Source organism: Gemmatimonadota bacterium, from assembly GCA_041390105.1.
Lineage (GTDB): Bacteria > Gemmatimonadota > Gemmatimonadetes > Longimicrobiales > Gaopeijiaceae > JAGQIF01.
Map to the genome: position 1 here is coordinate 402225 of JAWKQO010000003.1, position 436147 is coordinate 838371.

369 protein-coding genes and 2 tRNA genes (1 of these 371 running past the window's edge) are annotated in these 436147 nt (G+C 68.2%); 168 read left to right on the forward strand and 203 right to left on the reverse strand.

The window, feature by feature from the left end; all coding sequences use genetic code 11:
• On the reverse strand, positions 1-842 hold the start of the coding sequence (locus R3E10_14860) for a carboxypeptidase-like regulatory domain-containing protein (protein MEZ4417030.1). The gene continues 1261 nt to the left of window position 1, outside the view; only the first 842 of its 2103 coding nucleotides appear in the window; the start codon lies at positions 840-842; the stop codon falls past the left edge of the window.
• A gap of 160 nt (positions 843-1002) precedes the next feature.
• Positions 1003-2520 (reverse strand): DUF222 domain-containing protein, encoded by a 1518-nt coding sequence (locus tag R3E10_14865; GenBank protein ID MEZ4417031.1) that lies wholly within the window; start codon positions 2518-2520, stop codon positions 1003-1005.
• Positions 2521-3031: 511 nt separating this feature from the next.
• Here R3E10_14865 and R3E10_14870 point away from each other — a divergent pair.
• From R3E10_14870 to R3E10_14880, 3 genes are all read left to right on the forward strand, one after another.
• Positions 3032-5278, forward strand: coding sequence for a transferrin receptor-like dimerization domain-containing protein (locus tag R3E10_14870; GenBank protein MEZ4417032.1), 2247 nt, complete (start codon positions 3032-3034; stop codon positions 5276-5278).
• Positions 5275-8676, forward strand: a complete 3402-nt coding sequence (locus R3E10_14875; GenBank protein ID MEZ4417033.1) for an amidohydrolase family protein — start codon at positions 5275-5277, stop codon at positions 8674-8676. The genes R3E10_14870 and R3E10_14875 overlap by 4 nt, the downstream gene beginning before the upstream one ends.
• A 155-nt stretch (positions 8677-8831) precedes the next feature.
• Complete coding sequence (locus tag R3E10_14880; protein ID MEZ4417034.1) at positions 8832-10103, forward strand: hypothetical protein; 1272 nt, start codon at positions 8832-8834, stop codon at positions 10101-10103.
• An 82-nt stretch (positions 10104-10185) separates the two neighbouring features.
• Here the strand turns inward: R3E10_14880 and R3E10_14885 are convergent, their stop codons facing one another.
• The 3 genes from R3E10_14885 to R3E10_14895 all read right to left on the reverse strand — a co-directional run bounded on the left by R3E10_14885 (position 10186) and on the right by R3E10_14895 (position 13053).
• Positions 10186-10959: a hypothetical protein gene (locus R3E10_14885; protein MEZ4417035.1), complete on the reverse strand. Its 774-nt coding sequence runs from the start codon at positions 10957-10959 to the stop codon at positions 10186-10188.
• Between the two features lie 176 nt (positions 10960-11135).
• Positions 11136-11612: a hypothetical protein gene (locus tag R3E10_14890; GenBank protein ID MEZ4417036.1), complete on the reverse strand. Its 477-nt coding sequence runs from the start codon at positions 11610-11612 to the stop codon at positions 11136-11138.
• Between the two features lie 223 nt (positions 11613-11835).
• Entirely contained in the window at positions 11836-13053 is a 1218-nt protein-coding gene (locus tag R3E10_14895) for an endonuclease/exonuclease/phosphatase family protein (GenBank protein MEZ4417037.1), read from the reverse strand.
• A 254-nt stretch (positions 13054-13307) separates the two neighbouring features.
• On the opposite strand from R3E10_14895, the gene R3E10_14900 reads away from it, so the two are divergent.
• From R3E10_14900 to R3E10_14915, 4 genes are all read left to right on the forward strand, one after another.
• Complete coding sequence (locus tag R3E10_14900) at positions 13308-14723, forward strand: PAS domain-containing protein (GenBank protein MEZ4417038.1); 1416 nt, start codon at positions 13308-13310, stop codon at positions 14721-14723.
• Between the two features lie 128 nt (positions 14724-14851).
• The gene (locus tag R3E10_14905) at positions 14852-15238 is read left to right on the forward strand and encodes a Rid family detoxifying hydrolase (GenBank protein ID MEZ4417039.1); all 387 of its coding nucleotides are present in this window, start codon (positions 14852-14854) and stop codon (positions 15236-15238) included.
• A gap of 16 nt (positions 15239-15254) precedes the next feature.
• Positions 15255-15713 carry a hypothetical protein gene (locus R3E10_14910; protein MEZ4417040.1) on the forward strand — a complete coding sequence of 153 codons (459 nt, stop codon included), beginning with the start codon at positions 15255-15257 and terminating at the stop codon, positions 15711-15713.
• On the forward strand, positions 15710-16672 hold the full coding sequence (locus tag R3E10_14915) for a UbiA family prenyltransferase (protein MEZ4417041.1): 963 nt from the start codon (positions 15710-15712) through the stop codon (positions 16670-16672). Before R3E10_14910 ends, R3E10_14915 begins: the two co-directional genes overlap by 4 nt.
• Positions 16673-16821: 149 nt before the next feature.
• Here R3E10_14915 and R3E10_14920 read toward each other — a convergent pair whose 3' ends face one another.
• The 3 genes from R3E10_14920 to R3E10_14930 all read right to left on the reverse strand — a co-directional run bounded on the left by R3E10_14920 (position 16822) and on the right by R3E10_14930 (position 19904).
• Entirely contained in the window at positions 16822-17397 is a 576-nt protein-coding gene (locus tag R3E10_14920) for a CBS domain-containing protein (GenBank protein MEZ4417042.1), read from the reverse strand.
• Between the two features lie 200 nt (positions 17398-17597).
• A complete protein-coding gene (locus R3E10_14925; protein ID MEZ4417043.1) occupies positions 17598-18233 on the reverse strand; it encodes a hypothetical protein in 636 nt (211 codons plus the stop codon).
• Positions 18234-18425: 192 nt separating this feature from the next.
• Positions 18426-19904 carry a sigma-54 dependent transcriptional regulator gene (locus R3E10_14930; GenBank protein MEZ4417044.1) on the reverse strand — a complete coding sequence of 493 codons (1479 nt, stop codon included), beginning with the start codon at positions 19902-19904 and terminating at the stop codon, positions 18426-18428.
• 470 nt (positions 19905-20374) lie between these two features.
• Here R3E10_14930 and R3E10_14935 point away from each other — a divergent pair, with 470 nt between their 5' ends.
• Together R3E10_14935 and R3E10_14940 are read left to right on the forward strand one after the other, a co-directional pair.
• Positions 20375-21118, forward strand: a complete 744-nt coding sequence (locus R3E10_14935; protein ID MEZ4417045.1) for a hypothetical protein — start codon at positions 20375-20377, stop codon at positions 21116-21118.
• A complete protein-coding gene (locus R3E10_14940) occupies positions 21115-22563 on the forward strand; it encodes a cytochrome C (GenBank protein ID MEZ4417046.1) in 1449 nt (482 codons plus the stop codon). Before R3E10_14935 ends, R3E10_14940 begins: the two co-directional genes overlap by 4 nt.
• A gap of 89 nt (positions 22564-22652) precedes the next feature.
• Here R3E10_14940 and R3E10_14945 read toward each other — a convergent pair whose 3' ends face one another.
• Entirely contained in the window at positions 22653-23228 is a 576-nt protein-coding gene (locus tag R3E10_14945) for a CBS domain-containing protein (GenBank protein MEZ4417047.1), read from the reverse strand.
• A 192-nt stretch (positions 23229-23420) separates the two neighbouring features.
• Here R3E10_14945 and R3E10_14950 point away from each other — a divergent pair, with 192 nt between their 5' ends.
• The 4 genes from R3E10_14950 to R3E10_14965 are packed head-to-tail and all read left to right on the forward strand — an operon-like array spanning position 23421 to position 27314.
• On the forward strand, positions 23421-24350 hold the full coding sequence (locus R3E10_14950) for a mechanosensitive ion channel family protein (GenBank protein MEZ4417048.1): 930 nt from the start codon (positions 23421-23423) through the stop codon (positions 24348-24350).
• Between the two features lie 44 nt (positions 24351-24394).
• The gene (locus R3E10_14955) at positions 24395-24634 is read left to right on the forward strand and encodes a hypothetical protein (protein MEZ4417049.1); all 240 of its coding nucleotides are present in this window, start codon (positions 24395-24397) and stop codon (positions 24632-24634) included.
• Complete coding sequence (gene cls, locus R3E10_14960) at positions 24631-26070, forward strand: cardiolipin synthase (GenBank protein MEZ4417050.1); 1440 nt, start codon at positions 24631-24633, stop codon at positions 26068-26070. Before R3E10_14955 ends, cls begins: the two co-directional genes overlap by 4 nt.
• Positions 26070-27314 (forward strand): hypothetical protein, encoded by a 1245-nt coding sequence (locus tag R3E10_14965; protein ID MEZ4417051.1) that lies wholly within the window; start codon positions 26070-26072, stop codon positions 27312-27314. The genes cls and R3E10_14965 overlap by 1 nt, the downstream gene beginning before the upstream one ends.
• Before the next feature lie 57 nt (positions 27315-27371).
• On the opposite strand, the gene R3E10_14970 is transcribed toward R3E10_14965, so the two are convergent.
• From R3E10_14970 to gnd, 5 genes are all read right to left on the reverse strand, one after another.
• The gene (locus R3E10_14970; GenBank protein ID MEZ4417052.1) at positions 27372-28460 is read right to left on the reverse strand and encodes a cytochrome c; all 1089 of its coding nucleotides are present in this window, start codon (positions 28458-28460) and stop codon (positions 27372-27374) included.
• Between the two features lie 25 nt (positions 28461-28485).
• Positions 28486-29145 carry a hypothetical protein gene (locus tag R3E10_14975; GenBank protein MEZ4417053.1) on the reverse strand — a complete coding sequence of 220 codons (660 nt, stop codon included), beginning with the start codon at positions 29143-29145 and terminating at the stop codon, positions 28486-28488.
• Between the two features lie 164 nt (positions 29146-29309).
• Positions 29310-31205 carry an APC family permease gene (locus R3E10_14980; protein MEZ4417054.1) on the reverse strand — a complete coding sequence of 632 codons (1896 nt, stop codon included), beginning with the start codon at positions 31203-31205 and terminating at the stop codon, positions 29310-29312.
• The gene (gene zwf, locus R3E10_14985; protein ID MEZ4417055.1) at positions 31202-32767 is read right to left on the reverse strand and encodes a glucose-6-phosphate dehydrogenase; all 1566 of its coding nucleotides are present in this window, start codon (positions 32765-32767) and stop codon (positions 31202-31204) included. The genes R3E10_14980 and zwf overlap by 4 nt, the downstream gene beginning before the upstream one ends.
• Positions 32764-33786: a decarboxylating 6-phosphogluconate dehydrogenase gene (gene gnd, locus R3E10_14990; protein MEZ4417056.1), complete on the reverse strand. Its 1023-nt coding sequence runs from the start codon at positions 33784-33786 to the stop codon at positions 32764-32766. The genes zwf and gnd overlap by 4 nt, the downstream gene beginning before the upstream one ends.
• A 136-nt stretch (positions 33787-33922) precedes the next feature.
• On the opposite strand from gnd, the gene R3E10_14995 reads away from it, so the two are divergent.
• Genes R3E10_14995 through R3E10_15010 form a run of 4 tightly spaced genes read left to right on the forward strand, consistent with a single transcriptional unit; the run spans position 33923 to position 38789 of the window.
• Positions 33923-36334 (forward strand): glycoside hydrolase family 15 protein, encoded by a 2412-nt coding sequence (locus tag R3E10_14995; GenBank protein MEZ4417057.1) that lies wholly within the window; start codon positions 33923-33925, stop codon positions 36332-36334.
• Positions 36335-36348: 14 nt separating this feature from the next.
• On the forward strand, positions 36349-37029 hold the full coding sequence (locus R3E10_15000) for an ROK family protein (GenBank protein ID MEZ4417058.1): 681 nt from the start codon (positions 36349-36351) through the stop codon (positions 37027-37029).
• Entirely contained in the window at positions 37026-37796 is a 771-nt protein-coding gene (gene pgl / locus R3E10_15005; protein MEZ4417059.1) for a 6-phosphogluconolactonase, read from the forward strand. Before R3E10_15000 ends, pgl begins: the two co-directional genes overlap by 4 nt.
• 57 nt (positions 37797-37853) lie before the next feature.
• The gene (locus R3E10_15010; GenBank protein MEZ4417060.1) at positions 37854-38789 is read left to right on the forward strand and encodes a UbiA family prenyltransferase; all 936 of its coding nucleotides are present in this window, start codon (positions 37854-37856) and stop codon (positions 38787-38789) included.
• A gap of 28 nt (positions 38790-38817) precedes the next feature.
• Here R3E10_15010 and R3E10_15015 read toward each other — a convergent pair whose 3' ends face one another.
• From R3E10_15015 to R3E10_15035, 5 genes are read right to left on the reverse strand one after another with little or no spacing between them, the layout of a single operon-like run.
• Positions 38818-41889 (reverse strand): efflux RND transporter permease subunit, encoded by a 3072-nt coding sequence (locus R3E10_15015; GenBank protein ID MEZ4417061.1) that lies wholly within the window; start codon positions 41887-41889, stop codon positions 38818-38820.
• Positions 41886-42941, reverse strand: a complete 1056-nt coding sequence (locus R3E10_15020) for an efflux RND transporter periplasmic adaptor subunit (protein ID MEZ4417062.1) — start codon at positions 42939-42941, stop codon at positions 41886-41888. The genes R3E10_15015 and R3E10_15020 overlap by 4 nt, the downstream gene beginning before the upstream one ends.
• Positions 42938-45436, reverse strand: coding sequence for a TolC family protein (locus R3E10_15025; GenBank protein MEZ4417063.1), 2499 nt, complete (start codon positions 45434-45436; stop codon positions 42938-42940). The genes R3E10_15020 and R3E10_15025 overlap by 4 nt, the downstream gene beginning before the upstream one ends.
• Positions 45433-46101, reverse strand: a complete 669-nt coding sequence (locus R3E10_15030) for a response regulator transcription factor (GenBank protein MEZ4417064.1) — start codon at positions 46099-46101, stop codon at positions 45433-45435. The genes R3E10_15025 and R3E10_15030 overlap by 4 nt, the downstream gene beginning before the upstream one ends.
• A gap of 9 nt (positions 46102-46110) precedes the next feature.
• Positions 46111-46494 (reverse strand): PepSY domain-containing protein, encoded by a 384-nt coding sequence (locus tag R3E10_15035; GenBank protein ID MEZ4417065.1) that lies wholly within the window; start codon positions 46492-46494, stop codon positions 46111-46113.
• 481 nt (positions 46495-46975) lie between these two features.
• Between R3E10_15035 and R3E10_15040 the strand changes: the two genes are divergently transcribed.
• Positions 46976-47632, forward strand: a complete 657-nt coding sequence (locus R3E10_15040) for a phosphatase PAP2 family protein (GenBank protein MEZ4417066.1) — start codon at positions 46976-46978, stop codon at positions 47630-47632.
• A 51-nt stretch (positions 47633-47683) separates the two neighbouring features.
• Entirely contained in the window at positions 47684-48367 is a 684-nt protein-coding gene (locus tag R3E10_15045; protein ID MEZ4417067.1) for a hypothetical protein, read from the forward strand.
• Positions 48368-48456: 89 nt separating this feature from the next.
• On the opposite strand, the gene R3E10_15050 is transcribed toward R3E10_15045, so the two are convergent.
• The 7 genes from R3E10_15050 to mprF form a co-directional block, all read right to left on the reverse strand.
• A complete protein-coding gene (locus R3E10_15050) occupies positions 48457-49152 on the reverse strand; it encodes a VIT family protein (protein ID MEZ4417068.1) in 696 nt (231 codons plus the stop codon).
• A gap of 491 nt (positions 49153-49643) precedes the next feature.
• The gene (locus R3E10_15055) at positions 49644-50351 is read right to left on the reverse strand and encodes an HAD family hydrolase (protein ID MEZ4417069.1); all 708 of its coding nucleotides are present in this window, start codon (positions 50349-50351) and stop codon (positions 49644-49646) included.
• A gap of 1 nt (position 50352) precedes the next feature.
• Positions 50353-50529, reverse strand: coding sequence for a hypothetical protein (locus R3E10_15060; protein MEZ4417070.1), 177 nt, complete (start codon positions 50527-50529; stop codon positions 50353-50355).
• Between the two features lie 110 nt (positions 50530-50639).
• Positions 50640-51170: a DUF2127 domain-containing protein gene (locus R3E10_15065; GenBank protein MEZ4417071.1), complete on the reverse strand. Its 531-nt coding sequence runs from the start codon at positions 51168-51170 to the stop codon at positions 50640-50642.
• 47 nt (positions 51171-51217) lie between these two features.
• Entirely contained in the window at positions 51218-51949 is a 732-nt protein-coding gene (locus R3E10_15070; protein ID MEZ4417072.1) for a DUF1003 domain-containing protein, read from the reverse strand.
• Between the two features lie 123 nt (positions 51950-52072).
• Complete coding sequence (locus R3E10_15075; protein ID MEZ4417073.1) at positions 52073-53056, reverse strand: hypothetical protein; 984 nt, start codon at positions 53054-53056, stop codon at positions 52073-52075.
• Between the two features lie 115 nt (positions 53057-53171).
• A complete protein-coding gene (mprF, locus tag R3E10_15080) occupies positions 53172-55787 on the reverse strand; it encodes a bifunctional lysylphosphatidylglycerol flippase/synthetase MprF (GenBank protein ID MEZ4417074.1) in 2616 nt (871 codons plus the stop codon).
• Positions 55788-56148: 361 nt separating this feature from the next.
• Between mprF and R3E10_15085 the strand changes: the two genes are divergently transcribed.
• Positions 56149-56949: an AcvB/VirJ family lysyl-phosphatidylglycerol hydrolase gene (locus tag R3E10_15085; protein MEZ4417075.1), complete on the forward strand. Its 801-nt coding sequence runs from the start codon at positions 56149-56151 to the stop codon at positions 56947-56949.
• 74 nt (positions 56950-57023) lie between these two features.
• Here R3E10_15085 and R3E10_15090 read toward each other — a convergent pair whose 3' ends face one another.
• The 3 genes from R3E10_15090 to R3E10_15100 are packed head-to-tail and all read right to left on the reverse strand — an operon-like array spanning position 57024 to position 60387.
• Positions 57024-57698, reverse strand: a complete 675-nt coding sequence (locus R3E10_15090; protein ID MEZ4417076.1) for a hypothetical protein — start codon at positions 57696-57698, stop codon at positions 57024-57026.
• Positions 57695-59098, reverse strand: coding sequence for a sigma-54 dependent transcriptional regulator (locus R3E10_15095; protein ID MEZ4417077.1), 1404 nt, complete (start codon positions 59096-59098; stop codon positions 57695-57697). Before R3E10_15095 ends, R3E10_15090 begins: the two co-directional genes overlap by 4 nt.
• A complete protein-coding gene (locus tag R3E10_15100; GenBank protein ID MEZ4417078.1) occupies positions 59095-60387 on the reverse strand; it encodes a HAMP domain-containing sensor histidine kinase in 1293 nt (430 codons plus the stop codon). The genes R3E10_15095 and R3E10_15100 overlap by 4 nt, the downstream gene beginning before the upstream one ends.
• A 261-nt stretch (positions 60388-60648) precedes the next feature.
• Here R3E10_15100 and R3E10_15105 point away from each other — a divergent pair, with 261 nt between their 5' ends.
• From R3E10_15105 to R3E10_15115, 3 genes are all read left to right on the forward strand, one after another.
• Entirely contained in the window at positions 60649-61080 is a 432-nt protein-coding gene (locus R3E10_15105; protein ID MEZ4417079.1) for a hypothetical protein, read from the forward strand.
• Positions 61081-61368: 288 nt separating this feature from the next.
• Positions 61369-62940 carry a trypsin-like peptidase domain-containing protein gene (locus R3E10_15110; GenBank protein MEZ4417080.1) on the forward strand — a complete coding sequence of 524 codons (1572 nt, stop codon included), beginning with the start codon at positions 61369-61371 and terminating at the stop codon, positions 62938-62940.
• 80 nt (positions 62941-63020) lie between these two features.
• Positions 63021-63740: a hypothetical protein gene (locus R3E10_15115; protein ID MEZ4417081.1), complete on the forward strand. Its 720-nt coding sequence runs from the start codon at positions 63021-63023 to the stop codon at positions 63738-63740.
• Between the two features lie 46 nt (positions 63741-63786).
• On the opposite strand, the gene R3E10_15120 is transcribed toward R3E10_15115, so the two are convergent.
• From R3E10_15120 to R3E10_15130, 3 genes are all read right to left on the reverse strand, one after another.
• On the reverse strand, positions 63787-66153 hold the full coding sequence (locus tag R3E10_15120; protein MEZ4417082.1) for a DUF5916 domain-containing protein: 2367 nt from the start codon (positions 66151-66153) through the stop codon (positions 63787-63789).
• A 53-nt stretch (positions 66154-66206) separates the two neighbouring features.
• On the reverse strand, positions 66207-67484 hold the full coding sequence (locus tag R3E10_15125) for a dipeptidase (protein ID MEZ4417083.1): 1278 nt from the start codon (positions 67482-67484) through the stop codon (positions 66207-66209).
• A gap of 108 nt (positions 67485-67592) precedes the next feature.
• Complete coding sequence (locus R3E10_15130; protein MEZ4417084.1) at positions 67593-68654, reverse strand: methyl-accepting chemotaxis protein; 1062 nt, start codon at positions 68652-68654, stop codon at positions 67593-67595.
• 225 nt (positions 68655-68879) lie between these two features.
• On the opposite strand from R3E10_15130, the gene R3E10_15135 reads away from it, so the two are divergent.
• Complete coding sequence (locus R3E10_15135; protein ID MEZ4417085.1) at positions 68880-70613, forward strand: diguanylate cyclase; 1734 nt, start codon at positions 68880-68882, stop codon at positions 70611-70613.
• A 7-nt stretch (positions 70614-70620) separates the two neighbouring features.
• On the opposite strand, the gene R3E10_15140 is transcribed toward R3E10_15135, so the two are convergent.
• Positions 70621-71382, reverse strand: coding sequence for an SH3 domain-containing protein (locus R3E10_15140; GenBank protein MEZ4417086.1), 762 nt, complete (start codon positions 71380-71382; stop codon positions 70621-70623).
• Positions 71383-71546: 164 nt separating this feature from the next.
• Here R3E10_15140 and R3E10_15145 point away from each other — a divergent pair, with 164 nt between their 5' ends.
• Positions 71547-73508: a von Willebrand factor type A domain-containing protein gene (locus R3E10_15145; GenBank protein ID MEZ4417087.1), complete on the forward strand. Its 1962-nt coding sequence runs from the start codon at positions 71547-71549 to the stop codon at positions 73506-73508.
• A gap of 49 nt (positions 73509-73557) precedes the next feature.
• Here R3E10_15145 and R3E10_15150 read toward each other — a convergent pair whose 3' ends face one another.
• Positions 73558-74565, reverse strand: a complete 1008-nt coding sequence (locus tag R3E10_15150; GenBank protein MEZ4417088.1) for a hypothetical protein — start codon at positions 74563-74565, stop codon at positions 73558-73560.
• 154 nt (positions 74566-74719) lie between these two features.
• On the opposite strand from R3E10_15150, the gene R3E10_15155 reads away from it, so the two are divergent.
• Positions 74720-75055, forward strand: coding sequence for a helix-turn-helix transcriptional regulator (locus R3E10_15155; GenBank protein ID MEZ4417089.1), 336 nt, complete (start codon positions 74720-74722; stop codon positions 75053-75055).
• Positions 75052-77700, forward strand: a complete 2649-nt coding sequence (locus tag R3E10_15160; protein MEZ4417090.1) for an ADOP family duplicated permease — start codon at positions 75052-75054, stop codon at positions 77698-77700. Before R3E10_15155 ends, R3E10_15160 begins: the two co-directional genes overlap by 4 nt.
• A gap of 53 nt (positions 77701-77753) precedes the next feature.
• Here R3E10_15160 and R3E10_15165 read toward each other — a convergent pair whose 3' ends face one another.
• The 6 genes from R3E10_15165 to R3E10_15190 all read right to left on the reverse strand — a co-directional run bounded on the left by R3E10_15165 (position 77754) and on the right by R3E10_15190 (position 82600).
• On the reverse strand, positions 77754-78161 hold the full coding sequence (locus R3E10_15165) for a hypothetical protein (GenBank protein MEZ4417091.1): 408 nt from the start codon (positions 78159-78161) through the stop codon (positions 77754-77756).
• A complete protein-coding gene (locus R3E10_15170) occupies positions 78158-78634 on the reverse strand; it encodes an SRPBCC domain-containing protein (protein MEZ4417092.1) in 477 nt (158 codons plus the stop codon). Before R3E10_15170 ends, R3E10_15165 begins: the two co-directional genes overlap by 4 nt.
• Entirely contained in the window at positions 78631-79125 is a 495-nt protein-coding gene (locus R3E10_15175) for an SRPBCC domain-containing protein (GenBank protein MEZ4417093.1), read from the reverse strand. The genes R3E10_15170 and R3E10_15175 overlap by 4 nt, the downstream gene beginning before the upstream one ends.
• Positions 79109-79462, reverse strand: a complete 354-nt coding sequence (locus tag R3E10_15180; GenBank protein MEZ4417094.1) for a metalloregulator ArsR/SmtB family transcription factor — start codon at positions 79460-79462, stop codon at positions 79109-79111. Before R3E10_15180 ends, R3E10_15175 begins: the two co-directional genes overlap by 17 nt.
• A gap of 97 nt (positions 79463-79559) precedes the next feature.
• Positions 79560-82397: a serine/threonine-protein kinase gene (locus R3E10_15185; protein MEZ4417095.1), complete on the reverse strand. Its 2838-nt coding sequence runs from the start codon at positions 82395-82397 to the stop codon at positions 79560-79562.
• A 2-nt stretch (positions 82398-82399) separates the two neighbouring features.
• Positions 82400-82600 (reverse strand): hypothetical protein, encoded by a 201-nt coding sequence (locus R3E10_15190; GenBank protein MEZ4417096.1) that lies wholly within the window; start codon positions 82598-82600, stop codon positions 82400-82402.
• A 227-nt stretch (positions 82601-82827) separates the two neighbouring features.
• On the opposite strand from R3E10_15190, the gene R3E10_15195 reads away from it, so the two are divergent.
• Positions 82828-85221, forward strand: coding sequence for a glutamine--tRNA ligase/YqeY domain fusion protein (locus tag R3E10_15195; GenBank protein ID MEZ4417097.1), 2394 nt, complete (start codon positions 82828-82830; stop codon positions 85219-85221).
• Positions 85222-85249: 28 nt separating this feature from the next.
• Here R3E10_15195 and R3E10_15200 read toward each other — a convergent pair whose 3' ends face one another.
• The 5 genes from R3E10_15200 to R3E10_15220 all read right to left on the reverse strand — a co-directional run bounded on the left by R3E10_15200 (position 85250) and on the right by R3E10_15220 (position 92510).
• Positions 85250-85996, reverse strand: a complete 747-nt coding sequence (locus R3E10_15200; protein MEZ4417098.1) for a metallophosphoesterase family protein — start codon at positions 85994-85996, stop codon at positions 85250-85252.
• Positions 85997-86010: 14 nt separating this feature from the next.
• Positions 86011-88131, reverse strand: coding sequence for a prolyl oligopeptidase family serine peptidase (locus tag R3E10_15205; protein MEZ4417099.1), 2121 nt, complete (start codon positions 88129-88131; stop codon positions 86011-86013).
• Positions 88132-88201: 70 nt separating this feature from the next.
• Positions 88202-89179 (reverse strand): deoxyhypusine synthase family protein, encoded by a 978-nt coding sequence (locus R3E10_15210; GenBank protein ID MEZ4417100.1) that lies wholly within the window; start codon positions 89177-89179, stop codon positions 88202-88204.
• Positions 89176-90780 carry a D-aminoacylase gene (locus tag R3E10_15215; GenBank protein MEZ4417101.1) on the reverse strand — a complete coding sequence of 535 codons (1605 nt, stop codon included), beginning with the start codon at positions 90778-90780 and terminating at the stop codon, positions 89176-89178. The genes R3E10_15210 and R3E10_15215 overlap by 4 nt, the downstream gene beginning before the upstream one ends.
• Positions 90780-92510, reverse strand: coding sequence for a gamma-glutamyltransferase (locus tag R3E10_15220; GenBank protein MEZ4417102.1), 1731 nt, complete (start codon positions 92508-92510; stop codon positions 90780-90782). The genes R3E10_15215 and R3E10_15220 overlap by 1 nt, the downstream gene beginning before the upstream one ends.
• 147 nt (positions 92511-92657) lie before the next feature.
• Here R3E10_15220 and R3E10_15225 point away from each other — a divergent pair, with 147 nt between their 5' ends.
• The 3 genes from R3E10_15225 (at position 92658) to R3E10_15235 (ending at position 95958) form a co-directional block, all read left to right on the forward strand.
• Positions 92658-94388 carry an ABC-ATPase domain-containing protein gene (locus R3E10_15225; protein MEZ4417103.1) on the forward strand — a complete coding sequence of 577 codons (1731 nt, stop codon included), beginning with the start codon at positions 92658-92660 and terminating at the stop codon, positions 94386-94388.
• On the forward strand, positions 94385-95611 hold the full coding sequence (locus R3E10_15230; protein MEZ4417104.1) for a hypothetical protein: 1227 nt from the start codon (positions 94385-94387) through the stop codon (positions 95609-95611). Before R3E10_15225 ends, R3E10_15230 begins: the two co-directional genes overlap by 4 nt.
• Positions 95612-95769: 158 nt before the next feature.
• Positions 95770-95958 carry a hypothetical protein gene (locus R3E10_15235; protein MEZ4417105.1) on the forward strand — a complete coding sequence of 63 codons (189 nt, stop codon included), beginning with the start codon at positions 95770-95772 and terminating at the stop codon, positions 95956-95958.
• 197 nt (positions 95959-96155) lie between these two features.
• Here the strand turns inward: R3E10_15235 and R3E10_15240 are convergent, their stop codons facing one another.
• Positions 96156-96782 (reverse strand): hypothetical protein, encoded by a 627-nt coding sequence (locus R3E10_15240; protein MEZ4417106.1) that lies wholly within the window; start codon positions 96780-96782, stop codon positions 96156-96158.
• 263 nt (positions 96783-97045) lie between these two features.
• Here R3E10_15240 and R3E10_15245 point away from each other — a divergent pair, with 263 nt between their 5' ends.
• Positions 97046-97714, forward strand: a complete 669-nt coding sequence (locus R3E10_15245; protein MEZ4417107.1) for a metal-dependent transcriptional regulator — start codon at positions 97046-97048, stop codon at positions 97712-97714.
• Positions 97715-97757: 43 nt separating this feature from the next.
• Here the strand turns inward: R3E10_15245 and R3E10_15250 are convergent, their stop codons facing one another.
• The 3 genes from R3E10_15250 to R3E10_15260 form a co-directional block, all read right to left on the reverse strand.
• Entirely contained in the window at positions 97758-98843 is a 1086-nt protein-coding gene (locus tag R3E10_15250) for a zinc-binding dehydrogenase (GenBank protein MEZ4417108.1), read from the reverse strand.
• Between the two features lie 70 nt (positions 98844-98913).
• The gene (locus R3E10_15255; protein ID MEZ4417109.1) at positions 98914-99819 is read right to left on the reverse strand and encodes a hypothetical protein; all 906 of its coding nucleotides are present in this window, start codon (positions 99817-99819) and stop codon (positions 98914-98916) included.
• The gene (locus R3E10_15260) at positions 99816-102179 is read right to left on the reverse strand and encodes a TonB-dependent receptor (protein ID MEZ4417110.1); all 2364 of its coding nucleotides are present in this window, start codon (positions 102177-102179) and stop codon (positions 99816-99818) included. Before R3E10_15260 ends, R3E10_15255 begins: the two co-directional genes overlap by 4 nt.
• A 64-nt stretch (positions 102180-102243) precedes the next feature.
• Here R3E10_15260 and R3E10_15265 point away from each other — a divergent pair, with 64 nt between their 5' ends.
• Positions 102244-103311: a pyridoxal-phosphate dependent enzyme gene (locus tag R3E10_15265; protein MEZ4417111.1), complete on the forward strand. Its 1068-nt coding sequence runs from the start codon at positions 102244-102246 to the stop codon at positions 103309-103311.
• 101 nt (positions 103312-103412) lie between these two features.
• Here the strand turns inward: R3E10_15265 and R3E10_15270 are convergent, their stop codons facing one another.
• From R3E10_15270 to crcB, 3 genes are all read right to left on the reverse strand, one after another.
• Entirely contained in the window at positions 103413-104171 is a 759-nt protein-coding gene (locus R3E10_15270; GenBank protein ID MEZ4417112.1) for a spondin domain-containing protein, read from the reverse strand.
• Between the two features lie 435 nt (positions 104172-104606).
• Positions 104607-105455 carry a methyltransferase domain-containing protein gene (locus tag R3E10_15275; protein ID MEZ4417113.1) on the reverse strand — a complete coding sequence of 283 codons (849 nt, stop codon included), beginning with the start codon at positions 105453-105455 and terminating at the stop codon, positions 104607-104609.
• Entirely contained in the window at positions 105455-105844 is a 390-nt protein-coding gene (gene crcB, locus R3E10_15280) for a fluoride efflux transporter CrcB (GenBank protein MEZ4417114.1), read from the reverse strand. Before crcB ends, R3E10_15275 begins: the two co-directional genes overlap by 1 nt.
• A gap of 136 nt (positions 105845-105980) precedes the next feature.
• Here crcB and R3E10_15285 point away from each other — a divergent pair, with 136 nt between their 5' ends.
• Positions 105981-106508 (forward strand): DUF2231 domain-containing protein, encoded by a 528-nt coding sequence (locus R3E10_15285; protein ID MEZ4417115.1) that lies wholly within the window; start codon positions 105981-105983, stop codon positions 106506-106508.
• Between the two features lie 59 nt (positions 106509-106567).
• Here R3E10_15285 and R3E10_15290 read toward each other — a convergent pair whose 3' ends face one another.
• The 4 genes from R3E10_15290 to R3E10_15305 are packed head-to-tail and all read right to left on the reverse strand — an operon-like array spanning position 106568 to position 110374.
• The gene (locus tag R3E10_15290) at positions 106568-107413 is read right to left on the reverse strand and encodes a VOC family protein (GenBank protein ID MEZ4417116.1); all 846 of its coding nucleotides are present in this window, start codon (positions 107411-107413) and stop codon (positions 106568-106570) included.
• A gap of 19 nt (positions 107414-107432) precedes the next feature.
• A complete protein-coding gene (gene ilvA, locus R3E10_15295; protein MEZ4417117.1) occupies positions 107433-108644 on the reverse strand; it encodes a threonine ammonia-lyase in 1212 nt (403 codons plus the stop codon).
• A 44-nt stretch (positions 108645-108688) separates the two neighbouring features.
• Positions 108689-109096 carry a hypothetical protein gene (locus tag R3E10_15300; protein MEZ4417118.1) on the reverse strand — a complete coding sequence of 136 codons (408 nt, stop codon included), beginning with the start codon at positions 109094-109096 and terminating at the stop codon, positions 108689-108691.
• Between the two features lie 36 nt (positions 109097-109132).
• The gene (locus R3E10_15305; GenBank protein MEZ4417119.1) at positions 109133-110374 is read right to left on the reverse strand and encodes a DEAD/DEAH box helicase; all 1242 of its coding nucleotides are present in this window, start codon (positions 110372-110374) and stop codon (positions 109133-109135) included.
• Between the two features lie 80 nt (positions 110375-110454).
• On the opposite strand from R3E10_15305, the gene R3E10_15310 reads away from it, so the two are divergent.
• Together R3E10_15310 and R3E10_15315 are read left to right on the forward strand one after the other, a co-directional pair.
• The gene (locus tag R3E10_15310) at positions 110455-110931 is read left to right on the forward strand and encodes a low molecular weight protein-tyrosine-phosphatase (GenBank protein MEZ4417120.1); all 477 of its coding nucleotides are present in this window, start codon (positions 110455-110457) and stop codon (positions 110929-110931) included.
• Positions 110928-111824: a fructosamine kinase family protein gene (locus tag R3E10_15315; GenBank protein ID MEZ4417121.1), complete on the forward strand. Its 897-nt coding sequence runs from the start codon at positions 110928-110930 to the stop codon at positions 111822-111824. Before R3E10_15310 ends, R3E10_15315 begins: the two co-directional genes overlap by 4 nt.
• 48 nt (positions 111825-111872) lie before the next feature.
• On the opposite strand, the gene R3E10_15320 is transcribed toward R3E10_15315, so the two are convergent.
• The gene (locus tag R3E10_15320) at positions 111873-113078 is read right to left on the reverse strand and encodes a pyridoxal phosphate-dependent aminotransferase (GenBank protein ID MEZ4417122.1); all 1206 of its coding nucleotides are present in this window, start codon (positions 113076-113078) and stop codon (positions 111873-111875) included.
• Between the two features lie 191 nt (positions 113079-113269).
• On the opposite strand from R3E10_15320, the gene R3E10_15325 reads away from it, so the two are divergent.
• The 3 genes from R3E10_15325 to R3E10_15335 are packed head-to-tail and all read left to right on the forward strand — an operon-like array spanning position 113270 to position 115735.
• Complete coding sequence (locus tag R3E10_15325) at positions 113270-113830, forward strand: DsbA family protein (protein MEZ4417123.1); 561 nt, start codon at positions 113270-113272, stop codon at positions 113828-113830.
• 7 nt (positions 113831-113837) lie between these two features.
• Positions 113838-114140: a hypothetical protein gene (locus R3E10_15330; protein ID MEZ4417124.1), complete on the forward strand. Its 303-nt coding sequence runs from the start codon at positions 113838-113840 to the stop codon at positions 114138-114140.
• Positions 114141-114145: 5 nt separating this feature from the next.
• Complete coding sequence (locus R3E10_15335) at positions 114146-115735, forward strand: DEAD/DEAH box helicase (protein MEZ4417125.1); 1590 nt, start codon at positions 114146-114148, stop codon at positions 115733-115735.
• 109 nt (positions 115736-115844) lie between these two features.
• Here R3E10_15335 and R3E10_15340 read toward each other — a convergent pair whose 3' ends face one another.
• A complete protein-coding gene (locus R3E10_15340) occupies positions 115845-116126 on the reverse strand; it encodes an HU family DNA-binding protein (GenBank protein MEZ4417126.1) in 282 nt (93 codons plus the stop codon).
• 317 nt (positions 116127-116443) lie between these two features.
• Here R3E10_15340 and R3E10_15345 point away from each other — a divergent pair, with 317 nt between their 5' ends.
• Positions 116444-117463: a potassium channel protein gene (locus R3E10_15345; protein ID MEZ4417127.1), complete on the forward strand. Its 1020-nt coding sequence runs from the start codon at positions 116444-116446 to the stop codon at positions 117461-117463.
• A gap of 45 nt (positions 117464-117508) precedes the next feature.
• Here the strand turns inward: R3E10_15345 and R3E10_15350 are convergent, their stop codons facing one another.
• A complete protein-coding gene (locus tag R3E10_15350) occupies positions 117509-117688 on the reverse strand; it encodes a hypothetical protein (GenBank protein ID MEZ4417128.1) in 180 nt (59 codons plus the stop codon).
• Between the two features lie 107 nt (positions 117689-117795).
• Positions 117796-120156 (reverse strand): DUF5916 domain-containing protein, encoded by a 2361-nt coding sequence (locus tag R3E10_15355; protein MEZ4417129.1) that lies wholly within the window; start codon positions 120154-120156, stop codon positions 117796-117798.
• A 399-nt stretch (positions 120157-120555) separates the two neighbouring features.
• Between R3E10_15355 and R3E10_15360 the strand changes: the two genes are divergently transcribed.
• From R3E10_15360 to R3E10_15395, 8 genes are all read left to right on the forward strand, one after another.
• Positions 120556-120855 (forward strand): PqqD family protein, encoded by a 300-nt coding sequence (locus R3E10_15360; GenBank protein ID MEZ4417130.1) that lies wholly within the window; start codon positions 120556-120558, stop codon positions 120853-120855.
• Entirely contained in the window at positions 120827-121312 is a 486-nt protein-coding gene (locus tag R3E10_15365) for a lasso peptide biosynthesis B2 protein (GenBank protein ID MEZ4417131.1), read from the forward strand. The genes R3E10_15360 and R3E10_15365 overlap by 29 nt, the downstream gene beginning before the upstream one ends.
• 65 nt (positions 121313-121377) lie before the next feature.
• Positions 121378-123225: an asparagine synthase-related protein gene (locus R3E10_15370; GenBank protein MEZ4417132.1), complete on the forward strand. Its 1848-nt coding sequence runs from the start codon at positions 121378-121380 to the stop codon at positions 123223-123225.
• Entirely contained in the window at positions 123222-124190 is a 969-nt protein-coding gene (locus R3E10_15375; GenBank protein ID MEZ4417133.1) for a hypothetical protein, read from the forward strand. Before R3E10_15370 ends, R3E10_15375 begins: the two co-directional genes overlap by 4 nt.
• A complete protein-coding gene (locus tag R3E10_15380) occupies positions 124187-125260 on the forward strand; it encodes an ABC transporter ATP-binding protein (protein ID MEZ4417134.1) in 1074 nt (357 codons plus the stop codon). Before R3E10_15375 ends, R3E10_15380 begins: the two co-directional genes overlap by 4 nt.
• Entirely contained in the window at positions 125253-126053 is an 801-nt protein-coding gene (locus tag R3E10_15385; GenBank protein MEZ4417135.1) for an ABC transporter permease, read from the forward strand. The genes R3E10_15380 and R3E10_15385 overlap by 8 nt, the downstream gene beginning before the upstream one ends.
• 78 nt (positions 126054-126131) lie before the next feature.
• Complete coding sequence (locus R3E10_15390) at positions 126132-127268, forward strand: nucleotidyltransferase family protein (protein ID MEZ4417136.1); 1137 nt, start codon at positions 126132-126134, stop codon at positions 127266-127268.
• The gene (locus R3E10_15395) at positions 127211-128176 is read left to right on the forward strand and encodes a hypothetical protein (protein MEZ4417137.1); all 966 of its coding nucleotides are present in this window, start codon (positions 127211-127213) and stop codon (positions 128174-128176) included. The genes R3E10_15390 and R3E10_15395 overlap by 58 nt, the downstream gene beginning before the upstream one ends.
• A gap of 82 nt (positions 128177-128258) precedes the next feature.
• Here R3E10_15395 and R3E10_15400 read toward each other — a convergent pair whose 3' ends face one another.
• Positions 128259-130187, reverse strand: a complete 1929-nt coding sequence (locus tag R3E10_15400; protein ID MEZ4417138.1) for a hypothetical protein — start codon at positions 130185-130187, stop codon at positions 128259-128261.
• Between the two features lie 562 nt (positions 130188-130749).
• Between R3E10_15400 and R3E10_15405 the strand changes: the two genes are divergently transcribed.
• The 9 genes from R3E10_15405 to R3E10_15445 all read left to right on the forward strand — a co-directional run bounded on the left by R3E10_15405 (position 130750) and on the right by R3E10_15445 (position 146616).
• Positions 130750-132024 carry a hypothetical protein gene (locus R3E10_15405; protein ID MEZ4417139.1) on the forward strand — a complete coding sequence of 425 codons (1275 nt, stop codon included), beginning with the start codon at positions 130750-130752 and terminating at the stop codon, positions 132022-132024.
• Positions 132025-132157: 133 nt separating this feature from the next.
• Complete coding sequence (locus R3E10_15410; GenBank protein MEZ4417140.1) at positions 132158-134440, forward strand: glutamine amidotransferase; 2283 nt, start codon at positions 132158-132160, stop codon at positions 134438-134440.
• A complete protein-coding gene (locus tag R3E10_15415; protein MEZ4417141.1) occupies positions 134440-135411 on the forward strand; it encodes a C13 family peptidase in 972 nt (323 codons plus the stop codon). Before R3E10_15410 ends, R3E10_15415 begins: the two co-directional genes overlap by 1 nt.
• Entirely contained in the window at positions 135411-137999 is a 2589-nt protein-coding gene (locus tag R3E10_15420; GenBank protein MEZ4417142.1) for a tetratricopeptide repeat protein, read from the forward strand. The genes R3E10_15415 and R3E10_15420 overlap by 1 nt, the downstream gene beginning before the upstream one ends.
• Positions 137996-138829 (forward strand): DUF4159 domain-containing protein, encoded by an 834-nt coding sequence (locus R3E10_15425; protein ID MEZ4417143.1) that lies wholly within the window; start codon positions 137996-137998, stop codon positions 138827-138829. The genes R3E10_15420 and R3E10_15425 overlap by 4 nt, the downstream gene beginning before the upstream one ends.
• A gap of 117 nt (positions 138830-138946) precedes the next feature.
• Entirely contained in the window at positions 138947-139915 is a 969-nt protein-coding gene (locus tag R3E10_15430; GenBank protein ID MEZ4417144.1) for a MoxR family ATPase, read from the forward strand.
• 3 nt (positions 139916-139918) lie between these two features.
• A complete protein-coding gene (locus tag R3E10_15435) occupies positions 139919-140908 on the forward strand; it encodes a DUF58 domain-containing protein (protein MEZ4417145.1) in 990 nt (329 codons plus the stop codon).
• 4 nt (positions 140909-140912) lie between these two features.
• Positions 140913-142964 (forward strand): BatA domain-containing protein, encoded by a 2052-nt coding sequence (locus R3E10_15440; protein ID MEZ4417146.1) that lies wholly within the window; start codon positions 140913-140915, stop codon positions 142962-142964.
• 25 nt (positions 142965-142989) lie between these two features.
• Positions 142990-146616, forward strand: a complete 3627-nt coding sequence (locus tag R3E10_15445) for a DUF4175 family protein (protein MEZ4417147.1) — start codon at positions 142990-142992, stop codon at positions 146614-146616.
• Between the two features lie 37 nt (positions 146617-146653).
• Here the strand turns inward: R3E10_15445 and R3E10_15450 are convergent, their stop codons facing one another.
• Positions 146654-147286 (reverse strand): hypothetical protein, encoded by a 633-nt coding sequence (locus R3E10_15450; protein ID MEZ4417148.1) that lies wholly within the window; start codon positions 147284-147286, stop codon positions 146654-146656.
• Between the two features lie 206 nt (positions 147287-147492).
• Between R3E10_15450 and R3E10_15455 the strand changes: the two genes are divergently transcribed.
• Positions 147493-148095 carry a MerC domain-containing protein gene (locus R3E10_15455; protein MEZ4417149.1) on the forward strand — a complete coding sequence of 201 codons (603 nt, stop codon included), beginning with the start codon at positions 147493-147495 and terminating at the stop codon, positions 148093-148095.
• 2 nt (positions 148096-148097) lie between these two features.
• Here the strand turns inward: R3E10_15455 and R3E10_15460 are convergent, their stop codons facing one another.
• A complete protein-coding gene (locus tag R3E10_15460; protein MEZ4417150.1) occupies positions 148098-148475 on the reverse strand; it encodes a transcriptional repressor in 378 nt (125 codons plus the stop codon).
• A gap of 47 nt (positions 148476-148522) precedes the next feature.
• Here R3E10_15460 and R3E10_15465 point away from each other — a divergent pair, with 47 nt between their 5' ends.
• Positions 148523-149845, forward strand: coding sequence for a VanZ family protein (locus R3E10_15465; GenBank protein ID MEZ4417151.1), 1323 nt, complete (start codon positions 148523-148525; stop codon positions 149843-149845).
• A 114-nt stretch (positions 149846-149959) separates the two neighbouring features.
• Entirely contained in the window at positions 149960-152653 is a 2694-nt protein-coding gene (locus R3E10_15470) for a fibronectin type III domain-containing protein (protein MEZ4417152.1), read from the forward strand.
• Between the two features lie 58 nt (positions 152654-152711).
• Here R3E10_15470 and R3E10_15475 read toward each other — a convergent pair whose 3' ends face one another.
• From R3E10_15475 to R3E10_15505, 7 genes are all read right to left on the reverse strand, one after another.
• Positions 152712-153785: a hypothetical protein gene (locus tag R3E10_15475; protein ID MEZ4417153.1), complete on the reverse strand. Its 1074-nt coding sequence runs from the start codon at positions 153783-153785 to the stop codon at positions 152712-152714.
• A 37-nt stretch (positions 153786-153822) separates the two neighbouring features.
• On the reverse strand, positions 153823-154671 hold the full coding sequence (locus R3E10_15480) for a hypothetical protein (GenBank protein ID MEZ4417154.1): 849 nt from the start codon (positions 154669-154671) through the stop codon (positions 153823-153825).
• Between the two features lie 112 nt (positions 154672-154783).
• Entirely contained in the window at positions 154784-155512 is a 729-nt protein-coding gene (locus tag R3E10_15485; protein ID MEZ4417155.1) for a hypothetical protein, read from the reverse strand.
• The gene (locus R3E10_15490) at positions 155509-156030 is read right to left on the reverse strand and encodes a sigma-70 family RNA polymerase sigma factor (protein ID MEZ4417156.1); all 522 of its coding nucleotides are present in this window, start codon (positions 156028-156030) and stop codon (positions 155509-155511) included. The genes R3E10_15485 and R3E10_15490 overlap by 4 nt, the downstream gene beginning before the upstream one ends.
• Positions 156031-156291: 261 nt before the next feature.
• Positions 156292-157437 carry a dipeptidase gene (locus R3E10_15495; protein ID MEZ4417157.1) on the reverse strand — a complete coding sequence of 382 codons (1146 nt, stop codon included), beginning with the start codon at positions 157435-157437 and terminating at the stop codon, positions 156292-156294.
• Positions 157438-157464: 27 nt separating this feature from the next.
• Positions 157465-158451: a GNAT family N-acetyltransferase gene (locus tag R3E10_15500; protein ID MEZ4417158.1), complete on the reverse strand. Its 987-nt coding sequence runs from the start codon at positions 158449-158451 to the stop codon at positions 157465-157467.
• The gene (locus tag R3E10_15505) at positions 158448-159695 is read right to left on the reverse strand and encodes a prenyltransferase/squalene oxidase repeat-containing protein (protein ID MEZ4417159.1); all 1248 of its coding nucleotides are present in this window, start codon (positions 159693-159695) and stop codon (positions 158448-158450) included. The genes R3E10_15500 and R3E10_15505 overlap by 4 nt, the downstream gene beginning before the upstream one ends.
• A gap of 103 nt (positions 159696-159798) precedes the next feature.
• On the opposite strand from R3E10_15505, the gene R3E10_15510 reads away from it, so the two are divergent.
• Together R3E10_15510 and R3E10_15515 are read left to right on the forward strand one after the other, a co-directional pair.
• Complete coding sequence (locus R3E10_15510; protein MEZ4417160.1) at positions 159799-160551, forward strand: 5'-nucleotidase; 753 nt, start codon at positions 159799-159801, stop codon at positions 160549-160551.
• Positions 160548-161462: a metallophosphatase gene (locus tag R3E10_15515; GenBank protein ID MEZ4417161.1), complete on the forward strand. Its 915-nt coding sequence runs from the start codon at positions 160548-160550 to the stop codon at positions 161460-161462. The genes R3E10_15510 and R3E10_15515 overlap by 4 nt, the downstream gene beginning before the upstream one ends.
• A gap of 29 nt (positions 161463-161491) precedes the next feature.
• Here R3E10_15515 and R3E10_15520 read toward each other — a convergent pair whose 3' ends face one another.
• From R3E10_15520 to R3E10_15530, 3 genes are all read right to left on the reverse strand, one after another.
• A complete protein-coding gene (locus tag R3E10_15520; protein MEZ4417162.1) occupies positions 161492-162736 on the reverse strand; it encodes an ATP-binding protein in 1245 nt (414 codons plus the stop codon).
• A gap of 126 nt (positions 162737-162862) precedes the next feature.
• Positions 162863-163975, reverse strand: coding sequence for an ACR3 family arsenite efflux transporter (gene arsB, locus R3E10_15525; protein MEZ4417163.1), 1113 nt, complete (start codon positions 163973-163975; stop codon positions 162863-162865).
• The gene (locus R3E10_15530) at positions 163975-164760 is read right to left on the reverse strand and encodes a metallophosphoesterase family protein (protein ID MEZ4417164.1); all 786 of its coding nucleotides are present in this window, start codon (positions 164758-164760) and stop codon (positions 163975-163977) included. Before R3E10_15530 ends, arsB begins: the two co-directional genes overlap by 1 nt.
• A 358-nt stretch (positions 164761-165118) precedes the next feature.
• On the opposite strand from R3E10_15530, the gene R3E10_15535 reads away from it, so the two are divergent.
• Positions 165119-166705 carry a Fic family protein gene (locus R3E10_15535; protein MEZ4417165.1) on the forward strand — a complete coding sequence of 529 codons (1587 nt, stop codon included), beginning with the start codon at positions 165119-165121 and terminating at the stop codon, positions 166703-166705.
• 42 nt (positions 166706-166747) lie between these two features.
• On the opposite strand, the gene R3E10_15540 is transcribed toward R3E10_15535, so the two are convergent.
• The 4 genes from R3E10_15540 to R3E10_15555 form a co-directional block, all read right to left on the reverse strand.
• A complete protein-coding gene (locus R3E10_15540) occupies positions 166748-167080 on the reverse strand; it encodes a hypothetical protein (protein MEZ4417166.1) in 333 nt (110 codons plus the stop codon).
• Between the two features lie 204 nt (positions 167081-167284).
• Positions 167285-168475, reverse strand: coding sequence for a DNA polymerase IV (dinB, locus tag R3E10_15545; protein MEZ4417167.1), 1191 nt, complete (start codon positions 168473-168475; stop codon positions 167285-167287).
• Between the two features lie 83 nt (positions 168476-168558).
• Positions 168559-169098 (reverse strand): PadR family transcriptional regulator, encoded by a 540-nt coding sequence (locus tag R3E10_15550; GenBank protein MEZ4417168.1) that lies wholly within the window; start codon positions 169096-169098, stop codon positions 168559-168561.
• A gap of 229 nt (positions 169099-169327) precedes the next feature.
• On the reverse strand, positions 169328-170659 hold the full coding sequence (locus R3E10_15555) for a sodium:solute symporter family protein (protein ID MEZ4417169.1): 1332 nt from the start codon (positions 170657-170659) through the stop codon (positions 169328-169330).
• 395 nt (positions 170660-171054) lie between these two features.
• Here R3E10_15555 and R3E10_15560 point away from each other — a divergent pair, with 395 nt between their 5' ends.
• The gene (locus tag R3E10_15560) at positions 171055-171651 is read left to right on the forward strand and encodes a flavodoxin domain-containing protein (GenBank protein ID MEZ4417170.1); all 597 of its coding nucleotides are present in this window, start codon (positions 171055-171057) and stop codon (positions 171649-171651) included.
• On the opposite strand, the gene R3E10_15565 is transcribed toward R3E10_15560, so the two are convergent.
• Together R3E10_15565 and R3E10_15570 are read right to left on the reverse strand one after the other, a co-directional pair.
• Positions 171636-174068 carry a DUF11 domain-containing protein gene (locus tag R3E10_15565; protein ID MEZ4417171.1) on the reverse strand — a complete coding sequence of 811 codons (2433 nt, stop codon included), beginning with the start codon at positions 174066-174068 and terminating at the stop codon, positions 171636-171638. The genes R3E10_15560 and R3E10_15565 overlap by 16 nt on opposite strands.
• Before the next feature lie 155 nt (positions 174069-174223).
• Complete coding sequence (locus tag R3E10_15570) at positions 174224-174679, reverse strand: VOC family protein (protein ID MEZ4417172.1); 456 nt, start codon at positions 174677-174679, stop codon at positions 174224-174226.
• Positions 174680-174836: 157 nt separating this feature from the next.
• Between R3E10_15570 and R3E10_15575 the strand changes: the two genes are divergently transcribed.
• From R3E10_15575 to R3E10_15595, 5 genes are all read left to right on the forward strand, one after another.
• The gene (locus tag R3E10_15575; GenBank protein MEZ4417173.1) at positions 174837-175385 is read left to right on the forward strand and encodes a TetR/AcrR family transcriptional regulator; all 549 of its coding nucleotides are present in this window, start codon (positions 174837-174839) and stop codon (positions 175383-175385) included.
• A gap of 99 nt (positions 175386-175484) precedes the next feature.
• Positions 175485-175862 (forward strand): YciI family protein, encoded by a 378-nt coding sequence (locus R3E10_15580; protein ID MEZ4417174.1) that lies wholly within the window; start codon positions 175485-175487, stop codon positions 175860-175862.
• Positions 175844-177100 carry a DUF6596 domain-containing protein gene (locus R3E10_15585; GenBank protein MEZ4417175.1) on the forward strand — a complete coding sequence of 419 codons (1257 nt, stop codon included), beginning with the start codon at positions 175844-175846 and terminating at the stop codon, positions 177098-177100. The genes R3E10_15580 and R3E10_15585 overlap by 19 nt, the downstream gene beginning before the upstream one ends.
• An 80-nt stretch (positions 177101-177180) precedes the next feature.
• Positions 177181-177474: an AbrB/MazE/SpoVT family DNA-binding domain-containing protein gene (locus R3E10_15590; protein ID MEZ4417176.1), complete on the forward strand. Its 294-nt coding sequence runs from the start codon at positions 177181-177183 to the stop codon at positions 177472-177474.
• Positions 177458-177898: a PIN domain-containing protein gene (locus tag R3E10_15595; protein ID MEZ4417177.1), complete on the forward strand. Its 441-nt coding sequence runs from the start codon at positions 177458-177460 to the stop codon at positions 177896-177898. The genes R3E10_15590 and R3E10_15595 overlap by 17 nt, the downstream gene beginning before the upstream one ends.
• A gap of 40 nt (positions 177899-177938) precedes the next feature.
• Here R3E10_15595 and R3E10_15600 read toward each other — a convergent pair whose 3' ends face one another.
• The 4 genes from R3E10_15600 to R3E10_15615 all read right to left on the reverse strand — a co-directional run bounded on the left by R3E10_15600 (position 177939) and on the right by R3E10_15615 (position 179839).
• Complete coding sequence (locus tag R3E10_15600) at positions 177939-178199, reverse strand: type II toxin-antitoxin system ParD family antitoxin (protein MEZ4417178.1); 261 nt, start codon at positions 178197-178199, stop codon at positions 177939-177941.
• A gap of 75 nt (positions 178200-178274) precedes the next feature.
• Positions 178275-178490, reverse strand: coding sequence for an addiction module protein (locus tag R3E10_15605; GenBank protein MEZ4417179.1), 216 nt, complete (start codon positions 178488-178490; stop codon positions 178275-178277).
• Positions 178491-178544: 54 nt separating this feature from the next.
• A complete protein-coding gene (locus R3E10_15610; GenBank protein MEZ4417180.1) occupies positions 178545-179426 on the reverse strand; it encodes an arsenite methyltransferase in 882 nt (293 codons plus the stop codon).
• Between the two features lie 59 nt (positions 179427-179485).
• On the reverse strand, positions 179486-179839 hold the full coding sequence (locus R3E10_15615) for a metalloregulator ArsR/SmtB family transcription factor (GenBank protein ID MEZ4417181.1): 354 nt from the start codon (positions 179837-179839) through the stop codon (positions 179486-179488).
• Between the two features lie 313 nt (positions 179840-180152).
• Between R3E10_15615 and R3E10_15620 the strand changes: the two genes are divergently transcribed.
• The 3 genes from R3E10_15620 to R3E10_15630 are packed head-to-tail and all read left to right on the forward strand — an operon-like array spanning position 180153 to position 184014.
• Complete coding sequence (locus R3E10_15620; protein ID MEZ4417182.1) at positions 180153-181460, forward strand: SIR2 family protein; 1308 nt, start codon at positions 180153-180155, stop codon at positions 181458-181460.
• Complete coding sequence (locus tag R3E10_15625; protein ID MEZ4417183.1) at positions 181457-181981, forward strand: hypothetical protein; 525 nt, start codon at positions 181457-181459, stop codon at positions 181979-181981. Before R3E10_15620 ends, R3E10_15625 begins: the two co-directional genes overlap by 4 nt.
• Positions 181978-184014, forward strand: coding sequence for an AAA family ATPase (locus R3E10_15630; GenBank protein MEZ4417184.1), 2037 nt, complete (start codon positions 181978-181980; stop codon positions 184012-184014). Before R3E10_15625 ends, R3E10_15630 begins: the two co-directional genes overlap by 4 nt.
• Positions 184015-184260: 246 nt before the next feature.
• Here R3E10_15630 and R3E10_15635 read toward each other — a convergent pair whose 3' ends face one another.
• Positions 184261-186990, reverse strand: coding sequence for an ABC transporter permease (locus R3E10_15635; GenBank protein MEZ4417185.1), 2730 nt, complete (start codon positions 186988-186990; stop codon positions 184261-184263).
• Positions 186991-187009: 19 nt separating this feature from the next.
• Positions 187010-187285, reverse strand: coding sequence for a type II toxin-antitoxin system Phd/YefM family antitoxin (locus R3E10_15640; protein ID MEZ4417186.1), 276 nt, complete (start codon positions 187283-187285; stop codon positions 187010-187012).
• A 547-nt stretch (positions 187286-187832) separates the two neighbouring features.
• On the opposite strand from R3E10_15640, the gene R3E10_15645 reads away from it, so the two are divergent.
• From R3E10_15645 to R3E10_15655, 3 genes are all read left to right on the forward strand, one after another.
• Positions 187833-188300 (forward strand): hypothetical protein, encoded by a 468-nt coding sequence (locus R3E10_15645; protein ID MEZ4417187.1) that lies wholly within the window; start codon positions 187833-187835, stop codon positions 188298-188300.
• Between the two features lie 73 nt (positions 188301-188373).
• A complete protein-coding gene (locus R3E10_15650) occupies positions 188374-188766 on the forward strand; it encodes a VOC family protein (GenBank protein ID MEZ4417188.1) in 393 nt (130 codons plus the stop codon).
• 112 nt (positions 188767-188878) lie between these two features.
• Positions 188879-189664 carry a methyltransferase gene (locus tag R3E10_15655; GenBank protein MEZ4417189.1) on the forward strand — a complete coding sequence of 262 codons (786 nt, stop codon included), beginning with the start codon at positions 188879-188881 and terminating at the stop codon, positions 189662-189664.
• Positions 189665-189666: 2 nt separating this feature from the next.
• On the opposite strand, the gene R3E10_15660 is transcribed toward R3E10_15655, so the two are convergent.
• The 3 genes from R3E10_15660 to R3E10_15670 form a co-directional block, all read right to left on the reverse strand.
• Complete coding sequence (locus R3E10_15660; GenBank protein MEZ4417190.1) at positions 189667-191439, reverse strand: hypothetical protein; 1773 nt, start codon at positions 191437-191439, stop codon at positions 189667-189669.
• A gap of 174 nt (positions 191440-191613) precedes the next feature.
• Entirely contained in the window at positions 191614-191997 is a 384-nt protein-coding gene (locus tag R3E10_15665; protein MEZ4417191.1) for a hypothetical protein, read from the reverse strand.
• A 25-nt stretch (positions 191998-192022) separates the two neighbouring features.
• Positions 192023-192523: a DUF6790 family protein gene (locus R3E10_15670; protein MEZ4417192.1), complete on the reverse strand. Its 501-nt coding sequence runs from the start codon at positions 192521-192523 to the stop codon at positions 192023-192025.
• Between the two features lie 162 nt (positions 192524-192685).
• Between R3E10_15670 and R3E10_15675 the strand changes: the two genes are divergently transcribed.
• Together R3E10_15675 and R3E10_15680 are read left to right on the forward strand one after the other, a co-directional pair.
• Positions 192686-193231, forward strand: coding sequence for a helix-turn-helix domain-containing protein (locus tag R3E10_15675; GenBank protein ID MEZ4417193.1), 546 nt, complete (start codon positions 192686-192688; stop codon positions 193229-193231).
• Between the two features lie 31 nt (positions 193232-193262).
• On the forward strand, positions 193263-193916 hold the full coding sequence (locus R3E10_15680; protein ID MEZ4417194.1) for an NAD(P)H-binding protein: 654 nt from the start codon (positions 193263-193265) through the stop codon (positions 193914-193916).
• A 27-nt stretch (positions 193917-193943) separates the two neighbouring features.
• Here the strand turns inward: R3E10_15680 and R3E10_15685 are convergent, their stop codons facing one another.
• Genes R3E10_15685 through R3E10_15695 form a run of 3 tightly spaced genes read right to left on the reverse strand, consistent with a single transcriptional unit; the run spans position 193944 to position 195363 of the window.
• Positions 193944-194456, reverse strand: coding sequence for a nuclear transport factor 2 family protein (locus tag R3E10_15685; GenBank protein MEZ4417195.1), 513 nt, complete (start codon positions 194454-194456; stop codon positions 193944-193946).
• Positions 194453-194893 carry a VOC family protein gene (locus tag R3E10_15690; GenBank protein ID MEZ4417196.1) on the reverse strand — a complete coding sequence of 147 codons (441 nt, stop codon included), beginning with the start codon at positions 194891-194893 and terminating at the stop codon, positions 194453-194455. Before R3E10_15690 ends, R3E10_15685 begins: the two co-directional genes overlap by 4 nt.
• A gap of 53 nt (positions 194894-194946) precedes the next feature.
• Positions 194947-195363 (reverse strand): DUF1761 domain-containing protein, encoded by a 417-nt coding sequence (locus tag R3E10_15695; GenBank protein ID MEZ4417197.1) that lies wholly within the window; start codon positions 195361-195363, stop codon positions 194947-194949.
• Between the two features lie 71 nt (positions 195364-195434).
• Between R3E10_15695 and R3E10_15700 the strand changes: the two genes are divergently transcribed.
• The 4 genes from R3E10_15700 (at position 195435) to R3E10_15715 (ending at position 197907) form a co-directional block, all read left to right on the forward strand.
• Positions 195435-195770, forward strand: a complete 336-nt coding sequence (locus tag R3E10_15700) for a metalloregulator ArsR/SmtB family transcription factor (protein MEZ4417198.1) — start codon at positions 195435-195437, stop codon at positions 195768-195770.
• On the forward strand, positions 195767-196618 hold the full coding sequence (locus tag R3E10_15705) for an SRPBCC domain-containing protein (GenBank protein MEZ4417199.1): 852 nt from the start codon (positions 195767-195769) through the stop codon (positions 196616-196618). The genes R3E10_15700 and R3E10_15705 overlap by 4 nt, the downstream gene beginning before the upstream one ends.
• A gap of 25 nt (positions 196619-196643) precedes the next feature.
• The gene (locus R3E10_15710; protein MEZ4417200.1) at positions 196644-197405 is read left to right on the forward strand and encodes a class I SAM-dependent methyltransferase; all 762 of its coding nucleotides are present in this window, start codon (positions 196644-196646) and stop codon (positions 197403-197405) included.
• Between the two features lie 112 nt (positions 197406-197517).
• Positions 197518-197907, forward strand: coding sequence for a DUF3224 domain-containing protein (locus tag R3E10_15715; protein ID MEZ4417201.1), 390 nt, complete (start codon positions 197518-197520; stop codon positions 197905-197907).
• Between the two features lie 41 nt (positions 197908-197948).
• Here the strand turns inward: R3E10_15715 and R3E10_15720 are convergent, their stop codons facing one another.
• The 5 genes from R3E10_15720 to R3E10_15740 form a co-directional block, all read right to left on the reverse strand.
• Positions 197949-198266 carry a transcriptional regulator gene (locus tag R3E10_15720; protein ID MEZ4417202.1) on the reverse strand — a complete coding sequence of 106 codons (318 nt, stop codon included), beginning with the start codon at positions 198264-198266 and terminating at the stop codon, positions 197949-197951.
• Positions 198267-198271: 5 nt separating this feature from the next.
• Positions 198272-198847 (reverse strand): hypothetical protein, encoded by a 576-nt coding sequence (locus tag R3E10_15725; protein MEZ4417203.1) that lies wholly within the window; start codon positions 198845-198847, stop codon positions 198272-198274.
• Between the two features lie 115 nt (positions 198848-198962).
• Positions 198963-199364 carry a type II toxin-antitoxin system VapC family toxin gene (locus R3E10_15730; GenBank protein MEZ4417204.1) on the reverse strand — a complete coding sequence of 134 codons (402 nt, stop codon included), beginning with the start codon at positions 199362-199364 and terminating at the stop codon, positions 198963-198965.
• A complete protein-coding gene (locus R3E10_15735) occupies positions 199349-199594 on the reverse strand; it encodes an antitoxin VapB family protein (protein ID MEZ4417205.1) in 246 nt (81 codons plus the stop codon). Before R3E10_15735 ends, R3E10_15730 begins: the two co-directional genes overlap by 16 nt.
• Positions 199595-199674: 80 nt before the next feature.
• A complete protein-coding gene (locus R3E10_15740) occupies positions 199675-200946 on the reverse strand; it encodes an ankyrin repeat domain-containing protein (protein MEZ4417206.1) in 1272 nt (423 codons plus the stop codon).
• A 286-nt stretch (positions 200947-201232) separates the two neighbouring features.
• On the opposite strand from R3E10_15740, the gene R3E10_15745 reads away from it, so the two are divergent.
• Positions 201233-202600 (forward strand): erythromycin esterase family protein, encoded by a 1368-nt coding sequence (locus tag R3E10_15745; GenBank protein MEZ4417207.1) that lies wholly within the window; start codon positions 201233-201235, stop codon positions 202598-202600.
• Here the strand turns inward: R3E10_15745 and R3E10_15750 are convergent.
• Complete coding sequence (locus R3E10_15750) at positions 202586-205294, reverse strand: ABC transporter permease (GenBank protein ID MEZ4417208.1); 2709 nt, start codon at positions 205292-205294, stop codon at positions 202586-202588. The two genes, R3E10_15745 and R3E10_15750, sit on opposite strands and share 15 nt — an antisense overlap.
• Before the next feature lie 8 nt (positions 205295-205302).
• On the reverse strand, positions 205303-205617 hold the full coding sequence (locus R3E10_15755; protein MEZ4417209.1) for a helix-turn-helix transcriptional regulator: 315 nt from the start codon (positions 205615-205617) through the stop codon (positions 205303-205305).
• A 262-nt stretch (positions 205618-205879) separates the two neighbouring features.
• Here R3E10_15755 and R3E10_15760 point away from each other — a divergent pair, with 262 nt between their 5' ends.
• The 8 genes from R3E10_15760 to R3E10_15795 all read left to right on the forward strand — a co-directional run bounded on the left by R3E10_15760 (position 205880) and on the right by R3E10_15795 (position 214637).
• Complete coding sequence (locus R3E10_15760) at positions 205880-206797, forward strand: hypothetical protein (GenBank protein MEZ4417210.1); 918 nt, start codon at positions 205880-205882, stop codon at positions 206795-206797.
• A complete protein-coding gene (locus tag R3E10_15765; protein MEZ4417211.1) occupies positions 206794-207690 on the forward strand; it encodes a ThiF family adenylyltransferase in 897 nt (298 codons plus the stop codon). The genes R3E10_15760 and R3E10_15765 overlap by 4 nt, the downstream gene beginning before the upstream one ends.
• Positions 207687-208799 (forward strand): GNAT family N-acetyltransferase, encoded by a 1113-nt coding sequence (locus R3E10_15770; GenBank protein ID MEZ4417212.1) that lies wholly within the window; start codon positions 207687-207689, stop codon positions 208797-208799. Before R3E10_15765 ends, R3E10_15770 begins: the two co-directional genes overlap by 4 nt.
• A gap of 1 nt (position 208800) precedes the next feature.
• Positions 208801-210492, forward strand: a complete 1692-nt coding sequence (locus R3E10_15775; GenBank protein MEZ4417213.1) for a hypothetical protein — start codon at positions 208801-208803, stop codon at positions 210490-210492.
• Positions 210493-210585: 93 nt separating this feature from the next.
• Positions 210586-211593 (forward strand): sugar phosphate isomerase/epimerase, encoded by a 1008-nt coding sequence (locus R3E10_15780; protein MEZ4417214.1) that lies wholly within the window; start codon positions 210586-210588, stop codon positions 211591-211593.
• A 91-nt stretch (positions 211594-211684) separates the two neighbouring features.
• On the forward strand, positions 211685-212674 hold the full coding sequence (locus R3E10_15785) for a tripartite tricarboxylate transporter substrate-binding protein (GenBank protein ID MEZ4417215.1): 990 nt from the start codon (positions 211685-211687) through the stop codon (positions 212672-212674).
• Complete coding sequence (locus tag R3E10_15790) at positions 212671-213132, forward strand: tripartite tricarboxylate transporter TctB family protein (GenBank protein MEZ4417216.1); 462 nt, start codon at positions 212671-212673, stop codon at positions 213130-213132. Before R3E10_15785 ends, R3E10_15790 begins: the two co-directional genes overlap by 4 nt.
• On the forward strand, positions 213120-214637 hold the full coding sequence (locus tag R3E10_15795; GenBank protein MEZ4417217.1) for a tripartite tricarboxylate transporter permease: 1518 nt from the start codon (positions 213120-213122) through the stop codon (positions 214635-214637). Before R3E10_15790 ends, R3E10_15795 begins: the two co-directional genes overlap by 13 nt.
• A gap of 21 nt (positions 214638-214658) precedes the next feature.
• Here R3E10_15795 and R3E10_15800 read toward each other — a convergent pair whose 3' ends face one another.
• The 9 genes from R3E10_15800 to R3E10_15840 form a co-directional block, all read right to left on the reverse strand.
• A complete protein-coding gene (locus tag R3E10_15800; protein MEZ4417218.1) occupies positions 214659-217082 on the reverse strand; it encodes an ABC transporter permease in 2424 nt (807 codons plus the stop codon).
• A 131-nt stretch (positions 217083-217213) separates the two neighbouring features.
• A complete protein-coding gene (locus tag R3E10_15805; GenBank protein MEZ4417219.1) occupies positions 217214-217693 on the reverse strand; it encodes an SRPBCC family protein in 480 nt (159 codons plus the stop codon).
• Positions 217690-218067: a metalloregulator ArsR/SmtB family transcription factor gene (locus tag R3E10_15810; GenBank protein MEZ4417220.1), complete on the reverse strand. Its 378-nt coding sequence runs from the start codon at positions 218065-218067 to the stop codon at positions 217690-217692. The genes R3E10_15805 and R3E10_15810 overlap by 4 nt, the downstream gene beginning before the upstream one ends.
• A 47-nt stretch (positions 218068-218114) precedes the next feature.
• Positions 218115-218807, reverse strand: coding sequence for a YceH family protein (locus tag R3E10_15815; GenBank protein ID MEZ4417221.1), 693 nt, complete (start codon positions 218805-218807; stop codon positions 218115-218117).
• Positions 218808-218829: 22 nt separating this feature from the next.
• Positions 218830-219987, reverse strand: coding sequence for a tRNA epoxyqueuosine(34) reductase QueG (gene queG, locus R3E10_15820; GenBank protein ID MEZ4417222.1), 1158 nt, complete (start codon positions 219985-219987; stop codon positions 218830-218832).
• A gap of 7 nt (positions 219988-219994) precedes the next feature.
• Positions 219995-221059, reverse strand: a complete 1065-nt coding sequence (gene leuB, locus R3E10_15825) for a 3-isopropylmalate dehydrogenase (protein ID MEZ4417223.1) — start codon at positions 221057-221059, stop codon at positions 219995-219997.
• 3 nt (positions 221060-221062) lie between these two features.
• Positions 221063-221848 (reverse strand): SDR family NAD(P)-dependent oxidoreductase, encoded by a 786-nt coding sequence (locus R3E10_15830; protein ID MEZ4417224.1) that lies wholly within the window; start codon positions 221846-221848, stop codon positions 221063-221065.
• Positions 221845-223251, reverse strand: a complete 1407-nt coding sequence (locus tag R3E10_15835) for a sodium:solute symporter family protein (GenBank protein ID MEZ4417225.1) — start codon at positions 223249-223251, stop codon at positions 221845-221847. Before R3E10_15835 ends, R3E10_15830 begins: the two co-directional genes overlap by 4 nt.
• Before the next feature lie 7 nt (positions 223252-223258).
• Positions 223259-224314, reverse strand: a complete 1056-nt coding sequence (locus R3E10_15840) for a P1 family peptidase (protein MEZ4417226.1) — start codon at positions 224312-224314, stop codon at positions 223259-223261.
• 33 nt (positions 224315-224347) lie between these two features.
• On the opposite strand from R3E10_15840, the gene R3E10_15845 reads away from it, so the two are divergent.
• The 3 genes from R3E10_15845 to R3E10_15855 all read left to right on the forward strand — a co-directional run bounded on the left by R3E10_15845 (position 224348) and on the right by R3E10_15855 (position 227334).
• A complete protein-coding gene (locus R3E10_15845) occupies positions 224348-225691 on the forward strand; it encodes an acetylornithine deacetylase/succinyl-diaminopimelate desuccinylase family protein (protein MEZ4417227.1) in 1344 nt (447 codons plus the stop codon).
• Positions 225692-225802: 111 nt separating this feature from the next.
• Positions 225803-226441: a hypothetical protein gene (locus tag R3E10_15850; GenBank protein ID MEZ4417228.1), complete on the forward strand. Its 639-nt coding sequence runs from the start codon at positions 225803-225805 to the stop codon at positions 226439-226441.
• 161 nt (positions 226442-226602) lie between these two features.
• Positions 226603-227334, forward strand: coding sequence for a hypothetical protein (locus R3E10_15855; protein ID MEZ4417229.1), 732 nt, complete (start codon positions 226603-226605; stop codon positions 227332-227334).
• 59 nt (positions 227335-227393) lie between these two features.
• Here the strand turns inward: R3E10_15855 and R3E10_15860 are convergent, their stop codons facing one another.
• The 3 genes from R3E10_15860 to R3E10_15870 all read right to left on the reverse strand — a co-directional run bounded on the left by R3E10_15860 (position 227394) and on the right by R3E10_15870 (position 230057).
• Positions 227394-228557, reverse strand: coding sequence for a glycosyltransferase family 2 protein (locus tag R3E10_15860; GenBank protein ID MEZ4417230.1), 1164 nt, complete (start codon positions 228555-228557; stop codon positions 227394-227396).
• Between the two features lie 52 nt (positions 228558-228609).
• Complete coding sequence (locus R3E10_15865) at positions 228610-228930, reverse strand: nucleotide pyrophosphohydrolase (protein MEZ4417231.1); 321 nt, start codon at positions 228928-228930, stop codon at positions 228610-228612.
• 92 nt (positions 228931-229022) lie between these two features.
• Positions 229023-230057: a zinc-binding dehydrogenase gene (locus tag R3E10_15870; GenBank protein ID MEZ4417232.1), complete on the reverse strand. Its 1035-nt coding sequence runs from the start codon at positions 230055-230057 to the stop codon at positions 229023-229025.
• 134 nt (positions 230058-230191) lie between these two features.
• Between R3E10_15870 and R3E10_15875 the strand changes: the two genes are divergently transcribed.
• The 4 genes from R3E10_15875 to R3E10_15890 all read left to right on the forward strand — a co-directional run bounded on the left by R3E10_15875 (position 230192) and on the right by R3E10_15890 (position 232968).
• On the forward strand, positions 230192-230551 hold the full coding sequence (locus tag R3E10_15875) for a hypothetical protein (protein ID MEZ4417233.1): 360 nt from the start codon (positions 230192-230194) through the stop codon (positions 230549-230551).
• 19 nt (positions 230552-230570) lie between these two features.
• A complete protein-coding gene (locus tag R3E10_15880; protein MEZ4417234.1) occupies positions 230571-231530 on the forward strand; it encodes a proline dehydrogenase family protein in 960 nt (319 codons plus the stop codon).
• Positions 231527-232252, forward strand: coding sequence for a radical SAM protein (locus R3E10_15885; protein ID MEZ4417235.1), 726 nt, complete (start codon positions 231527-231529; stop codon positions 232250-232252). Before R3E10_15880 ends, R3E10_15885 begins: the two co-directional genes overlap by 4 nt.
• A 101-nt stretch (positions 232253-232353) precedes the next feature.
• Positions 232354-232968 carry a CoA pyrophosphatase gene (locus R3E10_15890; GenBank protein ID MEZ4417236.1) on the forward strand — a complete coding sequence of 205 codons (615 nt, stop codon included), beginning with the start codon at positions 232354-232356 and terminating at the stop codon, positions 232966-232968.
• A 3-nt stretch (positions 232969-232971) separates the two neighbouring features.
• Here the strand turns inward: R3E10_15890 and R3E10_15895 are convergent, their stop codons facing one another.
• Positions 232972-234102, reverse strand: a complete 1131-nt coding sequence (locus tag R3E10_15895; GenBank protein ID MEZ4417237.1) for a hypothetical protein — start codon at positions 234100-234102, stop codon at positions 232972-232974.
• On the opposite strand from R3E10_15895, the gene R3E10_15900 reads away from it, so the two are divergent.
• Genes R3E10_15900 through R3E10_15910 form a run of 3 tightly spaced genes read left to right on the forward strand, consistent with a single transcriptional unit; the run spans position 234101 to position 237478 of the window.
• Complete coding sequence (locus R3E10_15900) at positions 234101-235855, forward strand: M28 family peptidase (GenBank protein ID MEZ4417238.1); 1755 nt, start codon at positions 234101-234103, stop codon at positions 235853-235855. The genes R3E10_15895 and R3E10_15900 overlap by 2 nt on opposite strands.
• Positions 235856-235901: 46 nt before the next feature.
• Positions 235902-237014, forward strand: coding sequence for an AI-2E family transporter (locus tag R3E10_15905; GenBank protein MEZ4417239.1), 1113 nt, complete (start codon positions 235902-235904; stop codon positions 237012-237014).
• 32 nt (positions 237015-237046) lie between these two features.
• Complete coding sequence (locus R3E10_15910) at positions 237047-237478, forward strand: DUF302 domain-containing protein (protein ID MEZ4417240.1); 432 nt, start codon at positions 237047-237049, stop codon at positions 237476-237478.
• Between the two features lie 46 nt (positions 237479-237524).
• Here R3E10_15910 and R3E10_15915 read toward each other — a convergent pair whose 3' ends face one another.
• The 4 genes from R3E10_15915 to R3E10_15930 form a co-directional block, all read right to left on the reverse strand.
• Positions 237525-238217 carry a hypothetical protein gene (locus R3E10_15915; protein ID MEZ4417241.1) on the reverse strand — a complete coding sequence of 231 codons (693 nt, stop codon included), beginning with the start codon at positions 238215-238217 and terminating at the stop codon, positions 237525-237527.
• 116 nt (positions 238218-238333) lie between these two features.
• The gene (locus tag R3E10_15920; GenBank protein ID MEZ4417242.1) at positions 238334-238729 is read right to left on the reverse strand and encodes a plastocyanin/azurin family copper-binding protein; all 396 of its coding nucleotides are present in this window, start codon (positions 238727-238729) and stop codon (positions 238334-238336) included.
• 223 nt (positions 238730-238952) lie between these two features.
• Positions 238953-240389, reverse strand: a complete 1437-nt coding sequence (locus R3E10_15925) for a sigma-54 dependent transcriptional regulator (GenBank protein MEZ4417243.1) — start codon at positions 240387-240389, stop codon at positions 238953-238955.
• Complete coding sequence (locus tag R3E10_15930) at positions 240386-242656, reverse strand: ATP-binding protein (GenBank protein MEZ4417244.1); 2271 nt, start codon at positions 242654-242656, stop codon at positions 240386-240388. Before R3E10_15930 ends, R3E10_15925 begins: the two co-directional genes overlap by 4 nt.
• Positions 242657-243163: 507 nt before the next feature.
• On the opposite strand from R3E10_15930, the gene R3E10_15935 reads away from it, so the two are divergent.
• From R3E10_15935 to R3E10_15975, 9 genes are all read left to right on the forward strand, one after another.
• A complete protein-coding gene (locus R3E10_15935; GenBank protein MEZ4417245.1) occupies positions 243164-243607 on the forward strand; it encodes a hypothetical protein in 444 nt (147 codons plus the stop codon).
• Positions 243608-243718: 111 nt separating this feature from the next.
• Positions 243719-244888 carry a 6-bladed beta-propeller gene (locus tag R3E10_15940; GenBank protein ID MEZ4417246.1) on the forward strand — a complete coding sequence of 390 codons (1170 nt, stop codon included), beginning with the start codon at positions 243719-243721 and terminating at the stop codon, positions 244886-244888.
• Between the two features lie 29 nt (positions 244889-244917).
• A complete protein-coding gene (locus tag R3E10_15945) occupies positions 244918-245658 on the forward strand; it encodes a cytochrome c3 family protein (GenBank protein ID MEZ4417247.1) in 741 nt (246 codons plus the stop codon).
• A 65-nt stretch (positions 245659-245723) separates the two neighbouring features.
• Complete coding sequence (locus R3E10_15950; GenBank protein ID MEZ4417248.1) at positions 245724-246419, forward strand: cytochrome c3 family protein; 696 nt, start codon at positions 245724-245726, stop codon at positions 246417-246419.
• 16 nt (positions 246420-246435) lie between these two features.
• Positions 246436-247506 (forward strand): cytochrome c3 family protein, encoded by a 1071-nt coding sequence (locus R3E10_15955; protein MEZ4417249.1) that lies wholly within the window; start codon positions 246436-246438, stop codon positions 247504-247506.
• On the forward strand, positions 247503-249419 hold the full coding sequence (locus tag R3E10_15960) for a hypothetical protein (GenBank protein ID MEZ4417250.1): 1917 nt from the start codon (positions 247503-247505) through the stop codon (positions 249417-249419). The genes R3E10_15955 and R3E10_15960 overlap by 4 nt, the downstream gene beginning before the upstream one ends.
• A 195-nt stretch (positions 249420-249614) precedes the next feature.
• The gene (locus tag R3E10_15965) at positions 249615-251126 is read left to right on the forward strand and encodes a serine hydrolase (GenBank protein MEZ4417251.1); all 1512 of its coding nucleotides are present in this window, start codon (positions 249615-249617) and stop codon (positions 251124-251126) included.
• Between the two features lie 299 nt (positions 251127-251425).
• Positions 251426-251986 (forward strand): ECF-type sigma factor, encoded by a 561-nt coding sequence (locus R3E10_15970; GenBank protein MEZ4417252.1) that lies wholly within the window; start codon positions 251426-251428, stop codon positions 251984-251986.
• Entirely contained in the window at positions 251983-254592 is a 2610-nt protein-coding gene (locus R3E10_15975; GenBank protein MEZ4417253.1) for a protein kinase, read from the forward strand. The genes R3E10_15970 and R3E10_15975 overlap by 4 nt, the downstream gene beginning before the upstream one ends.
• Positions 254593-254607: 15 nt before the next feature.
• On the opposite strand, the gene R3E10_15980 is transcribed toward R3E10_15975, so the two are convergent.
• Both R3E10_15980 and R3E10_15985 read right to left on the reverse strand, forming a co-directional pair.
• Positions 254608-256068 (reverse strand): M20/M25/M40 family metallo-hydrolase, encoded by a 1461-nt coding sequence (locus tag R3E10_15980; GenBank protein ID MEZ4417254.1) that lies wholly within the window; start codon positions 256066-256068, stop codon positions 254608-254610.
• A 4-nt stretch (positions 256069-256072) separates the two neighbouring features.
• Positions 256073-257491 (reverse strand): M20/M25/M40 family metallo-hydrolase, encoded by a 1419-nt coding sequence (locus R3E10_15985; protein ID MEZ4417255.1) that lies wholly within the window; start codon positions 257489-257491, stop codon positions 256073-256075.
• Between the two features lie 222 nt (positions 257492-257713).
• On the opposite strand from R3E10_15985, the gene R3E10_15990 reads away from it, so the two are divergent.
• Entirely contained in the window at positions 257714-260854 is a 3141-nt protein-coding gene (locus R3E10_15990; GenBank protein ID MEZ4417256.1) for a glycosyl hydrolase, read from the forward strand.
• On the opposite strand, the gene R3E10_15995 is transcribed toward R3E10_15990, so the two are convergent.
• The 3 genes from R3E10_15995 to R3E10_16005 all read right to left on the reverse strand — a co-directional run bounded on the left by R3E10_15995 (position 260851) and on the right by R3E10_16005 (position 265915).
• Positions 260851-261390 carry a Spy/CpxP family protein refolding chaperone gene (locus tag R3E10_15995; GenBank protein MEZ4417257.1) on the reverse strand — a complete coding sequence of 180 codons (540 nt, stop codon included), beginning with the start codon at positions 261388-261390 and terminating at the stop codon, positions 260851-260853. The two genes, R3E10_15990 and R3E10_15995, sit on opposite strands and share 4 nt — an antisense overlap.
• Positions 261391-261458: 68 nt before the next feature.
• Positions 261459-263147 carry a hypothetical protein gene (locus tag R3E10_16000; protein ID MEZ4417258.1) on the reverse strand — a complete coding sequence of 563 codons (1689 nt, stop codon included), beginning with the start codon at positions 263145-263147 and terminating at the stop codon, positions 261459-261461.
• A gap of 140 nt (positions 263148-263287) precedes the next feature.
• On the reverse strand, positions 263288-265915 hold the full coding sequence (locus R3E10_16005; GenBank protein MEZ4417259.1) for a M14 family metallopeptidase: 2628 nt from the start codon (positions 265913-265915) through the stop codon (positions 263288-263290).
• A 310-nt stretch (positions 265916-266225) separates the two neighbouring features.
• On the opposite strand from R3E10_16005, the gene R3E10_16010 reads away from it, so the two are divergent.
• On the forward strand, positions 266226-267638 hold the full coding sequence (locus tag R3E10_16010; protein ID MEZ4417260.1) for a S8 family serine peptidase: 1413 nt from the start codon (positions 266226-266228) through the stop codon (positions 267636-267638).
• Positions 267639-267743: 105 nt separating this feature from the next.
• Here the strand turns inward: R3E10_16010 and R3E10_16015 are convergent, their stop codons facing one another.
• The 4 genes from R3E10_16015 to R3E10_16030 all read right to left on the reverse strand — a co-directional run bounded on the left by R3E10_16015 (position 267744) and on the right by R3E10_16030 (position 271615).
• Positions 267744-268493: a hypothetical protein gene (locus tag R3E10_16015; protein ID MEZ4417261.1), complete on the reverse strand. Its 750-nt coding sequence runs from the start codon at positions 268491-268493 to the stop codon at positions 267744-267746.
• Between the two features lie 310 nt (positions 268494-268803).
• Positions 268804-269892 carry a sialidase family protein gene (locus tag R3E10_16020; GenBank protein MEZ4417262.1) on the reverse strand — a complete coding sequence of 363 codons (1089 nt, stop codon included), beginning with the start codon at positions 269890-269892 and terminating at the stop codon, positions 268804-268806.
• Positions 269889-270773 carry a M23 family metallopeptidase gene (locus R3E10_16025; GenBank protein ID MEZ4417263.1) on the reverse strand — a complete coding sequence of 295 codons (885 nt, stop codon included), beginning with the start codon at positions 270771-270773 and terminating at the stop codon, positions 269889-269891. Before R3E10_16025 ends, R3E10_16020 begins: the two co-directional genes overlap by 4 nt.
• A complete protein-coding gene (locus R3E10_16030; GenBank protein ID MEZ4417264.1) occupies positions 270770-271615 on the reverse strand; it encodes an alpha/beta hydrolase-fold protein in 846 nt (281 codons plus the stop codon). The genes R3E10_16025 and R3E10_16030 overlap by 4 nt, the downstream gene beginning before the upstream one ends.
• A 141-nt stretch (positions 271616-271756) precedes the next feature.
• Here R3E10_16030 and R3E10_16035 point away from each other — a divergent pair, with 141 nt between their 5' ends.
• Entirely contained in the window at positions 271757-272950 is a 1194-nt protein-coding gene (locus R3E10_16035) for an alpha/beta hydrolase-fold protein (GenBank protein ID MEZ4417265.1), read from the forward strand.
• 60 nt (positions 272951-273010) lie between these two features.
• On the opposite strand, the gene R3E10_16040 is transcribed toward R3E10_16035, so the two are convergent.
• Together R3E10_16040 and R3E10_16045 are read right to left on the reverse strand one after the other, a co-directional pair.
• Positions 273011-273946, reverse strand: a complete 936-nt coding sequence (locus R3E10_16040; GenBank protein ID MEZ4417266.1) for a GyrI-like domain-containing protein — start codon at positions 273944-273946, stop codon at positions 273011-273013.
• A 120-nt stretch (positions 273947-274066) separates the two neighbouring features.
• The gene (locus R3E10_16045; GenBank protein MEZ4417267.1) at positions 274067-274849 is read right to left on the reverse strand and encodes a dienelactone hydrolase family protein; all 783 of its coding nucleotides are present in this window, start codon (positions 274847-274849) and stop codon (positions 274067-274069) included.
• A gap of 240 nt (positions 274850-275089) precedes the next feature.
• On the opposite strand from R3E10_16045, the gene R3E10_16050 reads away from it, so the two are divergent.
• The 4 genes from R3E10_16050 to R3E10_16065 all read left to right on the forward strand — a co-directional run bounded on the left by R3E10_16050 (position 275090) and on the right by R3E10_16065 (position 276980).
• Positions 275090-275569 (forward strand): hypothetical protein, encoded by a 480-nt coding sequence (locus R3E10_16050; protein MEZ4417268.1) that lies wholly within the window; start codon positions 275090-275092, stop codon positions 275567-275569.
• A gap of 90 nt (positions 275570-275659) precedes the next feature.
• On the forward strand, positions 275660-276208 hold the full coding sequence (locus tag R3E10_16055) for a sigma-70 family RNA polymerase sigma factor (protein MEZ4417269.1): 549 nt from the start codon (positions 275660-275662) through the stop codon (positions 276206-276208).
• Positions 276205-276582: a hypothetical protein gene (locus R3E10_16060; protein ID MEZ4417270.1), complete on the forward strand. Its 378-nt coding sequence runs from the start codon at positions 276205-276207 to the stop codon at positions 276580-276582. Before R3E10_16055 ends, R3E10_16060 begins: the two co-directional genes overlap by 4 nt.
• Complete coding sequence (locus R3E10_16065) at positions 276579-276980, forward strand: hypothetical protein (protein ID MEZ4417271.1); 402 nt, start codon at positions 276579-276581, stop codon at positions 276978-276980. The genes R3E10_16060 and R3E10_16065 overlap by 4 nt, the downstream gene beginning before the upstream one ends.
• Positions 276981-276993: 13 nt before the next feature.
• Here R3E10_16065 and R3E10_16070 read toward each other — a convergent pair whose 3' ends face one another.
• Entirely contained in the window at positions 276994-277701 is a 708-nt protein-coding gene (locus R3E10_16070; protein MEZ4417272.1) for a hypothetical protein, read from the reverse strand.
• Between the two features lie 139 nt (positions 277702-277840).
• On the reverse strand, positions 277841-279292 hold the full coding sequence (locus R3E10_16075; protein ID MEZ4417273.1) for a M20/M25/M40 family metallo-hydrolase: 1452 nt from the start codon (positions 279290-279292) through the stop codon (positions 277841-277843).
• A 254-nt stretch (positions 279293-279546) separates the two neighbouring features.
• Here R3E10_16075 and R3E10_16080 point away from each other — a divergent pair, with 254 nt between their 5' ends.
• Entirely contained in the window at positions 279547-281259 is a 1713-nt protein-coding gene (locus R3E10_16080; GenBank protein ID MEZ4417274.1) for an amidohydrolase, read from the forward strand.
• An 83-nt stretch (positions 281260-281342) separates the two neighbouring features.
• Here R3E10_16080 and R3E10_16085 read toward each other — a convergent pair whose 3' ends face one another.
• The 5 genes from R3E10_16085 to R3E10_16105 form a co-directional block, all read right to left on the reverse strand.
• Positions 281343-282743 carry an aminotransferase class III-fold pyridoxal phosphate-dependent enzyme gene (locus R3E10_16085; GenBank protein MEZ4417275.1) on the reverse strand — a complete coding sequence of 467 codons (1401 nt, stop codon included), beginning with the start codon at positions 282741-282743 and terminating at the stop codon, positions 281343-281345.
• Positions 282744-282842: 99 nt separating this feature from the next.
• Complete coding sequence (gene xsc / locus R3E10_16090) at positions 282843-284576, reverse strand: sulfoacetaldehyde acetyltransferase (GenBank protein ID MEZ4417276.1); 1734 nt, start codon at positions 284574-284576, stop codon at positions 282843-282845.
• 121 nt (positions 284577-284697) lie between these two features.
• A complete protein-coding gene (locus R3E10_16095; protein ID MEZ4417277.1) occupies positions 284698-286104 on the reverse strand; it encodes an alanine/glycine:cation symporter family protein in 1407 nt (468 codons plus the stop codon).
• Positions 286105-286303: 199 nt separating this feature from the next.
• On the reverse strand, positions 286304-287578 hold the full coding sequence (locus tag R3E10_16100) for a RagB/SusD family nutrient uptake outer membrane protein (GenBank protein MEZ4417278.1): 1275 nt from the start codon (positions 287576-287578) through the stop codon (positions 286304-286306).
• A 21-nt stretch (positions 287579-287599) separates the two neighbouring features.
• Positions 287600-290728: a SusC/RagA family TonB-linked outer membrane protein gene (locus R3E10_16105; GenBank protein MEZ4417279.1), complete on the reverse strand. Its 3129-nt coding sequence runs from the start codon at positions 290726-290728 to the stop codon at positions 287600-287602.
• 460 nt (positions 290729-291188) lie between these two features.
• On the opposite strand from R3E10_16105, the gene R3E10_16110 reads away from it, so the two are divergent.
• Entirely contained in the window at positions 291189-292094 is a 906-nt protein-coding gene (locus R3E10_16110; protein MEZ4417280.1) for an NAD(P)-dependent oxidoreductase, read from the forward strand.
• Positions 292095-292123: 29 nt separating this feature from the next.
• Positions 292124-292582 carry a GNAT family N-acetyltransferase gene (locus R3E10_16115; GenBank protein ID MEZ4417281.1) on the forward strand — a complete coding sequence of 153 codons (459 nt, stop codon included), beginning with the start codon at positions 292124-292126 and terminating at the stop codon, positions 292580-292582.
• Here R3E10_16115 and R3E10_16120 read toward each other — a convergent pair.
• Positions 292572-294248, reverse strand: a complete 1677-nt coding sequence (locus R3E10_16120; protein MEZ4417282.1) for an amidohydrolase — start codon at positions 294246-294248, stop codon at positions 292572-292574. The two genes, R3E10_16115 and R3E10_16120, sit on opposite strands and share 11 nt — an antisense overlap.
• A 318-nt stretch (positions 294249-294566) precedes the next feature.
• Here R3E10_16120 and R3E10_16125 point away from each other — a divergent pair, with 318 nt between their 5' ends.
• Positions 294567-295877 carry an aminotransferase class V-fold PLP-dependent enzyme gene (locus R3E10_16125; protein MEZ4417283.1) on the forward strand — a complete coding sequence of 437 codons (1311 nt, stop codon included), beginning with the start codon at positions 294567-294569 and terminating at the stop codon, positions 295875-295877.
• Between the two features lie 34 nt (positions 295878-295911).
• Here the strand turns inward: R3E10_16125 and R3E10_16130 are convergent, their stop codons facing one another.
• Complete coding sequence (locus R3E10_16130; GenBank protein MEZ4417284.1) at positions 295912-297090, reverse strand: VCBS repeat-containing protein; 1179 nt, start codon at positions 297088-297090, stop codon at positions 295912-295914.
• An 81-nt stretch (positions 297091-297171) separates the two neighbouring features.
• Complete coding sequence (locus tag R3E10_16135) at positions 297172-297777, reverse strand: TetR family transcriptional regulator (protein ID MEZ4417285.1); 606 nt, start codon at positions 297775-297777, stop codon at positions 297172-297174.
• 67 nt (positions 297778-297844) lie between these two features.
• Here R3E10_16135 and R3E10_16140 point away from each other — a divergent pair, with 67 nt between their 5' ends.
• The gene (locus R3E10_16140) at positions 297845-299272 is read left to right on the forward strand and encodes an FAD-binding oxidoreductase (GenBank protein MEZ4417286.1); all 1428 of its coding nucleotides are present in this window, start codon (positions 297845-297847) and stop codon (positions 299270-299272) included.
• Here the strand turns inward: R3E10_16140 and R3E10_16145 are convergent.
• The 7 genes from R3E10_16145 to R3E10_16175 all read right to left on the reverse strand — a co-directional run bounded on the left by R3E10_16145 (position 299269) and on the right by R3E10_16175 (position 304915).
• Entirely contained in the window at positions 299269-300264 is a 996-nt protein-coding gene (locus R3E10_16145) for a DUF6438 domain-containing protein (GenBank protein MEZ4417287.1), read from the reverse strand. The genes R3E10_16140 and R3E10_16145 overlap by 4 nt on opposite strands.
• A gap of 124 nt (positions 300265-300388) precedes the next feature.
• Positions 300389-300736 (reverse strand): carboxypeptidase-like regulatory domain-containing protein, encoded by a 348-nt coding sequence (locus R3E10_16150; GenBank protein ID MEZ4417288.1) that lies wholly within the window; start codon positions 300734-300736, stop codon positions 300389-300391.
• A gap of 293 nt (positions 300737-301029) precedes the next feature.
• On the reverse strand, positions 301030-302121 hold the full coding sequence (locus R3E10_16155; GenBank protein MEZ4417289.1) for a serine hydrolase domain-containing protein: 1092 nt from the start codon (positions 302119-302121) through the stop codon (positions 301030-301032).
• A 70-nt stretch (positions 302122-302191) separates the two neighbouring features.
• The gene (locus R3E10_16160; GenBank protein MEZ4417290.1) at positions 302192-302884 is read right to left on the reverse strand and encodes an NAD(P)H-binding protein; all 693 of its coding nucleotides are present in this window, start codon (positions 302882-302884) and stop codon (positions 302192-302194) included.
• A gap of 57 nt (positions 302885-302941) precedes the next feature.
• Complete coding sequence (locus R3E10_16165) at positions 302942-303481, reverse strand: GrpB family protein (protein MEZ4417291.1); 540 nt, start codon at positions 303479-303481, stop codon at positions 302942-302944.
• Between the two features lie 31 nt (positions 303482-303512).
• Entirely contained in the window at positions 303513-304607 is a 1095-nt protein-coding gene (locus R3E10_16170) for an LptF/LptG family permease (GenBank protein MEZ4417292.1), read from the reverse strand.
• 5 nt (positions 304608-304612) lie between these two features.
• Positions 304613-304915, reverse strand: coding sequence for a PadR family transcriptional regulator (locus R3E10_16175; GenBank protein ID MEZ4417293.1), 303 nt, complete (start codon positions 304913-304915; stop codon positions 304613-304615).
• A 181-nt stretch (positions 304916-305096) separates the two neighbouring features.
• Between R3E10_16175 and R3E10_16180 the strand changes: the two genes are divergently transcribed.
• Positions 305097-306566: a hypothetical protein gene (locus R3E10_16180; protein MEZ4417294.1), complete on the forward strand. Its 1470-nt coding sequence runs from the start codon at positions 305097-305099 to the stop codon at positions 306564-306566.
• 54 nt (positions 306567-306620) lie between these two features.
• Here the strand turns inward: R3E10_16180 and R3E10_16185 are convergent, their stop codons facing one another.
• Complete coding sequence (locus tag R3E10_16185) at positions 306621-307766, reverse strand: saccharopine dehydrogenase C-terminal domain-containing protein (protein MEZ4417295.1); 1146 nt, start codon at positions 307764-307766, stop codon at positions 306621-306623.
• A 169-nt stretch (positions 307767-307935) separates the two neighbouring features.
• Here R3E10_16185 and R3E10_16190 point away from each other — a divergent pair, with 169 nt between their 5' ends.
• Positions 307936-310056, forward strand: a complete 2121-nt coding sequence (locus R3E10_16190) for a serine hydrolase domain-containing protein (GenBank protein MEZ4417296.1) — start codon at positions 307936-307938, stop codon at positions 310054-310056.
• A gap of 25 nt (positions 310057-310081) precedes the next feature.
• Positions 310082-310591: a DinB family protein gene (locus R3E10_16195; protein MEZ4417297.1), complete on the forward strand. Its 510-nt coding sequence runs from the start codon at positions 310082-310084 to the stop codon at positions 310589-310591.
• Positions 310592-310642: 51 nt separating this feature from the next.
• Here the strand turns inward: R3E10_16195 and gyrA are convergent, their stop codons facing one another.
• From gyrA to R3E10_16225, 6 genes are all read right to left on the reverse strand, one after another.
• A complete protein-coding gene (gene gyrA / locus R3E10_16200) occupies positions 310643-313156 on the reverse strand; it encodes a DNA gyrase subunit A (protein ID MEZ4417298.1) in 2514 nt (837 codons plus the stop codon).
• A 166-nt stretch (positions 313157-313322) separates the two neighbouring features.
• Positions 313323-313631 carry a zf-HC2 domain-containing protein gene (locus tag R3E10_16205; GenBank protein MEZ4417299.1) on the reverse strand — a complete coding sequence of 103 codons (309 nt, stop codon included), beginning with the start codon at positions 313629-313631 and terminating at the stop codon, positions 313323-313325.
• Positions 313632-314249 carry a sigma-70 family RNA polymerase sigma factor gene (locus R3E10_16210; protein ID MEZ4417300.1) on the reverse strand — a complete coding sequence of 206 codons (618 nt, stop codon included), beginning with the start codon at positions 314247-314249 and terminating at the stop codon, positions 313632-313634. It abuts the gene before it with no gap.
• A gap of 152 nt (positions 314250-314401) precedes the next feature.
• Positions 314402-314824, reverse strand: a complete 423-nt coding sequence (locus tag R3E10_16215; GenBank protein ID MEZ4417301.1) for a hypothetical protein — start codon at positions 314822-314824, stop codon at positions 314402-314404.
• A 245-nt stretch (positions 314825-315069) separates the two neighbouring features.
• Positions 315070-315489, reverse strand: coding sequence for a hypothetical protein (locus R3E10_16220; protein ID MEZ4417302.1), 420 nt, complete (start codon positions 315487-315489; stop codon positions 315070-315072).
• On the reverse strand, positions 315474-316178 hold the full coding sequence (locus tag R3E10_16225) for a CPBP family intramembrane glutamic endopeptidase (GenBank protein ID MEZ4417303.1): 705 nt from the start codon (positions 316176-316178) through the stop codon (positions 315474-315476). The genes R3E10_16220 and R3E10_16225 overlap by 16 nt, the downstream gene beginning before the upstream one ends.
• A 139-nt stretch (positions 316179-316317) precedes the next feature.
• Here R3E10_16225 and R3E10_16230 point away from each other — a divergent pair, with 139 nt between their 5' ends.
• A complete protein-coding gene (locus R3E10_16230; protein ID MEZ4417304.1) occupies positions 316318-316617 on the forward strand; it encodes a hypothetical protein in 300 nt (99 codons plus the stop codon).
• On the opposite strand, the gene R3E10_16235 is transcribed toward R3E10_16230, so the two are convergent.
• From R3E10_16235 to R3E10_16260, 6 genes are all read right to left on the reverse strand, one after another.
• Positions 316614-317309: a hypothetical protein gene (locus R3E10_16235; GenBank protein ID MEZ4417305.1), complete on the reverse strand. Its 696-nt coding sequence runs from the start codon at positions 317307-317309 to the stop codon at positions 316614-316616. The genes R3E10_16230 and R3E10_16235 overlap by 4 nt on opposite strands.
• 156 nt (positions 317310-317465) lie before the next feature.
• On the reverse strand, positions 317466-317678 hold the full coding sequence (locus R3E10_16240) for a hypothetical protein (GenBank protein ID MEZ4417306.1): 213 nt from the start codon (positions 317676-317678) through the stop codon (positions 317466-317468).
• 2 nt (positions 317679-317680) lie between these two features.
• Positions 317681-318493: a Phenylacetic acid catabolic protein gene (locus R3E10_16245; GenBank protein ID MEZ4417307.1), complete on the reverse strand. Its 813-nt coding sequence runs from the start codon at positions 318491-318493 to the stop codon at positions 317681-317683.
• Positions 318490-318708 (reverse strand): hypothetical protein, encoded by a 219-nt coding sequence (locus tag R3E10_16250; protein MEZ4417308.1) that lies wholly within the window; start codon positions 318706-318708, stop codon positions 318490-318492. Before R3E10_16250 ends, R3E10_16245 begins: the two co-directional genes overlap by 4 nt.
• 2 nt (positions 318709-318710) lie before the next feature.
• Positions 318711-319133: a metal-sulfur cluster assembly factor gene (locus tag R3E10_16255; GenBank protein MEZ4417309.1), complete on the reverse strand. Its 423-nt coding sequence runs from the start codon at positions 319131-319133 to the stop codon at positions 318711-318713.
• 57 nt (positions 319134-319190) lie between these two features.
• Positions 319191-320162 carry a Phenylacetic acid catabolic protein gene (locus tag R3E10_16260; GenBank protein ID MEZ4417310.1) on the reverse strand — a complete coding sequence of 324 codons (972 nt, stop codon included), beginning with the start codon at positions 320160-320162 and terminating at the stop codon, positions 319191-319193.
• Between the two features lie 183 nt (positions 320163-320345).
• Here R3E10_16260 and R3E10_16265 point away from each other — a divergent pair, with 183 nt between their 5' ends.
• Both R3E10_16265 and R3E10_16270 read left to right on the forward strand, forming a co-directional pair.
• Positions 320346-321878 carry a DUF389 domain-containing protein gene (locus R3E10_16265; GenBank protein MEZ4417311.1) on the forward strand — a complete coding sequence of 511 codons (1533 nt, stop codon included), beginning with the start codon at positions 320346-320348 and terminating at the stop codon, positions 321876-321878.
• Between the two features lie 164 nt (positions 321879-322042).
• Entirely contained in the window at positions 322043-325159 is a 3117-nt protein-coding gene (locus R3E10_16270; GenBank protein MEZ4417312.1) for a hypothetical protein, read from the forward strand.
• Between the two features lie 39 nt (positions 325160-325198).
• Here the strand turns inward: R3E10_16270 and R3E10_16275 are convergent, their stop codons facing one another.
• Positions 325199-325495: a metal-sulfur cluster assembly factor gene (locus tag R3E10_16275; protein MEZ4417313.1), complete on the reverse strand. Its 297-nt coding sequence runs from the start codon at positions 325493-325495 to the stop codon at positions 325199-325201.
• A 74-nt stretch (positions 325496-325569) separates the two neighbouring features.
• Here R3E10_16275 and R3E10_16280 point away from each other — a divergent pair, with 74 nt between their 5' ends.
• From R3E10_16280 to R3E10_16295, 4 genes are read left to right on the forward strand one after another with little or no spacing between them, the layout of a single operon-like run.
• Positions 325570-326664, forward strand: a complete 1095-nt coding sequence (locus R3E10_16280; protein ID MEZ4417314.1) for an ATP-dependent 6-phosphofructokinase — start codon at positions 325570-325572, stop codon at positions 326662-326664.
• A gap of 58 nt (positions 326665-326722) precedes the next feature.
• Positions 326723-327295, forward strand: a complete 573-nt coding sequence (locus tag R3E10_16285) for a DNA-3-methyladenine glycosylase I (GenBank protein MEZ4417315.1) — start codon at positions 326723-326725, stop codon at positions 327293-327295.
• 25 nt (positions 327296-327320) lie between these two features.
• Positions 327321-328337, forward strand: coding sequence for an aldo/keto reductase (locus R3E10_16290; GenBank protein ID MEZ4417316.1), 1017 nt, complete (start codon positions 327321-327323; stop codon positions 328335-328337).
• 3 nt (positions 328338-328340) lie between these two features.
• A complete protein-coding gene (locus tag R3E10_16295) occupies positions 328341-329192 on the forward strand; it encodes a creatininase family protein (protein MEZ4417317.1) in 852 nt (283 codons plus the stop codon).
• Between the two features lie 102 nt (positions 329193-329294).
• On the opposite strand, the gene R3E10_16300 is transcribed toward R3E10_16295, so the two are convergent.
• A complete protein-coding gene (locus R3E10_16300; protein MEZ4417318.1) occupies positions 329295-329531 on the reverse strand; it encodes a thioredoxin family protein in 237 nt (78 codons plus the stop codon).
• Positions 329532-329719: 188 nt separating this feature from the next.
• Between R3E10_16300 and R3E10_16305 the strand changes: the two genes are divergently transcribed.
• Positions 329720-330013, forward strand: a complete 294-nt coding sequence (locus R3E10_16305; protein ID MEZ4417319.1) for a winged helix-turn-helix transcriptional regulator — start codon at positions 329720-329722, stop codon at positions 330011-330013.
• Between the two features lie 50 nt (positions 330014-330063).
• On the opposite strand, the gene R3E10_16310 is transcribed toward R3E10_16305, so the two are convergent.
• The 7 genes from R3E10_16310 to R3E10_16340 form a co-directional block, all read right to left on the reverse strand.
• Complete coding sequence (locus R3E10_16310) at positions 330064-341472, reverse strand: SdrD B-like domain-containing protein (GenBank protein MEZ4417320.1); 11409 nt, start codon at positions 341470-341472, stop codon at positions 330064-330066.
• A 275-nt stretch (positions 341473-341747) separates the two neighbouring features.
• Entirely contained in the window at positions 341748-344474 is a 2727-nt protein-coding gene (locus R3E10_16315; protein MEZ4417321.1) for a PIG-L family deacetylase, read from the reverse strand.
• 46 nt (positions 344475-344520) lie between these two features.
• Entirely contained in the window at positions 344521-345459 is a 939-nt protein-coding gene (locus R3E10_16320; protein MEZ4417322.1) for an ABC transporter permease, read from the reverse strand.
• Positions 345456-346559 carry an ABC transporter permease gene (locus R3E10_16325; GenBank protein ID MEZ4417323.1) on the reverse strand — a complete coding sequence of 368 codons (1104 nt, stop codon included), beginning with the start codon at positions 346557-346559 and terminating at the stop codon, positions 345456-345458. The genes R3E10_16320 and R3E10_16325 overlap by 4 nt, the downstream gene beginning before the upstream one ends.
• On the reverse strand, positions 346556-348028 hold the full coding sequence (locus R3E10_16330) for an ABC transporter ATP-binding protein (protein ID MEZ4417324.1): 1473 nt from the start codon (positions 348026-348028) through the stop codon (positions 346556-346558). The genes R3E10_16325 and R3E10_16330 overlap by 4 nt, the downstream gene beginning before the upstream one ends.
• Positions 348025-349074: a BMP family protein gene (locus tag R3E10_16335; GenBank protein ID MEZ4417325.1), complete on the reverse strand. Its 1050-nt coding sequence runs from the start codon at positions 349072-349074 to the stop codon at positions 348025-348027. Before R3E10_16335 ends, R3E10_16330 begins: the two co-directional genes overlap by 4 nt.
• A 54-nt stretch (positions 349075-349128) precedes the next feature.
• Complete coding sequence (locus tag R3E10_16340; GenBank protein ID MEZ4417326.1) at positions 349129-349428, reverse strand: 4a-hydroxytetrahydrobiopterin dehydratase; 300 nt, start codon at positions 349426-349428, stop codon at positions 349129-349131.
• Between the two features lie 249 nt (positions 349429-349677).
• Here R3E10_16340 and R3E10_16345 point away from each other — a divergent pair.
• From R3E10_16345 to R3E10_16355, 3 genes are all read left to right on the forward strand, one after another.
• Positions 349678-349750: transfer RNA gene (locus R3E10_16345), tRNA-Glu, on the forward strand.
• A 62-nt stretch (positions 349751-349812) separates the two neighbouring features.
• Positions 349813-349885: transfer RNA gene (locus R3E10_16350), tRNA-Val, on the forward strand.
• 377 nt (positions 349886-350262) lie between these two features.
• Positions 350263-351888: a diguanylate cyclase gene (locus R3E10_16355; GenBank protein ID MEZ4417327.1), complete on the forward strand. Its 1626-nt coding sequence runs from the start codon at positions 350263-350265 to the stop codon at positions 351886-351888.
• A 109-nt stretch (positions 351889-351997) separates the two neighbouring features.
• Here R3E10_16355 and R3E10_16360 read toward each other — a convergent pair whose 3' ends face one another.
• Positions 351998-354157 carry an aconitase family protein gene (locus R3E10_16360; protein MEZ4417328.1) on the reverse strand — a complete coding sequence of 720 codons (2160 nt, stop codon included), beginning with the start codon at positions 354155-354157 and terminating at the stop codon, positions 351998-352000.
• Between the two features lie 314 nt (positions 354158-354471).
• On the opposite strand from R3E10_16360, the gene R3E10_16365 reads away from it, so the two are divergent.
• Together R3E10_16365 and R3E10_16370 are read left to right on the forward strand one after the other, a co-directional pair.
• On the forward strand, positions 354472-355743 hold the full coding sequence (locus tag R3E10_16365) for a hypothetical protein (GenBank protein MEZ4417329.1): 1272 nt from the start codon (positions 354472-354474) through the stop codon (positions 355741-355743).
• Between the two features lie 186 nt (positions 355744-355929).
• On the forward strand, positions 355930-356733 hold the full coding sequence (locus R3E10_16370; GenBank protein ID MEZ4417330.1) for an SDR family oxidoreductase: 804 nt from the start codon (positions 355930-355932) through the stop codon (positions 356731-356733).
• A gap of 70 nt (positions 356734-356803) precedes the next feature.
• On the opposite strand, the gene R3E10_16375 is transcribed toward R3E10_16370, so the two are convergent.
• The 5 genes from R3E10_16375 to ligA are packed head-to-tail and all read right to left on the reverse strand — an operon-like array spanning position 356804 to position 363931.
• Entirely contained in the window at positions 356804-358126 is a 1323-nt protein-coding gene (locus tag R3E10_16375; GenBank protein ID MEZ4417331.1) for an aspartate aminotransferase family protein, read from the reverse strand.
• A complete protein-coding gene (locus R3E10_16380) occupies positions 358123-359250 on the reverse strand; it encodes a hypothetical protein (GenBank protein ID MEZ4417332.1) in 1128 nt (375 codons plus the stop codon). Before R3E10_16380 ends, R3E10_16375 begins: the two co-directional genes overlap by 4 nt.
• A complete protein-coding gene (locus tag R3E10_16385; protein MEZ4417333.1) occupies positions 359247-360218 on the reverse strand; it encodes a calcium/sodium antiporter in 972 nt (323 codons plus the stop codon). Before R3E10_16385 ends, R3E10_16380 begins: the two co-directional genes overlap by 4 nt.
• On the reverse strand, positions 360211-361953 hold the full coding sequence (polX, locus tag R3E10_16390; GenBank protein ID MEZ4417334.1) for a DNA polymerase/3'-5' exonuclease PolX: 1743 nt from the start codon (positions 361951-361953) through the stop codon (positions 360211-360213). The genes R3E10_16385 and polX overlap by 8 nt, the downstream gene beginning before the upstream one ends.
• A gap of 7 nt (positions 361954-361960) precedes the next feature.
• Complete coding sequence (gene ligA / locus R3E10_16395) at positions 361961-363931, reverse strand: NAD-dependent DNA ligase LigA (GenBank protein ID MEZ4417335.1); 1971 nt, start codon at positions 363929-363931, stop codon at positions 361961-361963.
• A 211-nt stretch (positions 363932-364142) separates the two neighbouring features.
• On the opposite strand from ligA, the gene R3E10_16400 reads away from it, so the two are divergent.
• Both R3E10_16400 and R3E10_16405 read left to right on the forward strand, forming a co-directional pair.
• Positions 364143-365300 (forward strand): M20/M25/M40 family metallo-hydrolase, encoded by a 1158-nt coding sequence (locus tag R3E10_16400; GenBank protein MEZ4417336.1) that lies wholly within the window; start codon positions 364143-364145, stop codon positions 365298-365300.
• Positions 365297-366478, forward strand: coding sequence for an aminotransferase class V-fold PLP-dependent enzyme (locus R3E10_16405; protein ID MEZ4417337.1), 1182 nt, complete (start codon positions 365297-365299; stop codon positions 366476-366478). Before R3E10_16400 ends, R3E10_16405 begins: the two co-directional genes overlap by 4 nt.
• A gap of 3 nt (positions 366479-366481) precedes the next feature.
• Here the strand turns inward: R3E10_16405 and R3E10_16410 are convergent, their stop codons facing one another.
• On the reverse strand, positions 366482-367546 hold the full coding sequence (locus tag R3E10_16410) for an oxidoreductase (GenBank protein MEZ4417338.1): 1065 nt from the start codon (positions 367544-367546) through the stop codon (positions 366482-366484).
• Between the two features lie 129 nt (positions 367547-367675).
• On the opposite strand from R3E10_16410, the gene R3E10_16415 reads away from it, so the two are divergent.
• The 4 genes from R3E10_16415 (at position 367676) to dacB (ending at position 370770) form a co-directional block, all read left to right on the forward strand.
• The gene (locus R3E10_16415) at positions 367676-368257 is read left to right on the forward strand and encodes an RNA polymerase sigma factor (protein MEZ4417339.1); all 582 of its coding nucleotides are present in this window, start codon (positions 367676-367678) and stop codon (positions 368255-368257) included.
• Between the two features lie 28 nt (positions 368258-368285).
• Positions 368286-368681 (forward strand): hypothetical protein, encoded by a 396-nt coding sequence (locus R3E10_16420; protein MEZ4417340.1) that lies wholly within the window; start codon positions 368286-368288, stop codon positions 368679-368681.
• The gene (locus R3E10_16425) at positions 368678-369001 is read left to right on the forward strand and encodes a YbjQ family protein (GenBank protein ID MEZ4417341.1); all 324 of its coding nucleotides are present in this window, start codon (positions 368678-368680) and stop codon (positions 368999-369001) included. Before R3E10_16420 ends, R3E10_16425 begins: the two co-directional genes overlap by 4 nt.
• 80 nt (positions 369002-369081) lie before the next feature.
• Positions 369082-370770: a D-alanyl-D-alanine carboxypeptidase/D-alanyl-D-alanine-endopeptidase gene (gene dacB, locus R3E10_16430; protein MEZ4417342.1), complete on the forward strand. Its 1689-nt coding sequence runs from the start codon at positions 369082-369084 to the stop codon at positions 370768-370770.
• 70 nt (positions 370771-370840) lie between these two features.
• On the opposite strand, the gene R3E10_16435 is transcribed toward dacB, so the two are convergent.
• The 4 genes from R3E10_16435 to R3E10_16450 all read right to left on the reverse strand — a co-directional run bounded on the left by R3E10_16435 (position 370841) and on the right by R3E10_16450 (position 377591).
• Positions 370841-374050: an efflux RND transporter permease subunit gene (locus tag R3E10_16435; GenBank protein MEZ4417343.1), complete on the reverse strand. Its 3210-nt coding sequence runs from the start codon at positions 374048-374050 to the stop codon at positions 370841-370843.
• Complete coding sequence (locus R3E10_16440) at positions 374047-375204, reverse strand: efflux RND transporter periplasmic adaptor subunit (GenBank protein MEZ4417344.1); 1158 nt, start codon at positions 375202-375204, stop codon at positions 374047-374049. The genes R3E10_16435 and R3E10_16440 overlap by 4 nt, the downstream gene beginning before the upstream one ends.
• Positions 375201-376496 (reverse strand): TolC family protein, encoded by a 1296-nt coding sequence (locus R3E10_16445; GenBank protein ID MEZ4417345.1) that lies wholly within the window; start codon positions 376494-376496, stop codon positions 375201-375203. The genes R3E10_16440 and R3E10_16445 overlap by 4 nt, the downstream gene beginning before the upstream one ends.
• A gap of 129 nt (positions 376497-376625) precedes the next feature.
• Complete coding sequence (locus tag R3E10_16450; GenBank protein MEZ4417346.1) at positions 376626-377591, reverse strand: patatin-like phospholipase family protein; 966 nt, start codon at positions 377589-377591, stop codon at positions 376626-376628.
• A gap of 124 nt (positions 377592-377715) precedes the next feature.
• Here R3E10_16450 and sufC point away from each other — a divergent pair, with 124 nt between their 5' ends.
• The 10 genes from sufC (at position 377716) to R3E10_16500 (ending at position 387282) form a co-directional block, all read left to right on the forward strand.
• Positions 377716-378489: a Fe-S cluster assembly ATPase SufC gene (gene sufC, locus R3E10_16455; GenBank protein ID MEZ4417347.1), complete on the forward strand. Its 774-nt coding sequence runs from the start codon at positions 377716-377718 to the stop codon at positions 378487-378489.
• A gap of 31 nt (positions 378490-378520) precedes the next feature.
• Positions 378521-379936: a Fe-S cluster assembly protein SufB gene (sufB, locus tag R3E10_16460; GenBank protein MEZ4417348.1), complete on the forward strand. Its 1416-nt coding sequence runs from the start codon at positions 378521-378523 to the stop codon at positions 379934-379936.
• A gap of 7 nt (positions 379937-379943) precedes the next feature.
• A complete protein-coding gene (gene sufD, locus R3E10_16465) occupies positions 379944-381284 on the forward strand; it encodes a Fe-S cluster assembly protein SufD (GenBank protein MEZ4417349.1) in 1341 nt (446 codons plus the stop codon).
• A complete protein-coding gene (locus tag R3E10_16470) occupies positions 381281-381589 on the forward strand; it encodes a non-heme iron oxygenase ferredoxin subunit (GenBank protein ID MEZ4417350.1) in 309 nt (102 codons plus the stop codon). Before sufD ends, R3E10_16470 begins: the two co-directional genes overlap by 4 nt.
• A 3-nt stretch (positions 381590-381592) precedes the next feature.
• Positions 381593-382834: a cysteine desulfurase gene (locus R3E10_16475; GenBank protein ID MEZ4417351.1), complete on the forward strand. Its 1242-nt coding sequence runs from the start codon at positions 381593-381595 to the stop codon at positions 382832-382834.
• Positions 382835-382861: 27 nt separating this feature from the next.
• Positions 382862-383314 (forward strand): SUF system NifU family Fe-S cluster assembly protein, encoded by a 453-nt coding sequence (locus tag R3E10_16480; GenBank protein MEZ4417352.1) that lies wholly within the window; start codon positions 382862-382864, stop codon positions 383312-383314.
• A gap of 1 nt (position 383315) precedes the next feature.
• A complete protein-coding gene (locus tag R3E10_16485; protein MEZ4417353.1) occupies positions 383316-383966 on the forward strand; it encodes a hypothetical protein in 651 nt (216 codons plus the stop codon).
• A gap of 212 nt (positions 383967-384178) precedes the next feature.
• Positions 384179-384712, forward strand: coding sequence for a prepilin-type N-terminal cleavage/methylation domain-containing protein (locus tag R3E10_16490; protein MEZ4417354.1), 534 nt, complete (start codon positions 384179-384181; stop codon positions 384710-384712).
• Positions 384713-384715: 3 nt separating this feature from the next.
• The gene (locus tag R3E10_16495) at positions 384716-386845 is read left to right on the forward strand and encodes an HD domain-containing phosphohydrolase (GenBank protein MEZ4417355.1); all 2130 of its coding nucleotides are present in this window, start codon (positions 384716-384718) and stop codon (positions 386843-386845) included.
• 11 nt (positions 386846-386856) lie between these two features.
• Entirely contained in the window at positions 386857-387282 is a 426-nt protein-coding gene (locus tag R3E10_16500) for a hypothetical protein (GenBank protein ID MEZ4417356.1), read from the forward strand.
• Here R3E10_16500 and R3E10_16505 read toward each other — a convergent pair.
• On the reverse strand, positions 387256-387750 hold the full coding sequence (locus R3E10_16505) for a CDP-paratose 2-epimerase (protein ID MEZ4417357.1): 495 nt from the start codon (positions 387748-387750) through the stop codon (positions 387256-387258). The two genes, R3E10_16500 and R3E10_16505, sit on opposite strands and share 27 nt — an antisense overlap.
• Before the next feature lie 75 nt (positions 387751-387825).
• Between R3E10_16505 and R3E10_16510 the strand changes: the two genes are divergently transcribed.
• Positions 387826-390000 (forward strand): HD domain-containing protein, encoded by a 2175-nt coding sequence (locus R3E10_16510; protein MEZ4417358.1) that lies wholly within the window; start codon positions 387826-387828, stop codon positions 389998-390000.
• A 63-nt stretch (positions 390001-390063) separates the two neighbouring features.
• Here the strand turns inward: R3E10_16510 and R3E10_16515 are convergent, their stop codons facing one another.
• Positions 390064-391308 carry an alcohol dehydrogenase catalytic domain-containing protein gene (locus tag R3E10_16515; GenBank protein MEZ4417359.1) on the reverse strand — a complete coding sequence of 415 codons (1245 nt, stop codon included), beginning with the start codon at positions 391306-391308 and terminating at the stop codon, positions 390064-390066.
• 146 nt (positions 391309-391454) lie between these two features.
• Here R3E10_16515 and fadI point away from each other — a divergent pair, with 146 nt between their 5' ends.
• Positions 391455-392729 (forward strand): acetyl-CoA C-acyltransferase FadI, encoded by a 1275-nt coding sequence (gene fadI, locus R3E10_16520; GenBank protein ID MEZ4417360.1) that lies wholly within the window; start codon positions 391455-391457, stop codon positions 392727-392729.
• A 68-nt stretch (positions 392730-392797) separates the two neighbouring features.
• On the opposite strand, the gene R3E10_16525 is transcribed toward fadI, so the two are convergent.
• Positions 392798-394414, reverse strand: a complete 1617-nt coding sequence (locus R3E10_16525) for a hypothetical protein (GenBank protein ID MEZ4417361.1) — start codon at positions 394412-394414, stop codon at positions 392798-392800.
• A 297-nt stretch (positions 394415-394711) separates the two neighbouring features.
• Between R3E10_16525 and R3E10_16530 the strand changes: the two genes are divergently transcribed.
• On the forward strand, positions 394712-395506 hold the full coding sequence (locus R3E10_16530; GenBank protein MEZ4417362.1) for a methyltransferase domain-containing protein: 795 nt from the start codon (positions 394712-394714) through the stop codon (positions 395504-395506).
• Between the two features lie 56 nt (positions 395507-395562).
• On the opposite strand, the gene R3E10_16535 is transcribed toward R3E10_16530, so the two are convergent.
• The 6 genes from R3E10_16535 to R3E10_16560 all read right to left on the reverse strand — a co-directional run bounded on the left by R3E10_16535 (position 395563) and on the right by R3E10_16560 (position 400650).
• Positions 395563-396033, reverse strand: a complete 471-nt coding sequence (locus tag R3E10_16535; protein ID MEZ4417363.1) for a redoxin domain-containing protein — start codon at positions 396031-396033, stop codon at positions 395563-395565.
• Positions 396034-396117: 84 nt separating this feature from the next.
• On the reverse strand, positions 396118-396636 hold the full coding sequence (locus tag R3E10_16540; GenBank protein ID MEZ4417364.1) for an acyl-CoA thioesterase: 519 nt from the start codon (positions 396634-396636) through the stop codon (positions 396118-396120).
• Positions 396633-398180, reverse strand: a complete 1548-nt coding sequence (locus tag R3E10_16545) for an SLC13 family permease (protein MEZ4417365.1) — start codon at positions 398178-398180, stop codon at positions 396633-396635. The genes R3E10_16540 and R3E10_16545 overlap by 4 nt, the downstream gene beginning before the upstream one ends.
• A gap of 111 nt (positions 398181-398291) precedes the next feature.
• Positions 398292-399155, reverse strand: coding sequence for an alpha/beta fold hydrolase (locus R3E10_16550; protein MEZ4417366.1), 864 nt, complete (start codon positions 399153-399155; stop codon positions 398292-398294).
• Entirely contained in the window at positions 399152-399508 is a 357-nt protein-coding gene (locus tag R3E10_16555) for an arsenate reductase family protein (GenBank protein ID MEZ4417367.1), read from the reverse strand. The genes R3E10_16550 and R3E10_16555 overlap by 4 nt, the downstream gene beginning before the upstream one ends.
• The gene (locus R3E10_16560) at positions 399505-400650 is read right to left on the reverse strand and encodes a serine hydrolase domain-containing protein (GenBank protein ID MEZ4417368.1); all 1146 of its coding nucleotides are present in this window, start codon (positions 400648-400650) and stop codon (positions 399505-399507) included. Before R3E10_16560 ends, R3E10_16555 begins: the two co-directional genes overlap by 4 nt.
• Before the next feature lie 192 nt (positions 400651-400842).
• Between R3E10_16560 and R3E10_16565 the strand changes: the two genes are divergently transcribed.
• The 3 genes from R3E10_16565 to R3E10_16575 all read left to right on the forward strand — a co-directional run bounded on the left by R3E10_16565 (position 400843) and on the right by R3E10_16575 (position 407135).
• The gene (locus tag R3E10_16565; GenBank protein MEZ4417369.1) at positions 400843-403401 is read left to right on the forward strand and encodes a penicillin acylase family protein; all 2559 of its coding nucleotides are present in this window, start codon (positions 400843-400845) and stop codon (positions 403399-403401) included.
• 207 nt (positions 403402-403608) lie between these two features.
• Positions 403609-404430, forward strand: a complete 822-nt coding sequence (locus R3E10_16570; protein ID MEZ4417370.1) for a DUF4097 family beta strand repeat-containing protein — start codon at positions 403609-403611, stop codon at positions 404428-404430.
• A gap of 113 nt (positions 404431-404543) precedes the next feature.
• The gene (locus R3E10_16575; protein ID MEZ4417371.1) at positions 404544-407135 is read left to right on the forward strand and encodes a TonB-dependent receptor; all 2592 of its coding nucleotides are present in this window, start codon (positions 404544-404546) and stop codon (positions 407133-407135) included.
• Positions 407136-407413: 278 nt separating this feature from the next.
• On the opposite strand, the gene R3E10_16580 is transcribed toward R3E10_16575, so the two are convergent.
• From R3E10_16580 to R3E10_16625, 10 genes are all read right to left on the reverse strand, one after another.
• On the reverse strand, positions 407414-409663 hold the full coding sequence (locus R3E10_16580) for a TonB-dependent receptor (GenBank protein ID MEZ4417372.1): 2250 nt from the start codon (positions 409661-409663) through the stop codon (positions 407414-407416).
• Between the two features lie 108 nt (positions 409664-409771).
• On the reverse strand, positions 409772-410140 hold the full coding sequence (locus R3E10_16585) for a hypothetical protein (GenBank protein MEZ4417373.1): 369 nt from the start codon (positions 410138-410140) through the stop codon (positions 409772-409774).
• A 31-nt stretch (positions 410141-410171) separates the two neighbouring features.
• Positions 410172-411527 (reverse strand): amidohydrolase family protein, encoded by a 1356-nt coding sequence (locus tag R3E10_16590; protein ID MEZ4417374.1) that lies wholly within the window; start codon positions 411525-411527, stop codon positions 410172-410174.
• A gap of 2 nt (positions 411528-411529) precedes the next feature.
• A complete protein-coding gene (locus R3E10_16595) occupies positions 411530-414529 on the reverse strand; it encodes an amidohydrolase family protein (GenBank protein MEZ4417375.1) in 3000 nt (999 codons plus the stop codon).
• Positions 414530-414676: 147 nt separating this feature from the next.
• On the reverse strand, positions 414677-415324 hold the full coding sequence (pncA, locus tag R3E10_16600; protein MEZ4417376.1) for a bifunctional nicotinamidase/pyrazinamidase: 648 nt from the start codon (positions 415322-415324) through the stop codon (positions 414677-414679).
• A complete protein-coding gene (locus R3E10_16605) occupies positions 415321-416307 on the reverse strand; it encodes an FAD binding domain-containing protein (protein MEZ4417377.1) in 987 nt (328 codons plus the stop codon). The genes pncA and R3E10_16605 overlap by 4 nt, the downstream gene beginning before the upstream one ends.
• Positions 416308-416404: 97 nt before the next feature.
• Positions 416405-417382, reverse strand: a complete 978-nt coding sequence (locus tag R3E10_16610; GenBank protein ID MEZ4417378.1) for a DUF1460 domain-containing protein — start codon at positions 417380-417382, stop codon at positions 416405-416407.
• Positions 417379-419790 (reverse strand): xanthine dehydrogenase family protein molybdopterin-binding subunit, encoded by a 2412-nt coding sequence (locus R3E10_16615; GenBank protein ID MEZ4417379.1) that lies wholly within the window; start codon positions 419788-419790, stop codon positions 417379-417381. Before R3E10_16615 ends, R3E10_16610 begins: the two co-directional genes overlap by 4 nt.
• Complete coding sequence (locus tag R3E10_16620; GenBank protein MEZ4417380.1) at positions 419787-420314, reverse strand: (2Fe-2S)-binding protein; 528 nt, start codon at positions 420312-420314, stop codon at positions 419787-419789. The genes R3E10_16615 and R3E10_16620 overlap by 4 nt, the downstream gene beginning before the upstream one ends.
• 148 nt (positions 420315-420462) lie before the next feature.
• Positions 420463-421077 carry a M23 family metallopeptidase gene (locus R3E10_16625; GenBank protein MEZ4417381.1) on the reverse strand — a complete coding sequence of 205 codons (615 nt, stop codon included), beginning with the start codon at positions 421075-421077 and terminating at the stop codon, positions 420463-420465.
• A 239-nt stretch (positions 421078-421316) separates the two neighbouring features.
• On the opposite strand from R3E10_16625, the gene R3E10_16630 reads away from it, so the two are divergent.
• Positions 421317-421736: a BrxA/BrxB family bacilliredoxin gene (locus R3E10_16630; GenBank protein MEZ4417382.1), complete on the forward strand. Its 420-nt coding sequence runs from the start codon at positions 421317-421319 to the stop codon at positions 421734-421736.
• A 157-nt stretch (positions 421737-421893) separates the two neighbouring features.
• On the opposite strand, the gene R3E10_16635 is transcribed toward R3E10_16630, so the two are convergent.
• The 4 genes from R3E10_16635 to R3E10_16650 all read right to left on the reverse strand — a co-directional run bounded on the left by R3E10_16635 (position 421894) and on the right by R3E10_16650 (position 425695).
• Entirely contained in the window at positions 421894-422283 is a 390-nt protein-coding gene (locus R3E10_16635; protein MEZ4417383.1) for a DoxX family protein, read from the reverse strand.
• 87 nt (positions 422284-422370) lie between these two features.
• The gene (gene rocF / locus R3E10_16640; GenBank protein MEZ4417384.1) at positions 422371-423288 is read right to left on the reverse strand and encodes an arginase; all 918 of its coding nucleotides are present in this window, start codon (positions 423286-423288) and stop codon (positions 422371-422373) included.
• On the reverse strand, positions 423288-423971 hold the full coding sequence (locus R3E10_16645) for a DUF1707 domain-containing protein (GenBank protein MEZ4417385.1): 684 nt from the start codon (positions 423969-423971) through the stop codon (positions 423288-423290). The genes rocF and R3E10_16645 overlap by 1 nt, the downstream gene beginning before the upstream one ends.
• A gap of 77 nt (positions 423972-424048) precedes the next feature.
• Complete coding sequence (locus R3E10_16650) at positions 424049-425695, reverse strand: amidohydrolase (protein MEZ4417386.1); 1647 nt, start codon at positions 425693-425695, stop codon at positions 424049-424051.
• 309 nt (positions 425696-426004) lie between these two features.
• On the opposite strand from R3E10_16650, the gene R3E10_16655 reads away from it, so the two are divergent.
• Entirely contained in the window at positions 426005-426175 is a 171-nt protein-coding gene (locus tag R3E10_16655; protein ID MEZ4417387.1) for a hypothetical protein, read from the forward strand.
• A 206-nt stretch (positions 426176-426381) separates the two neighbouring features.
• On the opposite strand, the gene R3E10_16660 is transcribed toward R3E10_16655, so the two are convergent.
• Complete coding sequence (locus tag R3E10_16660; protein MEZ4417388.1) at positions 426382-426615, reverse strand: ferredoxin family protein; 234 nt, start codon at positions 426613-426615, stop codon at positions 426382-426384.
• A gap of 213 nt (positions 426616-426828) precedes the next feature.
• Between R3E10_16660 and R3E10_16665 the strand changes: the two genes are divergently transcribed.
• On the forward strand, positions 426829-428157 hold the full coding sequence (locus tag R3E10_16665; protein ID MEZ4417389.1) for a carboxypeptidase regulatory-like domain-containing protein: 1329 nt from the start codon (positions 426829-426831) through the stop codon (positions 428155-428157).
• A gap of 88 nt (positions 428158-428245) precedes the next feature.
• On the opposite strand, the gene R3E10_16670 is transcribed toward R3E10_16665, so the two are convergent.
• A complete protein-coding gene (locus R3E10_16670; protein ID MEZ4417390.1) occupies positions 428246-428794 on the reverse strand; it encodes a cob(I)yrinic acid a,c-diamide adenosyltransferase in 549 nt (182 codons plus the stop codon).
• A gap of 15 nt (positions 428795-428809) precedes the next feature.
• Positions 428810-429061, reverse strand: coding sequence for a hypothetical protein (locus R3E10_16675; GenBank protein ID MEZ4417391.1), 252 nt, complete (start codon positions 429059-429061; stop codon positions 428810-428812).
• A gap of 104 nt (positions 429062-429165) precedes the next feature.
• Between R3E10_16675 and R3E10_16680 the strand changes: the two genes are divergently transcribed.
• Genes R3E10_16680 through R3E10_16705 form a run of 6 tightly spaced genes read left to right on the forward strand, consistent with a single transcriptional unit; the run spans position 429166 to position 435433 of the window.
• Positions 429166-429675: a hypothetical protein gene (locus R3E10_16680; GenBank protein MEZ4417392.1), complete on the forward strand. Its 510-nt coding sequence runs from the start codon at positions 429166-429168 to the stop codon at positions 429673-429675.
• A gap of 6 nt (positions 429676-429681) precedes the next feature.
• A complete protein-coding gene (locus tag R3E10_16685; GenBank protein MEZ4417393.1) occupies positions 429682-430914 on the forward strand; it encodes an RDD family protein in 1233 nt (410 codons plus the stop codon).
• A gap of 19 nt (positions 430915-430933) precedes the next feature.
• Entirely contained in the window at positions 430934-431659 is a 726-nt protein-coding gene (locus R3E10_16690; GenBank protein ID MEZ4417394.1) for a cytochrome c biogenesis protein CcdA, read from the forward strand.
• Entirely contained in the window at positions 431659-432399 is a 741-nt protein-coding gene (locus R3E10_16695; GenBank protein MEZ4417395.1) for a thioredoxin domain-containing protein, read from the forward strand. The genes R3E10_16690 and R3E10_16695 overlap by 1 nt, the downstream gene beginning before the upstream one ends.
• Positions 432396-433166, forward strand: a complete 771-nt coding sequence (locus R3E10_16700) for an alpha/beta fold hydrolase (GenBank protein MEZ4417396.1) — start codon at positions 432396-432398, stop codon at positions 433164-433166. Before R3E10_16695 ends, R3E10_16700 begins: the two co-directional genes overlap by 4 nt.
• Complete coding sequence (locus R3E10_16705) at positions 433163-435433, forward strand: S46 family peptidase (GenBank protein ID MEZ4417397.1); 2271 nt, start codon at positions 433163-433165, stop codon at positions 435431-435433. The genes R3E10_16700 and R3E10_16705 overlap by 4 nt, the downstream gene beginning before the upstream one ends.
• Before the next feature lie 31 nt (positions 435434-435464).
• Here R3E10_16705 and R3E10_16710 read toward each other — a convergent pair.
• The coding region (locus R3E10_16710; protein MEZ4417398.1) for a hypothetical protein at positions 435465-436147 on the reverse strand (683 nt) is incomplete at its 5' end.

The window sequence follows — 436147 nt, forward strand, 5'->3', positions numbered from 1 at the left end:
GGCGCACCGTAGAGCTTGCCGTATCCGTTCACGGTCGGATCTCGCCGGTCGGTGCCGGAGAGGTCGTGCATGTAGAACTGGGGGCTCGACCAATCCCGCACCGTGGCGACCACGTTGCGCTCCACCCCGGAGGGGCGTGCCGGCATCTGCGCGGGAGTCTCGCCCGCCGCGATCCGGTCGGTCCAGTCTGCCAGGTACTTGATCGGTAGGCCGTGCAGCTGGCCCACGATGCCTTGCATGTTGCCACCCGCCTGGCCGGATGAGATGCGGCGCGTCCAGGCGTCCTCCGACGAAGCCATGCTGGCGAAGGCATCCGGCAGCGTTCGGGTGGCCTCGTTCCCCAACTGATGGCACCCCACGCACCCCATGTTCTTCACCCAGGTGAGATAGTAGTTGAGTCCGCCCTCGAGGTCGGCAACCTCGTCCGGGCTGGGCAGCCCCATCATCGCGTACCAGTACGCGGCCGGGTACACGTGGGCGGCGGTGGCCGCGTCCGGCGCGACGGTCGCGGTCAGGTGGACGATGTCACCGCGGGCTGCAGGCACTTTGTCGGAGTCGACAAGCCCGTAGCCGCGCACCCAGACCCGATAGTTGGCTTCGGGTAGATCGGGCACCAGGTAGCGACCCTGGTCGTCGGTCACGACGATGCGCGCGAAGCGCGTTCCGAGGTCGGCCGTCTCGGCGATCACCCACACGCCGGCCTCGGGCCCGTCGGCGCTGGTAACTACGCCGGCGATGTCGTCGAGATCGAGCTGGATCTGGGGCTGCTGGGCGTCCGTGCAGGCAGAAAGGGCAAGCCCGAAGGGGACAGCCACGATCAGAGCAAGCCGTACGGTTCCCATGAACGGACCCTCCAGCAGAACACGGACGAGACGCGGCCTCACCGACGGGCCGAACGGGAGCTGCGCCAGCAATCTCCGACGAGGGCACCGGCTCGGCAATCGCCGCCGACCAAGGGAAAGGGTAGGGTCTCTCCGTCCAAGCCGGCGCCCTGCGGGGGCCTCATTCCCTCGCTGAGGTGCGTCCGATAGTCTGCGGCCCTCGAAGGCCTTGCAGAGCGAGGTCCAGATCCCATGACTCTCCGGCCCAGCGCGACGCGCAGGACCACGGCGTCATGTCACCGGTCGTGTGGACACCGGGCCACCTCTCGCGACGGGTGGCACTCCACGACGTCGGGACCTTGGGAAGCATGGGGGCCGTTTCCAAAGGACGCCGCATCGAATCCGTGAACCGCACGCTGCCATCAGCCTGGCACGTCACGGTGAAGCCACCTTCGTGGACTGCGCGGTGATGATACCGACATAGCAGCACCAGATTGTCCAGACGGGTCTCGCCACCGTCGGCCCAGTGCCTGATGTGATGGGCGTCGGCGAATCGGTTGCCGCACCCGGGGAACCGACAGCCACCGTCCCGGTGCCGTAACGCCCTGCGGATGGCTGGAGGCACCGTTCGAGTGCGCCGCCCCACGGACAGAGTGCCGCCGTCCGCGCCGTGCGTCATCTGCACCTTCGAGGAATCGCACGACAGGCGTCGAAACGTTCCCGCGGGAACGTCCAGATGTCCGTCCAGCACGGCGCCGCCGCTCGGCGCCTTGTCCGGAAGCTCCTCGGCCTCGATGTGCACGACAACTTGGAACCGGTCGGCCCGCGAACCCGGAGCGGAGTCCGGGAACCCGGACGCGAGCCCTTGCTCGGCAAGGAGCCCGAGGGCGTCTGCACGACGCTGGGTAGCGGAGGGGAGGGCCGCCTCGCCTCCGGCTTCCCCGTTGCGTTCTCCTGTCCCCGGCCGACGGAGGAGCGCTTCCGCAGCAGCGTCCAGGGCACGCCTCAGCACAGCTGCGACCTCGGGATCGAGCTTCCCTTCGATCCTGACCGAGCCATCCTCCTCCGTGCGGAACTCCAAGAAGCGCTGGGCGTGACGATGCCGCTCCTCCTCCGCCGCCTCCAATCGATCCACACGCCGCCAACCGCGGATCAGACGCTCCACGTGGGCGGCCGTGCCGGCCAGCGCAAACTCGAGCAACTCGCGTTCGTTGTCGGGAGTTGCCACGCGGCTCACGGCCCGCACCTTGGAGTAGGAGAGCTGACCCCGACGCATGGCCTGGGAGATCTCAGGGAGCGAGGCTAGTGCCCGGGCCACACGAACCCGTTCGCGCGCCGCGCCCGGAGCCACGCCGGTTCTCCAACTCAACCACTGCGCGCAACTACGGAAGCCGGCATCGCCCCAACCCTCGCGCACGTCGAACTCGAGGATCAGCTCCAGTAGCCGGTGCTCGGCGGCGTGCATGTAGGCGGAGAGCTCGGCGATCTGATCGGCTAGTGCCTCTGTGCTAGCGTACTCGCCGGGACTCACAACCAGGCGCAGCGTGGGTGCGCCGCTGGACTGCGCAGGGGGATCAAAGGACGTTCCCGCGGGAACGTCGAATGAGGTCGGCCGGGCGGGTTGGGTTGGACGAACCTGCGGCACGTTGACCTCCGGACGGGAGCAGCGATTCAGGCGGGACCGTACGCCCCGCTGCATGAAATCTATGCGGCCCTCCTGCGACGCTCCGTGCGGGCGTACGGCGGCCGATCGGCCGCATCTAGGTCAGAAGAGCCATCGACACGCCATATGACAGGGCTGAGCGCCGACAGGGCGGGTTGCTGGCCCTCGACATGGTCCATCCGAGACCATGCCTTCGCCGCGAGCTCGAATCCGTCCATGGCAGGATGGGACGTGTGCGCGTGACGGACCTGATCGCGAGAAGGGAAGCCGGCTGCTCGACCCCGCGGAGACGGGACCTCTCACGCGGTGGAAGGCACCGCGCGGCCAACCCCTTCATGGGGCCGTCGGATCAGGCTGACCCCCCCTTCGACAGCCGCCCCGGGCAACGCGGCATCCAACAGCCAGGCGCCGGCTCCCTGGCGCTCAGACTGAAGCGCTGGAGTTCTGGCTCTTCCCGGGCCTCTCCTTTTTCAACCTTGCCCCTCCGCCCCCCACCCCCGAACCTGCTGAACCGAGCCCGACCCAACCAACACCGAGGCCGTACCCGATGTCCGTCCCTGCCCGTTCCTTGATCCTGACCGGGGCGCTGACCGCCCTGCTCGCGTTCACGCCCGCCCAGAGTGCCGACCCCGACCTGCTCGGGTTCACGGCCGAGCGGGCCCGCTCCCAGATGGAGCTGGAGCAGCGCTTCTCCAGCCAACTCCAGGCCTCCAACCTGGAGGAGTGGATGCGCTACATCGTCTCCAAGCCGATCTATGTGGGCTCGCCCCACAACAAGGAGACGGCGGAGTGGATGGTGGAGCAGTTCCGCTCCTGGGGCTGGCAGGCCGAGCTGGAGGAGTTCCAGGTGCTCTTCCCCATGCCCCGCACGCGCCAGCTGGAGCTGGTTGCGCCCACGCGCTTCCGCGCGCGTCTGCAGGAGCCCACGCTCAAGGAGGACGCCACCTCCAACGTGGCGGGACGGCTGCCCACCTACAACGCCTACTCGGCGGACGGCGACGTCACGGGCGAGCTGGTCTACGTCAACTACGGCATCCCGGCCGACTACGAAGAGCTGGCCCGGCGCGGCATCGACGTGAAGGGCAAGATCGTAATCGCGCGCTACGGCGGATCGTGGCGCGGCATCAAGCCCAAGGTCGCCTACGAGCACGGCGCCATCGGCTGCATCATCTACTCCGACCCGCGCGATGACGGCTACTACCAGGGGGACGTCTACCCCGAGGGCGCCTACCGCATGAAGGACGGTGTGCAGCGCGGCTCGGTGGTGGACATGCCCCAGTACCCGGGCGATCCGCTCACCCCCGGTCGTGGCGCCAAGGCGGAGACCGAACGCTACACGGTCGAAGAGTCGCCGGTCATCATGAAGATCCCGGTGCTGCCCATCTCCTACGCGGACGCGCAGCCGCTGCTGGCTGCCCTGGGCGGGCCGGTGGCTCCGGGTTCGTGGCGGGGCGCGCTGCCCATCACCTACCACATGGGCCCGGGACCGGCGCGCGTCCATCTGAAGCTGGAGTTCGACTGGAGCTTGAAGCCCGCCTACGACGTGATCGCCCGCATCCAAGGCAGTGAATACCCGGACGAGTGGGTGGTGCGCGGCAACCACCGGGACGGCTGGGCCATGGGCGCCGGTGACCCCATCAGCGGCATGGTGGCGGTGTTGGAGGAAGCGCGCGCCATCGGTGAGCTCATGAAGACCGGTTGGCGGCCACGCCGCACCATCATCTACGCCGGTTGGGACGGCGAGGAACCGGGCCTGCTGGGCTCCACCGAATGGGCGGAGCAGCACGCGGCTGAGCTGCAGCAGAAGGCCGTGCTCTATCTCAACACGGACGGCAACGGGCGAGGCTTCCTGGGCGCCGGCGGATCGCACGCATTGGAGAGCTTCGTCAATCAGGTGGCCAAGTCCGTCACCGACCCGCAGACGGGGGTGAGCGCCTGGCAACGGACGCGCGCGGCGCAGGCCGTGGGCGGCGACCGCGAAGCCATGACGCGCGCGGAGCTACGCATCTCTCCGCTGGGATCGGGATCCGACTACACGCCCTTCCTACAACACCTGGGCATCCAGTCGCTGAACGTGGGCTTCGGGGGCGAGGGCGGCGGTGGCTCCTACCATTCGCAGTTCGATTCCTTCGACCATTACTCCCGCTTCGGTGATCCGGGCTTCCACTACGGTGTGGCCCTGGCCGACGTGGCCGGCCGCATCGTGCTGCGTTTCGCCGAGGCGGACGTGCTGCCCATGCGTTTCGCCGGTCTGGCGGACAACGTGCGCGGCTACCTGGGCGAGGTGGAGAAGCTCGCGGACGACCAGCGCGCCGCGACCGAACGCGAGAACAAGCTCATCGAGGAAGGCGCCTACAAGCTGGCCGCTGATCCCACCGAAACCTGGATCGCACCTGAATCCAAGGCAGAAGTGCCCTACTTCAACTTCGCGCCGCTGCAGAACGCGGTGCGACGCCTCGAGGAAGCGGCTACCGCCTACGACCGGGCCTTGCCCGGCTTCCTGGCCGGCAACCCCAACGCCACCACCGTGCAGCGTGTGAACGACGTGTTGCAGGGCCTCGAGCAGCGCATGATGGACGAGGGCGGGCTGCCGCGTCGTCCCTGGTTCCGCCACCGCATCTACGCGCCGGGCTTCTACACGGGCTACGGGGTGAAGACGCTGCCCGGAGTACGCGAGGCGATCGAGGAACGCGAGTTCGATCAGGTGCCGGATCAGGTGCAGCGCACTGCGGCCGCCATCGAGCGCGCCGCCGCGGGGATCGAAGAGGCCACGCGCGCGTTGGGGGCGATGTGAGCGCCGGGCCGGAGCGGCGAACGTCCGGTGGTGGGCGCCGCATCACGGGGAATCGGGGTGCAGGGCGCCGCTTCCCGTGCGCCGCTCCGGCCCTGGCGCTGCTGTGCGCGGGTGGACTGCTTGGCACCGCCCCGCTGGCGGCGCAGCAAGCCGACACGTGGGACGTCACCCAGGCCCGCGGCCGCACCACCCAGGTGGACTTCACCACCGATGAAGGCACCTGGATGTCGCTGGACGTCTCCCCGGACGGTCAGTGGATCGTCTTCGATCTGCTGGCCCAGATCTACCGGGTACCCATCGCGGGTGGCACGGCTGAGTTGCTCACGCAGGACGCGGGCGTCTCCACCAACTACCACCCGCGGTGGTCGCCAGACGGATCCATGATCGCGTTTGTGAGCGACCGCGGGGGTCAGAACAACCTGTGGGTGATGGACGCGGATGGCTCCAACCCACGCGCGGTGCTCTCCGATCAGAGCGCGCGTTTCGTGGAGCCGGTGTGGAGCCCGGATGGCCGCTACATCGTGGTGCGGCGTCAGCCCCTGCCGGAGCCCGGGCAGAACGACCGTGGCGGGCTGTGGATGGTGCACAGGGATGGCGGCAAGGGCGTCTCGCTCACGACCGTGGCAGGCGCCAGCTGGCCGAGCTTCGACCCGACCGGCGCGCACATCTACTTCACGCGCAATGAGGGGGGCAACGTCACCATCGGGTACGGGGACGCCCTCAAGGGCTACCGCCAGCTCGCGCGCTTGGAACTGGCCACGGGCGAGGTGGTGCCCATCACGGCCGGCACCGCCCAGCAGCAGATCCGCGCGTCCAGCGGCGGCGCCTACGCGGGGGAGGTCTCTCCGGACGGACGCTGGCTGGCCTTCGCTCGCCGCATCCCCGACGGCACCATCACCTGGAAAGGCCACACCTATGGGCCGCGGACGGCGCTTTGGCTGCGGGACCTTCAGACGGGTGCCGAACGCGTGATCATGGATCCGATCGAATCGGACATGACCGAGACCATCAAGACGCTGCGCGTGCTGCCCGGCTACGACTGGACGCCGGATGGCAGCGCCATCGTCATCAACCAGGGCGGAAAGATCCGCCGCCTGGACGTCGCCACGGGGAACGTCGGCACCATCGAGTTCAGCGCCCGCGTGCAGCGGACGGTGTCCGAACAGACGCGTGCCGACTTCCGCATCGGCGACGGCGCCTTCCCCGTGAAGTTCACGCGCTGGCACGCGGCCTCACCGGACGGACGGCGGGTGGCATTCCAAGCGGTCGGACGCATCTGGCTGAAGGACCTCCCGGACGGGACGCCGCGGCGACTTACCCCGGAGGGCTTCGAGCCCATGGAGTACTCGCCCGCCTGGTCACCCGACGGGCGTTGGATCGCGTTCACCACCTGGGAGGAGCCCGCCACCGGCCATGTGTGGAAGATCCGCACGGACGGTCGCGGCCGCCCGGAGCAGGTGTCCACTGAGCCCGCCGAATACATCCATCCGGTCTGGAGCGAAGACGGCACCGCTCTGATCGTGGCCCGAGGGGGCGGCGCCACCCAGCGCGGACGCGGCTGGGCCTGGACGCCCTGGCACGAGCTGGTGCGGATCCCCGCCGCCGGTGGAGCTGCCACGTTCGTGGCGCGTGAGGCCACCGGACCGGAGGGTGAGGCGCATCAGGACTCGAGGCGGCAGATCGTGCGCGCGTCGGTGGCGCAAGGCCGCATCCACTATCCGGAGGTGGACGAATCCGAAGGGGCCCGCGGCCGTACCGCTCTGGTGTCGGTGCGACCGGACGGCTCCGACAAGCGCACGCACGCCACCTTCCCGTACGCGGACGAGGTGGTGATGTCACCCGACGGCAGGAACGTCGCGTTCCAGGAGGGCGACAACGTCTACCTGGCGCCACTCCCCGCGGTGGGCACGGGCTCGGACGCGGTGCATGTGGCCAAGCGCAATGGCGCTTTGCCGGTCACGCAGCTCAGCACCGAGGGTGGGCTGTTCCCAACCTGGCTGGACGCCAACACGCTGACGTTCGGGAATGCCGACCGCTTCTTCATGCACCATGTGCGCGAGGCCAGCACCGACACCTTCAGCATCGCCATGCAGCATCCGCGCGCTACGCCCACGGGTGTCGTGGCGCTCACCGGTGCGCGCATCGTCACGCTTGAGGACCAGGCCCGCCCCAACGGCGCGGCTGGCGTCATCGAACGCGGTGTGCTGGTGGTGGACGGAGCCCGCATCCGCTGCGTGGGCCAGGTCGGCGCCTGTGAGGTCTCGGACGCGGACTCGGTGGTGGACCTGAACGGTGGCACCATCATCCCCGGCTTCGTGGACATGCACGCGCACCACTACCGCGAGCATCGCGGCATCATTCCCGCGCATTCCTACGAGCAGGCGGTCTATCTCGCGTACGGCGTGACCACCAACCTCGACAACTCCATGTGGTCGCAGAACGTGTTCCCGACCGCCGAGCTGATCGAAGCAGGCATGGTGATCGGGCCGCGCACCTATAGCACCGGCGATCCGCTCTATCGCGGCGACGGGGGCCGTCAGAACGACCTGCGCACCCAGGAGGTCGCCGAGCAGAACGTGGCGCGTCTGGCCTCCTGGGGCGCCACCGGCATCAAGCAGTACCTGCAGCCGCGCCGCGACCAGCGGCAGTGGGTGTCGGAGGCGGCGCGCAAGCGCGGCCTCATGGTCACCGCCGAGGGCAGCGACCTGGCCTACAACCTCAGCATGATCCTGGACGGCCAGACGGGTTGGGAACACCCCATGAGCTACGTCGTCACCTATGGTGACGTGCACAAGTTCTTCGGTCGCACGCACTCGGTCTACTCACCGACGTGGGTGGTAGGGGGCACGGGCCCTTGGAACGAGGAATTCTTCTTCGCCGAGTCCAACGTGTGGCAGAAGGACAAGCAGCGCCGTTTCATGCCCTGGCGTCAGACGGTGCCGCACCAGCAGCGCCGCATGCTGCGCCCGGAAGAGCACTACGGCTTCCCCATGATCTCGCAGACCCTGTTCGACATCGTGGCCGAAGGCGGCTGGGGAGCCATCGGCTCGCACGGGCAGGCGCACGGCATCGGCTCGCACTGGGAGGTGTGGATGGCGGCCGCGGCGTTCGGACCGCTCGGCGCGCTGGAGGTCGCCTCCAAGCACGGGGCGCACTTCCTGGGCGCGGAGCAGGACATCGGCACCCTGGCTCCAGGCAAACTGGCGGACCTGATGGTGCTCAACGCCAACCCCCTGGACGACATCCGCAACACCGAGGACATCCGCTACGTGATGAAGGGTGGCCGCATGTGGGAGGGGGACACGCTCGACCAGGTGTGGCCGGCCCGCGTGCCGTTCGGGCCGTACTACTGGAATGACGAGGCCGCCCAGCGGCAGGACAGCCGACCCGTACGGTAGGCGGACCCATGAGCCCTTCGCCCCGCAGGCACGCCCTCCCGGCCCTGCTTCTTTCCTTTGCGTTCGCCGCCTTGCTGACCCTTCCGACCCGCAGCGCGCAGGCACGCGCGGTTCACACCGGGGTCGCAGGCGGAGGCGGCACGATCCCATGCGGGATGACGGACAGCATCGTGGTCAATCACTCCGGAGACATCAGCGCCGATGAGACCTGGGTGGGCGACGGAGTGATGCATGTGGTGCCGTTCGACATCTCGATCCGCAACCGCGCGACGGTGACCATCGAACCGTGCGCGGTGGTGGCGCTGGGATACCGTGCCTCGATCACGGTGCGCGACAGCGCCACGCTGGTGTCGGCCGGAACGGACAGCCAACACTTCGTCTCCTTCCGGCGCGCCGATGTCCTCCAGCCCTGGGGTGCGCTGTTCAACCGCAGTCCGACGTCCTTGATCGACCTGAGCTACACCGTGCTCCAAGGGGGCGGCGATCTGCGCGGCAGCTACGACAACGCCGGGATCGTGGTCTCCGGTGCGGGATACTTCGAACCGCCGGTCCCGGTGCTGCGCGCCAGCGACCTGACCATCGACTCGCCGCTGGGTGCGGGGCTCTATCTCGACGCCAACGCGGCCTTCACGGCGGACTCGAGGCAGATCAGCATCCGCGGAGCCGGCGAGTACGCGGTGCGCGCCACCATGATGTCGCTCGGCAGCCTGCCTGAGGGCTCCTATCGAGGAAACGCGATCGACGAGATCATGGTCATCGGGCCGAGTGCGGACGTATTCGCCGACATGACCATCCTCGACCGCGGTGTTCCGGTACGCATCCAGACGAGCGGCCTGCGCGTGGCGGCGCGCCCCCCGGCGACCGCCCCCGTGACGCTCACCATCGAACCGGGCGTCGTGCTCAAGTTCCCCAGGATGACCCCAACGCAGCCGGGCGCGCGGCTGACCTTCGGCTATGACGGCAGAGCGCCCACCAACACCGTAGGCGTGCTCGATGCGGTGGGCACGTCGGCCAAGCCGATCGTCTTCACGTCGGGCGAGCTCTTGCCCTCCCCAGGCGACTGGGTGGGACTCTGGTTGAACACCGCCAACGGCTCGCGGCTGAAGCACGTCGAGATCGCCTATGCGGGCGCGCCCAGCGGCATCTCTTCCAACAACTGCAGGCCGGCGAATACTCCGGACGCCGCCGCGCTCTTCGTCGGCGACTTCGACACGCAGTATGTGCCGCCGCCGGACCTGATCACGAACAGCTGGATCCACCACAGCGCGGGCTTCGGCATCGCTGCGCTCTGGGCCTCACCCCTGTACAACGATCCCGACCTCACCGGGACCAATCGGTTCGAAAGCAACGCGTTCTGCCGACAGACCTACAACGCGGTCACCGCGCCCGGGGGGTGCCCCAAAGTCCTGGGGTGCACCGCCGGCTGACCACCACCCCTGTGAAAACCAAGAGCCCCGGACCGCAGCGCGGTCCGGGGCTCGATCGTACCAGAAGCCCTACGTCAGTCGGTCAACCGCCGTGGTCGTCCCCGTGGCGATCCTGACCGTCCCGATCCTCGTCCTCGAAGGCGCGGATGGAGCGGCGGATGTTGTCACGCACGAGGTTACGGTTCGCGCCTTCCGGCCCGGCCGAGGACGGATCGATCAGCGAACCATTGGAGCGCTTGAACCACCCGGTGACGTCCAGCGTCAGCGTCAGGTTGGTCGGGCCCGTGTCTTCCGCGATCACGAGTGGCTCGGAGAACTCGATCTCCTGCTCCTCGGACAGCGTCTCGTTGAACTCGAAGGACTGTCCGTTGAAGGTGCCTTCGACACGGATGCTGACACCGTCCATCTCCGGATGGGCCGCCACCAGGTCGAGTGCCGCCTGCCGATCGCCACTCAACGTGTGGATCTCGAACTCGAGCTCCTCGTAGGTGTCGGCGGGGACATCGACGGCCAGGACCTGGTCCACCGAACCATCCAGGGGTAGCTCCAGGAGGACAGGGCCCAGCTCGATCTTCTCGCAGCTGTCCCCGCCTACGCCGTCCAGGCACTGATCGCGGAACTTCCGCTTGAGCTCGATGTCCCTCAACACCAGGGCCACCCGGGTGAGCACCAGCTCGTCGCCCTCCACCTGCTGGATGACGTCCCGAGCCGCGACGGCCGCTGCGCTGTTCTGGGCCAGCGCGACCGAGAGGGAGACATTGGTGCTCGCCTCCGGGCCCGCGATGACGTCGCAGGCACCCAGGGGGAGCATGGCCGCTAAGGCCAAGGCATATCCGAACTTATGGCTGAATCGCATAGCATTCTCCGAACCGTGGGCCCGGCCAACCGGAGACCGGGGCGCGGAAGGAGGCGTGCAAGCGCGGGACCAGGCAACGGGGCGCGTTGCCACCGTTCAACAGGGGGGAGCCGCGGGACCTGATGCGGCGTGGAAGCAGCCCTGCCCGAGCCCCCTTGCGGAGGCCCGGGCACGGCTCAGGCGACCCGCGCCAGGCGGTCGCCCGGTCGGGGACCGGGGGTGCCGTCCCGGGAGGCACGCTCCGAGGACGACGAGGCGCGCAGCAGCGCCTCCAAGAGGATCGCGCTTCGGCGGAGCGCCCGGTTCGCGAGCGTGAGCCCGATCACCTTCCCCACCGCCGCGCCTCCCACCATCAGGGCGACTCCGACCGAGAGCGCGTCCAAGGAATCCGGCAGAGCTCCACGGGCCACCCAGAGGTAGGCGCCATACAGGACCAGGGCCACGACGTATCCAATGGCCGCCAGCTCCGTCCCGCGCCCTCGCAGATGCCGGTTCAGGCGTAGCTCCCACGCATGACGGGCCGGGTCGGGCAGGTCCGCCAGATCCACGCGGATCCGCCGGTAGTCCCTGCGCAACGCGGGAACGTCGGAGGCGAGGTTCTGGACCTCGCCGACGTCAGTCAGGAGAAGGGTGCTACGGTCTTCGGTGGTCATCGTGCGTGCGCGTTCCGCGCCTCTCGGGGGTGTGGTCTCTTCTGTGTTCCAACGAACGAGCGGCATGGAATGCGACGCCCATCCATTGTGGCGTTCAATCTCACGAACGCAGGACACCGCCATCGGGTTTCAACGACGTAGGCGTCCACGGTGATCTACGTAGGAAGGCGGGGAATCCTTCCGGCCGGGATCGCCCGTTGGGCGGGAGGGCCGCCCCAGGAGGTCAGGAAGGCAGGCGCAGGTCGAGCCAGATCAGGCGGTGGTCCGACGCGCGCTCGGCCCACTCCGCGCCTTGGGGGTCGTCCGTGGCCGCGGGCCAGAACACCCCACCGTCGAGGATCTCGAGACCCAGGGAGGGCAGCAGATAGTCGATGCGGGAGCCGCCTCCGAAGCCGGTGGTGGCGCGTTCCCAGTGGTCGGGAGGACCGGACGGGCGCCCCCGCCGCCCCCCCTCGCTGACCAGGAACGGACCCGAGTCCCGGAGGTCCGTGCGCTCGAGCAATTGGGCGATCGCGGTGTGCCCTTCGTACAGGGACTCGTCCGCGTTGGGGCGGGCGTTCAAGTCACCCACGACGACGAACGGGGCGCCGCCCTCGTAGCCACCGGCCCGTCCCTCGTCGTCGCGCAGGGCCTCCGATCCGTCCAGGTACAGCGACCACAACCGGATCTCGTCGAAGTTGCGACGGCCGTTGCGGTCCTCCTCGCCGTCGAAAACGGGAGGCGTAGGATGGCTGATCAGCAGGTGCACCACGGTGTCGCCCACCTGCACGGGCAGATCCCAGTGCGACTTGCTGGACAGCCGCAGAGCCTGCAGCGCCCGCGGCGCATAGAAGTCCGGAGGCAGGTGGTTGCCGGGCAGCGCGGTCCAGTGGAACCGCGCGAAGGTACGCGCCCGTTGGGCCAGGAGCGGCAAGCGGGAGACCACCGCCATGGAGTACTGGCCGGGGTATTCGCCGTAGCCGTAGCTGTCGTCTCCGTAGGTCCGGGTGCCCACGTCCTTCTCCGTGGCCACGATCCCATCCCCGTTCAGGTCGACGCCGGACAGGATGCCGGTGTTGTTGGGTGCGGCGTAGGAGTAGCGCAGGTCGATCGGGTGGTCGCCCTTGTTCAGGTAGGCCTGCACGAAGCGGCGCGCGTTCAGGTCCAGCCCATGCTCGACGCTTTCGTAGTCGTGGTCGATCTCCTCCAGCACCAGGATGTCGGGTCGGATCCGCTGGATGATCTGCGCGGCGGCACGTGCCTGGGGATCCTGGCCGACGCCGTGATCGTCCACGTCCATGAGCTTGTCCGTCGAAAGCTCCTGGATGTTGAACAGGGCGAGCCGGAACGTGGCGACGTCCCGAGGCCCGGCCTCGCCAGCGCCCTCGCCGCCCCCGCAGCCCAACACCACCACCAGCGCCGCCGCGGTCCCCAACGAGATCCGCCGGTTCGACGATGCCACTCGCCCCTCCGTGAGCACGCTCTGCAGGGCGCCCGGACCCGCTCGCCGGACCCCGCCTTCTGGCGGCGCCCGCGGGGCGCGACGGGCTCCAGTGTACGGCCGGGGCCGGTGGCCGGCCAAGGTGGGCGGTTGGGCGCCGTGGGTCCCACCGCTGGACTCCCCAAGGGGTCGCGGATCGGGGCCACGCCCCGGGGCGGCCCCCGCTCAGCAAGCGCCCCCGATCTGCCGATACTCCCGCAGGAGGAGGCCCATCCATGCCCGCACGCCCGAAGAACCCGATCGACCGCGAGAGCCGGTTCGAGATCGGGGAGCTGTTCTTCTCGACCACGGACCACACTGGCAAGATCCAGAGCGGCAACGACGTCTTCTGTCGCGTGAGCCGCTACCGGCTCGACGAGATGATCGGAGAGCCGCACAGCCTGATTCGCCACCCCGACATGCCCCGGGCGGTCTTCCGGGTGCTGTGGGACTACCTGAAGGCCGGGCGCGCGATTGCGGCCTACGTCAAGAACATGGCGGCGGACGGCTCCTACTACTGGGTGCTCGCCACGGCTGTGCCCATCCCCGGCGTGGACGGCTACCTGTCGGTGCGCCTCAAGCCGACCACGCAGATGCTGCCTGTGGTCGAGGAGGCCTACCGACAGCTACGAGAGGTCGAGCGCGAGCATGAAGCCCGCGGTGATCGCCCCGGTGGGCTGGACGCATCGGTAGCCATGCTGCCCGGGCTGTTGGGCTCACTGGGCTTCGCCGACTACGACGCACTCATGATGCAGGCGCTTCCCGCCGAGGCGCGCAATCGCGACCGCGAGATGCACCTGCACGCGCCTTCCCAAGAGGGGGGCGCCGCGCCCACCGCCGCAGCGGACGTCCCACTGGCCAGGGTGCACCACCGCTGCCAGTCATTACTGGGCGCGCTCGAGCGCCAGTTCGCCCAACTCGACCGCTTCCTGGAGTTGTCGACCAAGCTCGAAGAGAAGTCGCGCTTCCTGCGCGATCTCGCCTGGAATGTGCGGATGGCCTCATTGAACGCCACGGCCGCCTCGGCTCGATTGGGCGAGCGGGGTGCTCCCCTGGCCGTGATCGCCGACGCCATCGGGGAGCAGGCCGACGCCTGCCAATCCCTGGCGGTGGCGCTGGGCGGACACAATCGCGAGGCCTCCCACCAGCTACAGGCGGCCGCCTTCCACACGACGGTGGCACGTTTGCAGCTCGAGATGGTGCTGAGCTTTCTCGCAGAACTACTCGATCCGGCCGCCCTCGCCGACGTCGGGGGCGAAGGGACTGTGGCAGAAGACGGTCTGCGCGCGCTCATCACCTGCCTGCGGGACGCGCTGGGGCACGTGTTCTCGGGATACGGTGCGGTGGTCAGCCACCTCTCCCCCCTCCTGAGCTTGCTCGAGGACCTGAAGGGGCTCGTCCGCACACTGGAGATCACGCACCTCACCGGGCGGGTCGAAGCGAGCCGGGTGGAGGACGCCGGCGCGTTCGCCTCCCTCTTCCGCAACGTGGGCCGCGCGGTCGAAGGTGCGCGCGAGGAGCTCACGGACTTCACGGAGTCGGTGGACCGCACCCTGACCGAACTGGACCGACTGACGGCGACGCGCCGTGGAATCGACCGGGGCCTGGACGAGGTGGCGCGCCTGCTCGAGGCGGATCTCGTCGGAGCCTAGTTCGACTCAGCGCTCGGCGCATTCCGGTCCGGCGCGGGACCCGCGCGAGCCCAGCGCTTGCCGGTCGGCGTCGGCACATCCATCCTCCCGGCACCCCGACGTCCCTCGCAGCGCTGCCCGGAGGAGCCTTGAGCGCCATCCGATCCGTCACCACCGATCGCGCACCCGCCGCTGGCGGCCACTACTCGCAGGGGATCGTCTACGGCGGGTTGGTCTACGTGTCCGGACAGTTGCCCTTCCGCCCGGGCGATCCGACTCGCGCGCTGGGCACGGTGGCGGAGCAGGCCGAACAGGCCCTCCGCAATGTGGAGGCGATCCTGGAGGCTGGCGGAAGCAGCCTGTCCCGCACGGTGCAAATGACCATCTACATCTCCAACGGCGACGATTGGGCCACGGTCAACGACGTGTACACGCGCATGCTGGGCGAGCACCGGCCCGCCCGCGCCGTGGTGCCGGTGGCCCCGCTCCACTACGGCGCCGCCATCGAGATCCAGGCGATCGGTGCGATCGGGTAGACGCGCGAGAGGTGCGATGACCCTCGGCGCGCACTGCACCCGACGCCTGAGCGCCCGAGGGTCGCGCCGGGCGCCGCGCCTGCTCCGCACCCTGAGCGCCCTGGCCTTGGGCGTCGCCGGCGCTGCGATCGGCGGGTGCACCACCTTTCCCGACAAGCCGGTGGTCTTCAACCGTTTGGACGGCATCCAGGTCTCCTGCGTCCCACCCTCGCCGGAGGCGCAGGAGTTGGAGGGCGCGGCCATAGGCAACGTCATGTCCGACATCACCCAGCGCTTGAAGGCCGGCGGATCACCGGATGCGAACGTCGAAGCCCTCGCGCGCATCGCCTCCACACCCGAACGGCTGGAGGTGCTGCGCTACCGGGTATGTCTGGAGTACGGGAAGGACGTGCTGAGCGGCGACGCCTACGCCGCTTGGACGGACGCGATTCTGCCGCGGCTACAGGCGTCGCTGGAGCGGGGCGGCTCCGAGTGACAACCGGCGACGCTGAGGGAGCACCGGTACTGCGGCCGGCCGGGCTTCGCCAGCTGCTCTATCCCGGACACACGCTTCCCACGGCGCTCGCTCCCGTGGCCGTCGCGTTCGGGCTGGCCACCTCGCACGGCGTCGCCGCGATCGGCCCCGCCCTCGCCGCCTTCCTTGCGGGGTGGCTGATCCAGCTCGGCGGTGTGATCGCAGACAACTACAACAACCTGCGCCGGCACCCCGATGACCGGGAACACCCCGAGTTCGTGCAGGCGATCGCAAGCGGCCGGCTGAGCATCGATCAGTTTCGCCACGCGGCCCGTGTCTGCTACGCCGGCGCGCTGGTCGCAGGCCTCTACCTGGTGTGGATCGGGGGCGTGCCTGCGCTCGTCATCGGCATTGCCAGCATCCTGGCCAGCCTGGCCTACTCCTCCGATCCGTTTCCGCTCGGCGACCGCGCCCTGGGCGACCCACTCTTCTTCGTCTTCTTCGGTGTCGTCTCCGTTGCAGGGGCCTACTACGTACAGGCAGCAGCCGCGCTGGGCACACCATTCCTGGTCGGGCCGCCTCCCGGATCTCTGCCGGCGAGCGCGGTGCTGGTGAGTCTCCCGGTCGCTGCCCTGACCACGAACATCCTCGTCATCGACAATATTCGGGATCGGGAGTTCGATGCGGCCAAAGGTGAGATCACGCTGGCGGTCGTGCTGGGGGAGACCTGGAGTCGAGTCGAGCTGGTGCTCCTCACCTGCCTCGCGTACGGGGTCCCGTTGGTGCTCTGGATGAGCGGTTCCGGAGCTCCGGTCCTGCTGCCCCTGCTCACGCTGCCTTTGGGCGCCTGGCTCGCGGTCCGTGTCTGGAAGCTGCGCGGTCATGAAGCACTACGCCCGGTCACTGCGCAGGCGGGGATGCTCGACCTGGCCTTCTCCCTTCTGTTCGCCGTCGGCCTCGCCTGGGGAGGCGTGGGCTAGGAGGCCCACTCCCCGGCGTGCTTTGGGCGGAAGTGCCGGCGAACCCCTGCGGGCTCGCCGGCTCCCGTTCACCGGGCAGACGCCATGGTTGCTCGAGCGGCGCTTCTTGCACGTCTGGCCAAGGCCCAGGCGGGCCTGACTCTGCTGCGCTAGGCAGGTGCACCGAGCATCGTCTCGCCCTCCGCGCCCAGGGAGGTCCTGGGAGCGCAGATCGAGCACAGCGTATCGGCCAGATCGTGCTCGGTCAGCCCGTCGCCTTCGCCCGTGATGCTGCTGCGGGCGAGGTCGGAGAGCGTCAACATCCCGCTGGCGACACCCTGTTCGTCGACGATGGGTAGCCTGCGGATCTGATGACGACGCATGAGCGTCGAGGCCTTGTGTAGCGGCTCGGCCGAGCTGAGCGAGATCACATCCCGGCTCATCACCGATCGCACTGGAATGCGAGTGAGCGGCTTGCCCTGGATGTAGGCGGCCATGGCGATGTCTCGATCCGTGACCATCCCGACCACCTTGCCCTGTCCGTCCACGACGGGAACCGCACCGATGTCCCGGTCCCACATGAGGCGGGCAGCCTCGTTCAGTGAAGCGTCCACACCGACCCGATGGACCTGTTTGGACATCAGGCGCCCGACTGTGGAGGCCGGATAGGAGGCCAGTGGTTTCCCCGCATCCGCGCGGGTCCGGGGGGTGGTCTCGGTACGTCTTGTAATGCCCTCAGTAGACATGGCTCCCTCCTGAAGCCGAAGTGAAACTGCGTCTCACGTCAGGGGCGACGAGGGGGGATCCCAAAGATAGCCCGCGGTGCGCGGGAACGCCCGGTTCGCGTGTCGCCGCGTGCCGGTCGCATGCTTCTCCCGACCCACCGCGGGGAGGAAGGCCTACAGGGCCGGGGGCTCTACCGCCCCCGGCCCCCCTGCACCCCGGCTCAGCCCTTGGCTTTCAGCGTCAGGGCGAGGTGCTCACCGCGGCGGATCTGAAGCGGATAGCTCTCCAGATCGAGACCCCTCAACGGGTGGACCACGACCATCACCGACTCATCGGGGCGCACCGCCGAGGTCGGGAACTCGAGCGTCTTGGTGCTGTGCGCCGGCACCGTACCCAGGCGCACGTCGAACTCGTCATGCTCTTCTGCGTAGACCACGACGTCCACCGCACGCTCGTTGGTGACGGTCAGCGTGGTCTCCGAGAGCTCCTCCGGCGGCAAGACCTTGTACTCAACCGCTTTGGCCGGCTCCGGCGTCGGCACGATCAATCCGAGCGGATGTCCGCGTTCGATCTCGAGGTCCTGGGACGCGAGTTCCTCCCCGTTCTTGCGAACCACGAAGAGGCGGACCACGGAGCGATCTCCGACGATCCAGGACGGAAGCTGCATCGTCCTGGTGGCATGTCCGTCGACCACGCCGAGGCGACGGTCGAAGTGGCCCCAGTCCAAGAACACGGTAACCGCATCGGGGAAGTCGTTCTGCACGGTCACGTTGGGAGCGTCCTGCTTGGTCTGCGCTTGCAGCGGCATGGCGCCCAGCACCGCTGTCATTCCGAGTGCTGCGACCCACGGTTTCATTGTCTTCCTCCATGAAAGGCGAGACGTTCGCGGGTTCATCTCATCATGTGCCGGGCCAGAGCACTGAACATGCTGCCACGAAGGGAGTTGCGGTCGTGGAGCGCGTCGCCAGGCAACGTGCGCTGGTGGTCCTTTTGCTCCGGCCTGGCCGCCTTGCAGCGGATGGGTGAGGTAGCGCAGTGCCATGGCAGGTTACCCGAGGGCGCCGGTATCGACGACTTCGGCCAGGAGCCCTTCCTCACGGTAGCGCTTGAGCTTCCGGTGGATCGTTCGTCGATCGATGCCGAGCTGCTCTGCGGTGGCGCTGCGTTGCCAGCCGTTCCTCTCCAGTCGCCGGAGGATATAGACGCGCTCGAGACGGTCCAGCGACCAATCTTCGTCGAGCGCACGCTGGACCAGGGGCTCCGGGCCTTCCTCCGAGGTGCCATGCGGCAGATCGAAGGGAATGCTGGACGCGCCGGGATGCATCACCAGCGAACGCTCCACGAAGTGCTCCAGCTCGCGGACGTTCCCAGGCCAATCATAGGCGACCATGCGGGCAAGCACCTCGGGCGTCAGCCTCGGGGGCTCGATCCCGTACTCGGTCGCGAAGCGGGTCAGGAAGTGGTGCGCCAGCAGAGGGACGTCCTCGGTACGCTCCCGTAGCGGAGGAACGCGGATCGCGCACACGTCCAGCCGGAAGAAGAGGTCCTCCCGGAAGTGCCCCGCGCCGACCTCGTCGCGCAGATCGACGTTGCTGGCCGCTACGAGGCGGAAGTCCACGGGTGTCGACATGCTGCTGCCGACCCTCTGGATGCGACGTTCCTGAAGGAGCCGCAGCAGTCGTACCTGTACGTCCGGAGTGAGCGTCCCCACCTCGTCGAGAAAGAGCGTTCCCCCGTCCGCTTCCTCGACCAGTCCCTTGCGGCTGGCCACCGCCCCCGTAAAGGCCCCGCGCACATGTCCGAAGAGCTCCGACTCCAGAAGCGCGTGCGGAATGGCGGAGCAGTGCACGTCCACGAACGGACGCCTGGACCTTGGAGAGCACTCGTGGATAGCCCGGGCCACCAGTTCTTTGCCCGTTCCCGTCTCCCCGGTGATCAATACGGACGCGCGCGTCACCGCCACGCGCGCGATGGCCGACAGCAGCCGTCTCATGGCGGGAGACCGACCGACCAGACCGCCGGGCGAACGCGTCGGGACTTCGGTGCGCAGTCGCTGGACCTCCTTGCGGAGCGCCCGCTCCCTACGGGCCCGCTGCACCACCCGCAGAATGGTGTGCGAGTCGGCTGGCTTGGTGAGGTACTCGTACGCCCCGAGCTTCATGGCCTCCACCACCGACTCCACGCCCTGCACGGCGGTGAACACGACCACGTCCGCCTGGGAGTCGATCGCGGGTAAGGCGGCCAGCACGTTCATGCCCGCCACCCCAGGGAGTTCGAGGTCCAGGAAGACGAGATCGAAGTCCTCGCCGGCGAACGCGTTGAGGGCCGCCTGCCCTTCCTCGGCAGACGCGACGTCGTGGCCGTGGGAGCGAAGGAGCTCGACCAGACAGGCACGGGTCCGTGGATCCGCATCTGCGACCAGGATCCGACATCGCGCTCCCGCTTCGGTCGCGACCCCGGGCTCGACGGCTTCGTCGTGACCGTCCACGTCGTCCCACCACCCGACTGCCAACGCTCTCGCGCCCATCCGCCTGCTCCCCTTTGTCCGACTGCCGTCGCGACCCTGCACACCGGTGCCAGCTCGGCACATTCGACCGAGCCCGACCCAGCGTTGCGACCTCCACGCGAACAAGGCCCGCGCCATTCGTCCAAGTGACTGTGGACCTTGGACCTACGGTTCGCCTCTCCGTGCGCGGGGCCCGGGCGTGGGCGGCGCATCTCGCGCGTCTCGGCCGAAATGCGCCAGGGGGCGCGGAGCTCGGGCCGTGAGACACTGTGTCCCACGCCAGACGAGCGAACGGGACGAACTGTCCCACCGCCCTGAGAGGCCCCCCCCTCAACATCCTGTCCTACATACACTTCCGTCACCGGTACCCGCGGAACGTCCGATGCACCCCGTCCCTTCGCGAACATCGCGAATCCAGAGGCCGTCCGTCCCCAGTGGCCTGCCAGGCAGTGCAGAGGTCGGAGGCCTTGAACGAACGGACGGAGGCTTCCATGAAACCCGCAGCCCGCTGGACCCTGAAGATGCTGACGCCGCTGTTGGCGGCCGCGGCGGGATCGTGCGCTACCACGACGCTATCGCCTGCCTCGACGGCCATGACCCAACCCGGAGCCGCCAACGTGGCGGTGTCGTCGCTGGACGGTGTGCGCGTCACGGCTCAAGCGGACGCCTGGAAGGGCGATCCGGGCGTCGGGCGAGCCGTGCAACCGGTACGCATCACCATCAACAACGAAGGATCCGAAGCGCTGCGCATCCGGTACAGCGACTTTGCCCTGATCGCTCCGGACGGGCACCGCTACTCCGCGCTCCCGCCCTTCGCGGTCGAGGGGGACATCACCTCTCCGCTGCTCCCGAGAGGCTTCGCGCCGATCCGCTCACCGGGGTTCGGGTACCGACGCTTCTTCCTGGCACCGTACTACGCGCCGCTCTATCCCGGTCTCGCCACCTGGAACTGGCCGTACTCGTTCTACGATCCCTGGTACTACCCGTTCTATCACCAAGTGTTGATGGACGCGGTGCGCCCGACGGCCGAGATGCTGGGCCTGGCGCTTCCCGAAGGCGTGGTCGAGCCCCACGGAATGCTTTCGGGCTTCCTCTACTTCCAGAAGGTCGGCACGGATACGCCCCGCGTGACCTTCCGCTGGGACCTGATCTCGGTCGAGCAGGAGTCGGGGCGCGCATTGGGTGAGATCTCGATTCCCTTCGACGTGAAGCATGACGCGAGGGCCGACCGATGACACACGTCGCCACGGTCCTTCACGCCACCTTGTTTGCGTACCTTCCGCTTTCCTCTCCTGCGCTCGCCCATTCGCTGAGCGTCCCATCCCGACCCGACGCAGCGGAAGAACGCGTTGCAGCGGCGCTCACGGAGTACATCGGGCACCTGACCCACACACCCGCCCCGCCGGTGCATTGGAGCGCCCCGGTCCCGAGTTTCAGTCGTCAGACGGGGCTCGCCTGTAGCGCCTGCCATACGCGCTTTCCACAACTCAACGCGCTCGGACGCGACTTCAAGCTGAACGGCTACACACTGACTGCGCAGCAGGTGATCCAGGAAGCAGACAGCGGTGGTGCGGGCTTGAGGCTCGATCTGGTTCCACCGCTGTCGGGAATGATCATCACGTCCCTCACGTCGACCCAGAGAAGCGTGCCCGGGACCCAGAACCGGAGCGCGGCCTTTCCGCAGGAGATGGGGCTCTTCTTCGCGGGAGGCATCACCACCAACCTCGGCGCATTCCTTCAGCTGACCTACGACCCCAGCTCGGGTGGGATCGGACTCGACAATGCCGACGTGCGCTTCGCCGGTCACACGCGCGTCGCCGGGACGGACGTACTGGCGGGTTTGACCCTGAACGACGCTCCGGGCGTGCAGGATCTGTGGAACAGCACTCCTGTCTGGGGCTTCCCCTTCGCCTCGTCCGACGTGGCCCCGTCGGCAGCCGCCAGCGTGCTGCTGGACGGTGGCTTGGACCAGACGGCCGTGGGTCTGGGCAGCTACGCCTTGTGGGACAACCGGCTCTACACCGAAGCCACGCTCTACCGCTCTGCGTTCCAGGGGGGGCCGGTGCCGGTGGACGGTAGCGCGTCCGACGTCATTCACGGCGTCGCACCCTACTGGAGGGCCGCGCTGCAACACCCCCTCGGTGAGACAGATCTGATGCTGGGTACCTACGGGATGGTCGCGAACCTCACGCCCACGGGGTTCGAGGGGGCTCGGGATCGCTACGTCGACGTGGGAGTCGATGGGCAGATCCAACGTCCGCTGACCAACGGAGGGGCCCTGGTCGCCCACGGCACCTGGATCCATGAGCGCCGAACCCTGGACGCGACCCGCGCCGCGGACGGATCGAGCTTCAGGCGAGGGCACCTGGATACGGCGAGACTAGACGCGATGTACGCCTGGTCCAGCCGTTGGGCGGCCACCGCTGGCGTGTTCTCGACCACCGGAAGCGCGGATCCCGGTCTCTATGCACCCGCGGCCGTGAGCGGAAGCTCCAACGGACGGCCCGACACCCGGGGGCTCACGGCGATGCTCACCTTCACCCCTTGGCTCAACACACGACTGGGTCTGGAGTACACCGCCTACACGTCGTTCAACGGGCGGGGAAGCGACTACGATGGCTCGGGCCGCGCCGCTTCGGACAACAACACGCTCTATCTCATGACTTGGCTGGTGTTTTGACAATCGCGTGACCGGATCGGTCTTCCGGGATTCACGCCGGTCGGCCGGTGCTCCCCCTCCATCGTTTTGGCCTGGTGCCGTGACCCGCGTCAGAGGGGGATGGTGGCGACACCGTCCGGCACCGGGTGGCTGGCGTGCGCGCGCGATACGCAAATGGCCCGGAGGGTGTAGGCCACGTCGAGCTCGGAAAGCCCGTCCGCGCCTTGGGTTCCGAGCGCCTGGGCGATGTCCGCCAGCGACAGCATGGCTTGAAGACAACCCTCCTCATCCACCACGGGCAGGCGGTGCACCTGGTGCCGCCGCATGACGCCCGCTGCCCGGTAGACGTTGAGGGTGGGTTGTACCGCCGCCACGTCCCGTGACATCGCCGACTCCACACGTATGGAGCTCAGAGCGTCACCGCTGAAAAAGGCGGACATCGCGATGTCGCGATCGGTGACGATGCCGATGACGATGCCTCTCGCATCGACGACGGGCACTGCACCGATGTCGTGCTCCCACATCAGCCGCGCGGCGTCGTGCAACGTGGACTCGGCATGGACGGCGAAGGCCTCATGCGACATCAGGTCACCGACCGTCAGGGCGGGCTCCGGTAGGTGAGGCGCACCGGCATCGGTGGAACGGGCTTCCAGGGCAGGTAGCGGCTCAGTGGCACGGGCTGGCATGTCTATTCTCCTCGACTCGGTGTGAACCTCTTCGATGGGTTTGTCCACTGCAGGCTCCACGGCGTACAGCGGAGGACTTCTGTGATGGGAGAGCGAATCAAGAGGCACGCCAGCCGAAAGCCTGTTGTAGCCCAACGATTTGGCTGATCGCAGCCCGGTTGGGGCCGCCCGCGCTGGTGGTGGAGATGCAGCGTGCAGGTCGAGAGCGACCATCCGGTGGGGCCCCCTCCATGGCCAGGGATCCGGCGGCGGCGTACCCTGCTGCTCGACCTCGTGACGGGAGCCATGCGCATGACGACGATCGAAGGGATCCTCGCTTTCGTTCACCCAGCCACCCTGACGGGGGCGCTGGTCTACGCCGCGCTGTTTCTGGGCTTCGGCTTCATCGGTGCTCTCCTGATCCGGAAGGCCTCGCAACGGGCGTTGCGTAGAGATGCAGTCGACAGGATGGCCGTGCTGATCCTGCGACCGCTGCTACAGGCGGGGCTCTGGGCGTTCCTGGCCGTCGGATACGCTCACCTCATCCCCGGACTGCGGGCGCTGGGGACGGCTCTGCTGGCTGGCGTCAGCGTGGTCGGGATCGTGCTCGGAGTGGCAGCTCAGAACACGCTCGGCAACGCCATCGCCGGGCTGGCCCTCCTCGTATATCGACCGTTCCAGGTGGGGGATCGCTTGCAGGTGCAAGCCCCGGCCGGACCCGAGACGGGCGTGGTCGAGAGCGTGACCCTGGGCTACACGGTGTTGGTGACGTTCGACAACCGTCGCGTGGTCCTCCCCAACGCGCTGGCGGGCGCCCAGACCACCGTCAACCTGACCAGCGTCGAACCCCGGGTCCTTGCCAACGTCGAGGTGGGAATCGGCTACGGCTCCGACGTCGAGAAGGCTCGCGCGATCCTCCTGGGGTTGGCCGCGGATGACCCTGACGTCACCGAGCCCATGGACTGTCCATTGGTGGAGCTGGGATCCTCCAGCGTGTCGCTCAGGGTGCGGGCCTGGTGCCGGGATTCGCCCGCGGCGACCCGTTTCGAGCACCGGCTGTACGAGAGTGCCAAGAAGCGCTTCGCGGAAGCCGGGATCGAGATCCCCTACCCGTACAGCAACGTCATCGTCTCACAGCGATGAGGACGCCTGCGTCGCGGACATCCGACGGTCCCGCATCCGCGATCATGCGGCAGTGGATCTACGGAGCCCTGTTCATCGCGCTGGCGGCCCTCCTGATCGCCACCGGCGAAGACCTGGGGCGCCACCTCGACGGCCTGGAGCACTGGATCGGCGGGCTGGGCGCGTGGGTCTTCGCGGCCTATGCGGCCCTTTTCCTGGTAGCCTCGTCGTTGCTCGTGGTCCTCATCTCCCGCGTGGCCGATCGCGCGCTGGAGGGTACCCTCGCCGGCGGGGGGCAGGGATGAGCGTCCATCCGCTGTCCAGCGCGTTGCTCGTATCCCACTGGTTGGTGGTCGTGGGACTGTCCCTGCGGGTGATCACCCGACGGCCACCCATCGGCGTCGCGATGGCCTGGCTGGCCGTGGTGATGAGCGTTCCGTTCGTGGGTGCCGCGCTCTATCTGTTTTTCGGAGAGAAGCGGCTAGGTCCAGCGCGTTCGGCCAGGATCGCGGCCACCCTTCCCGCGCTCCACCAGTGGCAAGCGCACCTGCCGAAGGCCCCCGATCTGGATCCCGGCAACCACCTGCGGGAAATGCTCGCCCCCCACGCCTGGAGGGCCCTCGGCTTCCCGCCGATGGACGGAAACCACCTGGAGCTCCTTGCAGACGTAGATGCGGTGTTCGACCGGATGGTCGGGGACATCCGACGCGCCCAGCACTCGGTCGAAGCCTGCTTCTACATCTGGCGCGAGGATGGTCGTGCCGGGGAGGTACTGGCCGCGCTGACCGGGGCGAGCGCTCGCGGCGTCTCCTGTCGCGTGCTGGCCGACGCGACCGGGAGCAAGCCCTTCCTTCGCGGCGACGGCCCCCAGCGCCTTCGAGCGTCCGGCGTGCAGGTGCAGGCGGCCCTCCCCACCAGCGCTCTGCGAACGCTCTTCGCTCGGGCGGATCTGCGGAACCATCGCAAGATTCTCACCCTCGATGGAACGGTCGCGTACGTTGGTAGTCAGAACCTGGTCGACCCGCGGTACTTCAAGCAGGACGCCGGCGTGGGCAGGTGGGTCGACGCCATGGTGCGGATGGAGGGCTCGGCGGTCCCCGCATTGGCGGGTGTCTTCGCGCTCGATTGGAGTGTGGAGCGCGGTCTCTCCTGGGAGGCTCCGCGATCCGCGCCGGGAAGTCCCCCGGAGCCACGATCCACGGTTCAGGTGGTTCCCTCGGGTCCCGATCTACAACCGGACGCCATCCGGCAGCTCTTGCTGACCGCGCTGTACGGCGCCCGTCGCGAGATCTTCGTGACCACGCCCTACTTTGTCCCGGACGATGCGCTTCTCGCGGCCTTGCTCTCGGCTGCTCAGCGGGACGTGGACGTGATCCTGGTCGTGCCCGCGCACGTGGATTCCCGGCTGGTCCGCCTGGCCGGAGTGGCCCACTTCTCCGATCTGATGGCAGCGGGGGCGCGGATCGGACTCTACGAAGATGGACTGCTCCATACCAAGAGCCTGACAATCGACGGATCGCTCTCCATCTTCGGCTCGGTCAACTTCGATATGCGGAGCCTCTGGTTGAACCACGAGATCTCGTTGTTCGTGTACGATGCGGAATTCACGAGTCGTCTCCGCGCACTCCAGGCAGGCTACCTCGAGTCCTCCTCGGTCCTGGACCCTGTCGTGTGGAGCCGGCGGCCCGGGTGGCGCAAGCTGGCCGAAGACACTTGCAGGCTCCTGGGGCCCATTCTCTGATGCAACCGTCGACCTCGACCGCCCGTGGGCTGCGATCGCCAGTCGCGCTCCTTGCCTTTGCAGCCGCTCCGCTTCTTGGGTTGAGCGACGGCGTGGCCGCTCAGATCGACACGGTCGGGACGGTCCCGCGGGTCGACTCGGTGACCACGCCCCCCGACTCCCCGCCCTGGCAGGACGAAGTCTCAATCCAGGGGACCCTGATCGGCGTCGCCGCTGGGGAGGCGACCTCCGGACTCCGGGTGGGTGAAGCTCCCGACGCACTCGCCGTCCAGACCCTCGAGCTCGCCGTCGAGAGCTCGGGCCCAGACCGCTCCACATCTGGCAGCGTGGTCTTCGACGCCAGTGGGCTCGTGAATGCGGCCCAGGACGTCTCGATCTCGGAAGCGCACATTCGAATATCGGACGGCGAGCGGCTGTTCATTTCCATCGATGCCGGTCCCCTACCCTTCGGCTCGTTCGCCAACGCCCTGCTGTCGCAGCCCCTGTCTCAGGATGTCTACGGGGCGCAGGCGATGAGTGTCTCCGCGGGCTGGACCCCTGCGGACAATGCGCACGTCGCGGTGGCTTGGGTCGACGGGCGGCCCATGTACGGGCAGTGGCTCGGCGCGGGTGTGGTCGATTCGGCGGCCGCGGACCCGGCCGAGAGCGGGATGACGGACTCTGCGGGCAGCGCCGCCGGGGAAGGCACGAGCTGGATCGTATCGGCCAGCCGCTCGATCCTGGGCGACCGTCTCTCTGGGGGAGCCGCCGTTCTCACCGAGGCGGGCGCAGCACCTCGGAGCCGCTTCCTCAACGCCTGGGCGTCGAGCTCGGGACTGGGCCACCCTGGGGTGGAGGTCGACGTCGAGGTCTTCCGGGGGTCCAGAGCCCTCCCGCTGCGAACGAACGGCACGCGGTTCATGGAGACGACCGTCTCCACGACCGTATCTCTCACGCTGCCGGCCGCTCCCGGTGGCACGCGGACCGGACGGACGTTTCAAGGCAGGCGCGCACACCGTCGCGCCCGACCCTTCGAGCTGGCCGTGCGCTTCGAGGCGTTTCTCGATGACGGGATGGCGGAAGCTTTGAATACCTGGACCGCCCGAAACCGGATGGCCGTCGGGGGGCGCTACTCGTTCGATCCCGACGACACCTTCCCCGGCTTCGTGACGATCGAGATCGAACGGAGGACGTTCCGAGACGCCCTGAACCGGACTGCGGGCCGTACTGCGACGGTTCAGGCGGGAATCGGTCTCGTATTCTAGGGGTTCGACTCCTCAGAATCCTCCGCCGCTGCCGGACCCACACCGGATCGTGTTCCATCACGGATGGCCTGTCGGCGCCAACGTCTTCAGATACGCCAGCATCGATTGGATCTGGGAGGCGCTCAACATGCCGCCCCACGCGGGCATCGTCGCCGAGAGACCGACGGAGTGACCGCCATCCTTGATCGCCTTCTCCAGCTCCGCGTCGGTCTTTCCCTTCCAGAAGGCCGGATCCGTGAAGTTCGCCGGTTTCGGATTGAGCGCTGCGGCGCCCGGCCCATTCCCCGCCCCCCCCTTGCCGTGGCAGGTGGCGCAGACGGTCTGGAAGGTGGTCCTCGCCTGCGTCAAGTCTGGAGGAGCGGACGGTCCGCCCGCGGCGGCTGCCAGGGGAGCCCCCGGGGGAGGGTCGGGAGCGCCCGCGAAGGACGCGCCCGCCGTCCCGCCGGAGAAGGGGACCACCGCCCAATCCGAGACGGCCACCGTATCCGGCGCATGCACGTACATACCGGGGCTCCCGAACATGTGGGCCACGGTCTGGACCCGGAGCAGAAGCCGGCCGTTCACCAGGAAGGCAGTGCTGTCCTGGCCCACCAGCAGCTCCAGACGGTTGACGACGTGGCGCTGCAGCGCCTGGTTGGGCGCGAGTCCCGGCACTTCGTACCAGAAGCCGCCGGTGAGCTCGGTCGTCTGACCGGCCTCCTGGTGCCAGGCCCGGATGTGCCCGTCACCCCGCAAGGCGAAGACGGAGAGCGGAGCCAGGACTTCCTTGCCGCCGGCCGTCAGGCCCACCACCGACGTATGTCCGAAGGGAGCGTCGTCCTCGGTGAAGGTGGCAGCAACGTAGTAGGGCTGCTTCATCTGGACCGCCGTATCCACGGCGAGCGCCGCGTGCGGCGCCAACATCCGGAACCGCTCCGCATTCTCCTGCAAGAGGCTGGTGCGGGCGTCCGCGAGCTCCTCACCCGGAGCCCGCCAGACCGCCCAGGACGGCAGGTGTCCACCCTCGAACTGCGTCCGCTCCCATTCCGTCGATACCTGCACGTGGCCGGATTCGTCCAGAGGGGCTCCTTCCGAGTCGCTCCCGCCGCACGCTCCGGCGAGTAGGCCCAGAAGCAAGGCAGTTCCTACACAGGTGCGGCTGTTCATCGGTCTGCGCTCCATGTTCTGGTCGTCATCGTTCGCCGGCGATGCGCGGCACGACTCCCCAATCCGCGAGTTCGGGCAGCGCATCCACATCGTCCATGCCGATGTTGAGGCGGGCTTGTCCCGTGTCGATTTCACGGATCGCCGCCACCGGGATCGCAACGTCGCGTTTCCGCAGAAGGTGGCCGCGTTGAAGGATGACGTGGGTAATGCTCTTCCCCTCGCACAAGAATCCTTCCACGTGGCCCAAGTGACGACCGTCGCGATCCACGACCTCGCTGTGACGCCCGAATTCGACCTCGCCCTCGGGCACCTCATCCCAGCGCTCCACGGTCATTTCGGGTCCCGGCAATCCGTCGAAGCGACCGAAGAAGTAGGGGAAGGCCAGCGCGCTTTCGAGGTCGGCGTTCGCGTCCACCTGCGTTCCACCGTAGTCGACGAGTCGGATGAAACGGCGCTGCTCCACGAGCGGAAACTCTTGTGCAGCCCCGCTCCCGAGTGCGATCCAGAACTCGCCGTCTCGCTCCTCGAGGCGATCGAGCGGAATCAGGCGAGCGCGCTCATGATGGCGGTGGGGCTGCGCCACAAGGTGAGTGATCTCCTGGACCCGGGGGTCCACCACGACATTGTCCACGTCCCAGACCACGCCATCGGTCCAGTGCAGTTTCTGTGCGATCGCGACGTCCATGATTCTCCCTCCTGACTCGGGTCCCGCCCGCCACCAACGTCCAGGATCAAGAGGGGAGCCACCGCGCAACATACTGTGGGAGCTACACTTCCGACGCTTGACCCTGTTCGGGTCACGGTACGTTGGCTGTCGCCCTGCTCCACCCTGGCTCAAATGGGCCGTCGTCACAGCACCACTCTCACGCCGCCCAGGTCCGCCAGGCGGTGCGGAAAGCGGTCACCCGGGGTGCCGATGAACATGTAGTTCTTGGGCACCCCCAGACGGGAGGAGAGGGCCTCGACCAGCTCGGGGCCGAACCGCCCTTTGACCGCCAGGAAGTCGATGCGGAGGCGGGGATACAGGTGATCGATCAGGCGCAGGTGCTCCGCGAGTTGAGGCGGGATCCCCCCCTCGTCGTCATAGACGTGCACGACCTTGAGGCGAGTCGTCTGCTCGTTGTCCAGCACGTAGAGCGCGGCCTGGTTCAGGGTCACCAGGTCGTCCCCCTTGCTGAAGTAGACCCGGGGACGGTCGTTGATCCGTCGCATCTGCCCGGTGACCGCACGATGGATCCAGCTGCTGGCCGCCGAGAGCCGCTCCACTAGCGCACTGGAAATGAGCAGGCCGACCTTCAGGATCTCCACCCGCAGGAACATGAGGGCCACCACCGCCAGCGCGGCCAGGAAGTAGGCCTGGAACACCTCGAGGGTGATCGGATCCATGAGGATGTTGCCGGCCAGACCCACGAGAACCGCCAGGAGGGCGACGGTGACCGTGGGCCAGGTCGCCCTCTCGCTGCGAGGCAGCCGTGCCCTGCGCGTCTTGAGTAGCATGTTCCCGACGGCGAACAGCGCCATCACGCTCAGGAATGCCAGCGTGTAGACGCCGGCCAGCGCCTCGATCCGGCCGCTCGTGATCAGGAGGATCGACCCGCACAACGCGAAGAAGGCCAGCGGAATCCAGTGGTTGGTCCCCCGCCAGCGGTTCTGCCGCAGCAGGAACTGGGGCAGACACAGGTCCAACGACATGCGGCGCACCAGGCCCGTCATTCCCACATAGCTGGTCAGAACCGCGCCAGACAGGACCAGCACCGCGTCCGCGCTCACCAACAGCGCCAGCGGACGACCCACGGCCTCACCGCCCATACGTGCCAACAGGTCGGGCGGTACCTGTTGGATGTCCCCGAGAGGGAGGAGGCCGAAGGAAAGGAAGCTGATCGCCGGATTGAAGATCGCGATGGCGATCCACATGTTGCGCAGCGTCTTGGGAAAGACCCCTTCCTTCTGTTCTTCGATGAAGTTGGCGGAGCTCTCGAAGCCGCTGATGCCCAGCATGGCCGCCGCGAACCCGAAGAACAGCGCGTGTCCGAGGTTGTGCAGCGGGGGGATGTGGAAGTTGCGGATCAGCATCGAGGGATCGCGCACCACCGCGATGCTACAGGCCAACGTCAGGAACACCAGCGTGACCATGTGGATGGCGAAGATGACGAGCGCCACCATCGCCGACTCCCCGATGCCGACGATGCTGAGCGTGGCAAAGGCGCCGAGCACCACCAGGGTCGCGACCATGACGTTCAGGCCGCCCCACAGGTTGTGGGCGTAGTGCATGGCCTCGTTGGCGCTGATGACCGCCGTGGCCACATAGGAGAGCAGGGTCAGGCAGGCGGCCCCGGCTGCGAGGCGTTTGTTGGTGGTATTGAGCAAAACGGTGTAGGTGCCGCCGTTCAGGGGCAGCGCGCTTCCTACCTCGGCGTAGACCCGTCGGAACAGATAGAGCACGCCCGCGACGATCAGCAGCACGACGGGCGCCAGGACCCCCGCTTGTCCCGCGCACAGCGCCGACACGTACAGGACGCTGGACGTGATGTCGTTCCCACAGATGGCGGTGGCCTTCCACGTCCCCAGCGAGTGCTGATGCGGCGCCTCCAAGTGGCGCAGCGACGCACCGGCAGGGCTGGGGAGGTCGGTGATGCGTTCGGCGCGCCCCCAACCGGCGAACTCCCACGCTCCGGTTCCGACGCCGCTGGCGCCCGCGTCCCCCCCTCCCTGGAGGGGTCCCCCCGCGGTGTCCGGTTCGCTCAAGGAAGCGCTCTCCAGGCGTGGCCGTCACGGGCGAGCAGCGCGTCGCCGGACGTAGGCCCGTCGCTACCGGCCGTGTAGTCGGGGAAGCCGGTCGGCATTCGTTCGGACCAGGCGTCGAGCACCGGCTGCACCACCTGCCAGGCTGCTTCTACCGTGTCCCCCCTCTGGAAGAGGGTCGCGTCCCCGATCATGCAGTCGTAGAGCAAGGTCTCGTAGCCTGTGGCCGGTGGGGAGTGGAAGTAGCGTCGATAGTCGAAGTCCATCTGCACGGCTCCCAGCTCCAGGCGGGGGCCGGGGCGCTTGGCCCCGAACTCGAGAGACAGCCCCTCGTCCGGCTGGATGCGCAGCACGAGCCAGTTCGGCACCGACCCCTGGAGGTCGCAGGAGCGGAGCAGGGCCACGGGCGCATCCCTGAACCGGATCGCGATCTCGGTCCAGCGACGCGCCAGCGCCTTGCCCGTCCTCAGATAGAAGGGAACGCCGGCCCAGCGCCAGTTCTCCACGAAGAGCCGCGCCGCCACATACGTCTCGACCGGTGAGTCGGCGGCGACGCCAGGCTCCGCCCGATAGGCCCGGAACGGCGCCCCGAGCACGGACCCCGCGCCGTATTGACCCCGCACTACGTCCGGGGAGGGACCCTCCATCGCGGGCAGGCGCACCATCTGCAACAGCTCGGTCTTGCGGTCACGGATGGGGTCGGCCCTGAACGAGGTGGGCGGCTCCATCGCCATCAGCGAGAGAAGTTGGAAGAGGTGGTTCGGGACCATGTCGCGCAACGCTCCGGTCCTCTCGTAGAAGGCCGCGCGGTGTTCGACACCCACTGTTTCGGCCACCGTCACCTGCACCTGGTCGATGTGATCGCGATTCCACACCGGTTCGAACAACCCGTTGGCGAAGCGTAGTGCCAGGATGTTCTGCACCGTCTCCTTTCCCAGGAAATGATCGATGCGGAAGATCTGGTCCTCCTGCAGCGTCGCGGACAGCTTGGCATTCAACGCCTTGGCCGAGTCGAGATCGTGCCCCAGGGGTTTCTCGATGATCACCCTCCGCCAGGCACGCTCCTCCTGACGCGTCAGCCCCGCCGCACCCAGCTGATCGACGATGCCCCCGAACAGCCGATCCACCACCGCCAGGTAGTAGAGTCGGTTCTGAGGGGATCCAGCGGCTCGGTCCACGTCCGCCAGCCGGTCGCGTAGCCGGATGTAACTGTCGGACTCGGTGAGGTCCGCCTGGACGTACGTCATCCGCGACGCCAGCCAACCCCACACGTCGGGGTCCACCTCGTCGGATTCGGATGCGCTCGAGTCTGTCGCGAAGCGCTCGAGGCCCTCGCGGAGGCTTTGGATCCACCCACCGGTCTCGTCGGACGCACGATCCACCCCGAACAGGCGAAAGTCGTCCGACAAGCGCTTCGCACGAGCCAGATTGTAGAGCGCGGGAACGACGAGTCGGTGGCTGAGGTCGCCGTTGGCACCGAACAGCACCATGGCGCAGGGGGGAGCTTGGGGGAGCCGGCCCAGCGCTGACGTGGCTTCCGGGTGCGCGGTTGTGGAGGCGGTCATGGCTGCTCCGTACCGGTCCGCTCCACGTGCCCCCCGAACTCGTAGCGGAGCGCGGACAACAGGCGATTTCCGTAGTCCGCCGCTCCCCGGGAATTGAAGCGGTCGAACAGGGCGGAGGCCAACACCGGTGCCGGGACGCCCTCCTCGATGGCGGCGGCCAGCGTCCAGCGCCCTTCCCCCGAGTCGGCGACGCGGCCACTGAAGCCACTGAGCTCGGGGCTCTTGGCCAGGGCCGTGGCGGCGAGGTCCAGGAGCCAGGAGGCGATCACACTTCCGCGCCGCCAGACCTCGGCCACGTCGGCCAGCGCGAAGTCGTAGCGGTAGCGCTCCGGATGGGCGAGGGGCGTGGTCTCGGCATCCGATGCCCTCCCGGCCTTCCCGACGTGGGCGGCCTCCAGGATGGCAAAGCCCTCCGCATAGGCGGCCATGATGCCGTACTCGATGCCATTGTGCACCATCTTGACGAAATGACCCGCGCCCACGGGCCCGCAGTGCAAGAACCCCTTCTCCGCCGTGCTGGGAGCGTCGCGTCCGGGCGTCCGGGACAGCGACCCCATTCCAGGTGCCAGAGCCTCGAAGATCGGTGTGAATCGGTCCACGGCCGCCGCATCTCCACCGATCATGAGGCAATACCCGCGCTCCCTTCCCCACACGCCTCCGCTCGTCCCCACGTCCAGATAGTGGACGCCACGTTCTCGAGCTTCCTCACCCCTGCGCTGGTCGTCCACGTAGTGGGAGTTCCCACCGTCGATGATGACGTCGCCGGACTCCAGCAGAGCCAGCAGGTCGGTGACGGCCTCGTCCACGCCAGCCGCCGGCACCATGAGCCAAACGGCGCGGGGAGCCGGTAGCTGGTCCACCAGGTCTCGCAGGGAGGTGGCGCCGTGGGCGCCGTTCCGGGCCAAGGTGGTGACCGCCTCTGGCGACCGATCGAAGACGACGCAGTCATGACCTGCGCCCATCAGGCGCTTCGCCATGTTGGACCCCATACGTCCCAAGCCCACCATCCCGATTCGCATCGTGCTCCCCTTTCTGCTGCGCGTATGCAGTGGGACATTTTGTCGCACACCGGGCCCGCGCGGCCCGGTCAGCACTCTGCTACCCCGCTGGTGTAGCAACGGACCATGCGATGACGCCCACTTTCAAGACAAGCGAATGAACGACTCGACAGCGTTCGGGGCACCAGGCATCGAGGCTCGCTGGACACGCAGCGCCAAGGACGCAGTCGGCACTGCATACGCCGCGGCCAGTCGGATCTGGTACACGGTGTCCGCAGGGGTACTGAACGAAGTCTACTACCCCACCATTGATCACCCGCAGATCCGCGATCTGCTGCTGCTGGTGACCGACGGTGCGACGTTCTTCCACGATGAACGTCGTCATCTCACCACCACAACGGAGTACGTGGGCCCCTCGTCGTTGGACGTGCGGGTCGTGAACAGCGACCCCGAGGGGCGCTACCGTCTGGTGAAGGAAGTCCTGAGCGATCCCCACGAGGAATGCGTGTTGATGCAGGTGACGCTGGAGACGCAGCCGGAGTACGAGGGACGGCTCCACGTCTACGCACTGCTGGCACCGCATCTGGATGTGGGCGGCGCAGACAACAACGCCGAGGTGGCCGACATCGCCGGACGGACCCTGTTGACCGCCAACAAGGACGGTGTCTGGTTGGCGTTGGGTGCGACGGTGCCGTTCCTGAAACGGTCCTGCGGGTACGTGGGGCGCTCGGACGGGTGGACGGATCTCGCAGACGACTTCCACATGGACTGGGAGTTCGGCCGCGCGGAGCACGGGAACCTGGCCATGATCGGGGAGTTGGATCTGAGCGAAACGAAGACCTTCGTCCTCGGCCTCGCCCTCGGCAGCGAGCGCCCCCATGCCGTCTCCACGCTCTTCCAATCCCTGTCGGTGCCCTTCGATCAACATCGCACGCGATTCTGCCGGCAGTGGCAGACCGCTTGTACCCACCGCCTGGCCCTGGAACCGTTCTCGACGGATGGGGGGCAGCTCTACCGCCGAAGTCACAGCCTCCTGCTCGCTCACGAGGACAAGACCTATCCCGGTGCCCTGATCGCGTCGTTGAGCATCCCGTGGGGGGAAGTCAAAGGAGACGAGGACCTCGGGGGCTATCATCTGGTCTGGACCCGGGATCTCTGCAACAGTGCTCTGGCGCTGATGGCATCGGGGAACGTGCAGGCTCCTCGCCGCGCTCTCGTCTATCTCGCGGCGACCCAGAATCCCGACGGCGGCTTCTACCAGAACTTCTGGGTGGACGGAAAGCCCTACTGGAAGGGCGTGCAGTTGGACGAGGTGGCCTTCCCGATCCTGTTGGCCTGGAAGCTCGCCGAAGTGGACGGTCTCGGTGCCTTCGATCCGTATCCGACCGTCAAGGCCGCGGCTGGCTATCTCATCCGCCACGGACCCGCCACGCCTCAGGAACGATGGGAGGAAGCCGGGGGCTACTCCCCCGCGACGCTGGCGGTCGTGATCGCTGGGCTGACCTGCGCCGCCCTCTTCGCCCGGTCGCGCGGTGACCAGGCCAGCTCACGCTACCTCCAGGAGTACTCGGACTTCCTGGAGAGCCGGGTGGAAGACTGGACGGTCACACATCACGGCGAGCTGCTCCCCGATGTGCCGACCCACTACATCCGGATTCAGCCCATCGATGGGTCCGACCCCCATGCGGACGAGGACCCGGATCGAGGAGAGTTGCGAATCGCCAATCGAGGCCCGGACCAGCAGTCCGTCTTCCCCGCGCGCAACGTGGTGGACGCGGGCTTCCTCGCCCTCGTGCGGTACGGAATCCGACGTCCGGGGAGTCCGCTGATGGAGGACTCCCTGCGGGTGGTCGATGCCGTGCTGCGAGTCGAGACACCCGGCGGGCCAGTCTGGCGACGCTACAACCACGACGGCTACGGCCAGGGTCCGAACGGAGAGCCCTTCACCGGTCAGGGACGGGGCCGGGCCTGGCCGCTGCTCACGGGGGAGCGCGGACACTACGAGCTGGCGGCGGGTCGCGATCCCACTCCCTTCATACGCGCAATGGAGTGGTTTTCCAGTGGAGCCGGCCTGCTGCCCGAGCAGGTCTGGGACGAGCAGCGAGCCTGGCCCGAACTCGGCCTGGCGTTGGGCCGTCCCACGGGGTCCGCCATGCCGCTCATGTGGGCGCACGCGGAATACATCCGCCTCCTGCGCTCGATGCAGGACGGCGTGCCCTTCGACCGGATCGCCGCGGTGGCCGAGCGCTACCAGAACGGACACCGCCCGGCCGAGCGGGAGTTCTGGACATTCGGCCGCCAGCCGACGCGCCTCCCCGCGGGCCAGGCGCTACGTATCCAGGCGGAGGCCACGTTCCGGCTTCGCGTCACCCGGGACGAGGGGCAAACCTGGACCGACATCGAAAGCACAGCGACGACCCTCGGCGTCTGCTACTGTGACCTCGCCACCCGCCCCGGCCAAGGGGGCACCCTGCGCTTCACCTTCTTCTGGCCGGAGGCGGAGCGGTGGGAAGGGCGCGACTTCCAGGTGGCGATCACCGACGCGCCCGAGCGACAACGACCTTCGTAGAGGGACTCGATTCCATGAATGATCCATCCACCCTCGTCGTCGACATCGGCGGCTCCCACGTGAAGGCGTTGGTGTCCGGAGAGACCGAGCCGCGGGCCTTCCGTTCCGGTCCAGAGCTCACAGCGGTTTCGTTCGCCGATCGATTGCGGGCGCTGGTCAGCGGGTGGTCCTTCGATCGCGTCGCCCTCGGGTACCCGGGACCGGTAGCAGCCAATCGTGCAGCGGAGGAACCTGCCAACCTCGGTGATGGGTGGATGGAATACGACTTCGCGGGCCTCTTCCACCTGCCGACTCTGGTCCTCAACGATGCCGCGCTGCAGGCTCTGGGCAGTGACCAAGGGGGCCGCATGCTGTTCCTCGGGCTCGGCACGGGGCTCGGTTCCGCCCTCGTCCTGGACGGACTCCTGCACCCCACTGAGCTGGCTCACCTGCCGTATCGCAAGAAACGCTCGTACGAGGAGTATTTGGGCGAGGCGGCGCGGCACCGACGGGGAAACAAGCGATGGCGCACATCGGTGCAGGACGTGGTGGAGCTGCTGAGCCACGGACTCCAGGTCGACTACGTGGTCCTGGGCGGAGGCAATGCCCGGCGGGCTCGTCGCGTGAAGTTCCGCGTCGACGTTCGCTTCGGAAGCAACCGGAATGCGTTCCTCGGCGGGTTTCGGGCGTGGGAGCGGGGCCTGGGCCGGTCATGACCAACGACGTCCGCGTCTTTCCCGACATGGACACCCTGTCCGACGCGGCCGCCGCCGCCATCCGGCAGTGCATTCGCGGGGCAGTCGCCGACCGTGGTGAAGCGGTCCTGGCGCTCTCGGGCGGCCATACGCCGGAAGGCCTGTTTCGCCGACTCGCCCTGCGACCCCAGGCCCTGCCCTGGAAGGAGCTGCAGGTTTTCTGGGTCGATGAGCGCTGGGTGTCCTCGGACGATCCGCACAGCAATTTCGGGACGGCACAGCGCGGCTGGTTCGCGCCGGCCGACGCACCACCCGACCACCTCCACCCCATCCCAACCGATCGACGCTCGCCTGGCGCCGCGGCAGAGGAGTACGAGCGACTCCTTCGGGGATACGCCCAGCGTCGCGCACCATGCCCGCTGTTCGATCTGGTGATCCTGGGACTGGGCACGGACGGTCACACCGCCTCCCTCTTCCCGGACCAGCCCGCTCCGATCGATGCGTGGGTCGCGCCAGTGGATGCACCTGCCCAGTATACGATTCGCTCCCGAGTGACCCTGACGCCACTGGCGCTCAACCAGTCGCGCAACGTGATGTTCCTGGTCAGTGGAGCCGAGAAAGCCCCAGCGGTGCGCGCGGCGCTCGCCCGCGAAGGCGACGTGGGTGCAACCCCGTCCCGATCGATCCGACCACGCGGCAGGCGACTGTGGTTTGTCGACGAAGCGGCCTACTCACAGGTCAGTACCAGCGCTACGGCCCCTGAAGCCTCGCCACGTACGTCCAGCTAGATCCCTCCCTGCCGGCCTCGGGACGGATCGATCCCGTATGGTCATGGAGACCTGTCAATGAAGGCGCACCTACCGGGTATCCGGCAGCTGCTGTATCCGGGGCACACCCTTCCCACGGCCGCCGCCCCCGTGTGCGTGGCGTCGGGTGTCGCGATCGCTGCAGGGGTCTTCGCAGCGGGTCCGGCCCTGGGCGCCTTCCTCGCTGGATGGCTGATTCAGCTCGGTGGAGTGATCGCCGACAACTACAACAACCTACGCCGGCATCCGGACGATCAGGAGCATCCAGACCTCGTGCTGGCATTGCGGAGTGGGACGGTTCGCATCGAACAGCTTCGCGGCGCGGCAAGGGCATGCTACGTCGCGTCTCTCGGAATCGGACTGTACCTGGTCTGGGTCGGTGGGCTGCCGGCTCTCATGGTGGGCTGTGCGAGCATCCTGGCCAGCCTGGCCTATTCGTCGGAGCCCCTGCCTCTGGGGGACCGGGCCTTGGGCGACCCGCTGTTCTTTCTGTTCTTCGGAGTGGTTTCGGTGGTCGGAGCGTTCTACGTGCAGGCGGCCGACGTATTGGGAACCCCCTTCCTGATCACCCCGCCCCCCGGGTCGCTTCCGGCTCAGGCGTTCGTGGCCAGCCTGCCGGTGGCCGCGTTGACGACCAACATCCTGGTCATCGACAACATCCGTGATCGGGAGCTCGACGCCGCCAAGGGGGAGATCACGCTGGCGGTGCTCCTGGGGGAGACGTGGAGTCGCGTCGAGTTCTTCGTCCTGATGAGCGTGGCCTACGGCGTGCCGGTTGTGCTGTGGCTGCGGGGCGCCGGAGTTCCGGTGCTGCTCCCGCTGCTCACAGTGCCGTTGGCCCTCTGGTTGGCATGGCGCGTCTGGACGCTGCGCGGTCACGAAGCGCTGGGCCCGGTCACGCCGCAGGCCGGTGCGCTGGATCTGACCTTCTCTGTGCTGTTCGGACTCGGTCTGGCTCTCGCAGGCGGGGCGTAGCTCGATATTCGAACAGGAACGTGGGTCCTCAGGCCGCCTCACCCAGCCGGTACCCGGCACCGCGAACCGCCAGCACCACGGTCGGCACCAGGAAGAGGGTGATCGGAGTCGACAGCGCGAGCCCGCCGATGACGGTGAGGGCCAGAGGGCGCTGCATGTCCGCGCCGGCCCCCAAGCCCAGGGCCAGCGGCAACAGCCCGAAGAGCGTGCAGAGCGTGGTCATGACGATGGGGCGCACGCGCACCTTGGCCGCCTCCCGCAAGGCGACGCCGAGCGCGTCACCCTCGTTCAGCATGCGGTGCCGTGTGAAGTCCAGCAGGATGATCCCGTTCTTCACGATCAAGCCGACGAGCAGAATCAGGCCCATGAGGGAGGACACGTTGAGCGGGGTCCCGGTGAGCAGCAGAAGCAGCGCGGCACCGACGAACGAGACGGGTGCCGCTGCCAGGATGACGAGCGGCTCCAGGAACGACTCGAACTGGAGCAACATGACCGCGACCACGGAGAGGCCGGCCAGGGCCAAGACCAGCAGCAGGCTTCGGAACGCTTCGCGTTGGCTCTCATGCTGCCCACCCAGGACCACCGTCACCCCCGCGGGGGCGGGAGTCGCCGCGAGCACGGCCTGTACGTCCGCGGTCACTGCACCGAGCGAGCGCCCTTCCACTCCTCCCGTCACTGTGATCATCTGCCGTTGGTTTTCTCGCTGCACCTCCGCCTCTGTAGTGACTTCCTGGAAGGAGGCCAGTATGGCCAGTGGCGTCGGATCGTCCACACCCGGTGGGTAGATGGGAAGTTGGCCCAGCAGCGTGGGATCAAAGCGCACGTCGTCGGGAGCATGAACTCGGACCCCGATGGCCCGCTCTCCTTCGCGTAGCTGGCCGCTGATGGTGCCCAGGAGCGCCGCGTCCACCTGCGCGGAGACGTCGGACGGGGTCAGCCCCAGCCGGCGTGCTGCGGCAGGATCGATCTTGAGGTGCAACTCCGGCATGCGGTCCGGAACGCCGTCGAAGAGGTCGACCAGTCCGTCGATGCCGCCCAAGCGCTCACCCAAGGTACGCGCGTACGTCTCTAGCCGAGCGCGGTCCTCGCCGAAGAGCTTGACCTCCACCGGAGTGGCGTTCCCGGCCAGGTCGTTGATCAGGTCGCTCAACAACTGGATGAACTCCACGCGCAATCGCGGAAGGGTGTGGTCGACGTCTCCGCGCACGTCGTCCATCACCGCGAAGATGTCCCGGCTCCTCTGGGAGGCCGGGCGCAGACGCACCACCACGTCGCCGGTGTTCTGCTCCGTGGCGAAGAGACCCATCTCCGCCCCCGTGCGCCGAGAGGTGGCCTCCACCTCTGGAACACCTGCCAGGATCCCTTCCAGTGCACTCAACTGCCGGTCCGTCTCCGCAAGCGACGTCCCGGTGGGGGTCCAGTAGTCGAGCACAAACGCCCCCTCGTCCATGGTGGGCAGGAACCCTGTGGGAAGAACCCGTCCGAGCACCCCCCCCACCACCATGAGCACGACCGCAATGCCCACCACAGGCCTCGGCCGGGCCAGCGAGGCCTCGAGCCACCGGGGATAGTGGTCCAACGCCCCTTCGATCCTCTTCTCGAGACGCTGGCTCCAGCGGCGCCCCGTGGGACGCTCCTTCGCGGTGCGCTCTACGATCCACTCCTGCGCCAGCAGCGGAACGACGGTCAACGCCAGCACCAGGGACACCAGCACTGCGATGACCAACGTCACCGACAGCGCTTTGAAGAACTGACCGACGACACCCTGAAGGAGCCCAAGCGGAAGGAACACCACGACTGTGGTCAAGGTCGAGCTCGTGACCGGCCACACCAGCTCTACGACCGCGTCCCGCACCGCCGAGTCGCGGCGACCTGGCATTCCCAAGTGCCGCATGATGTTCTCCGTGACCACCACGGCGTCGTCGATCACCAGCCCGATGGCCACCGCCATCCCGCCCAGGGTCATGAGGTTGAAGCTGGCGCCTGCCAACCACATGACGAGCACGGTGATCGCCATGGTTAGAGGAATCGCCAGCGCGCTGATCAGCGTGATGGAGCCACCCCCGAGGAAGGCGAAGAGGACACCCACCGCCAGCAAGGCCCCCACGAACATCGCGTCGCGGACCGATCCCACCGCCTCGCGGACCAGTCCGGCCTGATCGTACACCGGCTCCAGGGTGACTCCAGGGGGCAAAGAGTGCCGGAGCGATTCCATGGTGCGGGCTACGCTGTCCGCGAGCTGGAGTGTATTTCCACGCTCCTGCCGCGCGATGTTGATCAGGGCCGAAGGGCGTCCGTCGCCGCGGATCAGCGTGACCCGGTCCACCGTGCCCAACCGGACGGTGGCCACGTCCCGCACGCGCAGCCCACCCGGCAGAGCCACATCGGCAATGTCATCCAGCGACTGCGGCTGCTGGTCCACCACCACCAATGCCTGTTGGTGCTCGCGGTCCACACGACCCACTGCCTGGACCCCGAGCCCGTCCTGGATCACCTGAGCCAGCTCGCGGTAGCCGAGACCGATGCGGGCCAGCCGCTCGGGCGACGCGATGACTTCGACCTCCCGGATGTCGCTCCCCTGCACGTCGATGCGGCCGATGCCCGGGATGTCGGCCAACGCCGGCCGGATCTGATAGCGCGCTACGTCGTACAGCTCACCCGGGTCGTTCCCCTTGACGTTGTACGTGATGATGGGGAACAGGGAGGGGAGCTGACGCTGCACCTCGACCGCCAAGGCTGCGGGCAGGTCGCCTCGCACCTCGTTGATGCGGGCCTCCACCTGCTGGAGCGCGACCTGCATATCGGTGTTGGGGGCGAACAAGAGCGACAGCTCGGTGGCCCCTCGGATCGACCGCGACCGGAGCCGGGTGAGCCCCGGTACCACGCTGACCGCCTGCTCCAGGGGCTGGCTCACCGCGAACATCTGATCCTGAGCCCCCAACGAGGTTCCCTGCGCCACGACCACGATGCGCGAGAACTTGAGCTCAGGGTAGATGGACGAGGGAAGTATGAACGCCGCTCCGATGCCCGCGACGGCACACAACATGGTTGCCAACAACACGAAGCGGCGCTGCCGGGTCAGCAAGCCGAAGCCGTTCATCGCTGCACGCCGTCCAGGATGCGGGTCCCTTCTGCCACTCCGTAAGCACCGGTGGTGACGATGCGTTCCCCGCCCACCAGGCCCTTCAGCACTTCTACGAAGGCGCCCACCTCCGCGCCGACTTCGACGGGCGCTTCGTGCACCACCCCTGCGCTGTCGAGCACGAACACGACCAAGCCGTCCGCTTCCGGTACCAGGGCCTCGCGGGGAATCACTACGGCCCGCTCGTGACGGGCCACCGTGATGTGGGCCGCGACGGTCTCACCGGGGCGAAGCACGCGCTGGACGCTGTCGACCGACACCCGAACGGTCACGGCTCCGGTGGCCGAATCCACCGCCGCGCTGACGCCCGCGACGTGTCCGCTGGCCAGGTCTTCCGCCTCCTGCTGGAGACTGGCGGTTACCCGGGCCGGCGCCCCGTTCGGGACACGCGCAGCCTCCGACGGAGACAATCGGAGCTGCGCTTCCAGCTTGGTGGGGTCGACGACCTCCACTAGGACCTCCCCGCTCGTGACTGGCTGCGCGAGGGTGGCTCGCATTGCAGCGACAGTGCCGTCGATGGGTGAGCGCAGCACAGCCCTCGAGTGTGTCCGCTGCGCATCGGCAACCTCCGCATTGGCGCGGGCCCGTTCGGCGCTGGCGGCCTCCAGGTCCTTGCGGGGCAGAATACCCTGGTCCACCAGCCTCTGCGCACGGGAGAGCGCCTCCTCGGCAGTGGCGAGGGCGGCCTGGGCCTGGCGGAGGCGCTCCCCCCACACGCTGGCGTCCAGCTCCACCAGCCGCTGGCCGGCCCGCACGCGATCGCCCTCGCCTACGTCGATGGCAGTCACCACCGTCTCGCCGGGCGCCGACAGGCGCGCGTGCGCGCTCGGGTGCGCCGTGATCGTCCCGGTGGCCGTGACCACCACGTCGAAGGGACGCACCTCCGCCACCGCCGTGGAGGCCATCGTCTCCGGCGGCTGATCCTGTGGCGCGCCGTCTCCTGCACCACAGCTCGAAGCCACCAGAACGGACAGTCCCACGGCAAGGCTGCGGGAACCCGTGCGGATCATGGAGTGCCTCCTCCGGCGCTGAACGCCCATTCGAGCCCCGCGCGTGCCGCGCGAGCGGCGACGTACGCATCGACCTCCCGCTGCAGCGCGGCCAGCGCGCTCCGGCGCGCTTCCAAGGTGCTTGCCAGCGGATACGCTCCCTCTCGGTATGCCTGTTGAATCAGGGCGGCGACCTGCTCCGCTTCGCGAGCAGCCGGCACATCGACCGACAGGCGCGACTCAGCGACCGTCCAGGCGCGTTCAGCTTCTCCGCGAAACAGAGCCACTTGGCGGGCGGTTTCGTCTTGATCGGCTCGCGCTGCCACCAGATTGGCCTCCGCCTCGCGTACACGCGCCGTGCTCCGATCGAACCACGGGAGGGGGATCGCGACCCCGACGGTCGGAAGCACGCCGGACTCCGCCCCGCTGGGGTCGCCAGTCTCGAACCCGAAGCGTAGGGCCGGGACCGGAATCCGGTCCCGGCGAGCCGCGCTCAGCAGAGCCACCTGGGCTGTCGTGCGCGCAGTTGCCGCCTGCAGACGCGACGGCGTTTCCTCTCCGACGGAAGGACGATCCGGGACCTGGGCCAGGGGATCCGCCAGCTGAAGACGCGCCTCGTTCACCGGCAGTCCCAACAGGGACTGTAAAGCAGTCACTGCACTGATGGCCGACAGTGAGTCCGCCAGTGCGGCACTCCGTTGCTCCGCGAACGCGACCCGTGCGACCTGGACGTCCAGCGCACTCGCGTCCCCCGCGGCCTCGCGCGCCTCGGCAATGCGGACCAGCTCCTCACCATCGATTGCCGCCTGCCGCGAAAGCTCAGCACGCGCTCGCGCGCCGAGCGCCTGAGCATACGCCAACTCCACCTGGTAGCGGAGATCGGCCCGTGCGGCCGCTAGGGTCCACTCCGCTCCACTCAGCTCGGCGCTCGCGGCGTCCAGGCGCGGACCTCGCTTCACGAGGGCGTCCAGAGGCTGCTCGAGCTCCATGTGGTAGTTGGGGACGGACCTGCTGTATCCGAGGGCGAGCGCGGGGTTGTCGAATGCCTTCGCTTGGCGGAACGCCGCGCGAGCGGCCTCCACGCGCGCCTGCGCGAGCGCGAGAGTGGGCGCCTTGGCCTGCGCCCGCTCCAAGACCTCCGCCAGCGAGAGGGATTGCGGCGCGGCAGACGATTGCTGCGCAGAGAGCGAGCCTGCTTCGAGGAAGACCGAAGTGGCGAGGACCATCGCCGCTCCCGCAAGCAGGCGGCGGAAACTCACCCGCACGCGCGTCCCTCGCCCATCCCCCTGCGTGACGGTGAGCTGTGCTCCGTGTGCCTCCGCGATGGAGCGCGCGATGGCGAGGCCGAGGCCGCTTCCAGCCGCGCCGGTACGGGCAGCGTCGGCGCGGACGAATCGCTCGAACACATGCGGGAGGACGTCCGGCGGGATCCCGGGACCATCGTCCTCCACTTCTACGACGGCTCTATCTCCATGCGCGGTGACCGATGCCGATACTCGACCTCCGCTGGGTGTGTATTTCACGGCATTATCCAGTAGGATGACCAGTAGGCGCAGCACCAGATCCCGGTCCGCGAAGACTTGTACTTCGTCGAACTCTGCAAGTCTCAGTCGGATGTCTTTCTGACGAGCCAGCGTTCCCACGAGCCGAGCAGCTTGCACCACCAGGTCGTCCAAGAACAGCGGCGCTTTGTTGGCTCGGAGCTTCTGCTCGTCGGCGGCGGCAAGGAACAGGAGATCGTCGATCAGTCTGCCCAACCGCTGGGCCTCGCTGGCAATGTCCTGCAACGCAGCGACGTACTCCTCGGCCTCTCGTGGACGATCCAGCGCCACCTCCGACCGGGCAAGCATCACCGCCGTGGGCGTCCTCAGCTCGTGGGAGGCGTCGGCAACGAATCGACGCGTACGGGCCATGGAGTTGCGAACGGGCTCCAAGGCGCGGTCCGCGAGAAAGCGACCCCCCATGCCGACAAGTCCCAACGCCCCGGCCGCAGCGAGCAGAAACGTCAAGAGAAGTGCAGGATACTGTTGCTCCAACTCGACGGCATCTGCCACGGCAAGTACCCGGTAGGGTGCACCCCCGACCTCGACGGCCCGGCCGTAGACCCGCCAGGAGCGCTCATCTCCGGTCTCGAGTTTCTGCCATACCTCAGAGCGTGTTCGCAACGTATCCGCAGATTCTTTGAGAAACGCGGGTAGCGGAGTGCCGGCCAGCGGCCCCCCGTCGGCGGTGAGTACGTGGATCTGGATTCCTGGGATGACCAGTTCGTCGAGGGCATCCACGAGCGGAACCCCGAGCGTACGTTCACGCTCCCGGACCCGCAGCGCACGCTCCGCCTCGGCGGTGGCGGCGACCAGTTGGCGGTCGACCACAGCGCGCACCTGGCGGCTCACAGCCAGGTAGACGGCACCCCCGAAGAGCGCCAGAATCACCGCGCTGACTCCCACGTACCAGCGGGTGAGCCGGGCGCGCGCCGTTCGTACCGCCCGATCGTCGGCGCCGCTCTTGCTGGTCATGAACCCAGGCGGTATCCCGCGCCCCGCACCGTATGGATCAGCGGAACGTCGGACCCCCCGTCGATCTTCTTACGGAGGCGCCACACCAGCACCTTGAGCAGATTGCCGAAGGGATCGTGATTCTCATCCCAAACGTAGGCGGTGAGTTCGGCACGGGTGACGACCTGCCCTCTGCGGCGGAGCAGGCACTCCAGCAGGGCCCACTCCTGGGCCGTCAGTGTGAGGGTGCGGCCCGCGCGCTCGACGCGGTGGCTCTGCAGGTCCACCTTCAGATCCGCAATCTGCTCGGGACCTCCCGTCAGTGTCTTGGAACGACGCCCGAGCGCCTCGATGCGCGCAACCAGCTCGCGGAAGGAAAACGGCTTGACGAGGTAATCGTCGCCGCCAGCCCGGAAGCCCGCGAGCCGATCGTCCTCCTCCCCGAGGGCGGTGAGAAACAATACGGGAGTATCCACAGCGTCAGCGCGCAGACGTCTGCACAGCTCGACCCCATCACCACCGGGCAGTAGGACGTCGAGCACCAGCACGTCGAAGGTGCCCTCCGCGGCTGCGATGACTGCCCCTGCGAAGGTCCCCACGCCGGTCACCCGCATGCCATGGTCCTCGAGACCGTGCACCAACGTCTTGCGCAGCGCCGCTTCGTCTTCGACGACCAGGACCTTCACCGGCCGCTCTCAGTGCTCGGACGCATGCCCTTCTTCCTCGTGTTCGGCCGCCTCGTGTTCCGCGCTCTCGTGTTCCACTCGAACGATGGCTCCGGTGGTGGCGTCCACCCAGACCTCTTGGACGCCCTCCTCCCCGTCAACTTCGATGTCGAACGAGTACACCAGTCGACCCTCCTCCCGTTCGAGCTCCGCCGATTCGATCTCGCCTCCGGGCACCCGTGCGAGTGCCGTCCGACGGGCAGTGGCGTCGTCGATCCGCGCCTGGGCCGCGAGGCCGGGCTCCGCCTCTTTGGTCCGCACCTCACCCGTGCAGGAAGCCAAACCCGCCAAGGCAAGCCCCATCACGAGACCCGCGCGACCGGCCGAGAGTCGTGTCTGCCGGAATGCATCCATGTCTGAACCGCCTATCCGAGGTGTTCCCGCGAGCCGATGGCACGGGCTAGAGGAATCTAGGGGGGCCGGCTTACGGCAACCTTTCAGGGGGCCCGGGCAGCATCGGAGCGACCGTTCCGACGGGGCAGTGTGGCTTGCTCGCGCCCGGAACTGCAAGGTGGCTGAAAGGTCGCCCTGCCCACCTTCAACCTTGGGCCTCCGTGACGCTGGACCCGCCAGACGCAAATCACCCATGCCGCTTGCCGCACTCCTTCCTCGGAAGCTGTCGATTCATCACCCAGCCGTCGCTGCTCTCGCAGCGGCTCTTGTCATCTGTGGGACTGCTGAGGCGCAGGTCGCGACCCCTGACAGTGTCCATACAGCGTCGACCGTCCCCGTGGCGAGGATTGCCGTCGCTAGCGGTGCGCTGATCCTTGGGACTGAACTGGACGAATTCGCCCGTGCCCTGGCCCAGTCCTCCGCTGCGCAAGGAAGTCGAACCGTGGCCGGGTTCGCCTCCGCCTTCGAACCGCTGGGAACGGCTTGGCCGTCGCTCATTGGCGGCAGCCTCTATCTCGCCGCGCGCATCGGCGGCTACCATGACACGGCGGACATCGCCGGGCACGTGACAACCAGCATTCTCGCAGCAAGCGCCGCGTCGGGCTTGGCCAAGTTCGCGTTCGGGAGGGCACGTCCGTACCTCCCGTCCTCCGACGACGGGGCCCTGGCGCCTTTCCGCGCGCTTGCCGACGGCGGATATACCTCCTTTCCCTCCGGCCATACCACCGCCGCCTTCGCCATGGCCTCCGCCCTTTCGGCGGAACTGTCCGACCGCTGGCCGCGCCTGGCTCCCATCGCTCCCACAGTTCTCTACACAGCAGCGAGCCTCACGGGGTTCGCCCGCGTATACCACGACCGGCATTGGCTCACCGATGTCGTGGCGGGTGCCATGCTAGGACGGTGGGTGGGCCTGCAGGTTGTGCGGCACGCCCACGCGGAAGACGCAGGGTCATCTGCAATCGAGCCGTTTGTCGCCCTGGGTCCCACCGGCGGCTGGGCGGCAGGGATTCGCATCGGACGTCCCGGCGGGGGATCGACGTGGCGCGCCAGTCCGACACCGTGCACGGCGGGCGTGCGTTGTCCTCTGAGTGAAAGGTAGATGCAAGCTGCCGAGTGCGATCATGGGGTTGCCATCAACCAGGAGGAGTTCATGTGGAACCCGCAAACGCGCAGTCGAACCCTGGCGCGAGCGTCCGCTTGGGTGGCGCTCGCCCTCGCAGGGGGCTGCTCCGACGCCACTGGTCCCGTGGTGCCCGTGTCCTTGCAGGCCGCCGGACATCACGCCGAGAGTGTATACGAGCAGGTCTTCAGTGACCAATGGAGTGCGGCCAAGACGTTCGCCGACAGTCTGGCTCAGGATCTGGACGACATGGATCGTCAGGGGGTGGCGGCCACCACGGCTCGAGCCGAGCTACGGACTTCGTTCGCCGGCCTCGATGCGGCGCTGATCACGCGCGAGCGCTTCGTGGCCTTGGACGGGGCGAACGAGATGACCCGGGTGGTGGCGGAGCTCACCGAGATGCACCACCCCTCCGTGCCGACTGAGATCACCCTGTTGGACTACTACGGCCGTGTTCTACAGATCCAATCGGAACGGGACGACCGAACCGCGCTGGCCACCGGCGTGGACGGGTTGCGACTCACCTGGGATGCGGTCCGCGCCAAGGTGGTGGCCCGACCCCAGGGTGCCGCTGCTGCCGCTGACTTCGACGCCCTCGTGCTCTTGGCCGAGTCCACTGCGGAGCCCACTGCCTTCGCCGACCTCTCGGTGCGCATCCTGGATGCAGTCGACGTGCTCGAGCAGCTGTTTCCGGCGTCGGATGCGCCTGATTGACCCATCGCCGAGGGGACGACCGGCCGCGGTAGCCGTTCCAGGACGACGCTACCGTGGCCGAGGTCCCGTCGCCGGGGGGACCCGCATCCTCACAGCGCCCCACCCAACCAGCGGCCAGCACCGGCCGTGACCAGCATGGCCACCGCACCCCAGAAGGTGACTCGCGCCGCGGCTCGAAGGGCGGGGGCGCCCCCGACGCGGGCGGCCAACGTTCCCAGTAGGGCCAGACACACCAAGGATGCCAGCACGACCGTAGGAACCACCGATGACGACGGGGCCAGCACCGCCGCCGCGAGCGGCAAGGCCGCGCCGGCGGCGAAACTGGCAGCAGAAGACAGCGCTGCCTGCAGGGGGCGGGCAGTGGCCAGCTCCGTGATCCCCAACTCGTCGCGGGCGTGAGCCGTCAACGCGTCCTGGGCCATCATCTGCTCCGCAACCTGGAGGGCCAACGCCGAGTCGAGGCCGCGGCCCCGGTAGATCGCTGCCAGCTCCTCCGTCTCCGCAGCCCGATCGTTGGCCAACTCGGAGCGCTCCCGTTTCAGATCGGCCCGCTCGGTGTCTGCCTGTGAGCTGACGGATACGTACTCGCCCGCAGCCATCGAGAGCGCACCGCCGACCAGCCCGGCCATACCCGCGATCAGAATCTGCGCGGAGCTCGCATGCGACGCGGCAACCCCGGAAACCAGGCTTGCCACCGAGACGATCCCGTCGTTTGCCCCAAGCACGGATGCTCGCAGCCAACCGATGTGTTGTGCCCTGTGACGCTCGGCGTGCCCGGGGCTCATGACCAGACCCTCAGCATGGTGGGCCCGTCGCCTTCGAGAGGCGATGGCTCCGGACTGCCAGCTTGGTGCACCCAAGCCACCAGCGACGATTCGCCGAAGGGCGGGGCGACGGTCTCAACCTGTGGTTTCATAATCACTTACCCTCCTGGCGCCGGGTTTGAGGGCTATGGGTGGCAGACGTTACATGGGCGGCACCGCCCAGCAGTCCCGGGCGGTGATCAAGGTACGCAACGACAGGTCGGTCCCCGAGATGGTCTTCCTCGAACAAGCGGACTTCGACGTCAGGCTGGGCAAGGTTCCGCTCGTGATGGTCCCGTTGGGCGACGACGGCCATCTGCCTCCGACGCCGGACTCGATGACGGTGATCGCCAATCCCGGTCCGGACCAGGCCACCCCAACAACACACAACGAGCGGGACGTCCGCGCGATGATGTTCCTCGAGGAAGGTGCATTCGACTTGCGCCGCCAGGCCGTCGGAGCCGCTCTCCCCATCAATGCCGCTCGCCGCCTTGGGCCCCGAGCCCGCCTGGCGCCACCAGCAGTTCGCCGATGTGCTCGATGGTGCGGTCGGCGGGAGGATAGGGGCCCTGTTGCTCCGGGTCCCTGGCATAGTGGCCTTGAAGCGGCTGGATCGTCGTCACCCGCTGCCCCCAGCTCCGCTTCACCGCCGTCAGGATGCGCAGCTTGTCATCGACCAGCACGTAGTGCTGGGCGGGATAGCGGCGTTCGACGTCGGACAGCTCCTTCTCCTTGTGCACGTAGATCAAGGCGTGGCCGCCCACGGCATCGAGGAGTCCGGAGCGCTCGACCTTGCGTGGTTGGAAGACCACGTCTCCATCGGTCAATATCGCGACCTGCCCCTCTTGCTTGAGCCGGCCGATGACTTCGAGTGCCCCGGGAAAGAGTCGGTTGGCGAACGGATAGTCGAGGAGATACGACGAGAGTTGCAGAATTCGGGTATCGCGCGGACGCTCGCGCCGGTACTGCTGGAGCGCGCCCAAGTAGTCGGCATATCCGAGCTCCACGCGAAGGTGCTCGAAGACCTCCCAGTAGCGTCGGGCTCGTAAAGCACCAATCGCGATCTCCAGGTGGCGCCTGAGATCGGCGATGATGCGATCATTGTCCAAGAGCGTGTTGTCCACGTCGAGGAGAAACACCGTGTCACCGGTGCGGGACGCCCTCGGTCTCCAACCGCTCATTTCAAGGCTGCTTCGCAGACAAGCGCAGGTAGAAAGCCGCGAACAGCAGGACGATCCCGACGTTGGCGACGAGCCGCGACCAGAAGTGCAGACGTCCCTTGAAGAGAAGCACATCCATTCCCACCACAACCACGATCAGCGTCACCACCCAGACCGGCGTCGGGATCCTGCTAGCCATGACCATCCTCCGGTCCAAGAGCATCCACATCGCCCACGGCCATGGCCGCTGGGCGCCGAGCTCGAGGGACGGGTCGTTGTTCGCCGCAACAGAGCCATGCGCAAGCGAGGTCAGGGCTGCCGGGCGGCGATCCCACGGAGGTGCTGGTATTCATGGACTGCCATCCAGACGATGAAGAGATCGAACACTGTGAGACCCAGCAGCGTGAAGGAGGAGCGGATCCACGCAAGGTACCCCTGATAGGCCGCGAACAGGGACAGGGCTGCGATGGCCCAGGGATACGCTCGGACCACGCCGCGCAACAGGTAGTAGACCAGGACGAGCTTCACGACTCCGTGTGTCAGTAGGAACACGGCACCGAAGATGCGCTGCGCCCCCAGCTGCTGTCCCAGGACGAAGAGTGTGTGGGCCACGACGTCGGTCGGGTCGGCGGTGAGCTCTGGCACCGTGACGGCCCGAACGGCGGCTTGGATCGCGGAAGACGGAGTGAGGAGCAGGAGAAGTCCACCGAGCAGCTCGAGGCCGCCGTCGGCGGCTTTCAGCCAAAGGGACAGGCGGAAGACGCGGTCGAAGACCGGCGCCGCCGTCGCGGAGTGCGCGCCCCCGTCGAGGCGATCCTCCCTCTGTGCGCCTACCTCCACCGGAGCTGCTCCGCGATGCCGACGGCCATCCAGATCTTCGCCGCTGTTCAACGCTTCATCGCGTCCAGACGCGTGGACAGTTCGTCCATGAGGTCCGCCTGGATCGCTTGCACGTCCATGAGGCGTTGCCAGTTGTTGAGGAGGAGGTGATCGAGCTTTTCGTGCAACATCCGGATCTCGAGCTCCGCCTTGAGATTGACCTGATAGTCATGCTCCGCGTGGGCCCGGTCCCTGGCAGCTTGCCGGTTCTGGCTCATCATGATCACCGGAGCCTGCACGGCGGCCAGACAGGAGAGCACCAGGTTGAGCAGGATGAAGGGGTAGGGGTCGAAGGCGCGCCGAGCCAACCAGAGGCCGTTCACTCCGATCCATCCCAGGATGATGGCACCGAACAGCCCGATGAAGGGCCAGCTGCCCCCGAAAGCTGCCACCCGATCAGCCACTCGAGCGCCCAGAGAGAGTCCTTGGCTCACGCTCTCGGCAATGTTCTCCGAGAGCAGCTCGTTGTGGTGAAGACTCTCGATCACCTCCTTGTCCAGCGCACTCAACTCTCCCTTTCTGGAGGCCAGCAGGGTTTGTAGGTAACTAAGGCGATACCGATGGAGATCGGCTAGGCAAAGCTGCTGATCCGGGTCCCACTGCGGATGTTCTGTCTGGATGAGCTGCAGCACGGCGGGTCTCACCAGGATCCCCGGGACGAGCTCCGCTGTCGAGCGGATCTGGCCGCACAAAGGACACTGCACCGTGTTGGTGGGTGCTTGGGTCGGCTCGTCGCTCATTCCTGATCCGCCATGGCTAGAGGGGGAACCGGTGACGTCCCTGCCAGCCCCTGCCCGGGCTCTCTCCCGCGGAGTGCACGGACCCGGCTGACGGTTCGCTCCGCGCGGAACGGCCAGGCCTGTTCACAGACCTCCGACGCGTAGAGCGGCACCTTCGCCCGAGGTCACGGCCTCCGCAAGGGACCGCAGTTTGGACTCCACCCAGCCACGCTCGAAGCCGGACAGCGGGCTATCCAGCCTATACATCGCGACTCGCGCCAATAGTGGTTGGCCTCCGTCGAGAGGCTGCAGCAGGGCATGCACCACCCGTGCGGCCACGAAGTAGTGCGTCGAGTAGAATCGAGAGCTTTGCACCGCGGCCATGATGGCGCTTTCCGCAGCGCTCGCCTCGGTCAATCCCTCCAGTGAGATGACCGGGCGCGAACCGACGTCCTCGACCATCCAGTACGCCACCGCTCGAGCGGAGTCCGCCCCGGTCACGCTCAGCCCCAGCGCTTGGAAGCGCTGGTCGAGTCCGGCCAACGCGGCGGCAACGGAGGCCGGTTGTGCGCGATCCACGTAGGGCGGAAGGGCGTCCGCCCCTCGCTCCTGGAACATCTGCCCCCGCTCCCGCAGCAAGCTTCGAAAGGTGGAGTCCTTTTCGGGAGGCATGGCGTCTCGCAAGGGCGCCAACCACGACTCGGGAAGCTTCACCCGGCACTTCCCCACGAGGCAGGTCTCGAGGTCGGAGCGGTCCGCATCCGGAAGAACCAGAGTCCGGAAGTCATCAGCGGTCGGAGGAACCGAGAGACGACCCAGCGACAGGGCCGAATGCCGCACTGCATCCAACCCACGAAAGCGCTCGATGAAGCGGCTCGAATCCGCGGATACAGGCGCGACCGCCAGCACCGAGATCAGGGTGGGATCTCCCCCGCTGTCCAGGGTGCGGGATACGGCCTGCCCGGAGCCCAGCGACGCAACGTCACTGGCTTGCAGCCCCCACCGGCCCAGAACAGCGGCCGTGGTCGACTGCCCTGTCGCCGGCGCTGCCCCGTTCCACGACAGCACGAAGAGGGTCCACACGATCCGGCTGACCGGGCGTCCACGCCCTCCACTTGCATGATGCATACATCACTCCAGTTCCAAGAAATGCGCATTCTGAACGTGCTCGAGTGCGCTCACGGATCCGGTTCGCGAGGAGTAGAAGGCGACGCGCGCCCGACAAGCCTGGTACTTCCCCCGGTCAACGCATCACCGCGCCCCGCAAGCCTCCAGAGATGAGAGCCGTCGCGTCAGTGAGGATCTTCGGCAACCCCAACCCGGGTGGTGCAGCCAGGTACCGGGGCTCCCAGACCGGGGAGAACTTCTCCTTGTAGTCGTGCAGACCCTGGAAGTTGTAGAAGTGCTCCCCGTAGCGGAACAGCGCCGCGCCCATCCTCTGCCACGCGGGAGCCAAGCGGTGTGTCTCCATGCCTGCGAACGGGGCCATTCCCAGGCTGAACCACCGGTACCCCTGTTCGCCTCCCCAGATCAGAAGATGCGTGAACAGAGCGGTCATGACGCCCTTGGGGGCCGAGTCCGAGTACCTCATCAGGTCTACGGTGAGCTCCTCCCGGCTCGTCGAGGTCCACAAGTTGGCGAAAGCGTGGATCGTGCCATCCACGCGGACGACCGCGCACGGGAAATGCTGCAAGTACTCCTCGTGGAAGCAACCCAGGGAGAAGCGTTTTTCCCTCACGCTCTTACTCTTTAGCCACTCATCGGATATCTCGCGCAGCCTTGGGAGCAGCGGTGCAACCGCCTCTTTCGGCACGACCTCGAAGACGCCTCCCTCCCGCTCCAGACGGCGCTTGGATTGGCGAAGCTCCGCTCGCTCCCTCCCCTCCAGAGTGAAACCCTCCAGCGGTACGCGTGCATCCTCGCCCAGCTTGTAGAAGACGAGCCCGAGATCGATGTACAAGGGAAGCCAGGTAGGACCGACCTCGTAGAACACCAGGTGCCCACCGGCGCGATCCGCCCGGTCCCGGAGGTTCCAGGCCAACTCCTCGAACTCGGACGGCTCCCCGACCGGATCCCCCATCACCACCCAACTGGATCCCGAGACGGCGTACATGATGAAGGACCGGCCGCTCTCGCTCAGCACCACGTCCTTGTCCCCGAGAAACACCAGGTTGGCCTCGGTGTTCGGTGCAGCCTCCGCGACGGGCGCCAGACGGGCCAGCACGTCCGGACCCGCCACCCCACCGCCCACCGGCGCCGGCCGAAGCAAGCGCGCGGCGAGGAACAGGGAAATCGTCACCGCCACACCAACCAGAGCCCTCAGGAAGCGAGGAGCGTCATCCTCGAACGTGAACCTCCACCAGAGATCGTTCGAGTACTCCACATGCTCGAAGGCGAAGAACCCGAGCCAGACAGTCGTCACCAGCATGGCCGCGATAGCCAGGACCCAGGCCGGCGTGAAAGGTTCATCCAACAAGGAAGCGCGTCGGTAGAACTCCTTGCGCGACACGTAGAGAATGGTGGCTCCCACCAGGTAGGTGACGGAAGCCACGGCATGAAGATCGCGAGTGGCCATGAGCAGAGCCGAAAGAAGCAGCGCGAACAAAGCGAGGTGGTACGCTCCATCCAGCCGTCGCTGGAGACCGCGCGCCAACAAGAGCAAGCCCGCTCCCAGGATGCTGGCCAGGAAATGCGACAGCTCCAACACCCGCAGCGGAAGCAGATCGGTAAGCAGTTCGAGTCGCCCGCGCGGAACGGGAACGGAGCCCGAAAGCAGTAGAACTCCTCCGAGAGCGAAGACGAGCGCGGCGGACGCTCCGGGGACGACCTGGGAAACGGCGCGCGCGGCCCGCAGCGTCGGTGGACCGATCGCTTCCTTGCGTTCCCGAAGCTCGCGCAGCCCCAGAAGCAATACCGCCATGAACAGCGGCACCAGATAGTACACCAGGCGGAACGCGAGCAGGCTGGCAAGTACCTGGGAGTTTCCGGGGCCATCCGGCAGAAAGGAGAGCAACACCGCTTCGAAGACTCCCAGGCCCCCGGGTAGGTGGCTGACCACTCCCGCGCTCTGAGCGAGGAGATAGGTGCTCAGGAAGGGGCCGAAGCCGAGCGCGTGTCCCTCGGGCAGCATCACCCATAGCACCGAAGCCGCCACGGTCCAGTCAACCGCTCCCAGGAGCACCTGGCTCACGACGAGGCCCGCCCTGGGCACAGGTAGCTGCAGGGGACCAAGCGTGATTCTCCCTTTTCCTCGCAGCGCCCAACCCAGCACTACGAGCACCCCGACCAACAACAGACCCCCGAGAATCCGCAGGGAATCTCCGGGGAGGGACACGAACGTTGGCGGTCGAACCGGCCACACCATAAAGGCCACGCTGGCGATGCCGGCGAACCCGACCCAGAAAGACGACGTGTAGAACGCAACGATACGGCCGATGTCCAGGGCACCCACGCCCCACGACGAGTACAGGCGAAATCGCACCGGCGCCCCGGTGAGCAGCGGGAATCCCAAGCCTTGGCTGAGGGCGTAGCCGATGGTCGCGGCCAAGGCGGTCCGCCCGCGGCTGAGCGCGATACCGGCGTAGCGCAGAGCCAGCGCGTCGTATTGGGTGAGCACCAGGTAGTTCAAGGCGGTCAGCAGCAGACCCAGAACGAGCCAGCGGGTGGGGAGCGCCGACAGGTCCGATCGGACTTCCAGCCACGTAAGACCGCGGAGCTCGTTGTGCAGTGACCAGAGCGCGAATCCGAGTACGATCAGGGCCACGACCGGGCCGAGCCACCGCCACCGCGGCTGGGCTTCGCCAGATGCAGGTGGGGTCGGGTCGGCAGATCCGGTCACCGGTGGCCCCCCCCGGGGCATCCCGGGACGGTCCGCGAGGCGGCGAACCTCTCCCGGTGGAGCGATCGCGAGGCTACGGAGCCTCGGGTCGTGGCGGTGAGCCCGTCGATCATGGTCTGCAAAGCGGCGACTCCTGGTGGAGGAGAGCCGACAGCGAACGCAGGCGATTCGAGCGCGCCCTTTCGCCGCAGTTCTTCCCGTACGCACCCGACATCCGAAGGTACCGGGCCGACAGTCGAGCGGAAATATCCCGGAAAGGCGTGCTAGCCAGCAGCGAAATCCTTGCGGAGTCGTCGTTGGCCGGAACAGCTTTCCTCGGCGCGGCGATGGACCAGGTTCGACTCCACCCCCGATCCTTCACCAGCGGGGATAGGCTCGCGAGATGATGACACGCGCGTTGACCAGTGTAGTGGAGTCGCCGGACGGGCGTCCCATACCGGTATCGCTCGTCGCTCGCTTCCCCGCCATCGGCCGACGGGCGCAACTGGCCTGTGCGATCTCCCTGCTCGTCCTTCTTGGATGTGTCCGGGCGGGTGCTCAGGAGCACCTGCCCATCGTCGAGGTGGCGCCGTCGGGGTCGCAGGCGAGACTTCTCGCGGTGTTGGTCTCCGGAGACGGAGACTGGTCCGCGGCAGATCGAGCAGTTGCGGATTCGCTCCATCGACGGGGAGTGGCGGTCGTCGGTTTGAAGGCGCGTGCGTACCTTCGCTCCGATGCCCGGTCGCCCGATGGCTTCGCGGCGGACCTGGCAGGGATCGCTGAGCGGCATCTGGAGCTTTGGGGAGCCTCCGAGTTGATCTTCGTGGGGTATTCGCGCGGGGCGTCCATCGGACCCTTCGCCCTCACCCGTTGGCCCCCGACGCTTCGTGAACGGCTTCGATTCATTGCACTCCTCGACCCGGAATCGACCGCGAATTTCGCTTTCCACTGGATCGACCTCGTCCGCGACGTACCCCGGGCCGGCGACCTTCAAGTGCTCCCAGAATTGGAGCGTTTGCGTGGCATCCCGATGCTCTGTGTCTATGGAACCGGCGAATCCGCGTCGCTCTGTGCGAATCCACCGCGCGAGCTGTTCGTCTCCATCACCCGCCCTGGAGGGCACCGGATCGACGACTCGCCAGAGCCCGGTCGCTTCATTGTCGAAGAGCTTGCGCGGCTTGGCATACTGGGCGGAGGCGGCTGAGTCCCGCTGTAGCCCGACGCTGGCCAGGTACGTGGCTGCCCGCCGAGCCCGCACCGGTGGCGGGGTGGAAGCACTCACTCCGAGCCGGCCGGTTCCTCCCCCGGGCGGATCCATCGCCTTCCTACGATCCATCCCATCGGCATCGCGATCACGTGTGTGAGGTTGGCGGAGAGATTCTGGGGAAGCTCGGGGCCGAGGCGGACCCACCCGAAGAGATTCAGGAGCAGCCAGATTCCCACGGCGACCGTGAGACCATGCGCCGCACGGGAGCCCCTCAGACCCAGCGCCGCGCCGAGGGCTCCGAAGTATCCGGCGGATGGGCCCACGTCCCTGACTGCGACAAGTCCCAGGGTGGCACGGGACTGAAGCGTAGCGTGCAGAGGAGTGAAAACCAGGGTCAAGATCACAATCGTGGCAAGATGTACTCCCCAGAACACGGCGAGGGCACGTACGGCGCCGGTCTGGCACTCCAGAAGACCAACGGAGATCGCCGTCATCACCAGGGCTCCCATCAGTACGCTGTGGCCATGGGTGACGAGGGCTGAAGTGAAGAGCCGCCCGATGTCCAACTGCCAGAGGTCACGGGGGGCGAAGCCTACCCGGCGCAACCAGGCAGACGTCAGCCTGCCGGTCGCTGTCTGTGTCGCAAAGGCGCCCACCAGAAGGGCGGAAAGCATCGCCCAGGTGCCGGTGAACTGTCGAGCCACACTTGGATCGAAGGGCTGCACGATCGGTCGCTCGTGCGTCACACCGCACCGTCCTCGGCATCGTCCCCGGTGAGACCGAACTTCTCGATCCGGTAGCGCAGCGTCTGTCGGGTCATCCCGAGCAGGCGGGCGGCCGCGGATACATTGCCCTCCGACAACTCCAGGGCGCGGGCCAGCACGTGCGCTTCGATCTCATCGAAGCTGGTGCTTCCGTCCAGACGCAGGACCACCGCATCGGGTTCCGTCGGCAGCGGACGCTCAGAGCTGCGCGGTAGCCCCAACCACCGATCGGAAAGGACGGACGAGGTCGCAAGCAACACCGAACGTTCGAGGACGTTGCGTAGCTCGCGCACATTACCCGGCCAGCGATAGGCCTCCAATCGCTCCCAGACGCTGTCGGGAATGCTCGTGACTGCGTGCCCGGCCCGGGCGTTGAATTCGGCCACCGCGGCCCAGGTCAGCTCGCGGATGTCCGCCTTCCGCTCACGCAGCGCAGGAAGCTCGATCTTCAACACGGCCATCCGATGATACAGATCGGCCCGGAAGTCGCCCCGTGCGACCGCGTCGTCCAGTGCTGCGTTGGAGGCGGCGATCACCTGCACGTCTACGTCGATCTCCTTCTCTCCACCCACCCGTCGGATGCGTCGGTCCTCCACGGCCTTGAGGAGCTTGGCCTGCAACGGGGGAGGCATCTCCGACACCTCGTCGAGGAACAGGCTGCCGCCGGACGCCTGCTCGAAGAATCCACGGTGGCGGGTCCGGGCTCCCGTGAACGCGCCGGCCTCATGACCGAACAGCTCCGACTCCATGAGCTCGGAGGGAAGAGCGGCGCAGTTGACCTCCACGAGAGGGCCTTCGCGTCGGTCCCCGCTGTAGTGGAGAATCCGTGCCACCAATCCCTTCCCCGTGCCCGTCTCCCCTTCGATCAGGACGGACGTGAACGGCACGCCCGCGATCCTCCCCACCAGCGACCGCACTTCCTGCGCCGCGGAGCTCGTCCCCAGGAACGCATCCGGCGTGTAGCGATCGTGGTGCCCTTTGCTCGCCTCTCGCAGTCGGCGTTCGGCCCGGGCACTGCGGGCCGCACTCTCGACCACCAGATCGAGCCGGTCCAGAGGGACCGGCTTCTGGAGGAAGTCGATCGCACCCAGTTGCAGCGCCCGTACGGATTCGGGAACCGTTCCGTATCCGGTGAGGAACACCCAGGCGGAGCCGTCTCCAGCCTCTCGCCGCTCCTCGAGCAGATCCAGCCCACTCCCGTCGGGGAGGCTCAGATCGGATAGAACGACGAGCGGTTGCAGCGCGCCCGCCTTGAGGACCGCACGCGCCTGGGCCACGTCCACGGCCCGGGCCGCTTCCCATCCTTCGCGGGTGAAGTGACGGACCAGCTCCTCGCCCAGGAGTGCCTCGTCCTCGATCACCAGAATGGCTTCGCCCTTCATTCGTGCTCTCCGAGATCCATCAGGGTCACGACGGCCTGCGCTCCTCCGCCCGGTGGGTTGGAGAGCTCGATGCGACCGCCCATCTCCTCGACCAGTCGGCGAACCAGGCGCAACCCTACACCGGAGCCGCCGGGCTTGGAGCTGACCAAGGGGCCGGTTGCGCCGTTCAGCACCTGCTCCGGGAATCCGGGGCCGCTGTCACGCACCACGAGCTCTACGCCACCCTCGCTGCGTCGACCCTCCAACACCACCTGGCCACCGCTCCCGTCGACGGCCTGGATGGCGTTGAGTCCCAGGTTCAGAAGGACCTGACGCACCCGGTCCTGGGGCAGGCGCGCCCGCAAGGGCTCCGGCACGTCGTGTTCGATGCGGACGCCCTGCCCCGCCTCGTACGTCAAGAGCTCGACCAGCTCGTCCACCATCTGTGCCAGATCCATGTCGCGGGGCGCTTCGGCGGGTGCACGCAGCGCGCCCAGGTGCTCGTTGAGCGTACGACTGACCCGCTGCAGCTCCGCGACCATCGGTGTGATGCGCGACGCCTGCTCCGGGAGATCGCGCTCGAGATTCTGCAGTCCCATCGCCACGCCGGCCAAGGGATTGCGAAGCTCGTGGGCAAGCGTCGCCGCGGATTCAGCGGCCACGGCGACGCGTTCCGCACGCAGCAGCGATCGGCGCTGATCGAACACGGTGCGAATCGAGGCGCGCAGTAGCTTGCGTACGGGAGCCGTCGCGGCCATACGAGGGGCGTTCCAGACAGTCAGCGCACTGAAGAGGCCGAGGAGCAGCAGCGCGCCCAGGGTCAGGGCGGTCTCCCTCCCCGCGTCTCGGCGCGCGTCCGCGAAAATCCGTTCCTGCACTACCGACTCCGCGTCCACGATCTCCGCGAGCACCGCGGCGGCGGCCAGCAGATCGTCGCGGCTGACGAGCGGTTGGGAGAGGGCCTCCGTCAGGCGGTCCAACACGACCCGCGAGTCGCTGTCCAAGCGCTCCCCGAGGCGACGCGCCTGCTCGATCTGAATGCGAATGTCTTGCACGAATGCGCTTTGGGCCGACAGCACCGGTGGCAGGCTCTCCAGGGTGCGCTGCTGCAGGCGGGCACGCGCTTCGGCGAAGCGTCCGGTGTCCTGGAGCCGTGCGTTGACGAGCTCGAGACGGGAGGCATTCCGCGAAGAGAGTCCGTAGATCGTCAGACCGACCACGGCGACCACGAGCAGGACGATCCCCGTCCACGCCAGCCGCACGCGGCCGAAGTGCCGTCGATCTCCACGCTGTTCATCCGGCTTGGTCATGGCGCTGGCAGCACCCTCGCTCTTTGCTGTCGATCGAAGCTCGTCGGCCACGCCGGTCGCGGTCAACCGGTGGCCGAGAGCAGCCGGACTGGCGGAATTCCGCCACCAGCGGGCGGATCTCCTCCCAGCGGGCGTCGAGCCCGGAGGGCGCAACCGTGCGTTTGGGGGGGATGGTACGCCCGATGCGAGGGAGACGGGTGCACCAGGATTCCTCCATCGGCGCAAGAGCTCGAGCGAGGCATCCTGGAAAGGGAGGAGACAATGTACACGCACTTCAAGCACGGGCTCCTGGCCCTGGCATTCGTCATCCTGGCATCTGCCGCCACGAGTGGGCAGCTCGCCGCCCAGTCCACGACGCAACCTCCCGACTCGGTCATGCTTCGACGCAAGACCGCACAGGTACAGGTGGACAACCACAACTGGTTGGACATGCACATCTACCTGGTTCGGGACGGGATCCTCTGGCCGCTGGGCGTGGTGACCGGGCTCAACCACGACACCTTCGAGCTCCCGTCGCTGGCCACCCTCGCGGGCGCCGATCTTCGCCTCCTGGCCGACCCCATCGGAGGAAGCGGCGCCTACGTCTCCCAGTCGCTGGTGATCAACCCGGGCGACCGGGTGCAGATGGCCATCGAAAACAACCTGGACCTTTCCACCACGTCTGTGATGGCGGGGGAGCGAGCGAGCCGCTGACGCCCTGCGTCGGTCCGGCACGTGGCTGCGGCGCGCGGCGGTCGTCCACGCCGCGCGCCGCTTTCGCGCCCGCCATCGGGCTGGCCCACTTCAACCACTCTGGCCGGGATGCGCCGCCGAGCAGGTGCGTTCCGCAGACCGCAAAATCAGCATAACCCGTTTTCCCACATTCTCTTATGGAGCTGGCCCGCCCCCTGCTCTTCGGGAGTCTCGAAAACGATCTCGAGTGATCACGACCGCGGCGGATGTCCGTGGGCAAGGACTCGAACCCAAACACCGAGAGCAGCCATGAGCAGCAGATTTCGCAGACGCGCCGCGGTGGGTACTGGAGCCCTCGCGCTCGGCGTCCTGATTGGCGGCGGTGCCCATGCGGCCTTCGTCGCCACCGAGCACGTAGTGGCCGAGGCCACCCCGGAGCACCGCACATCGATCGATTGGACGGACCCGGCCAGCCTGGCCCAGGGCGTCAGTGAAGCGACGGCCGACTTGGCCGCCCGCGTCACGCCCGCCGTAGTGCAGATCTCCGTGAAGCTGGCGCCGTCCCCTCAGGACGAGGAGCAGCTTCCGGACCAGTTCCGTCGCTTCTTCGACCTCCCGTTCGGGAACCCGCAGGCCCCCAACCCGCAGCCGCAACCGCGCTTCGGCGGCGGTTCGGGGTTCCTCGTCTCCGCGGACGGCTACATCGTCACGAACAACCATGTGGCCGGGGAGGCGGAAGAGATCACCGTACGCTTGAACGACAACCGCACCTTCAAGGCGACGCTCGTCGGCGCCGACCCGACCACGGACGTTGCCGTCATCAAGATCGACGCGAAGGGGCTCCCGTTCCTGGCCTGGGGTGACTCCGAGGCGCTGCGTGTCGGCGAATGGGTGATGGCCATCGGCAATCCAGGCTTCGGCGGAAGCTCCTTGGACTACACCGTGACCACGGGGATCGTCAGCGCCAAGGGACGTCCCCTTCAACTGATCGGTCGCGATCTCGAGCAAGATCCCCGCTTCGGCCGGGAGATGGCCGGCTACGCGATCGAGAACTTCATCCAGACGGACGCCGTCATCAATCCCGGCAACTCGGGTGGACCGATGGTGGACATGGCCGGTGACGTCGTGGGTGTGAACTCGGCCATCGCCAGCACCGACGGGCACTTCCAGGGCTACGGTTTCGCCATTCCGTCGCACCTCGTGCAGAAGATCGCTCACGATCTGATGACCGAGGGCCGCGTGTTGCGCCCGTGGCTCGGCGTGCAGGTGGTGCAGGTGAGCCCGGAGGACGCGGAGGCCTTCCGTCTTCCCGACGTGAGCGGCGTGCTGGTACAGGCAGTGACCGACGACAGCCCTGCGGACGCTGCCGGGCTGCTGCAGGGGGACGTGATCGTCGCGGTCGACGGCAAGGCCGTGATGAGCGGGGGCAGCCTGCAGGAGATGATCGCCGTCCGGCGTCAGGGAGAGCGCGTGGACGTGGAGTACTACAGGGACGGCTCGCGCCGGTCCACCGAGGTGCGCCTGGGTGAAGCACCGGTCAATCCACGCGCCACCGCGGACCGACGCCCGCAGGGCTCGACGACCTCCGCGGAGGTGGAGCACCTCGGACTGAGCGTTCGGCCTCTGACGCGCGACCTCGCCGAGCAGCTCGGCTACGAGCACGCAGGCGGCATCGCGGTCGCGGAGATCGATCCCAGCGGACCGGCTGCCCTCAAGGGGATCACGTCGGGCATGCAGCTGCTGGAGATCGACGGCCGTCGCGTCGACTCCGTGGAGGACGCCACCGACGCCTTCCACGGCGTCGAGGCCGGCAAGGTCGTGACGTTGCTCCTGGGAACGCCAGCGAGCGGCACCCGCTTGGTGAACGTGCGGGCCCGGTAGCCACACTGCGGGCGAGCCCCACAGCGGGCTCGCCCGCAGCGCGGGCGGCCGGACATCCTCAAACAGCATTCGAGGGACCGATGAACACGATGGAAGAGGGGCGCGAAGGTGTACCCCGGAGAGCCGCCCTCCCCGTCAGCGCGGCACTTGTGCTCCTGGGCAGCGCATCACTCGTCGCGTGCGGCGGCGACGCGAACGAGGTGCAGCACCCACCGGTGGCTGCGCTGACCAGCGCGCAAGCGCATTGGATCGACGGCGAGGAGGCCAGCACCGAGCTCCGGTCGCTGTGGACCCATCTACAGGCAACCGAGCACGCCCAGGCGGGCGAGGAGTTGGAAGAGATCGCCACCGCGATGCGGGAAGCTGCCACCGGTGCGGTGGACTCGCTCGATAGCGCTCGCTTGCGGTCATCCGCCGAGGAGCTGGGGAACGTTGGGCGAGACCTGGAGGACGGCTTTCTGTCACAGCCCCCAGCGTCACTCGCCGGAGTGGTGGCGCGAGCCTACCTGGCCCTGTCGCAACACCACCGAATGGAAGCGACCGCAGCGCTGGCAGACGACGACCTCGAACGGGCCGGACTTCAGGCGCTCCGAGCGGTACGGGACCTCGAATCGGGCTTCCGGGTTGGCCAGGTCGAGATGACGGACGACGGCGCGCAGCTCATGGAGCGAAGTGCCCGCGCCGCAGACCGTTTGCGCGCCGGTGACAGCACGAGCGTCGCGTTGAGCGACACCCTGTTGTGCGGACTGCGTGACGAAGCGCAGCGATTGGCCAATGCGTTGGGGGCACGGCGGCGCTGACCAGCCCTCAGCCACCCAGAAGGGCTCCGACTCAAGGGCCGGAGCCCTACCTGCGGAACAGCCAGCTCACCTTCACGAAGAAGCCGTCGGCACTGCGCTGGACGTCCCGGAACCGAAATGCGTCCGCCTCGCTCATGGCGCTGCCGTAGCCTGCGAACACCACGGTTCCCGGAGACGGCTGATAGGAGAACAGTACATCGGCCGTGATCCGGTTGCGGCTCACCTCGCCGGCCGGCGCGAATGTGCCCTCGGCATCACGGATCAGGATGGGCGCGTCGGTGCGGGTGTCATCGCGAAGGGCATCGCGCCACACTGCGTCGTACTGCCCCACCACCCGGATGAAGACGGCACGGCTCAACTGGTACTCCACCTTGAGGCGAGGGATGTCCCGCACGCGCACGGTGGTGCCCTCTCCCGGGCGGATGTACTGCTGGCGCGAGTAGGTCGGAGACACTCGCACGCGATCGGTGGGCCGCCAGTCCAAGCCACCGCTCAGGATGACGATGTCCGCGGGTGCCCACTCGTCGAAGTTCTCGTCCCGACCCACGATCACCATGGCGTTGGCGCCGAAGGTGGACCAAGTGGGTGTGCTCACGGACAAGACCAGATCCAGATTGTCCAACCAGGGCGTCCCCGTGAACGCCGCCGTATCGGAGACGCCGGGACTCACCGGTACCTCCAGCGCGTAGTCCGTATAGAGATACGGCAAGTACCAGAAGCGCTCCAACAGCAGCGAAGCGCCCAGCTGCCAGCCGCCCGCCAGCGTCCAGGAGTTGTTGATGTGGAACTTGAGATCCTCCGGGTCCGCCCCGTCCCAGAAGGCGTCGTGCAGCCAGCTCCCCGACAGGTTCAGCGACAGGCTGTAACTCTCCAGGCGGGCCCCGGGCGCGCCGGGTCGCGTCACCCTGGGTGTGGCCTGCAACAGCACGGTTCCGGTCCGACTCAGGAAGCCGCTCCCGGCCACGAAGTCCGCACTGGTGCCCCGGAAGCGTGTGTCGAACCCGAAGCGGCGGCCGGCACGGCCGAAGGCCACGTCCCAGAGGTGGCCGGTCCCGTCCACAATGGCGTCACGGTTGGCGCTGAGCGCCCCTTGCAGAGACAGCGTATACGCGCCACGGACCAGGCGAGCGTCCAGTCCACCCACCCGGTTGTAGTCGTCCCCTTCCGTCCGGTCTGTGTAGACCATTCCCAGCGTGGACGCGGCGCCCAGATCCCGGGTCAGGCGCACGATGCCGAACACGGGACGTTCGCCGGTGCGGGAGGACGCTCGGTCATCGATCGCGAAGAGCGCGCCCATGTCTGCGCTGGAGATCTTGCCGGACAGCTTGGCTGCGATGTCGGGCCGGACGATGCGCCGCGTGTAGATCAGTGAATTGGGCACGCGGAAGCGCTCGCTCCCCTCCAGGAAGAACGGGCGCTTCTCCGGAAACGCGATGGCGAGCCTCGGGTCGTAGGAGAGCTGTTCGGCATCCGCCTCGACCTGCGAGAAGTCCGGATTGACCGTGCCGTTCAGGGTCAGGTTCTCGGTCACGCCCCAGCGCACGCTGCCACCGAACTCAGGCCCTACGCGGTCGTAGTCCCAGGAGCCGGACCCCACCGCCCCGCCGTCCGCACGCGCCGTCACCACGGGGTTGATGTCGAGCACCAATCCGCGCTCGAATCCGGTCAGGCCCTCCAGTCGACCGCTTTGGGCCAGAAACGACGAGCGTCCGCGCCGTGCCGGCGTCCACGTCTGGGAGTGCCCGCTGGCCTGCACGATGCGGATGACGTTGATGCCCCAGGTCTGCACCTCGTCGGGTCGGTAGCGCAGGCTCTTGAAGGGCACGCGCAGCTCGACCTGGTACCCCCACGGCTCCAGTCGGCCACTCGACTCGTAGACGAAGTCGGGGTTGCGGTCGAGAGGGTGGATCTCGGCCTCCGCCTGGAAGCCGTGCCCACCGGTGCTCTCTCCCTCCACGCGGATCCCGTCCAACTGCACGCCCAGCGGATTGACGCCGAAGACCAACGCCCGCCGGGCGTCGTCGAACGTGTCCAGCAGGATCTGGATCTGATCGTCGTTGTCGATGCGATCACGATCGGCCAGCGTGGCGCGCACACTCCCCGGCGGTGCAAAGGCCCGCACACCGAAGTGGATGGCCTCGTGTGAGTACCAGACCAGGACCTCGGTCGAATCGCGGGCGGGAACGCCGTCCTGGGGGCTGTACTGCGAGAAGCCCGTGAGCAGCGCCGCATCCCTCCAGATCGGCTCGTCCAGAGCGCCGTCGACCTCGACTCCAACCTCCACTCGGGGCACCACCACGGAGAGGTCGGTGCGGGTCCCCACATAGGGACGACCCACCTGCGCGGCCAGCGGGCTCGCCATCAGGAGAATCGGGATGCACAGGCCCCAAGCCCAGCGCATGGCGAAGATCATAAAGCGGCTTTTTCCCCGATGAGGAGGCCGAGCCCGAGGCATGGTTTTGCCCGTTAGTCGGACACCGTGCCGCGGATCTCGCGGCTCACGCGCTGCACTTCGTCCAAGACCCGCAGCAGATTGCCACTCCAAAGCTTCGCGATCTGCTCCTCGGTGTAGCCCCGCTTCACCAGCTCGTGCGTGACGTTGAACGTCTCGGTTGCGTTCATCCATCCGTCCACCCCTCCCCCACCGTCGAAGTCGGAGCTGATGCCCACGTGTTCGATGCCGATCAGATCGACGGCGTAGTCGATATGGTCGACGAACTCGGCGACGGTCGCACGCGGGGGACCCGGGAACTGTTCGTCGATCGCTGCCATGCGGCTCCGGAACTCGGCGATGTGCGCCTCGCTCATGTTGGCCCGACCGCCCCGGCCGCCGAACTCCTCACGCAGCGCCGCCAGCGCCGCCTGTCGCTCAGGCGAATCCTGCTGACACTTCACGTAGCTGTTGAAGGCGACGATCTGCGCCACGCCACCGTTCTCTTTGAGCGCCACGAGCTGCTCGTCGTCCAGGTTGCGACTGTGATCGCACAGCGCCCGCACTGCGGAGTGCGAAGCAATGATCGGTGCGCGACTGAGCGCCACCGTCTGCATCATGGACTCCTTGGACGGATGGGAGATGTCGATCATGATGCCCCAGCGGTTCAGCTCAGTCACCGCTTGCCGTCCCAATTCGCTCAAGCCGTTGTGCATCCAGACGCCGTCCCGCTCCCCCGTGTTGGAATCGGACAGCTGGCTGTGGCCGTTGTGGGCCAGGGAGAGATAGCGTGCGCCCAGCTCCGCGAACTTCTGCACGTTGGCGAGATCGTCCCCCAGGGAGTAGCCGTTCTCGACGCCGATGAAGGCCACCTTGCGACCCGAGGCGTAGATCTCGCGCGCGTCCGCGGCGCTGAGAGCCAGGCCGATCCGATCGGGCGCCAGCTCTTCGGTCAGACGGTGGACGGCGTGGAACTTCTCCAGGGCCGCTTCGTGCGCCCGCGCGAAGCCGGCTGGCGTGAGGTCGTCATCCTGCCCCACGTAGACGATCAGGAACACGGCATCGAGGCCACCCGCCTCCATCTTGGGCAGGTTGACCTGCGTGTCGAGGTCGGTCGCGTAGCTCTGCTCCGGCGTGAAGTTGGCCGGGTCGATGTCCACGTGCGTGTCCAGGGTCATGACCCGCTCGTGGATCGCGCGGGCGCGAGCCTCCAGGTCGGCTGGCGCCTCGGGCGCCTGGTCCTCGGCGCCCTCACCGGTGCAGGAGATCGCGACCAGTGCGGACAGGAGCACGAACGCGCGGCGACAACGCATGGGACCTCCTCGGAGCGGCTCGAAGAACCAGCTTGGGTGGCCCCGATGATACGCCCCGCCCCGGCCCCCGGTCCAGACGCGCGACCGAGGGTCGGCGGCCCGCCGACCTCAGCCCGCGGCCTTCTCCTGGAGGATTCGGTCAAGGAGCGCGAACACCGCCTCGCTGCCCTCCTCCATCTCCCCGAGAGCGGCGGCGGCGGCGGCGAAGTCCTCGCTGCCGCCATCGGCGATCAGCTCGAAGAGCCGACGGGTGCCGTCGTGCACCACGGAGTGAGGTTGTTGGAGCTCGGCATAGGAGGGCGTATGGCGGAAGCTCTCGTACCCGTCGCCTTGATCGTACCACTTGCCCAAACGGCAGTTGTGGTGATCGACAAAGGGGAAGGTCGGCTTCTTCTGGAGCAGAGAGTTGTACGTGTTGACCTTCCAGACCACGTGGTCAAGCTTGGCGAGGCTCATGAAGATGCGATCGTTGGTTCCGAAGACCCGCGACGTGGTGTTGAGGCTGCTCTGAACCGTTTCCCCCAACGCTTCGCTCAACTCCGTGACTTCCCGGGAGATCGTCTCGCTCTTCTCGTTGCTCCGAACCATGCTGGTCTGCACCGTTCCGGCGTGACCTTTCAAGGTGCCCGCGGCCTGGGTGATCTGCTCCGCTGCCTCCCGCGTGGCCTGAGCGAGCGCTTTCACCTGACCGGCTACGACCGCGAAGCCCCGTCCTGCGTCCCCTGCCCGCGCTGCTTCGATGGTCGCATTCAGGGCAAGCATGTTGGTCTGGGAGGCGATGCTCACAATGGTGGCCACCAGGTCGTCGATCGCCTCGATCGCGCGAGTCATCGAATTGACCTTCTCCAGCGACCCGTTGACGAGACCTGTGAGCTCCCCGGCCGCTCGTGCAATCGACGACGAGCTCGAATCCAGAACCTCGAACTGCTTCTGAACACCCTCGAAAGCCACCAGCGACTCGCGATTGAGTGCCACACAGTCGGCGAGGTTCGCCTGCACATTCCCCAATCCCTTGCTCAGCCTCTCGTGCTCGGTGCGCAGCAGATCGGGCAAGGTCTCGGGATGCTCCGGAGAAGCCCGACGGACGGACTCCGGATCGGCCTCCCGGGGGCCGCCCTTCGGAAGCCCGAGAACTGCCGACGAGGTGCTTCCTGAAAAGCGCTGGTCCATGCGGTTCCTGTGGTCTGGCCCGTGAGTGCCTCTCGGCCGCCAAGCACGGGCACCCCTGGGGAGCGTCTGTGGTCGAGTATCGTCAGGGCGGCGGGCCGGCTTGACCCCTGGAGCCCCCGGACTCGGCCCTTGGCGGGTACGGTCCTTGCCCTCGCTTCCCCGGAGCCCCCACTCCCGAGGAGACATGTCCGTCTTTCCAGGGGTCACTGGACCCTGCCCGCGCCGATGACCGGACCGGTCACACCCCAGGCCGGTCCCGCTCCGCGCTTCCTGCGGATGGACCGCATCACGAACCGCATCGTGATGCTGACGGTGGGCGCCACTCTGGTCCCCATCCTGGCCGCCGGCTTCCTGGCCTACGCACAGACCCGGCGGGCGGTCACCGAACGGATCGACGAGGATCTGAGGAGCGTGAGCTCCCTCACGGCGAGGGAGCTCGACTACTGGCTCCGCAGCCAGTCCTACCAGATCGGGGTCTTCGCCAGCTCGTTCGAGGTCTCCCAGAACCTGGCCCGGGTCGGTACACGGGCCCCCTCCGCCGACGATGCTCGCGCCCGGCTCACGGACTATCTGTCGTCGGTCTCCCGTCGGATGGACTTCTACTCGGAGTTGATGGTCCTCGACGCCGAAGGCCTGCTGGTCACCTCCAGCGACCCTGGGCGGAGGGCCCTGCCCCCCGAGCTCGTCTTCGATCGCCCCCTCCGCGGGGCAGGCACGGAGTTGGGTGAGCCCCATGCGGGCCCCGAAGGGACCTACCGGGCGCCGTTGCTGGAACCCATCCTGGCGCCAGGCGGCGCCGGGCGCCTGGGCACCCTGGTGGCCCAACTCGATCTCGCTCGTCTCTCGGAAATCCTGGGTGCCTTTAAGGAGGGTGCGGCAGGCAGGGTGCTGCTCCTCAGGGAGGGCGGCACGGTGCTGACCACGTCCGACGCGACCCTCGAGCCCGCAGCCAGCTTCGATCCGGCGGATCTGGCGACGCTCATCGCCGCCGGCGAGGGCGTGGCCGAGCGTCGTGACGCCGAGGGGCGAGCCCGGCTCTCCACGCTGGCCCGCGTTCCCCAATCCGACTGGGTGGTGGTGGCCGAAGTGGGCCGCCGCGATGCCTATGCGCCTTTGGTGCGCGCTCGCAATCTGACTGCGGCGGCCATGGCCGGCTTGATTCTGTTGGTGGGTGGGATGGTGCACGTCCTGGGGGTCATTCTGATCCGGCCCCTCGACCGTCTCACGGCGGGAGCCGCCGAGGTGGCCGCCGGCAACCTGTCCGTTGGTCTACCACCCGGCGGACGGGGCGAGGTCGGCTATCTCACCGAGGTCTTCAACGAGATGGTGCGCAGGCTGCGGGCAGGACGTGACGAGCTGGACGCAGCCAACCTGGAACTTCGGGAGCGCAACGCCGAGCTCGCGCTGCTGTCGGTGACGGACGGGTTGACGGGTCTCCTCAATCATCGCCGCGGCATGGAGGTGCTGTCCGAGGAACTGGACCGCGAAGCCCGCTCCGGCGGACCGTTGTCCGTCCTCATGATCGATGTCGATCACTTCAAGCAGTACAACGATTCGTGGGGGCACCCCGAAGGCGACGCCGTGCTCAAGGGCGTAGCCCGCGCCCTCCAGCAGGCCACGCGCGGGGTGGACGGCGTGGTTCGCTACGGCGGTGAGGAATTCATGGTGGTGCTCCCCGACTGCGACGCCGAGGGAGCCATGGAGGCCGGCACCCGCATCCTGGAGCGCCTCTCCCGAGAACCGTTCACCGGTGGACCGGTGACGCTCAGCGCCGGGGCCGCGGTCTACCCGTCGCACGGAACCGAAGCGCACGAGCTGGTGCGCGCCGCCGACGAGGCGCTCTACACCGCGAAGCGCAATGGACGCAACCGCGTCGTGCTGGCGGAAGGCGCAGGGCTGCCCGTGGGCTCCCGTTACCGCGCGGAGATGGTGGGGACGCGGGCGGCGACGCCCGCCTGACGGTCCGCTAGCGCCCGCCCCGCACCAGGGTGTGGAAGATCCACCCTTCCTCCCCGCCGGGGACGATGACGTACACCCACTCGTCGGTGTAGGAAAACCCGGTGACGATGGTCCCCTCGTCCAGAACAGAGCGAATGCGGAACGAGGTCGCGGGACCCTCGCGTAGGTTGCTGCGCTGATTGACGGTCAGCAGCACCGGCACCCCGAAATGCGCCTCGCCCTCACGGGCGTCCCTCCCCGCCCCGGTCTGCAAGCGCGCGGCCCCCTGGGTGGCCAGCGCACGGGCCCGCCCGGCCAGGTAGATCGCCCCATCGTAGTTGGTGCGTCCAAATGCTTCGCCAGCCCGGCTCAGCAGTTCCGTCCCGGCCAGGTGTTCACCCGAATCGGATCCGCCCGGCATCCGCGCCAACGCGCCCAACGCGATTTCCGCTTCGGCCATCTCGGAGGCGGCCTGGGCCCGGCTGGCCTGGCTCTGCAGCTTGGCCATGGTGCTGACCACCTCGCTGCGCTCGGCGTCCAGCTGCCCCTCCAGCTCGGAGACGCGCGCATCGCGCTCCAGGAGCTGCATGCGGAGTCGGGCCACCTGCGAGCGCAGGTCGTCATCCGGGGCTCCCGCGACGACGACGGTATCGATCCGCACCAGCGTGTCGGTCACCATGACGGTATCCACCGTCGCCACCGGCGAGGGGGACGGGACCGTCGGGGCTCCGCCGCAGGCCGCCGCGGAGGCCACCGCCAATAGCGCGGAAAGCGCGCGTCGGGGCGCCATGGATCGTCTCTGAACCACCCTTTGGATTCGAGCCCGGACTCGACCCCCACGGGCTCCCGCGGGGGTGGGTCCAACCGGTGTGCAAGACCGGGGCCCTGGGTCGTCCTGTCCATTGAGCGGAGGGGATGAGCCTCGCCGCGGTCACCCCACTCCGGCGGAACCCCATGAAGATCCCACTGCTGCTGGCCGGCCTGTTCGTGGCCGGCACCGGCCCCCTGTTCCTGACCCGACCCTCGCCCCCACCGCCGGCTGGCGCGGTGATCGCGGGCCGGGTCACCGATGCCGCACAGGGCCACCCCATCGAGGGTGCCCGCGTCCTTCTGGAGGGTACCGCCGTCGAGACCCTCACGCGCCGCAACGGCACCTACGTCCTCGAGCTGGACGCTGGCGTCGGGGCGCTGGTCCTGCGCGTCGAGGCCGCCGGCTACGAGACCGCCCGGCGGACGCTCCCCACGGACGGCCTCTCCCAACGCATCGACTTCGCCCTCCAGGCGGCAGCAGCGCCCCCGGTAGAGGAGCAGAAGCCGGAGCGGACGCTGGTGGATCGCATCCTCGGCCGCCGACAGGAGTCGGAGGCGGGTCGCGCGGCTCCCAGCCCTCAGGCCACGGTCGGGTACGCGACTGGCGTGGCACAGCCCATGGCAGCCGACATGTCCATGGCGCCCGGCTTCCGTCGCACGGCCGATCCAGACGACTTCAACACGGAAGGATACGACCACCTCACCGAAAACCCGTTCCGGTCGGTGGCCGCCGATCCGCTCTCCACGTTCTCCATCGATGTGGACCGCGCCTCGTACGCCAACGTCCGCCGCTTCATCGAGAACGGTACCAAGCCTCCCATCGATGCGGTCCGCATCGAGGAGATGGTCAACTGCTTCCACTACGACTACCCCAACGCGCGCGGCGAGCATCCGTTCGACGTGCACACGGAAGTGGCGCCGGCTCCCTGGAACGGCCGGCATCACCTCGTGAAGATCGGGCTGCAGGGGCAGAAGATCGACCTCGAAGAGGTCCCACCCAACAACCTCGTGTTTCTGCTGGACGTGTCCGGGTCCATGTCCTCGCCCGACAAGCTGCCGCTGCTCAAGCAAGCGTTCGCCCTGCTGGTGAATGAGCTGCGACCCCAGGACCGCATCGCCATCGTCGTGTACGCGGGCGCGGCGGGGCTGGTGCTGGATTCCACCCCAGGGAGCGAAACGGAGACCATCCTGCGCGCGCTCGAGTCCCTGGAAGCGGGTGGCTCCACGGCCGGAGGAGCCGGCATCCGACTGGCCTACGACGTGGCCCGCCGCAACCACATCCGGGGCGGCAACAACCGCGTGATCCTGGCCACCGACGGCGACTTCAACGTGGGAGCCTCCAGCGACGGCGAGATGGTGCGCTTGATCGAGGAGAAGCGCACACAGGGCACGTTCCTGACCGTGTTGGGCTTCGGGACGGGCAACCTGAAAGACTCGAAGATGGAGAAGCTCGCCGACCACGGGAACGGAAACTACGCGTACATCGACTCGGAGCTGGAGGCGAAGAAGGTGCTGGTCACCGAGCTGGGCGGCACGTTGGTGACCATCGCCAAGGACGTGAAGATCCAGGTCGAGTTCAACCCGGAGCGTGTGCAGGCGTACCGACTCATCGGCTACGAGAATCGACTGCTCGCCAACCAGGACTTCAACGACGACACCAAGGACGCCGGCGAGCTGGGGGCCGGGCACACCGTCACCGCGCTCTACGAAGTCGTTCCGGTCGGCGTCCGCTTGGATGTGGACGCGGGCAGCGTCGATGCGCTCCGCTATCAGCGACCCGCCGAGTCCAGCGTGCGCAGCGACTCCGACGAGCTGCTCTTCGTGAAGCTCCGCTACAAGCGCCCCGATGGAGAGCGCAGCCGTTTGCTGGAGCATCCGGTCGAGGCGCGCGTGGCGCGCACGCCGTCCACCGACTTCCGCTGGGCGGCGGCCGTGGCCGGGTTCGGCATGCTCCTACGGGAGTCGGAGCACTGTGGCGACTTCACCCTGGACGACGTCCTGGCGTTGGCCCGGGACGCCCGAGGTGACGACGCGCAGGGCTACCGCGCCGATTTCATCCGACTGGTCGAGGCCGCGGAGCTGCTGGGCCTCATGGCCGAGCGATAGACCGACCGACCCTCCCGGACGTATCGCAGCGTCCGGGAGGGTCCCCCGGCTACGATGTCGCGGTCCCCGGTCGGTTGCGCTCGATGAACTCGTCCGCGCGCTCCGGCAGCAGCAGGCTGTCGGAGATGGCCGCGATCTCCTCGGCGGCTTTCCAGGCCTGCTCCAACTTCCAGAGCTCGCCCTCCAGGGCGCGACGCTCGCGCTCTTCGTGCAGGGCCATCTCCAACGCCAGCTTCGTGGGCGTGGGCATCTTGTTGATGTAGCCCGGCACACCCCGCTTGTCGGTGAAGCGCTGACCGCGGGCCAGGTCCGCCAGGAACGGATCCGGGTGTCCGAACTCCTCGATCTGGTGCACCGCGTCCTGCACGGTGCGCTGCTTCCCACCCATCCGGTTGATCTTGGGCATGATCACACCGATGTGGCGCTCGGCCTCCTCTCCGTCGAACCAGCGCGTCTTCCTGCGCTTGCGGACCTCCAGTCGGAAGCCAGGCCCCCCGTCGGCCGCACGGATGCGGGTGCCGAGGAGGTCGGGTTGCTTGAGCCTGAGCACCTCACCGTCGTCCGTGCGCAGCTTGACCAGCGTGCGTCCGTTCGCCCACAGGTTCACGAAGTTGCCGCTCTGACTGAGCAGGACGGAGCTGATGACGCCGGTGGCCAGGCCGCCGATCAGCACGCCCCCGACCACCACGGCCGCTCCACCACCGTACAGCAGCGCGCGCTTGCGCCTGCGCCCGAATTGATCGCCGTAGCGCCAGGCAGCGAACTCCGAGCGTAGGGGCTCGCCGATGCGCACCATCTCCAGGCCCTCCCGGTGGCGCGCCAGGCCTACGTTCTCGGTGGCCACCCGCACCCGGGTGTCGCGATAGAGCCGCTCGAGAGCCTCGACGGCTTCCCAGCGCTCCTCGATCGGAGAGAGGTTCCAGCGCTCGCAGCTCCTGCAGACCACCCACAAGCGCCCGCGGGTGGCGTCGAACGCCAGTCGGCGACCGACCGGAAAGTGCTCGACGACCTGGTTCTCGCCCAGCGGCTTGTTGCAGAACATGCAGGTCTTGTACACGGGCCCCCGCTGCGTCTCGATGGTGGGGTCGTATGAACCCCTCGTCTGGGATACGCGGCAGGGCTCGTGCCCGTTCACTCCTGCGTGAAACCCCCGCTTCCGGAACCGCGTAGGGCTGCCTGGGTGGTTTCCTCGCACTTCTGGAGAAAAGCTCGTGCCTCGAGGGGAGCTGCTGGGGGAGTTCGAGCAGATGGTGCTGCTGGCGGTAGCCCGGTTGGGAGCGGGCGCCTACGGCATGTCCATACTGGACGAGATTCGCACCCGCACGGGTTTCGAACCGGCCGTCGCCTCCGTGTACTCGGCGCTCGACCGCCTGGAGCGACAGGGCCTGATCCACTCCCAGATGGGCGAGCCCACGCCGGAGCGGGGAGGCCGGGCCAAGCGTTACTTCGTGCTGGAGGCCGCCGGCGCGGAAGCCCTTACCCGGGCCCGTTCGGCCCTGGATGCTCTCTGGGACGGCCTCGAGCTCGAACGGGGAGCAGGCGCATGACCTCGCCGCGGCCGCCCCGCCTGGCCGAGCTCCTGGCGGGAGCCCTCATGCCCGCCGAGTACCGGGCGGAGCACCTCGGCGATCTGAGCGAGGGCTTCTCCAGGCTGTCTTCCGACCTGCGGGCGGCGCGGCGCTGGTATTGGCGCCAGGCCGTGCGCTCCATCCTTCCCGCCCTGCGCATGCGCATACGCGCGTGGCGATCCACCGACCGAACCGCGGTGAGCCCCATGCACACCTTCAAGCAGGACCTCGTCTACGGTCTGCGCGCGTTGGCGCGGAGTCGCACCTTCGCCGCGGTGGCCGTGTTGACGCTGGCGCTCGCCATCGGCGTGAACACGTCGATCTTCAGCCTGGTCAACGTGGTGGTGTTCGCCGATCTCCCGATGAACGGCCTGGACTCTGCCACGCTGGTCCGGACCCGCAATCCCAGCCTCGGCATCGATCAGGGCAGCGTCTCCGTTCCGGACTACCTTGATCTCGTCGAGCGCGCTCAAGGGTTCCAGTCGTTCTCGGCGATGACCGAGGACCAATGGGTCCTCACGGGCGCGGATGTACCGACCCGGGTGGTCGGGTATCGCATCACCGCCAACCTGCTCGACGTGTGGCAACTGCCGCCGGTACTGGGCCGGGGCTTCGCCGCGGGCGACGATCTGCCGGGCGCTGCCCCGACGGTGATGCTCTCGCACGCCTTCTGGCAGAGCCAGTTCGGCGGTGACCCGGCGGTCCTGGGCAGCACGATCCGCCTGGACGGCATCGAGCATACGGTCGTCGGCGTCATGGATCCGAAGATCGGGTTCGCGGAGCTGGGCTTCGCTCAGGTGTGGGCACCCCTGTCGCTCAGCCGCAGCGAGGCGGCCCGCGACGCCCGCAACCTCTTCGTCGTGGGCCGGCTGCGCGAAGGGGTGAGTCAGGTGCGGGGAACGGAGGAGGTCGCGTCGATCAGCCATGCGCTGGAGAGCCAGTATCCGGAAAGCAACGTCGGTTGGGCGCTCTATTCAGCGCCCGTGCGCGAGGCGCTGCTGGGCGACGAGGGCCAGATCATCCTCCTCATGCTGATCCTCACGGTGGCTTTCGTGATGCTGATCGCATGCGCGAACCTGGCCAACATGCTCCTGGCCCGCTCGACCGTGCGCGCCCGCGAGTTCGCGGTGCGAACCGCGTTGGGCGCTCCCCGCGGTCGCATCATCCGCCAACTCCTGACGGAGAGCCTGGTGCTGTCGATCGCAGCATCCCTCGTCGGTGTGCTCTTCGCCCTCGGGCTCAACCGGGCGCTGGTGAGCATCTCCCGTGGGCAGGAGGCCCTCTTCATGATGGCGAAGCTGGACGGGCGCGTGCTCAGCTTCATCGTCGGGATCGCACTGGTGGCGCCCGTCCTGTTCGGATTGCTACCAGCGGTGAAGGCGGCCGCGCCGGACGTGAGCACCCGCCTGCGCGACGGACGGAGCGGAGGGGAGGGCCGGTCCGGCAAACGCGCCCGCAACGTGCTGGTCTCCGCTCAGGTGGCGCTGGCGCTGTCCTTGATGGTGGTGGCCGGTCTGCTGGCGCGGACCGTCTACAACTCGGAGACCCGGACCCAGGGATTCGTGCGCGACGGAGTGCTGGCCGCCGAGTTGGATCTGCCCGAGAACGAGTATCAAACGGACGACGCTCGCCGGGAGTTCTATCGTCGTGCGCTGGAGAACATCGGAGCCCTCCCCTCCATCTCGGAAGTCGCTCTCATCAGTGCCATCCCGGGGGCGGAGTTCGGAGCGCTTCGCGGCATGGAGATCGAGGGCCGCGAGATCGCACCCGACCAACCGCGGCCTTCCGTGCTTCAGGTGACGACTTCGCCCGGTGCATTCGCCTTGCTGCAGGTACCCCTTCGGTCCGGGCGCGACTTCGACACGCGGGATCAGCCCGACACACCGCCCGTGGCGATCCTGGCCGCCGAGGTCGCTCGCCGCTACTGGCCGGAGTCCGATCCGGTGGGTCAGCGGATCCGCTTCGGCATGGACGCTTCGGCACCGTGGATCACCGTCATCGGGATCGTGGAAGACGTCCTCTCCACCAGCCCGGAGGAAGAGTTCGCCGAGCACGTGTACCTGCCCTACGCGCAGAACGCGCGCACCGGTATGCGGGTGCTCGCCCGCGCTCCTAGAGACCCGACGGTGCTCAGCGATGCCGTACGCTCTGCGATCTGGAACGTGGATCCCAACCAACCGATCGACCAGGTCCGCACGGTGACCCAGGCCCAGTACGCCAACTCGGCGAGCTCCTACGCGCTCATCTCCCTTTTCGTCTCCTTCGCTGTGTTCGCGCTGCTGATGGCGGCTCTGGGCATCTATGGTGTGATGTCGTACATGGTGTCGCAGCGGCGGGCCGAGATCGGGTTGCGTATGGCGCTAGGCGCCGAGGTCGGCGCCGTGCACCGGATGATCCTGGCCCAGGGCGGCCGCTTGTTGGCGGGCGGGCTGATCGTGGGTCTCCTTCTCTCGCTGGGGCTCAGCCGCATGCTCCGCAGCGTGGTCTACGGCATCAGCGCTACGGACCCGGCCACGTTCATCGGCGTGGCCGGCGTGCTCACGGGAGTCGCGCTGCTCGCCAACTACGTGCCGGCGAGGCGGGCGACCCGCTCGGATCCGGTCACGGCGCTCCGGGCGGAGTGAGGGCGGCGATGGTCGCGGAACCGGCGCCGCAGCCGCGGCCTCCGCGGTCAGGCCTACCTGGCCCGCATCCGGTTGTTGCGGGCGCCGTGCTCTACCTCGGCCAACCCAAGCTCTTCCATGAGCGGCGGAACGTACATCGCGAAGCGGCCGCGAAAGCCCTTCTTCAGCCCATACCACCCGCCGACCGGGTTGGAGGCAGCGCGGGCCCAATGCTCGACGGTGCCCGGCTTGGCCTCCTGCTTCTCGTCCTTGCTTCCCAACTCCATCCAGTCGCCGTGCTCCCTGAGCATGGCGTGGAGGTCGGCCAGGCAGCGAAAGTCGTACTGCAGGATGGTCTTCCCCACCGTGCAAACCAGGATCGTGCGACCGTCCCTCTCGTCCACATGCATCGTGTACTCGGACGTACCAGGCGGGGTCTTGAGCAGCCACGGATCGGACGCTGGTCGAGTGGGCAGCTTCATGGCGTGCCGCTCTCCGGTAGGATGGTGGTCTCTGCGGCGCCCTTCAAATCGGCGCTGAAACGCTCGAAGCTCTCGTCGAACGAAGGGATGAACCGCCCGTAGAGTGGGAAGAGTGCCCCGCCGATCCGCTCGGTCATCGTGAATCGCACGTTGTTCGGACCCTGCGGGGTCAACGTGAAGACCCGCTTCCCCTGTCCGTCGCCCCAGACGAGGCGCTTGGGCGGAAGAGCCTCGAGCACTGTGAGCCTGAAGGACCGCTTCTCATCCAGGGCCGAACGCAGGACGATCCTCCGGCCAAGCGCGATCTCGCCATCGATGGAGCGCACGGTCGCCGTCCACGCGGGATAGTCGGCGGCGTTCGTCAGGATTCGCCAAACCGTATCAGCAGACGCGCCGATCGAGATCGCCACCGACGTCTCGCGTGAGAAGGATTTCTTGACCGTCCGTGCTTTTCCTTCGTCGTCCGACGTCATGTTGGACCCTCTTGATCACGCTGGGTGGGCGTCGGGACCCGATCAGCCCGGACGTGGCCTTCGAACGCCGCGAGGACGCGCCCCCACCCCGACTCGAAGCGAGCCAGCGCGCCCTCCCATCGTTCCGCCCTGAGGTCGCCGCGCCGGTGACGGACGTAAACTCCCGTTCGCCGGGGTCCGAGCGGCTCGAAGCGCACCTCGACAATGCTCGGAGCATCCGGATCTGCCGCCGGAAAGAACGTATGTGAAATACGCCGAGGGGGGTCCCAGACGCGCACGACGCCCCAGGGGATCTCTCTGCCATCGGTGGTGCGCTCCAACAGGCGCCCCCCGACGTGCGGCTCCAGCGACATGCGCGCCTCCGCGCTGCCGGAGATGCGGTGTGACTCTGGCCACCAGAGTTCGATCCGTTCGTGCCAGAGCCGGAAAGCCTGCTGCTGCCCCAGGTCCACTTCGATGGAGCGTACGACCTCGTCACGCGCCATCGGCATCGCGCTCCGCCGAGAGGTTGTCCGCCACCAGGCGAAAACGCGCCAGGGCCTCGGACCAGAACGCATCCAGGTAGGAGGTCGCCGCCTCGAACCCCTCGCTCCGTATCGAATAGTGATGGAGGCGCCCGGTGACCTCGCATTCGACCAGCCCCGCTGCGAGGAGCGCCGCGAGGTGTTGGGATACGGCGGGACGACTGACGGGCAGCCTCGCTGCCAGCTCGGACACCGACTTGGGGCCCGCGGCGAGCAGGTCCAGGACCCGCCTCCGGGTGGGTGAGCCCAGGGCGTCCAGCGCGCGCTCAGAAGCGGCTTCGTGACGGGCGATTGCAATGGCCATTGTGGGAGATGCACAGGGGCGCCGGACAAATGGTAAGTAGAAACTTACGCATTGGCCAAGTGAGGCGCCAGGGCGGCGATCCCCGTCGCTCCTCCGGTCACTCCCCGTCGGCGGGCGAATCCTGGCGTGGCTGCTCGCCGCCCACCCGCGCCAACCACTCGGCAGCCTGCACCGTCCTCCGGTCGTCCGGTCCGAACTCCGACTCGAGGACCGAGTGGGACCGCCGGAGCAGCACGGCGGCCGCCGCGCGATCACCGGACAGAAGCAGGCACCCGCCGAGCGCGCTCTCGGCCTCAGCCACCAGCGGGTCGTCGGCCTCGCTGACCGCTCTTCGGATCTCGGTCCCACGCTCCAGCGGGGCCCGGCACTCGTCTGCGCGTCCCAACTGGACCCGGACCGTCCCCACGTCCACGAAGGAGTCGGCGAGGTCGAGGTCGTCGCTGGCCAGATTCGGCTCACGGATCTCGAGCGCACGAGTGAGCGCGGAATCGGCAGCGACCCACATCCGACGGCTACCGAGATAGCGACCGAGATCCTCGTAGCTCACGGCGACCAACGGGTGGTCGTCTCCGAACGCGTTTCGGCGCAGGGCAAGCGCCTCGCGCAGCATCGGCTCCGCCGCCGCCGTGTCGCCCGCGAGCACCCGCGTGCGCGCCAGGCCCGACAAGGGGTACGCGAGGTCCGGATGACCGGGGCTGGCGGCCCGTCCGATCTCGACCGACTCGGCAAACGCCGCTGCTGCCGCGGCCTGGCGGCCGCCCCGCAGGAGGTTGACGCCGTAGTCGCTGAGGTCCGCGGACAGGACCGCGGGTTGATCGAGCGTGCGCCGGGCCGCGACGACCGCGCCCAGCAGCGTGATCGCCTCGTCCTGAAGACCCTGGCGACTCTTGTTGACGGCCAGGTTCGTGAGCGCAGACAGCGTGCTGGGGTGTGCGTCACCGTACAGCGCCCGCCGCATCCCGATCGAGCGCTCATACAGGGAGTCGGCGACATCGTACTGACGCCGGCGCGAGTAGGCGGTGGCGAGGTTGTTGAGTGTCGACGCTACCTGCTCGTGCGGCCCGTCGAACATCGTGCTCTGACGGTCGAGCACCCTCTCGAAGATGACCGCCGCCGAATCGTAGCGGCCCTCGCGAAAGAGCAGTCCCCCGAGACCGTTCAAGGGCTGCGTCGATCCAGCACCGGTCGGATCGAGTGCGTCCGCGACCGCTGCGCTCTGCTGGTACGCGGCGGCAGCCCCGTCGAGGTCTCCCCTGAGCTCGCGCGCGAACCCCAGGTTGTAGAGCGCCGAGCCCGTCGACTCGTGCACCTCCCCGTTCACCCGGCGCAGCCCGTCAGTGGCCTCCTCCAGGAGCGGAAGAGCGGCGGCCGCGTCTCCGCGACGCAGCTCGAGGATACCGAGATTGTAGACGGTGTGCAGATAGTCCCCGTCCTCCGTTCCCAGCGCTTCGCGCCTGAGGTCGCGCGCTTCCCCGAGCAGGGCACGCGCTGTGTCCCAGCGCGCCATGGTCGCGTGGACGCTTCCGATCATGTCGAGCACGGCCGCCCGCGTCTCCGGCTCGTCCCGAAGTTGTTCCCGGGCCAGGTCGGTTCCCCGGTTCAGTAGCTCGAGCGCCGTCATGTCGGCACCGCCGACTTCGTTGGGGTCGGCAAGCTCGAACAGGTTGACCAGGAACTCGGACGCGCGCTCGGCCTGGCGCTCCGCACGCTCGGCCGCGTCGCGCTGCGCAGAGACGCGGCCGTTCTGAACCACCATCGCCACCCCAAACCCGACGAGTAGCGTGACCACGGCGGCGGCAGCCGCGACGCCCGCGCGGTTGCGCTGGACGAACTTCCGCGACCGGTAGCCCCAGGTGGGCGGCCGCGCCGCGATCGGCTGCGACGTGAGGTACCGCCTCAAGTCGTCCGCCAGCGCCTCGACCGAACCGTAGCGCCGCTCGGGCTCCCGCCGCAGCGCCGTGAGGGCGATGGTGTCGAGGTCGCCCGCTAGCCGCGCGTTCGACGCCACGGTGCTCGGAAGCCGGGGGTCCTCCTCTGCGATCCGTCGACTGAGCTCGGCCGGCGTGGAATCTTCCTCGGCGTAAGGAAGCTCACCCGCCAGCAGCCCGTAGAGGATGAGACCGAGCGAGTAGACATCCGACGGCGTTCCGATCCGCTCGCCGCGGAGCTGCTCGGGGCTGGCGAACGCCGGCGTCATGATGCGGGTGGCCGTACGCGCCGCGGCGAGCTCGTCCTCCGGCGTGAGCAGCTTGGCGATACCGAAGTCGAGCAGCTTCGGGACGCCATCTTCCGTCACGAGGATGTTTCCGGGCTTGAGGTCGCGGTGGACCACCAGATTCCGGTGCGCGTACTGGACCGCGGCGCAGATGCTCAGAAAGAGCCAGATGCGCGACTCCAGGTCCAGGCCCTTCTCCCGTACATAGGTGTCGAGGGGGAGGCCCTCGACGTACTCCATGACGACGTAGGGGACGCCCTCCGCGGTCGCTCCCCCGTCGAGCAGTCTGGCGATGTTGGGGTGGTCGAGCCCGGCGAGGATCGCCCGCTCGTTCCGGAAGCGCGCCATCGCCTCGTCCGAGAACAGCGCCCCGGGAAGGACCTTGATCGCGACCTGGCGCTCGAACTCGCCATCGTCGCGCTCGCCGAGGTATACGACCCCCATCCCGCCGCGGCCGATCTCGCGGCCCACGCGGTACGGGCCGAGTCGACGCCCCTCGACGCCTGCAGCCGCGCTCCCGATCAGGTCCTCGGAGGCGCGTTTGACCGACGCCACCGCGTCCGTGAGCTGGCTGCCGGCAGCCTGGAGCAGGCTCTCGACCTCCCGCCTCAGCTCCGGGTCCGGGCAGCGCTCCTGGAGGAACGACGCGCGTTGATCCGCGGGAAGGTCCGCCGCCTCCTGGAACAGCGCCTCGACCTGCGCCCAGCGCTCGGGGCGCACCCTCAGCCGTCCCCTCGTTCGTCGCCCTCGCCCATGTCGAGCTCGCCCAACGGGTCTCTCTCGACCAGATCGGCGACCTGATCGTAGACCGAGGCGTTGTCCTGCATCTGCTCCTGAAGCGACTGGTTCTGCGCGCCGACGTTGCGGAAGAAGACCGCTGCATCGCGAAGGAGCTTGGCGGCGAGTTGCGCGTAGGTGGCCATGAAACCTCGGGAGGCGGGTCGCTGGGGGATCCGTTCCTCAATGACTGCCGGCGAGCTGCTTCTGGCAAGGAGCGGGCGGATCTCGGCACCCAGCCCGCGCCGCCCGCTGACGAACTCGACGAAGGGCAGTACCGGGGCGACCCCCCCCTGAGCCGGCCGGGCCCGGCTCCGCTGCCGGGCCCCGGCCCCCCGGTTCCGCGGCGGCGCGCTCGGGCTACCTTTTCGGCATGTCCGACACCGACCGATCCGACAAGCCGCGGGACTTCCTCCGGGAGATCGTAGCCCGCCACGTTGCCGAGGGCACCTACGGGGGCCGCGTGGCCACACGCTTTCCCCCGGAGCCCAACGGCTTTCTGCACCTGGGCCACGCCACCTCCATCTGCCTGAACTTCGGCATCGCCGAGGAGTTCGGGGGCACCTGCAATCTCCGTTTCGACGATACCAACCCGGAGACCGAGGAGATGCGCTACGTCGAGGCCGCCAAGCGCGACGTGCGCTGGTTGGGCTTCGAATGGGACGGCCTCTACTTCGCCTCGGACTACTTCGAGAAACTCTATGAGTTCGCCGAGAAGCTGATCCGGGACGGCCACGCCTACGTGGACTCCCTCTCGGAGGAGGAGATCCGGGAGTACCGGGGCACCGTCACCCAGCCAGGCCGGCCCAGCCCCCATCGCGGCCGGACAGCGGAGGAGAGCCTCGACCTCTTCCGGCGCATGAAGGCAGGAGAGTTTCCGGACGGCACGCACGTGCTGCGCGCCAGGATCGACATGGCCCATCCCAACATGGTGATGCGGGATCCGGTCCTCTGGCGCATCCGCCACCATGCGCACTACCGGCGGGGCACCGACTGGGTGATCTACCCACTCTACGACTACACGCACGGTCTCTCGGACGCGATCGAAGACATCACCCATTCGTTCTGCACGCTCGAATTCGAGAACAACCGCGAGATCTACGACTGGTTGGTGGACCGGGTGGGCTTCGAGGAGCCGCGCACCCATCAGTACGAGTTCGCGCGCCGCAACTTCGACTACACCATCGTGAGCAAGCGCAAGCTGCTGCGCCTGGTGAACGAGGGCCACGTCAGTGGCTGGGACGATCCTCGCATGCCCACCATCTCGGGGCTCCGTCGTCGGGGTGTCACTCCGGAAGCGCTGCGAGCCTTCTGCGACATGATCGGTGTGGCGCGCGCGGACAACCGAGCCGACATCAGCAAGCTGGAGTTCGCCATCCGGGACGACCTGAACCCCAGGGTCCCGCGGGTGATGTGCGTCTCCGACCCGCTGAAGGTCGTCATCAGCAACTGGCCCGCGGGCACCACCGACACCATCGACGCCCCCCTCTACCCACACGACGTTCCGCTGGAGGGCTCGCGGCCGCTGCCGTTCGACGGCACGCTCTGGATCGAGCGCAGCGACTTCGAGGAAGAGCCCCCCAAGGGATTCCACCGACTCGCGCCCGGCCGGGAGGTGCGCCTGCGCTACGGCTATTTCGTCACGTGCGACGAGGTGATCAAGGACGCGGACGGCAACGTCACCGAGCTGCGCTGCACGTACGACCCGGCCACCCGTGGCGGGGATGCCCCCGATGGGCGTTCGGTCAAGGGCACCATCCACTGGGTGAGCGCCGCACATGCCCTGCCCTGCGAGCTGCGGATGTACGACCGCCTCTTCACGGAGTCCGATCCGGAGAGCGTGCCCGAGGGAGGAGACTTCACCGACTTCCTCAACCCCGAGTCGCTGGTGGTGCGGCGGGGCTGGATCGAGCCCAGCGTGTCGCACGATCCTGCCGGCAGCCGCTACCAGTTCGAGCGACTGGGCTATTTCATCAGCGACCCGGAGGACTCCACGCCGGGTGCGTTGGTGTTCAACCGGACGGTGACGCTGCGGGACACGTGGGCGAAGCGGGCGAGCACGGTCAACGTCGCCCCCACCGCGAATAAGGCCGAGGCCCGCGCCGCAGCGGACGCGGCGACCCCTTCCGACTCGCCCGCGGCGCCCCACCCCCACGGTCACCACCACCACCACCATCACCATCACCACGGCCACGGCCACGGCCCCTCGGAGGCCGAGAAGGCCATCCGCGACCGCCGGCGCAAGGGCAACGAGGCCGAGCGCTTCGACCGCTACGTCGGCCTCGAGGTCCCGATCCTGGACGCGGACGTGATCGCGCGCGAAGACGCGCTCGCCACCCTGATGGACGACGCCCTGGCCGGCCCGGCCGAACCGGCCGCCCTGGCCAAGTGGGTGGTCAACGACGTGCGGCGCGAGACCAAGGACCGCCCCCTCACTCTGACGGGCAAGGCCTTCGCGAAGCTGGTGGCGCTGGTCGAGACGGAGACCATTCCCACCGGCGTGGGGCGTCAGGTGCTGGTCGAGCTCCTGGAGAAGGGAGGCGACCCCAGCGCCATCGCGGAGCGCCTCGCAGCAGACCGTGTGGACGACCGCTCGGATCTGGTTCCGCTGGTGGAACGCCTGCTGGCCGAGAACGCGGACAAAGCGCAGGCCCTCAAGGAGGGCCGGGACAGCCTCATGGGCTTCTTCGTGGGCCTGGCCAAGAAAGAGACGGGCGGAAAGGCGGATCCGCGGGTCGTGCAGGAGATCGTGCGGGAGCGGCTGTAGGGAAGCAGCGGTCAGGCTGACGCACCTCCTAGCGCACCGCTCCCTTCTCCAGCGCCTCCAGCATCGCAGCCGCCGAGGGCGGCACCAACACATTGTTGGCCGCGAAGCTCTCCGCCTGCGGATAGGCCGTGGCCCGCACCGCGGCCGCCGCGGCCTCCAGATCGTAGTCGGTGTGCCGGAAATCGATGTCCGGCCCCAGCAGCAGCCAATCCGCGCCGGCGGGCCCGAAGGGCATCCCGACACTGCCCGCGTTGACCACCCGTAGTCCACCGACGGTCCGCTCGAACGGCATGTGGGTGTGGCCACAGACCACCACGTCGGCCTCTACGCCGTCGAACACCGCGTGCAACCGCTCCGCCGGCGTGAGAGCCGTGAAGATCTCGGTGTCGTTGCGTGGGGTCGCATGGCAGAACAGCACCCGCCCCAGCCCGGGCACCTCGGCGCGGACGGTGCTCGGCCAGCCCTCCAAGACCGCCTGCTGGGCGGAGGAGATCTGTGCGGCGTTCCACTCCATCACCTCGCCCAGGGAAGCCGGGTACTCTCCGCTCTCGACTCCCCGTTTGCGCTGCAGCACGGCGCGGTCCCCGTTTCCGTGGATGAAACGGATCGGCAGATCGAGGCCGAGAAGTCGCTCGACGCACTCGGCTGGCATCGGTCCCGGAAGCACGTCACCCCCCATCACCACCTCGTCGACGCCCGCGGCACGGACGTCGTCCAGCACGGCCTCCAGGGCGGGAAGGTTGCCGTGGATGTCGTAGAGCGCCGCGATCCGCACGTGCCCCTCGCCGCTCAGCTCACCGGACGCGTCGGTCCGAGCTGTTGGTGCAGGTAGGCCAGCCAGAGCGCCAGCGACTCCGCCTGCTGCTCCGGCGTTACCCCGGCCCCGTGCCCCCCTTCGACGTTCTCGAAGTAGTAGAGATCGTGCCCCTGGGACAGCATGAGCGCCGCCATCTTGCGCGCGTGTCCCGGATGGACGCGGTCGTCCCGGGTCGTGGTGAAGATGAAGGGCTTCGGGTAGTGGACGTCCGCCTTCATGTTCTGGTAGGGAGAGTACTTGCGGATGTACTCCCACTCCTCGGGCTTGTCCGGATCCCCGTACTCGGCCATCCAGCTGGCCCCGGCCAACAGTGTGTGATAGCGCCTCATGTCCAACAGGGGCACCTGGATCACCACCGCGTTGTAGAGGTCGGGCCGCTGCGTCATCGTAGCCCCGACGAGCAGACCGCCGTTGCTACCGCCCATGATGCCCAGATGCTCCGGCGAGGTGATCTTGCGGGCGATGAGGTCCTCACTGACCGCGATGAAGTCGTCGTAGGCCCGCTGGCGGTTCTCTTTGAGCGCAGCCTTCCACCAATCAGGACCGAACTCGCCGCCACCCCGGATGTTGGCCAGCACGTACACCCCACCGTTCTCCACCCAGCCCTTGCCCTGCGCGCCCAGGTAACTGGGCGTGCTGGAGATCTGGAACCCGCCGTACCCGTATTGCAGCGTGGGGTTGGTGCCGTCCAGAACCATGTCCCGGGGATGCACCACGAAGTAGGGCACACGCGTGCCGTCCTTGGACACGGCCTGGAACTGCTCCACAATGAGACCTGCCGCATCGAACTGCGCGGGGAGGCTCTTCACCGTGCGGACCGAGCCGTCCTCCTCGGCCAGATACAGCGTGCTGGGTTGGATGAACGAGCTGTAGGTGAAGAAGAAGCGGTTGTGGTGCACCGACGTGGCGCCGATGCCCACCGAACCCATCGGGGGCGCCGGGATCTCCTCCTTCAACCAGCCCTGGGACGCGTCCCGCCAGTAGCGGAACAGGTGCCCCTGCACCTCGGTCAGCTCGTTGATCAGCAGGTAGTCGCGCGTAGCCGCTACGCCGTTGATGGTGGAGCGTGCACCGGGCACCACCACCGTCTCGATGTTCCTCCGGCCGGCCAGGTAGTCTCCCAGACCGGTGCTCACCACCGAGCCGGCGGCGAAGGTCTCGCCACCCACGGTCCAATCGGAGATGAGGTGGAGCACCATCCGGTCTCCGACCATCGACAGCTGTGCGTCGGAGGGGATGTCGATCGGCACCAGCCGCTCACCGTCGAGGATCCTGTACTCGGTGTCGAAGATGGTGATGAAGCGCATTACCATCACGCGCGCACCGTCCGCCGTCTCCTGGGTGCCCAGCCACATGGCCATGTCATCGCGGTTGGCTTCCGCGATCACGGGCGCTTGTTCCAGAGGGGTTCCGCGCGTCCAGCGCCGCACCGCCGCGGAGTATCCGGAGGTGGTGTTCCGAGCTTCGTCCAGGTTGTGGCTCACCAGCAGGGTGTTCTCGTCCACCCAGGCCACGGAGTTCTTGGAGACCGGCACGTGGAAACCGCCGGGCACGAACGCTTTCCGCTCCAGGTCGAACTCCCGGACTTCATCCGCGTCCGACCCGCCCGGCGACAGGCTCACCAGACAGAGGCGTTCTTCGGGGAGCAGGCAGTTCAGACCGTGGAACGCCCACGGTTGCCCCTCCGCCTCGGCCAGGGCATCGACGTCCAGCACCGTCTCCCAGGTGGGGTTGCCGCTCAGATACGCATCCCAGCTGGTACGCCGATACACGCCCCGCGGCCGCTCGGCGTCCGTCCAGAAGTTGTAGATCCACTCGCCGCGCATGGTGGGATAGGCGATGCGGTCGCCGGACGTCAGGAGGTCCAGCGTGTTGCGATACATGCGCTCGTAGTCGGGCAGCGCCTTGAGAGCGGCGCGGGTCTCCGCATTGCGGGCCAGCACCCACTCCATCGCGCGGGAGCCCTCCACGTCCTCCAGCCAGAGGAAGGGGTCCGTGGCCTCCTGTGCGCCGGCCGGCGTAGGCAGGCCGCTGTAGAGCGCAGGCAGGAGGCAGAGGAACAGCAGCGACCGGACCATCCGCAGACGGAGCATGGAGCCTCCTTCAGTCAGAGGACGAGAAATCACATCCGCGAGGCGACGCAGGGCCGCAGCGCCCCACCCCTCAGTCCTGCAACAGGTACCCGAAAATCAACGGTGCCACGATGGTCGCGTCCGACTTGACCAGGAACTTGGGCGTATCGGCCTCGAGCTTGCCCCAGGTGATCTTCTCGTTGGGCACCGCCCCCGAATAGCCACCATACGACACCTCGGCGTCGGTGATCTGACAGAAGTAGCCCCAGAACGGCACCTCCTGCTCCAGATCCTGGATGATGCACGGCACCGCGCAGATGGCGAAGTCACCGGCGATGCCTCCCCCGATCTGGAAGAAGCCCACCGAGGGCGTGCCCTCGGCGGCGCCGTTGTTCTTCATGTACCACTCGACCAGGTGGTGGAACTGCTCGGTGCCGCTCTTCACGCACGAGTGGTCCGGCAGGGTGCCGTTGATCACGCGGGCCGCGAAGATGTTGCCGGTCGTCGAGTCTTCCCACCCCGGCGCGTAGACAGGTACCCCCTTCTCCATGGCCGCCAGCAGCCACGACTCGGAGCGATCCACCTGGAAGTGCTCGTCCAGGCGCCCGCTCCTGAGAGCCTCCATCAGGAACTCGGCCGGCGTGCGGCGGATGCCATTGGCGGAAGCGTGCTTCCACTGCCGGACCAGCTCCGCCTCGATGTAGCGCACCACGTCTTCGGGGATGCAGGTGTCGGTGACGCGGTTCATCCCGCGCTCGTAGAGGGCCTGCTCGTCCCCCGCCGAGAGTGCACGCCAGTCATGGATGATCTCGTAGGTCTTGTTGCCGACCAGATTGAAGACGTCCTCTTCCAGGTTGGCGCCCGTGCAGGAGATCGCGTGAACCATGTCGGCGCGGATGAGCCGGGCCAGGATCACGCCCAGCTCACCGGTGGACATGGCGCCCGCCAGAGAGACGAGCATCTTGCCGCCCTTCTCGATGTGGGCCTCGTAGGCCTGGGCGGCCCAGAGCGCCTCGCGGGCGTTGAAGTGACGGTAGTGCTTCTCCATGAACGCGCGGACACTGCTCATTGGTGGGCGTCTCCCTCCTGTGTCGCGCCGGGGCGCGGGTGCTGGAGGACCTTCCCGTGAAGGCCCCCCGTGAAGCGGCCATCCGTGATGGCGGGCTGGCCGTTGACGAACACGTGGACCATGCCTTCGGCAAGCTGGTGGGGCTCGGTGTAGGTGGCACGGTCGTTGACACGGGCCAGGTCGAAGACGACCACGTCGGCGGCCAGACCCTCTGCGATGCGCCCCCGGTCCGTCATGCCGAACACCTGGGCCGGCAGGCCCGTCATGCTGTGGATGGCCTGCGGTAGCTCGACGACGCCCTCCTCCACGACATAGCGGCGGAGCTTGCGCGCGAAGGCCCCGTACGAGCGCGGATGCGGAACCCCTTCGTTCATGGGCACCAGATCACCGTCGGACGACGTCATCGTCCAGTGCTGGACCATGAAGGCGCGCACGTCGTCCTCACTCATGTTGAAGGACACGATCGAGGCCGATCCCTGCCGGATGATGTCGAGCGCGACATCGAGGGGATCCCGCCCTTGTTCCGTTGCGATCTCCGACAGCTTCCGGCCCTCGATGGCGGGGTCGGGCGTGAAGCGGCGGAACTGGATGCGGTCGGCCCCACCCCGACGGGCGAGGTTCTCCACCATCTCCGTACGGATACGGCGCAGCGTACCCGGGTCCGCCAGGCGAGCGCGCAGGGCATCACGCCCCCCCGCCTGGGCCCAGCGTGGCAGCAGGGCCGCATCCAATCCGGTGGCAGATGCTTCGTAGGGGTACTGATCCGCCCAGACGGGCAGGCCCTCCACTTCGCGCGCCGCGCGGATGTGCTCGATGATCTCGTCTGAGGTGCCCCACACCGGCGGGCCCAACGCCTTGATGTGCGTCACCACGGCCGGGATGCCGGCCTGGCGGGCCACATCGATCACTTCGTCCACGGCGGCCACCACGCCGACCGTGTAGTTGGACTCGTCGCGGATGTGGCTTTCGTAGGCTCCTCCGTACTCGGCCACCACCTTCGCCAGCTCGTTGATCTCGTCCGGCTTGGAGAACGAGCCCGGCACGTAGAAGGTCCCGCTCGACAACCCCCAGGCGCCCGCCTCCATACCGGCGCGCACCAGGCCTTTCATCTCGTCCATCTCCTCCGCCGTCGGTGCGCGGTCCTCCGAGCCCAGAACGGCTCCGCGTACGCTGCCGTGTGAGATGAAGGGAGCGGCATTCACGCCGAGGCCGTGCTCCAGCAGCGCCGTGTGTTGCGCCGCGATGTCCACAGGCCCGCCGCCATCCGGATTGATGAAGACGGTTGTGAGACCCTGCGCGAGCAGTGGCTGGGCGTGACTCAACTCCGCGCTTGCCAGACCGGGGCCGGAATGGGAGTGCACGTCGATGAACCCGGGCGCCACCACCAACCCGCTCGCATCGATGACCGTGGCGGCCTCGGCGCCAGACAGGTCGCCGACGGCGGCGATGACTCCGCCTCTGAGGCCCACGTCCGCGTCCCGGGCCGGCGCACCCGTGCCATCGATCAGCGATCCTCCACGGATGAGCACGTCGTAGGGCTCGGCGTCGGCGGCACAGGCCGCTGCGCCGAGCACGAGGGCAACCGTGAGCAGCCGTCGCATCAATGACCTCCTGTCTTCATGGCGCCGTCCGCGGCCCCGCCCCAGCGCGGATCCGCCACACCAAGCAGGGTGCCGTCCGCTTCGATGCCCACGGCGTGCACACGCGAGAACGAGGTGGGACTGGGGTTGGCTTCGGCTTCGATGTCCAGGCTGTTCAACAACGCCAGCGCCGAGCTCTCGGTCCAGGACGCCACCGGGCTTGTCTCCAGTTCCCAGGGCCCTGGGCCGCTACGACCCATGTTGGGGAAGAACCGGGCTCCGGCCACTGCGTCCTCGAGGGACTCCCCACGATCCATCAGCCGCGATGACACCTCGACGACACCGGCGATGATGCGAAGCCCGCCGGCGGCGCCCAGTGCCCAGCGTGGCGTTCCGTCCTTCTCGATCATGAAGGGCGAGATGGCCGAGCCCGCCCGCTGGCCGCGCGCGATCGGTCCGAGATATCCGCCCAGTGTGGCTGCGTAGGTGAAGCCCAGGCCCGGTGCCACCACCTTCGAGCCCATGGCCGGACCGAGCGATTGGGTGAGCGCGATGATGCGGCCGTCCGCATCGGCAGCGGTGAGGTGCGTGGTATGCTGGTGTGCCGACCAGAATTCGGGAATCCCGCCCATGGGGAGGGCCATTCCCAGGCCCGCGGCGGCCACCCCCACCGCCGCGGGTAGCCGGATCTCGCGTGCACGGCGCACGGCCCACTCTTTCGAGGTCAGCACATCGGCGCGCTCCTCCTCGAGCTGCACGCCGCCGTAGTAGTCCTCGAAGCCGAGCATCAACGCCTGCCCGACCACCGCCATCCAGGCTTCCTCGTCCAGGCTGGGCACGTCGAGGGTCTCGAGGATCTGCAGCGCTTCGATCACCGTTCCGCCGCCGGCGGGTACGTCCGAGCCGACGAGTTCGAAGCCCCGATAGGTGCCGCGCAGCACGCGCGAGTCGACGACGCGGTACTGCGCGAGGTCGGCAAGCGTGACGAACCCTCCGTTCGCCTCCATGTCGTCGACGATCTGCTCGGCGATGGCTCCCTCGTAGAAGACGCGCAGGCCACCCTCCGCGATGCGCTCGAGCGTCCGGGCCAGATCCTCCTGGACCAGGCGGTCCCCGGGTCCGTAGGGCGTACCGTCCGGCTTGAAGAAGTACCTGCGGCCACCCTCCGATTCGGCCAGCCGTTCCGCACTTGCCACGATGTGGCCGCCGATCTCGTCGTCCAACACGAATCCCCGACGTGCGTAGTCGATCGCGGGCGCCATCACCTGGGCCAACGGGAGCGAGCCGTAGGACGCATGGACCTCGAGCGCACCGGCGACCATGCCCGGGATCCCGACCGTCGCGTAGCCATACGAGGCCTCGGGAGCGTTTTCGGAGTCGTAGGCCAGGGGCGCCTGGGTGGTGGCGTCCAAGGCCCGGAACGATCCGTCCGGCTGGTGCACCAGGACCTGCATGCGCCCGCCCAGCGACGACATGCTCGGCTCGACCACGGCCAATGCGAACGACGCGGCGACGGCCGCGTCCGCAGCATTGCCCCCCGCCTCGAACATGCGCACACCCGCGGCGGTGGCGAGGGGCGAGGCGCTGGCCAGCATCCCCCCGTTCGCGCGCGCCACCTTGGCGGTGGAGGGAAGCGCGGGACTGCCCGACCCGGACGTACGATCACCGGTGCGGTCGCACGCCACCGCGGTGACGGAGAGCGCGAGCAGGGAGACGAGTCCGGCAAGAGGCCGGGCGAAGCGGATGGGCATGGCGGTGTTCCGAGAAGACGGGCCCTGGCCGGGCAGACCGCGGGGCTCGGGCGAACTGCGAGGCTCAAGTGTGGCGTAACGCCGATTTCGGGGCAACCAAGGCGCGCTCGGTTGTCGGACCTTCACACCTGTTCGATCTTCCGGACCATGCGGACGCACGAGGAGCTGCGCCGGGCGCTGACCGCGCTCGACGGCCGAAGCTATAAAGCCTACAAGTCCATCGAAGGCGAGTGGTCGTTCGGATCGTTCCGGATCTCGGTCGACCACGTTCAGGGCGATCCGTTCGCCGAGCCGACGCGGGTCCGTGCGTTCGTACCCCCCGACCTGGCCCGGATCGCCGGAAACCTCCGCAACAACCTCCCGAGGGCCCGCGGAATCGAGTCCCTGGTGGCGCGCCGTTTCGCCCGCATCGCCGAGGCCGAATCCAAGCCGCGCGGGACCGGCAAGAGCGGCCAGATCTTCATGACTGCGCCCGGCCAGGAGGTGCTGCGCCAGACGGCGGTGCAGCTGGCACCCGACGGGTCCATCCAGGCCCGCTTCACGGTTGGCCTCCCCGCCTACGGCCGACGGATCCGGGGTGGAGCGGCTGCGGAGCTCCTGTGCGAGGACGTGCCCGCGACGATCTGGCGGGCTCTGCGCGGGGATGAGTACCGCCCCGAAGACCTCAAGGCTCACGCCGACGCCAACGAGGACGCCGATTTCCTGCGCGACTGGCTGAGCGAGCTGGGGTTGGTGGCCTTCGTGGCGGACGGGTCCATCCTGCCCCGTGCCTCCGGCGTGTCTTCACTGCCCCTCAAGACCGGACGGGTGGTGCCCTTCGATTCGCCGCCAGAGCTCCGCCTCACCGCGGAGGTGCCCAACCGGGGGCGCATCACGGGCATGGGCGTCCCCGAGGGCGTGACCCTGGTGGTGGGCGGCGGCTTCCACGGCAAGAGCACGCTGCTGCAGGCGCTCCAGTGGGGGATCTACAACCACCGTCCAGGAGACGGACGGGAGCTGGTCGTCTCCAGTGCGGCGACGGTGAAGGTGCGCGCGGAGGATGGCAGGGCCGTCTCAGGCGTGGACATCTCCCCGTTCATCGTCAACCTGCCGCTCGAGCGGGACACCCGCTTCTTCAGCACTCCCAACGCCTCGGGCTCCACCAGCCAGGCGGCGGGGATCCTGGAGGCCGTGGAGTCGGGCGCCTCCACCCTGCTGGTCGACGAAGACACGGCCGCCACCAACTTCATGATCCGGGACCACCGCATGCAGGCGCTGGTGCCCAAGGAACTGGAGCCGATCACCCCGTTCATCGACCGGGTACGACAGCTCTACGACGAGCTGGGCGTCAGCTCCGTCATCGTGGTGGGTGGCAGCGGAGACTACCTCGATGTCGCCGACACGGTCATCGCCATGGAGGAGTACACACCGAAACTGGTGACGGCCAAGGCGCGCCAGATCGCATCGATCTTCCCCACCGGACGGGTGAGCGAGGTCGTGGGCCCGATCGGACGACGCCGGCGCCGCGTCCCCGAGGCGGGCTCGATCACGGCCCGGCACGGCCGTCGCTCCTCGAACATCCGCCTGCAGGGTCGCTCCTTCTTCCGCTTCGGTGCGGACGACATCGACCTGGGCGCGGTGGAGCAGCTCATTTCCACGGCGCAGACGCGGGCCATCGCCCTGGGGCTTCTCCTGGCCAGTGAGCGTTTTGTGGATGGGGAGCGCTCGGTGCCCGAGATCCTGAGCGCCGTGCTGGAGGAGATGGACCGCCGTGGCCTGGACGCGCTGGACTCGCGGATGGTTGGGGACCTCGCCGAGTTCCGCCGCTTCGAGCTGGCGGCGGCGCTGAATCGCCTCCGCTCGCTCCGTATCGTACCGCCCGAGCCAGGGCAGGCGTGAGCGAAGGCATCCGGCCCACCACCGGACGTCGCGCGTTCGCCTGCCTGGACCCGGAGCGCGGTTGGACCCTCGGATTGGACGGCGTGCCCGCAGTACGCCGCCTGGGCTGGGGGACGCACGCCTGGAGCGTGGACGCAGAGGGGCCCGGTTGGGTGCGCTCGCGCTCGGCCCATGGAGCGGTCACGGTCTACGTGCCCATCCGCGCCCCGGCGCTGCTGCTGCGCGTGGAGCCGGAGGGCCAAAGCGGACTGCCTTCGTGGGACGGCCCCCCTCTGCCCGCGCTTCCGGACCCGCCCCACCCTCCGTTCTGGATCGCGCTGTCACGGGCCGGCGTTTCGGTGCGGACGGACGATCTCCTGGCAGGCTCGTGGCCTCGCGCCCTCGGGGACCCGGACGCCGTGCCGGAGCGCATCCGGCGCGAGCGATCCAGCGCGCTCGAGAACCGCACGCGCCTTCGCATCGAGGGAGGAGCCGATGCCCGCCGCTGCGACGCGGCGGTGCAGGCGGCGCTGAGCGCCCTGGACGGCTGGGTCACCTTGGATGCAGAGGGTCGGCCCCGGGCCGTGGCGGACTACGGTGCGGACGGCGCCCTGTGGGCGGACGCGACGGCAACGGAGCTGTTGGCTCGCGGGCTCTTGGCGGCGGGAGTCCCCGAGGACGTGGGTGTCTGGATCGAGGCCGGCCTCCTGGGCGAGGAGACGGCCGGTCGCTTTCGACTCTGGACCGGCGCCGACCAGCGCGAAGCGGAGGAGGAGATCGTCACCGACTGGAGCGCGCAGGCCGCTCCGGGGGCGGAGGGACGACCGGCCCGCCATCTGGGACAGGCTTCCGACCTGGTGCGGGCGGTGCACAGCAGCGTGGGGATCCGCCCCGACGCCCCCTACGCCCGCGTCGGGGTGGCGCCCCACTGCCCCCCGGACTGGAACGCATTCGCGCTCGAACACCTCCGAGTCGGGACCTCGGAGATGCGGGTCCGGTATCGTCGCACCGACCGCTCCCACCGCTTCGACTGCGAGCAAACCTGGGGGGTGGTGCCCCTTACGGTGGTCCTGGAGCCCTGGCTGCCCGTGCCGACGACGGCCGCGGCCCATGTCGACGGGAGCCCCGGAGAGCCCGCCCGCGAGCCGGAAGGAGGCGGGTCCCGGATCCGTCTCCAGATGCCCCTGGAAGCCCCCCGCAGTCTGGAAATCGCCGTGGAAGATGCTGTGGATCAGGACACCTAATCTATTGTCCGACAATAGATTGAGTCGGCTGTAAACATCTGTGGAAAACCGGGGCGCCCCGGACACGGATGTTTCGGGACTCTGGCGATCGGGGCAGGCGACCCGTATTTTGAGCGAGCTTTACCCGCCTTGTTTTCACCTTTCCAGGGGGGATCGAGTTGGAAGATCAGGTCGCCATCGACGCGAAGAGGATCCTGCTCCGCTACGGAGCGCCGATCGCAATCCTCGACAAGATCGCCGTGAAGGAGCGCATCGCCTTCGCTCGTCAGGTCACGCGGACCTCGCTCCCGGAGCGCGGACCGCGACTGAGGGAGCTCCTCGCAGAGGGCGGCTACCTCAGCGCCTGAAGCCGCACCGCTGCTGATGCAAGAGAGGGAGGTCCCGCAGGGGGCCTCCCTTTTCTCATGGGGACAACGGAAAGGCCCCTCCCCGCTCACGCAGGGAGGGGCCTCGAGCGGTCCGCGCCTGACCCGAGAACCACGCGCGTCACCCCTTCCTCACATCCACCACCCAGGGCTCGACGCGAACCGCTCCGATCGCTTTGCTAACCTCCGATCCCGATGCCCACCGACACGATGAAGTCGTGTAGGCGGTGTCCCGGAACCTGTGAGTCGCGGTCACTGATATAGTCCGAGATCTCCACCACGCCGCTCAGGGGGCCCAGGTCCAACTCGCCCCCAACGCCCAGATGCCAGGCGCGCACATTCCGGTCGTCCACCAGGATCTCGCCGAAGTCGGCGCGACTGAAATCGTACCGCTTCAGGCCCATACCGCCGATCAGGTAGGGCTCGATGAACAGGAGACGTAGCGGCCGCACCACCAACCCGGCCGTCGCGGCCAACATGGTGCTCCGCGAAGAGCAGACGGTGCAGCCGACCCCGGAGATGGGCACATCCGAAGACGTGGCATAGGCCAGGTTGGTCCGCAATCCCAGGAAGCCACCACCACCCCACTCCAGGCCCAGACCGTACGCTCGCGTCGATTCCTTCTTGCCCAACTCGACCGCCCCGTCCACACCGTCCGCCGTGACGGCACCGAAGCTCGTGGCAGGCACGTAGAGCCCGATCTGCGGGACCACACGGGTCTGCCCCTGGGCGGCCTTGAGGGGCACGAAGCCCGACGCGGCTGCCAGCAGGGCGGGCACCCACCTGCGTCGACTCCACACGTTCATGGCTGCGACCTCCGTTCGGGCCCATCCGGCACCTGACTCGGGAAGCGTCCAGGCGCAAACGGTGTGCCTTGGCCGGAACGGCGTGAACTCGCCATTTCCTTGAAGGGACGCCTGGGTCGCTGTCCTCGGAACGGGACGTTTCCGCGCCGCGATACAGGTCAGTTGGTTGAGGGGGCCGGGTGGCGGGACGGCGCGGACCGGTGCCGGGCGCACGTGAGGGATTTCCCGCTTCCCGCCCCGAGCCCCGATGTACATCTTGAAACATGCACGACACACACCTGTCCGGGTCCGTCGAAGACTACCTCAAGGCCATCTACGCGCTGAACGAGGGTGGGGGCCCTGCCCTCACCAACGCGTTGGCCGAGGCACTCGAGGTCCAGCCGGCCTCGGTGACCGGCATGATCAAGCGTCTGGCCGAGGGGGGTTGGGTGGAGCATGAGCCCTACCGCGGCGTCCGTCTCACCGAGAAGGGGACGCATGCCGCGCTACGGGTCGTGCGTCGGCATCGCGTGCTCGAGACCTATCTCACCCAGGTGCTCGGCTATTCCTGGGACCACGTGCACGATGAGGCAGAGCGCCTGGAGCATGCCGCTTCGGACGAACTGATCGAACGGATGGCCGCCGCGCTGGGAGATCCTGCCTACGATCCGCACGGAGCGCCCATCCCCAGCCGCAGCGGACAGATCGAGCCCGTCTGCCGCGATACCCTGGCCGATGTTCCCGAAGGCGAGCGGGCCGTGGTGCGCGAGGTCATGGATGGCGACGCTGCACCGCTGCGCTGGCTGGAGCAGGCTGGCTTGTTGCCGGGTGCGCGCCTCACGGTCCAGCGCAGGAACCTCGACGGGCGCCTCGACATCCGCGTCGACGGGCGCGGCGGGATCAGCTCCGTGCGGCCGGATCTGGCCACGCGCGTCTTCGTTACGGTCGGCTAGCCACGCCAGGTCGCGATCGCCCGGTCGTGAATCGGCCGGTCGCTCAGGGAACGATGAGCGCCTTGGTGACGCGGAGTTCCTCCACGTCCTTCAACGCCTGACCCGCCTGCTCGATCGGATAGCGAGCGCCGATCACGCGCGCGAACGGGATGCGGTGGCGAGCCACCAACGGCAGTGAGCGCGCGATGTGGCTGAAGTCCGTTCCCCACTGCCCCAGCACGCGTGCGTGCTTGCGATTGATGTCGGTGTGCGCATTGATCTCCACCGCGCCGACATCGGTGTAGTGCCCCGCGATGGTGTAGCAGCCGCCGTCACGGAGGAGACGGAACCCCTCGGGCACCGCTGCCCGCGCGCCGCTCGCCTCGATCACCACGTCCGCTCCGCGACCCTGCGTGGCGTCGCGCACCACCTGGAGGCGTTCTTCCGGATCGGAGCCACTCACGGAGAGCACCGTGTCGGCTCCCATCCCCAGCGCCAGCTCCCTGCGCGCCTCCGGATCTCCGATGGCGATGATGCGCCCGGCCCCACGGAGCTGCGCAAAGGCGACCGCCGACAACCCCACCGGTCCGATACCCTGCACCACCACGGTCTCGCCCATCGCCATCCCGCTGCGCTCGACCGCCGCGAAACCGGTGAACAGCCCGCACCCCCCGCCGATCACGTCGTCAGCGCTGAGCGTCTCCGGGAGCTTCACGGTGAGCACACCGGGCTTCAGGTGGATGCGCTCGGCCCAACCACCCAAGGGCCCGTCCGCGACCGTGTAGGTGATGCCGTACACCTTGCGGGACGCGCAGCGATTCGGCTGATGGGCCACGCGGCAGAAGAAGCACGTGTGGCAAGTCTCGTGTACGTCCAGGAAGGTGACCACATCGCCGTCGGCGAGTGGTTGCCCCAGCGCGTCCCGGTCCACTCCTCGCCGCTCCAGAACGCGGCCCACGCTCACGTGACCCGGGATGATCGGATAGGGCACCCCGGCGAGGCGGCCATGATGGAGATGGACGTCCGTCCCGCACACCTCGCTGGCCACGGTCTCGAGCAGGATGCTCCCTGGCTCCAGGTCGGGATCGGGGATGGACTGGATCTCGATGGGCCGGCCGGGCCCCGTCATGACAGCGGCTTTGATGGACATGCCGGGCAAGGTAGTCGTCGGGGGAGGTGGGGACGATGGGGGCATGGACGCCTCGGCCCCCCGACTTCCCCTATTCCAGCGTGCAGGCCGGCCGGTTGGAGGCAGGGACGTCCTGGTCCATGAACAGATAGCGCTGCACGTAGGTCCCGAAGACCCCGAAGCCGTCGCCACGCAGGCTGGGGATCCGCACCGGCCCCGAAGGATTGAAGGTGCCGCCCCGCACCCAGTTCACGTAGTTGCGGTCGGTGGCCGCGATGAACACCACGGCACCGGTCAGCGCGGGCAGCCCCTTCTGCAACTGCAGCGCGATGTCGCGATCGAGGTCGAAGCGGTCGAACACGCCGAACTCGGCCGGGAAGACGATGGTGGTGTCGTCCGCGGAGATGGCCAGCCCCAGGAGCTCGAGTGGCTCGCGGAAATCCTCGCCCTGGTAGTTGGGGAGCCCGGCGATCGACGTCTCGGTCACGTACGCCCAGGCCCCCTCCGAACGCGTCCACGCGATCTCGACCAGCGTATCGGCGGGGAGCGCACACCGACTCCCGGACGCCGTCGGGCGGATCAGATCGAAGGCTCCGGGCACGACGGTGTTCCCGACCAGCCTGCGCCCGTCGGCGGCGACGATCTCCACGGTAAGCGGATCACCGGGTTGGATGCGGGCGGAACCGGTGAGAGGCGCCCGGTAGCAGGCGGCCTCTCCGGGAGCCGCCTCCTGCGGCAGGTCGCGGCAGGCCGACGAGGCATCCGCGACCAACTCGAACGTCTGACCGTTGTCGATGCTCATGGTGACGCGCGCCGCGGGGACCGGTGCCGTATAGCGCGACGTGTGCAGGAGCGCGAGCGCCAGAGGGGCCGGGTCACCGACGCGCACGAACACCTCGGCGACCAACACGTCCTCCGGCTCCGACACCACGGTCTCGGTGAGCTCGCACGCGGACGTGAGCAACAGCCCCACCCACAGCAGGGTCGCACGTCTCATCGGAAGGAGATGTCCAGGCCGAAGGTAGGAAGCACGGGAAACATGGAGACGCCACTGCGCGTGGGCGTGTCCTTGTCGTACTCGTAGAAGTAGAACAGCACGTTCTTGCGGTTGTAGACGTTCAGGATGTCCAGATGAGGCGTCATCGTGCCCCATGACTTCTGGAACGTCTTGCGGAAGCTGAGATCGAGTCTGTGGTAGGTGGGGTACCGGTCACCATTCCGCGGGCCCAGCACCACGCCGTAGTCTCCCAGGCCTCCGTCCGGTGGCCATTGCAGCCGGCCGTCCAACGTGAGCTGCGGGGAGTAGTAGGCGAATCCGCCGAGCGGCCGCGTATAGGGCAGGCCGGTTCCGAAGTTCCAGCGCACGCCACCCTCGATTCCCTTCGGGAGGGGGACGCTCAGCACCAGGTCCGCATCCAATCGTCGGTCGAAGACCGGTGGGTATTCCACCACGGGTGCCGGCACGAGCCCTGAGTTGAAATCGGGAAAGGCACGCGCGGCGTGCAACCAGGAGAGGGCGAGCCACCCGGTGACGCCCTCGCCCGACTTGCGAACGAAGAGATCGACACCGTAGGAGTCGCCCGTCCCCGGTAGGAGGTCGTCCAGCTCGTCGTTGGGATCCTCGGCGAAGTTGTTGGTCACGACCCCGTCGAACCCGCGCGCGTAGCCTTCCAGCGAGACGAACCAGTCTTCCGCGGGATACCCTTCCAGGCCGACCTGTGCCTGGTTGGACGTCACCACGGGCGCGCGTTCGCCACTGAGCACCCACACATCGAGCCCGAGCGGCAGCTCTTCGTCCCGGATCGAGTGCAGGAACTGCGTGTAGCGCCCCACGGATGCCTTGGCCGCCCAGTCCCGCCCACGGAAGAAGCGCTTGACCGCCAGCCGCGGCGAGAGCTGCAGCGAGGTTCCGCCCGGATCGGCCTGCCATGCGTCCACGCGTCCGCCGAGCTCCACGACCCACCGCTCCGCCGTCCGCCAGGTGCCCTGTGCGAAACCACCGAGCAACCATCCGGTGCCCTTGCCCGAGGCGAACTCCGTCCCGCCCGAGGCCGCACGGTTGTCGTAGGCCATGCGTTCGGCCTTCACGCCCCCCTTCACCGTCCAGTGGTGCCAGGGGCGCGACTGCGCCTCCCCGTTGATCGTGAACAGGTCTACAGCGCTTCGGAACTCCGTGTCGCCGAAGTCGGGGAAGAACAACTCGGTGTTGAAGCGCGAGATGCCGGTGCGCAGATCGAAAGAGCTACCGTCCGGCCGCGGTTGCGACCAGCGCGCACCCAACAGGTCGTTGCCCCAGGACCAATCCACCTTGAGGGGAAAGTCCTCGTCGTTCAGCTGGCTGAAGTCGATGACGTCACGCCCGGTGTAGCCAGTCACAGTGAGGCGGCCGCCTCCCGGTGTCCATCCTTCGAACACGCCCTGCAGGTCCGTGAGGTGATACGGAAAGTTGGTGACCGGCTTCAACAAGACGTCGAAGTAGGAGCGCCGCCCCGAAAGGCGCCACCGCGAACTGGTGAGCCCCAGCTTGTCGTCCCACGTGTCGGGCAACCCACCGCCAACCGCGAGCCGGGTGGCGAGCAGAGAGATGCCGGCGTCGACATCCCACTCGCCGTCGCCCGGATCCGTCTCGATGGCCAACACGGACGAGACGCGCCCACCGTACTCGGCCGGGAAGCCCCCCGCGAACAACTCGGCGCGGGCGACCATGTCGGAGTTGAACACGGAGAACAATCCACCCAGATGGAACGGATTGAACACCGGCAATCCGTCCAGCAGGATCAGATTCTGATCGGCGGAGCCGCCGCGCACGTTGAACGCGGACGAGAAGTCCGACGTGGAGACCACGCCGGGCAGCACCTCGACCGCGCGGATGGGGTCCTTCTCCGCCACCCCCGGAATGAGCTCCAGGTCTGTGCCCGCCAGCTCCTGGGAGGTGAGGCCGACCCGGTCTTCGAAACGCGCCCGCTCACGGCTGCGCTCCACGTCGACGGAGATGCCTTCCAACTGCAGCGCCGTGGTGGTGAGCCGCACGTCGACCGTCGTGACCGCGGCGCGGGCCACCTCCACGGTCTCGAGATGCATGTCGAAGCCGAGACGCCCCACGCGCAGCTCGTACCGCCCCGGGGGGATGTCCTCCAGCCGGTAGTATCCCACCCGATCGGTCTCGGTGGTTCGGAGCGCCGCCTCCTCACCGGGCCGGAGCAGCTGCACCGCCGCTGCGAAGACCGCTGCGCCTTCGCCGTCCGTCACGCGGCCCTGCAGCGTTCCCATCTGGGCGAGCGCGCCCAGCGGACCGACGAGACACGCAAGCAGCGAGAGCGCCAGCGCGCCCGCCCAGGCGCGAAGGTCGAAGATCATCGAAGGGCTCTGAGGCGGGGACGGGATCCAACCATGGGACCCCTGGAACCCCGTCGACGGCCCTGTGGTCCCGCCCCAGGGCTTCGTGTTACCATCGGCGGGCTCCCGACTGGCCTGGTCCCTGATCTCGCTCGCGCCCATGGACTTCCGTTCCCAGCTCGACGCCCTGCCCCGCCTTCCCCTGGCAGTGACACCCACCCCGCTCCGCAGGCTGCAGGCGCTCGAACGAGCGCTGTCCGCCGGCCTGGGAAGGGCCGTGCCGCGCATCCTGATCAAGCACGACGACATGACCGGCTTCGGCTTGGGTGGAAACAAGGTCCGCAAGCTCGAGCACGAGCTGGCGCCACCGCGGCTGGAAGGGGTGACGTGTCTCATCACCACGGGAGGGCCGCAATCCAATCACGCTCGGGTCACGGCCGCGGCCGCCGCCTGGCTGGGACTGGACTGTGCGCTGGTGGTCAATGGCAGCGCCGCTGAACCGCCGCGTGCCAACGCGTGGCTCATGCGTCACTTCGGTGCCCGCATCCAGACGGTTTCCGACCGGGCCGAACGCGCGCCCGCCATGGAGCGCATCGCCCTCGAGGTGGCTCAGCAGGGTGGCAGGGCGCTGATCGTCCCGCTGGGAGCGTCCACAGCGGTGGGTGCCTTGGGGTATGCGCGGGCGTTCGTCGAACTGGACGGGCAACTGGAACCCTCGGGCCGCCCCACGCATGTGTTCGTGTCGTCATCTTCTGGAGGAACGCTCGCGGGACTCCATCTGGGACAGGGGCTGTGCGAGCGGAGCGACATCGTGATCGTCGCCGTTTCGGCCGATACCCCCGCGCCGGAGCTGCGCGCGACGGCCGAGTCCATGGCCCTCGGGGCGGCGCAGCTCCTGGGGCGTGAAGTCGAACTCCCGGCAGAGCGACTGGAGGTTCGCGACGACCAGGTGGGCCCCGGGTACGGCCAGCCCACGGAGGCATCGCAGCGCGCAGCGGACCTCTTCGGACGCTTCGGCGGAGTCGTGGTGGACCAGACCTACACGGCCAAGGCTGCAGCGGGGCTCATCCACGCGATCGAAGCCGGAGCGATCGACGCGGAGGAGCGTGTGCTGTTCTGGCACACGGGCGGGTGGCCCTCCGCCCTGCCCTGAAGTGGGACTGCGCGAACGCCCCCCGGCCGATCGACCGGAGGGCGTCAGGCGAACGAAGTGGTTGCGCCGAGGATCGCTCCCTCGAGCGCGGGCCGCCGGCCCTAACGGATGCGGCGGATCTCGACCTTGGCGACCGGGTCGCTCCAGCCGTGGATGGCGGGGATCAGATCGGCGATGCCCAGGATGCCCCCGTGCCGATGCACGACGCCGTTCTCGGCCAGCATCGGATCACTCATGCCCGTTCCGGGCACGCTGCTGGGAACGCCCGACAGCAGCGGGCAGGGCGGCACCATGTTGGCGAAGTCCTCGGTGTTGATCTCGGTGCCGGCATCGAACGAGTTCGAGTAGTAGACCTTCGTGTCGCCTACCGCGACGGGAAGCCGCACTCCGTTCAAACCGGTGAATCCGTCGTTGGTGCAGATCAACATGGCCGCGAAGGAGATCCGTCCCATCTCGCCGCGCGTCTGGATCTCGAAGCGACGCACCTTGCCCGGCCGGAGGGGTGGGAAGTCGTTCAAGGGAACCACGACCTCGCCCACGTCCGGATTCCCGGAAAGCGCCATCACCAGCGGATCGACGTTGCCGTTCTCCGCCACTTCCTTGATCTCGAAGCTGGCTGGCTCCCCAGTCTCGAAGATGGACACGCTGCGCGTGTGCGTCGCGAAGACCGGCGGCGTCAGCGCCTGACTGGACGTGAGGTTGGTGATGGTCACCTCGAAGAAGCGATCGGGATCGACCTGAGCGCCCACACTGTTCGCAGCTTCCAGGGCCGCGCTCCCGTCCAGGGTGACATCGTTCACGCTTTCCTGACAGCCGACCAAGGTGACGGCCGCGACCGCAGCCAACAGCGATCTCCGCATGGGATTCCTCCAGTTCTGAAAGACGAGGGTGGTGGAGCCCGGCGCGCGCACGTGCCGGCCGACTCCTCGAGTGCAGGCTGGGGGCCGATGGGACGCCCGGCGGAGGGGGCACCCTAAATCGTTACTATGTAGTATGTTATGGTCTACGACCCCAGGCACGGGCAGGCTCGGACCGTGTTCCACGGAACGGCGAGCGGCGGATGGAACGCGCCCGAGCACACGCCCAAGAACGAGAACGGGCCCGGCGACCGAAGTCACCGGACCCAGGAGTCCCCCGCGGATCTCACCGCCGCACGTCTTCCCGACCCGTCGCGGGAACTCCGTGTGCTCGGGACTGTGCCGTCGAGTGCACGACCGTCACACGGGATGGTCAGGTCTGTACGGGGTGAGACGCGGGTGGGTTTCGGAGGGTTGCACGTACCCCAGCCCAGCCCTTCAGGGCGCGTGCGCGACGGCGAGCAGGTGGGGGCTCACGCCGAGCAGAGCCGGCTCCGACTCGAGTCGAGCCAGGAGGGCGAACAGGAGACTCCTCCGCCTCGGATCCTCGAGTCGTGTCTCGATGTCAGCGAGCGCCGCGGCTGGACCCTCCACACCGATGAGCCCGTCGCAGATCAGGCCCGCAGCCTCGACCTCTGCCCGCAGCTCGTCCGGCCGATGGAGGGCCGCAGTGGTGAAGTAGTCGGGATGCTCACCAGGATTGTGGTGTCGCCCCGTGCGCAGGTCCGCGTCGAGGATCGACTCGAATACCGGATCGAGGTAGAGCTCGCGCACCAGCGCGTCCATGGCGGAAGCGAAGCGCGAAATGGCTGCCGCCACCAGCCGTCCGCCCGGACGCAGTACGCGCCGAGCCTCGGACAGCGCACGCAGCCGGTCGTCGGGCTCCGGCAGATGGTAGAGGGGGCCCAGCAGCAACACGGCATCGGCGCTCTGGTCCGCGAACGGAAGCGCCCGTGCGTCTCCCACCTGAGCGCTGTCGAGGGCAACTCCCGCAGCAGTGCGTCGTCCGTGGGCTACTCGAACCAGACGAGACACCGCATCCATCAGGTGCACCTGGTAGCCTCGCTCGCGGAGCCAGAACGCGTAGGCTCCGGCGGCACCGCCGATGTCGAGGATGCGGGCTGGGGCGGGAGGCAGCACCCGGCCGAGCACCTCGCGGGTACGCTCTCCCTCCAGGCGAAAAGGACCCGCAAGGCGATCCTCCTCGGCGTACGTCTCGTAGAAACGGACGACGTCCGGCCTGGGCGTGCTCCCGCCCCCCTGAGCGTTCCCCTGGCCGCCCGGCATCAGCCCTCCATCAACTGATACCCGGCCCAGGCGGCTGCCAGACCGACCACGACCTGGAGCGCTACGTTGAGGGCTGCGCGGCCGGGATGTCCGGCCTGTGCGAGCCCCACCGATTCGGCGGCGAACGCCGAGAAGGTGGTGAACCCACCGAGAAGTCCCACCAGGACGAACAGGCGCAGGGACGGGTCCGGCGAGCCTTGCAGCTCGACCATCCGACCCATCACGCCGATGCCGAAGCAGCCCACGATGTTCACGACCAGGGTGCCGAGCGGAAAGACCTGGATGGGCACCAGCCGGTAGGCCAGCACTCCGACCAGATAGCGGCCCACCGACCCCAGGAACCCTCCAGTTCCCACCAGCAGGAGCTGCGAAAGCGAAAAGCCGGTCATCGCCTCCATCCGATCCGTCATCTGCCGGAGATGGCCCCCGGCCGCGGTCCGTCCCCGTGCTCCGTCATGTGCCGGATGGGCGATCGCAGCTCCGGGCGCGAGCGTTCCAGCACACCGAAGTGCGGAGGATAACCCGATGATTCCCGATCCGCTCCATCCCGCCATCGTCCACTTCCCCGTGGTCCTGGCCGTGGCGCTGCCGCTCGTCGTCCTGTACGTGCTGGTCCGCCACCGCACCACGCCACCCACCCGCTCCACCTGGGCCGGGGTGGTGCTCCTTTCACTGGCGCTGGCCGGATCGTCCTGGCTGGCCCTCGAGACAGGAGAGGCCCAGGAGGAGACCGTGGAGGACGTGGTGCCGCGCACCGCGCTGCACGCCCACGAGGAGGCGGCCGAAGCGCTGCTGGGTGTCACGGTGATCACCGTGTTGGTGGCACTCACCGGCCTGGCCGGGGGCCGCGCCGGATCGGCGGCACGCATTGCCACCGGGGTGGCTGCGCTCGCCGTGGTCGTGGCGGGCTACCGGGTCGGGCATAGCGGCGGGGAGCTGGTCTATCGCCACGGCGCCGCGCAGGCCTACGTGCAGGGCGCGTCCAGCCAGGCGCGAATCGACCTCACGGGCCGAGCAGACCGGGACGATGACGACGACGAGCGTCATCGCTGAACGCCACGCCCGTCGGCGCTGGCCGCCCCCTCCGGGCGCCGCGCCGGCGGGCGGACCCGTCAGGCGAACGGCCCTCGGGTCGTGACCTGCAACACCGAGCCGGCGGGCTCCCGCACCTGCACGGATTCACCGTCGCGAGCGAATGGCCATCCCAACGCATCCAGGCGCTGGGCCAGTCGCTCCAACTCGTCCGCCGCACCGACCTGCATGGTCCAGGCCCTCAGGCCCGGAGCACCGGCATGGGGTTGCGGCAGTCCGAGGGAGGACCAGGTGTTGATGCCGAGATGGTGGTGGTATCCCCCGGCGGCCAGGAAGCTGGCTTCGCTCCGCCAGCGTTGCATGCGTTCGAGCCCTACCCCCTCCACGTAGAACTCCTCCGCGGCCAGCAAGTCGGACACGCGCAGGTGCATGTGGCCGATCCCCACCGTCGGCGGGGGCGGGGCGTCCGCGTCGCCCTCCCGCAGCAGGGCCTGCACATCGAGCGGATCGGTGACCATCTGCAGCGCGCCACCCTGAAACGGCCATTCGGCGCGTGAGCGGTCACGATAGAGCTCGATGCCGTTGCCTTCCGGGTCTGCCAGGTAGAGCGCTTCGCTGACACCATGGTCGGCCGCGCCCTGGAGCGGATAGCGCGCCGCCGCCAAGCGAGCCAACGCGTCCGCCAGACGGGCTCGCTCCGGGTAGAGCAGGGCCACATGGAACAGCCCTGTCGCGGGGCGCACGGTCACCGAAGGATCTGCTGGCTCGAGCGCGAGGAAGGGCACGCCGCCCCCGAGCAGCACCCGTTCAGAGGTCTCCTCGTGTACCGTCAGCCCCAGCACGTCGCGGTAGAACCTCGTGAGCTCGGCCGGCGAGCGAACGCCGAGCGTCAACGTGGCCGGGTGCGCATCCGCTGCGATCGCCATCGGGGCCACCTCTGGAAGGCTAGAGATACTCTTCGACGACGAGGCCCGCCGCTTCCAGACCGGTGACGATCTCCTCGACGTGGTCGCGCCCCCGGGTTTCCAGGTGCATCACGATCTCGACATCTCCCACGGAGATGTCGGCGAAGCCACGCCGGTGACCGATCTCCAGCACGTTGGCCCCCAGGTGGGCCACCCGATCGGTCAGGCGCGCCAACGATCCCGGACGGTCCCTCACCTTCACCATCAGACGCGCCAGGCGCCCGTCGCCCACCAGCCCACGCTCGATGATCCGGGAGAGAGTGCTGACGTCGATGTTGCCGCCGCAGAGGACAGGCACCACCACATCGTCCGCCGAGACCGGAATGCGCCCCGCCAGCAACGCCGCCAGCGGAACGGCGCCCGCCCCTTCGACCAGCGTCTTCTCGCGCTCGAGCAGCAGCATGATGGCGCTGGCGATCTCCTCCTCACCGACCGTGACGATGTCGTCGACCAGCTGCTCGATGATGGGAAAGGTCAGGTCACCCACGCGTTTGACGGCGATCCCGTCCGCCAGCGTGTCCGAAGTCTCGATATCGACGATCTCTCCGCGTTCCCGCGAGCGCAGCGCCGTCGGAGCCGCATCCGCCTCCACCCCGATCACCCGCACCTCCGGCTTGAGCGCCTTGATGGCGATGGCGGTGCCGGAGATCACTCCGCCGCCGCCGATGGGTACGACCACCGTGGTGACGTGCGGGACCTGCTCGGCGATCTCCAGCCCGATGGTGCCTTGTCCCGCGATCACGTGTGGATCGTCGAAGGCGTGGACCATCACCAGACCCTCGGTGTCGTGCAGACGCTTGGCTTCGGCGATGGCATCGGAGAACCTGGCCCCCTTGAGGACCACACGGGCGCCGTAGTTGCGTGTGCGCGTGACCTTGATGAACGGAGCCGTCTCCGGCATCACCACGGTCGAGGGAATTCCGAGCCGGGTGGCGTGCAAGGCCACGGCTTGCGCGTGGTTGCCGGCGCTGGCAGCCACCACGCCCCGCCTGCGCTCCTCGTCCGTCAGCAGGCTGAGGCGGTTGAGGGCGCCACGCTCCTTGAAGGCGCCCATCCGGTGCATGTTCTCGAACTTGAACCAGACTTCGCAGGGCAGATCGTCGACGAACGCCAGCGAGCGAGCACACGGCGTCAGCACGATGTTCCCTTCGAGGCGAAGGCGCGCCTCACGGATGTCGCTCAACGTGGGCATCGTTCGGCCCGGACCCACCGAGGGCTGGGACATGGATCGGCTCGTCAGCGAATCCGGTATCGACCCACCCGCAGGGGCGGATCCACGCGCCACATGAAGTGGAGGCGGTTTTCCCCGTCGACGAGCACGTTCTTCTTCTCGTCCCGCGTCTTGGGGTAGTCGTTCCCCTGCTCGCTCTCGACCACGAGCACGTGCCCGGCGGGAAGCTCCGCGTCGAGAGCCTCCAGCTTCTGTCGCAACTCGCTCAGCACCGACTGTTCGGCTTCGTCCTGGACGTCACCCTCGGCGTGCGCGTCCAGCTCGATCAGCTCGTCGCGCACGTAGCGATCCTCGAACTCGTCCGCAGCGATCGACGTGGCGTTGTTGCGCCGAAACCCGATCTCGGTCATGGCGCGAGCGTCGAAGTTGATGTCTACGCTGTGCAGGTTGGCACCGTATCTACGAAGGATCATCCGTCCCTGTTGGTTGGAGCGACTCCGTGGAGTCGGTTAGTCCTCGAAGCTCAGCAAGCGTGTAAGCTCCTCCGGCGACAGCTCCTGGGTCGTCTTGGAGCCACTGCGCCCGCCGCGGGTGCGTCGCGGGCCGCTGGCCGGCCCTCCGACCCCTTCGCCGCCGTAGTCGAACTCGGGAAGACTCACACGCTCGATGGGTCGACCCAAGCGATACTCGATCGACTTGAGATGACCGAGATCCGTGGCGGTCACGAAGGTGACGGCCGTCCCTACGGCGCCCGCGCGACCCGTACGCCCGATCCGGTGCACGTAGTCCTCCGGATCCAGCGGAATGTCGTAGTTCACCACGTGCGAGATCCCCTCGACGTCGAGGCCCCGCTGGGCGATGTCGGTGGCGACCAGAACACGCACGTCTCCCTGCGTGAAGCGATCGAGGGCGCGAGTGCGCATCTTCATGCGCAGGTCGGAGTGCATCACGTCCGTCTTCACGCCTTCACGCTCCAGATAGACCTTGAGCGCGTCCGCTCCCGACTTCGTGCGCGTGAAGACCAGCACCTGCTCCCAGCCCGGCTCGGCCAGGAGCTTGAGGAGCAGCTCCGGCTTCTTGGCCGGCTTCACCAGGTAGCAGAGCTCCTCGATCCCTTCCGCCGTGGACCCCGCAGGCGTCACCTCGATCCAGATCGGGTCTTTCATGATGCGGAGCGCCAGCGCATGCACGCCGTTCGGCATGGTGGCGGAGAAGAGCAGGGTCTGCCGCTTCCCCTTGAGGCGCTTCAGCACCTCGTCGATCTGCGGACGGAAACCCATGTCCAGCATGCGGTCCGCCTCGTCCAGGATCAGGACCCGCACATGCTGGAGGTCGACGTTCTTGCGCTCCAGGTGGTCGATGAGACGGCCCGGCGTGGCCGAGATCACCTCGACTCCGTTGTTCAGCGCACTCAACTGGGGCCCGAAGGGTACGCCGCCCACGATGGTGGCGACCTTGATCTTGGAGCCCTTCGCGAACGATTCGGTGTCCTCGGCCACCTGCTGGGCCAGCTCGCGCGTCGGACACAGCACCAGCGCCTGGACCACCCCGGTGGGCTCCAGCCGCTCCAGCGTGGGCAGCATGAAGGCCCCGGTCTTCCCGGTGCCCGTCTGGGCAATGCCTACGATGTCCGTCCCTTCCAGGGCGGACGGGATCGCCTTCACCTGGATGGGCGAAGGTGTGCTCCATCCCAGCGCCTCGACGGCCGCCAGGCTGGACTCGGAGAGTCCCAGGCTCTTGAAGTCTGACATGTGGGTAATGTATAGGCGACGGCGCCCACGCGTAGGGTGTCTCCGTTTCGACGATCGCGGCCGCCCAGGGGAACACACCCGTGCAACGGACCTCCGTCCTTTTCGTCTGCCTCGGCAACATCTGTCGCTCACCACTCGCCGAGGGCGTGTTCCGACACCTCGTGGAGGAACGTGCGTGGAGCGAGCGCTTCGAGATCGACTCGGCTGGCACCGGAGGGTGGCACGTCGGCGAGCCCCCCGATCCGCGCTCCCAGGCCGTGGCCCGTTCACACGGAATCGTGCTGGACAGCCGAGCCCGCCGCCTGGAACCCGAGGATCTCGACCGCTTCGAGTGGGTGCTGGCCATGGACCGCGAGAACCTCGCGGCCCTTCGTCGGGCGGCAGAGCGCATCGGCGGGGGGCAGGCGCGCCTGCACCTGCTGCGCGAGTTCGATCCCGAGGCCGGCTCCGATCTGGAGGTGCCGGACCCCTACTACGGAGGGAATGACGGCTTCGAGCAGGTGTACGCCATGATCCGCCGCGCCTGTGAAGAGCTGCTGGTTGAGATCTCCGAGTGAGCCGGGGCGAGCCGAGCCTGACCGGCCTGCCCGCGAGCCTGCGGGCGACTGTGCAAGATCGCCTCGGCTCGCCCATCCGCGACGCGCACCCCGTCTCCGGGGGCTGCATCCATGACGCCCGGCTTCTCGAGCTGGAAGGCGGGTCCCGCGCGTTCCTGAAGTGGGGTGCGCGGCAGGACCCCGAGATCTTCGTCGCGGAAGCGGAGGGATTGGACGCGCTGCGCGTCGCTGGGGCACCGCGCCTCCCGCAGGTGTTGGGGGTGTCCGCTGCGGGCGAGGGGCCCGGTTGGCTGCTCCTCGAATACATCGCGCCCGGGCGTCCCGGCCCCGCCTTCCACGACCAGCTGGCCGTTGGCCTGGCCTCGATCCACCGCGCCGGGACCGGCCCAGCGGGGTGGCACCGACAGGGGTGGATCGGGCCTCTCGACCAGGACAACCGCCGCAGCCCGGACTGGCCGGCCTTCTGGCGGGACCGGCGACTGCTGCCCCAGCTGGAGCGCGCGCACCGAGAGGGGTTGCTCGACCGGTTGCGCAGCCCGTGGCCGGAGCTGCTGGACCGCGTGGAGGTGCTACTGGCCCATCGGTCCGGAGCTGCCCGGCTGCACGGCGATCTGTGGAGCGGCAACGTGTTTGCGGACGGCGCCGGTGAACCCGTCCTGATCGATCCTGCCGTCTACCACGGGGACGCGCTCGTGGACCTGGCCATGGCCTACCTGTTCGGCGGCTTCGCGCCGCGGTTCTTCCGAGCCTACTACGAGGCGGCGGAGCTGGACGAGGAGTCGGAGCGGGAGCGGGCTCTGTACCAGCTCTATCCCCTGCTGGTGCACGTCAACCTGTTCGGCGGCAGCTACGTGCGCGCCGCGCTCCGCAGCGCGAGCCTCGTATTGTCCTGAGCGGCCGCGGGCCTGCGACGACGGGACGCCCCGCTGTGTGACGCTTCCCTAACGGACGCCCGCGCCTTGGGCGCCCAGCACGCGGGCCATGCGATCGATGGCCTCTTCGAGGAGCGCATCGGAGGTGGCGAAGCTCATGCGCGCGTAGCGCGCGTCTCCGAACGCCTCACCCGGCACCAGGGCCACGCCCACCTCCTCCAGGACCCGAGTGCACACGTCGGCGGCGCTGGACAGGGACTCGCCGAACGCGCCATCCACACGGAAGTAGAGATAGAACGCTCCGTCCGGGCGCACGTAGCTGACCCCGGGAAGTTTCTCTTGCACGCGCGTCGTGACCAGATCCCGCCGACGACGAAACGCACCCAGCATCTCGGCGACGGCTGCGTTCATGCGCTGCGGGTCCTGATAGGCAGCCAAGGTGGCGTACTGGCTCGGCGCCGCCGGATTCGATGTGGTATGGCTCTGCAATGCCGTCATCTTCCGGGCCAGATCGGGCTCGGAATACGAGTAGCCGATCCGCCACCCCGTCATCGCGACGGCCTTGGACGCACCGTTGAAGAGGACGTACGGACCGAGCGAGTCCGGGGGCAGGGAAAGCACACCGGGCGCACGTCCGCCCGGCCCGAAGTAGATCCGTTGATAGATCTCGTCGGACAGCAACACGACGTCGTGGTCACGCGCCCACTCGGCGACTGCCCGCAGCTCCTCCGCCGTGTAGACCGCACCGCTGGGATTCGACGGTGAACTGAACAGCAGCCCTTTCGTGTTCGGAGTGCGTACGCGCTCCAGGTCCTCGGGTGTGAGCTTGTGGTCGCGGGACTCGTCGCCGCTCACGAAGACGGGGGTGGCCCGGGCCAGCGTGATCATCTCGGGATAGCTGGTCCAGTAGGGCGTGGCCACCAGGACCTCGTCCCCGGGCCCGAACAGACAGAAGCACGCGTTGAAGAGCGGCTGCTTGGCGCCGGCCCCCACCACCACGCCCTCGGCGTCGAGGGGGCGGCCGGCCTCGTCCTCGTGGTAGCGGGCGATCGCCTGTCGAAGCTCGGGGATGCCGGGCGTGGGTGTGTACCGCGTCCGGCCCGCGCGGATCGCCTCGATCCCCGCTTCGGAGATCCAGTCCGGCGTATCGAAGTCCGGCTCACCGGCACTCAGATCGATGATGTCGCGACCCTCGGCCTTCAGGCGCTTGGCCAGGGTGCTGACCGCGATGGTGGCCGAGGGCCGGAGTTGGGCGATGTTGCTGCTGAACCGCACGGAGAACCTCGGATCCAGGTGTAGGACGCTCTGCACAGGCGGGGCACCGCGGGTTTGGAGCGCCACGCTCCGGGCCTGAGGTGGGGCGCGCCGCTGGGCCCGCGCCGTCGACGGCCAGTATGGGTCCCCGAGCGGGGTGCCGCCATCCCAAAGGCGGTGAAAGCACCCTCAGCGGGCTATCTTCGAAAACCGTGCCGTCACCCATTCGGTTGTACTTCGACTACGTGGACCCGCTCGCCTGGCCCGCCGAGGCGCGGGCCCGGGAGCTGGCCGCCCTAGGGTTCACCGTCGAGCACATCCCCTTGGAGCTCCGGGCGCCCCCGGCCCCCCTGCTCGCCCCGGAGGAGCTGGCGGACCGGCAGGCCCAGGCCGCCCGCCTGGGTCCGCCTGGACTGGCGCCCCTCCCGCGATTCGTGCCCTGGACCCGAAAAGCGCACGAGCTGGCCATGATGGGCCGGGAGAAGGGGGTCTTCGACAGGGTTCACACCGCCCTGCTGACTGCCCATCTTTGCAGGGCTCTGGACATCGGGCGCATCGACGTGCTGGTGGAGTTGGCCGCCGGGCTCGGTCTGGACCGGACCGAGGCGAAAGCGGTGCTGGACGTCGACCGGCATGCGGACGCGATCGCCCGTATCCGAGAGCATGCGCTCTCGGCCGGCATCGCCACGGTCCCCTGGTTCATGGTCGGCGAACGGAGCTTCCCGGGCGTCCCCGACATGGCGGCGCTCGTGCACGCAGCACAGGAGGAGTGAGAGGGAGATGGCAGGCTATCGGAGAAAGACGGCGCTGACGCCGGGTGAGGTGCTGTCGCGTGCGGAAGAGATCCTCCCCGACATCCTCGGTTTGAGCCGAACCAAGAGCTCGACGCACGGCGCCACCTACTCGGGCGCCGAGGGCACGGTTTCCCTCAACGCGCACGGACACGGCTACTACACGGAAGTGGTCGCATCGACCGACCGCCTGCGCACGTCTCGCATGGACTACGAGATCCAACGCTTCCTCAACCGTCTCCCGTACGAGCCCGGCGACCGCGCCGGCTCTACCGCGGGCGCACAAGCGTGACGTCCATGGAGTCTTTCGAGGCCATGGGCCTGGCCGCAGACCTGATCGAGGCGCTGGGCACGGAAGGGGTCGAAGTGCCCACTCCCCTCCAGGCCGGCGTCATGCCCGTCATCCGCAGGGGCGGCAGCGTGCTGCTGGAGGGTGGCCCTGGCGGAGGAACGCTGGTGGCCTACGGAGCGGCCCTGCTCGACCGGCTCGAGGAGCCCAGCCGCCAATCGGTCCTCATCGCCACGACGGGTGACACCGAATCCGATGCCCTGGCACGGTCGCTGGCTCCGATCGCCGAGGTGCGCGGCGCCAGCGTCGCTGCCCTGGGCAGCCACTGGGCCACCCCGACCGACGCCTGCATCCTGTTCGGGTCGGTCGATCGACTCGTCGACCTGTTGCGACTGTCGGAGCTCGACCTCGAGAACGTGCAGGCCCTTGTCTGTGATGGGACCGCCGTTGCGGAGGGGATGGGCAAGCTCGAGGGCCTCACCTTGCTCGCCGAGGCGTTGCCGGGAGTGCAGAAGGTCTTCGTGGGCCTTCCCATCTCCCCCGCCGTCGAAGCCCTGGCCCGCCGCACCGCCGACAAGCCCGTCCATATCCCGCCGCGAGCGGTCGAAGCGGAGGGCGCAGCGCCCGCCACCGGCCGCGGCACGTTGCAGTACCGCCTGGTGGCGGGACGTCGCCTCGATCACCTGGTGAACATCGTCCACGAGCGGATCGAGCGGGCCGGCAGGGAGCACGTGGCGATCTCCTTCCGCACCGAGGATCAGGCCGCCGATGTCGGTGACGAGATCGCCACGCGTGGCTTCACGGTGGGGGCCCCGGGGGATCTGGAGGCGCGCGTCTGGCTCTGTCCGCCCAGCGCGTCCGAACTCCCGCAGGTGGAGGACCCCATCACGGTGGTGGGCTACGAAGCGCCGGTGGGACCGGAGGCTTTGACCACCCTGTATGCGAGCCACACGGACTGCATCGTACTGGTGGAAGCCCGCGAGCTACCGCACCTGCGCGACACCGCTGGACGGGCGGGATTCGATGTCCGCGTGTTGCCGGTGCGTCCCTCCGAGCGGGCCGATGCAGAGCTTCTGGCGCTGGAGCGACGGCTGCGGGCGCGGCTCAAGGCGCCCGGACTGACGCCTTTCCTGCTCCTGGCCGAGCGCTTGGCGGGCGAGCAGGACCCACTCGAGGTGGCGTCTGCCGCCCTGGCCCTGGCCCTGGAGACCGGCCCCACCCCCTCGGCCGCGCCCCGCGAGCGGGCCGAGGTCGGCGCTCAGGCGCCGCCGGCCGCAGCGAGCTGGACCAAGCTGTTCCTGTCCATCGGGAGCAAGGATCAGGTCGGTCCCGGCGACCTCCTGGGGGCCATCACTGGAGAGTCGGGCATCTCTGGCTCCCAGGTCGGTCGCATCGACATCCACGAGACCTATACGCTGCTCGATGTGCAGACCGCTCAGGCCGAAAAGGTGATGAAGGCGCTGAACGGCACGACCATCCGTGGTCGCAGCATTCGAGCAGACTTCGATCGCGGACAGAAGAAGTCGCGTCCGCGCGGCGGTCCCCGAGGGGGGCGCGGACGGGGTCCGCGCACACCCCGACCTCAGGGGAATGCCTGAACCTCCTGAAAAACAAGGGAAAAGCGAAGGCAAAACCGAGAGGGGTCACGACGTCGACGACGTCGTGACCCCTCGGTGCGTTCTCGTGCGGCGGTGCTCGAGAAGCGCGCTAGTTGATGGCGTCCTTGAGGCCTTTGCCGGCGCGGAAGGCCGGGCTCTTGGAGGCCGCGATCCGGATGGTCTGACCCGTACGCGGATTGCGTCCGGTGCGCGCCTTGCGGTTACGCGCCTCGAACGTGCCGAACCCCGTAATCTGGACCTTCTTGTTGCCACGGAGGGCTTTGGCAATGACACCGTCCGTGCCGAACACCGCCTCGATCGCACGACCGGCATCCGCTTTGGTCATGCCGGTGCGATCCGCGAGGGCGTCCACGAGGTCGGACTTGTTCATCGGGTTACTCCTCTGACGTGGGTGTGTGGGAGCTGGGGCCAACGGCCGCTCGGGATGTACCCTGCTTCGAGAGGGTGGTCCTGGAGCGACCCGGCGACCCACTGAAAAACCCGCAGAAAACCAAGCGTTTCCCGGCCTCCTCCCATTCGATGCTCAACGGTAAATCGGCCCCGGAAGGCCGTCAAGTCAATCGTGACCGGGGGTCGGAGGGGTCGACCTCAGCCCCCGGTTGACCGGGTACGCTCCGGTCCGGGAGACATGCTAGCTTCCGCGTGCACCCAGACCGTTCCCCTCGACGCGCCGACCAGGAGTCGCAGGTGCTACGCTCGTTCGTCAGGCGGACCCTCTACACGATCCTCTACGGAGTCGCGCTTGTCCTGTTCGGAGCCGTGGGGTACGTCTGGCTGGAAGGAGCGTCGTTCGGGGACGCCCTGTACATGACGGTCGTCACCGTGACCGCCGTGGGCTATGACGAGGTGGTGCCGCTGTCGACTGCCGGTCGCGCGTTCACGTCGGCGCTACTCGTGCTCGGTCTCACCGGCATGGGCCTCTGGTTCGCCCTCCTCACCTCGCTCATCGTCGAGCTCGATCTGCGCAACACCCTACAACAGCGACGCATGACCAAGACCATCGATTCGCTTTCGGGACACGTTGTCGTGTGCGGCGCCGGTCGCACTGGACGCCGGGTGATCATCGAGCTTTCTCGGGCGAGGCAGCCGTTCGTCGTCATCGATCGCAACGAAGATCACATCGCGCTCGCGCGCGAGGAGCGCCCCGACCTGCTCTATGTGTCAGGGGACGCCACGCAGGACCACACCCTGGAAGAAGCGGGCATACGCCGAGCCGCTGGGTTGGTGGCCAGTTTGAGCGCGGACACCGACAACGTCTACGTCTGCTTGTCCGCGCGGGTACTGAACCCCGATCTGCAGATCGTGGCGCGCGCCTACGAAGACGAGAGTTCGGAGAAGCTCCTACGGGCCGGAGCGGACCACGTGGTCAGCCCCAACGTCACGGGCGCCACTCAGATGGCGGCCTATCTCCTGCACCCCTCCGTGGTCTCCTTCCTGGACGTGATGACGCGCTCCCCGGAGTTGGCCCTGCGGCTGGAGGAGGCGGTCATCACGCCGAGGTCACAGCTGGTGGGCCGGTCGCTGATGAACGCTCGCATCCGGCAGGAAACGGGACTCATGGTCATCGCCATCCGCAAGGCGGGAGAGGGCGCCCCCGGCTATACCTTCAATCCGGCGGCCGAGACCCAGCTCGACCCGGGCGACCAGATCATCGCGTTGGGGACGGCCGAGCAGGTGGAAAAACTGCGCGCCTACGCCGCCCCCTGAGTTCGAGGTAGGCGCGTCGGTGCCGGCTGGGGGGCCGGCGAGGGGTCATGCGTCCGCGGGTCGGCGCCCGCGCAGCATCTGCACGACGAAGTAGACGATCGCGAGAATCACCGCCCACTTGATCACCAGCCCCACCAGCCCGAACAGCATGGCGAGCAAGGGCAACAGGATCTTGAGGCTCAATAGACCTGCCAGCCCCGCCAGCACACCGCCGAACACTCTCATCTCACGCCTCCAGGGATCGAACCCGCGCCTCGGAGCTGTGCCGGGCCGGGGCCTGCGTTCTCATCGCCCTACGCGGAGGTCGCTCCACCGGTTTCAAGCCACGGCCGTCAGAACCGGAACCGGTAGGAGAGCTTGAGGAAGATGCCGTCCGCCCGGGTGCGGAGGTCGCGGATCTCGGGCAGCACTTCGTCGTCGAAGGCCCGGGAATAGCCCAGGAAGAACACTGTGCCGGGAGAGGGCTCGTAGCTGAGCAGGCCCTCCAGATACAGGTCGGTGCCCTCGCCACCCTCGAAAAGCGTGCACTCCCCATCGGCACAATACTCGACGGGCTCCCCAGCCGCGGAGAGGATGTCGCCGACCGATGCGTAGCTTCGCTCCGCGATGCCCCGCACGAACAGCGCCTTGGTGAGCTGATACTGTGCGCGCACGCGCGAGATGCTGGCCGTCGAGTACCGATCTCCCGTGCTTTGCCGGAACAAGGCGCTGTAGCGGAAGTTGAGCTCGATGGACAGCGACGGGTTCGGGAAGATCGACAGGTTGTTGTCGCTCGACCAGGAGGATGCAGGCTCCGCGGGCAATCCGCGCGCGAAGATGGGCGTCTCCTGCCAGGTGCCGCCGATCCGCCCGCGCACCGCCTGCCAGCGGCCGACGAACAGATTGAGGCGGAACTGATCGAACCCCTCGAAGGCGCCCGCCTGCGGAACGAACGGCGCCTGCAGCGTCTGGTTCGGTCCGGTCCGGACCTGGAAGCCCTCGTAGCGATCGGCTGGGAAGCGGAAGCCGGAGCGCTGATAGTTGGCGAAGATGCTTGTGTTGCCCAGGAACGAGAGGCTTCCGCCCAGCTCGATCTCGCTTTCTTCCCATCCCTGGCCGTTCCAGAACCCGTCGTGGTCCCAGATCCCGTTCACCTGGAGCGACGGCCCGAACCGCTCGATGGTCGCACCCGGTTGGCCATACCAGTTCCACGCAACGCGGCTGCGCAGCTCGGTGTTGCCCACCCGCCGGATGAATCCGGAGCCCGCTACGAAATCGGGACTGGAATCCTCCATGGAGGCGTTGAAGGAGAACTCCCGACCGCTGCGTTCCAGACGTGCGCTCCACAACTGGCCGGCGTAGGAGTCCGCATCGTCGACGCGCTGCGTGGAGCTGAACGCACCCAGCATCGTCAGCGTGTAACGCCGCGCCAGGATGAAGCGGGCGTCCGCGCCACCCACGCGATTGAAGACATCCGACGACTCCGTGCGGTCGGTCAGCACCGCACCGATGCTCGAGTTCCCCCCGATGTCCTGGCGGGCCCGCAGCAGGTTTACGCGTGCGTAGTCGTTCTCATCGCTGCTGGTGGCCTCGTCGTAGGCGCCCAGATAGCCGAGACTGAGGTTCCCGACCTTTCCCGTCACCTTGGCGCCGCCGATCGGGTTCACGATGGAACGTGTGTAGATGAGCTGCTGCGGCATCCCGAAGATGTCGGTGCCTTCCAGGAAGAAGGGCCGCTTCTCGGGGAAGAAGAGGGCGAAACGCTCGTTGACTGCGATCTGCCCCGCGTCGGCCTCGACCTGACTGAAGTCGGGGTTGTAGGTGGCGTCCAGGGTCAGGTTGGAGGTGAGCCCGTAGGTCGCGTTGAGGCCGAACTCCCCATCCGCGCTGCTGTGCACCAGCGTCCCCACGTCGTCCGCCTCACCGACCCTCAGTCCGGTGAGCACCGGGTTCAGCTCCAGGAAGAGGCCAGGATCCAGCCCCCTGAGATTTTGCAGCTGACCGGACTGGCTGAGCTGATTGGGTTGGTTCTGCGAGATGGGGGCCCAGGCTTCCTCATAGCCGACCCGCTCGATGCGCCGCACCACCTGGATCCCCCAGCTCTGCACCGGCGCCGCCGGGAAACGCAAGCTCTTGAAGGGGATCTTGATCTCGACCTGATAGCCCCAGTCCTCGACGCGACCCTCCGACTCCCAGATGAAGTTGGGGTTGTAGTCGACGGGCGGACCGAAACCCCCGCCCCCACCACCCCCGCGTCCGCCACCGCCGCCCTCGTTCCAGACTCCGTCCTGTTGGACGCCGTGTGGATTGGTGACGAAGACGTAGGCGCGGCGTCGATCGTTGAAGGTGTCGAGGGTCAGGCGGATGTAGTCGTCCCGCCGCACCACGTTGTCGCGAGGCGCGATGGATGCGCGGATGCCGTCCGGCTCGTCATCGTAGGCGCGCACCGCGAGGTAGATGGCGTCGCCGGACACCAGCACCAGCGCTTCGGTGCGCTGGGTGGCGGGAATCCCTTCGACAGGATCGTATTGCGTGAAGTCCGTCAGGAGCGCGGCGTTGGCCCACGCTTCTTCCGAGGCCACGCCGTCGATGTGGATGTCGGGGCTCTCGACGTAGGGAGCGTCGACCTCCAACTCCCCCTGGGTGCCCCGATAGATGGAGTCGGGGTCGGGGGCGATGCCGAGGGCCAGCGCGGCCAGGGCGGTGTAGAGCATCTCGTGAGGATCTTCTCCAAGGCGTCGGCTGGGTCGGTGCCGGGCCGACGGACGGCCCCGGATCGGAAGGGACTACACCAGGTTGGAACAAATGTGCAGTGACTTTGCGCGTCGGGAAGGGGTCGAAGGTCGGGTTGCCCGCTGTCCCGAGTGTGGCGGCGCCCTGGACGAGCGCCGTGTCGACGCAGCGCCCAACGTCCCCTACGTCCGGCAACGTACTTGGAAGATCTGCCCTTCGTGCGGGTGGTCCCGGGTGGTGGAGCGCACCCCGGAGCCCCGTTCGCGGCCGGATCCGGAGGGACCCAGCTAAGTGCAGGCCCGAAGCCTATTTCAAGGCACAAGAGTTGCAGTGACGCGACACCGCTCGTTACACTCCCCAAGGAGGGTGGAACCCGCGCCATGATCGTTCGTCCGCACGCAGCCGTGATCTTCAAGAACGTCTCCGACGGAGCCGTTCTGCTGCACACCGAGAGCGAGATCTACTTCGGGCTCAACCGCGTCGGCGCCCAGGTCTGGGAAATGCTCGCCACGGGGGGGCTCTCCGTGGAAGGCGTGGTCCGCGCCCTCCAGAAGACCTATCCCGACGTGGAGCCGGCCGCCCTCCAGTCCGACGTCAGTGAGCTCGTCAGCCAGCTCCGGGCGAACGGCCTCGTCGTCACGGACGAACCGGATGGGGCAGCCAGCTCGTCTGCCGCGTAAGCTCCTCCGCTTCCTCACCGTCTCGAGGGAGGAACGGCGAGATCTCGTCGACGCCTTCCGCGCGATCCTCTGGGCCCGCCGGGTCATGCGCGACCGACCCACGGGAGAGTTGGTGGCGCTGTATTCGTCGGCCGATGCGCCCAACTCCCGCAGGCCGGCTGCGCCCTCCCCCCTTGCGGTCGATCTGCCCCGAGCCCGATCGGTGGCCGAGGCCGTGGTGCGGGTGGCCGCCTACATGCCCTTCGACGCGAGCTGCCTGATCCGGTCGCTCGCCATCCAACGCATGTATCGGGCTCGCGGCCTCGAGACCGGCCAGATCAAGATCGGCGTGGCGCTGGACGGGAAGGCGTTCCTGGCGCATGCCTGGGTCGAAGTCGACGGCCGGGTGATGGGTGACACGGTCGCTCACGTCTCGCGCTTCACCCCCGTCACCGACATGACCGCCGTGCGGTTTTGAGCGCCATCGCTGCCTGGATCGGGGTCGACCCCGACCGACCGAGGTTCGAGCGGGCCCTTCGTCGGATGCACCGACGCGGACGGGCCCACCCGGGTGTCGAGCAGCGGGGCCCGGCCCTGGTGGGCGCCGCCCGCAAGACCTGGGAGTGGGACGACCAACCCACTGGGCGGCCCCCGGTGCTGGTGGACGGCGCCCTGACCGTGGCGGCCGACGCCACGCTGTACTACCGACGAGCCCTGGTGGACGCCCTCGGGGGTGAGACCGCCGGCGTCACCCCCGAACGCAGCGCCAGTGAGTTGATCGCAGCGGCCTACCGCCGCTGGGGCCCCGACGCCGTCGCCCGCCTGGAGGGGGACTTCGCCTTCGTCCTGTGGGACGCGGAGCGTCACACTCTCGTAGCGGCCCGGGACTTCGCAGGCTTCCGGCCCCTCTATTGGGCGGACTTGCCCGGCGGAGTTGGAGTGGCCTCGACGCCGGGAGCCCTTCTGGAGCTCGGAGCCGACTCCGACCTGGACCTGGCCACGGTGGCCGCCGCTGCCGGAGGTCTCCACCGAGCCGCCGGCCCCGAGACGGTCTACCGGGGAATCCGGGCGGTACCGGCTGCCCATACCCTGGTCTGGACCTCCGCCCAGGGTGTGCGCCTGGCGTCCCACTGGTCGCCGCCTCGCTGGGGTGCGGCGCCCGAGCTGCCCTTCGAAGAGGCCGCCCAGCATCTGAGAGCTCTGATCGCCGACGCCGTCGCAGAGCGCTTGTCGCCGACCGGCGCCACGTCCTGTCCGCTCAGCGGTGGGTGGGACTCCACCGCCGTGTTCGTGATCGGCGAGGCGCTCCTGAGCGAACGGTCCTCGGAACAACGCCTGGCGCCGCTCTCACTCACCTACCCCGAGGGCGACCCCGGTCGTGAGGACGAGACGATCCGTCAGACGCTGCAGCGCTGGGACGCGCAGACCCGCTGGCTGGACGTGGAGGAGATCCGCCTCTTCGACGACCTCGAGGAGCGGGTGGCGATGCAGGACCTCCCCTTCACCCACCTGTACGAGCACTGGAATCGTGCGCTGGCGCGGGGAGCCCGGGCCGAGGACAGCCGCGTCCAGTTCAGCGGGTACGGCGGCGATCAACTCTTCCAGGTTTCGAACGTCTACGTCGCCGAGCTGGTCCGCCGGGGGCGGCTGGGGCGGGCCTGGAAGGAGTGGACCCTCAAGGGCGAGAACTCCCGCAAGGAGTTCGTACGCATGGGTCTGGTGCCGCTCCTCCCGGAACCCTGGTTCCGCCTGCTCACCCGGCTACGGGGTGGACGTCCGCTGCATCGCTACCTGGATCGTTGGATTCCCACCTGGTTCGACCCCGGGCTGGTAGAAGGCCTGCGCCTCCGGGAACGCGAGGCGGAGAGGCTGCCCTCGGCGTACCCGGGTACCCCGGCGGAGCAGGAATGGCGGTGGTTCGTTCAGGATCCGTACTTCCCGATGGTGGGGGGCTTGGTGGCGGATTTCGCCCTCGAGGAGGGCGTCGAAGCCCGGGCGCCGCTCTACGACCGCCGCATCGTCGAGTTCGCGGCCTCACGCCCCTGGACCGACCTTTCCCTGGGGCGCGAGACCAAACGCCTGCTGCGGGCGGCTTGCCGTGGACTGGCCCCGGACGCGGTGCTGGCGCCGCGACCCTACCGGACCGGGGTGACATCGGCCTACGCCGAGCGCCAGATTCGCCTGGCCTTTCCGGGTCTTCTCCGGCGACTTCTGGAGCGGCCCCTGGCCCTGGAGGGGCTCGGCATCATCCGTGCGGAGCCCTTCCGGCAGGCGTGCGCCCCACTGCTCGAGGAGCGCGGTATTCCCAACATCCAGGATGTGATGGCGATCTACTACACCCTGCAGACCGAACTCTGGCTGCGCAGCCAGGGCCGGCCGGGGAGCGCATGAGCGCCTCAGCGGAACGCTACCGGGTCTTCGGCGGGGTGCTCGAGAGCGACCTCCCCTTCCCCGAGCTCCCCGCCGCCGCCGCAGGCGACCCGACCGACTGGGTGCTGCGCACGCGGACGGGCAATCCTCCGGACGCGGACGCGCGTCCGCTCGGCACGGACGAGGTCGACCAGGGGATCTCGGTGCAGCTCCTCCGTACCGAGGCCGGCCTGCGCCTGGTGTACAGCGATACGGGCACGTTCGACATCCTGGGCCAGGGAGAACGCATCGAGTGGTACCCGGGCAGCCAGGCGACGCCGGAAACCGCCCGGGTGGACATCCTGGGACGGGTGCTGGCCGTGGCTCTCCATGCCCGCGGTGACCTGACGTTGCACGCCAGCGGAGTCGCCTTCGACCGGGGCGCCATCGCCTTCATCGCGCCCAAGCACCACGGCAAGTCCACCACGGCCTTGGCGCTGGTGCGATCCGGTGCCCGCCTCGTCACCGACGACACCTTGGGAGTGACGTTGGAAAGCGAGCCACGTGCGATTCCCGGTGTCCATGCGGTCCGGCTCTGGTCGGATTCCGCCGAACGGGTGGGAACGGACGACGTCGAGGTGGACGACTCCGGACCGGGCGGGAAGCTCCTCTTGAGCGATCTGCCCGAAGACTGTCTCACCTACGAGACCCTGCCGTTGAGCGCGCTGTATCTGCTGGCGCCCGTGCAGCCGGGCGACGATGTGCCCGCCGTGGAGCGGATCCGCCTGCAGCCCTTCGAATCGACGCTGTCGCTCCTGGGGCAAACGAAGGTCGGTGCGCTGCTGGGACGTTCCGAGGCGGCGTCCGTGCTCGACCGGGTGGCGCAGATCGCGGAGCGCGTGCCCGTCTACCAGCTGCGGGTGGCGCGCGACTTCCAACAACTCGATCGTGCCGTGGCAACGCTGCGCGAGTGGCACGCCGACTTGATCGGCGCTCCGGTGGCATGAGCGACGTCGCCCTCGCATCCGCCATGCGAAACGAGCGCCTGCCCAACGCTGCCTCGTCGCGCCGCCCGATGGTCTCCGTGGAGGGACTCACCAAGATCTTCCCCGTGCAACGCACGTGGGCGCAGCTCGTCCGCCAACCGTTCCACCGTGAACGGGTGACGGTGGTCAAAGACGTCTCCCTGCACATCGAGGAGGGCGAGTTCTTCGGCTTGCTCGGTCCCAACGGGGCGGGCAAGAGCACGCTCTTCAAGATGTTGGCAACACTGATTCTCCCGGACGAGGGAGAGGCAGTCATCGACGGCAAGTCCGTGACCACTGAGGCGGACGCAGTGCGCCGCGTGCTCACGCCGGTGATTCCCGATGAGCGAAGCCTCTACTGGCGCTTGAGCGCGCGCGAGAACGTGCGGTTGTTCGCCGTCCTGCACGGACTGCGGGGGGCCGAGCTCCAGCGCCGCGTCGACGCTGTGTTGGAGAATGTCGGGCTGGCCGACACGGCCGAGAAGATGGTGGGGCAGTTCTCCTCGGGCATGAAGCAGCGGCTCCTGATCGCACGGTCGCTCCTGGCCGAGCCCCGCGTGCTGCTGCTGGACGAGCCGACGCGTAGCCTGGACCCGCTCTCGGCCCGCGACTTCCGTCGCTTCCTGCGCGAAGAGCTCGCCGACCGGCAGGGCGTCACCGTGCTCCTGGCCACTCACCTTGCCGAGGAGGCCCTCGACCTGTGCGACCGCCTGGCGGTGCTGGACCGCGGCAAGCTCATCGCCGTGGGCACGGTGCCCGAGCTGCGCGCCCGGGCCGGGGACGACCGCTTCGAGCTGAGAGCCCGGGGCAGCACGCTCGTCCCCGCGAGCCTGAATGGCCGAGGGGGCGCGCACGACGTGGAGTGGTTGGGCTCCGACGACGAGGGATGGAGCCGGATCCGCCTGCGGCTTCCGGACGGCGATGCCAGTGCGGCCGCCCTCCTTGCGGATTTGGTGCACGACGGAGTACAGGTGTCTCGGTTGGAGCCCGTGGCGCTCACTCTCGCGGACCTGTTGGAGAGGATCGTCGCCGGAGGTCGCCCCCATGCGTGAGGCCTGGGCCCTGGTGCGGGCGAGCGCGATCACGGCGTCGAGCTACCGACTGCGGTTGTTGATGTCCATCGGGGGCCTGCTGCTTTCGGCGGTGCCTCTCTTCTTCGTCACCAACGCCCTGCAGGACACGATGGCAACACACATCAACGCCGAAGCCGATCAGTACTTCGGGTTCGTGTTGGTGGGGACCATCGCGCTGTCCTTCGTCATGACCGCGGTCGGCAGCTTGCCCAACCAGCTGGGCGGCGGCATCACCACCGGAACCCTGGAGGCGCTTCTCAGCACCCGTGCCCGCCTCCCGGCGATCTTTGCAGGGATGATCGGCTTCGAGGTGATCTGGACCGCGATCCGCAACTTCTTCCTGCTGGTGTTGGGCGCGCTGCTCGGCGCTCACGTGGCGTGGAGCCAGATGCTGCCGGCGGCGCTGATCGTACTGCTGCTCGTGCTGTCGATGCTTCCGTTCGGGATCGTGGCCGCTGCCATGGTGCTGGCGTTCCGCACCTCCGGCCCGCTCACCCAGGGCGTGATGTTCGTATCGGCAGCGCTCGGTGGCGTCTACTATCCGGTGGCGGTGATCCCCTCCTGGATCCAGTCCATCGCCTATCTGGTACCGCTCAGCTACGGTTCGGAGGCGCTCAGACGTGTGCTGTTGCGCGGCGAGTCGTTGCTGGACGTGGGCTATGAGATCACCGTGCTGCTGGTAGGCACGGTGGTGTTGCTGGCGATCAGCTCGGCCCTCTTCATGGTTGCGTTCCGCTACGCCAAGCGGGCGGGGACGCTGACCCAATACTGATCCGTCGACCCTCTGACCCTCCGCCCACCGAACCTACTCGTGGCTTCCCCCCGACGAGCTCTGACCCCTGAGCTACGCGTGCTCTTCGCGAGCGCACGCAGCGTGGACTTCGCAGCCGAGATCGAGGCCGCCCTGGCGGGCCCCTTCGACTGGCTGCGGCTCTACGCGTACGCGGATCGGGAACGGGCCGTGCCGGCCACCTGGAAGGCGATCCAGGCGGTGGTCGCCGAGCCGCCACCTGACGCTGCGCCGCTGCAGAACGTGGCGATGATCACCGAGTTCAGGATGTTCCACCTGGAGCAGTACCTGAAGCGGTCGCTGGAGCATCTGCACTCGCTGGGCATCGAGACGCTGCTGTTGAAAGGCGCCGCCTTGGGTCTGACGCACTACGACTCGTTCGCCGACCGCCCGATGGTCGACCTGGACATCCTGGTCAAGCCTACCGACGCGCGTCGCGCCTGGATGGCGATGCAGGAGCAGGGGTGGACCTGGGAGGGGAATGAGTCGCTGGAAGCCGTATACGACCACACCCACCACCACCTCCCGCCACTCATCGAGCCCGCCGGTACGGGAACGGCGTTGGAGGTGCACACCGGTCTCCACCCGCGCAGCGCTCCCATCCTGATGCCCGCGGAGCGGGTGTGGGAGCGCGCGGAGACGGTGCAGGTTGGAGACGTGCACGCGCGAGTGCCCTGCCTGGTGGATCAGGTCGTCCACATCTGCACGCACTTCGCCTGGTCGCACGCGATGACGTCGGCCGGTTGGCGCACCTTCCGGGATCTCGACCGCCTGTTGCGCCATGATCCACTTCCGGAAGAGGAGGTGGTGGAGGAGGCCCGGCGCGCACGCGCGACCAGCAGCTGCTACTGGACGCTGCGTCTCGCCCGCGCTCTTGTGGCGGCTCCGGTCTCGGACGACCTTCTGGACGCACTCCGGCCCCCGCGGACCCGTTCCGTCGGAGGCATGCTGGAGCGGGCCTACATTCTCTCGCTGCTTCCCGATCCGGACCTGGCCTGCCCGTCGGTGACGGTTCAGCATGCAGCCTGGGTGTTGGGCATGAGACCCCGTTGGAGCGGACACGGAGGAATGCGGCCTTGGGACTTCTCGGACCTCTTCGTCGACCCCAACGTGCCGCAACCGTCGCGGTGGATGCAGCAGTGGAAGCACCTGCCCACCTGGCGGCGTTTCCTGGGAAAGGTGTTGCTGCCCTCCTGAGCCGGCTGCCCATCGGGGTCGCCGCGGCGTTGGCCCTCGCTCCGTCTTTCCTTTGCGCGCAAGGCACACCCTCCGTCCTGGAGCTCACCCACTCGGCGCGGAGCGCGGCCCTCGGTGGCGCCTATCCGCTGGCGGACCCCTTGGCGGACGTGCTCTTCGCGGCACCGGGGCGCATCGGTGATGCGCGGGGCCTGTCCCTCTTCCATGCGGACTTCGGCGCCAACGGCCGCGGCTTCACCGCAGCGGGCGCCGCAGACTGGTGGGGCGGCGGTGTAGCAGGGGGCGTACAGGTGCTGAGCTATGGCGTGGCCAGCGAAGATCCGGACGCACTGCCACCGCGGGAGTCACGCCTCGGCGACGACGGCCCCGTACCCGTGTCCGAAGCGGTGCTGAGCGCGGGCTTCGGGCGAGAGGTCTTCGACGTGGACGTGGGCGCGGCCCTCAAGCTGGTCGAGATGCGGCTGGGCGCCGTGCGGGCCAGCACGGTCGGGGTCGATGTGGGCGCGGCCCATGCCCTGGGGCCCGTCTCGGTCGCGCTCTCGCTGCAGAACCTCGGCGGCGACCTTTCGTTTCCCGGCGGGTCGCGCTCACTCCCCACCAAGGTGGCGCTGGGACTGGGAACGCAGCGACGCCCACTGGGGCCCCTCGATCTGGGAGCGGCAGGCGCCGTGACCCGCCTGGTCGACGGAGAGGTCGAGGCGGGCGCCGGCGTGGAGCTCTCGTACTGGCCGATCAACGGCCGCACCTTCAGCGGTCGCGCAGGATATCGGCATGCGGTCGACGAGGACCTGCGCGGGCTCACCCTGGGTGGAGGGTTCGCCGGAGATCAGATCCGCATCGACTACGCTTGGCAGTCCGCAGGGGACGGACGCGGACACCACCGCTTCGGGCTGAGCTGGCGCCCCTAGCGGCTCGTTGAACAAGGCGGGCATCCCGCGCTGGGAGCGCCAGGTGCCCGCCCTGCCGGCTCGGCTCTTCGCAGCCGCACGATCAGCGCCGTGCTACCGCCCCTGGCAGACGGGCGCGTAGAAACGACGGCGGGAGATTGGAGAAGCCGACGTCGTCGAGCGCCACCGTGCCCGCTACCGTTCCATCGAAGACGAAACGGATCTCACGAAGGCGGATGAGATCCAACTCCGGGCTCACCGCCCGGAAGTCCGCCAGCGGAATGGAGAAGCTCTGCAGGATCAACTCCCAGCGCTGGGGGAAGCGCTCCTTCTCCAGGTCGGCACGACGCAGGATCCGCATCTCCAGCGGCTTGCGCAGCACGCCGTAGGCGCTGATCGGCAGCGTCGCGCGCACACCTTCGGTATCGACGAGCTGCACCGACACCGCGAAGGACTCCTCGGCTTCAGGCTCGTCGGGCTGTCCCCGGGGTGGACGCCCGGAGCGCCCGCGCCCGCGGTCTCCGTTCGCGCCGCGGGGCCGCGGCGTCTCGTTGGACGGGCTCATGCGGAAGTCCAGTGTGCTCCGCTCGGTGATGTCGAGCGTGCGGCGCGCCGCCGCGTCGAGCTGGATGCCGTAGACAGACGGAGCCCCCAACACCTCGTCCTGACCGGCGACGTGCCGGTTCCACCCCAGCCATGCGACCTGGTTCTCCTGGGACGCCGACGTGTTGGTGCGGTTGCGCGAGCGCAGCTCGAGCACGCCCTCCTTCCACGTCTGCAATGAATCGCCGAACAGAGTGACACCGGGCACGCTGCCGGTCGTGACGTCGATGTCCTCTTCGAACGTCACCAGGGGCCGGAAGCTGCTGTGCTCGAACGCCGTGAAGTACATGGTGCGGGGAAGCCACTGGCCGGCCACCCGGTAGTCCCGGAACAGCGGTAGGTAGCGATCGTCGTCGTGCAGTGTCGCCTCCAGGAACGACGAGATCATCACCTCGCCGAAGCGCTTCTGCTCCTCGGTCGGAAGCAAGCCGCGCAGGTCCAACATGCGGGCGCTACGCGGGCCGTTGTCGCGCGGTCCCCAGACGCTGTTCCACTGCCCGTGATTCGCGCGATAGACGTAGACCGCGGCCTTGAAGTAGTCGCCCTTCCCGGAGAAGGTCACGCGCTTGTACTGGCGCAGGCCGTGGAAGCTGGTGACGTCCCCGTCGTGGGAGCCGTGGAAGACCAGATAGTTCACGTCCTCGACCGGGACGGAGCGCCCGGTGGGCAGGTACTGCCCATCCACCGGGGCGATCGCCACCACCGAACGGATGTTGAAGCCGAAGTCGAACTCGAGGCTGGCATCGTCCGGGTAGTGGCTCAGCCGATTGAAGGCGGCCGCATGGCCCACCGCCTCGCCGCCACGCGAGTGGCCCATGACGGCGATGCGGTCCATGTCCACCTTGCCGCGGAAGGGCGACCCCGAGTCCTGGTTGAACCCGCGCCACACCTGGAGGTGCTTGAGGAGCAACCAACCGCGGCCGTCGTTCTCACCCCGGATCCCCCCGTTGATGAAGTTCATGTCCACGGATACCAGGATGAATCCACGACTGGCGAGCAGCTCGCCCAGGTAGTCGTAGCCCGGGTCCGAGAAATCCGTCATGTCGTGGTTGCCGTGGACCACCAGCACCAGGGGGAAGGGGCCGCTGCCCTCCGGATACCACACCCGACCGTTGATCGGGAACGAGTCCGGGCTGAAGCCCCAATACTCGTTGCGTGACTTCGCCTGCTCGCCCAGGTCGACCAGCTTGGAGGCGTCGACCGACTCCGTGCGCAACGAGACGGAGTCGCGATACTCGGCCCGCCGCTTGTCCGTCCCGCTCCCGTAATAGAGGGTCCGGACCGGCAAGGCTCCCGGCAGCCCAGGGTCGGGCGCCTCCAGGGTCTGGTGGGACAGGACGGCGGCGGAATCGTCGGGCTCGAGCTCCAGCGTCGCGCGGCAGGCCGCGAGAGCGAGAGACGCCAGCACACAGCTGAGAAGTCGTTTCATCCGTCCAAGAATGCGCCACCCCCGACTCCCCGGGCAAACGCCCCCGAGGCGATGCGGCGCCCCGCCCCGACCGGGCCTCGGCCAACAGGGATCCCGGTTGCCCGCGTGTGGCGGTCGACCCACAAACCCGGGCGGCAGTCCAACGGATCCGGCGCGGGGCGGGCCTGGGTGTGGACCCACAACTATCTATCAATCAATTACTTAGATGAACAGACCCTCTCGGCACGCCCGTTGCCCCCACCCCGGGCGGACCGCTTGACCCCGGTGCGGCCGCCCGTGTGGTCGGAGGTCCGTTCTCTACTCTGGAGGAACGATGTACCAGAAGCCGGTTGTGGAGCGCCTGGGCGCTTTCCGCGACCTCACCCTCGCGGGTGGCTCGGTCTTCGGGGGTGACGGTTTCAGCATTTGGAGCGCTGGAGCCACGACGCCCCCTCCGAGCACCACTGGGGGCGGGAGCACGTCGGTCTCGCGTTCGTAGTCGCGGTCCGACGGCGCGGAGCCTCCCCCGGAGGCTCCGCGCCACGGTCGGACCGCTTTCCCCTTCCACCCCGACCGGGGTACCATGGCGCCCATGTCGCGGCGCCTCTCTCCCCTCCGCTGGCTGGCTCTGGCTCTGGCCGGACTGGGCCTCGTCTCCTGGGCCTTCGCGCGTCCCATCGTGGTGGACGCTCGCTCGGGCGCTCCCCCGGCGGATGCGTTCCTGGAACGCCCACTCGCGTACGTGCTGCTCTCTCCGGTCACGTCCCTGCTGGACCACCTTTCCCTTCTGGCCCTTTCCCAGCACATCGCCTTCCTCGTGAGCCTGCTGATGGTGTTCTGGGTCTGGCGCGGGTGGCGACGACCCCCCTCCCGCACCTGGGGGCGCGCCGCCGTGGTCGAGACCCTGGCCACCGTGGCCTTCCTGGCCGGACTGGTGGGCCTCTATGCGGTCATGACCTACGTGCCCCGTCCCGTGCCGCGCCTGCGGGTGGAAGGGGAGGGGCTGCTGGTCATCGACTTCCATTCGCACACCCGCCATTCGCACGACGTGCCCGAGGGATACGGCGTGGAGTGGAATCGCCGCACCCATGAGCGGGTGGGCTTCCATGCGGCCTACCTCACGGACCACGCCGGCTGGGCCGGCGTTCCCGAGGGCGCAGCCGCCAATCCGGCCCGGGCCGGGGACGGCTTCGTGCTGCTGACCGCGTCCGAGCTGTGGTTGGGAGGGGAGAACACCCTGGCCCTGGGCGATTCGAGCCTCTACCGCGGCACCCTCGACGAGCGGGGGATCGGGATCGAGCCGGGTCGGGGGCCCGTCCCCCACGATCCGCCCGCGACGCTGATCCTGACCTTGCCGGCCCGGCGTCCCCTGGAGGCGGTGGGGTTCAGCCCGTCGCAGCCGTGGGGACTGGTCGGGCTGGAGGTGAACGACGCCTCGCCCAAGGGCCTGGAGCAGGGACGCCGCACCCGCAGCCTCCTGCTCCAGGTGGCCGATCGGGAGGACCTGGCCGTCGTTTCGGCCACCAACAACCACGGCGCCGGCCGGACCGCGGCCGCGTGGACGCTGATGGAGCTCCCCGGCTGGCGGGCCCTCTCGCCCAGCGCGCTGGCCCTGCGGATCGAGTCCACCCTGCATCGCGATCGGGGGCGCGCCACCCGCGTGGTCGAGCGCACACTTCCCTTCCCCCGCCCCTACGCCCTCGTGGCCTTCACGGCCGTGGCGCTGCCCTGGCACACGGCCGCCACGCTCTCCCTAACGGAACGGCTGGTCTGGCTGTTGTACGCAGCGGGGCTCTGGATCGTAGGTTCGCCTCGGAAGGGGCGCGCATCCGGACCGCAGCGCCCCCTGCCCGGGTAGTCCAGAATCCGGACCGCGCGCCGACTTGGGCGGCTCGGGCCGGGCATACCCTTCGCTCCGTAGTGAATCGAAGTCGAGATCGGTCGGTGCGTCCCCCGGCGCACCAACGCTCCGACACAGCGAGAGGCGCCGCGTGCTCGAGAACCTCGCCGAATTCCTGTTCAAGTACCGTCCGGTGCTGTTCCAGGAGGGCGAGGTGCATCTGGCGGCCCCGGCATGGGTGTGGATCCTGGGCACGGGGCTGGTGCTGTCCGTCCTGACGGCGGGCACCTACCGCATGGCGCGCGGCCGCTCCAGCCGTCGCGACCGCATCGTCCTCACCGCGCTGCGCTCCGGAATCCTCGGCCTCCTTCTCTTCGCCATCCTGAAGCCGACGTTGGTGCTCAGCCGGGTCATCCCGGAGCGCAACTTCGTCGGCATCCTCGTGGACGACTCGCGCAGCATGCGCATCGACGACGGCAGCGGCATCGCGCGCGCCGACGTCGCGCTGGCGCAGGTCGGGCTCGAGGAAGGTTCGTTGCGGGCGGCGCTGGACGAGCGGTTCGGCGTGCGGGTGTTCCGCTTCTCGGACGTCGTGCAACGCATCGACTCCCTGAGCGAGCTGGGCTTCAGTGGTCGCCGCACCGACCTGGCGGCCGCGCTCGACTTCGCGCGTGAGGAGCTCGCGGGCGTGCCTCTTTCCGGTCTGGTGCTGCTCAGCGACGGCGCCAACAACGGCGACCGGCCGCTGCAGGATGCGCTGCTCCCGCTCAAGGCCGCCGGGGTGCCTGTATTCACCGTGGGCATCGGAGAGGAGAGCCTCCCGACCGACATCCAGGTCAGTCGGGTGGAGACGCCGCGCGAGGTCCTGCGCGGCACCTCCGTGGTGGTCGACGTGGTGGTGACCCACTCCGGGTACACGGGTCGGCACGTGCCGCTCATCGTGGAAGACGACGGTCAGGTGGTCAGCACGCAGGACGTCGAGCTGGGGCGCAGCGGCGAGCCCACCACCGTGCGCGTCCATTTCCAGGCTGCTGAGCGCGGCCCCCGCACGTTCCGCTTCCGGGTGCCCGTGCAGGACGACGAGCGGGTCGCCGAGAACAACGCCCAGGACGCGCTGGTGCAGGTCCAGGACGCCACCCGCGACATCCTGTTCTTCGAGGGTGTGCCACGGCCCGAGCTCACATTCGTGGACCGGTACGCCCTGCAGGGAGACGCCAACATCCGGGGCGCACGGGTCACACGCACCGCCGACGCCAAGTACCTGCGGCAGAACGTGCGGGACAGCGTGGAGCTGCAGGGCGGATTCCCCAAAGCACGCGAGGTCCTGTTCGACTACGACGCGATCGTGCTGGGCACCGCCGAGGCCAGCGAGTTCACGTCCGATCAGCTGCAGATGGTCGCCGACTTCGTGAGCGAGCGCGGCGGGGGGCTGCTGGTGGCGGGTGGGAAGCGTTCGCTGGCCGAGGGCGGGTTCGTGGGCACGCCCCTGGAGGACGTCCTCCCCGTTGAGCTGGAGGAACCGGTGGGCTCGGAGCCCACGCTGATCGGCGACCTGGCGGTGCGCCCTACCCGCGCCGGAGCGGCCCATCCCATCACGCAGATCGTGCCCGAGGGTCAGGACGTCACCGCGGCCTGGGAATCGCTGCCCACGCTCACCAGCTACAACCCGGTGCGCAACGTGAAGCCCGGAGCCACGGCCCTCCTCACCGCTCCCGTCCCGGATGGCGATCAGGTGGTGCTGGCCTTCCATCGCTACGGTCGCGGAAAGGCGCTGGTCTTCACGCCGCAGGATTCGTGGCAGTGGCAGATGGGGGCGGAGGTGCCGGTCGACGATCTCCGCTTCGAGACCTTCTGGCGTCAGCTCCTGCGCTGGCTGGTCGACGGCGTGCCAGAGCGAGTGGAGGGGCGCCTGCCCTCGGATCGCGTCGAGCCGGGGCGGTCCGTCCTGGTGCAGGCCGTCGTCTCCGACTCCGGCTTCGTCGAGATGAATGGCGCCGAAGTCACCGCGCAGGTGACCACGCCGTCCGGGGAAGAGCGCAGCGCGGTGTTGGACTGGACCGTGGAGCGGGACGGCCTCTACGCGGTGGACCTCCCCACCGACGAGCCGGGACTGTACCGGATCGCCCTGGAAGCGCGCCGTGACGACTCGGTGTTGGGGCAGGACACCGTATACGTACGAGCGGAAGAGAGTCAGGCCGAGTTCTTCGATTCGGGGATGAAGGCTTCCGTGCTGCAGCGGGTGGCGCAGGAGACCGGAGGGCGCTTCTACACGCCGGAAACGGTCTCTCGCCTGGCCGAGGATCTTCAGTACACGGGCGGCGGAGTGACGCAGATCGAAGAGGAGGATCTCTGGGACATGCCCGTCCTCTTCCTGGCGCTGCTGCTGTTGATCGGAGCCGAGTGGGGGTTCCGCCGTGTACGGGAGCTGGCTTGATGCGCGCACGCACGCTGGCGCTTCTCGGCACGCTGGTCCTCGCCTCCCCCGCGGCCGCGCAGGATGCGCATTGGCTGGTGGTCTCGGGGCTGGGCGGAGAAGCCGAGTACCGGGATCTCTTCCGGGACTGGGGCACCCGCCTCGTGAGCGCCGTGCGCCCCTCCGCCACCTCGGTCCGCTATCTGGCCGAGCGACCTGCGGAGGACGCGGGCCGCATCGATGGTGCCTCCCGCAAAGAACGCATCGAGCTGGCCTTCGACACGTTGGCCGCCAGCACCAACGAAGGCGATCAGGTGGTGATCGTGCTGATCGGGCACGGCTCGTCCGACGAGAACGGTGCCCGCATCAACCTCCCCGGCCCCGATCTGTCCGCTGCGGACTTCGCCATCCAGCTCGACCGGCTTCCCGGACGCCGGATCGTGTTCGTCAACACCGCCAGCGCGTCGGGCGCGTTCGTGGAGGAGCTCTCGGCGGCAGGGCGCGTGGTGCTGACCGCCACCAAGACAGCGGGTGAGCGCAACCAGACGCGCTTCGGCGGCTTCTTCGTGCAGGCGCTGGAAGACGCGGCCGCCGACGCGGACAAGAACGGACGGGTATCGGTCCTGGAAGCTTTCCAGTATGCGCGCCGCGAGACACTCCGCACCTACGAGGACGACGGCAAGCTGGCCACCGAACACGCCCTGCTGGACGACAACGCGGACGGACGCGGCAGCGAAACGCCCGAGGCCCTGAGCGGCGAGGGATCGGTCGCCGCCACGCTCTACCTCACGCGCACGTCCACTGCGGACGTCCCCAGCGACGATCCTGCGGTCCGCGCCCTGGTCGCCGAGCGTGAGCGCCTGGAGCGAGCCGTGGCGGAGCTACGGCAGCGCAAGGACTCGATGGATCCGGAGCGCTACGAACAGGAATTGGAGACGCTCTTGCTGGAGTTGGCAGCCGTCAATCGCCGCTTGCGGGGAGGCGGGAGCTGATGGTCCAGGGACGCCCCCGCCGACTTTTCGCGCTGCTTCTGGGCGCGCTGCTTCCAGCCGCCTGCGCGGCACAGCAAGAGGCGTCGCCCGAGGGAGCGCGCGCCGCGGCCCGCACCGGCGACTACGACACCGCCCTCGCGCTCTACGAACGCCTCGACCGGGGCGATGCAGCGCTCGCGATCCGTCAGGCGCATGTCGACGTCCTGCTGACGGTGGGCCGCTATGCGGATGCCGAAGCGCTGGCCCGCGGAGACGACGCCGAGCTCGCCACCCGTCTGGCCAAGGCACTGATGGCCCAAGGAAAGGGCGCCCAGGCGGAAGAGGCCCTGCAGCAGGCCGTGCAGGGTCGGGCCGGCGATGCGCTGGAGGCGCAGGTGCTGCTGGCGGACCTCTGGATGGCGCGGGGCGAGCACGATCGGGCGCACGCCGCGTACGACGCCCTGATCGACGTCTACAACTCGGGTGGCGCGCGCGGTGCTTCCGATCTGCTGGCCGTGGGTCACGCCGTGCGGCGCCTCGGCAAGTGGGAGTGGGTGTACTTCCACGACGCCGTGAAGGCGTACGACGAGGCCATCGCCGCAGACCCCGAAGGTGTGGAGGCGCAGGTGGCCATGGCCACGCTGTTCCTCGACAAGTACGACAGCGGCGAAGCCAAGACGATCCTCGACCAGGTGCTGCAGAAGAACCCGCGGCACCCGCAGGGACTCCTGGCGGCGGCGCGCGCACTGCACTTCGATGGCTCCGGGCAAGCCGAAGCACGCGCGCGCGAGGCGTTGGAGGTCAACGAGAACCTCGTGGGCGCCCATGTCCTGCTGGCCCGCCTCGCCTTGGAAGCCGAGGACGAAGCCACCGCCGTGGCGGAGGCGGAGCGGGCACTCTCCGTGGATCCGCAGTCGACGGAAGCGCTCACCATGCTGGCGGCGGCACGCTGGCTGGCCAACGACCAGGCCGGCTTTCGCGCGGCCGAAGAGCGGGTGCTGGCGATCGACCCCCGGCACGCACCGCTCTACACCGAGCTCGCCGACCTGGCGGCCCAACGCCGACTCTACCGCGAGGCGGCCACGCTGGCCGCACGCGCCGTGGACGCGGACTCGCTTTCCTGGGAAGGGTACGGCCACCTCGGCCTCAATCTCCTGCGCACCGGTCAGATCAGCGAGGGGCGCTCGGCGCTCGACCGTGCCTTCGGCGGGGACCCCTTCAACCTGTGGTTCAAGAACACGCTCGACCTGCTCGACACCTTCGAGCATTACGACGTGGTTCCCACGGACCACTTCCAGGTGGTGCTGCACGAACGTGAGTCTGCGGTCCTGGCGCCCTACGTGACGGACATGGCCGAGCGCGCCTACGCCGCACTCCGTTCGCGCTACGGGATCGATCCCCCGACGCCCATCCGACTGGAAGTCTATCCGGAGCACGCCGACTTCTCCGTGCGCACGGTGGGGTTGGCGGGCATCGGCGCACTCGGCGTGAGCTTCGGCACCGTGCTGGCGATGGACTCTCCGTCGGCACAGCCCGAGGGCGAGTTGAATTGGGCCTCCACACTGTGGCACGAGGTGGCGCACTCGTTCCATATGGCACTGTCGGGCAATCGCGTGCCCCGCTGGTTCACCGAGGGTCTGGCCGTCTACGAGCAACGGCGCGCCGTGCCTGGATGGGGCTTCGCGCCCTCGCCCATGTTCCTCAACACGTTCAGGGAGGGCGGTCTGCGCCCCTTCAGCGAGCTGAACGAGGGCTTCATGCATCCCCGTTCTCCGCAGGAGGTGCCGTTCTCCTATCTGCTGGCGTCGTTCGGGATCGAGTGGATCGAGGGGCAAGCAGGGTTCGAGGGGATCCAGGCGTTCCTGGCGGGCTACGGCGCGGGGAAGGACACCCGCACTTTGATCCGCGAGGTGATGGGCACCGAGCCCGGTGACGTGGACGAGGCGTTCCAAGCGTACGTCGAGCAGCGGTTCGCTACCGAGTTGGACGCCTCGCAACCGCGACCCGGCGCCGAGCGCCTTGGCGCCGCGCACCCGGGCAGCTTCAGCGCGCAGCTCCTGGAAGGCCGGCGCCTGCTCGAGCAGGGAGACGTGGACGGCGCCCGTGAAGCGCTCGAACAGGCGGACGCGCTCTTCCCGACCTATGGCGGACCGGACAGCCCGCTCTGGTTCCTGGCCGAGCTGGAAGTGCGCGAAGGCAATCCCCAGCGCGCCATCCAGCACGCAGAGCGCCTGCTCACCCTGAACGAGTCGCACCTCCAGGGCGCGTCGCTCCTGGCCAGACTGCTCCACGAAGCGGGGGACGACGCCGGCGCCACGCGCGCCCTGGAACGCGTGCTGGAGATCGCGCCTCTGCAGGCCGCCCCCCACGTGCAGTTCGCCGAGATCCTGGAGGCGCGAGGCGACTTCGCCGGTGCGGCGCGGGAGCGGGGCGCGGTCGTGGCCTTGGGGCCCTCCGATCCGGCGGACGCGTACTACCGCTTGGCTCTGGCCCACTTCCAGGCCGGCGCGCTCGACCAGGCGCGTAGCGCCGTGCTGAGCTCGCTGGAAACAGCACCGACCTACGGACCCGCGCTGGATCTGCTCCTCCGCATCCGGGAGGGCCGGTGAGCGCGCGCGCCTGGCTACTGGGTGCCGGCCTGCTGGCCGGGACGGGGGCGGCCTTTTCCGCGGCGGGCGGCTTGGGCTCCGCAGCCCCCTCGGGCTCCGTCGCCGCTGCGGCCACGACAGAGGCCGCGAGTGCCGCGCAGGAGTTCGAGGGTTCCGAGTACACGGGCGAGTTCACGTTCGTACGCATCCGCGTGGTGGGCGACCTGCGAGGCTTCGGTCGGTTCGGACGCGGACGCGAGCCACCCTGGGCGCACGACTACCCGCGGGCCGAGCGCAACTTCCTGCGGATCCTGGAGGAGACCACGCTCGTCGATCGTCATCCGGACGGCACCAAGATCCTGACGACGGACGACCCGGAGCTCTTCAAGTATCCGGTGGCCTACATCTCGGAGCCGGGGTTCTGGACCGCTTCCGACGCGGAGATCGCGGGGCTCCGGGAATGGCTGCTCAAAGGCGGCTTTCTCATCGCCGACGACTTCCGTGGGCGCGACTGGTACCAGTTCGCCCAGATCATGGAGGAGGCAATGCCGGAGCTCTCCTTCATCGAAATGCAACCGTCGATGGAGGTGTTCGACTCGTTCTTCCGGATCGAGTCGCTCGACTTCCAGCCGCCGCCCGACTACCGATACGATCCGCGGAGCGGCAAGCCCGTATTCATGGGCATGTTCGAGGACAACGATCCCAGCAAGCGACTGATGGTGATCGCGAACTACAACAACGACATCGGTGACTACTGGGAGTGGTCGGACGCGGGCTTCATCCCCATCGACCTCTCCAACGAGGCTTACAAGCTGGGCGTCAACTACATCGTCTACGCGCTGACCCACTGAGCCCCCGGGTCAACACCCGAGCCACCCACGAGCAGAGCAAGGAGAAGCACGGTGAGCTTCAACGAACCCGGACCGGCGACGCTGGATTCTGTGGACGACGTCGCACTGGCCGACCGCATGAAGGACGGACGCGAGCGGATCCTCTCCGAGCTGCGCAAGCTGATCGTGGGCCAGGACGACGTGATCGAACAGGTGCTCCTGACGCTGTTCGTGGGTGGCAACAGCTTGCTGCTCGGCGTACCGGGACTGGCCAAGACGCTGCTGATCCACACCCTGGCCCAGGTCCTCGATCTGGAGTTCTCCCGGATCCAGTTCACACCGGACCTGATGCCCTCCGACATCACCGGTACCGACTTGATCCAGGAAGACCACGAGACCGGCCGCCGGTCCATGGTGTTCCAACCCGGGCCCGTGTTCGCCAACATCGTATTGGCGGACGAGATCAACCGTACGCCCCCAAAGACGCAGGCGGCCCTCCTGGAAGCGATGCAGGAGCACCGCGTCACCGTCCAGGGCCGTACCTACGATCTGCCCGCGCCATTCTTCGTGTTCGCCACGCAAAACCCCATCGAGTTGGAGGGCACCTATCCGCTGCCCGAGGCCCAGCTCGACCGCTTCATGTTCAAGATCCACATGGAGCACCTGCCGGAGGAGCACGAGTTGGAAGTGGTGCGCACCACCACGCGCGTCATGAACCTGAACTTCGAGCCGGTGGTGACCGGACCGGATCTGATCGCCTTCCAGGCGCTGGTGCGCGGCGTGCCGGTGGCCGACCCGGTGCTGCGCTACACGCTCTCCCTGGTGCGGGCCACGCGTCCCGCGCCGGACGGGCCGGACTTCATCCGCAAATGGGTGTCGTACGGTGCCAGCGTGCGCGCGGCCCAGTACCTGGTGCTGGGGGCCAAGGCTCGCGCCATCACGCTGGGCCGCTATCACGTCACGTTCGAAGACATTCGCGCACTGGCCCAGCCCGTCCTACGCCACCGCGTGCTCACCAACTTCCACGCGGAGTCGGAGGGGGTCACGGCGGATCAGATCGTCGCGCGCCTGCTCGATCACGTTCCGCAGCCCCGCTCGGAGATGTAGACGGTGGCGGAGCCCGCTCAGCACCGGCGCGAACCCGGCTCGGACGGCCAATCGCACCCGGGCGCGCGCTTCATCGATCCGCGTGCCCTCGCGCGTATCGACAATCTCGAGCTCGTGGCGCGCACCGTCGTGAGCGGATTCCTCAATGGGCTGCATCGTTCGCCGTATCTGGGCGCATCGCTCGACTTCGCGGAGCATCGCCCCTACCTGCCCGGCGACGACATCCGCCGCATCGACTGGAAGCTGCTCGCGCGCTCGGACCGCCTCTACGTGAAGCTCTTCGAGGCGGAGACCAACGCCAACTTCGTGGCGGCGCTCGACGTGTCGCGCTCCATGAACTTCGGCAGCGCCGGTGTCACCAAGCTGGAGTACGCGCGCTTTCTGGTGGCTACGCTCACCTACTTCAGCCAGCGCCAGCGCGACCGCATCGGGCTGGTCACCTTCGCCGAGGATCTGATCGACTTCGTTCCGGCGTCGGCCAAGCATCTGGACACCATCCTGCACACCCTGGCCAGGCTCGACCCGGCCAAGCTGCCTCCCACGCCACCCCGCGCGGCCGCCGAGGGAGACGTCGAGTCCAACCCCTTCGTGCGCACGTTCACACGGGTAGCCGACGCACTGCGGCGGAAGGGCATCCTGGTGGTGGTGTCCGACTTCTACGAGCCCACGGATGCGGTGGTGGAGGCACTGAGCCGCGTGCGCTACGCGGGGCAGGACGTGATCGCCTTCCATCTCCTGGACCCCGCGGAGATCCAGTTTCCCTTCGAGCAACCGTCGTCGTTCGAGGACCTGGAGAGCGAGCTGCGCATCCCGATCGTGCCGGAGAAGCTGCGCCAGCGCTACCGGGAGCTGATCGACGGTCACATGAACACGTTGTCCAGCGAGCTGCCGCGGCGACACATCGACCATATCCTGGTCGACACGTCCAAGCCGCTGGACCTGGCCCTCTTCGAATACCTGTCGCTGCGCGTCAAGCTCAGCAGGGTGCGGTGAGCCGATGTCGTTTCTGACGCCCCTGTTCCTCGGCGGTCTGCTGGCAGCGCTGGTGCCGGTGCTGATCCACCTGATCCAACGGGACCGCAAGACGGTGGTGCGCTTCCCGTCGCTGATGTTCCTGGAGCGGATTCCCTTCCGCTCGGTGCGGCGTCAGACCATCCGCAACTGGCCTCTGTTCCTGATGCGGCTCGCGGCCGTGATCCTGCTGGTGCTCGCCTTCGCGCGACCGTTCTTCAGCAGCAGCGCCGCGGAACTGGCCGCCGGGGGTCCGCTGGAGCGCGTGGTGCTCATCGACCGCTCCTACAGCCTGGCGTGGGAGGGATCGTTCGCCCGGGCCCTGGACCAGGCGCGCCAAGCGCTCGGGTCGCTCCAGGACGGCGACCGCGCCTCCGTGGTGGCCTTCGACGACGGAGCCGCGGTTCTGGCCCGCTCGGTGGACCCCACCACCGCCCTGCGCGCGTTGGAAGGACTGGCACCGGGCACCCGCACCACGCGGTTCCGGCCGGCCCTCGAGATCACGCAGGCCATCCTCGAGCAATCCCGACTCGGTCGCCGGGACGTGATCCTGATCTCGGACTTCCAGCGCCTGGCCTGGCGGGGCGACGAAGACATCGAGCTGCCGGGCGGTACCGAGCTCACACCGGTGAGCGTGCGGCCGGAGCGCCAGCGCAACGTGGCGCTGTGGACGGTGGCGCTGGAGCGCAGCCGCACCGCCGAGCGCGAGCGGGTGGAAGCCACGGCGCGCCTGGTGAACCTGGGGTCGGAGCCGGCGCACCCCACGGTGACCCTGGAGCTGGGTGGGCGCTCCTTGGAGACCCGCACCGTGGCGCTGGCCGGCGCGGGTTCGGGCGAGGCCACCGCGAACGTGACCTTCCAACCCTTCACGCTGCCGGGCGAGAACACGCTGGCCCGCGTCCGCATCGACGAGGACGACCTGGCCCCGGACAATACGTTCGACCTCGTCCTCGATCCGGAGGCCGCCCCATCGGTCCTGGTGGTGGAGCCCGGAGGCGCGCGCGCCAACGCCTCCTTGTACCTGACGCGCGCGCTCGAGATCGGTGGCGAGGTCCCGTTCCGCGTGGACGTGGTGCGGGCCAATCGGCTCACGCCGGCGATGATCGCCCAACACGCGGTGATCCTCTTCAACGGGGCGGGCGTGGAGGGCGATGCGGCCGGCAATGCGTTGCGCCAGCACGTCGAGAACGGCGGTGGTCTGCTCGTCGCGCTCGACGAGCGCTCGCGCTGGCCGGACGCCTATGCCGACCTGCTGCCCGGCCGCTTCGGCTCCGCCACCGACCGCTCCGGCGCGGCCCTGGGCTACCTGGACTACACGCACCCGGTGTTCGAGTTGTTCAGCCGGCCCCGGTCCGGCGACTTCACCGCGGCCCGATTCTTCCGGTACCGGACCCTGACGCCGGACTCGACCGCCGACGTGCTGGCGCGCTTCGACGACGGCGGCGTAGCGCTGGCGGAGAGGCGCGTGGGACTGGGCCGCAGCCTGGTCTGGACCACCGGGCTGGACAACTTCTGGAACGATCTGGCGCTGCAGCCGGTGTACCTGCCGTTCGTGCACGCGCTGGTACAGCACCTGTCCGGTAGGAGCAACCAGACCCCGTCGTATACCGTCGGAGAGGTGGTGGATCTGGCCGCCGAGGACAGCGGCGAGAACGAGGGCGAGTGGCTGGTCCTCACACCTTCGGGACGGCCCCTCACGGTCAACGCCGACGAGACGGGGGCCCGCTTCCTGATGCTGGACGAGGCCGGCGTCTACGAGGTTCGCCACCGCCAGGACGGTCCGGCCGTACGCCGCATCGCCGCCAACGTGGACCGGAGCGAATCGGCGCTGACGACCGTGGATCCGGAGGTGGTGGTGGCGGCGGTGGGCTCGACCCAGCCCGCGGGCGTTCCGGCGGAGACCGAGCGGGACCCGGTGGAGGTGCGCCGGGCCCAGGAAGCGCGCAGTGGCGTGGGGTGGTATCTGTTGTTGGCGGTGTTCGGGCTCCTGGCCCTGGAGACCACCGTTTCGAATCGAGCATCGCGCCGGCCCGCCTGAGCGGCAGTCGGACGAAGGAGCGAGCATGCGGAGCGCACGAGTGTCCAGTGGTCCCCGGGAGCTGACCTCCATCATCCGCCGTGTGCGGGGCCGCTGGCGCCTACGCGTGGCGTTGAAGGGTCTGGCCGTCCTTGCCGGCGTGGTGCTGGTGACCCTGGTGCTTTCGAGCCTGGTGCTGGAAAGCACCCGGTTCGCGGCCGGTCCGCTGCTGGCCTTGCGGATCGTGACGTTGGGTGCCGCCGCCGCCGTGGCCCTGTGGTTCCTGGTGCGACCGCTGATCCGTCGGGTCAGTGACGAGCAGGTGGCGCTCTACCTGGAGGAGCACGAGCCCTCCCTGGCCCAGTCGGTGTTGAGCGCGGTGGAGGCGGCACACTCCCCGAGCGCCGGCGCTTCGCTGGCCCTGGTGCAGCGCGTGGTGCAGAACGCCGTGGTCGCCTGTCGCCGCGTCCAGGACGGCCGGCGCATCGAGCACACGGCGCTCATGCGCTGGGGCGGAGCGCTCACCGCCACGGTCCTGGCCACGCTGGCCGTCTTCACGCTGGGCCCCTCCTACCTGCGGCACGGCGCAGCGGCGATCCTGGTGCCAACCACCTCGGCGAGCGAAGCCAACCCGTACCGGGTGACGGTCGAGCCCGGGAACGCCACCATCTCGCGTGGCTCCGACCTCAGCGTGCGGGCTCAGCTGAGCGGCTTCACCGCGTCGGACGCCACGCTGTTCTGGCGCACAGACGGCGCGGAGGCCTACGACGCCATCCCCATGCTGGTGGACGATCAGGGCGTATTCGAAGCGCTGCTCTTCGCCCTGGGCGAGGCGGGCGACTACTTCGTGGAGTCCAGCGGAGTGCGCTCCGAGAGCTTCCGCGTCGACGTAGCGGATCTCCCTTACGTGTCCGGGCTGGAGCTCGAGTATCAGTATCCGGCCTACACGGGGCTGGCGCCCCAGATCGTCGAGTACGGGGGTGACGTAGCCGTGCTGCGCGGCACCACGGTGGTGCTGCGGGCCACGTCCACGCAGCCCACCGATGCCGGCAACCTGGTGATGGGTGATTCGTCCCGCACCGCGCTGGAGGCGCTCGACGCCACGCGCTGGACGGGCTCGTTCCGCGTGAATTCACCCGGGTCCTACCGGGTGGAATTGCAGGCCGACAACGGCGTCTTCGTGCCCGCCTCGCCCGAGTACGTGATCGATGTGCTCGAAGACAAGGCGCCCAGCGTGTCGCTGGTGAAGCCCGGAAGGGACTCCCGAGCCAGCCCCATCGAAGAGGTCTACATCGAGGCCCGCGCCGACGACGACTACGGCGTGCGCTCGTTGCAGCTGGTGTACTCCGTCAACGGGGAAGCAGAGGACTCCCTGGCCCTCTTCCAGCAGAGCGGCGGCCCGCGGCCCGAGGTCACGGCCAGCCACACGTTCTTCCTGGAGGAGATCGAGCTGGAACCGGGAGACGTGATCTCCTACTACGTGCGCGCCACGGACAACGACCGCGTGAGCGGGGCCAAGACCGTGACCAGCGACATGTACTTCCTGCAGATCCGACCCTTCCGCAAGGACTTCACGCAGGCGGACCAGGGGCCGGGTGGCGGCGGCGGCATGGGTGGCGGCGACTCCATGGACGGCTCGCTGCCCGAGCAGCAGCGTCAGATCATCTCCGGCACCTTCAACCTGGTGCGTGACCAGGACGGCTACAGCGATGACGAGTTCGCCGAGAACGTGGTCATGCTGAAGCTGGCGCAGGACAAGCTGCGCGAGCAGGTGCGTGGGCTGGTGGAGCAGATGCAGGCGCGTGGCGTGGCCGAAGGCGATCCCTCGTTCCAGAAGATCGCCGAGGAGCTGCCCAAGGCCGTCGAGCAGATGGGCACGGTCATCGACTCCTTGGACGCGTCCCGGCCCCGCGCAGCCATTCCCGCCGAGCAGAAGTCCCTGCAGCACCTGCTGCGCGCGGAGGAGGCCTTCCGCGACGTGCAGCTCCAGATGCAGCAGGGCGGCGGTGGGGGGGGTGGCGGTGGCACCAGCGCAGACGAGCTGGCCGACCTCTTCGAGTTGGAGTTGGACAAGCTCAAGAACCAGTACGAGACGGTCCAGCGCGAACAGCAGGACCAGACCTCACGCGAAGTCGACGAGACGCTGGAGCGCCTGAAGGAGCTGGCGCGCCGTCAGGAGCAGGCGGCCGAGCGCCAGCGGCAGTTGGCGCAGGGGTCGCAGAGCGGAGGCGGCGGTGCCGGCAGCGACGCCCAGCGGCAGCTGGCCGACGAGACGGAGCGTGCCGCGCGAGAGCTGGAACGCCTGTCGCGGGACCGACGCTCCGAAGCCCTGGCCGAGACCGCGCGCGAGCTGCAGCGCGCCGCCGAGGAGATGCGTCGTGCCGCCGCCGCCCGGGGCAACCAGGGCGCGTCCAGCGCACGCGAGGCGCTGGACCGTTTGCGTGATGCGCGCCGCCGCCTGGAGCAGGAGCAGACCGACCGACTCGCCGGCGGAGCCCAGTCCGCGCTCGAGCGGGCCCGGCGCCTGCGGGACCAGCAGGAGCAGATCACCGACGACGTGATGGACCTTCCCACCGCGTCCGATCGCCCCGAGTCGTTGCGGCGCCTGAGCGAGCGCAAAGCCGAGATGGAGCGCGAGCTCGACAGCCTGGAGGGCGACCTGGATCGCATGGCCGCCGACGCCCGCAAGGATTCGCAGCAGCGGGCGGCGGGCCAGGCCCTTTCGGATGCGGCCGAGACGATCCGGGATCTGAAGCTCAAAGAGAAGGTGCGCTATACGCGCGGTGTCATCGAAGCCCGTCCCGATCAGACCACACGTCCTCTCGAGGAGCAGATCGAGGAGGATCTGGACGCGTTGGGTGAGCAGCTCCGCCGCGCGGTGGCGACGGCGGAGGAGGCGGGCAAGGGCTCGCAGATGGGTGAGGCCCTGGATCGTGCCCGTGACCTGGTGCGTGGCATCGAGTCGCTGGAGGAGCAGACCCGTTCGGAGGACGGTCGTCGGCTGGGTGATCGGCCCGGTCAGGAGGGTCAGCCCGGTCAGGAGGGTCAGCCCGGTCAGGAGGGACAGCAGGGCCAGGAGGGTCAGCAAGGGCAGCCCGGTCAGCAGGGTCAGGCAGGCCAACAGGGCCAATCCGGCCAGCAGGGCCAGGCCGGCCAACCGGGTCAGGCAGGCCAGCAGGGCCAGGCGGGGCAGCAGGGTCAAGCCGGTCAGACCGGGCAGCAGGGTCAAGCCGGCGGTGCGCGCCCGGACGGCCAACCCGGCGGCATGATGGGTGGATTCGGGCCCCGGGCGGGCGCGGACCGCGGCCCCCTCAGCGACGAGGAGATCCGTCAGCTGCAGCGCGCCTACCGGGAGCAGCGCGCCGACGCGGAGGAGCTGCGACGCCAGCTCGACGCTGCCGGCGTGGAGATCGACGACCTCACCGGCATCATCGACACGCTACGCCGCTTCGACGAGCGGCGGGCCTATGCGGACGTGGAGGAGATCGCGCGCCTGCAGGACTCGCTGCTGGAGCAGGTGAAGAGCTTCGAGTTCGGGTTGCGGCGCGCCGTCGAAGGCGAAGGCGAGAGCCTGCTGCTGCGCGGCTCCGGTGACGTGCCCGCGGGCTACGAGAAGCTCATCGAGGAATACTACCGGGCGCTCGCCGAAGGCCGCCGCGGCGGCTCACGCTGAGACGCCACGTCCAACCGGCGGCCGCGAAGGCCGCCGGTCAGAACGTGCGACCGAGCCGGAGCTCCAGACCGAAGTCGGGGCTGTAGGACGCGAAGCCCCGGATCGCGACCACCTCGCCCCACAGCGTGCCCTCGCTGCGGAGCCGCACGCGCAGCTCGGCCAGATCCTCGTTCCCGCGGGGCGCGCCGGTGGCGCGCGTGTCGTAATTGCCCACGAACTCGAGCCCGGCCATGAACCGCTCGCGGGGCACCTGCATCCCCACCATGAAGAGCACGGGGTCGGTCTGATCGGGGACGCTGCTCACCACTCCGAAGATCCCGAGGCCGCTCTCCGCGAACAGTCGCACGCCGCTGGTCCGCCACTGTCCCGCCACGGTGAAGAACACGTCGGTCTCGTCGCGCTCCAGGCCGGCGGTCTCGTCCGTGGTCGGTAGCCGAGCCCCGAAGCGCAGCGCCGCACCCCAGGCGCGCAGCGGGTCCGTCAGCAGCACCGTGGACGACACGCGGTAGTCCCCCACATCGGCCCGACGGCCGTTCTCGGCCGCGCGCACACCGGACACGGGTTCCGACAGCGGCGCGCGTTCATCGAAGACCCGCCAGGCGCTCCCCGCCGCCTCGAACAGCACGCGCCCCACGCGCACCACACCGCGCACACTGCCGAACTCCAGCATGCGGCCCTCGACCCCGGCCCGCGACGCCGGTTGGGCCGAGTAGACGGAAGCTCCGAGAGAGCCCGCGCCGTGCACCAGGTCGAAGTCCCGCCAGGCGATGGGGTCGAGGGGACGGATCTGGCCGGCCAGCGGGCTCGCCAGGACGACCGCCAGTAGAGCCGCCCCGAGGGGACCGCGCCCCCGGCGACCCTCAGCTTGGGAAGCTGATGCTCTGGAGATCCGACGTGGAATCCGGGCTCGATCCCGACGATCGGACCGGATTCTCGACGTCCCGCTCCCGCTTCCGTCTGTTTGAGAATGGGTTATCATTCTGGCCCTGCTGGCACCTCGTCTCTACTGAGGAACCGAACACGGTGATCGGATCGGACAGTTCCACCGCGACGTCCCGGATGGAGCGCCTGGGCACCTGGCTGCCCACGCTCTGCGCGGTGCACTGCCTGCTGACCCCCGCTCTGCTGGGGCTGGCTCCTGCGCTGGCTCTCCCGCCAGCGGCCGAGCTCCCCGTGTTGGCCGTATCCGTGGCGCTGGCTCTGCTGGCCGTGCACTCCGGAGTGCAGGACCACGGAGACCGACGGGTGCTGGGACTCCTGATGACGGGTAGCCTGCTGTGGCTGGCGTCCCTTCAGGGCCTGCTCGCCCCGCTGCCCGAGTACATGGCTTCGCCCGTGGGCGGCCTTCTGGTGGCTACCAGCCTCGTGTGGAACGGCCGGCTGCGGCACCGCAGCCTCTGCCGTGCCACCTGCACCTGTCCGGTGCCGCACGGCACGGAGCGTCCCCAGGTCGCGGAGCTCGACGCCCTCGGCGAGTGACCTCACGCAGCCCTCGCGCAGCGCGAACAAAGTCCAAAGAGCGTAATGTCGTGGTCCTCGATCCTGAATCCGGAGGGGACGAGACTGTGGAACGCGTCCGTGCACGCCGCGATGTCGAACGCCTGATCGCAGCTCCGGCACAGGAAATGGTGATGATGGGGCTTGCCCGCCCGCTCATAGCGGGGGGAGGTTCCGGGCAGCGCCACCAACGCCAGCCACTCTTCTTCGACGAGGAGACGCAGGTTGCGATACACGGTCGCCAACCCGAGCGAGGGACACTCCTCGCGCGCGCTGTGCAGCACCTCCGCAGGCGCCAGCGGCCGGCCGGAGCGCTCGAAGGCGCGGCGAATGGCCCTTCGTTGAGCCGTTTCCTTGGTCACGGCCTCAACTTGTGCGGTGGGGGGGCGCTGAGCCAGTCTCCCGCCCCGTGTCCACGCTGCGCGTGACCCCCACAGCCTGGTTGACGCGAGCCCTCTCCCTGGCCGGCTATCTCGCGGTGGTGGCCCTGGGAACGCTCCTGCGTGCTGGCCCTGCACTCGATGCCGGGCTCTCCGAGCGCCTGGCTGCGGCGCTGCATCCGTCGGTGAGCGGGGCCGACTTCCCGGACGCCATCCGCAACGTGGCCCTCTTCACCGGATGGGGCCTGCTGTGGGTGCTGACGGCGCCCGCCCAGGCCAACCGCCGACGCCTGATCGTCGGAGCGACGATCGGGGGCGCCGTCGCCAGCTTCGCGATCGAGCTCTCGCAGCTCTTGTTCACCTCGCGCACCGCCAGCCTGATCGACGTGGCCACCAACACCGTCGGCGCGGCGCTGGGAGCGGCGCTCACGCTGCTCTTCCTGGCCCTGCTCGGGGCCTCGCGGGGGGCCCGCTCCTTCCTGGGTCTGCCGACCTGGCTGCTCGCCGCCTCCTACGCCCTCGCTGCCGTCGGTGAAGCGATCATCCCCCTGTTTCGCCAGCGCCTGGCCGCCGGAGCCTGGGGTCCGCCGGGACAGCGGCTGCGAGTGGTCCTGCAGCTCTTCAAGGGGGACCCGAGCTGGTCGTTGCCGCTGACGGACCTTCTTCTCTTCGCGCCCGTGGGCTTCCTCGTGGTGGCGGCGCTGGTCGAAGCGGGCCGCTCCTACCGTTCCGCGGTGGTGGGGACCGTCACGGCCGGTGCACTCGCAGCCATCGTGCTCGAGTTCGGGCACGGGCTGCTGGGCGTGCCCATCCGCATGGGCGCGCTGCTCGTCCATGCGATCGCCATCGCCGCCGGCGCCCTGCTTTGCGCACGCCTGCTCCCGCGCTTCAGCCGCTCCCACCGCGGTGCCGCACGGCCGCGCTGGGCCCTGGGCCTCTACGCCACGGTGCTGTTGTTGTGGCTCACCCGTCCCTACCGCATCGACCTGGACCCGCTGTCCCTGCGCATCAAGCTGGCCTATCCGTGGTGGATTCCTCTGGGGGACGCGCGCTGGCGCATCGATCTGTTCGAGGTCTTCGATGTGGTCGGTGGGTTCCTGCTGTTCCTTCCGCTGGGAGCGTTGCTGGCCGTGTGGCCCCTGCGGCGGCGCGGCCCGCTCTCCGGCGTATGGCCGGTGCTGTACTTCGCGACGCTGGTCGAGGCCTCCCAGTTCCTCCTCTACCTGCGCACCGCGACCGTGACCGACCCCATGGTCCAGGTGTCGGCGGCAGCGATCGGGTGGGCCGCCATGCGGCGGGTCGGCTTCCGTCCCTACGGCACTGTGCTGGGAGGCGACTCCGCAAGGCGTTGACTGGACGGCGCCGCTCCGGTATCGATCTAATGGAGAGCCGCCGGTGGGTTGGGTGCAGCGGCTCTCGCCGGACCCCCGCCCGGCCACCGTGCTTCCTCCCAGGATGGTGTTCCGGTGACCCGCCTCTGGTGTCGCATGCGGCGGCTGCTTTTGGTGTCCCCCCTGGCGGTGCTCGGCTGTGATTCGGTCGCCGTCACTCCACTCGAAGTTGGCCGGTTGGAAATCACGCCGCGTAGCCTCGAGCTCGCGGTGGGGGGATCCGCGCGCCTGACGGCTTCTGCGACGGACGCCTCTGGGAGCCCACTCCCCACGGGCTCCATCACGTGGCGAAGCAGCGACCCCTCCATCGTCGAAGTCGATTCGGACGGCCAGGTCACCGGGTTGTCGGTGGGCGTGGCCGCGATCACCGCCTCGGCGGCTGGCGTGGTCGCTTCCGCCGCGATTTCGGTGCGCGCACCCGGATTCCTTGTGCTGTCCGATTCGTCGCTGGTCTTCCGCGGCGAGCGCGGCGGCGCCGATCCGCCCACACAGACCGTGCGGATCACCGACACGCAGGGGACCTCGTCCGGCCTGAGTGCCCAGGTGGTCCACGACGCCGGACAACCGTTCGGGTGGCTGACGGCTTCGCTTTCCTCGACGGACGCACCCACGGACCTCACGGTGCGCGTACGCACCGCCGGGCTGCCGATCGGGCGCTTCGGCGCGGACGTGCGCGTAGGATCGGTAACGGCCCCCAACGCACTCGTGCTTCGTGTGGAGCTGGAGGTCACCGACCCACAACCTGCGGTGTCGCTGGCCCTCGACTCGCTGCGACTCGTCGACACCGCCAGCGAGCGGATCGCGGTGAGCAACGGCGGCGGGGGAACGCTGACGGGGCTGCAAGCGGCGGTGCGCTACCTCTCGGGCGGCTCCGGATGGCTGCGCGCCACCCTCTCCGGAACCACGGCACCCACCACGCTGACCGTGGAGTCCCTTCCGATCGGCCTCGCTGCGGGTGAGTACGACGCCATGGTGGACGTCACGTCCAGCGTGGCCGGCACACGCGCAGCCTCGTTGGCGGTGCACCTGACGGTGGGAACCGTTGCGCCATACCTCCAGGTCATCCCGAACAGCGTGGCGCTGTCCGGCCCGGCCAACACGGGCTCCCCCTCTGCCACCGTTCAGCTCCGCAACGGAGGGGGCGGCGTGATCACTGGATTGTCCAAAGCGGTGAGCTATGCGCCGGGCCAACCCAGCGGTTGGTTGACCGCAACGCTGGCAGGCAGCAGCACACCGACCACGGTGGCGTTGTTGGGCAGCACGCTGGGCCTGCCACCCGGCACCTACTCGGCCTCCGTCGAGCTGGCAGGCGACAGCGTCGCATCGATCTTCCTGCCCGTCACGCTGACCGTGGTGCCGGCCACCCCCACCGCGCCGGCTGCGCCCTCCGGGCTGTCCGCCACGGCGAACGGCTCGACGGCCGTGACGATGAGCTGGACGGACAACAGCAACAACGAGACGGGCTTCGAGATCGAGCGCTCCGTGAGCGGAGGGACCTTCTCCGCTCTGGCGTCGGCGGCCGTGGACGTGACCACCTACGACGACGCCACCGTGCAGCCCGCCACGGACTACGAGTACCGCGTACGGGCCTGCAACAGCGTCGGCTGCTCCGCGTGGAGCGCGGTGGCGTCGGTCACGACGCCCGGACAGGTGCCCGCCGCGCCTTCGGCGCTGTCCGCCACCGCAACCGGGCCGAATGCGGTGTCACTGGCCTGGACGGACAACAGCAGTACCGAGAGCGGGTTCGAGATCGAGCGCGCACCCGGAGGCGGCGCCTTCGCGCCACTCGCGTCTGTCGCGACCGACGTGACCACGTACGACGACCCCACCGTACAGGGCTCGTCTCCATACGAGTACCGCGTGCGGGCCTGCAACAGCCTGGGCTGCTCGGCCTGGAGCAACGTGGCGTCCGTCAGCACGCCGGGGCAGATCCCGGCGGCCCCGTCGGGACTGCAGGCCACCGTGCCGTCCTCGACCCTGGTGACGTTGAGCTGGACGGACAACAGCGCCAACGAGGGGCGCTTCGAGATCGAGCGCGCCAGCGGCAGTGGATCATTCACGGCCTTGGCGTCGGTGGCAGCGAACGTGACGACCTACGACGACGCCACCGTGCAGGCGACCACGACCTACGAGTACCGCGTACGGGCCTGCAACCCCAGCGGCTGCTCCGGCTGGAGCAACGTGGTGTCGGTGACCACACCGGGCGTGGTCCCGTCGGTGCCCGCCACGCTCACGGCGGTGGCGCTGTCCGCGATCGACGTGGATCTGAGCTGGTCGGACGTGACCCAGGAAACGGAGTACGAGGTCGAGCAGGGCAGCGGTGGCAGCGGGGGCTTCCAACCCATCGCCAAGACGCCGGCCAACGTGACCACGCTGCGGGTGACGAACCTGGCGCCCGGAGGCACCTACCGCTTCCGCGTGCGCGCCTGCAACGCCGCAGGCTGCTCCGGCTGGACGTCGACGACCACGATCAAGACGCCCGTGCCCACGCAGGTGCCGTCCGATCCGTCCAACATCCAGTTCGTATCCGTGTCCCGCACGCAGATCGTCCTGGCCTGGAAGGACAACAGCTCGGACGAGACCCGCTTCGAGATCGAGGAGGGCGACCTGTTCTCGCCCTGGCTCAAGATCGGTGAGGTCGGCGTCAACGTCACGACGTTCACGGACACGTCGGTGCGGCGCGGCTTCCCGATCTACTACCGCGTGCGCGCCTGCAATCCGGTGGGGTGCTCGAGCCCGTCCGCTCCGATCGTCACGATCGTGCCCTGAGGAGGCGCGGGCCGGTCGAGCGGCGCGCGCGCAGCGATCCGCCCGGCCGGCCCGACGCTCACGGTCGCCTGCGCTTGCGCAGGATGCGGTCGATGCCGTGGATGCGCATCTGGATCAGGTCGTCGCCGTCCAGGTCCTCGAAGCCCTCGTCGTGCAGCTCTTCGATCCACTCTGGCGTGACGCCGTGGATGCGGAAGGCCACGGCCTCGTCGAAGTCCCGGGGTGCGTGTCCCAGCGCGCGCAGCCCGTCCAGGTATTCGCGGTTCACGTCGTGGATCTTCAGCGTGCGGACCTCGTCGAGTCCGACCTCCCCGAGCCCCAGGGCACGAGCAGCCTCCACCGCGGCCTCGTCGATGTGGAAGATCCGCATCTGCACGAGATCCTCGAGATCGGGGCGATCGATGCCCAGGTCACGGGCCTCCTCCAGGAAGTCCCGGTCCACGTCGAAGATCTTCATCTGGATCAAGTCTTCGTCGTCGAGCGTCCCGATGCCCCAACTGGCGGCCTCGCGCGCGAACTCCGGCGTGACCTCGTGCACGCGGAACGCCACGTAGCGGTCCAGATCGAGGACCCCGAGGTCCAGGGCGTCGAACGAGCGCACGAACTCGGCGTTCACGTCGAAGATGAAGCTGCTGAACAGATCGTCGGTATCCGTGTGGCGGAAGCCCGCCCGTTCCAGCTCGTCCGGCCAGTTGCTGCCCAGGCCCAGCGCCGCCGCGGAGAACACCTGGTTGTCATCCATCGCGTAGCCACGCTCGTCCATGCGCTCCTGGAAGCGAGCATCAGCCGTGAACGTGAAGTGCCCCGTCCAGCGTCGTCCGCGGATGCGGTCCCCCGTGAGCGTGAAGCGGCCGGCCTCGCGGTCCACCGTGAAGTCCTCGCCGGCTTCCATGCGACTCTGGAACCGCGTCCACTCGGCTTCATCCACTTTGAGCGAGGTCTGCCAATGGCGGCGACTCGTGTTCTCCACCTCCAACTGGATCCAGCGGTGGCGCCCGTCCTCGGAGGGACGGGCCTCCCAGCTGCCTTCGCGCACCTCCTGAGCAGGTGCCCCTGCCGGGACCGCGAGCGCCAGCGCCAGCCCCGCTCCAATCGCTCCTCCCCACACCCGCCACCGCTGGATCGTCTTCATCGTCTGCGTTCCGCTCGTTGTGATCGTGTACGTCTGCTCAGCGCGCTCCCGTGCGTCGCAGGGAGATCCGCCCACCGAAGGTCTCGAGGTCCAGCTCGGCACCTCCCGTCCCCAGACGGAACTCCCGACGGCGTCCCTCGCCCACCTCCGCCACCCCGGGCAGGTCCACGTCGATGTTGCCCATCACCGTGGCCACCCAGACGTCCGCGTTGGTGCCTTCCGGGATCTGCACGGTGATGTTGCCACCGTGTGAGCTGAGCACGTACTCACCGCCTGGGGAGAGCACACCCTCGTAGCGGACGTTCCCGCCCACGGAGCGGACCTCCACCTTCGAGGCGCTCATCTCGGACAGCGTCACGTTCCCGCCGATCGCCTCCACCATCACCTCTCCAGCGAGCGCTCGCAGCTCCATGGACTCCGCCGCCGACTTCAGGTGGATGGTGCCCTCCGACTCCTCGACCGTGACGCGGCCATTGATGGCATTGAGATCCACGTCGCCGCGCCCGCCCACGATGCGCATGTCGCCCTCGATGGACTGCGCCTCCACCGCACCACCCACACCCTCGACATCCAGCGAGAAGTACATGCCACCGACCGTCACGTCGTAGCCGCGGGGGACGGTGATCTCGTAGTCCGCGATCCCCCCACCCCAGCGGCGCTCGGTCCCGATGCGCCAGGCGTCGGCCCGGCGCCGGATCTCGATCTCCGTGCTGCGGGCATGCTCCGCCACCACCCGGATCTCGTCCCGGTCCCAGGCGCGCACCACCACACTGCCCGCCGCTCCCGACACCTCGATCTGCGTGGCGCCCGCCGCCGCGAACGTGGTGTCGGTGTCCTGGGCCACCAGCAGCGCGGCAGCCAACCCGATCGTCGCCAACCCTACCATCTCCGTCTCTCCTTCTGGAACGGCTCCCCTCGGGGGTGCCGGCTCTCATCGTTCATCGTCATGTCCATCCGTGCGCCCGCTGGGCGCGTCCGTACAGCGGCGGCCGCGTCGCTCAGGTGGCCCGCTGCACCGCGGTCACCGCCTGCTGCAGCAACCCGAGCTTGGACTGCCACGCGCTCAAGAGGCGGCGCTCCACCACGGGACTGGCGGGATCGGCGGCCAGCGCCTGCTCCGCTTCCTGGATCGCCTGGTCGATGGTGGCGAGGCTGCGCTCGATGGTGGCGCGCGTCTCGGGCTGCAGCACGTCCGCGCCGGCCGCCAGGGCCTCCTCCAACTCCCGCACCGACTCGTCGTAGACGCGGCGCGTGTCGCTGACCGTGCGCACCAAGCCCACCGCCGACGCGGCGGGCGCAGCGGCCGTGACCGAAACCGGCTCGGGCGCCGCGCCTCCGCGACGCACGCCGAGCTGATAGGCCCCCACCGCCATCAGGCCGGCCAGACCGGCGGCCAACAGACCGTTGCGCGACAGGAAGAGCGGACGGCGGCGCTGGGGCAGCTCGATCACGGCGGCGTCTCGACGTGGTGCATCCGAGTGCAGTCCGGCCGCATCGACTTCACGCCCTGACGTATCGTGGTGGATGCGTGCCTCGATGCCCGCCCACAGGTGCGCGGGAGCCCGTGCCTCCAGCGGCAGCGCGGCCAGCGCCGCGCGGGTCTCGGCCAACTCCGCGAGCAGCGTCTGCGCCGCCGCGTCGCTTGCCAACTCGGCCTCCAGTGCGGTGGCCTCGTCGTCGCTCAGCTCGCCGTCCAGATAGTCGTTCAACCGCGCTTCATCGATCATCGATCGAGCACCTCCTTCAACATCTGCCTCGCCCGGTGGACCTGCGCCTTCACCGTTCCCACGGCCACTCCCGTCATCACCGCCACTTCGCGGTACTTGAATCCTTCGATATCCCTCAGCACCAGCGCCTCGCGCGCCCGTTCCGGCAGGTGGGCCAGAGCACGTTCCAGGTCGATGCGCGTCTCCGGAAACGCGTCCTTGGCCACCGCGCCGTAGCGCTCCACGTCCGGATCGGACACCACCTTCTGCTGGCGGTCCGCTCGGGTACGCCGGTCCTGCAACACCACGTTCACCGCGAGCCGATGCATCCAGGTGGAGAACTTGGCGTCGCCCCGGAAGGACCCCAGCCGCTCCCAGGCCCGCACGAAGCTGTCCTGCGTGAGCTCTTCGGCGCGGTCGGCATCGGCAGTCATGCGAAGGCAGAGTCCGTAGATCCGGTCCACCGTCCTGCGGTAGACCTCGGCGAAGGCCGACCGGTCCCCGGACTGTGCCCGGCGGACCAGTGCGTCTGTCGTCACCGCTCCTGCCGTCACAGGCATCCTTCGCTCGAGCTCGAGAGCCGCATTCGTATTCCGCGTCATTCCGAAGGGTCAGACGCGCGAGGGGGCCGGAAGGTTTGGGAAGGAAAAGGGGGCGGGCCGGCGCCGCCGACCCACCCCCCCGTCCTGCTGCAAGGGCTCCGAACCGGGCCCGGCCCCGGCGACCGCCGTCCCGGTCCGCCCCGCAGACCCCCAGGCCCCGCCCGGTCAGGCCCGCCGGACCCGCTGCCCTTGGGGCAGCTACTGGCTGGCCCGGCGCCCGTCCAGCTGTTCGATGGTGGCGGTCGAGGGTCCCCGCTCCCGCTGGATCCGGGCAGCCGCGGCCTCGGCCTCCCGCATGACCCGCAGCAGGTTTTCGCCGGTCAACTTCTTCAGGTCGGCCTCGGTCCAGCCGCGACGCGAGAGCTCCACCAACAGCGCCGGGAAGGTGGAGACGTCTTCCAGCCCCACCGGAGTCGACTCGATCCCGTCGAAGTCGCTGCCCAACCCCACGTGATCGATGCCGGCCACATCCCGGATGTGCTCGATGTGGTCGGCGACGTCGGCGATGGTGGCGTTCCCATCGGCGGAGACGAACGAGGGCACGAAGGTGACCATGACCACCCCGCCGTTGGCAGGCAGGCGGCGCAGCACGTCGTCCGGCACGTTGCGCGGATGGTCGGTGACGGCCTTGGCCGAGGAGTGCGAGAAGATGACGGGCGCCTCGCCCACATCCAACGCGTCGTTCATGGTGGCGGGCGAGGTGTGGGAGAGATCGACCAGCATGCCCAGCCGGTTCATCTCTCGCACCACTTCCTTGCCGAACGCCGTGAGACCGCCGTGGGTAGGCTCACCGGTTCCGGAATCGGCCCAATCGATGGTGGCCGAGTGCGTCAGCGTCATGTAGCGGGCTCCGGCCGCGTAGAACGCCCTGAGCGCGCCCAGCGAGTTCTCGATGGCGTGGCCGCCCTCCATGCCCAGCAGTGACGCGATGCGGCCCGACCCGAAGATGCGCTCGATGTCGGAGGCCGTGGTGGCCAGCGCGAAGGCGTCGGGATAGCGCTCGATGACCTGGAGCGCGATGTCGATCTGCTCGAGCTGCATCTTGGCCGCGCCCGTCTCCGCCGACTCGGCGGGGATGTAGACGGACCAGAATTGCGCGCCCACGCCTCCACGGCGCAGCCGCTCGATGTCGGTCATGCCCGGCGTGCGCGAGCGCAGATCGTAGGCGCGCACGTCGTGCGGGGCAGCGGTGTTCTCGCGGATCGCCCAAGGCAGGTCGTTGTGCCCGTCGATCAGGGGCACCTCGCGCAGAACCTTCTGCACCTTGGCGGTGTGCGCGTCCTGCGCGAGCAGCGGGCCCGCCGCCAACAAGGAGAGGGCGGCGGTGAGATGTAGGAGTCGCATCGGCCTCGAAACGGCGTGAGGAGCGGATCAGCGGCCCGGCGCCCGCCGGGTCGAGACAACCTCCCGGGCGCGACGCCCGAGCTCCCACAACTTGTTCAAGGCCCCCGACGCTGTCGAGAAGCGGGCCGCTTCCAGCTCCACGCGCCGCGCACCGAACCCCTGCTTGAACGCCTGCAGCCCGGGGTTGTCGTCCTGGGCGCCGCCCAGGTTGAAGCACTGCACGCCCTCCGCCCCCAAGCGCTCGCAGAGCGACTGGATCAGGAAGGGGGCAGCTCCATTCTTCCGCCCCTGGGCGGTGGTCCCGGACGACTGGTCGTAGGCGCCGCGGCTGCTCCGCAGGAACAGCAGCGAAGCCATGACCTGCCCGTCCAGGAACGCTTGCGCCAGTTGGCCCGCTCCCGTGGCCAGGAAGGCACCCAGGAGGGAGCGTTCCAGGTCCTCGGGAACGGACTCACCCCGCGCCGCGCGGCGGTCCATGGAGCTTTCGAAGCAGCGGTAGTGGTCGTCCAGCGCCTCGGGCTCGGAGCGCACCACCAATTCCATCCCCGCCTCGCGGGCCCTCCTCACGTTGCGGCGATGCCCGTGGTTGAGCGCGCCCGTGTTGCCCTGCGCGTCCAGGTCGAGGACCCATTCGAAGCGCGGCCAGCGCTCCTCCTCGTCTTCCCAGCGGGGAAGGTCCACCTCGGTCGACGCGAAGGACCCCAGGTAGAGGGAGCGCACGCCCAGGTCGTCGATCAGGAGGCGAACGCCCTCCCAGAACGCGCTCGCGGAAGCGAAGGCCGGCGCGGACGGGATCTCCAGATGGCCGCCGCCCCGTCCCCTTCGGAAGGCCAGGCAGCCCCCCGCCAGGCGACCGCCCGATTCCAGGGCCAGCAGCAGGGTCTCTTCACCGACGCTCCGCCGGGCCGCGGCGTAGGACGGCGTCTGCAGCGGGTTGGTCGGGTAGAGCGCCGCCAGCTCCTGGATCAGCGCATCAGCGGGAGCGGTGGTGCCGACGAACCGCGAGAGGCTCAACCGGCCCGCAGCACCGCGGCGCGCTCGGCGCGGACCGCCAGGGGCGGCTCCGCCGCCAGGGCCGCGACCTGGTCCATGTGCTGCTCCACGCGCAGCGCATCGATCAGGAATTTCGAGGCCCAGGCCAGGTACTCGAACTGGCCGTACTCGCCGTCCACCGGGAAAGACCCCTTCACGCCGCCCTTGCGATCCTGCGGGACGTCCGCGCGCAGGGTGCGGCGCACGAAGCGGTTGGCCGCCTCGGCCGCCTTCCGGTAGTTCTCGTCGCCGATCTCCTGCCAGAGCAGCAACCAGCCGATGGCAATCTGCACGACGCCGGTCAGGCAGACCCAGTCCACGGCCTCACGCCACTCCCCGTCCAGACGCCCCGCCAGGGAGCCGTCCGCACGCTGGGCCGCCATGACTCCGTCGGCGGTGCGCAGCGCCGCGATCAGCAGGTCGCGCTCGCCGGTGAAGCGGTACGCCTCGATGACCCCGCGGAACGCATAGCCGATGGTGTGCGTCAGGGGCGCGTGCGGCTGATCCAGGCAGCACAGCTCGAACCAGCCGTTCTCCTGCTGATGACCCACCGCCCAGCGAACCTGGCGCAGCGCGGCCTCGGCATACCCGCGGGCCGGATCCACCCGGGCCGCCTCGAACAGACCCCAGGACACGTGGGTCTCGTAGGTCTTCTCACCCCGGGCCGCGAAGGGCGTGGGGTGCCCACGCCAGCAGCCGTCCGGATCCTGGTTGGTGACCAACCAATCCGCGGCCCGCCGCATGGACTTGCGGTAGGGGTCCCCGAAGCGGGCGGCCCCGGCGGCCAGGCCCAGCAGGATCTGGCCGGTGTTGAAGGTGACGGGCACCACAGGGCTGGCCCCGACGACCCCGCCCTGGAACGCACCCGACTCCATTTGGATCGAAACGAGCCAATCCAGCAGCCGCCGGCCAGCGTTCTCGATGTGCCGGTCCCGGCGCCGATCCGCCTCGTGGAACAGCGTGGGCGCGATGTACCCGGTGGTCTCCGGATAGGAGGGGCCCCATCCGTCCACCAGCGAGTAGTGGCGCGCCATGCCGCCGTCCTGCGACGACGAGCACTCCTGGGCCCGCAGCAGCCACTCGGTGGCGCGGTCGATGGCCCACTGCGATCCCGGGTCCGCGGACAGCCCGACCTCGCGGTCGTGGCGGACCTCTTCCCGAGCTTCCCGCGGCAGGGCCGACCAGGCCCTGCGCCGCTTCACGTCTCGAACGATCTGCCGAATCACGTCTTTCCACCCCTGGATGACCCGTGAGCCCTCCGGGGTAGCAAGATCCCGGCCGTCCTGAACAACCGTTTACAGGCCCGCTGCGAGGCCGGATCTTCCTGTCATGAATCGCGCTTGGATCCCGTGGCTCCCTGCCCTCCTGCTCGCCTGCTCCGGTCCACCGGCCGCTGCCCCGCGGCCCGCCGAGGTCGGGGTCGCTGTCTCTTTTCGAGCCATCGGCGACTCATTGAGGCCCGCTGCAGACGTGCAGCGCATGGTCGAGCCCTATCGAACCCGTGTCGCCGCAGCGGTTTCCGAGGTCCTGGCCACCGCGGAGGACCGCATCGTGAAAGCGCGCCCGGAAGGGGCCCTGGGCGCGTTGGTGGCGGACGCGGTCCTGGAGTCCGCGCGTAGCCTGAGCACCCACCCGGTGGACGCCGCGCTGGTGAACGACGGGGCGCTGCGCGCGCCCATCCCGGCGGGCCCCGTCACGGTGGGCTCCATCTTCGAGGTCATGCCGTTCGAGAACACGATCACGCTGCTGGAGCTGACCGGGGTGCAGATGGAGGCGCTGGCGGACGAGATCGCGGAAGGCGGAGGCGACCCGGTGGCCGGGATGACCTTCGATCTGCACGGACCCGAGCTGGACGCGCAGGATCTCCGCATCGACGGGACTCCCGTGGAGCCCGGTCGCACCTACTGGGTGGCCGTGCCCGATTTCCTGGCCGGGGGCGGGGGGAGCTTCCGCACGCTGCTGGACCCCATCACCCGGGAAGACCTCCCCTTCCTGGTGCGGGACGCCATCACTCAACACGTCACACGCCTGGGCCGGCTGAGCGATGCCCGGCCGGGCCGCATCCGGGTGACCGGCTCATGATCCGCCGCCACTTTCTGCGCGCGCTCGGTGGGGGCGCCCTGGGTGCGGCCGTGGTGCCGCGCTCCATCCTCGCCGACGACGAGATCCGGTTGGTGGTGCTCCACACCAACGACACCCACTCGCGCATCGATCCCTTCCCGGAGGGCAGCGGAGGGCTGTCCGGCCTGGGCGGCGTGGCGCGCCGCGCCACTCTGGTGCAGCGCGTCCGCGATGAAGAAGAGCACGTGCTGCTCTTCGACTCGGGAGACATGGTGCAGGGTACGCCCTACTTCAACCTGTTCAAGGGCGAGGTGGAGATGCGCACGATGTCCGCGCTCCGCTACGACCTGAGCACGCTGGGCAACCATGACTTCGACAACGGCGTGGACGGCCTGGTGTCGATGTTGGAGTTCGCGGAGTTCCCGCTGGCCTGTGCGAACTACCGGATCGAGGACTCGCGGCTGGCGCCCCGGGTGCAGCCTTCCCGCACGTTCGCGGTCGCCGGCCAGCGTATCGGTGTGTTCGGTCTTGGCATCAACTTCCGCGGGCTGGTGCTGGACCACAACCACGAAGGCGTGTTCTACGAAGACCCCATCGCGGCGGCGCGTACCCGCGCGGAGGCACTGCGGCGGGAAGGCTGCGCCGCGGTGATCTGTCTGTCGCACCTCGGGCACGAGTACCGGGATGACCGTCCCAGCGACGTGCGCTTGGCCGCCGAGGTGCCCGCCATCGACGTGATCCTGGGCGGCCACACCCACACGTTCCTGGACGACCCGCACGTGCACGAGCATCCGGACGGCTCGCGTACGCTGGTGCACCAGGTGGGCTGGGGCGGCGTGCGACTGGGGCGTATCGACCTCACGCTGTCGACTGCGGGTGAGCTGCGTCGGGTGGGCGCGGCGGGGTACCGCGTGGACGGACGGCTGGGGTAGGAGCGGTCCGCCAGGTCAGTCGCCGAGCTCTACAGGACCCGCCACCACGGTGCCGCGAGAATACGCGGACCCAACCACTCCGTCTGGTCGCCTGCGTGTAGAACCAGGCATCCGTGCACCGAGCTCCCGTATTCGTCGCGGAAGGTCCGGAGATGCGCAGCCTCGGAAGGCCCCACCCGAGTCGCTGCTTTGATCTCGATCCCAAGTAGCTGCGGTCCCCGTTCGACGACGAAATCCACCTCCGCCCCGCCAGCGGTCCTCCAGTAGAACAGTGCCGGACGATCCAGCACCTGCCCGTCCCGCCAGGCGAGCAGGTCCGACAGGACCAGGTTCTCGAGGTGAGAACCTGTGGGGCCCTCGACCCCAGCGAGCCGCAACGCGAGCCCAGTGTCAGACCAGTATCCCTTGGGTGTCTTGATCAATCGCTTCGTTCGGTTGACCGCGTAGGCCGGGAGAGGCACCCACTGATAGGAGGCCTCCAGGAGATTGAGCCAGCGGCGCACCGTGGGCTGGGGAAGCTGTACGTCCCTCCCCAACTCGGTCTGGTTCACGAGCTGTCCCATGCGAAGGCAAGCGGCGCCCATGAGCCGACGGAAGTCGACGAGGTTGTCGATGGCAGAGAGATCCTGAAGATCACGCTCCAAGTAGGTCCGGATGTACCCGTCGAACCAGATCGCGCGATCGGTGGGGTCGGTGTACTCCACAGCCGGGACCGGGTAGCCGCCCTCTGCGGCCAGAGTGCGCCAATCAGCCGGAGGCGCAGGCGAGTCGCCGAGTAGCTCTGGCCACTGCTCGCACGGATGATCCAGCAGCTCCGACCAGAGACCCGCACGACCCTGCCCAAGCCGCTCCCGGCGGGTCATGGGCCAAAGCGACAGGTAGCTGGCCCTGCCGGCCAATGACTCAGAGACGGCCTTCATCAGGAGGAGATTGGCAGAACCCGTGAGAATGAATCGGCCGGGTTGACGCCCTCGATCCACAGCACGCTTCACCGCCAGCAGCAGGTCGGGGACCCGCTGAACCTCATCGAGCACCATGGCCCCTGGCCGCTCCACCAATTCGTCGGGAGTCCGCTCGGCAAGTGCCCTGACCTCCAGGTCGTCCAGGGAATGATAGGCCCGGCTCCCCGGCAGGAGATCCCCAACGAGCGTGCTCTTCCCGGTTTGCCGGGCCCCGGTTATCACGACCACGGGCATCGTGCGGGCCACTCGCTGGACCGTTCCGGTCAGGAGCCTGGGTAGTCGCTGATCCGCCATGTGATGAATGATAATCATTCATATTGCGGATAGATAGAAGCCTGCTGGGCCTGGACGAGCGAGGTGCTCGCGAGCGTTCGGCGCGAGGCGGATGTCCAGCTCTAGAGGGGGAGCCAGGGCAAAGCGACGGGAGCCGACTCGTCCTCAGCCCCCCTTCACCCCCGACGGCACGGCACAGTTGGACACGCTGGCCAGCTCCGCCGCGCTGTCCGGGAAGTACCGGACCCGCCAGCGCAACGCCACGTTCACCAACGCGATCAGCACCGGCACCTCCACCAACGGGCCGATCACGGCGGCGAACGCCGCACCGTGGCCGATGCCGAAGGTGGCCACCGCCACCGCGATGGCCAGCTCGAAGTTGTTGGAGGCGGCCGTGAAGGACAGCGTGGCCGTCTGCGGATAGGTGGCGCCCGCCGCGCGGCTCAGGAAGAACGTGACGCCGAACATCAGCACGAAGTAGATGAGCAGCGGCACGGCCACCAGCAGCACGCGGGTGGGTTGCTGCAGGATGGCCTGCCCCTGGATGGAGAACATCACCACGATGGTGAAGAGCAGCGCCACCAGCGTGATGGGGCTGATCCTCGGGATGAACGTCTCCCGGTACCACACGTCGCCCTTGAGGCGCCGGAGCAGGAAACGCGTGGCCATGCCCGCCAGGAAGGGGATGCCCAGGTAGATGAAGACGCTGACTGCGATCTGGCCCATGGTGACGCCCACCACGGTGCCGGGCAGTCCCAGCCAACCGGGCACCACGGTGATGAAGACCCACGCGTACACCGAGTAGAACAACACCTGGAAGATCGAGTTGAAGGCCACCAGGCCGGCCGCGTACTCGTTGTCGCCATCGGCCAGCTCGTTCCAGACGATGACCATGGCGATGCAACGGGCCAGGCCGATCAGGATCAGCCCTACCATCAGCTCCGGATGGTTGTGCAGGAACAGCACAGCCAGGCCGAACATGAGCAGCGGCCCGATCACCCAGTTCTGCACCAACGACAGCAGTAGCACCTTCCCGTCGCGGAAGACGTCGCCCAGCTCCTCGTAGCGCACCTTGGCCAGAGGCGGGTACATCATCAGGATCAGCCCGATGGCGATCGGGATCGAGGTGGTGCCTACTTGTGTGGCCTGATTCAACGCTACGACTCCGTCCGGCCAGGCGTAGCCGATGCCGATGCCCGCCACCATGGCGGTGACGATCCAGACGGTCAGGTAGCGGTCCAGCAGGGAGAGACGGCGTCCCACACCGGCGTTCGACATCAGGCTTTCCGCTCCGATGGGGTCGGCGGCGCCGGGCGCGCGGCGCCACCGGCCTCCAGGTAGTCCGCGAACTCGTTCGGGAGATCGCTCTCGCGGATCGCGCTCGCCGCACGTTGCACGTCGTACGCGACACGTGGGAACTGCACCGCCGCGTGCGTCCCGTCCATGTCCACCAGCGCGTAGCCCGCCCGCCAGTCGCCGTCCTTGGGACGCCCCACCGACCCGGTGTTCACGAAGTGGATGCCGCCCACCACACGGTGCCACGGCTTGTGGGTGTGCCCGAAGGCGACCACATCGCCGGGCTTGGCGCCGAGGTGCCCCGCCATCTTGCTGCAGAAGTCGTCCGAGCGGTCCTCGGTCCAATAGACGGTGTTCAGCACCGGGTTGCCGTGCACCAAGATCAGTGTGGGTCCCGCGGCGTGACCGCCCAGCGGGCGCAGGTCCAGCCGGAACGGGAGCGCACCGAGCCACGCTCGCGTTGCCGCGGAAACGTGAGCGCGGGTCCAGGCATAGCTGACGTGACTCAGCTCTTCCTGGCGCGGGTCTTCGTAGCGGCAGCCGCAGTGGGCATGGTCCGTGGCGGTGGTCGAGTCGTAGTTGCCCGCGATGCCGGGGATGCCCTTCTCCCGCAGAAGCGCGACGACCTCGTTGGGCCAAGGAGCGTAGCCGACCAGATCGCCCAGGTGGTAGACGGCGTCCACGTCCGCGCGGGCCTCGATGTCCGCCAGCACCGCCACCAGGGCGGGCAGGTTGGCGTGGACGTCACTGATGAGGGCGATCTTCATGGGTGGCTATTCCATCTCCGGATGCGCGTTCGGTGGAGCGGCCGAAGCGGGGTGGTTGAGCACTCTCCGCGGAGGCTCGAAATATATCAATGAAACTTGATGGCTCAAGCGGGTTTTGGGCGGCCGGAAAGCTCGCCCCGCTGCTTTTCGCAATCAGGCATGTATGCAGAATTGTGACACCCCGGTATACAGGTGCCGCCCACTGGCGAATGCGGCATCGGGCCGAGTAGCCTATGTTCGTGGCCTTGAATCCTTAGGATCTCGGCCGAAGCACGTCTCACCTGAGGATCCCGGCCCCAGCCCTTCTAGCATCCATGTATGCAATTTGTTATCATTCATGTATGCATTCATCTAGCGAATGGGCACGCGCTCCGACGACCTCTCCGCCTCCCAGGGACGACCGGTAGCGATGGCCCAGGGCACTGGTCCGGCTCAATGGCTGGCCGAGCACGCTGCAGAGGGTCCTCCCGTCTTCCTGGGGGAGGAGATCCCGGCGGCCACCCTCGCGGCGCTGGACCGAGCTTCGATGGTGTCGCGGACCCCCGGTAGGGTCCTCGTGATCCACTCGCCAATGGACGACCCCGAGAGCGTGAAGAAGGCCCTCTTCTGGGCCATCGTTCAGAAGACCGCGGAGAGGTACGCCCCGGCGGTCGTCGAACGCGACTCTGCCCTTCGGCTCTACGTCGGCTCGACCACTCCAGGGTCCGAGGTCCGCATTCGCCATACCGGACAATCGCGCTGGCGTCAGGACGTTCTTCCGGGCGTGTCACTGCGGCTCGTACACGGCCCGGTGGACGCGGTCGCCCACGTGAACGTCGGCGAAGCACGGATTCCCATCGAGACACCAGAACGGCTTCTCTTGTCGTTGCCGCTGAACTTTCTGCGTGACCCGACCGACCTCGTCCGCCTGCTGGTCTGGCTCAAGTCCCTCGTGGTCGCAAGACCGGCGCTGCTCGAGGCGTACCGAGCCTTCCCGCGACCAGTCGTGCTCAAGCGAATCGCCAACCTCGGAAGGGACGTGGGCAACGAGCGGCTCGCGGATCTCCTGGACGACGTCGTCGCCACGGAACAAGCGGTGCGGATCAGTCGTGCGCGCACGGGAGCGGGTACCACGTTCGTAGTCCCACCGCAGATCGCTCAGCTGCGAAGCACCAGGAGTCCGTGGCTCGACCGACTGCGTCTGCTGATCCAGGACTCGATCGCTCAGACCAGGCGAGTCTTGGGTGGCGCTCAGGCGCCTGCATCCCGGTACGATCTTGCCGCCCTTCTGGAGTCAGCTCGCGAAGGCAAGGCATACGACGCGTATCACTCCTCCTCGATCGAGGGTTATCGCCTGCGCCTTGATGAGGTCTCTGCGTTCCTTGCGGGAAGCACCGATGCCGGGCCCGGCATCGAGAACCTGAAGGCCCGTCTGGCCGTCGCGGGATATGGCGACGCGTTCGACGCGCTGCTGGCAAGATTGGCGGATCAGGGCGGCGCTATCCCGCTGACGCCTGGCCTGGCTTTGGATCTCTACACGGACCTCTTCACTCCGTCCATCGAGGCCGGGCTAGTGGAGTCAACGGCCCTCTGCCGGTTCCGGGAGGGCCCTGTGTTCATTCGGGACACACTCTACACGCCCCCGAACGCGGACAAGGTCCCTGGAATGCTGGATCTCCTGTTCGACGAGATCGATGCGCTTCCGGCCGACGAAGGATACCTGAAGGCTACGCTCGTCCATCTGTGGTTCGTCTGGATTCACCCGTTTCCGGATGGGAATGGTAGGGTTGCACGGTTCCTCATGAACACGGCCCTGCTCGCAGACCGCCGACGCTGGTTGACCATCCGGGTCGAGCAGCGCGGTCCATACTTCGCGGCCATCAAGCACGCACAGACGAACGAGGATTCTGTCCCATTCGCGCGGTTCATTCGGGGCTGCATCGAGGAGTCGGGCCGGATCACCTGAAGCCCCCACCACCCCGAGTCCGGTGCTGGTGGCTCCCCACCCTCACCGCTCCAGCCGATACACCCGGACCAGCTCAACACCGAGCTCGTCGCGCTCCAACGTCACCACGTGGTCCAGCCCAGCGTCCAGCACCTCGGCACCCCACGGCAACGCCACACGGGCAATCACGCCGTCGGTGACGGAAGCGATCTGCCACCATGCGACCGGATTCGGTGCGCTGTATTCGCGTGCCCAGAGGCTCGACTCCCTGTCGACATGCAGGTCGTCGAAGAACGGAACCGTAGGCGAACTCGCCTGGTCCCTGTCCCTGGCGCCCGACGATACGTAGCAGCACTCCGTTCGCGCCGAAGATGCGGATGTCGTGCGTGCCGGCATTCAGGACCGCGATGGACCCGTCCGCCAGCCTGGCTGCGCCACGGACCTGATAGAGGTCGTGCCCAGGTGCATCCGAGCCCCCGATGGAGACCATCGGATGCTCCGAGATCGTCCAGGTCGGCGCCTGAGCCGCGAGCCCGGACAGTGCGCCGCAGATCGCAAAGCCGAGCGCAATGACCAAGCCCACGGAACCCGATCCCCTCTTCAGTCGGGCAGCAACGGCACCGACTGCCGCTCCTTCTGGCCCAGCAGCGCGCCGCGCGTGATGGCTTTGGAGCCGAGCTTGTCGCGAAGGCGGTCCACCGCCGCGTCCAGCGCGGGCGCCTCACGCCGGTCAAGGGGCAGCGCGAGCTGCACCGCGGCGCCGCTCTCGAGATTGCCCAGCGAGACTCCGATGAGGGTCAGCCCTCGGCTCCGGATCTCCGGCATGGCCCCAGCGAGCAGCCCGCGTGCCGCGGCCAGCAGAGTATGCGTCTGTGCGGTGGCCTCCGCGAGCGTATTGGAGCGGGTGGCGCGCGTGAAATCACCGAACCGCAGCCGGATGGTCACGGTGCGGCACACGCGACCTGCACGGCGCAGCCGTCGCGTGACGCGGTCCATCAGCTCCATCAGAGCCACGTCCAGATCCGCGTGCGAACGCCATGGGCGTCCAAGAGCGCGCTGGGCTCCCATCGAGCGCCGGCGGCGTCCGACTTCGACCGGCCGCGGGTCGCGGTTGTGCGCCAGCGCGTGCAGGTGGCGGCCAGACGCCCGTCCGAGAATCGCGATCAAGGTCGCTTCGTCGAGGGCAGCCACCTGGGCCACGGTCGTGATGCCGATCCGATTCAGCTTCGCGCCGGTCTTCGCGCCCACGCCCCAAAGCCGGCCAACGGGGAGTGGATGAAGAAACTCGAGCTCGCCGTCTGGCGGAACCAACAACAGGCCGTCCGGCTTGGCCACGCCGCTCGCCACCTTGGCGAGGAACTTGGTGCGCGCGATGCCCACCGTGATGGGCAGGCCCACGCGTTCCCGGACCTGCTGGCGCAGCCGCTGCGCAATCTCCAGCGGCGTTCCCGCGATCCTCTCCAGACCGCGCGCGTCCAGGAACGCCTCGTCGATCGACAATCCCTCGACCGCCGGCGTGGTGTCCTCGAACACGGCGAAGACTGCGCGACTGGCGTCGGAGTAGGCCGACATGCGGGGCGGCACCACCACCGCGTGTGGACAGAGGCGGCGGGCCTGCCCGCCTCCCATCGCGGTGCGGACTCCGTAGGCCTTGGCCTCGTAGCTCGCCGCCAGGACCACACCTCCACCCACAATGACCGGCCGGCCCCGCAGCCGGGGGTCGTCCCTCTGCTCCACGGACGCGTAGAAGGCGTCGAGGTCGGCGTGAAGGATGGAGGCGTCGGCTCGCATGCTGGAGGTTGGCACCAGACGGGGGGATCGCGCCACTGATCCTCGGGGATGCGCCGCCTGTGTGGCCGAGCAGCGGTCGACCGCTACAGCTCTTCGATCTCCTTGCGAGCGCGGTCCAGGATCTCCCGCACCTTCTCCATCTTCTCCGTGCCGGAAGACGCCACCGTCCGGAACGCGGCCTTGGACAGCCGTCCCCAGCTCCCCCAGATCTCCGCCGTCTCCGGCCCCATGTTGGTCCCCCAGTCCTTCCACCCGGTCGCGCGTTGCCAAATCGCGCTGATATGCTCTTCGTTGCGCGACAGCTCCTCGCGCCCCGACGGGGTGAGATGGTAGACCTTCTTGCCGTCCTCCTCGGAGAGCCGGACCAGGCCCTCGTCCTCGAGCTGTTGCAGGACCGGGTAGATGGTTCCCGCGCTGGCCCGGTACATCCCCCCGGAGCGCTCCTCGAGCCGCTTCATCAGCTCGTAGCCATGGGCGGGCTCGTCCGCCAGCAAGGACAGGAGCGCCAGGCGCACCTCCCCCTGTCCGAAGAAGCGCCGACCCGGGCCTCGTCGGTGACGATGGCGGCCCGGACGCCGCGGACCGACTCCAGCGTCCCAGTCGAAGATCCAATCGAAGTTCATTCCGCGTCTCCAGCCGCGTGGGCGACACCCTGACATTCAGTCTCTCCTCGAGGTGGCGGCAACTCGACCCGACCGGATCCGGCGCCTACCTCTGATACGTTCTATATGGTGTACTGACTATCGTACGATATATCGACGCAATAGTCCGGTCAATGGATCCGGGGCAGATCGGGGAACTAGCGGCTGACGGTGTCCATGTCGGCCATTCCTGGGATCCCCGAGGCCGCCCTCATCCCTCCAGCGGGACCAGCTCCCGAGTGGGAGCGGATCCCAGGGCGGCGAGGGCCAGATACGATCCGGCCGCGGTAGCGAGGGAGGTGAGGTACGGGTAGGGAAGCTGCAGGAGGTGAGCGCCGAGCACCCACGTGACCACGCCGGCCACCAGGGCCGCCACCGCGGAGGCCGTGCCGCCGATCCGGGTGAAGAGTCCGAGCGTGACCACGACCACGATGCCCGCGCTCCCGAAGGCGGACGCCTCCTCCACCAGCGCATAGACGCGGTCGGCGCGCAGCGCCATGGCGTACGCCAGCAATCCGAAGAGGGCCACGCCCGCGCGCGCAATTCGCACCTTGGCCCGCTCGCTCAGGTCGGGCTTGAGCTGCACCACCACGTTGTGCGACACCAGTCCCGCCGACATCAGGAGAGCGCTGTCGACGGTGGACAGGATGGCGGACACCAGACCCCCGGCGAACAGCACGTACAGCAGCGTCGGCAGATAGGCCTGGGCCAGCGTCGGCAGGATCTGTTCAGGGTGGTCCAGGCCGGGAAGGAGCACCGCGCCCGCGAGCCCGAGTCCGACCGGCATCAGCCCGATGACCAGGTAGGAGAAGCCCGCTACGACGGTGGCGTTGCGGGCCAGCGTCGCGGAGCGCGTCGCGAGAATGCGCGCCGCCAGCTCCGCCGCCACCATGGAGCCCACCACGGGAATCGTCCACTGCTCCACGATCTCGAGGAGGGGCCGGGGCTCCGCGCCGAGCGGGTTGAGCATCCTGGGGTCGATCGAGGCGAGGGCCTCGGCGCCACCGTTCCTGAGCACGGCCCAGGAGAGCGTGGCGAGCCCGAGGATCAACGCGATGCCCTGCACCATGTCCGTCCACGCGTCGGCCAGGAGGCCGCCGAACATGGTGTACGCGATCACGACCCCGGCCGCCAAGGTGACCGTGGCTTCGATCTCGAGCCCGGAGGCGGACGAGAGCACCTGCCCGAAGGCACGCACCTGAGCGGCGGCCCAGAAGAGCGAGGTGGGCACCATCAGCAGCACCGCGATCTTTTCGACCGGTCCGGCGAAGCGGATGCGGAACAGATCGGCAATGGTGGTGAGTTTCAGGCGCCAGAGCGGCACGGCGAAGATCGCACCCGTGAGGATGACGCACAGCGCGTAGCCGAAGGGGTCCGCCGACCCGCCCGAGAGCCCCATCTCGTAGATGGCCCCGGCCGCCCCGATGCAGGTCTCGGCTCCGAACCAGGTCGCGAACACCGTGAAGGTCGCGATCACCGGACCGAGGGACCGGCCCGCCACCAGATAGTCCGCCTCGGTCTGGATACGACGCGAGACGATCACTCCGATGGCGAGCTGCGCCAGGATGTAGACCCCGATGCCGTAAACGACGGGATTCAGGGGCGTCCTCCGTGGGCGGCGAGGGCCCGAGAGGGGTTGCAGAGGGCGGAAAGCGCGGATGTTACCGGGCGCGCGGGGGCGCCACAATGCTGGGGGTGCGGGCGGGGTTCGCGGGATCGACCCGCGGCGGTACCCCGGAACTCGGCTGGGCACCGCAGTTGGGCGCGGGCGGTCGCCGACGCTGACGCGCGCGGCCTTCCGCTGCTCCCCACGGCCACCTGCGGAACCAACCCGATGGTGGCGCTCCCGAGCTGTCCCCAGCTTCCGATACGCCCACGCGCTCCGAACTGCGGGAGGGCGCGCCGGTTCGGTCACACCACGTCAACGCGGGGGGTGGGATGAATGGCGCCATCGTCTTCTCGGGCCGATACGGCAGCACCGCCCAATACTCGCAGTGGATCAGCGAGGCCACTGGACTTCCGGTCTTCGATCTGGCCGAGGCGAGTCCAGACCTGACTCGCTACGACTTCCTGGTGCTGGGCAGCTCGGTGGTCTTCTTTCGTGCGACGATCCGGAAGTGGCTGAAAGCGCATTGGCCCGATCTCGAGGGCCGGCACCTGATCCTGTTCACGGTGTCGGGTGCCGCTGACGGGCCCAAGCTGCGGAAGTGGATCGCCAAGAGCTTCCCGAAGGAGGTGCTGGCGGGTATGCAGTACGTGGCCCTACGCGGCAGGCTGAAGCACGAGGATGTGAGTTGGTGGCTCAGAATCCTCCTGAAGATCGGGGCGCTGATGAACCCCGACCGCGAGGCCGCTGCGGACGAGATGCACGGGTTCGACTACATGGACCGGGACAGCATCGAGCCGATCGTGAGCATGGTCGAACGGCTCCAGTCCGAGTCTGGGGTGGTCCGCGCCGGAAGGGGTTCATCCATTCGCCCATATGGTTCGGCACAGCTCCACCCACCCCGGCAAAGCACTCAATTCACGCGCTGACTGTAGGGGGCCTCGTCATTCGTGGCGTCGGCGTCCGGCTGCTCTCCAATCACGGTCCACGTCGACGTGTGCACACCCACGGTGGCACCCTCGAAGGAGATGGTGATGTCCACCTGACCGCCAGCCGGAATGGCTCCTACCTCGCAGGTGACCGCGCCTGCCCCGTCGAGCGCACACGTCGCCCCACTCGCCGAGAGGAAATCCAACCCGCTGAGCGCTGTCGACGCCACGGTCGACCCTGACGATTCGGTGGGGCCGTGGTTGGTGACCCGGAACACGGTGTGCATCGTGTCTCCCACGAACCGGTTGTCCTCCTGGGACACCTTGGTCAAAGCGAGGTCCGCGGCACCGTCGTTGTCTGCGATCGTGATCGGGACCAGCACGGGAGGTGATGGGCTGCCCCCCTTCCCTGCACCGACCAGCACGTGCCGGAGCGTGTCCACATGGGGACCTTCCACCCAGGCATCGTCGATGGCTTGCACCGCCAAGGTGCGCGGAAGCATCCACTCGGTCAGGAGGATGTCCACCGGGCGTGCGCCCGTGGTCTGCCCGAACGCGGAGGTCGCCTCGAGCAGAAGATCGCCACTGGGAGGAGCGTCGCCCAGACAGACACGGTAGACCTGCGGCGCACCGCCCTCGCTCAACGCGAACGCCGCGGGTGTGGTGTAGAGCGGATCAGGGCCTGGGCGGTATCCGGCCAGCGCCAACAGGCCGAGCGGGTTGTGCAGCCGCCAGGCCCGGTTGGGACCCGTGCTCAGGCCGGAGAAGGAGTCGAACGTGCCGCGCGGGACGAGACCCTTTCCGCCGTCCGTGATCACCGGAATCACCTGACCGCACACGCCGCCTTGGAAGGGGGACAGGGTGCGGACGGTGAGCTTCCCTCCGTACCCCACCGCGCCCGTCACGGACACACGGTCGAACGACCCCGGCGTGGTGTCGGCGACCTGGATGACGAGCTCGCTGGACGCGTCCAGGAAGAGAGCTCCCATGCTCAGGGTTCCCAGACGGGGGTCAGGCAGGCCGGGCAGCGTGGCGCGTTGGAATCCCGGCTTCACGGTTGCCCCTTCGGTGAACACCGCGCCCAGGGATCCAGCGCCCTCCAGGGTTCCACCCACCATTCTCAGCTTGCCCTGCATCTCGCCTGCCCGTTCCGACGTGAAGGTGCCGTCCTCCAGCGTGAGCTCGGCCCCAGCGGCCACCGAGACGAGGCCGGCGTTCTGGAACTCCGGATAGCCCCACTGTTTGTAGATGCGGAGAGGTTCTTCGGTCGACAGGGTCCCTGTGTTCAGGAACGACACGAGCTCCATGCTGAACTCGGCGCCTCCGACCAGCGCAAGCAATCCCGAGTTCTCCACGCCGTACCACGAACCCATGTCCAGCTCGACCTGTTGACCCGCCTCGGCCTGGATCTCGACGTCGCCGTGGTTCACCCAGGGGCTCTGGCCATCGTAGCTCCAGAAGTCGATCGTGTCGCCCGGCTCCGAAAGCACCAGGCGACCGCCCGACTCGATTCCCCCCTGGATCTGCTTCACGCGGCTCGCCTCGAGGTTGCCGCCCGTCGAGGCGTTCAATGCCAGATCAGGAAGCTCCGATCGAACGACGGATCGACCGGAACCCCCGACCAGCGACGGGAGAGTGCCTCCGTTCCACCAGAACATCCCGATGTCGGAGTGAACCCTCAGGGGCGCCGAGCCGCCGATCGTGCCGGCCAGGTGTGCGAACCACAGGTAGTAGTGGTCGGGGTGCGTCACCTCGACCTCGCCGGTGCCCTCGGTGAGCATGAATCCATTGTTCGTGAACCACGGGAAGTAGGTCCCCACTTCGACCAGAACGGACGTGCCCCCCGGGAGATACATGAAGCCGTAGTTGTAGTAGAGGTTGAACCTCAGCGTGGCTCCGGAGCCGCTGCCGCTCGTGTCGTTCACGTCGAGGACGCCGTAGTTCTCGAAGTAGGTGGGGAGGAAGGTCGAGGGGTTGCCGTGTGGAGACCCACCCAGGTACTCGCCTCCGGACACATCCATTTCGAGCCGGCCGTTGACCTCGATCAGCAGGTTCCGCTTGATGAGCAGGTCGTGCTCCGTTTCCACGGTCGCCCAGGCCCCGGTCCCGCCGATCTTCAGGTTGTTGACGGTCACGGCTGCGTCGATCGCGACGTCATAGGTGCCCGAAGCCTCGATGCACACGTTGTCGGTGTCCGTCGGTATGCCCGTCGGTGTCCATGAGCCCGCATCACTCCAATCCCCGTCCACGCCGGCAGCCCAGGAGCGGGTGCACGTGAAGGAGACCCGCGGAGAAGCGGTGGCGACGAGCGGAAGCGCCTCCGATGGAGCCTCTTCGGTGAGATCCGGCGCGGTGAGAGGCTCGGTGCAGGCTGAAAGCACCGTCAGGCACGTCGTCCAACTCAGGAGCCGCCGCATCGTGTCGCCTTGGGACCTTGGGTTCGGGGCGCGCCGATGCGTGCCCTCTCAGCCCACGGCGACGGTTGGCTTCTCAGTTGGACAGGGGCGCCTGGGTCGATCGCTCGTCTCGGTCCAGACGACTCACCTACTCTAGGATTTCGCCGGGCACTCGCTCAGCCCGTGAGGGCGGCCGAGAAGCGCCGCTGCATTTCCTCGGGGCTCACCTGCTCTTTCGGCGTGGCAATGCTCCAACTGAACCCGAACGGGTCCATGACCATGCCCGAGCGATCTCCGTAGAACTGGTCCCTCACCGGCCTGAGCTCGACGGCGCCTGCGTCGATCGCGGTCCGCATCGCTTGATCCGCATCCTCGACGTAGAGCAGGAACTTGATCGGAGATCCGCCGATCGTGGGAGCGCTCAGGGCTCCAAAGTCGGGATACTCGTCGCAGAGCATGAGCTCGGAGTTGCCGATCCGCAGCTGAGCGTGTCCGATCTTCCCGCTCGGCTCCACGAGCCGGTAGAGCTCCACGGCGCCGAAGGCTCGCCGATAGAAGTCGATGGCGGCTGCGGCGTCCCGCATGATGAGGTGGGCGGTGACGGTCTGGCGTGGGGGCGCTGCGGTAGGCATACCGACTCCTTGCTGGCTATCCCGGCAGGGTTGGCCGTGTTGACATGCTTGGTGAATATCGATACGATACGTACCGTATATGAATGAACCGCCCTCTGTCAAGCGGCCCGCAGCGAAGCCTCGGGGACGACCACGGAGCCCGGCGACCCGGGATCGGGTGCTGCAGGCGGCCCGGGCCCTCCTGGACGAGGGCGGCCCCACGGCCGTGACCATGGAGGCGGTCGCCGCGCGCTCGGGTGTGGGGAAGTCCTCCATCTATCGCCGTTGGCCGAACGCGCACGCGGTGCTGATGACGGCCCTCATGGAGGGGGAGCGGGGGGCCAGCGCCCGCGGGAGGCGGATCTCCCCGCTCGCAGCTCTGCAAACGCAGCTTCGCGAGATCGTTCGCGCGTTCGCGGCGCGGCGGGGCCGCACCGTCGCCATGATGTTGGCCGCTGCCGATGACGACACGGAGCTCGCCAAGGCGTTTCGCCAATACGTGATCCTGGCCCGTCGTCAGGAGGGTCGGGCCCTCCTGACCGCGGCGGCCGAGTCGGGGGAGGTGCGTCCTGACATCGACGTGGACGTGGTGCTCGACCTGCTCTACGGACCGATCTTCTTTCGCATCCTGGTGGGTCACGCGCCGGCGGACGAGGCGTTCGCCGAAGCGCTCTTCGAGGAAGTGACGCGCGGGATCGAATCACCGCAGGACCGAGCGCGGTACTGACCGTGGATCGGAGCTGCGGCCCCTGTCGATCGGCACGGCCCGACCTCGTCATGGAGGTGTAGACAGCACGGCCAACCACCATCGGCGAGGACTTGAACCATGCGTTACACGCTACTGCTCCACTACCCAGAGATGACCCCGAGCGACATCGGTGAGGACGCGATCAAGGAGGGCCAAGCCGCCTTCCACGCTTACGCCAGCGCCCTCGAAGAGGCGGGCGTGCTGGTGTCCGCCGAGGTTCTGCAGCCCAGCCAGAACACCACCACCTTGACCATGGGCGACTCGGGGCTCCGCGTGCAGGACGGTCCCTACGCCGACACGAAGGAACAGCTGGGAGGCACCTTCGTGCTGGACGTCCCGGACCTCGACGCGGCGCTGGCCTGGGCGGAGAAGTGCCCTGCGCTTCATTGGGGCGGCGTGGAGATCCGGCCCTCGGCGGTACGGTTCGTGGAAGGGAGATGGATCCCCTCCTCGTGACGAGCGAGGCGACTTCCCGTGCGTGGTCGCGGGCCGAACAGGTGGCCCGCGACGCGTACGGACGCCTCCTGGCGATCCTCTCGGAGCGTTCTGGCGACATTCAGCTGGCGGAGGACTGCCTGGCCGAAGCGTTTACCCGCGCACTCGAGACCTGGCCGGAGTCCGGCGTGCCTGAGAACCCGGAGGGATGGCTGATCACGGTCGCGCGCAACCGGCATCGCGACGCGCTCAAGTCCGCCGACCATCGGAGAAGCGGACCGCTGGAGGACGCGGCGAATGCAGCCGCCGCCGCGCTGACGGACGTCGACCCGGACGCCATTCCGGATCGGCGCTTGGCCTTGCTCTTCGTTTGTGCGCACCCGGCGGTGGACCCCCCGGCCCGAGCTCCGCTGATGCTTCAAACCGTGCTCGGCTTCCAGGCCAGCGAGGTTGCGCGGGCCTTCGGTGTGCAAACGGCCGCGATGGCTCAGCGACTCGTACGCGCCAAGCGTCGCATCAAAGAAGCAGGCATCCCCTTCAAGGTACCGGACCAGGCCCACGCGCCGGCGCGCCTGGGCGCCGTGATCGAGGCGATCTACGGGGCCTACGCCATCGACTGGATGCTCGTGTCCGGCCAGACCATCCGCGCATCCCTGGCCGAAGAGGCCCTCTACCTCGCGGTGACGCTCGCCGAGCTCCAACCCGAGGAGCCCGAGGTGCTCGGACTCGCTGCACTTCTCTCCCTCTCGCTGGCCCGGGCGGCTGGCCGTACGCGGGGAGGCGAGTTCGTGCCGCTCGATGAGCAGGATCCGGCCCTGTGGGACGCCCACCTCATCCGCCAGGGTGAACGCTACCTCCGGCAAGCCCATCCGCTCGGCCGTATCGGGCGCTTTCAGCTCGAGGCCGCGATCCAGTCGGCTCACTGCGCTCGGCTGGGGTCGGGTGCGGTGGATTGGCCCACCGTTCTCACGCTGTATGAGGGTCTCCTCGCCACTGCGCCTACGCTCGGTGCCCAGGTCGCTCACGCCGCCGCCGTGGCTCGGGTGTCCGGCGCCCCCGCGGGACTTTCGGCGCTCGATCGAATCGGGGACCCGGCGATCCGTCGTTTTCAACCTGCGTGGGCGACCCGGGCACACCTCCTGGCCGAGGCCGGCCGCTGGACCGAAGCGGGAGCCGCGTTCGACAAGGCGATCTCGCTGACGACCGAAGCGGACGTGAGGGCTTATCTGAACGGGCGGCGAAACGCGCTGCCGCGCTGACGGGATCACGATGGGCGGGCACTGTGCGGATGTTCTCGATTCCCCTTGCGCAAGGCTATTATCCTTACCATGGTAAGGACATGAGTAAGGTGACCAGCAAGCGCCAGGTGTCGATTCCCAAAGAGGTGGCCGACCGCTACGGCATCGCCCCGGGGGACGAGATCGACTGGATCCCGGCGGGCGACGAGATCCGCGTGGTGCCGAGCGGCCACCGAGCCAGCACACTCAGTCCAGCGGAGCGGCTGCGGTTGTTCGACCGCGCCTCCGAGCGGCGCGACCAAAGGCGGGCGGGCGGCGCTGAGCGCCCCCCAGTGTCCGAAACCGACAGGGGCTGGACGCGCGACGATCTGTATCCTCGTGGCCGCACTGGTTGACACCAACGTCCTGGTCTACCGCTTCGACGACCGCCATCCGTCGAAGCAGGCCCTGGCCGATTCGCTTCTCCGCGAGGGGATCGCGAACGGGAGCCTACGACTGGCCCATCAAGCGGTGCTGGAGTTCGTGGCGGCTACCACGCGGCCTCAGAGGGAGGGCCCTTCCATCCTCCCGCCGGACGTGGCTCGTCTCGAAGCCGAAGACCTGCTCCGGCAATTCGAGATCCTGTACCCGGATCCCCGTGTTGGCCGAACGGCCCTTCAAGGCATGGCGGCCTATGGCCTGGCACTGTGGGACGCGCACATGTGGGCCTACGCCGAGGTGCACGAGCTCGGGGTGTTGTACTCCGAAGACTTTCAGCACGAGCGCTGGTACGGCGGGGTGCTGGTTCTGAATCCGTTCGTGGCTGCGTCGGCGGCGTAGCGACAGCGGGCACGCGCCCTCGCGGGTCTCGCTGAGGGCTCTAGCCTCTTCGCGGAGAAAGCCCTGCCTTCTCTCGAGCGGAGCGCTTGATCTTCTCCATGTCTAGGGGCCCCGCGTCGCCGCTCTGTTCGCCTTCGATCAGGGCGTGGCGCAGGGTCTCGACCTTCTGTTCGTGTTCTTCGAGGAGACGGAGGGAAGCGCGGACCACCTCGCTCGCCGATCCATAGCGCCCGGTCTCGACCTGGCGCCTGATGAACCCCTCGAAATGCTCGCTCAAGGTGATGCTGGTGTTCTTGGTCATGGCCGTGCCCTCTTGGTGGTACCAAAAGCTATAGCAGTTATGGTACCATTGCCCAGAGGGCTGGCAGCCCGGCCGCTACGTGGAGCCCCGCAGGCGGCTGCGGACCTCTTCCCACGGAACGAACCGCGGATCGGCCGTGGCCAGCCTGCGCTCCAGCTCCTGGACATGCCACTCAGGAATCGGCACATCGGCGGGCGTCGCAGCGATCGAGTCCCAGGCTTCACCAGGGAGCGCGATTCTCTCCTCCGGGGGCAATCGCAGGATCTCGTCTAGGAGCGCTTGCCTGGTCATGCCCGAATCTCGATCTCCCCCGAGAAGCGGACAATGTCCGGTTGGGCCGCCCGCTCACCCACAGCACCCCGGCCCGCAACACGGCTCCGCCGCCTCCGCCAACGGCTTCCACGCCCGCATGAACGCGGACATGAACCGACCTTCGACGGCGGCTGCGAACGCGTCCACGTCCAGCCCCGACTCCTCCAGGAAGGCGCGCGCGTCCTCCACCTCGTAGATGCGCGTAGGCTCCAGGCTCGGGTCCTCGAAGCCGGCTTCCTTGAGCAGCGTCTCGAACTCGCTCTCCTCCAGCGCACCGGCGATGCAGCCCACCCAGAGCTCCATACTGCGACGCATGTCGTCGGGGACCTCGCCCCGCACCACCACGTCGGAGACGGCGAAGCGGCCCCCGGGCTTCAGCACCCGGAACGCCTCCTGGAACACCTGGCGCTTGTCCGCCGAGAGGTTGATGACGCAGTTGCTGATGATCACGTCCACGCTGTTGTCCGGGAGCGGGATGTGCTCGATCTCGCCCTTCAGGAACTCCACGTTCTCCGCGCCCGCCTCGGCGGCGTTCCTCCGGGCCAGGGCCAGCATCTCGTCCGTCATGTCCAGACCGTAGGCCTTGCCGCTGGGGCCCACCCGCTTGGCCGAGAGCAGCACGTCGATGCCGCCTCCGCTGCCCAGGTCCAGCACCACCTCCCCCGGGGAGAGCTCGGCCAGCGCCGTCGGGTTGCCGCACCCCAGCGAGGCCAGCACCGCCGCCTCCGGCAGCGACGAGGCGGTCACCGAGTCGTACAGGTCCCGCGTGATCGGGTCGGTGGCGTCCGGTCCGCAGCAGGACGATGTCCCGCAGCAGCTCCCCTTCTGGCCACTGGCCGCCCGCTTGGCGGCCTCCCCGTACTTCTCGCGAACGATCTCCCGGACCTCCTGGCCCGTGGTGGTCGGCTGGCTCATCGGTCTCTCCATATCAACAGCGGTTGATGTATTAGGGTAAATAAAAAGGCAGGTTGCACTTAACTGCAGCAGGACCCGCCCGAACGGCTGGGCGCTCGCCACGTCTGGTCCGGCTTCACCTCACCCAGAAACGCCCGCATCTCCTCCAGCGCTCCCGGCTCCAATGCGTAGTAGACCCACCGCCCTTCCTTCCGGTCGGACACCACCCCCGCCTCCTTGAGCTTCTTCAGGTGGAAGGACAGCCGGGACTGGCCGGCGTCCAGCGCATCCTGCAGCTCACACACGCAGCGCTCCCCCTCGGAGAGCAGCTGCACGATCCGCAGGCGCGTCTCCTCGGCCACGGCCTGGAAGCGCTGGAGCAGGGCCTCGGTGGATGGGGTGGTGGTGGGCATGGGTGGGAGTATATCAATCATGGTTGATGGGTCAAGGCGGCCGGCCTTTCAGGGAAAGTCCTTTTCCCCGAGGGCCGCTCCCCACAGTGTGGAGGGCAGTGCGGGTGTCCTCGTGTATCGGCTAGCCACGCGCTCGACGTCGGCGCATTCTTGCCTCGGTACCCGCGGCTTGGGCGCAGCCGCTGCCGTTGGCTGCTTGGGGGTATGGGCTGGGCCGGCACGCGCCCCACCCCAGCCGCTGGGCCCCTCGGCTTTGAGCAGGGGTGTACGCACATGGACTGCCGAGAAAGGCGCTGCGACGATAGTGAGACCAGAGGTTAGAACTCGCCTTGCCGTGTCCCTCGAGGGCGGCAACCTAGCGATCCTGTGCGGCGCGGGACTGTCAATGGGATCGCCAACCGACCTGCCATCGGCGGCCGCACTCACCACCACCTGTGTCGCAGCCTACGAGTCGATTACCGGCGATACGGTGCCCGTTTCTCAGCGAGCCGATCTCGAAGCATTCGCGAGCTTCCTCATCGACCGCAACCAACTCGTTGTGCCGTTCATTGAGCGCATTGTCCCATGGGAGGCCAGATTCCAACGCCGTCCGAATGCGGGGCATGTTGCGATAGCCGACCTCCTCTTATCGAATGCAATCGTCGCCGCGGTCTCGACCAACTATGACACGCATATCGAAGACGCCTCCGCTGACCTCGGTGAGGGGGACCCGCGAGGAGCCCTCGATGGCGTCGAGGCGAATCTATACGCCGACCGCTACAAGCCTCTCCTGAAGCTCCACGGCTGCTGTCGTCGCTCACGAAACGAGACCGTCTGGCATCCCCGACAGCTTGACGACCCGACGATCTCAGCTCGCATTTCGAGCGCAGCAACGTGGCTCGCCGGTCACCTCCAAGGCCGGGATCTTCTGATTGTCGGCTTTTGGTCTGACTGGGCCTATCTGAATGCTGTCCTGGAGTCCTGCGTACAGAGTGTGCGCCCCCAGGCGATCATCGTCGTCAACCCCGACACCGCCTCCACACTGCAAACCAAAGCACACAGCTTGTGGAGCTGGACGCAAGCGTGCGGAGCCCACTTCTTTCACGAGGAGGAGCCCGCCGAGGTATTCCTTCACGACTTACGCCGCGTGGCATTGGAGCAGTTCGTGCGAAGGCTCCTTTTCGCATCGACAGGGAAATTCCTAGATCTTCTCGGGCGTGAGTTCTCGGGTACCCTTCCTGACCTCGCTCTTCTTTCCGTCGAGGCGCTGTTCGCATTCCGCCACGATATCGCCGCCCGCGCGTCAGACGAACCGGTCCGCACGCAGCGCCCGGAGGGTCTCGAGCACGCTGGCGCAATCCTGCTTCGCATGATCGAACTCGACGCAGAGTTTCTTGGCGATATGCTCGTGCTCAATGGAGAAGGAATCCGCCTCATCCGACGTCCCAGCGGCACTCGCATGAGCCAGGTCAGAGCCGATCTGGACTCTGCGGGTGGCCTGTCACCAGCAGTAGATCGCGTGGTGTGCGTCGACTGCCTGTCAGACAGCCTACCGAGTGATATCGTACGGGGGAGCCGCCCGGCCGGGATTGTACGTGGGGGATCGTCGGCCACATGGATGTCCATTGATGAGTTCTATCCCTACCTAGGTATCGCAGTATGAAGATCCTGGACACCGCTCTCGAGACTCTGGGTCAACACGGGTATCGTGTCTCCGTCGATTCGCAAGGCGACCGGCCGTTGTTGCTCTTTGAGAATCGCTCAGTGTTTGGTTTCGTCGCATCCTATGAGACTCCCGCAGAGCTCCTCTCAGACTGGGGACACACACAGGAATCTTTCCTCAACCGGTATTCGCGCGCCTTACAGCTGCATCCGACTAAAGCTTGGAATGCCTACGGAGTCTTCTTGGCCGCACTCCCCGGCGATGTCTTCGCTTCGCATCGGTTTGGAGCCATTGAGGAAGACTTCAATGCTACAAGGAAGATCGCACGCGCTGGGACGGCTAGCGCCGTCGAGGTCCGACGAGCCTTGGCACCTCTTCTGACAATAAGCGATGCGGACGTCCTCGCTAAGTTGGATATTGAGCACCGCCTCGCCTCTCACCTGCCGGACTCGTTGCGTTTGGCCCTTCTGAAGGCCCAGCCCGCCAACCGCATCGCAGACCTCATCGAGGGTGCGACATGAAGCTGACACGGGTTGAGCTTAGCGGCTTCCGTGGGGTTCGCGATCGCGTAAGTATCACGGTGCCATCGGGGTTTCTCGTTATCACTGGGCGTAATGGCGCAGGGAAGAGCAGCGTCCTCGACGCCGTTGAGTTCTCGCTCGTAGGCCACTTGCGGCGTCAACAAGGCCAGTCCGAAAGGAGCGAGCGCATCGAGGACTATCTTTGGTGGCGCGGCGCGGGGGATCCGTCCGACCAGTACGCGAGATGCTTCTTTGAGGGAGACGACGGACGGGCTCTTGTGCTGCGACGTGATCCTTCCAACTCGGCGTCGGGCATATCACCTGAGGTTCAGGATGTGCTCACGGAGACGCAGTCAGCACCTCAGGGCGCGCTTGAACAGCTTCTGGTTTCTGCGATGGTCCGCGACGAGGAGATTACTCGGCTCAGCATCGACTTGGCGGAAGCGGAGCGGTTCCGTTTCGTTCGAGAGGCGATCGGTGAGCGCCAACTCGGCACGATGCTGACGCGGATCGAAGCAGCGCGAACGGTCCTTAGCCAGCGCAATGACGCCGCGAAGAGTCGGTATGACCGAGTCCGCACGCAGTTGAACCAGGACTTGGAGCGCCTTTCCGAGCTCCGTGCAGCAGTCGTGTCGGAGGAACAGCTGGCAACAGCCCGCGCGGAGCTCACCGAGCTGCTGGGTGCAGAGATTGAAGACCTGAATGCCGTACGGACAAGAGGTACCGATTGGGGGGAAGCTGCGGCAGCGGCCATGGCCTTGGTGCGAAGCCTGACCAGCCTGATTGCAGAGAGGGATGCAGCGCGTGCGGAAGCCCCGACTGAAGCCGAACTCGTCTCTGCGGGTAAGGCCCTCGAGACGTCTGTCTCGAAGCTCCGCTTAGAGCTGGAGGGGATCGAGCCAATGCTGAGGCGCGCGGCCGACGCCGGAGGGGATGAGCAGCTGCTGGCTATTCTCCTAGAGACGGGTGAGCACATTGGCCGGCAGGAGGGCCGGTGCCCGTTGTGCGGCTCTGTTATATCGCCCGGGCAGTATGCGGAGCATATTCACCTCTCCCGCGCCGCGCTGCGCGCGGAGGTCGCCCGAGTTGCGGAGCTCCGGCGAAGGCGGGAGCAGCTCTTGGTCGCCATTTCCGATGCCGAGGAGCGGAGGTCGAAGGTTGAGCGGGAGCTCGCGGGCCAGCGTAGCAGGCGCGAAGAGATCACAACGCAGTTGAACGCCCTTCAGGGCCGGGCGCGTCAGTTGGTGCAGGGCGTGGCCGATGAATGGACGCCCATAGAGGCCCTCCAGGAGCTCCGACGTTTTGCTCAGACGAGGGAAGACGATGCATTGAGGGTTGGGCGGCTACTGAGACTTCTTGAGTCCGCCAGTATTTCGCGGCAGGTCGAAGCCGCCAGCGCTCGCGTCGAGAAGACGAGGTCAGAGGCGGATCGACTTTCTAGAGAGATGGAGAGGGCTGAGGGTGCACTCGCCAGGGCCACAGCGATCCGAGCTTCGCTGCGCCGACTGGAGGGGGAGGTCATCGAAGAGAGACTGTCCGCGATCGGGCCTCTACTGGAAGAGATCTACCTGCGCCTGCGTCCGCACTCGGACTGGACTCAACTCAAGTATCACATCCGAGGGGACGTGAAGCGGTTCCTGAGTCTTCAGGTGGGCGATGGACTCAACCCGAAATTCATGTTCAGTAGCGGACAGCGGAGAGCAATCGGCATCGCCTTTCTCCTGTCCGTCTACCTCAGCACGGGATGGAGCAAGCTCCGGACACTGTTTCTGGATGATCCCGTACAGCACATCGATGATTACCGAGCGCTGCATCTCGTCGAGTTGCTTGCTTCAATTGGCAGGACCTCAAGGCAGATCGTTTGTACGGTGGAAGACCCTGCACTGGCGGAGCTCTTGGCCCGGCGGCTCCGAGGTGTAACCCCAGGCCCCGGAGCAGTTGTCGAGCTTGAATACATACCGGGATATGGAACGCGCATTGCCTCCGAGAGGCACTTTGGCGAAGAGGGTGAGTGGATGCTTCTGACCGCCTAGGACTCCGATAAACGGCCAGGAGCGGGAGTTGGCAGACCCCTGTAGATTTCTTCGGGCCGTCCTGCCACCCGATTGACCGCGGTTGACGGCAGACGGCACAGTCGGCAATCGTGAACGGGGAAGCTTCATGGCACTGTCGGAGTAATGGCCTGCCGCCGCGAAGGCGGTCTGAGCAGCACGGCTATCGCTTCCGCGCTGGTACCCGAGCCCCACCGGGGAATGTCCCCTAGCGCTAGACCCTGGCGCCTACTCCACCCCCAACGCCTGCGTCGGATTAATCCCCGCCGCCCGCACCCCCGGCAGCAAACACGCCACCGCCGCCACCCCCGCAAACAACAGCGGCACTACCGTGAACGTGACCGGATCCCGCGGCCCCACCCCGTAGAGCTGGCTCTCCATCAGCCGGGTCAGGAAGAACGCGAGGACGGTCCCGGCCAGAACGCCCGCCGCTGCCATCCCGAGCCCCTGCCCCACCACCATGCGGACCACCGTCCCACGAGTGGCGCCCAACGCCATGCGCACCCCGATCTCCTGGGTGCGTAGGCTGACCAGGTAGGCCAGCACGCCGTAGGCGCCCACCAGCGAGAGGGCCAACGCCACCGCGCCGAAGGCGCTGAGCAGCACCATGGCGAACCGGGGGCGGGCCAGCGCGGAGGACACCACGTCGTCCAGGGTGCGGACCTCGGCCAGCGGCATGGCGGGATCCCGTCGGCGGATCACGTCCCGCACGGCTCCCACCACGGCGAGCGGGTCGCCGTCGGTGTGCACGACCAGCGACATGCGGCGGAGGTTGCCGGTGCTGGTGATCTGGGCCGGGGTGCGGTACCAGCGCTCCCGCGCGTCGCTGGTCACGCCGTTGTGACGGATGTTGCCCACCACCCCCACGATGGTGGCGGTATCGCCCGAGAACGTGCGCACGCGTGACCCAAGCGGGCTCACACCGGGGGCCCAGTAGCGCCGCGCGGCGGCCTCGTTGATCAGCATGGCGGGCACTGCGTCCCCGCGGTCGCTCTCCAGGAACGCCCGGCCCTCGAGCACGGGAATGCCCATGGCCTCGATGTAGCCGGGCGTGGCGAACTGCCATTCGGCGGCGGTCGACTCGTCCGGCGCGCGCACGTAGCCCACCACGTTGAAGCCGGAGTCCCCCATCTGGCTGGCCAGCGGCAGCAAGCGGGATGCGCCCGCCGCGCGCACACCCTGCAGCGCACGGATCTGACCCAGGACGTCGTCCCAGAAGCGCACGATGTCGTCCCGCTCGGGATAGGACGCCGACGGCAGCGTGAGGCGCATGGTAAGCACGTTCTCGGTGCGGAACCCCAGGTCGATCTGCATCAGGCGTGCGAACGTGCGCATCATCAGCGCGGAGCCGGCCAGCAGCACCACCGCCATCGCCATCTGACTGGCCACCAGCAGCCCCCGGAAACGACTGCGTCCGGGACCGCTCTCGGCGCCGCGGCTTCCGTACAGCGCACTCCCCACCGCGCGTTCGGTCACGCGGAGCGCCGGTAGCCAGGCGAACAGCACCGGTGTGGCGGCCGCGATCAGCACGGTGAACAGCAGCACCGTGGCGTTAAGCCCCACCGCATCCGCGCGCGGCACCGCGTCCGGGCTGATGCCCAGCAGCGCATGCACGCCCGCCCACGCCAGGAGCAGACCCAACGCACCACCCAACGTGGCCAGCAAGACACTCTCGGCGGCGAGCTGGCGGAGGATGCGCCCGCGCCCCGCCCCCAGCGCCCGCCGCACCGCCACCTCGCGCGTGCGCCGCTCAGAGCGGGACAGCGTGAGGTTGGCCACATTGCCACACGCGATCAGCAGCACCAGCCCGCACGCGCCCAGCAGCAGCAGGATGGTGCCCCGCGCCTTCCCCACCACGTCCTCCGTGACCGGGATCACCAGGGGGCGGAACGCGCGCGATTCATCGTACAGACCTTCGGCCACCCAACGTCCGGCCAGCGCATCCATCTCCACGCGCACCGACTCCACGCTGGCTCCGTCCGCGAGGCGGGCGATCACGTAGTAGCCGTGGTCGCCGCCGTTGCGGGGGATCTCAACCGGCACGGTGGCGTCGCCCTCGGCGGGGAAGAACACCTCGCTGGGAGAGACGGCCGCGTAGTCGATGGGCAGGCGGAAGTCCGGAGGCAGCACACCCAGCACCTCGAACGCGAGGCCGTTGATCTCGACGGTGCGGCCCACCACCGCAGGATCTCCGGAGAAGCGCCGCTGCCAGATGTCGTAGCCCAGGACCACCACCGACGCCTGGGTCACCGCCTCTTCCTGCGTGAAGAAGCGGCCGAGCCAGGGCCGCACGCCCAGCACCGAGAAGGCGTTGGCGGTGAGCACCGCGGAGCCCACACGCTCGGGCGCGTCCACCGAGGTGAAGTTGTGCTCGGACGTGAAGTAGAGCGCGGCGTCGGCCAGGCTCTGCGCCTGCTGCTGGTACGCCACGTACTCGGGCCAGGACACCCAGCTCTTCTCCTCGTCCGCCCAGTGGCTCCAGATGGACACCAGCCGCCCCGGATCCTGGTAGGGCAGCGGCTCGAGCAGCACGCCGTTGGCCACGCTGAAGACCGCCGCGGTGGCGCCGATGCCCATGGCCAGCGTGAGCACGGCCGCGACCCCGTATCCAGGAGCCCGGCGCAGGCTACGCGCCGCGTGACGCAGGTCCGCCGTCCATTCCCTCATCCCACCCCCTCTTCCCAGGAGCCTGCCGGCTCTGCCCAGTGCCTCCCTCAGCGTGCGGCCGGGCGAGGTGCCCGCCGCCCGCAGCGTGACCACCACCACCCGGCCGTCCTCGTCCACCACGCACACCAGCGTGTGCGCTCCCGCCGGCACCAGCAGCGTGCCTGTCTTGCCGGGATGGCCCTCTGCGCTGCTCAGCGCGTCGACGGCGCGGGCCACCGCGCGCCGCTCCTCCACGGGCAGTGCGCGGATCTGCTCGAGCGCCGCGCGCGAGACCTCCACCGGGTGGGCCACGGGACTCGTCTCCCCGGTCCTAGAGATCCAGCTCCCGCTTGGCCTCGTCCCAGGGCACCGTGTCCCCGGCTTCGATCTCCCGGAGCGCGGCCTCGAAGTCCCGCTTCTCCAGCAGCTCCCGCAGCCGCTCCAGGAGCGAGGCGTCCCGGAGCGGGACGATGGCCGCCAGCTCCTTCCCGTGACGGGTCACCACAAAGCGCTCTCCCCCGTAGGCGGCGCGGCTCACCAGCTCCGCGATGTTCTTCCGGGCCTCGGCGGCGGTGATGCTGTGCGGGGTGTCGGCGGAGTCGGTCATGGTGGGCTGCCCGGTGGGGACGGTTGCGGGGTGATTGTCCCAATATGGGCATTTGGTACAATATGTCAAATTGTGGCTTAGAGAGCCGAACTCTCGCGGGCTCGGGGAAGTACGCAGACCTTCGTATTCACGAAATCCGGTCGCTGTCTTCAACTACGAAGACCTTCGTGTTTCATCCGCCCCCGGAGGCACTGGGGTTTGGAGATTGCAGAATACCGATCAGGGACGTTGCCATTTACCGATCGCCAGCGTTGCACAATACCGATCGAGACGGCAATGCCGGCATGCGGCGGCCCTCGACCCGTCCCTCGATCCACAAGGGGGAGGTGCCTCGCCTCATCGACGAATCGCAACTCCGGCCTGAGGTCGGGAATCACGTACGGCGAGCGGTCGACGATCGAGGGCTCACCACGTGGTTCCGGTGGGTGCCTTGGGCGTCTGAGAGGACGCCTGTCGTTGCTTGCCCCCTGCCTTGTGGGAAGCTAGCCATCACTCGTCCTGGTCCTGGCGTCCCGTTGTCGCGGAGAAGGCAGTGGAGGAAGCACCCGTGAAGAAACGCAGCGTGTCCGAAGCGATGCACCTGCTGGCTAACCTGGGTGTCATCGCCGGCCTCGCGTTCCTCGGTGTCGAGTTGCGACAGAACAACGACCTGATGGAGATGGAGGCCCGGGCGACGCTGACGGAAAACCTGCAGGATGGCTGGTACCAGATCTCCAGCGATCCGGGCCTCGTAGAGCTGTTCCTCAAGGACCGGAGCGGCCAGGAACTGACGGAAGCGGAGGAGTTCCGTCTCAACGCCTACTGGATGGGCGTGCTGCTGCGCCGTGAATGGCAATACGAGCACTTTCCGGACGCCGAAACGGGTGTGGCCGGCATGAAGCGTCTCTTCGCGGCGTACGGTTCCCTGCGACGGGCATGGGGTGGAAGCGACAGCGCCTCGCGGCAGGCAGGCAGGGACAACTTCTCCCCCGAGTTCGTCCGTTTCGTGGAGACAGAAGTCCTGCCTGGTTCCTGAAAGACCGGGGATGCCCCGCTCGACGGGCCTTGAGGGCGGGCGACCCACAGACAACGTGCAATGCCACCGACAGATGACCCGACTGCACCTGGTGACGCTCGTGGTTCGGGACTACGAACCGGCCATCCGCTTCTTCGTGGACGTACTCGGTTTCGAGCTCGCAGAGGACAGCCCCTCGCTCACCAACGACGGCCGCCCGAAGCGCTGGGTGGTGGTGCGCCCGCCCGGCGCCGAGACGGGACTCCTGCTGGCGCGCGCGGACGGAGAGCGACAGACCCAGGTGGTGGGTGAGCAGTTCGGTGGGAGGGTGGGTCTGTTCCTTCGGGTGGACGACTTCGAGGCCACTTACCGCCGCATGGTGAGCGCCGGCGTGGAGTTCATCACCACGCCCCGTGACGAGTCGTACGGCAAGGTCGCCGTGTTCGAGGACCTCGAAGGCAATCGCTGGGATCTGTTGGGAGACTGAGGGGCACCGCGGCCAGCCCGTTCCGTCGCGGACGTTGGCGTCTGCGCGTAACGTGTCCTAGGTTCGCACTGGATCCGCACGGAGGGCCGGTGGACACACCGAGCATGCAGCCATGAGCTACCAGTTCGACCACGCGTGGCACGCCGAGCGCGCGAGGCTCGCGGCACTCGAGGCTGCGTTCGATCCGTGGAGCATGCGGACCATCATGGGTGCGGATCCACGCCCGGGCTGGCGATGTCTGGACGTCGGCGCAGGTGGCGGTTCGATCGCGGAACGTCTCTGTCAGATCGTCGGTCCCCAGGGCGAGGTCGTCGCCACCGACGTCGAGACGAAGTTCCTTCAGGCGCTCACGGCCCCGAACCTACGAGTTCTCCAACACGACGTCGTGACCGACCCGCTGGAAGAGGAGGGCTACGACCTGATCCATGTTCGTGCTGTGCTCGCCCACCTTCCCCAGCGCGACGCCGTCGTTCAGAAGCTGATTGAGGCGCTCCGCCCAGGGGGATGGCTTGTGGCCGTGGTCGCTGACTTCTCCACGGTCCGCGCCACCGACGCCTCGCCGGACGATGCAGCGTTCTTCGACCGTAGCTTCGCGTCTGTGATCGATGCGGCGCGCGTCATCGGCTTCGATCCGTTCTACGGCCGTCGCATCGGCGCTGTGCTGCGTGCCGAAGGGCTACACGATACGCACGTGGAGGGGGTCATTCTCGAGTGGCACGGCGGGCACGCGCTGGCGGACCTCTATGGGATGACCTTTCAGCGACTGCGCGAGCTGGTCGTTGGAAAGGGCGTGATCTCCGCAGACGACCACGCGCGACTGCTCTCCCTCATGGGGTCGACCGATTTCTTCGGGCTGAGCAACACGTTGTATCTGGGACGGGGCCGGAAGCCGGCCTAGGCTCAGTCGTAGAACGACCGCCACGCTGTCCACACGGTCGAGCGATGGAGGCAGAACGTGCTTGAGAAGAAGGACGTGCAGCCCCACGTACGCTCCTGCTGTTCAGACACATAGATGTTGCCCTGCAGATCCGTGGCGAACAGGATGGGGCGCTGGGCGGCGTTCGGCTCACGCCATTGGTCCACGGTGATGTAGGCCAGATCGCCGACCTGACCACCCACCACCTCGTCGAAGTAGCCGAAGAAATACGCACCCAAGGCCTCCAGTGGGCTCGCTTTCGCAGCAAGCTGCGGGGCCCACAGTGGGATGTCCGCGCGCCGCCAGTCGGACCAGCCACCGTTCGTGGGATCGGCGCCAGCGGAGAGACGCGTCCACAGCCGTTGCTGGGAGTCCAGCATGACCAGGAGCACCGCACCGCTTTGCAGGCGCTTGACGTCCAACGCCTGGGCGGAGCTGCCCTCGGGGAGCGTGACGGGCGCGAGTCCTCCCTGCTTCCCGGCGGCGGAAACGCGGCTGATCCAGACCCCGGAGGAAGCTGCCACGACGATCAGGTCTGCGCCGGTGGCCAAACGCTCCGTCGCGAGCGCACTCAAGTTCGGCTTCGACGTGATAGGCGTCCACATCGACTGCCCAATCACCTGTCGGAAGAGCGCACCGTCCGTGGTCGAGGCGTAGAGCGTGCTTGAGCCGAGGCCCTCCGCCGCGTCAACAGCGTCGACCGAGGCTGATCCCGGTGGCCCTGGATGAGTAGCCCACTGACTGCCGAGGTTGGGGGCGACGTCGATACGCCGAAGGGCGCCCCCGTTGCTCACCACGAAGACACGGGAGCTTCCAGTGCCGGTCGACGCGGCCGCGACATCACGTGGAGCCTTCAGATAGCCGATGCGACGAAACGGAGCGAAGCGCGCCGTGGTGCTCGGGCTGGCCCGCACACGACCGGTCAGGTGTTCAGCGTCGACGTCGAGGGCCCACAGCGCCGTCCGGCCCGTCCCGACCGAACTGACCGCGACGGGCCCCGCTTGCCGCGGTGCCCCGATGAACCGCGCCGCGCTTGGACCACCCGACCCTCCGTGGACCACACCGAGCACTCGGTACACATGGGGCCCCGTCGCCGCATCCAGGATGGGAGAGCCCGAGTCGCCCCCGAGTATCTTGCACGTGACGGACAGGTAGTCGTTGTCCACGTTCAATAGTGTGCAATCGGTTTCCATGATCGCCGGCTGCCACCAGACGTTCCCCAGGAAATCGGCGGGAGTCGGCAGACCGGGAGGCTTGGGACCCGGACCGAAGAACGCTGTATCGCGTGCGTACCCCAGATGGTGAACGGTGGCCGGTACCGGTCCAGGGACATCGAAGACCAACGGCAGCACACCCGCAATCGGCGGATCGATCGCAGCGATCCCCCAATCGGAGCGCACGAACTCGGACCCGGTCTGCACGCGCGTCCCTACCACCGCGCGCTGGACCGTCGAGAATGGGTGAGACGTGTTCTGCGGGTGGAAGTTTGGATAGAACCGGAGCGGTCCCTGCCAGACACCACGGTCGTCGTATGTGAAACAGTGGGCCGCTGCAACAATGTGATTGGCGTCGATCAGAGATGCCGTGCACCCATTGTCCAGGAAGCCCACGCCAAGTAGTCCCGTGGGACGCAACTGTGGAATGACAAAGCGCGAGCCCTGAGCATCGGCACCTCCGGCATCGAGACGCAGCCACGCTCCCGTGGCACCGACCGCAACAGCAACAGCAACCAGGATAGAGGATCTGACGGGGCGCATGGAGCCTCCGGTTGGGAGGTCGCATCTCCTACCTTGGCATAAGCGCAGAAGCGGACCGCAGGGGGCCACGAGTCACCTCCTCGGCGAGGGAGGGAGGGTCCGGCCTCGCCGGGAGGGTCTGGACCGAGAGGTCGACTCGGGTGGTGGCGGTACGCCCGGGTGCTGTCCCGGCTCTCAGCCCTCGATGCCGGGAGGCGGAGCCGAGCACAGGGCAGGCGACTGCGCCCGCGTGCGAAGCCACAGCACCACCTCGGCGATGACGACTGCCACTCCGAACAACGGGTGCAAGGACGCCAATGTCGCCCCCAGTTGCGGGCCGTTGATCACGAGGAACGGGGCTGCGATCCCCGAGACCAGCGCCAGCCCGACCGGCCAGCCCAGGTGCCTCTTACGGGACACCCCGATCCAGAGTGCCTGCACGATGACGAGCAGGAGCACGACGTACCCGAACGTGGGGTGGAAGTCGTAGTTGCCCGCGAACACCAGCAGGCCCGCCCCATAGACCTGGGACAGTGTGGCGGCCAGCACCAGCGTCGTCAGCGCGTGGAGCCCCTTCATCCGAGCTGCAGCGCGTGGCCGAACCTCACGGCCGCCGCGCCGCAGCGTCGGCGCCACCCCCGCGCAGCAGTCCCGATGCCCACAGCGCGCCCAGCAACACCACGGATATGAGGCCGTGGGTAGCGAAGATCAGCAGCGCCATGCCGTGCGTGAGCCCTCCTTCCGACCGGAGCTGCTGCATGTGGATGGCCGTGGCCCCGAGGAAGAAGACCGACCAGGCGATGGCGGGACCCACGAGGTAGGCGCCCCTGATCCGGAGGGCCAGCGTTGCCGCGATGCCCATGCCAATCAGCGCCCAAACGGCGAACGTCTGGTACGGCGACCCCGCCGGCATGCCCACGGCCTGGGAGGCCTCCGCCGGATGGACGAGCGCGTATCCCATGAACAGGACCATGGGGATCCCGCAGTAGCCCACCAGGACCCAGCGCAGGACCGCCTCGCCAGCCGCGGAGCTGGTGCGATTCGACAAACGCAGAACGTGAATGACGGCGCCGGCAAGCACGACGAGCAGAGCGAGGTGAAACACGGTCGATCTCCGGTTCGTTGGAACGTGCCGGTGAGTATCCCGCACCACTCTCCCTCGCATCAAGCGACACCCGCTCTGGGAGTGTCTGAAACTGGACAGATGGGGGGGTGGTGTCTCGCTTCGCCTGGCTGGGACCTGCGGGGCGGACTAACCTGACCTGCCATGCAACGCTCCCAGACCCGGCTGCGAATGGCGCTGCTCGAGCTGCTCGCCGAGCACGACTACGACGCGATCACGGTAAGTGCCATCGTGGATCGCGCCGGTGTCGGTCGTTCCACCTTCTATACCCACTTCGAGTCGAAGGAGGATCTGCTGCTCTCCGGGTTGGAGGGCCGGCTCAGCACGCTCACACGGCAGGCCCCGCCCGGAACCACCGCGGAAGAAGACGCCCGCCGGTTCCGCTTCTCGATGCCCATGCTGCGACACATCCGTGAGCAGCGCCGCTTCTTCGAGGCCGCCGTGCTCGGAGGCGCCGATCCGCGGCTGCGGGAGATCAGCGAAGGCATCCTTGCGGATATGATCGCGGTCGAGCTGGAGCGCGTGGGCGGCGCTCACGGGTCGCGGGAGATCCTGCTGGGCCGCGCGCGCGCGACCGCAGGAGCGTTTCTGGCGCTGCTGGCCTGGTGGCTGCGTTCAGCGGACCATCTGAGCGCGGAAGAGATCGACGACCTGTTCCACCACTCCACACTCGGGAGCGCAGTCCGGTGAGCACTGCTCTCGCGGAGCAGCACCAGGAGTCATGAGGCTCCTGGTTCTGGGTGCATCGGGTGCGACCGGCCAGTGGGTGACCCGCCTGGCGGCAGGGCGGGGGCACGCCGTGACGGCAGCCGTGCGACCGGAGACACCCTACCGTGCCCCGGACGGCGTCGAGGTGGTGCGCGGCTCCGTGATGAAGCCGTCGTTTCTCGCACTGCTGTTGAGCGCTGCAGACGCGGTGATCTCGTGCTTGGGACTGCGCCGTCGCTCACTGCTTCCGTGGTCCACGCTCCTTTCTCCTCCGGACCTGGTGGAGCGGGTCACGCGCATCGTCGTCGACGCACCTCGCTCGAGGGAGCTGCAGCGGTTCGTGTGGATCAGCGCGGGCGGCGTCGGGGATAGCGTGGCGCAGACCAGCGCTCCCGTCCGGCTCCTGATCGGCGCCGGCCACGTCGGTACCGCCTACCGCGATCTGGAGGCAGCGGAACGCGTGCTGGCGAAGTCGTCCATACCGTCCCTGGCGGTGCGGCCCGTGACGTTGATGCATGGACGCCCGACGGGCGTTGTGGGCCCGGTGAGCCGCTATGGCCTCCTCTCCACGGTGCGGCGCAGCGACGTGGCCACATGGATGCTCGACGTGGCGGACGGCTCCTCGTCGTTCCCCGGGAGTCAGGTGCTGCTGGGGCGGCGCCGCTGAGCTGTGGGCGGAGCCAAGGCTCGGGACTCAATGCCACGACATGACCTGGATCTGCCAGCCCTCGGTGGGATGGCGTTTCCACACGGCGGCGTACGGGCCCTGTACCCGAGCCGTGTCGGCGCCTCGGAGGACGGCGTACTCGTATCGCGCGACCACGTAGGCCAGCGAATCGGCTCCCGAGACCTGCAGGTCGAGGTAGCGCACGTCCGCCGTCGTGACGTCTCCAGGGCTGGTCAGAAACGCCTGGATGCTGTCCCGACCACGGATGACTCGACCGCCCGGAGGGAGCAGGATCGCGTCTTCAGCATGCAGCATCCCCACCCCGTCCCAGTCCCTGGCGACGGCGGCGCGGACAAGCTGGGCCCTGCGTGCCAGGATGTCCTGCGAGTTGAACGCATGCAGCGGTGCGCCAGGTCCGGGGGCACAGGCGCTGGCCAGCAGGAGCAGTCCGCCAGCGAGCTGCGCCCCACCCCACCAGGGCGCCGACAGCGACCTTCTGCCGTCGCTGCGGGGCCTCGATCTCGAGTGACCGGATCTCACGAGGCGCTGCCACCGACTCCTGGCGAGTCCGCCGCACGGCGCGACGCGAAGTACCACTCCTGGCCTTCCGGGTCTCGCACGCCATACCGTCGATCGCCGTAGGGTTGATCTGCAGGCTCCTCAATGATCTCCGCGCCAGAGCTGCGGGCCCGCTCGCAGTGCGCATCGACGTCATCGATGTAGACGTAGAGGCTGCTGGTCGCGTGGCCAACGTGCCTTGGGTTCCTATAGTCGCCACCGGGAGACCCCAACATGATGGGGCTGTCCTCGAGCTCCATTTCGGCATGCTGCACCGCGCCGTCGGGGCCGGCCATTCGGCTGCGCTCCACCAGGCCGAAAGCGTCAGCCAGCCACTCCATCATTGCGCCGGTGTCTTGGTACCGGAGATAGGCGGTGATCCGCGGATAGCCCGCGGGAGGACTCAGGCGGGATTGCATGGTCGTTGCACCTCCTTCCGCACCGGAACGAAGCTGTTGAGGATGTGCCCGCCTCACCGCCACGAGGCAAGGAGAGCCCCCATCGCCGCTGCGTACATCAGTTGGTAGGCGGCATCGAGCAGGTAGGTGAGGATGGGCTTGTCGGAGAAGAGGAACGCGGTCAGGCCCATGGTGGCGAGGAACCCCAGCCAGAGCAGAAGGCCCAACAACGCGCCGCCGGACGCCGAGGAGAGGCCCAGGGTCGAGATGAGCCGGGAGAGCACCACCGCCATCACGAGGTAGCAGACAAAGGAAACCGCGACGGTCCGGGCTCCATGGCGGCCTATCTCGAGAAGCCTGTCCTCGGAGAACCCATGGGCCCGTGCCCAGACCTCTCCGAACATCAAGGGGGAGTACCAGAGCGCGCCGATCACGATCGGAACCATCGCGGCGACTACGACCGCGAGGTAGTTGGCTTCTGCACCCCTCATCACAATCCGCCAGTCGTCCATGGTTGGAGTATGACAGTTGTGTCTTACGAAAGCAACTACTAACGTACGGCATGAACGCGGGACAGATCGACGGGAGACTCTCGGCCCTGGCCGACCCCACCAGGCGAGCCCTCCTCCGGAGGACCTGGAGCCGGGAAGTGTCGGCGGGCGAGTTGAGCCAAGGCTTCGCCATGACCCGCTCGGCCGTCTCCCAGCATCTGCGGGTCCTCCACTCGGCGGGGCTGGTGCGCGTAAGGCGCCAGGGCACGAGTCGATTCTACCGCGCCGACCCGAGCGCCTTGGACGAGGTCAGGCTGTTCTTCGACCGGTTCTGGGACGCTGCCCTGTCCGACCTCAAGGTCGCCGCCGAAGCGGAACACCGGGGCAGGCGAGGTGAGAACACGTGACCCACCAACCCACGCACCTCGAGAAGTCGATTGTCATCGACGCGCCACCGGACGTCGTGTTTCCCTTCCTCACCGACCCTCTGCGGATGGTGCAGTGGTGCGGAGAGTCCGCCGAGCTCGAGCCTCGGCCCGGAGGTGTGTTCAAGCTCACCTTCGAGGGTGGCGTCGTCTCCGAGGGCCGCTACGAGATCGTGGACCCACCGCGTCGCGTCGTCTTCACTGTCGGAATGTCCGGCAGCATAGTTCCCGTAGGCGGCAGCCGGGTCGAGATCGAGCTGATCCCTGAAGGGCGAGGAACCCGACTCCTGCTTCGACACACCGGGTTCGATCCTTCCCATCCCGTGTCGGACGGGTGGGATCATCACCTGGGCCGACTGCAACAGGCCGTCGTAGGTCGTGCGCTCGGCGCCGACCGTTTCGTCGCCGACACCATCGGAGAGCAACACACCATGGACACCCGTGAGCGCAGTGCCGAACTGGCGGTGGGTTGGTTGGAGGCCTGGATGCGGTTCGACATGGACTGGCTGCGCACTCGGCTGGCCCCGGACTTCACACACACCAGTCCGTTCGGACGGTTCGAGGACCGGGAATCGTACCTGGCGGCCGTGGAGCCGATGGCCAGGAAGAGCGTCGTCGAGATCCAGATCAAGCACGTGATCTCCACGGGAGACCAGGCCGCAGTCTGGTTCACCAACGTGACGCCCCAGGGAGGGGTCGAGTCCTGCGATTGGGTTCGCATCGAGGGTGATGTGATCAAGGCCATCCAGTCCTTCTACGACACCGCCACCGTCCGAGCCGTCCTGTCTCCCTCGGAACAGCGCACGCTGGACGGGGCCGCCCAGCAGTGACGTCCCCGACCCTGCGCGGGTGCACGTGAGCAACACCGGGGACGCACGCAGCGGAGGCCACCTTCTCTACGGTGAGCTCGCTTCGTGGTGGCCGCTGCTCTCGGCCCCCGAAGACCACGCCCAGGCCGCGGCCCTCTACGGCACGATCCTGAAGCGGGAGGCCGATCCACCGGCCCGCTCACTCCTCGAGCTTGGCAGCGGCGGTGGGAACAATGCGTTTCATCTCATGCAGACCTTCGGTGAGGTCGTGCTGGTGGACCCCGCTGCAGACATGCTCTCCGTGAGCCACCGCTTGAACCCGGAGTGTGAACACGTGCTGGGCGACATGAGGTCGCTCCGCCTGGGCAGGGAGTTCGACTGTGTGCTGGTCCAGGACGCGATCGGCTACATGACCACGCTCGAAGACCTGCGCACGGCAGCCGACACGGTCTTCGTGCACCTCCGCGCTGGCGGCTCCTTTCTGATCGCTCCAGACTTCGTGCGCGAGTCGTTCCGCTTTGGAGCGGAACAGGGCGGTCATGATGGTCCGGAGCGCGCGCTCCGCTACCTGGAGTGGACTTGGGACCCAGACCCGAGCGACACGACGTATACCGTCGACCTCGCCTACCTTCTTAGGACCGTCGATGGCGCCGTGCAGGCCCACAGCGACCGCCACGTACTTGGCCTCTTCTCCGTAGCGCAGTGGCTGGCGACTTTGCAGGGCGCGGGCCTCGTCGCTACGACCGGCCGACACACGTTCCCGGGCGATACCACCGAGAGGCTGCTGTTCCATGGGACCAAGCCATAGCAATGCGCATGCGATGCCGCGCCGACTTACCGTGACCGCTGCCTGCATGGTCCTGGCGGGTACATTGACGGCGGCCACTTCCCACTCACGAGCTCGACCGGATCAAGAAGCGATGAGCCATACTGCCCGAGGCACCTTCGAAGTCACCTTGACGCCGCTCACAAGCGAGCTCGCCCCTCCGATGGGGGGCTTTTCCATCGATAAGACCTTCGCGGGTGACCTGGTCGGCACCAGCGTCGGTCAGATGCTTTCGGCCATGGGCGGCGTCGAGGGGTCGGCCGGCTATGTCGCCATTGAAGTGGTCACCGGAACTCTGGGTGGCCGCAAAGGCAGCTTCGTGCTCCAGCACAGCGCTACGATGGACCGCGGACGACCGTCGATGAGCATCACTGTGCTGCCGGACTCGGGCACGGATGAGTTGCTGGGCCTCGTGGGGTCTCTGGAGATCCAGATCGACGGAGGCGAGCACCGCTACGTGTTCGAGTACTCCCTACCGCAGTGATAGGAAGCCGCGGGTCCCCACCGCCGGGACCCGCCGCCTCTTTACGCCGTAGGACGGCGCCCGGGAATGGCGGCCAGGAGATCGGACATCGTCGACTTGTAGTCGTCGAGCGCGACGCTCCCGGCCTTCGTCAGGGCGTAGGTGGTACGCAGCCGTCCCTCCACCTCTCGCTTGGACGCGTCCACCAGACCCGCCTCGCACAGTCGACCCATCTGCACCGAGAGGTTGCCGCGACTGAGTCCCGTCTGCCGCTGCAGGTACATGAAGTCGGCCGCGTCCACCATGGCCAACAGAACGAGCACCCGCAGGCGGGCGGGCTCATGCAGGAAGCCATCGATCTCGGGAACAGCCGGTTGCATCGCGGCTACTCCTGGCCGATGAACGGACGGCTTTCGGCCAGGAAGCGCGCCAGCAGCACCGCACCGGTTCCGCAGACGACTGCGCCGCCCGCCAGAAGCGGGATGGCCGGCCCCGTTCCCAGCAGGACCGTCAACGCACCGGCTCCCGCGATCAACACCGCGTACACGCCGAAGCGCACTGATCGCGTGAGCGCCGCGCCCACCAGCGCGGCCAGGGCCACGAGCAAGGCGGGCACCGCGTCGACCGCTTGTAGCGCACTCCGCCCCTCTCCGCGCGACAGCACCACCGCGACGCTGACCAAGGCCAGCGCGCCAAGGCCAAACGCCACGGCCCCGGAGAGTGCCCGCGCGGTGTGTTGGCGGCGTTCGCGCGAGAACTCCACGTAGCCGGCCCGGGGCTCCACCACCTGCTTGCGCAGGATGAACCAGGCCGCGAAGGCCAGCGGCACCACCAGGGGGACCATCAGCTGATCGATGACGTAGCCCAACCCGATGAGCAGCAGGGAGCCTCCGGCGACCAGGTCCAGAGCGCCGTCCTGCCAGTGGGTTCGGAAGAGCCGGGCTTCGGGTGAGCGATCCATGGGACCTCCTATGGTTTATGCCATGAACTAAGTTCATGGCATGAACCTTCGGACGCAAGGGCTGGAACCGCCCACAGAGGCCATCCGCGGCTTTGCAGGTATCCGCCGGCCAAGGTCAGCGGTAGGAAACCACCTCCAGCCCTTCCACTCTCAGGAAGTCCCCGGCATTGGCGGTCACCAGCGGAATCCGGTAGCGGACGCTCGTCGCGGCGATCCACAGGTCGTTGGTACCGATGAGCATGCCCCGCTCGCGCAGGCCCCGAGCGATGCGCGCGTAGGTCAGCGCCACCTCCTCGTCGACTGGAAGCAATACGTGAAGCTCGCGGACAGCGCGGAGGATCGGATCCTCCGTGTCATCGAATCCCTCGGCGAACTCCCCCAGGACAGGCGTCGGCAGGTGCAACTCGAGATCGGGATCCGACTCTAGAAACCGATGAGCAGGCCCGGCTTCGCCACGCCGCCGTTCTCGCTGCAGATCGATGAGGAACGTGGTGTCGAGTGCTACCCGTCCCGCCACGGATCCTCCGGCGGCCGGTCTTCGGCTTGAGCCCGCTCCAACCGGTCCAACGCTTCCTCGTCCATCAGCGGAGTCCCCTTCAGCGCATCAAGCAGGGCACGCGCAGTCCGGGGCGGCGTGGGCCACATTGCCCGCTTGATGACCATGGAGAACGACTCCGAGCGCGTTCGCCGCGCGCGCCGCAGACGCTCATAGGCCTCGAGGTCGATGGAGATAGTCTTGGTTGCCATGCATGTATATGTGCATGCAGATGGCCAGTGTCAAGCTCCTCACAGCCCTCGGCGCCGGTGCCCAGCATCCTGAACCCCCCCTACCCCACGCCCCCCGCCGCCCGGATGAGGTCCATGGCCGGCCGGCTCACGAAGATGGGCGCGTGGAAGCGCTCCCCCCACCCGATGGGCGTCACGTCCCGGTAGTCGTGGCGCGCCGGGTCGCCGTGACCGGGGTGCAGCCGCTTCCACAGCGACGCCCGCACGTTGGGATCGGCACCCCGTTCGAGGAGCAGCTCGGTGAACGGAGCCTGGAAGGGACCCCTCCCCCCGTAGTTCATCCAGAAGTTGGGCTGGGAGACCACCGTGTTGAACAGCGGCGTGTGCCCACCGAACCCGCTGGCGCCGACGGCAGCGCGGACGTTGGGGTCCATGCCTCGATCGAGGAGCCAGCGCGCGATCTCCATCTCGTCGAACTCCACTGCCATGTGCAGGAGCGTGCTGCCGGCCAGTGGCGTGCCCTCGGTGGCATCCAAGGGGTCACCGCACCCCATCTCCGACGGGTAGATCTCCCGGTGGGAGAACGTGCGGGTAAGGAGCGCCGGATCTCGGTCGAGGTGCGCTGCCAGCAGATCGAGGCGCCCGCGGTGCAGCGCCATGGGAGGCGTGTCGGGCAGCTCGAGTCCGTGCTTCTCGTACAGATCCAGGATGCCGTGCTTGGCAGCGGGCTTTCTGGAATCCGTCTGCAGGACCACGTCCACCGGGGCCAAGCGCGTCCCCGCGTCGTCGATGACGCGGGCGCCCAGCGAGAGCACCAGCGCAGTGCCCTCCAAGCTCAGCGTGTACGCCGGGCCGCCGAGAGCGTGGTGTGAGACAGGAGGGCTCCCTGCCAATTCGTGGATCAGACGGGCGGTGCGAATCTGCCCCTGCAGTGCCGCCCGCCCGCCTGCGTGCTCGTGGTCGGTGGCGCCCAGCCCATGGAGCATCCGGATGATGGCGTCCCGGCCCAGGTTGGCCGCGTAGCCCATCGGTGCCCCCCAATTGCTGTCACGGCGGATGAGCACCGGCTCATGGATCAGGTGGCGGTTGGACTGTACCAAGGCGCGCACGCCTTCCAGGTCATCCTGCCAGAGGGCGGTGGCCAGGCGCACGGCCTGCAGCAGACGGGGCCAGCTCGATGCGGAATAGCTGCGCGCCAGCACGAGCTGAGCGTCGGACAGCTTGGCCACATCAGGGCTGGGCGCTGCAGGGTGGAGTTCGCGGAACTCGGCGAGTGCGGCCGCATCCCCCGCGCGCAGTGCGCGGAGCAGGTCCTTCGCCTGGTGCTTGAGCTGATCGAGGTCCGGACGGACCGGGAGACGACGGGTCGGCATGGTGCCTCCTCGGAAGTGCCCGTTCGGTCCGCTGTCGAGGGCCAAGGAGGTTCAGGTGCACGGCCCGGCCATCCCTACAGTCAGGTGGACTCGGTCCTTCCCGCGGACGGGCGGCGCCCTGCGCGCCGTGCCCGGAAGATGGTCCGCGGATCCGTGCGCCGGCAAGAATGGGCCGCATCTGCGTAGGCCAGGCCATGGCCAGCCTACCCGCGCGCTCGCGTTTCCGCGGAAACGTCCTATAGTCGGTATCGAGGCGGTGGGGAGCAGCTCGGACGGGGGGAGATCGATGCGACGCTGGCGATGGCTCACGATCCTGGCCGCGGCGACGTTGGCCGCCTGCCAGGAGCAGGCCCAGAACTCTCCGACCAGCCCCACGGGCCCGACGCCGCCTACGCCTTCTGCGGTCGCGACCTGGCTGAAGGCCAACGCCCTGCCGCTGTCCACCGTCGACATCCACGCACCGCTGGACGACCTCGCGGGTCTTCGCGACCTCGTGGGCGACGCCCACATCGTGTCGCTCGGCGAGGCGACGCACGGCACCCGCGACTTCTTCCAGATCAAGGCACGCTTCCTCCGCTACCTGGTGGAGGAGATGGGATTCAACGCGTTCGCCATTGAAGCGACCTGGCCCGAAGCCAACCGCCTGGACCACTACGTGCGCACGGGGGAGGGAAACGCCGAGGAGCTGCTCTCCGGGCTCTACTTCTGGACGTGGCGCACGGAAGCCGTGCTCGAGATGATCGAGTGGATGCGCGAGTACAACGCCGCCGGGGGCGATGTAGGCTTCTACGGGTTCGACATGCAGTTCCCCGGCATGGCGCTCTTCAATGTCCAGGAGTTCGTGGACCGGGTCGATCCAGCGGCAAGCACTGCGTTCAGCGACCACATGGCCTGCCTGCAACGCTTCGCCAATGGACCGGATGGTCTCTTCCCCACCCAGCGGTACGGGAGTCTGAGCAGCACCGAGGCGACGGCGTGTCGCGCAGACCTGCGCTGGGTTCGCGACACGCTGGCTGCGGCCGAGCCCGACTACGTGGGCCGCTCCTCACAGGTGGAGTTCGACCGGGCCCTGCACAGTGCGGACGTGGCGCTCCAGTACGAGAGCATGGTGTCCGGTCTGAACTCCCGGGACGCCGCCATGGCAGACAACGTGCTCTGGCTGAAGGATCAGCTCGGTCCAGACGGGCGCATGGTGCTGTGGGCGCACAATTACCACGTATCCACCGTCCCCGGTGCCATGGGCCTCGCGCTGCGTCCCCGACTGGGGAATGACATGGTGGTCTTCGCGCTGTCGCACGGCGGAGGCAGGTTCACCGCCGTCACCCAGCGCGGCACCACGTTCAGCGGGCTGACCACCCACACCTTGGACCCGATCTTCCCTCAGTCGTACGAGGAGTTCCTCGCGTCTGCCGGCCTGCCCCGCTTCGTGCTGGACCTGCGGGGCCGCGATCTCGACGCCGAGGAGACCTCCTGGCTCCGGGGGCCACGCCGGTTCCGATCGGTCGGATGCTGCTACGATCCCTTGAGCCCCATCAACTACTGGCCCGTCGCAGACCTCACTGCCGACTTCGACGCGCTGATCTACTTCGAATCGACCGGCCCGACCCGTCTGCTGCCCAATCGGCCTCCGTCGACGTTCTCAGTCGGTCCGTAGCGCCTGCAGCGGACTCACGCGCGAGGCGCGGCGAGCGGGCACATAGAGCGCCAGTACGGCAACGCCGAGCAACACCACGGTGGGCCCCAGGTAGCTGACGGAATCCAGAGGACTGATTCCGTAGAGCAGGCCGCGCATGAGTCGGCTCAGCACCACTGCGCCGAGCAGGCCGGCGGCCACACCGATGGCCACCGGCACCCCGCCCTGCCGGATCACCATGCGCCGCACGTCCGCTGCGCGGGCTCCCACGGCCATGCGCACCCCGATCTCGCGGGTGCGCCGGCTCACGGCATACGCGACCACGGCGTAGATCCCGATGGCACCGAGCAGCAGCGCCAGAACCGCCGCCAGGCCCACAAGGGCGAGGGCGAACGCGGTGGACGCCGTCGCAGCGGTGATGCGCTCGGCCAGAGACTCGACATCGGCCACGGGAACCATGGGGTCGAGACTCTGCACCACGCGGCGCACGCCGGACAGCACGCTCTGCGGGGGCACCGACGTCTTCAGCACGTACGTCAGCCGGTTGGGAGGCGGTCCGTCGCTGGCGGCGTTAGCGGGCAGATAGATCGTGCGCAGGAAGTCGTCCGTGTGGGCTCGTCCCCGCACGTTGGCGGCCACCCCGACGACCGTGTACCAGGGGCCGTCTTCTGCGAAGCGCACCCGCTGACCCAGGGGATCGACCTCGCCGAAGTAAGCGCGGGCAGCCGCTTCGCTCAGCACCGCGACCAGCGCCTCGCTGGACTCGTCCGCCGCTGTGAAGCCGCGTCCTCGTACCTGGATGCCCAGCGTCTCGAAGTAGCCGGTCGTCGCCAGGCGGGCTCCGGTAACGGGCGGCACTTCTCCGGCGGGCGTGGGGAATCCGGCGGCTTCCAGGGTCTCCCCCCAACACATGCTGGGCGTGAGCGGCAGGCACTGCGCGACCGCGCCTACACGCTCGACACCGGGCAAAGCGGCGAGCTCCGTGCGCAGAGCCTCGTGGAAGCGCAGCATATCGGCGTTGGTCGGATACGCGCTCTCGGAGAGGCCGATCTGAAAGGTCAGGGCTTGCCGCTCGCTGAAGCCCAGCTCCACGTGCCTCAGTCGCTGGAACGTGCGCAGCAGCAATGCCGATCCCACCAACAACATCAGGGCCAGCCCGACCTGTGCGGTCACCAGCGCCTCACGACCCAGGCGACGGTGCCGCGGAGCTGTGGCGCGCTGCGCGCCCTCCTTCAGGCCCGCGGACAAGCCGGCGGTGGTGAGCGGTGTGCGGATGGAGCCCAGGAGCAAGGCAAGCGCCAGAGCCGCGCCAGCGCTGGCCGCGACCACCCACGGATGCAGCCCCACGTCTGCGAGCCGCGGTACGTCCACCGGAGCACGGTCCCTGAGCAGCTGCACGCCGAGCTGGGCAGCACCGAGCCCCACCAGGCCCGACGCGAAGGCGATGCACAGTGACTCGGCCAGGCGCTCCCGTAGGAGTCGCGCGGAGCTGGCCCCGAGCGCAGCCCGCACCGCGGTGTCACGCCGGCTCTCCTCCGCCCGCACCAGGAAGAGGTTGGCGACGTTGGCCAACGCGATAAGCAGGACCAGACCCACGGCTCCGAGCAGGATCCACAGCGTGGCGCGCACGTCGCCCACGATCTGCTCCTTCAGCCCGACCACTCGGGGCACCACCCCGGCGTCGTCCAGATACCCGCTCATCCGGGCGGGGTCGTCCGTGGTCTCCCTGAGCACGGGCAGCAGCGCCGTCATTTCCCGCTCGAGATCGAGGGGTGAAGCTCCGGGCGCCAAGCGGGCCACCGCCATCTCGTTCCAGCCCCCCACCCCCGTGGCGGGTACGCTGCGTGGCTGCCAGAGCTCGGCGTCGGCCGAAGGGAACGCGAACTCGCGCGCGGCTACCCCCACGACCTCGGTGAGGATGCCGTCGAGCCTGACACTGCGCCCGACGACGGCCGGATCGGCGTCGAACCGTGTGCGCCACAGCTCATGCGAGAGTACGACCACCGGCGGGGCACCGGGCTCCGCGTCGGCCGCCACCAGCCAGCGACCCAGGCTGGGACGCACACCGAGTACCACGCCCAGTGACGGAGTGGCCGAGATGGCGGCCAGCCGGACCGGGTCACCCACCCCCGTCAGCGTGGCGTTGGTCCAGGAGTACATGGCCGTGGCTTCGGCGGCCGTCGCGCGTTCGGCGTAGAAGCGATACACGCCATACGTAACGCCCAGTCCGCGCTCGATTCCGAGACCGGTGGCGCCGTGGTCCATCTGGACGAGGCGGTCCGCATCGGGATAGGGAAGCGGGCGAAGCACCACGCCGTGCACCAAGCTGAACACCGAGGTGGTGGCCGCGAGCCCGAGGCCCAGGGTCAACACGGCGGTGAGCGCGAAGCCAGGATGCCGGCGCAGACGTCGGACGCCATGGCGGAGATCCTGCCAGACCCCACCCCCGCTGCGGGCCTCGGTGGGCCGCCCCGCACGCGCTCCCCGCACACGTACGATCACGGCTTGGGCCACGAGATCGGCCAGGGCGCGCAGCGTAGCGCCGATGAGGGGCAGCACACCGCGCTGCCGAGCCGCGGCCGCGATCTCCGCGAAGCACGCCTCCAGATCCGGGCCGTACTCCATGCGGAAATCGCGGGGCAGAAGGACCAGCAGCCAGCGGTAGGCGGCGAGGGCCAGCCGTACCGAGCTGGAGCCCGAGTCCGAGGACTTCATCCCCCCGCTCACGCGGGCCCCTCCGCCAGCTTCCCACGGGCCAGACGGGCAAGCTCCTCGAGTCGGCCCGCTTCCGCGGCCAGGGCGCGCCGGCCGTGCGGGGTGAGGCCGAACGTGCGCCGGCGGGGATCCTCTTCGGTGGCGGCGCCGGCGACCTCCTCGATCCAACCGGACTCGGTCAGCTCGCGCAGGGCCCCGTAGAGCGTGGCCGGCCAGAGCTTGAGGCTCCCCCCGGTGCGCTCTTCGACCTCTCGCCGAATGGCGTAGCCGTGCAGAGGACCACCGGCGAGCACCAGTAGGATGTGGAAGGTCTTGGAATCCATGGTCGAGCCCCCGTCCGGTCGCCGTTCCACGATGCACCGCCGCGCTTCGGCCTTGGGGGCCGCTTGGTAGCGGTCAATATCGATATGAAATCATATATATACTGATTCTGACCGCCAAGGAAGGGGCGAGGGCCGGCAGCGCAGCCCACCGGGCCTCCGTACGTCATTCCGCCCCCTCCTGTACGTCACCGGGGCCACCGACCCGGTCACCCCCCTCCGGTATCCTCGAAGTGAGGATTGCCCCCGACCGGAGTCGCACCCCATGAGACGTCTTCCCCACCCTCCCCGCTGCGTGCAGTTGGACGTACGGATCGGGCGTAGCCACCAGCTCCACCTGTTCGAGAGGCCGGGGCTGTGGATGGAGGCCGGCGAGCGCGACGCGCTGCTGGCCGACCTGCGCACGGTCGCCGACCGCTGCGCGGGCCCGGACGTGCTCCGCTACGGCGTGCTCTCGGGAGCACCCGGGATGTTGGAGCGCGCCCTGATTGCGCTGCTGGTCCGCCGTGACAGCGGAGAGCCCATCGGATTCAACGCGATGTTCCTGCTGGACGTGGAGCTGGGCGGCCGCTGCCAGAGGATCCTCCATACCGGGCTCAGCATGCTGGTGCCGCGGCACCGGCGCGCCGGGCTCTCGTTGGCGCTCTACGGGGCACCCGCGCTGCTGGCCTTCGCGCGCAACCGCTTTCGCCGCCTCTGGGTGACCAACGTGTCCCAGGTTCCCGCGGCGATCGGGATGTTCGCCCACAACCTGCACGACGTGGTTCCCGCGCCCGGGGTTCGCCCCGCGCTCCGCATCCCGCACCGGGACATCGCCACCGCGCTGATGGCAGAGCATCGGGCCGTCTTCGGCGTCGGGGCGGACGCCGTCTTCGATCCGGAGCGTTTCGTGATCCGCAACGCCTACACGGGCGGGTCGGACGGCCTCAAGAAGCCTTTCTCCGCCTGCGCCGCCCACCGCGACAGCACGGTCAACCACTATTGCCAGGAGCACCTGGACTACGAGCGCGGAGACGACTTCCTGCAGGTGGGCTCGCTGAGTCTTCCCCGCGCGGGCCTGTTGTCGCTTCGGCTCCTACGCGGCCTACTGCGCCGGGCACACCGCAGCGCGCGTCGAGGGGTCGCACCCTTCTCCCTTCCAGCGGTCGCGCGCGTGCACCGACCGTCGGGAGTGGCCCGATGAGCGCCGTGGCCTACGCGGAGATGACCGTCCGCAACGCGGGCTTCCTGAGCGCGCAGGAGCAGGTTCGTCTGCGCGACTCCGCCGTGTTCGTCTGTGGCGTCGGCGGAATGGGCGGCGCGGCGGCCCAGTCGCTGGTGCGGGCCGGGCTCGGACGGATCGCCTTGGCCGATCCGGACCGCTTCGAGGCCTCCAACCTCAACCGGCAGGTCTTCGCCACCACCGAAACGATCGGGCGTGAGAAGACCTACGCCACCGCGGACGCGCTGCTCAAGATCAATCCCGACCTGGATGTCGAGATCGTGGGCGCGGACTGGGTGGAGCACCTCCCTGCCCTGCTCACCCGCTGCCCGGTGGTGGTGAACGGCATGGACGATCTCCGTGCTGCGATCGCCCTCTACCGCGAGGCGGGCCGTCGCGGTGCCACCGTCGTGGACGCCTACACGTCCCCTTTGCCTTCGGTCACGGTGGTCACACCCCGCGATCCCCGGCCCGAGCAGCGGTTGCGTTATCCCACCGCCTCGCTGCCGCTCGCGCAGATCGAGCCGGAGCACGTGCGCGCTTCGTTCCTCCGGGAGATCGCGTTCGTCATCGCTCACACCTCGAGCCTGAAGCGCATCGACGCCCAGGTGGTCCGAGAGATCCTGGAAGGCACGCGGGCGCGCAGCTCCTACGCACCGGTGGTGATCTCCGCGGGCACCCTCATGGCCTTCGAGGCCGTGCAGGCCCTCCTGGGGCGACCGAGCGCAGCCGGACCGGCGGGCTACTTCCTCGATCTCTGGTCCGGCCGCATCCAGCGGCCGGGCCGCGGCTGGTGGAGCCGGCTGCGCACGTGGTTCGCCTACCGGGCCCTGGCGGCCCACCCTCCCTTCTCTGGCCAGGAGGCAACCCGATGAGTGCGCTACGCCTTCGCGCCCGGGACTTCGACGGGTTCTTCTCCGTTCCGTTCCGCCAATACCCGGCGGCGTGTCCTACCACGTCACCGCTCCGCTCCGAACTGCGGAAGATGCTGGACGGCGCCGCGAATCCGGTGTTCACCGGACCCGACGACATCACCTACTTCACGGCGTTGCGCGGAGACGAGGCGGTGGGTCGCATCACGGCACACGTGCACCGTGCCGCGAATGAACGCTACGGACTTCGTCGCGGCTCGTTCGGGTTCTTCGATTGCACCGATGAGGGAGAGGTCGCTCGCATCCTGCTCGACGCGGCCAGCGACTGGCTGCGCGAGCGCGGCTGCGACGAGATCGTGGGCAACTTCAATCTCACGGCCATGCAGGAGATGGGTGTGGTGATCGACGGCCACGAGCACGCGCCCTTCCTGGCGCAGCAGCACAACCCTGCCTGGATCCCGGCGCTGCTCCGGGAGAATGGGTTCGAAGGGCTCTTTCCGATGACGAGCTGGCACCTGGACCTGCGTGCCGTGAAACCGGCCGACCTGCTGGGGCCTCGTCAGCGCGCGCTCCTGGACGACGGGCACCTGCGCCTCTCCGCCGTCGGCCGGCGGCGGTTCCGGAGCTCGATGGAGGTTACGCGAGCCCTGCTCAACAGCTCCTTCGCGCAGAATCCGCTGTTCGTGCCGCTCACGGAGGCCGAGTTCCGCTTTCAGGCAGAAGCGATGCTCTCGATCTACGACCCCCGTATCAGCTTCCTGGCCCATCTCGACGACCAGGCCTGCGGCGTGATCGTGTGTCTGCCCGACGTCTATCCGCTGCTGCGCGCCACGCGCTCCCGCATCGGATGGACGACGCCCCTCCACTACCTGCGCTACCGCGCGCGCAGGACGCGCGCCTCGCTGATCTTCGGCGGCGTGGTGCCCGAGATGCAGAATCGGGGTCTGGCGGGGTTGCTCCTGTACCACGCGCTGAGCGCCATGCAGCGGGCCGGCTATACCGACCTCGGCATCACCTGGATCTCCGACACCAATCCTTCCAGCCTCCGGCAGATGGAGAAGATCGGTGCGGAGCCGCTCCACCGCCTCGCGCTCTTCCGGAGGTCGATCTGACATGCATGCACGAGGATCGTCTCCTGTCGTTCGCGCACTGTTGTGCGCAGCGCTCGCCGCTTCCGGCTGCTCGGTCCCGGGACGCTTCCTGCGTGGCTACGCGGAAGCGGACGCGACGGGAATGGAGTCGTTGGGCGGAACCGGTGCCTACGCGCACGCGCCCGCTGAGGTGCGCGGTCAGGTGCGCTTCGTGTTCGACGACTTCGGCAGTCTGACCACGGATGTGCTCGACACCTACGCACTGCCCTGGAAGGTGGTGGGCGCCGCCCTGGTGCTCGAGCAGGCCCGCAGCGCCGGCGCCCCCGTCAGCACCGCGACGCTCGAGGCCGTGCTTCGCCGGTTCGGGTTCCTGACGCCCCGCCGCATCGCCAACTGGGAAGGGCCGCAGCCCCGGCTGGAACGTCCGCTCGGCGTGGTGGCCGGGGTGGCGCGGCGCGGCCTGCCGGCCGTGGAGCTGGAGATCGCCAACGTGGGCTGCGCGGCCTGTCACGCGGGTCCGCTCTACGGGGCGGACGGCCAGGTTACCGCGGACGCGTGGCTCGGCCTCCCCAACAGCTCGCTCGACCTGAGCGGGTACGCCGACCATGCCCTGGCTGCGCTGCAGAAGGGGCTGTCCGAGCCCGACACCCTGCTGGCGATCATGGATGCGCTCTTTCCGATCATGGGAAGCCGTGAGCGCTCGACGATCCGCAAGCACGTGTTGCCCGACGCGCGCGCCGCGCTGGAGGCGCGGCAGGCAACGCTCGGCGGTCTGCTTCCCTTCGAGAACGGCGGACCCGGGCTGATGAACGGCGTCGGATCGCTGCGCTTTCTGCTCGGTCTCTCGCACGAGGACGCGCGCCCCCTCGAACGCGCTTGGGCGTCGCCGCCGGATCTGACCGGCACCACGCTTCGTCGTACCCTGCTCTCCGATGGGGCCTACGCACCGCCGGGCAGCTCGCGCTACGGCCCGCTCACCCGGGAGGAGCGCTCCCCCGGTCACATCCGCGAGCTGGCGGGCATCGCCTCGCTGTTCCTGGTGGGAACGCAGGGCGTCGAACCCGAGGTGGCCCGGCGCGCCATCCCCTCCGTCGAGGAGGTGCTCGAGTTCGCCGACCGCTTGCAGCCACCTCCGTTTCCGGGGCCGATCGACTCCACGCTCGCATCCGCTGGACGCGCCGTGTATGAGCGCGACTGCGCGGTGTGTCACGGGGTCTACGCGCGCGAGGGCCGTCGGGAGCGACTGGTGCTGCACCCCAACCGACTGACCGCGCAGGATCGCATGGGTACCGATCCGGTTCGCTGGCAGGCGGCAGACTCACTCGCGTTGGCCACCGTGGAGGCCAGCGGCTACGACCGCTATCTGGACGCGCTCAACGATGGGGGCTACGTCGCGCCCGACCTGGCGGGCCTCTGGGCCACCGCCCCCTACCTGCACAACGGGTCGGTGCCGACCCTCTGGCACCTGCTGCACGCCGCGCAGCGGCCCCGGCGTTTCTGGGTGGGCGGTCACGCGCTGGACCTGGAGCGCGTCGGGATCCGTGGCGAAGTGGACGCGCGGGGGGACTACGGCTATCCGGCGGACTATGTCCCGTGGTCACAGCCCTTTCTGTACGACACACGCGAGCCTGGCCGCGGCAACCAGGGGCACGAGTTCCGGACCCTCACCGACGAGGAGAGGCACGCGCTGTTGGAGTACCTGAAGTTGCTGTAGGCTTCGGGGAACGGCCCAGGTGCGCCGGCCGCCGACCACAGCCGGCTGGACGTGCAGTGCAGGGTCTCAACCCTCAGGAGCCCGCCGGACCCCATGGAAGGCCCACCCATCACCACGCGCCGTCGCTTCCTGGCCGGCCTGCTCGGTACCGCCGGCGTGGGCGCGGTCTCCGGGCAGCTCTGGGGCGAAGCCGCCGGGAGTGGCGTCCCCACACCGGCGGCCACCCGGCTCCCGGCAGAGCGGATCGGAGTGCAGCTCTACACCGTGCGTGACCTGCTGCCCGCCGACCGGCTGGGGCTCGAGGGCACGCTGGAGCTGCTGAGCGATGTCGGGATCACCGGGATCGAGCTCGCGGGCGACTTCCTGGGGCACACACCGGGCGCGCTACGCGCGTTGGCCGCGCAGCACGGCATCCAGATCGTCGGCAACCACTTCGGCCCCCGCACCATGGACGGCGCCAACCCATGGTACGACGAGGCGGGACGGAGCCAGATCTTCGCCGAAGCCACGGAGTTGGGCCTCGAGTACGTCGGCACCGGGCACTACTACAACGTGCCGCTCACCAGCGACGGCTTCCGGGCGTTCGCGGCGACCCTGAACGCGTGGGGCGCCGCTGCATCCGCCGCCGGCCTCAAGTTCTACTTTCACAACCACGACGCCGAATTCACGCGGGTCGCAGGGCGGCCGCTCTTCGAGATCCTGCTGGAGGACACCGACCCCGACCTGGTGGCGTTCGAGCTCGATCTGGGCTGGACGGCGATCGCGGGAGAAGACGTGTATGGGATCGTGAGGCAACATCAGCATCGATTCCCGTACTTCCACGTCAAGGACTTCAGGTTCGATGCCGACGGCCCCCGCGAAACGAAACCGAACACCCTCGCGGCCGGACGACGGTTCACCTTCACCGACGTCGGTAAAGGGCAGATCGACTGGGCCCGTCTCTTCACCACGCTGGACGATCCGACGCAGCACCGGTACCTGATCGAGCGGGACGACGCAGGAAACGACAGAGCGGCGGAGGGCAGGCCGCCCACCAACCCCGCCGGATCGGCCAATACCGTCTGGGTCAGCCACCGCTTTCTGACCGAGTTGGACTTCTGAAGGAGGGCACCGTGCACACACGCACCTTGGGAACACCGTGCAAGGACACCGCTATGGAGAGGGTTCGCAACGCATGATCGATCGGTAGACCGTGACCAAGCGAGCATCCCCCCGCGCGTGGCTCCGCGTCGCCGCCGCGCTCGCCATCCTGGCCACCGCCTGCCTCCCCAACGGGGGCACGCGCGGCTGGGAGTGCATCGCCCCCGCCAATGTCGGCGGCGGGTGGGACCGGACCTGCCGCTCGGCGGGTCTGGTCATGGGAGAGCTGGGCCTGAGCCCGGGTGCCGTGCGCACCCTGAACATGCCCGGTGCCGGTGGTGGCGTGGCCTACGCCCACGCGGTGGCCCAGCGCAACGAAGATCCGGATGTGCTGTTCGCGGCCAGCCCCGGCACCACGCTTCTCCTCGGCCAAGGGCAGTGGGGACGCCTCACCGAGGACGATGTCCGGTGGGTGGGCGCGGTGGGAGCCGAGTACGGCGTGTTGGCGGTCGCCGCCGACGCTCCCTGGCAGAACCTGGGCGACCTGCTGGCCGCCTGGCGCGCCGACCCCACGAGCATCGCCGTGAGCGGAGGAAGCGCCGCGGCGGGTCAGGACCACATGAAGGTGCTCCTGCTGGCCCACCGGGCCGGCCTCGACCCACGCTCCATCCGCTACGTGCCCTTCGACGGTGGCGGCGAGGCCATGACCGCCCTGCTCGGTGGATTCGTACAGGTGTTCAGCGGCGAGGTGTCGGAGATCCTGGGGCAGGTGCAAGCCGGCCGCATGCGTCCGATCACGGTGATGGCACCGCACCGCCTGGGAGGCGTCCTCGAAGGCGTCGCCACGGCGCGCGAAGCGGGCGTGGAGGTGGACTGGGTGACCTGGCGCGGTTTCTTCGCGCCGGGTGGCATCAGCGACGAGCGCTACCGGGAATGGGTGGACGTCTTCACGCGATTGGCGGCGACGCCCGAGTGGGAGGCGGCCCGCAGACAGAACCGCTGGGAGCCGTACGCCATGGTGGGCGACGAGTTCGACGCGTTCGTGAAGCAGCAGGTGCGTGACTTCCGCGAGATGTCGCGGGAGATCGGACTGATCCGGTGACGGCGTCCACACGCACCGACCGTGTCACGGGTCTGACGCTCGTGCTGCTGGGACTGGCCGTAGGCGCCGAGGCCACCACCTTCAACGTCCTCTTCCTCACCGACCCGGTGGGGCCCAAGGCCCTTCCGCTGCTCTCCGCAGCCGTGTTCGTGGTCTCAGGCATCCTTTTGCTGGCCCGTCCGGGGACCACGGGAAGCTGGCCGCAGCGCGCGGTGCTGCTGCGCATGGCCGGCGCGGTGACCATGTTCGGCGTGTATGCTGCGCTGCTGGCGCCACTGGGCTTCGTGGTGGCTACCACGCTGACGGTCACGGTGCTCTCCGTGCTCTTCGACGGGCCCTGGCTCAAGAGCCTGGGCGCCGCCACGGCGCTTTCCGCTGTGCTCTGGTACCTCTTCGTGTGGGCATTGGGGCTCGACCTTCCCTTGGGCAGCGTGTGGGAGGCCCTATGGATGCGCTGACCCACCTCGTGGGGGGCTTCGGTGTAGCGCTCCAGCCGGTGAACCTGCTGTTGGCCTTCGTGGGCGTGCTGGTGGGCACGTTCGTGGGCATGCTCCCGGGCATCGGTCCCATCAACGCCATCGCCATCCTCATCCCGCTCACCTTCGCCACCGGCATGAGCCCGGAGTCCGCGCTCATCCTGATGGCCGGGATCTACTACGGCTCCCAGTACGGCAACTCCATCAGCACCATCCTGCTCAACGTGCCGGGTACGGCATCGGCGGTGGTGACGGCGCTGGACGGCAACGCCATGACCCGACAGGGGCGGGGCGGGCCGGCGCTGGCCATGGCGGCCATCGCGTCGTTCTTCGGTGGCACCGTCTCGATCTTCTTTCTGGTGCTCTTCGCGCCCCTGCTGGCGGAGTGGGCCATCCGCTTCGGGCCGGCCGAATACTTCGCGCTCATGGTCTTCGCCTTCGCCGCGCTCTCGAGCTTGTCGAGTGGCACGCTGATCAAGGGTCTGGCGGCCACGGCCTTCGGCCTTCTGCTGGCCACGGTGGGGCTCGACCCCAACAGCTCGGTGCCCCGCTTCACGTTCGGGCAGATCAAGCTGCTGGACGGGATGGACTTCGTGGTGGTGACCATCGGTCTCTTCGCCGTGAGCGAGGTGCTGCAGCTGCTGGAGGACACCGACCGCGGCCAGGCGGTGACCAGCTCCTTTGGTCGCGTGATGATCACCATGAAGGAGTTCGTCACGTCGTTGGGAGCCATGATCCGCGGCAGCGTGCTCGGCTTCCTGGTGGGCGTGTTGCCCGGCGCCGGCGGCACCATCGCATCGTTCCTCGCCTACTCCACCGAGCAGCGGGTGTCCGACCGGGAGGGGACGTTCGGCAAGGGCGACATCCGTGGTGTGGCCGCGCCCGAGTCGGCCAACAACGCGGCTGCCAACGGAGCCATGATCCCGCTCCTCACGCTGGGTGTGCCCGGGAGCGGCACCACCGCGGTGCTGTTGGGCGCGCTCCTTGGGTTGGGCGTCACGCCCGGTCCGCTCCTCATCACCGAGGAGCCGGACCTGTTCTGGGGCCTGGCCGCATCCATGTACGTGGGGAACGTCTTCCTGCTGCTCCTCAACCTTCCCCTGGTGGGCGTCTTCGTCCGCGCGCTCACGGTGCCGCGCTGGTTCCTCCTGCCCGCCGTGGCCGCGCTCTCGTTCGTGGCCGTCTACGCCGTGAACCAGAGTGCGTTCGATCTGGTGCTCATGACGGGCTTCGGCGTGGTGGGGTATGCCATGCGCAAGGCGGGCATGCCGCTGGCGCCCGTGATTCTGGGTCTGGTGCTGGGCCCGCTGATGGAGAAGAGCCTGCGCCGCGCCATGTTCCTGTCCGGTGGCGACTGGGGCATCCTGTTCAGCTCTCCGATCGCCATCACGCTTTGGGTGTTGGCCGCGGCCAGCCTGGGCGCGCCCATGCTGATGGCGCGCCGTGCGCGGCTGCGCGAGGCGATGAGCGAGGGCGAGAACGACTAGGACGTACCGAGCCGAGGCCCGTCACTCCTGCCGGATGGCCACCAGCGGATCCACTCGCGCCGCGCGCAGCGCCGGGCCGGCCGTGGCCATCAAGCCGACCGCCGCCATCACCAACAGCACCACCCCCAGCGTGCGCGGGTCGCCCGCCTCCGTCCCGTAGAGCAGTCCTTGCAGAAGGCGCGTCACCGCCAGCGAACCCAGCAGGCCCAGCACGCTGCCCGCCAGCAGCAGGCGAGCGCCATCCCAGAGCACCATGCCCAGGACTTGGCGCGCGTCTGCTCCCAGGCTCATGCGGATGCCGATCTCGGCGGTGCGCTCGCTCACCAGGAAGGAAAGCACACCGGCCAACCCCACGGCGGCGATCACCAGCGCCACCAGCCCCAACATTCCCACCAGGAACGTGTTCAGGCGCTCGGCGGCGATCTTCTCCTGGCGGATCTCCTCGAGCGTGGCGATGCGCAACACCGGCGCCGCCGGTGCCATCTCGTTGATGATGCGTTGCACCTCGGCGCCGAGCGCGGGCGCTCCCTCACCCCGGATCACGAACGCGCCCGGGTAGTAGGCCAGGTCGTTCTGGGTGAGGGGCTGGTACAGGGTGGGAGGCGGTGGCTGGTCCGGACCGTCGTCGCGGGTGTTGCTCACCACGCCCACGATCGTGCGCCAGTCCTCCTGCATGCCGATGGCGGAAAGCACCTCTCCGGTCCAGGTGACCCGCCGACCCAAGGGGTCGTCGTCGCCGAACAGCCGCTCGGCGAGCGCCTGGTTGATGATGGCCACGCGCGCGCTGCCCGCTTCGTCTGTCGCAGCAAACCCGCGGCCCGTCAGGATGCTCATGCCGGCTGCGTCGAAGAAGTCGGGGGTGGCGGTGCGGTACTCGGCCAGCGGGATGGGCTCACCGGGCGCAACGGGCCGCCCCTCCGCCTTGATCTCCAGCTTCACCTGGTTGCCGCGCAGCGGAACGCTGAGGCCCACCCCCACGTTCTGCACGCCGGGAAGCGCGGCGATGCGCCGCGCCATCTCCTCCTGCAGCGCCACGACCTGGTCGGGCACCTGGCCTTCCAGAGTGGACGGCGCCTCCAGCGTGAGCGTGTTCTCCACCTTCACGCCCGGATCCACGGCGTTGAGCACCAGGAGCGTGCGCCCCAGGAGCCCGGCTGCGGTCAGCACGGTGACGCTGGCCGCCACCTGCGCGACCACCAACCCACGCTGCAGTCGACGACCGCCTCGTGTGGTGCGCGTGCCCGAGCGCGTGAGGGCGGCACCACCCTCTTGGCCGCCCAGCCCCGGCGCGAAGGCGAACGCCACCGCCGCCAGACACGCCACCAAGGTGGTGAAGATCAGGACCACCGGATCCATCTGGATCTCGCTGGCCCGCGTGGTGAAGCGACCCGCGAAGCTCACCAGGAGGCCCAGCCCCAGGTAGGCGAACCCCAACCCCAGCACTGCACCCGCCCCCGCCAGGATGCCGCACTCGGTGAGCAGGATGCGGCGCAGGCCCGCGCGTCCGGCCCCCAGGGCCCAGCGGACCGCGAACTCGCGGTCGCGGCGCAGGTTGCGAGTCAACACCAGGTTGGCCGCGTTGGCGCAGGTCACCAGCAGCAACAGACCTGCCGCTGCCATGAGCAGATAGAGCGTGATGCGCGCCTTGGACACCAGCGCTTCGCGCAGTGGGGTGACGCTCAACTCGTAGCCCGCCGCCGGATCGTAGTTGTCCGGGTAGTCGGCGTACATCCGGGTGGCCACCAGCTCCAGCTCGCTGCGGGCCGCGTCGAGGGTCGAGCCCGGTGCCAGTCGCCCGAACACGTCGTCCATCCGGTGGGAACGGCCGTGCACCATCTCCGCGCCCATGTGGTGCGGACTGGTGACGATGTTCACGAACACGTCCGTCTGGCCGGGGAACGCGGGCGCGGGCTCCACCACACCGACGATGGTGGTGGAGCGACCGTTCATCTCCACGCTGCGCCCCAGGACGGACGGGTCCTGACCGAAGGCACGGCGCCAGTAATCCCAGGTGAGGACCATGACGGGGTCTGCGGCGGCGCCGGAGTCTCCCGGGCCCAGCACCCGGCCCAGCACCGGGCTCAGGCCCATCACGTCGAAGTAATTGGCACTGACCACGCCCGCTTGCACTTCAGTCGGCCGGTCGGTCCCCAGCATCGTGAACGGCATGGCCGAGTACTCGGCGATCTCGTCCAGGGCGTCGACGCCTTCACGGAAGTCGATGATCTCCGGCACGGAGAACTTCACGTCCTCCATCCCCGCTCGGGCCGCCGACTGCTGTACGTAGACGATCTGGTCGCCGCCTTCGTGGGGAAGCGGCCGCAGGAGCACCCCGCGGAAGACGCAGAACACGGCGGTGGTGGCCCCGATCCCGAGCGAGAGCGTGAGCACGACCAGCGCCGAGAAGCCGGGCGTCTTGAGCAGCGAACGGAAGGCATACCGCATGGTGGTCTATCCGGAGTGAAGGTCCAGTGCGGGCAGATCGGCCGGCCGCCATCGGCACGGGGAGGGCGCCTGCCCTCCTACGTACACGTCGAACGGCAGGCCCGTTTCTCGACAGGGGGCCTGGCCGGTGCTCATGAGCTCACCAACGTGGCTAGAACCTCGTCCAGCTCGTTGAACTGCTCGCCGGCCGCGCCGGAGCTTCCGGATGCGATCGCGTCGTCGAGGGCCTGCTTCGAGGGATAGAGTTCGTGCAGGACCAGGAGTGTGGTGCCGCTTTTTTCCTCGAAGGTCACAGTGGTAAGGGCACCGTCGGCGCCCTCCTCGTTCGTCCAGACGATGCGCGAGTGAGGCGTCACCTCGACGTACCGACCGAAGAACGCCATGGGCTGTTCGAAGTCGGGGTGACTGAACACGAAGCGGTAGGTCCCCCCGGTACGGACATCGGCCTCGCAAGACACGAACGATATCCCGAACGACTTCGGCGTCCACCAACGCTTGAGCAGCTCAGGCTTGGTCCATGCCTCGAAGACCACGCGCGCGGGGGCGTTGAACGTACGGGTGATGACGAGCTCACGCTCAGAGGTTCGTTCCAGGGTCGTGGGGTTCTTCATGGGGATGTCTCACGTTCTCGGTTTGCGTGCATCGACTGTTCCCTCTCTTTCAGCTCGTCAACGATCTTGTCCACTTCGTCGAAGCGTTCGACCCAGAGTTGACGGTAGCGCTCGATCCAGGCCGTCTCCGCCTCCAGCCTGCGTTGGCCCAGCCTACAGGTCCGCACGCGCCCAACCTTCGCCGTCGTAACGAGCCCCGCCCGCTCCAGGACGACGACGTGCTTCTTGATGCCCGTGAGGGTCATCTGGAACGTCTCGGCAAGGTCCGTTATCGAAGCGTCCGTACGCCCCAGCCGCTCCAGAATGCCACGTCGCGTGGGATCCGAGAGCGCGGCGAACGAGGCATCGAGCTGGGCCGTCTTATATTGAACCATATGGTTCAGTATAAGGACAGAGGGAGCGGAGTGCAAGGGCAGCCTCGTTACTCGAACTGCTCTCGGAAGGCGTGGAGCTCCGCCCGCAGCTCGGCCACTTCCTCGCGCAGGGCGCCGACCTCCTGCTCCAGCGCCTCGACCCGGTCGGTCGTCGAGGAGGTGGGCGCAGGAGTCCGGCCGGGAGTCCCCTCCTGGGGTCGGGGCCCTGCTCTTGGGCTCGCCTCCTCCGTGGGAGCGTCCTCCGAAGGGGGACCCGCCAGGAGGTGCATGTAGCGGACGTCCTTCTGCCCTGGCCGCTTGGGGAGTGCGGTGACCAGCGGTGGATCCAGGGCTGCGAGTGAGTCGAGCGTGATCTCCACATGGCTCGGGTCCACGAACTCGAACGCCCGGGCCGTGCGGGTCCGGATCTCGCCCGCCGTCTGCGCGCCACGGAGCAGCAACACGGAGAGCGCGGCCAGCTCGGGACGGTGCAGATGCAGCCGCTCCCCCATCTCCTCGCGGTACCGCATCGCGCGAGCGCCCCGGTGGATCCCCCGTGCGAGCGACCGCTTGGAGAGGCGCTCCAGCGCGCGGCGCACGGTCTCCTCGTCCAGCGACATGACCGGATCCCGGCTCGAGGTCTGGTTGCAGGCCGCCACCAGGGCGTTGAGCGTGAGCGGATAGTTATCGGGAGTGACGAGCTCCTTCTCCATCAGGGCGCCGAGCACCCGCACGGCGATCTCGTCCAGCGGCTCGTTCATTTTGGTCCTGTGTGTGTGTGGACTATGCTGTTTGCGCCAAGGCCCACGCTGCGGCCTCCGCCACCACCCCGTCCGCATCCGACTGCGCCGCCACCAGCTCGCTCACCGCCTCCGGGTCGGGTCGGTCACTGTTGGCAAGCCAGTTCCCCATCGCAATCGCTGCGTTCCGCCGCAACCCCGTGTACCCGGCTCTGCGGATGGCGGAGCCCCGTGTGAACGCATCCCACTGCTCCGGTGTCATGCGCAGGAGGTCGACCAGCGGCGGGGCCACGGTGCCCGGAAGCGCGTGCCCGCGCCCCCGCGTTGCCGCGGCAAGGTCTCCGGCCGCATGCGGCTCGACACCGAACGGCCGCTCTGCGGGCCCTCGCGCCGCGTAGGCAGGCTCCGACGTCTTCCCGGCAAACCGCACGTTGAACGGGCACACCTCCTGGCAGATGTCGCACCCGAACACGCGGTTGCCGATCGCGGAGCGTAGCTCGAGCGGAATCGGTCCGCGGTGCTCGATGGTCAGGTAGCTGATACAGCGCCGCGCATCCATGCGAGGTGCGCCGTGCTCGTCTCGGCCCAGCAGCGCGCCCGTGGGACATCCGTCCAGACAGGCCCGACACGTCCCGCAGTGGTCGCGCACCGGCTCCGCAGCCGGCTCGAGCTCCAGGACGACCAGCAACACGCCCAGGAAGAAGTACGAGCCACGGCGCGGATGGATCAGCATGGTGTTGCGACCGAACCAACCGAGCCCGGCCCGAAGGCCCAGCTCGCGCTCGAGCAAAGGGCCCGTGTCCACGTAGGCGCGGCCCGCGACCGTGCCGCCCACCTCCTGCTCCAACCAACGGTGAAGCGCCAGCAGCTTGGCCTTCATCACCTTGTGGTAGTCTCGACCGCGGGCATAGCGGGCAATGATGGCCCGATCCGCGGGCGCGACCTCCCCTCCGTCAGGGTCGCCGTAGTCGTGCGCCACCACGATGGCCGAGCGCACACTGTCCAGCGTCCTGCTCAGGTCGTAGCGGCGCTGGCGGGCGTCCTCTCGTTCGAGGTACGCCATCTCTCCATGGTGGCCGGCGGCCACCCAGTCTTCGTACGCCTCCCGGTGTGCGCTGGGCTGCACGTCGGCGATCCCAGCCGCGCTGAAGCCGAGCAGGCGGGCCTGCTCGCGGATCCGGTCCTCCAACGAGGCGGCCACCCGAGACTCAGTCGACTTCGATGCGTTCGGCCACCGCCTGCGCAAAGGCTGCGCACGGCACCGGCCGCCGCTGGGCCTCTCCGTCGCGGGGCACCAGGTCTGCCGTGCGGAACCCGTCCGCGAAGGCCTGGTCCAACGCCTGCTCCACCGCCTGGGCCGCATCCTCGCGCGCGAAGGAATAGCGCAGCATGAGCGCCAGGGAGTGGATCATCCCGGCTGGATTGGCCACGCCTTGCCCGGCGATGTCGGGCGCGGAGCCGTGCACGGGCTCGTACAGGTCGGTGACACCCCCCAGGCTGGCCGAGCCCAACAGCCCGAGTGAGCCGGGCAGGGCGCCTGCCTGATCGCTCAGGATGTCGCCGAACAGGTTGCCCATGACCAACACGTCGAAGTGGGTGGGCCGCACGCCCAGCTCCATGGCGGTGCGGTCCACCAGCATGTTCTCGAAGTGCACGTCCCGGAACTCGTCCGCCACGCGGTTGGCCACGTCGCGCCAGAGACGGGAGACCTCCAGCACATTGGACTTGTCCACCGAGGTGAGGCGGCCGCGTCGTCCATCGGCCAGCTCCGCTCCCAGTCGCACCACGCGCTCGATCTCCTCCACACTGTAGCGCATGGTGTTCCAGGCGGAGCTGCCGTCGGGCTCGATGCCGCGGGGCTCGCCGTAGTAGAGGCCACCCGTGAGCTCGCGCACGATGATCAGATCGGTTCCCCGCACCGCGTCGGCGCGGAATGGGGAGAACTGGAGCAGCGCCTCGGGCACGCGCACGGGGCGCAGGTTGGCATAGCAGCCCAGCTCGCGCCGCAGGCGCAGCAGACCGGCCACCGGCTGCTGGGCGGGCGGGAGGCCCTCCTCACGCGGATCGCCCACGGCGCCGAGCAGAATGGCGTCCGCGGCGCGGCAGCCCTCCAACGTGCGGTCCGGTAGGGCACCGCCCTCCGACAGGATGGCGGCATACCCGATCGGGAGCGTCTGGACCGACGCATCGCTCGCCACGGCCTCGAGCACGAGCTGCACGGCGTCCAGGACTTCGGGCCCCACGCCGTCACCAGGAAGCAATACGATCCGCATCCGTTACAGCCCCGGATCGAAGCGTCCATCCACCGCGGTCCAGCCGCCATCGGCGAACAGCACGCTGCCCGTGATGTAGCTGCCCGCGTCGGAGACCAGCAGCACGGCCGGCCCCACCATCTCCTGGGGCCGCGCCCAGCGCTTCAGGATGGAACGGTCCGCGTAGGCCTGGTACCACGCCGGCTTGGACTTGATGGGCGCCGTCAGCGGGGTGTCCACCACGCCAGGCGCGATGGCGTTGACACGCACGCCCTTGGGGCCCAGCTCCGCGGCCAGGGCCCGCACCATCTGCACGATGCCCGCTTTGGTGGCCGCGTAGACCCCCTGCCCGGGCTCCACCACCACGGAACGGATGGACGAGAACAACACCATGCTTCCGGAGCCCTGCTCGGCCATGATACGACCGGCGGCGCGCAACACGTTGAGGCCGCCCTTGAGGTTGAGTCCGATCACCCGGTCGAATTCCTCGTCGGTGTAGTCGAGCAGGGGTTTGCGCACGTTCACGCCGGGTGTGCTGAGCACGGCGTCCAGGGAGCCACGCTCGCGACGCACGTCTGCCAGGGTCTCGGCCACGGCCGCCGAATCCATCACGTCCACGGCGCGCCAGCCGGCGGACCCGCCCGACGCGCCGATGCGCTCGGCCGTGCGCCGGGCCGCGTCCTCGTGCTGGTCCGCGCACAGGACCCAAGCGCCCTGCGCGGCCACGCCTTCCGCGATGGCCTCGCCAATGCCGGCTCCGGCTCCGAACACCACCGCGGTGCGGCCGTCCATGCGAAACAGGTCCTTCATGCGGTGCTTCTCCTTCCAGTTGTGCGGAACCGAGCGACGAGCAGGAACACGACGGCGGACGTGACGATGCCGATGAGCGTGGGATCCATCCAGGCCGACGCCCCCGCGGGCGCGGCCAAGCGCACGGCGATCAGCGCGGCGATGCCGGCGCCGATGCCGGAGAGGGCCTCCTCCACACCAGGGCGGCGCGTGTGCAGACCAGCCACCACCGGAACGAACAGGCTCACACTGAGCAGCGAGTAGAAGAGCGTGAGGGAGGTGATCACAGAGGGCAACAGGATGGCCAGCGCCACGCCCAACACTCCGCCCGCGGTCGCAGCCAGGCGGGCCACCTTCAGCACCTCGGCGTCGCTCGCGTCCGGTCGGGCGAAGCGCTTGTAGAGATCCTTGGAGAGCGAGGTGGAAAGCATGAACAGCGCGGCGTCCGCCGAGCTGACCTCCGCGGAGAACACCGCGGCCAGTGCCATCATGCCGAGCGCGGGGGGCAGCGCCTGGGTCAGCACGAAGGGGAGCGCCTGCTCTCTACGGACCAACCCGGCATCGTGCGCGTGCGCGATCATGCCGAGCAGCGGCGGGATGAACGCGAACAGCATCAGCGCGACCGCAGCGGCGGTGAGCCCCAGCTTGATGGCCCGCTCGTCCAACGCTCCGTAGACCTTCTGCACCAGCCCCGGCGAGACGATGAACGCGGGGCCGAGGAGCGCGAGGTAGATCCAACCGGATCCGCCTCCTTGCCAGAAGTGCAAGTAGTCGGGCGCGTCCGCCGGTGCCGACGCCACCAGGCCGGCCCACCCGCCCACCCCGCTCAACGCCCAGGGCAGCGCGACGGCGAAGCCGACCACCAGGACCACGAGCTGCACCAGGTTCACCCAGGCAGAGGAGACCAGCCCGCCCGCCGCGAAGTAGGCGGTGACCACAACGCCACCCACCAACGCGCCCACCCAGCGCGGCGCACCGCCCACCACGTCGAAGATCTCCGCCATGGCAATGAGCTGGCCCGCGAGCACCGCCAACGTGCCCAGCCAGAGCAGCACCGCGATCAGCCCACGCACCGACGGGCCGTAACGCGCGTCCAGGAAGTCGCCCACGGTGAGGTGGCCCTGCTGGGTAGCCACGCGCCAGATGCGCGGCCCCACCCACCACGCCAGCGCCAGCGTACCGATCCCGGCCGAGCCCACCCACCACCAGGCGGCCAGTCCGTCGCGGTAGCCGAGTCCGGCGGCGCCCACCGTGGAGCCCGCGCCGATGTTGGCCGCCAGGATCGTGGAGAACAGCAGAAGCGCGCCCAGCTTGCGGTCGGCGACGAAGAAGCCGCCCGAGCCCTTCACGCGCCGGCCGATCCAGACACCCAACGCCGTCAGCGCCGCCGCGTAGGCGAGCAGCAGCCCGACCTGGACGCTCATCGAGTCATCACCGCGACTGCGCCAGCTCCGAGGCCGCGGGCAGCCCGGGAAGCCCCGTGGCCTGCCGGATGGCGGAGAGGATGGCCTCGGTCACCATATCCGCTGCCAACGCGCCGATGGTGGACACGGACGCGTCGCCGCTGAGACGGCCGGTCGCGAGCGAGAAGATCGCGTCTCCATCACTCGGCGTGTGGGCCGGATAGATGGCGCGTGCCAACCCGTCCTGCGCCATCTGCGCCACCTTGGTGGCCTGCGCCTTGGTGAGCGTGGCATTGGTGGCGACGAGTCCGATGGTGGTGTTGGCCGCCGCGCCACTCACGGGCGTGGCACCCTGTCTGAGCAGGCTACGCGCATCGAGCAGCCGGCCGTCCTCGCCGCGCACGCCCGCGACCACCTCTCCGGTGGCCGGATCGACCACGTCGCCGACCGCGTTGACCGCCACCACCGCCGCCACCTGCAACCCGCTCGGCAGCGTGATGGAGGCGATGCCGATGCCGCCCTTCATGGCGCCCGCCATACCACGCGACTTGCCCACCGTCGCGCCCGCGCCGGCGCCCACGCTGCCCTGCTCCGCTCCGCGGGCGGAAGCAGCGTCCGCCGCACGGTAGCCGCAGTCCGCGCCCGGCCGGATGGAGGAATCCTCTCCCACGCCCAGGTCGAACAGGATGGCCCCCACCACGATGGGCACCACGCCCGTCCCCACGCGGAACCCGATATCCCGCTCTTCCAACCAGCGCATCAGACCGGTGCCCACGTCGAGTCCGTAGGCACTCCCACCGGACAGGAACACGGCATTGACCTTCTCCACCGTGTTGACCGGGTCGAGCAGGTCGGTCTCACGCGTGCCGGGTGCGCCGCCGCGCACGTCCACGCCACCGGTGGCGCCCTCGCGTGCCAGGATCACCGTGCACCCGGTGGGACGTCCGGTCAGCGTGTAGTGCCCTAGCTCCAGGCCGTCGACCAGGACATGTTCGTCCGCACCCGTGGCGCCTTGCGCCGAGCACGCCCCGGGCAGCAACCCGGCGGCCAGCGCCAACGCCGTGAGCGCGCGCGAACCGATCATCCTCCGCCTCCGTTCCCAGGGATCCCAGCGGGCATGAGCCGCGTCCAGCCGCCCCAACATAGCGAAGGCCGCTCGGCGCGCACCGCTCGGGTACTGGCCGCCGTGGACGCGCACGCCGACGCCATGGTGACGCTGGCTCAGGAGCTGGTGCGGATCCCGACCATCAACCCTCCAGGGGAGCGGTACCAGGACTGCGCCGAGCTGCTGGCCGAACGGATGCGGCACTTGGGCTTCGCGGTGGAGCTGCTCGAGGCCGAGGGGCGTCCCGAGCACACGGCCGAGTGGCCCCGCATCAACGTGTTGGGCAGCCTGGGCGGAAACGGCGGACCCTGCGTGCATCTGAACGGCCACTTCGACGTGGTGCCCGCCGGAGACGGGTGGACCGTCGATCCGTTCGGCGGGCTGATCCGGGAGGGACGGCTCTACGGGCGGGGCAGCGCCGACATGAAGGCAGGACTGGCCGCCGCCCTCTACGCGGCCGCCGCGGTGCGCGACGCCTTCCCCGACCATCCCGGCCGCATGGAGGTGAGCGGCACCGTGGACGAGGAGAGCGGCGGGTTCGCGGGAGTGGCGCATCTGGCCGAGCTGGGGCGCATCGGGGGGCAGCGGCCCACGTACGTCATCATCCCGGAGCCGTTCGGCGTGGACCGCATCTGCGTCGGCCACCGCGGCGTCTACTGGTTCCGCATCACAGCGCTCGGACACATCGCCCACGGCAGCATGCCGTTCCTGGGACGGAGTGCCATCGACGACCTCGCCGCGCTGCTGGCGGCGGTCCAGCGCGATCTGATCCCGGCCATCCAGGCGCGCAGCACCACCATGCCCGTGGTGCCGGAGGGCGCTCGCCACGGATCGCTCAACGTGAACTCCATCCAGGGCGGCCAGATCGACCCGGAGTCGGGCTCGGACATCCCCCGGCAGAGCCCCTGCGTGGCGGACCGCGCCGAAGCGGTCTTCGACCGGCGCTTTCTTCCCGAAGAGCGCATCGAGGACGTGCGCGCCGAAGTGCAGGGCGTGTTGGACCGCCTCTGCGCGGAAGACCCCGAGCGGCGCTACGAGCTCACGGACCTGCTGGTGGTGGAGCCCACGCGCGCGCCGGACGACTCACCGGTGATTCGGGCGCTGGAAGCTGCGGTGTCCAGTGTGGTCGGACGTGCCGCCCGACGCGTGGCCAGTCCCGGCACCTACGATCAGAAGCACGTGGCCCGCATCGCCGGCGTGGAGCACTGCGTCGCCTACGGACCGGGGGCGCTGGAGCAGGCACACCAACCGGACGAATCGTGCGCCGTCGCCGACATGGTCACGTCGGCGAAGGTCATGGCGCTCGCCACGTTGGAGCTGCTCGACCCGGCGGGAGGCGACGCGCAGCAGTCCTGAAGTGGGCGGGGGCGCGGGCCCCAACCCCGTCGTGGACGTGTGGCGTGAGCCCCGCGGATCGCGGGCTACGCGTGGTGGACGAGGACCCGTCTCCGCCCACGCAACCCGCTCATGCTCATCGTCTTTGCCGTACTGCTCTCGTTCGCCCTGGCGGGCGGCCTGATCTGGGGGGCCGTCGCTGCCTGGGGCCGCCACGAGCGTCGACGCGACGACGACGTCGAAGCGGTGGCCCGCTCTCTAGGTCTGACGCCGGACCCGGCAGCCAAGCGCGCCGAGGCACGCACGCTGCTCGCCTCCGACCTCTTCGGGTTCGGCAGCGGGGGTGAGGTGACCCGGCTCTTTCGAGGGTCGAGCGACGGGTTCGACGTCCTGCTGTTCGACCTCAACGTCTCCGTGGCCGGCGAGGTGAGCATGCTCTCCGGGCTCCGGCTCCGCTGGTCCGGATTCGGCGTGCCCACGTTCCGTCTGCGTCGCGAGGGGTTGCTCGATCGACTGAGCGGCGGCGATATCGATTTCCATTCCCATCTTTCTTTCTCCAAGCGCTACCTGCTGCAAGGCGAGGACGAAACCGCCATTCGAGGGACCTTCCACCCGCGGCTGCTCGAGCAGCTGGAGTTGGAGGAGGTCGAGGCGGAAGCGGTGGCGGGCGCGCTCCTGTTCCGCACCGCGCGCGCGAAGCCCGCCGATCTCACGGGCTTCGTGCAACGGGCCCTGCGGATCGCCTCCCTGATCCGTTCGCAAGAGACGTAGCAGGCGCTCCCATTCGCCCCCCGGACCTTCGGAGGCCTCCCCCACCCGAGCCTCGGGCGACCCCGGTGACCGGTTTGGCGCCGGTTCCCGGCGTTGCGTTCAGAGCCGCTCGTGGTGCGACGGCTCGGCAACCAGCAACGCCAGCCACCGGGAGGCCTCCCATGACCGCTTGGCCCGCGCACTCGATCGGCATCCACCCCCGCGCCCGTCGATGGACCCTTGCAGGCGCCTTCGTTCTCGCGTCCTTCGGGATCGGAGCGTGCTCGGACTCACCGCTCATTGCGGACTTCCTCAGCTTCGTCGGAGTACTCCAGTTGGACGGTGTCGACTTCCCCAATGCTACGCTCAGCTTCGTCGGCAGCGGTGGCACCTACGCGGGCACCACCGACGGGCAGGGACAGTTCCGGGTGGAGCTGCCTTCCGCGGGAACCTATGCGGTGCGCGTAGCCGGCGTCCCGGCGGCGGCGTGTCCAGACGGGAACGTAGACGCACGCGCGGGCGAGGTGCGGCTCGATGTGCGCTGCTACAGCCTCGATGGCCCGGTGCAGATCCTGTTCACGGACGAGGGAAACACCTGTGGAAGCGGTGCCTGGCAGCCGGTCACCGTACCCTTCACCGTCATGAAGGGGGCTGTCAGCGGGGAACAGGCGCAGATCGGCTTCGTCGCGCCGGACGGCTTCACCGTGATGGGGGAATGGAACGCCGCGACACGGTCATTCAACGGGTCCGCCTCGGCGGTAGCCCCCAATGGACTGACGGTCACGGAGTCCTGGACCCTCCAACTCATCTACGAAGTGACCTCCGGCACGGCCGTGTTGAGGGGCTCCGCCGTCAAGGACTGGGTCCAATGCATCGAGCGGGCGGCGGTGGAGGTGTCGTTGGGAACCGCCTAGAGCGGGCCTTGGACGGAAGCGGCGGCGTGGTGCGGGCAGGGAGGCGTCGCCACCCTCGGTCAAGCCTCACCTTTGGCCGACCCGTATCGCCTCCCCTTCCATTCGATTCGCGAACCCCGTACCCAGCTCCTGAACAGGATCCGCACCGTCATGGCCGCGCCCACGGGCGCGGCCAACCCGTAGATCCAGGGAATGCCGAAGCGCGCACTGGCCGCTCCCCAGAACAGCGCCACGAAGCCGAAGGCCGCGTAGGCCCATATGTGGAACGCCGGTCCACCCATTCCCGCGAGCGCGGCCGCCGCCGCCACCGCGGGCAGCACCCACAGCACCGTCTGCGTGAACACCGCGAGCGGGAGCAGAAACCGACCGAGCGGACTCGCCACCGATTGGCGACTGCCGGTCCACAGGTTCTTGGTCCATCCTTCCACGAGTCCGCTCAGCGAGCGGTACATGCGGGTGGCGAAACGACCGCGTGCTTCGCGCAGCAGGAACCCGTGCCCGGCCTTCACCAGCGTCTGGGCCAGACGGACGTCTTCGACCACCTCCGCCTTGACCGCACGGTGCCCGTCGATGGCGTCGTAGACCTCGCGACGCACCAGGATGAACTGCCCGTTGGCGATCGCCAGATCCCAGCGCGCTGGATCGGAGAGCGGTCGAGCGTAGAGCTTCCGCAGGTTGGGATAACGCCCGGCGATCAGCACGAAGATCTGGGGCTGCACCACGCGCTCCCAGAACGTCTCTGTGCGCTGATCTCCGAGCAGCGTAAGCGCATCCGCCCCACTGGCCGCCAGTTCGTGGACCGCATCTGCCAGCAAGCCGGGACCGTGCCAGGTGTCCGCGTCGGTGAAGAGCAGCAGCTCACCCCTCGCCTGCTCCGCGCCTTGCCAGCACGCCCAGGGCTTTCCGAACCAGCCGCCCGGAAGCGGGCGGCCCTCGATCAGCCGCAGCCGGGGATCCGCGCCGAACGTCCGCACCTTGTCCGCGGTGTCGTCGGTGCTGCGGTCGTCCACCACGATCACCTCGACATTCGGATAGTGGGTCGCGAGCAGGCTCGCCACGCACTCTTCGATGCTGACGGACTCGTTGCGCGCCGGAACGATCACGCTCACCGACGGCGCCGGAGCGCCTGGCGCTGCACCGGCGAGGCGCTCGGGATCACGAAGGCGCAGCGCGCTCACCACCCCCACCAGGATCCAGGGGAGAAGCGCCAGGAGGATGCTCACCCGCCGGCCCCTGGCACATGGGGGCGGGGCAGGGAGCGCGCTCGCGCTGCGCTCACTCGCTCTTGCGGGTCCAACGATCGCTGTCGCGCACCCGGTACTTCTCCAGCACACGCGACAGGGCGTCGCTCAGGTCGATGCCCTGCGAGTTGGCGAGCGTGATCAACACGAAGAGCACGTCGCCCAACTCCAGGGCCAGATCCTGTTCCTCCTCGTCCGCGCGCTTGGGCTTGTGTCCGAACCGGTGGTTCAGCTCTCGCCCCAACTCACCCACCTCCTCGATCAAACGAGCGAGGTTGGCGAGCGGCGGCCAATAGCCCTCCTCGAACTGGGAGATCCAGGCGTCCACCTGCCGTTGGGCTTCAGTCAGATCCACTTGAGCACGCTCCGTTCCGCGCGCACGCTCCCTTCCACTCGCACGCTCCCATCCACTCGCACGCTCCCATCCACCCGCTGGCTCCCTTCCACTCAGTCGTCTTCCGGTATCAGGACGATCTTCCCGAACACGTGGCCTGCTTCCAGCGTCTCGTGGGCAGCGCGGGCCTCGCGGAGCGGAAGCACGTCGTGGATGACCGGTGACAGCTCCCCGCGGAACACCAGATCCATCACGCGACGGAAGTCGGCGGGCGTCCCCATGGTGCTCCCCAGAATCGACAGCTGCTTCCAGAACACGAGCGGGATGGAGGTCGCTCCCTCGGGGCCCGTGGTTCCGCCGTAGGTCACCAGTCTCCCGTAGGGGGCCAGCGCCCGCAGCAGATCGGGCCAGAGCGCCTGCCCCACCGAGTCCAGCACCACGTCCACGCCGCGCTTGCCGGTTTCGGCCCAGAGGGCCTTGCCCCACGGACCCTCCAGACGGTCGAAGACCACGTGCGCCCCCAGCGCGCGCACCCGCTCCACGCTGTCGCCGCCACTGGTGACCACGAACACCTGCGCGCCCGCCCGCCGAGCGATCTGGATGGCCGCCGTGGATACGCCGCCGGACCCTCCGGTGATCAGCACCCGCTCTCCGGGCTGGAGCCGGGCGCGCGCCAGCAGTGCGTGCCAGGCGGTGACGAACACCAGCCCGGCCGCCGCGGCCCTCTGGAAGGGCACGCCCTCGGGCAGGGCCATGAGGTTGGCAGCGGGAACGACCACCGACTCCGCGAATCCGCCCCAGCAGTGCTCCCCCAGGACCGCGAAGGGTCGTGCCGGAAGCGCACCGCCCGGCGCCGGGGTGTCGTACCAGTCATAGTCGAGGGAGGGGTCGACCACGACGCGGCTCCCCACCTCGATGCCCTCGACGCCCGGGCCCAGGGCCTCGACCTCGCCCGCGACGTCGGACCCCCCCACGTGCGGCAGGGGGATGGCGACAGGCAGACCACGCCGGACCCAGAGGTCCAGGTGGTTGAGGGATGCGGCGCGCACCCGCACGCGCACCTGGCCGGCCCCGGGCTGCGGCGTGGGCACGGGCCCGAACTCGACGACCTCGGGACCCCCGTGGCGGCGGAAGAAGGCAGCGTTCACGCGAAGACTCTACCGCGCAGCGGCGGGTCGCGTCCACCGCCCGGCGCCGGAGGCGACGCCGCCGGTGTCCGTCCCCGCTGTACGAGTCCGGCCTGGGGTGCCCCCGCGCTCCAGCGACCTGCTAGGTTTGGCGTATGGCCGCGAAGTTCGAAACGAACGGACGGGGCGACCTGCCCGACGGGACCCTGGCGGGCTACCTGGACGTCCACAGCCGCCCCCCCTCCTTCGAGGGGCCGGACGGGCACCCCTACACCGTGTCCATCGAGGTCGAGCGCGTCGGAGACCTGAAGACACCGTACGTGGGGTACCTCGTCTTCCCGCGCTGGGCCGACGCCGGGTTGGGCGTGATCGGCCATGTCGAGACGCCCAGCCTCGTCCAGGGCAGCTCGCGGCGGGCCGTCGAGGAGGCGTTGGGGCGCTTGCAGCTGGTCCACGTGAAGGAGCTGCTGAACGACGCCGTCGCCCGAGAGCACTCCGAGTCCTCCGAGCCCTGACCCCTGAACCCCGAAGACCGTGCTGCGAGAGAGCCTGCTGTTCCTGAGTGAGTCCGCTGTGGCCAAGCGTCTGCTCACCGGCACCCCCCTTACGCGGGGGATGAGCCGTCGCTTCGTGGCCGGGGAGACGGTGGCGGAGTTGGCGGAGGCGCTCGCAGCCGCCAACGCCGAAGGTCTGGTGGCCACGGCCAATTACCTCGGCGAGTCGGTGCACGACGAGACCAACGCGCGGGCCGCGGCAGACCGCTACCTCGAGGTGCTGGACCGGATCGCCGACCGCAACCTGGACGCCAACGTCTCCCTCAAGTTCACGCAGATGGGCCAGGACATCTCGGAGGCGTTCCTCCGGGACAACCTGGGCCGGGTGCTGGAGCGGGCGCGGGCCGCGGACACGTTCGTGCGCTTCGACATGGAGTCGTCCGCCTACACGCAGCGCACGCTGGATGCGTTCGAGTCTTTGTGGACCGAGGGGTGGCGCAACATCGGGGTGGTGCTGCAGTCGTACCTGCGGCGCACCCAGCAGGACGTGGAGCGCATGGTCGCGCTGGGAGCACGCGTGCGTCTCTGCAAGGGCGCCTATGCCGAGCCCGCCAAGGTGGCCTTCCAGGAGCGGGACGAGGTGCGTGCCAGCTTCGTACAGGCCATGAAGACGCTGCTGTCCCAGGGCCACTATCCCGCCATCGCCACCCACGACGATGCCATGATCGAGGCCACGCTCGACCACGCGAGGGCGGAGGGGATCGGCACGGAGCGCTTCGAGTTCCAGATGCTGTACGGAGTGCGCCGCGATCTGCAGAAGCAGCTCGTGCAGCAAGGCTACACGGTGCGCGTGTACGTGCCCTTCGGCGAAGCCTGGTACCCCTACCTCATGCGCAGGCTGGCCGAACGTCCCGCCAACGTGGTGTTCCTGGCCGGCAGCGTGGTGCGGGAGTCCCCACTGGGCGCTGTGTTCGGCGGCAACGGCCAGGCCGGTGCATGAGTACTGCAGCGCTCGCGCCGGACACGCCGGCCCAGCGCGGTTTCCTCCGGGTCACCGAGATCTTCCATTCGATCCAGGGAGAATCGACCTGGGCGGGATTGCCGTGCGTGTTCGTGCGACTGACCGGTTGCCCGTTGCGCTGCGTCTGGTGTGACACCGAGTACGCCTTCCACGGCGGCACTCGCATGACGTTCGACGAGATCCGTGCGCAGGTGGCACGTTTCGGCACGCGCCTGGTGGAGGTGACGGGTGGTGAGCCGCTCGCGCACCCGGGCGCGTTCGAGCTCGTGCATTCCCTGCTCCAGGATGGCTACACCGTTCTGGTGGAGACGTCGGGTGCGGTGGACGTCGCGCCGCTCGACTCGCGCGCGCACAAGATCATGGATCTCAAGTGTCCAGGCTCCGGAGAGAGCGCGAAGAACCTCTGGTCCAACCTGGATCACCTGACGGAGCGCGACGAGATCAAGTTCGTGGTGGCCGACCTGGACGACCTGACCTGGGCCGAGCGCACGGTGCGCCAGCACGGCCTCGACCGGGCCGTCCGGGAAGGCCGACTGGGTGGGCTTCTGGTCTCCCCGGTGTGGGACCGGGTCCGGCCCGACGGAGAAGGCAGCCCCTTCCTCGAGTCCCTGGCCGAGCGCGTGCTGGCGTCCGGTCTTCCCCTGCGGCTCCAGCTCCAGCTCCACAAGTCGATCTGGGGCGCCGCCACCCAGGGCGTATGAGCCCGGGAGGAGGGCAGGCCGGCCGCAGGGGCGCGCGTCTTGCATCCGCGCCACACCGTCCGCCGAACCAGGAACACCGCGGCCCCCCGGCCGAGAACGCCATGCACGTCCAGACTGTCGATCAACGCCTTCGCGAGGTGGGCTCCCCGTTGAGCCCCGCCAGCCTGGCGGCCGATCTCCGCCGCAGCCCCGCTCCGCGCGGGGAAGCGGCCGTGGCTCTGGTTCTGCGCCCCACCGCCGCCGACCTGGAGTTCCTGCTGGTCAAGCGGGCCGAGAACACACGGGACCCGTGGTCAGGCCACATGGCGCTGCCGGGTGGTCGCCGGGATGCCAACGACCCCAACCTGGTGGCCACGGCCATCCGGGAGACGGCCGAGGAAACCCACATCCTCCTCGACTCCACCTGGACCCTGGGTCGGCTGGAGGCGCTCTCGCCGCAGACCCGGCGACTGCCGACCCTGGACATCCACCCCTTCGTGTTCGCGGCACCCGGTGGCACCGAGGCCGTACCCGAGAACCGGGAGATCGCCTCCGTGCACTGGGTCCGGGTGAGCGACCTGCTCGATCCCTCCCTGCACCGCACCGTCGAGATCCCGCTGATCGGGTCCGTGCGCGAGTTCCCGGCGTACGAGCTGGACGGCCAGGTGGTCTGGGGGCTGACCTATCGTATCCTGCGCAACTTCATCCGCGGGTACCCGGGCGCCCTCCAGCCCTGAGCGTCAGGGTGTATCCACCCACTCCGCGATGAAGACGTTGGTCTCGCCTTCCATCGCATTGAAGCGGTTCGATCCCCACACCAGATAGCGTCCATCGGGGCTGAACACCGGGAAGCCGTCGAACTCGGGCGTGTAGGTGATCCGCTCCATCCCGCTGCCGTCCAGCCCCACCATATAGAGGTCGAACTCGCGTCCCTGCGGATCGCCCCGGTTCGAGCTGAAGATGATCTTGTCGCCATCCGGGTGCCAATACGGTCCGAAGTTGGCGCCCCCTTCATGCGTGATCTGCCGCTTGTTGGAGCCGTCCGCATCCATCACCCACAGCTCCAGCACGGAGGGCCGGATCAGCCCCTCTGCCAGCAGAGAGCGATAGTCCCCCAGCGCCTCCGGCTCCTCGGGATAGTGGGCGCGCCATACGATCTGCGAACCGTCCGGCGAGTAGAACGCGCCCCCGTCGTACCCTTCGCGGTCCGTCAGGCGCACCACGTCGGTGCCGTCCAGGTTCATCGAGTAGAGATCGAGATCGCCGTCCCGCACGCTGGTGAAGACGATGCGGTCGCCCTTGGGCGAGATGGTGGCCTCGGCGTCGTACCCGGGCGTGTTCGTGAGGCGCGTCAGCTCCTCCGTCTGCAGATCACGGATCCAGATGTCGTAGTCCGGATAGACCGCCCAGACGTATCCGCGCGAGAAATCGGGCGGCGCCGGACAGGCGTCTCCTTGGGCGTGGGTCGAGGCGAAGAGGACCTTGTCGCCGGCGGGGAAGAAGTACGAGCAGGTGGTGCGGCCCGTCCCCGTGCTGATGTGGCGGCGGTCGCCCCCGCTCAGGTCCATCGAGTAGATCTGGTCGCAGACCGTGGGGTCGGGGCCGTCCGTCCGGGGCGTGCTCTGGAACGTCAGCCGCGTGCCGTCGAACGAGAAGTAGGCCTCGGCATTCTGGCCCTCGAACGTGAGCTGCCGGACGTGGGTCAGGTGGGTTTCCCGGGGGTCCTTGAGCTCCTGCGCGGCGCTCGCCCCACCCCCGGCCCCGGCGGAGGGATCGTCCGCCCCTCCGGGGGGTTGAGAGTCTGCGGGTGCGCACGCACCCGCCAGCACCACGAAGGTCAGAGCACCCGCAGAAAGAAGCGTTCGATTCATGTCCTGGTCCCGTTCGAAGATCCTGACGCTGCTCGGTTCAAGCTCACTCCTGCTGGGCACCGCGTCCCCGGCCCTGCTGGCCCAGCAGGGCGCCCAGTGTCCGACGCCCTCCACCTTGATCGGTGAACTCTCCGGCGCCATGCGTCACGTCCGCTATCTGGCGGACGACGCCCTGGAGGGCCGCGAGGTGGCCAGCCCGGGTGAACGCTGTGCCGCCGCCTACATCGAGGCGCGCTTCGCCGAGTTCGGGCTGGAGCCGGGCAGCAGCGGCGACTTCGAGCAGTCCTTCCGCGTGCGGGTCGGCGCCCAGCTGGGCTCGCACAACCTCCTGTCGGTGGCGGCGAAGGCCTACCCCATCGGGGAAGCCTGGATCCCGTTGGGATTCGCCGGCACCGGCATGGCCGACGGCACGCTCACCCTGCTGGACCGCGGCATGGTCGAGGATCCGCACGCCTCGGCGGGGGCCGCGCCACTGGAGGGCAAGATCGTGGTGGTGCCTATCGAGCGGGCCAATGTCGATGTGCATTACACGGCGGCCATGGCCGCGCGCCGCGGCGCCGAGGGTGTGGTCCTGGTGCTCCCAGCGGAGCGCCTTCCCGACATCAGCGGCGAGCGCCGTCCGGCGCTGTCCATTCCCGTGGCAGCGGTGGTGGGCGCAACCGGGACGGAGCTCACGCAAGCCGCGGAGCAGGGGGCGGCCGCCGAGTTGATGACGCAGGTCGAAGCGGCCTACGGCGACGGGAACAACGTGGTGGCGGTGCTCCCCGGACTGGACGGACCCGACGCACCCTGGGTGGTGGTCGGTGCCCATTACGATCACCTCGGACACGGTGGTGAGGGCTCGCTGGCACCCGACCAGTACGGGCTCGTCCACAACGGAGCCGACGACAACGCCAGCGGGGCGGCGGCCCTCCTGGAGGTGGCGCACCGCATGGCCGAAGCCAGCGAGCGGCCGCGACTCAACGTGCTCTTCCTCGCCTTCAGCGGAGAGGAGCGCGGGCTGTGGGGCTCGGGCTTCTGGGTGAAGAACCCGACGGTTCCGCTCGCCAAGATCAACGCCATGATCAACATGGACATGGTCGGGCGGCTGGGGACCGGATCGCTCACCATCTTCGGTGTGGGCACCGCCACCGAGTGGCCGGAGCTTCTCGATCGCGTGAACCAGCATCTGAGCGCGCCGATCCCGTTCTCCCCATCCCCGGACGGATACGGACCTTCGGACCACTCCTCGTTCTATGGGGAGGGCATTCCGGTGCTGCACTTCTTCACCAACACGCACGAGGACTACCACCGCCCCTCCGACGACTGGATCAAGATCGACGGGCACGGCGTGGACCGGGTGGCCGAGATGGTGGCCGCAGTCGCGTCCGAGCTGGCCGGAACCGACGGATCACCTCAGGCCCTGACGGTGATCACGGGCGTGGGCAGGCCCACCACCGTCACGTCCGACCCGACGGCTCCCGCCGAGGAGACGGCCTCGCGCGGCTATGGGCCCTACCTCGGGACCATCCCCGACATGACGCCCTACGAGGCTCCCGGTGTGCGCCTGACCGGCGTGCGCGAAGACAGCCCGGCCCAGAAGGCGGGGCTGATGAAGGGAGACGTGATCGTGGAGTTCGGCGGACACGAGGTCACCGACCTCTACGCCTACACGTACGCACTCCAGGACTTCAAGCCCGGGGACGCCGTGGAGATCGTGGTGCTCCGCAACGGAGAGCGCGTCAAGCTGACCGCGGTGCTGGAGCGCCGCTGACGGACGAGCGGGCCGCGCAGCGCGCGGCCGGAAAGGACCGGACGGATTGAACGAGCCCACCGGCACCAACCCGGAGCAGGAGCGCTTCCGCAAGCGCGCCCTGTTGCTGCTCGTCGTGGGCGTCACGCTGTTGTTCCTGGCGGTCATCCGTCCCTTCATCGTGTCGGTGCTGTTGGCCGCGATCTTCGCGGGCATGTTCCACGGGGTCTACCGTTGGTTCGTGGAGCGTGTGAAGGGACGGACCCGCACCGCCTCCGCACTCACGGTCCTCCTCGTCTTCCTGCTCATCGTGCTCCCGGCCACCGGGTTCTTCACGCTGGTGGCGTCCCAGGCGGTAGGGGTGGCCGACTCCGCTCGTCCCTGGATCGAGGAGCAGATCAACCAGCCCGGGGGCGTGGAGGCGTTTCTGGATCGCATTCCCCTCCTGGACCGATTGGGGTTCCTGGGATCGCTTCTGCCGGACCGCGACCAGGTCATCGAGAAGCTGGGCGAGGCCGCCAGCTTCATGGGCAGCTTCCTGGTGAGCAGCCTGGCCACCGTGACCAAGGGGACGCTCAACGTGGTGCTGCAGCTGTTCATCGTGCTGTACGCCATGTTCTTCTTCTTGCTGGACGGGCGCCGCACGCTGGACCGGATCCTCTACTTCATCCCTCTGTCGCCGGACGACGAGGAACAGCTGGTCGAGCGCTTCGTTTCGGTGACGCGCGCCACGCTCAAGGGCTCGTTGGTCATCGGCATCCTGCAGGGCGCACTTGCGGGAGTGGCGTTCTGGATCGCGGGCATCCAGGGCGCGGCCTTCTGGGGCACCGTGATGGTGGTGCTCTCCGTGATCCCCGGAGTGGGAGCGGCGCTGGTGTGGGTGCCGGCCGTGCTCTACCTGCTGGCCACCGGCGCGGTGGGCACGGGGGTGGCGCTGGGCATCTGGTGCGCCGTGGTGGTGGGAACCATCGACAACTTCCTGCGGCCGCGTCTGGTGGGACGCGACACCAAGATGTCGGACCTGATGATCCTGCTCAGCACCTTGGGTGGGATCGTGCTGTTCGGCGCCATCGGCTTCATCCTGGGGCCCATCGTCGCCGCCGTGTTCGTCACTGTCTGGGACCTCTACGGCCAAACGTTTTCGGAGATCCTCCCCCCGTCTCCGCTGCGGGAGTCGTAGCGTAGCCCTTTGGAACTTCGAAGGAGGCTCGCATGCCTACGTTCCACGAAGCACCGGACGCCGGGACCCCCGGCTGGGAGATCGACCTGGACGCGCGCGGCGAGGCCGCCATCGCGCAGGTCTCCGCAGCCCTGAAGCAAGAGGGCTTCGGCACGCTGACGCGCATCGATCTGGATCAGGCATTCGCCGAGAAGCTCGGCATCACGTTTCGTCCCTACGCCATCCTCGGGGCCTGCAACCCCAAGCTGGCGCACCAGGCCGTGACTGCGCGTCCGGACGTAGGGCTGCTCCTTCCCTGCAACGTCACGGTGGAGGAGCGCGCTGAAGGAGGCTCGACGGTCCGGATCGTGGACCCGCAGGCCATGCTGGGGATGGGCGGCCTCGGTGACGATCCCGTCATCCAGGGCGTGGCCCGAGAGGCGGGGGAGCGGCTGGGTCGGGTGGCGGAGGCGCTGCGGGGCTGAAGCAGGGCGCCGCGCCGGAGACGCCCCTCCGCGGAGCCGTCCTTCCTCAGACTCCCGCGCTATCTTCGCCCGTGATCTGCAGGGCGCGCGTGCGCATCGTGCTGAGCACATCGGAACTGCGATCGTACTCGGCGCGCCGTTTCGCCAGCTCGCCGTCGTAGGCGTTCAGCATGCGGCGGGCATAGCCTCGTGCGCTGTCGGCGTCTCCCATCGCCCACGCCAGTTCGGCGGCGCCACCCAGAAGCAGCAGGTGGGCGGGTTCTTCCTCTAGACCCTTGATCATGGTCTGGTAGGACGCATCGAACGCACCGCCGACCTGCTGAAGCAGCGCCAGGCGGAACGCGTCGCCAGGACCGAGCGGGTCGAGCATCTCGAACGCGCCGACGGCCATGGGCAGGAAGTTCACCACCTCGGCTTGGTCCCCCGCGCGTGCGGCGCGCATGACCCGTACGAAGAGTCGATCGGCGGCCTCCTGCGGAGAGATCTGCGTGAGATCCACCCAGGGCGCCGCGCCCAGCTCCGCTTCGGAGGCCGTCGGGCCCGAGCCGGCCTCGGGGGGTGGCGTCGGCGCCAGAATGCGGGGCAAACCGAGGGCGAGCATGGTCATGAGGAGCGTGACGCCCCCCAAGAGTGCGACTCCGAGCGAGAAGAGGGCCGCCGTCGGGCTCCCGACGCGATCGAGTCCGCAGGTTGGACAATAGCGACCCTGGAACTCGACCCCACAATTGGAGCAGTCCATCCTTCTCGCCTCCGGCTGTGGACGGGCGCCGTCGATCTCCGGCACCGTCGTGGAATCCGCCACCGACTGAAGTGGAACAGGGCGACCCATTGGACGCCCTGTTCGATCGTGTGCCTTCAGTTGACCGTCAGCGTTCCCTTCATGCCCATCGCTTCGTGCGGAGTGCAGATGAAGCGGTGCAGGCCGGAGGCGAAGCGGTCGTCGATGACCAGGTCGTAGGTCTGCCCGGGAGCGGTGAGATAGGGCCCCATCACGAGCTCGGGCGTGAGGTTGCTGCCCGCCGGCCCTTCCTTGAAGGCGACGTTGTGCGGCATCGGACCCTGCTGGACGAACTGCACGATGTCACCCTTGTTGGCAACCACGTCGGCGGGCTCGAACGCGAACTGCGTCTCCGAGATGTCCACCATCTTGACCACGATCGTCTTGGGCTCAGGAGCCGCCCGGGTCGCGCTCGCGACTGAGAAGCCTGTCACCAGGGAGCCCACCGCCAAGACTGCAGCTATCCGACGCATGTCACACCCTCCTGAGGTGTCATGGGAGTTGTCATGCACGCAGGAGGAGGCAGGGGGTGTGCCGGTGGGCCCCAGGAGTGCCGTTCGGCAAAGTGTTGTGTATCAGCGGGTTGCGGATGAGCTACCCGGACGGAGGGATGCGGAGCTGTGTCAGCCGCGTCCCAAGTGCGACGCGCCCGTCGTCCCTGCCCGGCTCCCGGGAGGATCGAGGGGCTCGTTCAGATCAGCCGGCGTCCGGAGGTTCGGGCTCACCACCATTCCCCTCACCCGCCAGCCAGCGATGCAAAGTGCGTCGGGAAATACCGGCCGCCTTGGCGGCGCGAGAGATGTTCCCGGCGTGTGCCTCGAGGAGTTGATCCAGGTAGGCCTGTCTAAACGCCTCGATCGCCTCGTCCCGGGCGGCGGCGTAGGGTAGGTCGGCGATCTCCATGCTCTGCAGCAGGGGACTCACTGCCTTTCCCAGACTCCCCTGGCGGGGCAGGGTCGTACGCGGCGCCCGCATCTCGGATGGCAGATCCGAGATGGTGATGCGATCGTCCGAATCGAAGGCCACGGCGCGCTCGACCACGTTGCGGAGCTGACGGATGTTGCCGGGCCAATCGAAGCGGTCCAGCGCCTCCCAGGTCTCCGGCGAAACCGTGGGCACTCGACGCCCGGAGCCCTTGGCCAAAGCACGCAGGAAGTGCTCGACCAGCAAGGGGATGTCCTCTTTGCGCGCCCGCAGCGGGGGTACCACCAGGCGGACCACGTTCAGGCGAAAGTAGAGGTCCTCGCGGAAGGTCCCCTCGCGCACCGCCTTTTCCAGGTCCACGTTCGTGGCCGCCACCACGCGGATGTCCAGGTCCACGGGACGGGAGCTACCCACCGGACGGATCCGGCGTTGCTCCAGCGCGCGCAGCAGCTTGGCCTGAAGCGCCATCGGCATCTCACCGATCTCGTCCAGGAAGACGGTGCCGCCATTGGCCTCCTGGAGCAGTCCCCGACGCTGGGTGATGGCACCGGTGAAGGCGCCCTTCTCGTGGCCGAACAGCTCGCTCTCCAGCAACCCCTCCGGTAGCGCCGCGCAGTCGACCGGTACGAACGGCCCTCGCACCCTCCCGCTGAGCTCGTGCAGCGCCTCGGCCACCAGCTCCTTCCCCGCTCCGGTCTCTCCCAGCACGAGGACGTTGGCGTCGGTACCGGCGACCTTCTCGATCTGCGAGCCGAGCCGCACCATCGAAGGGCTCGACCCCACCATGCGCGCGGTCGAAGGCCCCGCCGCCTCGCGCAGCCGCTCGTTCTCCCTGGCGAGCCGCCGGTAGCGCACGGCGCGATCCACCACGACGATCAGCTCCTTTCCCTTGAAGGGCTTGGCCAGGTAGTCGAAGGCGCCCTCCTGGATGGCCTGCACCGCCGAGCCCACGCTGGCGTGGCCCGTGATCACGATGACAGGCAGGTCGGCGTCGTCCGCACGCGCCACGGCCAACAGCGTCATCCCGTCCACGACCGGCATGCGCAGGTCGGTAATCACCACGTCCGGCTGCACCTCGGCGGAAAGCTCCCGGAAGCGCTGGGGCTCGGACAGCGTCCAGCAGCGGCAGCCGTGCTCCGAGAGGATCCGATCGAGGTTTTCCAGGATCTCTTCTTCGTCGTCGACAATCAGGATGCGTGGTTCGTTCATGTGATGATCGGGAGGCGGACCGTGAAGCGACTGGGGCCATCCGGTGGGCCGTCCACTGCGACGGATCCGCCGAGGCGCTCGGCGATAGCTCGACAGACGGCCAAGCCCAAGCCGGTACCGCCCTGGTCGTTCTTGGTGGTGAAGAAGGGCTCGAACACCCGCTTACGGAGTTCGGGGGGTACGCCAGGTCCGGAGTCGAACACGTCGACCGCCAGTTGGGACGTTTCGCTCTCGACCCTGACGTCGAAGAAGATCTCGCCACCTTCGGTCATGGCCTGCTGCGCATTGAGGATGAGGTTGGCGAAGATGGTCTCGATGGCTTTCTCGTTCCCATAGACGAGGGGCAGGTCCGTGGGCCAGTCCAGGCAGGCGTGAACGCCTGCCTTGCGGAGCGTGCGGTCGAAGAGACGCAGGAGTCTTCCCAAGACGTCTCCGACGGCCACGGCTTGGGGCTCGGTCTCCCCCTCACGAGCGAACGAGAGGAGATCCGAGGTGATGGCCTGGATCCGCTCGACTTTGTCGCCAACCACCTGCAGGTCGCGTTGCAGGCGGTCACTCACGCCCTCTCGCTCCGCATCGCCCAGGATGAGTTCCATGCGATTGCACAAGATCGAGAGCGGGTTGTTCAGCTCGTGCGCGAGGCCGGCCGCCATGATGCTGACCGCAGCCAACCGCTCCGAGCGTCGCATGTGCTCTTCGAGTTGGGCATGCATCCGGTCGTCACGAATCACCAGAGAAGCGCCCAGGCTGCGACCCTCGGAGCCACGGATTCTCGTGTGGGTCAGCGAGACGGGGATGCTGCTGCCGTCGCGATGGCGGCGTTGAGTGCGCAGGTTGACGACCGCGCCGTCCCCGGCGAGGAGCTGCCGGATGTAGGCCCGCTCGTGCTCGGTCTCCGGCCCCTTGCACTCCAGCAGATCCTCTCCGTCTTCTCCGATGGCCTCGTCGACGGTGTACCCGAAGAGCGCCTCCGCACCCAGGTTCCACAATCGAATTCGCCCGGTGGGATCCAAGCCGATGATGGCGTCCGCCGAGTGGGTGATCACCTCGGATAACTCCGCGCGCGTCACTTCCAGGGCGCGGGTCCTCTCCTCCACCAGCGATTCGAGCTCGTGACGCGCTTGCTGCAGATGCCGTGACATGGTGTCGAAGTCGGCGGCCAAGTCCTCGAGCTCGTCGTTGGTTTCGACCTGGAGCGTGCCGGCCGGATCCTCGCCACGCGCCACCTGCCCGGCGGCAGTGCGCAAGCGGTAGAGGGGCCGCGTCAGCTGTCGAGCTGCCAGCACGGCCAGGGACAAGACCACGGCCAGCATCACGGCTGCACCCCCCGCACCGCGGAGCAGGAAGCGCTGCAGCGGCGCCAGGATGGCGTTCATCGACACGGACCGGTAGAGAACCAGGGGCGGCTCGCCAGGCGTGCCCAGACCGAGTGCGGTGAAACCCACCAGGCTGTTGCCGACCCGCCGGGTTCCGGACTCACCGCGTAAGGCGGCCCCCAACGCCTCCGACCCCAGCTCCTCGCTCAAGCGGGCGGGCGAGTGCTCCGCCAGCAGACGGTTCCAGTCCCGCTTCTCGCCTGAGTGGTAGAGATAGAGACCGTCCGCGCGGACCACGGCCGTGCGGCCGGGCAACTCGGGGGACGCGTCATCGATGCCGGCGAACAGCGTCGAGGCACGGGCTTCGCCCGCGAGGATGCCGACCAGTTCCCCACCCGCGTCACGAACGGGCTCGAGCACGGCGACCGCCGGCACGAGCCCCTCCGAGGAGCCGTCTGCCAACTCTACCGGCAGGTAGACCGGCCCTGACCCCGAGGTCCCTTCGACGGCCACCAGGTACAGCATGCCCCCTGTCCCGGCCATCGCGCCTGCATCAGCCGAGGACGGCCCCGTCTGCAGCAGCAGATCTCCCTGGGCGTCGAACACCTTGATGCGGAAGAGGGCGTCGTCGGCGAGGCTGAGCTCGGCGTCCGCAAAGCGCGCCAGACCCGCGCGCGCCGGCAGCGAATCGCGCAGCAGCCAGGGCTCGGCGAAGGCGACGCGCGCCAGAGCCAGGTGGTTGCGCACCTCGGCGAGCGAGCGGCTGACGCGCAGCGTGGCCCGCTCCAGGTCGTGCTGGATGGTCTCCTCCGTCCGAGCCCGCCGGCCCTCGAGGATCAGCCAGGTCGAGCCCGCCCCGAACGCGAGCGCCGGCACCGAGGCGAGGGCCAGGAACGCGATGGCCAGCTTCGCCCGGATGCTCAGACGGGGGAAGAGCTTGTTGACGTTCAAACGCCGACGACCTCCGGGGGCCAGGTCTACGGGCGGAAGCACTTCAAGCTTGAAAAGAACACGAAGCGCGCTCCCTGCCCATCCGCACCGCCCCCGAATGCCGGAAGCGTGCCGTCCGCGACGTTCCGGGAAGAACGCTTGATTGCGGCCGCTACGGCCTCCGATCCCCGCCTCGGAGCGGGACGCGGAGGTCCCACCTGCGACATCGACCCCGCCGCGGACACCCCGGCCATCCCTCCCGGCACATGCAGCTCAACCGGTTGCCTTCAAAGGAGATAGATGATCCACCCCCATCGCTGGCCCACCGGCACGTGCGCTGCCTCAGCCCAGCGCGGGAGGAACTGGACGGAAGCCTCCTCGATCGACCTGCTGGAAGGGGGGGGCGGGCAGAGACCCTGCCCGTTTCGACCGTGTTCACCGTGACCCCCCCTTCCAGCGATCGGCCGCCGCGCCGGCGGGCGCCGTCCGATCCTGGACCTTGAGCGACTGCCTCGTCGGGGAGGCGACGTGAGTATTCGGCCCATCTTGCTGGCGATCGCCGATCGCGCGCTGCGTGAACAGGTGGAAACCACGCTCCGCACCCATGGCTTCTCCCCGGCGGTGCTGCCCCCGGGGCAGCCGCTGCCCTGCCGGGGCACGGGCGTGGTCTGGATCTCGGACCTGCCCGCCGAGGAGCTCGCCACTCGATGCGGGCCCCAGGCTCAGGGCCGGGAGGAGAGCCTGCTGATCCGGCTCGCCGCCGATCGAGGGTCCCACGACGCCTTCACTGTCCTGGTGCCCCCGGTCTCGACCAGCGACCTGCTGATCGCGGTCTCCCGGGCCAACCGCTACCGCCATCTACTCGATACGCTTCGTCCCGTCGGCACGCCGGCGGGTGCGCCACGCGATCCCCACAGTGCGACACCCGCGTCTCAGGCCGGGGCCCAGGGCGCTCTGGTATCGAGGATGTAAGTCGTATTTCTGCAGGCATTTAGCTCGTACCGTCGCCGCGCGGCTCCTGGCACCTCCCCTGCCTCCGTACTTCTTCGGAATCGACGCTTGGCAGTATCCAAGGAGACCGCGATGACCCCCGTTGCCCGACTCTCACTCCTGCTGGTCGCGTTCTCACAGTTCGCTCTTCCCGTCGCTGCCCAGCGCACGGCGACCGACACGCTGGTCTGGCCGCTGCCGCCCGACTCGCCGCGCATCCGCTACGCGGGCTCGTTGTCGTCGGAGCAGGACCTCGGGAAGAGTCGCGGGTTCTTCAAACGGTTCTCCTCCGCGCTGCTCGGTGACGAGGAGCGGCACCCCGGGGTGACCCGCCCGCACGATGTCTACACCGACCCCGACGGACGCATGTTCGTCAGCAACGGACTCTCCGCCGGCGTCTGGGAATTCGACCCGAAGCGGAAGGAAGCCTCCCTGGTCCTGCCCCAGGGCCCGGCGGCCATCGGCAAACCGATGGGTCTCGATGGCGACGGCCAGGGACACCTGTTCGTGGCCGATCCCATCACCAAGCGCGTGGTCGAGATCGACTATGAGGGGACCTTCGTTCGCGCGTGGGGCGGTCCATCCCTCTTCCTCAATCCCGTCGACGTGGCCGTCTCGCCGGACGGGAGTCTCGTCTACGTCGTCGACAGCTACCTCCATCAGCTGCTCATCTTCGAGCGTACGGGCGATCTCGTGCGTCGTGTGGGTCACGACAACGAGTCCCTGACCGAGAAGCTGGACCGCCTGGCACAACCACCCGCGCTGCTGGCCTCCGCCACGGTCGACCCGCACACCCAGAGCGAACCCAGCGATCTGACCGCCAATCGGGGCAACGAACCGGGCAGCTTCCGCTATCCCGCGTTCGTGTCCACGGCCCCGGACGGTTCGGTCTACGTGTCGGACGGGATGAACTTCCGCGTGCAGCGCTTCAACGCCGACGGCGACTATCTCGGTGGCTTCGGTCGGCTCGGCGACACGCCCGGCTCGTTCAGCCGGCCCAAGGGCCTGGCCACGGACAGCGAGGGCCACGTCTACGTGGCCGATGCCGCGTTCAACAACGTGCAGGTCTTCGACGATCAGGGTCGGCTCCTGCTGGCCTTCGGGAGCTTCGGCGACGGCGAGGGCGAAATGTGGATGCCAGCCGGGATCAGCGTCGACGCGCGCGATCGCATCTTCGTGGCCGACCGCTACAACAACCGCCTGCAGATCTTCCAGTACCTCACGGATGCCGCAGCGGTCGCCACACCTTCGGATCATCGGTGATCCGGCTTCAACCATGGACGCCGACACGCATGCCCCGCTTCACGAGCTGCAGCGGGTCGCTCTTCCTGGCGATCCTCGCCGGGGCGACGCCCACGTCGCTCCGCGCCCAGTGGCCCAACGGTCTCTCCATCCAGGCGACTCCCCACAACCTCACCATTCCCGCTCAGAACACCGACAAGGACATGATCGAGCGGATCGCCAACTACGGGGAAATCTGCGTCTACTGCCACTCCCCGCATGGGACGACGCTGCAGGGAGAGCAGCTTTGGAATCGGCCGACGCCGTCCGGGCCCTATCGCATGTACGACGGTGGGACGGCGATGCCCATGGACGCACAGCCCACGGGCAACTCGCTGCGCTGCCTCTCCTGCCACGACGGCACCATCGGACTCGACGGGGTGATCGATTCGCCCAACAGCTTCCAGGGGATCCGCTGGGGCGAATCGATCGAGCGCTGCGACAACTGTCACAGTGGAGGCAACCCGCCGGGTGGCATCGACTGGGAAGGCGTGTGGTTCGATACGGATCTGCGCAAACAGCACCCCATCTCGATCCTCTACGACCCTCTGGCGACGCCGGGCTTTCGCACGGCGGTAGAGGTGGAAGCCGCCGGCCTGCGCCTGTTCTCGGGCAAGGTGCAGTGCATGACGTGTCACGAGCCCCATTCGCAGCAGTTCCGCCCGTTCTTGCGCATCAGCAACGCGAACCGGCAGCTCTGCCTGGTCTGTCACACGTCCAACCCGTCGGAGTCGACGGCGCACTTCTGGTGATCGAGGACACGGTCGGTCATGCACATAGAGACACGGTGAACACACCACTCGAAAGGAGGTCCTTCATGAAGTCCGGTCGCCGCAGGCTCCTGACCGGGCTAGCGGTGGGAGTCGCGTTCGTGTTCGCCAACGCCCCCCCGCTGGTCGCCCAGGTCAACGACGACGTCAAGAACACGAAGCACAATCTGTCCATCTCGAGTGGTGGTAACGACCCCACCTCGAGCAATGCGTTGGTGGACTACGGAGAGATCTGCGTGTACTGCCACACGCCACACGGGGGTCAGGTCGATGCCCCGCTGTGGAACCGCAACTTCTCCACCGCCACGTATCAGATGTATTCCAGTGCAACGCTGGACATGCCGCGAGACGGACAGCCGACGGGGATCTCCCAGGCTTGCCTGTCCTGCCATGACGGGACGATTGGACTCGACGTCGTGATCAACGCTCCCAATTCGTACACGGGAATCATCCCGCCCACCACGCCGGGCACCAACACCATGCCGCCCGGCAATACGAATCTCGGGAACGACCTGAGGAACGACCACCCGATCTCGGTCACCTACGACCCGTCGGCGGACCTGGCCTTCAACTCGGTAGCGAGCATCAAGGCTGCCGGGGTACGGCTATTCACGGATCCGACCGGCGGTGGCGAGAAGGTGCAGTGCGCCAGCTGCCACAATCCGCATGACAAGACCAACACGCCTTTCCTGCGGATCGCGAACAGCTCGAGCAATCTGTGCCTGACCTGCCACGTCAAATGATCGGAGCGGTGGACGGATGACTCACCCCCGTTCCGCCGCGGTCGCCGTGTTGGCCGGCTGCAGCCTGCTTGCGGGCTGCAGCCGGCAGTTCCTTTCGCTGTTCCTGGACATCCCGGAACCGACGCCCGCTCCGGTGCAGGTGGCCGCACAGCCGGCCCCGACCCCGCTGTCCACGCTGCTGCACCTCGATCCGGACACGGTCCGTCCTCCGATCGAGGGCACTCTGGATCCGGACAGCGCCGTGGCTCTGCTCCCGCGGGACCCGGCTGGCAACATCGACTGGATGGAGGCGCTGCGCTCCGGGGTCATCAAGCCGCGCAGCGCGCTGCCCGATTCGCAGCCGCCCTTGGCCCTGCCGCCTCAGTTCACCTTCGCCTTCGACTTCTATTTCAAGGGTCCGGCGGAGCAATTGGACGCGTTCTTCCCCCACTCCTCGCACACGCAGTGGGTGGACTGCCGGCAGTGCCACGGACGGGTGTTCAAGTACCAGGACAACACCATCACCATGGCGGGGATCTTCCAGGGCGAGTGGTGTGGCTCCTGCCACGGCAAAGTGGCGTTCCCGCCGGTGACGGACTGCGAACGCTGCCACCGAAGCTTGCCCATGCCACCCAACCGCGCGCAGCCCGAGCTCCTGGGCACCATCACCATGGCGCGGTTGACGGTCACCGACTCGTCCGCGGTGGCGCCAGCGGCAGCGCCCGACTCCGCGTCGGGCTCCGGGGACAGCACCACCGTGGCCGCCAGCGGCGCTGCCGAGGGAGCGGGAACGCCCCCGGCAGTCGAGCGGGCCTACGGCGCAGAGTCGCTTCCGCCCGCGAAGTTCCCGCACTGGGTGCACCGCATCCGCTACACCTGCAAGACCTGTCACCTGACGCTGTTCGAGCCCAAGGCCGGTGCCAACCACGTCACGATGACCGACATCTCGGAGGGAAGGGCCTGCGGGGCCTGCCATGACGGGATCACGGCGTTTGCGGCCGGCTTCAACGAGTGCCAGCGCTGCCATGTCCCGGCACCTCCACCGGCGCCCACGCCCGGTGCCGGCGGCGCCGATGTCGAGAGTGCGTCCGACGCCAGCCACCCATGAACAGGCGGCTCCGCGCCGCCTGGACGGCGCTGCCCGCGGTCGTGTTTCTACTCGGTGCTGATCCGCTGGGCGCCCAGGGCCTTCTGGGTCGAGCCCCGGGGGCCGAGATCGGCGTCTCGGCACAGAGCCTCCGACGGGGCTCCGGTTCGGCGGCCACCGCTTCGGACGCCACCTATCGACAGTGGCTGCGACTTCCGTTCCGGGGCGCGCTGCTGGCGCCCCGCATCCTCGCCTACGATCTGACCATCCAACCCGCGTTCACACAGCGCACGGCCGTCGGTCTACCTGAGGCGCTCCAGACGGAGGAGCTGGCGTTCACGTTCGGCGCCCGCTTGTTCTCGAACAAGCTGCTCGGTCTCACCGTCACTTCGGCGCGCTCCGGTGGGGAGACCAGCGGCGGCTTCGGAGCCGACGGGCGCTACGACACCGGCTCCATGAGCGCCATCGTGCACCTCCGCAGTCAGCTGCTGCCGATGGAACTGTCGTTCGCGGAGGTCGATCGGGAGAACTCCTGGTCCAGCGCCACCACGACGACCCCGATCGAGTGGTCCAATCTCACGCGCACGGTGCGCTTCAGCGCCCGCAACCGGAAGATCAATGCGCGAGTGGAGCGCCTGGAGTTCGAGGACCGCATCGGGAACGCGGACTTCAGTTCGCTCGACGCCTCGTTCAGCCACCGCCTGCGGTGGGGCAAGGGGAGCGAGCTCGAGTCCGCCTACGATCACAACGAGCGCGAAGGAAGCCTGGTCAACACCCGCGACACCTGGCGTGAGCGACTCCGCCTGCAACACACGGAGACGGTTGCGACAGACTGGAGCATGCAACGGAGCGGCCTGATGACGCCGAGCGGGGAGCGGCAGAGCGGGTCCTATTCCGGTGTGCTGAATGCGCGGTTGGGCGACTGGGGGGGGTTCGGCCTCCAGGGCGCGCGTCGCTCCACGCGCTTCGACGGCAGCCGCGACGAATCCTGGTCCGCAGGGCCTACGCTGCGCGTGGCCTTCGCGCTGCCTCTGGGCGCTCGCGTGTCGCTGGGCGGGGGGGCCGGGCGCGAATGGCGCACGCGCGAGAACATCGCCGGCGGAGTGCTCGACGTGGTGGATGAGTCACACTCGGTGGACGCCACCCTCAGCTTCCTGCTGCGCCAGCCGGACGTGTTGCGCGAGACGGTGAGCCTCCGCAGCGCCGATCTCGGCACCCTCTTCACGGAGGGGTTCGACTACCAGTTGGTGCTTCTGGACGACCTGGTGGAAGTGGTGGTCCTCACGGGCGGACGGATCCGGGAAGGGGAGCGGTTGCTGGTCACCTACCGGTACCGTCTCGGGGACTTGCCCTCCGGCGCGCTGACCACCGCCCGCTATGACGCCTCGCTCTCCATCCGAGGCCTGTCCGTCCAGCACACGCGCTCCCTGCGCGACGCACCGGGCGAGAATGGCGAGGCGACACTCGGATTCAGCACGTTCGACGAGTCGTTCACCCGGATTGCGCTGGACCTACGGCGTGGTCAGACGCGCTTCGAGGCCCAGGCCAGCCAGCGCGACCGGAGCTCCTCGGCGTTCGACTTCCGGACGCGCGAGCTGAGCAGCTCTCTGATCCTGAGCCCGCGTTTCGGCGTATCCCCGGCCCTGGGGGCCTCCGCCCGCGAGACCTCGGACGATGGAGGGCGCTTCAACGCCCGCTCCCTCTACGCCAACCTGCTCTGGACCCGGGGCCGCGTCCGGGCTTCGGGCCGCTTGAATCTGCTGGAGCTCTCGCTGGCGCAGGGCGAGAAGGACCGATCGGTCAGCGGGTCGGCGGAGCTGGGCATGGAGGTGGGGATGATGGAAATCCAGCTGCGAGCCGAGACCGACCGGCGCTGGGAGCCCACGCGCTTCAGCGGGTCCCGCCTCTACGCTCGAGTGATCCGACGCTTCTAGCGGACTGGGGGCGAGCCGACGACGGCGGGGGCCCAGCGCCGCCCGGAATCCTCCCTCTCGCCTCCGCGGAGCCACCGAAAGGACCGGCCGGCCACCATCCCTCCCCTCCAGGTTGCCTTTCCCCACCCCACCGCCTCAGCTTGGGCCTCCTGGGTCGGGTGGGGAGGGAGGTTCCAGTCTTTCCGGAGGTCACCCGTGCGACGTTCCACGCTGTTCCTGACCGTACCCCTCGTCCTGGCTGCCTGTGGCGGAGAGCAGGCCGCCCTGGACACCGCCGAGTCCACCCTCGTGGACCCGGACCGGGCCTACCTGCTGGCCCGCGCCGATTCGCTCGAGCTGCCCGGCACCTGGGAGCCCCCGCCAGGCGACGCCATCGATCACCACACGTCCGGCTTCGCCAAGATCCTCTGCTCGAACGTGTTCCTGAGCGGCTTCGACGTGGCGGACGCCGCGGAGAACACGGGGTACTTCACGTCGCCCTACGAGGAGCGCGCTCAGGTCGTCGACACCGCGGTGGACTTCTCCACCAGGACGGTGCGCTTGACCCTGCCCTCCGGGGTGGTGCGTCAGGCCAAGGTCTACGGCAGCCAAGGCTGCGTGACCTCCCCGATCGGAATGGACTCGGTGTACTTCACGCCCGAGGTGGTCACGCAGAACCTGCCGGACGCGGCCACCACGCCGTGGCCGATGGGCGACGTGCTTTCCGACGAGCCGTTCCCGGCCGGGGTGGACGAGGCCAAGGTGCGCGCGGCGGTCGACGCTGCCTTCATCGAGGGCGGCATGACCAACGCGTTCGTGGTCACCTACAAGGGCCGCATCATCGGTGAGCGCTACGGTCCCGGCGTGGACCTGCACACGCCGCTGGAGAGTTGGTCGATGGGCAAGAGCCTCACGGGCTCCTTGGTGGGCGTTCTCATCCAGCGCGGCGTGTACGAGCTGTGGCAGCCGGCGCCTATCCCGGAGTGGCAGGAGCAGGAGAACGATCCGCGCCAGCAGATCCGCATCGGCGACATCATGCGCATGTCGAGCGGCATCCGCATCCACGCGCCGCAGGATCCCGACTACGATCCCGCGGCCGGTTACCCAGATCACCTGTACCTCTATACGGGCACGGTCAACTCGTATCACTGGGCAGCCACGCGTCCGCAGCAGTGGCCGCCCAACACCGTGGGCCGCTATCGCAACACGGACCCGGTGCTCGGGAACTACCTGGTGCGGCTGGGCGTGTCGCAGCTGGGCGAGGACTACCACTCGTTCCCGCAACGGGCGCTGTTCGACAAGATCGGCATCCGCAACATGATCATGGAGACCGATCCCTACGGGAACTTCCTCACACAGGGCTATGAGTTCGGTGCCGCCCGTGACTGGGCACGGCTCGGCAACCTGTGGCTGCAGGACGGCGTCTGGAATGGTGAGCGCATCCTGCCCGAGGGCTACTCCGAATATGCGCGTACGCTCGCGCCTGCCTGGCTGGCGGACCGGCGGCCGCAGTACGGAGGAGCGTTCTTCTGGGTGAACGGCGACGGCCAGTTCCCAGTTCCCGAGACCGCGTTCTTCATGGCCGGAGCGGGTGGGCAGAACACCATCATCATTCCCACCCACGATCTGGTGGTCGTGCGTCTGGGCAAGTACAAGGGCGCACGGGAGGGCGGCCAGGGGCTGCAGCGCGCGCTCGAGTTGCTGATGGAGGCCGTGCCGGCCAACTGAGGCCAAGCAGGCGGAGGCATCCCCGCGTTGCGGGACCGTCACCGTCCGAGGGCCCGGGTCGCAGGAGCGGCCCGGGCCCTGCTCGTACAGGCCGGTGGCGGCGCTGGCCACGGTCTCACGTTGGCAGAGGGTGGAGAGGTCGAGACTCCAGCCCTCGCGTCGCCGAACCCACCGAACCTGCCTACATTGACCGACCCTGACAGAGTTCTCCCCGGCTCCACCGCACGTCGTCTGCACGGGCCCCATCCGAGTTCGGTGGAGTGCATTCGCCGCGAGAGCCTATCTCCAGTCGGTCGCGCATGGACCTCCCTCGAGAAGAGATCACCCGGCTGGTTCGCAGCTGGAGCGAAGGCGAGGAGGGCGCGCTCGACCGTCTCATCGAAGCCGTCTACGACGACCTCCGGCGGATCGCGCACCACCATCTGCGCCTATCTCGCTCGGACGGAACCGTCAACACCACGGCATTGGTCCACGAGGCATATGTCAGGCTGGCTGGGACCGGCGAAGGGGTGTGGGAGAGCCGGGCGCAGTTCTTCGCGTTCTGCTCGAAGGCCATGCGGCGCATCCTCATCGATTTCGCGCGGCGCAGACGCTCCGCCAAGCGCGGCGGGGGACTGATTCGCGTGTCGTTGGAGGACGACTCGGCCGTGGTGGAGGCTCAGGTCACCGATCTACTGGCGATCGAACAGGCCCTGCAGCGTCTGGAGGCGCGCAACGCTCGTATGGCGCGCATCGCCGAGTGTCGGTTCTTCGGGGGGATGTCGGTGCCGGAGACGGCGGAGGCGCTCGACACCTCCCCCCGAACCGTCGAGCGAGAGTGGGCGCGAGCTCGCGCCTATCTACTCCAGGCACTGTCATGAGTGCTCCCGAAGCCCTCTGGGCACGGTGGGAGGAGATCGACCCTCTCTTCGAACAAGCGCTGGAGCGATCACCGAACGATCGTCACCTGTTCCTGGTCGAGGCCTGCGGCGGCGACACCGAGCTGCTCGACGCGGTCACGGCCCTGTTGACAGCCACGGAGACGAGCGAGGAACAGGCGCGCCCCGGGGCGGCGCTACTGGAGGCGGTGTTTCCTCATCCGAGCCCGGCACGAGAGGCCCCGCTCGACACGGGCACCCGCATCGGACGGTATCGCCTTCTCAGCGAGTTGGGCCGGGGCGGGATGGCCACCGTCTACGAGGCGGAGCGCGCCGATGGCGTGTTCGAGCAAAGGGTGGCCATCAAGCTGCTTCAGCCAGGGGCGGATCGGGAGGGTGTGGTGCGGCGCTTCCTGGGTGAGCGGCGCATCCTCTCCGGCCTCACGCATCCCAACATCGCTCGCATCCTGGACGGCGGCTCCACCGACGATGGGCAACCCTACCTGGTGATGGAGTTGGTTCGCGGCGAACCCATCACACGCTGGGCGGATGCGCGGCGCCTGGACATCGACCAGCGGCTCGCTCTGTTCACGCAGGTCGCGGCGGCCCTGCAGTTCGCACACAGTCGCCTCGTGGTGCACCGAGACCTGAAGCCCTCCAATGTGCTCGTCACGGACGATGGACAGGTCAAGCTGCTGGACTTCGGCATCGCCAGGCTGCTCGAGGACGGCGAGACGTCACCTCTGCTCACGCAGGCGGGTGGCCGCTGGATGACGCCGGCCTACGCCGCACCCGAGCAGATCCGGGGTGAGTCGGTCACCATCGCGGCCGACGTGCACGCGGCAGGGGTCCTGCTCTTCGAGTTGTTGACGGGTCGGCGTCCCTTCGGGCGGGCGTTGTCCGGCTTCGAGTTGGAACGGGCCATCTGTGACACGCCCGCGCCACGCGCTTCGACGATGATGACGGAGGGCGCGGACACCGAGGCGGCAGCACGCGGCAGCCTCCCCGTCGCGCTGGCACGGACCCTCGCGGGGGACCTGGACGCGATCCTGCTCAAAGCGCTCCGCAAGGAACCCGACGCCCGTTACCCCTCCATGCAGGCCCTGCTGGACGACTTGGAGCGCCACCGGGCCGGCTTCCCGGTGCTGGCCCGTGAAGGACTGTGGGCCTACCGCGCGCGGAAGTTCCTGGGGCGCAATCGCTGGCAGGTTGCCGCAGCAGCGGCGTTCGCGGGGGTGCTGGCCACTGCGGGTGGACTGCTCGTGCGTCAACAGCTCATCACCGCGACCGAGCGTGATCGTGCCAATCAGGCCGCTCAGCGGGCCGAGACCGAAGCCGAGAACTCACGCTTGGTGATCGGCTTTCTTGCCGACGTGTTTCGCGGTCGGGATCCGACGCAGGCGCCCTCCGACACGCTGACGGCTCGCGAGCTGCTGACGTGGGGACGAGAGCGGGTGGCCTCCGAGTTCGCGGACCGACCGGCGCTGCAGACGGAGCTGCTGCAGGTGCTGGGCACCGCATACTTCAACCTGGGGCTGTTGGACGAGTCCGTGGTCCTCGACCAGCAAGCGGTGGAGACAGCCCAGCGCGCCTTCGGTGTGGGCAGCACGGAGGAAGCGGAGGCGCGCCTCCAGCTGGCGAGGGCACACGTCGCCAACCGCTTCTGGACGGCGGCCCGCGAAGAAGCAGAGCAGGCGCTGGAGATCCATTTGGCCGGGGGCGGCCCCGTCGGAATCGCGTCGACGTTGCGCGTTCTGGGCGACGCCGAGAAAGCCCTGGGCAACGCGGACTCCGCGGCCAGCCTGATCGAACGGGGCCTCGGCCTCTACCGCTCGGAGGGGCTGTCCGAGGGCCTGCCCTACGTTCAGTCCCTGCTGGCGCTGGCCCCGATTCGCAGGGCCCAGGGTCGGCTGGAGGACGCAGAGCGCCTCTACGAAGAGGGCATCCCCCGCTACCAGGCTTTGGTGGGTCGAGACACAGAGCTGGCCCTCCATCTCAACAACCTGGCATTCCTCAAGCGCACGCGGAACGACTACCGGGGCGCTGCGGAGCTCTACCGAGAGGCGCTCGCCGCCTATGCCGACGTGCATGGCCGCGGACACCCCAGCTCCCTGACCTTGGCAGCGAACCTCGCGGGCGCGCTGCACCTCGCCGGTGATGTCGATGGCGCCTTCACGGTGCTGGAAGAGAGCGTGCGTGCCTCCGAGGCCCAGTGGCCGGAGGGCCACTGGCGAGTGGGCTCGGCCTACGCGGGTCTGGGGCGTCTGCTGCTCCGCGTTGGCCACCTCGATGACGCCGAAGCACCCCTGCGCCGTGCCGTCGTCATCTTCCGGGACCTGCTGGGCTCACAGCACGACTGGACGACATCGACCGAGGCGGCTCTGGCTGCGAAACACATCGTCTCTGGACAAGCCGACATCGGGCGTCCCTACCTCGACCGCTACATGGCCTACGTCGAGCGCCAGTGGGCCGAGGCGGACTCCACGCTGAGCCCGGATTTCGTCAACCTCGTCGAACCTCTGGTGCTCGTGCTGTCCGATCTCGGGTTGGAGGAGGACGCCTCACGGCTGCGAGCGCTCCTGCCCTCGGAGACCAACGGGGAGTCCTGAGGAAGGTTTCAGTCTTCAGTCGGAAGCGGCTCGCCCCGACAAGGTCCGCATCATGACGTGCCAGTACTCGAGCGCGTCGTAGAACGAACGCACCGAAACGCGCTCGTTCAAGCCGTGCGCGAACTGGTCGCTGTCCTTGATGAACACGCCCATGACGCCGTAGGTGGGGATGCCCGCCGCCCGCGTCTCCTTGCCGTCGGTGGCATAGGGCGCCATCAGCGGGATGATGGGCGTACCCGGGCGGATGCCCTCCACCGCCTGCCCCACCGCGTCCATCACGTCGTTCCGCAGTGGAGAAGACGGGCTGGCGCGGGGATCGTCGAGCACCGTGATGCGAACCTCCGGATTGCCGCCCACACGCACCAGCGTCTCCCCCACCTCGGCGACGTCGACCCCCGGGAAGATGCGGCAGTTCACCGTGGCGGTCGCCGACTGGGGAAGGGCGTTCTCGGCATGCCCGGCCCTCAGCATGGTGGCCACGCAGGTGGTGCGGGTGATGCCCACCTGTTCGGGCTGGTGCCACAGGACATCCGCCGCCCACTCGTCAGCGGGGTCCTGGACCAGTCGCGCCATCGCCTCGCCCACCTCTCCCTCGGTGAGCTGGGAGACCGCCTCGAAGTATCCCCGCGTCACGTCGTTCAACATGACGGGGAAGCGGTAGGCTTCGATGTTCTCCAGCACGTGCGCCAGCTCGTAGATGGCGTTGTCCGTGCGCGGCGTGGAGGAGTGACCGCCCGGGTTGGTGACCGTGAGCTCGAAGGTCGCGTACGTCTTCTCGGACGCTTGCACCAGATAGCGCTCCGCCTCCCCGTCCTCACCGAGCACTCCACCCCCGCCATCGGCGTTGAGGGCGTACTCCGCGTCGGTGAGGTCCCGGTGCGTGGTGACGAGGGCTCGCGCGGTGAGCATACCCGTCTCCTCGTCACCGGAGAAGGCCAGAATCAGGTCGCGCCCAGGCACGAACCCTTCCCTCTTGAGGCGAAGAAACGTGGTGGTCAGGGTGGTCACCCCGAACTTGTCGTCCAGGATGCCACGTCCGAACAGGTAGCCGTCCTCCTCCACCAACGTGAAGGGGTCCCGCTCCCAGTCTTGGGGGAGCGCGTCCACCACGTCCATGTGCGCCAGGAACAGAATGGGCTTCTGGCCCGATGATCCGTCCCCGCGGTAGCGGACCACCAGGCTGGCGGTCACCTCTCCACCCGGTAGCGTCAGCGGCAGCACGTGCACGTCCTCGGCCGGGAAACCGCCGGCGCGGAACTGCCCGGCCAGATACTCCGCCACCTCGGGGACCCTGCCGAACCCCTCGGCGCTGCGCACTCCTACGATGGTGCGCAGGATCTCGAGCGCCTGCTGTTGATACGGAGCTTGGTAGTCGGCGCTGCTCTCCTGCGCGGTCACACTGAGGGGCAGGAAGGACGCGAGCGCCGCCCACACGGCGGCCAGACGGCGTAGGCACATCGAAGGTCGCGTGGTCATCGCCTCAACTCGCGGGCCGGCCCGCGACCTCCATCACCGTCCAGTAGATGTATTCGACGAACGTGCCGAGCCCCTCGATGGATACGCGCTCGTCGTTGCCGTGGGCGCGTGAATCCTCGTCCCGGGCCATGGCTCCGATTCCGTAGGTCGGGATCCCCGCTGCCCGGAGTTGCGCCGAGTCGGTGGCGCCGGTCCCCATGGTGGGGAGCGTCACCGCGTCGGGGAACAGCCGGCCCTGCGCGCCCTCCAGCGCCCGGAACAGATCCGTGCCCAGGGAGGACGGGGGTGCGGCGGGGCGCCAGGACACGGGCGGGAGCACCTCGACCAACGGATCGTCGATGACACGCCGCAACTCCTCCAGGAAGGCGTCCATGTCCTCGTCCGGCAGCGCGCGGACGTCCAACGTCGCCTCGGCGTCACTCGGGATCACGTTGTAGCGGAAACCGCCCTGGATGATGTTGGGTGAGATGGACGTGCGCAGCGTGGAGTTGGCCGCGATGTCGCTCCGCCGGAACTCCTCCTCGATCTGCGCGCGCCGGGCAGGGTTCTCGATGTTGCGATAGAGCTCGGCCTTCTCGGGCGGGCTGATCTCGGCCAGCCGTTTGAAATACTCCCGCGTGACCTCGTTCAAGCGCATGGGCATCTGGAAGTCACCGAGCTTGGCCACCGCCGCCGCGATGTGCACCACGGGGTTGTCCAGACGCGGCTGCGATCCGTGCCCGGCCGTCCCACGGGCCACCAGCTTGATCTGGCGCCACGGCACCTTCTCCGTAGCGCCGACCACCACGTAGTCGACCGATCCGTCCTCGGCCTGGTGGATGGTGCCGCCTTCGTTCAGCGCGAACTCCGCCCGGATCTTGTCCAGGTGGTTCTCCACCATGTAGTCGATGCCGAACTCGGTGGCGCCTTCCTCCCCCGCCTCGATGAGCAGGATGATGTCCCGATCGAGCACACGGCCCGAGCGCTTGACCATGAGCATGACCTGCAAGGCAGCCGCGACCATGTCCTTGTCGTCGCTGGCGCCCCGGCCGTAGACGTACCCGTCCTCGATGGTTCCCGCGAACGGGTCGCCCGTCCACGACTCCAGCTCTGCACCCACCACGTCGGAATGCGCGAGGATCAGGATCGGCTCCTTGCTGCCGTTCCCGGGCAAGCGCGCTACCAGGTTCCCACGTTTGGGATCCTTGGCGAAGATCTGACCGTCGATCCCTTCGCGCGCGAGCACCTCCTTGACGTATTCGGCCACCTCGGTCTCGTTGCCCGGAGGGCTGGTGGTGTTGATGCGGACCAGGTCCTGGAGGAGCGACACGGCCTCATCGCGCGCTGCGTCGAAGTCGGGCAGGGCCTGACCCGCCGCGGGCAGCGGGCCCACTGCCGCCAGGAGAAGGAGGGCAACCAGCGGGATCGTGCGGAAGGTGCGCATGGCGAATCGGGGACGGAGGGAAGACGGCGACCAGCCGGCCGGCTCGTGGGGCGGAGCATAGGCCACCGCCAACCAACGCAGCAAGCGTACACGGAGGCATGGTCCGGGATCCGGCAGCACGCGGGGGTGGCGTGCCCCTTCCCTTGTTCGGGCTCCTGCCGGAGCCTACCCTGGCTGACGCCGACCTCGGCCTGGTTCCGCCCCTTTCCGAAGGCTCGATCCGTGACTGTTGCCCGCCTGCGCTGGATGCCCACGCTCGCCCTCGCTCTCTCCCTGCTGGCCGCCCCCATCGATGCCGCGGCGCAGGTGGATGCGGCCCTGTTCCAGTCCATGCGCTACCGAAACATCGGACCCTTCCGTGGCGGCCGGGTCACCACGGTCACCGGAGTACCGGGGGAGACCTTCACGTTCTATATGGGCGCCACCGGTGGGGGCGTCTGGAAGACCACGGACGCGGGCACCACCTGGCAGAACATCTCGGACGGCTACTTCACCACCACGGGCATCGGCTCCATCGCCGTGGCGCCATCGGATCACAATGTGGTGTACGTCGGCACCGGCGAGGGTCCGGTGCGCGGTGTGAAGACCTCCCACGGGGATGGCGTCTACAAGTCGCTGGACGCCGGACGGACCTGGACCCACCTCGGCCTCGAGGCCACGCGCCACATCCCGCGGATCCTCGTCCATCCCACCAATCCCGACGTGCTCTACCTGGCCGCCCAGGGCAATCCCTACGGGCCCAATCCCGAACGCGGCGTCTACAAATCCACGGACGGTGGACACAGCTGGGAACGCATCCTCTTCGTGAACGAAGACTCCGGCATCGCCGACCTGGCCATGGATGCCCACAACCCGCTGATTCTCTTCGCGACGTCCTGGGATTTCCGGCGGCGCCCCTGGGTGGTCAAGAGTGGCGGCCCCGGCAGCCGGGTCTACAAGACCACGGATGGCGGGGCCACGTGGAAGGAGATCACCGCCGGACTGCCCGACCTCAAGGGCAAGATGGGTGTGTCCGTCTCTCCTGCGAACGGGGACGTCGTCTACCTGGCCATCGAGGCCAAGGACGGCCAGGGTGGCGTGTACCGCTCCGACGATGCAGGAGAGCACTTCCGGCAGGTGAGTGACGATCCGCGCACCTGGGCGCGGGCCTGGTACTACATGCACATCATCGCCGACCCTCAGGACGCCGACGAGGTGTGGGTGTTGAACAGCAGCGCCATGCGCTCGATCGACGGGGGCAAGACCTACACCGGGATCCCCGACAGCCACGTGGATCATCACGCATTGTGGATCAACCCCACCGACTCCGACATCATGATCAACGGGAACGACGGCGGCGCGTCGGTGACGTTGAACGGAGGTCGGACCTGGTCCACCCTGCTCAACCAGCCTACGGGGCAGATGTACCGCGTGATGACGGACAATCAGTATCCGTACCGCGTGTACTCGGGACAGCAGGACGCGAGCGGCATCGTGATCGACAGCCGCACGCTGGGGGACGGGATCGGCGAGTCCCACTGGACCACCGTACGCTCCGGCGAGTCCGCCACCATCGGGCTGGACCCCGAGAATCCGCGCTACGTGTACTCCACGTTCTTCGCCAGCTTCCTGGGCGAGTGGGACAGCGAGACCCACAACTACCGCATGATCCGGCCCTATCCGGAGCGGGTCACGGGTGAGCAGCCCCGCAACCTGAAGTACCGGGCCAACTGGAACGGGCCCGTGACGGTCTCGCCGCACGACCCGAACGTGATCTACTACGGCTCCCAGTACGTGATGAAGTCGAGCGACCGCGGCACCACCTGGGAGGTGTTGAGCGAGGATCTGACCCGCAACGACAAGGATCATCAGGGCCCGGGCGGCTACCCCATCTCCAACGAGCAGATCACGGCGGAGAGCTACAACGACGTCTTCAACATCGAGGAATCCCCGCTCCAGGAAGGCGTGATCTGGGTGGGTTCGGACGATGGGCTGGTGCACGTGACCCGAGACGGTGGTCGGACCTGGACCAACGTCACGCCACCCGACCTGCCCGAGAGCATCATCAACGTGGTCGAGCCCTCACCGCACGATCCCGCCACCGCCTACTTCGCGGCCGCGGGCTACAAGATGAACGACTTCACTCCGTACATCTACAAGACCAACGACTACGGGGCGTCGTGGCGGAAGATCGTGAACGGGATCCCCGGCAATACGTTTGCCCGCTCCGTACGTGAGGACCCGGATCGGCGAGGACTGCTCTACGCGGGCACCGAGACCGGTCTGTTCGTCTCTTTCGATGACGGCGGCGTCTGGCAGCCCCTCGACCTGAACCTGCCAGAGGTCCCGATCACGGACATGCGCATCCGCCAGCAGGATCTGGTGGTGTCCACACAGGGGCGCTCGCTCTGGATTCTCGACGATCTGACGCCGCTCCATCAGATCTCGGACGCCGTGGCCAACGCCGACGTGTACCTGTACCGGCCGCGCGATCCCTACCGCAGCATCGTGCGCGGCTACTACGCGGAAGGGGGCCTCGGCGAGAATCCGCCCGAGGGGCTGCAGGTGCACTACGTGCTGAGCGAAGCCGTCCCGGACAGCGTGCCTATGCGCATGGAGATCCTGGACCGGAGTGGTCGGGTGATCTACGCCGAGTCGACCGAGGGTCCCGCGGACGAGTGTCCGGCGTCGCCCATGCGCCGCCAATTCCAGCGCGAAGCCGGTGCCCACCGCTGGACCTGGGACATGCAGGTGGGGCGCTTCGCCTGTCTGGTAGAGATCACCGCGACCTCACCTGGCCTCAGCGCCTACCCGGCCATGCCCGGATCCTATCAGGTGCGGCTCGCCGTGGGCGACCGCACGCAGACACAGGACTTCGAGATTCGCATCGACCCACGCCTGGAAGGCATCTCGGCCGACCCCATGGCGGAGTACGCGGAGTTGGACCGCATTTCCGCGTCCCTCCTCGGCGCCGCCACCGAGATGGCGGACGGTGTCGCCCAGCTCCGGCGCGTGCAGGAGCAGCTCGACTTCGTGCTGGAGGTCTCTACGGCCAGCGACGTGACGGAGGGCGCTCGTAGTCTCGACCAGAAGGCGGACGATTGGACCGCCAAGATCCTGCAGAAGGAACTCAAGACCTTCCAGAACGCCTATCAGCACGAGGCGCGCCTGCTGATGAAGTACAAGGATCTGCTGGACCGGATTGGAGGCGCCAACATCCCGCTCACGCAGGGCGTGCGGGACGTCTCCCGTGACTACCTCGCCACCTGGAGTGAGATCGAGCGCGAGTTGCAGGTCATCCTGAACGAGGACATTCCGGCCTTCAACCAGGTGCTGCAGCGGGCGGGGCTGCCCTTGATCTATCTGCCGCGGCCGGTGAGCTAGAGGGAGCCCGCATACCCCCGCTGCTGCTGATACGCCGCCACCTGCTCGGCAGTCAGTAGCCTCGAGACGGCCAGGTGCGCGTTCAGGTGGACGGCGCGGAGCTGGCCCCGCATCGCGCCGATATGCTGGGTCATGCGGGAGACATCCGCCTCGGCGGCGTCGCCACTGGCGAACAACCGGTCCAGATGCTCCTCCGCCTGGATGATCTGTCCGCCCAACTCCTGGGCGGCGGCTTGCATCTCGGCCGCGATTTCCTGCACCCCGGCCGTCTGCTCGGCCGTCAAGGAAAGCGACTCGGCCAACTCGAGCACGTGCTTGGGACCGGGGAGGCCGTTGAGCTCGGCGGCCAGGGCCATGCCGAGTCCTTCGCCCGCGCGGAGGCCGGCGATCTCCTCGGGGGACAGCGCCTTGATGGCCCGACTCTCCATCCCCGCGTACGGCGAATGAGCGGAGTGGTCGTGTGCCTGGGCGCTGAGCGGCACCGCGGCACCGGCAAGGAGGGCGGAGACACTCAGGACCATCGGGATGCGCTGCATCGGAACCTCCGTACGAATGCGACCGCTTGTGCTGGAGTCCGGCGACCGCACCCGCGGTTCGGCGGGAGCTACCGGACGGCTTCCCGCTCGACGTACTCGCGAGCCTCGCGCAACGACTCGGCCCTCGTCCCATCGGACGCCAGCTCCAGGAGCTCGGTGTAGTACGCGCGGGCCACGGCCTCGTTCCCCGCCGCGCGCGCTGCCCGTGCAGCACCCAGCAGCCCGTTGAAGCGATTCGGATAGCGGGCCAACGCGCGTCGATACGCGTCCAACGCGTCGGCGGGTTGGGCGAGCTCCATGAGCAGATCGCCCAGCACTTCGCCGGCAGGGAGCGTCGGAGCCGGAGTCACCGCGTGCTTGGGAGTGGCCTCCTCCAGATCCAACGCTTCGCGGACCCGGGCCACGGCGGAATCGTTCCGCGAACGCACATGGTTGGACCAACCCGTCAACTCCAGCCGCAGCACGCGGATGTTCCGTGCGAACAGGTCCTCGCCCACGGCATCCATCTTGGCTTCCAGCGCCCCCAGCGCGCCGAGGGCCGCGTCCGCGGTGGCCGCGTCCCCCAGGTGCGCAGCACCCAGCCCGCGGGCGTACCAGGTGATGGCCTCAGGCCATGCGAAGCGGTTCCAGTCCAGCCAGCCCGGAGTGCGTGGCTCCAGCATCGCGGCCTCGGACCAGGCGCGGCGCTCCAGGGCGTAGCGGGCTGGAATGGACGCCATGTGGAACGCGGTCTTGAACGTCGGCTCGATGGAAGGGGTCTCGCGAAGACGCTCGAATTCGAGCGCCGCCTCCTGGTCCTCGCCCTTCTGCAAGTGCGCGTAGACGAGGTACTCGAGCGCGTGCGGAAACTCGTCCCACACGAGATCTCCGCTCGGCCCGGCGGGAGTCTCCAGCGCGGCCGTGGCGGCAGCCAGGTTTCCCTGGATCACATGGTTCCAGTCGCCGATGCGGGTGTAGATGTGCGTCGGCATGTGGAGCGCATGAGGATTGCGGGGTGCGACGGACTCATACTTCTCCGTGACATCGAGCTCCTCGCGCTCCCGACCCACGGCGTCGTTGGTATGGACGAGGTAGTGCATCGCCCCCGGATGCTCGGGATTGGCGTCGTAGACGTCGACCAACATCGCGGCAATGCGATCCGAGTCTTCGCGCGGGAGCCCGCCAACGGGTGCGTTGGCCAGCAGCGCCAGTGCGTGGAAGGCGACCGCCTCCGCATCGTCGGGGAAGGAGTCATGGACGGTCGCCTGGGCGCCGGCCCAGCGCCGGATTCGCAGCCAGTAGTCCGAGGAGGCCGGGTCGAGGAAGAAGGCGGCGGTTGCTTCGACGTACAGAGCTTCACGCCGTGTGGGCGGGCGGAGCGTCCGGGCGCGCTCCACCGCTTCCCATCCCTGACGGAGCGCCGCCGAGTCAGGTCGCGTGGGCCACAACGGCTGGAAGAGCGTCATGGCGACGCCCCAGTATGCCATGGCGCAGCTCGGATCCCGGGCGGCGACGCTTTGGAAGGCCTGCCGTGCGGTCGGGTAGGTCATGTGGTGAAGGAGTGCGACCGCCCGGTTGAAGTCCGGCTGGACCTCCGCTGCACAGCGTACAGGGAAGTCGACGATCCCCAGCGCCTGTCGGTCGGAACCGACCTCCTGCGCCGCCGCCCGCCGCACCAGCACCGGTAGCGCCGCACAGGCCAGTAGGCTGGCGGCCACCCAACGTACGATCACGGACCTTGCGTGAACCACGACCCTGGACCCGCGCGCCGTGCTCATCGAGCGCTGCTCCCGTCCGCGTCGCGGACTCGGCAAAGGACCCCCGACCCCGGAGCGCACGCTCCAGAGGCTCACCACGCGTCAGCGCAACTCGCCCCTCATTCCGGACAGTCGTCCGGCCAAACCCCTCCCACTCTACTCTACCGGCACCGCAGTCCCTCGCCCCTCGGCAGCCCCTCCGTGCTCGCCCCCATCAGCGCATTGAACAACAACTTGAAGGTATTGCGCGGCTGACCCCGGAAGTGCGGGGTGAAGGCGAACAGCACGACGTCGCCTTCGCCCACCGCAACCTGGGCAGCCGCGGTCCGCCCAGCCAGATAGGTCTCCCCGCCCAAGGTCCACCCACTCACCAGATAGTCCGCATCGGCATAGCAGACCGGCGTGGAGGCGCCACCCGCTCCACCGACGCGCTCGAGCACCTGACTCCCTGCGAACAGGGTGACTGCATCGGGAGCCACGCCCCAGGCCAGCGGATGCGAGGGGTCGACCTGCAACTGGATGATGGAGCCGGGGATGAAGAAGTCCTGTGACGCCACGCCGCGCACCACGTTCCTGAACGGAAGGTCGAACGTGCGGATCGCGTAGTCCACCGCGGCGTCGAAGGCCACCAGCCGGCCGCCGTCGCGCACGAAGCGACGTACCGCCTCCGTGCCCTCTTCACCGAGGCCGCCCACGTACTGGTCGGGCATGCTGCCGGGCTCGTGACCGTCGTGGATGCCGCGCTCACTCTGGTCGGGCACGATCAGCACGTCGAAGTCGGAGAGCGCGCCGGCCTTCACGTCCGCGTCCCATACGTTGGTCCACTCGAACCCATACTGGTCCAGCACCCAGCGCGTCCACCCCTCTGGCATGGGGGCCTGCCAGGAGCGGTAGACGGCCACGCGTGGAGCGCGGGCCCGCTTCATCACATTCGTGGGTGGGATGGCCGATACGGGCACGGGAGCCAGGCCCAGCTCGACCAGACGGGTGGCCTCTGCGTCCGGAAGACCCGGAAGCCAGTAGGAACCGGGAACCGCTACGGGGTTGGTCGCCGACCCGGCCACGTCGGGCGGATTCCAGGCGCCCGTGAAGCGGAAGACGGTGCCTCCCCCGCGCAGATACGGACCGAGCGCGCGGTAGAGCCAGTTGTTGGTGGCCGGCACCACGTAGCCCTGCTTCACGGCGGCGGTGACACCCCACGCGGCGCTTCCGACCTCTGCCCAATTCCCCGCCGGCATGTCGAACGGGGTGTCGATGCTCGCCACCTCGAGCCCCATGGAGAAGCGCAACTCATAGCCCGTCATGTCGTAGGGCGGCTCCGGTGGTCCGCCCGGATACATGCGTCGGTCGGGGTAGGTCTTGGGCTCCATCAAATCCACGACATAGGGCCGGAACGCCTGGGGCGGGATCACGAAGCTCCCAGCCGGAAACTGCCGACCCCCCGCGGCGAAGGCGCTGTGGGACCGCACGAACTCGATGCCGGACTGGCGCATCAAGTCCATGAACTCGTAGACGGCGCTCGGGTCATGGGACGCGCGCGGGTCCAACACGTAGGCGAAGGGACCGCCCTCCGCGCGGCGGCCGCGCTCGATCTGACGACGCCCCATCCAGTACTGATTGAAGAGATAGTCTTCCTTGAGCCGCGCACCCATGTCGGCTACCGCTTTGGCCGCCGTCATCATGTAGTCCATGGCGTCCCGGATATGCCAGCAGCCACCCAGCCAGGGGTTGTTGTAGTTGGTCGACGGCGTCTTGGCAGGGAGGTTGCCGGCACGATCATTGAAGGCGTCCGGGATGTCCTCGTAGCAGCCGGGTGTCGCGTAGCGGTACAGCGCCGTCTCCGTGAGGAAGCCCAACATGTTGTGGTAATCCGGGCCACCCCGCATGGACCCGTTCCACCAAAGGTCGTAGACCACATCACTGATCACTCCGGGCTTCCCCTCCACGTCGAAGCGCTTGCGCATGGAGTGGCCCATCTGGTTGAGCGAGCTCACCAGCAATGGGTCGAGGTGCGGGCTCACCGGATTCTCGAACGGCGGCATCCAGATGCGCGCGGGAAACGGCCCGCTCTGGTGCTGGTTGTACACGATCTGCGGAAACCATTCGTGGTAGAGCGCGCGCGTGACGGCCTGCGTTTCCACCTGGGTGAGCATGTACCAATCGCGATTGTTGTCATGCCCGATGTAGTGGTGGTAGAGCTCGGGCACGGGCGCGGTCTCGTACGGCCCGCCGACCTGTGACATGTACCACCCGGCCACGGTGTTGAGGCCGTCCGGGTTCATGTTGGCCATCAGGAGCAGGATCGTGTTCTCGCGGATGCGCCGCGTCTCCTCCGACTCGTCCGTCACGAACCAGTAGGCCATCTCTGGCATCACCTGCCCGTGTGCCACCTCCGTGGCATGCAGCCCACCGTCGATCCACACGATGGCCTTGCCCTCCTTGGCGAACGCACGGGCACTGTCCTCGGAGAGGATGGGGCCGTAGCCCCGCACGGGAGGGCGTGCGTAGGCGAGGGCGCGCGTGATCTCCTTGTAGCGGTCCAGCCGCGCCAGGTTCTCGGGTGTGGAGATGGCAGCCAGATAGAGCGGTTCCCCGCGGGTGCTCTCGCCGATCTTCTCGAGCACCATCCGGTCGCTCGCCGCGGCCAACGCCTCGAAGTACCGCACGATCGGCCCGTAAGCCGCCAGCTTGTAGTCCTCCCCGGGCGCGAAGCCGATGATGTCCGCTGGGGTAGGGATCTGTGCCTGGAGTGGGGCGGCCGCCAGGCTCAGGGCCGCACATGCAAACAAGGCAGCACGACGTGGGAACCGCCCAGCGCGGAGTTCGGCCCCGGGGGCAGCCGGGGTGGATCGAGACAGAGCGGAAGCCGCGGGAACGGACACGGGCGAACCCTCGCAGGAGGTGTGTGGCAGGCCGCAGGAGGCCTACCCCGACCAGAGTGGAGTCCTCTGCCGGCGGGAGCAACCAGGAACCAAGCGGCGGGGCTGGCCTGGCGCCTGACGGCGCCATACAGTGAGCGGGTTCCCGCACAGTGACCGCTCTCTCACCGCCGGACGAACGTCCGCGCGGGGCTCGGAGCGCTGCTTGCTTGGAGGTGCCATGTCGGTTTCACCCCGTCGTCACGCTGCCCGGACGCTATCCGGCGCGGCGCTGTTGCTGTTCGCTGCTGCATGCTCTGAGACCGATCTGGCGGGCCCCGCTGTTGCGGATGTCGATGTTCCCCTGGTCGGCGCGTTCGACATGTCGGGTGATCCGGCCACAGGTCGGCACCTGGTGATGTTCAAGGGCCAGGGCCCCGCCAACTTCGCTCAGACCGTGGCCGACCTGGGAGGCACGGTCGAGTTCAGCCATCCGATCGGCATCGCCATCGTCTCCGGCCTGGACGCGGCCGGCGCCACCGCCCTCGCGGGCACCAAGGGGATCGGGGACGTACAGGCGGATGAGTCGTTCCAGATGGACGACCAGCTGGGAAGCGCCGAGGACGCTGGAGCGATCGTGGCGTCTCCGTCGGATCCGACGACGGCGTCCCGCTATTCCAGACAGTGGAACCTGCCGGCGATCGGGGCGAACGTGGCCTGGGCCGCCGGACGTCTGGGCAGCTCGGCAGTGACCGTCGCGATCCTGGATTCGGGCGTCGATCCCGTCCATCCGGATCTGGCCGGCCGCGTGGACGCGTCCCGTTCCTTCTCCTACGTCCCGTCGGACGACGCACTCGTGGATGCGTTCTTCCCCGGCGCACCCTACTGGATCGACCTTCGCTACCACGGGACGCACGTGGCGGCCACCGTCGCGTCGAACGCGCTCGCGGCCGCCGGAGTCACCAGCGGAACGACGCTGATCTCCGTGAAGGTCTGCAACGTGAACGGCAGTTGCCCCTTCTCGTCGGTCATCGCCGGCGTGCTGCACGCGGCCGACAACGGCGCTCAGGTGGCCAACATGAGCCTGGGAGGCGGCTTCACCAAGGCGGGCAACGGGCGCTTCGTGGGATTCATCAACCAGGTCTTCAACTACGCCCGCTCGCGTGGGGTGACCATGGTCGTGGCAGCCGGAAACTCCGCGCTCGATCTCGACCACAACGGCAACACGTTCACCTCGTACTGTGACGTCAACGTCATCTGCGTCTCCGCCACCGGACCCACGTCGGGCGGAACCACGGGCCCCTGGCCGGATGCGGACACGCCCGCGGTCTACACGAACTTCGGTCGGTCGGCCATCAGCGTCGCCGCGCCGGGCGGAAACACTGGAGCGTCGGTGTGGGCCGCGTGTTCGACCTTCAGCCTGGTCGTCCCCGTATGCCGGACCGGGGTGTTCATTCTCGGAATCTCCGGAACTTCCATGGCCACCCCCCATGTCGCCGGCCTCGCCGCGCTACTGGTCGAGGACTACGGGGCGAACCCCGGCCGAATCCGGGGCCGGATACAGGCCACCGCGGACGATCTTGGTCAGCGCGGCACAGACCCCTTCTACGGGAAGGGTCGCATCAACGTCCCGGCGGCGCTCGGATTGAACTGACGCGGATGGCCTGACCCGACTGCTCCGACCGGCGGGCCGGGTCAGTCGTGATCTGTTGCGAGGGCGGGCTCCGTAGGGGGCCCGCCCTTCTGCGTAGGGTGGCCGCTACCAGGGCTCAGTGCGTAGGTCCTGAAGTGTTACCTCGCTCCATCCCGCATCCCTGCGGGTAAGCGTCAGCATTGTGAGACGCGACGTCCAGGTCGCGTGCCGATCCGACCGTTCGTCGGGTGCTCCCCACTCGGCCTCGACTCGGTCAATCAGCGGCTCCCAGCCCACCGCGGGCGGAATCCTGAGCACGATGGTTCGCACCGGACCGCCGAAGTCCAACACCAGCACCGAATCGGCCCCTGCGAAGACACCGGCCGTGCGCGCTCTTATTCCGGGAACGGAGCCCACCCTCGGGTAGCGCTCCAGGCCGGCGGGTAGCGGCTCTCCCAACGCGATGGTCGGACCATCGACCAGCTGCAGCTCGGTCGGGAGCGGTCGCAGAAGCGTGCTGGGCTCGCGAGGCTCCGTGGCGCAGTCCGCCGGAGTCAGGCGGACGTCCCGCTCGTGGTCCTGGATGCCCATGAGGTCGCTGAACGTCCGGAGCGTGCCGACCCAAGCGTCGCCGTCAGGGGTCAGAGATGTCGACGTGCCTGCGTATCCCGTCGTCAGCATCAGGTCGAGGGTGCCGGTCAGCGTCACGGATGCACTGATCCGATGCCTCACAGGAAGGACGTTGTCCGGGACGGCGACTTCGAGCTTCGGCGCCGCATCGCGCTCGCCCACCCTCCACGCGAAGTGGAGGCGCGAGGGGAGGGCGGACAGGCCGCCGGGGTCGCTGTCACTCGGCATCCAGCGGGACGGAATCATGCCTTCCTGCAGCGGCTCAACTCGCCAGGGCCCGAGCACGACATCATAGCAGCCGTCTAAGCCCTTGTGGTCAGACGCAGGCTGGCAGGCTGTCGCCAACAGCAGTAGCGCCAGGGCGGGGCTCCGGCTCCGGTAGGACAAGGCTGACCTCACACCCGCTCTTGAGGGTCGACGACGAAGACGTCAGGCTACTCTGGGCTGGTCTGGACGACTCACGGCCCTGCACCAAAGGTGGGATGGACGCAGACTAGCCGCAACTCAGTCTCGGAGTGGCGCTGCGAGGGCACATGCTCCCCCGAGCACGCTGGCACTATCTGGTCACCGTGCGCCAGTAGATCTCTTGACTCCCCTCCGGACCTTGCACCCAAGCTCCGAGATACTGACCTGGCTCGGCCGTCCTCGTGACGCGGTGCGAGTATCCATCGGGGAGCCACGACGCCTCCACCACGGCGCTGGGATACTGCCCCAGACCCGCGACTGGCAACTCGAGCACCTTGGTCGGCTTGGCGCCCGCCTGAAGCCACAGGATCCACTGGCTCCCGTCGTGGCGGGTATAGATCGCCGGAAACAAGTTGGCGACCACTCCATTCTCCCGCGTCACCTGCTGCGCGTTGCCGAAGCTCCGTCCATCGGGCGAGGTGGCGAAGAAGAGATCCGATTTGGGGATGGGAGGCGACCAGGGTACCGCGTTCGCGGTATCGTGACGCACCCACACCAGCGCAACGTCACCGCCGATTCTGGACGCGAAGGGCAGGTGGTTGTGTTGCTGTGGCGTATTTACGCCCGGCACCGGGACAGCCGTTTCCCATTCCGATGCGCTGGGTGGCTTGGCAGCGACGTAGATCCGATTGATCGTGGAGGGGAACTCCCGCTTGGACTCCACGAAGTAGACCAGTAGCGTGCCGTCCGCGCTCTCGGTGATCGTCGGCACCCAGTCGTCGACCAGGAACAGCGTCGTGACCGCCTCTTCTGGTGTCCAGGTCGTGCCGTCGAGCGACGTACTGTGCCGGATCTGTCCTACACTCAGCTGCACCCACTCGAACCACACCAGGTGGATGGTTCCCTTGCTGTCGAGAAAGAGGTTGGGATAGAAGTTCCCGAAAGGGTTGTCCGTGACCTGGACCGGAGCGGTGAACGACTGCCGATCGTCCGTCCCTGCAACGTAGATGTCGCCGCTGCCGGCTCGATCGGAGAACCAGGCGACCAGCACCCGGCCGCTGGGCAGAAGCAGCACGCTCGGATCCTCGTCCTTCCCGGGGCTGCCCACCGAGAGCAGCGAAGGGGGAGAGGCGGCGGGATCGTCAGCCGGTGCAGTCGGATCTGACTTGCACGCCGAGCTCCAGCTCAGGGTTCCCAATCCGACCACCGCGAGCGAGCGACACCACAGATTCTTTCTCATCGGGAATCGTTCCTCATCAGGTCGCATCCGTCCGGGTTGTGCTGCGGCGGATAGGCCACTCCCAACGCCAGTTCCAGCGGCGTCCGTCCGTCCGCGCTGACGGCGACCCGCACGGTCCTCCCCGGGTCGCTCACCAACGTCTGCCCGACATGGAAGTGCAAGTGAGGTTGACCGGCCAAGCCGCTGGCGCCGCTGCACCCGAGCAGCTGGCCGACCTCCACCCGCTGGCCGACCCGGACCATGATGCCCGCCCTCAGGTGGCCGTAGGTCGCCATGGTGCCGTCGGAATGACCAACCACCACCACGTTGGCCTTGTCCAACAGCTCGGGGTCCAGTCCGCCCTCCCTGAAGCCGTCCTGCACGTGGACGACCTCCCCGGCCCGAGCAGCGAGGATGGGCGTGCCCACCGGCATGGCGAAGTCCAACGCGTAGTGCATGCTTCCGAAGTGGCTGTCCCGTCCTCCGTAGCTTTGCGCCAGCCGTCGCGGCTGCTGCCCGCCGAACGGCAGAGCGTACAGATACTCCGCGTCGGGCTTCGTCAGCGCTGATCCCAGATCAACCTGCAGGACGGGTCGCGCACTCACGCTCCGGTCCCGCATGACTTCGTCCATCGTGACGGCGGCCGCCTCTGCGTGGGGAGGAACCACGACTTCCACCGGCAACTCCGAGCGCGGACGCAGATTCTCGAGACGACTGAAGGACAGTCGCACGGTGGCGGGGACGGGCTCGCGGTTTACGACCCGGTACTGCACTGCGCGAGGCGTCCGCAGGCGCTCCAGGCAGACACGCCAGGCACAGTTGGCCGCTTCCGGAGGAGCAGTGGTGCCGCTCGCGCAGGCCGCAGACAGCAGGCACAGTGCGAGGAGTCGCCGTCCGCTCATCGGCCTTCGGCAGCCTCCGGCTTGAACAACCACCGGAGTGCGTGCAGCGCGGCGGGATGGTAGATCGTGGCGTGCGTCTCCTCGGGCATGTCCCTGAAATGCCACTTCAGACCTGCCGGTGCGTCGCGACGCAGGAGTTCAGCCAACGCTCGCGTCAGTCGCGCCAGCTCGGGCTCCGAGCTGCACGCGAGGTAGACGGCGTGAGCGACGCCCGCACCTGCGATCCACTTGGGAGCCGCCTCAACCAGGTGCTCTCGGTTCCACCACACGCTGGGGTCGAACGCGATGTAGGTGTCGAAAAGCTCGGGCTCGAGCGCGAGGGTCTCGACCACGAACAGGCCCGCCAACGACTCCCCCATGATGGCGGTCTCGCCCGTGGTGGGATAGCGCGCGTCGATGAGGGGGAGCAGTTCCTCGCGCAGGAACGCTCGGAAGGCCGCCGAACCCCCCACCGTGGGCGCGATCGTGCGGTCCTGAGGATCGTCGGTCGGGCCCGTCAGGTCACGGCGGCGCTGCGTGTTCTCGATCCCCACCAGCAAGAAGGGTCGCATGGTGCCGTTGCCCACCGACACCTGCAGGAGACCGGCAATGTGCAGGAAGTCCTCCGCAATCCCGCCATCGGGCATGTAGAGGACCGGCCGCGCTGCGCCCGGCTCTTCGTCCCAGGCGGGCGGCGCGTACACGTTGATCCTGCGGGTCTCGCCCAACGCGCGTGATTCGACGGTGAAGGACTCGCCGATGGAGAGGAGCACGGGCGCCGACGCCTCAACGGAGGCGGATTGACCCAGCACCGGAGCACCGCAGACCAGGACCCACGCCACCGCAGCGCACAAGGCCTTCACTCTGCCCCTCCAACAGGGTCCGAATCGATGACGTCGTCCGGAAGTGTACCCCCCGACCGGCGCGGGAGTCCCCTCGCTGGCGTGGGAAGCCCCAGCGACGGCATGTTGCCAGCTTCGCTCATGTCCAGGCGGAGGTATCCGATGCGTGCGCTGACCCTGCTGGCCCTGCTTCTCCTCCCTACGCCGCTGCTGGGTCAAGGGCGCTATCAGGAGGCCGTCCAGATTGGCACCGTGGACTCGATCTGGTCCGCCTCCCTGGAGGAACAACGGCCTTTCCTGGTCTACACCCCGCCCTCTTACGGCGACGCGGAGCTCACGCCCCAACAGTATCCTGTCCTGTATCTGCTGGACGGAAATGCCCACTTCCACTCGGTCAGTGGCCTCATCCAGATCCTGGGCACCGGCGTGAACGGCACGTTCGTGATCCCCGAGATGATCGTGGTGGCGATCCCGAATACCGACCGCACACGGGACCTGACACCCACGCACACCACCCTGGGCTTCGACGGCACTCCCGCACCCGGCTTCGAGACCAGTGGTGGGAACGACGCGTTCTTCCGCTTCCTGAAGGACGAGCTGATCCCCCACATCGACTCGCGCTACCGCACGCTGCCGTACCGCGTGTTCGTGGGGCATTCGTTGGGAGGCATCACGGCCATCAATGCGCTGTACTCGATTCCCGAGACGTTCAACGCCTATGTGGCCATCGACCCGAGTCTGTGGTGGGACAACAGCACGCTGCTCCACCAGGCCAAAGCGTACTTCAGCACCGCACGGCTGGACGGAAAGGCGCTCTACGTAGCGCAGGCCAATACCATTCAGCCGGACGACTCCATCACCAATCCCCACTTCTCCGCCATCACCCAGTTCGATGCCGTGCTGAGTACCTACAACGAGAGTGGGCTGCGCTACGCCTTCCACTACTACAAGGAAGACGACCACGGGTCGGTGCCACTGATCTCGGAGTATGATGCGCTGCGCTTCATCTTCGATGGCTACAAGGTGCCCCTCCAGCGCGTTCTGGCGCAGCCGACGCTGTTGACGGAGCACTTCCGGAACGTGTCAGCGCGCTTGGGCCAGAACTTCCAACCCTCCGAGCGCATGTTCGCGCTCCTGGCCCAGGTGGCGGTCGCTCAGGATACGGCCAACGCCCTGGAGTTCGGACGCATGCGCGTGCAACTCTACCCACAGAGCTCTCCCGCCCATGAAGGGTTGGCTGATCTGCTCGCTGCGCAAGGCCAGACGGACGCGGCGCGCCAGCACTACGAGCACGCGTTGGCGCGAAGTCCGGACAGTGAGCGCGTGCAGAAGAAGCTCAGGGAGCTGGGGCGGTGAAGGAGGGCGGCCCCCTTGGCCGCCCTCCACCGCCCTTCTCGACCGTCGCCAGCCGACGGTCTAGTCGTCCGTCGCCGCCTCGAGTGGGATGTGCAGCTCGGTGCGGAGGTCCTGCTCGGGGACCTGGCCCGGCATGTTCAAGTACACCTCGTACGAGACGCCCTCGGCCAGGCGGTGACCGCTGGCCGGCAGCCATTGCCCCATCAGACGAGACCAGGTGTCGCCCAACGTCGAATAGGGGCCGATGTGCATCGTGACGGCGTGTGGGCCGCCGGGCAGGACGCGCTCCTCCAGACCTGAGGGGATCAGCGCGGTGTCCCCGACGGAGATCGCCGCCTCGGAGCGGAGCTCGGGCTCTGGAGTGATCTCCGGATCATCGTGGAACACGGCCAACATCTTCGAGCCGGGGCCGATCAGGCCCGCCTGGCCGGCGATCCCTCCCAGTCGTGCGAAGGCATCCGAGATGGTGTGGTAGGAGCCGCGGTGGGGTGTGTAGGCGACGCGCAGTGGCTCGAGTGTGCGAACGGTCACGTCCATGTTCTGTCCCTCGTCAGTGGTGTACAGGTCCTCCCACGCGACCCCCTGGTCGGTGTAGTGGACGCCGCTCCGCGCGGTCAGCAGGCACCGTGGCACCCACGAAGGGTGATCCCCACAGCGTGCCTCCGCCCTGAACGTCACGGGCGCCATGCCGAACGCGGCACCGAACGCGCGAGTGAAGGCAGCATGCGTTTCGTAGCCAGCGTCCGCGGCGATCCGAGACACCGTGTGATCGGTGAACGCCAAGGCCCGGGCAGCTCGCTCGAGACGGAGCCGACGATGCAACTCCAACGGTGTCTCGCCGATCATCCCGCGGAAGACCCGGTGGAAATGGAACTCGGAGGTCGCCGCTCCACGCGCCAGGCCGTCCAGGTCCAGCGCTGAGTCCAGGCTCGCGACGATGGTGCGGACCGCGTCTCTAACGGCGTCCCGGTAGTACGATCTCGTGGTGGGCTTCATGGAGACAACCTACTCGCGGATCTCGCGGCCGGCTTTTCCTGCTTTGCGCACTTTCCTCCTGCTGTGCGGAGGCGGCCCTGGGGAGGGCCGCCAACGGGCATGCCCCGGCGGAGCCTCGCGCTACGGAGATCGCCTGCGCTGAGCCAACACCCAGGGGATCAGCTCTGGATCGCGAAAGGCACGCGTCCAGACGTCGTGACCGCCGTCTGAGTACTCTGTGTAGCGAGGATCGGCACCGATGGCACGCAGGGCAGCGATCATGTCACGAGAACCCGCTACCGGTACGGTCGCGTCGAGTTCTCCATGAAATGCCCAAACCGGAACGGAGCGGGCGGCCGCGGCCCGTGATGGCTCCCCGGCCCCGCAAACGGGCACCGCGGCTGCGAATCGTTCCGCGCGTTTGCTGATCAGGTCCCAGACACCCATGCCACCGATGGACTGTCCCACCAGGTAGATGCGATCCGGATCGATGGGCCGAGCCGCCTCCAACGCGTCGACCAGCTCCAACACGCCACGTTCGAAACGGGAGATGTCGTCCGAGCCGAAGGCATCCCAGCGGCTCCCAGCAGGGATCTGCGGCGCCACCACGAAGACGGGAGTAGTGCCCTCGACGGCGGGAGTGGTCCACGCCTCGGTGCCGTAGGTGTTCCCACCTGAGATCTGTGCCTGGTTGTCCGTTCCTGCACCCCCACTGCCGTGCAGGAAGACGATGAGCGGAAGCAGCGCGGACCCCACGCGCTCGGGCACATGCAGTCGGTACCGGAGCGATGTCCCATCCGACGCCACAAACTCACCAGGATCGAACGTCTGGCTGGCCGACGTCGCCACCGGATCACTGCACGCGACCAGCGCACCGACCAGAGCCAGCAACGCAGCCGCCCGGCGACCCCTTTTTCGAGCCACCGGTCCCGCCGCCCGAGAGTCCCCAGCCTGTTGCATAGGCGTCCTGCTCCGGCGCTACCGCAAGCCGTCGGGTGTGATAGGAGGAACGGTACGCGTAGCTGTACGTGGATGGGTACACCGGGCATTACAGGAGGGGGCACCGCCCCCATCACGGGACCGCAGACCTCCGTAAACGTCCACCTCTCCTCGGTGGTACTCCAGAACGACGGCCCACCGTGTCCAGGAGACAAAGGAGAGACTATGACGCGCATCGCCCAGAGCGCCCTGATTGCAGCGACCCTGCTGGCCTCCAGTGCGTGTTCGGAGGCGGACTCACAACCGGCCGCACTCGATATGGAGGCCCTCGTCGCGTCGGCCCCCGACTGGACGCCAGCCGGCCTCACGGAGGGCCTCGGGTTGGAGCCTGAGCTGCAGGCGCGAATCAACGCGGAGATGGAACGCCTGCACACGTCGCTGCTGGAACTGGCCGAACGACATGAGGTCGCCGCCTCGCTGCAAGGCGAAGAGCAGGCCCGCTACCTGGCTGACCTCCACGACTCCCTGCAGTCGCTCCACCAGGAGCACTACGGCGTGTGGAACAGCCTGCCCGAGGATGCTCGTCAAGCCATCGCGGAGCGGCTTCATGCGCGCATGGAGGAGCATCATGCACAGATGGGGGTCAGCAGCAGGGAGGCCGGGGGCCTGCACGAGCGCCTGAAAGCGCTACATGGCTCCCACTAGTCCGTCCGATGTCGTCGTCGACCCGGCTCCTCCACCCACGGGGGCGGAGGAGCCGTGGCCGGCGGCGCCCGGAGCCCCCATGCTGCACAGATGAGCGAAGCCGATGTCGACGGCTGGGCGCGTCGAGCAAGAGACGGGGACGACGCCGCCTTCGAGACGCTCGTGCGCCATCTCGTGCGCCCGGCGTTGGCGGCCGCCTGGGAGTTCGTCCAGACCCGGGAGGACGCCGAGGATGTCGTGCAAGACGCCTTCACCCGCGCCTACCAACGCCTTCAACGTTATGATCCGTCTCGCCCCTTCGCGCCCTGGTTCTTCACCATCGTGCGCAACGCGGCACGCAACGCAAGCTCCTGGGATGCGCGCTGGGACCGGACCCCACTCATGGACGATCAGCTCGCGACTCAAGAATCCGACCCGCTGGACCGCATCGACGTCGACCACCGTCTGCAGCAGGCACTGGAGCTGCTCTCCCCCATGCAGCGCGCGTGCTTCAGGTTGACCGAGCTGGAGGGGTTCGGCCGCGCCGAGGTGGCTGAGATGCTGGGCGTGAGCGCCGCGACCGTGCGGGTTCACATCCATCGCGCACGCGCAGCGCTGCAGACTCAGATGGTCGATCTTCGGAGGAGGGTGCCACGGTGAGCAACGGTGTGCGACGGTCAGGGTCGCGTCTGCCAGACGATCCGAGCTATTGGAGCGAGCTGGCGGCCCGCAGCGTGACGCACGCGCTGGACGCTCGGCGCGCGGCTGGACGTGTCCCACCGCTCAGGACCTGGTGGGCGGATCTCGCGACGTCGTCGCTCCCGCTGGCGGCGACTGCCGTGCTGGCGCTGCTTGGGGGCATGTTCTTCATCGAGGACCGCGACGGGAGCCGCGCAGAGCCGGACGACGCGCCGTCGCTCACGCTCTCGCTCATTCCAGAGGATCCGCTTTTGCGGGCACTGCTCGCCCAGCCGAGCGAGCCCCCTGGGGAGGTGTTCCTGCTGCTGGCTACGACGAGGGAGACTCTACCATGATGCGAGGCAAGGCACTGGTGAGTGCCGTATCCCTCCTGGTGCTGGGCGCGGTACTGGGCATCGCTGCCGACCGCCACTTCCACCGTCCGATGCCACACCCAGTGGGTGCGGCTGCGCAGCACCGCGCGGTGTTGGAGGCCATGCAGAAGGAACTGCACCTCCACGAGGATCAGGTGCAGGCGATCAACGGCGTCATGCGCGAGCACCAGGTCTTTCTGCAAGGAGCCTGGGCAGACCTCCACCTGCAACTCAGCGCGGTGCTCGACACCGTGCACCAGGAGATCGAGGCGGTCCTGACGCCCGAGCAGCAGGTAGCCTTTCGCAGGTGGGCAGCCGAGGTGGCGGGCATGGACCCGCACGCGACGGGGGAGACGGGCCTACCCCTCACTCCTCATTGAGGGGAGGCAGCGTTCACTCTTCCGTCGTACCCGCGCCCCGCGTCGCGGCACGCAGGAGCGCTCGCTCCGCGATCCCCTCCATCTGCTGGGCACGCGTTCCGGCCCATCCAGGAAGCTGGATGAGCCCGGCGCCGAGGCCCACCATCCCGAACACCTCCAGGACGAACGCACCACGAATCGCCCCGTCCTTGATGCCTGTCGCGTAGAGCAGGAACAGCACTGCCCCCATCACGGCCATCATGGTACCCATCATCAAAGCCGCCTGGGCGCTTTCCTTGCGAGTACCCATGCGCAGACGGACACCGTCCCCGTCGGGCTCCACAGCCGCATAGAGGTTGCCGTTGCGCCATTCCCGGAAGGCGCCCTCGACACTAAGCCGCCCCTTGGCGTCGAAGGTGTCCCGCAGATCCACCACCAGCCGGTTCCAGTCGTCTTCGCTGAAGGGACCAGGGAGGTGGACGGAGTGCCCGACGCGCAGGGGGATGGGGCCGCGGCGCACGGGACCCACCGCCCTCCCGGGTCGCCGGTCGAGCGACAGCGCGGCTTCGGCGACCCGCGCGGGCTCGATGCCCGCCTCGGCTCCGATCTCCTGGAGTTCCGCCAAGCTGAACCCTGTCCCCTTGGAGGGAAGGGTCCCACGTCCCTCCCCCGCAGGCACGGGCGTCGAAGCCCGCTCGAAGATGGCGCGCACCTCATCGTCGTCGTAGCGCCGTTCGGTCATGGGTCGGCCTCCGGGAAGCTGCGGGGACGGAAGAGGCTGAAAGTAGCGCCTCGGGGGCGAGTCGAGGAACCGGGGGTGCGGTCGAGGCAGCGGAGCCAGCAGGGCGGGAGCGGCCTCGCACCGCTCCCGACCCCACCTTCTATTCCGCGAAGTCCCAGTACCGCATGATGGTGAGCGCCGTGGCCTTGGTGGCTTCGGTAAGCGCCTCGATGCCCATGTACTCGTTGGCTGCGTGACCGAGCGCATCCGGCCGCACCGGAGAGACGACGCTGGCGCAGGGGATGCCCAACTGCGCGAGATAGTGAGTGTCCGTCGTGCCGATGGCGAAGCGCTCCGGAACCGCGTCGCCCAACTCCGGGGGTCGCCCGGCGAGTGCCTCGTATGCGGACGCGATCGCCTTCACCACGGGCCACTCGAAGTCCACGCGGTATCCGGGCCGCCGGTCGATCTCGCCGATCGAGTAGCGGAAGTCCGGATCCTCCGCCGAGAGACGATCGAGGATGACCTGAACGTCTCGCCACACGTCATCGGGATCGTGATCGGGCACGAGGCGCGTATCGAGGAACAGTCTGCAGAAGGCCGGCTTCTGGGAGGTCTGCGTTGTGGGCCACCCACCCGTCACCTGAAGGACCTGGTAGAACGACGGCCCGTAGTAGGGATCGCGCGGATGGTTGGGGGCCGCGTCCGCGATCGCCGCGATGAACTTGCTGGCCTTGTGGATCGCATTGACGCCCACACCGGGAAGCGGAGACGTCCCCGCGTGCGCGTTGGTACCATAGAACGTGATCATCGCCGAGGTCCGCCCCGGAACCGTTTCGCGGATCCGGGATCCGGTGCCAGCGCCCTCCGAGAGCGCGGCGGAGACCTCCTTGTGCAGTCCCGATTTGATGAACTGCTTGATGCCGAGCATATAGCCTTCTTCATCGGCGACCAACGCGATCAGGAGATCTCCGGGCAACTCCACGCCCGCCTCCCGAATGGCCTTGGCAGCCATGATCTTGGACACACATCCCGACTTGTTGTCGGAAGCGCCGCGCCCGTACACTCGACCGTCGCGGATCGCGCCGGAATAGGGGTCGTCTGTCCACTGTTCCCGGTCGGCCATGTCATCCACCGCGATCGCGTCCAAATGCGACGTGGCCAACAGGGTGGGGCCCTTGGGGGTTGTACGGCCCGGCAGGCGCGCGATCAGGTTGGAGCGGCCTGGGTAGCCCTCGACTCCCTGGATCCAGGCGTCTTCAATCCCCCACTCGCGCAGCCGACGCGAAAAATACTCCGCGCCGGTCTGCTCATCGGACATCGTGGTGCGGATCTGCACGAAATCCTGTAGCACGGCAGCAACCTCCTCCGACCGGATCGCCGTCAGAACCCGGCGCTCCTGCTCCGTCAGCTCGGTCGCCGGCTGCCCGGGTCGTCGCAGGCCTGGCCGGCGGGCCGTGGTCGTCTCGCCCGCCGGGCCCTCGGCTGCAGCGCCCTCCCGCCCAGCCAGACCCGACGCGACCATCGCCCCCCCGAGAACCGAAGCGCCCTTCAGGAACTTCCTCCGGCCCAACCCCTGTGAGGCCGTCGCATCGTTGGTGGTCTTGTCCATGGTCGCGCTGCTCCGTTCCGGGGACAGGGGCGACTCCATCCCGGGCGGCACAGGGGCCCATCGCCCGTCGACCGACCGGCTGGAGCCATGAAGGTGTGGAACCCTCCTCCTCTTCAGGTGCGGCACCCCGGAGCCGGTGTCAAGGAGGGTCCCCCGGTTTGCCGACCCCCGTGGGCACACCTAGAATCACCCATCCCAGCAGCCGCTTCATCACCACGTCGGACTGCCGATGCTCGCATCGGAGGAGGCGTCGCATGAGTAGGAGGGAACGGGCAGGGATCACCTCCGCGTTGGCGCTGCTGTCCATCGCTCTCGGTGCGTGTAGCGCGTCCGAGAGCGGACCTCCGGCGGACACGATCTTCCTCGGCAGCAACATCGTCACCATGGACCCGGCGCAACCCACGGCGGAAGGCGTCGCCGTACGTGGAGAAGAGATCGTTGCCGTCGGATCGCGCGCCGAGGTACTGGCGCTGCGGGGGGACGATACCCAGGTGGTCGACCTCGGCGAGCGGGCGCTGCTGCCGGGCTTTATCGACACGCACGGTCACTTCCTCGCGGTAGGGCAGACGGCGGATCTGCTCGCGCTTCATCCGCCTCCGGTCGGCGATGTCAACAACATCGACGACATCGTAGCGAAGATCCAGCGCTGGATCACCGATAAGAACCTCGGCCCCGGGGATCCCGTGGTGGGCATCGGGTACGACGACTCACTCCTGGAGGAAGGGAGACATCCGACCAGGTTCGATCTCGACCGCGCTTCCACCGATCACCCGATCATCCTCACCCACGTCTCTGGACACCTGACGGCGGTGAATTCGGCGGCGCTCGCCGTCAGCGGGATCACGGCAGCGACGCCCGACCCCGCCGGGGGCCATATCCGGCGGGTACGGGGCTCGATGGAGCCGGACGGAGTGCTGGAAGAAGCGGCTGGAGGCCTCGTGGCCCAGAGCGCCTACCGGATGGGCGTGGACCCGGACATGGACGGGATGGCACGCAAGGCCATCGCCGTGCACACTGCCTACGGAATCACCACGATTCAAAACGGAGGCGGCACCAGCCCGCAGATCGCCGAGGCCCTCCGAGCCGCATCCGATCGCGCACCGTTCGAGGCGGACCTGGCCCTGTTCACCAGTGCCTCAGCGATCCTGAACGACAGCCTCCAGTACGAGAGGACCTACCACAATGGCATGCGTATCGCCGGCGTGAAGTTCGTCCTGGATGGTTCGCCACAAGGTCGCACCGCCTGGGTTACACAGCCCTATACCGAGGGCCCTCCCGGAGCACCAGCGGACTATCGGGCGTATCCGGTCATGGATCCTGACGCCTACAAGGCCGACGCGCTGCAGCTGCTTCACCGGGGCGTTCCGTTTCTCGCGCACGCCAACGGCGACGCCGCCATGGATCTGATGCTGGCCGGTGTGGAGGAGGGGGTCGCCGGCATGGATCCGATGCCGGATCACCGTTCCGTGATCATCCACGCCCAGCTCATGAGGGCCGACCAACTGGACCGCGCCGCCCGACTGGGCGTCGTTCCCTCCTTCTTCGCTGCACATCCGTTCTTCTGGGGAGACTGGCACCTGCGGAGCTTCGGCGAACAGCGGGGTGAGAACATCAGCCCGATCCGCTGGGCCATCGACCGCGGCGTGCACTTCACCATCCACAACGATGCCCCGGTCGTGCCACCGGACATCATGCGCCTGGTCTGGGTCGCGGTGAACCGGAAGACGCGGAGCGGCCACGTCCTCGGTCCCAACCAGAGAGCCACGATCCAGGAGGCTCTCAATGCGGTGACGTTGGGCGCCGCCTACCAGTACTTCGAAGAGGACCGCAAGGGATCCATCACGGTGGGCAAGCAAGCGGACCTGGTCGTCCTGGAACACAACCCACTCACCACCGACCCGGAACAGCTCGACCGGATCCAGGTCATGGAGACCTTCTCGAGAGGGCGGTCCGTCTTCAGCCGCTGACGGAGCGGGTTTTCGAGTCAGGAAGCAGAAGCGGCGCGTCGGCAGGGACATTGCCGGCGCGCCGCATACTGTTCGAGCCGGACCTACCCGAGGACCTGCTTGCACCCCTGGTCGATTCCGACCTTCACCGCCTCGACGATCTCGTCGACGTCCGCCTTTGTGACGATCAGCGGGGGCGCAATGTTGAGCGTGTTGTTGAGACCTCGGAAGCTTCGGGTGGTCTTACCGATGAGCACGCCTTCCTGTGCCACGCGTGCCTGCACGACGCCCATCACGTCCTCCCGCATGGGCTCCTTGGTCGACTTGTCCAGGACGAGCTCGATTCCCGCGAACAATCCTCTCCCTCTGAGATCGCCCACGTAACGGTGGTCCTCCAACTCGCGCAGGCGATCGTTCAGGTAGGCGCCCATCACTCGGGAGTTCTCCACCAGAGCCTCGTCCTGCAGGATCCGCAGGTTCTCGAGCGCCGCCGCCAACCCCGCCGTACACCCGCCGTACGTGCTGATATCCCTGAAGTAGGCGAGGCCGTTGGAGGGATCGTTCACGAAGCGGTCGAAGACCCGGTCGCGCGCGGCGGTCGCCGAGATTGGCGCGTAGGAACTCGCCATTCCCTTGGCCATGGTGACGATGTCGGGCACAACGTCGTAGTGCTCGAAGCCGAACATGGTGCCGGTCCGGCCGAAGCCGCAGACCACCTCGTCCATGATGAGGAAGACGTCGTGGCGGTCACAGATCTCCCGGACGATGGTGTAGTACTCATCGACTGGGGGGATCACCCCACCACCCGCCGTGATGGGCTCCAGCAGGACCGCCCCCACCGAGTCCGGATCTTCCTGCTGAAGCACGTCTTCGAGGGCCTGGGCGCACTTGACTCCGCAGTCGGGATAGGTCAATCCGAACGGACAGCGGTAGCAGAGCGCGTGCGGCATCGACACGAATCCGTCCGGAAACGGTCCGAACTGTTCCTTGCGCTCCGGCTGCCCGCTGGCGGCCAGGCACGCGATCGTGGTGCCGTGATAGTCCCGGTCCCGGTAGACGATCTTGTACTTCCCCGACCCGGATAGATGCGCGGCCTGTCGCACCATCTTGAACGCTTTCTCGTTCGCCTCCGAGCCGCTGTTCGAGAAGAAGATGTGGTCGAGCCCGGGAAGGAGGCCGCTCAGCTTGTCGGCGAACTCGGCGCCGGGCACCGTTCCCGCCACACCCGCGTAATAGGGCAGCTTGAGCAGCTGGTCGTGGATGACCCGCGCCATGCTTTCGCGCCCGTAGCCAACGTTGACGCACCACACGCCACCCGAGGCGCCATCCAGGTACTCCCGCCCCGAGATGTCCCGTACGCGGACTCCGTCCCCTTCGACGAAGATCTTGGGGTCCTGGGATTCGAGGACCTTGTGCTGGAATAGATGGTGCCAGACGTGTCGCTTGTCCTTCTCGATGATGTCTTCAGCGTCATACTCGGACAGCAACTTCCCGGTGTCGTACATCGGGGCTCCTCCCCACAGGTGTGTCCCCGGCCCGGGCCCGGGGAAGTGGCCATCGAGCCACGCCGCCAGGAGCGCCCCGAGCCGGGATCGGGCTCGTGCTCAGTCACCCACGTTCAGATGCTTGTATTTCTCCAAGGCACGCTGGGGCTTCTTCAGGGCGTCCCGGCGGAACGGCTCGGCCAACACCTTCTCGCCACCCTCCACGACGGCGTTGATCACGCAGGGCCGCCCTGACGCCACCGCTTCGCGTACCACGTCCTGGACCTCGCGGTAGTCCCGCACCGTGTAGCCGACGGCCCCCATGACCTTGGCCAACTCCCCGTAGTCGGGGTTCTGCCGCAGGTTGGTGCCGACGAAACGGTGACCGTAGAAGTCGATCTGGTTCTTCTTCTCCGCGCCCCATTCGTAGTTGTTGATGACCACCGCGATCACGGGGATCTTTTCTCGCACCGCGGTCATCACCTCCGACAGGCCGCTGATGCCCCAAGCGCCGTCTCCCTGGATCGCGAACACCGGGGCGTCAGGACGCCCGACCTTGGCGCCCATCGCGGCTCCATACGCGAAGCCGCAGTTCCCCCAGGTGAGCGCGGAGATGAGTTGGCGGGTGCCGTCGAAGCGCAGATAGCTGTTCGAGATCGAGCAGGTGTTGCCGATGTCGGTGGTGACGATGGCGTTCTTCGGCATCGCGCGGGAGAACTCCCACAGGAACCGACGCGGATGCATGAGCTCGCTGGTCGAGGACGACCATTCCTCCAACTCGTCGTCCCAGCGCTTCTTCTCCTTGGCGACCTCCGCGATACGGCCGTCGTTGCGGGCGAGACCGGGCATGGCGTTCTCGAGCTCCATCAGAAGCTCGCGTGCGAACTCCCCGACGTCGCAGACGGAGAAGATCGCAGGGATCTTGCTCATCCCCCATTTGCTGGCATCCCGGTCCACCTGGATCAGCGTGGCGTTCTCGGGCCAGTACGTCATGTCGTACTGGGGCAGCAGACCAAAGACGCCCAGGCGCGTACCCAGTGCCAGAACCACGTCCGCCTTCGCGATGGTGCGCATCGCAGCCTTGGAGCCGCAGTAGCCCAGAGGCCCACAGCCCAGCTCGTGGCTGTACGGGAACGTGTCGTTGTGCAGGTAGGTGTTGACGACCGGCGCGCTGAGGTACTCCGCGAGCGCCCGAATGCTGTCCAGGGCGCCTCCCTGGCTGACGCCGCCACCCGAGATGATCACAGGGAACTTGGCGTTCTTCACGATCGCGACGGTCCGTGCGATGTCGTCCCGGGACGGCCGGCTCGCGCCCGGCGTGGGGGTCGCGTAGATGTCGTCCACCAGGTCGCCGTAGAAGAAGTCCCGGGGGATGTTGAGTTGCGTGGGGCCCAACTCCACCTTGGCGCGATAGAAGCAGCGGCGCGCCAGCTCCGCCATGCGGTCGGGTCGATTGACGCGGACCTGGAAGACGGTCTGCTCCTCGAACATGGCCATCTGGTCTAGCTCCTGGAAGCCACCCGTGCCGATGCCTCCCGAACCGGTCTCCGGCGTCAACGCGACCACGGGCGAGTGCGCCCAATACGCCGCCGCGATCGCGGAGACGAAGTTGGCGATGCCGGGTCCGTTCTGCGCGATGCACGCCTGGGGGCGCCCCGTCACCCGCGCCAGCCCGTCCGCCGCATGCGCGGCGGCCTGCTCGTGCGCCACCGGGATGAAGCGGATTCCGGCGTCCGGAAACAGATCCAGCGCGTCCATGAACGCGGAGCCGACAAGACCGAACACATCGGTCACACCCTCGGCGACCAGCGTCTCCACCAGCGCCTCCGACGGAGTCATCTTCTGCTTGGCCATCCCACACCTCGTGTCTGCGGGCTGTGCGCCCATCGGATTCATCTTGAACGGCTCGTTGAATCAGGGACCCCCAACGGGTCGCTGCGACCTTCGAAACCAGGATCGGTCTTACATCGGTGGCTCAGTAGCGTTTGAGGCGCTCGCGATAGGAACGGACCTCCTCCCTCAACACCGGTGACAGCAGGTAGAGGCCAATGAGATTCGGGATGGCCACCAGGAAGATCAATGCATCCGAGAGGTCGACGAGGGCTCCCAGTTGGATGCTGCTCCCGAGGACGATGAACGAGCAGTAGAAGAGCTTGAAGCCTACCTCCACCGGAGCCCGATGGCCGGCGAGATAGGTCACGGCCTTGAGGCCGTAGTAGCTCCATGAAATCGTGGTGGAGAAGGCGAAGAGCACCGCCGCGATCGACAGCGGGACGGGTGACCAGGGAAGCGTGCTCGAGAACGCAGCGATGCTCAGCTCGATGCCGCTCATCTCGGTGGACGCGAGGGAAGGGTCGTACACGGTGGTGACGATGACCAGAGCCGTCATGGTACAGATGACGACCGTGTCGATGAAGGGCTCCAGCAGGGCCACGAACCCCTCCGTCACGGGCTCATTGGTCCGGACCGCCGAGTGGGCGATCGCCGCCGAGCCCAGACCCGCTTCATTCGAGAACACCGCCCGGCGGAACCCGGTGATCATCACACCCACGAACCCCCCGGCGATCCCCGTGGGCGAAAAAGCGCCGGTCCAGATATGACCGAGGGCGGCCGGGAGGCGGTCGGCGTTCAGCGCCAGCACCAGGGTGGCCAGGGTCATATAGAGGATCGCCATGAACGGCACCAGCTTCGAGGTGGTCCGGGCGATGCTCTTGATCCCGCCCACGATGACGAGGCCGACCAGAACCGCCATGATCAGCCCCAGGATCCAGGCCCGGCCGAAGAAGGGGCTGGCGGACCCACCTGTAACGTCGATGAGAATCGCCGCGGCCTGGTTCGACTGGAACATGTTGCCGATGCCCAGGCATCCGATCACCATCGCCAGCGCGTAGAAGATCCCGAGCGCCCGCCCCACGCCCGGCAGGTTGCGGAGCGCCAGTCCGCGCTCCAGGAAGTACATGGGCCCACCGCTGACGGTCTTGTCCTCATGCTCCTTGCGGTACTTCACCGCCAAGGTGCACTCGGCGAACTTGGTGCTCATGCCCAAGAGGCCTGCCACGATCATCCAGAACGTGGCTCCCGGCCCGCCCACGGAGATGGCAACGGCTACCCCTGCGATGTTGCCGATGCCAACGGTACCCGATACCGCGGTGGCCAGCGCCTGGAAGTGCGTCACCTCTCCCGGGTGGCTCGCGTCGGAGTACTTCCCGAGCACCAGGTCGATGGAATGCCGGAATCCGCGGACGTTGATGAAGCCCAGGAACAAGGTGAAGAACACCCCGCCCGCCACCAGCCAGGCGACGATGAGGGGTAGCTCCACCCCGGCCACGGGGACCGCGTAGAAGACCAGTCCGTATATGACGTCCGCGATGGGACGCATCATCCGGTCGATAGCTTGATCGATCCCCACGTCTCTGCCTTTCGTTTCACCGCGGTCTGCCGCCCCGCCCCGCCTCGGAGCTCAGGCCAACACGCCGCGTAGGGGGCCGCCCGTCATGAACGGGTCGGTCAGACCCTTCGGTCGTGGGACGGAGAGATCCCGGCCGGCGTGAACCGGTCCGGGATCTCCACCTCCGGCCGCCTCACCGGATCGTCCCGTTGTTGAACGTCTCGATGATCGGGAGCGGGATGCAGGTCTGGTCGCCGTAAAGCCCGCCCTTGATGCCCGGCTGGTATTCTTCTCCTGGAGCGGGGAACAAGGGCAGACTCAAGCGCCGTAGATCGTACGACCGCAATCCCTCGAACCACAACTCCCGTTGGCGCTCGGCCACCACCATGTCGGAGATCTCGGATTCGTCGCTGCTCGCGAACTGGGGCAAGCTCCAGGGAGCGCGCAGTGCGTTGATGATCCCGACGGCCTCCTGACCGCCCACGATCTCGGCGATGATGAGCTGGGCCTCCTCCCATCGCGCGATCGGCATCGGACTGTTGGCAGATCCGTACTTCTCCTGCGCGAACACGTTGCCGGGCCCCCACCCGGTGTCCCGACCCGTGTCGAAGGTCGCGGTGCGTGGGTCCGCCTCCCCACCGGTAGTCAGGTTCCGGGACCAAGCCGGCACCGAGAAGTTGAAGCCAAACTGGTTGGATGCCCACACTCGGTTGTACAACCGGTTGTTGGCGTCGGAGGGTTGGATGTTCATCGCGAACCCCTCCGTCACCGCCCGCGCATCGCTCAGGGCGCCCTGGGTGTCGCCCTGATAGAGGCGCACCCGCGCCCGGCCCACCCGCGCCGCGTTGGCCACGTCTGCCATGCTCCCCGCCTGCGCGACGTCGAGCGCCTTGGTGAAGCGCTCCTCGGCCTCCGCGAAGACCTGCTGGGGGGTAAGCTCCGGGCCTTCGTCGAGCGCCGCCGTGCACATGGCGGTGCCCAACATGTTCAGACTGAACCCCGCCAGCAGAGACGCACGCGCGATCCGCGCCGTGCGCTGCGCCACCTCCTGGTCGGTCCAGGACTCAAGCAACCCCGTGACGTTGTCCGCCACCCAGCGGGCGCGCGACGCGGGTACATAAGCAGAGGGTAGCGCGTCCGTGCAGTCGTTGTCACCCCAGTTGTTCTGACTCTGGGGACGGCGGCGGTCCAGTGACCAGTTGTCGCCGCCGGCGTTAGTGTCCTCGAACTCATCACCGAGCACCGCTGTTACCTGCACCCAGGCGCCGTGAGCGCAGAGGAAATCGGCCTCCAGGCCATTCATCAGCGCCCCAGCCTGAGAGGGGACCTCCACGTTCTCGGCCAGGAGTCGACTTGGGTCACTTACCTCGAGAAGGTTGTTCAAGTCGCATCCGGCTACGGAGACGGCCAGCAGCACCCCTGCTCCTGCGGCCCGCAGCACGTCGGAGAACATTCTGATCGAAGTCATCGTTGTCTCCCCTTGGCAGCGTCAGAAGCTTACGCGGATGGACGTGGTGATCTGTTGCGGCAGCGGAATATTGTTCTGGTACATGAACATCCGGCCGCCGCTGCTGAACATCACCTCCGGGTCACCGGCGGTCCAATCCGTGAACGTCAACAGATTGCGCGCCGACACCTGCCACACCGCCCGACTCATCTTGTAGCCCTCGATGAAGCGCCGAGGGATGTCATAGGTCATCGAGAGCTCCTTGAGTCGGATGAAGCTCACATCGTTGACCCAGGAGTCGATGATCTGATCGCTGCTCTGCACGGTGGCCTGCATGATCGGATCCCACTCCTCCGGGAACGCGTTCTCGCGGCAGACAGAGTAGAGCCGGCATCGTTGGCGGAGCGTATTGTCGAAGCGCTTGTGCCCTTGCTCCGACGTGAAGAGCGCGTGGAAGCTGAGGTTGTCTCCCAGAGAGACGTCCGTCGACAGCGAAAACTCCCACGGGGCAATGGCACGACCCAGGTCCAAGCGGGGCGCGATGGTGTTGCCCCCCGCGTCGAAGCAGGGCGTCGTCCCGCCTCGCCCATCGTTGCAGAGCGCGTTGGTAGCTCGACCGTTCGCGTCCAACTCTGCACTGACCACGTCCACACCGAACCAGCTGAAGGGTGCGTGACCGACGCGGTGCTCCATCGAGCTCCAGCTGTTGAACACGATCGTCGTGTCGCCGGGCTCACCCGATAGTTGAAGGATCTCGGAATCGTTGTAGGACATGTTGAAGCCCATGTCCCAGCTGAAGCCCTGACGCTCCAGCATGCGGGCGTTGAGCGCGAGCTCCAGTCCGTCGTTCACGATCCGGCCTGCGTTGACGAACTGCTGGCCGGTGAAGCCACCGGAAGGCGGCAGATCCCGCTGCAGGATCGCCCCCTTGGTCAGCTTGTGATAGTAGGTGAACTGCAGACCGAGCCGGCTGTCTATGAGCTCGGAATCGAACCCGACCTCGGTCTCCTCGCCGATCTCGGCGGTGAGGTCCGGGTTGCCGACCGTGTTGGGAGTGACCCCCGCGGTGCCCTGCGGGCCCGTCACCGGAGTCCACGTGCGGAGCGCCGAGAACGAGGCAGGCTGCTCTCCGGACTGGCCCCAGGCCAGGCGCAGGCGGAAGCCGTTGAGCCACGACGGGGCCACGTCCTCCCACCACCCTTCCTCGTTCATCACCCAGGACAGAGAGGCTTTGGGATACGTCACCAGGTCGATGTCGGAGCCGAAGGCGCTGTTGTTGTCGACTCGGACCGCCCCTGTCAGGAACAGTCGGTCACGCCAACCCAAGGTCTCCTGCACATAGAAACCCAGGGTGTTGTCGCCGACCCGATTGTTCTGCGGTGTGTCCTGGATCGCCGTGGCGGTAATGGTGCTGAGGCCAGGGCCTGCGAACTGCTGACCGCCCGCAGATAAGAAGCTGATCGTTCTCGTGTAGTACTGGGCACCGACCGATGTGGCCGACGTGAGCGTCGGCGAGATCCGCCAGTCGGCGGTGCCTGACAGGTCCGTGGTCGAGAACAGCGTCGAGGTGCGCGCCTCGTTACGGAACCCACGCGCACCCACGGCGCCCAACGAAGCGAGCGCGGTATCGTTGGTCTGAAACTCACGGAGGGCCACGTCGAGCTGTCCGGTGTAGTCGACCCCGGTGGTCAGACGCGTCGTGAGCCATTCGACCGGCGTGAACGTGAAGGTGGCGCCGCCGGAGAAGCGGTCGAGGTCCTGGTGGTTCTCCAATGAGCGGTCGCGCACCGGCACGCCAACCACGGGCACGCCTTCGAAGACGTCGCAGCCGAAGCCCGGATTGGTGCGGCAGCGGTGCTCCGGCAGGAAGCGCGGGCTTCCGAATTCCAGGCCCTCGATGATGCTGGAGAACCCGTCCGTCGCGATGCGGTCCCGACTGTTGGTGTACCCCATGTTGACGTTCAGGCCGAGGTTGTCGGCCAGACGGGTATCGATGTTGGTGCGCAGGTTGAGCCGCTTGGCCCAGTTCCAGCTGTAGACCCCTTCCTCTCGGGAGTACGTGGTCGAGAAGAAGTACTGCGTGTCCTGCGACCCTCCACTGAGATTTCCGCTGTACGATTGCACGGGGCCGTACGTGAAGATCTCACGGCCCAGTGCATTCATATGGTCGACCATGTTCAGCGAGTACACCTCGTTGGTCGAGGGATCACGCCAATAGTTCTCATAGCCCACCTTGTCCACGGGATTGGCCAGGTAGTTGAACCCTTGCCGGATCGTGAGGTCGACCCGCGCCCGGCCTTCACGGCCTCGCTTGGTGATGATGTTGACCACCCCTCGTGACGCCTCCGTGCCGTACAGTGTGGCGGCAGCAGGGCCCTTGAGCACTTCGATCTTCTCGATCTGTTCGGGGTCCAGGCTGCTCAGGATTCCACGCACGCCCGCGTTGTTGCCGAAGGCGTAGCCCGAGGTCTCCTCGTTGTTGGCGCGGACGCCATCGATGTAGACGAGTGGCTGGCCATCCAGCGAGAAGGTGGACGCCCCGCGAATCCGCATCCGTGGCGCCACTCCGACCTGCCCGCCGCCCATCATGTTGACGCTGGGCGTACGACCGCGGAGCACCGACTGCACATCGGCGATGGCCGCCTTTTCGGTGACGCCCGCTGCGTCCAGCGACCCCACGGCGTTGCCGATCGCCCGCACGCGAGTGCCACCCGGGACGCCGGTCACGACGATCTCGTCCATGGCCAGGGCCTGCTCGGCCAGTCGGAAGTCGTGCACGACGGTGCCACCCGGTGTCACGGTAATCTGCGTGGTCACCGTCTCGTAGCCGATCAGCTCGGCCCGGATCGTGTGAGTGCCATCCGGGACGTTCTGAAGCAGGTAGCGCCCTTCGTCATTGGAGAGGGTGCCCAGATCGAGGGCTGCGATATAGATCTGGGCCGAAGGGATCGGCTGACCGGTGCGGGCATCGGTGACGCGGCCGGTGACCGACCCCACCAAGGCGAACGGGCGCGGAACCACCGCCGGGATCAGAGCCCGGTCGACGTCTCCCGCGAAGCGGAGCTCGGACGCGGTGGCATCCTGGGAAGCGACCTGCCAATCGAGCAGCGCGCCGGTCGCGGCCGGCGCGGGACCGGCCATCAAGGACACGGACAATAAGAGCGACCACATAGGACCTCCGTGAGGTGCGTGAGACCCATTCAGTGCATCTATCACTCACCGCGTATGGGAGGGCGTGAGCCCTCGGGGGCCGCGGAAAAGTGCGCTCGTTGTCCTGTCGGACGCCGTGGCGCCGTCATCGAATCCCGCTACTTCACACTACCTCCTACCTGAAGGCGCACCGTCCCGGCCCGGTCATCGGGAGGGAACGGGCTGCCCGGACTCCTGTCATCCTGCCAGCGTGGCCCCCGTGGTCTTTCCGGGGCGGGTCCGCCTTTCGGTGGGATTCCGGGTGTTCCGGGATACTTGGGCTCGGTCAGTCGGCCCGCAAGGTGCGGTGAGTGGCGGCGGCCTGCGCCCGGTGGGCTCGCGCAACTGGTGCAGGGACGTTAGCTCTGCGGTGAACACGGACCGGTCGGGGCGTCGGACCCCCTACCGCTCTCTTCGAACTGCGTCCGACCAGGTGTCGACGATGGTTGAGCCAGGCAGGACTCGAATCGGCTGGATCGGGCTGGGGGTGATGGGCCGGAGCATGTGCGGCCACCTGATGGAGCGTGGCTTCGAGGCGACGGTCTTCACCCGGACGCGATCGACGGCAGACGGCTTGTTGGCGCGGGGCGCACACTGGGCCGCCAGCCCCAAGGAGGTCGCGGCACGCAGCGACGTCGTCTTCAGCATCGTCGGATTCCCGAGGGACGTTCGGGAGGTGATGCTGGGTGAAGAGGGCGTGCTGGCGGGATGCCGGGCCGGAAGCGTAGTGGTGGACATGACCACCAGCGACCCCTCCCTGGCCGTGGAACTCTACGAGGCCGCCCGCGCGCGCGGCGTCTCGAGTGTGGATGCACCGGTGTCCGGCGGCGACATCGGGGCTCGGGAGGGGCGGCTCTCCATCATGATCGGTGGAGACGCCGACGTGGTCGACGCCTTGACCCCCTGCTGGGAAGCGATGGGCAAGGCCTATGTGCGCCAGGGCGGACCTGGGGCGGGCCAACACACCAAGATGGTCAACCAGACGCTCATCGCGTCGGGAATGGTCGGCGTTTGCGAGGGCCTCCTGTATGCCTATAAGGCCGGCCTCGACCTGGAGCGCGTAATGCAGTCGGTCGCTTCGGGAGCGGCGGGCAGTTGGTCTCTGTCGAACTACGGCCCCCGCATGATCGCCAACAACTTCGACCCCGGTTTCTTCGTCGAGCACTTCGTCAAAGACATGGGGATCGCTCTGTCCGAGGCCAGTCGGATGGGGTTGGCACTACCCGGTCTCGCGCTGGCGCACCAGCTCTACATCGCACTTCAAGCGCAGGGGGGCAGCCGCAAAGGAACCCACGCGCTCCAGTTGGCTCTGGCGCGACTCTCCGACATCGACTGGGAGAGGCGCTGACCTCCGTGGGGGGGCAGCAGGCAGCGGGGGTGCGTCTGGCCGGCCCTGCGGACGCGGCGACGCTCGCTCGCCTCCGCTACTCGTTCCGCGCCGAGATCGGCCATGTGACGGAGGCGGAAGCCGATTTCCTGCCCCGATGCGAGAAGTGGATGCGTCAGCGTTTGGGCCCCACCTCTCCGTGGCGTTGCTGGGTGGTCGAGGCCGACGGCGGCGTAGTCGGTCAGCTTTGGGCGCAGCGCATCGAAAAGCTCCCCAACCCCGTGTCCGAGCTGGAGCACCACGCGTACATCACCAATGTCTATGTGGCGCCCGAGCGGCGCGGAGAAGGCCTCGGCACGCGGCTTCTGGAGGCTGCGCTGGCCTGGATCCGTTCGCAGGACATCGATGCGGTGGTGCTGTGGCCCACCGCCCGCAGCCGCACGCTGTACGCGCGTTACGGGTTCGTGGAGCGCGGCGACTGTATGGAGCGCCGCGCGTCTAGCGGGTGAAGACCGAGCGGCCGCGCGAGAACGTCTCCACGATTGGAATGTCCGCCAGCGCGCCAACGTCCGCAGTGAGCGGGTTCTCCCCGAGAATCACCAGGTCCGCCTGCTTCCCAACGGTAATGGAGCCCTTGGTGTCCTCCTCGAAGTACTGATAAGCCGCACCCAAGGTGACCGCGTTCAAGGCTTCCATGACCGTGGCCCGCTGATCCGGCCCCAGCACGTAGCCGCTTCGCGTCTTCCGGTTCACAGTGATCGAGACCAGACGCATGATGTCCGGGGGCACCACGGACGCGTCGTTGTGCACCGTGAAGTGGACTCCCCGATCGATGGCCCAACGCACGGGACTGATGTTGCTGGCGCGCTCCTCACCGAAGGAGCGCCGATGCCAGTCGCCCCAGAAGAACGCGTGCGCCGAGAAGAACGACGGGACGATGCCCAACTCGGCAGCCTCGTCCAGCTGGTCGGCGCGCATGAGCTGGGCGTGGATGATGACGGACCGGTGGTCCGGCATCGGAGTCATGCCGGCCACGCCCTCCCGCACGCCTTCGATCATGAGGTCCATGGCCGCGTCCCCGTTGGCGTGCGCCAGATAGGGGACCCCCCGCTGGATGAGGGCCGCCGCCTTGGTCTTGTATTCATCCGGGTCCATGGTCCCGTAGGCCGTATAGTCGGCCGGCGCACCGGGAGGGCCCTCGTCATAGGGCTGTGTGACCCAGGCGGTACGCCCTTGAGGTGAGCCGTCCAGCACGAACTTCACGCCCGCGACACGCATCCCGTTGCTGTAGCCGGGCTCGTAGTGCACCTCGTTGCTCAAGATGCCATCCGCGCTCGAGAACACCGCCAGGTCCGCGTGTAGCGGCTCGCGCGCGGCCACTGCCCGCAGGGCGCGGATCATGTCGGGGCTCGTACCTCCCCCATTCTGGATCGTGGTGGTGCCGTAACCGAGATAGACGTCGATCGAAGCGCGGACCAGTTCGTCCAGATCCTCCTGGGTCTGCTCTTGCTGGGGGCCCGTGTCGATCAGGCGCCCAGCACGCTCCTCGAGGACACCATTGGGCTCACGGGAGCCGGCAACCCGACGGATATGTCCTCCGGGCGGGTCGTCCGTGGCGGCCGTGATCCCACTGACTTCCAGTGCTTTGGAGTTGACGGCACGCAGGTGGCCAGATACGTGTGTCAGCACGATCGGGTGTTCGGTCGAGATCCGGTCCAGGTCGAACCGCGTAGGGTGGCGCCCCTCCGCAAGCAGCGCGTCGTCATACCCCCGACCCATCACCGCCTCCCCGGGCGGGATGTCGTGGTCGTCGATCCACCTGCGCACCTTGCCCACCAGATCGTCGATGTTCTCGACATCCCCCACCGGGGGTGGGTGCAGGCCGAGCGATCGCAGCGCGTCGCCCGCTCCCGTGAAGTGACCGTGCGCATCGATGAAGCCGGGGAGCAGGGCGCGGCCGCCCAGCTCGACCACGCGGGTCTGATCGCCGAGCAGGGCCATCACGTCCTCGCGAGTCCCCACGGCTACGATCGTCTCGCCTCGCACCGCGACCGCTTCGGCCGATGAACGAGCCGGATCCATGGTCACGATGTTGTCGCCGACGAAGATCGTGTCCGCGGGTGCATCGGACGGAGCGCACGCCCCCAGACCCAGTAGCCCAACCAGGCTGGCCATCAGAAGGGGTCGGGGCGCTGGAACCGGGCGCGCCGCTGGGGGAGCGGAGGGAGTCGAAGCCGCGAGGAACATCGTCACACCTCCGGAACGAGGGGAGTGCACCCGGGCCGATCTTAGAGGGCGGCGGCGCTCGACCGCAACGCTGGAGCCGGCGCCGCTCCGTCCAGTGGAGGGCGGTTACGCATGCTCCGGTGCAGGTCACGTGCATGTCGGCAGGGCCGGTCCGCTCCCTTGCCTGCGGCCTGCGGCCTGGGCTAGCGTGCCCAACCGTCCTCTGCGCACCGGCTCCAAAGCGGGCGTCGCGCCCGCACCATCCCCATGATCTCACGACGAGGCTTCATCGCCACCGCCGGCCTGGCCGGCGTCGCCACAGCGGTCGCGGGCCCCGTCCAAGCCGCCCCGGCCGGACCACAGCAGGCGCTCCCCCCGCTGAACCGGCCCAGCGGCGCACCCCATGAGGTGGCGCGTGACGAGGCCTACTGGGGTCGCGTGGCCGCCTACTACCAGATCGGGAGCGGCTACACCAACCTGGAGGCCGGCTACTGGGGCATGATGGCCGCGCCCGTGCTCGCCCAGTTCCACGGACACATCGACCGCGTCAATCGCGACAACTCCTACTACGCTCGCCGAGAGTACGATCGGGATCTGACGGCGGCCCGTGAGCGGGTCGCTCGCTTCGTGGGCGCCAAGCCCTCCGAGATCGCCTTTACGCGGGGCGCCACCGAGGCGCTGCAGCGGCTGATCATCCAGTACCGCCCGGTCGGGGCCGGCGATGCGGTGATCTACGCCGACCTCGACTACAGCTCCATGCAGACGGCCATGAGGGCGCTGGCGGAGCAGCGGGGCGCCACGCTGGTGCGCTTCGACCTCCCGGAGCCGGCCACGCGCCAAGGTGTGCTCGACTCGTATGCGCAGATTCTGGAACGCACATCGAAGGCTCGCCTGCTCCTGCTGACGCATCTCAACAACAAGACCGGGCTCATCATCCCGGTCAAAGAGATCGCCGCGATGGCGCGCGCGCGCGGAGTCGACGTGGTGGTCGACGCGGCCCACTCGTTCGGGCAGTGCGATCTCCGACTGGATGACCTGGGCGCCGACTTCGTGGGGCTGAACCTGCACAAGTGGTTGGGGGCCCCTGTCGGGGCAGGGCTGATGTACGTGAAGGAGGGCCGACTGGACGACCTCGACCCCATGTTGGGTGAGGAGGACAACGGCCGCATCGACAGCCGCATCCACACCGGGACCACCAACTTCGCCACCTTCCTCAGCGTGCCTGCCGCTCTGGACTTCCACGACGCCGTGGGTGGTCCGCACAAAGCGGCGCGCGTGCGCTATCTGCGGGACCGCTGGGTCGGTGCCGTGCGAGGCACCCGTGGCATCGATGTCCTCACGCCCGACGATGCGGAGCTGGTGGCCGCCATCACCTCGTTCCGACTACACGGCCGCGGTGGGCGGACCGAGAACCAGGCGGTGGTGGCAGAGCTTCTGGACCGCTGGGGCATCTTCACGGTGTGGCGCACGGGAGTGGCAGCGGGCGACTGCGTGCGCGTCACTCCGGCGCTCTACAACACGCCGGCGGATGTGGACCAGTTGGCAGCTGCGCTCACGGAGTTGGCCGCGGCGGTGTAGCCCGCGGGGAGCGTCCCTTCGAAGCGGCGCCGCCCTACCGCGACCCCAGGTACAGCACGTTGCGGGCTTCGGAGCGCGCCATTGCGATGTCCAGCAATCCATCTTCGTTGAGGTCGCCGACGGCGAAGCCGTAGGCCGAGCCTTCGTCATCCCCAAAGGGCACCGGCGTGAAGGCCCCCGGCCCGTCGTTGAAGTACACGATCGGCCGTGACTCCACGAATCCCACGATGATGTCGGGTCTTCCGTTGCCGTCCATGTCGGCGACCCGGATCGCGTAGGGCCTGGCGCCCGAGGCATCGAGCGGCTGGGCCGGTCCGAACGTCACGCCGGGCTCCCCCATGAACAGCGCCGGTCCCGTCCGTTCATCGATGGCGGCGAGGTCCGGAACCCCATCCCCATCGAGATCCGCGACCTTGGCGCTGCGGATGTTCGCGTCGGGGGGACCGAAGGGATGGCGCTCCTCGAAGTGCCCCGCGCCGTCGTTCAAGTAGACGTAGCTCTGGCCGCCGTCACGATGCGGAACCACCAGGTCCGGCGCACCGTCGCCGTTCAGGTCGGCGGGCGTGATGGTGGTGGCTGACCCCATGCTCACAGCCACGCAGGGCGCGTTGAAGCCCCCCTCGGCGGTGCCGAAGCAGATGAAGCTGGGTCCGGTGTTGTCCCCGTAGCGGTTCGCCAGCACCGCGTCCAAGCGGGTATCCCCATCGAAGTCCGCCACGGCGAGATGGCGGGTGGACCACTCGGGCTCTCCGAACGTGGAGCCCACGGAGAAGTGGCCCGTTCCGTCGTTCAGATGCACCAGCTTGGGGTCGGGATCGTCGTTGCTGACGACGATGTCGAGGTCTCCATCCCCATCCAGGTCCACGAGCTCACCCGAGTACGAGCGGTCCGCATCCGGGCCTACCGCATAGGGATCGGCGAAGCCGCCGTTCCCGTCGCCGAGGAGCACGAGATCCAGCAGCGGCCAGTGACGTCCCTTCACCAACACCACATCGAGATGTCCGTCGCCATCGACGTCACCCACGCTGACGTTGGCCGAGGTGGCGGCCGAGTCCTCGAGGAAGATCGCCGTGTCGAAGTGGCGGGCTCCACCCTCTGGCACGGCCGCGCGCGTGCACGCACCGAGGAGTGACGCGGCCAGCAGCGGTGCCAGGATGTGCAGGGCGCGAACGTCGCGCTGCACGGGGTCTTTCGAGATGATGCGGACGTCCATGGGCACCTCGGAGGGCTTGGCCTGCTCCGTGGTAGCCTACTGGGGGCGGGCGATCTCGGCCACCGCCCCAAGCGAGACGATTCAGCCCACCTCGCCCAACGCACTCTGCAACAGCGCTCTCGCCGACCAGCGCATCACCTCCACCGCCCGCTGCCTGGAGAGACCACCGAGATCGATCAATGCGACCAACGCCTCGATGCCAATGGTCGCACCAAGGGCCTGGACGAGGCGCTCGTAGCGAGCCTTTCCCAGTCGGCGCCGTACCGGCGCCAGCGCATCGTCGAGCCAGATGAAGCGGCGCCCCTTGCGCAGCGTCAGCTCGTGCTCGGGAGGCGCCCCCTCCAGGGAGATGCGCAGCATGGTGCGGTAGCTCTCCTCCGCATCCAGGAAGATCCGCGCGAGGCCGGTCACGACCCGGTCCAGCCGCTCCTCCGCATCGGTCGGCGGGTCAGCGCCGAGTAACGAGGGCGCCTCGACCTCGGGGTGCGCCGCCACCAGCAGCGCCTCCCGATTCGGGAAGTAGCGGTAGGCGGTTGCGCGCGAGATGGACGCCGCCGCTGCGGCCTCTTCCACTGTGGGGCTGACGCCCCCGCGCACCAGGTCGCGGGCCGCCTGAATCAGCGCCTCCCGGGTCCGCGCTTTCTGGGACGTTCGCCCGGTCGCTTCATATGGGATTGACATGCTCATTATGATACCATAGTCTCACAAACAAGGGAAGGCCCCCGCTCATCGACGGTTCACGTCCGGAGGAGTCATGAATGAGCTCGAGCTGACGCAACTCGATGGCGGGAAGGTGTTGCTCGACGAAAACGCACTGAGCGGGCTCCGCACCGCGTTCGGCGAACAGCTCATTCTCCCGAGCGACGCTGGCTTCGAAGCAGCCCGCAAGGTCTGGAACGGGATGATCGATCGGCGCCCTGCCCTCATCGTCCGCTGCCGGGGCGCGGCGGACGTCCTCGCGGCGCTGCGGTTCGCGCGGGAGCACCGAGCTCTGCTGGCCGTACGCGGCGGTGGGCACAACGTGGCGGGCTACGGCACCTGCGATGGCGGCTTGGTCATCGACCTCTCCCCGATGCGCCACGTCGAGGTGGACCCGACCACCCATACGGTCCGGGTTGCCGGAGGTGCCACCTGGGCGGAGGTGGACCGGGAGACGCAGGTCTTCGGACTGGCCGTCCCGGGAGGCATCGTCTCCACCACGGGGGTCGCCGGACTGACGCTCGGCGGAGGCCAGGGTTGGCTACGGCGCACCTATGGCATGGCATCCGACAGCTTGAAGTCGGCCACCGTCGTCACGGCCGCCGGCGAGCTCGTCACCGCCAGTCTCGAGCAGAACCCCGACCTCTTCTGGGCCCTTCGTGGGGGAGGCGGGAACTTCGGCGTGGTGACGTCCTTCGAGTTCAACACCTACCCGGCAGGTCCACTCATCGCCTTCGCAGGCCCTGCCTACCCACTCGAAAGCGCCGCAACCGTGATGGCCGCCATGCGTCGCTTCGCCTCCGACGCACCGGACGAGGTCAACCTTTCGGCGACGTGGTGGTCGATCCCCGCCGTGGATGCCTTTCCGGCCGCGCTGCACGGTCGCCCTGTGATCATCCTGGGAGCTGTGTACGTGGGCGATCCCAGCGTTGGAGAACGGGTTCTGCAGCCGCTGCGAGAGATCGAGACACCGTTGCTCGATCTCTCCGGCACGCTCCCCTATCTGGCGCTGCAGAAGCTGTTCGATCCGTTCTTCCCGGCGAGGGAGCTGCAGTACTACTGGAAGTCGATCTATTTGTCGGGGCTCGATGAGGATGCCGTGCAGACCGTCGCAGAGCGGGTCGCGGCTCGTCCCTCCGCGATGTCGATGGTGGGGCTGTGGGCGCTCGGCGGTGCGCTGGACCGCCTGGACGGATCGGCCTCCGCCACCGGTGAGCGGGGAGCACCCTACCTGCTCGAGATCCTGGCCAACTGGCAGGATCCTGCCCAATCCGCCGAGAACATCGCCTGGGCCCGGGACCTGTTCGATGCGATGAGGCCCCACGCGACAGGAAAGACCAACCTGAACTTCCCCGGCACCGGAGACGAAGAAGGATTCACGCGCGCGGCGCTTGGTGAACATTGGAAGAGGCTCGTCCAGATCAAGCAACGCTTCGATCCGGAGAACCTGTTCCGCCTCAATCAGAACATCACGCCTTATTAGGCGTCGCTGACCGCGGAGTCGCAGTCTACGAAACTCAGCGGAGCCTCGGGCTCCACACCGTCCCAGTCCGCGACTGCGACGAGCGCATCGATGGCGGCGGCGATGGCGCCGAAGCCAGCCGGTGCCTGGCCTCCATAGTCCACCACCCCATGGGTCTGCCCGGGCTCCGGACCGTACGTGATGATGCAGGTACTGGGATGGTCGGTGGCATCCACCTCGTAGCGATCCGCGAACGCTGCGAAGCCCTCCTGCTGAAGAGCCTCGGCGATCCGCTCGAAGGCGTCGCCGGGGACGGTCCCCTCATAGAGGCCGATCCGCGTCGTGTGTTTGACTCCTGCGTACGTCAGTCTGCCCGAGCGACGGAGGACCACGGCGTATTCCGGGCATGTGCCAAAGCAGGCCGTCCGTCCCAGTGCGACCGAGTCGTAGGGGGCACTGAATCGGATGCCGTCCGGAGGCAGGTCCGGTCCGGTACTGTCGGCCAAGGCCTCTAGAGAGTCGAGCATCCCCTGAGGTACGAGATTCCAGATGGCCTGGTGGACCTCGATCGCTCGGACACCCCACGGATCCGGCATGAACTCGTCGAGGGTCAACGTGTCCCCGCCATTGACGATGCGAAGCCCGCTCACGCCACCACCCACCCGTGTCCGGTCGGGATCCCACTCGGGTTTGGAGTCCGGCAGGGGCGCCAGCATCGTCCAGAGCGCCGCTCGGGCGTCCGCCGCTAGGGGGAACTCGGCGCGCACCGTATCCCATCCCGAGGGTGGATAGCTCGCTTCCAGGTGCAGCTCCACCGCGCCGGAATCGGTAGGACCCACCCACACGACCCGTCGCCAGTTCCCAGAGCCCAGAGCTCCGCTGCTGGAGACAGCAGCGACCGCGAAGTCGTCCGGGAGTGGAGTGAGGGACCGGGGACCGCAGCCCATGGCTCCCACTCCCACGGTGGTGCCCACGACGAGCGACGCGAAAAGGCCCCCTGCGCGGGCGTTCATGGACGGGAGTACGCCCAGGACCCGTCGGGGAGGACGAGGCGAGGACCGTGAAGCATGGACGGCTCCGGGAAAGAGGGACTTCACCGGACACGCGAGAACGCCGGAGCACGCGGATCAGGAGGCCCTACCGGATCCCCGTATCGTAGTGGATGGTGACCTCCGTGTAGCTTCCCGCGACGACGGTCACGTCCTGATCGGCAGCCGTGGGGAGCGGGCGCCCGGATTCCGGTCGTAGTGTGTAAGCCCCGGGGCGAAGTCCGACCCTGAAGGTACCGTCCGACCCGGAGCGCACGTTCGTCACGAAGGCTCCCCCCTGCTCGCGAATCTCGATGGTCGCTTGGTGGGGAAGGTCGGGACAGGGATTCGCTTCGGTCTCGACCGGGCACTGGGGGCCGATCAGGACCAGTCCCGCGATCCCTTGTGCCGCGCCGGGGCCGAGGAGGGCATCGGAGTCGCAGGCCGGCAGCATCACGCTGGCGAGCAATCCTAGCAGACAAGTTGTCAGTAACCTTCGCACGATGATCGCGCTCCGTTGGCTCGGCCTTCCGCTGTGGCCGCTACCCATCGAACGCGTGGGGCCTCCCAACCGTGACGCGCCTTCCCTCAGAGAGCGTGGACGGGCTGGACCAGCGCCGTCCGCCATTGGTCAGGCTCCTCACCGGAATCGGGACCCACGACGTACGACTCCCAGGGCGCCCCGTCTGCCCGACGTCCCAGCTCTTCGACCAACGCCGCCAGCCGCGCGTGCGTGGCACCCGGCCTCAGCTACTCCCCCTCCAGCCAACCGTACTCCCACGTCCAAGGCAGGCCCGTTTCTCCAAGCACGGCCCGCACAAGGTCCGGGTAGAGACGCTCGGCCCGGACGTCGTTGGACAGGAGCACCACACAGCGCCGCTCCTGATCGACACACACCACCATGTTGCCCGTCCAGTCGTTGTGGCCGCCCTTGAACCATACATCGCCGCGGTCGGCGTGGAACGTCACCAGACCCAACCCGGCCCCCAGTCCGATCGCGGCGTTGGCGGGGTTGGTCTCCGTGGCAAGCGTGGGGAACTGGTGGGCCGAGGAGATGGGAACCTGCATCCGCATCATCTCCGATCGTGACGCGGCCGTCAGGCCGTCCCCTCGAACCAGCCCGGCCCAGAACCGTGCCTGATCGTCGATCGTGGTATCCATGGAGCCCGCTGCGCTCACGCGCGAGCGTTCGTCATGTGGCTCCGGCGTTCCGTCCGAACCGAAGCCATCGGCCAGGTCGGTCGCCAAGTCGGGGCGCCACTGCATCGATGTGCGCCTCATGTCGAAGCGGTCGTAGATCCGACGTTGCATCTCCTCTCCGACATCCAGCCCCAGCCCTTCCTCCAGCACCAATTGAGCGATGTAGAACCCTTCACCGGAGTAGCCGTAGCGCGTGCCGGGGTCGTGATGGAAGCGGAGCTTCCCATCTTCCTCCAACCAGCGGAAGTTCGCGAACCCTGTTGCATGGGTCAGCAGAATGCGCATGGTCAGTGCCTTCCAGCGGTCATCGCCTGCCAGGTCGCCGTAGTCTTCGTACGCCGGCAGCGGCTGCGGGAGCAGCTCGACGACCGAGGCATCGAGGTCCAGCCGCCCCTCGTCCACCAGCTGCATGACCAGATACGCGAACGCGGTCTTGGTCAGGGACGCGCCGTACATCACGGTCCCGGTCGTCAAGGGGTCACCCGCGGCGTTGCGGATCCCGTAGGCCACCACATGGGCGACCGCCCCGTCGACGATGACGCCGAGTGCCAGCCCTTGCACGTCTTCGCGCTGCATCAAGGCGTGCGCGGCGCTGTCGATCGCGGAGGAGGACGGAAGGTCGCCTGTGTCGCGGTGCGCCATGCAGCTGGTCAATGCCCACGAGGTCGCGAAGCACAGCGCGAGTGCGCGCAGAAGCGAGGACCTGGCGCCACTAGTGCCCTGCCTGGCCGGCATGTGCCAGGGCGGAAGGAGCCCTGCACCCGACGATCGCCGGAGCTTCCTGGACCAACGCGTCATTCGTGAGCGCCTCCACCATGAACAGGGCAAAGTCTACACGTCTAGTACGGTTGCTCTCGAGGATTTGATCTCCGACATGCCGACTCCAGACGGGGAGTCCCTCGCTTTCGCCCTCTTCCAGATCACTCCCCCGCACCACCGTCCAGCGTCGGTCGCTGGTGAAGACTCGCCGGCAGGCTTCCACCTGGTCGTCCAGGTCCGCGAACCGGAGGAGGCGCGCGAACGTGCCGAACAACGCGACCAGGATCCTGTGCTTCCGGGAATATCTGTCTTTTCCATCCCGCGTGATGTGCCAGCCGCACGAGAAGACTAACCGCGCATCCGGCTCGGCGTGGTCCAGGACCGCCTGAGCGGTTCCCGTCGAGTAGCCGTCCACACCCCAGGGGACCAGGACCGTCAGCACGCCTTCACAACCGGCCACCGCGCGTCGGATCATCTCAGGATCGTTGGTCCGGCCGGGCACGATGGTGATGCGGCCGTGGAACTCTTCGAGCTTTTCGACGCTCTGCTCCCGGCAGACGGCCAACACTTGATGACCACGGTCCAACGCGTGTTGCACCATGTACTTCCCGAGTTTTCCCGATGCGCCGATGATGCAGACTCTCATGGACAGCCCTTTGCCACGGCGGGTTCGCGAACGAAGGGCTTCGCTTACCCTCGCCCTCTACCTCGCGTTCATCCCCCGAATGTCAGCCAGCGCGGCCGCGGAAAACCCGGCTCTGGCCAGGAGGGCCAGTAGGAAGTCGGTCTTCCCCGCGGTATAGGCGTCCCGGTCCTCGGCGAAGGTGTCTGCAAGCGCTTTCTTCAACTCACCGTAGGCGCGCGCCTCGGATGAGGAGGCCCGCAGCGCCGCGCGCACCGTAAGGTGGTTCGCCAGTGCCTCACTGTCCGAGGAACAGAGGTACAGGTGGTGACGTGGAGATCCGGGAGGCTCCGCGAACGCCTCCCGGCCAGGGATCCCGAGGTCTCCTTGGTGTCGGTAGCCGAGACCCTCCAGCCGGCGCGTGCACTCGTTGATCAGGGCCGGAACGGCGACCACATCGAGGTCGATGATCGGCTTGGCCGCCAGCCCCGGGACCGCAGTACTCCCCACGTGCTCGATCGTAATTGCCACGTCCGAGACTGCGGGCCAGATGCGAGCCCGCAGGTGTTCGTAGAGCAGGGGCCACTCGGGATCGTAGTCCCTGACTTCTACACGACGCATCCCGACGCCCTGCGAGTGTGGTGGAGTTGGGTCAGCCGCCGATCGCGAGCCTCTCCGCGGCGTGTGCGGGGCCGGGCCGGGCTGGCCGCCAAAGGAGCAGGAGGACGGCGGTCAGGAGCACCAGATTCGGCAGCCACATGGCCACGAACGGGGAGACCATCCCGCGGTCGGCCAGCGACTCGCCGGCGACGAGCGAGAAGTAGTACGCGGTGAACACGATCACGCTGGCGCCGGAGACCAGACGGCCGCCCCCGTCCGGGAAGCGGATCGCGATCGCTGCGGCGGTCAACGCCAGGACCATACAAGCCATGGCGAGAGCGATCTTCTTCTGGATCTCGACCTCAAAGCCCGAGGCACGCACGGCGGCTTCCGGTGTCGGTGCGCTTCGTGCGTTCTCTGCCGCCGCCCGCAACTCGCCGATGGTCATGGTGCGGTCGGTCAGCCTGGGCGGAACACCAGCCAGCTCGGCCGCGAGCCGGGTGTTGGTGCGCGGAACCACCTGCGCGTTGGACACGAAGGTCAGCGTGGCGATGACTGCCGCCGCCCCCAGGACGGGCGCGAGCAGCCGGCGGACGCCGTGCCGCTCTCGGCGCGCGGCCCCCAGAATGCCCTCACGGCCCAGCCGAGTGAACACCCAGGAGACGGCGATGAAGGTCGCCATGGGGATGGTCAGGGCCAACGTGAAGGGGATCACCAATAGCAGCACGCCTAGAATGCTACTGGCCGAGGCTCCGCCGGCGCTGAGTTGCGGCACCAGCCGCACGGCGTGTTGGGCGACCAGGAGTGCCGTCAGCGACAGGAGGGAGACGGCGAAGGGGCGGGCATGGCGGCGGAGCAGCTGCCCGCTGGTGAGATTGGACATCGGTGAACCTCCCGAAGGCATGCCGTCCTCTTCGCGCACAGCGACAAGGGGGGCCGGCGCAGGGGCGGGGGCGGAACTGAGCCCGCTCAACGACAACCGCGCGATGGCGGCGATGGCACCCAGCGCGAAGCGGGTCCGCTCTGCGGGATCGACAATGGAGTGGAGCTCCGCCACCATGCCGCGCGCGAGCTCACGGTGGCGCGGCGGGGAGAACCGAGCGAGACGCTCGACGATGCGCGCGAGCACGAGTGGGAGGCGGTGCATCACGGTTACACTTCGCGGGCCCGCGGAGCACCCACCCACGAGGCCCGCGCGCGCTCCAGCGCCTCGCGCGCCTGGAGGCGACCGGTGGCGGTGAGACGGTACAGCTGACGCGGCGGCTTCCCGGGCAGCTCGGAGTCCTCCCAGCGCGCCTCGAGCCAGCCGTCCTCGGTGAGACGGGCCAGCAGGGGGTAGAGCGTGCCTGACGAGAGGTCCGCGACCTTCATCAACTCGTAGCCGTAGCGCCAGGTCCGGGGCGCCTCCAGGAAGGCCAGCAGCGTACGGGTCGTGGTACGGGTCAGGCGTTGCATGAGCTTATTCTACATATGTCGTACTGCAACCGCAAGGGGCGGCCCACCGGTCCGTCGCTCTATGGGCCCGGATGCGATCCGGCCCGCCTGTGCCCGCTGCGGGTGCGTCTTAGCTGGCGCGGCGACGGGAATTGCGCCCATACTGTTGGGTGGAACACGGTCGCGTGGCCGGATTCCCTGCATGGACAGATCCGGACTGGAGGTGACGCCTTTGCTGCTGCGAAGTGATCTGGACGTCGGTGTGGCCGCCTCGCTAGTGCCATCAAGCAGCCTACGATTGCTGCTCGCGGTAGGTGGCCTGTGGCTAGGTGCTGTCGCGATTGGGTGCAGCGACGCGGATCCCGCGGTGCCCACGCCGACTCCCGATCCGCCCGCTCCCACGACTGGAGCCATCCGCGTCTCCGTTGCGACCGAGGGACAGCGGCTGGATCGTGACGGCTACATGGCTACCGTTGACGGCGGGGCGTCGCAGCCAGTGGCAAGCACGGGGACCGTCACCTTCGAGGGCGTGGAGCCGGGGAGCCATACCGTCGATATCTCCGGCTTCGCTCCGAATTGCCCCGCTCCCGCGGCGAGTTCACAGACGGTTGCCGTCTCGGCAGGCGCCACCGCGGAAGTGTCGTTGGCCGTCGTCTGTGGGTATCTGGCCTACACAGCCAATGTGATTTCTATGGACGTGACCGTTGTGGAGACGGCCACGTTTGGTGTGGTCACGTCGATACCCCTTGCGACCCGCCCGCTTCGGGTCGCCGCGACCCCGGACGGCTCCACGATCTACGTGAGCAACGCACCGGTGCTCACGGCGATCGATACGGAGACGAACGCCATCGTGGGGGAGGTGACTCTAGAGAACCCGATGGCGGTGGTCGTGTCGCCGGACGGCTCGGAGGTATATGTGACCGACTCGATGCGCGACGAGGTGACTGTGGTTGCCACGAGTGACAACACCGTCCTCGCGACGATTGCGGTCGAGGCGGGATCGCACACCGAGGCGCCCGTGTTCAGCGCTGGGGGGGCATTCGCCTATATCGCCAATCGGAGCGCGAACACCATCACCGTGATCGATACGGATACACATTCCGTCGTTGAACACATAGCGGTTGGCGCTTCGCCAAGCTGGTTGACGCCAGCCCCCGATGGCTCCCGTCTTTATTCGGTCAACGCGGGTAGTCTTTCGATCGTCGACCTGGGAACCAACGCGGTGGTCGGCACGGTGCCACTTGGGCCCGCACCGGCCGGGGAGGCTGTCGTGACCCTCGACGGTGCAAGCGTCTACGTCCTCGATCTCGTCCTGGAAGAGGTCTGGGTGATCGAGACCGCGAGCTTCGGCGTCGTCGCAAAGATTCCCGTAGGAGCCGGGGCTCTCAGAATGGCGCTCAGTCCAAGTGGAGAGCACATCTACCTGGTCGATCGGGTGAACCAAGAAGTCACTGTGATCGACACCACCACACGAGTGGTGATCGAGAACGTCAGTCTCGCCGCAACCCCTGCGACGGTCACCTTCACCGAAGATGGAGCGCTCGCCCTCACCGCCAACTTCGCGAGCAACAGCGTCTCGGTGCTGAACGCGTTCGACCACTCATTGGCGGCAGCCGTACCCGTTGGAGAGGGCCCGGTATGGCTCGCGATCACACCGACGAGCAGCCCGTAGCTCGCCTCCTCCACCCCAGCCCAAGGACGACGTGCCTACGTAGGCTGCTGACCCTCACAGCTCTAACCGCTTCACCTCGATGCCGCTGCGCTTCAGCTCCGCCAGATACGCGTCCGCCGGCATGGCCTCGTCCGGCGTGCAGACGCCCATCCGCTCCACGCGCCCATCCGCCTGCATCAGCGCGGTGATGGCCAGCGAATACCCGGTGCTCCGCATCATGGCGGTCACGCCGTGCTCGGCGTCGTAGTAGTCGATCAGCTCGTAGCGTACGCCGGCGGCCTTTCCATTGCGGGTGCCCCGCACGTCCACGCGCAGCACCACCAGGTCGTCCCCCTCCGGGTTCTGCAGATGCGGCGACACCGCGGCAATGAATGAGCGCCGGGGCACCACCTGCTGGCCGTCCACGTCGATCGGCTCTTCGTCGAACAGGCCGATGTCGCGCATGGCCCGCATCAGGTAGGTGTTCCCGGGATAGCGCAGCGTCTTGTAGACCATGCGGTCCACCTGCCCCTGGTACCGATAGGGCATCAGGGAGATGCCGCCCGCGGTGTTGAAGGCCTCCAGGTCGCCCAGTCCCTCGAACGTCAGGGTCTCGAGGTCCCCCAGCGGCTCCACCTCCGTGACTTTCCCTCCCGCGAGCACCAGAACCGGGGTGGTGGCGTAGTCGATGACGCCCTCCAGCGAGAAGACCACCTGGTAGTTGAGGGGGGGCTTGGGGTGTTGGGGCAGCCCGCCCACGAACAGCTCCACCGAGGTGGTCTGGTCCAGGCTGTCCATCCCGTCCTGGGCCAGGATGTTGACCATCCCGGGCGCCAGACCGCAGTCGGGAATCACCGACAGGCCCGCCGCCTGGGCGGCCTGGTCCAACTCCCGCTGCTGCAACACGATGGCGGTATTGCCCCCCAGGTCGCAGAAGTGGCAGCCCGACTCGAGGGCCAGCTCGGTCATGGGCGCGTTGAAATAGTAGGGCAGCGCACAGAGAACGCCGTCCACACCCCCCATCAGGGCCTGAACGGCGGGCTCGTCCTTGGCGTTCAGGGCCCGTAGCTCCAGGCGCTTTCCGATGTATGGCTTCAGAAAAGGCTTGGGATGGTCCACTCGCTGGTCGGCCAGAATGACACCCTCGACCTCCGGGCGCCTCAGCAGGTCGAACGCCGCCGCCGAGCCCTGCGCGCCGGCTCCCAACACCAGGAATTTCATGAACGTGCTCCGAAAACTGCGTTTGTTGTGTCCCGAAAACCGCGTTTTCAGGCCAGATCTGGAAAGATCGACGAACAGCCGGGGGGGGAGCAACTCCGGTGCCCGGGGCGAAGCCGGACCCGCCCGTGGTAGATTCCCGGGTCCAATCCACCGAGCCGGAGGCCCGACCATGAAGCCGTCGCCCGTCCCGCGTCCGACCCGCAGCCGCCTCCCTGGGATCGCCTCCCTCGCCGCCGCCCTGGGTCTCGCCGGCCTCCTGCTGGCCCCCGTCTCCGCCCAGGCCCAGACCCCCCTCCGCCAGGGGCAGACCGTCGCGGGGACCCTCTCCCGCGGAGACACGGCCCGCTATACGGTCGAGGTGGGCGAGGACTTCTACGTCCTGGGCCAGGTGGACCAGGTCTCGGTGGACGTGGTGGTGCGCGTGCTCAACTCCGAAGGCCGCCAGATCGGGCGGTTCGACGGACCGGGCCGGGGGCCCAGCCGGTTTGCCGGGACGCCGGACGACCCAGGCACCTACACGATCCAGCTCATCCGGGACGATGACGAGGACGAGCGCGCCACCTGGGCTCCCAAGGACGGGTGGACGGCCGCCAGCGGTGCGGAGTCGGGCGAATACCGGCTCACGCTTCTCAGGGTGGAGCGACTGTCCTCCGATCCCAAGAAGCGGGTGGACCAGTACATGGCCCGCTACGACGGCGCCGGCCAACCGGGCGGGGCCGTACAGGTGTGGCGGGACGGTCGGACCTTGTTCTCCAAAGCGTACGGCATGGCCAACCTGGCCTACGATGTCCCCTTCCGTACCGACACCCGCACCAACATCGGCTCCACCACCAAACAGTTCACCGCCTTCGCCATCATGCTCCAGGCGGAACGCGGCCGGCTGTCCCTGGACGACGACATCCGCAAGCACGTTCCCGAGCTTCCGGAGTTCGATCACACGATCACGGTACGCCACATCATCACGCACACGTCCGGCCTTCGTGAATTCCTGAACCTGTTGGTGCTGGGAGGACGCCGGCTGGACCGTGGAGACTGGATCGACCGCTCGGAGCTGATCGAGATCGTCCAGCGCCAGCCCGCGCTGCAGAACGTGCCCGGCGCGGAATGGAACTACAACAACACCGCGTACGGTCTGGCCGCGCTCATCGTGGAGCGGACCAGCGGCCAGTCGTTTCCGGAGTTCATGCAGGAGAACGTGTTCGGACCCCTCGGCATGACCCGCACCATGGTCCGCCCCTCCGTGCACCATATCGTGCCGGACATGTCCGAAGGGTACGCACCGGGGCCGGACGGGTGGCTGCAACTGGGCGACCTGGGAGGCGCGGTGGGCGCGGGCGGTATCTACACCACCGTCGGCGATCTCCAGAAGTGGGTCCAGAACTATGCCAACCCGCGGGTGGGCAGCCGGAAGATCTTCGATGAGATGATGACGTCGTTCGTGCTGAACGACGGCAAGGAGACCGGCTACGGCTATGGCCTCTTCATCGACGAACAGCGCGGGCTCAAGCGCATCCATCACGGCGGAGCCGATGTTTCCCATCGCTCCATGCTCGCCTATTACCCGGAGATCAACGCCGGCATCACGGTCCAGGGCAACGGCGCGGACTTCCAGAGCGGCATCGCCTTCGAGCTGGCCGAGGCGTTCTTCGGCGACGCCATGGAGCCGGAGGAGAAGAAGGGGATTGTGGCGGACGATGACGTCGACGCCTTCGACCCCGCGGACTACGACGCCGCGGCGTTCGACGAGCTGGCGGGCCGCTACGCGCTGGATGCCAGGCCCAGCTTCGTGCTCACCTTCACGCGCGACGGCGAGACGTTCTACACCCAGGCCACGGGGCAGTCTCGTCTTGAGATCCGTCCCACGTCCGCCTCGACGTTCCAGCTCACCGCCGTCGAGGCTTCGGTGACCTTCCTACGGAGCGACGATGGCGCGGTCACCGGTGTGAATCTCGATCAGGGCGGTCAGACCCAGCATGCCACGCGGCTGGAGGACGAGGCTCCTGCCAAGTGGGAGCCGGACGCCAAGGCGCTGCAGGCGTTCACCGGCCGGTATTTCAGCGAGGAGCTGGAGGCCTTCTACACGATCGGCGTCGAGGAAGGCGCGGAGGGGCCCGCGTTGGTGGTGCACCACCGACGGTTGGACGACACCACCCTCACTCCCGCTGAGCAGGACCAGTTCAGCGGCGACGGCGTGAGCTTCGCGTTCGAGCGAGACCGCAACGGCGTGGTGATCGGATTCTACGTGGCCAACGGACGCACGCGGGACGTGCGCTTCGAACGCGTCCGCTAGCGGGATTCGAGTCGGAGGGGAGCGCGTGCACATCACCACCATCGAGGACTTCCTCGACTATTTCGAGCGGGTGCGGGAGCGCACGCGCCGGGTGGCCGCGCTCGCGCCCCCCGACCGCCTGGAGTGGCGGCCGCGCGAGGACCGCTTCAGCCTCGGTGACCTGATCCGTCACATCGGCGCCACCGAGCGCTGGATGTGGGCGGAGAACGTGTGCGGGCGCCCCAGCCGCTACCCCGGCTGTGGGATCGAGCTGGCGTCCGGCTACGACGCGGTCCTCGCCTACCTGGACGCCATGCACGCGGAAGCGACGACGATCTTCGGGTCGCTCACCGCAGAGGACCTGCAGCGACGCGTTCCCACACCGGGGGGCGTGCAGCTCACGGCCTGGAAGTGGCTGCGCGCCATGGTGGAGCACGAGATCCACCACCGCGGCCAGATCTACGAACGCCTCGCCGATCTCGGCGTCGCGGCCCCCCCGCTCTACGGGCTCACCGAGCCCCAGGTGTTGGCCAACAGCGAGCCGCGCCGGCACTGAGCTCCCTCGACGTGCGTGGGCGCCGCTGGAGCTCGCGCAGCTGCGGCCCCACTATCCCAACAGGTCGAGCTGCCCCTCTCCCCCGCCGCGCCCTCCCGCCCGGGCCGGCTGGCCACTTCCGCCTTCGCCGCTGCTCTCGGTGCGCGTCACTTCCACCACCCGGTCCCCCCGGCCCAGCTCCACCAACCGACTGCCCTTGGTGCGCCGGCCCTGCTCGGGCACGTCCTCGCCCACGAGGCGGAACACCTTCCCGCCCGCCGTCACCACCATGACTTCGTCCTCGGGCAGCATCTCCAGCGCGGCCACCAGGGGCACCTTCACGTCCGAGGGCACCACCATGGTGCCCATCCCACCACGACCCTGCAGCGGGAAGTCGTCCAGCGGGGTGCGCTTGCCCATCCCATCCGCGCCCATGGTCAGGATGGACGCTTCGCGGCGCACCAGGATCATCCCCACCACACCGTCGCCCTTCCCCACCGCCACGCCTTTCACCCCCTGCGCCGTCCGTCCGAACACGGAGACCTCGTCTTCGGAGAAGCGGATGGCCCGGCCCTGGGCGGTGAGCAACATGATCTCGGCGCCGCCGTCCGAGATGCCCACGTCCAGCACGCGGTCGCCCTTCTTCACGCCCATGGCAATGACGCCGCCCGCGCGCGGATTGGAGAACTCGCTCAGGTGGGTGCGCTTGATGAGCCCTCCGTGCGTCACGAACACCAGGTGGCGCTCCGCCGCCAGGTCCTCGATGGACACCGCCGCGACGATGCGCTCCTTCCGGTCCACCCCCAGCAGTCCGTAGATGCTCTGACCGCGTGACGCGCGCGCGGATTCGGGAACGTCCTGCACGGGCAGGAAGTGCGCTTGTCCTCCCTCCGTGAAGGCCAGCACCCACCCGGAGGTGCGCGCCACGAACACCTTCTCGAGGAAGTCCTCCTCGTACTTGTCCATCCCGGCCAGCGCCTTGCCACTCTTCACGCGCCGTCGATAGAGCCCCATGGGGATGCGCTTGATGTACCCTTCGTGGCTGATGGTGACGACGACGTCCTCTTCAGCCACGAGGTCCTCCACCACGGAGGCCACGTCCTCCTTGGGAGCTTCGTCGGTGATCACCGTGCGGCGCTCGTCGCCGAAGCGCTCGACGATGGCGTCGAGCTCTTCCAGCATCACCTCCACCTGCTTGGCCTCGCTCTTCAGGATGGCACGCAGACGGGCGATCTCGGCCTTGAGGGCCTTGAGGCGCTCCTGCAGCTCCTTCTTCTGCAGCTTGGTCAGTCGAGCCAACCGCATGTCCAGGATGGCTTCGGCCTGCACTTCGGAGAGACCGAGGGCATCCTGCAACTTCTCGCTGGCCTCGGGTCGGTCCGCGGAGCTGCGGATGATCTTGATCACCTTGTCGATCTGGTCCAGCGCTATCAGCAGACCTTCGGTGATATGCTTGTCCGCCTCGGCCTTCTCCAGCAGAAACTGTGAGCGCCGCCGGATGACCTCCACGCGGTGATCGCGGTAGCGCTCGAGGATCTCGAGCAGATTGAGCTCGCGGGGCTGGCCGTGGTCGAGCGCCAGCAGGATAGCGCCGAACGTGCTTTGCAGGGACGTCTTCCGGTACAACGTCTTGAGCACGCGACCGGGATCGCCCTTGCGCTTTAGCTCCACCACCACGCGCATCCCGTCGCGGTCGGATTCGTCGCGTAGATCGGCCACGTCATCCGAGAGCGTCTGACGGGCCACGTCCGCGATCTGCTCCACCAGCCGGCTCTTGGTCACGCCATAGGGCAGCTCGGTGATGACGAGCTGCTCCTTCCCTGCGCGCAAGGACTCCTTCACCACGCGTCCTCGTACCGTCATGCGCCCCCGGCCGGTGGCATACATGTCGCGGATGCCCTCCCGGCCCACGATGATGCCGCCGGTGGGGAAGTCCGGACCGGGCACCACCTTCATGAGCTGCTGCACGGTGGGCTCGGCGTCTCCGCAGATCAGGTGCACCGCCTTGGCGATCTCTCGGAGGTTGTGCGGCGGCACATTGGTGCTCATGCCCACTGCGATGCCCGAGCTGCCGTTGACCAGCAGGTTGGGGATCTTGGCCGGCAGCACCGTGGGCTCTTCCAGCCGGTCGTCGTAGTTGGGTTGGAAGGCGACGGTCTCCTTTTCGATGTCGGCCAACAGCTCCACGGCCACTTCGTCCAGCCGAGCCTCGGTGTAACGGTAGGCCGCCGCCGAGTCGCCATCCACCGAGCCGAAGTTCCCCTGTCCGTCGATCAGTGGATAGCGCAGCGAGAAGTCCTGCACCATGCGCACCAGCGCGTCATAGACGGCCGTGTCGCCATGCGGGTGGAACTTGCCCAGCACCTCACCGACGACCGTCGCGGACTTCTTGTGGGGGCGGTCGGGTCGGAGACCCAGCTCGTGCATGGCGTAGAGGATACGCCGGTGCACGGGCTTCAATCCGTCGCGCACATCTGGCAGCGCACGCTGCACGATGACGCTCATCGAGTAGTCCAGGAATGCCTCCCGGATCTCCTCCTCGATGAGTCGGGGAAGAATGCGCTCGCGACGTGCTGCTGCCGACATGGAAAGCTCCTACGAAGACGACCGGAATCGGGTGGCCCATCTTCGAAGAATGGCCGGGACGCCGCAAGACGATCGTCGGCCGGAAACGCCTGACGCACGGGCGCGGCCGCGCTGCTTCAGAGGATTGTGGGCGTGGCCGGTCGGTCACGCCGCGTGGGAGGGCCGGCTACTCGGGTATCTCGCCAGTCTCCGCCTCGTCCAGCACGGCCAGAACGCGGTCCTGCAGTCCCTCCGGAAGTGGCTCGCCGGCCGCGGAGGCGGACTCCACGGCCCGGAGGAAGGCCTGCTCGAAATCGGCCCTGGTCGCACAATGCGCGCAGACGTCCAGATGATCCCGCACGCGCTGCGCGGTCTGCTCGTCCAACTCTTCGTCGAGATACTCGAAGAGCCGCTCGGCCATCTCGCCACAGGTCATGGGGCGCTCACGGCCGTGATCCCGGCCGAACATGGCACGCCAAAGGTCCCTGAAGCCCATTCATGCCTCCTTGGTCGCGGAGGGCGGGATGTATCCCATCTCCACCGCGTAGGCGTAGAGCTTCTCCTGAAGCTGTCTGCGCCCACGAAACAGACGGCTCTTCACCGTCCCCACCGGAACGCCCATGACTTCGGCGATCTCGCCGTAGCTCATGCCCTGCACGTCGGACAACACCACGGCCGTTCGGTATTCCTCCTGAAGCTCGTCGATCGCCTCCATGACGGATGCGTCCACGAACGAGGCGAAGAACGCGCCCTCCGGATCGCGGTCCTGGGAGGCGGCGAACACCGGATTCTCCCGGGACAGATCGTCCGGCGAGCGATCCGTGCTCTCCTCCAGGATCTCGTCATGTCGCTTGGATCGCTCCCGGCTCCGCAGGAACACGTTCCGGCAGATGGTGAAGAGCCAGCTCTTCACCTTGGTTCCCAGCGTGTACTGGTCCCAAGCCCGGAAGCCCCGCAGATAGGTCTCCTGTACGAGGTCTTCGGCGGCTGCCGCGGAGCCCTCCAGGCGAAGCGCGAACCGGTAGACCGCATCCAGGTGGGGCAACGCTTCCCGCTCGAACGCGGCCCGGCGCTCCGCGTCGGTAGGTGGCGGGTTGGAGGTGGGGTCGTTCACGGTTGCCCGGTGTGCGGGGTCAGGAGGTCACCCGCAGTCGAAACCCCGGAGAGGGGCGATTGGTGCCGGGGGAAGGTGCTGGGCCGCCGGAGCGCTGCGGTCCCCCGCACGGGCGTTCCCGGGAGGAAACGCTCAGGGTCGGACGGAGTGGCTCAGTCCGGGAACTGGAACGTGCGCGCGGTTTCCTCGTCGGGCCGGTGACCCGTCACCAGCTCGATCATCGCCTCCATGTGGCCCCGGATCTCGCTGATACGGGAGAGCACCGCGAAGGAGTGCGCGAACTCGAAGTAGGCATCGACGGCGCCTTCGTCTCCGGGATGGCTCTGCACCACCACGGACTTCATCTCGGCCTCCAGGCACTCGACGATCGTGCGCACCGCGACCTCGACGTTCCGCAACTCCACGAGCGTCTGTAGAGAAAGGTCGCCCGTCAGGCGGGGAAGCAGCGTCTCCACCTGGAAGCGCCCCTCGAGCGACGGCTCTATGGAACACGGCACCGCGCCCTCGATGCCGAGCACGGCCGTGGCTCCATGACGCAGGGCCTGCGTCTCCTCGTAGTTGCAGCGCAGAATCACGTTTCCGACTCCCCCGGTCCCTCCATCAATACCGAAGCGTGCCCAGGTTTGTTTCTGCAAGCGATGGGCCCCTGCCGTGATCGCGAAAACACGTCGCGGGGCCGGACGCGCCGCGCGGGAGCCGCAGGCGCAAGCCTCTTTGCATCATCCACTTAGCGGACTGCGGCGTCGGCGCCGTGGCGACGGCGCGGCGCCCCGCCCGCTCTGGCGTTCTGCGGGCGTTGTCGCGCCTCCACGACGACCGCTCAGGCCTGCGCAGCACGTGCGCGCCCCCCCAGTGCCACCAGAAGCGGCACCGACACCAGGGGCCGGCCATCCATGAACACGTCGAACGTGTAGGAACCAGCCGATTTGAAGACGAGACCGTCCAGGTTGATGATGTGCGGCAGTCGCACGATGCCACCGATCTCGGGCGATCCGGGTCCGACGTTGAGCTGCCCATTGATCGTGAAGACCTCCTCGGCCTTGGGACCGCGCAAGGTCAACCGCACGTCGTGCGCGCCCACGTCCGCCAGCCCGCCCTGGAATCGCAACACCAGACTGATGCGCGGATGCTGGATGGGAAAGCCCTGCACCTCCAGTCGATCGAAGACCCCCAGGATGTTGAGCTTCCCGGCGGCGTCGATGGTGGCGGCGTCCGCCAGCAACGCTAGGTCGATCTCCATTCCGCTTCCGCGTTCTCCGGCGGCGGCTCCTCGATCCAACGAGAACCGAGAACCAACCCGCCGATCCAATCGATGAAGGTGTGGGCGAGAATGGCTGGCCACAGGCCCCAACCCAGCAGCACGGGGAGGGTCAGCCCGCCGCCCAGCACCGCCGCCCGCACCCGTCCGAAGGTCCCCTGGTACGCATGGACCCAGCCGAACGCCAGGGCCGTCACCACGGTGGCCAGCGCCAACGACCCCGTCCAGGCACTCACAAGCAGAAGGGCGAAGCCACGATAGGCGATCTCCTCCCCCACTCCGGCCATGATGGAGAGAGCGGCGAAGACGCCCTTCTCAGCGCCACTCCTTGGCATGAGGGCCTGGACATACGCGCTCTCCGCGCGCCCGGAGCGGACCCTCCAGCGGTCGAAGGCTTCCAGCACCAGGATCGCGACTCCCGTGAGCACCAGGGCGCGACCCACCGTGAGCGACCATCCCGCCACCGGTGCCAGGCCCAAGCCTGCGAGCCCCCAGCGCCGTTCGCCGAGCCACAGGCCCAGAGCTCCGATGGCCCCGATGGCGACCATGGACTCCAGGTACGCCGGAATGCGACGCAGCACGGAGGGATCCAGATGTCGGAGCTGGCGGCTGGAGCCGAGGGGCAACAGGAGCAGCAGCAAAGCCAGCGCCGCGATCTCGAGCAGAATCATGGAGCCTCAGCGTCCCCGTCGGGCTGCGACCAGCAGGCGCGTGCCGGGCAGCGACGGATCGTACGCGTTGACCTCGGCCTCGCCGGCCTCCAGACTTGGGGCCGCATGCACGGACCCTGCAACACCTGAGGTCGCTGGAATGGCACGTTTCCGGGTGATCGACGCTTTCGCGGCACCGCACGGGGGATCGATTCTCCGCCTACGCCTCACGGAAGGCGAAGCCCCCTCGCTCCGGAGCCTCAAAGGTGCCACCCTCACCGCCAAGAGCCCGGATGGCGCGCAGGCGCGTCGTGTACGCGTGGACGGGTTTGCGGTCGCCGGAGGCAAGCCCTCGGACAAACGCTTCAAGGCCACCGGGCGTGTGGACCTGCACGTCAAGGACGCCGACGGCGGCCAGGGCGAGCCGATCTGGCTCAAGTGGCAGGTGGAAGGCCCCTAGCCGACCTCTTCCTCGGCGTTCTCACGCAGTCCCGGCGGTGGACGGTCGAACGTCTGCTCGAACCAGTCCTTGAACTCCTCCAGTCCGTTCGGGTGCGCCGCCACCCACGCCTCCCGTTCCGGCTCGAACTCGGTGGGCCGTGCAGTGAACAGGAAGGCGTCGAGGTATCCGTTCTCGGTGGAATAGACCAGCTCGTCCAGCGGCGCGTAGGGCGTGGTCTCGTACACCGAGCGGCCGTAGAGCCACGCATCGGAGACGCGTTTCACGATGGCCCGTTCCAACTCGTATCCCGTCTTCCCCTCACCCTCCGGTAGCCATTTCTCCAGCTCGCCGCGCCGTTCCATCAGGTGGAAATGCGCGTAGAGCTGGTAGGGGAGCGAGATGTCCGGCACTCCGCCCTCGTACGCGACCCGGACGGAGTCGTCGGAGACGATCTCCAGATGATCCCAGGGAAGGGCGGGCTGCAGGGCGGTGGTGCTGATCACCAGGAAGGACGGATCCTGGTCGATGTTGAGGTTCTGGGCCCGCACCCAGGTGTCGATCTCCTGCATGCGCTCCGCATCCGCGGCGATGCGGGCCCCCGAGTGGACGATGATCGGGCGGGGGGTCGGGATCTCGACCGTGGCGGTCCCGCAGGCGGCGGAGCCGAGGGCAACCAGGGCGACGAGCGATCGGACGATGTGTCGAACCATGACGTTCGGTCCTTGCTGCAGGCGGGTGGCGCTGGGCACCGCGGGTGATCGGTTAAGACCGCCCAGCATGGCTGGAGTTCCGGTAGCCGCGCCAGCCCCCCGGCCCGCCCCTCCCCCCGGAAGCCGCCACCCGGCACCGGCGGGAGGATCAGGCCCTCAGCAGCCGTCGCGCTCGCATCCCGGTCTGGAGTATCCGCCCGCCGCGCTCGTCCATTTCATGACCTCGAACGGCGAGCGACAGGTCCGGCACCAATAGGTGGAGACCGAGAGCTGCGATCCGAAGGCGCTGAACAACTCGGTTTCCGTCCCCTCGCAGAAGGGGCAGGGCGGCGAGGCCGGGAGGCCCGGAGGCGTGACCTGCTCGATCATGGCTACTCGACGAACAGGTCCCGGTTGCGGTCTCCGCGCGCCCGCTCCAGGGAGTCGTCCTGGGGGCCGCCCGGGCCACGACCGCGGCCGGCGTCCCACCCGCTGGCATCCGGCGTCACGGACGCCAGGTCGATGTGGAGCCCCTCGAGCAGGGGACCGATCGCCTCCGCATAACGCGTCATGCGGGTCTCGTGCCCTCCCGTGAGTCCGCTGGCCGCCAGCTCCCGGGTCAACGCGTCGTCGGATGCCAGCCACGCCAGCGTGCGCGGCAACACCCGCAGCGACTCCCTCCTCAACTCGGCACGCGCCTCCTCGGTGCCGCGGGCCAGGCGCCGGAACCATGCCTGACCGAAGTCGCGGTGGAGATCCTCCTCCGCGAGCATCTTGGGGACGCGTCCCCTGGCCAACTCGAACGTGCCCTCCCCGAAATCGGCCAGGCGCAGCGTGATGGCCGCGTCCACCAGGGCCGAGAGGGCCACCAGCCCGGCCCAACTCTCGGGCTGGGAGTCCAGGGCGTCGACGTTGGCATACTCTGCATCCGCGCGGTCGTGCTCCACGGCCACCGGATCGTGTCCGAGCTCCTTGAGCATCGCGTACAGGAGCCGCGCGTGACCCCACTCGTCCTGGGCCATCGACGAGCAAGCGATCCCGGTTTCGATCGAGGGCGACCCCAGCAGCCAGTCGGAGTAGCGGATCCCCATCAGGCGTTTGGAGTCGGCCAGCGTGAGGATCAAGCGCTCCAGCGCCGGGACGGCCCCTTCAGCGACCCCCAGCGTGGCCGCCACCTCGGCCGCGGTCGCACTGCGCGCGCTCATTGCCCACCTCCCGTGCTCAACGCGGCCTCGGGACGATTGACCGGCAGAATCGAGGCGCGTGGTACGATGCACATCTCGAACCAGTTCTCCTCGTCGTAGGTCTTCCACGCATACACGCGGGCCAACTCGTCATCGAAGGCGTCCACATACCCGATGTGACGCAGCGGCTCGCCGCGCGTCTTGCGCGCGAACACGTCGTATACGGTTTCTTTCACGGTCAGACCACTCCCAACGACCGGAGCTTCTTCCGGCCTCGTTCGCTGATGCGGTCCCGGGTCCACGGCGGTTCCCAGACCTCGTCCAATTCCACCGCACGAATCCAGGGCTCGCGCGTCAGCCGATCCGTGATGTCCTCGCGGATGAACTCCATGCACGGGCACCCCGTGGCGGTATAGGTCAGGCGGACGTGCGCCACGTCGCCCTCCATGCGCACCCCGTAGATCAGACCGAGATCCACCAGACCGATCGGGATCTCGGGGTCCAACACTTCATCCAGCACACGCCACAACTCCCGCTCGGGGTCGGCGGGCGCCTCCGCAAGCGGTGCCGTCCACTGGTCACGTCCCCCGGAAGCGTGCGACTGCACGTGCGCGGGAATGGCCGCGGTCGGCACGCGCAGGACGGGCAACTCCACCGTCATGGCAACCGCTCCCTCCGAGCGACCTGTAGCAAAGGCGAAGACGTCACGCTCCTGCTCCTAGGCCGCGCGGGTCCCGTTCAGCCACTTGCCCACCTGCGTGCGCGAGCGCCGCACCGACTCCACGTAGATCTCGTTCATGGGACCGCGCTCCTTCCAACGCTCGAAGACGGCGTCCCAGGAGATCTGACCGCCCTCGAAATCCCAGTGCTTGGCCTGCGCGTCGTACTGGCAGGGGAAGGGGAAGTCCATCACGTAGCGCTCGCTGGCCTCGTCGTAATGGGCCGGCACCTTCAAGCCCAGCGACTCGGCCAGAGGCACGGTGGCGGACATCCAGACCTGACGCAGCTGATCGTTGGTCAGCCCCTTGAGCTTGTACTCGAGCTGTCCCGAGTGACGCTTCATGTCGTCCGGAAGTCCGAACCACTCCAGGGTCATGGGGAACATCCAGTCCACCGCACGCTGCAGGACCTCGCGGGCCTCACCACCGGCTTTGGCCAGGCGGCGCATCCACACCTCTCCGTGGCGGAGGTGGAAGGTCTCCTCCATGTCCACCTTGACCAGCGCGCGCTTGAGGGGCCCGAAGGACGTGTTTCGGTAGACGTCGGACAGCAGCGTGATGCCGGCCCGGTCGAAGAAGCCGTTGGCGACCACCAGCTCGCCCCAGTTGTCGAGCGGCTGATCGAAGCCGTAGGGATGCTTGAACTCGTGCGGCTCCCGGCCGTAGACGAGCTGCTCCTTGGAGACCCCCAGGTCCTCGAGCAGGCGATAGGCGATGTTGGCGTGGGCCAGCTCGTCCTGGATGATCGCGTGGGCGCTCACCTGGGTGTTGGCCGAGGGCGCGTAGCGGGCTGCCATCCAGTAGGAGGGCGCGCTCATCAGCTCCGTGTCGGCCTGCACCGTGAGCTGCACGATGAGCGCCTTTCGGTAGCCGGGTGTCATGTCAGCCAGGGACTCGACAATGAAACCGTCGGCCACCCGGGCCTTCATCTCGTCCTCGGCGCGGATCTCGTCTGGCGTCAGCTTCGCCATACAGGGGCCCCTCCGGAAATTCGTTCGAACGATCGTTCCAAGACCCTGAAGATAGACGCGGGCGGGGCGGACCGGCAAACCCCCAGACGAAGCGCTCCACTTGACTCCAGTGGGGCGCTCCGCGTCCTTGGCCGCTGCGGAGCCCGGCAGATGCGAGGCCCGGCATCCCTGAGGAGGCAGACGATGAGCGACGGGAGCGACCCGAAGGGCCCGACCCCCGCAGGGAACGGCGGCATCTCGGAGCCGGAGATGGTGCAACGCAGCTTCCGGGTCTTCATCCGGGGCGTCCGGCGGTTCTTGAACCGCACCCTGGATATCCGGGACGACGCCAACATCGATGGGACCATCGAGACCATCCACAAGGACATGGTCTTCCGGGGCCCGAACGTATGGGTGCTGGTCTGCTCGATCTTCATCGCCAGCATCGGCCTCAACACCAACTCGGCTGCCGTGATCATCGGGGCCATGCTCATCTCCCCGCTGATGGGCCCGATCCTGGCGATCGGCCTCTCGGTGGGGATGAACGACATCGAGACGCTGCGGCGGGCGGTGCGCAACTTCGCCGTGATGGTGGCGGTGGCGCTGGTCACGTCCACGCTCTACTTCCTCGTCACCCCGCTGGGCGACGTCCAATCCGAGCTGCTGGCGCGCACGCGACCCACGCTGCTCGATGCCGCCATCGCGGTCTTCGGCGGTATCGCCGGCATCATCGGCGTTTCCCGCCGCGACCGCGGCAACGTCATTCCAGGCGTGGCCATCGCCACGGCCTTGATGCCACCCCTTTGCACGGCCGGGTACGGGCTGGCCAACGGCAACTGGCCCTTCTTCTTCGGGGCCAGCTACCTCTTCGCGCTCAACTCGATCTTCATCGCCATCTCCACGGTGATGATCGTACGCTTCCTGCATTTCCCGTTCGTCAAGTTCATCGACGCGGAGTCGCGCCGCCGTGTGCGCACGCGCATCGCGGTCTTCGTGGCCTTGGTGCTGCTTCCCAGCACCTGGGTGCTCTACGGTGTGGTGAAGGAGAGCCTCTTCCGGCGGCGGGCGGCGGACTTCATCAACCAGAACCTGATGTCCCTGCCGGGGATCGACATCATCAATGAGCGGATCGAGTACGCGGATTCCCTCTCCAGGATCGAGGTGTTCCTGGCGGGCGATACGATCCCCGCGCTTCTCGAGCAGCAGCTGCAGACGCGCATGGCGGCGTCGGGACTCGGCAACACCACGCTACGCCTCCACCAGCCCCAGGACGTGCGTGGAGAGCTGGGACGTCTGTCCAGCGAGTTGCGCGTGGGGATCGTTCAGGACCTGTACGAGCGCAACGCACGCGCGCTGGCCGAACGCGAGCAGCGTATCCTGGAGCTGGAGAACCGGCTCGCCCTGTTCGCGGGCGACACTGTCCCCATCGAGCAGATCACGCGCGAGGTGCGGGCGCAGTACCCCGCGATCGATCACATCGCCTTCGGTCGCATCATCGAGCTACGGACCCTTCCGCCGGATACCACCATGCTGGCCGGAGATTCAGCCAGGGCTCAGGCGCTCGATACCGTTTCGACCACCAGACCGCCGGCCCTGGTGCGCGATACCGTGCCCACCTTGATGGTCCAGTGGCAGGGTGGCACGCCGCGCGCTCGCCGCACGGAGCAGGAAGCGCTGCTGGCCAACTGGCTCAAGATCCGGCTGTCCCTCGACACCGTGCACGTGATCGGGAACTGACCCGGGGGGCGCTCCCGACGGGCTGCCGCTCCGCCCCGCAAGGGCCTTCCGACCGTGGTCGTGTGCGCCCCGCGGCACTGGACCCACCAACCCTTGCGGGCCCCGCCCGACCCCGCGAAGACTCATTCCGTGCGTTTCGCTCCAAACGAGGAGGGAGGCGTCGGATGTTGAACTCGGTGTTCCAGCCCGGCGAGCGGATCGCGGGCTCCCCTGCAGCCGCTTTCTGGCGGGGCGTCCTCTGGCTTGCGTATCGCAATCTTCAGGACGTCCTGACGCTCCGCTCGGTGTCGGTGCTCTCCACACCCGTCGGTTCGCAGACGAAACTGCTGCCGTTCGCCGCCCCGACCGCTCTCGCGTTGGCCGCGTGGAACGACCGGCTCTGGCTCGCGTTCAGCGACGAGAACGGAGAGGCGCAGCTCACCTCCTCCGCTGACGGGTTCTCGTTCACTCCGCCCGTGTCGCTCGGTTTCCTGACACACTGGCGCCTGGCGCTCGCAGGGACCGACCAGGGGCTCTGGCTGCTTTGGTCTGAGAACACGGGCGCGGTGCATCTATGGCGCAGCGTCGATGGCACCGCGTTCGAAGACGTGGGCTTGACGCTCCAGACACGGACGGCGCCGGCCCTGGCGTTCGACGAGGAGAACCGCCGGTTGGGGCTCCTCTGGGCCGAGCGGGGGGGACCGGGGCGCATTTCGGTCGGGCTGCTCGACGTCGACGATCCCGACCCGGCGGTTCCTTGGCAGGCTGCGATCGAAGGGGCGCCGTGCCTCGGGGTGTCTGCAGCCTTTGTCGGGGGGCACGGTGGTCGCCGAGTCCTCGTTGCCTCGGAACGCGACGCTCCGGGACCCGGTGGCCTCGAGGTGGAGGGACACACTGTTCCGTTCAACCTCTCGAGCATCGGTGAAGTCGAGCGCTTCACCGGTGGCCAGGTGCACGGACTCTCGCTCGCTTCCAGTGGCACTCGTGTCTGGGCCGCTTGGCGAGGCGCCTTCCAGGACGACCTGTTCGTCGCGCCCTGGGACATCGCCTTCGACCTGCCGGAGAATCTGCGCCAGCTCCTGGGGACCGACTGCGACCCGAGGGCGTGTCCGCCAGATCCGCGGCTTGTCTGCGCCGCGACGGAAACGGAGATCTGGACGTGGACGCCGCCCCACATCCAGAACGCGAACCGGGGTGACCTCGTCGTAACGCCGGCGGACGGGGCCGGGATCATCGGAACGCTGCTCGGCAGCACCTCCCCACCCCAGTCCTACGATCACAACGGGATCATGATCGAGGACCAGTTCGTCATCCGGCACGCCACCGCAGCGCACGATCGCCTCAAGCAGGAGAAGTTCTATACCGGCTCGGTGCTCGGTGAGCCCGCGCCAACGGATGGCTTTCGCCCGGACCTCCTCAAGTACGGTTGGCCGGGAACCATCACGCAGACCATCGACGACGCGTTCTTCACGGGCTTCAACAGTTCGGTGCCCGGGCCGTTGTCGCCGCCCTTCGCCAAGCTCAATCCCCGTTGGGACTACTACACACGGAATCCGACTGCCGCTGTGCTGCCCAAGCCCCCGGACGGCTCCCCGCCCGAAGCATGGACGGGCTTCAACGAGCGGCGCTTGTTCTTCGATCCCGAGCGCCCAGGCGACGGGTACTCCATCCACAACTTCCCCAGCGGCCCGGCCTATCGGATGGACCTGGAGAAGCTGGTTTACGGAGTCGTGCTGAAACCACATCCTGACGTGGAGGCCATGGACCCGGCGGTGCGTCAGACCCTCCACCGGGTCGCGGACGCCGCGATCGCCATCGACGGCCACTATCGGTTCTACGCGTACACACGGGCCAGGATCGGAGTCGAGTCTCAGTGGCGCGCGCCTCCACCCGGGCATTCTGAGTGGTCGGGGCTCCCGGTCGGCGCCGACTGGGCCGCGGGGTCGGCCCCGCTCGTTTGCTCCAGCTTCATCTGGGCCGCCGTGCGCAGAGCGAGTGCCACCCTTCCGCTGCTCGAGCTGGAGGGCGAGGCGACTGAGAGCCCTGAGGAACTCCTGCCCACGCCGGTCGAAGATGGGCTCTACCGGTACACGGAGGCCGAACGGAAAGCCGCCGCAGAGGCGCTCTTCAGTTACACGAGCGGGTCAGTCCGACGCGAGGTCCGCGAAAAGTTGATGACGATGACCGACGAGTACGCATGGCTGGTCGGCCTCGGCAAGATCGGGCTCAGCGCGTTGGTGGTGCTGCTCCAAGGTCCGGCAGCGATCGCCGCGGCCGTTCTGGGCTGTACGGAAGGCCAGGTCACCGACCTCGCGCTTCTGTTCAACGACATGCCGGACCAGGTCGCCAATCAAATGTGCAATGTCTTTGCCAGCGACAACGCCGCGGACACGGAGAGTGACGCTTGGCGGACGCCCGGTAGCGGCGTCGCCGTGAGCCCGGACGACATGCTGCGCTTCTGGGACCCTCCGTCCCCATCGCAGCATGCACGCATCCGGCATGGACTCTGGGGCTACACCGAGCGCATGCTGCTCCTTGGCTGGCGCGTCGAGCCCGGCCTCAAGCATGTGCTGGAGCGCTCTGCGGGGGTTGCCCGGGTCACGGGGAGGGTGCTCTACGGCGACGCGGAGGTGGTCGGGGCGGAGGTGCGCATCGGCTGCGACAAGGACCTGACACGGCCCAGCGGACACGGCACTACCTACGTCCTGGAGGTGGGTACGGGAAGGCAAGAGGTCGTCGCCGGAGTGTACTGGCCGGCCACGCAGTGGTGGCTGAGCGCCCGCCAGGTGGTCAAGCTCGTGCCCGGTGAGCAGGTCGTCGACCTCAGGCTCGAGGACCCTCCGGAGTGGCGGCGCACCGTTCGCGTGTACGGGAAAGTCGACATAGTGCGCCGAGTGTTGTTCGGCAGCGACGACTGGCACCATCAGCCCATTTCGCTCGAAGTCGAGCTCGCATGGTTGCCGGCGAGCTGGGGTCAACCTCCGTCGGGCGCGGCCAACATCTCGCACACCTTCCCCTGGATGAGTGGGATGGCAGGCAATGTTCGAATGAACATGAGCGTTGCCGTGTGGCTGAAGGCCGACCTCAGCCTGGGCGTGGGCGTGAGCGTGCAGATGTTGAAGGACTACTTCGGAGACGACGACGACCCCATCTGGGAGCACGTGGAGACGGGGACGAACCAGTCCCTCACGGTGGCGCGGGACGGGAGCGCCACACTCACGGTCGATCAAAAGAGCGCGGCCTGGCCACCCGATCGGATCCATCTGGAGCTGACGATCGCCAACGAGCGCGCCCCGGCATGAGCCAGGACCCCTCCGGTCGCGGACTCGGGCAACCCGGGTCTACAGCCCCAACGACGAACGGATGAGGGGTGCGATCCGCTCCGGGGTCCAGGGAGGATCGAAGGTGAGTTGCACCTCCGCCTCCTCCACGCCCTCCACTCCGAGGATCGCCTGCTTGGCGTCGTCCACGATCTGCGGAGCCACCGGGCACAGCGGCGTGGTGAGCGAGATCCAGGCCTTGACCCTGGGACCTTCCACTTCGATCTCGTAGACGAGCCCCAGCACCACGAGGTCCAGATTGAGCTCGGGGTCTTTGACCTTGCGCAGGGCCTTCTCGATGTCCTTTTCAGTGACCATGGACAGCGAAACCCCGGAGCCCGAGGTCCCGTTCCGTTGACGGGCGGGCCGGGGGTGTGCGTCTATTCCACCGCATGACCATCAAACGAATCGCCGTCAACACGGGGGGTGGCGACGCCCCCGGACTCAACGCGGTCATCCGCGCCGTGGTGCTTGCCGCCGAAAACCAGGGGTGGGAGGTCTACGGCATCCAGAAGGGCTACAACGGCATCCTGAACGGGGATGGCTCCGGCGTGGTTCGCCTGGATCGCCGTGCCGTCCGAGGCATCACGCATCTGGGCGGGACCATTCTGGGCACCACCAACCGCGGCAATCCGATGGAGTTTCCGGAGGTGCAAGCGGACGGTTCGGTGGTTTCGCGGGACCGCACGCCCGAGATCCTGGAGGTCTTCCGCGAGCGGGGCTGGGACGCGCTGGTCGCGATCGGCGGGGACGGCTCGCTGCGGATCGCCCACCGGCTGCACGAGCTCGGGCTGCCCGTGGTCGGTGTTCCCAAGACGATCGACAACGACCTGGCCGCCACCGCCGTCACCTTCGGGTTCTTCACCGCGGTCGATACGGCCACCGACGCGCTCGACAAGCTGCACTCCACAGCCGAGGCACATGAGCGCGTCATGGTCGTGGAGCTGATGGGGCGCCACACGGGGTGGATCGCTCTGTTCGCGGGGCTGGCCGGCACAGCGGACGTGATCCTGATTCCCGAGATTCCCTACCGCCTGGACCGCGTCTGCGAGTCCATCGAGCGTCGCTACGAAACAGGGCGCCGTTTCGCCATTGTGGCCGTGGCCGAAGGGGCGCGCGCCGCCGGAGAGGGGGCCGCCTTCGTAGAGACCGGGCGCGTCGGTGCGGCCGACCGCTATGGTGGCATCGCCGACCGGCTCGCCCAGCAGATCGGCGAGCGGACGGGTCGGGAGACCCGTTCACTGGTGCTGGGCCATCTCCAGCGAGGCGGCCACCCCAATGCCTACGACCGCCTGCTTTCCCTGCGCTTCGGCGCCGCCGCGGTGAAGCTCATCCAGGACGGATGCTTCGGATGCATGGTGGCGCTCGACCCCCCCGACGTGAAGGCCGTGCCCCTGGTCGATGCCATCCGTGAGTTGAAGCAGGTGCCGCTGGATGGGGACGTCATCGCCACCGCGCGGTCCCAAGGCATCAGCCTGGGGGACTAATGGACTGCAACCGACGCGCGTCGATCTCCGTGGAGCCAAGCGTTCAGCGAGACTTTCGGTGACCCCGACGCTGGTGCGCTGCGGCTGGGTGGCCAACGCCGGTCCTCTGGACCAGGCCTACCACGACCGGGAGTGGGGCGTCCCCGTGCATGACGACGCCCGGCTGTTCGAGATGATCACGCTGGAAGGCGCTCAGGCCGGGTTGTCCTGGTCCACCATCCTGGCCAAGCGACAAGGCTATCGCGACGCCTTCCACGACTTCGATCCCGAGCGGGTGGCGCGCATGGGTGCCCGCGACGTCACACGCCTGTTGAAGAACCCGGGGATCGTGCGGCACCGGGGCAAGATCGAATCGACGATCGCCAACGCTCAGGGCGTGTTGGCGGTTCAGGACGACTTCGGCTCGCTGGACGCCTACATCTGGTCGTTCGTGAACGGTGCGTCTCTCCAGAACGGTGTGCGCTCCTACCGGGAAATCCCGGCGGAGACCGAACACTCGCGACGCCTCAGCAAGGACCTCAAGAAGCGGGGCTTCCGCTTCGTAGGACCCACCACCATGTATGCGTTCATGCAGGCCGCCGGTCTCGTGAACGACCACGAGGTCAGCTGCTTTCGACACGGAGCAGTGTAGTCCACCCGACTCAGGAGATCCCTTCGTGCAGTATACGCGTCTCGGCACTACCGGTCTCAGCGTCTCCCGCATCGCGCTCGGCTGCATGTCCTACGGCGGCAAGCAGTGGCGAAGCTGGGTGCTCGAGCAGGATGAAGCCATGCCGCACTTTCGGCGGGCCATCGAGCTGGGCATCAACTTCTTCGACACCGCCGACGTGTATTCCATCGGTGTGAGTGAGGAGATCACCGGTAGGGCACTTCGTGAATACGCCCGCCTGGACGAGGTGGTGCTCGCCACCAAAGTCTGCCTGCGTATGGGCGACGGACCCAACCGTGCCGGTCTCTCACGGAAGCACATCATCCAATCCTGTGAGGCCAGCCTGAGGCGCCTGGGCGTGGAGAAGGTCGATCTCTATCAGATCCACCGTTGGGACTATTTCACACCGATCGAGGAGACGCTGGCCGCTCTGGACCAGCTGGTGCAGCAGGGCAAGGTTCTCTACCTGGGCGCCAGCTCCATCTACGCCTGGCAACTGATGAAGGCGCTCTCGGTCTCCGAGCGCAACGGCTGGGCGCGCTTCGTGGCCATGCAGAACCACTACAACCTGGTGTATCGCGAAGAGGAGCGCGAGATGATTCCGCTGTGCGTGGATCAGGGCCTCGGCATGATCCCGTGGTCGCCGCTCGCCAAGGGTCTCCTCGGGGGCAAGCGCTCACGCGACGACCATGCCGCGTCCGTGCGCGATCAGGCCGACGCACCCTTGATCGACCAGCTCTATGACCACGCGTCCGATTGGGACGTGGTGCAGGCAACGGTGCGGGTCGCCCAGCGCCGGGGCATCGAGCCCGCGCAGGTGGCGCTGGCCTGGCTGCTGGCCCAACCCAACGTAGCCGCGCCCATCGTGGGCACCACAAAACTGCACCAACTGGAGTCGGCCGTGGCCGCCGTCGACATCGAGCTCACGGACGACGAGCGCACGGAGCTGGAGGCTCCGTACCAACCCCACGGGGTGCGGGGATGGCTGGACGGTCCCGTCCGCCTTCCCGGGATCAAGTCATAGTCCATGCGTACTCTTCCGAGCGTCCCGATCCTCCTCACCGCTCTGGCCACCCTCCTGTCGGCGGGGCACCTGCGGGCTCAGGCACCGGGTGCCTTCCTCGGCGACCTCACCTGGCCGGACGCTGAGGCGCGCATTCGTGAATCGCCGATCGTGGTGATCCCGTTCGGCGGAGGGGCCAAGGAGCACGGCCCGCACCTGCCCATGAACGCGGACGCAGTGGTGTTGGAGTACCTCCTGCAGAAGGCGGTCGACTCCACGGACGTGATCGTGGCGCCCCCGATCCTGCATGGTTGGTTTCCCGCCTTCCGAGCCTTCCCCGGCACCGAGGTCGCCGATCCGGAGGTGTTCCGCCGCTACGTCTACGAGGTGGGCAAGTCCATGGCCGAGCAGGGCGCTCGCCGCCTGGTCTTCCTCAACACCGGCATCAGCATGGCCACGGGACTACCCATCTCGATGGTGGCGCGTGACCTGCGCGTCCAGTACGGGATCCCGGTGCTGGTGTTGTCGTGGAACGACCTCGAGACCGAGGAGGTGGATGCCATCGCCGAGCAGCGGGCCGGGGGACACGCCGACGAGCTGGAGACCTCCATCCACCTGTTCCTCCAACCGGAGCGCGTGCACATGGAGCGCGCGGTCACCGACTACGGCGATCTGACTCCCAAGCGCTATCCGGGCTACGAGCCAGGACTGTTCTCGCGCGATCCCTCCGACCCGGAGTACTCGACCACCGGGCTGTTCGGGGATCCCACCCTGGCTACCGCCGAGAAGGGCGAGAAGGTGCTGGCCATCCTCACACGGCAGTGGCTGCTGGCGCTGCGGGAGTTCGCCAAGGTGCCGGAGCATCGCTCGCCATAGCACCGACCACAGGCACCACGACGACGTCGTGCCGAGTCACTCGAAGAGACGATGGTGGGCGGCGGGCACGGGGTGTAGGTCCGCCCCGCCGCCCCCGGCTACCTAGGCAAGATCGCCGATCGCTGCGCCGAAGTTGATGTGGAACGGCCGCTCGCCGATCACGAGGGCCGGGACCGACTCCACGCCTACGCGGGTCGCTTCGGCGATACGGCCCTTCTGTTCCCCGAGGTGTACGACTTCGACGTCGTAACGTTGAGGGTCCAAGCTGCGCGCGAATGTCTCCTCCGCTGACACGCACACCGGGCACCCCGCGTGATAGAAGGTCGCCTTCGTCTTCATGGTCACCTCGCAAGTTTCGTGGGAACGACGGCCGCCTGGACCGCCGATGCATGCAGACGGTATCGTGGGTGCAGGATCGATCAACCGGGCACCAAACGGTCCGATACGTACCCGTTGGTAAGGAATGGCGTCCCATGCGGACCGATCAGCGAGCGGCTGAGCGAGAAACGCCCCCGCCGGTGGCGGCGATGGTTGAGAGCATCGTCGGCTGTAAGTGGTCTTTGGCCGTGCTAGCGGCCATTCGCGCCGGTGCTTGCCGTCCAGGGGAGATGGAGCGTGCCTGTGTCGGCATCTCCACGAAAGTGCTGAACCAGCGGCTTCGAAAGATGCTCCGCTTCGGGATCCTGACGCGTACCAGCTACGGCGAGGTTCCCCCGCGCGTGGAGTACTCTTTCACACCCTTCGGGCTCGCGTTCACTGAGCTACTGGATACGATCGAGAGCCTCGAGGCCCGAAGGGTAGGAGGCCAGTTCGCGGAATGAGACCCGGGAGGTCCGATGACCGGCGGGGTCCCCTGCGATATGCGCCCCACCTACGGCCTGCCCCGCACCTTCAGGTCGCCTTCCTGGCGGCGCACCTCGATCTGGAGCCCGTCGGGCATGAAGAAGAGAAGCTCGACACGACGGTTCAGGGCGTGGCCCACTTCCTCGGTGGCGAGGCGGTAGTTCTCCCCCTCACCCCTCGAGATCTCGCGTAGCCGCGCGGGCGCGATGCCCTGCGCAACCAGGTATTCGCGCACCGCGCGAGCGCGCCTCTGCCCCAGCGCCGCATTGTAGTCGTCGGAGCCGCGCACGTCCGTGTGGCCGTAGAGTGCGACGGTCACGAGCGGCTCTGCCTCCAGGACCGCCACGACCTCGTCCAGCACCCGACGACTCGCAGCATCCAACTCGGCGCGGTCGAACGCGAAGTGGACCACATTGGGCACCACCAACGTCCGGACCACCTGCGTTGTGTCCGCCTCCGGCGTCTCCTCCGGCACCGGTGCGGGCGCGGCGGCACGCGGCTCCCGTTGCGGAACTGCCGGCGCCGGCGCTTCCTCCCTCACCTCGGGAGCGGTCGGCGGGGTGCAGCGACACCGATCCTGCTCCTGCGTGCCCTCGGTCCTCGCACGCTCACCCACGCGTCGTTCGGTCCCACTCAGCCCCAACGTGGCTTCGTCGAAGCGCCAGGACAGATCCACGAAGAGGCCCTTGTCGGTGTACTGATCGAGCCCGAGATCGTCGTCCCGGAATCCGAACCAGTTGTACCCGACCGACAGCCGTAGCCCGTCGGACACCTTGACGCCGAGCTCGGCACCGAGGCCGAACTGGCGACGCGCCTCGTCCGACAGCGTGCGACCGATGGCGCCCATGTCCAGGTTCGACGTCAGATCCCAGGTCGCCCGCGCGGCCAGGAGCTGTGCGGTCAACTCGCTCTCCGCCGGACCCACGATGTCGGTGGCGCGCTTCGCCGCCCACTCTCCCCGGACCGTGAGGCGATCCGCAGGCCGCACGTTCACATGGCTGGAGAAGACGTGAGCCCGATGATCGAGGGGCCCGCCCGCCGCAAACGGATCGTCGTCGGTGCGGTGCTCGTAGCGGGCCAGGAGGTTCCAACTGCTGCGCCCATCCCCACGGTAGGCCAGACCCAGCCGCGTGCGCTCGTAGAAGGCGCCACCATCCAGCACCTTGGTCAGCGCACTCTGGACCAGAGCTGTGGAGTTCTCGGTCAAGCGGCGCGCGAACCCGAGGGTGCCCAGCACCTGATCGCTGGTCTCGGTAGCCCGTAGCTCACCCCGCACCGCGCCCTTCCAGAGTGGGCTGGTGGCCCACTCCAGCGCGCCGGTCACCGCCAATGCAGGTCCTGTCACCGACGTGGACACGGGACGCACCCGTTCGAAGCTGGTGCTGAGACGGACGCCGTCCTTGACGCTCCACTGGTTGCGCAGGCCGATCGCCGCGTGCGCCTCACGGCCGTTGAGGCGATCGCCCACCCGGTACTCCGAGAACACGCTCTGGCCTTCACGGTAGTCCGCGGAGACCCCGAACACCGTGCGGTTGCGCTCCTGGATCGCGTTGAGCGAATAGGGCCCCGCCAGGCTGGAGATCAGCTCGTGTTGGGCGTACAGGCGCGCCCGCTCGGCCACCCGCAAATCGCCACCCACGGCCACGCGACGGGCATCGGTGTCCTGGACGTCCTGCTCCATCTCGGCGTACAGGGTCCCCCGTTCGCTCCAGGCCCCTTCCAGGCGCAGGCCCACGGCATTGACGTCGTTGGGCACCACGCTGGCCGTCTCGGCGGTGGCAGCCCGGTCCTCGGACGCATGACGGAAGCCCACCTCCACGCTCCAACGCTCGCTGAGCTTGCGGGCCAAGGCCACACGACCTCCGGTGAGCACTCCATCCGTGCGCGCGTCTTCCGAGCGCACAGCCTCAGCAAAGAGCGCCACGTTCTCGCTGAGCAGGGTTCGACCGGTCAACCCCATCTCGGTACGACCCTGCGCCACACCGGCGCTGACGTTCTGGAACAGAGAGTCGGCTTCGAGCACGAACGCCCTCAACTCGGCCCGCTCGGAGCGATGGACCAGCTCAGCCCGCCAGGCGACCCCGTTCTGCGCGCCCGCGCTGTCGCTGCGGGCCACCTCTGCAGAGAGCCAGGTGCCTTCGCCGAGGCCGAGCGTGGCATGGGCCGAAGCCAGGTCGAAGCGGCCCGACGGATCGTCACTGCGCACGGCGCTCCCACCCAAGCTCAGGCGCTCCGAAGGGCTCAACTGGCCCTCGGCTCCATACACCCAGTAGCGCGCACCCCCGGTCTCCGACTCGTAGGTCACCCGGATCGAGATCGGGTTCAGGCGCTCGTCCACCGAGGGAATGGGGCGTTTGAAGATCAATCGCCCGCTGAACGGCTCGATGGTGTAGTCCGTGAACCGCTGGAGCGGCACCACGTCCAGGATCACCCCGGGCTGCGTGCGGTCGCGGGTGACGAGCTCGACCCGCTCGGAGTTGAGCAGGCCGTCCGCACGACTCAGGGCGTAGGGTCCGCTGATCCCCAGCGCCGGCAACTCGTCGACCACCTGCTGGAAACGATCGCGACTGGCGAACGTCCGCAGTGACATCCGGTCGGAAGAGTACTGCTGCAAGGCGCCGCTCAACGTGCGCGCGTAGCGGCCCAACTGCGACGCCGGGTCGTAGGACGCGGTATTGAAGTCCCCATACAGCACGTAGGAATCGCCTCGCCCCAGAGCGCCGAAGACGCGGCCCTTGGACTGCGCCTCGAAGAGCCGCGGTGACGCATCGCCGAACACGTCGTACAACTCATCCGGTCGGATGTCGTTGAAGAAGCGGCGACCGCGGTCCTTCTCCGTATCGACGCGCAGCGTAACCTGGTAGCCATCACCCACCTCGCCCGTGGCGAACGCGGCCGCCCGGGCCCCGGCGGTGAGGGTGCCTTCGGCGTTTTGCGTCGACACTTCCTCCAACGCGTCCTGGAAGCGGTCGCGGACGCCGGGCGTCAGCAGCTCTCCATCCGCGAGAGAGCGCCAGTCGATACGCCCCTCCACGAAACCCATCAGGAGCACGCCCAGCCGTCCGTCGCCGGAGCGCATCCCCGCGGCAGCGTCGCTGGTGCCGTGGGCGTTCGCCGAGGCATCCAACGCCATCCCCGATGTGGATCCCGGACGCCGGAAGAGGGGCGCGAACAACGCTTGGGTCCGGCCCGACGAGCGGTCCCCCTCCACTGGACGGACGCCCCCCACCAACGACGGTCGGGGAGCCAGGTTGGAGGTGTGCGGGCTACGCATGGCCGCCGCCGACCAGGGGCCGGGAGCTCCCCGCATCGAGGTGCCCGCCCGGTTGGCCATAGCACTCGGCACTACCAGGTCGGGGACCGGCCCCAAGGCCGCCCGCGCCATCACGTCCAGGACGAGGGCCGAGTCAGCGGCAGGATCGCCGAAGTCGGCGCGCGCCATCTCACCCCGCGTCAGATCCACCAGCTTGCTGGACCCCGACGCCAGGTGCCGCGTGGTGAGCGGGCTCAAACGCATGCCCGCCGGGAGCGTGCGTTCGTCCACCCGCACCAACCAGTGGCGCGGCGGCAGCCCGTCGAACGAGTAGCGGCCCTCACGGTCCGTAAGGGCAGAGGTGCCGTCCTGCAGATAGACACGCACGCCCGGGACGCCCACGGTCTCGCCGACCGGCTCCTCGAAGGCGCCCGTGGGGACGCAGTCACACGGATCCACCCAGACCCGGCCGAGGATCAAGCCCTCGTCCGTGAAGACGCCTTTGCGCAAGCCCACCGCAGCCACGGCCTCGTTGCTCGCGGCCAGGCCGTTGGAGCCGGAGCCGACCGCCCGGTTGATGCCGTCACCCAGCTCGGCGCCCACCCCCACTCGCACGCGGTAGGAGATGCGGACGGTGGAGCCGGCAGGTAGGTCGCCCAGGGGAAGCTCGAGTAGCGGACCGGGTGTGCCCACCGGATCGGTGACACTGGTGCCGTCCACCACCACCGAACCAGCCACCAGCGAGAACCCTGTGGGAAGCCGGTCTGACAGGACCACCTCCGTCACGGGCCCCGCGCCGACGTTGCGGAGCGTGAGCTCGTAGGTGACGAGATCGCCGATCTCGGCCTCCGGCGACGACACACGCTTCTCCAGGCGCAGCTCACCCAGCGGCTGGATCTCGGCCGGCAGCGTAGCCCCCGTGTTGTTCCCCGCCCCTCCCGTGTCTCCCAGCGTCGATACCGTGGCGGTATTGACCACGGACTCTCCGGATGCACCGATCACCAGCGCGCTGACCGAGACCATGCTGCTTTCGCCCGGAGGCAACGGCCCCGGGGTGCTGCAGGTCACGACCTGACCCGCGTCAGCGCAGGTCCAGCCCAGGCCGGTGGCGCTCTGGAAGCTCAGCGCTGCAGGCAGCGTATCGACCACGGTGACCGGACCCTGTGTGGGCACGCTACCCACGTTGGAGACGATCAGCTCGTACTGGGCCGTACCGCCCACAGCGAGGGTGGCCGAAAGCAGGCGCTTCTCGAGCGACACGTCGACCCGCTGGGTCACGGTGGTGACACGCTGCACCGGTGTGGAGCCGTCGTTGTTGGTCGGATCGGGATCGGGGTTGGCGCTGGTCGCCGACGCGATGTCGAGCCACGTCCCTTCGGAGGGCAGCACCACGCGCAGTGAATCCACTACACTGGCGCCCGCGGTCAAACGCGTCAGGGCGGGCCACCGCACCTGACCCGCCGACAGCGCGCCGCCGCGGCTCGCAGCGACGAAGACCGCGCCCGCGGGCAACGAGTCGGAGACCACCACCGCATCGGCATCCGCGGGACCATCGTTGCGCGTCGTGACGACGTAGGTGACCGTGTCTCCCGCCAAGGCCGTGGCGGGCCCGGTCTTGGTGACGACCAGATCGGCGCCGCGTTCCTCGACCACGACGGTGGAGCGACTCGCCGCGGCGGTTCCGTTGTTGTTGGACGGAGTGGGATCGAGGGTGGGCGAGCTGGCTCTCGCCACGTTCTCCCAGGTCCCCACCGCCGGAGTGGCCACGCGCACTTCGCGCGTCTCGACCGCGCCCGCCGTCATCTGTGTGACAACAGGCCAGGTGATCGTCACCCCTGACAGGGACGCCCCCCCTGTCGCACCCACGAAGGTGACCCCACTGGGCAGCACGTCCTGGATCTGCACCTGCACCGCCGTGCCCGGTCCCGCGTTGGTGACCGCGATCACATAGGTGATGGTATCGCCGACCTGAGCGGTCGCGGGCCCGCTCTTGGTGACCACCAGATCGGACGGCTGGATCACCACGGGGGTAGGCACGGAGTTGTTGGTGGGATCGCCGTCCCCGTCGGGGTCGACCGAGCCGCCGTTCTGCGAGTCGTCCGTGAACGGACCCGTGCCCGCCGGTCCCAGGGCCGACGTGTGTGCCTGGTTGGCGTAGACGCCCCACCCGCTTCCCATGTCCACGACGTTGCTGAGCGTCACACCGAATTGGATCACGGCCGCCGTTCCGGGGGCCAGGATGTTGGCACCGGGCACGGTCTGGTCGATGAGCTCGGTGGCGGCCCCAGACCCGGTGTAGCCGGCATTCAGCGTCAGCGTCCCGGGGTCCGCTACGAAGACCGGCGCGCTGTTCAACGTGTAGTTCCCGGCACCGAAGACGAGATCCAGGTCGTCGGTGACGGAGACGGCGCTCGCCACCGCGTTACCGGTATTCTCCAGGCGCACCTGGAAGATCACGCTCAGTGCCGACACCTGGGCGCTCTTGGCCACGCCCACGGTGGCGTCGGCAGGGACGCTCACGATCGTGGGGCTGGTATCGTCGGTCGGATCCCCATTGCTGTTGGGGTCGACGTCGGTGCCGTCCACCGAGGTGTCGAGGTAGGGGCCGGCCGCACCCGGACCCCGCGCACGCGTGGAGGCGCTGTTGTGGAAGGTGCCGAGCCCGAAGCCGCGATCCGTGACGTTGGTGACCTGCACCCGCACACGCACGGTGGCGCTGTCGCCGGGCGGCAAGGTGTTGGTGGCCGGAGGCGACGTTGCCAGGAGATTGTGGTTCGGAGCGACGCCCGTGAAGCCACCCGCCAGCGTCAGGGAGCCCGCCAGGGGAGAAAGCACCAGCAGGGGAGGGCCGAGCACCTGGAAGTTGCCGGCGCCGAAGGTGGCGTCCAGGTCGTCCGTGAGCTGGATGGAGTCGGCAACGGCGTTGCCGGTGTTTCGGAGCTTGAAGTCGTAGGTGACCGTGTCGCCCGCCAGCGAGCCGGCCTTGGCCACGCCGATGGTCGCGTCCGCTCCGAGCGCTACGATGGTCGGCGAGGCGTCGTCGGAGGCTGTACCGTTGCTGTTCGCATCCGGGTCTGAGCCGTCCACCGACACGTCCGTGTAGGGACCCACCGCCCCCGGAGCCAAGGCGGTCGTGGTCACCTGGTTGTGGTAGACACCCAGCCCATGTCCCTGGTCGGTCACGTTGATGATCAGGACGCGGAAGCGGATCACCGCGATGTCGCCCACGACCATGGTGTTGGAGAGCGGCGTGGTCTGGTCGATGAGATCGACGTTCCCACCCGAGCCGGTGTAGGCCGCGTTGACGGTGAGCGAGCCGGTGGCCGGCGCCGTCGTCAGCGTCGGAGCCTGGACGACGGTGTAGTTGCCGGCGCCGAACACCGAGTCCAGGTCGTCGGGCACGGAGACGGAATTGGCCGTCGAGAACGAGAGATTCTCGAGCGTGACGTCGTAGGTCACGGTATTGCCGGACAGGCCCCCGTTCTTGGCCGCGCCGATGGCCGCGCTTCCCACGCCCGCCAGGATGTCGGCGTCGGAGTCGGGCGCCGTGTTGGCTCCCTGGCTGGTGCTGGTGGCGATGACGCTGTTCGCCTGGCTGGTACCCGAAGCAGACTGCTCGTAGGTGAACCCGATCGGGGTGCTACCATCTCCCGAAGCGATCTGGGATGCGGTCAGCGAGCCCGGCATGCCGGTGAACGTGACCTGTCCAGACACCGCGTTGTAGACAGCCGCCGCACCACCGGGGAGGTTGCTGAAGCTCACCCCGGACAGGTTGGCCGCCAGGGTCAGCGTGTAGGTGACCGCCGCAGCGGTGAAGGGCCCGTTGTTCGTGAACAGAACGGTGCCGGTCACCGTGGTGCCCGCGTTCCCGCTTCCGCTCAACGTCACCACCGTGGTGACGTCTGCCACCAGTGTGGGCGTGAGTGGCGTCGGCACGTCGTTGTCCGTCGGGTCGCCGTTGGCGTCGGGGTCCGGATCGCTTCCGTCCTGCGAGAGGTCGGAGGGCGTCTGGCCGGACAGGGCGCCCACGGCCGACACCGCTGCCTGATTCTCATAGCCACCCACCGGCAGCGGCACGACGGGGTGGAAGCGCACCGTAAACGAAAGCTCACAGGTGGCGCCCACCGAGAGCGTGGCGATGGTGGCGACTTGTTGGGTCCCGTCGCCGTCGAACCCGGCATTCGCGGTCCCGCCGACGCAGGCACCGACGAAAGCAGGAGCCGTCTGCACGGTGTACTGCCCCGCTGCCAGCGTCGCAGCCGCGCCACCGGCCACAAAGCTGCCCAGCGCCGGCGCCGCCCCAGCCAACGGATCTGTCACGCTCACCAGCGCCAGGTCCTCGAGGCTCGGGTTCTCCACGACCAGCCGGAGCTCGGCCGTGTAACTCGAATCGGCGGCAACCGTGGGTCCGGAGGCCACCCGCTTGGCGACGCCCACGCGCGCCTGGGGAACGTAGGCGAAGAGGTACCCGCTCCCACTGTCGATCTCGCCGAGCGCAATCGCCGAGATCTGGCCCAGCGTGGCGGCGCTGCCGCCCCGGTTCCCGGCGGTCTGCTGGCCCACCACCAGGTGGGGCTCACTCACCGCGCCCCGTTGGATCGTGTAGGTCCCCTCGGGCAGATCAGAAAACGTGTAGACGCCGCTCCCATTGGTGCTTGTGGTGCGAGAGACGGGGCTGGCGTCGAAGGCCGTGCCTGCCAGCGTCATGGTGACCCCGGCGATGCCGGTGTCGAACCCGTCCTGGACCCCGTCCGCATCGAAGTCCCTGAACACCACCCCTGTGAGCGTGGAGCCCTGGATGGTCACGACCCCGTTGTTGCTGTTGTTGGCGGGCACCACATCCAGCGACGACGTGGTCACCGACGCGCTGTTCGTCGCGGTTCCGCCGGGCGGCACGCTGAGGCTTCGAACGGGGACGGTGATGTCTACCACGGCACCGCTGCTCACCGTGCCGAGATCGCAGGTGAAGCTCGTTCCTCCAGCCAGGCCGGTGCAGGTGTTGGCGGTCGTGGTACCGGAGACCACGGCCGCCGTGGGCGCGCCGGTGAGCTCCAACCCGGACGGCAGGTTGTCCGTGACCGTGACGTTGTCCGCCTCCGACAAGCCGGCGCCCGCGTTGTTCCTGACCTGAACCGCCCAGTTGAACGGTCGCCGCACAGCCACTGGATTCGGGGTGGCGACCACACTCACGACCTGCACGTCGGCGCGCGTGCGCACCGTGGTGTTCTCGTCCGACGTGTTGTTCGATCCGTCTTCGAACCCAAGTCCGGTCTCGTCGGTCGCCACCGACACGTTGTTGGTGTAGACGCCCTTGACCTCGCCCTGCATGCCGATGGTGAGGGTGGCCGATCCTCCGGCGCTCAAGCGCGCAATGGAACACACGACCGTGCCACCGATCGCACCCACGATCGGGGTGGTGGCGCAGGAGCCTGCTGGGAAGGTCACCGACTGGTAGCTCAACCCACCGGGAGGCAGCGTGTTGTTGATGACGACGTTCTCGGCGTCCGACGGCCCGACGTTGGTGACCACTACTGTGTAGGCGGTCGCGTCCCCGATGGCCACCGGGTCCACGGTGTCCGAGTTGTTGACGAGGATGTCCAGCGAAGGATTGTTGACCGTCACGTTGGCGGTGGCGGTGTTGTTGGTCGAACCCGGAACCGTGGGCTCCGTCGTTGTGGTGCTCACCGATGCGTTGTTCGTGAGCGTGGTGCCGCGCGTGACATTGGTGGGCTTGGCCCGGATGGTGAGCGTACGTTGCGCGCCGTTGTTGATGCTTCCGAGGTTACAGACGACCTGCCGGTTTCCGGGCGCCGTCACGCTGTTCGCGGTCGGCGTCACGCTGCAGCTTCCGGCGGAAGGCGACGCGGACACGAACACCATGTCCAAGGGCAAGTCGTCGGTGACGGTGACATTGGCCGCCTGACTGGGGCCGTTGTTCAGGGCGGTCACCACGAAGACGACTTCCTGCCCTGATGGACTGGGGTCGGGCGTGGCGGTCTTGCTGATCGTGACGTCGGCACGGGGATCCACGGTGCTGGTCACGCTGCCGCTGTTGTTCCCGGTCACGGGGTCAGCCGTTGCAGAAGAGACCACGCTTCCCGTGTTGGTGCGGCTTCCACCATTTCCACCCGGCCGGATCGCGACGTCGATGGTCGGGCAGTCCACACCGGCCGTGCAGACGGGCAGGGTCGGGATGGTGCACGTCAAGCGCCGACTGGTACTTCCCGTCGAGGCCGTGGAGCACGTGACTCCGCCCGGCCCAGCAGCGTTCTCGGTGATCGTATGACCGACATATCCGGCACCGGTCGCGCCCACCGCGTTGTTGATCAGGGTGGTGAGATTGTCGGTGAGCGTGACGCTCCCCGCCGCGGTCGGCCCCAGATTGACGACCTCCAGCGTGTAGGTGAGCACCTCGCCTGCCGGCACGGTGGCCAGGTCCACGACCTTGGCCACAGTGAGGTCGGCGGAGGCACCCACCGTGGACGACGTGACGGTGGCGCTGGTGGTGTTGTTGGCTGCGTTGTTGTCCGGAACGCTGGCGCCGCTGGTGCTGAGCGTGGCGCTGTTCGTGATGCCACCCGTGACGGTGGCGGTCGCATTCAACGTGAACGTGGGTGTGGTGCTGCCCGATGCCAGGGGTGAGCCCGATGTGTAGGTCCGCTGACAGTCGATGTTGGCGGGGCCCGTCACCGGGGCCGCCGGTGCGCAGGACCACCCGTTCAACGTGTAGCTATTGACAGTGAGGCCGGCCGGCACCTGATCGGTGATGATCAGCGTCCCCGAGAAGACGCTGGGCCCGTTGTTGCGAGCGCTGAGGGCGAAGTTGAATGGGACGCCCTGCACCACCAGAGCCGGGCTGGGAGCGCTCTTGGTGACGGAGAGGTCGGCAGCCGGATCGAGAAGAGTGGCTCCGCCGTCGTCGTCGGAGTTGTTGCTCAGGTCGGGATCGGTCGGCGAGGCCGCCGAGATGGTCGCCGAGTTCGTCACCGCTACGCCGGCCGTGGCGACGATCACCGGAATGCTGATGGATCCCAGGGACTGGTTCGCCCCGGCGGCTCCGCCGGCCGGCCTGGTGCAGGTCACCTGTTGGCCCGCCACCGAGCAGGTCCAGCCGTTCTGCGAAAGGTTGAAGGACCCCGTGTCGATCGTGTACTGACCCGGCACCAGATCCACCAGGGAAAGCCCGCTGGGGCTGTCGCCCGTGTAGGCTGCGGTCAACACCAGACTCAGGGCGCCGCCGACGAAGTAGGATCCCGAAGAGGGGCTGCGGGAGACCGTGACCCGAACATCGCTGCCCGCCGTCACGGTGGTATTGAAGACCGCGGTGTTGTCCGACGCGTCGGGATCCTGGGGCGTCCCGAAGGGCGCGCTGCCGCTCACCTGCACGGACGCCGACGCGGTAATGGTGCTCCCCGCACCCGCACTGATCTGCCAAGAGAAGGGGCCGATCACCGTGAACCCTCCGGAGGCGATGGGCCCGGACACGGTGCAGGTGATGGTGCTGCCCCCGAGCGAACAGCCAGCGGGTAGCGAGCCGACCGACAGGAGGCCAGACGGTACTGGAAACTGGACCTCGAGCGCGCTGGCCGCGTCCGGTCCGGCGTTGGAGAGGGTCAGCGAGTGGTTGATGGTCGAGCCGGAGCTCCCCGTGGCCGGACCGGTCATGGAGAGTGCGACATTGGCACCCGCGGTCACGGTGGTGGTCTCCGTGACCGAGTTGTTGGCGGGCTGAGCGTCGGCCTCGTTGGCGCTGGTCTGCGCCTGGATGATGACGGACCCCGACGCTGTAGACCCAACCTGAACCGTCAGCGCCGCCGTCGCCGCATTGGGCAGGTCGGGCAGGGAGCAGGTCACCGTCCCGGGGCCCAGTGCGCCGACCGTCATTCCCGAGCAGCTGATTCCCGCCCCGGTGAATCCCTCGTAGGTGGCGTTGGCGGGCACGTCCAGGGTGAATTGCACACCCGTAGCCGTGGTCAGCCCGTCATTGTTTACCGTGGTGGAGTACGTGATGACCCCACCCGCAGCGACCGGGTCGGGGCTGTCCGTCAGGTTGAGAACGAGGTCGACCTGCGCGGAAAGCCCTGCCGGGGAGGCGGCAACGATCCCCAGAACCAGAGCGATCAGACCGGTCCACCAGGGCAACAGACAGCGCCGGCCCGGGCGGGCGTTCGAATCCACCTTCATGTCCCTCAGTCCTGCGATGTACGGGAAGACGAATGCTGCTCACGAGCGTCCAACTGCTCGGTGGCGTCACCGCCCTCTCAGGACACCGACAGCGACCATTCGAGGGACCAGGGCTCGAGGACGTGCCTCGACAGGGGTGGAAGCCCCGACCGCAGTCGCCTCGCGGCGACCGCAACCACCTACGGGGCGGAGGCGGGGTGCAGAGTCCGTGCCACACCCCCACCGCGGGTACGGCGAGGGAGTCGCGAGAGCAGCAGAGCGGGGAGCCGGTGCCCTCAGGGCACCAGGTTGGGCCTCACCGAGATGAGGTTGGCCAGCAGTCGGTAGGCACCCGGCACCCCCGCCGGCAGCTGCCGGAAGAACGCGAGGCCCGTGTAGACGTAGAGTCCTTCGCCCACCCGCGAGACCAGCAAGCTCCCTTGCTTGGGTTCCTCTCCGGGATCCGCCATCTCGAGCAGGGGCGTCCAGTGGTCGTCCCATTCGCCCAGGAAGTAGAGACCGCGTTCCTGTACCCAACCCTCGAAATCGGAGGGGCCGATCCGGTTGGGCGTGGCCACCAGCGGATGGTCGGGCTGCAGCAGGCGCACAGCGGCGGTTTCGTCTGTGACGCGGTCGTGCGGGCGGCTGATCTGCACCGGATACGGTGCGATGCCCGGACGTGTGTAATCGTACTGGTTGTACTGCGAGATCAGCACACCGCCCCGACGCACGAAGTCCAGGACGGATTCGTTGTATTGCACCAGGTCGGGTCGGGCTTCGTAGGCGCGAACGCCCAACACGATGACGTCGAAGCGGCCCAGGTCTCCCGCCGCCAGATCGTCGGTCGTGATGAGATGGGGCTCGATGCCCAGCTCGCGGATGGCAGCGGGGCCGGAGTCCCCGGTGCCCATGACGTAGCCCACCGTGAGGCCTTGGGCCACCTTGACCGGGAAAGTGCGCAGGATCGCGTCCGACGGGCGCAAGAGCACGTTTCTGCGGATATGCTCGTAGTCCACCAACGTGACGGCCTCCGCGAACGCCCGACCGTCCGACGCGGTCGCGAACGCATGGATGGTCTGTTCGCCTTCGCGGATGGCCGCGGGCGGCACCACCTCGAACGCGAACGACGCGCGGCTGCCGGTGCGCTCCAGACGATAGGGCCATGACTCCGGTTCCGCCGTCCACCCCGCCGGCAACTCCAGCCGCACGGTGCCGTCCTGCACGTCGGGGGCGTGGCTTTCCAGCGTGACCTGCACCGTGCGGGGATCGCGACGATCCAGCGGCCAGACCAGCACGCCTGGATCGAGCGCCACCGAGACGGCCGGCAGGATCAGCACCGGCTCCCGCTGCTCGCCCCGCGCGGGGTTCACACCCCGGTACTGGACGGCTCCCTTCCAGCGCACCGCAGCCGTCTCGTCCCCGGCTGTGAACGTGAGGGGCACGTCGACGGGAAACGCCTCGCGGTTCCGGGGAGACCCCCATTCCTGGGGATCATCCGGCCACTGGTACATCGCTCCCGTGCGGGGACGCTCGAGGTAGTAGAGCCGCGAGAACGGCGCGTCGGAGGGCAATTCGATCTCGAAGCTCCAGCGCTCGAACGCTCCGGCGGCCAGGGTGCGCGCCTCGCCGCGAGCCCGGGAGCTCCAGTCTCCGAGCGTGCGTTCGCCTCGGGCCGCGTCGGCTTCGGGGGGTCCGAAGCGCCGTGGCGGAGGAGGAGGCACGACCGGGCGGGCCCGTGCGCCTTCGGGGAGCTCGATCTCCGGGGCCACGCCGGTCGCGGTCCAGGCGCCGCCGTTCCAGACCTCCAGGTCGACGCGGAAGGTCTCGCCAGGAACGAGACGGTCGCGGCTCGAGCGCGCGTCGACGACCACGCCGGCGGCCGCCAGCGCAGCTTCATCCAGGCGCCCGCTGCGGAAAGCCAGCTCGTCGGACAGCGCGCTCCCGGACGAAGCGGCAGCGCGCGCCAGCTCGAGATGACGTACAGCCGCCAGCAGCCCGGGCAGTGCCTGGGAGGGCTCCTCGGGACGCAACGCGTCCTCGGCCGCCTGCACACCCTGCCGGTACGCGCGCAGATGGGCAGCGCCTTCTCCGCTCATTCTGCTGGCGTCGGCCAACGACACCAGCGCGGTGTCCACGCCCGCGAAGAGCGTGGAGCCAACCTCGACGCCGGCCGCCTGATTCATGAGCGCCAATCCCGACTCGCTCGGACCCAGGATCTGAGCCACCCCCATGTCCTGCGAGCGGTGTTGGCTGCGACTCGCCATCGCGATCTGATAGTACGAGCGCCCGCTCAGCGGATCGATCACTCCGGTCGCGACGGTGACGCTCGCACCCTCGGGGTTGCGCCACACGCCCCCGTAGAGCTTGCTGGCCTGCCAGGGGCGCGCGCCCAACTGCAGCTGCTCGGGGAAACGCTGCGGGTCGGCCGCCGCCACGAAGGCTTCCTGCGCCATGATGCCGGCCGCCTGATGCTGACCATGTCCGTCTGCAGGCGTGCCCGTGAACACCGAGACGATCACCTGCGGTCGGTAGGTCCGCACCACCCACACCACGTCCGCCAGCAGCTTCTCGCGCGGCCACAGCGCCAGCGCCTCGTCCGCGCTCTTGGAAAAGCCGAAATCGAAGGCCCGCGTGAAGAACTGATGCGCGCCATCCAGTTCACGGGCCGCGAGCAGCTCCCCCGTACGCACGACGCCCAGTCCCTCGAAGAGCTCGGGTCCGATGAGGTTCTGTCCACCCTCGCCGCGCGTGAGCGCGAGGTAGGCCGCCTCCACTCCCTGCCCGCGAGCCAGGGCTGCGAGCAGGCTGGTGTCTTCGTCGTCCGGATGGGCACCGATCATGAGCACCCGCTTCACGCCATCCAGTCCGCGGAGTAGCTCGGCGACCCGGGTCGCTCCCCCGGCATCGGGAATCTGCGCGGCGAGCGGACGCGTCTCCGCCCAGGCGAGCAGGAGGAGCAGGAGGATCGGGGACCGGCGCCCCCAACGATGAACGACGTGGGATGCAGCGCTACGGAGATTCATCGGTCGAACCTATCTCGTGCGGGTCGGCCCAGGGTACCCCAGGCGCTCACGGGCTCCCTCCACCCGCGGGTGGAGGCCACGGCTGAGCCAGCGCCGCCGGCGCCGGTGTCCGCCCGCCCCAACGGGCCAGGGCCAACAGGGTGAGGGCGTACGGGAGGCCCAGGAACAGGGGGTAGGGCAGGTCCAGCCCCAGGCTCTGCAAGAAGAACTGGAAGGCCGAGGCTGCACCGAAGAACAGCCCCGCCCCGAACACCCCGAGTGGGTGCCAGCGGCCCAGCACCACCACCGCGATGGCGATGAACCCGCGGCCGGCGGACATCCCCTCCGCGAAGGTGCCCGCGTGCGCCAGTGACAGGTGCGCGCCCGCGAGACCGGCGGTGGCTCCCGCGAAGGCCACGGCACCCATGCGGACCGCGCGCACGTGGACTCCGGCCGCCGCTGCGGCGTCGGGGGCCTCCCCCACCGCGCGCGCCCGCAGGCCCCAGCCCGTACGGAAGAGGAGCCAGGCCAGCGCGGGGGCCAGCAGGTAGGCGACGTAGGCCGTGGGGGCCTGGCCGAACAGCGCGCTGCCCAGGAGCGGGAGCTCGACCAGCCCGGGGATGCGCCAGGCCGCCAACGTGGGGATGGTGAGCGCGGTGCCCGTGGCGCCGAAGGCCTCCTGGTAGAGGATGCCGGTGACGCCGAGTCCGGCCAGGGTCACCGCAGTGCCCGTGATGATCTGATCTCCGCCGAAGACGATCACCACCACGCCGAACAGAAGGGCCAGCGACACGCCGGCCGCCATTCCCACCAGCAAACCCGCGTAGGGAGATCCGGTGGCGAGCGCACCCAGCGCGCCGCCCAGAGCACCCGCGATGATCGAGCCCTCGAGGCCGATGTTGAGCACTCCGGCTCGCTCGCTCACCAACTCTCCCAACGCCGCCAGGATCAGAGGCACGGCCAACCGCACGCTGGCCTCGAGGAAAGGAGCGAGCACCTCGGTCATGCGGATGCCTCCGCACCCTGCTCCCCTACGACCGCTGCACTGTCCGCCGCCTGGCTGCGCCGCCATGCACGCGCCGTCCACCCTCCGGCTAGAATCACGGCCAGGATCAGCGTCGCTTCGATCCCCTGTACCCACACCGCCGGAACGCCGGCGGCGCGCTGCATGGCGCTGGCACCGCCTTCGAGGCCCCCGAGGAACACCGCGGCCAGCAGCACGCCGCCCGGACGCAGCCCACCGAGCAGGGCCACCGCGATCGCCGTGTACCCCCAGCCGGGGGAGAGGTCTTCGTACAGAGCGTAGGTCACTCCGGTCACTTCAACCGCGCCCGCCAGTCCCGCCAGCCCCCCCGACAACACCAGCAGGCGCGCGGCTCCCCGCTTCGCGTCCATGCGACCCGACAGCCGGGCTGCGGCCTCGGACGCTCCCGTGGCCCGCACCGTGAACCCCCAATCGGTACGGGCCAGGGCCCATCCCAGCAGGATCACCAACGCCACCCCCAGCGCGAAGCCCACGTGCAGACGGGAGCCCGGCACCAAAGCCGGCAAGCGCAACGCCTCGGGGAGCGACTCCGACTGGGGGAACACGCCGCGCGACTCCTGCAGCGCACCGCGCACCAGCAAGCTGGTGAGATGCAGCGCGATGAAGTTCATCAACAGCGTGGTGATGACCTCGCTGGTCCCGGAGCGGAAACGCAGCCAGGCGGGCAGCGCGGCCCAGGCGGCACCAGCCACCACACCACCCCCCAGCAGCAGGACCACTCCCAGCCCCCCCGGCAGAGGGGGCAAGGCCGCCGCCAAGGCCACGGCGGCCACCGCGCCCGCGTAGAGCTGCCCCTCGGCGCCGATGTTCCAGACACCTCCGCGGAACGCCAACGCCACCGCGAGGCCGGCCAGCAACAACGGCGTGGCCCGCACCAACGTGATCGAGAGAACCCGCTCGGGCGTGCCGAAGCCGCCCGCAGCCAAGGCGCCGAGCGAGCGCAACGGATCGTGTCCGCCCACGAGCAGAGCGGCGGCCACCACCAGCAGGGCTCCGCCCACCGCGAGTGCCGGAGTGACCCAGAGGACCCAGGTCCGACCGTGCGCCCGACGGCGGCTCACGTCACCCCTGCCAGCATGTGCCGACCCACCCCTTCTCGCGTGCGCTCTTGGTCGGGCACGTGCAGCAAGCGGCCGCGCACGAGCGCGTAGACCCGGTCCGCCAGAGCGAGCACTTCGTCCAGATCGGTGGAGATCAACACCAGCGCGACCCCGGCGCTGCGCAGCTTCAACAGCGTTTCCTGCACGAAGGCCGTGGCCGCCACATCCAACCCACGCGTCGGGTTCTCGGCGATGAACAGGGACGAGCCGCGCGCCACCTCCCGCCCCACCACCAGCTTCTGCTGGTTCCCCCCCGACAGGGTCTCGGCGCGCGCCCGGACGCCGGGAGCACGCACGTCGTACTCCGTCAGAAGCGCTTCGGTGCGGGACGCGATCGCGTCCCAGTGGAGCGTCGCCCGGCCCCGGAAGCCCGCCTGCGAACGCAACGCCAAGGCAACGTTCTCCGTCAGAGCGAACGAGGGGATCAGGGCTTCACCCATCCGCTCCTGTGGGACATAGGCGGGCGCCTCCGGCACTTCGACGCGACCCAGCTCGGGACGCAGCAAGCCAGCCAACACCAGCGCCAGCTCCCGCTGCCCGTTACCCTCCACCCCTGCGATGGCGACCACCTCCCCCCGGTGCACCTCCAGGTCGACGTCGGTCAGCAGCGACCGACCCTGGCGCTGGACCGACACGCCTTCCAGCCGGGCCACGCGCGGTCCGGGCTGCACGCTGGCGCGCGCTCGCAAGCGGGGAGGCTCGCGACCCACCATGGCCTCTCCCAAGCGGCGCGCGTCGACGTCGGCGCGCGGCGCCTCCAGGACGGTGCGACCCCTGCGCAGCACGGTCACGCGGTCCGCGATGCTCAACACCTCGTCCAACTTGTGAGCGATGAGGATGAGTGTGCGTCCTTGCGCCGCCGAAGCGCGCAGCGTGGAGAACAGGGCGTCCACTTCACCGGGAGAGAGCACGGCGGTGGGCTCGTCCAGGATCAGCAGGCGCGGCCCCAGATAGAGCAGCTTGAGGATCTCCACGCGTTGGCGGGCACCGACGCTCAAATCCTGGATGCGCGCGTCGAGATCGACGTCCAATCGAGTGCTGCGGGCCACCTCCAACGCCCGCGCCCGGATCCGGCTCGAGGGCAAAGGCCCCCAACCGAGGCCGACGGAAGCACCCAGAGCTACGTTCTCGAGGGCGGTCAGCGCGGGGACCAACTTGAAGTGCTGATGTACCACGCCGATGGAATGGGCGGCCGCCGAACGCGGATCGTCGATCCGTACCGGAACGCTGTCCAGTCGGATCTCTCCGGAGTCCGGGCGAACGAGTCCGGCCAACATCGAAACGAGCGTGCTCTTTCCTGCCCCGTTCTCGCCCAGCAGCGCGTGGATCTCTCCGGGCCGGGCCTCCAGGCGCGCACCGGCCAGAGCGCGCACCGCACCGAAGCGCTTCTCGATGCCATGCACCTCGAGGGAGGGCCCCCGATCGATCATCCGCCTCCGGTGTCGCCCTCGACGAACGGCACGCGCGGCACGCGGAGCGCCCCGCTCCGGATCCCCGCACGCGCTGCATCCACGGCGCTGTGCAGCGTCTCGGGGATGACGTCCGCACGTTCCGGGTTGAACACGAAGTCGATCACGCCCTGGGCGATGGTCATGTCCAGCGGTGCGCCGATCGGGTCGCCCGAGCGAACGCGCCGGGCCGCTTCCAGGAACGCGTCCGGAATGTGGATGACGGCGCTCCCGACAATGACGTCGGGTGCCACGTCGTTCTGGTCCCGGTTCATGCCGATGGCCCAGGCGGTGCGACCCTGGGAGCGCGCTTCCCGTACGGCCTGGAACACGCCGAAGCTCCCGGCATCCACGTTGTGGATGAGCACGTCCGCGCCGGCGCGCAGCTGCGCCACCGCCGCTTCCTTGGCAGCCGCCACGTCCTCCCAGTCCCCCGTGAACGCCTCGATCACCCGTACGTCCGGCCGCGCCGCCATGGCACCCGCCCGAAACGCGTCGAAGGTCCCTTTCACCGGTGGGATCTCCACCCCGCCGACCATCCCCACCGTTCCGGAGCGCGTGAGGGATCCCGCCACCAACCCCGCCAGGTAGCTGCCCTCCTCCAGCCGGAAGATCAGCGGGATGACGTTGCGGGTAAGTCGCCCACCTCCACTGACCACGATGGTCATGTCAGGGAAGCGCTCGCCCGCGCGCAGGGCCGCGTCCTGATACTCGAAGCCGTGCGCGAAGACCAGGTCGTAGCCGTCCGCCCCCAGGGCGGTGAAGGCCTCGTCGAACTCGGCCGGTGTGCGGGTCTGCTGGTGGGTGATGCTGGCACCCAGCTCGGAACCGATGCGCTGCAGTCCTTCATAGGCTCCGGCGTACCAGCCGGCATCCGAGACGGGACCCGAGGTGAGCAGCGCCACACGGAAGGCGGCATCACCGCCCGTGGCGGCACCGGAGCCGCGTTGCTCGCCGTCGCAGGCGGCCAGGGACGCGAGGACCAGCAGCCAGGAGAGTGCGCGAGGGCGAACGGTCAAAGGCTGCATCTCTTCACCCATGGGTGCGGGCGGGCAGTCTGGCCGACGGGGCCCGCTGTCGGGTCAGCGCGCCGACGTCGCGAAATCGATGGTCTTGGCCACGTCCAGATCGGTCTTGGTCAGCCCGCCCACGTCGTGGGTGGTCAGGGAGATCGTGACCCGGCTGAAACGGATGTCGACGTCCGGATGATGATTCGCGTCATCCGCGATCGTTGCGACCCGGTTCACGAAGACGATGGAGTCCCGGAAGGACTTGAACTTGAACTCCTTGACGATCGCCCCCTCCTGCAGCCGCCACCCCTTATGGTCCTGCAGCCACTGCTCGACCGTCTCTTCGTCCAGCACCCGACGTTTCTTCGCCATCGGTCTCCCTGGTCTGCGACGCCATCGTCGTAGAAAGCCACCCCGCCCACCGCGGCGAGCCAGGCCATGTAACCCGTGGACTGGCTTTTGGTTCGGACGGCCTTCCCGCTCGTTGCCCAGCCGCCGAATCGCCGCACGACTTCCGCTCGACCGGACCCCGGCCAGCCCGGCTCGGTTCGGGGTTGACGACCTGGGGGGGCGGGGTATTTTCCACGTTCTCTGCGAGATTCGGTTGCTCGCCGAGCCTTTGCCCCCATCGTCTAGTGGCCTAGGACATCTGGTTCTCAGCCAGAAAACCGGGGTTCGATTCCCCGTGGGGGTACTGAGGGTCCGACCCCGGTCGACGCCCTCGCCGCCAGGTCCGACGCGTGACTCGGCGGACGCGGCCGCTTAGCTCAGTTGGTAGAGCACTACGCTCACATCGTAGGGGTCGCTGGTTCGAGTCCAGCAGCGGCCATGAATCCGCCCTCGCGGCCGAACCCCCGGCCGCGGGGGCGTTGTGCAAGGAGGGCCCGGGTCCCCGACGCCGAGCACGAACGACCCCGCACCTGACCCTTTTTCCCCCAAACGTCCGTTTTCCCTTGAAGTTCCGAGAATCGGGCTGTCCTGGCCACAGCCCCCTGCGGACCCGGAATTTGGTTCCGCATTCCTCGGAAAACCCCCGAGTTTCGGTGGGTTGACGACATCCGCTGGGCCGAATCCTGGCATTCGGCCCATCGATGACCGGATTGGGCGGAATTCCACGCTCTTCGGGTATGAAAGGTGCAGCCGGATGGGTCGCTCGGACCCCCGCTGGCCCTCTGCAGGCCCCACCCCCGATAAGGTCCACGTGTTGTGCAGCTGACTCCCTGGATCATCCCCCCGCTGGTCGGGGTGGTGTGGTGCGCCGCGACCGCGGCGTACAGTCAGCGCACGCGCCCCGCCGCCGCCGCCCTCCAGCTCCGCTGGATGATGCTCGCCGTGGGGACCTGGTCCCTGGCCCAGGCGGCCTCCCTGGCCTTCGTGAGCCTCCCCGCCCAGGTCTGGTTCTCCAAGCTCCAGTACCCAGGAGTGCTGGGGGCCTCGGTGGCGTGGTTCCTGTTCGCCCTCCGCTACACCGGCCGCACCCCGCGCACGTCGACGCAGTGGGGACCTCTGCTGGTGTTGATCGCCACGGTGATTACGGGTCTGGTCTTCACCAACGAGTGGCACCATCTGATCTGGACCGATGTGCGCCAGGAGCAAAGCGGCTCCCTGCTCGGGCTGACGCTGGAGCACGGTCCCGCCTTCTACGTCCATGCGCTCTACTGCTACGGCCTGGTGGTGGCCGCCACCGCGGTGCTGGCCTGGACGGTCGGGCAGACGTATCACACGCGTAAACAGCTCGTGTCCATCATCGGCGCGCCGGCGCTGGTCGTGGCCGCCACCATCGTCTACCTGTCGCCCGTCAGTCCCGGCGTGTGGTTCGACTTCGTCCCGCTCGCCTACGCGGTCGCGGGATCGCTGCTGGCCTGGGGACTCCTCAGGGCCGGGGTCGCGGACCTGGTCCCGGTAGCGCGCAATCTGGTGTTCGAGAGCATCGGGGACGCCGTGTTCGTGCTCGACCATCAGGGTCGCGTCCTCGACTTCAACCCGGCCGGTGCCGAGCTCTTCGGACCCAGCACCCATTCCTCCATCGGGCGGGACTTTGCGGATCTGGCCCGAGCCCCCGCGCTGCAGCAGGTGCTGGAGCTGGGCATCAGCGAGGTGCAGGACGTGAATCTCGGCCCCGCCAACTACGAGCGCGTGCACGACCTGCGGGTCTCGCCCATCTACAACTCGGTGAACGGCGAGCTGCTCGCCCGTGTGTTGGTGTTCCGCGAGACCACCGACCGTCGCCGCATCGAGGCCGGCCTCCGTCTGGTGACCGAGTCACTGGAAGAGGCGAATACGGAGTTGGAGCGTCTCGCGAACTACGATACGCTCACCGGCCTCAGCAGCCGCCGCCACTTCCTGCATCAGCTCGAGCGCGAAGCACGTCGGAGCCAGCGGCACGGCCATACCTTCGTCCTGATGCTGTTGGACCTCGATCACTTCAAGCAGGTCAACGATGCCTTCGGCCATCCGACCGGCGACGCAGTCCTGATCGCCACTGCTCAGGCCATCCGCAGCGTGATCCGCGAGGTGGACTACGCTGGGCGCATCGGCGGCGAGGAGTTCGCTGTGCTCCTTCCCGAGACGGAGCTCGAAGGGGGCGAAGCGCTCGCCGAGCGCATTCGCGCCGAGGTCGAGGCGCTGCGGCACACGGACACGGAGGGGAACCCCTTCCGGGTCACCATCAGCGTCGGCATCACCACCTGGGGCCCGGGACGTGACCTGCCCGCCGATCTGCTGCGCGCCGCGGACCGCGCGCTCTACGCGGCCAAGCACAGCGGTCGCAATCGCGTCGTGTGCGCAGCGCCGAGCGGTGGGACGGGCGGATCCCTGGCCGGGATCGCCTAGGTCGCACCGCCGCGAGGGCGCCGACAGCCGCCTCGGAGGTTCAGCGTCGCGCAGGGCGCCGCGCCGAGCCGAGCGGGGGCACCCGCACCCCGTCCCACCTGACCCGAGGTCAGGCCAGCTGGGGCTCCCGCGCCGCTAGCGGGCGGATGGCCTGCCCCGGCACCCACTCCACCACCTGCCCCGCCACCGCGCTGGCCGCCACGGTATAGGGCGAGGCCAGATACAGCTGCCCGGGTCCGGAGCGGCCGGGGAAGTTGCGGTTCTGCGAGGAGATGGACACCTCGTCCGGCGCGGCGGTCACGCCGGGGCCCGCGTTGATGCAGGCTCCACACCCGGGCTCGATGAACGACGCGCCCATGGCCTCGAAGAGCTCGAGGTAGCCCTGCGCACGGCAGTACTCCCGCACTTCGATGGAGCCGCACTGGATGTAGCAGCGCACGTCCGGATGCACCGTAAGACCTTGCTCGCGCGCCTCGGCGAAAACGCGCGCGTACATGTCCATGTCCTCCTTCTTGCCCGCCGTGCACGACCCTGCGTAGGCGATGTCGATCCGGATGGGTCCGTCGGCGAGCTCGTCCACGTAGAGGCCGTTGCCGGGGTCTCCCGGCAGCGCCACCATCGGGCGCACCGTGGACGCATCGATCTCGATGATCTTCACGTACTCCGCACCGGGATCGCTCTGCATGCCCTCGACCAACGAGCGGGCGCGCGCTTCGTCCATGCCGCGCTCGCGTACCATGAACTCGACGGCGCGCTCGTCCGCGGCCACGAGGCCGGTGAAGGCACCGACCTCAGCCGCCATGTTGGTCATGGTCGCGCGCTCGTCAACCGAGAGCGCCTCCACGGCAGGTCCCGCGTATTCGATGATCTGGCCGATCGCGTGTCCATCCCGGATGTAGGGATGGCGCAGGATCTCCAACATGTAGTCCTTGGCCGTGACGTTGGCGCGCGGCGTTCCGGTGATCACCACTTTGAACGAGGGCGGAATCTTCACGCGCACGTCCTTGGTGATCCATGAGTTGAAGATCGCCGTCGTCCCCACGCCGAAGGCGAGCGCGCCGATGGCACCGGCGTGCGGCGTGTGCGAATCGGTCCCGATGATCAACATGCCGGGCTCGGCGTACTCCTCGAGGATCTTGGAGTGGCAGATCGCCTCCGAACCCAGGCGCTGGCCCATCTGTTCGCCGTACAGCGTGATGCCCTGACGCTCCGAGAACTCGCGCTGCTTGACCTCGAGCTGGTTGGCGACCTCCAGCAGGCCCTGCTCGATGCGCTCCTGGCTCATCGCCTTGGCGAGAAACGTCAGGTGATCGCGGAAGAACAGGATCGAGCTCTTGTCGGTCACCTCCGCATCTTCGCCCAGCTTCTCCTCGAAGAAGATGGCGGCCATGGGGGTCACGTACTCGTGCGAGAAGCGGACATCGGTGCGGAAGAACCCGGCCTCTCCCGGTCGCACCCAGTCGACGCCGATGTTCCCGTGCGCGGCGTCGACCACCCAGTGACGGGCAAAGATCTTCTCACCGAGCGTCATGGGTCGCGACGACGGTAGCGCGGGAGCGAGACCCGACATCTCGGCAGCGGTTCCCGCGGCCTCCAGGGCGGCCGCCGCACCCTCGTGCGCGTGGCTCAGCGCCTCCGGCAACGGGACGTCCACCCTGCCCTGCAAGCGCGCCACGTTGAACTCGAACAGGCCGCCGTACTCGATGATCTGCCGCGTGATGGCGTCCTTGCCCGCCAGGAACTCCTCCAGCTGGATCTCCTCACCCGCGCGGATCCGGTCGATCACGCCGAAGTCCGTGGTGGTGAGCATGCCGAGGTTCTGGCAGTTCTCGTTGTAGATCCGCTCGATGCTCTCGCCGACCACCACCTCGATCCCGGCCATCAGCTCCGCATAGGGGCTCTGTTCGCGGCTGGACCCCTTGCCGCGCCGCTTGCCGGCCACCGAGCACACGAAGCCACCCGCTTTGACGCTGCCACGCCCCACGGGAAAGGCCGGCTCGCCGGTAGCGGGATCCTTGGCCATCAGACCCAGATAGGGGAACTCCCCCAGCGTCTCGTCGTGGAAGTAGCAGATGTAGGCGGGAGTGATCTCGTCCGTGCTGATCTGGTCGCGCAGCTTCGCCTTCAGCTCGTCCGTCAGGGGCAGGTCGGCGCCCTCCTGGAGCTGAAGCCGCATCAGCTCCGCGTCGTCGACCAGGAAGAGCACCCGGCCCTGGAAGCGCAGGGTGGTGGGACGCTTGGGGGTCGGGCGGGTCAGGAGGTCCGACATCGAGGCTCCGGTCTGCAACGTGATCTGGCCAGCGACCCACCGCCCCCCGACCCTACCTGCTGCACCGCTCGGCGCGCGGAGGGACCGTGTCCGGGGCGTCCTCGGGGGAGTGCCCCCTCGTGGACCGCCGCTCGGGAAAGGTAATGCCCGGCTCCGGACCGCGCGTACCGGGGACAGCGGCGGCCCCCCGGCCAACGCTGGACCCTCCAGGGCGCATCGCACTCAGCGAACGGACATCGACCCGGAGCCCAGGCTCAGTGCCTGCCAGCGGTCGGACCGCCGCACACGCCACCGACTCCAACCTGAGCTGAACCATGAGACGAGCCTGGGTCCTTTCCCTCCTGCCCCTGCTGCACGCCGCCGCCCTGTCCGCCCAGCAAACCATCCAGCTCCCCGAGCGGGACCGCGCGCTGGCCGTCGAACCGGTGGAGCTGTTCCGCGTCGGCGGCGCCGAGGGCACGGGTTGGCAGGAGTTCGCGCGGGTCACGCAAATGGCGTTCGACGCCCAGGGGAACCTGTACGTGCTGGATCCGCAGTCGCAGCGCGTGGTCGTGATCGACCCGCGCGGTGGGCTGGTGCGGACGCACGAGCTGCAGGGCGACGGCCCGGGGGAGTTCCGCACTCCCGTCGCCCTCTCGGTCACGCGAGAAGGTGAACTGGTGGTCTTCGACGTAGGGCACATGGGCTTCCTCCGCTTCGGACCCGACGGGCGCTTCCTCGGGCAACAGGCCCAACCCCTGGAGCAGGGCCTCCCCATCCGAGGCTTCGCGCTGGACCAAGCGGGTCGGGTGGTCTTCTCGACCGATGGGCTCACCATCCGCACCAGCGAGAGCGCGGAAGGGCCCCCACCCGACCGGCGCCCCATTCGGCGGGTGGATCTCACGGGCGGTGCAGCGAGCGGCGTAGCCTACAACGCCTGGAAGCTGGCCGCGGAGGAACGTCCCACCCAGATGTCCGGCGGGGGCATGCGCTTCTCCGTGGGTGCATCGGAGGTGGCCATGGCACCTGGCCTCTACTACGGGCTCCTCCCCGGAGGGCGACTGGCGGTGAGTGACTCGGTGGACTACGCGGTGAAGGTGGTGGGTGCAAACGGTGGCATCGAGCGGGTCTTGCGCCGTCCCATCGCGCCGCGCCGGCTCACCGACGCGGATCGGGAGGCCTACAAGGAAGAGCGGCTCGCCGGCGTCTCGGGCGGCGGCGGGGGAACGGGTGTCATGATCCTGCAGGGAGGCGGCAGCGGCTCGGCGGGGGGCACCCGCAGCATGTCCATCGATCAAAAGGCCATGCGCGAGATGGTCTCGCAGCAGCTCGAACAGGCCACCTTCGCGGAGGAACGGGCCGTGCTGGCAGGCCTGTCCACCGATTGGGGCGGCCGGATCTGGGTGGAGCGCAGCGGCCGCCGCGTGGGCGAGGACGGCCCCATCGACGTCATCGACGCCTCCGGTGAATACCTGGGGACCGTGGCTCCAAACGGAATGCGCCTCCCCGTGGCCTTTGGGCCGGACGGACGCATGGCCTACGTGGACCTCGACGATCTCGACATCCCTTCGGTGGTGGTGCGCCAGCTTCCAGCGACGCTGCGCTGAGCGGGGTAGGAACGCTCTGCACGAGCAGGCTTCCCGCTTCCGCAGCTCCGAGGCGGGACGTCCTGATCCCCCTGCCGCCGCCGCTCCGGTTCCGGCGGCGGGGGGGTCGGCCTATCTTGGCCCACGGCGGTCCGTCCGCCGGCGCCCACCGTCCGTGCGGCGCTTCCTTTCGAACGGCACGAGGCCATGGCGCACAACCTCCTGGACGGCAAGACCGGCATCATCTTCGGAGCGCTGGACGAACTTTCCATCGCGTGGAAGGTCGCCGAACGCGCCCACGCGGAGGGCGCCCGCTTCATCCTGAGCAATGCGCCGGTGGCCCTGCGCATGGGCAAGGTGAAGGAGCTGGCGGAGCAGACCGGCTCTGAGTTGGTGGCCGCCGACGCAACCTCCGTCGAGGATCTGGGCACCCTGCTGGACGCCGCCCAGGCACAGTTCGGGAAGATCGACTTCGTGCTGCACTCGATCGGCATGTCGCCCAACGTGCGCAAGAAGCGGGGCTACACCGATCTGAACTATGATTGGCTCCAGAAGACCTGGGACGTCAGCGCCATGTCCTTCCACAAGATCATGCAGCTCCTCTACCAGAGAGAGCTCATGAACGAGTGGGGGTCCATCGTGGCGCTGTCGTACGTGGCCGCCCAGCGCACGTTTTCCGAGTATGGCGACATGGCCGACGCGAAGGCGTTGCTCGAGTCCATCGCGCGCAGCTTCGGCTATCACTTCGGAAAAGCGTTCAAAGTGCGCGTGAACACGGTGTCACAGTCACCGACGCCCACCACCGCGGGCACCGGCGTCTCCGGCTTCGACAAGATGCTGGCGTACGGGGAGGTGATGTCCCCGCTCGGCAACGCGACGGCCGACGAATGCGCGGACTACTGCATCGCCCTGTTCAGTGACTACACGCGCAAAGTCACCATGCAGAACCTCTTCCACGACGGTGGCTTCTCCACCACCGGTGTGGCGCGCGAGATCCTGGAAGGGTTGTAGACGGTCATCGAGCGTTCCCGCGGCCGCCCCCCGTAGGGGGCGTCCGTGTGCGCGGAACCGAGGGCTGCACTCAACCCAGCTCCGCGACCAACGTCTCCACCGCGAAGTCCAACTGATGCTCCGCGATCGTGAGCGGCGGCACCAGCTCCAACACGTTCCCTTGGGGACCCGCAGGCAGGAGGAGGATCCCGCGACGCAGCAGCGCCTCGGCCACCTCGGACCCGCTGCGTTGGCCATCGCCTACCGAGAGCTCGATCCCGATCATCAGTCCGCGGCCCCGGACGTCGCGAACACCGGGAAGGGCCCCGAGCCGGTCCCGCAGCCGCGACTGCAGGCGGTCGCCGACCTCGCGGGCTCGGCGCACCAGGCCCTCCTTTTCCAGCACGTCCAGGAACGCCAGCGCGGCGGCGCAGGAGAGCGGGTGGCCCAGGAAGGTGCTCGTCTGCAGGGCTTCACCGGCGGACTCGGGCCAGGCATCCATGACGCGACGGGGCGCCAAGCAAGCCGACAACGGCATTCCCCCGCCCAGCGCCTTGCCCAAGCAGATCACGTCGGGACTCAGCCCCTCGTGTTCGAACGCGAACATACGGCCCGTACGCCCGAGTCCGGTGAAGATCTCGTCGCAGATCATCAGCGCACCGGCCGTATGGGCCAGCTCTGCCACCTGGCTCAGAAATCCCGGAGGCGGCACCCGCACCCCGCCACGGCCCTGGATGGGCTCGACGAGCACGGCCCCTACGGCCGGGCCACCGTCCCTCCCGGCCAGGACCTCGCGCACGCGGGTCAATGCCTCGTGCACGGGTGCCCCCGACGGTCCGCCCGGGAAGGGCAGGAAGCGCACACCCTCGAACAACCGGCTTCGGAACGGTGCACGAAAGTCGTCACGGTGCGTGACCGACAGCGCGCCCAGCGTCAACCCGTGGTAGGAGCCCTCGAACGCGAGCACCCCCGTGCGACCCGTGGCCAGCAGCGCGGTCTTCAAGGCGACCTCGATGGCCTCCGAGCCCGACGACGCCAACACGCCCCGCGCCGAACGCCACGGTGCCAGCCGCGCCAGCCGCTCCAGCAACTCCACCTTCAACGGCGTGGGGTGGATGTCCCCCATGCCATGCACCAGGATCTCGGCCTGGTCGTGTAGCGCCTGCACGATGGGCTCGGCCGTGTGGCCGGCTGCCGCCACACCGAACGCGCCGCTCAGATCGAGGTAGATGTTGCCATCCGCGTCCTCGACGTTGGCGCCGCGCGCGCGAACCCAGAAGACCGGAAAGGTCTCCGAGACGAAGGTGACGTTGCGGGACTCCACTCTGCGCAGCCGCGCGGCCCACTGCTGAGACTTGGGTCCGGGTGGCCGTACGCGCAGGTCGGGAAGCCGCTCGCCGAAGGCGTGGGTCATGGGGTGCGGCGCGCCAGACGGGTTGCGATCCAGAACAGCAGCGCTGCGGTAGCAGCCAGGATGAACACGCTCGCGAGCGGGCTCCGGCGACCGAAGTCGGCCAGCGCCAGCGCCGCCGCCAACACGGCCAGACAGGAGCTCAGCACCACACCTTTGGAGTGGCGCAGGCCATAGGGGATCCCCAGCGCCGCAATGACTCCAGGCCCGATCGCCATCTCGCGGCCGTGGAGGTGCAGCTCGTCGAGCGTCATGAACGAGAAGACGATCGCGATGAGCACCGTGAAGGCCAACAGCGTCGGATACCAGGAGCGCTGCAGGGCGGCGGGCGCACGATGGATGCCCCAGAGCAGCACGGCCACGATGAGCAGCAGCCAGAGGTCGAGCCCCCAGATCGCCGCATCGGTGTCCAGCGGACCGACCGCGGTCCACCAGATCAGGATCAATCCTCCGAAGAGACTCACCACGAAGGACACCAACGCCCGATCGGCGGCTGCTCCACCCAGGCCGGCACGCAGGCGGGTCGCGAGCGCCGCCAGGGTCAGCAGGAGGACCCCGTCCAACACCCAGACGATGGCGTCGGTAGCGACACCGAGCCGGTCCAGGAACACAGCCAGGAACGCGTACGCTGCGATCGTGTTGACCGCCGCGGGACCCGGTCGGCGGCCGATGCTCAGGCGTAGGCTGAGCCACGGGGTCAAGAGCGCCAATGCAGCGACAGCCAGCGCGCCGGGCGAGCCCGCACTCCAGGCTTCGTCCGAGTACAGGTACGCCACCAGCAGCAAGGAGAGGCCGGAGGCCCGCAGCCCCACGCCCACCGGCTCCATCCGTTCGCGGCGCTCCAGCATGCGTGCCCCGGCGACCAGCAGCAGGCCGGTGACGCCCAGGATGGTGCAGCGCAATGGCACCTCGAGCAGCACCCAGTTGCGCGCGATGAACACGCCTGCCGCCATCAGCAGCACGACACCCGCGGTGGCCCCCAGCACGTACTGCAACAACGCCCGGTTCCGCTCCTGGGCCTCACCGGCGGCGTCGTTGTGCAGGGTTTCGGCGAGCTCCTCGGTGATCAGCCCGTTGGCGCGCCAGCGTGCGATGGCATCGAGGACGGGGTCGCGGCCGCGGCTCACCAGAAGATCCAGAGCCCCAGCCCGACGTAGGTCAGGCACAGCAGGGTGCCTTCGAGGCGCTGCACGCGGTAGCTGGTCTTGGCGAAGGGGAAGACCAGCAGAGAGAGGAACAGCACCGCCAGGAGATGGAGGTGGGGCACGTCGCTCCCCACCGGGATCGGAGCCACAATGGAGGTGACGCCCAGCACGCCCCCGATGTTGAAGATGTTGGAGCCGATGATGTTGCCCACGGCGATGTCGGCCTCGCCGCGCACCCCGGCGACGATCGAGGTCGCCAGCTCGGGCAAGGAGGTCCCGACCGCGACCACGGTCATGCCGATCACGATCTCCGAGACGCCCAGAGCGCTGGCGATGTAGATGGCCGAAGCCACGATGGCGTTGCCACCGATCACCAACGCAGAAAGGCCGACCAGGATGAGGCCCAGGTCGCGCAGCGTGGTGCGCGTGGTGGGTTTGCCGTCCGGAAACTCCTCGATGAACTCGCTGAACTCCTCGAGGACGGCTTCCGGCTCCTCCTTGGACGCGCGCATCACGTAGAGGAGGTACGCGACCAGCAACCCCACCAGCACCACGCCGTCCAAGCGGCTCACCTCGAGATCGAGGATGAGCGGATAGAGCAGGAGCGTGATCCCGATCATGATGGGGATCTCCCGCTGAACCACGCGGGCGGCGACCGTGAGCGGCTGGATCAGGGCCGTGAGCCCCAGCACCAGACCCACGTTGGCAAGGTTGGACCCCAGCACGTTGCCGATGGCGATGTCCGAAGCGCCGCCCAGCGCTGCGCGGATGCTCACCGCCAGCTCGGGCGCGGACGTCCCCAGCGAAACCACGGTGAGACCGACCACGATGGGCGGCACGCCGAACCGCTGCGCCAACGCGGCGGCTCCGCGAATGAGCCACTCGGCACCGAAGTACAGGGCGCCCACACCGCCGGCCAGCAACAGGACCCGCGGAAGCAGCTCACCCATGGCGCCGCCTCAGCCACTTGGCGAACTGCGTCGCGGTGCGTGCGTTCAAGACGTCGTCGCGCTCGAGCCAGGCCCGGCGGGCCTGATCCACGCCATAGCGCGCGTTGTCGAGGTCTTTGGCCTTGTGCGCGTCGGTGGTGATGGCCACCGGCACCCCCAACTCGCGCGCTCGCGCCAGGTGCACATCGGAAAGGTCCAACCGCCGCGGACTCGAGTTGATCTCCACGGCGACGTCCTGCTCGGCTGCCGCGTGGAGCACGGTTTCCATGTCGATCCCGTACGGCTCACGGCGGTTGAGCAGCCGGCCGGTAGGATGGGCCAGAAGATCGACAGCGGGATGGCGCAGGGCACGCACCACGCGCTCGGTCATCTCCGACTTGTCGAGCGCCATGTAGGTGTGTACCGCCACGATGACGAAGTCGAGCTCGTCCAGGACCTCGTCCTCCATGTCCAGCGAGCCGTCCTTCAGGATATCGACCTCCAACCCACGGAAGATCCGGATGCCCTCCACCTTTTCCCGCGCCCGCTCGATGGCATCCCACTGCGCGCGCACGCGCTTGGCCGTGAGTCCTCCGGCAACGCCCACCGCGGGCGTGTGGTCGGTCACGACCAGATACTGGAGGCCTCGCGCCAGGCAGGCCTCGGCCAGCTCCCGCACGGACAGGGCACCGTCGCTCCAGTCGGTGTGGGCATGCACCTCTCCACGAAGGTGCTTCACCGTGACGAGGTCCGGCAATGCGCCTTTGCGAGCGGCCTCGATCTCGCCACGGTTCTCCCGCAGCTCCGGGGGGATCCAAGGGAGTCCGAGGACCCGGTAGCACTCCTCTTCCGTGCGACCCGCGATGCGCTCGCCCTCCTCGCCCTCCTCCGTGACCCGGAAGATGCCCCACTCACTGACCTTGAGCCCGTCGCGGACGGCCTGGGTGCGAAGCTCCACGTTGTGCTCCTTGGAGCCCGTGAAATACAGAAGCGCCGACCCCAGGCTCTCCGGCGGGACCACCCTGAGATCCACCGCCGGGCCCGAGCGCAGCACCACGCTTCCTTTGGTGTCCCCCTGGCCGGTGATCCGTTCCACCGCCGGGTAGGAGGCGAAGTGGTCCACGACCCGGGCTCCCTCCCCTTTGACCGTCACCAGCAGGTCCAGGTCACCAATCGTCTCCCGCCGCCGCCGGTAGGAACCGGCCACTTCCAGGCGGTCGAGCCCCGGCGCCTTCTCCATGTGCCGAAGCAGGGGGGTCAGGAACGCCTCGGCCTCCGAGAGCAGCATCCGCCCCCGCTGCTTCCGGCGCTCGTCGATGGCCGCGAGGATCTTGGCGGCGCTCTTGGGGCCGAACCCGGGCAACGTCTCCACCCGCCCGGCCTTCACCGCGGCCTCCAGCTGCTCGAGGTCGGTAACGTCGAGCTCCTTCCAGAGCCGGGCCGCCTTCTTGGGCCCGATCCCCTCCAGGCGTGTCAGCTCGACCAGGGAGATCGGGATCTCCCGCCCCAGCTCCTCCAGGCGCTGGAGCGTTCCCGTCTCAAGTAGCTCCACGATGTTGGCGGCCACCGTCTCACCGATGTCGGGGAGCTCGGTCAGGTCCTCGTTGCCCTCGACCATCTCGGCCAGGGGCCGGGTGAGCTGGGCCACGGCTCTGGAGGCGTTGCGGTAGGCCCGCACCCGAAACGAGTTCGCGCCCTGGATCTCCAGGAGATCGGCCACCTCACCGAGGATCCGCGCGATCTCGAAGTTCTCCATGCGCCGCTCAGGCCTCTCCCAGCAGCGTCAGGAAGTCCTCCTCCGTGAGGACCCGCACGCCCAACTCAGTGGCCTTGTCCAGCTTGGAGCCCGCATCGCTGCCCGCCACCACGTAATCCGTGGCCTTGCTGACCGAGGACACGACCTTGGCGCCCTCCGCCTCCGCGCGCTCTTTGGCCTCCTCGCGCGAGAAGCGCTCCAGGCCTCCGGTGAACACGATCTTCTTTCCGGACAGTGCGCCGCCCTTCACTGCCGCCGGCGCCGTAAGCGTCCTCATCTCGGACGCCACGCGATCGATGGCTCTGCGGGTGCGCGGCTCGTCCAGGAACGTGCGGATGGCCTCCGACATCTTGGGGCCGATGCCGGGGACCGCCTCCAGCGCTTCGGGCGTGGCGTCCAGGATGGCGTCCAACGTGCGAAAGTGCCCGGCCAGATCGCGGGCAACCGTGGCTCCCACCTCGGGGATTCCCAGTCCGTGCACGAAACGCGCGAGCTCCGTGCTGCGCCGCGCCTGGATGGCGTCCACCAGGTTGTTGGCAGACTTCTCGGCGAACCCGGGTAGTGCCTCCAGCTGCTGGGCCTGCAGGTGGAAGAGACCAGCCAGATCGTGCACGAGCTCGCGCTCCACCAACAGCTTGGCGGTCTCTTCCCCCAGGCCTTCGATGTCGAGCGCGCCCCGCGACCCGAAGTGCACCAGCCGACCCTTGAGCTGGGCCGGGCAGCCGAAGCGGTTGGGACAGAGCGTGAAGGGTCCCTTGAGCACCACCGGCGTACCGCAGGCCGGACAGGCGGCGGGAAGCGCATACGCTGCGTGCCGCTTGTGGCCCGGCTCGGGCACGCGCTCCAGGACCTGCGGGATCACATCTCCGGCGCGTTGGATGCGGACGAGGTCTCCCTCCCGTACGTCCTTGCGCGCCAACTCTTCGCGGTTGTGCAGGGTGGCGCGGGATACGGTGACACCGCCCACCTCCACCGGTCGCAGCAGCGCCACCGGCGTCATGGCGCCGGTCCGCCCCACCGAGACCACGATGCGATCGATGCGCGTGATCTCCTTGCGTGGCTCGAACTTGAACGCCATCGCTCCACGGGGGTGGTGCGAGGTGGAGCCCAACTGCTCGCGCGCATCCAGGTCGTCGACCTTGATGACGACGCCATCGATCTCGTAGTCGAGCGTGTCCCGGTCCGCTTCGTAGCGACGGTGATAGTCGAGGATCTCGTCCAGGCTGGACGCGGTCTCGACCCGGTCGGGAACGCGAAACCCCCATTCAGCGAGCCACTTCAGACCCTGTCGGTCGGTCTCCACCGCGACGCCCTCCGCATGGAGCACATCGTAGGCGATCAGGTGCAGTGGACGTTCCGCCGTGATCCGGGAATCGAGTTGACGGATGGCACCGGCAGCCGCATTGCGCGGATTGACGAAGGGTTCCTCGCCGCGCTCGACCAGCCGCTGGTTGAGCTCCTCGAAGGCAGAAAGGAACATCATGACTTCGCCGCGCACGGAAAGCAGCGCAGGCGGCGTGGTGCCACGCAGCTTGAGTGGCACAGAGGGAATGGTGCGTACGTTTTCGGTCACGCCCTCACCGGTGACCCCGTTCCCGCGCGTGACTGCCCGCACCAGATGTCCGTCTTCGTACACCAGCTCCAGCGAGGCGCCATCCAGCTTGGGCTCCAGGATGAACTCGGGGTCGCCACCCAGCGCCTTCATGATGCGTTCGTGGAAACGCTTCACATCGGCTGGCTCCTGGCTGGAGTCCAGCGAGCGCATGGGCACCACGTGGTCGAAGTTGGGGAGTGTGGAGAGCGGCTCGCTGCCGACCCGCTGGGTGGGGGAGTCGGGCGTGCGCAGGGCGGGATAGCGCTCTTCCAACTCCTGCAGCCGCCGAAAGAGCCTGTCGAACTCCGCGTCCGAGACGGTCGGCTTGTCGAGGACGTGGTAGCGGTAGTTGTGCTCCTCGACCGCCAGGCGGAGCTCTGCCACCTCGCGAGCGGCGGCTTCCTGCGTCCGGGAATCGGTCGAGGTCTTCAGGGAGCAGCGTCCTGCTGAGGTGATTCCGGGGGGATCCTACGGTAACACTGCCCCCGGCCGCGGGGCGACCGGCCGGCGGGGTACCGCTCTCATGCAGCGCTTCCCTTGCGGCAGGCCACTCGGCGGCGTCGCTTGGGCCGCCCACCGCCTGCACGGAGCCCCCATGAGTACCGCATCCCGAGACGAGTTCCTCGAAGACGCTCTGGCCCGCTATGTAGCCACCCCCTCCGTGAATCCGGCCTTCTCGGACGGCAGCACCCACGAAGCCGCCATGGCCTCCGTGGTGGCCCGCGATCTGGAGGAGGCGGGGCTCGAGGTAACGGTCATCGCGGCGGGTCCGGGACGGGACTCCGTGGTGGGCCGCCTGCCGGGGACGGGCGGTGGTCGCTCCCTGATGTTGAATGGGCACCTGGACACCGTCGGTCCCGGTGGGATGGAGCGACCGTTCGAGCCGCGTCTCGAGGGACGGCACCTGCACGGCCGGGGCTCCTACGACATGAAGTCGGGCCTGGCCAGCTGCGTGGCGGCCGCCCGGGCGCTGGCCCGGGGCCCGCGCCTGGCCGGCGACGTGGTGGTGACGGCCGTGGCCGACGAGGAGGAGGCCAGCCTGGGCATGCAGGCGGTCTTGGCGGCCGTCCGGACCGATGGTGCCATCGTCACGGAGCCCACCGAGCTGGAGATCTGCATAGCCCACAAGGGGTTCCTCTGGGTGGAGCTGGTCACGCACGGGCGCGCCGCGCACGGTTCGCGCTTCCGGGAAGGCATCGACGCCAACCTCCGCATGGGTCGCGTGCTGGCCGCCCTGGAACCGCTGGAGCGGGCGCTGCGGGAAGGCACCGGGCACGCGCTGCTGGGTCCCGGCTCCATGCACGTGGGCACGCTGCACGGGGGCGCGGGCCTCAGCGTGTACGCCGACCGCTGTGTGGCGGGGCTGGAGCGTCGCACGCTCCCCGGTGAGCGCACGGACGAGATCCTGGCCGAGCTACAGGGTCTACTGGACACGCTGACGTGGCAGGACCCCAGCTTCCGGGCAGAGCTTCGCCTGTTGTTGGAACGGGCTCCCTTCGAAGCGCACGACGGCTCCGACGTGGTCCGCACGCTGGACCGGGCGTTTGCACAGGTGCAGGGCGCGTCCCCACGACGTCAGGGCGGCAGCTATTGGATGGATGCGGCCTTCATCCAGGCCGCGGGAATCGACACCGTGGTCTTCGGTCCTTCGGGCACCGGTGCACACGCCGACGTCGAGTGGGTGGACCTGGACTCGCTGCAGACCCACTGTAGGGTGCTTCAGCAGGCCGCCCGAACCTACTGCGCCGCATGAGCCTCGATCTCCACGCCCTCCGCGCCGACACGCCGGGAACCGCACACCGCATCCACCTCAACAACGCGGGCGCGGCCCTGATGCCCACGCCGGTGCTGGACGCCGTACGCCAGCACCTCGAGTTGGAGGCACGCATCGGTGGCTACGAGGCCGCGGCCGAGCGCGCAGACGCCATCGCAGAGGCCTACGCGTCCGTATCCGCGCTGCTCAACGCTCCGGCGGGCACTGTGGCCTTCATGGACAGCGCCACCACGGCCTTCAACACGGCCCTCTCGGCGATCCCGTTCCGCGAGGGTGACGTGTTGCTCACCACGCGCAACGACTACGCGTCGAACCAGATCGCGTTCCTTTCCCTGCAACGGCGGATGGGGATCCGCGTGGTGCGCGCGCCGGACGCCGAGGAGGGAGGCGTGGACGTGGCTGCCCTCGCCGAGCTGGTGCACCGCCTGCGTCCGCGTCTGGTGTCGGTGACGCACGTGCCCACCAATTCCGGATTGGTCCAGCCGGTGGAAGAGGTGTGTCGCGTCTGCCGGGAACGGGACGTCACGGTGTTGGTCGACGCCTGTCAGTCCGTGGGCCAGATGTCGATCGACGTGCAGGCACTCGGCTGTGACTTCCTGTCCGCGACCGCGCGCAAGTTCCTGCGAGGACCGCGCGGCATCGGTTTCCTCTACGTGTCGGAGCGCGCGCTCGGCCAGGGCCTGGAGCCTCTGCTCCCCGATATGCGGGGCGCCGACTGGATCGAGGCGGATCTGTATCAGCCCGCACCCGATGCACGCCGCTTCGAGAATTGGGAGTTCGCGTGGGCGTTGGTGCTGGGCATGGGTGCGGCGGCCCGCTACGCGCTGGACCTGGGGCTCGACGCCATCGAGCGCCGGGTGCGCGCGCTGGCGGCGCTCACGCGCGAGCGGCTGTCCTCCGTGCCGGGCATCCGGGTGCTGGACCAGGGACCGGAGCTGGCCGGGTTGGTGACGGCCGAGATCGGATCGCTCGATCCGGCGGACGTCATGCAGCGCCTGCGCCAGCTGGGCATCAACACCTCGGCGAGCCCACGTGAGGTCGGCGTGCTGGACTTCGACCAGAAGGAAGTGTCGGGTGCGCTACGCGCCTCGCCCCACTACTACAACACCGCCGAAGAGATCGACCGCTTCGTGGAAGCGGTTGCGGCTATGGTGTGAGGACTACCACTCAATTCGGGTGATGCGGCCGCGCGGTCCCACCATCCAGCCCACACCGCCCGCCGCGACGCCGACCGCCCAGTAGGTCTGATCGGAGAGCGCTCGCCAGGTGCGCCCACCGTCGTCGGAGACGTCCGCACCACCCGGCCCCACCGCCACGACGGTGGTGGTGCCTGGCACGAAGGCGCTCCCGTAGACGGGGCCCAGCAGATGCAGCGCCCCGCCGGCCGCCCAGGTCCGTCCGCCGTCCCGGGTCAGCAGCACGTTGTCGGTGCGTGCCTCCATCTGCGCCAGGTCACCCCCCAGCGCCACGCCGCTCCCCGCCGCACCGAAGGCCACCGTGGTCAGGCCGGCCGCATCGCCGCGGACCACGGGAGCCTCCTGCACCGACCACTGTCCGGCCCCCGAACGCAGCGACAGCAGCCGGGCGTTCCCCCCCGCGCCGGTGGCAATCCAGAACGCGCCGTCCGGCGCGGCCCGAGCGCAGGTCCCGGAGGCGGCGAACCCGCCCTCTCCCTGGCCGGCGGCGGGCAGCGCCGCGGCGGAGACTCGATTCCAGTTCCGTCCCCCGTCCTTCGTCTCCAGAAGGAACGGCACCCCGTCGAAGGAGTCGCCATAGGCGAAGCCGTGCGTCTCATCCAGGAAATCCAGGCAATCCAGGAACCCCGCCGGCTCCTCCATCAGGAAGGTCAAGCTCCAGCTGGCTCCCCCGTCCTCGGTCCGGTAGAGGCGCGAAAGGGGCCCGTTCCCCGAGGTCAGCACCACGGCCTCGCGGCCGCTGAACCCGTGCACGTCACGGAACTGGAGGGAGTCGCCGGCCTCACTGGGCCGGGTGACCCAGGTGCCGCCCCCGTCCAGCGTCAGGAGGATGGTCCCGGCGTGGCCGCTCGCCCAGACCACTCGTTGGCTCACCGGACTCACCGCCTGTAGGAGCGCGTCCGTGCCCGAGGTCTGCTCCACCAGGGTGATCAGAGGCGGGCGAGGGGCGCTGCCCTGGCCACGGAGCGTGCCGCTCCCGGCGAGCGCGAAGACCAGCCCGAGTACCATCCGTCGTATGGCGAGGCTCATGCACCGCAGCCTATCCGGCCACCCGGGCTGCGGCAATGCGGACCGGGTCGGTTGCCCCTGCCCCCGCTCGTGAAGATTGTTGGGGGCTCGCCCGTAGGTCCTGCGTAGAACCGTCAAACTGGAGTCTGCTTGCAACCGGAGGTCGAGCGGGAGTTGATCGCGAAGTGTCGGGCCGGAGGCCCCCGCTTCTTCGAGCCGATCGTTCGGGCCTACGAGGGCCCGGGCCTCAGGCTCGCACTCGGCATGCTCGGTGACGCCGACGAGGCGCGCGACGCGGTGCAGGATGCCTTCGTGAAGGCCTGGCAGTCGCTCGCCCGCTTCGACCCCAAGCGTCCCTTCGGCCCCTGGTTCTTCCAGATCCTCCGCAACCGGTGTCGCGACCTCCTGCGCAGTCGGCAGGCCCGCTTCAAGGTCGAGGTGCTGGACGAGAACCTGGAGAGGAATCCGGACGACGCGGCGAACCGACCCGATCACGTACGGGAGCGGGCGGCGCGGCGCGAGTTGTTGTGGAAGGCGCTCGAGCAGGTGGCGCCGGAGCACCGTGAGGTTCTGGTCTTGAAGGAATTGGAAGGGTTCCGCTACCAGGAGATCGCGTCCATCCTGGACATCCCCGACGGGACCGTCGCCAGCCGTCTCTTCCACGCACGTCGCGCGTTGAAGGAGGCGCTGGAGATGATGGGGTGGACGACCCTGGAGGGGCACACGCACTGAGATGGCTATCGTTACGCACGAAACCCTGATGCGCTACCTCGATGGCGAGCTCTCGCCCGAGGAGGCCGTGCGCATCGAGGGCGAGCTCGCTTCTTCCACGGAGCTGCAGCGGGACATCGCGCTGTTCCAGGCCATGAAGGCCGACCTGCAACAACTCTCCTTCGATCCCCAACTGCTGGATGGATCGGTCTGGGAGCGCGTCCATCGCCGGCTCACCCGGCCCATCGGCTGGATGCTGATTCTGCTGGGGGCCGTCGTCTGGATCAGCTACGGCACCTGGATGTATTCGCGCTCGTCCATCGCCCTCTGGGAAAAGATGGCCACCGGCGGCGTGGTGCTGGGCATCGTGCTGCTCTTCGCCACCGTGCTCTACGAGCGGTACCGACACTGGCAGGTCGACCCCTACAAGGACGTCTATCGATGATCCTGGCCACCATCGAGTCGATCCCCGGCCAGCGCATCGTCCAGGTTCTGGGGCTGGTGCGCGGCGCCAGCATCCGGGCCCGGCACATCGGGCAGGACATCGTCGCCACCATGCGGAACATCACCGGCGGCGAGTTGTTCGAGTACACCAAGGTCCTGGCCGAGGCCCGGGAAGAGGCCATCGACCGCATGACGGAGGAAGCGCGGGTCCTGGGCGCCGACGCCGTGCTGGGTCTGCGCTTCCAGTCCGCCGAGGTCACGCGCGGCGCGGCGGAGATGTTGTGCTACGGCACGGCCGTGCGCCTGGAGCCGGAGTCCTGACGGCGGCTCCTCTCCATCGGGCAGGCGTCTTGCGGTAGGTTCGGCGTACGACCCCACACCTTCTCGTCGTGCGAGAGCTGATGCGTTCCACTTCGTCGTCGACCGTCGCCTGCCTGGCCGTGCTGTTGGCCAGCTGCTCGGGCGTCGGCACCGCCTCCGCACCTGCGCCGTCTGCCGGCCAGACCGCGGCGCGGCCGTCCGCCACTCCCGCCGGTGGTGGCGACGCAGTCAGCGTCTCGCGCGACACGGTCTACGTGGTACGGGAGGTGGTGGCCGACTCCGCCCCCACCGACGTGTTCGTTCCCCTGGAGTCGGACCGGTTGGAGGAGTCCTCGCTGACGCGCCCCGCTGCCGTCGGCGAGACGGTGCTGATCGAGCGCGTGGCGGCCATCATCGACCGCCCGCCCTACGACCAGGTGCACTGGGGCATCGTGGCCAAGGACCTGCACGACGGACATGTGCTCCTGTCCCTGAACGCGCACCACACCTTCGCGCCGGCGTCCAACCAGAAGGTGCTCACCGGCGCTGCGGTGCTGAGCGCCCTGGGACCCGACCATCGCTTCCGCACAGGCGTGTTCGCGACCGGTCCGACGCGTCGGGGAAGCGTGGACGGCGCTCTCGTTTTGGTCGGTGTGGGGGATCCCACCTGGTCGGAGGCCTTCCATCCCTCCTGGCGTACGGTCTTCGACGCCCTGGCGGACAGTCTGCTGGCCCAGGGGGCACGTCGCTTCAGCGGTCCGCTCCTCATCGACGCCAGTGCCTGGGACACCACCGGGGTGCCGGGCTCCTGGATGGTGGAGGACGTCGGCTGGTCCTGGGGTGCCTCCGGCGGACCGTTCGTGGTGGCCGGCGGGCAGGTGGCGCTGACCGTGAGCGCAGCGCAGTCGGTGGGCGGCTCCGCCAGCGTCTCGGCCGAGCCACGTCTCGCCTCCGGACGGGTGCGCGTCGAGGTACGCAGCGCGCTGACCGACAGCGCCCGTGTGCAGTCCCGGCCACCCGGCGAGGACGGCAGGCTGGTGGTCTCCGGGACAGTGCCCCCCGGGTGGAGACGCACCCTCCGCATCGCGCAGGGGGACCCGGTGCGGGTCGCCGGTGAGCTCTTGTACGAGGTGCTTACCGAGCGCGGCATCTCCTTCGAAGGCGGCCTGGCGTTCGCCTGGGATGCCGAAGCGGCGCTGGTCGGCGGATGCGCAGCGGGCCGGGTACCGGACTGCCCGGCGGCGCGGCGATTGGCCACCCTTACCTCACCCCCGCTCATCGAGATCGTGCAGGCCGCCCTGGAGCCCAGCGACAACTTCATCACCGACCAGCTGGCCCACGCGCTCGCCCAGGCCACCATCGGCCGCGGCGGGTGGAGGCAGGTCCCCGAGGCCCTGGAGACGGAGCTGGGGCGCTCGTTCAACGTGCTTTCGCGCGACGTCGAGGTGGTCGACGGCTCGGGGCTCTCCATCTACAACCTGGTGACGCCCCGGGCGCTGGTGGACGTGCTGACCCAGATGCGCATCCGCCCGGGAGGAGACCGTTTCCGAGCGGCGCTACCCGAACCAGGGGAGCGAGGCAGCACCATGGCGGGTCGGCTGCGATCCCTGCAGGGACGGGTCTTCGCCAAGACGGGCTCGCTCACGCACGTCAATTCGCTGTCGGGCTACCTGGTGCGGGACAACGGGCGGGAGATGGTCTTCAGCATCCTCTCCAACGGGTCCGGTCTGGATTCGGACGAGGTCCGCGACGCCATCGACCGCCTGGTGGTCGAGCTGGCCCGCTGGTAGCGCGACCGACTCGTCTGCGGCCGGGCCTCGCGCAGGTTCGCAGGACCTTCGGCGCCTCAGGTCAGTCGGTTCAAGAACCCACCGGAGTGGGAGTATGCGTCCCGAGTTCGCCCACTCCGTCCGACTGCGGCTCGCCGGCTCTCTTCGCTCCCGTGAGCCAGGCGCCCATGCGCTCGGCGCTACGGTTGAAGATCAGATACGCGCTCGGTACCACGAACAGGGTGAGCAGCGTCGATACGGTGAGCCCACCGACCACGGCGATGGCCAGGGGCTGCATCAGCTCCGCCCCTTGCCCGATCCCCAATGCCAGCGGCAGCATGCCGAACAGCGTAGTGAGCGTGGTCATGAGAATCGGACGCAGTCGCACGGCGCCCGCCTCCAGGACGGCCTCTTCGCGCGTGAGGCCGCGCTCCTTCCTTCCCTGCTCGATGTACTCCACGAGCAGAATGGCATTGTTGACCACAATGCCTGCCAGCAGGATCACCCCCAGCAGGACCGGCGCGCTCAGAGGTGTGTCCGTCAGGAACAGCATGACGCACACACCGATCAGGGAGAGCGGCATGGCCAACAGGATGACGAGCGGGTTGACGATGCTCTCGTACTGCACGGCCATCACGACGAACACCAGGAAGACCGCCAGCAAGACCACGATGGTCATCTGACGGTTGCTCTCCCGGATGGCCTCCTCCTCGCCGCCGAAGATCACGCCATAGCCGTCGGGAAGCTGCAGGCCCGCCAGTCTGACCCGGATCGAGTCATTGACCTCGCCCACGCTGGCGACCTCTGCGATCACATCTCCCGTGAGCTGGACCTGACGGTTCTGGTTCTCACGCCGAATGGTGGTGGGACCCAACACCGTGCGCACACGGGCGACGTCCCGCAGATAGATGGGGGCGCCGCCGGACTGCCCCGGAAACAGCGCGATCGACTCCAGATCCTCCGGGCTGCGGAACCGTTCCCGGGGGAACATGACCCGCAGATCATACTCCTGGTTGCCCGCGGTGAAGCGCGTGGCCACGGTCCCGTCCAGCGCGGTGCGTAGCGTCTGCCCCACCGCGGCCACGCTGAGACCGAGGTAGCCAGCCCGCTCGCGATCGAGCTCGACGGAGAGTTGCGGGCTGGCCTCGTCGGTGGACGGCTGCAGGTTCTCCAGGCCAGGCACGCCGCGCGTAAGGGCCAGGATCTCCTCGGAGATCTGCTGAAGCTCCAGGAGGTCGTCGCCTTGCACCGCCACCGCGACCGGCGATCCCGCCGAGTTGGTGCGGAGCCCGCGGATCCGCGGAGGGCGCACGAACACGCGCGCTCCCGGGAAGCCGCGCTCGTTGATGCGCCGCTGCAGAGTCTGCACCCATGCTTCGGCGGTGATGTCGCGCTCGGTGCCGGGAGCCAGCACGATGTCCACGGAACCGCGCCCCGCGGTCTCGTTGGTGGACGCACCGAAGAGCATGCCCCCGGCGGTCGCGAAGACGGCCCGCACGTAGGGCATGTCACCGATCATGCCTTCGACCTCCTGCACGATGCGGTTGGTCTCCTCCGCGGCCGAGCCCGGGGGCAACGTCACCATGACCCCCACGTTGCCGTCGTCCACCTGCGGGAGGAACTCGTTGCCGAGGTCCGAGACCAGCGTCACCGAGCCCACCAGCGCCGCGAGCGCCGCAGCCAGCACAGCCCAACGCCACTTCAGAACCAGCCGGGCTGCCGCGCTCCGATACCATACGCGCATTCTGCCCACGAGTGCGTCGAACCCACGGAGCAGCGCCCACGATTGCAGGCCGCTGGAGAAGCGGATGCGAGAGAGCTGCGCAGCCAACATCGGCACCAGTGTCAGAGCCACCGCCAGCGATGCCAGGATGGCGAAGGAGATGGTGAGGATCAGCTCGCGGAAGATCAGCGCGGCCAGCCCGCTGATCAGCAGGAACGGCACCACGGCGGCGAGGTTGGTAGCCGTCGAGGCCACCACGGCGCTCTGCACCTCGGAGGCCCCTTCGTGCGCGGCCTCTTCAGCTGCTTCGTGTCCCTGCTCCTTCCTGCGAAAGATGTTCTCGAGCATGACGATCGAGTTGTCGATCAGCAGACCCACGCCGAGCGCCAAGCCACCCAGGCTCATGATGTTCAGCGTCAGACGCCCGATGCCCATCATCATGAACGTGGCCAGCACGGCGATGGGAATGGCCAACCCGATGATGAACGTCTTGCGCAGCGAGCCCAAGAACAGGAACACCACGATCATGGCCAGCACGGCGCCGCCCAGGGCAGCGCTCTGCACTGCCCGGATCGAGTTCCGGATGAACGTGGCTTGGTTCTGGATGGTCTGGCGGTCAATGTCACCGGGCACGAATCCGGACGCGCGCAGCTCCTGGAGGCGCTGCTCCACCTGTTCGGCCACCGAGACCGTGTTGGCGTTCGGTTGCTTGCGGACCGAGATCTTGACCGCCGGGACGCCGTTCAGGCGCGCCCACAGTCGCTGTTCCCGATGCGTATCGGAGATCTGTGCGATCTCGGATAGCGGAATGCGGCCGCCGCCCCCGGTGGGCAGCAGGACCGCCCGCACGTCGTCCACCGTTCGGAACTTCCCGCTGGTCTTGCCCACGATCTCCCGTGTGGGTGAGGAGACCCGGCCGGCGGCGACGTCCTGATTGGCCGCACGCACAGCGTCGATGACCTGGGACACGGTGAGTCCGTAGGAGCGGAGGCGCTCCTGGTCCAGCACCACTTGGATCTCACGCACCAACCCGCCGGAGATGTCGACGGAGGCTACACCCTGGATGGTCAAGAGCTGAGGCTGCAGACGATACTCGACCCAGTCGCGCAGCGAGATCAGGTCGCGGGTGTTGGACGAGAAGGCCGCCTCGAAGACGGGCGACTGCGACGGGTCGAACTTGAATACCGTCGGTGGATCGGCTTCCTCCGGCAGTGCGGCCCGGGCCCGGTCCAGGTTCTTGGACGCGTCCTGGAGCGCGAAGTCCATGTCGGTGCCGTAGGCGAAGTTCAGGCTGACGCTCACGCGCCCTTCCTGGACCTCGGTTTCCATCTTCACGAGGTCCTCGGTGGTGGAGAGTGCCGCCTCCAGCGGCTTCGCCACCGTCTCCTCCAGGACCTGGGGCTCCACGCCCCGGTTGTTCACCGAGGCCCGCACCTGCGGATAGACGATGGTGGGAAGCAGATCGAGCGGCAGCCCCGACAGGAAGAACAGGCCCAGGACGATCACGACGGACGTCAGCATCACGGTGCCGACCGGGCGTTGGATGGAGAGGCTCGGGAGCCCCCGACGCGTCTTCATGTCCCGCTTCTCCGGCTGGAGTCGCCCGGCTCCCCACCGACCTCACCGCCCCCCGCACCACCGGGTGTTTGCACGCGCACCTCCGCCCCGTCGCGGAGCTGGTTGTTCCCGGCCGTGACCACGCGCTCGCCGGAGCGCAGGCCCTCGACGACCTCGACCCGGCCCATGGAGTTCAGGCCGGTGGTTACCGTACGGCGCACGGCGTGCCCGTCCTCGACCACGAACACGGCGGCCGAGCCGCTGCCCCCGACGATGGCGGAGGCGGGTACCAACAGAACGCCGTCATGTGCCTGCAGCGCGAAGGTGGTTCGCGCCAGGAAGCCCGGTCGCGCCAGGCGCGCAGCTTCTCCCTCCAGAGCCACCTCCACGGGAACCAGACGGGTCGCGGGATCTGCTGTCGGGAAGATGCGCCGGATCCGCCCCCGCAATTCCCGATTCGCAAACGCGTCCAGCGCCACGTCCACCGAGTCACCGACCGCCAGCTCGACCACGTCGAGCTCCGAGACCCCGACGCGGACGACGATCGTGGACAGATCGGCCAACGTGAACAGCCGCGTTTGCGGCGCCACGATGTCTCCGGCTTCGACGCGCTTCTCGGTCACCACCCCCCGGATGGGAGCACGCACCGTGGCGTAGCCCACGCGGGTCTTCACCTGATCCAATTGGGCGCGCGCCGCGGAATAGGCCGTGCGGTCGCGCTCGTACTCGGGCAGCGTGATGACCTGTCGTTCCCGCAGACGTTCGGACCGCTGGAATGCGGCTTCGGCCACCTGGAAGGCGGCTTCCGCCGCGGCCAGCTGCGCCTGGAGCTCGCGGTCGTCCAAGCGCGCCATCACGGCGCCTTCCTGCACCACCGCGCCCTCCTCGGCATGGATCGACAGGATGGCACCGCTGAGAAGGCTGTTGACTCCCACCGTGCGGATCGGCTCCACCACACCGGCGACGCTCACCGATTGGGCGATGGACCCCGTCTCCACGGGCACGACCTCTACGGGCGTCGGCCCCCCTGGCCCCCGCGGCCCGCCCCCGGGGCGTCCTCCCCCCCCTCGCTGCGGCGCGGCGGGTGGCTCCTCGCCGCCCCCACCACAGGCCAGCGACGCCAGGACCACCGCCAGCGCCAACGCGCGTCCGCCCCTCATTGCAAGCCCGATCATCGCGCTCCGATCCGTTTTCCGAGAATGGCCTCGAGACGGGCCACCGAAGTTCCCAGGGCTTGCCGAGCCAGCACCCGGCTGATCTCCGCATCCGCCAGCGTCACCTGCGACGTCTGCAGGTCCAGGATGGTGGCCGCGCCGATCTGATAACGCTCCTCCTGCACGCGGAGGTCTTCCTGTGCCAGCTCGACCGAGCGGTCGGCGATCCGCACCCTCTGCTCGGCGGCTTCGATGGTGAGCACCGCCGTCTCCACGTCCGCACGTGCGGCGATGCGCGCGTCCTCGGCGCGGCCGCGCGCTGCTCGCTCGGCAGCCTCGGTGCGCTGCAGAGCCGCTTCCCGTTGGAAGCCGTTCAGCACCGGCAGGGAGACGGTGAGGCGGAGATTCCAGCTCCGCTCCTTGGGCGGGAAGTTGAACGCGAACCAGTCGTAGCCACCGGCGAGCTGCGCACTCGGCAGATAGCCGGTGTAGCTGGCCAGATGATCGGCTTGGCGACTGCGGAGTGTGGCTTCGGCCGCGAGGACGATGGGAGAGGAAGCGAGCGCTTCCGCCACCAACGACTCGGCGCTGGGCAAGGCCGGGGCACGATCGGGAAGTGCCGCTTCCGCCGGTCGGACCTCCCCTTCGATGCCGACCCGGCGACCCAGCTGTAGCGCGGCGCCGCGCCAGCCGGCGTTCGCCTCCAGAACCGCGAGCTGGGCGTTGCCCCGCTCCAGCTCAGCCCGCAGAGCGTCCGAGCGAGTGGCTGTGCCCACCTCCAGACGGGTCTGGGCGAAGGAGAGCTGCTGCTCGGCGCGCGCCAGCCGCTGCTCGGCCGCCTTGACCAGCTCGCCAGCGGCGGCCGCATCGTAGTAGGCCTGGGTGGTGGTGAGGATCGTCTGGAACCGCTCGGCAATGAGATCGGCGTCGGCTGCGGCGACACCGGCGCCCGCGGAGCGGTTCTGAGCGAAACGCCGGCCCCCCGCGAAGAGCGTCAGTCCGGCCTGGGCCTGTGCGCTGAAGTTCTGGGAAACCAGTTGGCCGGTGGCCTGGTCGAAGCGCTCATTGCTGGAGTTGGCGTAGGTCCCGCCGAGGGAGAGCGAGGGAAGCCAGGACCCCCGCGAAGTGAGGAGGGTGGACCCCGCCTGCGCGCGACCCGACCGGGCGTCCAGCATCCCGGGAGCGACCTCGAGCGCGAGCGCGATGGCCTGGTCCAGCGTCAGTACCTGCGGCTCCTGGGCAGCCCCTGCGTGAGTGTGCCCCAGACCGGCGCCGAGAGCCAGCACGACCACGACCTGCGAACGTTTCCTCACCCCGTCACCTTGCTGTCGTTGGACACCGGCTCGGCGGTCACGCACACGTCGAGTCACTAGCGACAGCAGAGCGGGAACGTTCGTTAGGGGGCCGGAGACATGATCCCCGGCGACCCCCCGGGGTGGGGATCAGCGAGGGCCCAACACCCCCTCCAGCGCGGTGCGCGTGGCCCGGTACCCCTCCTCCAGGAAGAACTTCACCTGGTCGAAGGCGAAGGCCGAGTAGGCGTCCACCGACGGACGTACGTAGATGAGCCGCGGCCCCTCCCATCGGGCCACCTGCTCGCGCCGCCGCCCCCCGGACATGATGGCGAAGACGCGTTCGTGGATGGCGATCAGACCGTCGGACACGGTCTTCTCCGCATCCGCCTCCGGTCCCGCTCCCACATCGATGGCGAGGATGGTGCCCGCCCCGAGCTCGCGGGCCCGCTCGATGGGCAGCGCGTCGACCGTCCCCCCGTCCACGTAGATGCGCTCGCCGATGCGGGCGGGGGGAAAGAGTACCGGAAGGGCTGCCGAGGCGTAGCAGGCCTCCTGCACCGAGGCGTCGGTGCGCGCACCCGTGCCGAACCACTCCGTGGTGCCGCTGGCCAGGTCCACCGCGTTGACCTGGAGCGGCAGCTTGAGGTCGTCCCAGGTGCCGTGAGGGAGCACTCGCTCGGCGTAGGCTCGCAGCGCCTCTCCGTGGAAGACCGACTCCTCCCGAATGCCGTTCACCCAGATCACGCCGCGGTTCAGCCGGACGATGTCCTCCTTCTTGAGGGACAGCCCCAGACGCACCAACTGCCGCCACTCCATCCCGCCGGCCACCGCCGCCCCGATCAGGGCTCCGATGCTGGTGCCGATGATGCCGGCCACCTCGAGACCGGCCTCGCGCACCGCCTCCCAGGCGCCGACGTGAGCGACGCCGCGGACACCCCCACCCCCCAGCACCACCCACAGGGGCCCGGGGAGCGGCTGGGGGGCGCCGGACGAAGCTGGCGACGGAGGGGATGTGCGAGGTGTCATCGGCCCAAGATGACGCTGGCGGGACCCCCTTCGCCAACCCCACGGAAATGCCCCAAAACAAACGTTTTCAGCTTGACGTGGAGGCATTGCCGACGTACGCTTATGAAACTAAGAATCATTCTTGTTTAGCAGCGGTCTCCCGGCGGGGCCGCTGCTTCTCGTCTCCGCCTGCGGCGGTCCATACAGACACCGAACCGGCTCCCGATCCCACATGTCCGACACGCCCATCCTGAAGATCTCCGGACTCGAAGCCAAGGTGGCTGAAGAGGACCTCGACATCCTGCGAGGTGTGGACCTCGAGATCCGCCCCGGAGAGATCCACGCCATCATGGGGCCCAACGGCTCCGGCAAGAGCACGTTGGCCAAAGTGCTCATGGGTCATCCCGGATACGAGGCCACCGCGGGTACGGTGCTCTACCAGGGGCAGGATCTCCTGGAGCTGGAGCCCGATGAGCGCGCCCGCGCCGGCATCTTCCTGGCCTTCCAGTATCCGGTCGACATCCCGGGCGTCTCCATCGCGAATTTCTTGCGCGCGGCCCAGCAGGCACGGCTGCCCGAAGGAGAGGAGTTGGATCTCTTCGACTTCCAGGACGAGTTGATCGCTGCGATGGAGCTACTCGAGATGGACACGTCGTTCGCCGAGCGCTCCGTCAACGACGGATTCAGCGGCGGTGAGAAGAAGCGGAACGAGATCCTGCAGATGGCCATGCTCAAGCCCACGCTGGCGCTCATGGACGAGACCGATTCCGGACTCGACATCGACGCCCTCAAGATCGTGGCGGCCGGGGTCAACGCGCTCAAGAAGGAGCGCCCCGAGATGGCCGTGCTGTTGATCACGCACTACCAACGGCTCCTCAACTACATCAAGCCCGACATCGTGCACGTCATGGTGAAGGGTCAGATCGTGCGCTCGGGCGGGCCCGAGGTGGCGCTGGAGCTGGAGTCCGAGGGATACGCCGAGTATCGCGAGCCGGTCGGCGCCTGAGCCGCGCCGCTCGCGACCACGGAGACGAACGATGCCTGAGAATGAGCTGGTCGAGGGACTGCAACTCGACGAATACAAGTACCACTTCATCACCGAGGACGAACCGCTCTTCCGGTCCGATCGTGGGCTGAACGAGAAGGTGGTCCGGGAGATCTCGGCGCAGAAGGGCGAACCCGAGTGGATGCTCGAGTTCCGACTCAAGGCGCTGGAGATCTACAATTCCAAGCCGATGCCGGCTTGGGGTGCGGACCTGTCCAATCTCGAAGCGGTCCTCGATCAGATCTACTTCTATGTGCGGCCGCAGGAGAGGATGGAGCGCTCCTGGGACGACGTGCCCCAGTCCATCAAGGACACGTTCGAGAAGCTGGGGATTCCCGAGGCGGAGCGGAACATCCTGGCCGGGGTGGGCGCCCAGTACGAATCCGAGATGGTCTACCACTCGCTGAAGGAGGAGTGGACCAAGCAGGGCGTCATCTTCGACTCCATCGAGGACGGCCTCAAGAACCATCCAGAGCTGTTCCGGAAGTACTTCGCCACGGTGGTGCCGCCGGCCGACAACAAGTTCGCGGCCATGAACTCGGCGGTGTGGTCGGGAGGCTCGTTCGTCTACATCCCCAAAGGCGTCCAGCTGGAGACGCCGCTGCAGGCCTACTTCCGGGTCAATCAGGAGCAGATGGGGCAGTTCGAGCGCACGCTGATCATCGTGGAAGAAGGTGCGCGCGCGCACTACATCGAAGGGTGCACCGCGCCCGTCTACTCGACGGACTCGTTCCACTCGGGCGTGATCGAGATCGTGGTGATGCCGGGGGCCCACTTCCGCTACACCACCATCCAGAACTGGTCCAACAACATGTACAACCTCGTGACCCAGCGGGCGCTGGTGCACGAGCACGGGACCATGGAGTGGCTGGACGGCAACCTGGGCTCCAAGGTCACCATGAAGTACCCGTCCTGCTACCTGGTCGGTGAGGGAGCGCACGGCTCCATCCTCTCCATCGCCTATGCGGGGAACGGTCAGCACCAGGATACGGGTGGCAAGATCATCCACGCCGCGCCGCACACCACGTCTTCGATCGTCTCCAAGTCGATCTCGAAGGGCACCGGGCGCTCGTCCTACCGGGGGCTCTGCAAGGTCTACGAGGGCGCTACCGGGACCAAGGCGAACGTGGAGTGCGACGCGCTGCTCATCAACGACACCTCGCGCACGGACACCTATCCGTACATCGAGATCGAAGAGAAGGACGCCAACGTCGGGCACGAAGCCACGGTGTCCAAGATCGGCGACGAGCAGCTGTTCTATCTGACCAGCCGCGGCATTCCCGAAGACGAAGCCATGGCGCTGATCGTGCGCGGGTTCATCGAGCCCATCGCCAAGCAGCTGCCCTTGGAGTACGCAGTCGAGCTCAATCGCCTGATCGAGCTCGAGATGGAAGGATCGGTGGGTTGAGCCAACGATGACGAGCGTGACGACGATGGCCCCCGAGGGGGTGACGGCAGCACTGAACCGGGACGCGGCCGAGGCGCGGGCCCAGGGGGCGCCCGAGTGGCTGCGGCAGCGGCGCCTGGAGGCATGGGAGACCTACGAGTCGCTGCCCTTCCCCACCACCACGCTCGAGCATTGGCGCTACACCGACGTGAAGCGCGTGCTGAAGATCCAGGACCTGTCCCTGGGCGAGGGACCTCGGGCTTTGGCCCCCGAGGCCTTTCCGGCCGGGCTGCGCGAGGCCATGGACGCGGACCGCAGCGCCGCCGGCCACGCGGTCGAGGTGGACGGGTGCCTGGTGCACGTGGATCTGGATCCGGAGCTCCAAGCCCGCGGCGTGCTGTTGCTGTCGCTGCGCGAGGCGGCGCACACCCACGCGGAACTGATCCAGAGTCACTTGGAGCAGGCCGTGCCCGCCTCGGAGGGCAAGTTCCAGGCGTTGAACGCGGCCCTCTGGCAGGACGGCGTGCTTCTGTACTTGCCCGCCAACGTGCAGCTGGACCTGCCGGTGCGGGTGACGCGTTGGGCGTCGGAGGCGGGCACGGCGTATTTCACGCGCACGCTGCTCATCGCTGAACGCGGGAGCCGCGCCTCTTTCGTCGACGAGATCCTCTCGCCGGACTTCGAGCGCCAGACGTTCCATTCCTCGGCGGTCGAGATGTTCGCCGAGGATGGCGCCCAGGTGCAGTACGTCTCCCTGCAGCGCATGGGGACGGGCGCCTTCCATCTGTCGCAGCAGCGCACGGTGGCCAGGCGCGACTCCACGTTGGACACGCTGAACGTGCAGCTGGGTGCTTCGGTGGCCCGCCTGGATCTGAACGCGCGCCTGCTCGGACCGGGTGCCAACAGCGATATGCTGGGGCTGTACTTCGGAGACGGGCGCCAGCACTTCGACATGTGCACCAGCCAGGATCACGTGGCCCCCAACGCCACCTCCGACCTGCTGTACAAGGGCGCGCTCGATGGCAAGGCCCGCTCGGTCTTCCGGGGCATCATCAAGGTGCACGAGCGTGCCCAGCGGACGGATGCCTACCAGACCAATCGCAATCTGCTCTTGTCCGACCATGCGCGTGCGGACTCGCTCCCCAACCTCGAGATCGAGGCGGACGACGTGAAGTGCTCGCACGGCGCTACCGTGGGGCAGCTCGACGCGGAGGCGCTGTTCTACCTGATGAGCCGCGGGTTGCAGCGCGAGCGGGCCGAGCGTCTGGTGGTGCTGGGATTCCTGGGGGAGGTGCTGAGTCGACTGCCCCTGGGCGGCGTGGTGGACAAGGTCACCAAGGTCATCGAGTCCAAGCTGGGCCGGGCGTGAGCTGGGTGCGGGTCGCCGACCCCGGGGCTTGCCCCGCGGGTTCGCTGTTGGCCGTGGAGGCCGAGGGCGAGCGCATCGTAGTGGCCAATGTGGACGGTGTGCTCTACGCGCTGGAGGACCAGTGCTCGCACGCTGAGTTCGCGTTGTCGCAGGGTGAGCTGGAAGGGTCCGAGCTCGAGTGTACCTTGCACGGCGCGCGCTTCGACGTGTGCACGGGGCGGGCGACGCGCCTGCCGGCCGTGCGGCCCGTCCGCTCCTTCGAGGTCGAGGAGCGGGAGGATGGGATCTACGTCCACACGGAGTAGGGAATGGCCGACGTGAGCGCGCGCCTGCAGCCGCTGGCCCCCAAGGCGGACTTCCCCATCCTCGCGCAGTCCATCCACGGACAGCCCCTCGCCTACCTCGACAACGCGGCCACCACCCAGAAGCCCATCGCGGTGCTGGACGCCATCGAGCACTTCTACCGCCACGACAACGCCAACGTCCATCGCGGCCTCTACGAGCTTTCGCGGCGCGCCACGGAGGTCTATGAGGGTGCCCGCGCCACGGTGGCTGCTTGGATCGGAGCCCGTGACCCGGCGGAGGTGATCTGGACGCGGGGCACCACCGAAGCCCTCAACCTGGTGGCGCACGCCTGGGGCTTGGATCAGCTCCGGCCCGGGGACGAGCTCCTGCTCTCCGAGATGGAGCACCACTCCAACCTCGTGCCCTGGCAGTTGCTGGCCCGTCGCACCGGCGCCGTACTCCGCTTCCTGCGCATCGCGGAGGACGGCACCTTGGACCTGGGCGCCCTGGACACACTCATCAGCGAACGCACCCGTCTGGTGGCGGTGGCGCACGTGTCCAACGCGCTGGGCACCGTCCACCCGGTCCGTCGCATCGCAGACGCCGCGCACGCCGTGGGAGCCCTGGTGGTCGTGGACGGCGCCCAGGGAGCGCCCCACCTGCCGGTGGACGTATCCGCGCTCGGAGCCGACTTCTACGCGCTGTCCGGCCACAAGATGCTGGGGCCCACGGGCATCGGCGCGCTCTGGGGTCGCCGGGAGCTGCTGCAGGCCATGGCTCCCTACCAGGGTGGCGGCGACATGATCGAGACGGTGGAGCTGGAAGGCAGCACCTGGGCCGCCCTCCCCAACAAGTTCGAAGCGGGCACCCCCCACGTGGCCGGCGCGGTAGGGCTGGCCGCGGCGATCCGCTATCTGGACGCGCTCGGGCGGGACGCCATCCTGGCGCACGAGCGGGAGCTGCTCGCCTACGCCCTGGACGCGCTTTCCACCGTGCCGGGGATCCGGACGTTCGGCCCCCCCGAGCTGGAGCGGCGCTCGGGCGTGGTCTCCTTCCAGATGGAGGGCGTCCACCCTCACGACGTTGCCACCGTCCTCGACACCCGAGGCGTGGCCATTCGCGCCGGACACCACTGCGCCCAGCCTTTGATGCGCCACCTGGGTGTCCCGGCTACGAACCGTGCCTCGTTCTATGTGTACAACTCGCCCGCCGACGTCGACCGGCTGGTCGAAGGGCTCGGCGAGGCGCGACGCATCTTCGGGTAGGGGTCGCCCCCGTTACTCAGGACGCCAGTGGACCGGACCGAACCCCAGCTCACATCGCTCTTCCAGGAACTCATCCTGGATCACTACCGAAAGCCCCGGAACAAAGGGGAGCTTCCGGAATCGAGCGTCGAGATCCACATGCGGAATCCCAGCTGCGGGGACGACGTGCATCTGCGCCTCCGTCTGGTGGACGGGGTCATCGCGGACGCGCGCTTCACCGGGGAGGGCTGTTCCATCTCGCAGGCGTCCGTGTCGATGATGACGGCCCTGCTGAAGGGCAAGCCGGTACAGGAGGCCCTGGACCTGGCCGCCCGCTTCACCGAGATGATGCACGGCAGCGCGGAGGCCGCCAAGGACCGGAGCCTGGGCGACCTGCGGGCCCTGGCCGGCGTGAGCAAGTTCCCGGTGCGCGTAAAATGCGCCCTGCTGGGCTTCGACGCCCTGCAGGAAGCCATCAAACAGAATGAGGAGAAGGGCTGACGTGATCGGACCTGGAAGGCTGCGGCGCGGGATCAGTGCTGGATGGCTGCTGGGGGTCGTGGGCCTGGTGGCCTGTGGCGGCGAGCCCCCAGCGGAGGAGGTTCCCTACTTCCCACCGGGGCCTCCGGTGCAGGACACCCTCTCCAGCGAGACCCTGGAGGGCATTGATCCGGGGGAGTTGGGGCTCACCCTGCCCTGGACCCAGGGCACGCTGAACCGCCGCCCCCCTCCGGGGGCTCCCTCGCGCACTATCGATGGGATCGAGCTCGCTTCGCACCAGGGGTTCGACCGCCTGGTGGTGAGCTTCCGGGCCGACGCGCCCGATTTCCCGGGCTACCGGCTGGAGTACCTCACCGAAGCGCCCACGGAATGCGCGGCCGACCCGTCCGAAGTGGCCGTGGCCACCTCGGGTGCGGCCTTCCTGCGGCTGCGGATCTCGGGAGCGCGCGGCCACGATGACGACGGCCGCTCCACAGTGGGTCCCACGACCCGGAAGGGGAGCTCGGCCAACCTGGTCACCCTGATCCGCACCTGCGACTTCGAGGGCGAGGTGTCCTGGGTCTTCGACCTCGCCACGGCCATGCCCTACCGCATCATCGAACTGGAAGACCCCACCCGCCTGGTGGTCGACGTCCAGCAGCCCACCGCCTGACCCCCAGGCGCACGGGGTACGCACCCCCTGCAAAGCGTTCCTCGGGCCCCCGTCCGTGCTTCGGGACGGGGGCCTTCGCTTGCTCGGCCCCGAACCGTGGCGTCCGCGCCATTGATGCGGCTCGCACGAGGTTTGCACTCGGTCCAGCGGAACCTGCCACCGGAGCGGGGAAGACCCCCTGATCCGTCCGGCGGCCCGAGGCAGATGGTACGGTGCGGCAAGCGCTTTCGCATAAAGGCTTTACGCTGATCGAGCTCCTGGTGGTGATGGCCATCATCGGGACGCTCGCATCCATCGTGGTGCCCAAGCTCCAGGGGGCCCGCCTGCAGGCGCAAATTGCCGCAGCCATCGCAGACGTCCGGGTCCTGAGCATCGAGGTGGCCGAGTACGCCGGGCAAAACGACGGGCTCTACCCCACCTCCCTGGCCGACATCGGACGGGGTGGCTTCCTGGATCCTTGGGGTCAGCCCTACGAATACCAGGCCATCGCGGGCACGAAGGTCCCGGGTGGTGGAGGAGGCGGTGGCGGTGGTGGTGGTGGTGGAGGGGGCGGTGGTGGCGGTGGTGGCGGTCCGAACTGTTCGCCTCGCAAGAACCGCTTCCTGGTTCCGCTGAACTCCGACTTCGATCTGTTTTCCGTGGGTCCCGACGGAAAGTGCGTTGGGCCGCTCACCGGCGGCGCCAGTCACGACGACATCGTGCGCGGCAACGACGGCGGTTTCATCGGCCTCGGCAAGAACTTCTGAGCCATGGCTCTCGTCGAGCGCCGCTTCCTGACCACCCGCGTCGCGCGCCGGCTGCTGACACTCTTCGTGCTGTGCGCCCTGCTTCCGCTTTCCATTTCGCTGTGGCTTTCCTACCGGCACGTCACGCGCGAGCTGGCCGCCCAGGGCGAGGAGCGCCTCAGCCAGGCCGCCACGGCGGCCGGCATGTCGGTGATCGAGCGCCTGATGGCGGCCGAGTCGGAACTGGCGCTGCTGGCCGGACAGGAGGGTCTGCGCAACCCTGGGTCCGACGCTTCCTTGACGCTGCGTCTGCTGGGCGGTTTGGCGGGCGGCGAGGAAGGCTCGCCACCGCGTTGGAGCGTCGGAGAGCGCGTCGCGGCATTCCCGGAGCTGGACGACGCGACCCGCGCCTTCCTGGACGCCGGGGGCACGCACCTCGTGCTGCCCGAGGGGTCTCGGCACCCGGTTCTGCTACGCCGCGATCCGAGCGGGCATGGGCTGTTGGCCGCGCCCGTTCGGGCCGATTCCATGTGGGCCACGGCCCAGGTCTACTCGGCTTCCGAGATCGGGCGGGCGCTGTGCGTGCTGGACCCGTCCGGCGAGGCCCTCGCTTGCCCCCACGCGGTTCCGGCCGCCGTGCGCCAGCGGGCGCTGGCCGTGCGTTCCGAGCCGGTCTCCTGGCAGGACGGTGGGGAGGACAGCCGCGGCTGGGCCTGGCAGATCTTCCTGAGCGGTCAGTTCCGCGCGCCCGCCTGGGTGGCCATCGTCAGCGAGCCGGCCGCGGCCGCCCTCGCACCGCTCCACGGATTCACGCGCGCCTTCGTCCCCACGTTGCTGCTGGCGCTCTGGTCGGTGCTGTTGCTCAGCAACGTGCAGATCCGCCGCACCATCGACCCCCTGGACCGTTTGAAGGAAGGGACCAGGAGGATCGCGCACGGTGACTTCGAGAGCCGTGTGCAGGTCCGCACCAAGGACGAGTTCAACGATCTGGCCGAGTCCTTCAACACGATGGCCGACGACCTGGGGCGCCAGTTCCGCACGTTGGAAGCGCTACACCAGCTCGACCGTCACGCGCTGGAGTCACGCACGCTCGATCACATGCTGGACGGCATCGCGGCACCGCTGGCCCATGCGATCCCGGGCGCCGACTTCAGCATCATGATCCTGAACGAGAGGGGGCCGGCCACCCTGCTCCGCAACGGTGCGGACGAATCGGGAGTCGAGCGCTTCTCCGTGCACCTCGGCCCTTCGGCGAAGGCGATCCTCGCGGAGGGCGCTGATCACATCGCGCTGCGAGGCCCGAAGGGCGGAGCACTGGGCGACGCCCTCGGCCTGCGGCCGGAGGGCGATGGCGCGTTGGACGTGTTTCCACTGCGTGTGCAGTCCCAACCCGCCGGCTGTCTGGTGGTGGAGGGACCGGGCGGACGTGCCCTGGACGACGACGAGCGCGTGCAAGCGCGCCAACTCGCCGACCAGGCCGCACTCGGTGTCTGGAGCGTGCGTCGCCTGGTGGATCTGGGCGATCTGAAGGAAGGCGCCATGACCGCTCTGGCACTGGCCATCGACGCCAGCTCCCACTGGACGTCCGGTCATTCGCGCCGAGTCACTGAGCTTACCGTGCGTCTGGCGGCGCTGCTGGGCCTCCCGGAGAAGGAGATCTCCGTCCTGCACTCCGCGACCATGCTGCACGACATCGGGAAGATCGGCGTACCCACGGCGGTGCTCGACAAGAATGGTCGACTCACCGACGAGGAGTACGAGATCATCAAGACGCACGTCACGATCGGGGAGGCCATCCTCAAGCCGATCGCGGCCTTCGAGTTCATGCTGCCCATCGTGCGTCACCACCACGAGCGCTTCGACGGTCGCGGCTACCCCGACGGGCTCTCCGGCAAGGACATCCCCTTCGGAGCCCGCATCGTGGCCGTGGCGGACACGTTCGACGCGCTGGTCTCGGACCGCCCCTACCGCCCCGGGAAGAGCGTGGAGCTGGCCACCCGCATCATCGAGGAGGAAGCGGGCGCCCAGTTCGATCCCAAGGTCGTGGGCGCGTTCATGCGCATGTACACGGCGGATCTGAAGGAGATCGTACAGTCGCATCGCGAGCGCGGCGCGCTCGAAGACGCCCTCCCCGCACTGCCCGCCCTTCGTTGAGGAACCGACCCATGCTGGACTCCACCACCTCCATCCGCCGGCGCTCCTGGGCGCTCCTGTTGTCGGCACTGCTGCTCAGCGCCTGTGACATGACGCCGCCCCCCGAGATCCCCTCTGAGCTACTGGGCCGCTGGGTGACGGACACCGAGGGCTACGAGGGCCGGGAGATCTCCCTGGTGGGCGACCGGCTGCTGATCAGCCTCGGGGGCCCGGTGGGCCGTGCCCACCCCATCGACCGCATCCAGAGCTCGCCCTACGGCATCCAGACGGAGTACCGCCTCTTCTTCCGCAACGAGGAAGGCCTCAACGACGAGCTGATCCTCCGCTACGAGAACCGGGAGGGGGACGAGACGCTGCGCATCCGCAATCTGGAGATGGTCATCTGGCGCAGGGTGGGCGCGTCCAGGCCGTCAGAGCTCCCCGAATCGATCGGCTAGGCGCTGCCCCCGGTAGGTGAAGATGTCCCGCAGCCAGGGCTCCACCAGCAGACCGTTCACGGGCCTGCCTCCCCACACCGCGTAGTCCACCACATCGCGGACCCGGGTCCCACCCGGGACCGGGTCGAAGCGGTGGTCGTGCCAGAAGGTACGGTACGGCCCCCGGGACTGGACGTAGCTGAAGCGACGCACCGGCTCCCAGTGGTCGATCCAACTCTCCCACCTCCAGCGCAGGCGCCGCGCGCGTAGGCGGTAGCGGAGCCGAGTGCCCAGGCCGATCCGGTCAGGCAGCGGGTCCAGGAAGTCCAGGTGGAACCAGTCCGGAGTGAGCCCGTTCAGCTCCCGTGGGTCGGAAAGCAGCGTGAACAGGGGCTCGGGCTCGGCCGCCAGTTGCACATCGGCAACGAGGCGGAGCCGGGCACCCTTCTTGCCCCCTGCCAGGCGTTGCACGGAGACGACCGTCGACATCGGGCGAGCGTCGGGACCGGTTGCATGGACTGCCCCTGCCGGGGCAACGAGGACTGCGGACGCAGCAAGAGTACCGTGAGAGTCGAACTCGGTTTCCTGGAGACGAAGGTCGCACGCCGACTTCTCTTTCTGTTCGTCTTCTGCGCCGTGCTGCCCATCACCGCGCTGGCCACCGTCTCCTACCGACACGTGGCCCAGCATCTGCGGCGCACCCATCAGGAACGGGTGGACGATCTCGTCGCCGGCACGCAGGATCTTCTCCGTGACCGTCTGCAGGTAGCCGAGGGCGAGCTCGGCGTCCTTTCGAGCGCGCTCGCACTCCCTGAGCTCGATCCGAAGGACGCCGGCGCGCTGGCCGCCCGGGCCGCGAGCTTCGCGGCGGTGGCGCTGGACCGTGGCGGTCGCGCACCCACCGCGGTGCTGGGGTCGCTCCCGAGCATTCCCGAGCTCTCCGCGGAGGAACGGCGCTATCTCGAGCAGGATCGCCCGCTGTTCCGCGTGGTCCGCTACGCGCAGGGTACGCCCGAGCTGTTGCTCGCGCGAACCGTGCCGTCCGCGGAGGGACCCCGCACCATCGTCTGGGCTCGCCTGCGCTCCGGCTTCCTCTGGGACGGCGTGCCGACCGCACCCTATACCGGCGGAGAGCTGGCGATCGTCGACGCGTCCCTGGCGCCCCTCTATGGTCCGCTCTCCAGCGACGAGACGTTCCGCACGCGCCTCTCCGCGCTGGTGGGCAACGGTGAGGAAGGGACGCTGAGCTGGACCGCCGAAGGCGAGCCGTTCCAGGCGGTCGCCATCCCGCTCCGGTTGGGCAGCCCGCTCGAGGCACCCGCCTGGCACCTGGTGGTGAGCGTGCCCGCCCAGGCGATCACGGCTCCCCTGCGTGACTTCACCCAGCGGTTCCTGCCGGTGATGCTCACGGCCCTGCTCATCGTGCTGCTCCTCAGTGACGTCCAGATCCGTCGCACCATCCAACCGCTCAAGCGGCTCAAGGAAGGGACGCGACGCATCGCCGACGAGCACTTCGATACCACCGTCGACATCTCCAGCAACGACGAGTTCCAGGAGCTGGCCGACTCCTTCAACCGCATGGCCCAACGCCTGGGCGAACAGTTCGGCACCCTCACGGTGATCCGCGAGGTGGACCAGGCGGCGCTGGAGGAAGCCGAGGGGCGTCAGCTGATCGATCCGCTGCTGCGCGGCATGCGCTCGGTGGTTCGTACCGACACGATCTCGGTGTGCCTGCTCGATACGGAAGATCCCCACCAGGGTGTCTGCTACACGGTGGTGGGGCAGGACAGCGAGGTGGACGTGGAGCACGTCACGCTGGCCCGTAGCGATCTGACGTCGCTGGAGACACAGCCTCAGCACATCGACACACCGGCTGGCGCGGTGCGCCCCGCCTACCTCATGGTCACGGCGCTGGCCGCCAATGCCGATGCCGGCTTCGCATCGCTTCCCCTCGTGCTGCGCGGCGGGCCGGCGGGGGTGGTCTCCTTCCCGGTGATGTCGGACGCCGAGAAGGGCAGCGCGCATCTGCTGCGCGCGCGTCAGGTCGCCGACCAGCTCGCTCTGGCCCTGTCCAATGTGCGACGGCTGCGAGCGCTCGACCGCTTCAACTGGGGCGCGCTCACGGCGCTCGCTCGCACCATCGACGCCAACTCACCCTGGACCGCGGGGCACTCCGAGCGGGTGGCCGAGCTGGCGACCCTGATCGCGACCCAGATGGGCCTGAGCGAGAAGGACGTGGACATCGTCCAGCGGGGTGCGCTCCTGCACGATATCGGCAAGATCGGCGTGCCCATGGAGATCCTGAACAAGGCGGGGCCGCTGTCCGAGGAAGAGATGGCAGCCGTCCGCGAGCATACCGTCATCGGCGCTCGCATCCTGGAGCCCATCGCTGAGTACGCCGAGCTGCTTCCGATCGTGCTGCACCATCACGAGCGCATCGACGGACGAGGCTACCCCAATGGTCAACGCGGCGACGCCATCGACCTGAACGCACGCATCCTCTCGGTGGCCGACACGTTCGACGCGCTGACCTCGGACCGCCCCTACCGCCGCGGTCTGCCACCTCGCACCGCCATCGAAGTGGTGCGCAATGCTGCCGGCACCCAGCTGGATGTGAAGGTCGTAGAGGCCTTTCTGGCCCTGCACGAGGCCGGCGCTCTGGAGGGCTTCACCAAGAAGGAGAAGCGCTCCGCCAAGAAGCCCGCCAAGCCCGAAGCGCTGTTGGCAACGACCGGCTGACCATCCTGCGGACGAGCGGCCGGCTCGCCGCACGGCGCGCCCCGCCCATGGTGATCCCGCTTCTCAGGGCTTGAGCAGCACCTTCACAGCACCGCTGCGGCGCCGATCCTCCGCGGCCGCCAGTGCGTCCTTGTACTGGGCCAGCGGATAGATATCGGTGACCATGCGCTGCACGGGCGCGTCGGTCTCCAGCAGCATCCGGTGGGTCACTTCGAAGGTGTGGAGCGACTCGCCCCGCCACCGTTCGATCCCGTAGCCCACGAAGCCGTGCGCGTGCAGCTCGTGCGCCCACAAGAGGGTCAGATCCAGCTTCTTGATCTCCGCCGCACAGCCCAGGAGCACCACCCTACCGCGCGCGGAGGCATAGCGCAGCGACTGTGTGATGGTGTCCTTGCTCCCCACGCAGTCGAAGATCAGCGGGAAGCCGCCGCCCGCGTAGACCTCGTCTCCGACGATGGGCTGGTAGGCCTGCGCGCCCGTCGCCACCAGCGCGTCGCGCGCCTCCTCTCCCGGTCGGACCACAGCGCTGGCACCCAACGCGCGCGCCAGTTCGACCTCGGCGGGCCGCTTGGCCTGTGCCAGAAGCTCGCCCTGGAACCCGGCGGCCCGGATGGCCCACAGGGTCGCGAAGGCGATGGGTCCGCTGCCGATCACCAGGATCGGTCCCGACCCCAGATCGGTTCCCAGAGCCGCGTGCACGCCGATGGAGAGGGGCTCGATGAGCGCGGCCACCCGATCGTCGAGAGCATCGTCCACGACGAACAGTTGGGATTCGTGCGCAATCATGCGCTCGCCCCAGCCACCCGGGAGGTCCCGGTGATATCCCACCGTGAGACCTCGCGCCAGCGGCGCGCCGCCGATCCTCAGCTCGCCCTGCTCTCCCGCGTTCTCACAGGTGGAGTGCCACCCCTCCCGACAGGACCCGCACACGCGCTCTCCGGTGAATCCGCGCACGGTGCAGGAGAGCATGGGGTCGACGGCCACCCGGTCACCGGGACGCACACGGGTGACGCCCGGCCCCACCTCATCCACCCGGGCCAGAATCTCGTGCCCGAGCACGGCTGGGAAGGAGCCGAACGGCTCCATCACTGGGCTGGACGTGAACGACAGATTGCCCAGATCCGAGCCGCAGATCCCACCATAGAGCACGGTGAGCTTGGCCCAGGCGGGCCCGGGAAGCTCCGGCTCCGGCTGCTCCCGGAGGCGCAGGCCGCTCAGGATGCCATGCGTGGCACCGCGCGACACCCGTCCGAGCGAGCGGGCCAGCAGGAAGCCCGGAATGGTCACGTTGAAGGTGACGGCGCGCATGGCGGGCTGGGGTGGCGGGACATGACAGGGACGCGGCCGACACACCCTCCCGGTTGCCCGAGCGGGTCGGATGGCCGGAACGTTAGGGGAAGCCCGCAGGTAGGTCCAGCGCTCGCAGCGCGTCCGCCAGGCAGGGAGTGACTCACATGAAGACGGCCATCGTCGCTGGGATCCGGACCCCGTTCGCCCGCTCGGGCACTGTGTTCGCCGATCTGACGGCCATCGAGCTCGGCAAGCTGGCGGTGCGGGAGTTGGTGGCCCGCTCGGAGATCGACCCCGCCGAGGTGGGCCAACTCATCTACGGAACGGTGGTGCACGACACGCAGGCGCCCAACATCGCCCGTGAGGTGGGCCTGGCTACGCTCCCCAAGACCGTCCCGGCGGTGACGGTCTCACGCGCCTGCAGCTCCGCCAACCAGGCCATCGCGGACGGAGTGAACCTGATCGGCCAGGGATACGCCGACATCGTGATCGCCGGCGGAGCCGAGTCGCTCTCCCATGTGCCCATCACCGTCAGCGAGCGCCTGTCCAAACGTCTGGTGGAAGCCTCCAAGGCCAAGACGCTCGGGCAGCGCGTAGCGGCCTTCCGCGGGCTGCGCCCCAAGGAGTTGGTCCCCGTGCAACCGGCCATCGCCGAACCCACAACGGGCGAGACCATGGGGCAGTCCGCCGAGCGCATGGCCAAGGAGAACGGCATCAGCCGCGAGGAGCAGGATCGCTGGGCGCTGCGTTCCCATCAGCTCGCGCAGGCGGGCACCGAGGACGGTCGCCTCCTGGCCGAGATCGCACCGGTGTACGTGGGCAAGGCCTACGAAACCGTGGTGGACCGGGACAACGGGATCCGCGCCGACACGAACCTGGAGGCCCTCGGCAAGCTGAAGCCGGTGTTCGACCGGAAGTTCGGATCGGTGACCGCCGGCAATGCTTCGCCGCTCACCGATGGTGCCTCGGCGGTGCTGTTGATGTCCGAGCAGGCAGTACGCAGCCACGGCGTGGAGCCGCTCGCCTGGATCAAGAGCTACGCCTTCACGGCGCTCGACCCCGCCCAGCAGCTCCTGCAGGGCCCCTACTACGCGGCGCCCATCGCGCTCGACCGTGCAGGCATCACCATGGCCGACGTGCAGCTCCTGGAGATGCACGAGGCCTTTGCGGCCCAGGTGCTCTCCAACCTGCGCTGGTGGGAGTCCGACGAGATCGCCGAGCGTGAGCTGGGCCGCGCCACGGCGGTGGGGCACCCTCCCGAGGACGTCATCAACGTCATGGGTGGGTCCATCGCCATCGGCCACCCCTTCGGAGCCACCGGTGGACGTGTAACCATGACGCTCGTCAACGAGATGAAGCGGCGTGATCTGGAGCTGGGCCTCATCACCGTGTGTGCCGCCGGCGGGCTCGGCTTCGCGATGGTGGTGGAGCGCGCCTGACCTACGGTTCGGAGCGCCGCGGATCTACCTCCAGTGCAAAGCGGGTCTACTTCCAGTCCATAGCGGATCTACTTCCAGTCCATATACGACACGCGCGTCATCCCGGGAATCAGTCTGCCCAGCTCGGTTCCGTCCGGAAGCATGATCTGGACGTCCGTATAGCCGACACCCCTCAGGTGGGCGATGTAGGTTCCCGACGGATCGAACACCGGCAACCAGTTGATCCAGCCGTTCGCCAGTAGCGTGCGCTCGCCCGAGCCGTCCACACGCGCTTCGATGAGGTTCCAGGGGGTGAATCCCGACTCGGGATCGGTCGCATAGTTGGTGCCGCGCATGAACCGTTCGAAGATGGCCACCGTCCCGTTGCTGGTGGCATCGTGGTCGGAGGTCCCCGCCGCTCCACTGATCTGGAGCACGCCTCCGCCGTCCGCATCCATCACCGCCATGCGCACCTCGGGCTGAGCGCTGAACCGGTCCGTCTTGAACACGATCCGACCGTCCGGCAGGAAATCGGGGTCGTTGTCGGCTACGCCGTCCGGCGTCAGCACGTCCAGCTCCATACCGCCCGGCGTCATGAGCACCAGGCGGGAGTCGCCGCCCGGCCGGTAGCTCGCATAGACGATCCGCTCGTCATCGGGCGACCACGCGGGGTGGCCGTCCAGGATGTGGTTGTCGGTGAGTCGGGTTAGCCCCGATCCGTCCACGCGGATGGAATAGATCTCGTAGTCGTTGTACGCCGTCTCCGACGGCGCTCCGTGAAAGGCGACCCGGGTGCGGTCGTGCGAGAGCGAGACACCATCGATGAACAGTCCGGTTCCCGAGGTGATCTGACGGACCTGCCGACTGGCCGGATCGAAGCTGTAGATATCCCGGGGGCCTCCGTGATCCGAGACGAATACGATCAGGCCACCGAGGCCGGTCGGAAGCTCGGGATGACCGGAGCCCACCGCGTCCGCCCAAGGAAGCGCGGGCCAGCCACCGCTGTTGGTCCCCACGCCGACACTGCCGAAGGCGAAGCCGACCGCACCCGCGCCCTCCTGGAGGCGCACCGCATCGTAGATCAGGAAGTTCACGCGGGTGGCGGCGGTCTTGAGGCCATCTTCGCCGGAGGCATCGTCCCCGATGGGAATCAGGAACTCCGCGGCCCAGCCCCCCGCCACGCGGGCCATCCGGCCGAGGCCGTCCCCCACGACGTCGGTGGGGTTGGCCGCCGCCGTCGTGTGCATGTCCACGTATTGGGAGCCGCTGAGCGCCGCCAGGAGTGCCTTTCCGTCCTCCCCGACCTCCTGTCTGCCGTTGCCGTCATCGTCGAAGTGCACCACGATCCCGTCATTCTGGATGGGACCTGTGGCATCGAACTCCGCGTCGCTGGTCGCGTCCGACCAGCGGAAGGCCAGATAGAGGTGCCGGTCGTCGTTGACGGCCACCCAGTCGACGGTGACCGAACCGCTGGCGGCGCCCTGGCCGAAGTCGCCGCGCATCTCCACCTGCGTCGAGCGCACGCCGCCCACGGCCGCCAGATCGACGACGCCGTCGATGGGAAAGCGGCCCGCAACCGGTGTGACCACCGTGGGCCCCGGATCCTGGGGTTCGGAATCGTCGGGACCCGTGGGGTCGGCTTTGCTCTTGTCGCAGCCGGCCACCACCCCGAAGAGCATGACCGCCAGCGTGAACTCTCGAACCATGGGATGTTCCCCGTTAGATCGGTCTGGGCTGTCCTCCTACGAGCACGGCGTATGCCGCCCTTCCTATCTGTGACGCGAGCGTCCGGCTCATAGGACAGGCCCCGCGCCCGGGAGCCCCTGTAGGCCCATGGTCACTTGTCCGAACCGCCCCCAGCCTACACGCACTCCAGCCGCCCGCATGACCCGAACCGACCTGGTTCCTCGCTCTTCGGGGTGAGATCCTTCCCGCGCCCCCGTCGGGAGTCCCAGCGCACACGCTGCGCGGGCTCCCGCGGGCCCAAGCCCCCACGAGGACCCATGTCCCCGACCGACAGCCGTTCTCCGGCACAGATCTACGAGGAGGACTTCGTCCCGGCCGTCTTCGGACCCTGGGGCTCCACCATGAGCGACCTCGCCGGGCTCACCCCCGGTGAGCGCGTCCTGGACGTCGCCTGCGGCACGGGCGCCCTCACGCGAGTGGCGGCCGCGCGCGTAGGCCCCGCCGGCTCGATCACCGGACTGGACGCCAACCCGGAGATGTTGGAAGTGGCCCAGCGCGTCGCGCCGGGCCTCGAGTGGCGAAGAGGCCGCGCGGAGGCACTCCCCTTCGACGACGACAATTTCGACGCGGTGGTCAGCCAGTTCGGATTCATGTTCTTCGACGACCAGGTCGGAGCCCTCCGCGAGATGATGCGCGTCTTGAGACCCGGCGGTCGTCTCGCCGTCTCCGTGTGCGACGCCCTCGACCACTCGCCCGGCTATGCGGTGCTCACCGTGCTGCTCCAACGCTTGTTCGGCGATGAGGTGGCGCGCGCTTTCGCGGCCCCATTCACCAGCGGGGATCCGCGGCGTCTGCAGGAGCTTTGCAGGCAGGCCGGCATTGCTTCCGCTCGCGTCCAGCGCGTGGAAGGCGCGGTCCGTTTCGCATCGGTGGCGGATCTCGTGTCAACGGAGCGAGCCTGCGCCTGGACGCTGGGCGGTCTGTTGGACGATGATCAGTTCCAGTTGCTCCTGGAGCACGCCGAAGAGTCGCTGCGCCCCTTTGTCGAGGCGGATGGCCGGCTGAACCTCAGCATGCCCTGCCTGGTGATCACGGCAGAACGGCCGCGCTGAGGCGCGGAGCAGGGAACGGATCGCTCCGCCGCCGGCGGAGACGGGGACCAGCGTGCTCAAGGTAGCTTGGTCAGCGCCTCGGCGATCTCATCGAAGGGCGGCAGAACGGACGAGTCGTCGTCCATCCAGGCGTAACGGACCACACCTGTCTTGTCGATGATGAAAGCGGCGCGTTTGGACACGCCTTTCATGCCGAAGAAGTCGTCATACAGCACGTCGTAGGCGCGACTGACGTCCTTGTTGAAATCCGAGAGGATGGGAAAGTCCGCACCCACCTCCTCTGCGAACTTGGCGTTCACCCAGGGCGAATCCACACTGATCCCGATGATCTCGGCGCCGAGCCCCGTCCAGGTGGAGTAGTCTTCTGCGAAGCGACAGAGCTCCTCCGTGCAGGTACCGGAGAATGCCAAGGGGAAGAAAAGAAGAACGACGTTGCGTTCCCCCCGGAAGTCAGCGAGCCGTACCGGGGCCTCGCGCACGCGTCGCGTCAGCGTGAAGTCCGGCGCCTCGCTACCCACCTCGATCATCGTTGCTCCTCGGCCCCGCTCAGGGCCTACTGCGCACGCGTCCGACCCGCCCGCTCCGTCAGCGGAGTCGGTCGCGAGCTCCACTCAATAGTCTTCGCCGAGCTCGATGGCGAGCGTCTGGCGCACTTCACGCCGGCGCTGGGCCTCGTGCCAGCGCTTGCGCTCCGCCTCCGTCTGTGGCTCCAGCGCTGGCACGGGCTGGGGCCGGCCGTGCTCGTCGATCGCCACGAAGGTCAGGAAGCAGGTGTTCGTATGGCGGCGAGTACCGGTCAGCAGGTTCTCGGCCTCCACCCGCACGCCCACTTCCATCGACGTACGCCCCACGTAGTTCACGCGCGCCTTGCAGGTCACCAGTTCGCCGGCGTAGATCGGCTCCCTGAAGTCTACCCGGTCGATCGAGACGGTCACGCAGTTCTGGCCCGCATGCCGCATGGCCGCCACGGCGGCAGCACGGTCCACCATGGAGAGCACCGCACCGCCGAACACGTTGCCCAGGTTGTTCACCTGATGGGGCATCATCAGCTCGGAGACCTGCGACTCGGAGGCCGCCGGAGACTTGGGTGTGCCCTTCGAGGTGACACCCTGCTTCTGATCCGGGCTCATGGTACCGTCCTCACCGCATTCTGGGCCCAGTCCGGAACCACGCTGGGGTCCATGCCGAACACCGTGGGACCGATCAGATAGAAGAGGGTGGCCACCACCACCACTCCGATCAGGTTCAGCACGATGCCGGCGCGGGCCATCTCAGCGATGCGGACGCGTTCGCTGCCGAACACGATGGCATTCGGTGGAGTGGCCACCGGCATCATGAAGGCGCACGAGGCCGAAATGGTGGCCGGTACCATCAGCAGCAGAGGATGCAGGCCCGCCGCGACCGAGACCGAAGCCAGGATGGGCAGGATCATCTCCGTGGTCGCCAGGTTCGAGGTGAGCTCTGTCAGGAACGTGATCACCAGACAGATCGACGCGACGATCAGCAGCGGGGGAGCGGCGGAGAGGCCCGCGAACTGCTCTCCGATGACGTCGGAGAGACCGGTGGCCCGGAATCCGTAGGCGAGCGCGAAGCCGCCGCCGAAGAGCAACACGATGTCCCAGGGAAGTCGACGGATCACGTTCGCGTCCAGGATCATCCCCTTGCCTTCCCCACGATCGCGGGCGGGGATCAGGAACAACAACGACGAGAGCGCGATCGCCACGGTGCCGTCGTCGAAGAGAGACGGATCCGGGAAGAGCTCCGACCACCCGGGAATCGCGAACGCACCCAGGCTGATGCGCACCCGGAACACCCACAGCAGCGCCGTGGTGGCGAAGATCGCCATGACCACCTTCTCCTCGAAGGAGGCGGGGCCCAGCTTGGCGCGCTCGTCCTCGATCACCGAGGGGTCGGCGTGCACGTGGCTCGGGGAGCGGTAGAGCACGCGGGTCAGCAGGAACCACGTGATCACGAGCATGGTGGCGCCCACCGGAAGGCCCAGCAGGAACCACTGGCCGAACCCGATCGGAGGGGCATCCGGATAGGTGACCGCGAAGATCCGCGAGAACGACAGGTTGGGCGGTGTGCCCACCAGTGTGGAGATCCCACCCATCGAGCACGCGTACGCGATCCCCAACATCACCGCCACGGTGAACGGGTGGGTATCCTCCGTTCCGAACGTCTCTTCCATGGTGACCACGATGGCCAACCCGATGGGCACCATCATGATGGCCGTGGCGGTGTTGGAGATCCACATGGACAGGAATGCCGCCGCCAGCATGAAGCCGAGTACCAGGCGGGCGGGCGTGCCACCCACGCGCTGGATGATGGCGAGCGCGATGCGGCGATGCAGATTCCAGCGCTGCATGGCCAGGGCGATCAGGAAGCCGCCCAGGTACAGGACGATGGTGCCGTTGAAATACTGCGTGGCCGTGGGGCCTCCTCCTGCCAGGCCCAGCAGCGGAAACAACGCCAGCGGTAGCAGAGCCGTAGCGAACAGCGGTATGGCGTCGGTGATCCACCAGGTGGCCATCAGCAGGGCCACGGCGGCCATGCGACCGGCGGTCGGATGCTCGGCGGGCGCCTGGAACAGGAAGGCCGCCCCGAACAGCACTGGACCCAGGATCAGCCCGATCCTGCGGAGTCGGTCCCCTCCCCGCGCGATATGCTCCAACTCCACCCTCCCCGGCTGGATGATCCTGTGGCTCTGCGCCCCTGGTCGGGGTGGCTCGAACCTCGGGAGGGAGTGGCGCTGGGGAAAGGGGGAGGGGTGGCCGGCCGCCGATCAGGCGGTCGAGCCTTCCAGCCCGCGGATGAGGCTCAGAAGCGCTCGGTGCGTCACTTCGCGCTCCAGCAACCCCATGTGGTCGGCGTCCTCGACCCGCGTGATCGGCACCTCCCGACGCTCGGCCAACCGATCCGCATGGATGGGCGGCACCCTGCGGTCGGCCCCGCCCTGCACGATGAGCGTCGGGACCGAGACCTCGGCGATGCGTTCCTCCGGCCGCAGGCGGCTCCAGGGCTCTCCGGTCTGGAGTCTCCAGAACGGCAGCAACAGCGGCACCGCGAAGTGACCGGGCACTCCGTTGTCGCGCATCCAGCCCTGTGTGACCTCCAGCAGGTCCGCTGGGGCAGCGAGCAGAGCCAGGGCGCCCACCGGATGGCCGTCGGCCGTGGCGAGAATCGCAGCAGCGCCCCCCATCGAATGGCCCACCAACACGGTGCGGCCCCCGGGACGGCGCTCTGCGAGGAAGCGAAGCGCCGCCTGGACGTCGTCGCGGTAGTGCCGAAGGGTCACCACGGAGGCTGCGTCGCTCCGTCCGTGACCGCGCACGTCGAAGGCGAGCACGGACACGCCGGCCGCCACCAGTGCCTCGGCGACCGGCATCATCCGGCCGGCGTTCGCCGCCCAGCCGTGCACCAACACGGCCGCTGGCGCCTCAGCGCGCGGGGAGCCCTCGATCCACCAGCCCCGCAGCGTGAGACCGCCGGAGGAGAACTCGACCTCCTCATGAACCAGCCCGGCGTCACTCGGCGTGCGCTGCACGGGGCGAACCGGTGGACGCAGCGTAGCCAGAGCCATGCGATTGAGGGCCCAGGCGCTGCTGCCCAGCGCGCCTACCACTACGCCTGCCAGGGGAACGATCATCCCTTGGCCGCCTCCACCCACCGCTTCCACTCTCCGCTGGCGTCACCCACAGTGAGTTGGCTCTGGTTCCGCACCAGCGGCTGCCTGAGCAACAGAGGTTCCTCGACGAGCGTGTCCATCCAACGCTCGTCCGACAGGTGCGCCGCCCTCAGCCCGAGCTCGGCGTAGCGCTTCGAGCTCTCGTCCACCAGAGAGGTCACGCCGAACTTCTGGACGAAGCGGGAGAGCTCGCCTTTGGAGGGTCCCTTCACCGCGAAGTCCACGAAATGGACCGGGATGCGGCGGTCCGCGAAGAAGCGAAGGGCTGCGCGTGTCTCCTTGCTCTTCTTGGTTCCGAAGATCTGGATGTTCACGGTCCGACCTCGGGAAACAGGATCGCCTCGATCTTGTCCGACAACTCGTTTCGGAAATACGGCGCCCCGCTGTCCTCGGCGGGGCCACGACTGGTCACGACCGCCACGATCACGTCCCGATCGAGGTAGTGGTTCAGGATGGCGTTGTCGCCCCAGTCCTCATTCCCTCGCGCGTTGAGCACGCGCCCCACGTTCGGCCGTTCGCTCAGGAAGGCGCCGTAGGTGGACGCGCCGAGGGACATCTCGTCACGGGGCGTCCAGAGGACCGAGCGCGCCTCGGCGCTGAGCACGTCACCTTCTTCCAGAGCGTGCTCGTACCGGACCAGATCCCGGGCCGTGATGAGCAGCCCGGCGGAGGAGAGCATGCCGTAGTTGCGCCGGGTGATCTGACGCCCGAGCGAGCGGAGCGGCTGACTGACCACGTGGGCGTCTCGGACGTCGACTTCTGCCCAGTGGGCGGCGTGCTCCAGACAGGCCGGCCCGAAGATCTTCTCTGCCAGGAGCCGCTCGTAAGGACGGTCGTACACGGTTTCGAGGACGATGCCGAGCAGGTCGTACCCGTCATTCGAGTAGCGAAAGCGCCCGGCGCGCTCGGGATCGGGAGGCGCCTCGCCCAAGGCCGAGAGTGCCTCGGCTCGGGCGGTCTCCTGCTCGCCGCGGTAGGACGAACCCAGACCCGAGCGGTGGGCCAGCAGATCGGCCAACGTCAACGGGCCCAACGTCCCGGGAGCGTCGGACAACACGGTCCCCAGCGAGTCGTCCAGCTCCAGACGGCCCTCCTCCACGGCCTTCATCACCAGCGCGGCCGTGAAGTACTTGGTGATCGACGCGACGTGGAACAGAGTGGTCGCGCCGACAGGGACGGCTCCGTCCAGCGCGGCGTTTCCGGCCACCCGATCGTAGATCAGGGCGCCGTCGCGTAGGATCGCGACCCCTCCTGCAAAGCCTCTCGAGGCCGCATCGTCGACGACTTCGTCGAAGCGCCTCTGCAGCGCTGCATCGATCCGGCGTTCGAGCGGAGCACACTGGCCCACCGACGCGCCGGCTCGATCGTTCACCGACCGGACACGAGGTGCATTGGTCTGGCTCATCAGGAGCAGCCCGACCCCAAGCGCCGCTCCCACACCCACGATCATCTTCATGGACGGTCCATGCAGAAGTGGCGGAGACGGGCCCGGTCGGCGCGTCTGCGACCGACCCTACCCCGGTGTGGCCGCCCCCGTTACACCACAGCCTCCTCGTCGATGCCGCAGGACCGGGGCAGCCTGGCCGCTGCGCGGTCCGCTCCCCATGATGGTCCGCGACGATCCGCCCCGACCGCACGGAAGGAAGCCATGCGCCGTCCGCTCCTCATCCTCGTCGCAGTCCTCCTCGGCGGCACCGCCTTCGGTCCCCGCCCCTCGCCGCTCCAGGGGCAGGCCCCGGCCGTCTCCAGCGCTGCCGAGACCATTCGCGTGCCCGGGCTGGCCGCGCCCGTCGAGATCCTCAAGGACCGTTGGGGCATCAACCACATCTACGCGGAGAACCAGGCAGACCTGTTCTTCGCCCAGGGGTACGCGGCTGCCCGCGACCGCACGTTCCAGTTCGAGCTGTGGCGTCGGCAGGCCACGGGTACCGTCGCGGAGATCCTGGGTGCGGCGGAGGTGGACCGCGACCGCGGCACGCGCCTTTTCATGTTCCGCGGCAATCTCGAGCAGGAGCTCAGCCATTACCATCCGGACGGGGTCGAGATCGTCGAGTCCTATGTCCGAGGCGTGAACGCCTGGATCGAGGAAACGGAACGCGATCCCACGCTCCTGCCCGTCGAGTTCGAGCTGCTGGGCATTCGGCCGGGTCGCTGGACACCGGACGTGGTGATCTCACGGCACCAGGGGCTGCTGGGCAACATCGGCGCGGAGTTGGGCTACGGCCGCGCCGTGCACGCGGTAGGCGCCGATCGGGTGCGCTCGCTCGAGTATTTCCATCCGGCCGCGCCGGGCGATCCCGACCTCACGCTCGATCCCGTCATCGACGGCTCGCTGCTCTCGCAGGATATCCTGCGGCTGTACAACGCGTTTCGTCGGCCGGTGCAGTTCCGGCCCGAACACATCGTCGACCCCGCGATGCGAAACCGAGCCGATCGCGACGCCGAGGACGGCTACGAGCAGCTCGCCGCGGCCACGCGTGCGGAGATCGACCGTCTGAACACCGAAGCGCGCGCCGATATCGGCAGCAACAACTGGGTGGTTGACGGCACGCGCAGCCTCTCCGGCTTCCCGATGATGGCCAACGACCCGCACCGGGCGCAGGGAGCGCCGTCGCTGCGCTACTGGGCTCATCTGGTGGCACCCGGCTGGAACGTGATCGGGGGCGGGGAGCCGACCATTCCTGGCATCTCCATCGGGCACAACGAATACGGCGCCTGGGGCCTGACGGTGTTCAGCACCGACGGGGAAGACCTGTACGTCTACGAGACCAACCCGGCGGACCCCGACCAGTACCGCTATCAGGGCCGCTGGGAGGATATGCGGGTCGTCGTGGACACGATCCGCGTCAAAGGGGCCGCGCCGGTCGTGGTCGAGCTCAAATACACGAGGCACGGCCCGGTCGTGCACGAAGACGCGTCGAACCACGTCGCCTACGCCGTGCGCGCCGCCTGGATGGAGATCGGCGGCTCTCCCTACCTGGCCAGTTTGCGCATGGACCAGGCGCGCACCTGGGAGGAGTTCGTGGAGGCCTGCAACTACTCCAACATCCCGGGCGAAAACATGGTGTGGGCCGATCGGGCCGGCACCATCGGCTGGCAGGCCGTGGGGATCGCGCCGATCCGACGCAACTGGAGCGGCCTGGTCCCTGTCCCGGGCGACGGCCGCTACGAGTGGGACGGCTACCTGCCCATCAGGTCCAAGCCGCACGTGATCAACCCTGCCGTCGGCTACTTCGGCACTGCCAACTCCAACCTCACGGCGCTGGACTATCCGCACCGTCGTGAGGCCGTGGGCTGGGAGTGGGCCGACCCCTATCGATGGGCCCGCGTGAACGAGGTGTTGGACGGCGGGCGGAAGCTCGCGATCGCTGACATGATGCGGTTGCAGACCGACTACACATCGATTCCGGCACGTACGCTGGTTCCCCTGCTGCGGGACGTCTCGTCGGGCAACGCCACAGCCGAGGCCGCCCGCCGCATGCTGCTCAACTGGGGGTCGAGCAGCACACGCGATCCCGAGTCCACCGGTCCATTCGTGCTGGAGCCGACCTCGATCGAAGCGGGCATCTACGTCGCGTGGGAGCGCGCGCTGCGTGACGAGGTTCGCGACGCCATGGTGCGTCCGGGTGAGCGGGAGCACTTCGGATCGCTTTCCCTGAAACGGACCCTCGACTGGCTCACTGCCCCGCCGGGCGAGTTCGGAGCCATGGATCCACAGGTGACGGCGGGGCGCACCTCGATCGGTGACCCGCTCGCAGGGCGGGACGCGCTGCTGGTGAAGGCGCTGGAGGACGCGGTGGCGAGCCTCCGCCGACAGTTGGGCTCGGATATGAAAGGGTGGCGCTACGGCCAGGAGCGATACAAGCACGCGCTGATCCGCCATCCGCTTTCCGCAGCGGTCAATGCCGGTCTGCGGGCGCGCCTGGATGTCGGCCCGGCTCCCCGCGGGGGCGATGGGTCCACCGTGGGCGCCACCGGCGGGGGGGACAACCAGACGTCCGGAGCATCGTTCCGGATCATCGTGGACACCGAGCACTGGGACAACGCGGTCGGAACGAACACGCCGGGGCAGGCCGGCGACCCCGACGATCCGCACTATCGGGATCTGTTCCCGCTCTGGGCGGCGGACCGCTACTTCCCGGTGGTCTATTCCCGGGCCCGGGTCGAAGCCGCCACCGAGTCCCGCCAGCGCCTCACGCCGCGCTGAACCCCGGGGCGCTCCGGAGCCGCCCCACCCGGGTCCGCGGGGCCTGCCTGACACACCTGGGGGGTCGCGGCACGTATCCTTCAGGGAGGGGAGGCCTGACGAGGCCTCGGTGCCGGAAGTGCACGGCACCCGCTCCGGAGCGTCGGTTCGGCGAGCGCCGCTCGGACGGAGCGAGGGGAAGCGGAGCTCGCCGATCGAGTAGCACCCATGAAGAGTGCATCCCTGGCCCGCTCGGCGGCTCATCTCTCCCTGTTCGTCCTACTGGCCGCCGCCGTCTCATCCTGCGTGGTCATCGACATCTTCGATGACGATAACGAGGTCAACGACACCCGCTTCGAGGCCACTGCCTCGTTCCGGCACGTCATCGCTGCGGAGAACCGCTTCCGCCTGCGCCTCGACGGGATCAGCGGCGATATCGACGTGGCCGCGGACCCGGCGGCCACGGACGTGACCATCGAGGGCGACCGCACCGTGGGTTCGGAAAGCGTCGCGGATGCCGAGCGCCATCTCGACAACCTGGACGTGCGGGTGGAGACGTCGGCGACCGAGGTGCATGTGTCCACGATCCAGCCGGAGCACACGCTCGGGCGCAGCTACACCGTCGAGTACCGCATCACGGTGCCGTCCTCGTTCCGATCCACGATCACCAACGTGAATGGCAGCGTGGTGGTACGTGGGACCAGCGGACGCGTCGAGGTGACGCACGTCAACGGAGACGTCACGCTGCGCGACGTGGAAGCCGATGTCGACGTGAACCTGGTGAACGGCCTGATCGACGCCGAGGTGGATCCGCCGCTCGCTGGCCGGGTCGAGCTCACCAATGTCAACGGAAACGTGCTGCTGAGCGTCCCTGCCGCCATCTCGGCCGATGTGACGGCCTCCGTGACCAACGGATCGATCAGCGTCTCCAACCTCTCCATCCTGGACCCCATCAGCACCAGCCGCACGCTGCGGGGGACGCTGGGCGCGGGAGACGGCGTGATCGAGCTGGTCACGGTCAACGGGAACATCACGTTGCGAGGCCGTTGACCGGGGGGGATGGCTCCCGCGCGGGGGCCGGCCAGGCCTCGCGATGATCGCTTTCGCTCGGTTTTCGGGCGTAGAGGGTGTGTTGTCGCGTTCCCTCTGCACCCGAGCCGATCATGACTCGCTTCCCCGTATCTGCGCTCCTCCTCTGTTGTTTGCCCGCCCTCGCCCTGGTAGGAAGCGCGTGCGATTCGGGCGGTGACGACGGGATGGGACCGCCGCCGCCCTCGGCGACGGTGACCTTCACCACGCCCGCGCCCACCCTCTCGCAGGGGGACACCCTGACCGTGGTGGCCACCGCGAGCGATGGCAGCTCGGTCATCTACAGCTCCGCGGACAACGCCGTGGCCACGGTGACGGCGGCCGGTAAGGTGCTTGGTGTCGGGGCGGGGACCGCGACCATCACCGCCGCCGCCAGTGGGGCCACGGCCACGCTGGTCGTGACCGTGCAGGCGCTGACCCCGTCGCTCTCCATAGGAGCGATCACCAGGAATGGGCAGCCGGTCGACCCGAGCCAGCTCTCCGGAGCCGTCGTAGTCGAGGTGAGCTACGAGGTGGGCAACGCCTTCGACGGGGAAATCGTGTTGTTCCTCGACAGCCTCCCCGTGGGCCGGGCTCCCCTCAACGGCGGGGCCGGCCCAGCGCTCTCGGCGGCTGGGGACGCCCTGGGCGGCATGGCCGCTTTCCGCAACGTCACCCAGGGCGTTCAGGAGGTTCCGATCTCCATCAGCTCGCTCAACGTCGAGCAGCTGCAGGGCGGCGGGGTGAGCGTGACGGACCTGATCTCGAACGGGCCCGCCGTGCTGGGCGGGCAGCTGCAGGTCAACGGCGGCGTCGTCGGTACCCCCGCCTCGGGCACCGCCGTGGGGATCGCCAACCAGCCCGCGGCCTACGTCCACCTTCGCGGCCTCTCCACGCAGGGCACGAACGGCGAGACGGTGTTCGCGCCAACGGCCCTCGACGGCATCTACCTTCCGCGCGGCGACGGGCGCACTCTCCGGGCGCTGGACATCGACATCGAGAGCATCGAGGTCGTGCGCGGTCCCCAAGGGACCCTGAGATACGGCTCACAAGCCTCGGGGGGCGTGGTCAACGTGACCCTGGACTCTTCCAGATCCTGGACCCAGGGAGGGAACGCCGTCGGTGGGATCGCCAGTCAGAGGCGTATCACCGGTGTCACCGCGTTCTATACCGACAACACCTCTCAGTCCGTCCAACTCATCAACGGCCTCCCTGGCTTGCAAGCACCGTTGCAGGGCACCGATGCCTACTGGGACCTGGCCGGAGCCGAGCACATCGCCTACGGCACGCAGGTCCTACCCAGTCAGACCTTCTACGTCCGGTCCGGGATCGACTTCGAGGGCTACGCAGAGGCGAGTGGATTCGGTTGGACGGGCTCGAGTCCCACCATCCAGGATATCGGCTGGGAGTCCTCCCTTCAGTGCGACTGGCGAATGGGCCCGACGTTGTCCGCACTGGTGCCGGTCGCGAACAGCGACGCTCTCACGGAGGGACAGGCCCAGTTCGCCCGCATCGACTGCAGCGGTGCCCTGAACACCACGCAGATCGCCGTCGGCAATCGGTGGTACGGCGACTTCACGCCGCCCACCGGCCAGCTGCTGGTGGGTGCCAACTACCTGAAGGACCTGGACATCAATCCGACGGGCAAGTCACTCGCCTTCACGGGAACCGACAACCTCAGCGGATTCGACGACCTCTCGCTGAGCCTGGCGCTGCGCTACACCACCTCCAGCGGCACGTCCTTTCTCGCGGGCTCGGATGACGGACAGGGCGGGGCCAATCTGGATCACGTCTCGCTGACGACATCGGGCCGCTACGGTTCCCTGGGCTCCGACGCGGGGTACTACTCACTCGACTGGAGCTACGCCGACAAGGGCGGCACGCTCTCTCCGCGCTACTCCCTCAAGTACACGTGGGATCTCGACTTCCCTACCGCATCGATCGGTCAGACCCCGAGCAGCGGCACAGCCGGGCAGGAGCTCGAGTTCACCTGGAGCCTCTCCGACGCGTTCGACCTGCGCTCCTCCCGAGCCTGGCTGCGCTACGATGCTCAAACCGCCATCGGTTCGCTTCCTGAAGTGGTGGGTCAGCCGTACGACAACCAGTGGACGACCCAGGTATCCGGCTCCTGGAAGGCGCCCCTGATCGGCAGCTACCGAACCATGACCAACGGCGTGGGGCCGAGTGGCACCAGCTTGAGGCCGGAGGCCATCTACGCCGGCGGCTTCGACGCGGGAGGGAACTCCACCTACGCCTGGGAGGACGTCTCCGGCCGGTACACGACGGTCGGCATGGAGGTCTGGAAGATGAACGCCTACGACTGGTTGAGCCTCAACGTAGGGGCGTTCACCATCCAGGCCGAGAACGACACGCGCACTGTCGAAGTCGAGGCGCGCACGGCCGGCACTCCCATCGCCACGGTGGCGCAGCTCTACGCGCGCCAGCCCAGCGCACCGGGGGACATGCGCTGGGTCATGTTCCCGGTCTCCGACATGGTGCCCATCACCGTGCAGGACAACGGCGGCTGGTACCAGGAATTCGCGAATCCCGTGCTGGATACCGGCAAGTATCCGCTTGACGGGACCGTGGGTGCGCTCGAGCTGTTCGCCTTCCTGTTCGACAAGGACTACAACGTGCTGGGCAGCACTCCCAAGCAGTTCACGGTTGCGCCCGGCGGAGGGAACTGAGGGAGGGGAGTCGTTGCGGCCAGCACCCAGCCGCGGTAGGACCGACGAACGCGGACCCCTACCTCGACCCGCCACAAGCCGCTGTGGCCCGGTCCCCTCGGGGGCCGGCTGCAGTGAGGCCCGGGCGGCTTCGGACTCCGCACATGTACTCACGGAGTCCCTCCGAAACGAAGGTGCGTTTTCGCAGGGCGACGAGCTGTTCTGGAAGCTCTACGAGGAGCGGCGCGGACCCCTCACGCCCTGCGCGTGAGGAGTCCCGAGCGCGCTCCGGTCACTCCCTAGAACGACAGCCGGTACGCCAACCGAAGCTCCCGCCCCGGCATCGGTGCCACGTCCTTCAACAGCGACGTGTGGGGGCGCGCCTCCGCATCCGTCAGATTGCGCCCGGTCAGGGTTACGTCGTGGGCCACCGCGCCCTGGATGAACCGGTAGGATACGGACCCACCCGCGAGCGTGTAGCCTGCGGTCTCCGTCTCGAAGGACGCGACCCGATCCTGACGCAGAGCCCGGCGGACGTCCAGATCGGCCCGCAGGCGGCCGGCGTCGAACTCGACCCCACCCCGCAGCGACGGCGGGGGGATGCGGGGGAGAGGCTCCTCGGTGTCTCGTAGCGTGGCGCGCACGTAGTCAGCCCCGAAGCGCAGGGCCGCGTGACGCGCACCGACGTGGTAGACCTCCACGTTGCCGTCCACCTCGAAACCCAGATGGATGGCATCCGCCTGCGTGTAGCGGACCTCCTGCAGGCCGTCCTGCTCCTGGCCGGTGAAGCTCGCGTAGATGAAGTCGCTGAAGCGGTTCACATAGCCGGTGACGGATCCCTGAACGCGACCCACGGTGAGGCGCGCGGAGGCGTCCACGCTGAGCGCGCTCTCCGTGCCCAGGGTCGGGTCACCCACCTCGTAGGAGTCCGTGGCCAAGTGGGGCCCATTGGAGTAGAGCTCTTCCGGCGTGGGCAGCTTGATCGAACGCGACGTGGCCAGCGCCAGGGTCAGCCGCTCCCCGACGGGCACGTTCAGCCCCGCGGAGACGGAAAGACCCGAGTGCGACCGATCCGTATCGTTGGCTCGTTCGGTGGAGACCTGTCGCTCGAAGCGCGCCCCCAGCTGGATCCGAGCCGCTTCCAGGTCGAGCTCCTCGAAGGCGAACAGCCCCAACTGGGTGGTTTCCGAACGCGGAACGAACGCCTCCTCTCCCACAGCCTCGAAGTCCCGGCTGGAGAACTGAAGACCGAGGGCTCCTTTCGAGGGGCCGAACTCACGGTGATGGGCCTCCAGCCGGCCCTCCCACTGGTTGTTGAGGAAGCGGGTGCCCACGGCACCACCCTCCAACTCCGCGTGCTCATAGTCGGAGAGTCCGAAGCGCGCCCGCAGGTGTTCGATGGTGTGCGCGGTGCGGAGCGACCCTCCCATGTCCAGTCGCCGCTGGTTCAGATCGATCTGGACCGACCCCTCCTCCGCACTGGGCGTCGGCTCCGCTCCGGCGTCCTCGTGGTGGTGCCCCGGAACGCCGTAGCGGGAGTCGTAGCGTCCCACGGCGATCCCGAAGTATCCCTGCTCCCCGACCAGCGAGGCGCCGAGCGCACCGCTGGTGGTCTCGATCGCCGAGTTCTCCAGGATGCCGGACTCCTCCCCCGGATCGGGAGCGATCTCGGCGAAGCCAGGAATGGAGTAGTCGCCCGTGGTGCGGTGCTCACCGCGGATGTTGAACGCCAGCGGGCCCGTGTGCCCACCCGCTTCGCCCGAGAGGCTGCGCTCGTCCGCGACCGTGCCCCCCAGCGCCTGGACGTGTCCCCTCACGCGCGCACCGCCCACCTCGGTGGGGATACGCTCATCCACTACGTTGACGACGCCCCCGATCGCGGAGCTCCCGTAGAGCAGCGTGGCCGGTCCACGCACCACCTCGATCTGCGAGGCGGAACCAGGGTCGATGGAGACGGCATGGTCGGGGCTGGTGTTGGAGGCATCTCCGACGCCGACACCGCTCTCCAGGATGCGCACACGGTCCCCGCCCAACCCGCGGATCAGCGGTCGGCTGGCCCCGGGCCCGAAGTACGTGCTACTGACCCCGGGTTCGCCGGCCAGCGTCTCACCCAACGTGGGCTGAGCCTTTCGGGCCAGCTCCCGGCCTCCGAGCACACCGGCGGCCTGATACAACTCAGAGGTGCGCAGGGCCTCGGGACCGGCGGTGACCACCAGCGCTTCCATGTGATAGAGGGGATCGAGCGCGAGAACGACCTCCGTGGTGCCGCCTGCGGTCACCTGGACGCGTTGGAGCGAACCCGCTCCGACCACGCTTTCGGCCTCCACGAGGTAGGCGCCCACGGGGACGCGCTCGAAGATGAACCGGCCATCGGGACCGGCCTCCACTGCCCGACCGAGCGTGACGATGTGTACGTGCGCAGCAGGTGCCGGATCGCCGGCCGAGGTGACGACCTGCCCCCGAATCGTGCCGGTCTGGGCCGCGAGCGGCGAAAGGAGGCCGAGCAGAACGACGGTGCTCAGCGCAAGGATGTGTAGAAGCCTTCTCATGGCTCCCCCATGGCGGCGCCGACCGTGTGTGGGCACACGGCCCCGCACGTCGGCTTTGTGATCGATGGATGAGGTGGACCCGGACCGCGTGGGACCGGGATCAGGCGATCACGCCAAGGGGGGAGCGCGGGCGAGGTGGAGGGAGCGAACGTGGACGGCGTGCGGCAGCTCCTCTGCCACCGCAACGACCACGAAGGCGACGCTGGGGGAGGCCGGTGTGAGCGCGGCCGCGCCGGGAAGCTGCAAGCCCAAGGTGCGGCCGACCACGCACAGGAAGTGGTTGTGGGCCAGCGCACAGGCAGCCGCCCCCTGACCCTCCAGGTGGGTCTCGGGAACGAACGACGTATCGAGGCGCGCCTCGGCCAGCGAGCCGAACAACGCCAGGACGAGTTGAAGCGGCAGCAGGACGCGCGCCGCCCCTCGCCACCGGCCCAGCAGGCCGATGTGCTCCGCGAAGGGCGGCGCGCTCTGTGTCATCGGGACTCCGTGGTGACCGGAGGCATCCGGCTCAGCTGGCGATGCGCCTGAACTGCATCACCTTCACCATGTACTTCTCGAAGAAGAACTTCTGGATGTCCATCATATCGATCTCGCGGCCCTGGATGTAGGCCTGCTCGATGTTGCTGGTCATGTCCAGAGGCGTGCCCGTGGTGATCAAGAGCGTTGCCTGCTTACCGGGCTCCAGGGAGCCTACCCGATCGTCGATGCCCATGAACTGGGCGGCGTTGATGGTCACGGCCTTGAGCGCCTCTTCCTCAGGCAATCCGAAGGCCACGGCCACGCCCGCCTCCCACGGAAGCCGGTTGCTGTAGAGCGCACCGGACCCTCCGGAGATCGCGAACTTCACGCCCTTCTCGTAGAGGTGGGCAGGTGTGGCGTACGCATCGTCGTACCCTTCGTAGGCACGCTCCGGGGCCGCCATGGTCGACGTGAGGATCACGGGCACGTCTTCCGCCACCAGGCGGTCCGCCACGTGGATGGCATCACGCCCGCCCCGAATCACCACCCGCACGCCTTCGGACTTGGCCCAGGTGATGGCGTCGTTGATCTGCGCCGCGCCATCGGCCGCCACCACCACGGGGATGTCACCGTCCAACGCGGGGATCATGGCCGCGTAGCGCGAGTCGGTACGAACCTGCTGACCGGCGGCCACCGCGTCTCGGTAGGCGCGCGCCTCGGCGAAGAAGTCCTTGATCTGCTGGACCTGCTCCTCGTAGCTGGGCGGGTTCTCCTGGCGCGGTCCGCCGAAGCCACCGAAGCGCCGCCGCCGCGGGTGCGGATCAGGCCAGTTGACGTTCAGCGCCGCCGCGCGCTCCATCGACATCTCTTCCCAGGACCAGCCCTCCAGGCTCATCGCCGACGACATGCCGGAGATCAGCCCTCCGCCGGGTGTGGTCATCGCCACCAACACGCCGGCCGAACGCGTGGTGCCGATATGACGGCTCTCCGCATTGACGGCCACGTCTGCATGCACGTTCGGATTGAAGTCGCCCAGCTCGTTGACGTCGTTGGACACGTCCACCGCGCCGATCTCGCTGATGCCTACCGTGCTGTAGGCGTCGATCAGGCCCGGGTAGATGTGCTTGCCCGACACGTCCACCACCCGAGTGCCGGCCGGGAGCTGCACGTCGGTGCCGATCGCCGAGATCAGTCCGTTCTCGAACAGGATGGTCCCGTTCTCGATCACGCCGTTGGTCACGGTGTGGATGGTGGCGCCCTGCAGTGCCACCGGCTCGGACTGGGGCGGCACCGTCATCCGCACCTGGGCCGCCGCCGACCGGGGCGCCACGGCCAGCGTGAGCGCGGCCACCGCGCACATCCCCATCCGCACCTTCCTCATGAAGCCTCGCTTGGTCGTGGTCATGGTCAGTTCCTCCCCCGCCGCGCCGGCGCATTGCCGTTCCCGCCGCCGCTGCTCTGCACCGCGAGGATCGCCTGGATGAGCTGCCGTCGCTCGCGCTCGATCTGCTCGCGCATGGCTTTGTCTTCGTCCAGCGAGAAATACCGCCGTCCGTCCACCCAGGTCTGTTCGGCGCGCGTGAACTGCGACAGCGGATCGCCGTTCCAGATCACGAAGTCGGCGTCCTTACCCGGCTCCAGCGAGCCCACGCGGTCGTCGATGGCCACCGCCTTGGCAGACTGATTGGTCACGGTGGACAGAGCCTGCTCCTCGGTGAGCCCGGTGCGCAGCAACTTACCTGCTTCCCAGTTCATGCGACTGGAGATCTCGGAGTCGTCCGAGTGCAGCGAGGTCACCACACCCGCTTCCATCAGGATGCGCGCGTTGTACACCGTCGCGTCGTAGGCCTCCAGCTTGAAGGAACCCCAGTCGCTCCACACCACCGCCGCCACGCCGGCCTTGGCCAGCTCCGGCGCGATCTTGTACGCCTCCACGCCGTGCTGGATGGCCTGGACACGGAAGCCGAATTCCTCCGCCAACCGGATCAGGGCCAGGAACTCGTCGGCGCGGTATCCATGCGAAGAGATCAGGAGCTTCTGGTTCAGGATGTCCAGGATCGCCTCCATGCGTAGATCGCGGCGCGGTGGCAGTCCTTGGTGCGTCTCCTCCCAGCGCTTCCATTCGCGCTCGTAGTCACGTGCGGCCATGAAGTGATCGCGGATGATCTCCTGCACTCCCATGCGAGTGTCCGGGTAGCGCCCCTGACGCCGCTTGGGGTTTTCGCCCAACGCGAACTTCACCGTGCGCGGGGCGTTCTCCAGTTTCAGATCCTCGGGCAACGCTCCCCAGCGCATCTTCACGAACACGTTCTCCCCACCGATGGGGTTGGCGGAGCCGTGCTTCACGTGCGCCGTGGTGAGACCGCCGGCCAGCTGCCGGTACATCCAGATGTTGTTGTGGGTGACCACGTCGCCCATCCGCACCTCGGGCACGATCGCGAAGCCGCTCTCGTTGACGTCACTCACGCCGGAGTGCAGGTGCGGATCGATCAGGCCGGGCGTGACCTGCTTGCCGGTGCCGTCGATCTCGAACGCGCCGCGCGGCGCGTTCAGATCCACGCCCACCTCGGCCACCTTGCCTGCGCGGACAAGCAGGTCGGCGTTCTCCAGCCGCCCCTGCGGACCTTGCGTCCAGATGGTGGCGTTGCGCACCACCACCGCAGCGGGCTGCTCCGGAATCGCGCTCCGCCCGAACTCCATCATCGGGCGAATGAAGGGCAGGTCGATCTGGGGCACGTTCATGGCCACGGTACCGCGGGCCGCGCCTTCGAAGGCTGCGGTGCGCGTGCCGCGGAAGGACGGGTCGGCGCCGTTGGGCAGGGAGGTCCAACCGTAGAACTCCTCACCCTGGACCGACCCGGCGAGCAGAGCGGTGCCCTCGTAGCCGAGGTCCTCCGCATCGAAGCGCACCTCGAGGCGTCCGGTCTCCGCAACCACCGTGGCCGAGGCGAGATCGATGCTGGCGCCTTCGCCCCCACCCGTCGCGATGTCGATGCTGCCCCGCAGCCGGTTGAGGGGGCCCTCCAGCCGGAGCTCGGCCTCGAAGCCCCATTCGTCGTCCGACGCGATCCGCCAGGTGCCGCGCGGATCGATCTGGGCCGGGCGGGTCACTCCGTACACGCGGCCCTGCACCCACACGTCGCGGACCGTGGCCTCCTCACGGAAGAGGTCACCCTCGCTCACCACCAGGTTGGCCACCTTGCCCTGGGCGATGGTGCCGAGCGTGCGGTCCACACCCAGCCACTGGGCGGGCGTGGTGGTCAGCGCCGCCAGCGCAGCGTCCGGAGAGAGCCCGCGCGCGACTGCGATGCGCAGGTTGGGCAGGAACTGGCTGAGTGAGGAGAGCCCGTCGCTGGTGATGGCGAAGCGCACGCCGGCCGCGGCCAACTGCGCCGGACTGGTCGGTGCCAGGTACCAGTGCCGCAGATCCTGGAGGCTGGCGTTGAGGGCGGCCTCGGGGTCGTCCACGTCCGGTGCGTCCGGGAAGTCCAACGGGATGATCAACGGTTCGGTGCGTCCGCGCAGGACGTCGATGATGCGATACTCCTGCCCGCTCCCCCGGTACCAGGCGTTCAGGTGGAAGTCGGCGGCGAGCTTCTGCGCCCGCAGGTACTCCTCTTCGCTCGTGGTCTCGAAGACCACCGACTGCTGGCCTTGCACCACGTCCCGCAGCGCGGCCAGCGCCTCGCTGGTCTCGGGGGGCAGGAACGCACGACCGCTCTGCTCGTAGGCGTCCCAGGCGCGGATGTACCAGTCCGCGTCCATGAACGTCTGCTTCATCAGGGCGATCACGCCCATGGACGAGTTGGGATAGGACCCGCCGAATGGCGATCCACCCAGCGCAAAGGAGCGCTGGAAGCCGATGGCCTGGATCAGGTCCGGCCGCAGCACCCGGTCGCGGACGCCGGCATCGCCCAGGTTCACCACGGAGGCGGTGCCCCGGAAGATGCCCTGCGTCGGTACCGCCAGGGCGGTGCCGAACCCTTGCGAGCGCAGCGCCGCACGACGCGCATCGTCGTCCTTGAGGCTGCGCGTGGTGCTGAACCAAGCGCGCACCTGCGGATTCCAGTGCGTGGGTCCGACATCGCCCGCCTCGTCCATCCCGAGATCCGCATGCGCGTCGATGAAGCCGGGATAGACGGTCAGACCGCTGAGGTCCCACACGCGCGCGCCCGCAGGTGCCTGCAGGTTGCGACCGACCTGTTGGATGAGACCGTCGCGGATGACGATGGTGGCGTTGTCCAGCACCTGCCCGGGCGCGGTGACGACACGTGCACCTACCAGGGCATGGAAGCCGGTCCCGTTGTCCCGCATGCCCTCGATGGGCTGGGTCCGGGTGGCTTGTTGGGCGCCAAGCCCGTTCGTGAACAGGAGGGCGAGGCCCAATGCAGAGAGGAGTGCTCTCACGAGGTCTCCAATTGGATCGAAAGAAGTCGGAGCACCCGCCGGTGCGGCCCGCCGGCTGGGGTGCGGCGGAAAGGGCGGGAGATGATGTCTATGCTACACTAGGCACTCGGTCAAACCGGGCGGCCGGGGGGCGCCGGGGAGCGCCCCTCAGGCTGAGGCCAGACGCTCCAGCGCGCCGGGGTCCACTACCCCCACCCCCGCCTCCCCCATCTCCCGGATCGCCCGCTCCCCATCCCCCGCCGCCAGGTCCACCGCCCGGCACCCCTCCGGAATGAGGCGCACCGCGAACCCCAGCTCCACCCCGTCCAATGCGGTGGCCCGCACGCAGTAGTCGGTGGCCAGCCCCATCACGTAGAGCGTCTTCACCCCCCGGTCCCGGAGGTAGCCCGCCAGACCGGTGCGCTTCCGCCGGGCGTTGTCGAAGAACCCGGAGTAGGAGTCGATGGCCGGGTCGGTCCCCTTCCTGAAGACGGCCTCCACGGGTCGGGTGTCCAGATCGGCGTTGAAGGCCGCGCCCGAGGTGCCCTGGACGCAGTGGTCCGGCCAGAGCACCTGGGGCAGCCCGTCCAGCTCGATGACGTCCCCGACGCTTCTGCCGGGATGCTGGGAAGCGAAGCTCCGATGGTGGGCCGGGTGCCAGTCCTGGGTGGCCACTACCAGGGGGAAACGGGCCGCCAGTCGATTGGCCACCGCCACCACCTCGTCTCCGCTCTGGACCGCCAAGGCCCCACCCGGGCAGAAGTCCATCTGGATGTCGACCAGGATCAGTGCTGAGTTATCGATCGGTGACGTCACTGTTCGGTGACCAGTTGCTGTAACGCGCGCCGCACCTGGACCGGCACCATGGCGCGGCGCCAGTCGGGATCGACGATGATGTTCTCGAGCGGGTGGCACTGCGCATGGGCGCGCTCGGCCAGCTCCTCGATCAACCCCGGAGAGAGGGCCTCGCCGCGTGCGCGGTCGCTCCAGCCGCTCAGGGTCCGGGGTCGGCTACCCAGGGCGGTCACCACACCCTCCAGCGTCTCGACGGCCCCAGCGCCGTCGAAGGTGGCCGCCACCGCCACGGTGAGGAGAGGAAAGTCGATCGCGTTCCGCTGCCGCAGCTTGGCGTAGGCGCCCCGTCGCGACTCCAGGATTGGAATGAAGATTCGGGTCAGGATCTCGGCCGGCCCCCGGCGCGTATTCGCGATGCCATCCGCCACGAAGAAGTCGGAGACAGGAAGACGCCGCGTGCCTTCCGGTCCAACCAGCTCGAGCTCGGCGCCCAGGGTCATCAGCACCGGGGGCGTATCCGCCGAGTGAGCCGCCACACACTTCTTCCCGACCTTGGTGACGTGGCAGACGTCCCCGTCCTTCTTCAGGCAGAACCCCAGCGCCTCCCGCCAGAACTGGGTCTGGTTGTAATAGGTGCACCGGGTATCCAGGCAGACGTTCCCTCCGACGGTCCCGACGTTCCTGAGTTGCGGACCGGCGACGTGACGGGCGGCCGCGGCCAGCGAAGGCGCATGCCGCCGCACCTCCGGGCTACGCGCCACCGCGGAGAGGGTCTCGCCGGCGCCCACGACCAGCTCGCGGTTTTCCACACGAATTCCACGGAGCTCGTGGATTCCCCGCAGGCTCACGAGATGCGCGGGTGTGAACAACCGATGCTTGAGGTTCGGAACCAGATCGGTTCCACCGGCGATGGCCATCGCCGCACCGCCGTGTGCGGCCAGCAGGTCCACCGCTTCGGCCACCGCAGCCGGCCTGTGATAGGCATACGGGGCTAGGCGCAGCATCGGTCGCTTGTCAGTAACACGTTTAACGCCATGAGGTTGCGCTGCACATTCGTTTCGAACCGAAATATGGGTTCATGTTCGCTGCCCCCGGCACTCGTCATCCGACCTCCAGCGGCCGGACCACCATGATCCCGTCCTGGCTCCGGATCCCACGGATGCGCTCGGCCAGCGGGAGCTCGGAGATCTCCACAGACTTTCCCACAAGGGGGGCATGCATCAGGTGAAGTTCTCCACCGACCCAGAGCGCGATTCCGGTGTGGGCAACATCGAGCCCATCCAGCGTGCTGGTGGCCGCGATGATGTCCCCGTCCTGGATGCGGTCGGCGATCTCCGCGATCCGCGCTTTCGGAATCCAGATTCTACTCGGGAGCTCCGGTTCGATCCTCGCGATCGCCTCCCGGACGGCGGGGTCGGCCATCTGACGATACGCATCCGGATGGCTGCTCATGAACCGGATGGGCTCCCGATCCTCGACGCCTCCCAGCTCGGCCGACACCTGGCGCACATGCCCGCGCTTCTCGTTGTCCAGAATCCACTCCGAGAAGTAGTGCAGGCGGCTCGCGTAACCGTTCGGTGACCCAGAGCGGTAGCGCAGGCCCGTCAGCTCCCGGATGAACCGCTGCTTGAGCGCGGCGGGATCGGTGACGGACCGGGGGGTGGACCCCAGCACCCTGGCCAGAGCCAGGCTGGACTCCACGAAGGTCACGCAGTCGAACTCGCGCAGGTTCACCACCAACGCCTCGGGCTCGGCCACCTCCAGCGTCCCTGGCGTGTAGGGGTCCCCGACGAACGTGCGTCCGAGGGCCGCCACCCGCTCGCCGATCGGCAGGGTGTCGACGCCCTGCTCCCGAGCCCAGCGGATGCGCTCCTCCAGGATCCGCCAGTCATCAGGCGTTTCAGTCCCCGAAAGGGGGATGGGGGCAGCCTGTTGGTCGCCCGTCCCAGGGGGCGCCTGCTGGGCGGCCCTTCCCCCGGTCTCCGCGGCGTCAGCCTGAACCGCCCCCGCCTCTCCGGGCTCGGCACACCCCCCCACCGCCAGGACCAGCAGCGTCAGCCAGGCCGCGCGCGCCCTCATCGCGCGGCCACCGTCCGGTCCGGAGCCACCGGCTTTGCCAAGGTCCCCGCCTCCCGCGCCCGCTGGATCTGCCGCCACACGTTGGGCGGCGAGAAGGGCAGCCGGTCCATGCGGACACCGATGGCATCGTGGATGGCGTTGGCGATGGCGGGAATGGAGGGATGCAGGGGCCCTTCGCCCGCTTCCTTGGCCCCGTAGGGCCCCTCCGGATCGTGGGACTCGATGATCAGGGATTCGAGCGCCGGCGTGTCCAGGCTGGTGGGGATCCGGTAGTCCAGCAGCGACGGCGCGTTGTGGAGGCCGGCCCGTCCATGGTCGGCGTCCTTGAAGATCTGCTCCTCCATCAGAGCCTCCGCGCAGCCCATGTAGGCCGAGCCCTCCATCTGGCCGGCCACCAGCACAGGGTTGAGCGCCTTCCCGCAGTCGTGGGCCACCCAGATCTTGTCCACCCGCACCACCCCGGTCTCCACGTCTACCTCCACCTCCGCCACGTGGGCTGTGAAGGAGTAGGCGGGCGAAGCCCCGATGGTGCCGCCCCGGTAGCTGCCGTGCACGTCCTTGGGGGTGTTGTAGGAGCCGGTAGCGCCCAAGGTGCCGAAGCGCGCCTCGGCCAGGTTGAACGCCTCGCGGATGGGGAGACTCCGGTCGGAGCTCGAGAGCTGGACGGCCTTCCCTGCCACCAAGCGCACGTCGCCGGGCTCGCAGTCCCACTCCGCGGCCACCGCCGAGCGGACCTGTTCCGCGAGCTTTCGGGACGCGTCGATGGCCGCGTTCCCCAGCATGAAGGTGACGCGGGAGGAGTACGCGCCCAGGTCCACCGGCACGAAGTCGGTGTCGCCCCGGAAGACGCGCACGTGGTCCAGCGGCACCCCGAGCTCCTCGGCCGCGATGTAGGCCACCACCGAGTCACAGCCTTGCCCGATCTCCGAGCCGCCGCTGAACACCGAGACCCGGCCTGAGCGGTCGATCTGGATCTGCACCCCGGACTGGGGCATGTCGTTGGGGTAGATCGGGTAGTTGGTCCCGGAGATGTAGGTGGAGCCCGCCACCCCCAGGCCCCGTCCGAACGGGAGGCGGCGCCAGCGCTCCTTCCAGCCACTGGCAGCCTCCACCGCCTCCAGACACTCCAGGAAGCCGTTGGACGTCACCCTGAGCTCGTTGACCGTGCGGGTGTTCTCGCCGATGAAGTTGAGGCGCCGGAGCTCGATGGGGTCCAAGCCCGCCTTCTCGGCCAGCTTGTCCAGCTGCACCTCGAAGGCGAAGCGGGGTTGCACGGAGCCGTGCCCGCGCTTGGGCCCGCAGGCCGGCTTGTTGGTGTAGACCCGCGTGGAGTCGAAACGATAGGCGGGCAGGTCGTAGGGGGCACAGAGCAACTGCCCCGAATAGTAGGTGGTCACCAGCCCGAAAGACGCGTAGGCCCCGCCGTCCAGGGTGATCTTGGCGTCCACCGACGTGATCTTACCCGCCGCCGTCAGCCCCGTGCGGTAGTGCATGTGGAAGGGGTGGCGTCCCCGGTGGGCGTAGAAGACCTCTTCCCGCGTGTAGAGGATCTTGACCGGCCGTCCCGATTTCATGGACAGCTTGGCCACGCAGAACTCGAGGTCGAACGGCTCCGATTTCCCTCCGAAGGCACCACCCACCAGCGGCTGGACCACCCGCACCTTGGCCGGATCCACCTCCAGCACCCGGGCCAGCTCGCGCTGCAGATAGTGGGGCACCTGGGTGGACGACCACACCGTGAGCTTCCCGTCCGGCTCCCATTGCCCCAGCGCGCAGTGGGGCTCGATGGCCGCGTGCGTGGTGCCCTCGAAGAAGTACTCGCCATCGACGACGTGGTCGGCGGCTTCCATGCCCGCCTCCACCTCACCGAAGGCCAGCCGCACCACCTTGGTGACGTTGCCGTTCCGGCCCGGCTTCGAGGGCTCGTGGATGTAGTCGCCGGTGGCGGCCAGGGCATCCTCAGGAGACAGATACGCCGGAAGCGGTCGGTACTCCACCTCGATCAGGTCCAGGGCCTGAAGCGCGGTGTCCTCGTCCACCGCCGCCACCGCCGCCACGCCGTCGCCGATGAAGCGGACGCGGTCCAGGCAGAGCGGATACTCGTCCGGCGTCCAGGGGATGATGCCGTAGGTGACCGGCATGTCCCGTCCGGTCACCACCGCCTCGACTCCCTGCAGGGCCTCTGCCCGGGAGGTGTCGATGGACGCGATCTCGGCGTGGGGGTGGGGCGAGCGCAGGATCTTGCCGTGCAGCATGCCGGGCAGCGTGAGGTCGTCCGTGTAGACCGCCCGCCCGGTGGACTTCTGCAGCCCCTCGATCTTGCGCTGGGGCTTTCCAACGATGTGTAAGTCGGACTTGGATTTACGCCGATTCTGCGGCGTCCCGTAGGCGGGCGTCTCTTCGCTCATCTCTCCCCCCGGACCCGAGCCCCGAAACGAGCGGCCAGATCGGCAGAAGCCTCCAGACGGGCCCCCGCCCGCTCGACAGCGTCGTAGATCTTCGCGTAGCCCGTGCAGCGGCACAGGTTCCCGGAGAGTGCTTCCTGGATGGCGGCTCGGGTGGGCGCCGGTTGCTCCGCCAGCAGCGCTGCGGCCGAGCACAGGATCCCGGGCGTGCAGAATCCGCACTGGGCGGCGCCGTTCAGATCGAATTCGTCCTGAAGGGGGTGGGGCTCGGCCCCATCGGCCAACCCTTCCACGGTCACCACGCGGTGCCCCGCGGCCTCGAGCACCGGTGTCAGGCAGGAGAGCACCGGCACCCCGTCCAGCAGCACCGTGCAGGCGCCGCAGTCGCCCTTGTCGCAGCCCTGTTTGGAGCCGGTCAGGCCCAGGACGTAGCGCAGCGCCTCGAGGAGGGTGAAGTGAGCGGGCACCCCCACCTCCTGGCCCTGTCCATTGACGCTGAGGCGGACGATGTCGGTAGCGGCAGGCACGGCTCGAACGCTTCCCCGGACAGGAGACGACTGGGCCCCGGGCCGGGCGTGGAGCCGGCAGGGGTGCTCCGAGCGTTGAAGTTCAGAGTCAGGACCAGGGGCGTCAACGAGGCGGTCTCCCGCCAGGCCAAGGCGCCCCGCGAGCGCCTCAGTAGGCCTTGGCCTCGTAGACGGTCCCACCGGCCGGTCCGCGCGGGTTCGCCTCGGTGTTCCGGAAGTTCACCGGCATCGACTCATAGGGCCAAGCGAAGTCGCCGCGGGCCACTACGAAGTGCAGGTGGGGATAGCCGGCCAGCCCGGTGGCTCCGCTGTACCCGATCGCATCCCCGAGCTGCACGGAATCCCCGACCTCGACCAGGGCCCCCGACTCGGTCAGGTGCATGTACTCGCCAAAGCTCCCATCCCCGTGGTCCACGACCACGAGGTTGTTGGGGAACGAGTAGTCCTGGCCACCCTCCTCCACGTAGGCCACCACCCCAGGGCGAGAGACCGTGACCAGGGACCCGATCGGCATGTCGAAGTCGACCGCGAACGCGTCGGGTAGCCCCTGGGAATGATACGAGCCTCCGCAGTTGGTGAGCCCCGTCCGGTAGGCCATCCCCACGGGGTAGGGCAAGACGTAGGCGGAGGTCCCCCAATCGGGATAGGACGCACCCGGGCAGCCGTCGCCATCGGCGCCCGGCCCGGAGGGACCGGGTAGGCAGGCCACTGCAGTCGCGGCCCCGAACAGGCTGACCGTTGGAAGCCCCGCAAAGCGTCGCACGGCCGGTTCCTTTCCAGGGAGCGAGTGTCCCGGCCAGCCGTCGTTCCGACCGAGATCTCGGTCCGATACGCCGTCGCCCTCCCCCCGCTTACGCGCCCCCGGGAGCCCTCGGCACCGCAACCCCCCAGGTTCCGGCCCCGGTGTTGCTATATTGTCTGACTCTCCCCTTACATAGCCCTCGGAGGCCACGGCCCCGAGCAACCGTACTCGCGATCGACTCGTTCCTGAGGAGTGTGAGAATGCCCTATCCCGAGATGATGGTCGCCCCGATGCGCCAGGATCTCGTTCGCTTCGGATTCCAGGAGCTGCGCACGCCGGACGAGGTGGATGCCCTCCTCGCCGGTGAGAAACGCACCCTGCTCCTGGTCGTCAACTCGGTGTGCGGGTGCGCGGCCGGCTCCATGCGCCCCGCGGTGGTCATGTCGCTCGAGGAGGGCTCCAAGCCCGAGGTCCTGACCACCGTCTTCGCGGGTCAGGACCTGGACGCCACCGATCGGGCCCGGGAATACATCACGGGGTACCCGCCGTCCTCACCGTCCGTGGCCCTGTTCAAGGATGGCGAGCTGGTCTACATGATGGAGCGTCATTCGATCGAGGGGCGCAGCCCCTACCAGATCGCCGATGATCTCAGGGCTGCCTTCGCGGAGCATTGCGAGTAAGACGCTCCGCACCGACTCGCTCGCGCACTCCATGAGTGCGAACCGGCGCCCGGCCTCCGTTCTCCGAGGTCGGGCGCCTCGCCGTTCGGGGGGCGACCCTCCGAGGAGACCACGACCCTCACCCTGTGCGACGACTCCGGCCGGCGCGCCTTCGTGACTACTGCGACGGGCCGCGCTTCTTGCGCCAACCGTCCACGCTGAAGTCCCCCCCGCCGTGCGCGACGAGGAACAGGAAGATGAAGGTGTAGAGCACCGCCAACTCTCCGCCGTTCTGGATCGGCCAGAAGCCGTTGGGGAAGTGCCTCCACCAGAAGGCCACCGCCATCTGCCCGGCCAGCAGGAACGCCACCGGGCGCGTGAAGAGCCCGAGCAGGATCAGGGCCCCGCCGAAGAACTCCAGGAGGCCGGCGAACCCCAAGGGCCAACTGAACCAACCGCCGACCGCGTTGCCGCCCAGCCATCCGAACAGCTTCTGCGCGCCGTGCTGCCAGAACATCAGACCTGCGAAGATGCGGAGGAGATTCTTGGTGAGTTCGGTCAGCGCCATTTCACGCTCCAATCGAATGGTGTGGCCGGGGGTGGGGATCGACGATCCGCCCAGCCCCTTGGCTCGGGCGGCAACGACATGGGGACGTCAGACGATGGTCTTGCCCAGCGCGCTGGCGATCAAGCCCACGGCGAGGTGCGCCGTGCGGTTCTCACTGTCCAGCACGGGGTTCAGCTCCACCAGGTCCATGGACAGCAAGCAACCGGTTCGCGCAGCCTTCTCGCACATGAGGTGGGCCTCCCGGTACGTGATCCCACCCCGCACGGGGGTTCCCACACCGGGAGCCACAATGGGATCGATCGCATCCAGGTCGAACGACAAATGGAAGCCGGCAGTGCCCGTGCTGGCTCGCGCGATGGCCTCCTCGCAGCACGCGCCCATCCCACGGTCGTCGATCTCGGACATGGTGAAGACGCGCACGCCCGATGTGCGCACGATCTCGGCCTCGGTGCGGTCGAGGTCCCGCGCGCCCACGATGCTGGTATGCTCCGCCAGGACCGAAGCGTGCCCACCAGCCAGGCGGGTGAGCGCCTCCGGGCCGTCGCCGAGCAGAACGGAGAGCGCCATGCCGTGGATGTTGCCACTGGGGGTCGAGGCCGGCGTGTTCATGTCGGCGTGTGCATCGAACCAGATCAGTCCGATGGACTGTCCTCTCGATCGGTAGTGGTTCGCCACGCCCGCCACCGATCCGATGGACAAGGAGTGGTCGCCCCCCAGGATGAGCGGGAACTGGCCGCGCTCCAGCACGGAGGCCACCAGCTCGCGAGTGCGTGAGCAGACTGCGGTGATCTCCTCCAGGTACTTGGCCTTGGCGTCCCCCGGCCGCGCGAGCTCTTGACCGGGCACCTCTACGCGCCCGGCCTCGCGCACGGTGTGACCCAGCGACTCCAAGGACTCCTGCAGGCCCGCGATGCGCATCGCGGACGGCCCCATGTCCACTCCGCGCCGCCCGGCGCCCAGGTCCATGGGGACGGAGATGATCCCGATCTCACGCGGGCTCGTCATCAGCTTCCGTCTCCCAGCTCCTTGTGTCGCCCCCGCCGCAGGGCCCGTCGTCGCTGCCGCGCCTGTCGGGGCGTCTCGCCCGGATACAGGGTCTTGATCTCCACGCCACCCATGAGGGCCAGGCCGTTCACCTTCAGAATGGGGGCCTCGGGATCGTGGGTGGCGGGCTCTTCCGAGCGGTGGTCGAAGCCGCCCAGGATCGCCAGACCGCTGGCGTCGACGACCACGTCCGGAGGGACGATGATCTCGATGCCACCCATGACAGCCACGGCGGTCACTTCGGTCACCCCGGGCGGGAGGGCGGCGTCACGGTAGTCGAGCTTCGCCCCTCCCATGATGCCGATGGCCACGCTGCGTCGGGCCGGGAACCAGTGGCCCGCTCGGTGGGTGCCACCGAACACGCCCACCATGAGCTCGCGCTCCTTGACGCGTCCGGCGGGGGAGACCCGGGGCCGTGCCGCCATCTCCCCGGTCGACTGGTGCGGCACCAGGCCCCCGACCTTGGGCAGATCGTCGAGCAGGGCTTTGAGGTCGGCCGTGGACTCGGCTTGATGGGCCAGGTCCACGCGGCGCTCGAACTCGCCGACCGTGATGTGGTCCTGCGCGAACGTCTCGCAGAGCGCGTCGATCGCCTTCTGCCGCAGCGCCTCCAAACCCGTTTCGGGCTGTCTCGATTCCGCCACTCGACCACTCCTGTCGGCGCTCACTGTGGCGCCTGCGTACCGCTTCGTTCAAAGCCTCCGACTCGAACCTGCCAGCGCTACCTCCGTCGGTACTCCACCGTTCCGTCCACCACGGTCAGGTCCGCGACCAGCTCCCCGATGCGGTCAGGCTCGGTACCGAACAGGTCCCCGGAGACGACCACCAGATCGGCGGCCTTTCCCACCTCCAGGCTTCCGACCTCCGACTCCATGAAGCCCGCTCGGGCGCCCCCGCGCGTATACGCGACCAGCGCGTCTTCGAGCGTGATACGTTGCTCCGGCACCCAGCCTTCGGGGTTCGCCCCGTCGATGGTCTGGCGGGTGACGGCGGCCTCCATCCCCAGGAAGGGGCTCAAGGGTGCGACCGTCCAGTCCGATCCGAAGGCCAGCGGCGCGCCGGCATCCAACAGGGAGCGGAACGCGTAGGTGGTCTTGATCCGCTCAGGACCGATGCGCTTCTCCGCCCAACGGCCGTCGTCGGCCGCGTGGTAGGGCTGCATGGACGCGATCACCCCGAGCGCTCCGAAGCGCGGGATGGCATCGGCCCTGAGGTGCTGCGCGTGCTCGATGCGTTGACGCCGGTCGCGGGCACCGTTCCTGGCCTGGGCCTCGGCGAAGACATCGAGGAGCCAATCGTTGGCCTGGTCGCCGATGGCGTGCACGATGGTGTGCAGGCCGGCCGAGTCGGCCGCCAGGATCCACTCCCGCAGCGCCGTGGTGTCGGTGGTCAGCAGGCCGGCGGTGCTGGGATCGTCCGTGTAGGGCTCGTAGAACCAGGCGGTCGTCGACCCCAGCGATCCGTCCACGAAGGCCTTGAGACCTCCCCACCACAGCCGTCGGTCGCCCCGACCCTCGCGTCCCACCAGCTCGGCCAGGCGCGGCCAGGTGCTCATGGGCACCACCGAGTAGATGCGGATGGGGAGCCGACCCGCCGCTTGCGCGCGCCGGTAGGTCTCGAAGTGCGTCCAGTCCCCCATGTCGTGCACCTGGGTGACCCCGAGCGACAGGGCGTGCGCCACGGCGGCGTCGAGCGCCCGATCGAGGTCCGCCTCGGAAGGAGCCGGCATCACCCGGCCCACGAGCCCCATGGCCTCGTCCTTCAGGACGCCGGTCGGACGGCCCCTCGCGTCCCGCACCACCGTCCCGCCCGGCGGGTCGGGGGTTCCGGCCTCGACCCCCGCGAGCTCGAGCGCCCGTGTATTGGCCACGGCCATGTGACCGTCCAGCCGGCTCACGAAGACCGGATGGTCGGGGGTGACCCGGTCGATCCATGCTCGGTCGGGAAGCTCCCCGCCCCAGGCTTCGTGATCCCAGTCGCCGCCGGTGATCCAGGTGCCCGCGGGCCGGGTGCCGGCGAATTCCGCAAGGCGTCGCGTGAATTCCTCCGGGCTGTCGGCGCTCCGCAGATCCACGCTCGAGAGTTGAAAGCCGCCCTGAATGAAGTGGACATGTGCGTCGATCAGCCCGGGCAACACCGTGCGACCGTCGAGCTCCACGATCTCCGTGCTGCTCCCCACCAGCGACGCCAGGTCCGCCGCGGTGCCCAGCGCCACCACGCGCCCGTCGCGGATCGCGATCGCCTCCACCGAGGGCTCGTCCGCCCCCACCCAGACGCGGCCACCGCGGAGCAGCAGGTCGGCGGCCGAGTCGGGAGAACTGCAAGCAGTCATGCAAAAGGCCGTGAGTAGGAGAGGCAGGCGAGACATGGCTCCCGGCTTCTGTGGAGTTGAGCGGGCTCCCCGTCGACGGCGCCCGGATTCGAACGGTATCCCGACCCGACGCCGGAGCGCCAGCCGCCTGTGGCGTCGCAACGCCCATCCGTCGCGCCACCCCTACGAGTTCAGCTTTCCGAAGGTTCGTTTGGAGATCCGGGGACCCCGCACCACGCCGCCGTCGGGAACGGCACAGCACGCGGTGTGTTTGAGTTGCATGGGCCTGCCCAGGCGCGGGCACACTTCCTGCTCGCGTGCGTGCATGGAAGTCGGTGCAACAGACCGAAAGAGGTACAGGACACGATGTTCCGACGTGTGACGTACGGCTTGCTCGGCGCCGCGGCCCTCGCCGCCAGCGTGCTGCTCATCCGCGCGCAGAAGCAGCCGCAGGCCGAAGAGATCGACGCCGTGCCGCCGGGGGAGAACGTCCCCGGCCAGATTCGTCTCGACAAGCTGAGAGAACTCGGCATCTGAGACGACGCGGGAGCATGGACCCGGGCACGCTCGGGTTCCGCGCTGCCCGTGCGTGCTTCGCTTTCCCCCGCGGCTCCGAACCGGTCCGCCCCTGCCCGTCGTCCCGTCCAGCGCTCCCGTCGGCGTCCCACGCCCTGGTCCCCTGAAACGCAAACGGGCCGGGACCCATCGGCCCCCGCCCGCCCTTCCCGAAGCGCCCCGCTATCCTACTTGAAGTGCTTCGCGTTCTTCTCGATGTAGCTGCTCCACTCCGGCGGGACGTCGGTATCGGGGAAGATCGCCTGCACCGGACACTCGGGCTCGCAGGCCCCACAGTCGATGCACTCGTCGGGGTGGATGTAGTACTGATCCTCGCCCTCGTAGATGCAGTCGACCGGGCAGACCTCGACGCAGCTGGCGTCTTTGGTCGCGATACACGGCTCAGCGATGATGTAGGTCATGAATCCGCGATCCTCTCCGCCTGCCCGGGGCGGGCAGGGAACCTCCAGGTGGAACGGCCCCTATCTTCGTCGAAGCCTTTGGCGCTGGCAAGGCCCGCGCCGGAGCCTGATTTGGGCCCTTTTCCACCCGCCTGTAGCGGGAAAGCCCCCCCTGCCGTATGAAGTAGAGACAGGGGCTGGACCCTGCCTCAACAAACGAGCCTCCGCCCTTCGATGCGATCTCGCCTTCTGACCTTCCTGCTCGCTCTCCCGCTGGGAGCGGGCGCGCTGCATGCGCAGGATCCGGCGGGCCGTCTCGAGGGCTTCGTCTTCGACAGCACCACCGGCGAGACGCTGTCGGGGGCACGGGTGGTCATGTGGGGCACGGCCTACCAGGTCGAGAGCGACGCGGTCGGATCGTTCTTGTTCGAAGACATTCCCGTCGGATCCTATTCGATCGTCTTCTTCCATCCGCGCCTCGGCCACCTGGGCATTTCCTCCGGATCGCAGCAGGTGGAGGTCGGCCTCAGGCAGAGCGAGCCCTTGGTCCTCTCCACGCCGAGCATGTCCACCATCGTCGGGCAGATGTGTCTGCTCGACACCGGTAACCCCAACGCCGCCAACGTGACGGGCCAGGTCATCGACGCCACGGAAGGTGTGGGCATGCCGCGAGCGCGGGTGATCCTGCGCTGGCAGGAGGCCGGAAGGGAGCGCGAGCGCCCGGTCGATACCGACGTAGAAGGATGGTTCAGCGTGTGCGGTGTGCCGAGGGACGTCGACATCGCCGCCAGCGCCGAGTTCCTCGGGCTCTCCAGCCCCCGCCGCGAATTCCGGGTCGCACCCGCTCAGACCCACCGGGTCGACTTCCCTCTCGGTGAGCTGGACGAGTCGAGCGTGACGGGTGGGCTCACGGACATGGACAGCGGCGATCCCATCGAGGGCGCCCAGATCCAACTGCGTGACACCCGGTTCAGCACGATGAGCGATGAGCGCGGACTCTTCCGGCTGCGTGACGTGCCGCCGGGCGAGTACACCCTGGTCGTCTCCCACATCACGCATGCCACCCGGACCGAAGCCATCAGCGTCGGCAGTGGCGTGGGTGTGAACCTGGGCATCGTGATGGCCGAGGAAGCCATCGAGCTCGATCCCATCATCGTCACCATCGAGGCGCAGACGATGGCGGAGCAACTCTCGGCCGGTGGACATCTCGTCACCGCAGAGGAGCTGGCGCCGGTGAAGGAACGGGTCACCACCCTGGTGGACCTGCTGTTCCAGGCGCCGATCCCGGGCTTGATCGTCCGGCGGGCCGAGGGCGACATCTGTGCCCAGTTCGCTTCGGGTCAGGTGCGCTTCATGAAGTCCGGGTGCGAGTCGGCCACCTTCTATATCGACGGTGCCCGGCAAGCCAGCGCACAGGTCCTGATGGACCTCCCGGACGACATCATCGACCACATCGTGGTCTACAGGCCGGTCGAAGCGGGGGCCATCTTCGGCACCGGGGGCTCGCGGGGCGTGGTGATGATCTACACCAAAGGTGGAGTGCGGCGCTCCCAGCGTCGCTGATCCGCTCGGCCTGCTGACGCACCGCTCGACCCGCTGCTCAACCCGCTCACCCCGCTGCTCACCCGCGCTCAACCCGCTGACGAGCCCGTCAGCCGCTCCACTCCACATCGGCAACGCCGGCCCTCGCGTTGGCCAGGCGCGCCCACACGAACAACAGATCGCTCAGCCGGTTCAGATAGCGGATCAGTACGGGATCGACCGAATCCGCCTCGGCCAGGGCCGTCACGCGGCGCTCCGCCCGCCGGCACACCGTGCGGGCCACGTGCAGCGCCGCACCACCCGGGGAGCCCGCTGGAAGCACGAAATGCCGAAGCGGCGGCAGCTCGTCGTCCGCGGCATCGATCCATGCTTCCATCTCCGCGATCCGGTGCTCAGGCAACGGGGGGAGCGCCGGCCGCGGGTGCCCCGGCTCCGCCGGTGGAGTGGCCAGATGGGCGCCCATCGAGAACAGGTCGCGCTGCAGCGCCGTGATCCGCTCCGGGAGCTCGGCGGTCAAGGAGGGCCGGGCCAAGCCCAGCGACGCGTTCAGCTCGTCCACGGTGCCGAACGCCTCGACGCGCAGGTGGGCCTTGGAGACGCGCCCTCCACCGAACAGTGCGGTCGTGCCGGTATCACCGGTGCGTGTGTAGATCTTCATCGGAGTCGGTTGAGGTCAGCGCAGGCGGGTCAGGCGGCGGAGGGCCTCGGCCTTGTCCAGGAGGGAGCCCCCCGTGGCCGTTTCGGCGGCGGGCACCGAGGACAGCAGCGCCCTCAGGTCGAGCAGCACCTCGAGGTAGAGCTGGTCCCTCTGGTACCCGAAGTCCAGGTCGGCCATGCGCCCGGACTCCTCGGCCGCCGCAGCCCGCTCGAACTCGCCCCGGTACAGCTCCTCGAGGTTCGCCAGGATCCGTTCGCGCGCGCGCATGTCTCCTCCGGGCTTTGGCTCGCCACCACTGGGCCCGCTACTTTGCGGCTCGCAACGCCTGGCGAGGGGTTTCCGTAAGGTAGCGAACCTTCCGGAGGAACAGCATGGATCGACCGGCAAAGGACGACGCCGCCGAGGCCAATCGTCTCTATTGGAGCTCGAACAAAGGGGTCAACCAGATCGCCGACGATCTGGGGATGTCCAAGGGCATGCTCTACGCAGCCATCCGACCGCTGCCCTCCGAGTACGCCTGCCCACTTTGTCAGGGCGAGTTGGTCTATGCCAATCGCACGGCCCTCGAACGTCAGGTCCTCAGCTGCCCCGAGTGCGAGCACGAGTTCGAGGAGCGAGCGGCCAAGCTGCAACGCATCGCCACCGCGTCCGACCTGGAGCCGCTGGCTGCGGAGGGACCGCGACTGCGGGTGGACCTGAAGCGCGCCCGCCGTGAAGAAGCCGCCGCGCCCACGGTGACCCCGGATACGGGTACGCTTCCTGGCACCACACCGGAGCCGGTGGCCGGATCGCGCCAGGGGACCACCCGGACACTCGTGGGTGCCGCCGCGTTGTGCCTGGGCGTCGGCGTGATGATCGGCCGCTATCTGGAGCGGCGCTGACCGGCAATGACCACCACAGCTGATCCGCGGAGTCACGTCACCCCCGACGCGTTCGCGATCTCCGACGAGGTGATGGGGCTCCCGCTCGCGTCGCCAGGTCGACGCGCGGTGGCGTTGGCCCTGGACGGGATCCTCATCGGCATCGTGTCCCAGTTGTCATGGAAGCTGCTGGGAGTCATCGCGGCGATCGCCTTCTTTCGAGTGGCTACCCGCAGGGGTGCCGTGGCCGGCAGGGTGGGGCGTGGCTTCTCGTACTCGGTGGGCTGCCTCGGTGCGCTGATCCTCTTCAGCACCGTGGTGGTGTGGACCGGTGTGGTGCGCGACTGGCTCACGCCGGACCGACTCCCCTCGGCTCCGCCCCCCGTGGAGGGCGCCGCCCTGCTTGGAGATCTGGTCAGCGGAAGCGTGGCCGCAGTGCGGCTCAGACAGGCCACCGCCGAGGACGAAGCCGTGGATCTGGGAGTCGAGTTCGTGCGGAGTGCGCTTCGAGCCACGGACACCTCGGAGGACGACGCCCTGGCGGGCGTGCGCGACTTGATGCCCGAGGAGCCGTCGTTCGACGTCGATGTGGTGATGCAGCGCATCGCTGCCGAGATCGGCAGGGGCCCGGCGGCTGCGGAGGCCGCGAAGGAGACCGTCGATGCGGATACGCTCTCCGCCGAGGAGGCCTGGAGTCGTTTCCTGGCGTTGGAGGCCTCCGACTCCCTGAGCCGCGAGGAGCGGGTGCTCCGGGAGCAACTGAGGAATCGCCTCGCCGAGCAGGTGGCTGCGGATACGCTGGCCACCTTGAACCGAAGGCTGTCCGGGGCGCGTCGCGACGTCGACGAACTGGAGCGCGAACGCGACCGGGCCCGCGACGCGCTGACGGAACGCGAGGAAAACCAGGGTCTGTTCGGCTGGCTGCTGAGCACCGTGGACCAGTTGGGGCTCACCTTCGGGTGGGGTGCGCTCTACCTGGCCACCTTCATGACACTGATGAAGGGCCAAACGCCCGGAAAGCGCGCGCTGGGCCTCCGCGTGATCCGCCTGGACGGGCAGCCCATCGGCTGGTTCGCCGCCTTCGAGCGCGCCGGTGGCTATGCGGCCGGAGTGGCCACCGGCCTGCTCGGGTTCGCCCAGATCCTCTGGGACCCCAACCGGCAGGGGATCCACGACAAGATCGTGGCGACGGTGGTGGTGCGAGAGGGTGCGCCCCGGGCGCCGGGGTCGGGACGCACCGGGGGCCTCCCCGCTCGCTGAGGGACCTCAGAGCCCGCGCATGGACTTCTCCGTCTCCTTTCCGCTGGCGTTCGCCGCCGGCCTGGTCAGCTTCCTCTCACCCTGCGTCTTCCCGCTGGTCCCGAGCTACCTGGCGGTGGTCTCGGGCCTGACTCTGGGGGAGCTCTCCGAGCGCTCGGAGCGGGGGAGCGCCGCCGTGGGGGCGATCCTCTTCGTGGTGGGATTCACCCTGGTGTTCATGTCGCTGGGGGCGGCCGCCACGGCGTTGGGGCGGGCCTTGGCGCAGGTGCTGCCTTGGATCCAGCGGATCGGCGGAGCGTTGATCGTTCTGATGGGCCTCTACATGCTGGGCGCCTTCCAGTCCATGTTCCTGGCCCGGGAGCGGCGTTTCCACACGGCCGCCCGGCCCACCGGGCCCGTGGGAGCCCTGCTGGCCGGGGTGGTCTTCGGGGCCGGCTGGTCGCCCTGCATCGGCCCGGTGCTGGCCACCATCCTGCTGATGGCGGGACTGGAGGGCTCGGTGCTCAAGGGCAGCCTGCTGCTGGGAACCTACGCCCTGGGCCTGGGGGTGCCCTTCGTGGCCGCGGCCCTGGGGCTCCGCCACCTGCTCTCGCGCTCCAACCGCATCCGGCGCTGGTCCTTGCCCCTCCAGCGGGTCGCCGGAACCTTCCTCGTGTTGGTGGGGCTTCTACTGCTCACCGGCCACTTCGCCGCGCTCACCGCCACGCTCGCCCAGATGGGCCAGCTCATCACTCTGGAACCTTGATGGCTCTGCAGTCTCGACGCGCCGCCGGGCGCGCCCCGTTTGTCTTCCTGGCACTGCTGGCGAGCGTCGCCTGCGGGTCGGGTGAGGCCGCTCCCGGCACGGCGCTGACCACCGCCCAGGCCGGGGTGCCTGCCCCGGTGCTTGACCAGCCCCTGGCCCAGCCGGAGCCCGAACGGATCGACATCTCCGATCTGGGGCATGTGCGGGGCAACCCCGAAGCACCCATCCAGGTGGTCGAGTTCACGGACTTCGGGTGCGGCTACTGCAAGCAGTTCCACGACAACACCTGGGGCACGCTGGAGCGGAACTACGTGGACACGGGCAAGGTCTTCTGGCGCACGGTCCACTTCAACGTCGGGATGTTCAAGAACGCGCAGGACGCCGCCGTGGCTGGTGAGTGTGCGTTCGCCCAGGGCGGCCAGCAGCGTTGGGACGAGATGCGGGTGGGGTTGTTCGCCGCGCAGCGCGAATGGAAGGGTACCGACGACGCCGGTCCCATCTTCGAACGGGTGGCGCGCGAGGCCGGGCTCGACGCATCGGCGTTCCAGGCCTGCATGGGCAACCGCGACGTGGAGGAGCCGGTGCGCTTCGCCAACGACGTGGCGCGCAGAGCGGGCGTGCGCGGCACGCCCACGTTCTACGTCAACGGCTACCCGGTGCAGGGCGCCTTGCCGCTCGAGGCGTTCTCCGAGTTCTTCGACCGTCTCCTGGAGGCGGAAGCCGAGGGCGCGGCGGGTTGACGCTCCACGTCACCGACTACGGCGGCGCGGGCCGGCCGCCGCTCGTGGTGATGCACGGGCTGTTGGGGTCGGCCCGCAACTGGGCGGGCACGGGCAAACGTCTGGCCGAGCACTACCACGTACTGGCCCTCGACCTGCCCAACCACGGCGCCTCCCCCGCCCTGGATCCGGCGGACTACCCCTCCATGGTGCGGGCGCTGCTCGCCACGCTGGACGGGCTCGGCCTGGAGCGGGTCACCCTCATGGGGCACAGCCTGGGTGGTAAAGTGGCCATGTGTGCGGCCTGCTGGCACCCGAGCCGGGTAGAGCGTCTGCTGGTGCTCGACATCGCTCCCCGCCAATACGTCCCCGACTATCGCTCCTTCGACGCGATGCAGGCGGTCGATCTGGGGCGCGTGAGCCAGCGCACCGACGCCGAGACGCAGATGTCGGAGTTCGGGCTCAGCGACTCGCACCGACTGTTTCTGTTGACCAACCTGGTCCGCACCGATGAGGGCACCTACCGCTGGGCGGTGGACCTGGAGCTGCTGCGTCGCCAGCTCCCGCTGTTCACGGCTCCCCCGCTCCGACCGCAGGACCGGTACGAGGGGCCCACCCGCTTCATCGTGGGGGGTGGCTCCAGATACTGGACAGAAGGAGATTTGGAGATCGCGCTTCGTCATTTCCCCCGGGCGGACGTCGTAGTCCTCCCGGACAGTGGTCACAACGTGCATATCGAAGGCGGCGCCCAGTTTCTGTCCGCCGTCCAATCCTCGGAGAGTCCATGATCGCCGCCATGCCGTTCGCCCGCTCCGGGCTCGTTCTCTCGCTGCTGCTGGCCCTCGGGTGTGCGGGCTCGCCAGCCGCCGAGCCGGTCATGAGGCCCATGCCGGAGGCGGGTCCCGTGGCCACCAACCAGGAGCCGGATCTCGCGGTGAGCCAGCCGCCCGAAGCGGCCGGGATGCCCGAGCCCGCCATGGCGGTCCAGGGTCTCGACACGGTGCGCGCCGGGCAGTTCGACAACGGTCGCATGTGGACGTTCGAGTATCCGCCCACGGAGTACTTCGCGTCCACCTACGGCTTCGACCCGAACACGCGCTGGTTCGAGCACGCCCGCCTGGGTGCGCTGCGCATCCCCGGGTGCTCCGCCTCCTTCGTGTCTCCCACCGGGTTGGTGATGACCAACCATCACTGTGCGCGCGATCACGTATCGGCCGTCAGCAAGGAAGGTGAGACCCTGTTGGACGATGGGTTCTTCGCCATGCGCCAACAGGACGAGCGCGCCATCGAGGACTTCGAGGCGGACCGGCTCGTCGAGATCCGCGACGTGACCGACGAGGTGCGCGCAGCCGAGCAGGGCATCATGGAAGACGAAGCCCGCAGCGAGGCGCGCCAGGCCAAGATCGAAGCGTTGGAGGAGAGCCTGCTCGAGGAGTTCGGTGGCGAGGACGGCGGCCATCACATCGAGATCATCTCGCTGTACGACGGGGGTCGCTACTCCGCCTACATCTTCCGCCGCTATACCGACGTGCGTCTGGTGATGGCGCCCGAGTTGCAGATCGGCTTCTTCGGCGGGGATCCGGACAACTTCACGTACCCCCGTTACAACCTGGACATGAGCTTCCTCCGGGTCTACGACAACGGGCAGCCGCTGGATACGCGCGACAACTACTTCCGTTGGAGCACGGCGGGCGTGAAGGAGGGCGATGCCGTGTTCGTGATCGGCAATCCGGGCTCGACCTCCCGCATCCAGACGGTGGCAGAGCTGGAGTTCCGGCGCGATGTCGGCGACAAGGGCGTGCTGGACTTCATCGACTCGCGCATCGAAGTGCTGGAGGCGTACTACGCCCGCGATCCCGAGACCGCGGAGCGGTTGGACCTGCGCAACGAGATCTTCAGCCTGCAGAACTCGCAGAAGTCGTATCGGGGCGTGATCGAGGGCCTGTACGATCCGGTGATCCTTGCCAAGCGTCAGGACTCCGAGCAGAAGTTCCTGGACGCGATCGAGGCCGACCCGTCCCTGAAGGCGCAGTACTCGGGCCTGGTGCAGCGCATGGCGGAGCTCCAGGACGCCAAGCGTGCCTACGCGCCGGGCTTCGGCTCCTTCCTGGCGTTCACCACGCCGGCCTATGGATCTGCGACGCTGTCCCGTGTGCTGCCGGCGTTCCAGTACCTGGGGGCCAAGGCCCAGGGCGCGCCGCCCGAGGCGCTGCAGGAGGCGTTGGACGAGTTCCTGGCCGTGCCCGACTATCCGGCCGAGCTGGACGAGATGTTGATCGAGGCGCGCTTCGAGGACCTGATCCGCAACTACGGCGAGGACGACCCGCAGGTGCAGGCGCTGCTGCAGGGCCGCTCCGCGGAGGGCGCCGCCGCGTTGATCGTGCAGGGCACGATGTTGGCGGACTCGGCCGGTGCCGCCGAGGCGCTGCAGAACGGCACGCTCAACCCCATGGACCCGGCCATGTCGCTGGTTCAGCGCATGTTCGGGCTGATCGGACCGTTCCAGGAGGGTGTGCAGCCGCTGGGCACCGAGGAAGAGGAGATCAAGGTGAAGCTGGGCCAGGCCCGCTTCGCGGTGTACGGCACCACCGTCCCACCAGACGCCACCTTCTCCCTGCGCATCGCCGACGGCGTGGTGAGCGGCTATCGCTACAACGGCACCTTGGCCCCCACCCACACCACGTTCTACGGCTTCTACGACCGGTACTACTCCTTCAACGGAGTGGAGGGTGGAGACAATCCCTGGGCGTTGCCTACGCGCTGGCAGAAGCCGCCCGCATCGTTCGATCTGTCCACACCGCTGAACTTCGTCTCCACGGCCGACATCATCGGCGGCAACTCCGGATCACCGGTCGTGAACAAGGACCTGGAGGTGGTGGGTCTGGTCTTCGACGGCAACATCGAGAGCTTGCCCGGTGACTACATCTACCTGACCGAGACCGCCCGCTCGGTGGCGGTGGATGCGCGCGGTATCCTGGAGGCGCTGCGGGACATCTACGGGCTACGCAGGATCGCGGACGAGCTGGAGGCGGGGGCGCGGGCCGGGGCGCGCTGAGGGCCCTGAAAAGCAAAGGAGTGCGGGAGCCTCAGGGCTCCCGCACCGCCCGGAACAGCCGATCCGCCACGGTGGCCATGGCCGGCACGCCCACGAGCAATAGGCCGCGCCCCATCCAGTCTGCTCCGCTGAATGCGTCCTGTTCGCCGGACGTGGCCAGGATGTAGCCGGGCAGTCCCACCAGCGCCGCGGCCAGCATGGTGTGACTCCAGCGCCCACGCGATAGATCGGTATCCCCCGCCCAGCGCGATCCGAGCGTCGTGCCCAGCAGCGGTAGCCCCACCAGCAGGAGGCGGCTCCCCGCGGTGCCCACTGTGCCGCACTCGGAGTCGAAGAAGTGCTGGGAGAGCCCCGAGAAGTCGAGGCAACTCCGCCCCACGGCCACGCCGAGGGCGAGGCCGGCGGCGTTCGCCAGGGCGCTGGCCAGAAACACCTTCTCCCACCGGTAGCGCTGGCCCTCCAGCGACCAATCGTAGAGACGCTGCGGAACGCGCTCCACGTTCGGGTCGGTCCTCTCGCCAAGCACGGAAGCCGCCGTGCGCGTGGTGATCAGCAGGACGCCGAAGCTGGTGTCGGTCCCGTAGGTCGCGCCCGCCTCGCCCGGAGCGAGCAGCTCCATGCGCTCCACCTCTTCCAGTGGAAGCGAGCCGTACAGATACCGCGGCGCCGCGACGCGCACGCCGTCCAGGATCACCATGGGCTCGTGGCAGCCCG

What these genes read in the sequence shown, in the direction of transcription:
- R3E10_14865 (MEZ4417031.1), bottom strand. Translation starts at nt 2,520, where the DNA reads ATGCAGCGGGGCGTACGGTCCCGCCTGAATCGCTGCTCCCGTCCGGAG.
- R3E10_14870 (MEZ4417032.1), top strand. Translation starts at nt 3,032, where the DNA reads ATGTCCGTCCCTGCCCGTTCCTTGATCCTGACCGGGGCGCTGACCGCC.
- R3E10_14880 (MEZ4417034.1), top strand. Translation starts at nt 8,832, where the DNA reads ATGACGGACAGCATCGTGGTCAATCACTCCGGAGACATCAGCGCCGAT.
- R3E10_14885 (MEZ4417035.1), bottom strand. Translation starts at nt 10,959, where the DNA reads ATGCGATTCAGCCATAAGTTCGGATATGCCTTGGCCTTAGCGGCCATG.
- R3E10_14890 (MEZ4417036.1), bottom strand. Translation starts at nt 11,612, where the DNA reads ATGACCACCGAAGACCGTAGCACCCTTCTCCTGACTGACGTCGGCGAG.
- R3E10_14900 (MEZ4417038.1), top strand. Translation starts at nt 13,308, where the DNA reads ATGCCCGCACGCCCGAAGAACCCGATCGACCGCGAGAGCCGGTTCGAG.
- R3E10_14910 (MEZ4417040.1), top strand. Translation starts at nt 15,255, where the DNA reads ATGACCCTCGGCGCGCACTGCACCCGACGCCTGAGCGCCCGAGGGTCG.
- R3E10_14920 (MEZ4417042.1), bottom strand. Translation starts at nt 17,397, where the DNA reads ATGTCTACTGAGGGCATTACAAGACGTACCGAGACCACCCCCCGGACC.
- R3E10_14925 (MEZ4417043.1), bottom strand. Translation starts at nt 18,233, where the DNA reads ATGAAACCGTGGGTCGCAGCACTCGGAATGACAGCGGTGCTGGGCGCC.
- R3E10_14930 (MEZ4417044.1), bottom strand. Translation starts at nt 19,904, where the DNA reads ATGGGCGCGAGAGCGTTGGCAGTCGGGTGGTGGGACGACGTGGACGGT.
- R3E10_14935 (MEZ4417045.1), top strand. Translation starts at nt 20,375, where the DNA reads ATGAAACCCGCAGCCCGCTGGACCCTGAAGATGCTGACGCCGCTGTTG.
- R3E10_14940 (MEZ4417046.1), top strand. Translation starts at nt 21,115, where the DNA reads ATGACACACGTCGCCACGGTCCTTCACGCCACCTTGTTTGCGTACCTT.
- R3E10_14945 (MEZ4417047.1), bottom strand. Translation starts at nt 23,228, where the DNA reads ATGCCAGCCCGTGCCACTGAGCCGCTACCTGCCCTGGAAGCCCGTTCC.
- R3E10_14955 (MEZ4417049.1), top strand. Translation starts at nt 24,395, where the DNA reads ATGCGGCAGTGGATCTACGGAGCCCTGTTCATCGCGCTGGCGGCCCTC.
- cls (MEZ4417050.1), top strand. Translation starts at nt 24,631, where the DNA reads ATGAGCGTCCATCCGCTGTCCAGCGCGTTGCTCGTATCCCACTGGTTG.
- R3E10_14965 (MEZ4417051.1), top strand. Translation starts at nt 26,070, where the DNA reads ATGCAACCGTCGACCTCGACCGCCCGTGGGCTGCGATCGCCAGTCGCG.
- R3E10_14970 (MEZ4417052.1), bottom strand. Translation starts at nt 28,460, where the DNA reads ATGAACAGCCGCACCTGTGTAGGAACTGCCTTGCTTCTGGGCCTACTC.
- R3E10_14975 (MEZ4417053.1), bottom strand. Translation starts at nt 29,145, where the DNA reads ATGGACGTCGCGATCGCACAGAAACTGCACTGGACCGATGGCGTGGTC.
- zwf (MEZ4417055.1), bottom strand. Translation starts at nt 32,767, where the DNA reads ATGACCGCCTCCACAACCGCGCACCCGGAAGCCACGTCAGCGCTGGGC.
- gnd (MEZ4417056.1), bottom strand. Translation starts at nt 33,786, where the DNA reads ATGCGAATCGGGATGGTGGGCTTGGGACGTATGGGGTCCAACATGGCG.
- R3E10_14995 (MEZ4417057.1), top strand. Translation starts at nt 33,923, where the DNA reads ATGAACGACTCGACAGCGTTCGGGGCACCAGGCATCGAGGCTCGCTGG.
- R3E10_15000 (MEZ4417058.1), top strand. Translation starts at nt 36,349, where the DNA reads ATGAATGATCCATCCACCCTCGTCGTCGACATCGGCGGCTCCCACGTG.
- pgl (MEZ4417059.1), top strand. Translation starts at nt 37,026, where the DNA reads ATGACCAACGACGTCCGCGTCTTTCCCGACATGGACACCCTGTCCGAC.
- R3E10_15010 (MEZ4417060.1), top strand. Translation starts at nt 37,854, where the DNA reads ATGAAGGCGCACCTACCGGGTATCCGGCAGCTGCTGTATCCGGGGCAC.
- R3E10_15015 (MEZ4417061.1), bottom strand. Translation starts at nt 41,889, where the DNA reads ATGAACGGCTTCGGCTTGCTGACCCGGCAGCGCCGCTTCGTGTTGTTG.
- R3E10_15020 (MEZ4417062.1), bottom strand. Translation starts at nt 42,941, where the DNA reads ATGATCCGCACGGGTTCCCGCAGCCTTGCCGTGGGACTGTCCGTTCTG.
- R3E10_15025 (MEZ4417063.1), bottom strand. Translation starts at nt 45,436, where the DNA reads ATGACCAGCAAGAGCGGCGCCGACGATCGGGCGGTACGAACGGCGCGC.
- R3E10_15035 (MEZ4417065.1), bottom strand. Translation starts at nt 46,494, where the DNA reads ATGGATGCATTCCGGCAGACACGACTCTCGGCCGGTCGCGCGGGTCTC.
- R3E10_15045 (MEZ4417067.1), top strand. Translation starts at nt 47,684, where the DNA reads ATGTGGAACCCGCAAACGCGCAGTCGAACCCTGGCGCGAGCGTCCGCT.
- R3E10_15050 (MEZ4417068.1), bottom strand. Translation starts at nt 49,152, where the DNA reads ATGAGCCCCGGGCACGCCGAGCGTCACAGGGCACAACACATCGGTTGG.
- R3E10_15055 (MEZ4417069.1), bottom strand. Translation starts at nt 50,351, where the DNA reads ATGAGCGGTTGGAGACCGAGGGCGTCCCGCACCGGTGACACGGTGTTT.
- R3E10_15060 (MEZ4417070.1), bottom strand. Translation starts at nt 50,529, where the DNA reads ATGGCTAGCAGGATCCCGACGCCGGTCTGGGTGGTGACGCTGATCGTG.
- R3E10_15070 (MEZ4417072.1), bottom strand. Translation starts at nt 51,949, where the DNA reads ATGAGCGACGAGCCGACCCAAGCACCCACCAACACGGTGCAGTGTCCT.
- R3E10_15075 (MEZ4417073.1), bottom strand. Translation starts at nt 53,056, where the DNA reads ATGCATCATGCAAGTGGAGGGCGTGGACGCCCGGTCAGCCGGATCGTG.
- mprF (MEZ4417074.1), bottom strand. Translation starts at nt 55,787, where the DNA reads ATGCCCCGGGGGGGGCCACCGGTGACCGGATCTGCCGACCCGACCCCA.
- R3E10_15085 (MEZ4417075.1), top strand. Translation starts at nt 56,149, where the DNA reads ATGATGACACGCGCGTTGACCAGTGTAGTGGAGTCGCCGGACGGGCGT.
- R3E10_15095 (MEZ4417077.1), bottom strand. Translation starts at nt 59,098, where the DNA reads ATGAAGGGCGAAGCCATTCTGGTGATCGAGGACGAGGCACTCCTGGGC.
- R3E10_15100 (MEZ4417078.1), bottom strand. Translation starts at nt 60,387, where the DNA reads ATGACCAAGCCGGATGAACAGCGTGGAGATCGACGGCACTTCGGCCGC.
- R3E10_15105 (MEZ4417079.1), top strand. Translation starts at nt 60,649, where the DNA reads ATGTACACGCACTTCAAGCACGGGCTCCTGGCCCTGGCATTCGTCATC.
- R3E10_15110 (MEZ4417080.1), top strand. Translation starts at nt 61,369, where the DNA reads ATGAGCAGCAGATTTCGCAGACGCGCCGCGGTGGGTACTGGAGCCCTC.
- R3E10_15115 (MEZ4417081.1), top strand. Translation starts at nt 63,021, where the DNA reads ATGAACACGATGGAAGAGGGGCGCGAAGGTGTACCCCGGAGAGCCGCC.
- R3E10_15120 (MEZ4417082.1), bottom strand. Translation starts at nt 66,153, where the DNA reads ATGATCTTCGCCATGCGCTGGGCTTGGGGCCTGTGCATCCCGATTCTC.
- R3E10_15125 (MEZ4417083.1), bottom strand. Translation starts at nt 67,484, where the DNA reads ATGCGTTGTCGCCGCGCGTTCGTGCTCCTGTCCGCACTGGTCGCGATC.
- R3E10_15130 (MEZ4417084.1), bottom strand. Translation starts at nt 68,654, where the DNA reads ATGGACCAGCGCTTTTCAGGAAGCACCTCGTCGGCAGTTCTCGGGCTT.
- R3E10_15135 (MEZ4417085.1), top strand. Translation starts at nt 68,880, where the DNA reads ATGACCGGACCGGTCACACCCCAGGCCGGTCCCGCTCCGCGCTTCCTG.
- R3E10_15140 (MEZ4417086.1), bottom strand. Translation starts at nt 71,382, where the DNA reads ATGGCGCCCCGACGCGCGCTTTCCGCGCTATTGGCGGTGGCCTCCGCG.
- R3E10_15145 (MEZ4417087.1), top strand. Translation starts at nt 71,547, where the DNA reads ATGAAGATCCCACTGCTGCTGGCCGGCCTGTTCGTGGCCGGCACCGGC.
- R3E10_15160 (MEZ4417090.1), top strand. Translation starts at nt 75,052, where the DNA reads ATGACCTCGCCGCGGCCGCCCCGCCTGGCCGAGCTCCTGGCGGGAGCC.
- R3E10_15165 (MEZ4417091.1), bottom strand. Translation starts at nt 78,161, where the DNA reads ATGAAGCTGCCCACTCGACCAGCGTCCGATCCGTGGCTGCTCAAGACC.
- R3E10_15170 (MEZ4417092.1), bottom strand. Translation starts at nt 78,634, where the DNA reads ATGACGTCGGACGACGAAGGAAAAGCACGGACGGTCAAGAAATCCTTC.
- R3E10_15175 (MEZ4417093.1), bottom strand. Translation starts at nt 79,125, where the DNA reads ATGCCGATGGCGCGTGACGAGGTCGTACGCTCCATCGAAGTGGACCTG.
- R3E10_15180 (MEZ4417094.1), bottom strand. Translation starts at nt 79,462, where the DNA reads ATGGCCATTGCAATCGCCCGTCACGAAGCCGCTTCTGAGCGCGCGCTG.
- R3E10_15190 (MEZ4417096.1), bottom strand. Translation starts at nt 82,600, where the DNA reads ATGGCCACCTACGCGCAACTCGCCGCCAAGCTCCTTCGCGATGCAGCG.
- R3E10_15195 (MEZ4417097.1), top strand. Translation starts at nt 82,828, where the DNA reads ATGTCCGACACCGACCGATCCGACAAGCCGCGGGACTTCCTCCGGGAG.
- R3E10_15205 (MEZ4417099.1), bottom strand. Translation starts at nt 88,131, where the DNA reads ATGCTCCGTCTGCGGATGGTCCGGTCGCTGCTGTTCCTCTGCCTCCTG.
- R3E10_15210 (MEZ4417100.1), bottom strand. Translation starts at nt 89,179, where the DNA reads ATGAGCAGTGTCCGCGCGTTCATGGAGAAGCACTACCGTCACTTCAAC.
- R3E10_15215 (MEZ4417101.1), bottom strand. Translation starts at nt 90,780, where the DNA reads ATGCGACGGCTGCTCACGGTTGCCCTCGTGCTCGGCGCAGCGGCCTGT.
- R3E10_15220 (MEZ4417102.1), bottom strand. Translation starts at nt 92,510, where the DNA reads ATGCCCATCCGCTTCGCCCGGCCTCTTGCCGGACTCGTCTCCCTGCTC.
- R3E10_15225 (MEZ4417103.1), top strand. Translation starts at nt 92,658, where the DNA reads ATGCGGACGCACGAGGAGCTGCGCCGGGCGCTGACCGCGCTCGACGGC.
- R3E10_15240 (MEZ4417106.1), bottom strand. Translation starts at nt 96,782, where the DNA reads ATGAACGTGTGGAGTCGACGCAGGTGGGTGCCCGCCCTGCTGGCAGCC.
- R3E10_15245 (MEZ4417107.1), top strand. Translation starts at nt 97,046, where the DNA reads ATGCACGACACACACCTGTCCGGGTCCGTCGAAGACTACCTCAAGGCC.
- R3E10_15250 (MEZ4417108.1), bottom strand. Translation starts at nt 98,843, where the DNA reads ATGTCCATCAAAGCCGCTGTCATGACGGGGCCCGGCCGGCCCATCGAG.
- R3E10_15255 (MEZ4417109.1), bottom strand. Translation starts at nt 99,819, where the DNA reads ATGAGACGTGCGACCCTGCTGTGGGTGGGGCTGTTGCTCACGTCCGCG.
- R3E10_15260 (MEZ4417110.1), bottom strand. Translation starts at nt 102,179, where the DNA reads ATGATCTTCGACCTTCGCGCCTGGGCGGGCGCGCTGGCGCTCTCGCTG.
- R3E10_15270 (MEZ4417112.1), bottom strand. Translation starts at nt 104,171, where the DNA reads ATGCGGAGATCGCTGTTGGCTGCGGTCGCGGCCGTCACCTTGGTCGGC.
- R3E10_15275 (MEZ4417113.1), bottom strand. Translation starts at nt 105,455, where the DNA reads ATGCCGGGCGGCCAGGGGAACGCTCAGGGGGGCGGGAGCACGCCCAGG.
- crcB (MEZ4417114.1), bottom strand. Translation starts at nt 105,844, where the DNA reads ATGACCGGCTTTTCGCTTTCGCAGCTCCTGCTGGTGGGAACTGGAGGG.
- R3E10_15285 (MEZ4417115.1), top strand. Translation starts at nt 105,981, where the DNA reads ATGATTCCCGATCCGCTCCATCCCGCCATCGTCCACTTCCCCGTGGTC.
- R3E10_15290 (MEZ4417116.1), bottom strand. Translation starts at nt 107,413, where the DNA reads ATGGCGATCGCAGCGGATGCGCACCCGGCCACGTTGACGCTCGGCGTT.
- ilvA (MEZ4417117.1), bottom strand. Translation starts at nt 108,644, where the DNA reads ATGCCCACGTTGAGCGACATCCGTGAGGCGCGCCTTCGCCTCGAAGGG.
- R3E10_15300 (MEZ4417118.1), bottom strand. Translation starts at nt 109,096, where the DNA reads ATGATCCTTCGTAGATACGGTGCCAACCTGCACAGCGTAGACATCAAC.
- R3E10_15305 (MEZ4417119.1), bottom strand. Translation starts at nt 110,374, where the DNA reads ATGTCAGACTTCAAGAGCCTGGGACTCTCCGAGTCCAGCCTGGCGGCC.
- R3E10_15330 (MEZ4417124.1), top strand. Translation starts at nt 113,838, where the DNA reads ATGGCAGGCTATCGGAGAAAGACGGCGCTGACGCCGGGTGAGGTGCTG.
- R3E10_15335 (MEZ4417125.1), top strand. Translation starts at nt 114,146, where the DNA reads ATGGAGTCTTTCGAGGCCATGGGCCTGGCCGCAGACCTGATCGAGGCG.
- R3E10_15340 (MEZ4417126.1), bottom strand. Translation starts at nt 116,126, where the DNA reads ATGAACAAGTCCGACCTCGTGGACGCCCTCGCGGATCGCACCGGCATG.
- R3E10_15350 (MEZ4417128.1), bottom strand. Translation starts at nt 117,688, where the DNA reads ATGAGAGTGTTCGGCGGTGTGCTGGCGGGGCTGGCAGGTCTATTGAGC.
- R3E10_15355 (MEZ4417129.1), bottom strand. Translation starts at nt 120,156, where the DNA reads ATGCTCTACACCGCCCTGGCCGCGCTGGCCCTCGGCATCGCCCCCGAC.
- R3E10_15360 (MEZ4417130.1), top strand. Translation starts at nt 120,556, where the DNA reads ATGATCGTTCGTCCGCACGCAGCCGTGATCTTCAAGAACGTCTCCGAC.
- R3E10_15365 (MEZ4417131.1), top strand. Translation starts at nt 120,827, where the DNA reads ATGGGGCAGCCAGCTCGTCTGCCGCGTAAGCTCCTCCGCTTCCTCACC.
- R3E10_15370 (MEZ4417132.1), top strand. Translation starts at nt 121,378, where the DNA reads ATGCACCGACGCGGACGGGCCCACCCGGGTGTCGAGCAGCGGGGCCCG.
- R3E10_15375 (MEZ4417133.1), top strand. Translation starts at nt 123,222, where the DNA reads ATGAGCGCCTCAGCGGAACGCTACCGGGTCTTCGGCGGGGTGCTCGAG.
- R3E10_15380 (MEZ4417134.1), top strand. Translation starts at nt 124,187, where the DNA reads ATGAGCGACGTCGCCCTCGCATCCGCCATGCGAAACGAGCGCCTGCCC.
- R3E10_15385 (MEZ4417135.1), top strand. Translation starts at nt 125,253, where the DNA reads ATGCGTGAGGCCTGGGCCCTGGTGCGGGCGAGCGCGATCACGGCGTCG.
- R3E10_15400 (MEZ4417138.1), bottom strand. Translation starts at nt 130,187, where the DNA reads ATGAAACGACTTCTCAGCTGTGTGCTGGCGTCTCTCGCTCTCGCGGCC.
- R3E10_15405 (MEZ4417139.1), top strand. Translation starts at nt 130,750, where the DNA reads ATGGCGCCCATGTCGCGGCGCCTCTCTCCCCTCCGCTGGCTGGCTCTG.
- R3E10_15415 (MEZ4417141.1), top strand. Translation starts at nt 134,440, where the DNA reads ATGCGCGCACGCACGCTGGCGCTTCTCGGCACGCTGGTCCTCGCCTCC.
- R3E10_15420 (MEZ4417142.1), top strand. Translation starts at nt 135,411, where the DNA reads ATGGTCCAGGGACGCCCCCGCCGACTTTTCGCGCTGCTTCTGGGCGCG.
- R3E10_15430 (MEZ4417144.1), top strand. Translation starts at nt 138,947, where the DNA reads ATGAAGGACGGACGCGAGCGGATCCTCTCCGAGCTGCGCAAGCTGATC.
- R3E10_15440 (MEZ4417146.1), top strand. Translation starts at nt 140,913, where the DNA reads ATGTCGTTTCTGACGCCCCTGTTCCTCGGCGGTCTGCTGGCAGCGCTG.
- R3E10_15445 (MEZ4417147.1), top strand. Translation starts at nt 142,990, where the DNA reads ATGCGGAGCGCACGAGTGTCCAGTGGTCCCCGGGAGCTGACCTCCATC.
- R3E10_15450 (MEZ4417148.1), bottom strand. Translation starts at nt 147,286, where the DNA reads ATGCTGGAGTTCGGCAGTGTGCGCGGTGTGGTGCGCGTGGGGCGCGTG.
- R3E10_15455 (MEZ4417149.1), top strand. Translation starts at nt 147,493, where the DNA reads ATGCTCTGGAGATCCGACGTGGAATCCGGGCTCGATCCCGACGATCGG.
- R3E10_15475 (MEZ4417153.1), bottom strand. Translation starts at nt 153,785, where the DNA reads ATGAAGACGATCCAGCGGTGGCGGGTGTGGGGAGGAGCGATTGGAGCG.
- R3E10_15480 (MEZ4417154.1), bottom strand. Translation starts at nt 154,671, where the DNA reads ATGGTAGGGTTGGCGACGATCGGGTTGGCTGCCGCGCTGCTGGTGGCC.
- R3E10_15485 (MEZ4417155.1), bottom strand. Translation starts at nt 155,512, where the DNA reads ATGATCGATGAAGCGCGGTTGAACGACTATCTGGACGGCGAGCTGAGC.
- R3E10_15495 (MEZ4417157.1), bottom strand. Translation starts at nt 157,437, where the DNA reads ATGCGACTCCTACATCTCACCGCCGCCCTCTCCTTGTTGGCGGCGGGC.
- R3E10_15510 (MEZ4417160.1), top strand. Translation starts at nt 159,799, where the DNA reads ATGAATCGCGCTTGGATCCCGTGGCTCCCTGCCCTCCTGCTCGCCTGC.
- R3E10_15515 (MEZ4417161.1), top strand. Translation starts at nt 160,548, where the DNA reads ATGATCCGCCGCCACTTTCTGCGCGCGCTCGGTGGGGGCGCCCTGGGT.
- R3E10_15520 (MEZ4417162.1), bottom strand. Translation starts at nt 162,736, where the DNA reads ATGATTATCATTCATCACATGGCGGATCAGCGACTACCCAGGCTCCTG.
- arsB (MEZ4417163.1), bottom strand. Translation starts at nt 163,975, where the DNA reads ATGTCGAACGCCGGTGTGGGACGCCGTCTCTCCCTGCTGGACCGCTAC.
- R3E10_15530 (MEZ4417164.1), bottom strand. Translation starts at nt 164,760, where the DNA reads ATGAAGATCGCCCTCATCAGTGACGTCCACGCCAACCTGCCCGCCCTG.
- R3E10_15535 (MEZ4417165.1), top strand. Translation starts at nt 165,119, where the DNA reads ATGGGCACGCGCTCCGACGACCTCTCCGCCTCCCAGGGACGACCGGTA.
- R3E10_15540 (MEZ4417166.1), bottom strand. Translation starts at nt 167,080, where the DNA reads ATGCCGGCACGCACGACATCCGCATCTTCGGCGCGAACGGAGTGCTGC.
- dinB (MEZ4417167.1), bottom strand. Translation starts at nt 168,475, where the DNA reads ATGCGAGCCGACGCCTCCATCCTTCACGCCGACCTCGACGCCTTCTAC.
- R3E10_15550 (MEZ4417168.1), bottom strand. Translation starts at nt 169,098, where the DNA reads ATGAACTTCGATTGGATCTTCGACTGGGACGCTGGAGTCGGTCCGCGG.
- R3E10_15560 (MEZ4417170.1), top strand. Translation starts at nt 171,055, where the DNA reads ATGAATGGCGCCATCGTCTTCTCGGGCCGATACGGCAGCACCGCCCAA.
- R3E10_15565 (MEZ4417171.1), bottom strand. Translation starts at nt 174,068, where the DNA reads ATGCGGCGGCTCCTGAGTTGGACGACGTGCCTGACGGTGCTTTCAGCC.
- R3E10_15570 (MEZ4417172.1), bottom strand. Translation starts at nt 174,679, where the DNA reads ATGCCTACCGCAGCGCCCCCACGCCAGACCGTCACCGCCCACCTCATC.
- R3E10_15580 (MEZ4417174.1), top strand. Translation starts at nt 175,485, where the DNA reads ATGCGTTACACGCTACTGCTCCACTACCCAGAGATGACCCCGAGCGAC.
- R3E10_15585 (MEZ4417175.1), top strand. Translation starts at nt 175,844, where the DNA reads ATGGATCCCCTCCTCGTGACGAGCGAGGCGACTTCCCGTGCGTGGTCG.
- R3E10_15590 (MEZ4417176.1), top strand. Translation starts at nt 177,181, where the DNA reads ATGAGTAAGGTGACCAGCAAGCGCCAGGTGTCGATTCCCAAAGAGGTG.
- R3E10_15600 (MEZ4417178.1), bottom strand. Translation starts at nt 178,199, where the DNA reads ATGACCAAGAACACCAGCATCACCTTGAGCGAGCATTTCGAGGGGTTC.
- R3E10_15605 (MEZ4417179.1), bottom strand. Translation starts at nt 178,490, where the DNA reads ATGACCAGGCAAGCGCTCCTAGACGAGATCCTGCGATTGCCCCCGGAG.
- R3E10_15610 (MEZ4417180.1), bottom strand. Translation starts at nt 179,426, where the DNA reads ATGAGCCAGCCGACCACCACGGGCCAGGAGGTCCGGGAGATCGTTCGC.
- R3E10_15615 (MEZ4417181.1), bottom strand. Translation starts at nt 179,839, where the DNA reads ATGATTGATATACTCCCACCCATGCCCACCACCACCCCATCCACCGAG.
- R3E10_15625 (MEZ4417183.1), top strand. Translation starts at nt 181,457, where the DNA reads ATGAAGATCCTGGACACCGCTCTCGAGACTCTGGGTCAACACGGGTAT.
- R3E10_15630 (MEZ4417184.1), top strand. Translation starts at nt 181,978, where the DNA reads ATGAAGCTGACACGGGTTGAGCTTAGCGGCTTCCGTGGGGTTCGCGAT.
- R3E10_15640 (MEZ4417186.1), bottom strand. Translation starts at nt 187,285, where the DNA reads ATGACCGACTCCGCCGACACCCCGCACAGCATCACCGCCGCCGAGGCC.
- R3E10_15650 (MEZ4417188.1), top strand. Translation starts at nt 188,374, where the DNA reads ATGACCCGACTGCACCTGGTGACGCTCGTGGTTCGGGACTACGAACCG.
- R3E10_15655 (MEZ4417189.1), top strand. Translation starts at nt 188,879, where the DNA reads ATGAGCTACCAGTTCGACCACGCGTGGCACGCCGAGCGCGCGAGGCTC.
- R3E10_15660 (MEZ4417190.1), bottom strand. Translation starts at nt 191,439, where the DNA reads ATGCGCCCCGTCAGATCCTCTATCCTGGTTGCTGTTGCTGTTGCGGTC.
- R3E10_15665 (MEZ4417191.1), bottom strand. Translation starts at nt 191,997, where the DNA reads ATGAAGGGGCTCCACGCGCTGACGACGCTGGTGCTGGCCGCCACACTG.
- R3E10_15675 (MEZ4417193.1), top strand. Translation starts at nt 192,686, where the DNA reads ATGCAACGCTCCCAGACCCGGCTGCGAATGGCGCTGCTCGAGCTGCTC.
- R3E10_15680 (MEZ4417194.1), top strand. Translation starts at nt 193,263, where the DNA reads ATGAGGCTCCTGGTTCTGGGTGCATCGGGTGCGACCGGCCAGTGGGTG.
- R3E10_15690 (MEZ4417196.1), bottom strand. Translation starts at nt 194,893, where the DNA reads ATGCAATCCCGCCTGAGTCCTCCCGCGGGCTATCCGCGGATCACCGCC.
- R3E10_15695 (MEZ4417197.1), bottom strand. Translation starts at nt 195,363, where the DNA reads ATGAGGGGTGCAGAAGCCAACTACCTCGCGGTCGTAGTCGCCGCGATG.
- R3E10_15700 (MEZ4417198.1), top strand. Translation starts at nt 195,435, where the DNA reads ATGAACGCGGGACAGATCGACGGGAGACTCTCGGCCCTGGCCGACCCC.
- R3E10_15715 (MEZ4417201.1), top strand. Translation starts at nt 197,518, where the DNA reads ATGAGCCATACTGCCCGAGGCACCTTCGAAGTCACCTTGACGCCGCTC.
- R3E10_15720 (MEZ4417202.1), bottom strand. Translation starts at nt 198,266, where the DNA reads ATGCAACCGGCTGTTCCCGAGATCGATGGCTTCCTGCATGAGCCCGCC.
- R3E10_15725 (MEZ4417203.1), bottom strand. Translation starts at nt 198,847, where the DNA reads ATGGATCGCTCACCCGAAGCCCGGCTCTTCCGAACCCACTGGCAGGAC.
- R3E10_15735 (MEZ4417205.1), bottom strand. Translation starts at nt 199,594, where the DNA reads ATGGCAACCAAGACTATCTCCATCGACCTCGAGGCCTATGAGCGTCTG.
- R3E10_15740 (MEZ4417206.1), bottom strand. Translation starts at nt 200,946, where the DNA reads ATGCCGACCCGTCGTCTCCCGGTCCGTCCGGACCTCGATCAGCTCAAG.
- R3E10_15745 (MEZ4417207.1), top strand. Translation starts at nt 201,233, where the DNA reads ATGCGACGCTGGCGATGGCTCACGATCCTGGCCGCGGCGACGTTGGCC.
- R3E10_15750 (MEZ4417208.1), bottom strand. Translation starts at nt 205,294, where the DNA reads ATGAAGTCCTCGGACTCGGGCTCCAGCTCGGTACGGCTGGCCCTCGCC.
- R3E10_15755 (MEZ4417209.1), bottom strand. Translation starts at nt 205,617, where the DNA reads ATGGATTCCAAGACCTTCCACATCCTACTGGTGCTCGCCGGTGGTCCT.
- R3E10_15760 (MEZ4417210.1), top strand. Translation starts at nt 205,880, where the DNA reads ATGAGACGTCTTCCCCACCCTCCCCGCTGCGTGCAGTTGGACGTACGG.
- R3E10_15765 (MEZ4417211.1), top strand. Translation starts at nt 206,794, where the DNA reads ATGAGCGCCGTGGCCTACGCGGAGATGACCGTCCGCAACGCGGGCTTC.
- R3E10_15770 (MEZ4417212.1), top strand. Translation starts at nt 207,687, where the DNA reads ATGAGTGCGCTACGCCTTCGCGCCCGGGACTTCGACGGGTTCTTCTCC.
- R3E10_15775 (MEZ4417213.1), top strand. Translation starts at nt 208,801, where the DNA reads ATGCATGCACGAGGATCGTCTCCTGTCGTTCGCGCACTGTTGTGCGCA.
- R3E10_15780 (MEZ4417214.1), top strand. Translation starts at nt 210,586, where the DNA reads ATGGAAGGCCCACCCATCACCACGCGCCGTCGCTTCCTGGCCGGCCTG.
- R3E10_15795 (MEZ4417217.1), top strand. Translation starts at nt 213,120, where the DNA reads ATGGATGCGCTGACCCACCTCGTGGGGGGCTTCGGTGTAGCGCTCCAG.
- R3E10_15800 (MEZ4417218.1), bottom strand. Translation starts at nt 217,082, where the DNA reads ATGCGGTATGCCTTCCGTTCGCTGCTCAAGACGCCCGGCTTCTCGGCG.
- R3E10_15805 (MEZ4417219.1), bottom strand. Translation starts at nt 217,693, where the DNA reads ATGAAGAACCCCACGACCCTGGAACGAACCTCTGAGCGTGAGCTCGTC.
- R3E10_15810 (MEZ4417220.1), bottom strand. Translation starts at nt 218,067, where the DNA reads ATGGTTCAATATAAGACGGCCCAGCTCGATGCCTCGTTCGCCGCGCTC.
- R3E10_15815 (MEZ4417221.1), bottom strand. Translation starts at nt 218,807, where the DNA reads ATGAACGAGCCGCTGGACGAGATCGCCGTGCGGGTGCTCGGCGCCCTG.
- leuB (MEZ4417223.1), bottom strand. Translation starts at nt 221,059, where the DNA reads ATGCGGATCGTATTGCTTCCTGGTGACGGCGTGGGGCCCGAAGTCCTG.
- R3E10_15830 (MEZ4417224.1), bottom strand. Translation starts at nt 221,848, where the DNA reads ATGAAGGACCTGTTTCGCATGGACGGCCGCACCGCGGTGGTGTTCGGA.
- R3E10_15835 (MEZ4417225.1), bottom strand. Translation starts at nt 223,251, where the DNA reads ATGAGCGTCCAGGTCGGGCTGCTGCTCGCCTACGCGGCGGCGCTGACG.
- R3E10_15840 (MEZ4417226.1), bottom strand. Translation starts at nt 224,314, where the DNA reads ATGATCGGTTCGCGCGCGCTCACGGCGTTGGCGCTGGCCGCCGGGTTG.
- R3E10_15845 (MEZ4417227.1), top strand. Translation starts at nt 224,348, where the DNA reads ATGAGCCGCGTCCAGCCGCCCCAACATAGCGAAGGCCGCTCGGCGCGC.
- R3E10_15850 (MEZ4417228.1), top strand. Translation starts at nt 225,803, where the DNA reads ATGCTCATCGTCTTTGCCGTACTGCTCTCGTTCGCCCTGGCGGGCGGC.
- R3E10_15855 (MEZ4417229.1), top strand. Translation starts at nt 226,603, where the DNA reads ATGACCGCTTGGCCCGCGCACTCGATCGGCATCCACCCCCGCGCCCGT.
- R3E10_15875 (MEZ4417233.1), top strand. Translation starts at nt 230,192, where the DNA reads ATGGCCGCGAAGTTCGAAACGAACGGACGGGGCGACCTGCCCGACGGG.
- R3E10_15885 (MEZ4417235.1), top strand. Translation starts at nt 231,527, where the DNA reads ATGAGTACTGCAGCGCTCGCGCCGGACACGCCGGCCCAGCGCGGTTTC.
- R3E10_15890 (MEZ4417236.1), top strand. Translation starts at nt 232,354, where the DNA reads ATGCACGTCCAGACTGTCGATCAACGCCTTCGCGAGGTGGGCTCCCCG.
- R3E10_15900 (MEZ4417238.1), top strand. Translation starts at nt 234,101, where the DNA reads ATGTCCTGGTCCCGTTCGAAGATCCTGACGCTGCTCGGTTCAAGCTCA.
- R3E10_15895 (MEZ4417237.1), bottom strand. Translation starts at nt 234,102, where the DNA reads ATGAATCGAACGCTTCTTTCTGCGGGTGCTCTGACCTTCGTGGTGCTG.
- R3E10_15910 (MEZ4417240.1), top strand. Translation starts at nt 237,047, where the DNA reads ATGCCTACGTTCCACGAAGCACCGGACGCCGGGACCCCCGGCTGGGAG.
- R3E10_15915 (MEZ4417241.1), bottom strand. Translation starts at nt 238,217, where the DNA reads ATGGACTGCTCCAATTGTGGGGTCGAGTTCCAGGGTCGCTATTGTCCA.
- R3E10_15920 (MEZ4417242.1), bottom strand. Translation starts at nt 238,729, where the DNA reads ATGCGTCGGATAGCTGCAGTCTTGGCGGTGGGCTCCCTGGTGACAGGC.
- R3E10_15925 (MEZ4417243.1), bottom strand. Translation starts at nt 240,389, where the DNA reads ATGAACGAACCACGCATCCTGATTGTCGACGACGAAGAAGAGATCCTG.
- R3E10_15940 (MEZ4417246.1), top strand. Translation starts at nt 243,719, where the DNA reads ATGACCCCCGTTGCCCGACTCTCACTCCTGCTGGTCGCGTTCTCACAG.
- R3E10_15945 (MEZ4417247.1), top strand. Translation starts at nt 244,918, where the DNA reads ATGCCCCGCTTCACGAGCTGCAGCGGGTCGCTCTTCCTGGCGATCCTC.
- R3E10_15950 (MEZ4417248.1), top strand. Translation starts at nt 245,724, where the DNA reads ATGAAGTCCGGTCGCCGCAGGCTCCTGACCGGGCTAGCGGTGGGAGTC.
- R3E10_15955 (MEZ4417249.1), top strand. Translation starts at nt 246,436, where the DNA reads ATGACTCACCCCCGTTCCGCCGCGGTCGCCGTGTTGGCCGGCTGCAGC.
- R3E10_15960 (MEZ4417250.1), top strand. Translation starts at nt 247,503, where the DNA reads ATGAACAGGCGGCTCCGCGCCGCCTGGACGGCGCTGCCCGCGGTCGTG.
- R3E10_15970 (MEZ4417252.1), top strand. Translation starts at nt 251,426, where the DNA reads ATGGACCTCCCTCGAGAAGAGATCACCCGGCTGGTTCGCAGCTGGAGC.
- R3E10_15975 (MEZ4417253.1), top strand. Translation starts at nt 251,983, where the DNA reads ATGAGTGCTCCCGAAGCCCTCTGGGCACGGTGGGAGGAGATCGACCCT.
- R3E10_15980 (MEZ4417254.1), bottom strand. Translation starts at nt 256,068, where the DNA reads ATGACCACGCGACCTTCGATGTGCCTACGCCGTCTGGCCGCCGTGTGG.
- R3E10_15985 (MEZ4417255.1), bottom strand. Translation starts at nt 257,491, where the DNA reads ATGCGCACCTTCCGCACGATCCCGCTGGTTGCCCTCCTTCTCCTGGCG.
- R3E10_15995 (MEZ4417257.1), bottom strand. Translation starts at nt 261,390, where the DNA reads ATGCAGCGCATCCCGATGGTCCTGAGTGTCTCCGCCCTCCTTGCCGGT.
- R3E10_16000 (MEZ4417258.1), bottom strand. Translation starts at nt 263,147, where the DNA reads ATGAGCACGGCGCGCGGGTCCAGGGTCGTGGTTCACGCAAGGTCCGTG.
- R3E10_16010 (MEZ4417260.1), top strand. Translation starts at nt 266,226, where the DNA reads ATGTCGGTTTCACCCCGTCGTCACGCTGCCCGGACGCTATCCGGCGCG.
- R3E10_16015 (MEZ4417261.1), bottom strand. Translation starts at nt 268,493, where the DNA reads ATGATTCCGTCCCGCTGGATGCCGAGTGACAGCGACCCCGGCGGCCTG.
- R3E10_16020 (MEZ4417262.1), bottom strand. Translation starts at nt 269,892, where the DNA reads ATGAGAAAGAATCTGTGGTGTCGCTCGCTCGCGGTGGTCGGATTGGGA.
- R3E10_16025 (MEZ4417263.1), bottom strand. Translation starts at nt 270,773, where the DNA reads ATGAGCGGACGGCGACTCCTCGCACTGTGCCTGCTGTCTGCGGCCTGC.
- R3E10_16035 (MEZ4417265.1), top strand. Translation starts at nt 271,757, where the DNA reads ATGCGTGCGCTGACCCTGCTGGCCCTGCTTCTCCTCCCTACGCCGCTG.
- R3E10_16040 (MEZ4417266.1), bottom strand. Translation starts at nt 273,946, where the DNA reads ATGAAGCCCACCACGAGATCGTACTACCGGGACGCCGTTAGAGACGCG.
- R3E10_16050 (MEZ4417268.1), top strand. Translation starts at nt 275,090, where the DNA reads ATGACGCGCATCGCCCAGAGCGCCCTGATTGCAGCGACCCTGCTGGCC.
- R3E10_16055 (MEZ4417269.1), top strand. Translation starts at nt 275,660, where the DNA reads ATGAGCGAAGCCGATGTCGACGGCTGGGCGCGTCGAGCAAGAGACGGG.
- R3E10_16065 (MEZ4417271.1), top strand. Translation starts at nt 276,579, where the DNA reads ATGATGCGAGGCAAGGCACTGGTGAGTGCCGTATCCCTCCTGGTGCTG.
- R3E10_16070 (MEZ4417272.1), bottom strand. Translation starts at nt 277,701, where the DNA reads ATGACCGAACGGCGCTACGACGACGATGAGGTGCGCGCCATCTTCGAG.
- R3E10_16075 (MEZ4417273.1), bottom strand. Translation starts at nt 279,292, where the DNA reads ATGGACAAGACCACCAACGATGCGACGGCCTCACAGGGGTTGGGCCGG.
- R3E10_16080 (MEZ4417274.1), top strand. Translation starts at nt 279,547, where the DNA reads ATGAGTAGGAGGGAACGGGCAGGGATCACCTCCGCGTTGGCGCTGCTG.
- R3E10_16085 (MEZ4417275.1), bottom strand. Translation starts at nt 282,743, where the DNA reads ATGTACGACACCGGGAAGTTGCTGTCCGAGTATGACGCTGAAGACATC.
- xsc (MEZ4417276.1), bottom strand. Translation starts at nt 284,576, where the DNA reads ATGGCCAAGCAGAAGATGACTCCGTCGGAGGCGCTGGTGGAGACGCTG.
- R3E10_16095 (MEZ4417277.1), bottom strand. Translation starts at nt 286,104, where the DNA reads ATGATGCGTCCCATCGCGGACGTCATATACGGACTGGTCTTCTACGCG.
- R3E10_16100 (MEZ4417278.1), bottom strand. Translation starts at nt 287,578, where the DNA reads ATGACTTCGATCAGAATGTTCTCCGACGTGCTGCGGGCCGCAGGAGCA.
- R3E10_16105 (MEZ4417279.1), bottom strand. Translation starts at nt 290,728, where the DNA reads ATGTGGTCGCTCTTATTGTCCGTGTCCTTGATGGCCGGTCCCGCGCCG.
- R3E10_16110 (MEZ4417280.1), top strand. Translation starts at nt 291,189, where the DNA reads ATGGTTGAGCCAGGCAGGACTCGAATCGGCTGGATCGGGCTGGGGGTG.
- R3E10_16120 (MEZ4417282.1), bottom strand. Translation starts at nt 294,248, where the DNA reads ATGGCCAGCCTGGTTGGGCTACTGGGTCTGGGGGCGTGCGCTCCGTCC.
- R3E10_16125 (MEZ4417283.1), top strand. Translation starts at nt 294,567, where the DNA reads ATGATCTCACGACGAGGCTTCATCGCCACCGCCGGCCTGGCCGGCGTC.
- R3E10_16130 (MEZ4417284.1), bottom strand. Translation starts at nt 297,090, where the DNA reads ATGGACGTCCGCATCATCTCGAAAGACCCCGTGCAGCGCGACGTTCGC.
- R3E10_16135 (MEZ4417285.1), bottom strand. Translation starts at nt 297,777, where the DNA reads ATGAGCATGTCAATCCCATATGAAGCGACCGGGCGAACGTCCCAGAAA.
- R3E10_16140 (MEZ4417286.1), top strand. Translation starts at nt 297,845, where the DNA reads ATGAATGAGCTCGAGCTGACGCAACTCGATGGCGGGAAGGTGTTGCTC.
- R3E10_16145 (MEZ4417287.1), bottom strand. Translation starts at nt 300,264, where the DNA reads ATGAACGCCCGCGCAGGGGGCCTTTTCGCGTCGCTCGTCGTGGGCACC.
- R3E10_16155 (MEZ4417289.1), bottom strand. Translation starts at nt 302,121, where the DNA reads ATGGCGCACCGCGACACAGGCGACCTTCCGTCCTCCTCCGCGATCGAC.
- R3E10_16160 (MEZ4417290.1), bottom strand. Translation starts at nt 302,884, where the DNA reads ATGAGAGTCTGCATCATCGGCGCATCGGGAAAACTCGGGAAGTACATG.
- R3E10_16165 (MEZ4417291.1), bottom strand. Translation starts at nt 303,481, where the DNA reads ATGCGTCGTGTAGAAGTCAGGGACTACGATCCCGAGTGGCCCCTGCTC.
- R3E10_16170 (MEZ4417292.1), bottom strand. Translation starts at nt 304,607, where the DNA reads ATGCACCGCCTCCCACTCGTGCTCGCGCGCATCGTCGAGCGTCTCGCT.
- R3E10_16175 (MEZ4417293.1), bottom strand. Translation starts at nt 304,915, where the DNA reads ATGCAACGCCTGACCCGTACCACGACCCGTACGCTGCTGGCCTTCCTG.
- R3E10_16180 (MEZ4417294.1), top strand. Translation starts at nt 305,097, where the DNA reads ATGGACAGATCCGGACTGGAGGTGACGCCTTTGCTGCTGCGAAGTGAT.
- R3E10_16185 (MEZ4417295.1), bottom strand. Translation starts at nt 307,766, where the DNA reads ATGAAATTCCTGGTGTTGGGAGCCGGCGCGCAGGGCTCGGCGGCGGCG.
- R3E10_16190 (MEZ4417296.1), top strand. Translation starts at nt 307,936, where the DNA reads ATGAAGCCGTCGCCCGTCCCGCGTCCGACCCGCAGCCGCCTCCCTGGG.
- gyrA (MEZ4417298.1), bottom strand. Translation starts at nt 313,156, where the DNA reads ATGTCGGCAGCAGCACGTCGCGAGCGCATTCTTCCCCGACTCATCGAG.
- R3E10_16205 (MEZ4417299.1), bottom strand. Translation starts at nt 313,631, where the DNA reads ATGGGCTTCAGGGACCTTTGGCGTGCCATGTTCGGCCGGGATCACGGC.
- R3E10_16220 (MEZ4417302.1), bottom strand. Translation starts at nt 315,489, where the DNA reads ATGGAGATCGACCTAGCGTTGCTGGCGGACGCCGCCACCATCGACGCC.
- R3E10_16225 (MEZ4417303.1), bottom strand. Translation starts at nt 316,178, where the DNA reads ATGATTCTGCTCGAGATCGCGGCGCTGGCTTTGCTGCTGCTCCTGTTG.
- R3E10_16230 (MEZ4417304.1), top strand. Translation starts at nt 316,318, where the DNA reads ATGGCACGTTTCCGGGTGATCGACGCTTTCGCGGCACCGCACGGGGGA.
- R3E10_16235 (MEZ4417305.1), bottom strand. Translation starts at nt 317,309, where the DNA reads ATGGTTCGACACATCGTCCGATCGCTCGTCGCCCTGGTTGCCCTCGGC.
- R3E10_16240 (MEZ4417306.1), bottom strand. Translation starts at nt 317,678, where the DNA reads ATGATCGAGCAGGTCACGCCTCCGGGCCTCCCGGCCTCGCCGCCCTGC.
- R3E10_16245 (MEZ4417307.1), bottom strand. Translation starts at nt 318,493, where the DNA reads ATGAGCGCGCGCAGTGCGACCGCGGCCGAGGTGGCGGCCACGCTGGGG.
- R3E10_16255 (MEZ4417309.1), bottom strand. Translation starts at nt 319,133, where the DNA reads ATGACGGTGGAGTTGCCCGTCCTGCGCGTGCCGACCGCGGCCATTCCC.
- R3E10_16260 (MEZ4417310.1), bottom strand. Translation starts at nt 320,162, where the DNA reads ATGGCGAAGCTGACGCCAGACGAGATCCGCGCCGAGGACGAGATGAAG.
- R3E10_16265 (MEZ4417311.1), top strand. Translation starts at nt 320,346, where the DNA reads ATGAGCGACGGGAGCGACCCGAAGGGCCCGACCCCCGCAGGGAACGGC.
- R3E10_16270 (MEZ4417312.1), top strand. Translation starts at nt 322,043, where the DNA reads ATGTTGAACTCGGTGTTCCAGCCCGGCGAGCGGATCGCGGGCTCCCCT.
- R3E10_16275 (MEZ4417313.1), bottom strand. Translation starts at nt 325,495, where the DNA reads ATGGTCACTGAAAAGGACATCGAGAAGGCCCTGCGCAAGGTCAAAGAC.
- R3E10_16280 (MEZ4417314.1), top strand. Translation starts at nt 325,570, where the DNA reads ATGACCATCAAACGAATCGCCGTCAACACGGGGGGTGGCGACGCCCCC.
- R3E10_16295 (MEZ4417317.1), top strand. Translation starts at nt 328,341, where the DNA reads ATGCGTACTCTTCCGAGCGTCCCGATCCTCCTCACCGCTCTGGCCACC.
- R3E10_16300 (MEZ4417318.1), bottom strand. Translation starts at nt 329,531, where the DNA reads ATGAAGACGAAGGCGACCTTCTATCACGCGGGGTGCCCGGTGTGCGTG.
- R3E10_16305 (MEZ4417319.1), top strand. Translation starts at nt 329,720, where the DNA reads ATGGTTGAGAGCATCGTCGGCTGTAAGTGGTCTTTGGCCGTGCTAGCG.
- R3E10_16310 (MEZ4417320.1), bottom strand. Translation starts at nt 341,472, where the DNA reads ATGAAGGTGGATTCGAACGCCCGCCCGGGCCGGCGCTGTCTGTTGCCC.
- R3E10_16315 (MEZ4417321.1), bottom strand. Translation starts at nt 344,474, where the DNA reads ATGAATCTCCGTAGCGCTGCATCCCACGTCGTTCATCGTTGGGGGCGC.
- R3E10_16320 (MEZ4417322.1), bottom strand. Translation starts at nt 345,459, where the DNA reads ATGACCGAGGTGCTCGCTCCTTTCCTCGAGGCCAGCGTGCGGTTGGCC.
- R3E10_16330 (MEZ4417324.1), bottom strand. Translation starts at nt 348,028, where the DNA reads ATGATCGATCGGGGGCCCTCCCTCGAGGTGCATGGCATCGAGAAGCGC.
- R3E10_16335 (MEZ4417325.1), bottom strand. Translation starts at nt 349,074, where the DNA reads ATGCAGCCTTTGACCGTTCGCCCTCGCGCACTCTCCTGGCTGCTGGTC.
- R3E10_16340 (MEZ4417326.1), bottom strand. Translation starts at nt 349,428, where the DNA reads ATGGCGAAGAAACGTCGGGTGCTGGACGAAGAGACGGTCGAGCAGTGG.
- R3E10_16360 (MEZ4417328.1), bottom strand. Translation starts at nt 354,157, where the DNA reads ATGTCGGACCTCCTGACCCGCCCGACCCCCAAGCGTCCCACCACCCTG.
- R3E10_16365 (MEZ4417329.1), top strand. Translation starts at nt 354,472, where the DNA reads ATGAGACGAGCCTGGGTCCTTTCCCTCCTGCCCCTGCTGCACGCCGCC.
- R3E10_16370 (MEZ4417330.1), top strand. Translation starts at nt 355,930, where the DNA reads ATGGCGCACAACCTCCTGGACGGCAAGACCGGCATCATCTTCGGAGCG.
- R3E10_16375 (MEZ4417331.1), bottom strand. Translation starts at nt 358,126, where the DNA reads ATGACCCACGCCTTCGGCGAGCGGCTTCCCGACCTGCGCGTACGGCCA.
- R3E10_16385 (MEZ4417333.1), bottom strand. Translation starts at nt 360,218, where the DNA reads ATGGGTGAGCTGCTTCCGCGGGTCCTGTTGCTGGCCGGCGGTGTGGGC.
- polX (MEZ4417334.1), bottom strand. Translation starts at nt 361,953, where the DNA reads ATGGAGAACTTCGAGATCGCGCGGATCCTCGGTGAGGTGGCCGATCTC.
- R3E10_16400 (MEZ4417336.1), top strand. Translation starts at nt 364,143, where the DNA reads ATGAGTACCGCATCCCGAGACGAGTTCCTCGAAGACGCTCTGGCCCGC.
- R3E10_16405 (MEZ4417337.1), top strand. Translation starts at nt 365,297, where the DNA reads ATGAGCCTCGATCTCCACGCCCTCCGCGCCGACACGCCGGGAACCGCA.
- R3E10_16410 (MEZ4417338.1), bottom strand. Translation starts at nt 367,546, where the DNA reads ATGAGCCTCGCCATACGACGGATGGTACTCGGGCTGGTCTTCGCGCTC.
- R3E10_16420 (MEZ4417340.1), top strand. Translation starts at nt 368,286, where the DNA reads ATGCGCTACCTCGATGGCGAGCTCTCGCCCGAGGAGGCCGTGCGCATC.
- R3E10_16425 (MEZ4417341.1), top strand. Translation starts at nt 368,678, where the DNA reads ATGATCCTGGCCACCATCGAGTCGATCCCCGGCCAGCGCATCGTCCAG.
- dacB (MEZ4417342.1), top strand. Translation starts at nt 369,082, where the DNA reads ATGCGTTCCACTTCGTCGTCGACCGTCGCCTGCCTGGCCGTGCTGTTG.
- R3E10_16435 (MEZ4417343.1), bottom strand. Translation starts at nt 374,050, where the DNA reads ATGAAGACGCGTCGGGGGCTCCCGAGCCTCTCCATCCAACGCCCGGTC.
- R3E10_16440 (MEZ4417344.1), bottom strand. Translation starts at nt 375,204, where the DNA reads ATGATCGGGCTTGCAATGAGGGGCGGACGCGCGTTGGCGCTGGCGGTG.
- R3E10_16450 (MEZ4417346.1), bottom strand. Translation starts at nt 377,591, where the DNA reads ATGCCTCCACGTCAAGCTGAAAACGTTTGTTTTGGGGCATTTCCGTGG.
- sufC (MEZ4417347.1), top strand. Translation starts at nt 377,716, where the DNA reads ATGTCCGACACGCCCATCCTGAAGATCTCCGGACTCGAAGCCAAGGTG.
- sufB (MEZ4417348.1), top strand. Translation starts at nt 378,521, where the DNA reads ATGCCTGAGAATGAGCTGGTCGAGGGACTGCAACTCGACGAATACAAG.
- sufD (MEZ4417349.1), top strand. Translation starts at nt 379,944, where the DNA reads ATGACGAGCGTGACGACGATGGCCCCCGAGGGGGTGACGGCAGCACTG.
- R3E10_16475 (MEZ4417351.1), top strand. Translation starts at nt 381,593, where the DNA reads ATGGCCGACGTGAGCGCGCGCCTGCAGCCGCTGGCCCCCAAGGCGGAC.
- R3E10_16495 (MEZ4417355.1), top strand. Translation starts at nt 384,716, where the DNA reads ATGGCTCTCGTCGAGCGCCGCTTCCTGACCACCCGCGTCGCGCGCCGG.
- R3E10_16500 (MEZ4417356.1), top strand. Translation starts at nt 386,857, where the DNA reads ATGCTGGACTCCACCACCTCCATCCGCCGGCGCTCCTGGGCGCTCCTG.
- R3E10_16505 (MEZ4417357.1), bottom strand. Translation starts at nt 387,750, where the DNA reads ATGTCGACGGTCGTCTCCGTGCAACGCCTGGCAGGGGGCAAGAAGGGT.
- R3E10_16515 (MEZ4417359.1), bottom strand. Translation starts at nt 391,308, where the DNA reads ATGCGCGCCGTCACCTTCAACGTGACCATTCCGGGCTTCCTGCTGGCC.
- fadI (MEZ4417360.1), top strand. Translation starts at nt 391,455, where the DNA reads ATGAAGACGGCCATCGTCGCTGGGATCCGGACCCCGTTCGCCCGCTCG.
- R3E10_16525 (MEZ4417361.1), bottom strand. Translation starts at nt 394,414, where the DNA reads ATGGTTCGAGAGTTCACGCTGGCGGTCATGCTCTTCGGGGTGGTGGCC.
- R3E10_16530 (MEZ4417362.1), top strand. Translation starts at nt 394,712, where the DNA reads ATGTCCCCGACCGACAGCCGTTCTCCGGCACAGATCTACGAGGAGGAC.
- R3E10_16535 (MEZ4417363.1), bottom strand. Translation starts at nt 396,033, where the DNA reads ATGATCGAGGTGGGTAGCGAGGCGCCGGACTTCACGCTGACGCGACGC.
- R3E10_16540 (MEZ4417364.1), bottom strand. Translation starts at nt 396,636, where the DNA reads ATGAGCCCGGATCAGAAGCAGGGTGTCACCTCGAAGGGCACACCCAAG.
- R3E10_16550 (MEZ4417366.1), bottom strand. Translation starts at nt 399,155, where the DNA reads ATGATCGTTCCCCTGGCAGGCGTAGTGGTAGGCGCGCTGGGCAGCAGC.
- R3E10_16560 (MEZ4417368.1), bottom strand. Translation starts at nt 400,650, where the DNA reads ATGAAGATGATCGTGGGTGTGGGAGCGGCGCTTGGGGTCGGGCTGCTC.
- R3E10_16565 (MEZ4417369.1), top strand. Translation starts at nt 400,843, where the DNA reads ATGCGCCGTCCGCTCCTCATCCTCGTCGCAGTCCTCCTCGGCGGCACC.
- R3E10_16570 (MEZ4417370.1), top strand. Translation starts at nt 403,609, where the DNA reads ATGAAGAGTGCATCCCTGGCCCGCTCGGCGGCTCATCTCTCCCTGTTC.
- R3E10_16575 (MEZ4417371.1), top strand. Translation starts at nt 404,544, where the DNA reads ATGACTCGCTTCCCCGTATCTGCGCTCCTCCTCTGTTGTTTGCCCGCC.
- R3E10_16580 (MEZ4417372.1), bottom strand. Translation starts at nt 409,663, where the DNA reads ATGAGAAGGCTTCTACACATCCTTGCGCTGAGCACCGTCGTTCTGCTC.
- R3E10_16585 (MEZ4417373.1), bottom strand. Translation starts at nt 410,140, where the DNA reads ATGACACAGAGCGCGCCGCCCTTCGCGGAGCACATCGGCCTGCTGGGC.
- R3E10_16590 (MEZ4417374.1), bottom strand. Translation starts at nt 411,527, where the DNA reads ATGACCACGACCAAGCGAGGCTTCATGAGGAAGGTGCGGATGGGGATG.
- R3E10_16605 (MEZ4417377.1), bottom strand. Translation starts at nt 416,307, where the DNA reads ATGCTGCGCCTAGCCCCGTATGCCTATCACAGGCCGGCTGCGGTGGCC.
- R3E10_16610 (MEZ4417378.1), bottom strand. Translation starts at nt 417,382, where the DNA reads ATGAGGGCGCGCGCGGCCTGGCTGACGCTGCTGGTCCTGGCGGTGGGG.
- R3E10_16615 (MEZ4417379.1), bottom strand. Translation starts at nt 419,790, where the DNA reads ATGAGCGAAGAGACGCCCGCCTACGGGACGCCGCAGAATCGGCGTAAA.
- R3E10_16630 (MEZ4417382.1), top strand. Translation starts at nt 421,317, where the DNA reads ATGCCCTATCCCGAGATGATGGTCGCCCCGATGCGCCAGGATCTCGTT.
- R3E10_16635 (MEZ4417383.1), bottom strand. Translation starts at nt 422,283, where the DNA reads ATGGCGCTGACCGAACTCACCAAGAATCTCCTCCGCATCTTCGCAGGT.
- rocF (MEZ4417384.1), bottom strand. Translation starts at nt 423,288, where the DNA reads ATGACGAGCCCGCGTGAGATCGGGATCATCTCCGTCCCCATGGACCTG.
- R3E10_16650 (MEZ4417386.1), bottom strand. Translation starts at nt 425,695, where the DNA reads ATGTCTCGCCTGCCTCTCCTACTCACGGCCTTTTGCATGACTGCTTGC.
- R3E10_16655 (MEZ4417387.1), top strand. Translation starts at nt 426,005, where the DNA reads ATGTTCCGACGTGTGACGTACGGCTTGCTCGGCGCCGCGGCCCTCGCC.
- R3E10_16660 (MEZ4417388.1), bottom strand. Translation starts at nt 426,615, where the DNA reads ATGACCTACATCATCGCTGAGCCGTGTATCGCGACCAAAGACGCCAGC.
- R3E10_16665 (MEZ4417389.1), top strand. Translation starts at nt 426,829, where the DNA reads ATGCGATCTCGCCTTCTGACCTTCCTGCTCGCTCTCCCGCTGGGAGCG.
- R3E10_16670 (MEZ4417390.1), bottom strand. Translation starts at nt 428,794, where the DNA reads ATGAAGATCTACACACGCACCGGTGATACCGGCACGACCGCACTGTTC.
- R3E10_16675 (MEZ4417391.1), bottom strand. Translation starts at nt 429,061, where the DNA reads ATGCGCGCGCGCGAACGGATCCTGGCGAACCTCGAGGAGCTGTACCGG.
- R3E10_16680 (MEZ4417392.1), top strand. Translation starts at nt 429,166, where the DNA reads ATGGATCGACCGGCAAAGGACGACGCCGCCGAGGCCAATCGTCTCTAT.
- R3E10_16685 (MEZ4417393.1), top strand. Translation starts at nt 429,682, where the DNA reads ATGACCACCACAGCTGATCCGCGGAGTCACGTCACCCCCGACGCGTTC.
- R3E10_16690 (MEZ4417394.1), top strand. Translation starts at nt 430,934, where the DNA reads ATGGACTTCTCCGTCTCCTTTCCGCTGGCGTTCGCCGCCGGCCTGGTC.
- R3E10_16695 (MEZ4417395.1), top strand. Translation starts at nt 431,659, where the DNA reads ATGGCTCTGCAGTCTCGACGCGCCGCCGGGCGCGCCCCGTTTGTCTTC.
- R3E10_16705 (MEZ4417397.1), top strand. Translation starts at nt 433,163, where the DNA reads ATGATCGCCGCCATGCCGTTCGCCCGCTCCGGGCTCGTTCTCTCGCTG.